372 protein-coding genes, 5 tRNA genes, 2 other RNA genes and 1 CRISPR repeat array (2 of these 380 running past the window's edge) are annotated in these 461,373 nt (G+C 38.6%); of the genes, 209 read left to right on the forward strand and 170 right to left on the reverse strand.

Features of this window, described 5'->3' with window-relative positions:
- Window positions 1–209, forward strand: the 3' end of a protein-coding gene (locus Q4534_RS02595) for a tyrosine-type recombinase/integrase (RefSeq protein WP_303611614.1). Its footprint begins 1,054 nt before the window's first position; only the last 209 of its 1,263 coding nucleotides appear in the window; the start codon falls outside the window, past its left edge; it ends in the stop codon at window positions 207–209.
- A 176-nt stretch (window positions 210–385) separates the two neighbouring features.
- Here Q4534_RS02595 and Q4534_RS02600 read toward each other — a convergent pair whose 3' ends face one another.
- Both Q4534_RS02600 and Q4534_RS02605 read right to left on the reverse strand, forming a co-directional pair.
- Window positions 386–931 carry a hypothetical protein gene (locus tag Q4534_RS02600; protein ID WP_303611615.1) on the reverse strand — a complete coding sequence of 182 codons (546 nt, stop codon included), beginning with the start codon at window positions 929–931 and terminating at the stop codon, window positions 386–388.
- Window positions 932–1,039: 108 nt separating this feature from the next.
- Window positions 1,040–1,315 (reverse strand): hypothetical protein, encoded by a 276-nt coding sequence (locus tag Q4534_RS02605; protein ID WP_303611616.1) that lies wholly within the window; start codon window positions 1,313–1,315, stop codon window positions 1,040–1,042.
- Between the two features lie 142 nt (window positions 1,316–1,457).
- On the opposite strand from Q4534_RS02605, the gene Q4534_RS02610 reads away from it, so the two are divergent.
- From Q4534_RS02610 to Q4534_RS02660, 11 genes are all read left to right on the forward strand, one after another.
- A complete protein-coding gene (locus tag Q4534_RS02610; RefSeq protein ID WP_303611617.1) occupies window positions 1,458–4,256 on the forward strand; it encodes a DEAD/DEAH box helicase family protein in 2,799 nt (932 codons plus the stop codon).
- A 22-nt stretch (window positions 4,257–4,278) separates the two neighbouring features.
- Window positions 4,279–4,959: a DUF433 domain-containing protein gene (locus Q4534_RS02615; protein WP_303611618.1), complete on the forward strand. Its 681-nt coding sequence runs from the start codon at window positions 4,279–4,281 to the stop codon at window positions 4,957–4,959.
- A complete protein-coding gene (locus tag Q4534_RS02620) occupies window positions 4,956–5,381 on the forward strand; it encodes a hypothetical protein (protein ID WP_303611619.1) in 426 nt (141 codons plus the stop codon). The genes Q4534_RS02615 and Q4534_RS02620 overlap by 4 nt, the downstream gene beginning before the upstream one ends.
- Window positions 5,381–6,574, forward strand: a complete 1,194-nt coding sequence (locus Q4534_RS02625) for a restriction endonuclease subunit S (RefSeq protein WP_303611620.1) — start codon at window positions 5,381–5,383, stop codon at window positions 6,572–6,574. The genes Q4534_RS02620 and Q4534_RS02625 overlap by 1 nt, the downstream gene beginning before the upstream one ends.
- Window positions 6,571–8,193 (forward strand): hypothetical protein, encoded by a 1,623-nt coding sequence (locus tag Q4534_RS02630; protein WP_303611621.1) that lies wholly within the window; start codon window positions 6,571–6,573, stop codon window positions 8,191–8,193. Before Q4534_RS02625 ends, Q4534_RS02630 begins: the two co-directional genes overlap by 4 nt.
- Window positions 8,194–8,196: 3 nt before the next feature.
- A complete protein-coding gene (locus Q4534_RS02635; RefSeq protein WP_303611622.1) occupies window positions 8,197–9,711 on the forward strand; it encodes a class I SAM-dependent DNA methyltransferase in 1,515 nt (504 codons plus the stop codon).
- Window positions 9,712–10,457: 746 nt separating this feature from the next.
- Entirely contained in the window at window positions 10,458–10,907 is a 450-nt protein-coding gene (locus Q4534_RS02640) for a terminase small subunit (protein ID WP_303611623.1), read from the forward strand.
- Complete coding sequence (locus tag Q4534_RS02645; RefSeq protein WP_303611624.1) at window positions 10,908–11,720, forward strand: hypothetical protein; 813 nt, start codon at window positions 10,908–10,910, stop codon at window positions 11,718–11,720. It abuts the gene before it with no gap.
- A 70-nt stretch (window positions 11,721–11,790) separates the two neighbouring features.
- Window positions 11,791–12,081 carry a helix-turn-helix domain-containing protein gene (locus tag Q4534_RS02650; protein ID WP_303611625.1) on the forward strand — a complete coding sequence of 97 codons (291 nt, stop codon included), beginning with the start codon at window positions 11,791–11,793 and terminating at the stop codon, window positions 12,079–12,081.
- Between the two features lie 57 nt (window positions 12,082–12,138).
- Window positions 12,139–13,068, forward strand: coding sequence for a hypothetical protein (locus Q4534_RS02655; protein ID WP_303611626.1), 930 nt, complete (start codon window positions 12,139–12,141; stop codon window positions 13,066–13,068).
- Window positions 13,069–13,349: 281 nt separating this feature from the next.
- Window positions 13,350–14,093: an FRG domain-containing protein gene (locus Q4534_RS02660; RefSeq protein WP_303611627.1), complete on the forward strand. Its 744-nt coding sequence runs from the start codon at window positions 13,350–13,352 to the stop codon at window positions 14,091–14,093.
- A gap of 168 nt (window positions 14,094–14,261) precedes the next feature.
- Here Q4534_RS02660 and Q4534_RS02665 read toward each other — a convergent pair.
- A tRNA-Leu gene (locus tag Q4534_RS02665) sits at window positions 14,262–14,343 on the reverse strand.
- A gap of 166 nt (window positions 14,344–14,509) precedes the next feature.
- Window positions 14,510–15,280, reverse strand: a complete 771-nt coding sequence (locus Q4534_RS02670; protein WP_303611628.1) for an S-adenosyl-l-methionine hydroxide adenosyltransferase family protein — start codon at window positions 15,278–15,280, stop codon at window positions 14,510–14,512.
- A gap of 100 nt (window positions 15,281–15,380) precedes the next feature.
- Between Q4534_RS02670 and Q4534_RS02675 the strand changes: the two genes are divergently transcribed.
- The 16 genes from Q4534_RS02675 to Q4534_RS02750 all read left to right on the forward strand — a co-directional run bounded on the left by Q4534_RS02675 (window position 15,381) and on the right by Q4534_RS02750 (window position 33,270).
- Complete coding sequence (locus tag Q4534_RS02675; RefSeq protein WP_303611629.1) at window positions 15,381–16,343, forward strand: PhoH family protein; 963 nt, start codon at window positions 15,381–15,383, stop codon at window positions 16,341–16,343.
- A complete protein-coding gene (locus Q4534_RS02680; RefSeq protein ID WP_303611630.1) occupies window positions 16,340–16,786 on the forward strand; it encodes a GNAT family N-acetyltransferase in 447 nt (148 codons plus the stop codon). Before Q4534_RS02675 ends, Q4534_RS02680 begins: the two co-directional genes overlap by 4 nt.
- A 34-nt stretch (window positions 16,787–16,820) precedes the next feature.
- Window positions 16,821–17,381, forward strand: coding sequence for a DUF3575 domain-containing protein (locus tag Q4534_RS02685; protein ID WP_303611631.1), 561 nt, complete (start codon window positions 16,821–16,823; stop codon window positions 17,379–17,381).
- Between the two features lie 330 nt (window positions 17,382–17,711).
- On the forward strand, window positions 17,712–19,673 hold the full coding sequence (locus Q4534_RS02690) for a ComEC/Rec2 family competence protein (RefSeq protein WP_303611632.1): 1,962 nt from the start codon (window positions 17,712–17,714) through the stop codon (window positions 19,671–19,673).
- A 79-nt stretch (window positions 19,674–19,752) separates the two neighbouring features.
- On the forward strand, window positions 19,753–21,675 hold the full coding sequence (locus Q4534_RS02695; protein WP_303611633.1) for a RecQ family ATP-dependent DNA helicase: 1,923 nt from the start codon (window positions 19,753–19,755) through the stop codon (window positions 21,673–21,675).
- Window positions 21,672–22,259: a hypothetical protein gene (locus tag Q4534_RS02700; protein WP_303611634.1), complete on the forward strand. Its 588-nt coding sequence runs from the start codon at window positions 21,672–21,674 to the stop codon at window positions 22,257–22,259. The genes Q4534_RS02695 and Q4534_RS02700 overlap by 4 nt, the downstream gene beginning before the upstream one ends.
- A 3-nt stretch (window positions 22,260–22,262) precedes the next feature.
- Window positions 22,263–22,814, forward strand: a complete 552-nt coding sequence (locus Q4534_RS02705) for an NUDIX hydrolase (protein WP_303611635.1) — start codon at window positions 22,263–22,265, stop codon at window positions 22,812–22,814.
- 83 nt (window positions 22,815–22,897) lie between these two features.
- Window positions 22,898–23,611, forward strand: a complete 714-nt coding sequence (locus Q4534_RS02710; protein ID WP_303611636.1) for a tetratricopeptide repeat protein — start codon at window positions 22,898–22,900, stop codon at window positions 23,609–23,611.
- Window positions 23,611–24,573 carry an L-threonylcarbamoyladenylate synthase gene (locus Q4534_RS02715; RefSeq protein WP_303612013.1) on the forward strand — a complete coding sequence of 321 codons (963 nt, stop codon included), beginning with the start codon at window positions 23,611–23,613 and terminating at the stop codon, window positions 24,571–24,573. Before Q4534_RS02710 ends, Q4534_RS02715 begins: the two co-directional genes overlap by 1 nt.
- A gap of 38 nt (window positions 24,574–24,611) precedes the next feature.
- Window positions 24,612–25,811, forward strand: coding sequence for a phosphoglycerate kinase (locus tag Q4534_RS02720; protein ID WP_303611637.1), 1,200 nt, complete (start codon window positions 24,612–24,614; stop codon window positions 25,809–25,811).
- Window positions 25,812–26,129: 318 nt separating this feature from the next.
- The gene (gene gldA, locus Q4534_RS02725; protein ID WP_303611638.1) at window positions 26,130–27,038 is read left to right on the forward strand and encodes a gliding motility-associated ABC transporter ATP-binding subunit GldA; all 909 of its coding nucleotides are present in this window, start codon (window positions 26,130–26,132) and stop codon (window positions 27,036–27,038) included.
- Between the two features lie 4 nt (window positions 27,039–27,042).
- The gene (gene gldF, locus Q4534_RS02730; protein WP_303611639.1) at window positions 27,043–27,765 is read left to right on the forward strand and encodes a gliding motility-associated ABC transporter permease subunit GldF; all 723 of its coding nucleotides are present in this window, start codon (window positions 27,043–27,045) and stop codon (window positions 27,763–27,765) included.
- On the forward strand, window positions 27,758–29,437 hold the full coding sequence (gldG, locus tag Q4534_RS02735; RefSeq protein ID WP_303611640.1) for a gliding motility-associated ABC transporter substrate-binding protein GldG: 1,680 nt from the start codon (window positions 27,758–27,760) through the stop codon (window positions 29,435–29,437). The genes gldF and gldG overlap by 8 nt, the downstream gene beginning before the upstream one ends.
- Window positions 29,438–29,671: 234 nt before the next feature.
- Window positions 29,672–30,796 (forward strand): DNA polymerase III subunit beta, encoded by a 1,125-nt coding sequence (gene dnaN, locus Q4534_RS02740; protein WP_303611641.1) that lies wholly within the window; start codon window positions 29,672–29,674, stop codon window positions 30,794–30,796.
- 532 nt (window positions 30,797–31,328) lie between these two features.
- Complete coding sequence (locus tag Q4534_RS02745) at window positions 31,329–31,892, forward strand: type 1 glutamine amidotransferase domain-containing protein (protein WP_303611642.1); 564 nt, start codon at window positions 31,329–31,331, stop codon at window positions 31,890–31,892.
- Complete coding sequence (locus Q4534_RS02750) at window positions 31,870–33,270, forward strand: peptidoglycan DD-metalloendopeptidase family protein (protein WP_303611643.1); 1,401 nt, start codon at window positions 31,870–31,872, stop codon at window positions 33,268–33,270. The genes Q4534_RS02745 and Q4534_RS02750 overlap by 23 nt, the downstream gene beginning before the upstream one ends.
- 60 nt (window positions 33,271–33,330) lie before the next feature.
- Here Q4534_RS02750 and Q4534_RS02755 read toward each other — a convergent pair whose 3' ends face one another.
- The 4 genes from Q4534_RS02755 to Q4534_RS02770 all read right to left on the reverse strand — a co-directional run bounded on the left by Q4534_RS02755 (window position 33,331) and on the right by Q4534_RS02770 (window position 36,667).
- Window positions 33,331–33,990 (reverse strand): hypothetical protein, encoded by a 660-nt coding sequence (locus Q4534_RS02755; RefSeq protein ID WP_303611644.1) that lies wholly within the window; start codon window positions 33,988–33,990, stop codon window positions 33,331–33,333.
- Window positions 33,991–34,060: 70 nt separating this feature from the next.
- Window positions 34,061–35,191: a DNA-processing protein DprA gene (gene dprA, locus Q4534_RS02760; protein ID WP_303611645.1), complete on the reverse strand. Its 1,131-nt coding sequence runs from the start codon at window positions 35,189–35,191 to the stop codon at window positions 34,061–34,063.
- Window positions 35,172–35,525 carry a MerR family transcriptional regulator gene (locus Q4534_RS02765; RefSeq protein WP_303611646.1) on the reverse strand — a complete coding sequence of 118 codons (354 nt, stop codon included), beginning with the start codon at window positions 35,523–35,525 and terminating at the stop codon, window positions 35,172–35,174. The genes dprA and Q4534_RS02765 overlap by 20 nt, the downstream gene beginning before the upstream one ends.
- 164 nt (window positions 35,526–35,689) lie before the next feature.
- Entirely contained in the window at window positions 35,690–36,667 is a 978-nt protein-coding gene (locus tag Q4534_RS02770; protein WP_303611647.1) for a M23 family metallopeptidase, read from the reverse strand.
- A 155-nt stretch (window positions 36,668–36,822) separates the two neighbouring features.
- Between Q4534_RS02770 and alaS the strand changes: the two genes are divergently transcribed.
- The 7 genes from alaS to Q4534_RS02805 all read left to right on the forward strand — a co-directional run bounded on the left by alaS (window position 36,823) and on the right by Q4534_RS02805 (window position 46,839).
- A complete protein-coding gene (gene alaS / locus Q4534_RS02775; protein WP_303611648.1) occupies window positions 36,823–39,459 on the forward strand; it encodes an alanine--tRNA ligase in 2,637 nt (878 codons plus the stop codon).
- Window positions 39,460–39,527: 68 nt separating this feature from the next.
- Window positions 39,528–41,012: an Asp-tRNA(Asn)/Glu-tRNA(Gln) amidotransferase subunit GatB gene (gene gatB / locus Q4534_RS02780; protein WP_303611649.1), complete on the forward strand. Its 1,485-nt coding sequence runs from the start codon at window positions 39,528–39,530 to the stop codon at window positions 41,010–41,012.
- A gap of 4 nt (window positions 41,013–41,016) precedes the next feature.
- Window positions 41,017–42,132, forward strand: coding sequence for a TlpA disulfide reductase family protein (locus Q4534_RS02785; RefSeq protein WP_303611650.1), 1,116 nt, complete (start codon window positions 41,017–41,019; stop codon window positions 42,130–42,132).
- A gap of 358 nt (window positions 42,133–42,490) precedes the next feature.
- Complete coding sequence (locus tag Q4534_RS02790; protein WP_303611651.1) at window positions 42,491–42,958, forward strand: nucleoid-structuring protein H-NS; 468 nt, start codon at window positions 42,491–42,493, stop codon at window positions 42,956–42,958.
- Window positions 42,959–42,987: 29 nt separating this feature from the next.
- Entirely contained in the window at window positions 42,988–43,566 is a 579-nt protein-coding gene (locus Q4534_RS02795) for a hypothetical protein (protein WP_303611652.1), read from the forward strand.
- Window positions 43,563–44,402 carry a hypothetical protein gene (locus Q4534_RS02800; RefSeq protein WP_303611653.1) on the forward strand — a complete coding sequence of 280 codons (840 nt, stop codon included), beginning with the start codon at window positions 43,563–43,565 and terminating at the stop codon, window positions 44,400–44,402. The genes Q4534_RS02795 and Q4534_RS02800 overlap by 4 nt, the downstream gene beginning before the upstream one ends.
- Window positions 44,389–46,839, forward strand: coding sequence for a leucine-rich repeat domain-containing protein (locus Q4534_RS02805; protein ID WP_303611654.1), 2,451 nt, complete (start codon window positions 44,389–44,391; stop codon window positions 46,837–46,839). Before Q4534_RS02800 ends, Q4534_RS02805 begins: the two co-directional genes overlap by 14 nt.
- Before the next feature lie 57 nt (window positions 46,840–46,896).
- Here Q4534_RS02805 and Q4534_RS02810 read toward each other — a convergent pair whose 3' ends face one another.
- The gene (locus Q4534_RS02810) at window positions 46,897–47,391 is read right to left on the reverse strand and encodes a Dps family protein (RefSeq protein WP_303611655.1); all 495 of its coding nucleotides are present in this window, start codon (window positions 47,389–47,391) and stop codon (window positions 46,897–46,899) included.
- Between the two features lie 483 nt (window positions 47,392–47,874).
- Here Q4534_RS02810 and Q4534_RS02815 point away from each other — a divergent pair, with 483 nt between their 5' ends.
- A complete protein-coding gene (locus Q4534_RS02815; RefSeq protein ID WP_303611656.1) occupies window positions 47,875–48,462 on the forward strand; it encodes a hypothetical protein in 588 nt (195 codons plus the stop codon).
- A gap of 244 nt (window positions 48,463–48,706) precedes the next feature.
- On the opposite strand, the gene Q4534_RS02820 is transcribed toward Q4534_RS02815, so the two are convergent.
- Genes Q4534_RS02820 through Q4534_RS02840 form a run of 5 tightly spaced genes read right to left on the reverse strand, consistent with a single transcriptional unit; the run spans window position 48,707 to window position 51,875 of the window.
- Window positions 48,707–49,729, reverse strand: coding sequence for a hypothetical protein (locus Q4534_RS02820; protein WP_303611657.1), 1,023 nt, complete (start codon window positions 49,727–49,729; stop codon window positions 48,707–48,709).
- 20 nt (window positions 49,730–49,749) lie between these two features.
- On the reverse strand, window positions 49,750–50,073 hold the full coding sequence (locus tag Q4534_RS02825) for a DUF3817 domain-containing protein (RefSeq protein ID WP_303611658.1): 324 nt from the start codon (window positions 50,071–50,073) through the stop codon (window positions 49,750–49,752).
- A 4-nt stretch (window positions 50,074–50,077) separates the two neighbouring features.
- The gene (locus Q4534_RS02830; protein ID WP_303611659.1) at window positions 50,078–50,635 is read right to left on the reverse strand and encodes a hypothetical protein; all 558 of its coding nucleotides are present in this window, start codon (window positions 50,633–50,635) and stop codon (window positions 50,078–50,080) included.
- A 32-nt stretch (window positions 50,636–50,667) separates the two neighbouring features.
- Window positions 50,668–51,207: an acyl-CoA thioesterase gene (locus tag Q4534_RS02835; RefSeq protein ID WP_303611660.1), complete on the reverse strand. Its 540-nt coding sequence runs from the start codon at window positions 51,205–51,207 to the stop codon at window positions 50,668–50,670.
- Window positions 51,208–51,218: 11 nt separating this feature from the next.
- Window positions 51,219–51,875, reverse strand: coding sequence for a protein-L-isoaspartate(D-aspartate) O-methyltransferase (locus tag Q4534_RS02840; RefSeq protein WP_303611661.1), 657 nt, complete (start codon window positions 51,873–51,875; stop codon window positions 51,219–51,221).
- A gap of 276 nt (window positions 51,876–52,151) precedes the next feature.
- Between Q4534_RS02840 and Q4534_RS02845 the strand changes: the two genes are divergently transcribed.
- Window positions 52,152–52,739 (forward strand): riboflavin synthase, encoded by a 588-nt coding sequence (locus Q4534_RS02845; protein ID WP_303611662.1) that lies wholly within the window; start codon window positions 52,152–52,154, stop codon window positions 52,737–52,739.
- On the opposite strand, the gene Q4534_RS02850 is transcribed toward Q4534_RS02845, so the two are convergent.
- From Q4534_RS02850 to Q4534_RS02860, 3 genes are read right to left on the reverse strand one after another with little or no spacing between them, the layout of a single operon-like run.
- Complete coding sequence (locus tag Q4534_RS02850) at window positions 52,726–53,319, reverse strand: phosphatase PAP2 family protein (protein WP_303611663.1); 594 nt, start codon at window positions 53,317–53,319, stop codon at window positions 52,726–52,728. The genes Q4534_RS02845 and Q4534_RS02850 overlap by 14 nt on opposite strands.
- Before the next feature lie 3 nt (window positions 53,320–53,322).
- A complete protein-coding gene (hemF, locus tag Q4534_RS02855) occupies window positions 53,323–54,228 on the reverse strand; it encodes an oxygen-dependent coproporphyrinogen oxidase (protein WP_303611664.1) in 906 nt (301 codons plus the stop codon).
- A 23-nt stretch (window positions 54,229–54,251) separates the two neighbouring features.
- Window positions 54,252–56,681 carry a BamA/TamA family outer membrane protein gene (locus tag Q4534_RS02860; RefSeq protein WP_303611665.1) on the reverse strand — a complete coding sequence of 810 codons (2,430 nt, stop codon included), beginning with the start codon at window positions 56,679–56,681 and terminating at the stop codon, window positions 54,252–54,254.
- Window positions 56,682–56,686: 5 nt separating this feature from the next.
- Between Q4534_RS02860 and Q4534_RS02865 the strand changes: the two genes are divergently transcribed.
- The 3 genes from Q4534_RS02865 to Q4534_RS02875 all read left to right on the forward strand — a co-directional run bounded on the left by Q4534_RS02865 (window position 56,687) and on the right by Q4534_RS02875 (window position 60,992).
- Window positions 56,687–57,433, forward strand: coding sequence for an RNA methyltransferase (locus Q4534_RS02865; protein ID WP_303611666.1), 747 nt, complete (start codon window positions 56,687–56,689; stop codon window positions 57,431–57,433).
- Window positions 57,434–57,682: 249 nt separating this feature from the next.
- On the forward strand, window positions 57,683–58,447 hold the full coding sequence (locus Q4534_RS02870) for a DUF6503 family protein (protein WP_303611667.1): 765 nt from the start codon (window positions 57,683–57,685) through the stop codon (window positions 58,445–58,447).
- Between the two features lie 514 nt (window positions 58,448–58,961).
- A complete protein-coding gene (locus Q4534_RS02875; RefSeq protein ID WP_303611668.1) occupies window positions 58,962–60,992 on the forward strand; it encodes an LruC domain-containing protein in 2,031 nt (676 codons plus the stop codon).
- A gap of 818 nt (window positions 60,993–61,810) precedes the next feature.
- On the opposite strand, the gene Q4534_RS02880 is transcribed toward Q4534_RS02875, so the two are convergent.
- The gene (locus tag Q4534_RS02880) at window positions 61,811–63,172 is read right to left on the reverse strand and encodes a hypothetical protein (protein ID WP_303611669.1); all 1,362 of its coding nucleotides are present in this window, start codon (window positions 63,170–63,172) and stop codon (window positions 61,811–61,813) included.
- 6 nt (window positions 63,173–63,178) lie between these two features.
- Window positions 63,179–64,222, reverse strand: coding sequence for a c-type cytochrome (locus tag Q4534_RS02885; protein ID WP_303611670.1), 1,044 nt, complete (start codon window positions 64,220–64,222; stop codon window positions 63,179–63,181).
- A 669-nt stretch (window positions 64,223–64,891) separates the two neighbouring features.
- On the opposite strand from Q4534_RS02885, the gene Q4534_RS02890 reads away from it, so the two are divergent.
- From Q4534_RS02890 to Q4534_RS02900, 3 genes are all read left to right on the forward strand, one after another.
- Window positions 64,892–67,342: a TonB-dependent receptor gene (locus Q4534_RS02890; protein WP_303611671.1), complete on the forward strand. Its 2,451-nt coding sequence runs from the start codon at window positions 64,892–64,894 to the stop codon at window positions 67,340–67,342.
- A gap of 3 nt (window positions 67,343–67,345) precedes the next feature.
- Window positions 67,346–68,716, forward strand: coding sequence for a hypothetical protein (locus tag Q4534_RS02895; protein ID WP_303611672.1), 1,371 nt, complete (start codon window positions 67,346–67,348; stop codon window positions 68,714–68,716).
- Between the two features lie 467 nt (window positions 68,717–69,183).
- On the forward strand, window positions 69,184–70,257 hold the full coding sequence (locus tag Q4534_RS02900; RefSeq protein ID WP_303611673.1) for a 5-methyltetrahydropteroyltriglutamate--homocysteine methyltransferase: 1,074 nt from the start codon (window positions 69,184–69,186) through the stop codon (window positions 70,255–70,257).
- Between the two features lie 81 nt (window positions 70,258–70,338).
- Here the strand turns inward: Q4534_RS02900 and Q4534_RS02905 are convergent, their stop codons facing one another.
- Window positions 70,339–70,482 (reverse strand): hypothetical protein, encoded by a 144-nt coding sequence (locus Q4534_RS02905; protein ID WP_303611674.1) that lies wholly within the window; start codon window positions 70,480–70,482, stop codon window positions 70,339–70,341.
- Between the two features lie 383 nt (window positions 70,483–70,865).
- On the opposite strand from Q4534_RS02905, the gene Q4534_RS02910 reads away from it, so the two are divergent.
- The 11 genes from Q4534_RS02910 (at window position 70,866) to Q4534_RS02960 (ending at window position 82,516) form a co-directional block, all read left to right on the forward strand.
- On the forward strand, window positions 70,866–71,609 hold the full coding sequence (locus Q4534_RS02910; RefSeq protein WP_303611675.1) for a hypothetical protein: 744 nt from the start codon (window positions 70,866–70,868) through the stop codon (window positions 71,607–71,609).
- A gap of 12 nt (window positions 71,610–71,621) precedes the next feature.
- On the forward strand, window positions 71,622–73,601 hold the full coding sequence (locus Q4534_RS02915; protein WP_303611676.1) for a hypothetical protein: 1,980 nt from the start codon (window positions 71,622–71,624) through the stop codon (window positions 73,599–73,601).
- Between the two features lie 836 nt (window positions 73,602–74,437).
- Window positions 74,438–74,956, forward strand: a complete 519-nt coding sequence (locus Q4534_RS02920) for a hypothetical protein (RefSeq protein ID WP_303611677.1) — start codon at window positions 74,438–74,440, stop codon at window positions 74,954–74,956.
- A 12-nt stretch (window positions 74,957–74,968) separates the two neighbouring features.
- Window positions 74,969–75,616 (forward strand): hypothetical protein, encoded by a 648-nt coding sequence (locus Q4534_RS02925; protein ID WP_303611678.1) that lies wholly within the window; start codon window positions 74,969–74,971, stop codon window positions 75,614–75,616.
- A gap of 306 nt (window positions 75,617–75,922) precedes the next feature.
- A complete protein-coding gene (locus Q4534_RS02930) occupies window positions 75,923–76,141 on the forward strand; it encodes a hypothetical protein (protein WP_303611679.1) in 219 nt (72 codons plus the stop codon).
- Between the two features lie 130 nt (window positions 76,142–76,271).
- The gene (locus Q4534_RS02935; protein WP_303611680.1) at window positions 76,272–77,267 is read left to right on the forward strand and encodes a polysaccharide deacetylase family protein; all 996 of its coding nucleotides are present in this window, start codon (window positions 76,272–76,274) and stop codon (window positions 77,265–77,267) included.
- A gap of 59 nt (window positions 77,268–77,326) precedes the next feature.
- Window positions 77,327–79,594: a regulator gene (locus tag Q4534_RS02940; RefSeq protein WP_303611681.1), complete on the forward strand. Its 2,268-nt coding sequence runs from the start codon at window positions 77,327–77,329 to the stop codon at window positions 79,592–79,594.
- A gap of 1,203 nt (window positions 79,595–80,797) precedes the next feature.
- Window positions 80,798–81,145, forward strand: a complete 348-nt coding sequence (locus tag Q4534_RS02945; RefSeq protein ID WP_303611682.1) for a type II toxin-antitoxin system HigB family toxin — start codon at window positions 80,798–80,800, stop codon at window positions 81,143–81,145.
- Window positions 81,123–81,497: a type II toxin-antitoxin system HigA family antitoxin gene (locus tag Q4534_RS02950; RefSeq protein WP_303611683.1), complete on the forward strand. Its 375-nt coding sequence runs from the start codon at window positions 81,123–81,125 to the stop codon at window positions 81,495–81,497. The genes Q4534_RS02945 and Q4534_RS02950 overlap by 23 nt, the downstream gene beginning before the upstream one ends.
- Before the next feature lie 366 nt (window positions 81,498–81,863).
- Complete coding sequence (locus Q4534_RS02955) at window positions 81,864–82,163, forward strand: type II toxin-antitoxin system HigB family toxin (RefSeq protein WP_303611684.1); 300 nt, start codon at window positions 81,864–81,866, stop codon at window positions 82,161–82,163.
- Window positions 82,163–82,516 (forward strand): type II toxin-antitoxin system HigA family antitoxin, encoded by a 354-nt coding sequence (locus Q4534_RS02960; RefSeq protein ID WP_407933566.1) that lies wholly within the window; start codon window positions 82,163–82,165, stop codon window positions 82,514–82,516. The genes Q4534_RS02955 and Q4534_RS02960 overlap by 1 nt, the downstream gene beginning before the upstream one ends.
- A 364-nt stretch (window positions 82,517–82,880) precedes the next feature.
- Here the strand turns inward: Q4534_RS02960 and Q4534_RS02965 are convergent, their stop codons facing one another.
- Window positions 82,881–83,075 (reverse strand): hypothetical protein, encoded by a 195-nt coding sequence (locus Q4534_RS02965; RefSeq protein ID WP_303611685.1) that lies wholly within the window; start codon window positions 83,073–83,075, stop codon window positions 82,881–82,883.
- 126 nt (window positions 83,076–83,201) lie between these two features.
- Here Q4534_RS02965 and Q4534_RS02970 point away from each other — a divergent pair, with 126 nt between their 5' ends.
- Together Q4534_RS02970 and Q4534_RS02975 are read left to right on the forward strand one after the other, a co-directional pair.
- Window positions 83,202–83,447, forward strand: coding sequence for an AbrB/MazE/SpoVT family DNA-binding domain-containing protein (locus Q4534_RS02970; RefSeq protein ID WP_303611686.1), 246 nt, complete (start codon window positions 83,202–83,204; stop codon window positions 83,445–83,447).
- A complete protein-coding gene (locus tag Q4534_RS02975; RefSeq protein WP_303611687.1) occupies window positions 83,438–83,761 on the forward strand; it encodes a type II toxin-antitoxin system PemK/MazF family toxin in 324 nt (107 codons plus the stop codon). The genes Q4534_RS02970 and Q4534_RS02975 overlap by 10 nt, the downstream gene beginning before the upstream one ends.
- 656 nt (window positions 83,762–84,417) lie before the next feature.
- Here Q4534_RS02975 and Q4534_RS02980 read toward each other — a convergent pair.
- From Q4534_RS02980 to Q4534_RS02990, 3 genes are all read right to left on the reverse strand, one after another.
- Entirely contained in the window at window positions 84,418–85,941 is a 1,524-nt protein-coding gene (locus tag Q4534_RS02980; RefSeq protein ID WP_303611688.1) for a sulfatase, read from the reverse strand.
- Window positions 85,942–86,183: 242 nt separating this feature from the next.
- Window positions 86,184–87,254, reverse strand: coding sequence for a glycoside hydrolase family protein (locus Q4534_RS02985; RefSeq protein WP_303611689.1), 1,071 nt, complete (start codon window positions 87,252–87,254; stop codon window positions 86,184–86,186).
- 1,718 nt (window positions 87,255–88,972) lie between these two features.
- On the reverse strand, window positions 88,973–89,131 hold the full coding sequence (locus tag Q4534_RS02990; RefSeq protein WP_303611690.1) for a hypothetical protein: 159 nt from the start codon (window positions 89,129–89,131) through the stop codon (window positions 88,973–88,975).
- Between the two features lie 100 nt (window positions 89,132–89,231).
- On the opposite strand from Q4534_RS02990, the gene Q4534_RS02995 reads away from it, so the two are divergent.
- A complete protein-coding gene (locus tag Q4534_RS02995; RefSeq protein ID WP_303611691.1) occupies window positions 89,232–91,376 on the forward strand; it encodes a right-handed parallel beta-helix repeat-containing protein in 2,145 nt (714 codons plus the stop codon).
- Window positions 91,377–91,803: 427 nt separating this feature from the next.
- On the opposite strand, the gene ssrA is transcribed toward Q4534_RS02995, so the two are convergent.
- Window positions 91,804–92,208: a transfer-messenger RNA gene (ssrA, locus tag Q4534_RS03000) on the reverse strand.
- 733 nt (window positions 92,209–92,941) lie between these two features.
- Between ssrA and Q4534_RS03005 the strand changes: the two genes are divergently transcribed.
- The 5 genes from Q4534_RS03005 (at window position 92,942) to Q4534_RS03025 (ending at window position 101,485) form a co-directional block, all read left to right on the forward strand.
- Window positions 92,942–94,360, forward strand: coding sequence for a DASS family sodium-coupled anion symporter (locus tag Q4534_RS03005; protein ID WP_303611692.1), 1,419 nt, complete (start codon window positions 92,942–92,944; stop codon window positions 94,358–94,360).
- 13 nt (window positions 94,361–94,373) lie between these two features.
- On the forward strand, window positions 94,374–95,258 hold the full coding sequence (locus Q4534_RS03010) for a serine hydrolase (protein WP_303611693.1): 885 nt from the start codon (window positions 94,374–94,376) through the stop codon (window positions 95,256–95,258).
- Window positions 95,259–95,433: 175 nt separating this feature from the next.
- The gene (locus Q4534_RS03015; protein ID WP_303611694.1) at window positions 95,434–96,984 is read left to right on the forward strand and encodes a SulP family inorganic anion transporter; all 1,551 of its coding nucleotides are present in this window, start codon (window positions 95,434–95,436) and stop codon (window positions 96,982–96,984) included.
- 391 nt (window positions 96,985–97,375) lie between these two features.
- A complete protein-coding gene (locus Q4534_RS03020) occupies window positions 97,376–98,437 on the forward strand; it encodes an efflux RND transporter periplasmic adaptor subunit (RefSeq protein WP_303611695.1) in 1,062 nt (353 codons plus the stop codon).
- Between the two features lie 3 nt (window positions 98,438–98,440).
- Window positions 98,441–101,485, forward strand: a complete 3,045-nt coding sequence (locus Q4534_RS03025) for an efflux RND transporter permease subunit (protein WP_303611696.1) — start codon at window positions 98,441–98,443, stop codon at window positions 101,483–101,485.
- Window positions 101,486–101,523: 38 nt separating this feature from the next.
- Here Q4534_RS03025 and Q4534_RS03030 read toward each other — a convergent pair whose 3' ends face one another.
- From Q4534_RS03030 to Q4534_RS03055, 6 genes are all read right to left on the reverse strand, one after another.
- Window positions 101,524–102,765, reverse strand: coding sequence for a metallophosphoesterase (locus Q4534_RS03030; protein WP_303611697.1), 1,242 nt, complete (start codon window positions 102,763–102,765; stop codon window positions 101,524–101,526).
- A 98-nt stretch (window positions 102,766–102,863) separates the two neighbouring features.
- Window positions 102,864–103,721, reverse strand: coding sequence for a transglutaminase family protein (locus Q4534_RS03035; RefSeq protein WP_303611698.1), 858 nt, complete (start codon window positions 103,719–103,721; stop codon window positions 102,864–102,866).
- A gap of 45 nt (window positions 103,722–103,766) precedes the next feature.
- Window positions 103,767–104,507, reverse strand: coding sequence for a peptidase (locus Q4534_RS03040; protein ID WP_303611699.1), 741 nt, complete (start codon window positions 104,505–104,507; stop codon window positions 103,767–103,769).
- On the reverse strand, window positions 104,504–105,484 hold the full coding sequence (locus Q4534_RS03045) for an alpha-E domain-containing protein (protein WP_303611700.1): 981 nt from the start codon (window positions 105,482–105,484) through the stop codon (window positions 104,504–104,506). Before Q4534_RS03045 ends, Q4534_RS03040 begins: the two co-directional genes overlap by 4 nt.
- Before the next feature lie 16 nt (window positions 105,485–105,500).
- On the reverse strand, window positions 105,501–106,928 hold the full coding sequence (locus tag Q4534_RS03050) for a circularly permuted type 2 ATP-grasp protein (RefSeq protein ID WP_303611701.1): 1,428 nt from the start codon (window positions 106,926–106,928) through the stop codon (window positions 105,501–105,503).
- Window positions 106,929–107,460: 532 nt separating this feature from the next.
- Window positions 107,461–109,521 (reverse strand): S9 family peptidase, encoded by a 2,061-nt coding sequence (locus Q4534_RS03055; protein ID WP_303611702.1) that lies wholly within the window; start codon window positions 109,519–109,521, stop codon window positions 107,461–107,463.
- 114 nt (window positions 109,522–109,635) lie between these two features.
- Between Q4534_RS03055 and mscL the strand changes: the two genes are divergently transcribed.
- Window positions 109,636–110,055, forward strand: a complete 420-nt coding sequence (gene mscL / locus Q4534_RS03060; protein ID WP_303611703.1) for a large-conductance mechanosensitive channel protein MscL — start codon at window positions 109,636–109,638, stop codon at window positions 110,053–110,055.
- Window positions 110,056–110,100: 45 nt separating this feature from the next.
- On the opposite strand, the gene Q4534_RS03065 is transcribed toward mscL, so the two are convergent.
- From Q4534_RS03065 to Q4534_RS03075, 3 genes are all read right to left on the reverse strand, one after another.
- A complete protein-coding gene (locus Q4534_RS03065; protein WP_303611704.1) occupies window positions 110,101–112,203 on the reverse strand; it encodes a helix-hairpin-helix domain-containing protein in 2,103 nt (700 codons plus the stop codon).
- Complete coding sequence (locus tag Q4534_RS03070; protein WP_303611705.1) at window positions 112,200–113,027, reverse strand: hypothetical protein; 828 nt, start codon at window positions 113,025–113,027, stop codon at window positions 112,200–112,202. The genes Q4534_RS03065 and Q4534_RS03070 overlap by 4 nt, the downstream gene beginning before the upstream one ends.
- A gap of 77 nt (window positions 113,028–113,104) precedes the next feature.
- Window positions 113,105–114,562, reverse strand: a complete 1,458-nt coding sequence (locus Q4534_RS03075; RefSeq protein ID WP_303611706.1) for a BamA/TamA family outer membrane protein — start codon at window positions 114,560–114,562, stop codon at window positions 113,105–113,107.
- 74 nt (window positions 114,563–114,636) lie between these two features.
- On the opposite strand from Q4534_RS03075, the gene yidD reads away from it, so the two are divergent.
- The gene (gene yidD / locus Q4534_RS03080; protein WP_303611707.1) at window positions 114,637–114,858 is read left to right on the forward strand and encodes a membrane protein insertion efficiency factor YidD; all 222 of its coding nucleotides are present in this window, start codon (window positions 114,637–114,639) and stop codon (window positions 114,856–114,858) included.
- 1 nt (window position 114,859) lies between these two features.
- Here yidD and Q4534_RS03085 read toward each other — a convergent pair whose 3' ends face one another.
- The 5 genes from Q4534_RS03085 to Q4534_RS03105 are packed head-to-tail and all read right to left on the reverse strand — an operon-like array spanning window position 114,860 to window position 120,151.
- The gene (locus Q4534_RS03085) at window positions 114,860–115,969 is read right to left on the reverse strand and encodes a prolipoprotein diacylglyceryl transferase (RefSeq protein WP_303611708.1); all 1,110 of its coding nucleotides are present in this window, start codon (window positions 115,967–115,969) and stop codon (window positions 114,860–114,862) included.
- Window positions 115,970–115,999: 30 nt separating this feature from the next.
- Complete coding sequence (gene nadE, locus Q4534_RS03090; RefSeq protein WP_303611709.1) at window positions 116,000–117,856, reverse strand: NAD(+) synthase; 1,857 nt, start codon at window positions 117,854–117,856, stop codon at window positions 116,000–116,002.
- 39 nt (window positions 117,857–117,895) lie between these two features.
- Window positions 117,896–118,639, reverse strand: a complete 744-nt coding sequence (gene rnc, locus Q4534_RS03095) for a ribonuclease III (protein ID WP_303611710.1) — start codon at window positions 118,637–118,639, stop codon at window positions 117,896–117,898.
- A gap of 2 nt (window positions 118,640–118,641) precedes the next feature.
- Window positions 118,642–119,895, reverse strand: a complete 1,254-nt coding sequence (fabF, locus tag Q4534_RS03100; protein ID WP_303611711.1) for a beta-ketoacyl-ACP synthase II — start codon at window positions 119,893–119,895, stop codon at window positions 118,642–118,644.
- 19 nt (window positions 119,896–119,914) lie between these two features.
- A complete protein-coding gene (locus tag Q4534_RS03105; RefSeq protein WP_010855324.1) occupies window positions 119,915–120,151 on the reverse strand; it encodes an acyl carrier protein in 237 nt (78 codons plus the stop codon).
- 148 nt (window positions 120,152–120,299) lie between these two features.
- On the opposite strand from Q4534_RS03105, the gene Q4534_RS03110 reads away from it, so the two are divergent.
- Both Q4534_RS03110 and pyk read left to right on the forward strand, forming a co-directional pair.
- Window positions 120,300–120,728 carry an IPExxxVDY family protein gene (locus Q4534_RS03110; RefSeq protein ID WP_303611712.1) on the forward strand — a complete coding sequence of 143 codons (429 nt, stop codon included), beginning with the start codon at window positions 120,300–120,302 and terminating at the stop codon, window positions 120,726–120,728.
- Window positions 120,729–120,739: 11 nt separating this feature from the next.
- Window positions 120,740–122,170, forward strand: coding sequence for a pyruvate kinase (gene pyk / locus Q4534_RS03115; protein ID WP_303611713.1), 1,431 nt, complete (start codon window positions 120,740–120,742; stop codon window positions 122,168–122,170).
- Between the two features lie 198 nt (window positions 122,171–122,368).
- On the opposite strand, the gene Q4534_RS03120 is transcribed toward pyk, so the two are convergent.
- Genes Q4534_RS03120 through Q4534_RS03140 form a run of 5 tightly spaced genes read right to left on the reverse strand, consistent with a single transcriptional unit; the run spans window position 122,369 to window position 126,105 of the window.
- Entirely contained in the window at window positions 122,369–123,934 is a 1,566-nt protein-coding gene (locus Q4534_RS03120; protein ID WP_303611714.1) for an NFACT RNA binding domain-containing protein, read from the reverse strand.
- Window position 123,935: 1 nt separating this feature from the next.
- Window positions 123,936–124,697: an MBL fold metallo-hydrolase gene (locus Q4534_RS03125; RefSeq protein ID WP_303611715.1), complete on the reverse strand. Its 762-nt coding sequence runs from the start codon at window positions 124,695–124,697 to the stop codon at window positions 123,936–123,938.
- Window positions 124,694–124,972: a hypothetical protein gene (locus Q4534_RS03130; RefSeq protein WP_014018604.1), complete on the reverse strand. Its 279-nt coding sequence runs from the start codon at window positions 124,970–124,972 to the stop codon at window positions 124,694–124,696. The genes Q4534_RS03125 and Q4534_RS03130 overlap by 4 nt, the downstream gene beginning before the upstream one ends.
- Window position 124,973: 1 nt before the next feature.
- Window positions 124,974–125,354 carry a response regulator gene (locus Q4534_RS03135; RefSeq protein WP_303611716.1) on the reverse strand — a complete coding sequence of 127 codons (381 nt, stop codon included), beginning with the start codon at window positions 125,352–125,354 and terminating at the stop codon, window positions 124,974–124,976.
- Complete coding sequence (locus Q4534_RS03140; RefSeq protein WP_303611717.1) at window positions 125,347–126,105, reverse strand: hybrid sensor histidine kinase/response regulator; 759 nt, start codon at window positions 126,103–126,105, stop codon at window positions 125,347–125,349. Before Q4534_RS03140 ends, Q4534_RS03135 begins: the two co-directional genes overlap by 8 nt.
- A gap of 46 nt (window positions 126,106–126,151) precedes the next feature.
- On the opposite strand from Q4534_RS03140, the gene miaA reads away from it, so the two are divergent.
- Window positions 126,152–127,063, forward strand: coding sequence for a tRNA (adenosine(37)-N6)-dimethylallyltransferase MiaA (gene miaA, locus Q4534_RS03145; RefSeq protein WP_303611718.1), 912 nt, complete (start codon window positions 126,152–126,154; stop codon window positions 127,061–127,063).
- Here miaA and Q4534_RS03150 read toward each other — a convergent pair.
- The 5 genes from Q4534_RS03150 to Q4534_RS03170 all read right to left on the reverse strand — a co-directional run bounded on the left by Q4534_RS03150 (window position 127,051) and on the right by Q4534_RS03170 (window position 133,476).
- Window positions 127,051–127,422 (reverse strand): hypothetical protein, encoded by a 372-nt coding sequence (locus Q4534_RS03150; protein ID WP_303611719.1) that lies wholly within the window; start codon window positions 127,420–127,422, stop codon window positions 127,051–127,053. The genes miaA and Q4534_RS03150 overlap by 13 nt on opposite strands.
- A gap of 2 nt (window positions 127,423–127,424) precedes the next feature.
- Window positions 127,425–128,402, reverse strand: coding sequence for a 6-phosphofructokinase (gene pfkA, locus Q4534_RS03155; protein WP_303611720.1), 978 nt, complete (start codon window positions 128,400–128,402; stop codon window positions 127,425–127,427).
- Between the two features lie 157 nt (window positions 128,403–128,559).
- Window positions 128,560–130,368: a translational GTPase TypA gene (typA, locus tag Q4534_RS03160; RefSeq protein WP_303611721.1), complete on the reverse strand. Its 1,809-nt coding sequence runs from the start codon at window positions 130,366–130,368 to the stop codon at window positions 128,560–128,562.
- 117 nt (window positions 130,369–130,485) lie between these two features.
- A complete protein-coding gene (locus tag Q4534_RS03165) occupies window positions 130,486–130,932 on the reverse strand; it encodes a hypothetical protein (protein ID WP_303611722.1) in 447 nt (148 codons plus the stop codon).
- A 378-nt stretch (window positions 130,933–131,310) separates the two neighbouring features.
- Window positions 131,311–133,476 carry a TIM-barrel domain-containing protein gene (locus tag Q4534_RS03170; protein WP_303611723.1) on the reverse strand — a complete coding sequence of 722 codons (2,166 nt, stop codon included), beginning with the start codon at window positions 133,474–133,476 and terminating at the stop codon, window positions 131,311–131,313.
- Window positions 133,477–133,624: 148 nt separating this feature from the next.
- Between Q4534_RS03170 and Q4534_RS03175 the strand changes: the two genes are divergently transcribed.
- Window positions 133,625–135,004 carry a DUF3748 domain-containing protein gene (locus tag Q4534_RS03175; RefSeq protein ID WP_303611724.1) on the forward strand — a complete coding sequence of 460 codons (1,380 nt, stop codon included), beginning with the start codon at window positions 133,625–133,627 and terminating at the stop codon, window positions 135,002–135,004.
- Window positions 135,005–135,197: 193 nt separating this feature from the next.
- On the opposite strand, the gene Q4534_RS03180 is transcribed toward Q4534_RS03175, so the two are convergent.
- The 4 genes from Q4534_RS03180 to Q4534_RS03195 all read right to left on the reverse strand — a co-directional run bounded on the left by Q4534_RS03180 (window position 135,198) and on the right by Q4534_RS03195 (window position 139,253).
- Window positions 135,198–135,650 carry a hypothetical protein gene (locus Q4534_RS03180; RefSeq protein ID WP_303611725.1) on the reverse strand — a complete coding sequence of 151 codons (453 nt, stop codon included), beginning with the start codon at window positions 135,648–135,650 and terminating at the stop codon, window positions 135,198–135,200.
- 1 nt (window position 135,651) lies between these two features.
- The gene (locus tag Q4534_RS03185; protein ID WP_303611726.1) at window positions 135,652–136,887 is read right to left on the reverse strand and encodes a sulfite oxidase; all 1,236 of its coding nucleotides are present in this window, start codon (window positions 136,885–136,887) and stop codon (window positions 135,652–135,654) included.
- Window positions 136,888–137,070: 183 nt separating this feature from the next.
- Window positions 137,071–137,769: an ABC transporter ATP-binding protein gene (locus Q4534_RS03190; protein WP_303611727.1), complete on the reverse strand. Its 699-nt coding sequence runs from the start codon at window positions 137,767–137,769 to the stop codon at window positions 137,071–137,073.
- Window positions 137,766–139,253, reverse strand: a complete 1,488-nt coding sequence (locus tag Q4534_RS03195) for a DUF5687 family protein (RefSeq protein ID WP_303611728.1) — start codon at window positions 139,251–139,253, stop codon at window positions 137,766–137,768. The genes Q4534_RS03190 and Q4534_RS03195 overlap by 4 nt, the downstream gene beginning before the upstream one ends.
- Window positions 139,254–139,375: 122 nt before the next feature.
- On the opposite strand from Q4534_RS03195, the gene Q4534_RS03200 reads away from it, so the two are divergent.
- The 3 genes from Q4534_RS03200 to Q4534_RS03210 all read left to right on the forward strand — a co-directional run bounded on the left by Q4534_RS03200 (window position 139,376) and on the right by Q4534_RS03210 (window position 142,140).
- Window positions 139,376–140,236 carry a GNAT family N-acetyltransferase gene (locus Q4534_RS03200; protein WP_303611729.1) on the forward strand — a complete coding sequence of 287 codons (861 nt, stop codon included), beginning with the start codon at window positions 139,376–139,378 and terminating at the stop codon, window positions 140,234–140,236.
- A 180-nt stretch (window positions 140,237–140,416) separates the two neighbouring features.
- A complete protein-coding gene (locus Q4534_RS03205; RefSeq protein WP_303611730.1) occupies window positions 140,417–141,562 on the forward strand; it encodes a DNA polymerase III subunit gamma/tau in 1,146 nt (381 codons plus the stop codon).
- 149 nt (window positions 141,563–141,711) lie between these two features.
- Window positions 141,712–142,140 carry a hypothetical protein gene (locus Q4534_RS03210; protein WP_303611731.1) on the forward strand — a complete coding sequence of 143 codons (429 nt, stop codon included), beginning with the start codon at window positions 141,712–141,714 and terminating at the stop codon, window positions 142,138–142,140.
- A 385-nt stretch (window positions 142,141–142,525) separates the two neighbouring features.
- Here Q4534_RS03210 and Q4534_RS03215 read toward each other — a convergent pair whose 3' ends face one another.
- Genes Q4534_RS03215 through Q4534_RS03230 form a run of 4 tightly spaced genes read right to left on the reverse strand, consistent with a single transcriptional unit; the run spans window position 142,526 to window position 147,045 of the window.
- On the reverse strand, window positions 142,526–143,518 hold the full coding sequence (locus Q4534_RS03215) for a DUF3078 domain-containing protein (RefSeq protein WP_303611732.1): 993 nt from the start codon (window positions 143,516–143,518) through the stop codon (window positions 142,526–142,528).
- A 44-nt stretch (window positions 143,519–143,562) separates the two neighbouring features.
- A complete protein-coding gene (locus tag Q4534_RS03220; protein ID WP_303611733.1) occupies window positions 143,563–145,161 on the reverse strand; it encodes a LysM peptidoglycan-binding domain-containing protein in 1,599 nt (532 codons plus the stop codon).
- Between the two features lie 13 nt (window positions 145,162–145,174).
- Window positions 145,175–145,810: an O-methyltransferase gene (locus Q4534_RS03225; protein ID WP_303611734.1), complete on the reverse strand. Its 636-nt coding sequence runs from the start codon at window positions 145,808–145,810 to the stop codon at window positions 145,175–145,177.
- 5 nt (window positions 145,811–145,815) lie between these two features.
- On the reverse strand, window positions 145,816–147,045 hold the full coding sequence (locus Q4534_RS03230; RefSeq protein WP_303611735.1) for a pitrilysin family protein: 1,230 nt from the start codon (window positions 147,043–147,045) through the stop codon (window positions 145,816–145,818).
- Window positions 147,046–147,691: 646 nt separating this feature from the next.
- Here Q4534_RS03230 and Q4534_RS03235 point away from each other — a divergent pair.
- Window positions 147,692–147,901 carry a hypothetical protein gene (locus Q4534_RS03235; protein WP_303611736.1) on the forward strand — a complete coding sequence of 70 codons (210 nt, stop codon included), beginning with the start codon at window positions 147,692–147,694 and terminating at the stop codon, window positions 147,899–147,901.
- Window positions 147,902–148,024: 123 nt separating this feature from the next.
- Here the strand turns inward: Q4534_RS03235 and Q4534_RS03240 are convergent, their stop codons facing one another.
- The 5 genes from Q4534_RS03240 to Q4534_RS03260 form a co-directional block, all read right to left on the reverse strand.
- Window positions 148,025–149,101, reverse strand: a complete 1,077-nt coding sequence (locus Q4534_RS03240; protein WP_303611737.1) for a hypothetical protein — start codon at window positions 149,099–149,101, stop codon at window positions 148,025–148,027.
- Between the two features lie 10 nt (window positions 149,102–149,111).
- Window positions 149,112–150,170, reverse strand: coding sequence for a cytochrome-c peroxidase (locus Q4534_RS03245; protein WP_303611738.1), 1,059 nt, complete (start codon window positions 150,168–150,170; stop codon window positions 149,112–149,114).
- Between the two features lie 23 nt (window positions 150,171–150,193).
- On the reverse strand, window positions 150,194–150,940 hold the full coding sequence (locus tag Q4534_RS03250; protein WP_303611739.1) for an MbnP family protein: 747 nt from the start codon (window positions 150,938–150,940) through the stop codon (window positions 150,194–150,196).
- A 3-nt stretch (window positions 150,941–150,943) separates the two neighbouring features.
- Window positions 150,944–152,032, reverse strand: a complete 1,089-nt coding sequence (locus Q4534_RS03255) for a cytochrome-c peroxidase (protein WP_303611740.1) — start codon at window positions 152,030–152,032, stop codon at window positions 150,944–150,946.
- 239 nt (window positions 152,033–152,271) lie between these two features.
- The gene (locus Q4534_RS03260; protein WP_303611741.1) at window positions 152,272–152,652 is read right to left on the reverse strand and encodes a hypothetical protein; all 381 of its coding nucleotides are present in this window, start codon (window positions 152,650–152,652) and stop codon (window positions 152,272–152,274) included.
- Window positions 152,653–153,016: 364 nt separating this feature from the next.
- On the opposite strand from Q4534_RS03260, the gene Q4534_RS03265 reads away from it, so the two are divergent.
- The 7 genes from Q4534_RS03265 to Q4534_RS03295 all read left to right on the forward strand — a co-directional run bounded on the left by Q4534_RS03265 (window position 153,017) and on the right by Q4534_RS03295 (window position 159,474).
- Complete coding sequence (locus Q4534_RS03265) at window positions 153,017–153,205, forward strand: hypothetical protein (RefSeq protein WP_303611742.1); 189 nt, start codon at window positions 153,017–153,019, stop codon at window positions 153,203–153,205.
- Window positions 153,206–153,371: 166 nt separating this feature from the next.
- A complete protein-coding gene (locus tag Q4534_RS03270; protein ID WP_303611743.1) occupies window positions 153,372–153,605 on the forward strand; it encodes a hypothetical protein in 234 nt (77 codons plus the stop codon).
- Between the two features lie 838 nt (window positions 153,606–154,443).
- Window positions 154,444–155,616 carry a DUF4221 family protein gene (locus Q4534_RS03275; RefSeq protein ID WP_303611744.1) on the forward strand — a complete coding sequence of 391 codons (1,173 nt, stop codon included), beginning with the start codon at window positions 154,444–154,446 and terminating at the stop codon, window positions 155,614–155,616.
- Window positions 155,617–156,058: 442 nt separating this feature from the next.
- A complete protein-coding gene (locus Q4534_RS03280) occupies window positions 156,059–156,262 on the forward strand; it encodes a hypothetical protein (protein WP_303611745.1) in 204 nt (67 codons plus the stop codon).
- 70 nt (window positions 156,263–156,332) lie between these two features.
- Window positions 156,333–157,478, forward strand: a complete 1,146-nt coding sequence (locus Q4534_RS03285; RefSeq protein ID WP_303611746.1) for a DUF4221 family protein — start codon at window positions 156,333–156,335, stop codon at window positions 157,476–157,478.
- A gap of 441 nt (window positions 157,479–157,919) precedes the next feature.
- Window positions 157,920–158,126 carry a hypothetical protein gene (locus Q4534_RS03290; protein WP_149392600.1) on the forward strand — a complete coding sequence of 69 codons (207 nt, stop codon included), beginning with the start codon at window positions 157,920–157,922 and terminating at the stop codon, window positions 158,124–158,126.
- 205 nt (window positions 158,127–158,331) lie between these two features.
- Entirely contained in the window at window positions 158,332–159,474 is a 1,143-nt protein-coding gene (locus Q4534_RS03295; RefSeq protein ID WP_303611747.1) for a DUF4221 family protein, read from the forward strand.
- A gap of 1,066 nt (window positions 159,475–160,540) precedes the next feature.
- On the opposite strand, the gene Q4534_RS03300 is transcribed toward Q4534_RS03295, so the two are convergent.
- The 4 genes from Q4534_RS03300 to Q4534_RS03315 form a co-directional block, all read right to left on the reverse strand.
- Window positions 160,541–161,254 (reverse strand): RluA family pseudouridine synthase, encoded by a 714-nt coding sequence (locus tag Q4534_RS03300; protein WP_303611748.1) that lies wholly within the window; start codon window positions 161,252–161,254, stop codon window positions 160,541–160,543.
- 69 nt (window positions 161,255–161,323) lie between these two features.
- Window positions 161,324–162,397: a cell wall metabolism sensor histidine kinase WalK gene (locus Q4534_RS03305; protein ID WP_303611749.1), complete on the reverse strand. Its 1,074-nt coding sequence runs from the start codon at window positions 162,395–162,397 to the stop codon at window positions 161,324–161,326.
- A complete protein-coding gene (locus Q4534_RS03310; protein ID WP_014018573.1) occupies window positions 162,394–163,080 on the reverse strand; it encodes a response regulator transcription factor in 687 nt (228 codons plus the stop codon). Before Q4534_RS03310 ends, Q4534_RS03305 begins: the two co-directional genes overlap by 4 nt.
- Window positions 163,081–163,236: 156 nt before the next feature.
- Complete coding sequence (locus Q4534_RS03315; RefSeq protein ID WP_149392597.1) at window positions 163,237–164,031, reverse strand: DUF3108 domain-containing protein; 795 nt, start codon at window positions 164,029–164,031, stop codon at window positions 163,237–163,239.
- Window positions 164,032–164,211: 180 nt separating this feature from the next.
- Between Q4534_RS03315 and recA the strand changes: the two genes are divergently transcribed.
- Window positions 164,212–165,261, forward strand: coding sequence for a recombinase RecA (gene recA / locus Q4534_RS03320; RefSeq protein ID WP_014018571.1), 1,050 nt, complete (start codon window positions 164,212–164,214; stop codon window positions 165,259–165,261).
- Between the two features lie 39 nt (window positions 165,262–165,300).
- On the opposite strand, the gene Q4534_RS03325 is transcribed toward recA, so the two are convergent.
- Entirely contained in the window at window positions 165,301–166,545 is a 1,245-nt protein-coding gene (locus tag Q4534_RS03325; protein ID WP_303611750.1) for an ABC transporter permease, read from the reverse strand.
- Between the two features lie 115 nt (window positions 166,546–166,660).
- Between Q4534_RS03325 and queA the strand changes: the two genes are divergently transcribed.
- Window positions 166,661–167,710 carry a tRNA preQ1(34) S-adenosylmethionine ribosyltransferase-isomerase QueA gene (gene queA, locus Q4534_RS03330; RefSeq protein WP_014018569.1) on the forward strand — a complete coding sequence of 350 codons (1,050 nt, stop codon included), beginning with the start codon at window positions 166,661–166,663 and terminating at the stop codon, window positions 167,708–167,710.
- Window positions 167,711–167,886: 176 nt separating this feature from the next.
- Here queA and Q4534_RS03335 read toward each other — a convergent pair whose 3' ends face one another.
- Window positions 167,887–169,902, reverse strand: coding sequence for a cation:proton antiporter (locus Q4534_RS03335; RefSeq protein ID WP_303611751.1), 2,016 nt, complete (start codon window positions 169,900–169,902; stop codon window positions 167,887–167,889).
- A gap of 110 nt (window positions 169,903–170,012) precedes the next feature.
- Entirely contained in the window at window positions 170,013–170,492 is a 480-nt protein-coding gene (locus Q4534_RS03340; RefSeq protein WP_303611752.1) for a DUF962 domain-containing protein, read from the reverse strand.
- Between the two features lie 360 nt (window positions 170,493–170,852).
- On the opposite strand from Q4534_RS03340, the gene nhaC reads away from it, so the two are divergent.
- Window positions 170,853–172,343: a Na+/H+ antiporter NhaC gene (gene nhaC, locus Q4534_RS03345; RefSeq protein WP_303611753.1), complete on the forward strand. Its 1,491-nt coding sequence runs from the start codon at window positions 170,853–170,855 to the stop codon at window positions 172,341–172,343.
- On the forward strand, window positions 172,340–172,942 hold the full coding sequence (locus Q4534_RS03350; RefSeq protein ID WP_303611754.1) for a 3'-5' exonuclease: 603 nt from the start codon (window positions 172,340–172,342) through the stop codon (window positions 172,940–172,942). The genes nhaC and Q4534_RS03350 overlap by 4 nt, the downstream gene beginning before the upstream one ends.
- Here Q4534_RS03350 and Q4534_RS03355 read toward each other — a convergent pair.
- A complete protein-coding gene (locus Q4534_RS03355) occupies window positions 172,935–173,531 on the reverse strand; it encodes a YigZ family protein (RefSeq protein ID WP_303611755.1) in 597 nt (198 codons plus the stop codon). The genes Q4534_RS03350 and Q4534_RS03355 overlap by 8 nt on opposite strands.
- A 64-nt stretch (window positions 173,532–173,595) precedes the next feature.
- On the opposite strand from Q4534_RS03355, the gene Q4534_RS03360 reads away from it, so the two are divergent.
- Window positions 173,596–174,591, forward strand: coding sequence for a glycosyltransferase family A protein (locus tag Q4534_RS03360; protein ID WP_303611756.1), 996 nt, complete (start codon window positions 173,596–173,598; stop codon window positions 174,589–174,591).
- Between the two features lie 9 nt (window positions 174,592–174,600).
- Here Q4534_RS03360 and Q4534_RS03365 read toward each other — a convergent pair whose 3' ends face one another.
- Genes Q4534_RS03365 through Q4534_RS03385 form a run of 5 tightly spaced genes read right to left on the reverse strand, consistent with a single transcriptional unit; the run spans window position 174,601 to window position 181,675 of the window.
- On the reverse strand, window positions 174,601–175,878 hold the full coding sequence (locus tag Q4534_RS03365; RefSeq protein ID WP_303611757.1) for a pitrilysin family protein: 1,278 nt from the start codon (window positions 175,876–175,878) through the stop codon (window positions 174,601–174,603).
- Window positions 175,875–177,089 (reverse strand): type IX secretion system outer membrane channel protein PorV, encoded by a 1,215-nt coding sequence (gene porV / locus Q4534_RS03370; RefSeq protein WP_303611758.1) that lies wholly within the window; start codon window positions 177,087–177,089, stop codon window positions 175,875–175,877. The genes Q4534_RS03365 and porV overlap by 4 nt, the downstream gene beginning before the upstream one ends.
- Complete coding sequence (porU, locus tag Q4534_RS03375) at window positions 177,086–180,337, reverse strand: type IX secretion system sortase PorU (protein ID WP_303611759.1); 3,252 nt, start codon at window positions 180,335–180,337, stop codon at window positions 177,086–177,088. The genes porV and porU overlap by 4 nt, the downstream gene beginning before the upstream one ends.
- A complete protein-coding gene (pssA, locus tag Q4534_RS03380) occupies window positions 180,321–181,025 on the reverse strand; it encodes a CDP-diacylglycerol--serine O-phosphatidyltransferase (RefSeq protein ID WP_303611760.1) in 705 nt (234 codons plus the stop codon). Before pssA ends, porU begins: the two co-directional genes overlap by 17 nt.
- Complete coding sequence (locus tag Q4534_RS03385) at window positions 181,022–181,675, reverse strand: MBL fold metallo-hydrolase (protein WP_303611761.1); 654 nt, start codon at window positions 181,673–181,675, stop codon at window positions 181,022–181,024. The genes pssA and Q4534_RS03385 overlap by 4 nt, the downstream gene beginning before the upstream one ends.
- Before the next feature lie 56 nt (window positions 181,676–181,731).
- On the opposite strand from Q4534_RS03385, the gene Q4534_RS03390 reads away from it, so the two are divergent.
- The 3 genes from Q4534_RS03390 to Q4534_RS03400 are packed head-to-tail and all read left to right on the forward strand — an operon-like array spanning window position 181,732 to window position 187,136.
- Window positions 181,732–182,787 (forward strand): FAD-binding oxidoreductase, encoded by a 1,056-nt coding sequence (locus Q4534_RS03390; protein ID WP_303611762.1) that lies wholly within the window; start codon window positions 181,732–181,734, stop codon window positions 182,785–182,787.
- Between the two features lie 30 nt (window positions 182,788–182,817).
- Entirely contained in the window at window positions 182,818–186,240 is a 3,423-nt protein-coding gene (locus tag Q4534_RS03395; RefSeq protein ID WP_303611763.1) for a biopolymer transporter Tol, read from the forward strand.
- 17 nt (window positions 186,241–186,257) lie between these two features.
- Window positions 186,258–187,136 (forward strand): YicC/YloC family endoribonuclease, encoded by an 879-nt coding sequence (locus tag Q4534_RS03400; protein ID WP_303611764.1) that lies wholly within the window; start codon window positions 186,258–186,260, stop codon window positions 187,134–187,136.
- Between the two features lie 9 nt (window positions 187,137–187,145).
- Here the strand turns inward: Q4534_RS03400 and Q4534_RS03405 are convergent, their stop codons facing one another.
- Both Q4534_RS03405 and Q4534_RS03410 read right to left on the reverse strand, forming a co-directional pair.
- Window positions 187,146–188,510: an aldehyde dehydrogenase gene (locus tag Q4534_RS03405; protein ID WP_303611765.1), complete on the reverse strand. Its 1,365-nt coding sequence runs from the start codon at window positions 188,508–188,510 to the stop codon at window positions 187,146–187,148.
- A gap of 102 nt (window positions 188,511–188,612) precedes the next feature.
- Entirely contained in the window at window positions 188,613–191,093 is a 2,481-nt protein-coding gene (locus Q4534_RS03410; protein WP_303611766.1) for a DUF5686 and carboxypeptidase-like regulatory domain-containing protein, read from the reverse strand.
- Between the two features lie 420 nt (window positions 191,094–191,513).
- Here Q4534_RS03410 and Q4534_RS03415 point away from each other — a divergent pair, with 420 nt between their 5' ends.
- The 11 genes from Q4534_RS03415 (at window position 191,514) to Q4534_RS03465 (ending at window position 207,723) form a co-directional block, all read left to right on the forward strand.
- Window positions 191,514–192,149, forward strand: coding sequence for a GntR family transcriptional regulator (locus Q4534_RS03415; RefSeq protein WP_303611767.1), 636 nt, complete (start codon window positions 191,514–191,516; stop codon window positions 192,147–192,149).
- 554 nt (window positions 192,150–192,703) lie between these two features.
- Window positions 192,704–193,930, forward strand: coding sequence for a Gfo/Idh/MocA family protein (locus Q4534_RS03420; RefSeq protein ID WP_303611768.1), 1,227 nt, complete (start codon window positions 192,704–192,706; stop codon window positions 193,928–193,930).
- Window positions 193,931–193,973: 43 nt separating this feature from the next.
- Window positions 193,974–195,305 carry an aspartate aminotransferase family protein gene (locus Q4534_RS03425; protein WP_303611769.1) on the forward strand — a complete coding sequence of 444 codons (1,332 nt, stop codon included), beginning with the start codon at window positions 193,974–193,976 and terminating at the stop codon, window positions 195,303–195,305.
- 66 nt (window positions 195,306–195,371) lie between these two features.
- On the forward strand, window positions 195,372–196,145 hold the full coding sequence (locus Q4534_RS03430; protein WP_303611770.1) for an SDR family NAD(P)-dependent oxidoreductase: 774 nt from the start codon (window positions 195,372–195,374) through the stop codon (window positions 196,143–196,145).
- A gap of 13 nt (window positions 196,146–196,158) precedes the next feature.
- Window positions 196,159–197,541: a hypothetical protein gene (locus tag Q4534_RS03435; RefSeq protein WP_303611771.1), complete on the forward strand. Its 1,383-nt coding sequence runs from the start codon at window positions 196,159–196,161 to the stop codon at window positions 197,539–197,541.
- A gap of 16 nt (window positions 197,542–197,557) precedes the next feature.
- Window positions 197,558–199,132: an SLC5 family protein gene (locus Q4534_RS03440; RefSeq protein WP_303611772.1), complete on the forward strand. Its 1,575-nt coding sequence runs from the start codon at window positions 197,558–197,560 to the stop codon at window positions 199,130–199,132.
- 504 nt (window positions 199,133–199,636) lie between these two features.
- A complete protein-coding gene (locus Q4534_RS03445) occupies window positions 199,637–202,690 on the forward strand; it encodes a PVC-type heme-binding CxxCH protein (protein ID WP_303611773.1) in 3,054 nt (1,017 codons plus the stop codon).
- A 118-nt stretch (window positions 202,691–202,808) separates the two neighbouring features.
- On the forward strand, window positions 202,809–204,188 hold the full coding sequence (locus Q4534_RS03450; protein WP_303611774.1) for a neutral/alkaline non-lysosomal ceramidase N-terminal domain-containing protein: 1,380 nt from the start codon (window positions 202,809–202,811) through the stop codon (window positions 204,186–204,188).
- A 41-nt stretch (window positions 204,189–204,229) separates the two neighbouring features.
- Window positions 204,230–205,546 carry a neutral/alkaline non-lysosomal ceramidase N-terminal domain-containing protein gene (locus Q4534_RS03455; protein ID WP_303611775.1) on the forward strand — a complete coding sequence of 439 codons (1,317 nt, stop codon included), beginning with the start codon at window positions 204,230–204,232 and terminating at the stop codon, window positions 205,544–205,546.
- Between the two features lie 12 nt (window positions 205,547–205,558).
- A complete protein-coding gene (locus tag Q4534_RS03460; RefSeq protein WP_303611776.1) occupies window positions 205,559–206,794 on the forward strand; it encodes a polysaccharide deacetylase family protein in 1,236 nt (411 codons plus the stop codon).
- A 374-nt stretch (window positions 206,795–207,168) separates the two neighbouring features.
- A complete protein-coding gene (locus Q4534_RS03465; RefSeq protein ID WP_303611777.1) occupies window positions 207,169–207,723 on the forward strand; it encodes a DsrE family protein in 555 nt (184 codons plus the stop codon).
- 71 nt (window positions 207,724–207,794) lie between these two features.
- On the opposite strand, the gene Q4534_RS03470 is transcribed toward Q4534_RS03465, so the two are convergent.
- Window positions 207,795–208,112: a helix-turn-helix domain-containing protein gene (locus Q4534_RS03470; protein ID WP_303611778.1), complete on the reverse strand. Its 318-nt coding sequence runs from the start codon at window positions 208,110–208,112 to the stop codon at window positions 207,795–207,797.
- Between the two features lie 119 nt (window positions 208,113–208,231).
- Here Q4534_RS03470 and Q4534_RS03475 point away from each other — a divergent pair, with 119 nt between their 5' ends.
- Window positions 208,232–208,744 carry a VOC family protein gene (locus Q4534_RS03475; protein ID WP_303611779.1) on the forward strand — a complete coding sequence of 171 codons (513 nt, stop codon included), beginning with the start codon at window positions 208,232–208,234 and terminating at the stop codon, window positions 208,742–208,744.
- Between the two features lie 104 nt (window positions 208,745–208,848).
- On the opposite strand, the gene Q4534_RS03480 is transcribed toward Q4534_RS03475, so the two are convergent.
- Entirely contained in the window at window positions 208,849–209,904 is a 1,056-nt protein-coding gene (locus Q4534_RS03480; protein ID WP_303611780.1) for a LacI family DNA-binding transcriptional regulator, read from the reverse strand.
- Between the two features lie 735 nt (window positions 209,905–210,639).
- Between Q4534_RS03480 and Q4534_RS03485 the strand changes: the two genes are divergently transcribed.
- The 4 genes from Q4534_RS03485 (at window position 210,640) to Q4534_RS03500 (ending at window position 216,178) form a co-directional block, all read left to right on the forward strand.
- On the forward strand, window positions 210,640–211,833 hold the full coding sequence (locus Q4534_RS03485; protein WP_303611781.1) for a Gfo/Idh/MocA family protein: 1,194 nt from the start codon (window positions 210,640–210,642) through the stop codon (window positions 211,831–211,833).
- Between the two features lie 291 nt (window positions 211,834–212,124).
- A complete protein-coding gene (locus tag Q4534_RS03490; protein WP_303611782.1) occupies window positions 212,125–213,591 on the forward strand; it encodes a sodium:solute symporter family protein in 1,467 nt (488 codons plus the stop codon).
- Between the two features lie 9 nt (window positions 213,592–213,600).
- Window positions 213,601–215,466: a 6-phosphogluconolactonase gene (locus tag Q4534_RS03495; RefSeq protein ID WP_303611783.1), complete on the forward strand. Its 1,866-nt coding sequence runs from the start codon at window positions 213,601–213,603 to the stop codon at window positions 215,464–215,466.
- Window positions 215,467–215,755: 289 nt separating this feature from the next.
- Complete coding sequence (locus tag Q4534_RS03500) at window positions 215,756–216,178, forward strand: NUDIX hydrolase (RefSeq protein WP_303611784.1); 423 nt, start codon at window positions 215,756–215,758, stop codon at window positions 216,176–216,178.
- A 55-nt stretch (window positions 216,179–216,233) separates the two neighbouring features.
- On the opposite strand, the gene Q4534_RS03505 is transcribed toward Q4534_RS03500, so the two are convergent.
- From Q4534_RS03505 to Q4534_RS03585, 17 genes are all read right to left on the reverse strand, one after another.
- Window positions 216,234–216,599 carry a DUF2237 family protein gene (locus Q4534_RS03505; RefSeq protein WP_303611785.1) on the reverse strand — a complete coding sequence of 122 codons (366 nt, stop codon included), beginning with the start codon at window positions 216,597–216,599 and terminating at the stop codon, window positions 216,234–216,236.
- Between the two features lie 85 nt (window positions 216,600–216,684).
- Window positions 216,685–217,359: an energy transducer TonB gene (locus tag Q4534_RS03510; RefSeq protein ID WP_303611786.1), complete on the reverse strand. Its 675-nt coding sequence runs from the start codon at window positions 217,357–217,359 to the stop codon at window positions 216,685–216,687.
- 75 nt (window positions 217,360–217,434) lie between these two features.
- Window positions 217,435–217,815, reverse strand: coding sequence for a VanZ family protein (locus Q4534_RS03515; protein WP_303611787.1), 381 nt, complete (start codon window positions 217,813–217,815; stop codon window positions 217,435–217,437).
- A 6-nt stretch (window positions 217,816–217,821) separates the two neighbouring features.
- Window positions 217,822–218,199 (reverse strand): glycine cleavage system protein GcvH, encoded by a 378-nt coding sequence (gcvH, locus tag Q4534_RS03520; RefSeq protein WP_303611788.1) that lies wholly within the window; start codon window positions 218,197–218,199, stop codon window positions 217,822–217,824.
- Between the two features lie 52 nt (window positions 218,200–218,251).
- A complete protein-coding gene (gene sprA, locus Q4534_RS03525) occupies window positions 218,252–225,334 on the reverse strand; it encodes a cell surface protein SprA (RefSeq protein WP_303611789.1) in 7,083 nt (2,360 codons plus the stop codon).
- Window positions 225,335–225,434: 100 nt separating this feature from the next.
- Entirely contained in the window at window positions 225,435–226,037 is a 603-nt protein-coding gene (ruvA, locus tag Q4534_RS03530) for a Holliday junction branch migration protein RuvA (RefSeq protein ID WP_303611790.1), read from the reverse strand.
- On the reverse strand, window positions 226,034–228,298 hold the full coding sequence (locus Q4534_RS03535) for an NADP-dependent malic enzyme (RefSeq protein WP_303611791.1): 2,265 nt from the start codon (window positions 228,296–228,298) through the stop codon (window positions 226,034–226,036). The genes ruvA and Q4534_RS03535 overlap by 4 nt, the downstream gene beginning before the upstream one ends.
- Window positions 228,299–228,333: 35 nt before the next feature.
- Window positions 228,334–229,428 carry a DUF4837 family protein gene (locus tag Q4534_RS03540; RefSeq protein ID WP_303611792.1) on the reverse strand — a complete coding sequence of 365 codons (1,095 nt, stop codon included), beginning with the start codon at window positions 229,426–229,428 and terminating at the stop codon, window positions 228,334–228,336.
- Between the two features lie 84 nt (window positions 229,429–229,512).
- Window positions 229,513–230,904, reverse strand: coding sequence for a lytic transglycosylase domain-containing protein (locus Q4534_RS03545; RefSeq protein WP_303611793.1), 1,392 nt, complete (start codon window positions 230,902–230,904; stop codon window positions 229,513–229,515).
- A gap of 3 nt (window positions 230,905–230,907) precedes the next feature.
- Window positions 230,908–232,341: an Asp-tRNA(Asn)/Glu-tRNA(Gln) amidotransferase subunit GatA gene (gene gatA / locus Q4534_RS03550; RefSeq protein WP_303611794.1), complete on the reverse strand. Its 1,434-nt coding sequence runs from the start codon at window positions 232,339–232,341 to the stop codon at window positions 230,908–230,910.
- A 4-nt stretch (window positions 232,342–232,345) separates the two neighbouring features.
- Window positions 232,346–232,555: a twin-arginine translocase TatA/TatE family subunit gene (locus Q4534_RS03555; RefSeq protein ID WP_014018529.1), complete on the reverse strand. Its 210-nt coding sequence runs from the start codon at window positions 232,553–232,555 to the stop codon at window positions 232,346–232,348.
- A 113-nt stretch (window positions 232,556–232,668) separates the two neighbouring features.
- Window positions 232,669–233,919: a murein hydrolase activator EnvC gene (locus Q4534_RS03560; protein ID WP_303611795.1), complete on the reverse strand. Its 1,251-nt coding sequence runs from the start codon at window positions 233,917–233,919 to the stop codon at window positions 232,669–232,671.
- Between the two features lie 4 nt (window positions 233,920–233,923).
- On the reverse strand, window positions 233,924–234,667 hold the full coding sequence (locus tag Q4534_RS03565) for a DUF4292 domain-containing protein (protein ID WP_303611796.1): 744 nt from the start codon (window positions 234,665–234,667) through the stop codon (window positions 233,924–233,926).
- Window positions 234,660–236,405, reverse strand: coding sequence for a tetratricopeptide repeat protein (locus Q4534_RS03570; RefSeq protein WP_303611797.1), 1,746 nt, complete (start codon window positions 236,403–236,405; stop codon window positions 234,660–234,662). Before Q4534_RS03570 ends, Q4534_RS03565 begins: the two co-directional genes overlap by 8 nt.
- A 213-nt stretch (window positions 236,406–236,618) precedes the next feature.
- Window positions 236,619–237,050, reverse strand: coding sequence for a dUTP diphosphatase (gene dut, locus Q4534_RS03575; RefSeq protein WP_303611798.1), 432 nt, complete (start codon window positions 237,048–237,050; stop codon window positions 236,619–236,621).
- 1 nt (window position 237,051) lies between these two features.
- Entirely contained in the window at window positions 237,052–238,569 is a 1,518-nt protein-coding gene (locus tag Q4534_RS03580; protein WP_303611799.1) for a lipopolysaccharide biosynthesis protein, read from the reverse strand.
- A gap of 12 nt (window positions 238,570–238,581) precedes the next feature.
- A complete protein-coding gene (locus tag Q4534_RS03585) occupies window positions 238,582–239,367 on the reverse strand; it encodes an enoyl-CoA hydratase/isomerase family protein (protein ID WP_303611800.1) in 786 nt (261 codons plus the stop codon).
- Window positions 239,368–239,788: 421 nt separating this feature from the next.
- Here Q4534_RS03585 and Q4534_RS03590 point away from each other — a divergent pair, with 421 nt between their 5' ends.
- From Q4534_RS03590 to Q4534_RS03605, 4 genes are all read left to right on the forward strand, one after another.
- Entirely contained in the window at window positions 239,789–241,255 is a 1,467-nt protein-coding gene (locus Q4534_RS03590; protein ID WP_303611801.1) for an NADP-dependent isocitrate dehydrogenase, read from the forward strand.
- A gap of 48 nt (window positions 241,256–241,303) precedes the next feature.
- Window positions 241,304–242,590: a glycosyltransferase family 4 protein gene (locus Q4534_RS03595; RefSeq protein ID WP_303611802.1), complete on the forward strand. Its 1,287-nt coding sequence runs from the start codon at window positions 241,304–241,306 to the stop codon at window positions 242,588–242,590.
- 184 nt (window positions 242,591–242,774) lie between these two features.
- Window positions 242,775–243,281, forward strand: a complete 507-nt coding sequence (locus tag Q4534_RS03600; protein WP_303611803.1) for an RNA polymerase sigma factor — start codon at window positions 242,775–242,777, stop codon at window positions 243,279–243,281.
- 74 nt (window positions 243,282–243,355) lie between these two features.
- Complete coding sequence (locus Q4534_RS03605) at window positions 243,356–243,868, forward strand: hypothetical protein (protein WP_303611804.1); 513 nt, start codon at window positions 243,356–243,358, stop codon at window positions 243,866–243,868.
- Here Q4534_RS03605 and Q4534_RS03610 read toward each other — a convergent pair.
- The 5 genes from Q4534_RS03610 to Q4534_RS03630 all read right to left on the reverse strand — a co-directional run bounded on the left by Q4534_RS03610 (window position 243,865) and on the right by Q4534_RS03630 (window position 250,527).
- On the reverse strand, window positions 243,865–245,355 hold the full coding sequence (locus Q4534_RS03610; RefSeq protein WP_303611805.1) for an oligosaccharide flippase family protein: 1,491 nt from the start codon (window positions 245,353–245,355) through the stop codon (window positions 243,865–243,867). The two genes, Q4534_RS03605 and Q4534_RS03610, sit on opposite strands and share 4 nt — an antisense overlap.
- A 61-nt stretch (window positions 245,356–245,416) precedes the next feature.
- Entirely contained in the window at window positions 245,417–246,439 is a 1,023-nt protein-coding gene (locus Q4534_RS03615; RefSeq protein ID WP_303611806.1) for a glycosyltransferase family 4 protein, read from the reverse strand.
- 18 nt (window positions 246,440–246,457) lie between these two features.
- Window positions 246,458–247,171 (reverse strand): cyclopropane-fatty-acyl-phospholipid synthase family protein, encoded by a 714-nt coding sequence (locus tag Q4534_RS03620; protein WP_303611807.1) that lies wholly within the window; start codon window positions 247,169–247,171, stop codon window positions 246,458–246,460.
- Window positions 247,164–249,614 (reverse strand): YfhO family protein, encoded by a 2,451-nt coding sequence (locus tag Q4534_RS03625; RefSeq protein WP_303611808.1) that lies wholly within the window; start codon window positions 249,612–249,614, stop codon window positions 247,164–247,166. Before Q4534_RS03625 ends, Q4534_RS03620 begins: the two co-directional genes overlap by 8 nt.
- A gap of 208 nt (window positions 249,615–249,822) precedes the next feature.
- Window positions 249,823–250,527 (reverse strand): NAD(P)H-binding protein, encoded by a 705-nt coding sequence (locus Q4534_RS03630; RefSeq protein ID WP_303611809.1) that lies wholly within the window; start codon window positions 250,525–250,527, stop codon window positions 249,823–249,825.
- Between the two features lie 575 nt (window positions 250,528–251,102).
- Between Q4534_RS03630 and Q4534_RS03635 the strand changes: the two genes are divergently transcribed.
- Complete coding sequence (locus Q4534_RS03635; RefSeq protein ID WP_303611810.1) at window positions 251,103–252,827, forward strand: SulP family inorganic anion transporter; 1,725 nt, start codon at window positions 251,103–251,105, stop codon at window positions 252,825–252,827.
- A 207-nt stretch (window positions 252,828–253,034) separates the two neighbouring features.
- Here the strand turns inward: Q4534_RS03635 and Q4534_RS03640 are convergent, their stop codons facing one another.
- The 3 genes from Q4534_RS03640 to Q4534_RS03650 form a co-directional block, all read right to left on the reverse strand.
- Window positions 253,035–254,009 (reverse strand): type IX secretion system membrane protein PorP/SprF, encoded by a 975-nt coding sequence (locus Q4534_RS03640; protein ID WP_303611811.1) that lies wholly within the window; start codon window positions 254,007–254,009, stop codon window positions 253,035–253,037.
- Window positions 254,010–254,012: 3 nt separating this feature from the next.
- A complete protein-coding gene (locus Q4534_RS03645; RefSeq protein WP_303611812.1) occupies window positions 254,013–258,380 on the reverse strand; it encodes a gliding motility-associated C-terminal domain-containing protein in 4,368 nt (1,455 codons plus the stop codon).
- A gap of 458 nt (window positions 258,381–258,838) precedes the next feature.
- Window positions 258,839–259,333, reverse strand: a complete 495-nt coding sequence (locus Q4534_RS03650; RefSeq protein WP_303611813.1) for a DUF6508 domain-containing protein — start codon at window positions 259,331–259,333, stop codon at window positions 258,839–258,841.
- Window positions 259,334–259,606: 273 nt separating this feature from the next.
- Here Q4534_RS03650 and ffh point away from each other — a divergent pair, with 273 nt between their 5' ends.
- A complete protein-coding gene (ffh, locus tag Q4534_RS03655) occupies window positions 259,607–260,944 on the forward strand; it encodes a signal recognition particle protein (RefSeq protein ID WP_303611814.1) in 1,338 nt (445 codons plus the stop codon).
- Window positions 260,945–261,090: 146 nt separating this feature from the next.
- Here ffh and Q4534_RS03660 read toward each other — a convergent pair whose 3' ends face one another.
- On the reverse strand, window positions 261,091–262,071 hold the full coding sequence (locus tag Q4534_RS03660) for a pyruvate dehydrogenase complex E1 component subunit beta (RefSeq protein WP_303611815.1): 981 nt from the start codon (window positions 262,069–262,071) through the stop codon (window positions 261,091–261,093).
- A gap of 302 nt (window positions 262,072–262,373) precedes the next feature.
- Here Q4534_RS03660 and Q4534_RS03665 point away from each other — a divergent pair, with 302 nt between their 5' ends.
- Window positions 262,374–262,874, forward strand: coding sequence for a metallophosphoesterase (locus tag Q4534_RS03665; RefSeq protein WP_303611816.1), 501 nt, complete (start codon window positions 262,374–262,376; stop codon window positions 262,872–262,874).
- A gap of 34 nt (window positions 262,875–262,908) precedes the next feature.
- On the opposite strand, the gene Q4534_RS03670 is transcribed toward Q4534_RS03665, so the two are convergent.
- Window positions 262,909–263,058, reverse strand: coding sequence for a hypothetical protein (locus Q4534_RS03670; protein WP_014018505.1), 150 nt, complete (start codon window positions 263,056–263,058; stop codon window positions 262,909–262,911).
- A gap of 166 nt (window positions 263,059–263,224) precedes the next feature.
- Here Q4534_RS03670 and hisS point away from each other — a divergent pair, with 166 nt between their 5' ends.
- The 3 genes from hisS (at window position 263,225) to Q4534_RS03685 (ending at window position 266,064) form a co-directional block, all read left to right on the forward strand.
- A complete protein-coding gene (gene hisS / locus Q4534_RS03675; protein ID WP_303611817.1) occupies window positions 263,225–264,613 on the forward strand; it encodes a histidine--tRNA ligase in 1,389 nt (462 codons plus the stop codon).
- Between the two features lie 111 nt (window positions 264,614–264,724).
- Window positions 264,725–265,057, forward strand: coding sequence for a YbaB/EbfC family nucleoid-associated protein (locus tag Q4534_RS03680; protein WP_303611818.1), 333 nt, complete (start codon window positions 264,725–264,727; stop codon window positions 265,055–265,057).
- A complete protein-coding gene (locus tag Q4534_RS03685) occupies window positions 265,057–266,064 on the forward strand; it encodes a glycosyltransferase family 2 protein (protein WP_303611819.1) in 1,008 nt (335 codons plus the stop codon). The genes Q4534_RS03680 and Q4534_RS03685 overlap by 1 nt, the downstream gene beginning before the upstream one ends.
- Here the strand turns inward: Q4534_RS03685 and Q4534_RS03690 are convergent.
- Entirely contained in the window at window positions 266,061–266,279 is a 219-nt protein-coding gene (locus Q4534_RS03690) for a PspC family transcriptional regulator (RefSeq protein WP_014018501.1), read from the reverse strand. The genes Q4534_RS03685 and Q4534_RS03690 overlap by 4 nt on opposite strands.
- 69 nt (window positions 266,280–266,348) lie before the next feature.
- Between Q4534_RS03690 and Q4534_RS03695 the strand changes: the two genes are divergently transcribed.
- From Q4534_RS03695 to Q4534_RS03710, 4 genes are all read left to right on the forward strand, one after another.
- The gene (locus Q4534_RS03695) at window positions 266,349–267,887 is read left to right on the forward strand and encodes a TPR end-of-group domain-containing protein (protein WP_303611820.1); all 1,539 of its coding nucleotides are present in this window, start codon (window positions 266,349–266,351) and stop codon (window positions 267,885–267,887) included.
- Between the two features lie 16 nt (window positions 267,888–267,903).
- On the forward strand, window positions 267,904–268,755 hold the full coding sequence (locus tag Q4534_RS03700; protein WP_303611821.1) for an ROK family protein: 852 nt from the start codon (window positions 267,904–267,906) through the stop codon (window positions 268,753–268,755).
- A 74-nt stretch (window positions 268,756–268,829) separates the two neighbouring features.
- Window positions 268,830–269,342: a phosphoheptose isomerase gene (locus Q4534_RS03705; RefSeq protein WP_303611822.1), complete on the forward strand. Its 513-nt coding sequence runs from the start codon at window positions 268,830–268,832 to the stop codon at window positions 269,340–269,342.
- A 691-nt stretch (window positions 269,343–270,033) separates the two neighbouring features.
- Complete coding sequence (locus Q4534_RS03710) at window positions 270,034–271,179, forward strand: acyltransferase family protein (protein WP_303611823.1); 1,146 nt, start codon at window positions 270,034–270,036, stop codon at window positions 271,177–271,179.
- Between the two features lie 466 nt (window positions 271,180–271,645).
- Here the strand turns inward: Q4534_RS03710 and Q4534_RS03715 are convergent, their stop codons facing one another.
- On the reverse strand, window positions 271,646–272,560 hold the full coding sequence (locus Q4534_RS03715) for a DUF5996 family protein (RefSeq protein ID WP_303611824.1): 915 nt from the start codon (window positions 272,558–272,560) through the stop codon (window positions 271,646–271,648).
- A gap of 526 nt (window positions 272,561–273,086) precedes the next feature.
- Between Q4534_RS03715 and Q4534_RS03720 the strand changes: the two genes are divergently transcribed.
- From Q4534_RS03720 to Q4534_RS03805, 18 genes are all read left to right on the forward strand, one after another.
- A complete protein-coding gene (locus Q4534_RS03720; protein ID WP_303611825.1) occupies window positions 273,087–274,526 on the forward strand; it encodes a sulfatase in 1,440 nt (479 codons plus the stop codon).
- Between the two features lie 684 nt (window positions 274,527–275,210).
- Window positions 275,211–275,777 carry a hypothetical protein gene (locus tag Q4534_RS03725; protein ID WP_303611826.1) on the forward strand — a complete coding sequence of 189 codons (567 nt, stop codon included), beginning with the start codon at window positions 275,211–275,213 and terminating at the stop codon, window positions 275,775–275,777.
- Between the two features lie 1,124 nt (window positions 275,778–276,901).
- On the forward strand, window positions 276,902–280,075 hold the full coding sequence (locus Q4534_RS03730; protein WP_303611827.1) for a TonB-dependent receptor: 3,174 nt from the start codon (window positions 276,902–276,904) through the stop codon (window positions 280,073–280,075).
- 28 nt (window positions 280,076–280,103) lie between these two features.
- Window positions 280,104–281,861 (forward strand): RagB/SusD family nutrient uptake outer membrane protein, encoded by a 1,758-nt coding sequence (locus tag Q4534_RS03735; protein ID WP_303611828.1) that lies wholly within the window; start codon window positions 280,104–280,106, stop codon window positions 281,859–281,861.
- A 432-nt stretch (window positions 281,862–282,293) separates the two neighbouring features.
- Window positions 282,294–283,700: a neutral/alkaline non-lysosomal ceramidase N-terminal domain-containing protein gene (locus Q4534_RS03740; RefSeq protein WP_303611829.1), complete on the forward strand. Its 1,407-nt coding sequence runs from the start codon at window positions 282,294–282,296 to the stop codon at window positions 283,698–283,700.
- Window positions 283,697–285,073, forward strand: coding sequence for a neutral/alkaline non-lysosomal ceramidase N-terminal domain-containing protein (locus Q4534_RS03745; RefSeq protein ID WP_303611830.1), 1,377 nt, complete (start codon window positions 283,697–283,699; stop codon window positions 285,071–285,073). Before Q4534_RS03740 ends, Q4534_RS03745 begins: the two co-directional genes overlap by 4 nt.
- Window positions 285,074–285,111: 38 nt before the next feature.
- A complete protein-coding gene (locus tag Q4534_RS03750; RefSeq protein WP_303611831.1) occupies window positions 285,112–287,778 on the forward strand; it encodes a heparinase II/III family protein in 2,667 nt (888 codons plus the stop codon).
- A gap of 110 nt (window positions 287,779–287,888) precedes the next feature.
- The gene (locus Q4534_RS03755; protein ID WP_303611832.1) at window positions 287,889–288,797 is read left to right on the forward strand and encodes an amidohydrolase family protein; all 909 of its coding nucleotides are present in this window, start codon (window positions 287,889–287,891) and stop codon (window positions 288,795–288,797) included.
- Window positions 288,760–289,569: an amidohydrolase family protein gene (locus tag Q4534_RS03760; protein ID WP_303611833.1), complete on the forward strand. Its 810-nt coding sequence runs from the start codon at window positions 288,760–288,762 to the stop codon at window positions 289,567–289,569. The genes Q4534_RS03755 and Q4534_RS03760 overlap by 38 nt, the downstream gene beginning before the upstream one ends.
- A 1,517-nt stretch (window positions 289,570–291,086) precedes the next feature.
- Window positions 291,087–291,350 (forward strand): DUF4235 domain-containing protein, encoded by a 264-nt coding sequence (locus Q4534_RS03765; protein WP_303611834.1) that lies wholly within the window; start codon window positions 291,087–291,089, stop codon window positions 291,348–291,350.
- Window positions 291,351–291,489: 139 nt separating this feature from the next.
- The gene (locus tag Q4534_RS03770) at window positions 291,490–292,782 is read left to right on the forward strand and encodes an aminopeptidase P family protein (RefSeq protein ID WP_303611835.1); all 1,293 of its coding nucleotides are present in this window, start codon (window positions 291,490–291,492) and stop codon (window positions 292,780–292,782) included.
- A gap of 35 nt (window positions 292,783–292,817) precedes the next feature.
- Window positions 292,818–293,270 carry a hypothetical protein gene (locus tag Q4534_RS03775; protein WP_303611836.1) on the forward strand — a complete coding sequence of 151 codons (453 nt, stop codon included), beginning with the start codon at window positions 292,818–292,820 and terminating at the stop codon, window positions 293,268–293,270.
- Between the two features lie 203 nt (window positions 293,271–293,473).
- The gene (locus Q4534_RS03780) at window positions 293,474–293,800 is read left to right on the forward strand and encodes a helix-turn-helix domain-containing protein (RefSeq protein WP_303611837.1); all 327 of its coding nucleotides are present in this window, start codon (window positions 293,474–293,476) and stop codon (window positions 293,798–293,800) included.
- A gap of 741 nt (window positions 293,801–294,541) precedes the next feature.
- Complete coding sequence (locus Q4534_RS03785; RefSeq protein ID WP_303611838.1) at window positions 294,542–295,036, forward strand: hypothetical protein; 495 nt, start codon at window positions 294,542–294,544, stop codon at window positions 295,034–295,036.
- 87 nt (window positions 295,037–295,123) lie between these two features.
- The gene (locus tag Q4534_RS03790; RefSeq protein WP_303611839.1) at window positions 295,124–295,894 is read left to right on the forward strand and encodes a hypothetical protein; all 771 of its coding nucleotides are present in this window, start codon (window positions 295,124–295,126) and stop codon (window positions 295,892–295,894) included.
- 204 nt (window positions 295,895–296,098) lie between these two features.
- The gene (locus tag Q4534_RS03795) at window positions 296,099–296,833 is read left to right on the forward strand and encodes an HNH endonuclease signature motif containing protein (RefSeq protein ID WP_303611840.1); all 735 of its coding nucleotides are present in this window, start codon (window positions 296,099–296,101) and stop codon (window positions 296,831–296,833) included.
- 308 nt (window positions 296,834–297,141) lie between these two features.
- Window positions 297,142–297,384 carry a hypothetical protein gene (locus Q4534_RS03800; RefSeq protein ID WP_303611841.1) on the forward strand — a complete coding sequence of 81 codons (243 nt, stop codon included), beginning with the start codon at window positions 297,142–297,144 and terminating at the stop codon, window positions 297,382–297,384.
- Window positions 297,385–298,154: 770 nt separating this feature from the next.
- Window positions 298,155–299,333 (forward strand): sialidase family protein, encoded by a 1,179-nt coding sequence (locus Q4534_RS03805; protein ID WP_303611842.1) that lies wholly within the window; start codon window positions 298,155–298,157, stop codon window positions 299,331–299,333.
- Window positions 299,334–299,343: 10 nt separating this feature from the next.
- On the opposite strand, the gene Q4534_RS03810 is transcribed toward Q4534_RS03805, so the two are convergent.
- The 9 genes from Q4534_RS03810 to Q4534_RS03850 form a co-directional block, all read right to left on the reverse strand.
- Complete coding sequence (locus Q4534_RS03810) at window positions 299,344–300,495, reverse strand: cyanophycinase (RefSeq protein WP_303611843.1); 1,152 nt, start codon at window positions 300,493–300,495, stop codon at window positions 299,344–299,346.
- Between the two features lie 94 nt (window positions 300,496–300,589).
- Window positions 300,590–305,443 carry a RecQ family ATP-dependent DNA helicase gene (locus tag Q4534_RS03815; RefSeq protein ID WP_303611844.1) on the reverse strand — a complete coding sequence of 1,618 codons (4,854 nt, stop codon included), beginning with the start codon at window positions 305,441–305,443 and terminating at the stop codon, window positions 300,590–300,592.
- A gap of 238 nt (window positions 305,444–305,681) precedes the next feature.
- Entirely contained in the window at window positions 305,682–306,470 is a 789-nt protein-coding gene (locus Q4534_RS03820) for a hypothetical protein (RefSeq protein WP_303611845.1), read from the reverse strand.
- A 299-nt stretch (window positions 306,471–306,769) separates the two neighbouring features.
- Window positions 306,770–308,089, reverse strand: a complete 1,320-nt coding sequence (locus Q4534_RS03825; RefSeq protein WP_303611846.1) for an APC family permease — start codon at window positions 308,087–308,089, stop codon at window positions 306,770–306,772.
- 168 nt (window positions 308,090–308,257) lie between these two features.
- Window positions 308,258–310,558, reverse strand: a complete 2,301-nt coding sequence (locus Q4534_RS03830; protein WP_303611847.1) for a hypothetical protein — start codon at window positions 310,556–310,558, stop codon at window positions 308,258–308,260.
- A gap of 717 nt (window positions 310,559–311,275) precedes the next feature.
- Complete coding sequence (locus tag Q4534_RS03835) at window positions 311,276–312,511, reverse strand: RNA polymerase sigma factor (RefSeq protein ID WP_303611848.1); 1,236 nt, start codon at window positions 312,509–312,511, stop codon at window positions 311,276–311,278.
- 6 nt (window positions 312,512–312,517) lie between these two features.
- A complete protein-coding gene (locus Q4534_RS03840; protein ID WP_303611849.1) occupies window positions 312,518–312,976 on the reverse strand; it encodes a DUF1569 domain-containing protein in 459 nt (152 codons plus the stop codon).
- A gap of 8 nt (window positions 312,977–312,984) precedes the next feature.
- Window positions 312,985–313,326 (reverse strand): YciI family protein, encoded by a 342-nt coding sequence (locus Q4534_RS03845; RefSeq protein ID WP_303611850.1) that lies wholly within the window; start codon window positions 313,324–313,326, stop codon window positions 312,985–312,987.
- Between the two features lie 160 nt (window positions 313,327–313,486).
- Window positions 313,487–314,026, reverse strand: coding sequence for a YfiT family bacillithiol transferase (locus Q4534_RS03850; RefSeq protein ID WP_303611851.1), 540 nt, complete (start codon window positions 314,024–314,026; stop codon window positions 313,487–313,489).
- A 298-nt stretch (window positions 314,027–314,324) separates the two neighbouring features.
- On the opposite strand from Q4534_RS03850, the gene Q4534_RS03855 reads away from it, so the two are divergent.
- Both Q4534_RS03855 and Q4534_RS03860 read left to right on the forward strand, forming a co-directional pair.
- Window positions 314,325–314,576: a VF530 family protein gene (locus Q4534_RS03855; protein ID WP_303611852.1), complete on the forward strand. Its 252-nt coding sequence runs from the start codon at window positions 314,325–314,327 to the stop codon at window positions 314,574–314,576.
- Between the two features lie 173 nt (window positions 314,577–314,749).
- Window positions 314,750–316,216: a Gfo/Idh/MocA family protein gene (locus Q4534_RS03860; RefSeq protein WP_303611853.1), complete on the forward strand. Its 1,467-nt coding sequence runs from the start codon at window positions 314,750–314,752 to the stop codon at window positions 316,214–316,216.
- A 125-nt stretch (window positions 316,217–316,341) separates the two neighbouring features.
- On the opposite strand, the gene Q4534_RS03865 is transcribed toward Q4534_RS03860, so the two are convergent.
- Both Q4534_RS03865 and Q4534_RS03870 read right to left on the reverse strand, forming a co-directional pair.
- On the reverse strand, window positions 316,342–317,451 hold the full coding sequence (locus Q4534_RS03865; protein WP_303611854.1) for a hypothetical protein: 1,110 nt from the start codon (window positions 317,449–317,451) through the stop codon (window positions 316,342–316,344).
- Entirely contained in the window at window positions 317,448–318,818 is a 1,371-nt protein-coding gene (locus Q4534_RS03870) for a Gfo/Idh/MocA family protein (RefSeq protein WP_303611855.1), read from the reverse strand. The genes Q4534_RS03865 and Q4534_RS03870 overlap by 4 nt, the downstream gene beginning before the upstream one ends.
- Window positions 318,819–318,988: 170 nt before the next feature.
- Between Q4534_RS03870 and Q4534_RS03875 the strand changes: the two genes are divergently transcribed.
- The 6 genes from Q4534_RS03875 to Q4534_RS03900 all read left to right on the forward strand — a co-directional run bounded on the left by Q4534_RS03875 (window position 318,989) and on the right by Q4534_RS03900 (window position 326,876).
- The gene (locus Q4534_RS03875) at window positions 318,989–320,143 is read left to right on the forward strand and encodes a sialidase family protein (RefSeq protein WP_303611856.1); all 1,155 of its coding nucleotides are present in this window, start codon (window positions 318,989–318,991) and stop codon (window positions 320,141–320,143) included.
- Window positions 320,144–320,149: 6 nt separating this feature from the next.
- Window positions 320,150–321,382, forward strand: a complete 1,233-nt coding sequence (locus Q4534_RS03880) for a VCBS repeat-containing protein (RefSeq protein WP_303611857.1) — start codon at window positions 320,150–320,152, stop codon at window positions 321,380–321,382.
- Window positions 321,383–321,512: 130 nt separating this feature from the next.
- On the forward strand, window positions 321,513–323,108 hold the full coding sequence (locus Q4534_RS03885; RefSeq protein WP_303611858.1) for a fucose isomerase: 1,596 nt from the start codon (window positions 321,513–321,515) through the stop codon (window positions 323,106–323,108).
- Window positions 323,071–324,279, forward strand: coding sequence for an exo-alpha-sialidase (locus Q4534_RS03890; RefSeq protein ID WP_303611859.1), 1,209 nt, complete (start codon window positions 323,071–323,073; stop codon window positions 324,277–324,279). Before Q4534_RS03885 ends, Q4534_RS03890 begins: the two co-directional genes overlap by 38 nt.
- Window positions 324,280–324,338: 59 nt before the next feature.
- Window positions 324,339–325,271, forward strand: coding sequence for a dihydrodipicolinate synthase family protein (locus Q4534_RS03895; protein WP_303611860.1), 933 nt, complete (start codon window positions 324,339–324,341; stop codon window positions 325,269–325,271).
- A 123-nt stretch (window positions 325,272–325,394) separates the two neighbouring features.
- Complete coding sequence (locus Q4534_RS03900; protein WP_303611861.1) at window positions 325,395–326,876, forward strand: sodium:solute symporter; 1,482 nt, start codon at window positions 325,395–325,397, stop codon at window positions 326,874–326,876.
- Between the two features lie 15 nt (window positions 326,877–326,891).
- On the opposite strand, the gene Q4534_RS03905 is transcribed toward Q4534_RS03900, so the two are convergent.
- Together Q4534_RS03905 and Q4534_RS03910 are read right to left on the reverse strand one after the other, a co-directional pair.
- Entirely contained in the window at window positions 326,892–327,533 is a 642-nt protein-coding gene (locus Q4534_RS03905; RefSeq protein WP_303611862.1) for an MCP four helix bundle domain-containing protein, read from the reverse strand.
- A gap of 299 nt (window positions 327,534–327,832) precedes the next feature.
- The gene (locus Q4534_RS03910) at window positions 327,833–329,890 is read right to left on the reverse strand and encodes a tetratricopeptide repeat protein (protein ID WP_303611863.1); all 2,058 of its coding nucleotides are present in this window, start codon (window positions 329,888–329,890) and stop codon (window positions 327,833–327,835) included.
- Between the two features lie 754 nt (window positions 329,891–330,644).
- On the opposite strand from Q4534_RS03910, the gene pgi reads away from it, so the two are divergent.
- The gene (pgi, locus tag Q4534_RS03915) at window positions 330,645–332,291 is read left to right on the forward strand and encodes a glucose-6-phosphate isomerase (RefSeq protein ID WP_303611864.1); all 1,647 of its coding nucleotides are present in this window, start codon (window positions 330,645–330,647) and stop codon (window positions 332,289–332,291) included.
- A gap of 139 nt (window positions 332,292–332,430) precedes the next feature.
- Here the strand turns inward: pgi and Q4534_RS03920 are convergent, their stop codons facing one another.
- Window positions 332,431–333,561 (reverse strand): DegT/DnrJ/EryC1/StrS aminotransferase family protein, encoded by a 1,131-nt coding sequence (locus Q4534_RS03920; protein ID WP_303611865.1) that lies wholly within the window; start codon window positions 333,559–333,561, stop codon window positions 332,431–332,433.
- Window positions 333,562–333,719: 158 nt separating this feature from the next.
- On the opposite strand from Q4534_RS03920, the gene Q4534_RS03925 reads away from it, so the two are divergent.
- Window positions 333,720–334,571, forward strand: coding sequence for an alpha/beta hydrolase (locus tag Q4534_RS03925; protein WP_303611866.1), 852 nt, complete (start codon window positions 333,720–333,722; stop codon window positions 334,569–334,571).
- Here the strand turns inward: Q4534_RS03925 and Q4534_RS03930 are convergent, their stop codons facing one another.
- Window positions 334,572–336,239, reverse strand: a complete 1,668-nt coding sequence (locus tag Q4534_RS03930; protein WP_303611867.1) for a hypothetical protein — start codon at window positions 336,237–336,239, stop codon at window positions 334,572–334,574.
- A 334-nt stretch (window positions 336,240–336,573) separates the two neighbouring features.
- Between Q4534_RS03930 and Q4534_RS03935 the strand changes: the two genes are divergently transcribed.
- Window positions 336,574–337,245, forward strand: a complete 672-nt coding sequence (locus tag Q4534_RS03935) for an FAD-binding oxidoreductase (RefSeq protein ID WP_303611868.1) — start codon at window positions 336,574–336,576, stop codon at window positions 337,243–337,245.
- Between the two features lie 50 nt (window positions 337,246–337,295).
- On the opposite strand, the gene Q4534_RS03940 is transcribed toward Q4534_RS03935, so the two are convergent.
- Both Q4534_RS03940 and Q4534_RS03945 read right to left on the reverse strand, forming a co-directional pair.
- Window positions 337,296–337,688, reverse strand: coding sequence for a DUF302 domain-containing protein (locus tag Q4534_RS03940; protein ID WP_303611869.1), 393 nt, complete (start codon window positions 337,686–337,688; stop codon window positions 337,296–337,298).
- 169 nt (window positions 337,689–337,857) lie between these two features.
- The gene (locus Q4534_RS03945; protein WP_303611870.1) at window positions 337,858–338,502 is read right to left on the reverse strand and encodes a hemolysin III family protein; all 645 of its coding nucleotides are present in this window, start codon (window positions 338,500–338,502) and stop codon (window positions 337,858–337,860) included.
- 335 nt (window positions 338,503–338,837) lie between these two features.
- Between Q4534_RS03945 and rimO the strand changes: the two genes are divergently transcribed.
- Window positions 338,838–340,148 carry a 30S ribosomal protein S12 methylthiotransferase RimO gene (rimO, locus tag Q4534_RS03950; RefSeq protein ID WP_303611871.1) on the forward strand — a complete coding sequence of 437 codons (1,311 nt, stop codon included), beginning with the start codon at window positions 338,838–338,840 and terminating at the stop codon, window positions 340,146–340,148.
- 60 nt (window positions 340,149–340,208) lie between these two features.
- A complete protein-coding gene (locus Q4534_RS03955) occupies window positions 340,209–341,369 on the forward strand; it encodes a hypothetical protein (protein WP_303611872.1) in 1,161 nt (386 codons plus the stop codon).
- 245 nt (window positions 341,370–341,614) lie between these two features.
- Here Q4534_RS03955 and Q4534_RS03960 read toward each other — a convergent pair whose 3' ends face one another.
- The 4 genes from Q4534_RS03960 to Q4534_RS03975 form a co-directional block, all read right to left on the reverse strand.
- Window positions 341,615–345,190 carry a T9SS type A sorting domain-containing protein gene (locus tag Q4534_RS03960; RefSeq protein ID WP_303611873.1) on the reverse strand — a complete coding sequence of 1,192 codons (3,576 nt, stop codon included), beginning with the start codon at window positions 345,188–345,190 and terminating at the stop codon, window positions 341,615–341,617.
- Between the two features lie 233 nt (window positions 345,191–345,423).
- Window positions 345,424–345,497: transfer RNA gene (locus Q4534_RS03965), tRNA-Ala, on the reverse strand.
- 42 nt (window positions 345,498–345,539) lie between these two features.
- Window positions 345,540–346,160 (reverse strand): recombination mediator RecR, encoded by a 621-nt coding sequence (gene recR / locus Q4534_RS03970; protein ID WP_303611874.1) that lies wholly within the window; start codon window positions 346,158–346,160, stop codon window positions 345,540–345,542.
- Between the two features lie 12 nt (window positions 346,161–346,172).
- The gene (locus Q4534_RS03975) at window positions 346,173–346,460 is read right to left on the reverse strand and encodes an ATP-dependent Clp protease adaptor ClpS (RefSeq protein WP_014018446.1); all 288 of its coding nucleotides are present in this window, start codon (window positions 346,458–346,460) and stop codon (window positions 346,173–346,175) included.
- A gap of 53 nt (window positions 346,461–346,513) precedes the next feature.
- Between Q4534_RS03975 and Q4534_RS03980 the strand changes: the two genes are divergently transcribed.
- Entirely contained in the window at window positions 346,514–347,965 is a 1,452-nt protein-coding gene (locus Q4534_RS03980; protein ID WP_303611875.1) for a sodium:solute symporter, read from the forward strand.
- A gap of 126 nt (window positions 347,966–348,091) precedes the next feature.
- Here the strand turns inward: Q4534_RS03980 and Q4534_RS03985 are convergent, their stop codons facing one another.
- The 3 genes from Q4534_RS03985 to Q4534_RS03995 form a co-directional block, all read right to left on the reverse strand.
- A complete protein-coding gene (locus tag Q4534_RS03985) occupies window positions 348,092–348,802 on the reverse strand; it encodes a sugar transferase (RefSeq protein WP_303611876.1) in 711 nt (236 codons plus the stop codon).
- A gap of 294 nt (window positions 348,803–349,096) precedes the next feature.
- The gene (locus Q4534_RS03990) at window positions 349,097–349,432 is read right to left on the reverse strand and encodes an MGMT family protein (protein WP_303611877.1); all 336 of its coding nucleotides are present in this window, start codon (window positions 349,430–349,432) and stop codon (window positions 349,097–349,099) included.
- Window positions 349,419–350,303 carry a mechanosensitive ion channel family protein gene (locus Q4534_RS03995; protein ID WP_303611878.1) on the reverse strand — a complete coding sequence of 295 codons (885 nt, stop codon included), beginning with the start codon at window positions 350,301–350,303 and terminating at the stop codon, window positions 349,419–349,421. Before Q4534_RS03995 ends, Q4534_RS03990 begins: the two co-directional genes overlap by 14 nt.
- Window positions 350,304–350,388: 85 nt before the next feature.
- Between Q4534_RS03995 and Q4534_RS04000 the strand changes: the two genes are divergently transcribed.
- The 5 genes from Q4534_RS04000 to thrC all read left to right on the forward strand — a co-directional run bounded on the left by Q4534_RS04000 (window position 350,389) and on the right by thrC (window position 357,048).
- On the forward strand, window positions 350,389–351,069 hold the full coding sequence (locus tag Q4534_RS04000; protein ID WP_303611879.1) for an SDR family NAD(P)-dependent oxidoreductase: 681 nt from the start codon (window positions 350,389–350,391) through the stop codon (window positions 351,067–351,069).
- Between the two features lie 19 nt (window positions 351,070–351,088).
- Window positions 351,089–351,769 carry a head GIN domain-containing protein gene (locus Q4534_RS04005; protein ID WP_303611880.1) on the forward strand — a complete coding sequence of 227 codons (681 nt, stop codon included), beginning with the start codon at window positions 351,089–351,091 and terminating at the stop codon, window positions 351,767–351,769.
- 567 nt (window positions 351,770–352,336) lie between these two features.
- A complete protein-coding gene (thrA, locus tag Q4534_RS04010) occupies window positions 352,337–354,784 on the forward strand; it encodes a bifunctional aspartate kinase/homoserine dehydrogenase I (protein ID WP_303611881.1) in 2,448 nt (815 codons plus the stop codon).
- A gap of 1 nt (window position 354,785) precedes the next feature.
- The gene (locus Q4534_RS04015; RefSeq protein WP_303611882.1) at window positions 354,786–355,730 is read left to right on the forward strand and encodes a homoserine kinase; all 945 of its coding nucleotides are present in this window, start codon (window positions 354,786–354,788) and stop codon (window positions 355,728–355,730) included.
- A 25-nt stretch (window positions 355,731–355,755) separates the two neighbouring features.
- Window positions 355,756–357,048, forward strand: a complete 1,293-nt coding sequence (gene thrC / locus Q4534_RS04020) for a threonine synthase (RefSeq protein ID WP_303611883.1) — start codon at window positions 355,756–355,758, stop codon at window positions 357,046–357,048.
- A gap of 7 nt (window positions 357,049–357,055) precedes the next feature.
- Here thrC and Q4534_RS04025 read toward each other — a convergent pair whose 3' ends face one another.
- Window positions 357,056–357,739, reverse strand: a complete 684-nt coding sequence (locus Q4534_RS04025) for a carboxypeptidase-like regulatory domain-containing protein (RefSeq protein WP_303611884.1) — start codon at window positions 357,737–357,739, stop codon at window positions 357,056–357,058.
- A gap of 335 nt (window positions 357,740–358,074) precedes the next feature.
- Here Q4534_RS04025 and Q4534_RS04030 point away from each other — a divergent pair, with 335 nt between their 5' ends.
- From Q4534_RS04030 to Q4534_RS04050, 5 genes are all read left to right on the forward strand, one after another.
- Complete coding sequence (locus Q4534_RS04030; RefSeq protein WP_303611885.1) at window positions 358,075–359,040, forward strand: galactose oxidase; 966 nt, start codon at window positions 358,075–358,077, stop codon at window positions 359,038–359,040.
- Between the two features lie 52 nt (window positions 359,041–359,092).
- Window positions 359,093–360,004: an aminotransferase class IV gene (locus Q4534_RS04035; protein ID WP_303611886.1), complete on the forward strand. Its 912-nt coding sequence runs from the start codon at window positions 359,093–359,095 to the stop codon at window positions 360,002–360,004.
- Window positions 360,005–360,006: 2 nt separating this feature from the next.
- Window positions 360,007–360,735, forward strand: a complete 729-nt coding sequence (locus Q4534_RS04040) for a sulfotransferase family protein (RefSeq protein WP_303611887.1) — start codon at window positions 360,007–360,009, stop codon at window positions 360,733–360,735.
- 385 nt (window positions 360,736–361,120) lie between these two features.
- On the forward strand, window positions 361,121–362,167 hold the full coding sequence (locus Q4534_RS04045) for a hypothetical protein (RefSeq protein WP_303611888.1): 1,047 nt from the start codon (window positions 361,121–361,123) through the stop codon (window positions 362,165–362,167).
- A gap of 337 nt (window positions 362,168–362,504) precedes the next feature.
- On the forward strand, window positions 362,505–363,074 hold the full coding sequence (locus Q4534_RS04050; RefSeq protein ID WP_303611889.1) for a DUF1349 domain-containing protein: 570 nt from the start codon (window positions 362,505–362,507) through the stop codon (window positions 363,072–363,074).
- 1 nt (window position 363,075) lies between these two features.
- Here the strand turns inward: Q4534_RS04050 and Q4534_RS04055 are convergent, their stop codons facing one another.
- The 4 genes from Q4534_RS04055 to Q4534_RS04070 all read right to left on the reverse strand — a co-directional run bounded on the left by Q4534_RS04055 (window position 363,076) and on the right by Q4534_RS04070 (window position 369,440).
- Entirely contained in the window at window positions 363,076–364,452 is a 1,377-nt protein-coding gene (locus tag Q4534_RS04055; protein ID WP_303611890.1) for a vanadium-dependent haloperoxidase, read from the reverse strand.
- Between the two features lie 330 nt (window positions 364,453–364,782).
- Window positions 364,783–365,682: an ROK family protein gene (locus Q4534_RS04060; RefSeq protein ID WP_303611891.1), complete on the reverse strand. Its 900-nt coding sequence runs from the start codon at window positions 365,680–365,682 to the stop codon at window positions 364,783–364,785.
- Window positions 365,683–365,842: 160 nt separating this feature from the next.
- Window positions 365,843–368,170, reverse strand: coding sequence for a glucosamine-6-phosphate isomerase (locus Q4534_RS04065; protein ID WP_303611892.1), 2,328 nt, complete (start codon window positions 368,168–368,170; stop codon window positions 365,843–365,845).
- A gap of 25 nt (window positions 368,171–368,195) precedes the next feature.
- The gene (locus Q4534_RS04070) at window positions 368,196–369,440 is read right to left on the reverse strand and encodes an ROK family protein (protein ID WP_303611893.1); all 1,245 of its coding nucleotides are present in this window, start codon (window positions 369,438–369,440) and stop codon (window positions 368,196–368,198) included.
- A 280-nt stretch (window positions 369,441–369,720) separates the two neighbouring features.
- On the opposite strand from Q4534_RS04070, the gene Q4534_RS04075 reads away from it, so the two are divergent.
- The 3 genes from Q4534_RS04075 (at window position 369,721) to Q4534_RS04085 (ending at window position 372,172) form a co-directional block, all read left to right on the forward strand.
- A complete protein-coding gene (locus tag Q4534_RS04075) occupies window positions 369,721–370,713 on the forward strand; it encodes an isoaspartyl peptidase/L-asparaginase family protein (RefSeq protein WP_303611894.1) in 993 nt (330 codons plus the stop codon).
- A 14-nt stretch (window positions 370,714–370,727) separates the two neighbouring features.
- Window positions 370,728–371,474, forward strand: coding sequence for a copper homeostasis protein CutC (locus Q4534_RS04080; RefSeq protein WP_303611895.1), 747 nt, complete (start codon window positions 370,728–370,730; stop codon window positions 371,472–371,474).
- Between the two features lie 239 nt (window positions 371,475–371,713).
- Window positions 371,714–372,172 carry a CBS domain-containing protein gene (locus Q4534_RS04085; protein WP_303611896.1) on the forward strand — a complete coding sequence of 153 codons (459 nt, stop codon included), beginning with the start codon at window positions 371,714–371,716 and terminating at the stop codon, window positions 372,170–372,172.
- A gap of 23 nt (window positions 372,173–372,195) precedes the next feature.
- Here Q4534_RS04085 and Q4534_RS04090 read toward each other — a convergent pair whose 3' ends face one another.
- Entirely contained in the window at window positions 372,196–372,933 is a 738-nt protein-coding gene (locus Q4534_RS04090) for a YdcF family protein (protein ID WP_368509146.1), read from the reverse strand.
- Between the two features lie 203 nt (window positions 372,934–373,136).
- Here Q4534_RS04090 and Q4534_RS04095 point away from each other — a divergent pair, with 203 nt between their 5' ends.
- The 7 genes from Q4534_RS04095 to acnA all read left to right on the forward strand — a co-directional run bounded on the left by Q4534_RS04095 (window position 373,137) and on the right by acnA (window position 385,645).
- A complete protein-coding gene (locus Q4534_RS04095; RefSeq protein ID WP_303611898.1) occupies window positions 373,137–376,349 on the forward strand; it encodes an exodeoxyribonuclease V subunit beta in 3,213 nt (1,070 codons plus the stop codon).
- Window positions 376,350–379,226, forward strand: a complete 2,877-nt coding sequence (locus Q4534_RS04100; protein WP_303611899.1) for a PD-(D/E)XK nuclease family protein — start codon at window positions 376,350–376,352, stop codon at window positions 379,224–379,226.
- A 552-nt stretch (window positions 379,227–379,778) separates the two neighbouring features.
- Window positions 379,779–380,150: a response regulator gene (locus tag Q4534_RS04105; RefSeq protein ID WP_303611900.1), complete on the forward strand. Its 372-nt coding sequence runs from the start codon at window positions 379,779–379,781 to the stop codon at window positions 380,148–380,150.
- Window positions 380,151–380,203: 53 nt separating this feature from the next.
- Window positions 380,204–381,001 (forward strand): ABC transporter permease, encoded by a 798-nt coding sequence (locus Q4534_RS04110; protein ID WP_303611901.1) that lies wholly within the window; start codon window positions 380,204–380,206, stop codon window positions 380,999–381,001.
- A gap of 1 nt (window position 381,002) precedes the next feature.
- On the forward strand, window positions 381,003–381,755 hold the full coding sequence (locus tag Q4534_RS04115) for an ABC transporter ATP-binding protein (RefSeq protein WP_303611902.1): 753 nt from the start codon (window positions 381,003–381,005) through the stop codon (window positions 381,753–381,755).
- Window positions 381,752–382,726, forward strand: a complete 975-nt coding sequence (locus Q4534_RS04120; RefSeq protein WP_303611903.1) for an MlaD family protein — start codon at window positions 381,752–381,754, stop codon at window positions 382,724–382,726. Before Q4534_RS04115 ends, Q4534_RS04120 begins: the two co-directional genes overlap by 4 nt.
- A 138-nt stretch (window positions 382,727–382,864) precedes the next feature.
- The gene (gene acnA, locus Q4534_RS04125; RefSeq protein WP_303611904.1) at window positions 382,865–385,645 is read left to right on the forward strand and encodes an aconitate hydratase AcnA; all 2,781 of its coding nucleotides are present in this window, start codon (window positions 382,865–382,867) and stop codon (window positions 385,643–385,645) included.
- Window positions 385,646–385,718: 73 nt separating this feature from the next.
- On the opposite strand, the gene Q4534_RS04130 is transcribed toward acnA, so the two are convergent.
- Window positions 385,719–385,794: transfer RNA gene (locus Q4534_RS04130), tRNA-Lys, on the reverse strand.
- A 55-nt stretch (window positions 385,795–385,849) separates the two neighbouring features.
- Window positions 385,850–385,923: transfer RNA gene (locus tag Q4534_RS04135), tRNA-Arg, on the reverse strand.
- Between the two features lie 162 nt (window positions 385,924–386,085).
- Here Q4534_RS04135 and Q4534_RS04140 point away from each other — a divergent pair.
- Both Q4534_RS04140 and Q4534_RS04145 read left to right on the forward strand, forming a co-directional pair.
- Window positions 386,086–387,540 (forward strand): DUF294 nucleotidyltransferase-like domain-containing protein, encoded by a 1,455-nt coding sequence (locus tag Q4534_RS04140; protein ID WP_303611905.1) that lies wholly within the window; start codon window positions 386,086–386,088, stop codon window positions 387,538–387,540.
- Window positions 387,541–387,717: 177 nt separating this feature from the next.
- Complete coding sequence (locus Q4534_RS04145; RefSeq protein WP_303611906.1) at window positions 387,718–389,049, forward strand: MATE family efflux transporter; 1,332 nt, start codon at window positions 387,718–387,720, stop codon at window positions 389,047–389,049.
- Window positions 389,050–389,052: 3 nt separating this feature from the next.
- Here the strand turns inward: Q4534_RS04145 and Q4534_RS04150 are convergent, their stop codons facing one another.
- On the reverse strand, window positions 389,053–389,988 hold the full coding sequence (locus Q4534_RS04150) for an endonuclease/exonuclease/phosphatase family protein (RefSeq protein WP_303611907.1): 936 nt from the start codon (window positions 389,986–389,988) through the stop codon (window positions 389,053–389,055).
- A gap of 336 nt (window positions 389,989–390,324) precedes the next feature.
- On the opposite strand from Q4534_RS04150, the gene Q4534_RS04155 reads away from it, so the two are divergent.
- The 3 genes from Q4534_RS04155 to Q4534_RS04165 all read left to right on the forward strand — a co-directional run bounded on the left by Q4534_RS04155 (window position 390,325) and on the right by Q4534_RS04165 (window position 393,165).
- On the forward strand, window positions 390,325–391,269 hold the full coding sequence (locus Q4534_RS04155; RefSeq protein ID WP_303611908.1) for an ATP-binding protein: 945 nt from the start codon (window positions 390,325–390,327) through the stop codon (window positions 391,267–391,269).
- A 455-nt stretch (window positions 391,270–391,724) separates the two neighbouring features.
- The gene (locus tag Q4534_RS04160; RefSeq protein WP_303611909.1) at window positions 391,725–392,156 is read left to right on the forward strand and encodes a response regulator; all 432 of its coding nucleotides are present in this window, start codon (window positions 391,725–391,727) and stop codon (window positions 392,154–392,156) included.
- Between the two features lie 4 nt (window positions 392,157–392,160).
- Complete coding sequence (locus Q4534_RS04165) at window positions 392,161–393,165, forward strand: response regulator (RefSeq protein ID WP_303611910.1); 1,005 nt, start codon at window positions 392,161–392,163, stop codon at window positions 393,163–393,165.
- A gap of 6 nt (window positions 393,166–393,171) precedes the next feature.
- Here the strand turns inward: Q4534_RS04165 and Q4534_RS04170 are convergent, their stop codons facing one another.
- Both Q4534_RS04170 and Q4534_RS04175 read right to left on the reverse strand, forming a co-directional pair.
- Complete coding sequence (locus Q4534_RS04170) at window positions 393,172–393,675, reverse strand: GNAT family N-acetyltransferase (RefSeq protein WP_303611911.1); 504 nt, start codon at window positions 393,673–393,675, stop codon at window positions 393,172–393,174.
- A gap of 164 nt (window positions 393,676–393,839) precedes the next feature.
- Window positions 393,840–394,643 carry a 3'-5' exonuclease gene (locus tag Q4534_RS04175; RefSeq protein ID WP_303611912.1) on the reverse strand — a complete coding sequence of 268 codons (804 nt, stop codon included), beginning with the start codon at window positions 394,641–394,643 and terminating at the stop codon, window positions 393,840–393,842.
- A 606-nt stretch (window positions 394,644–395,249) separates the two neighbouring features.
- Between Q4534_RS04175 and dnaB the strand changes: the two genes are divergently transcribed.
- The gene (gene dnaB, locus Q4534_RS04180) at window positions 395,250–396,836 is read left to right on the forward strand and encodes a replicative DNA helicase (protein WP_303611913.1); all 1,587 of its coding nucleotides are present in this window, start codon (window positions 395,250–395,252) and stop codon (window positions 396,834–396,836) included.
- Here dnaB and Q4534_RS04185 read toward each other — a convergent pair.
- Complete coding sequence (locus tag Q4534_RS04185) at window positions 396,833–397,159, reverse strand: tetratricopeptide repeat protein (RefSeq protein ID WP_303611914.1); 327 nt, start codon at window positions 397,157–397,159, stop codon at window positions 396,833–396,835. The two genes, dnaB and Q4534_RS04185, sit on opposite strands and share 4 nt — an antisense overlap.
- A gap of 58 nt (window positions 397,160–397,217) precedes the next feature.
- Here Q4534_RS04185 and Q4534_RS04190 point away from each other — a divergent pair, with 58 nt between their 5' ends.
- The 4 genes from Q4534_RS04190 (at window position 397,218) to Q4534_RS04205 (ending at window position 401,004) form a co-directional block, all read left to right on the forward strand.
- A complete protein-coding gene (locus tag Q4534_RS04190; protein ID WP_303611915.1) occupies window positions 397,218–397,949 on the forward strand; it encodes an electron transfer flavoprotein subunit beta/FixA family protein in 732 nt (243 codons plus the stop codon).
- Window positions 397,950–397,960: 11 nt separating this feature from the next.
- Window positions 397,961–398,926 carry an electron transfer flavoprotein subunit alpha/FixB family protein gene (locus Q4534_RS04195; RefSeq protein ID WP_303611916.1) on the forward strand — a complete coding sequence of 322 codons (966 nt, stop codon included), beginning with the start codon at window positions 397,961–397,963 and terminating at the stop codon, window positions 398,924–398,926.
- Window positions 398,927–398,932: 6 nt separating this feature from the next.
- The gene (locus Q4534_RS04200; protein ID WP_303611917.1) at window positions 398,933–399,547 is read left to right on the forward strand and encodes a bifunctional nuclease family protein; all 615 of its coding nucleotides are present in this window, start codon (window positions 398,933–398,935) and stop codon (window positions 399,545–399,547) included.
- A gap of 173 nt (window positions 399,548–399,720) precedes the next feature.
- The gene (locus tag Q4534_RS04205; protein WP_303611918.1) at window positions 399,721–401,004 is read left to right on the forward strand and encodes a NupC/NupG family nucleoside CNT transporter; all 1,284 of its coding nucleotides are present in this window, start codon (window positions 399,721–399,723) and stop codon (window positions 401,002–401,004) included.
- A gap of 35 nt (window positions 401,005–401,039) precedes the next feature.
- On the opposite strand, the gene Q4534_RS04210 is transcribed toward Q4534_RS04205, so the two are convergent.
- A complete protein-coding gene (locus Q4534_RS04210) occupies window positions 401,040–401,474 on the reverse strand; it encodes a peptidylprolyl isomerase (RefSeq protein WP_303611919.1) in 435 nt (144 codons plus the stop codon).
- A gap of 114 nt (window positions 401,475–401,588) precedes the next feature.
- On the opposite strand from Q4534_RS04210, the gene Q4534_RS04215 reads away from it, so the two are divergent.
- Complete coding sequence (locus tag Q4534_RS04215; protein WP_303611920.1) at window positions 401,589–403,187, forward strand: peptide MFS transporter; 1,599 nt, start codon at window positions 401,589–401,591, stop codon at window positions 403,185–403,187.
- Window positions 403,188–403,283: 96 nt separating this feature from the next.
- On the opposite strand, the gene Q4534_RS04220 is transcribed toward Q4534_RS04215, so the two are convergent.
- From Q4534_RS04220 to Q4534_RS04230, 3 genes are all read right to left on the reverse strand, one after another.
- Complete coding sequence (locus Q4534_RS04220) at window positions 403,284–403,430, reverse strand: hypothetical protein (protein ID WP_303611921.1); 147 nt, start codon at window positions 403,428–403,430, stop codon at window positions 403,284–403,286.
- Between the two features lie 290 nt (window positions 403,431–403,720).
- Window positions 403,721–403,894 carry a hypothetical protein gene (locus Q4534_RS04225; RefSeq protein ID WP_303611922.1) on the reverse strand — a complete coding sequence of 58 codons (174 nt, stop codon included), beginning with the start codon at window positions 403,892–403,894 and terminating at the stop codon, window positions 403,721–403,723.
- Window positions 403,895–404,070: 176 nt separating this feature from the next.
- Window positions 404,071–404,451, reverse strand: a complete 381-nt coding sequence (locus Q4534_RS04230; RefSeq protein WP_303611923.1) for a response regulator — start codon at window positions 404,449–404,451, stop codon at window positions 404,071–404,073.
- A gap of 521 nt (window positions 404,452–404,972) precedes the next feature.
- On the opposite strand from Q4534_RS04230, the gene Q4534_RS04235 reads away from it, so the two are divergent.
- On the forward strand, window positions 404,973–405,455 hold the full coding sequence (locus tag Q4534_RS04235; RefSeq protein ID WP_303611924.1) for a dCMP deaminase family protein: 483 nt from the start codon (window positions 404,973–404,975) through the stop codon (window positions 405,453–405,455).
- On the opposite strand, the gene murB is transcribed toward Q4534_RS04235, so the two are convergent.
- Window positions 405,452–406,492: a UDP-N-acetylmuramate dehydrogenase gene (murB, locus tag Q4534_RS04240; protein WP_303611925.1), complete on the reverse strand. Its 1,041-nt coding sequence runs from the start codon at window positions 406,490–406,492 to the stop codon at window positions 405,452–405,454. The two genes, Q4534_RS04235 and murB, sit on opposite strands and share 4 nt — an antisense overlap.
- Before the next feature lie 157 nt (window positions 406,493–406,649).
- On the opposite strand from murB, the gene Q4534_RS04245 reads away from it, so the two are divergent.
- Window positions 406,650–407,600, forward strand: coding sequence for a succinylglutamate desuccinylase/aspartoacylase family protein (locus Q4534_RS04245; protein ID WP_303611926.1), 951 nt, complete (start codon window positions 406,650–406,652; stop codon window positions 407,598–407,600).
- Window positions 407,601–407,692: 92 nt separating this feature from the next.
- Here the strand turns inward: Q4534_RS04245 and Q4534_RS04250 are convergent, their stop codons facing one another.
- The gene (locus Q4534_RS04250) at window positions 407,693–408,520 is read right to left on the reverse strand and encodes a hypothetical protein (protein ID WP_303611927.1); all 828 of its coding nucleotides are present in this window, start codon (window positions 408,518–408,520) and stop codon (window positions 407,693–407,695) included.
- A gap of 105 nt (window positions 408,521–408,625) precedes the next feature.
- Between Q4534_RS04250 and Q4534_RS04255 the strand changes: the two genes are divergently transcribed.
- A complete protein-coding gene (locus Q4534_RS04255) occupies window positions 408,626–409,495 on the forward strand; it encodes an SDR family oxidoreductase (RefSeq protein ID WP_303611928.1) in 870 nt (289 codons plus the stop codon).
- Window positions 409,496–409,699: 204 nt separating this feature from the next.
- On the opposite strand, the gene Q4534_RS04260 is transcribed toward Q4534_RS04255, so the two are convergent.
- The 6 genes from Q4534_RS04260 to ffs form a co-directional block, all read right to left on the reverse strand.
- Window positions 409,700–410,224, reverse strand: a complete 525-nt coding sequence (locus Q4534_RS04260; RefSeq protein WP_303611929.1) for a hypothetical protein — start codon at window positions 410,222–410,224, stop codon at window positions 409,700–409,702.
- Window positions 410,225–410,291: 67 nt separating this feature from the next.
- The gene (locus Q4534_RS04265; RefSeq protein ID WP_303611930.1) at window positions 410,292–410,477 is read right to left on the reverse strand and encodes a CPXCG motif-containing cysteine-rich protein; all 186 of its coding nucleotides are present in this window, start codon (window positions 410,475–410,477) and stop codon (window positions 410,292–410,294) included.
- A 306-nt stretch (window positions 410,478–410,783) separates the two neighbouring features.
- Window positions 410,784–411,497, reverse strand: coding sequence for a cell division ATP-binding protein FtsE (locus Q4534_RS04270; RefSeq protein ID WP_303611931.1), 714 nt, complete (start codon window positions 411,495–411,497; stop codon window positions 410,784–410,786).
- 1 nt (window position 411,498) lies between these two features.
- Entirely contained in the window at window positions 411,499–411,702 is a 204-nt protein-coding gene (locus Q4534_RS04275) for a fructose-6-phosphate aldolase (protein WP_303611932.1), read from the reverse strand.
- Window positions 411,703–411,785: 83 nt separating this feature from the next.
- Window positions 411,786–412,442 (reverse strand): fructose-6-phosphate aldolase, encoded by a 657-nt coding sequence (gene fsa / locus Q4534_RS04280; protein ID WP_303611933.1) that lies wholly within the window; start codon window positions 412,440–412,442, stop codon window positions 411,786–411,788.
- 84 nt (window positions 412,443–412,526) lie between these two features.
- Window positions 412,527–412,617, reverse strand: an RNA gene (gene ffs / locus Q4534_RS04285) — signal recognition particle sRNA small type.
- A 159-nt stretch (window positions 412,618–412,776) separates the two neighbouring features.
- On the opposite strand from ffs, the gene Q4534_RS04290 reads away from it, so the two are divergent.
- The 4 genes from Q4534_RS04290 to Q4534_RS04305 all read left to right on the forward strand — a co-directional run bounded on the left by Q4534_RS04290 (window position 412,777) and on the right by Q4534_RS04305 (window position 416,633).
- Entirely contained in the window at window positions 412,777–413,124 is a 348-nt protein-coding gene (locus tag Q4534_RS04290; protein WP_303611934.1) for a hypothetical protein, read from the forward strand.
- A gap of 229 nt (window positions 413,125–413,353) precedes the next feature.
- Window positions 413,354–414,700, forward strand: a complete 1,347-nt coding sequence (locus tag Q4534_RS04295) for a Gfo/Idh/MocA family protein (protein ID WP_303611935.1) — start codon at window positions 413,354–413,356, stop codon at window positions 414,698–414,700.
- 25 nt (window positions 414,701–414,725) lie between these two features.
- On the forward strand, window positions 414,726–415,328 hold the full coding sequence (locus Q4534_RS04300) for a DUF1080 domain-containing protein (RefSeq protein WP_407933568.1): 603 nt from the start codon (window positions 414,726–414,728) through the stop codon (window positions 415,326–415,328).
- A 165-nt stretch (window positions 415,329–415,493) separates the two neighbouring features.
- Window positions 415,494–416,633 carry a 1-acyl-sn-glycerol-3-phosphate acyltransferase gene (locus tag Q4534_RS04305; RefSeq protein ID WP_303611937.1) on the forward strand — a complete coding sequence of 380 codons (1,140 nt, stop codon included), beginning with the start codon at window positions 415,494–415,496 and terminating at the stop codon, window positions 416,631–416,633.
- A 158-nt stretch (window positions 416,634–416,791) separates the two neighbouring features.
- Here the strand turns inward: Q4534_RS04305 and Q4534_RS04310 are convergent, their stop codons facing one another.
- From Q4534_RS04310 to Q4534_RS04330, 5 genes are all read right to left on the reverse strand, one after another.
- The gene (locus tag Q4534_RS04310) at window positions 416,792–417,535 is read right to left on the reverse strand and encodes a hypothetical protein (RefSeq protein ID WP_303611938.1); all 744 of its coding nucleotides are present in this window, start codon (window positions 417,533–417,535) and stop codon (window positions 416,792–416,794) included.
- Window positions 417,536–417,703: 168 nt separating this feature from the next.
- The gene (locus Q4534_RS04315; protein WP_303611939.1) at window positions 417,704–418,387 is read right to left on the reverse strand and encodes a phosphonatase-like hydrolase; all 684 of its coding nucleotides are present in this window, start codon (window positions 418,385–418,387) and stop codon (window positions 417,704–417,706) included.
- Window positions 418,388–418,389: 2 nt separating this feature from the next.
- On the reverse strand, window positions 418,390–419,541 hold the full coding sequence (locus tag Q4534_RS04320) for a TIGR03364 family FAD-dependent oxidoreductase (protein ID WP_303611940.1): 1,152 nt from the start codon (window positions 419,539–419,541) through the stop codon (window positions 418,390–418,392).
- A gap of 68 nt (window positions 419,542–419,609) precedes the next feature.
- Window positions 419,610–420,683, reverse strand: a complete 1,074-nt coding sequence (locus Q4534_RS04325) for a zinc-binding dehydrogenase (protein ID WP_303611941.1) — start codon at window positions 420,681–420,683, stop codon at window positions 419,610–419,612.
- A 12-nt stretch (window positions 420,684–420,695) separates the two neighbouring features.
- A complete protein-coding gene (locus tag Q4534_RS04330; RefSeq protein ID WP_303611942.1) occupies window positions 420,696–421,280 on the reverse strand; it encodes a helix-turn-helix domain-containing protein in 585 nt (194 codons plus the stop codon).
- A 220-nt stretch (window positions 421,281–421,500) separates the two neighbouring features.
- Between Q4534_RS04330 and Q4534_RS04335 the strand changes: the two genes are divergently transcribed.
- A complete protein-coding gene (locus Q4534_RS04335; RefSeq protein WP_303611943.1) occupies window positions 421,501–422,769 on the forward strand; it encodes a DUF5690 family protein in 1,269 nt (422 codons plus the stop codon).
- Window positions 422,770–423,024: 255 nt separating this feature from the next.
- Here Q4534_RS04335 and Q4534_RS04340 read toward each other — a convergent pair whose 3' ends face one another.
- The 4 genes from Q4534_RS04340 to Q4534_RS04355 form a co-directional block, all read right to left on the reverse strand.
- Window positions 423,025–423,948: an alkaline phosphatase family protein gene (locus Q4534_RS04340; RefSeq protein WP_303611944.1), complete on the reverse strand. Its 924-nt coding sequence runs from the start codon at window positions 423,946–423,948 to the stop codon at window positions 423,025–423,027.
- 286 nt (window positions 423,949–424,234) lie between these two features.
- Window positions 424,235–425,473 (reverse strand): DUF6786 family protein, encoded by a 1,239-nt coding sequence (locus Q4534_RS04345; RefSeq protein WP_303611945.1) that lies wholly within the window; start codon window positions 425,471–425,473, stop codon window positions 424,235–424,237.
- A 1,028-nt stretch (window positions 425,474–426,501) separates the two neighbouring features.
- Window positions 426,502–427,101 carry a Uma2 family endonuclease gene (locus tag Q4534_RS04350; protein ID WP_303611946.1) on the reverse strand — a complete coding sequence of 200 codons (600 nt, stop codon included), beginning with the start codon at window positions 427,099–427,101 and terminating at the stop codon, window positions 426,502–426,504.
- 168 nt (window positions 427,102–427,269) lie between these two features.
- Window positions 427,270–427,872: a Uma2 family endonuclease gene (locus Q4534_RS04355; RefSeq protein WP_303611947.1), complete on the reverse strand. Its 603-nt coding sequence runs from the start codon at window positions 427,870–427,872 to the stop codon at window positions 427,270–427,272.
- Window positions 427,873–428,005: 133 nt separating this feature from the next.
- Here Q4534_RS04355 and Q4534_RS04360 point away from each other — a divergent pair, with 133 nt between their 5' ends.
- Together Q4534_RS04360 and Q4534_RS04365 are read left to right on the forward strand one after the other, a co-directional pair.
- On the forward strand, window positions 428,006–429,169 hold the full coding sequence (locus Q4534_RS04360; protein ID WP_303611948.1) for a DUF4221 family protein: 1,164 nt from the start codon (window positions 428,006–428,008) through the stop codon (window positions 429,167–429,169).
- A 331-nt stretch (window positions 429,170–429,500) separates the two neighbouring features.
- Window positions 429,501–430,535 carry a hypothetical protein gene (locus Q4534_RS04365; RefSeq protein WP_303611949.1) on the forward strand — a complete coding sequence of 345 codons (1,035 nt, stop codon included), beginning with the start codon at window positions 429,501–429,503 and terminating at the stop codon, window positions 430,533–430,535.
- Between the two features lie 359 nt (window positions 430,536–430,894).
- Here the strand turns inward: Q4534_RS04365 and Q4534_RS04370 are convergent, their stop codons facing one another.
- Both Q4534_RS04370 and Q4534_RS04375 read right to left on the reverse strand, forming a co-directional pair.
- Window positions 430,895–431,275 carry a hypothetical protein gene (locus tag Q4534_RS04370; RefSeq protein ID WP_303611950.1) on the reverse strand — a complete coding sequence of 127 codons (381 nt, stop codon included), beginning with the start codon at window positions 431,273–431,275 and terminating at the stop codon, window positions 430,895–430,897.
- Window positions 431,276–431,380: 105 nt separating this feature from the next.
- Window positions 431,381–432,208 carry a LytTR family DNA-binding domain-containing protein gene (locus Q4534_RS04375; protein ID WP_303611951.1) on the reverse strand — a complete coding sequence of 276 codons (828 nt, stop codon included), beginning with the start codon at window positions 432,206–432,208 and terminating at the stop codon, window positions 431,381–431,383.
- A gap of 243 nt (window positions 432,209–432,451) precedes the next feature.
- Here Q4534_RS04375 and Q4534_RS04380 point away from each other — a divergent pair, with 243 nt between their 5' ends.
- The 14 genes from Q4534_RS04380 to cas2 all read left to right on the forward strand — a co-directional run bounded on the left by Q4534_RS04380 (window position 432,452) and on the right by cas2 (window position 447,539).
- Window positions 432,452–433,309, forward strand: coding sequence for an NEW3 domain-containing protein (locus Q4534_RS04380; RefSeq protein ID WP_303611952.1), 858 nt, complete (start codon window positions 432,452–432,454; stop codon window positions 433,307–433,309).
- Window positions 433,310–433,316: 7 nt separating this feature from the next.
- Window positions 433,317–434,285, forward strand: a complete 969-nt coding sequence (locus Q4534_RS04385) for an ABC transporter ATP-binding protein (RefSeq protein ID WP_303611953.1) — start codon at window positions 433,317–433,319, stop codon at window positions 434,283–434,285.
- Window positions 434,282–435,286: an ABC transporter permease gene (locus Q4534_RS04390; RefSeq protein WP_303611954.1), complete on the forward strand. Its 1,005-nt coding sequence runs from the start codon at window positions 434,282–434,284 to the stop codon at window positions 435,284–435,286. Before Q4534_RS04385 ends, Q4534_RS04390 begins: the two co-directional genes overlap by 4 nt.
- A 327-nt stretch (window positions 435,287–435,613) precedes the next feature.
- Window positions 435,614–435,955 (forward strand): hypothetical protein, encoded by a 342-nt coding sequence (locus Q4534_RS04395; RefSeq protein WP_303611955.1) that lies wholly within the window; start codon window positions 435,614–435,616, stop codon window positions 435,953–435,955.
- A 404-nt stretch (window positions 435,956–436,359) separates the two neighbouring features.
- On the forward strand, window positions 436,360–438,522 hold the full coding sequence (locus Q4534_RS04400; RefSeq protein ID WP_303611956.1) for a TonB-dependent receptor: 2,163 nt from the start codon (window positions 436,360–436,362) through the stop codon (window positions 438,520–438,522).
- A gap of 351 nt (window positions 438,523–438,873) precedes the next feature.
- Window positions 438,874–439,659 carry a CRISPR-associated endoribonuclease Cas6 gene (cas6, locus tag Q4534_RS04405; protein ID WP_303611957.1) on the forward strand — a complete coding sequence of 262 codons (786 nt, stop codon included), beginning with the start codon at window positions 438,874–438,876 and terminating at the stop codon, window positions 439,657–439,659.
- 19 nt (window positions 439,660–439,678) lie between these two features.
- Window positions 439,679–440,341: a CRISPR-associated endoribonuclease Cas6 gene (gene cas6 / locus Q4534_RS04410; RefSeq protein WP_303611958.1), complete on the forward strand. Its 663-nt coding sequence runs from the start codon at window positions 439,679–439,681 to the stop codon at window positions 440,339–440,341.
- Window positions 440,342–440,347: 6 nt separating this feature from the next.
- Window positions 440,348–440,932, forward strand: a complete 585-nt coding sequence (locus Q4534_RS04415) for a hypothetical protein (RefSeq protein WP_303611959.1) — start codon at window positions 440,348–440,350, stop codon at window positions 440,930–440,932.
- Window positions 440,929–443,055, forward strand: a complete 2,127-nt coding sequence (gene cas3 / locus Q4534_RS04420; protein ID WP_303611960.1) for a CRISPR-associated helicase Cas3' — start codon at window positions 440,929–440,931, stop codon at window positions 443,053–443,055. The genes Q4534_RS04415 and cas3 overlap by 4 nt, the downstream gene beginning before the upstream one ends.
- Window positions 443,052–444,371 (forward strand): hypothetical protein, encoded by a 1,320-nt coding sequence (locus Q4534_RS04425; protein ID WP_303611961.1) that lies wholly within the window; start codon window positions 443,052–443,054, stop codon window positions 444,369–444,371. Before cas3 ends, Q4534_RS04425 begins: the two co-directional genes overlap by 4 nt.
- 8 nt (window positions 444,372–444,379) lie before the next feature.
- Window positions 444,380–445,441 (forward strand): CRISPR-associated protein Cas7, encoded by a 1,062-nt coding sequence (locus Q4534_RS04430; protein ID WP_303611962.1) that lies wholly within the window; start codon window positions 444,380–444,382, stop codon window positions 445,439–445,441.
- A gap of 51 nt (window positions 445,442–445,492) precedes the next feature.
- Window positions 445,493–445,996 carry a CRISPR-associated protein Cas4 gene (locus Q4534_RS04435; RefSeq protein WP_303611963.1) on the forward strand — a complete coding sequence of 168 codons (504 nt, stop codon included), beginning with the start codon at window positions 445,493–445,495 and terminating at the stop codon, window positions 445,994–445,996.
- 165 nt (window positions 445,997–446,161) lie between these two features.
- Window positions 446,162–447,166 (forward strand): type I-B CRISPR-associated endonuclease Cas1b, encoded by a 1,005-nt coding sequence (gene cas1b / locus Q4534_RS04440; RefSeq protein ID WP_303611964.1) that lies wholly within the window; start codon window positions 446,162–446,164, stop codon window positions 447,164–447,166.
- Between the two features lie 109 nt (window positions 447,167–447,275).
- A complete protein-coding gene (gene cas2, locus Q4534_RS04445) occupies window positions 447,276–447,539 on the forward strand; it encodes a CRISPR-associated endonuclease Cas2 (RefSeq protein WP_303611965.1) in 264 nt (87 codons plus the stop codon).
- 211 nt (window positions 447,540–447,750) lie between these two features.
- Window positions 447,751–449,824: a CRISPR direct-repeat array (repeat unit 30 nt; unit sequence CCTTTAATCGCACCAATCTGGAATTGAAAC).
- Between the two features lie 416 nt (window positions 449,825–450,240).
- On the opposite strand, the gene Q4534_RS04450 is transcribed toward cas2, so the two are convergent.
- Both Q4534_RS04450 and Q4534_RS04455 read right to left on the reverse strand, forming a co-directional pair.
- Window positions 450,241–451,839 (reverse strand): calcineurin-like phosphoesterase family protein, encoded by a 1,599-nt coding sequence (locus Q4534_RS04450; RefSeq protein WP_303611966.1) that lies wholly within the window; start codon window positions 451,837–451,839, stop codon window positions 450,241–450,243.
- Window positions 451,840–452,340: 501 nt separating this feature from the next.
- Window positions 452,341–452,413 (reverse strand) — tRNA-Gln (locus tag Q4534_RS04455).
- Window positions 452,414–452,778: 365 nt separating this feature from the next.
- Here Q4534_RS04455 and Q4534_RS04460 point away from each other — a divergent pair.
- The gene (locus Q4534_RS04460; protein ID WP_303611967.1) at window positions 452,779–455,529 is read left to right on the forward strand and encodes a TonB-dependent receptor; all 2,751 of its coding nucleotides are present in this window, start codon (window positions 452,779–452,781) and stop codon (window positions 455,527–455,529) included.
- Between the two features lie 58 nt (window positions 455,530–455,587).
- Here the strand turns inward: Q4534_RS04460 and Q4534_RS04465 are convergent, their stop codons facing one another.
- Window positions 455,588–456,757 carry a hypothetical protein gene (locus Q4534_RS04465; protein WP_303611968.1) on the reverse strand — a complete coding sequence of 390 codons (1,170 nt, stop codon included), beginning with the start codon at window positions 456,755–456,757 and terminating at the stop codon, window positions 455,588–455,590.
- Window positions 456,758–457,060: 303 nt separating this feature from the next.
- Here Q4534_RS04465 and Q4534_RS04470 point away from each other — a divergent pair, with 303 nt between their 5' ends.
- The 4 genes from Q4534_RS04470 to Q4534_RS04485 all read left to right on the forward strand — a co-directional run.
- Window positions 457,061–457,630 carry a uracil-DNA glycosylase family protein gene (locus Q4534_RS04470; RefSeq protein WP_303611969.1) on the forward strand — a complete coding sequence of 190 codons (570 nt, stop codon included), beginning with the start codon at window positions 457,061–457,063 and terminating at the stop codon, window positions 457,628–457,630.
- Between the two features lie 133 nt (window positions 457,631–457,763).
- Window positions 457,764–459,131: a Gfo/Idh/MocA family protein gene (locus Q4534_RS04475; RefSeq protein WP_303611970.1), complete on the forward strand. Its 1,368-nt coding sequence runs from the start codon at window positions 457,764–457,766 to the stop codon at window positions 459,129–459,131.
- Window positions 459,132–459,286: 155 nt separating this feature from the next.
- Window positions 459,287–461,050: a hypothetical protein gene (locus tag Q4534_RS04480; RefSeq protein ID WP_303611971.1), complete on the forward strand. Its 1,764-nt coding sequence runs from the start codon at window positions 459,287–459,289 to the stop codon at window positions 461,048–461,050.
- Between the two features lie 304 nt (window positions 461,051–461,354).
- Window positions 461,355–461,373, forward strand: partial view of a helix-turn-helix domain-containing protein gene (locus Q4534_RS04485; protein WP_303611972.1) — the 5' portion only. The gene runs 1,997 nt beyond the window's last position; 19 of the gene's 2,016 nt are visible here — the first part of the coding sequence; the start codon lies at window positions 461,355–461,357; its stop codon lies off the right edge, out of view.

Raw genomic sequence — 461,373 nt, forward strand, 5'->3', positions numbered from 1 at the left:
TGGGCAATTTCCCAAAGCACGAATTGATTACCTCTCATGCATGTAGACGATCTTTTGCTACCAATTACTATAAAATTATCCCGACAACAATTTTAATGGGAATCACAGGCCATACCAAAGAAAGTACATTTTTGGTCTACATCAATAAACCCAAGGATAGGGATGAAAATGCACGACTGTTTTTGGATATGATGAAACGGGTTGGGTAAGGTGGGAAAGATCTTTCAATTTGCGATAGAATTGGAATATAGAAGTTTTATCTATACATATGTAACTACAGCACACACCACGCTACCCGTAGAACAGCGTCCTAGGGTGTGTCTTTTGCTATTATAGGGGTTTTGTTTAATTCATGTTTGTTTCGGATGGTTGTCCTAATTCTTTATTATTCATCTTCATATTCTATTGTAAATTTTTGAGGGTTATTTGAAATAGGTTTTCTAGATCCTCTCACCAGAACTCTTATTGTTATTGACAGGCCGTCTATTTCACTAATTTTTTCTGCCTTTTTAAGATCAAGTATTTTTTCGAAATTTTTTAAGCTAAATGAATTAATAACCACTTGTCCATTAGAAAAATCAAGGGTTATAGTACTATAATGCTTGCCACTCTCAGGATTTTTAAAAATTAGATAAACCTTATCAATAATTATTGGGAAATTGCTATTATTTTGGATTTGGTATAGGATTTTTAGCAAGTATTCTTCGAAGAAATTACCAGTCATTTGATCATGCCCCTTATATTCATTATACAAAGCTTTTAAAAAGGTGAACCTAATTATTAGTGCATTTGCTTTTTCAAAAGCCAATGACTCTCTTCTATCTCTTCGAAAGTGCAGAATAAATACTCCAGATGAGACAACTAAGCTAACTATTGATATGATAATTGCTACAAGATTCATTATTGGTATTATGGGTTCTGCAGTTGCCATAGGGGGAGAATACGCCTTAATTTTTTGTTTTTTGGAAAATCCCCAAGTTTCAGTGATCCTTAGAAAAAGGGAAACTATCCAAACAACTACTCTCCAATATCAAAAGATTCATAATTGTTGGAAATTTTTACAGGATTTAAAATCCATACGGATAACCGAATTAAGCTGTTTTTCATTAAAATAAACCATAGATGGGTATTGATTCTTTTTGATTTTTCCATTTACAGAATCTCCAGAACCATTTCCTGAAGATGTACCAAATAATTTTCGACATACTACATGGATCAAAGTAATAGCATGAATACTAAGGTCAAGGTACCAAATAAATCCAAGTTTTTTAGTTTCGACACAACTAAAAACCCTTTTTATATTTTTCTCTTTCACTTCTTACTAGTATCTTTCTCCAATTAATTTTCCTTAATAATGAAATATTGTTACTTGGACATCAGAATTTAAAAATCAATATTTGACTAATAATTCGAACTCTTTTGATTTTATTGCTTTTGTTATGAAAAATACTTTTTAAATGACAATAACACCCAACCAAAATCCTGAACAGATTGCAAGAGATCTGATTGATGCACATCTGCATCAAGCTGGTTGGTTGGTTCAATCTAAAAACGAGGTTAATCTCTCAGCTGGGAAGGGTGTTGCAATTCGAGAATATCAGACTTCTTCAGGTCCTGCCGATTATGTTCTGTTTGTGGATCGCAAGCCTGTTGGAGTGATTGAAGCAAAACGGGAAGAGGAGGGAGAGCGATTGACTGTAGTTGAGGATCAATCCTATGAGTATGCTACAAGTAAACTCAAATACCTTAATCATGGCAACCTTCCTTTTGTATATGAAAGCACAGGTTTGCTCACACGATTTACAGATTATCGTGATCCTAAAGCAAGGTCACGTCCTGTATTTCACTTTCACAAGCCTGAAACATTAGCAGAATGGAATGGACAAGCAGAAACGCTTCGTTCACGATTGCTGAATAATCCTCCACTTGATGAACAGGGATTACGTCCTGCGCAGAAAGCTGCGATCAGGAATCTTGAAAAATCATTCCGGGACAACAAACCCAAGTCTCTGATTCAAATGGCTACAGGTGCAGGCAAAACATTTACAGCTTGCACGTTTGTGTACCGATTGTTGAAGTTCTCTAAAGCAAAACGTGTCTTGTTTTTGGTAGATACCAAGAATCTGGGCGAACAAGCCGAGCAGGAATTCCTGAAGTATCAACCTACGGATGATAACCGGAAGTTTACCGAATTATACAATGTGCAGCGATTGACATCAAGTTACATCGCTTCAGACAGTCAGGTTTGCATTTCCACCATTCAGCGATTGTATTCTATCTTACAGGGCAAGGAACTGGAAGAATCTGCGGAAGAAGAAAATCCAAATGAATCAGGCTGGACATGGCAGAAAAAGGATCCTTTGCCTGTTGCATACACACAGAAAAATCCGATTGAGCAATTTGACTTTATCATTATCGATGAATGCCACAGATCGATTTATAATCTCTGGAAGCAGGTATTGGATTACTATGATGCATTCCTGGTTGGTTTGACTGCAACGCCTGATAAGCGAACCTTTGCTTTCTTCAACCAAAATGTAGTATCTGAATATACCTATGAAGAGTCTGTTGCAGATGGAGTGAATGTGCCTTACGATGTATTTACCATTGAAACAGAAATCACCAAAGCAGGCTCTATCATCAAAGCAAAGGAGTTTGTTGACAAACGGGAAAAGCTTACTCGAAAGAAACGCTGGGAACAGCTGGATGATGATTTGGTTTATACCCCAAACAAACTCGATAAAGAGGTAGTTAGCCCTAGTCAAATCAGAACCATCATCCGTGCATTTAAGGAAGCACTACCAACGATCTTTCCAGATCGATTTGATGAGGATGGGGAGTTTGAAGTGCCTAAAACATTGATTTTTGCAAAGACAGATAGCCATGCAGATGATATCATCAATATCGTCCGGGAGGAATTTGGTGAAGGCAATGATTTCTGCAAAAAGATCACCTACAAGATCGAGGAGGATCCTAAGTCTGTGCTTAATCGTTTCCGTAATTCCTGGGCACCGAGGATTGCTGTGACGGTGGATATGATTGCTACCGGAACAGATGTAAAACCATTGGAAGTTTTGCTGTTTATGCGGGATGTGAAAAGCAGCAATTATTTTGAGCAGATGAAAGGCAGGGGAACACGTACGATCAACTTTGATGATTTGCAGAAAGTCACCCGAACCGCCAAACATACCAAAACACATTTTGTCATAGTCGACGCCATCGGTGCTATCAAATCCAAGAAAACAGACAGCCGACCACTGGAGCGCAAGCCAACAGTTCCTTTAAAGGATTTGCTTGGTGCTGTAAAAATGGGTGCACAGGATGAAGACTTATTTCTATCCCTTGCAAACAGATTGCTTCGTCTTGAAAAAGAATTGAATCCTTCAGAAAAAGAGAAATTTGCTGAACTGGCAGATGGGAAAAGCTTACAAACTGTAATCAAGGACTTGCTAAACGCCTATAATCCTGATGTGATAGAAGGAATAGAACAAAAAGTGTCTCAGGAAAAAATCGGTCAGGCACCGGATGAAATATCCAAAACCATTGCTCAGGAAGTGGATCAGCTTCGTACTTCTGCTGCGAAGGTCTTTACAGGAGAACTCACCGAATATGTAGAGAAAGTGCGAAAAGCGCACGATCAAGTCATCGATGGGGTAAATTTGGACAAAGTTATCCGAGCGGAGTGGGATACATTTACTACAGAAAAAGCAGAACAGGTCATTCAGGATTTTACCGAATACATTCAGGCTCACAAGGATGAAATCATCGCTTTGGAGATTTTCTATGATCAGCCTTATAGAAGAAGAGAACTCACTCTGAAAATGGTGAAGGATCTACTGGATCGAATCAAACTGGATAGACCTATGCTAGCGCCCAACTATATCTGGGAAGCCTATCAGCAACTGGGTCAGGTGAAGGAGAACTCACCAAAAAAAGAACTCATTACCTTGGTTTCCCTGATACGGAAAGTAGTGGGAATAGATGCTCAGCTTACTTCGTATGATGCAACGGTGAACGAGAATTTCCGAAAGTGGATCTTCCAACAGAATGCCGGACAGCATAACAAGTTCACAGAGGAACAATTGGCCTGGCTACGGATGATCAAAGACCATATCGCTTCAAGCTTCCATATCGGATTAGATGATCTGGATTATACACCTTTTGATGCGCAAGGAGGTAGAGGGAAGATGTGGGAAATGTTTGGGACAGAAATGGGTACTATATTAGAGGAGTTGAACTTAACTCTGGCATCTTAACGTTACTTTTACACCTTAAATCATGATAGCATTCGAAAATAAACCAGAAATAGGAAAAGGAATTTATACCACCCCTGATGTGGCTAAAATTCTTGGAATAAGTTACGACAAAGCAAATCGTTGGATTAAAACTTATTGGGATGGGAAATTGAGCAAGGATTTCCAAGAGCACTACTCATGGAAAGTAGATGGTTCGAGAGCAATTAGTTTCCATACACTAATTGAACTTTTTGTTATGGGGCAATTTAGTGATGCCGGGGTAAAACCTAATGATGTTATTATAGCTCACAAAGAACTTTCAAATGCTTATAATTCTCGATTTCCATTTGCACTACGAGAAGTTATTGATGGAATGAGAATGGATCCAGGTAGGAAAAAAATATTTTGGGAAAAAGATGGTGCAGTCGCTAATTTAAATGGGTCAAAACAACTGAATCTTCATTTTATAAAGCTTTTTCTAATTAAATTGGATTTTGATCATTCAAATATGGCCAATAAATTCTGGCCAATGGGTAAAGATCATTCTATAGTTATTGATCCAGAAAGGAAATTTGGTCATCCAATTCTTAATGGTAGGAATATATATCCAGAAATTATCCACGGTCATTTTAAGGCAGGAGACTCCATTCAATTTATTTCTTACATTTTTGAAATTTCTGAGAAAGAAGTAAAGGATGCCATTAAATATTGTGAGGCAGCATGATCATCTATGTTGATGAGAATATGGCCCCGGTACTGGCTAAAGGTTTCAATATTCTTCAAACACCTTTAAATCTTCAATTAAAAATTAGTGATCCCATTGAAATTAAATCTATAAAGGAGGTCTTTGGGGAAGGAGCTCTTGATGAAGATTGGATTCCCTTGGCTGGCAAGCAGGGAGCTTGTGTGTTGACTCAGGATTATAATATCAATAGAATAAAACATCAGCGAGATTTGTGTGAAAAGCATGGACTGGGGATGTTTTATTTTAGACCCCCTTCCAAATCAGGGTTTTCGTATTGGGGTATGGTGAAGCTTTTAGTTAGACATTGGGAAGAAATCATTAAAACCGCATCTAGGAAACCTAGACCTTTTTCCTATAAAATCACCTCCAGGTCAACTGGGTTAGAAAACATGGACGATTAATGAAAAATGACTGGATTGAAGTTGAGTTAGGTGAAGTAGCAGATATCATAAGTGGTAAAAATCAAAAGGAAGTAGAAAATCCGAATGGTGAATTTCCTATTTATGGAAGTGGAGGGGTTTTTGGATTTGCCGATCAGTATCTGTGCCCTCCGGGAACGACTGTAATCGGAAGAAAGGGAACGATTAACAATCCAATTTTTGTCAATGAAAAATTTTGGAATGTGGATACTGCTTTTGGAATTCATCCTTTTGAATACGTGCTTCCGAAACTACTATTTTACTTTTGTAAAGGGTTTAATTTTAAAAAACTAGACAAGAGTACTACCATACCAAGTCTCGCAAAAAGAGATTTACTTAAGATTGACTTTCCATTAATTCCCCTCCCCGAGCAGCGAGCTATTGTAGCCCGGATTGAGGAGTTGTTTAGCGAGTTGGATCATGCCATCGCCAATCTCAAATCCGCTCAAGCCAAAATCGAAATCTACCGTCAAGCCGTCCTGAAAAAGGCTTTTGAGGGGGGATTTATGTCAAATTCAAATCAATTAACAAATGCCTTTGAAAATTGGAAAAGAATTAAGCTAGGAGAAATAATTAAAGTTTCAAGCGGAAAGGGTTTAACCTCAAATCAAATGGATGGAGGCAAATTTGCAGTTTATGGAGGTAATGGAAAAAATGGAAATCATTCTGAGTATTTATTTGAAGATCAAAAACTTATAATTGGTAGAGTTGGAGTCAGGTGCGGAGTTACTCACATTACTCTTCCCTTTTCTTGGGTGACGGATAATGCACTTGTTGTTGAATTTAAGGAAGGAGAAAACCACTCTTTGAAATTCATGAAATTAAAACTTGAGTTTGAGAATTTAAACAAACTATCAAATTCAACTGCACAACCAGTAGTATCTGGATCAAAAATCTATCAATATGAAATAGACCTTCCAGGTTTTTTGGAACAAAACCAAATAGTCCAACAAATAGAATCAAGGTTTTCGGTTGCAGATAAGTTGGCAGAGACTATCCAGACCAATCTGTTGAAATCAGAATCACTACGGCAAAGTATATTAAAGAAAGCCTTTAAAGGCAAGCTGTTAACTGAGGGGGAGTTGGAATCCTGTCGTAAGGAAGCGGACTGGGAGCCCGCGGAGAAGCTGTTGGAGAGGATTAAGAATGAAAAAAGTAAAGCCAAGAAATCATGACTTTTTCAGAAATAGTAAAAGAGCTTAATCGAAGAATCAAAGAAAGTGACTCTATTTTACAGAACCTTCAATCAGAAAGATCGGAGAAAAAAGGTCTAAAAAGGGTTAGCAGTAAGTTTTTCAATGATCGGGAAGATATTCTCAATCAGGAATACACCTTCCATTACGGTGGTGGAGATGAATTTCAATTCAATATCGGGAAAGAGCCTGAATATGAGGGTGAACCTGTTTTTAGGTTTGGATTAGCATTCAATTTTCAGGCGAGCCAAAGTGTGCCTGATCCAATTGGGGTTCAGCAAAAGCAGATAGAAAGGTTTAATGAGCTTGTTAAAAAATATCCAGCTTATCTCTCAGAAAATGCATTTTGGATTTGGACCGCTCAGGGGCGTACAGAAAGCCATGAAGTTGGAAAGATTCAAGAACCAGATATTAAACTGGGCAATTTTCTATTCATAGGTAATTCTATCGCTAAAGTGCCAAACGAAATTACTGAAGATGATATTGAGTTAATTATAGATGAGCTAGAGTACCTTTACCCCGTTTATGAATATGTTCAATTAGGATTATATTCCGCAATTAGACTTGAAAAGATTGCAAGAATTTGTTTCAATTCAGAAGGTTGGGTAAAACCGTCAGGTACAAAAGGAAAAAGCAAAACAGCTAATACTCATGAAGCTAAATACGGCTTTGGACATGAAGAATGGTTGTTTGATTTTTCGAAACTAATTAAGGGATACCACTACGCTTCTCTAGAACCCATCCATAAATACAGGGATAAATACACCAATGAGGTTTTCAATATTCACCTTTACACGATAAACGGTACCACAAAAAAACGCTATTGGATAGGTGAATTGAGGGATGTAGAAGTGATTGATTATGATCATACCAAAAAGGCCATTGCTGAATATAAAAAGAATGGCTGGTACAAAGAGATGGAGGAGCAGTTGAATGATTTAGGGATACCGACAAATTTTTTGAACAAATGGGCAGACGATATTCTATTCAATGTCAGATTTAAGCCTGAGAATGCACATATTTTTGAAGAAAATATTGAAGTGGAGGCAAATGATAATGCAATTCCAAGTGCTAGGTATAATCTTTTAAACTATAAGGGGCTTCCGAAAGAACTCGAAGAATATCATGATGAACCTGATTTTGGCCCATCTTCAGAGAATTATGGTATTCCTAAATTTGCAGAATCCTCAAAAAGAGTGAGTGGGCCTAGGATATCAGAAATTCCTCATATTCACTATAGAATAACCGAAGGGCTTTATAAATACTTAAAAAAAGAAGGGTATAAGGTTGAATATGAAAGAAAAGTCAATATTTCTTCCAAAGTGGACATGATTGCCTGGGAAGAAAAGAAAGCGACTTTTTTTGAAATCAAGACTTATCCTAGTACCAAAGCCTGTATTAGGGAAGCTTTAGGGCAAATATTGGAATACTCTCTTTACCCATCAGACAACAAAGCATATAAGCTTGTTATTGTTTCGCAGAACAGGAGTGCTGGTCCAGATCAAAAATACATTAGACATCTTAGGGAGTCCTTAAATCTCAATTTGGAATATTGGGGTTTTGATTATGAAAAAAATGAAATTATTGAAATCATCAAATAAAAAATGACCGAATCAGCATTAATATCAAAAGTCTGGAATTTTGCGAATGTGCTCCGTGATGATGGCGTAGGCTATGGAGATTACTTGGAGCAGATTACCTATTTGCTCTTCCTGAAGATGGCGGATGAAATGTCCAAGCCACCTTATTCCAAGAAAATGACTTTCCCTAGGATTAAGGATACGGAAGGAACTGAGCTTGAAGATGGAGAGCTTTGTGATTGGGAGACCCTTTCCAAAAAAAGAGGAGCAGAATTGGAGGCGTACTATTCACAGATGCTTCGCTCACTGGGAACAGAGAAAGGAATTCTTGGCCAGATCTTTACCAAGTCACAGAACAAAATCCAAGATCCGGCAAAACTCCTTCGTGTGATCGATATGATTGGCAAGGAGCAATGGACTATGGTAGGAGCAGATATAAAAGGTGATATCTATGAAGGGCTGTTGGAGAAAAATGCATCCGATACTAAATCCGGTGCAGGACAGTATTTTACCCCAAGGGCATTGATTCAAGCTATGGTGGAATGCTTGGCACCTAAGCCAGGCAAGAAAATCCATGATCCAAGTTGCGGTACAGGAGGCTTTTTCCTTGCAGCTTACGATTACATCATAAATCACCATTCATTAGACAGCGACCAAAAGAAGTTTCTTAAAAACAGCACCTTCTCAGGAAATGAGATTGTTGCCGGAACAAGAAGGTTGTGTCTGATGAATATGTTCCTTCACAACATCGGAGAAATTGACGGAGAAACTTTTATCTCTCCAAATGATGCATTGATAGCAGATGAAGGCATTCGGGTTGATTACGTGCTTGCAAACCCTCCATTTGGGAAGAAGAGCAGCATGACAATCACCAATGAGGAAGGCGAACAAGAGAAACAAGATCTCAGCTATAACAGACAGGACTTCTGGGCCTCCACATCCAACAAGCAACTGAACTTCCTGCAACATATCCGATCACTACTGAAGATAACAGGTGAGGCAGCGGTGGTGTTGCCAGACAATGTGTTGTTTGAAGGAGGAGCCGGAGAAACAGTCCGTAAAGAGCTGTTGAAAACAACCGAACTACATACTATCCTTCGTCTTCCTACAGGGATTTTCTATGCAAATGGAGTGAAAGCGAACGTTCTTTTCTTTGATAATAAGCCTGCATCTAAAGAAGCTTGGACCAGGGATGTTTGGATTTACGATTACCGGACAAACATCCATCATACCCTGAAGAAGGGAACCATGCAACTAGAGGATTTGCGTGACTTTATCACGCTGTACAATCCCTCCAATCGACACAAACGAACTGAAACATACACTGATTCAAATCCCGACGGGCGTTGGAGGAAATTCAGTTATGAAGAAATCATCGCCAGAGACAAAACCAACCTTGATATCTTCTGGCTCAAAGATAAAAGCCTTGCAGATCTGGACAATCTACCCGATCCGGATGAATTGGCTTTAGAGATACTGGAAGATGTGGAGGCTGCTTTGGAGGGGTTTCGGGGGATAGTTGGGATATTGGAAAAGTAATAAATATCAAAATTGTCCTTAGATGAACTAAAAAATAACTTTCATCCTCACTTTGCCACATCTTTTTATTATCGCAATTGGCATTATGAATCCTATAGTGCCAAATTGCAATATCTAGATGAATACAATGAAAATTCAAAAAAATGAAAGAAAATTTCATGAAAAATTTAAAATAATGGAAGACAAAAATAATTACTAAATAATATTGGCATTGTTCCACTCACATTTTAAAGGGAAACCTATTTTTTAAATGCAACCAAACGATTGAAATGGTCCAGAATTGCTTCGGAGTAACTTCTAACTAATATTTCTTACGAAATCCATATTCATTCAAGGTATTGAAACAATAAAAGGTGGAATTAAAGTGTGATTTCTCCTATATCTGGAAACCGTAATCTAGTGCTATTGTACCTGATAAGGTTCATTGGGTTTTTTTTAAAAAGAAGCGAATTTAATAGAGAATTGCAATCTTTAATAAAGGTGATTTCCAGAGTTTTAGGATTGTTTAGTTTACACTATTTCTTTTACTATCTATAGGGATAAATGTAGTTTCCGGTGGAGTAAACTAGGTTTCCGTACCGTAAACTATTTTAGGTACCCGATTGAAAACTAGCAAACATCTCACAGGCTAAACACTAAGAGCATGAGTATTCCATTCGTAAATTACTGACAACCTATTTATTCAACTGGTATAACTAACTTCCCCCAGTATTTTTTTATATTTATGAATAAAATAGGTGGTCAACATGAAAAAAATATTTGACGTAGGTGGTGCTGAAGTTCGCCTAACCGAAAAAGAATTCCGTTTTGCAGAGCATTACCTATGCTCTTTCAATGCTACGGAGGCAGCCAAAGAGGCTGGGTATAGCCATCATTCTGCAAGGCAACAAGGCTATCAAAACCTTACAAAACCTTACATCAAAGAATATCTTCAGCATAGGGCCAGTCCCCATTTAAAAAGCCTTGAGGTCACCCAGGAAAGGATCATTAAGGAGTTGGCTACAATCGCATTTTCCAATGTTGGCGATTTTCTGAATTCAGATTGGTCGCTCAAAAATTTAGAAGACCTTGGCAACGGAAAAACTGGGGCTATCAAAACGGTGAAGAAGTCAGAGAATGGCCATGGGCTGCAGTTGTTTGATAAATTGGCGGCTTTGGAAAAGCTTTGGGAGTTGACAAATATAAATGGTGGATAAATGGGAAATAAGTTTTTGCAGTCTGCAATTGACTCATGGATTTCCCAGGCTCCTTCACTAGGCAAGTATTTTAATAATAACAGGTTTGCAAAACCATTTATAGAATTGGCATACCATGCAATTAAGTCTCCTGAATTTTGGGCTGAGCATGCGGAGGATTTTATTGATGGGTTGGTTTTTCTAAAGTTTGGTTTTGCAAAAAGTAATGATGATTATTTAGAAAATGCGGAAAAATGTTTGCGTCCGGTAAAGGATAAAATCATTGAACGTTTAAAATCTAAATCTTTCCAAAAAACATTGATTTCAAGGAATGTAACAGGAGAAGAGAGGCTTCCTATTCGGGTTCCTGAAATATACATCACTGTTAAGGAGTTATTGGCACTTAACGAGAGGTTAAAAGGATTTATTTTGACTGATGATGATGTTTCGAAACTCAAACAACATCTTTTGAAAGACAAAATAGATAGCTGGGGGCTGAATGATGAGAATAATGAAAGCTTAAATCTTCCGCTTAAATTGTATTACCCCAATATTTTTAATCCGAATGGATTCTTACTTTTTGATTACTTGATGAAAGATCAAAAATATAGTGGGCGAGGAGTCGTTACCGATATAAATTTTTTTTACCTAAAAATGGTATCGGATAGATATATACATGCAAAGGAAGAGGATTTTAAGAGATGGTTTGCGGAATATTATCCTGATTTCACAGAAATTGATAGGTTTCACAAATTAAGTAGGATCAAACCGAATGCCCAGAGGGTTGATCGATATAAGTCTGGTTTAGACTATATTAAATCGTATAAAGTTTAATTTTTTTTCTTTGTACAGCAAACTGTACAAGTAGGTTGATTCCTTGCTGCCGAATCAAATATGATACGGTATGCAGACCATCCAAATTACACAACTTTCTCCCGAACAATTCGAGGAGGCCATTAGAAAAGCTGTAAGGTCTCAATTAGAAACCTTAAAAAAGGAAATCAATCCCCAACAGCCCAAAGAAGAATACCTTTCTCGGAAGGAGGTTTCTGAGCTATTAAAAATCGAATTGAGTACCCTCCACAATTGGTGTAAAAAAGGGAAACTTCATCCTTATGGTATAGGGAATCGAGTCTATTTTTTGAGGTCGGATATTGAAAAGGCGTTGAAACCTTTAAATAGACAGGAACTATGAAGAGAGATAATAATTTTTCTTCCTTCACTATATTCTTTCAAGTTTAACGCCATTAAAATGATTGATGACGTTACACTAAAATGGCAAATTGATCCCCCCGAGCAGGAATGGGAGAGGACCAGAGAACCTTTCTATTATTTGGGATTTTTATTTGATCCTTCTTACAGGGATGGGTTTATAATTAAGTACGTCTCAAAATTCAGAAATTTGAGATTGGTTATAAAAGATGATATTTTTCTGATTTCTGGCTCTTGGCATAAATTTCACCATAGAGGAAATTATGGTGATTATACCTTGAAGGAGATTATAGAAACTATCGAGGAACTGAAAGAACGATTTGGTGAGAAATTCTTAAACGCTGAAATCACCAAGTTGACGATAGGGTGTAACGTTAGTCTAGAAGCCAATAAAATACTGCCTAAAATTATTGGGATTAATGGTAAAAAACCTTCAGATATGTTAGGGGGTACCAACCACCAACCTTATGGGAAGTATTTTAAAATGACTTTCTACAGGTTTAAGGTTTATGATAAGCAGTTTGAGGTAAAAAATCATGATGGTATAAAAATACCCCATGTTCTGAGGCTGGAAAAAGAGATAAAGATGAAAGGGGCCAGGAAACGAGCAAATAATCCAATTACCATTATTTCGGCTCTTGATCTTTTGAAACCGGAATTTTCATTTTTTTGTCAAACTGAGATGAAAGAATTCACCCAAAAATTAGAATTCTCAAAAGTTTTAATAGTCAGTGATTTAGATAAAGCAGCTGACATAGAAATTTATAAGTTGATGGGTGACATGGATTCAAGGCTGGCTTATAAAAAACTAGCTAACCCCAAAACCTATCGGTCAAAGCTAAAGAGATTTCAAGAATTGAAACAGAATTTTTCCCACTCCGATCCAGATCTAAGTGATTTAGTATCAAAAAAAGTTGAGGAAAAGATTTCGGAGTTGGTTGCCAGATCTCCACTTCTTAAAACAGGCTGATTGTCGTCTTTTTCTTTAATTTGCAGCAACCACGGCAAAGCATGTTTTTCCAACTTGTAATACAGTCAAAAAAAGGGGTAATTTTTACCTAAAACCGTCTGGATACTAAAAGTGGATTTTAATAAAGAATGGTTAAGAAGAAACCAACCGAAATTATAGGAATATCATTATTTTTAAAATTATTGATCTCTTTTTTATAAGAAATATAGGTCTTATTACCATTTAAAATAAATCATTGTAAAGATGATTTTGTATATTAAATAAAAAAAGTAATTCATTGAATGAAAACGGAAAAAATAACTAGTGTAATAGAATTTCTGAATTTAGTACAGAATTTTGAAAACCAAGATATCGCCCAATGGTTCTTTAGAGGACATGGAGATTCTAGTTTTACCTTGGTTCCGGGTTTGTACAGACTAAATGTATCCGATACTTTTTCTAATTGGAAAGACATTGAAAAATATATGATGGATTCCTTCAAAAGGGAAGCTCTGCCTTATTTAAAAATCACACCAAAAAGTGAAGAAGAATGGTTAACTTTAGCCCAGCATCATGGCTTGCCAACCCGTCTTTTAGACTGGACAGAAAGTCCATTGATTGCATTATACTTTGCCGTTGAAAATTATATGAATTCAAAAAATGCTAATGTATGGTGTTTTGGTGTGGCTTCTACAAATAATTGCAAACCTCAAAGTACTTTCATAGCACGTAGGATTAACACTGAAATTTCTACGTGTATTCTGTTGCCAAATCATATTTCACCAAGGGTGACGAATCAGTTGGGATGCTTTACAATACACGATTTACCGGAAGATCGAAAACCATTTGTCCCGTTTGACAACCAAAAGTCTTCTCATAATTCATTCCGTAGAATTCTAATAAAAAAACAGCATAAAATAAAAATTTTGAATGAACTATACTTTCTTGGAATTCATAAAGGATTAGTTTATCCAGGTATAGATGGTATTACTCAAAAGATAAAATATGAAGTAACAACAGAGCACTCAAGAAATAGTAAATTTTAATTTAAACCACAGCTTGGAAGAAGCTATATTTTTTTTAGGTAGTGAAAAAAATAAAACTATATATTTGATTTACTGGCGTATAAAATTCTCTTTCCTCTAAATGGTTTGCCAATGGTTTGCCAAAAAACGCAAAAACCCCTCCAAATTCACATCTGAAGGGGTTTTGTGTACCCAGGGCCGGAATCGAACCGGCACGCCCGAAGGCATTGGTGTTTGAGACCAACGCGTCTACCAGTTCCGCCACCTGGGCAAGTGTGGTATTTCCCATTCCTTGCTGAACGGGATGCAAATATGGGCAAAGAATTTTTTACAAACAAATATTTTGCCCCTCCGAAACCTCGTTTTTTTATCTTTTTTGTAGCCCAATCACACAAGGCCTATACTGCCAATGGGTTAATCCATTAATTATCAAAAATTTAAACTTCAAAATTGATAAAAATAGGACTGTCGTATCTTAAACCTAATAATTCTGCCCCATGCCCATGGTTAATGCCAATTTCCAATAAATCCAAGCTATTAAAGAATGCCCAACAATCGCCGGGTTCAACTTCATCGTAATTGGTTTGAAGTTGCTGAAGGGACTCCCTGCCAAAAACAATCTCAAATTTCCCGGGATTTAATTTTTCAAAGACCTCCTTGGGAATATTGGTGATCAGGTTGCCATAGATGTCTACCCGGAGCACATAGCCTACTATTTGTTTCTTGCTCGCCTTAAAGTGTCTTCCCATCATTTTTTTGATGGCTTGTAAAGGACCTCCAAAGTCATGAATGGCTGCACCACTGGCCACTTTGGCGGCTATTGGTGCTAGAATATCTTTTGCCGGAAAGGAACTGTTTTTTATATGAATGTCTGAAAATTTGACAATAATACCGGGATCATGATCTGCAAGCATGCTCAATACCCCATTGTTTGGCCCAATAAATATATGTTCATTAAGCTTGATGCCGACATAGCCGTCTGTAATGCTACTTGTAGTATTTAAGGCAACAAGGTGAACAGTGCCCTTAGGAAAATCGTTATAAATGGACCGCAATAAAAAAGCGGCATGGGCAATGTCATACAAAGCAATTTCATGGCTAATGTCAACAATGGTTAACTGGGGATTGATGGATAGCATTTTGGCCTTGACTGCTGGTACATAGTAGTCTGAGTTGCCAAAATCTGAAATGAATGTTACCAAAGCCATATAAGTAAGTCAATTAAAAATTCGTACTTTTGCGTTAAGGATGCACAAAAATAGGTATTTTTAATTTGTTTTTAGAATTAGGTAAACAGAAGAAAACATATTGGTAGAAAAAGTCATTACATTGGAAAACGTTTCCCTCCTGGATTTCCTGGGCTCGGAAAACGAAAATATCAGGCAGATTTCTGCCGCTTTTCCCCAGAGTAAAATTGTTTCTAGGGGCAATGAAATCAGAATCAAAGGACAAGCACCGGAAATTCTTAAAATCAATGATATTTTAAACATGCTTTTGGAGCATTTTAACCGCTATGGTTTGGTTACTCCGGAGAATGTGAAGGAATACATTGATTTGGAAGGTACCCCTCAAAAAAAATCAGAAAACATCAATGCAGTTATTCTCTATGGAAACAAAGGGGTAATTGTTCGTCCCAAATCCCCCAACCAGAAAAAACTAGTTGATGCTTCTTATAAAAATGACCTTGTTTTTGCTTTAGGTCCTGCCGGTACGGGTAAAACTTATATAGCGGTGGCTTTAGCAGTAAGGGCTTTGAAAAATAGGGAGGTAAAAAGGATTATCATTACTAGACCTGCAGTGGAAGCGGGAGAAAACCTTGGTTTCCTTCCCGGAGATCTTCAGGAAAAATTAGACCCTTATCTAAGGCCCATTTATGATGCTTTAAGTGATATGGTGCCTACCGAAAAGCTAAGGTTTTATCAGGAAAATAGGGTGATTGAAATCGCTCCTCTTGCCTATATGAGGGGGCGGACCTTGCATGATGCCTTTGTTTTGTTGGATGAAGCGCAAAACACCACCTCAGAACAAATCAAAATGTTCCTCACTAGAATGGGGCCTAATTCCAAAGTGATCATTACAGGGGACCAATCTCAAGTAGATCTCCCTACCCGGCAAAAATCAGGTTTGCGGGAATCGCTTCGAATTCTAAAAGGAGTAAAAGGAATAGGAGTGGTCAACCTTTCAGGAAGCGATGTGGTACGACATAAACTCGTAAAATCCATTATTGAAGCTTACGAGAAAAATGAAGTGGAAACGAAACCTGCCAAATGACCTTAGCAGTAAAAAAAATTACAGAGGAAAGTTCACTGGAAAAGGCTTTTTATATTCGTGAACAGGTTTTTGTAAAAGAACAAAATGTGGCTCCTGAAGAGGAATATGATTCCTTCGAAAACTTGGCAACACATTTTCTTGTTGTGGATGGAGACTTGGGCCTCGGGACTGCACGGTGGAGGTTTACCAAAACTGGCATCAAACTTGAAAGATTTGCTGTGCTAAAAGCCTATAGAGGGCTTGGTGTGGGAGGAATGTTGGTGAGAGCAGTGTTGGAAGATGTGTTGAAAGATCCCTCAAATAAGAATAAAACAATATATTTGCATGCCCAAGTGACAGCCTTGGGTTTGTATGAAAAGCACGGGTTTGAAAAAGTAGGGGCGCGCTTTATGGAATGTGATATTGCGCACTTCCTAATGTATTATAAACCAAAAGGATATTAAACAGAGTATTTTAATTTTAGTTAACAGTTTTTTTATGAAAAATTTTATAGGTGCATTGTTATTATTAGTGTTTTTTGGGAGTATTCAAGCAAAGGCACAATCTCTTGAAAATCCAGGTCTTCCTAAGAATGAGGTGAAATTAAATATTTTCAATACAATCATTAATGGCTCATTAGAGCTTGGTTACGAGCATTTTCTTGATCAAAATCAGTCTATAGGTTTTGGAATGACATTTATGGACCGCTTTGCCTATGTTGGTGATGGAGGAGATGGAAAAGATTTTCAGGCCACTAGTGCCACCTTGTCTTACAATTATTACTTTGTAACTGAATCAAACCCATCAGGAATTTACGTATTTCCTTTCTTGAAGTACAGGGGAGGATCCTTTACAGAAGTCTTGGAGGACGTTGGAACTGTAGAAACTTCTATGAATAGCTTTATCATTGGATTTGGTGCCGGATATAAATGGGTGCACAATGATAAGTTTGCGCTGGGTCCATACGTGAGTTTAGCCAGAGGCTTTAACGACGAAGTAAGCGATCGCTTTGAGCCGGTAGAGTTCAATGGAGGTTTTACCATTGGTTTTAGGTTCTAAAAACACTTTCAATATCTTCTTTATTAGAAGCCCATCAAATCCGGCTGGTTATGCTTGATTTGATGGGCTTTTTCTTTTTTTCTTATTAGTGGCTATAAACAGGATGTTTTTCCTATAGTTGATTTTATCCTAAAAGTTAACTAAATTCTATTTCGAAAGCCTTGGGTCAAGTTTACACAAAAGAGACATGTCTCTCTTGACCCAGGGACTCATGGATAACTGTCGATCAAGTTGGCAGCTTAATTATCAGTTAAGCGGTCAGGAGCTTCTGAAAGAATTCATCGGAAGATTAGTAAAGCGCTAGGGTTTAGGTGTTTTTTCCGTCCATACATGAAATTCAATGAATTTCCATTTATTCGTTATACCATTTTCTTTGTTGCCGGAGTTTTGCTCTACCCAATAACAAAGCAATTTTTTGGTGAAGCAATATTGGTCGGTCTGCTTTCTTGTTTAGTGGGCTATATAGGATTAACATTTGCCTACAGCCCCAAAAATAGGACTTATTTTAAGGCGCTACTTCCTTTTTTGGCCTACCTCTGTTTGCTTTTTTCCGGAATGTATGTGGCGTCTTTAAGAGATGTGGATTTAATTCCTGATCACCTGATTCACTTTTCTAAAATTAAAAGTTACTTGGCAGAGGTGAATGAGGCAGACCAAATCAAACCAAATAGCCTTGGGAATAGGCTGTCAGTCCAAGCTGTTGAAACCAGCGATGGATGGTTCCCGGCACAAGGAGAAGTTCAAATTTATCATCAAAGCACCATGCCTTTAGTGCCGGGGGCTGTGATTCATATAAAGGGTGCACCCCGTTTGATTGCTCCACCTGCCAATCCCTCCATGTTTGATTATTCGGAATACATGGCCAGAAAAGGGATTTATTTCAGTCATTTTATAGGGAAGAAATTCTCGCTGGTATCTAGGCCGGAAAAGGCCTCTTGGTCTTCTGTAATTGTTGCTTGGCGCCAATACTTAAAGGAGAAGATCGAGACCCATATTAAGGATTCTCAGGCGCAGCAAATTGCCTCGGCTTTATTATTAGGGCAAAAACAAGATTTGGATAAGGGGCTGAGAGAAGCTTATGCGACAGCTGGGGCCATGCATATTTTAGCCGTTTCAGGTTTGCATGTAGGCATTGTTTATGGCTTTTTTTTCTTACTGTTTAGGCCCACAAAAATGAAAGGATTAAAAAGAGCGACCTACCTATTAGGAATTGTCGGAGTGATTTGGTTTTACGCCATCTTAACCGGCCTTTCTCCTTCAGTACTTAGGTCGGCCACCATGTTTACTTTTATCTGTCTGGCACAAATGAATTCCAGAAACCCTTCCATTTTTAACCCCTTGGCCCTTTCAGCTTTGTTACTTTTGGTTTATGACCCCTTTTTGATCTATGCTGTAGGATTTCAATTAAGTTATGTCGCCTTATTGGGAATCTTATTATTTCAACCGCTTATTAGAAAAATTTGGCATCCTAAAACCAAAGGACTCCGATACCTTTGGGACATCACCAGTGTTGGGTTAGCGGCACAGTTGACCACTTTCCCTCTTGCGGTTCATTATTTCCATGTATTCCCTACCTATTTTATTTTTACCAATCTGCTAGCTATTCCGGCGGCATTTGTCATCATGTCTATTGGTGTTCCATTCTTATTGTTTGCAGCCGTTCCCAGTATGGCTCAAGTTCTTGGTTGGCTCTTGAATTATACCATTCAATTTCTGAATCTGGGAGTATTTGGCTTGCAGAAACTGCCTTTTGCTCGCATGGATGGTTTGTATATGCAATTGACTGAAATGATTTTGTACTGGGCCTTTCTCTTTGGCCTTTATCAATGGATTGAAGACAAGAAAAAATACAGGCTTGTGGCAATATTTGCCTTGGTTTTTGTGCTGGGATTTTATCGGATAATTTTAAGCTTAGATAGGGTTTCGGAGGAGTATATGGTCATCTACAAGCTTAATAAAGGTGTGGTAATGGATTACAACCACCAAGGCCAGCTTTATACAATTGAATGGGAGGTAGATGCTGAAGAGCTAAATTATAACATTCGACCCCATAGGGTCAAAGTAATGGGGGTGCCTTCAAAGCCTCTTGCTTTTTGGGTCAAGGAGGGGTTGTGTAGGATCTCTCTCCCGGGGAATAAAGAATTGCTGTTGGATGCCAATACTTTTTTGCCAACGGTATTTCAAGGTTTGAGCTTGTATTTTTGGGAGAATGGAAAATGGTGGCCACACCAAGAAGCTAGCCCTCAAGATCCCTTTTCTAAAGGAGCAATTAAAATAAGTTTCAACAATTAAGAGCAGGCCTTGTGAATGGGGCCGATGAAACGTAATTTGTATAAAAATTGTATGCAAAAAGCAGCTCAATTGCCACTCTATGGATAAACAAGATACTTCAGCGCTGGCAATCCTAAAGAAATTCTTTGGGTACCAAGATTTCCGCCCCCTTCAGGGAGAGATAGTTAAGGCTATTTCTGAGGGGAAGGATTCTTTGGTGTTATTGCCGACAGGTGGAGGGAAATCCATTTGTTTTCAGGTGCCGGCCCTGATGAATGAGGGACTTTGTTTGGTGATTAGTCCATTAATTGCCTTGATGAAGGATCAGGTAGATCAATTGAAAAGTAGGGGTGTTAAAGCCATGGCTATTCATTCCGGGCTAAGAAAAAGGGAGATTGATACCCTCTTGGACAATTGTGTTTATGGAGATTATAAATTTTTATATGTTTCTCCGGAAAGGCTAAAAACCGAGCTATTCATAGAGCGCTTCAAAAAAATGAATATCAACCTCATTGCAGTGGATGAAGCCCATTGTATTTCTCAATGGGGCTATGATTTTAGGCCTTCTTACTTGGAGATAGTCAAAATAAGAGCGTATTTCCCGGAGGTGCCTATGGTGGCCCTTACCGCATCTGCAACCCTTAAAGTAAGGGCTGATATTATAGAGAAATTGGAACTGAAAGCACCTTCTATTTTTGTAAAATCCTTTAGAAGGGAGAATTTATCTTATGCTGTTCGCTGGGTAGAGAATAAGCTGGAGAAGGCTGTAGAAATACTTCAAAAAGTGCCCGGAAGTGCCATTGTCTATACCAGAAGCAGGAAAGGTACCAAGGCTGCCGCACAGCAACTCAATCAGTTAGGGATTGCGGCCACTTTTTACCATGCAGGCTTAGATCAGAATACAAGGAATGAACGACAAGGAAGTTGGATTCGGGGAGATATACGGGTGATGGTGGCTACCAATGCTTTTGGGATGGGGATAGACAAGGCGGATGTACGGTTGGTGATACATTTGGATCTTCCGGAAAACCTTGAAAACTATTACCAAGAAGCCGGAAGAGCGGGGCGTGATGGCATCAGGGCCTATGCGGTGCTTTTGGTACGAGAAAAAGACTGTATCGCTTTGAAGGAAATGGCAGAGATAGCCTACCCTCCCGAGGAGATGCTTAAAAAAGTATACCAGTGTTTGGCAAACTATTATCGACTGGCCGTAGGGAGTGCCAATATGGTGAGCTTTGATTTTGATTTTCTTGACTTTACCAGCTCCTATAATTTAGATATTTCGCTCACCTACAATTCCATAAAAGTTTTACAAGAAGAAGCTTTATTGCTTTTTTCTGAGAGTGTTTTCCTTCCTTCATCATTGCATTTTCTGGTTTCACAAAGCAAAGTATATGAAGCCCAGATTGCCTATGCCAAATTGGATCCATTGATTAAATTATTATTGCGAATGTATGGTGGAGAACTCTTTGTAAACTATATTCATATAAGTGAAAGTAAAATTGCCCAACTGCTGAAAGTCTCGGAGCAAGAGATTTTGCATATGTTGAAGAGGATGGATGAACTTGGGCTGGTAGATTATTCAGGGAGAAAAGATCAACCGCAAATAACCTTTGTTACACCTAGATTAGATGCAGGAGCTTTGCCTTTAAACAGAAAGAGAATAAGGGAAAGAAGAGAGGAAGCAGTTAGCAAAGCGGCAGAAATCATAGAATATGTTAAAAATAATAAAATTTGTCGTACGGGGCAGATTGTGAATTATTTTGGAGAGAAAAGTGATTTTACCTGTGGTATTTGTGACAATTGTGTTCAAAATAAAAAAGATAATAATAAGGCGTTTTTGAAGAAAAAATTGATTGATCAAATACTTAAAACTTTAACATCAGGAGTGGCGTTTTCATTAGAGGAGTTATTTACTGAAATCGGTGAAACCGTAGATGATTTTTCTGTTGGTTTGATTAGGGAATTGGAGGATGAGGGATTGATTTTCACAGAAAAAAATGGTAAAATCAAATTGAAATGAAGTTTATAGATTCATTATTAGGAAATCTGTTTACCGGAAAAAGTAACCGGGCAGTCATTAGGGAGAATTTTACCCGCTCACAGCAGGAAGAGCAGGAGGTTTCCTTATGGTTGGAAGGGGAAGAAGGGACAGGAACCTTGAAAATGGTCTATGATAATTACCATTTGAACCGGGCCGGAGTTAATAAACGTCCTGAAGTTCACCTGTTTCAATCTTCCTATGCCAATGGGTTTGCCGTGATATACAGTGATCCATTTACAATGGAGAGCTTCCCTAAATTGTTTTTTGGTTTGGGGCAAAGGATGTTGGATTTGGGATACAGGAAAGTAAGCATGGACCGTAAAATTGATGAAGTAAATGATCAAGTAAGGACGACTGAAAAATTGTACTTTAAACCCTTAACTTCAGGGGAGGCCTTTTCAGGAAAAATTGATCAGCTATTTGGAAATGTAAGCTTAGAAAAGATATATTTAGACAATAAGCCCGACTATCTGAAAGTTCTGGTAACATTGTATTCCGACAGGCAATACCATGATGCCAAGCCTTTTGACCAGTTTATGGATAAATTATTCAAAGCAGATTAGTATATGGACAGAGAAAATCTAAAGTGCTTGATTGAAAATTACAGGACACCATTTGAAGAGGAAAAAGCCATGGTACCCGGGTTTTTGGAACTTCTAAATGATCCTGATGCTTTCAAAAGAGAAAGAAAAGCCGGGCATTTCACAGCCTCTGCATGGATTGTAAATAAAAGGCGTACACATGCGCTACTTACGCTCCACAGAAAACTTCAGCGTTGGCTCCAATTAGGGGGCCATGCAGATGGTAATGAAAACCTTTTGGAAGTAGCTTTAAAGGAAGCGCAGGAAGAAAGTGGTTTACAATCCATCCGATTGGTAGACAAATCTATCTTTGATTTGGATCGGCATGTGATTCCGGCAAATGATAAGGAAGAAAGACATTTTCATTATGATGTTAGGTTCTTAATAGAAGCAGAAATGGATGAGCCGCTGATCATAAGCCCGGAGAGCAAGGATCTTGCATGGGTGGGCTTTGACCTGACTGCAGAATTGGTTGGTTTCAATGATTCAGTATTGAGGATGTTGGAGAAAACCAGTAAATCTGAGATTCTATTGTAAGACTTTTCTTAGTACTTGTTTTTTGTTCAAACCTTAAGTGGTTTGTGCATCAAGTATTCTTATCTTTGCAAAAAAATAATGAAATGCGTAAAAATATATGGAGTAGCTTCATTGTTCTCTTTTTCCTGATTTCCTGCCAACCTTCTTCGGAGGAGCTGTTTGAAGCCGGGATAGTGGCTTTGGATGAACAGGATTTTGACACAGCAATTGGGCATTTAAACAGACTGGTGGAAAATGACACTAGTCATGCTCCGGCGTGGAATGCCAGGGGGGTGATATTTTTCCAAACCGGTAAATGGGATGATGCCATTGATTCTTTTTCCAGATCCATTGAATTGGATGAAAACAACTATAAGCCCTTTTTTAATAGGGGAAATGTTTACATGGAAAAAGAGGAATATAAAAAGGCCTTGGTTGATTATAACCGGGCAAACGGCCTTGATTTTAATCAGGTAGATATCTATTACAACCGTGGTCTTGCCCTGTTGGGGCTTGAAATGTATGAAGATGCCTTGATTGATTTTGACAAGGCGCTGCACGCAAATCCTGAACAACCACAGGTTTTATTCAACAAAGCAAAAGCCCATTTGGGTAATAATGACCCCTTAACTGCTATCGCTACTTTAGAAGAGTTGACCAGAATAGATAAGCGAAATGGCGCTGCTTTTTACCTTTTGGGTGTAACGGAAATGAGTGCCCTGGGTAACAAAGATAAAGGCTGTGAGTATCTTCAAACGGCCTTGTCCTTGGGGTATACGCAAGCAAAAGATTGGATAGACGAATTTTGCGCGGAATAATGGCTGAGATTGGTAAAGACATTGAAAAATCGGCAGCATTATTGTCCGACGGGCAATTGGTCGCTATTCCCACAGAGACGGTTTATGGATTGGCTGGAAATGCTTTAGATGAAAATGCAGTATTGCAGATTTTTAAAGCGAAAAATAGGCCGAAATTTGACCCTTTAATTGTCCATTTACCGGGCATTGATCAGGTGCATGCCTATGTTGAATTCATCCCGGATGAGTTAAAGGCCTTGGCGGAAGCTTTTTGGCCTGGACCCCTTACATTACTACTGCCAAAAAAAACCATTATTCCTGACTTGGTCACTAGTGGCTTGTCAAAGGTGGGCGTAAGGGTGCCCAACCATCCTTTGACGCGTAGTTTATTGGATTTGGTGGATTTCCCCTTGGCTGCTCCAAGTGCCAATCCTTTTGGTTATATCAGTCCTACTAGTGCCAGCCATGTAGCGAATCACCTCGGCGACAAGTTGTCCTATATTTTGGATGGAGGTTCTTGTGATGTTGGTTTGGAAAGCACCATTGTAGGCATGGAGCAAGGTCAAGTGATTATTTACCGGCTTGGAGGGGTATCAGTAAATGATATAGAAAAGTTGGTAGGTAATGTATTGATTTTACCTCAGTCAAGTAGCAATCCCCAATCACCGGGGATGTTAAAAAGCCATTATGCGCCAAGAAAGCCGATGGTTTTAGGGAATTTGGATGAGTTGATGCAACAATACCATAATGACAAAGAAAATTTAGCTGTACTTTCTTTTAAACGGTTTTTTCCTGAAGTAAAGGCAGTAAATCAAGTAGTATTAAGTGAATCAGGTGATTATGACGAAGCCGCAAGAAACCTGTTTTCCGCCATGCGTTCCTTGGATGATACCGCCGCTACAATAATTTTGGCTGAGGAATTACCGGAAATACATTTGGGTAAAGCGATAAATGATCGGTTAAGAAGGGCTGCTGCCAAATAAAATGTTTATTTTTGACGTATATATTAAACCTACAAAGCATGAACAATCGAATTAAAACAGTAGATAACGTTGATTTCAGTGGAAAAAAAGCACTTGTTAGGGTGGATTTTAACGTTCCTTTGGACGATCAACATACCATTACAGACAATACGAGAATTGTATCTGCAGTCCCAACCATCAAAAAAATCCTTAATGATGGAGGATCAGTTGTGCTAATGTCTCACCTTGGAAGACCCAAATCTGGTCCTGAGGATAAGTTTTCCCTTAGGCACATTATCACTGAGTTGAACAAAGAACTTGAAGTATCGGTGAAATTTGCCAAAGATTGTATTGGCACAGAAGCGACTCAGTTGTCTACAAGTCTTAATCCGGGAGAAGTTTTATTATTGGAAAACTTAAGGTTCCACAAAGAAGAGACAAAAGGAGACAAGGAGTTTGCAAGAAAATTAGCACAGCATGGAGACATTTACGTAAATGATGCATTTGGTACGGCACATAGAGCACATGCCTCCACTGCAATTGTTGCTGAGTTTTTCAATGACAAAGTGGCCGGCTATTTGATGCAGGCAGAACTTGAAAACGCAGAGAAAGTTTTGGGTTCTCCTGAAAGGCCATTTACAGCCATTATGGGAGGAGCAAAAATTTCCGATAAAATTTTGCTCATAGATAAATTGTTAGACAAGGTTGATAACTTGATCATTGGTGGTGGGATGTCTTATACCTTTGCCAAGGCTCAAGGTGGAACCATAGGCGATTCCTTGCTTGAAGCAGATAAGATGCCCCTTGCCCTGGAGCTTATAGAAAAGGCCAAGCAAAAGAATGTAAACCTTATTCTCCCTGATGATGCGGTTACCAGCACAGACTTTGCAAATGATGCAGAACAAAGTACAGCCAAAAAAGGACAAATTCCTGATGGTTGGATGGGATTGGATATTGGTCCGGATACAAGAGTGAAATTTGCAAATATTTTAAAAGACTCTAAAACAATTCTTTGGAATGGTCCTATGGGTGTTTTTGAAATGAGTAGCTTTGAAAAAGGCACCAAAGCAGTAGCAGAAGCAGTTGTTGCAGCCACTGAAAATGGATCTTTTACCCTAATTGGTGGTGGAGATTCAGCTGCAGCTGTGAATAAGTTTGGCTTTGGAGAAAAAGTTTCCTTTGTATCTACAGGTGGAGGCGCATTGTTAGAGTTGATGGAAGGAAAAGTTTTACCGGGTGTAAAAGCTTTAGAGCCATAAAATTGGGTTATACTCAACACAACTAATTGCTTTAAAAGCAGGAGATGAAAGGAGCTTAGTTTTTTTATTAAACTTTCATTTCTGTGCTTCTTATATATGAATATTAGTCAGACACCGTTATCTTTATAACGGTGTCTGCTTTTTTACAAGCATTTTTATTGCTGAATCAAATTTAATTACCCATTGTTCGGTTAATAATTATTGGAGATAAGTGGATGCTAAAGGATGAGTATTTGATACTGTATTCACCCAATTAAAGAATTTTAGCCTAGAACAGTAGTGAAGGCCTCTACTTCCGGATTGATTTTCATTTGAACCATGTCCATAGAAATTAATCATCTTTCAAAAAGTTTTGGGGAGCAAAAAGTGCTCAATGATATAAGCTTTCAAGCAAGCCCCGGTCAGGTTTTAGGTTTTTTGGGACCCAATGGTGCCGGCAAATCTACCACCATGAAAATCATTACCGGTTATTTACAAGCCGATGCAGGAGAAGCTTTGGTCAACGGGATTTCTGTTAAGAAGCACCCCATAGCTGTGAGTAAATTAATTGGTTACCTCCCGGAACACAATCCCTTGTATGATGAAATGTATATTCCTGAATTTTTATCCTTTATAGGAGGGCTTTACCAGATGAAGAAAAAGCATCGCCTGGAAAGGGTGGAAATGGTGATGGATCAGTGTGGTTTAACAGAAGAAAGGCACAAAAGAATAGGTAATTTGTCCAAAGGCTATAGGCAAAGGGTTGGGTTGGCGAAAAGCCTTGTCCACGACCCTGAAATTATCATCTTAGATGAGCCAACCACCGGATTGGACCCCAACCAATTGGTTGAAATAAGGCAACTTATTAAAGCGATTAGCCAGGATAAAACGCTAGTTTTAAGTACGCATATCATGCAGGAAGTGGAGATATTATGCGACAAAGTGGTGATAATAAAAAAGGGGAAAGTGGTAGCCCAAGATGCCCTGCAGAGCCTTAAAGCCAAAGCAGGAAAATCTATCGTTTTGTTGGAAACCGAAGAAAGCTTAGAAACCGAATGGCTTGATGGACTTTCCTACAGTAATGTAGAAATAAAACAGCCCGGACAAATGGCCTTCACTTGCAAGGATCCTAAAAAATTAAGAGCTGAGATTATTGAATTGGTTCAAAGTCGGGGGCTTAATCTGGTAAGCATTCGTCAGGAAGAGAAGAACCTGGAATCAGTTTTTCAAAGCTTAACTCAAAATTAGTAGTATGCTAAGTCTGTTTAAAAAAGAGGTCAATGCTTTTTTTAGTAATTTATCTGCCTATCTAATTACTGCTGTTTTCTTGGTTTCATTGGGTTTGATTGTATGGGTGTTTCCTGGTACCAGTGTTTTAGACTATGGTTATGCAGATCTTGAACCTTTGTTTAGTTATACTCCATTTGTTTTTATATTTCTTCTGCCGGCAATTACGATGAGGATGGTAGCTGAGGAAAAAAAATCCGGAACTTGGGAGTTGTTAAAGACTTCCCCTTTGAAAAATTACCAGATAGTACTTGCCAAATACTTGGCTGCCTTAGTGCTTTTGTTTTTTTCTCTTATTCCTACCTTGGTTTACTATTTCAGTATTGTTCAGCTAGGTGATACCATTGGCAATATAGACAGTGCCGGATTTTTCGGTGCTTATATAGGATTGTTTTTGGTGGGTGCCTTATTTGCTGCTGTGGGTTTATTTAGTTCCTCCATTACTTCCAATCAAATTGTTTCTTTTGTGGTTGCCGTTTTCTTGTCTTTTCTCTTGTATGGAGGGATTGGTGCATTGGCCACCTTGAGCTCAGGAGATCAAGCATTATTGTTACAAGGACTGGGGGCAGACTTTCATTATGAACAAATGGGAAGAGGGGTAATTGTCTCAGAAAACATTTATTATTTCATTGGAATGATACTTACCTTTTTGGTATGTTCCTGGGTTATGATCAATAAAGATGAATAGAAAATACAGCGCTCTACTTTACGGAATCTTGGCCATATCATTGATTTGGTTTTTGGTCCTTAATTTGGACAAATGGTGGTCTTTTAGACTCGATATGACCGAAGAGGGGAAGTACAGCATCGGGCAGGCCACCCTAGATGTACTGGAAGATATGGACGGACCATTGGAGGTAGATATTTTGTTGATGGGAGACTTGCCTCCGGGAATGAAGCGATTTCAAAGGAATATTGAACAAATCCTGAAAACCTTCCGCTCCTATAGCCGGGAGGAAATTAGTATTAATTATGTGGATCCTTTAGCTGTTGCAGGGGATAGTAGTGAACAATATATTATCAAATTGGCAGATTATGGCATCAATCCCACCAATCTGCATTCCAACAGGAACGGGACACAAGCTACACAGCTGATTTTTCCGGGAATAGTATTGAGGTCTCCTACCAAAGAAACCGGCGTTTTGCTGCTGAAGGGAGAACTGGGCATGGGGCCTGAGGAAACCTTGAACTTGTCCATTGAAAATTTGGAGTTTGAAATTGGACAGGCGATTAAAAGGTTGTATGCCGTAAATAAGCGCGCTATTGGAATAATAATAGGGCAAGGAGAAATGGAAGAGGATGAAGGGTATGGCATGGTGGAGGCTCTTAATGAGGATTTCGAAGTGTATAAAGTTCCTTTTGAGCAAGCCAAAAGTGTGGAGGATCTTTTGACATTTGAGGTTTTGATTGTGGCAGGTCCCAAAGTCGCCTATGGAGAAAGGGAAAAATATTTGTTGGACCAATTTCTAATGTATGGTGGCAATATTCTTTTCATGATGGACCAAATGACCATTAACCTTGAAGAAGCAGGAGGGAATGGAACGGTGGCCATGCCTTTTGATTCCGGTATCGATGACCTGCTTTTTCGTTATGGGGTACGGATTAATAAGGATTTGATTAAGGATTTGAATTTTGGCTATTATCCGGTAGTTTCAGGTGAGTTTGGCAATCAACCTCAAATTGTTCCTTTGCCCTGGCCATTTTATGTGCAAGCTGGAAAAATGGCAAGCCATCCGATCACCAAAGGCTTAGATTTGGTGCAGTTTCGCTTTGTTAGTAGCATTGATACCGTGAAAGCTGATCAGGTGAAGAAGACACCTTTAATTTTTTCCAGCAATTATAGCCGAAGGGAAAGTGCCCCTGTTAGGGTGGCTTTTAAAGACATGTCAAAAGAACCTGATATAAAATCATTCAATAGCGGAAGCCTTCCTTTGGTTTACCTTTTGGAAGGCAAGTTCACATCCTTTTTCAAAAACCGTTTTGTGCCGGATGAATTTGATGCAAGCAAAATTCTGCCTGAAAGCAATGGAGGTAAGATTTTGGTGGCCGGTGATGCGGAAGTTTTTAAAAGCTGGGTAAAACCTCAAGATCAAATACCACTGCCTTTAGGAAACAATCCCTTCTCTGAAAAAAGCACGGCAAATAGGACCTTCTTGCAAAATACGGTGAATTATATGGTATACCCTGAGGGGATCATTGCCAGTAAAAATAAGGAGTTTGAAATCCGCCCACTGAACAAAGTGAAAATAAAACAACAGCGATCCATGTGGCAGGTGATTAATGTGGTGCTGCCGGTGCTATTGGTGATTTTTATTGGTTGGCTCAAACAGTTTCTTAGGAAGAGAAAATATGTGAAATGACGGGGTTTTTAAATTTGATTTAAAAAATCAAATTAATTTTATCCGATCAAATTAAAACCATATGAGGGCTTTTGTAATTTTATTTATAACTTTACCCTGTTAAATCCATCGGAATTTAAAATTGCGTCTCAATTGCTGAGAAGCATTGGCTAAAAAGGCTAAATTTTACGATACCGAGTAATAATTTGGATTTGCGATAATTTTTATTGTGACTGAATTAAAAAAAACAAACATATGAAATTTATTGTTTCTTCTTCTTCACTTTTGAAGCATCTCTCCGCAATAAATGGGGTGGTAACCACCAACCCCGTTGTGCCTATTTTAGAGAACTTCCTTTTCGAAATATTGGACAGCAAGCTTACGGTTACAGCTTCCGATTTGCAAACATCAATGACTACGGAAATTGAGGTGGAGGCAAAGGAGGACGGTAATATTGCAGTTCCTGCGAAAATCCTGATTGAAACACTAAAAAATCTTCCCGAACAACCTGTAACCTTTAGCATAGATAAGGAAACTTACAGTGTTGAAATCAGTTCAGACAACGGACGTTATAAATTGGCCGGTGAAAACGCTACGGATTTTCCTAGGATTCCTAGTGTGACCAATGCTTCCACTGTAGAGATGTCTACAGATGTTTTGAGTAGCGCCATTGCCAATACCATTTTTGCTACAAGTAATGATGAGTTGAGACCTGCAATGACCGGTGTGTTTATAAACCTAAGCAGTACCAATACTACTTTTGTAGCTACTGATGGGCATCGATTGATCCGTTATAGAAGGGTTGATATTGCTTCTCAGGAAGCTTCCAGTATAATTGTGCCAAGGAAAGCCCTCAATCTTTTGAAGTCTACCCTCCCGGCCGAAAATGTACCGGTGACCGTTGAGTTTAATAGTAGCAATGCCTATTTTAAGTTCAACAATATCAAAATGATTTGTAGGTTGATTGATGAGCGTTTCCCTGATTATGAAAATGTAATCCCTGCAGACAATAACAATGACATGGTCATTAATAGGCAAGAATTTTTAGGATCATTAAAAAGAATTGCCATTTATGCCAATAAAACCACCCATCAGGTAAGGTTGAAATTGACAGGAAGTGAATTGCAAATTTCAGCCGAAGATCTTGACTTCTCCAATGAAGCAAATGAGAGATTATCTTGTGAGCATGAAGGAGAGGACATAGAGATAGGCTTTAACGCTAAGTTTTTAGTAGAAATGTTAAACAATATTTCAGCCAAGGAAGTGACCTTGAAATTTAGCGCTCCCAATAGAGCAGGCTTGATTTTACCTTCTGATCTTAATGAAAATGAAGATATCTTGATGCTTGTAATGCCGGTAATGTTGAGCAATTACGTTTAAAATATTAACCTTACATTCAAAATTTTTCATAAAAGCCCTGTTTTTCAGGGCTTTTTTTTATCTAATTTATTTTTGATAGATCAGGGTTTTGTACTGTGTTTTCCTTTAAATGGATACCCTCTTGTAGGTGTTGATATCGCTTCAAAATCAGTCACTTCGTTATTGTTTAGCAATTTTCTTTTGGTTGCAACCCTCCCTGAGAAAGTTAAAGTGAAGCATCAAGAACTCTATTAAATAATCCTACTTGAAATTTATCATCGGGGACTGTTTGACTTTTAACTTGCTGCTATTATGGAAAAGTCAACATCTGAATGTCGATGATATTTATTACGACCAATTTATTGCTCTTCCCTTTTTAAATCATTTTTTAATAAAATATAGGCAATGGCAAACATCTTCAGTTTCTTTTGAACTGCCGAAATGAGAAGGGTTTCAATCGGTTTTCTACCTAAAAAAATATTTAAATCAAAGTTTAGCATGGAATTTGAATTATATCCCTAAAAAATTGACTAAAAATAAACCGATTGTGAAGATGAGTAAATTAAAAGGTAAAAAAATAGCTTTAATTACAGAGAAAGGATTTGAAGAGGTGGAATTTACTTCACCAAAATCAGCATTGGAGAACCAAGGAGCTATAGTGGAGGTGATTTCACCCAACGAAGGAACGATTAAGTCTTGGGATAAGGTGGACTGGGGCAAGGATTTCAAAGTGGATAAGACCTTGGAGGAAGCCAAGCCTGAAGATTATGACGCTGTATTGGTTCCGGGCGGAGTTTTGAATCCGGATAAGTTACGTACAAATGAAGATGCCGTGGCCTTTATCAAACATTTCTTCTCTCTGGGCAAACCGGTAGCTTCCATCTGTCATGGGCCTCAAGTGTTAATAGAAACCGGTGAGCTGGCAGGTAGGAAAATGACCTCTTTTCCTTCAATAAAACAGGATATTATTAATGCCGGTGCGGAATGGTTTGATCAGGAATGTGTCTGTGATCAGGGACTGGTTACTTCAAGGTCACCAAAAGATCTTGAAGCTTTCAATCAAAAAATGGTAGAAGAAATAGCCGAAGGGAAGCATGAGTTTCAAAGTTCACATTGATCGATTAATCTTAAGGAAACAAAAAGTAATAAAAGGGCTCTATACGCAATACCTGTTTGAAAAGGAGGCGGTAAAGCCCTTTTTTCAACCTGCCTTATGGTATGTGTTGATATTTGTTTTGTTTAGTGCTTGTCAAGCAGAGAAGCTTTTTAACAGTCAAAATCCTTATCAAAATTATCTCAATACCTTGGATAAATCAGGCTTGGAGAATTATGGGATTGCTCAAAGGTGGATCAATCAGGGAAAGCTGATACATGCATCCAATATGACTGCGCTTAACTTGCCTTATAATGAGATGACTTACTTTGATCCTTCAAAGGTGGAAGCTCTTTTTCTGCAATACGAGGTGAAAGAAGGAAATAATATAAGTATTAGCGCTGATGTATTGACAGACTCCTCAACGGTGTATTTTATCGATGTGTTTGGAAGGGATGTGAATGAATTCACTCCCCTTCACTATTCCGAAGATCAGCAGAAAATTGAATATACCGTCAAACAAGATGGGGAACATGTGCTGAGAGTGCAGCCTGAATTGCTCGGTGGAGGAGCTGTTGTCCTAAGCATAGAAGTTTCCGGATCCCTTGCCTTTCCATTGCCTGACATGCAATCCAATCAGATTGCCAGTTTTTGGGGAGATGCCAGAAGTGGCGGTGCCAGAAAGCATGAAGGAGTGGATGTATTTGCCAAAAGAGGCACACCTGTTCGGGCTGTGGTTAATGGAGTGGTAAGGAGAACTGGCCAAAACCGATTGGGAGGTAATGTCGTTTGGGTGAATTCAGGCAGGTACAATTATTATTATGCTCACTTGGATAGTCAGCTTGTTAGGGCAGGGCAAGCAGTGTCCAAAGGAGATACCCTAGGCACGGTAGGCAATACCGGAAATGCCATTACCACTGCTCCGCACCTGCATTTTGGCATATACCGAAGGGGAAGAGGGGCTGTTGATCCCTTTCCATTTATTCAAGCTGCCGTAAAGCCCAAAGAAATTGCAGCTTCAGACAGTGTTTCCCTGAAAGAGTATGGGGTCATTGCTGTTAATAGTGGGAATTTACGTGCCTCACCAGATTTAAAATCAAAAGTAATAGCAAAGCATCCTAGGTTTACATATTTCGATATTTTGGCGAAAAGTGGGGATTGGTTTAGGATACAATTTCCGGATCAATCAATAGGCTTTGCCCATCAGTCCATACTTGCTATCACAAATCCTCAAACCAAGGAAATAGCGCTTGAACCAACAGATGTTTTATTTGAGTTTTTTGATCGTGGCTTACTCCCTTCCTCCAACTTTGTAGGGCAAGGAAAGGTACTTGGCACTTTCAGAGATCTGGTTCATGTACAATTAAAATCTGGGACAAGATTATGGATGAAGGAAAGGTGAAAGTAGTCAGATGTCATGAACATTCAACCGCCTATTTTCAGCTGCTAAGTTAACCTCTTTTTACTTTTTGTTTATTTCCACATTGGAAAACCATATGATTTTCTCTCCATTCTTCATTCGGTGATCCAAGGCAATCTTTATTCTACCAAAATCTTTTTCATTTTCCCAAGTAAAGGCCCTCCCTTCAGCGGCATTCCCTTTTCTAAATACCCATTCTTTGATCATATTGTTATCATCGACGTAAAGGTCGTATGCATCCCCCGGAGTATAACCATTTTCATTGTTGTATAGGATGGTAAGTTTGGTGGTGGGATCCCCGTTGATGGGTGAGTTTTGGTTTTCAGTGATTTCTGTAGCGTACCCTTCATCCCAAGCCAATTGGAATGGGTAGAGCAACCAATATTTGTCGTTGATGAATTTATGGTCAACATCTTTTAATTGTTCCGTCTTCTCTGCAATCAGGTAAGTGACACTAGTATCGGCATCAGAATAGGAGACTTCACCTTTGACCAGGTCCCACTTCCAATCTCTGACCATGACGGTGGTGCTATCCCTTCTTACGTTCCAGGTATAAGAGATTGATTGTACCTCATCCAACTGATCATAACCGTATGCTTTTGCTATTTTCATAGGAAGGGTGTCGGCGGTGTTGCTTACTTGGCTTTCACAACCTAACAACACAAGTAGACTGAATATTAAAGAGAGGAATGAAGGTTTCATAATATTATTTTTTAGGTCAGTATAATTCAATGTAATCAAAAAAGGCGATTGGGCCATATGGTTTACGCATTTATTGTTTGCTATGGAGCCATTGATATCTTTTTCCCGGAAAGGCCTTTACAAAGCCCAGAAATTCTAAATTGAGTAGTTTAACCGCCAAGGTGCTTATAGGAACATTTAAATCATGACTCAGCCAATTTACTTCCACTTCCTTCTTGTCGAAAATTCTTTCCAGGATTTTGTTCTCCAAGGGGTCGAGCAAAGAAGTGTCAGGAAAAATCTTTTGGGTAGGGGATTTTCCTGATTCCATGTCCCATGACAAGGAGTTCACTATTTCTTTGGAACTCATGTAGATGCCGGCTTTCATGTTTCTTATCAGGTCGTTGCAGCCTTCACTGTATTTGGATTGGAGATTCCCCGGCACGGCAAATACCTCACGGTTATAACTGTAGGCGATTTCTGCTGTGATCAGTGCACCGCCTTTTTTGGCTGCTTCCACCACAATCAAAGCATCTGATAGACCGGCTATGATTCGATTTCGCTGAGGGAAGTTACTTGGGCTCATTTCGGTGCCTAATTTATACTCAGTAAGCAGTCCACCACAATCCATCATTTGCTCTGCTATTTTCCTGTGTGTGGAAGGATAAATGGTGTTGAGGTCGGAGCCCATCACTCCGATGGTTGGTAAGTTTCTAGCCAAAGCAGCCCGGTGGGCCTCTATATCTATGCCGTATGCCAACCCGCTGATAATGCAAGGCTGAAACCGAGAAAGTTCCTCGGTGATTTGCTGGGTTATATTTTTACCATATTGGGTAGCTTTTCTAGTGCCTACTATACCTAATGTTTTTTTGGGATTAAGATCTAATTTTCCTTTGCTGAATAGCACAGGAGGGGCATCGGGGATAGACTTTAATCGACTGGGGTAGCTTTCTTCCTGAAAACAATGAACCCGAATTTGGTTTCGATTGGCAGCTTCTACTATTTGTTCGGCCTCTTTGAGATAATTTAGTTTTTTCTTTCTGAAGGCCAGTAATTTTGGGCCTATGCCTTGGATTCTTTCCAACTTGCCGGAAGGTAGGTTAAAAAAAGAGGCGGCAGATCCACAGTGTAAAATGATTTTTTTATAGGTTCCCGGCCCTAATTTTGGGATCAAACTTAGGGCTATTGCATAGAAATAATCATTATTCGGCGGGCTTGTCATTCAGATTGTCTTTGATTTCTGTCAAAAAACCTCTGATTTCATGTAGTCTTTGGATCATAGCTGCTTTGTCCTGAACCTTATGCATGTCCCTTTTGATAATCTCCTGGGCACCTGTGAGCGTATAGCCTTTTTCTTTTACCAGATGAAAAATCAACTGAATCTTTTCAATATCATCGATGGTAAATCTACGGTTTCCCTTTTTGTCTTTTTTAGGCTTGATGATGTCAAATTCACCTTCCCAATACCTAATCAAGGATGTGGCAACCTTAAACTTATCGGCAACTTCGCCAATCGAATAATACTTTTTTTCAATATCTTTTTCTTTGTAAGGCAATTTTCTGGTGTTTTTTTAATCAAAAATATAAAAATTATCCATTATATAGAAAGCAATCGTAGCTATTAATTTTTTAAGCTTCCGCAAAGTTGAATAGTAGCAAAAAAAAGGCCCTTTCTTCAATTTCTAAAGAAAGGGCCCTTAAATTTTTTTGAATGTTTGCTTTAAGAAAGGGATTGGTTTTCTCTGGAAGCCAATTCAAGGATTTTATCAAACTCCGTTGGTTCAAGGTCTTTAAAGAAATAATTGACCGGATTAACAAATTTGTCGTCCTTGATTACCTCATAATGAACATGAGGAGCTGTAGATGAACCGGTATTTCCCACCGTACCTATTTTGTCTCCTCGTTTGATTTTGTCTCCAACTTTTACATTGAAGTCATTCATATGGGCATATCTGGTTTTGAAACCAAATCCATGGTCTATCATGATAGATTTTCCATAACCTCCAAACTCCGTCCTGACACTTTGTACCACACCATCACCTGTAGAATAGATAGGCGTACCTTTAGGGGCTGAGAAGTCGATACCTGTGTGCATTTTTTTCACCTTAAGAATAGGGTGTAGGCGTATTCCATAACCTGAAGCTAGCCTGTTTAACTCCTCATTGTGTATGGGTTGAATCGCAGGGATTGACGCCCAATACTCTTCTTTATTTAGCGCGGTTTCAGACAGTTCATTGTAAGATTCCCATTGAATATACAACTGTTTTTTAAGCGTTTCCACTTTATTGGCAACAGAGATGATCATCTTACCTTGATTAAGGCCTTTTTCTTTGATGTCTCTAAACCTATCAGATCCACCATATCCTGCATTTCTAACTGAGTTGGGAATTGGTTCAGATTCAAAAATAACCCTGTACAGGTTGTCATCTCGTTCTTGGAGGTCAGCCATCATGGTATTCAATTGCGCCACCTCTTGTTCCAGTAGTTCGTAATAAAGGTTGAGCTCTTTGTTTTCCCTTTTTAGGATTAATTCTTTGGGGCTGTCAAAGTAATAATGGAACACGAGAAGTATGCCGACAGCTAATATTGAGGACAAGGATAAGAATCCCAATACATTTAAAGTGACATCCCATTTGCTCTTAACATACCTTTCGTATTTACAAGTTTTGGGATCGTAATAATATTTTATTCTACTCATTTAACAAATAGTACGTTAAAACTTCTAATTTTGTAATCCGAAAAAACCCAGTAGATTAAGCTACTTTGTAGGGAAGTAGATAGTTGGGAGTTTGGTTACAAAGATAATTCAAAAACTTTAAATATTCCAAGTAATTCATTCTAAGGTAAATAAACATGAATTCCAAACAAATAAGAAGCCATTTCATTGATTTTTTTCAATCTAAAGCGCATCAGTTTGTTCCATCTGCACCAATAGTTGTGAAAAACGATCCCACATTGATGTTTACCAATGCTGGAATGAATCAATTTAAGGATTATTTTTTAGGCAATGAAAATCCTGAACATATTCGCGTTACTAACAGTCAAAAGTGCCTCAGAGTTTCAGGAAAGCACAATGATTTAGAAGAAGTAGGAGTTGATACCTACCATCATACCATGTTTGAAATGATGGGCAACTGGTCATTTGGGGATTATTTCAAGAAAGATGCAATCAGTTGGGCTTGGGAATTGTTGACTGAAGTCTACCAATTGCCGAAAGATAGGCTGTATATCACCGTTTTTGGTGGAGACAAGGCCGATCAATTGGAGCAAGACGATGAGGCTTTTGACTATTGGGCCCAATTGGTAGATAAAGACAGGATTCTTTTTTGTTCTAAAAAAGATAACTTCTGGGAAATGGGAGAAACAGGCCCTTGTGGCCCTTGCTCAGAAATCCATTTTGACATGAGGTCATTGGAAGAAATACAAAAAATACCCGGAAGAGCACTGGTAAATGAAGATCACCCTCAAGTCATAGAAATCTGGAATTTGGTCTTCATGCAATTCAACCGCTTTGCTGATGGTCACCTTAAAGAATTGCCGGCAAAACATGTGGATACCGGTTTGGGACTTGAAAGGCTGGTGAGAGTAATTCAACATAAATCATCGAATTACGATACTGACTTATTTGCTCCATTTATAGCTAAAATGGAAGCCATATCCGGCTTTACTTATGGTGAATCCGAGAAAATAGACATAGCCTTTCGGGTTATTGTAGATCATATCAGAGCCATTTCTTTTACCATTGCAGATGGACAGTTACCATCCAATAACAAAGCCGGCTATGTTATCCGAAGGATTTTAAGGCGAGCCGTTCGGTATGGATATACCTTTTTGGACCTGAAAAAGCCTTTCTTGTTTAATTTGGTGCCTGTATTGGCAGAGAAATTCGGGGAATTCTACCCTGAAATCAATTCACAACAAGACTTTATCACCAAAGTTATTCAGGAAGAGGAGCTGGCATTTTTGAGGACTTTAGACAAAGGCTTAAAAAATCTCGAATCCATCCAAAAAGGATTGGCAGATAAAAATGAAACCACCATCCCGGGAGAGGTAGCTTTTGAATTGTACGATACTTATGGGTTTCCATTGGATTTAACATCTCTGATAGCTCGTGAGAATGGCCTTAGTGTAGATGAAGAAGGTTTTTCAGCAGCAATGAAAGCCCAAAAAGACAGGTCCAGATCTGCTTCAAAGCTAGAAACCGGAGACTGGATTATGGTAAACGACGAGGAAAGTTCTGTATTTGTAGGATACGACACCTTAGAAGCTACCGCTCAAATCATCAAATACAGAAAAATTAAGGATAAAAAGAAAGATCGCTTTCAGTTGGTCTTGACTGAAACCCCTTTTTATGCTGAAAGTGGTGGACAAGTGGGAGATACAGGAACACTTTCCAATGATGAAGAACGCATTACTGTTTTGGATACCACAAAAGAGAATGACCTTATTGTTCATTGGGTTAGTGCTTTGCCCAAGAACCCGGAAGCAGATTTTAAGGGGGAAGTAAATGCAGATAAAAGGCGTTTGATTAAAAGTAATCATACAGCCACGCATTTGTTACAGTCGGCCCTGAAGCAGGTGCTTGGTGACCATGTGCAACAAAAAGGGTCTTTGGTCAATGATAAGATTTTAAGGTTTGATTTTTCCCATTTTGCTAAGTTAAGCCCGGAGGAATTGCTTCAGGTAGAAGACATCGTCAATGGGAAGATTAGAGAAAATATTGCCCTGGATGAGAAAAGAAACGTCCCAATAGATGAGGCGAAAGCCATGGGAGCAACGGCACTATTTGGAGAGAAATATGGGGAACAAGTTCGCGTAATTACTTTCAATCCTTCTTATTCTGTGGAATTGTGTGGAGGTACGCACGTGGAGGCAACAGGGGAAATAGGATTGTTTAAAATTATTTCTGAAAGTTCTATTTCTGCAGGGGTAAGGAGAATTGAGGCAGTTACCGCCAAGGGAGCAGAAGATTATGTGAATAAACAATTTGCTCTATTGGAAGAAATTCAGGAAGCACTTAAAAACCCTAGGGATCTTGTGGCTGCGATAGAGGGAATGATGACAGAAAGGGCAGCATTAAGAAAAGAAATTGAGCTTTTGAACCAAAAAGCTACCGAAAAAATTAAAGAAACGTTAAAAAGTGAGGTAAAATCCTTCAACGGTTATAACTTAATATTAGGATTGATTAAATTGCCTAATGCTGAGGCCTTGAAGAAGCTTTCTTTTGAATTGAAAAATGAAATAGAGAACTTGGTAGCTGTTTTAGCTGCTGATATAAATGGTAAGCCACAGTTGGCTATTGTGGTAAATGATTTGCTTGTAAAAGACAAAGGGCTTCATGCCGGCAATATGGTAAGAGAGCTAGCAAGAGAAATCAAGGGAGGGGGAGGAGGCCAACCCTTTTTCGCTACAGCCGGAGGGAAGGATTCTTCAGGCTTACCGATTGCCTTGGAAAAAGCTGAAACTTTGCTTCAGCAGGCATTGAAATAATTTAGCTGAATTCAAATTGTCTTCGCTCTGGGTTGACATTTTGGAACAAAAACTGTAACAATTTAAAAATGATTGAAGATAAGTCCACTACATTAACGGCAGATAATATTAAGGAGAAGTATGAATTGGTGATTGGCTTAGAGGTCCATGCACAATTACTTACTGCAAGCAAGATGTATACTTCTGATGCCAATAGCTATGGTAATATGCCCAACACCAATATATCGGTGATTACTTTAGGGCATCCGGGAACTTTACCCAAAGTGAATAGAAAAGCGGTTGAGTATGCAGTGAAGATGGGGTTGGCATGTAATTCTTCTATTACCAGAAGAAATGTGTTTGCCCGGAAAAATTATTTTTATCCGGATTTACCTAAAGGCTATCAACTGACTCAGGATAAAAACCCAATCTGCGTTGGTGGCTTTGTGCCTATTACTCTTAGTAGTGGAGAGAAAAAAGAAGTAGCTCTCACTCGAATCCACATGGAAGAGGATGCAGGAAAGTCCATGCACTTGGCGGGTGAAGTGGATACATTGGTAGACTTTAACAGGGCAGGTGTTCCGCTAATTGAGATTGTAACGGAGCCTGATATGCGTTCTTCTGAAGAAGCATATAATCTTCTTGCAGAAATTAAGAAGTTGGTCGTTTACTTGGATGTGTGTGACGGTAATATGGAAGAGGGCTCTTTAAGATGTGATGCAAACGTGTCTGTAAGGCTTAAAGGTGAACAAGAACTGGGCAAGAAGGTGGAAGTGAAAAACATGAACTCATTTAGGAACGTGGCCCGTGCCATTGAACATGAGTTTAATCGTCAGATAGGTTTGCTTGAAAGAGGTGAGGAAATTATTTCTGAAACCAGAACATTTGATGCTACCACGGGTTTGACAGCAAGCATGCGAACCAAGGAAGATCTTAATGATTACAGGTACTTTCCTGAGCCGGATTTGAGCCCTGTAGTTATTTCTGAAGAGTGGCTTTCCTCCATTAAGGCGGAATTACCTGTACTTCCTCGAGAATTGTTCAATAAATTTGTAAATACTTATGGGCTTCCAGAATATGATGCAGGAGTTTTAACAGACCAAAAAGATATTGCTTTATGGTTTGAGTCGTTATGTAAACATACGAACAATTATAAATCAGCCTCAAACTGGATGATGGGGCCTATCAAGTCTTATTTGAATGAATTAACGTTAAAAATTGAAGATTTCCCTTTAGAGGTAACACAAATTGCCGCTCTAATAGCATTAATCGATGAAGGAAAAGTAAGTTTTACTGTAGGATCTCAAAAGATTTATCCGCAATTAATAGCCAATCCAGAGAAAACACCTTTGGAAATTGCTCAAGAATTAAATTTAATTCAAGACAGCAACGAAGACTCCATTAAACCGTTGATAGAAGAAGTCCTGTTACAGAATGCAGCCAAAGTCAAAGAGTACAAGTCCGGTAAGAAAGGGCTTATGGGTATGTTTATGGGGCAGGTTATGAAAAAATCTAAAGGCAAGGCTGACCCTAAGGTTGCCAGCAAAATTTTAACAGAATTATTGGATAATTAATTATATGAACGTCTTAACAAAAAGTGTGTTTTCATTGGGCTTAACAGTCATGCTGTTGTCCGCATGTGGGGAAGAAAAGAAAGAGGTATTTGATGGGAATGTTACCATTTCCGGTGAATTAAAACAAATCCCTGAAGGAGACGTTGTTTTGTCAGTCTATGAAACAGATAAAATTACTGTTCTTGACACACTAGAAGTTAAGGGAGGGTCGTTTAGTTACGACTTGGAAATTGACAAACCAAACTTCTATGATTTAGACTTGTATGGTGAAAAAACCATACGTTTGGCTTTGTATCAGGAAGATGTTCAAATAAAGTACGATTTTGAATCTGAGGAGCTGGCAGTAGAGGGTTCTGAAGATAGTCGTTTATTATTCAGAATAGATGAGTTGACAGCTGAATACCAAGAGGAGGCCAATGCTTTAAATTCGGCCTTTTATGAGGCCATGACTGAAAAAGACCAGGCCAAAGTGCAGCAAATACGCGAACAAGCCGTAGAAATGGGGATAAATCAAGCAGAGCGTATCAAAGGAGTAATTGCTGATGCGGAAGGTAGTTTCGCAGCTTTGGCAGGGATAGGCATGCTAGACCCCGGTAAAGACTTTAACTTTATGGATAGCGTTGTTGTCGCCTTAGGTGACCGATATCCTGACATGAAATTGATCAATTCTTGGAAACAGGAGTTGAATGAAATGAGGGCACTTTCCATTGGTCAGCCAGCACCGGAAATTTCCCTGCCAAACCCTGAAGGTGAGATTGTCAATCTTTCTGATTTAAGAGGAAAGTATGTGATGGTGGATTTTTGGGCAGGCTGGTGTAAGCCTTGTCGGGATGAGAATCCAAATGTGGTAAGACTATACGAGAAATACAAAGCAGATGGGTTTGAAGTATTCGGAGTGTCTCTCGATAGAACGAGAGAAATGTGGACAAAAGCCATTGAAGAAGATGGCTTGACTTGGACCCAAGTATCCGATTTAAAATATTTTAATTCCACCGCTGCTGCTACCTATCAGATCAATGCGATACCAGCTACCTACATGATAGACCCTGATGGTAATATTTTGGCAAAAGATTTGAGAGGTAAATCCTTGGAGAGAAAGCTTGCTGAAATATTCGATTAAATTAAGAAATTACCGTTAAAATAAACATTCCTAAATTTCGAAATATAATGATATATTAGCATTTTATTCTATTATAAAATCAATTATAAGCTAAATGTGTGTTTTGTGAAATTAATAGCTTTAATTAAGGGTGTTTGCTTAATAAAATTTATTGGAGATATTTCAAACTGAGTAAATTCAAACCAACTTTAGTGCCGTTCATTACTTAAATTGTGCAGAATAAAATAGAAGTAAATTTAAAAAATATTTAAAACAATCATCTACCTAAAGTAAACGCCTTGGAGTTTGTGGAATTAAACGACAATTATTCCCCAAGCTGAATGGCCTTTACCATTAACTTAAAAACCATTCAATTCTTATGAAAAAAAGGAACCTTAAATTCCCCTTGACGCGGTCATTGACTGTTATGCTATTCGTTTTATTAGCTATGGGAGCTTGTAAAAGCAAGAAAAAAGTGGTTGAGGCTGCGCCTGAACCCGTACCGGTGGAAGAACCTGCCCCTCAACCCGAGCCCGAACCTCAGCCTTCTGCAGAGGAAGTAGCAGTTGGGAAATTAGAAAATTATTTCAACGCAGTAGCGAATGCCTCAAACCTTCAAAGCGCTAACAATACCATCAGAGAAGCTTTAGGGATGTTTTCAAATCAGAACACTCCTGTTTTAATTGTAATTCATGAAGAGTCAGGTACAAAAGACTACGATGAGCCAACGACCATAGAGCGGTACCTAAACTATCTTAAAGACACCAAGAAAAATCTAAACTTTATCAGCGATATCAGAATGGATGGATCAGGAAAGGTCACAGAATTAGAATTAAGAAGAAGATAATTTTATAAAAAAATAGAAAGTAAGTTATTATGAAAAAATACATTCCATCCCTGCTTATCTTTTTCCTGGCAACAAGCATCTCCGTTTTCGCTCAGGATGAAAGTATTAGTCCCCAAAGAAAGCAAGCAATTGACTCTCTTGCTTTAGAGAAAGTTAAAGATTTAAGTAAATACATCAGTATCATCGGAAGTAAAGAAACACAGTTTTCTGAAGCTACGAGAGTAATGGATAGAGCAGAAGAGCTATTTTCTCCTGATGCTGAAATGGGCGTTTCCTCTGTTAATACCAATGAGGTAGCTTACTACAAAATCAGAAGGTATTTTGAAAGGCTAATGGCACTGAATTATGATAGAGTGAACATCAGCTGGTACGATATACACTATATTTCCGACCTTGAAAGACAGCCTGACGGAAGGTATGTAGGAGTAATCACCATATACCAAAGGTTTGAAGGTACTTCTCAAGAAGCCGGATTAAATTATAGGGATACCACCAAGAAGGATATAACCATCTATGTGGAGAAAAAACAAACCCAGATTTCAGGTAGAACCATTGAGTTTTGGGATGTGTTGTTGGGAGATGTGAGAGTGACTGAAACATCAGCATGAGAATAGTATTTGCAACGTTAATTACAATAATCTTATCAATTTTTTCCGCGCCGGGGCAGACTTTCAATAGCTCCGGCCGGATTGTTGATGATGGCAGATTCGCTGCCGCTACCAAACAAGTCAATCAATTTTTCAGACGATTTAATGCAGAGGAAAGCAAAGAAGGAGATGTAAGGTATAACCCTGGCGATGAGAAATACCACGATCTTGCCCTAAGAAAATCTTTTATTAATATCCTTTTTGACAATGAAACCTCAGGGATTAGCAATGAGCTAAAAAGAGAGTTTATAAGTCATGTTACTTCCGAATCTTATCCCCAATATCTTAATTTTCACGGAGGAGATTGGTTCGCAGAACTCAATACTGTTTTTACCTATAATGGTAAAAGACAAGATGTGGTACTGTTTTTGAAGTTACAGCCCCAGGGTTTGGGATACGAGTGGGTCATAGACAATGTGAATTTCCCTCCATTTACAGCAGTATTTGATAAACCCAAAGGCGATGAAAAAAAATTTCTTCACCCTTTAAGCCATGAATTAGGTTTTATGAACCTTAGAAAGGCTATCGTAGACAATCCAAAACCGGAGTCTTATACCCCGGATGGTTTTCAACCAGATTACCTTACATTATTTCTTTATGAAATAAAAAATAACAGGTTGAAATTTGAAACAGTTAAGGATACCAAATTCCACTTTTTTCAAATTGACAAATGGTATTTTGAGTTAGGTCAATTTAATAGACCCGGATTTAATACCGGTTGGTTGATCGCTAATTTGATGAAGTTGGAGGAAGGTGACAAAGAAATTATATTGAACTATATCTATGACAGGGATTAAAGTAAATGCATTTATCCTGATTTTATTTTTTTGTAATGCTCCATTGATTCTGGCTCAGGATCTTGGAGGATATACCAAACAGGAAATCAAAGAATTTGGCCAGCAGGCAGAAGATCAAGTTCGTTTCTTGCAGTATTTTCTAAACACAGTGGGCAGTGGCGAAACTTCTGCTAGGGACAAAGATGTCATAATAAGAGAAAGTTACAAGAAAATATTCAGGGATGAAAATGTGCAAATTGAGGATGACCTACTTTTAGATAGACAGGTTATTACCAATAAAAGCGTGGTTTCTTACCTAAAAGACATTGAGTTCTTTTTTAAAGATGCTGCATTTGAGTTTAAGATCAAAGAGGTGAAACCCAAATTGAATGACAATGACGAATTGTTTTTTGAAGTATCTCTAGACCGAACATTGACAGGCCTAGGCCTGGAGAATGAAAGCATAGAAAATACAAAACCTCGGTATGTAGAAATTAACCTTGACCGAGATTCCAATGAACTGAAAATAGCAAGTATTTATACTACCAAACTTAGTAGAGATGAAGAGTTATTGGAATGGTGGAGTACTTTATCTTTGGAGTGGGAAACCTTGCTTAGGAAAAAATTTGATATAATTGAGGATTCTGTACAGCTTGATATGCTGTATAAAATTTCTGCTTTAGATACCTTAGATTTGTCGGGCAACAAGCTTCTGGTTGATATAGCACCTATTCATGTATTTAGGGACTTAAAGTACGTTGACATTAGCCGAACTCAGATCAAGGAACTGAGCCCTATTAGTAATATAACTTTTCTCTCTTATCTGGATATCTCAAACACACCCACGGATGATATACAATTTATTAAGTATTCAGATAAACTGACTTACCTTAATATTTCCGAGACCAAGGTGACCAATATTGATGAATTGACCAGCCTTAAGAATCTTAAAACTTTTAGGGCTGCCAAAACACCTTTAATGGGATTTGGCGTATTGGAAAACTTTAAAAATATTGAAATTCTAGACCTAGAAGAAAGCGGCTTCAATAATATTGAAAACCTAAAAGACTTAACTCAGCTTAAGGTTCTAAACATTAAAGGTAACTACCTGATTAATTTCGGATTTTTATCCGAGCTCAAGCAATTGGAGGAAATAAACCTAGAAGAAACAAATATATTGGATCTATCACCTCTAGCATCTTTACCTTCACTTTGGCGGGTAAATATCAATGGCACTGAAGTAAGTCAACTGGACCCAATCAATGGTTCCGCTTCAATAAAAAGAGTTTATGCAGATAGGACAAGTATATCCGAAAATGCTGCTGAGATCTTTACTAGGGCTAATAGAGGTATATTATTAATCCACAATGTGGAAAACCTCCAAACTTGGTGGCAAACCCTTCCTGATGGTTGGAATCAGGTACTGGTCGAAAAACTGCCTACTTTAGGTCAAGGTAAACCTACCATAGAAACCCTTTCTTCTTTGGTCAATATGGATTCCTTGAATTTAGACAATAGTAAGATAAAAAATCTGAGGCCTGCACTCAAGTTTAAGAGCATTACCTACTTGTCACTAGAGAACACCATGATTGAAGATCTTTCTCCCTTGGCAGAAATGAAAAATCTCTTGCATATACATGGAGATTATAGTGCTGTTAATAATCTCAATGCCCTCCAGGAGCTCACAGGGCTTAAACGTCTTTCTTTTGTGGGAACAAATATTGAATCTGTTGAACCACTTAAAAGTCTGCCTTCTTTAGAGTATATAAATTTGGATGACACCAAAGTTCCGGAATGGGATGTACAAGAATTAGCCAGTTTGTTGCCCCAAACCAACGTGATTTTCAGGTCAGTCGCCTTGGAATCTTGGTGGACGGGTCTCAATCAAGATTGGAAGAAATTGATTTCCGCCAATTTTAACCTAAAAGATAATCCTGATACTTGGGCATTGCACCAGGCAACAGCTAGCTCAAGAATGGAAATAATTGGGGCCAATGTTTTAGATTTAGAGCCGCTTCTTGTTTTCTTTAACTTGAAAGAACTAATCATTAAGAATGTTCCCCTTCAAGACCCCTCAGCTCTTTCCAGGTTAGAAATGCTAGAGGAGCTTCAAATTACTGAGTCACCTTTTAGAGATTTGAATGTAGTAACACCTTTATCCAATTTGGAGACCCTCAATGTTTCCAATACAGCAGTAAGCGAATTAGAACCACTCAATGCTCTTGAAAGACTAAAGCACTTGAATTTGTCAGGGACAAATATTTCAAACCTTAAAGGTTTGGAAATGCTTTATGATTTGCGAACCTTAGATATAGCCAGTACAGGTGTGAGAAGCCTCAAGCAAATTACCCATCTGATAAATTTAGAAAGTTTGGTCTGCTTTAACACTAGATTAAGTAATCGGAATGTTGAAAAGTTTAAAGCTGAATTGCCAAACTGTGATGTGAGGTATTATTAATATCCGTCAAAAAAAATAAAGTAAAAAAAAATCCCCGAATTTCTCGGGGATTTTTTTTTATTCCTTGATAAAGGAAGTCAACATCCAATGATGTAATTCTACACTTTTTATAAATGCTATTAGCATATCTTCTGTAGCACTATCACCCAAGTCAGCAACTTTGATGGCACAATCATTCATATTGTCTACCAGTATTTGAAAGTCTTTCAGGACTTCATTTACCATTTCTTTAGAACTTAGATCAGTTCCTACTTCTTTGATGTCAGCATATTTTAAGTAATCTTTCATTAAGCTGTAAGGAGTCATTCCAAATACCCTGATTCGCTCTGCTATCAAGTCAATGTTTGCAAAAGACTCAGTATATAGCTCTTCAAATTTCTCATGTAAATCAAAGAAGTCACCCCCTGTAACATTCCAGTGGAAGTTCCTTAATTTTTGATAGTGGACGTGATAATTGGCCAAAAGCTGATTCAATGAAGCCACTATTTTTTCTGATTCATTCTTATTGTATCCAAGTTTTTTAAAAACTCTTTTTTCTGATTTGGTGCTCATAATTTTCAATTTATCTTTAAAAATAATTTGATCTTTGGTATACATATGCCCATAAACTATGCCAATCCAATAAAATGACTTTGGCAAATTTCAATTAACATAAAAAAAATATAGTGCTTCTAATCCTGACTAGTAATTTTAAAGAAATGTATTTTAGTTGTTTGGCTAAAAATTGAAATTTCAGAACTACTTTTGTCTTATTGGTTTTACAGCAAAGCCAAGATTAAATATAACAAAATTTTCAGGTCCGACTCCACTGAGCGTTTTGGTTAATATTTTAGAAATGGCCGGATAAATTATTATCGTGAACGCTTTGGGTTGCAGTATTGGCAGGAAAGGTAATTGCGAATTATTTGGGCTAGTTTTTAATAATCTTTTTGAAAAGGGGTCATCAAAAACCTATGAAATAAATTTATTGCTTTACCAAAGCTTAAAAATCACATAGAAAGTAAAATATTTTTTCACATGCCTAAATTTGATAAAATGAGAGTTTCACTTTTGATAGTAAGTCTATTTACCGTGATCGCCTGTAAAGAGACCGAAGAGCCCATTCAAAATATTAATTTTGAGGGGAATATTTATATTACTTCTCTTTCAGAACTTCATGATTTTGCCGATGAAGGTTACACCTCTATTGATGGTAATTTATTTATTGTTGGTTCCCATGATTTTGAAAATTTGTCTCAATTGAAAAGCCTTAGGGAAGTGAAAAATATTACCATTCAGGAAAATGAAAAATTACAATCATTGGAAGGTTTGGAAAATATCAAAGAAATTGGTTCTTTAAGAATTGATTATAACCCTCAATTGAAGTCATTGACTGGCCTTGATAATTTAGTAACTGTATCCAATGACTTAGTAATTGGGAATAATGATAACCTGATCTCCTTATCGGGCTTAACTAGCTTGAAAACAGTTAAGAATAGAATGTTGGTGATATTTAATAGTTCACTGAGCAGTTTAAATGGATTAGAGAGTTTAAATGAAGCAAAAATATTGGCTATTTCCTATAACTCAATCTTAGATAATATTATCGGCCTGGAGAACTTTATTAAATCATTTGGATTATAGATTAATTCCAACCCCTTACTGAAAGATTTTTGCCCTTTGGTGAATTTTGCTAAAAATGAAGGCAGTTGGAATGAATTTTATACCGAATTGAACCTATACAACCCTACGATGGAAGATTTAAAGAATAATGAATGTACTCAGCTTCCCTAGTATGCAAGCCGAAATACATTCCACTGCAATTGATTCTAATTTTTTCAGATGAGCTTCTAAGCAGTGAAATTTCTTTATTAAATCTCGTCTACCACTACTTGTGAATTAATTGATTCAAGCTCATACGCAAAATCGCACCCATGTTTTTACAGCGGAGAAATGCCGGGTTATTGTAGTGTCTGGCCAATTCATTTCTAAGGGTTTCGATATTGGATTCTTTGGATAGTACATCTTTCTCCATACTGTTTAGTATGTCGGTGATTTCTTTGGGAGAACTTTTTAATCGAGTAGCGATCAATGCCCGTTCCTCCTTCTGATACTGGTTCATGGATTCTTGGGTAATATGTTTAATCCCCAGTTGGATCAAGGCATTGTTCTGTTTAAAAAATTGTGGCAAATAAATGGTTTTCTTGCCTTCATAAGATTGTTGATCAAAATCTATAGACCTGATTCTATAATGAGTTTCTTCAAAATCAGGAGTTACATCAATAACGAAATTGGAAGAATGCATATCACCTAATAACCTAACAAAACAACGCTCATTAAACTTTACAAATTCCTTGGAAAGTCTAATAGGATTAAGCAAAGGATCATGAAGTTGCTGTTTCATAAACTGCTCCCCGGGAATTCCGGCAATATGCTCTTCTATTAGGGTGTTTCTATATACCAAATAGCCAATCCTATTTGGGGACAATAAATGCTCCAAACCCAAGCCATATACCCTTGATGCATCTGCATTTTTAATATAGAAATAGTCAAAATTATCATTGATTCGATTGACAATTCTAACCCTGAATGGTTGGGTATTGCCATAAGTGCATAGATCTATCCTGTCTACATACAAATGTTGCATGACGGACATGTCTCCATCAGCTTTAAGGAGCGCATATATTTTTTTGACCTTATAATGAATCTCACTTCTATCGGATTCATCATAAAATACAGTTTCCCACAAAGTGTCATTTCCTTTGAAATCATAAAGGGCAATAGAATTTGTAAACCTAAGTAATTCCTTGTAATGAATAGGTATATCTACTTCCCTTCCATATTTTATCAAGTATTTCCTTAGGTTTTCACTTATGGGGTATACGATCTTTTTTTTGCTGATAACTGCCATACGATGAGTGTTTTATGGCCTTAAGTTCTCTCCTCGATAATTTTTTCTTGCTTTCTCAATTTGCGATCGAACAGGAATGGTCCAAAAGGAAGAATAGAGGCAATTAATCCTATTAAGGCGGTTCTGAAATGCCAACGTAATTTTCTGGATGTTGGGAACATCACGAGTATATATAGCATAAAAAGAACCCCGTGAATCCAACCAACATAAGTTACCATGGCCGGTAAATCGAAAATGTATTTCAAAGGCATGGCAATAAAAACCAAGACCAACATGGAAATACCCTCTGTAATACTTACGATTCTAAACCGGTGCAATATGGCTAACCGCTCTTCATTTTTCATTTTACTATTTTTTAATATTGAAAAATACTTGTAATGTATCCCATAGCTTTCTCTTTAGCGGTACGTTTTTTTCTAAGGTATCTAAATCGTCTGCAAAGAAATAACCAATGGACTCCTGTGTAATTTGATAATTTTCTTTTTTCATCCCCATTAAAGGATGGTATATGGTCCCAAAAAGGATCATCTTTTCAGGGTTAAGTTGTTCTAGTGGGTCCTCGTTGCTTCCTTTCAATGAAAGCTCTGATACCAATGCGATGTCCTTTAAGGAAAGATTGACAGCACTGAAGATCTTTAATAGAAATGCCCTACTGCTTTCTTTAAGCTCATCTCCCTGATAAATTACCAGAATTGATTGCTTGAACTCCCCTTCATAAGGAATGGGTTCCGGATCATGCTCTTTTACTATCGCCGGAGCTTCAGGCTCAGTGGCTACTTCCGGGCTAGGAGAGGAACCCAAATCCAGCCTTGAAGCAATTTTATTTACAGTGAGTTTTTCCTTGACCTCCTCTTGGAGTACAAAGATTTCATCGGTTAGAAATAATGACAGTTCTTTTAAATTCATCTTTTTGGAATAAGCTTATGAAATTACAAAATTTATTCCTTTTGACCGATCCCATCGATATCAAAAAGGGCTAATAATTCTGTGGCATCCTTAGGGTCCATTCTTTTGGCAAGAATGAGCCGAAGTTGTCTTCTTCTTAATGCCCCTTTGTACAGTTCCACTTCTTGATCATTAACAGGTTTTAGTTCGGGTACTTTTACAGGCTTCCCTTCACTGTCAACGGCCACAAAGGTGAAGAATGCTTTGTGTGAGGCATACTTGCTATTTGCCGGTATGTCCTCGGCAAAAACTTCTATATATACCTCCATAGAGGTGTTAAATGCGCGGGTAACCTGTGCATTTAAAGTGACAACGTTTCCAAGAGCAATAGGGTTTTTAAATGAAATATTATCTACCGATGCGGTGACTACAATTGAGTTGGAATGACGTTGGGCAGCAATGGCTGCAACCACATCCATCCAATGCATCAATTTACCCCCCATTAAGTTGTTTAGGGTGTTGGTGTCATTGGGAAGCACCATTTCTGTCATGGTAACCACCGAATCCTTTACATGCTTGAATGATTTTTTCATAGCCAGGTGTTTTATTCCCAACCCTCATCTCCTCTTAGAGGAACAAATGAAAAGTTGTCAAAAGATTCTTTTAAAATCTGCTTGTTGGTTTGCTTGGTTAATTTTAACATTTGCTGCTTTTTGCGGTCCCCTACAGGTATTACCAAGGTACCACCTATTTTCAATTGCATAAGCAGAGTTTTAGGAACTACTGGTGCACCTGCAGTCACAATGATTTTATCGAAAGGAGCTTGATTTGGTAAACCCAAACTTCCATCTCCATGGTAATGTTTTATTTTAACCCCAATCTTAGGTAAAAACTTTTTCGTTCGTTCGTATAATACCTTATTGTATTCAATGGAATGAACGTTTGCTCCTAAACAATACAAAATTCCTGCCTGATATCCTGAACCTGTCCCTATTTCCAATACTTTTTCTCCCTGATGTATGTTCAATAACTCCGTCTGAAAAGCAACGGTATAGGGCTGGGATATGGTTTGCCCTTCTCCTATGGGGAAGGCCTTGTCTTCATAGGCATGACTCAGTAGGGCAGAATCAAAGAAGAAATGTCTGGGCACATTATTAAACGCTTCCAGAATGGCTTCATTGTGAATACCCTTGTTTCTTAATGTTTGAATTAACGCTCTCCTTTTGCCTTTATGTAAGTAACTATCTTCCAGTTTAAACATGGTTTTGAATGCTTCATATTCTGATTGGATTGCTAAGTTAATGCTAAAAATGCCTTACTTTGTCATCGAATCAGGAATTATACCAAGGTTTTCGGGTTTCAATTGAAATTAGCCATTTCTTTGGGCATAGCCAATGATTTGAAATTGAACCAGCCTAATTGAGCAATCGTTTAGAAATTAAATATCCAAGAAGAAGGGGGCGTACATGTATATGAGATGGATGGTAACCTTTTTTTAAACAGGATTATTGGTAGTAATGGTCAAATAAATAAAATAATGTTTACAGGAATAATAGAAGCTATTGGCACGGTTAAAGGTATAACGGAGGAAGGAAGTAATATTCATTTTGATATTGAAAGTTCCCTGGCCTCAGCCTTAAAAATCGATCAATCCCTTAGCCATAATGGTGTTTGTCTAACCGTGGTTGCAGTCAATACCAATGAGTATAGGGTTACAGCCATAGACGAAACTTTACAGAAAACCAATCTTGGCAAACTAAAGGTGGGGCATTTGGTTAATCTGGAAAGATGTATGCCTGCCAATGGAAGGTTTGATGGGCACATTGTTCAAGGACATGTTGACCAAACTGGTGAACTCTTATCCGTTGATTCGGTTGATGGAAGCTGGGTGTTTAATTTTTCTTACCAGCCCGACAAAGGGAATCTCACAGTAGAGAAAGGGTCGATCTGTGTCAATGGCACCAGCCTTACCTGCTTTAACTCCAAAGAGGGTGGTTTTAGCGTCGCGATAATTCCATATACCTATGAAAACACAAATTTCCACTTATTAAAACCTGGAGATATCGTGAACTTGGAGTTTGATATTATTGGAAAATATATCCAAAGGGTGCTTAAAGGTTACTGATTCGATTTTTGGATTTATGCGCTACCCAAATTGCCTTTAGGTTACTGATTAGCCAATAAATTAGCCAACCTGATAGAATTCCAACCAGTGCTCCAACAAGCACATCTCCCGGGTAGTGAACCCCTAAATATATCCTGGTATAAGAAACTATGGCCGCCCACAGAAATAACCAGCTAAAATTTGGGATCTTTTTGCCTCCTACCTTTTGAAAATAGGCAGCTAGGCCAAAAGTATTGGCTGCATGGGATGAGGCAAAGCCATATAAACCACCACAACCCGAATAATTTAATATCATGCCTTGCCAGCGAGGATCATGACAGGGGCGTAATCTTTCAAAAAATGGTTTCATAAAACCGGAAGTAAATTGATCGGCCAATAAAATTACCAGAATCAGGCCTAGGATGTACCAAATACTGTCCTTTTTGTATTCCCTAATGAGAAGAAATAGTAAGAAAATATAGAAAGGTATCCATATGTATTTTCCGGTAATGAGCAGCATTACAGGATCCAGCCATGAAGCGTGAATTTGATTCAAGAAAAGGAAAAGCTGTTCGTCCCAGTGTGCGATGCTATCAATCATTGATTAAGCTTTAATCCAGTTGATTCCCTTCTTCAAAAGTTTAAGTGTTTTTGAGGCGTCACTTCCTGCTTCAGGTGTTTGGTTATAAACCCAGTTGGCTTCCGGAGGCATACTCATTAAAATGCTTTCTGTGCGTCCATTGGTGTCCAATCCGAATTTGGTTCCTGCATCCCAAACCAAATTAAACTCTACATACCTACCTCGCCTCAAGGCTTGCCATTTGAGCTCTTGCTCACCAAAAGGGAGCTTATGGTTTTTGGCCATAAAATGACAATAAATTTTAGGAAATAAATAGCCTAATCCCTCAACAAAAGAAAGCAACTTAGAGAAAGGCATTTTTTCATTGGCACTAAGCCTGTCAAAAAAGATGCCTCCAACCCCTCTGGTTTCCTTTCTGTGGGGAATGTAAAAATAATCATCTGCCCATTGCTTAAACTTATCATAATAGCTAGCCTCATAAGCATCACAGTGTGCTTTGAGCTGCTTATGAAAATAACGCGCATCTTCTAAATCTACAAAGTGAGGGGTCAAGTCAATTCCCCCTCCAAACCAATAGGTGCCATTGCTCATCTCAAAATAACGGATGTTCATATGGATAATTGGAACCATAGGGTTTATTGGATGGATTACAATAGACACCCCTGTTGCAAAAAAATCAGCTTCTTCCAGAGAAAGCTTTTTTAATATTTTTTCCGGTGTTGGGCCATGAACGGCAGAAAATGCCACCCCACCTTTGGCGATAATTTTTCCATCCGCTAATACTTTTGTAGCCCCACCGCCACCTTGAGGTCTTTCCCAAAGGTCTGTTTTAAATTCACCTATTCCATCTTCTTTTTCTAAGGCTTCACAAATATGTTGTTGTATTTTTTGAAATCTTTCTGCGATGATTTCTTTGCTTATTTTTTCCATGCTAAATGGTTAAATTAATGGTGTTAAAAAGGATAGCCTATACCAATATTAAATACTTGTTGCCCTTTCTCGCCTAAAGGGTTTTTGAGAGAAAGTTTATCGAGAATAAACCTTTCTTTTTCTGGCCTGGCAGGATCATAGGCTTTAATCCCCATATCCAGCCTCAAAACCAAAAATTCAAAATCCATTCTCAACCCTACACCAGTGCCTACGGCAATTTCTTTATAAAAACGATTGATTTTAAAATCAGTTCCTTCCCGTGAAGGATCAACAGCAAAGGTCCAGGTATTTCCGGCATCCACAAATATGGCTCCGTCAAAATAACCGAATAATTTTCTTCGGTACTCAAACATCGCCTCAAATAATATTTCTCCGGGTTGTTCAAACCGGTAATCAAAGGTTCCATCTTCATCTAGGTCCGGGGTAAAGCTGCCCGGGCCTAGTCTTCGTGGTTGCCAAGCCCTAATGCTCGTACTTCCGCCGGCAAAGAAATACTTTTCATAGGGTAATACTCCGCCACTGATACCATAGGGCTTGGCCAAACCTAAGTTAAGTCTGTAGGCAAAGGTGCTTTTGTTGGTCAGGGGAATGTATTTTCTAAAGTCGGACTGGAATTTTAAAAATTGAAAGTAATTTAAACTGTTGTCTCCAAATTTTTCAGGGTCAATCCAGTTGAAAGTGGTGCCCCCACTCTCCACAAAAAGCCGCCACATGGAAGCTTCATTTTTCTGAAACAATCCATACTGATTAAAATTGATGATTACCTGACCGGAAATACTACTTACATAGGAGGGGAGAAATGAATTGATCAGATTATTGCCTTGATCTTGTAGTTCTTCAAGGCGTTCCCTGAATACTGAATCCAAATCAGACCGGATAAGGTTGGCATCAAGTAGGTTGACAGAAAACTGTTGTTTCAGGTTTCTTGTACCCCAATTGTAGGCCAAAATGGTATTCAATGCCTCCCTCGTATATTCCGGCCGATTTACAAAACTGTACCCCAATAAGGTTCTGGTTCTGGGATTATACCGACCAAACTTTTCTAGGGTTCCGAAATTAAATGGTACCAAAAATTGAGGGAAAATTATAGAAGCAGAAGTTGAAAGTTCTCGGCTCCTGTATACTCCGCCCTCTGTGGTGGCAGAAGCAACCCCCTCTAAACCGGCTCTGAAATTAAACTCAAATATTTCCAAACCTTTGAAAATATTCCTGTTTTGCAGTGAATGACTAAAAAATGGTCCTGGAAGTTGTTCGGTGACACTAGCCCCAAGCTGATTAGTTATTTGAAACTTTTGATTGGGCCTGGTGAAAATATTCGTGTTGATCACATTACCTAAGGTGTCAAAAGATATGTTTACAAACCTAAACATATCCAAGTTGGCCAGTTGTCGCTGGGTTTCTATGACTTCATTCTTATTGTATAAATCACCTTTATGGAGAAAAATTCGCGAACTGATTATTTTTTCTGAATAATTGTCTTGGTACATAGAAAACCTGATGTCATTCCAGAAAGTTTGTTCTTTTTCATCAGTAATTAGATCACTTGGAGGTGCAATTGAAAAAGTTATCGAGTCCAGCGTGTATTTCTCATGGTTTTCACCCGAGTTTGGCTTATTGATGATTTGTTCCACTACAACGTGCTTCTCAACAGTGTCTTTGTAAACATTGTATTCAATATAGGACTTAGAAAATGTATAGTACCCATTTGCTTTCAATACATCTTCTATTCTTTGCCTTTCTTTAGTTACATTCGATTGACTATACCTCTCACTATTTTTTAAAAGAGAATGCCTTTGATTGGCTTTCAAAATACCATTTAATATGGTGTCCGCATTGGTGTTGAACAGGCTATCTATAATATAAGGGCTGTTTTCCGTGATTAAATAGGTGAGCTTGGCTTTTTGTTTGTTGCTGTCAATTTCTGTTTTCACCTTTGCATCAAAAAAGCCGTTATTTTGAAGGTAAATAGCGATCTGCTGTGCAGAGGTGGCAGTTTTTACGCTGTCTAAAACAACTTTGGCATTACCGGTACGCATGAACCAATTGCCATATTCAAGTTTTTTTTCGAGGCCATTTATTTTATTATTAAGCTTGTTGTATCTTTTTTCTACTTTTGTAGAAGTGTTTCCTTGCCTAATTTTTTCCGCAGAACTTTGCATCAGTTGCTCGGCTTCCTGAAGTTTGTTGGCGATTTTACTGCTGTCATAGAATGCATTGCCCAAGTTGTATACCATCACTCCCGGAGAAATATTTATCAACGGGATTCTTGTGTTAGGCTTTTGCTGGATAAGATTCTTGATTGCCTCTCCTTCACTATTATCAATGCCCTGGGTGCTAACATCAGTGAGCAATAGTTCACCCTCTTGGAGCCCTCTTGTCAGAGAACAGCTCCATAACAAATGGATCAAAAAAAGAAAATTTATATATTTGGTCTTCTTCACTACAACACTCATGGCTAATGCTAAGCAAAAATACAGTTAAGTTTATTAAATCCTTGCACCAGAAAAAATTCCGTAAACAAGAAAGTGCTTTTTTTGTGGAAGGAGCTAAAAATGTAACGGAATTATTGCTTTCCAATTATGCGGTTAGCCATCTACTTTTTACCGAAAAATACCGAGAAGAAAACGCCTCGCTGCTTATCGGTTTTCCCGGAACTAAGATTGAGGTAAAACCTAAAGAATTGTCTTCATTGGGTACTTTCTCAACCAATGATCAGGCACTTGCAGTGGCCAAAATTAAGGAGAATAAACCTTTGACACTTGAGAAAGACCAATTGATTCTTGCGCTAGATGATGTTAGAGACCCCGGGAATTTGGGGACAATTATTCGAATTGCAGATTGGTACGGAATCAAAAAAATATTGCTATCGAAAAACACCGCTGATGTCTACAACCCAAAAGTTTTAAATGCCAGTATGGGATCCTTCACTAGGCTAAGCTTTGAATATGTAGACTTGGTTGAGAAAATAACGACATCCAATCTTCCTGTATATGGTGCTTTCTTGGAAGGGATGGATGTTCACCAGCTAGAAAAGGCAGCCACCGGGGTTTTACTGATGGGGAATGAATCCAATGGGATTTCTGGTCAACTTGAAAAAATTGTTACCCAAAAATTAACCATTCCAGCATATGGTGAAGCGGAGTCTTTGAATGTTGCGATTGCGACAGCAGTCCTTTGTGACAATTTAAAAAGAACCATGCAGTAAAAATACATCAATCAATCCAAGTCAGTTGATTAATAAACTAAATCACTCCACCTAAAATTGATTGGCCTTTTTTCTTGAAGAATACCTTTCGCTTTGTAGCGCGAAAATAGCAATGAATACGAAGGGGGTCTATAATAATATCGAGGAACAATATAAATTATTTATCCTGCGTTCATAACCGATTGCAAAAGGATCAACTATTGGACTGAGTTTACCGTACATTGATTAACTAAAATCAAAACCACAATTATGAAAAAACTGTTTATAATGATTTTTCTCTCAGGCCTTATGGTGGCTTGTCAGAAAAATACTGAAAATCAAGACCAAAGCCAATATCCCACAGATTTTGCTAAAGTTCTTGAAGCTCATGGAGGAATCGACCAATGGAAAAAGGGAAGAACATTAAATTTTACAATTGGAGATCCTGTGGACGGCCAAAAGCACACGGTTGACCTACACAGCCGAATGGATAAAATAACCACTTCTGATTATGAAATTGGCTTCGATGGGAATAAAGCATGGGTTTTAAACAAAGAAGGGAAATATGAAAGGAATCCCACTTTTATGCATGACCTTATGTTTTACTTTTATGCCATGCCATTTGTACTTGCAGATGAAGGTTTGAACTATGAAAAAACTGCAGACAAAGAGATAAGAGGGGAAACTTATCAGGGAATTAAAATCACCTTTGAACCTGGGGTAGGAAATTCTTCCAGTGATGAATATTATCTATACTATGATCCGGAAACTTATCAAATGGCCTGGCTTGCCTATAAGGCTACATTTGGAAAGGATAAAAAGCCGGAATGGCCTAATTTTATCAGTTATGACAAATGGTCTGAAGAAAGTGGAGTTCTTCTTCCCACATCTATTGCTTGGTACACAGCTGAAGAAGGACAAGTAGGAGAAGAAAGAAACAGGGTCGATTTTAATACAATCAGTTTATCCCAAGAATCCCAACCGGAAGGTTTTTATTCCAAACCTGAGAATGCCGTTTTTGGTGAAGAAGAATAGATAGTATCATTTTATTAAAGCTGCATAACAAATCAGCCCCTAGGGCTATTCTATACTAGGTGGGTGATATAACCTTTACATTTAACTCGGATTATGTAATAGGATTCGTAATAAGAGGCGTAATCGCATGGAAAACAGGTTGCTCGGGTATTTTATCATTGCGTTGCTATGGTAACCCTTCTTACCGACAGACAGGGTTGAAAAAACTTACCAAGTCTGATTTTTAAGCGGTTTTAGCTCATAATAGATAGTCTATCGCATCTTTTATATTTAAGCCATTTCTACTGTTGATATCCCTTCGTAGAAATGGTTTTTTTTAGCCTTACTTTTTCAAATTGAGGAAATAACTATACCTAATCAGGCCTGATTTTTTAAATAAGAAGAAATCAATTCATCTGCTGAATTTTGGAATTCACCTATCAAAAGAAGCTGTCTAACGAGTTTTTTACTTCTCAAGCGCTTAATATTATAGTTTTGTATCATTCGAAAAAGAAAAATTTTAAAACTTATAGATATGAAAAATAATAGCTTACTTCTGATTTTTGGATTTGCGGCCTCATTATTTGCCTGCGACCCAATCAATGAAATTTCCGAAACGGTGACTCAGGATGATCAACTTGGATTAAATATCCCTTCAGGATTTGATTTTTCAACTACCTCTTCAGTTAATATTAACCTTTCAGCAAAGGGAAGTGATAATGCCCCTTTGTCAAATGTGGTGTATAAAATATACAAAGGTAACCCTTATAAAGAGGGGACTTTATTGCAAACCGTTCAGTTGGACGAACAAGGTAGTGCTTCTATCACTATAGATCTTCCAAGTTACCTAGAGGAGGTTTTTATTACTTCCGATTATATAGGGGTTGAACCTATGGCTATAGTGCCGGTTTCCGGTGGGCGAATTAATTATAGTTTTGATGCAGCAAATCCTTCCATTTTAGCAGACGATTATTTTGAAACAACGACAACAAATGCTAATGAAAGAATTTCTGCCAGCAGTGAAACATTTATGACGCTCGGTTCTTGGTCCTCAAATGGTAAACCAAAGTACCTAGTAGATTCCGATAAAATCAGCGATCAACTCTTGAAAAATATAAACGCTAGTCTTCCTGAGAATGAAGATCTTAGAAAAAGTAATCCAGAAGCGATTAGTGATAAATACAAAAGGGAACTTTTTGTCAGTGAAGAGGCTGAAGTTTGGGTGACTTATGTACATACAGGAGGAAGCTATAGAAATGCCATTGGCTATTATTGGTACAAGGAAGGAGAAGCTCCCAAAACTGCAGATGATATAAAAAATAAAACAATTATTTTCCCAAATGCCCAATCTGGTGTGTTACGCTCGGGAAATAAAGTGAAACTAGTAGGGCCTAAAGATGGCGCTTTTGAAAAAGATACCTATATCGGTTGGTTTTTGATTTCCAATGGCTGGCAAGGAGGAAACTTGACCTACGGCAATGGCGTCTTCTATGCTGACAAAAGTTTAAATACTTTTAATGAAGAGGAGGAGCTTAGAGATCAAATGGTGTTTTTATATGATGCTACGGAGCAAATCCTATTAATGGGCTGGGAAGATATCCGCAGAGATTACAGAAGTTGTGACCATGATTTTAATGATGTGATGTTCTATGCCTCTTGGAACCCGATTACAAGTGTAGACTTGACAGATTATGTGCCGATAGACACCGACGTGAAGGATAAAGATGAAGATGGAGTAGCAGATAGTGAAGATGAGTATCCTGAAGATCCTGAAAGAGCATTCAATAACTATTCTCCCGGAGAAAATACTTTTGGAACCCTGTTGTTTGAAGATTTATGGCCTAGTTTCGGAGATTATGACATGAATGATTTGGTGATTGATTACAATGTAAATGAAGTTTCAAATAGCAATAACCGTATCAAAGAAATAAATTTGACTACAGTAGTTAGAGCCACAGGAGCAGGCTATCGCAATGGTTTTGGGATTCAATTACCGGTGTCTTCAGATCAAGTGTTGAGTGTGGAAGGAACCAGGTTGAGTACGGGTGCTATCAAGACTTTGTCAAGCGGAGTGGAGCAAGGACAGGAATTGGCTACAATCATTGTAATGGATGATGTGAATGATGAACTTCCTGTGATGGCAAATGTGATTGCCGGCAATACCCAACACAGTACAGATACAGTTACTGTTAAGATCGTATTCAAAGAGTCTGTAAGAAAAGCGGACCTAGGAGCTGCTCCTTATAACCCATTTATGATTATCAATCAGGACAGGGGAAGAGAAGTTCACCTGATGAATATGGAACCTACAGACCTTATGGATACTGAGTGGTTCAGCACAGCAGATGATATTAGCGCAATCGGTGAGGGTACTTATTTCACAAGCAGTAAAGGATTTAACTGGGCACTGCATATCCCACAAAGTATTTCTTATACCCAAGAAAAAGTGGACTTTACAAAAGCTTATACCAGATTTTCTGAATGGGCCAAGTCAGGAGGGCTTTCTTACGAAGATTGGTACCTCAATACAGATGGGCAAGTAAACTCAGATGCCATTTATAAATAATTGAATTATTGAAATAACATTTTTTTAGGCCTTCCCTCCGCTTGGGAAGGCCTTTTTTATTGGATGCATTCAGTGTCTTCTCGTTCCTAAAATAAGATGGTAATGAATTGTGAAAAGGAAGGCAATTCTTGACTATTAATTTTTATTTTCAGTCCTTAGCGAGGGAGTATTGAGGTGAAATAATTTACTATTGACGTCAGCTTTGTTTGGTTATTGTTTGAAGTTTCTGCCCAATTTTATAAAAGTAACAGTATCGTTTTTTAGAAGACAAAATATTCATCCTGAATATTTTTAACCCGGATTTTGTATTAGGATTTCCTGAATTTTCTCAGAAAGTGCTGTAATCGAAAAAAAAGTCAGGTTGTTTGGAAGTTTTATTATAGCATCGTTATGGTGAAATTAAAAACAGCAGTGAAGTGGTAGATTTTGAAGTGAATTCAGCACCTAATAAATTATTTCGGGTTTAAGGGACTGAACGTATATCCAATGGCTTCTGCGATAATGTGAGCAATGAAGGTTTTAAAATACCTCACTTTAAGGAAAAGCTTGTTTACTTAATTATGAAGGATAACGGAATGACTAAATGAGGATAAGTGCAGGGATCTTGGTAGAGACTGTAAAATGATAGCCAATGGCACACCACCGTTTGAGGGTTAAAACGGTGAACCAAGGTAATTATCAATTGTCAGCTGTAAAAACCCAGTTGACAGCCTTAATTTTAATACAAATTGTACTTCATTGATTAGTTTATTTCCCTTGGAGAAAGGAATGATGCTTTAAAGCCTTGATTCTTTGCTATCTAGGCTGTTCTGGAATAATTATTTACTCGGTAATGTATAATTAATTATAAGGTTTGTATGAATAAGGTTGACCTTATTGTACACCCAAGCAGGTCGGAGATTATCCTGATCCAAAGCTGTTTTGCCCATTAAAATCAAATGAAAGTTCAGGCCTTTCATCCAATTTTTTGGTACATAGCGTGCTCCTAGATTGGCCTGAGCATAGCTGGGCATGGCGTATTTGTTTTTCTCTGGATTAGAAGGATCAGGAAGAAAATATATACCCAGATAGCTGTACAATTGCAAGGGGTTTTTAGGAAAAGTATGCTGAAAATAGGTGCTGATGGCATCAACTTGGCCAAGGCCCTCATTTCTTTCTCTTGGGATAAAAGTGTAGAAAGGATCTTTTCCCCACTCTCTAGGGCTTAAAAACCGTCCATTCCCCTGCATTTTCGTGTAATTTACATGCCATAGGTTTCTTTGGGATTTGATTCCCAGTCTGCCACTCAGAATCCAATTCAAATCCTCAGGATTTTTATACCTCAAACTTATATCTTCATTGCCACCCTCGCCAATGCCATGCTGGATGGTCGCCTGAAGCCCACTAAACCCTTGCAAGTTGCTGTTGGGTAGCTCCCAGTTTTTATCCCATTGTGTCAGGTAGGTGCTGTAAATATTATTTACCAAGGTATGGTTTAAAAGTAAGGTGGAGGCCGAATTAAGGTTTAATTTCAAGTCCAATATATGGATGAAATCTGACTTGGTGTTTCCAAAATATCCGGAAGGTTGACCGGTTTCATCTCTCCCAACCGGATACATACCAACACTTTCACCAATAGCAAACCAATTTCCTGTAGATCGTGGAGATATTCCTGTAATCAGGTGGTGGTTTATAGAAATAACAGGATTTATTTGAATTTCCCAGTTGATGCCTTCCACGTAAGTGGGACTTAAACGCCCATCTTGTGCATTGATAAAGGGGGTGTTTACTTCCATACGTCCAAGTTTTGCTTTAAAGTTGGCATAAGCGTAATTCAAGTGGAGGTTGCCTATTTTGCCAAAGACAGTCCTATCCAAATGATTTACATCAAATAGCCCTACCTCATATCGGTTTAAATTGGGTACTTGAGAATCAAGGGTGCCAAAATCAGAACTTAAAATTTTAAGGAAACCCAAGTACTCTGCTTTTATTCTGAAATGATAGGGCAGCTTGCTTATTAACGAAAGTTTGGCCATTTGCCCCCAGGCATGTTCATTTTTGTAATCTTCTGCGTAAGATGTGCTCATAAAATAGGAGCGAAGTCCTATACTCATCTCTGGTTTCCAAAGTGTAGAATCCTGCTGAGCATAGCCGGAATCCCAAAGTAGCATTACAATCAACAATGTAAATATCTTTTTCATTATTCCTTATTTTCTTGCAGCTATGATTTCTTGATATGGACCATATTTGTGCTGCTTTTCGGAAAACTCATCCGCATAGGGACCAAATGGATGGTCCATTGGTTTTTTACTGATATCCGGCCAGTCTCCTGAGAGGTCTTTATTAGGTCTAGGCATGGAATTGACATAGGCTGCAAGGTCCCAAGCCTCCTCATCACTGAGAAGAGGCCTTTTAAAGGATGCACCCAAAGGCATATTGGCTTTAACATAGCCTGCAAACCGTGACAAACGGTACAAACCTGCACCATCATTATAACTGGAAGGTCCCCAAAGTGGAGGGTAAATGTAGGAAGTACTGGAAATGGCTTTCAATCCTTGCCCTTCTGTTCCATGACAAGTATTGCATTTTTTTTCATATATAGTTTTTCCCTGAATAGGGTCTGCTGCGCGGTTCAATAAACCCAATTGGTAAATACCAGAACCTTTAGGTTTGTGTCCTTTAGGAACATCTTTCCCAAGCCATTTTATATAGGCTACCATTGCCTTCATTTCTTCACTGCTGGGATCTAAAGCTTCTCCGTTCAAACTTCTTTGAAAGCAATCATTAATTCTTTTAGGGATGCCTTCTGATAGTCCTGATCTTGCCCTTATTTTAGGGTAGTTGGCAGCAACTCCGCTGAAGTTATTGCCAAAGGGTATGGTTCCTGCTTCAAGATGACAATTTTGACAGTTCATTCCATTGGAGATGTGGAGTACCTTACCTTCCGGGCCAAGGTATTCTGAAGTATGGGAAATGAGTTCCTGTCCATAGCTTAACTGCGCCGCATTAGGAGCTTTTTCCATTGCAGTCTTGTCCGGTGCTGTCCAGTTATCTTCTGTTACCATTTCTTTTGTACTATCCTTTATAATCCCACCTTGGGGAACCTGCGTGCCCACTTGGAAGCTAGAAGGAGTAGAATAAAAGCCTAGGAATAGTAATGCCCCAAGAAAAATGCTAAGGGTCACCAACAATAAGGACAAGCTTAAAAGACCTCGAGCCAATACAATAAATATTTTAGAATAATCTTTCACATTTTCATTTTTTGTCTAAAGCAAATTTACCAGCTATCAAACCCCGTAAAGGTGATTTGTATCACATACAAGTAATTCTTGAGGCTTGGAGAAAACTGTAGCCTAATCAAACAAGGTTGAATCAATTTTATTTTTTTGGCTTTGGAATCAATGCTGATAGGAGAAAAGTCGGGTAAAAGCCAAATAAGCCCTGTCTTTTTTCGGCTTTCTTGGGCTGAGATCATGTTGTATGAATAGACAGGAATTTATTTGGTTTAGAAGGAAGAGCTAACCGGTAATTGTTGAAATATCAATAGCCGATCCATAATTAATCCCAAAATTTTGCTTCGTTAATATTCTTTAAGGTTTCTTCAGATAGGTTGACTTTCCGTTTTTTATATCAAAGTAAAACCCCATTAGATTGATTTAAATAGCGTTTTTGGAATATTTTTTAATCTAATTAAAAATTAATCTAAATAAGTATTGCATAAAAAAATGGGTATCCGTAATATTGCATTCAATTAGACTAAATCTAAATAGAGGCAGGTTTTACGAACTGCATATTCCCAAGTTAGGAAAGGAGATCTGTCAAAAAAGGCACTCTTGATTAGGTTTGGATAAATAACATCAAGTAAAGCAAAGTAGGTATCAATTTTAAAAATTGATCGCTTAACCATACGAATGAAAGGCATGAAGATAACTTTATTATCAGGATATTTACGATTAGGGTTGATTACCGTTCTGATTTTTTCGGGTCTTGCTTCTCAGGCACAATCTCTTCATGCCGCCACCATAAAAGGTGAAATTCTTGATTCAAGATCAAATCCAATACCGGGAGTAATTGTTAGAATTAAAGACAGTCCATATCATGCCATCTCATCGATTGACGGTAGTTATCAAATCAAAAATGTCCCTAAAGGTAATTTCGAGCTTATGCTTTCATGCTTGGGTTACCAAGAGGATTCCAAAAATATAGTAGTTGATGTTGAGGAGGCAGTTGTTCAGTTGGACTTTTTATTGACAGAATCTACCACCGATCTGGATGGAGTTGTCGTACAAGCACAATCTGTTAAAAGCGAAATAGAAACCAAGGGCTTTGCTGTGGAAGTTGTGGAAACCCAAAAAGTTGCCTTGCAATCCCTACAGACCAATGACTTGCTTAACCGAACTGCGGGGATCAAAGTTAGGCAAAATGGAGGGTTGGGCTCAAGGGTAGATTATAATCTAAATGGAATGTCAGGTAATTCCGTAAAAATATTTATTGATGGACTTTCCATTTCTACTTACGGTTCTTCTTTTAGTTTGAATAGTATCCCCCCGGCATTAATTGAGCGGATTGAAGTTTATAAAGGAGTTATTCCCGCACACCTGGCAGACGATGCATTGGGAGGTGCAATCAATGTAATCTTAAAAAAAGGAGTGGTTAACAACCTTTCAGCCTCGGTTTCTTATGGTTCTTTCAATACGCTTCAGAGCAATGTAAATGCGGCCTATAGAGATGAAGCCACAGGTTTTACCACAAAAGTCTCCGCCTTTTACAATTCATCTGACAATGATTATGAGGTGTGGGGAAAATTTGTAAGGAATATTTTGGCGAACGGAAGGTATGATTATGTACGTGCCAAGCGCTTCAATGATGCCTATCGTTCTGTAGGTGGAAAGGTTGATTTGGGGTATACCAATGTAAAATGGGCAGATCAATTTTTCTTAAGCTATACCGGATCCGACGATTATAATGAAATCCAACATGGTACTTATATGTCTATACCTTATGAAGGGCGATTTGGTACTTCTCAGTCTCATGTTTTGGGGCTGACCTATTTGAAAGAGGATTTAGGCATCAAAGGCCTCGATGTCAATTTTACCGGCTCTTTGAGTAAAATAAATGAGGTGGTGACAGATACAGTCAAGTGGAATTACAATTGGTTTGGAGAAATGAGTTTAGGGCTGGATGGAAACCCGATTCTAAGACCCTCCGGTGCACAACAAGGGGCTCCTACCATGAATCATATTGACAGAAAGGTGGCCACTTTTCGTGCTGGAGCAACTTATGAAATCAATCCAAATCATAAAATATTTTTGGGGCAGTCTTATTATTCCATGGATAGAGACGAACAGGACTTTATGAAAAGTGCTGTAGAAAGAGAATTTATAGGTACGCGTGACCTGCAGAAAAGCATTACCTCTCTTAGTTACGAACTGGATATGCTACAGTCCAAATTAAAGGGGAGCGTTTTTGGTAAGTACTATTACCAAGGGATTGATAGAATGGATCCCATGCTGGTGGAAGAAAATGGAACCACTACTCGCATAGAAGATCGCGTGAAGAGTAGCAGAAATACTACCGGATATGGGGCAGCTTTTTCTTACAGGCTAATCAGACCTTTAACCATATTGGCATCTGCAGAAAAAGCAGTAAGGATGCCGTCAGAGGGAGAGATTTTTGGTAGTCCCGGTGACAATATCGTTGAGAATCTAGGCATTCGGCCGGAGATAAGCGATAATCTGAACTTAGGTTTTATTTTAGGAGACTTTGAACACCGATCTCACACCTTTTCATTCACCGGTACAGGTTTTATCAGAGATACCCAAGACAAGATTATTCAACAAATAAACCCAAGGATCAATGATGCCGTTCAGACTAATCCCTTCGAAAATTTAGGTAAAACCAAATCCATTGGATTTGAAGGACAGGTGAAATATGCCCATAGGAATTCTTTTAGGGCCATATTGAACGTTTCCAAATTCAACTCCCAATACAATACCAAGTTTGATTCCAATGGAAATGTCTATGCCAATTATGGACAACAGATTCCCAATGAGCCTTTCTTCACCATAAATAGTTCAATTGACTATACTTTAAGAGATGTAGTGAAATCAGGTTCTTTGTTGAGATTGTCGCACTATTTCGGCTTTGTAGATAGGTTTTATACCACCTGGTTAGAGATTGAAGATTTCAGAACCCCACGCCAATACATCAATGATATAGGTGCTACCTACACTTTTCCTGATCGAAAGTTGGCAGTTAGTGTGGATTTGCGAAATGTATTCGACAAGCAGGTCTATGATAACTTTGCCGTCCAAAAACCGGGTAGAGCACTTTATGTCAAGCTTAATTATACCATAGGAAATTTTAGATAAACCATGTTAAATATAAATACATATAGAATAATGTTCAAAAATTTTAATCTAAGTAAAAGATTACTTTCCCTAGGAATGGCAGCTGCATTGGTATCCATGGGAGCCTGTGTCGAAGATGATGTGACACCTGATGATGATGATGATGAAATAGAGGCGGATCGCTGGTTGACCTTGGCGGGAGCTTTTATGGGAGAAACCGCCGGAGATGGGAATGGTGGAACGAATATTTATGCGGTCAGTTTTGAAGATGCCATCAATCCGGAAACAGAAATAGACATTTTTAATGATGGGGAACCGGTAAAATCCAACCGAACTGCCAGGTTACAGGTTTCTCAAGATGGAGGTACTTTGTTTAATATTGCTTATGGCGGTGAAAATGGTGGTGAATATGCCAAGTTTGACATCCGTGGAGGCGCAAGCTTTGTCCAAGAAGATGTTACGGTTAATATTTCTCAGTATGCAGGAACTTCTCCAAGGTGGAGCAAACTGTACAATGGAGATAAAAATGGGATTGCAGTAAATATAGCCAATCTTGCTGCCAATAATTCAGAGGAAGGAAACCCTGAAGAAGAATTTAAATATTATAGAGGAACCGCTACAGTTTTGGATTTGGATTTGCAAGAAACCCTTATTTCAAACTACAAAACTTATGAACTTCCTTTGTCCACTGAAGAAGAACTTGCAGGTCATGCAATTTTTAGATTAGATGCCCCTGTTTTAAATCAAGCCGGTGATAAATTGCTTATCGGTACTTGGATGAGGAAATACGATCCTGCAACTGGTGAAAGAGAAACGGAATGGGATAGATTGGGTACCAAAACCCTTGTTGTGGATTATCCTTCCTTAGAAAACCCTACGCTTATTACTTCTACACAGGCTGATGGAGATTGCTCCGGCTATAGAAGTAATGTCAACCAACTAGCTGATGATGGGTACATTTATCAGGCTACCACCAGAAATAGCAATGGTTCCCATATTTTGAGAATTGGCTCTAACAACGAATATGACAATTCTTATGCCTTGAGTCTTGATGATGCACTTGGACTAACAGACACTTATGTGGATGCGTGGAGGTATGTAAGCAAGGGCATTGGTTACGCATTGATTCGTCATGGTGAAGAAGACCAGGGGTATGTAGTTCGCATGGACCTTAACCAAAAGACTGCTTCTATTGTGCAGGGATTACCTGATGATCCTGATGTGAGGTTTAATCAGTTCCAAAGCTTTTTGGTAAGTGGAGACTACTTGATATTACCAATTTCACCTCTTGGACAAGATGGAAATATTTATATTTTAGACAGCCAAACCAATCAGGTGACCAAAGGTGCTAAGTTAATCAATCAGCCGGGTAACCACTTTATTGGCGCATTCTAAGAAAAAATACTTTATACATGAAAGACCTGCACTTCCAATTGGATTTGCAGGTTTTTTTTTGAAATTAATTCTAAAGCAAGAGCCCTAATAATAAGTGAAATAGAATGGCTGGCTCACGATTTGGGTTTAAACATTGATACTTATTTTAATATTAAAGCGTGAATCTTTTGCTATTTCCTTGATAAAAGTGTTATTTAATTGTCCTAATTGACGATTCTTTACCTAAATTAATCTTGTATTTATATAGTAGCGAACGAATAACCGTTACTAAATGCCTGAATGAAAGACAATATAATCATTTGTTCTAGGGTAAGGAGGCAATGCTGTTGCCTGTTTTGATCATTGTTATGGCTGTTTTATTGTAGAAATAGCATGGCTGATCATTTTAATTCTAGGCAAAGGTTTTGGCTTTCTTCTTTTGTAACTTATAGAATGCAAAAAAACGAAAAATGATTAATCTGGACCAAATGAATACTATACCAACGGAATCAGTAGGAAGTGTTCCTCGATCCCAAAAATTACAAGAAGCTATAGTTGCCTTTTCTGAAGGTAATTTATCCGTTAGAGATATAAATAAATATTTGGATGAGGCAGTAAAGGAAACGATTGAAGCTTTAGAGAATACCGGCTCCACCATCATCACCGACGGGGAACAGGCCAAAACAAGCTTTGTAACTTATCCCTTAGATGGGCTTGATAATTTAGCTCCGGGAGGTGTGACCATTCCTTTTGAAGATGGGCATAGCCGCCAACTACCAAAGTTGACCAAGGGACCGTTTTCTTATTCCACCTTTGCTGGGAATTATCTTCCAAGAGCAAAAAAGTTTACCAACCTCCCCTTAAAGCAGGCCGTAATCTCTGCTTCAGCCTTGAGCCTTCTGTACCCAGAAGAGGGATTGCCTGATTACTCCCAGTCTCAGTTTATTGAAGATTTAATCAACCAGGCAGAAGGCGATATTAGGAGTTGCTTTAACAATGGAGCTCATCATGTACAGGTGGATTTCACTGAGGCAAGGCTTTCCCTTAAACTTGATCCTTCCAAAGCACTGTTGAAACAATTTATAGAGCTTAACAATAAAGTGTTAAGTAGATTTACAGATGAAGAAAGAAGCCGGATAGGGTTTCACACCTGTCCGGGAGGTGATCATGACAGTACCCACAGTGCTGATGTGAGCTATACAGAATTAATTCCGCTATTTCTTTCCCTAAATTGTGGTAATTTCTACATGCAAATGGCCAATGAAAAAGATGCGCCAAAGGCCTTGAAAATGATAGGTGAAAATCTTGGAGCCAACCAAAGGGTTTATATAGGAGTGATTGATGTGATCAACGAAGTTGTGGAAACCCCTGAAATGGTTTGTGATAGAATAATGACGGCTGCAGAATACATACCTGTTAGCCAGTTAGGAACTACTGACGACTGTGGGTTTTCTCCATTTGGAGATGATATTGCCACGAGTCGTGAGACTGCATTTGCTAAAATAGCAGCACGTGTGGAAGGGACAAAAATGGCTTCGGAAAAATTGATGGTAAATGCCTGAAAGATAATAAATTCATTTTAAAAGGATTACCATCTAATTTTAGGATGCTGCCGGGTCACAGCTCATTACCGAATCCTCCCATTAATCTTTACGCCATCCGTAAACCCCTTTAGGGGTGATAGGATTATAGCCGGTGGCCCTAGCCATCGGATTAAATAATGACCAATCCACCTTGACTTTGGCGGCATTGTTGCCATTTTTCCGCAACAATGCTGACAAAATCATTCAGCCCTTGCTAAAAAATGATCAACCCATCTTCCACCTGAATCATCTACCCATCCCCGCAATTTTAATCCGGGTTATTTAATAGGATACCCTGTTTTTACGTGCAGGGATGTAATCGCTAGAATATCAGGCAATTTGGAAAATTTAGCACCTAATAGATGGACTATTGCATATTTTGAGTTGAACCGGTATACATGGTTAGGGCTTCTGCCGTATTAAATCAATTAAAATTTCTGAAAAACGAATTTTTCACTTAAAAAATCCTCCAAAACACTTCCTATATTGTTAGATCTTACTTATTTTAGGCCTAAGGTAAATACAGCCTGACCTCCCCATTATGACCAGTTTTAGATCCCCTCAAACCATCATAAAACTAGAATAGAATGAAAAAGGCTTTTTTAATGGTTTTGGCGGCGCTGTTTACCATGAGCTCTATTCCCAAGCCTCTTGGCGTACATGCCCGTCATTTCAAAAGTTACACGATTGAATTTGAGAATAAGTACTTGGAGGATTTTTCTTGCAATACCCTAAACGACAAAATTGTTTATTATAAAAATCAAGGGTACGGTGTAAGGCTGAACAACAACCATTCATTTGTAAAAGCAGTCAAGAAAAACCAAAAACAGATCAATGCACTTTGGCAGATAAAAGATAGTAAGCCGGCCTCAAAAGCCTACTTTGATCATTTAAAAACTTTGCTGAGCGATAAAGGTGAGAGGAAATTTCTTAAGGGATTCCTCAATTCCAATGCTCAAAAAAGTAAATTTCAAAGGATAGAAATTACAAAAGAACTGGAAAAACAAGGCGTTGTTTCGGCTTTAAATGCTTGGTCTGAGGAAATCAGAAGAAAAAGTATTGTCTCCATTACTCCGAAAAATGTGCCCAAATATAACTTCAACACAGAAACCTTTACTTTCAATGTTGGGTCGGTGAACGGGAAAAACTGCCGCTATACAGCCAATGTGCCCACAGAAAAAGCCGCCGAATTAGGGAGTTCCAAGACAATTTACTGGGAAGCAGTCTATTATATTGGGGATGAAAACAACGCGTCCAATGTAGAGATTTACTTTGGCTCCTACCCGCCCTCAGACCCAATAGCCTCCTTTTCAACAGCATCTTGTAATTAAAAACAAGTAAAAATGAGAAAGCTACTTCTCTGTGTCATTATTTGTCTCATCTCAGCAAATATTAAAGCACAGAAATGCAAAGACTTTTCAGCATTGTATGGGACAGTCATTAAAGAATTTCCCCAAGCTTCCTTTGATAAGCCAACAAAGGAAAGGCTGCTATTCGACCGCATAGCTTACAACCTTATTTCTGATAAATACTTCTTAACCATTAGCAAAAAGAGTTTCACTGAGCTGAGTAAAAAAGACCTTGAAAAACTTAAAAAGAAGCTGTTCAAATGTACTAATGTTGATGGATGCTGGCAGTTGAGGGATTATTTGTACCAATTTTTCCTCTTTTCAAACCTAGAAGCTGCAAAAAATCATGTCAGAGAAATCAGTTCCCAAAGAATTCAGCTTAAAGAAACTTTATCACAACTAAATAATGGTGCTAGTTTTAATGGACTTATTCAACAAGAAGCATCGGTCAATGACAATTTTGGTCTATTGACAACATTGGAAGTCCAGGGAGTTTTAGATTTAATCAATTCTAAAAAAGGGGCAGCGGCAGATAATGACCTGTTGTTGAAGAAAAATCATATCGGCAATTTGCCGGAGACCTTCAAATCTCTCGCTGAACTAAATAACTTCAAATACGAGAATCGTCAACTTTATCAGCATGCAAGCTCAAGCGTTCAAACAGAACTGAATGCAATGATTGAAAATAAAAGAGAAAAAATTCTTCAAACGCTTTCCGCTGCTGAAAAGAATAAGCTTGAAAATATAAGCTTTAATATTAGGGATATAGCCCAAGTAAATGGCGTTTTTGATAACCTGAAGGCCAGCTATAGCCAATATGAAAATTACAATTCCGTTGAATCTTTGTATGCAGTCTATAGAAAGAAAAAAGCTGACTTAATCTCAAACAATGCCTATGAAATAGCCAAAAAAGCCGAAGGGTTTTATACAATAAAGGAACTCGAGAACCTTTCCAAAACCTATATCGCAAACACTAGCTCAACTTTAAACATCGAAAAGCTCAAAGAATACATTGCTTCCAGAAAAGAGGCGATTGAGAAATATTTACGTGAAAAAGAAGAAGAACGACAACGCATCGCTTTAAGAAAAGAAAATAAATTCAAAGAAAATAAAAAGCTTATTTCATCCTTAAGAGAAGAAGCAGAGAAAGTATACAATACTAAAATCCCCACTTTCGAAGAACTACATTATATTTTGCAAGAATACTTGGACCTCATCAATGAAGACAATAAAAAATATAGCGAGAGTGAAGCCAGCCAGTTTATTCGTGTAGTAGAGAAAATGGAGTATTGGAGAGAGGATGACGATAATATTTCAACCCTGGAAAGATTCAAAGATCGCAATGGTTTTTCTATAATTGCCAGTGCTTTGACGATAAAAAAAACGAATTCCGATGTAGAATTCCGTATGCCAAATGCACCGAAAGAAATTATCGCCTTGTTTCAGTTGGAATTAGTTACTGATTTTAGGAATGCTTGGAAAACAGCAAAAGACCCATTTGAGTCACCGAAACCTTACAATCGCTATGTCAATAGTGGGAGAACAATGTATTCCTATTTTGTTAAGGACGATGGAACATTAATCGCTAGAGCGGAATATAACTCGGATGCAGGCGGTACAATATTGGCTGAACGTGAGGATGCCAATACCTTACAAGTTTCCTCATTTTCAAACATGACAGATGTTAAAATAGAAAAAGGTCAAACCATTAATTTTCAAGCTTCCGGCACCATTAGGGTGGGGATATTAACGACAAAACCTGATGGAATTGATGGCTGGAGATCTTTCAATATTGTCCCTTCATTTCGCCATGGGATGCTCATGGGTAAGATAGGAGAGGATGGGAAATGGTTTCAAATAGGACGCCGAAAGACCATAAAAGCCCAAGAATCCGGCTTTCTCTACTTGAGAATGAATGAAAGGGATGTTTCCAATAATAGTGGACATTTTACGGTAAGGTATACCCTGGAATAAGTTGAAAAGATAAATACTTGTCCAGTACCTTGAGGGCTTCAATAATAGTAACCATGGCTGTCATTCCCACGGAAATGGGGATATAACCCATCCTGATTTTGGCGGTATTGTTGCCCTTTTCCGCAACAATGCTGACAAAATCAAAACGCCTATATTTTACCGAAAAACCCACATAAAATTCTATGACAACACCAAGCCCCACCGCGGCGTAATATATCAGCCAAGGGTGTCAGCCCTTGGAATGAAATGATCAATCCATCCTGATTTTGGCGGTATTGTTGCTTTTTTCTGCAACAATGCTGACAAAATCTCAACGTCTACTCCTTACCAAAAACGCACATTAAGTCCTAATACCTACCGCAGCCCTGCCGGGGCGTAATATATTAGCCAAGGGTGTCAGCCCTTGGAATGGGAGATTATACCCATCTTAATTTTGGCGGTATTGTTGCCTTTTTCTGCAACAATGCTGACAAAATCTCAACGGAACTATCTTTATGGGAACCACACATTGATCTTTACGCCATCCGAAAACCCCTTTAGGGGTGATAGGATTATAGCCAGTGGCCTCAGCCACCGGATTTGTGAAAATAAATGTCATCGATTTTGGCGGCATTGTTGCCTTTTTACCGCAACAATGCTGACAAAATCTTCTCGTTGGAAAACTTTTAATCCTCTTTATCCGCAAAAACTTCCGGAATTAAGTCAACTTAATTAATTTACAAGAGGATTTTTGGTGATCGCTTAAATATTGGCTTGTAATAGGGGCAATCTAAAAAGGCAACATAAAATATTAAATCTTTTGATACATTTTTTAACCAAACTAAAGCACAATAATAATGGCAACAGATGAAACTAGAATTGAAGACAGTGTGTGGGGCAGGTTATTGCCATGGGTATTAACAATTGCATGTTTGGTGATATTATACATTATCGGTGTTTTTTTAATTGAGAACATTGAATGGTACAAACAGACAGTATTTGCCATAGAAATAGACGGAATTCAAGAACCAACTTATAGGATTCATGCTTACCATATCCATATGAGCATGATTAAAAGGTCCGTGGGCTTGTTTTCCGGTTTTGCCATTATGTTTTTAGGCTTAGGCGTTGCGTTTTATAGTTTGAGAAACAAAACCGACCTACAATTGACTTCAAATATTTGGTCTTTAAATTTAGCCACAATGTCCCCCGGTATACTGGCTTTGGTAATGGGGACCGTTCTTATAATGTATACCATTGGAAGCAAAGATGATTTTGCTCCTTATCCTATAATCTATAAAACTGTCAATGATTCTACACTCAATCAAGATGACAACAATGCCGATACTTTAAAAGTAGTAACCTCACCTTTTTAATATTTCAAAACCATGAAAAACTTAGTGCTTTTATTTTTTATCTGTGTAAGCTTCAAGTGCCTTTCCCAAAATAATACAGAATTACTAACAACTGTAAAAGTGTTGACACAGCTAAGTGAATCAGCGCAGCGAGAAGGTAATAAATCCTCAGTCCTGATTTACCAGAATACTTTTTATCATATTTGGGAGGCCAATGCAAACCTTCATGGTTCTGACACCTTCCAAAAAGCATTTCAGTTTTTTGACACCGTCAAAAAAAACAATCATTCGGCCATAAAAGAACAATGCTTTTCTTTGAATGGGAAGCTTCCTGGAGGAATTGAAGTATTACCGAAAATTGTTGTAGTGGATACACCATCCGGCGGATGGGCCAACAATGAGATTCCTTCTCTGTTCTTAGAAAATTTCGACAAAGGACTTATTTCTTCTTCTGATATAGAATATTTCACAAGCCTTAACTCCATTCATAATGCGGGAAATAATGAGCAGGATTACCTGCAAAAAAATAAAATTCTTCAGGATGCAATTTTACTCAGGGATAAGCAGAATAGGCTCAATAGTAATTTGAAAAAAAGCGAACTTAAGCCGTATGATAAATTGATCAAATCCATTGAGGAAATCGAAAAATCAGAAATAGAACTTAACCATTTTAGGCCATAAGAATTTTTCCTGACTGTAATGGTACAGGATAAGGGAAAGAGGGGCTGGAGATAACCAAGTGTTTGGTGGCATTTGGCTATTGCTATTGTTTTCTGGTGATCTATGATCAAATGGGAAGATTTTTAAATGCCATCTAAAATTTGCCGTTAGCAGAATGGCATCAGGTTAGAAAATTCTACCGGAGTATAAGCTTAAACAACTACTCCAAAACACCAAATGGGGACTTCAGAAGTACCCCTGTGGTCTTTTTTCACTCTGATTTACTGACAGGGAACTGCTTCAGCACACCAAAAACTGACAAGGCTAATGGACAAAACCGGAACTTTAATGGTTTTTAGTGCAATCTCCAGTGGCTTTGGACAAAAAAATAGGGTGCAGTATCAAAGCTTTCAACTGCACCCTTCAATAATTTTTGGGCAACATAAGCAACTTTTTAACCCGGATTTTGTATTAGGATTTCCCGAGTTTATGGGAAGGGTTGCCATCCCAAGAAAATCAGTCTTTTTGGAGACTGAGGCCTCGTAGGGGATTTATTAAATGCTTTCCCATAGAGTGTTTTTTATTCCATAATCAACCCTGTATCCAAAATACCCCACATTCCACTTCCCCCAACTAGTCATAAACACTTCTTTTTGAGTAGTAAAAAGAAAAAGTTATGCAAATCAAGATATTTTATAGCCTCTTTCTGGCATCGCTATTAATGGTAAGTTCCTGTGGTCAAAAAAATACTTCTGCTGAAGTACAAGAAACCGAGACCAAAACCCCGGCCAATTGGGCAGAAAGACTGGGTTACCCGGAAGGGAAGAAAGTCATTATGCTGCATGCAGATGACATTGGCATGAGCCCCGAAGCCAATACCGCTGCCAAAGCAATGCTGATGGCCGGAGACATACAGTCCGCCGCTGCCATGCCTCCCTGTCCTAATTTTGAAGAGATCATTGCCTGGGCCATTGAGCATCCTGAAATAGACCTTGGCTTGCACCTTGCTTTGACCAGTGAGTGGAAAACCTGGCGTTGGCCTTCTGTGGCTCCGGCGGAGGAAGTACCCGGGCTTATTGATGATGAAGGGATGTTATGGCGCTCTGTAGAAGAGGTGGTTGCCCATGCTTCTGCAGAAGAAGTGGCCACAGAAGTTAGGGCTCAGATTGAAAAATCCCTTGCCCTAGGTTACCGTCCCGATCATATTGACACCCATATGGGCACCTTGTATGGAGATCCCAAATATGCCATTGTCTACCTAAAAATGGCCATTGAATACGGTATTCCGGCCAATGCCATTGACCTTTCAAACCCTGAAGTATTGGAGATTTTTAGACAAGGAGGTTACCCCATTACCGATGAGGTGGTTGATTTTATGGCTACATACACCTTGCCTAAGCTGGACTTTTTTACCAGTGCTCCCAAGGCAGATACCTATGAGGAAAAAAAGGAAGCCTTTAAGCATTTGATCAGGTCACTCAAACCGGGATTAACAGAAATCATTTTTCATCCCTCCGCAGATACTGAACAGTTGAAAACCATCACCGGCTCCTGGCAACAAAGGATTTGGGAAGCGGAAATGTTCGCTGATCCGGACATGAAGCAGTTCTTCGAAGAAGAAGGCATTATTTTCACCGACTGGAAAGAAATCATGGAGCGCTTTAATTCTTAATCCCAATTACGATTCCCAATTGTGCGTATCCCCGCCATTTTCAATACAAGTACCAAAACATGAACACGATTATTAAAATCAATACCCTAAGCCTATTGATGGCCTTTATGGCCATGGGCTGTGGGAAATCTACTGAGGCGGACATTACTAAAGAAGGGCAGTCGGCAAGCCATACCGATACAGCCTTTGTACAGGAATACCATAAAGGTTTTGTGGTTCATAAAGATATGCCCGCCGCCAATGATGTGCGTGCCATTCATCTTGCTCCTGATCAAAACGTATGGATTGCTACAGGGCATGGTGTTTACAGAAAGCCTAAAACAGGTGCCGATTGGGAACAAATGCTTCCTGAAGAAAATGTAGGGCCGGCTTATGACCTGGATTCAGAAGCTTCAGGCAAGGTTTGGCTGGCTTCATGGGATGGGGTTTACGCATTGGAGAATGATGCACTGGTGCAAGTTCCCGGACCAAAACCTCCTATCGCTAAGGTACTCAGTACCGCCGAAGGTGTCTATGCATTTGGACCTTATGGGATTTGGCTGTACAGCGAGAATGAATGGAAGTCCAAGGATTTTACCAATGCCAGGAGCATTCGCACCGTACTTACGGACAAGAATGCCGGACTTTGGCTTGGAACCGATATAGGATTGTACCATTGCAATGAAGAGCAAACATCAGCCTATCAGAAAAATGAAGACCTGATCAGTGCTTACGTCAAGGGCTTGGATTTTGATGATGAGGGGAACCTTTGGGTTGGAGGGCTTGGAGGAGTAACCATCAGAAAAGGAGATAAGGTCATTGATAAAAAAGAACCTTCCAATGGCATTACTAATGTAAATGTAAATGTGGTGAAGAAAGCGCCTGACGGCAAAATGTGGGTAGGAACTGATTATGGGATTACCCGCTTTCAGCCGGGAGAAAATGATTATTCCGTCCGCTTAAGCAAGCGTTGGTTACGGGCGGATGAGGTAAGAGACATTGATTTTGATGCCAATGGAAATGCCTGGGTAGCGACTTCAGATGGCGTGAGTCTTATTGGAAGAAAAGAAATGACTTTGGCCGAAAAGGCAGATTATTTCTATGGTCAGTTGATTTCAAGACATGTTAGGGAACCCGGAATTGTCGCAAGGTTTAAGCTGGAAGTGCCGGGAGATACGAGTAGCATAGTGCCTGATGACGACGACAATGACGGGGAATATACGGCCATGTATTTGGCCATGGAATCTTTTCGTTATGCGGTCACCGGTAGTGAGGAAGCCAAAGTAAGGGCCAAGAAAGCCTTTGACTTTTTGCACCTTTTGCGTGAAGTCACCGGTAGAGAAGGCTTTTTTGCTAGGACAGTGGTTCCGGTAGACTGGGACAGGCCCATGCACGACATGAACAGGACTTATACCGACAGGGAATTGGCAGAAGCAATTGTCAACAATCCACGGACTAAACCTGTAGAAGTTCGTTGGCATCCATCAGAGGATGGGAAATGGTTATGGAAGGGAGATACCAGCAGTGATGAATTTGCGGGACATTTTTTTGGGTATTACTGGTATTATTTTCTCGTGGCCGATGAGGCCGAGAAACAAAGAATAGCAGCCCATGTGGAACAAATAATGGATCACTTGTTGAGGAATGATTTCTATCTGGTAGGCGTAGATGGCAAGCCCGCAAAATGGGGTGTATGGTCGCCTAAAAGCCTGAATGATGATCCTGAATGGTCACCGGAGAAACCCTTGAATTCGCTGGAGATACTGTCATTTCTCAAGTTTGCCCACGCGATTACCGGCAAAGCAGCTTATCAGGAAGCCTATATAAAGTTAATCAAAGAAGAGGGGTATTTGGAAAATGCCAAGCAATTGTATACCACCAATCCGGCTTTTGAGACCTATTTTGACATATACATGGCCCTTTACACTTACCCTGCACTTATTAACCTGGAAGAAGATGCTGAGTTAAAGGCCGAATACCGCAAGCATTTGGATCAATGGTTTGCTAAATTCAAAGATACCCGAAGTCCCTTGCTAAATCTCACCTACAATCTTTTGACGGGAGGAGCTGACGAACTGGAAGCTTCTATTTTCTTTTTGCAGGATGCTCCCCTGAGTTTGGTAGATTGGCGCATAGACAATGGCAAGAGAGAAGACCTACAATTGGTGAGGTCTCCGATTTTGGAAGAGATTCAGGTAAATGAATTAAGGCCGCCCAGTGAATACCGCACCATGCGTTGGGACAACAATCCCTATTTGGCTGTTTCCGGCAATCCCTCAGAGGAGAAAGAACCGGTTTACTGGCTTTTGCCCTATTGGATGGGCAAGTATCAGGGACTAATCAAGTAACCAATTTTGCCGTCATGGTTTCCATTTTCTCCACACCAATGCTAGCAAAATTTCTTCTTTTATTCTTCATCGAAGTTGCATATATGGCTCTATGAAAGCACCAAAGCCCGGTAGGGGAGATATGATTTCAGCCACTAGGTTAGTGAAAGAACGCCAATTGATTTTGTTAGGCTTGCCTATTACTAAATTCACATAGTAACATTTAATCCAATCAAAAACCCCTTTAGGGGTGATAAGATGATAGCAAGTGGCATCAGCCACTGGAATAGATATATGTAATGCAATCCATTTTGGAGGCAATGTTGCTTTTTTTTCTGCAACAATGCTGACAAAATAATAACGTCTATATTTTACCGAAAAACGCACATAAAATCCTAAGACAACACCAAGCCCTAAAGGGGCGCAATACCACAGCCAAGGGTGTCAGCCCTTGGTAAGGAAGATTATACCCATCTCAACAAAAATTCCTTTACCGAAACCACCCATTAATCTTTACGCCAACCGAAAACCCCTTTAGGGGTGACATGATTATAGCCGGTGGCCCTAGCCACCGGATTAGTGATTAAAACACCAATTGATTTTGGCGGTATTGTTGCCTTTTTTTCGCAACAATGCTGACAAAATCACAACGTCAATATTTTACCGAAAAACGCACATAAAATCCTAAGACAACACCAAGCCCTAAAGGGGCGCAATACCACAGCCAAGGGTGTCAGCCCTTGGAATAAAATGATCCACCCATCTTGATTTTGGCGATAATGTTGCCATTTTCTGCAACAATACTGACAAAATCACAACGGTACAGCATTTTACCGAAGCTACCCATTAATCTTTACGCCAAACGAAAACCCCTTTAGGGGTGATATTTTTGTAGCCGGTGGCCCTAGCCACCGGATTAAATAATGATCAATCCATCTTGATTTTGGCGGTATTGTTGCCCTTTTTCTGCAACAATGCTGACAAAATCACAATGTCTATATTTTACCAAAAAATGCACGTAAAATTCTAAGACAACACCAAGCGCTAAATGGGCGCAATATCTCAGCCAAGGGTGTAAGCCCTTGGTAAGGAAGATTATACCCATCTTGATTTTGGCGGTATTGTTGCTGTTTTTTGCAACAATACTGACAAAATCTTTTTAGCATGAAAAGAGAAGGTTAAAAATATTTTTCTATTGGAAAGAAGCACTAAAATGAACCCAATATGGGAACATTTGTTATATTTGTATTGTTTATGAGGGTGATTGCTGTAAATACAATACGAGAATATTGGGAAAAGTATCCAAATACTGAACAAGCTCTTAAATCTTGGTTACAAGAAGTAGAACAGTCTTCTTGGGAAACACCTCAAGATTTAAAGGTGAAATACAGAAATGCATCAATAATAACTGGGAAGAGAACTGTCTTCAATATTAATGGCAATAAATTTAGACTAATTGTAGACATTGAATATCGCTTGAAAATTGTATTTGTTGTATGGTTTGGTAATCATGCGGAATATGATTTAATAAATTCAAAAACTGTGACATATGTTAAAGCCAATAAAGACTAACAAAGATCATGACAATTATCTTGCTCGTGCATATGAGCTGATGCAAATGGACTTAAAGCCAAATTCCAAAGAATCGGATGAATTGGAGGTCTTAAGTATCCTTATAGAGGCCTATGAAAAAACAAAGTATCCCATTGAATCTCCAAATCCAATCGAAGCCATATTGTTTAGAATTGATCAATTGGGAATGTCCAAAAGTGAACTTAGTAAATTACTTGGGTCCAGAAGTAGAGCGAGTGAAATTTTGAAGGGAAAGCGTAAATTGAGTATTACGATGATCCGGAAGCTCAATCAAGAGCTGGGAATTTCAGCTCAAACACTAATTCAAGACTATGAAATGCTTGATGATTGAGTTCAGGTCGTATTCTTGCCTTTTTCCTCAAAAATACTGACAAAATAATAACGTCTATATTTAACCAAAAAACGCACATAAAATCCTAAGACAATACCAAGCCCTAAAGGGGCGCAATATCTCAGCCAAGGGTGTCAGCCCTTGGTAAGGAAGATTATACCCATCTTGATTTTGGCGGTACTGTGGCCATTTTTTCTGCAACAATGCCGACCAAATTTCTTTTGTTATTTTAGTTGAGAGTAGAGGGAGAAGATGAAAAGCGCACTTTCTATGTAGATTGTATTACATTGGAAAACAGGTGTCTAACAATTGGATAGTTAAATATCCCAAATTGGGATATTTAACTATCTTTTATATATTTGTAGAATGAGAATCATCGCGTTCAGAACGATAAGAGCGTTTTTCGAAAAACCAGAATATGCTGATTCTGAGATTTCCTTGAAAGCTTGGTATTACGATGTTAAAACTGCAGATTGGAAAAACTCAAATGAATTAAAAAAACAATATAGTAACGCAAGTATTGTTGGTGATGGAAGAGTAGTTTTTAATATTAAAGGCAATGATTACAGATTGGTAGTTGCAATTGATTATGAATTCCAAGTGATTTTCATAAGATTTATTGGGACACATAAGCAGTATGATAAAATTGATGCAAAAACGATTTGATGATGGAAATACGTCCAATTAAAACAGAACAAGATTATGATTTGGCTATAGGCAGGATTGAAGAATTGTGGGGAGCAAAAAAAGACACTCCAGAAGGTGACGAGCTCGATTTATTGGTGACTTTAATTGAGTCTTACGAAATGAAATATTTCCCTATTGCTCCACCTGATCCAATTGACGCCATTAAATTTCGTATGGAGCAAATGGGAATGACAAATTCGGATATGGTGAAATATTTGGGCAGTCAAAGTAGAGTTAGTGAGGTGCTTAATAAAAAAAGAAAGTTGACCTTAGGAATGATTAAATCTCTTTATAAGGAGTTAAAAATACCAGCAGAGATATTACTAACTTAATATACCCCGAGAAATCTATTTTTCTAATTTTTTTTTTCTGGTAAATTTTCCAGTACCCGAAGAAGCCTGAAAGGCTTCAACACTATTAACCCTGTGGTGCCAACCCACGGAAGCCTGAATAAACTGCTAATCGGTTGTGACGGTATTGTTGCCATTTTCCTGCAACAATGCTGACAAAATCACAGCAATATATTTCTTTACCGAAATTAGACATCAACCTTAACGAAAACCGAAAACCCCTTTAGGGGTGAAATGATTATAGCCAGTGGCATCAGCCACTGGAATAGATATGTAATGCAATCGATTTTGGCGGTATTGTTGCCTTTTTTTCGCAACAATGCTGACAAAATCACAACGTCTATATTTAACCAAAAAACGCATATACAATCCTAAGACAATACCAAGCCCTAAAGGGGCGCAAAACCACAGCCAAGGGTGTAAGCCCTTGGGTTAAAATGATCCACCCATCTTGATTTTGGCGGTATTGTTGCCATTTTCCTGCAACAATGCTGACAAAATCTCCATGATGTAGAAATTGACCATGTATTCTAAATTTCACCTGACTGGAAAACTATTATGTTAACCCTATTTTTAATCCCTTGAATTTACAGCCTAGCGGTTTAAATAGAATTTGGGATATTAACTCGGAAGTGATAACTTTGTAATTACATAAAGTCTTAAGAAAATGGAAATATCAGTGGTGAAAATAGGTAATTCTAAGGGGATTAGACTTAGTAAAACGCTTATAGAGCGCTATAATATTAAAGATAGGATGGACTTAATTCTTGAAGAAGATCAAATTGTCTTGAGGCCATTGGCAACTCCCAGAAAAGGTTGGGAAAAGGCATTTAAAGAAATGAATGAAAATGGGGACGATGAACTTTTGATTAATGATGTCTTTGAAGAGGACAATCTAGAGGAATGGGAATAGAACAATATCAGATCGTCTTAGTGAATCTAGACCCTACCATTGGGAGTGAAATTAAAAAGATCAGGCCTTGTGTTATTGTCTCTCCAAATGAAATGAATAAATACCTCAGAACCCTAGTTGTGGCTCCTATGACAACGCACTCCAAAAACTATCCCACCAGAATTGAGGTAAAGCATGATAACAAAATTGGCTGGATTGTAGTTGACCAAATTAGAACAATTGATAAGGGAAGGATTGTAAGGCCTTTAGGTCGATTATCAAAACCAGAGATAAAAGAACTAAAAGCCATTATTAAAGAGACTTTTGTGGACTAATAGCAAACCAAACCAAGCCTAACAAAGTTAAAAATGGATAAAACTTCATTTTATCTTAAAAATTTTTTATCCGTGGCAGTTCATGTTTCGGTGGATTGTCACAGCTAGATACATTACTAGACCGTTAATGTCTGCTGACATTTTTTAAGTTATACATTCCATGGACACAGAGGATAATGCCAATGCTAACATAAATATGATTTTCTGAGATGATTTTGATTAGACCATTGCAAATGGCCTTTTAATATGACTTTTCTAAAGTTCATAGCTATTGATATAAAGGTGTAATTATAAATTACACCTAGTCGGAATGCAATTTCCCAAAATTGATGTCAAGGTGAATTTTACAATTTCCGAAGAAGCCTGAAAGGCTTCAACACAAACAACCGTGTGGTGTCAACCCACGGAAACCTGAATAAAATGCCAATCGGTTTTGGCGGTATTGTTGCTTTTTTTTCGCAACAATGCTGACAAAATCACAACGGAACAGCCTTTTGCTGAAACTACCCATTAATCTATACGCCAAACGAAAACCCCTTTAGGGGTGATATTTTTGTAGCCGGTGGCCCTAGCCACCGGATTAAATTATGACCAATCCATCTTGATTTTGGCGGTATTGTTGCTTTTTTTTTCGCAACAATGCTGACAAAATCTCCTTAACGCAGACTTTTTACCTGATCAGGATAGGGTACGAATTGCCCGGTAGCGTTTATTGTTGGCATTTGTGCTTTGGTCTCTTTCAATAATATCGTCATCAATTCAGCCATTTCTTTGGTTTTAGTCTTATTGGTCTTGCTTAGCTCTGTGGATTCACTGATATCATCTCTTAAGTTAAACAATTCAAATTTTTGATCCACATGGTAGTAGATCAGCTTCCAGTTTCCCTTTCTGACGACACTGTAAGGTGGGGTGTAATAGGTGTTAGGGAAGTGCCAAAGTAGTGGTCTGTCCCCAGAATTAGAACCCTCCCCTTTTAAAAGAGGAACAAAGCTTTGGCCATCTATACTTTTATTTGCCAAGCTATTAAGTCCTGCCATTTCTAAAAAGGTTGGAAAAATATCCTCGATGATAATACAATCATCTGAAACTGTTCCCGGATTGGTCACACCTGGCCACTTGACCAATACGGGGACCCTGATTCCTCCTTCATATGGGCCTAATTTATGTCCTCTCAAAGGAAGGTTTTGAGGTGCCTGCGGATGGGGACCATTGTCAGACATAAAAACAACAATCGTATTGTCATTCACACCGAGTTTTTCCAGGTGATTCATAATGTCTCCCAAGGATTTGTCAATGCCCTCAATCATTGACGCGTAGGTAGCCTCCTGTTCGTTTAGCCCCTGATCTATATAATTTTGGTAATAGCGGTCATCTTTTTCCCTAGGAGGATGATTGGCATAATGTGATAGGTACAGGTAAAAAGGTTTGTTGTCCTTCACTGCCTTTGAAACTGCTTTTAGTCCTTCTCTGGTCAGTGCTTCAGTTAGGTAAATGGCTTCGCCATGATAAGCTTCCAGGCCGGGTAAATCCAATAAAGGGTTGCCCCGACCTTTCCAAGCTCCGCTAAAGTTATGTGTACCCAGGTAGCTCCCAGGGCCACCTGCTGCATTTCCACCAATGTTTAAGTCAAAACCCAAGTTTAATGGGTTCTCTCCTGGCGTGCCTAATGCCCCAAAATGTGCTTTCCCCACATGAATGGTCCTATAATCATTTTGACTCAATAGCAGCGGTAAGTTCTCGGCATAAAAGAAGGTATGAGGAATATTAGGGACAGGGCTCAGGCCATTTAGGTTCCAATCGGGGGATTTTACCACCTCGTGATCACTATCAGGTGATACGTCTTTTTTTAAGGTCCAGTTGGTAACCTTATGTCTGGCAGCATTTATTCCCGTCATTAAACTTATCCTAGAAGGAGTACAGACTGCACTGGCATAAGCTTGTGTGAATTTCATTCCCTCTCGGGCCAATCTCTCCATATTGGGAGTTTGATACCTTTCGTTGAGTGCAGTGACTTCTTTATAAAATGGTACCGAAGTATCTTGCCATCCCATGTCACCTACAAAGAAGAAAACGATATTAGGTTGTTTTTTCTTTTTAGGAATTCCCGATCCATGTACTGCGCCTAAAGACACTACAAATAGAAAGCCCAATAGGATAAATTTTACAGGTAGTTTTATCATTATTCTATAGCTATTTGGTTGGCATAATAAGTATATGCATATTTTGGCCTTTCCTTCATGCCATGAAAGGTGCTGATTTTAGTATGGACACGCATCCAATGCTCATTTACCATTTTAGCCTTTTGAACTGGGCAAGGTTTCGATACTGGATAAAATTAAGATTTCACTAAATTCAATGGATCCGTACTACCAATATAGTATAGAAAAGTTAACTATTCCGATTCAACGTTCTTAAATACATTTTAATATTGAGCATTTTCTTTTACAGGAATGGTTACAATAAAGGATTCGTTTCCCACCTTGCAGGCCAGTCCCAATACCTTCACTATTCCTTGTTCTTGATACACAAAAGGCCTTTCCATCCTGTCGGGCTTGATGTCTTCCCCTCGCAGGGTAGGGATGGCTTTGGTCATAATCTCAAAATCTTCCGTTTTTTCCCAATGAATACCATCCGTAGAGCTTACCAGACCTATAAAAGTATGGGAATGAAAAATCCCATAGTATTTCTCTCTTGTTTGGTCATACCATAAAGACATGTCTTCAGTATCCATATAATCGATTACAGGCTTTGGTTGAATGATGAAAGGTCCCTTGGGGCTATCAGCTATGGCCATGGCTTGATTGCGTACAAAATTTTCATCATTAGGCTTGTCTCCTTTGATAATTAGGTAATACCTTCCGTCCTTTCCCTGATCAACTGCAGGATTTACCGTTAAAGTACTTATTGGGCCTGATGGCTCAATCAACGGCTTGTCAGATCGCTCCCAAGGGCCATCAAGACTTTCAGCAACTGCAACACCGGTTCTTTGGTTTGGGCGTAGGATTTTCCAGTTGGGATGACTATAGCCAGTTGTACTGGTTTCTTGGAGTTCTTTGTCGGAATAGCTGTCGTCTTCGCCCATATTGGTGGAGATATAGTACAAATAATATTTCCCATTAAAGTTTTTGATTTTTGGGTTATGTGCTGTTATGGCATCCCAATGACCCTTTCCTCGCCCTTTTAAGACTGTTTCCTTATATTTCCACGGCCCGCTTGGCTTGTCTGAAACTGCATGGGCTATTTCTGAGTAAATCAACCATCCGGTGAATTGGCTGGACTTTGGCCATCTGGAGTAAAACAGGTGATACTGTCCATCCTCACCCTTTAGAATGGAACCTCCCCAATTAAAGTAATCCTCAGAAATAAAAATATTATCTTCTGAAATGGCTTGGAGTTGATCTTTGATCTTCTGATTAGTTTGCGCCTTTGAGGCTTGAAAAAAGAATAAAAAGAGTATAAAGAGAGCTAGAGGTTTTTTGCTGGAACTCATCATTATTTTTTAAATATTTATTTTGAAGCAATAATGTTAAATTTTATTTAAGCTTTATCTATCGATCATCGATTCAAAAAGCTGGATTGCATAAGGGGCAGTATGCTTGGATAAATAGGAGAGCGAGAGGTACGAATTAGTAAGCCTTATATCAGCAGGTTCTATAACTGCTTAGGTATGAATTTTTGCTTTCTTCCCTTTTCCCTTGGCAGGTGCAAGATATGATTTTTGGTTTTCTTCTGCTACATAAAATTAATGCAAAACAATTTAATTTTGGATTTAGTCCAATTAATACAATACAAGATTATGATGCTGCAATAAGTAGGATTGCAGAATTACCAAAATCGTACACCAAGTCCTATGATTACACCAAGCCCTAAAAGGGCGCAATATCTCAGCCAAGGGTGTCAGCCCTTGGGATAAAATGATCCACTCATCTTGGTTTTGGCGGTATTGTTGCCTTTTTTTTGCAACAATGCTGACAAAATCTCAACGGTACAGCCTTTTACCGAAACTACCCATTAATCTTTACGCCAAAGGAAAACCCCTTTAGGGGTGAAATGATTATAGCCGGTGGCCCTAGTTACCGGATTAAATAATGATCCACCCATCTTCCTCATGATCGTTGTTTTCTTTTGGTAATGAATTGACCTTATAATCTGAATTTTACGGGGACGGGGTGATTTCTCTGAATATCCACTGTTTATTTTTTTCTTGATAAAAAAACGAACCAAAAAAATCAAGGCTGTCAAATCTTATTTCAAATGATGGACAAGGTGTATGGAAAATATTTCATTTACATTACCATCATTTGATTTTTTGTACAGAATTCCAGGCTAAAAATGAGTGGATCTCCCAATTGGAGCTAACTCATTTTTTTAACGCTTTCCATCCTGCACCAAAAACCATAAGCTTTGAAGGCCGGAAATGTCTGGAATAACATGCTGTCGTAATGTATAAGTCTATCCAACTATCAACTCACTGAATGAACCTAAATTTCTCAACCTATTGAACCCGAAATATGCAATAGACAATCTATTACGTGCTGAAATCGCTTCAAAATCAGCCACTTCGTTGCTGTTTTCAATTTCACCATAGCGGTGCTATGCTAAAATATCAAAACAGCCTGATTTTCTTGCGATTGCAACACTCATTACGAATCCTATTACATAATCCGGGTTTATTCTCTACCGAAACTACCCATTAATCTTTACGCCAAACGAAAACCTCTTTAGGGGTGAAATGATTATAGCCGGTGGCCTCAGCCACCGGATTAAATTATGATTAACCCATCTTGGTTTTGGCGGCATTGTTGCCTTTTTTTCGCAACAATACTGACAAAATCACAACGTCTATATTTTACCAAAAAACGCAAATCAAATTTTAAGACAACACCAAGCCCTAAAAGGGCGCAATATTTCAGCCAAGGGTGTCAGCCCTTGGGATAAAATGACCCATCCATCTTGATTTTGGCGGCATTGTTGCCATTTTCTGCAACAATGCTGACAAAATCACAACGGCTATATTTTACCAAAAAATGCACATAAAATTCTAAGACAACACCAAGCCCTAAAAGGGCGCAATATTTCAGCCAAGGGTGTCAGCCCTTGGGATAAAATGATCCACCCATCTTGATTTTGGCGGCATTGTTGCCTTTTTTTTCGCAACAATACTGACAAAATCACAACGGTATAGCCTTTTACCAAAGCTACCCATTAATCTTAACGCCAACCGAAAACCCCTTTAGGAGTGATAGGATTATAGCCAGTGGCTTCAGCCACCGGATTAGTGAAATAGATGATATCGATTTTGGCGGTATTGTTGCCATTTTTCTGCAACAATGCTGACAAAATCTCCACCGAAGTTAACCTAGTAGACATGACTCCTCACCCATATGCCTCCTGAATTCCAATGAAAATCCCCCCTTGATGGAAATGTTTGTCCTATAATTGTAAATTGGCTTACCAAAGGAAAAAAACAATGAATTATATAAAAATTAGTAGTGCTATTGGGATTTTATTGTTTTTGTTTATTCAATTTAATCCCAACGCCTTTGCATCGGCAAGCCAAATTAATAAAAACGAGCTCACGATTTATGTAGCCCCAAATGGAGACGATAAGAACGAGGGCACAATGGACCAACCATTGGCAAGTCTTATTGGCGCTCGTGATTGGATTAGAAATCACAAAAAGAATACTGGGTTTACCGGTCCGGTTACCGTGCTGATACGTGGAGGAGAATACCAGATGTCAGCTCCCTTTGAATTGTACCCTCAAGATGGAGGCTCGGAAGAAGCTCCCGTGGTGTATAAGGCCTATCAAGATGAAAAACCAATATTCAGCGGTGGTAAAAAACTAATCGGATTTAAAGCAAATGCCCAAGGTGTATGGGAACTGGATGTGCCGGAAAGTCGCCTTTATAAATGGCGATTTGACCAGTTGTATGTCAACGGGAAAAGGGCAACTTTGGCACGTACCCCCAATGAAGATTTTATGCACATAAGCGCAGTGAAGCAAAATGATTGGATCAAAGGTGCCGGCAGGGTGGTACAAAAAGCCGAGCAGGTGCTTTCGTTTGACGAAGAAAACTTTGCCCATTTGGAAGGGATTACCGATCAGGAACTAGGGAATGTTCGTTTCAGAACCTACCACAAGTGGGATTTCACCATGCGCCACATTGATAAATTGGACAGAGACAGTGCCCGCGTGTTTACTTCCGGTAAAGGAATGAAACCTTGGAACCCCATTAAGGAGGGAGGTAGGATTGTATTTGAAAATTTTGCTGCCGCTTTGGATGCAGCAGGAGAGTGGTTTTTAAATCCTGAAGGCACTTTGTATTATATTCCTCGTCCCGGAGAGCAACCCGAGAATGCGGAAGTATTTGCACCCGTGCTGGAAAACTTGGTATTGGTAAAAGGAGATGCTGCCAATGGGAAGCCCGTTGAGCATGTCCGATTTGAAGGTCTTTCTTTTATGCATTGCCATTATGCGGTTCCTCCCACCGGTTCTGAGCCCAATCAGGCGGCTGCTTTAATCAATGCGGCAGTGATGCTAGAAGGTGCAAACCATGTTGATTTTGTAAATTGTGAAATTTCTAAAACTGGACAACACGCCTTGTGGTATGGCAAGGCCTGCCATAATTCTACGGTTGAACGCAGTTATTTATATGATTTGGGTGGAGGAGGAATTTACCTTGGAGACTTCCGACCCCAAAAAGGTGAAAACCATACTTCCCATATAAAACTGCACAATAATATCCTGCAGACCGGAGGTTTGGAATATCCTTCCGCAGTAGGCGTATGGGTAGGCCATAGTTCTGACAATGAAATCAGCCACAACGATATAGGTAATTTTTATTATACCGGAATTTCAGTTGGCTGGGTTTGGGGATATGGCGAAAGCAACGCCAAAAGGAATAAGGTAGTTAACAATCATATCCACCATATTGGTTGGACCCTGCTTAGTGATATGGCAGCGGTTTATACCCTGGGTAAATCAGAAGGAACAGTCATCAGTAATAATATTGTTCATCATGTACATGCCTACTCCTATGGTGGTTGGGGCTTGTATACAGATGAAGGTTCCTCTGATATTGTAATGGAAAATAACCTGGTTTACAGTACCAAAACCGGCGGTTTTCATCAACATTACGGAGCAAACAATACCATTCGAAATAATATTTTTGCCTATGCTAAAATGTACCAAGCCCAATGTACACGGGTGGAAGAGCACAGGTCTTTTGATTTTATGAACAATATTATCGTCTTCGATGAAGGCGTTGTGTTGCAAGGTGCCTGGGAAAAGATTGACATTGCCATGGATCATAATATGTATTGGAATACGGGAGGAGAGGAGTACGATTTTAACGGTAAAAGCTTTTCAGAATGGCAAAAATTCGGGCATGACCAACACAGTCTTATTTTAGATCCGCGATTTAAAGATCCTAAAAACTTCAACTTCGAATTCAGAAGCAAAAAAGCCATTAAGCGCATAGACTTTAAACCATTTGACCTTGATGAAAGTGGGGTATATGGTGATGAGGCATGGAAAGAAAAAGCCAAGCTGCCTTCAGGGATATTGGAAGCATTTGATGAACAGGTAAAGGAGAATATGGAAAAGGAATAGGAAAACATTTGATCCCATCAGGAAAGGTGACGTTTATTTGGTCAAGCAGCATCCTCCATTAGATAGCCACAGAAAAAGCAGATCAGGACCCCCCCCCCTTTCTCCCCCTTTTGGGGATTTTGTCACATTGGGAGTCAACGGATACGGTATACCCGTTCGCTTTCTCAGCCCGATGAATTTAAATCCAATCAACATAAAATTCGCATTTCAGCAACTCCCCCTTCAAGGGGGCAGGGGGATTTATACGGGAAAGTAATTCTATTTCAACTTGATATTTTAGAATGTTTGCGTCAGAATTCCCTCCCGACTTTGGTCTGGACAAGCTCTTTTTTTTGATTGGGGGATTTTGTTATTTCTAAGATTGTTTAGTGGCAGTAATAATAAAAAAAAAAGCCCTGACTACCTTCTAAAGTAATCAGGGCTTTTTTTGTGGAGCTGGCGGGAGTCGAACCCGCGTCCAGATAGGGAAACACCGTACCGTCTACATGCTTAGTCAACTATTGAATTGTCGACCGAAAACCGCTGGTTGACACACCTACTTTCGGCTTATCTGCTGATCTTAGCCCTGCTTAGCAGCATCACAGAGAGCAGCACTGTCAAGTCGACACCCCAAATCCATCCGGACAGCGCAACGGATGGTGGGATGTGGCCGGGGAGCATCTATCGAAGCTCAACCCTTTAAGCATTATCTATTCCCCTAAGGGTAAGATTAGGCAGCCATGGCGTAATTATCTTCGCCAATTAGGATTTGTATGAATCTTTCAAGGCCGTACATACTCCAGCCTGCATGCGAGCCCAATCTTCACTCCTACTGTCAAAACCGGTCAGCCCCATTTGAATTAAGTTGACAAAACTAACACAAATTTGGTTCCAAAACCTAAAAATTTTTAATTCGCCTACTATCCCTTAACTAGCCATGCTATGTTTTGCCTTAAAACTTAACCATAATAATCAAGTGCTCTTCAGCTTAGCTGTGACTTTAGGTGTAAGGCGATGGAAACGGAAAGCCCAAAACGAAGATTCTGATCCATGACCTAAATTTCTTCCCTAACTAAATTGTAAAAAAAAGGCCATGGAGTCGTAGCCATGGCCTTTGAAATAAAAAGATGAAAAAATGATTTTATCAGAAGTGTTTTTAAGGCTGTTAATTTTTTTATCACTCCTGTTTTATTGAATATTTTATAGCATATACGAAGACACCCTGCTGTTTGGATTTTTCTTGCCTGTTTTTTTAAAATATTTTTATTTCAATCGGTAATTTACTAGGGTTTATTAATATTGGAATACTTCAATGGTAGGATAATGTGCCTATGCGGTACAGCTGTCGTTAGGCACTATAAAAAGTTTCATTGCACTATTATTCCAAATTTAATGGTATTACTGTACCTTTCTAAAAAGGGACTATCTCCTTTTGAGAGATTTGTCTTGATTTTTTGTACCTAATCATTTATGTATTCCATATTTCAGCTTAAATTGCTTCGTGGTTGCTCCGAATCCAGTAGGATATTTCGATCACTCGCTCGCTAGGGGGCTAACCTTGTTTTTCCATAAATTTCTAATTGTTCATGTTTGAAGCTGATTCTAGAAGTGGTGCCAGAAATCTATACAAGAAGCTAAAGTTGAATTGGATTTTTAGTACTTCCACCTTTGTAGGAAATTTCCTGATAGCACTTTTAATCAGCTATTTTTTTAGCAAGATAGGATACGATGCTCCCGTCAATTTTGTATTTTTTATCAGTATTTTGGCCATAGGCTTATGGATATCTGAAGCCTTGCCTCCTTTTGCCGTAGGGATCTTTATTATTGCCACCCTCTTACTTGGATTTAGCACAGATTTCTTTTTTGATAAAACCATGCCTCCGGAACTCTATGTGAGTACTTGGACAAGCAATGTGATTTGGCTTTTACTCGGTGGCTTTTTTTTAGCAAAAGCCATGAGTTTGGTAGAACTTGATCGACAGCTTTTTCAGTTTACGGTCAATAAATTTGGTCATAAACCGGAAGGTTTGCTCCTTGGTATGATGATGACAACTGCCATTGCCAGTATGATCATGTCCAATACTGCAACCACAGCCATGATGATTTCTTCGATTTTACCTCTGGTCCGGATAATTGGAAAAAACTCACCCTATGGTAAAGCTTTATTGACAGCAATACCGGCTGCAGCTTCTGTAGGAGGGGTTGGTACAATCATTGGAAGCACGCCCAATGCTATTGCAGTAGGCGCTTTACAAGAGAAAGGGGTAAATATCACTTTTATTGATTGGATGGTGGTAGGCTTTCCTACCGGACTGATATTGGTTTGGCTTTTTTGGAAATTCCTATGCAAAACCAGAGACTTTTCATCGGTAACACTTGACCTATCACTCCTTCCCAAAGGCAAAGGTAAGGTCAGGCCTTTTGAAAAGAATGCCGTTATATTCACTTTATCGTTTACTGTCTTGATGTGGTTAACAGAGCCATTGCATGGCATACCTGTTGCTGCCACCTCTGCCATTCCCATCGTATTGCTCACCATGACCCAAGTCATCCATTCTGAACATGTACGAAGCCTGCCTTGGGATACCCTGATGTTAGTGGCTGGAGGACTCGCCCTTGGCATTGCGCTGGTAGAAGTGGGGCTGGCCGAAATTGTCATGGTGAAAATCAACGCCTTGCCATTGCCAAGGGTTTTTATCGCCATTATCTTTTGTTTGGTGGCAGTTTTACTTTCCAACGTAATGAGCAATACAGCAGCAGCCTCAATTTTGGTTCCTCTTAGTTTGGCCTTACCGGGAATTTACGGAATTGCCGGACCTGTAATGGTTGCGATAAGTTGTTCTTGTTCTTTATTACTTCCCGTGTCCACGCCGGCAAATGCCATTGCCTTTGCTACAGGCTTGGTGGAACAGAAAGACTTCCGTACTGGTGGCCTGTTCTTTATATTTCTGGGGCCAATATTGGCTTTTTTAGCGGTAATGGCCTGGGTTCTTTTCTTACTCTAACAGACCTATTCCTATGAAATTTTACCTGCTAATTCCCTTATTTCTTCTATTATCTTGCAATAATGCAAAAGAAAAACAAAGCTTGTCTAAGCTGGACCAAGAAATTAGAAAGCTAATAAATAAAACAGAAGGGGATTTTGCCCTAGCTTTCAGGTTATTGGATGGTGGTGGAAATGGATTGTTTCTCAATGAAAAAGAATCGTTTCATGCAGCAAGCACCATGAAAACCCCGGTTATGATAGCCTTGTTTGAGCAGGAAGCAGCAGGTAAGTTTTCTTTGAAGGATTCAATCTTGATTCGAAATTCTTTTAAAAGTATTCTTGATGGAAGCCTTTACAAAATGGACTTGGGGGTAGATAGCCAAGAGGCCTTGTATAAGCGAATAGGTGAGAATGCAAGCCTATATGAGTTGATGTATGAGATGATTGTTCGAAGTAGCAATTTGGCCACCAATATCCTGATAGAAAAGGTGGGAGCGGCAAATGTTACGCAATTGATGCGTGAATTAGGGGCTGATGATATTCAGGTGCTTAGAGGTGTAGAGGATCTCAAAGCCTATGATGCAGGGCTAAGCAATACCACTACTGCCCTAGATATGATGCTTATCATGGAAGCCATTGCCAGGCACAAGGTAGCCGGGTCCCAAAATATGATGCATATCCTTTCGGACCAGCATTTCAATGATTTAATCCCTAAATATTTGCCAAAAGAAGTCAAAGTAGCGCATAAAACAGGCTCCATTACTGGGGTGCAGCATGACGCTGCCATATTAGAGCTTCCCGAAGGCAAGCGGTACGTATTGGTTATTTTAACTAAAAACCTTGCAGATGAGGAAGTTGGTAAAGAGAGTATTGCCAGAATTAGCCAATTGATTTATAATTATGTTAAGGGCTTGTAGATAAACAGGCTATTTCGCTTACATTCAGTTTATTCCCTCTCTAAAAGACCAAATAATATTTTAATTAAATATATTTTTAATATCTTTGCGCCTTATTTCCTCTATGGGAATCACCCAAAATCCTAATTTTTTAAATTAATCAATTTATTAATTTCATCATCAATTTTACAGACCTATGACTCAGGCCTTTTACAACTTATTCAGACCAAAGGAAGCCAATATCAAAGATGAAGTGCTTTCAGGCTTAACTGTTGCCCTGGCTTTGGTGCCCGAAGCAGTAGCATTTTCTTTGATTGCAGGGGTAAGCCCGTTGATAGGCTTGTATACTGCTTTTATCATTGGTTTGATTACCTCTATTTTAGGTGGTAGACCGGGGATGATCTCAGGAGCTACCGGAGCCATAGCTGTGGTAGTGGTGGCTTTGGTGATTGATCATGGGGTGGAATACCTTTTCGCCGCTGTGGTCTTAATGGGGCTGATCCAGATTTTAGTAGGGGTGTTGAAATTGGGGAAATTGATTCGCTTGGTGCCTCATCCTGTGATGTTTGGTTTTGTGAATGGTTTGGCAATCATCATCTTTACGGCTCAGTTTGCACAGTTCAAGACAGTAAATGCGCAAGGGGTTACAGAATGGATGACTGGTACTCCGCTTTACCTTATGTTGGGATTGGTGCTTGTAACCATGATTATCATCAAATACCTTCCTAAGCTAACGAAAGTAATTCCTTCGGCTTTGGCAGCCATACTAGTGGTTACGCTGATTGTGATTTTTGGTGGGTTAGACACTAGGACTGTAGGGGACATGGCCTCTATTTCAGGTGGTTTGCCACAATTTCACATTCCATTGGTGTCTTTGTCTATGGAGACCTTCTGGATCATTTTACCTTATTCTGCGATAATGGCCGGCGTTGGGTTGATTGAAAGTTTACTTACTTTAACCCTTGTAGATGAGATTACGGAGACAAGAGGAAGCGGAAATAAGGAATGTATCGCGCAGGGAGTAGCAAATGTTACCACAGGATTTTTTGGTGGAATGGGAGGATGTGCCATGATCGGTCAATCCCTTATCAATGTGAATGCAGGAGGAAGAAACCGACTTTCGGGGATTGTGGCAGCGCTTGGTCTACTTACCTTTATTTTATTCTTTTCTTCGTATATAGAAATGGTGCCTATGGCAGCACTTGTCGGGCTAATGTTTATGGTGGCCATTGGGACTTTTGAATGGGCCTCTTTAAGGGTATTTAGAAAAGTGCCTAAATCAGATGTACTGGTTATGATTTTGGTAACACTGGTAACTGTATTCTTGCACAACCTTGCTTTGGCTGTATTGATAGGTGTGATCATTGCGGCATTGGTTTTTGCTTGGAAAAATTCTAAAATGATTCGAGCCAGAAAACGTATGGACGATAATGGTGTCAAGCATTATGAAATTTTCGGTCCTTTGTTTTTTGCCTCAGTAACCGCTTTTGGTGAGAAATTCGACCCTCTGAATGACCCTGATGAAATCATTATAGATTTTGAAGAGAGTAGGATCGTGGATCATTCCGGTTTGGAAGCTGTACATAAAGTGACAGAACGATACAATAAATTGGGGAAAACTGTTTATGTGAGACATTTAGACTCATCGAGTAAAGCATTGTTGCACAAGGCGAGTTCCATAATCCATGTAAATTATAAAGAGGATGATCCTAATTTTATGCATGCCGATGAAAAAGTGCTGAAATAGCATAAAGAATAAGCTAAAATTATTGATCCGGATTGATTCACTCAGTCCGGATTTTTTTGTTTAAGGCCAATTGCTTTATGGTACTTTGCAGATTTATGTGGCTGTGATAGGTTTTTCATAGTTCACTTCAGTATTTATTTGGAGATTTTCTTGCGATTGCAACAGTCCTTGAGAAAGTTCAGGAAATCCATTTGCGTAATCCGGGTTAATTCTTTTTCTCAAAACAATGAGACGGTGGGTTTTTGTATGATTCTCAGAGGCTAAATTTAATTTTTAGAGGTTTTTAGATAAAAAATAAAGCCAATGTTTGCATGAGATTTAAATATTTAGTTAATTATAATCTTTCCAAATTTTCTTCAAAATAATATTAACCCTTTAGCCAATAAAAGACATGAACAAAGCACTCTTATTTTGTTCCCTCGTTATCTTTTCCGCTTGCGGTGAAGAAGCCAAGGAGAAAGAGGAAATTCCCATGGAGACTTTCAGGGATGAAGTTCAAGCCACTTCCGTAAAGGTGGGCTTGTCAGAAAAAAAGTCTTTTGATTACCTAATCAATGCGACTGGAAAAATTGAAGCTGAAAATCAAGTGATGTCTATTGTTGAGCGAAGTGGTTATTTAATAGAATTAAAGGTAGTGGAAGGACAACAAGTTAAGGAAGGGCAGATAATTGCCCTACTTGATAAAACCGACAGTCAGTTGGAATGGGAGAAAGCTCAGGTAAATTTACGCTCTTCGCGTGCAGAATATGAAAGCCGAAAAATTACTTCTACAGTTGAAACTACTTTTTCTGAAGATTTGGACAAAGAGGCAAGGGATGAATATTGGAGGGCTTCCAGTGGCTTATTGGCCGCTGAAATTGCAGTAAGAGAGGCAGAAATAAACCTAGACAAGACGGAAGTTAAAGCACCAATATCCGGAGCAATTGCAGATTTAAAGTTAAAAAAGGGTAGTTTGGTGAATGCCGGAGACGAAATTTGCTTGGTTCTAAGCACTTCCTTATTGGAAATGAAAGTCAAAGTTTTGGAGTCTGATATTTCCTTTGTGAAAAAGGGACAAAAGGCAGAAATATATCCTGTCTCCGGTTTAGGAGATAGCATTACCGGTACAGTGATTAGCATTAATCCAAAAGTAGATGAAAACGGACTGGTTCAAGTTACTTTAAAACTAAGCAAAGGAGGAGGTTTATTGCCGGGGATGAATGCCAGAGCAGTGATAAGAGCTCCTCAAAACAATAATTTAGTGGTGCCAAAAGAAGCTGTAGTATACCGTTCCGGTAGGCCCGTAGTCTTTACTATTGATAATAATGAGGCCATCTGGAATTATGTGGAGGTGGGGAAAGACAATGGTAGAGAAGTGGAGGTTTTGGATGGGCTGGAAGCTGACCGTACAGTGATTGTAAGCAATAATGTTCAATTGGCTCATCAGGCTCCTGTTCAAGTTTCAACCGAATAGGATATGGTAAAGTTTTTACTCTCGCGTCCCATAGCTGTTGGCATGACTTTTTTGGCATTGCTTATTTTCAGTGTAATAATGTTTAGGACACTGCCGATCTCTTTGTTGCCACCCATAGATGTGCCGCAAATTGTCATTAAAGTAAATTATCCCAACTCTTCACCGGAGTCCATAGAACAAAATGTACTAAAGCCCATCAGGGAAGGCATGGTTACCTTAAATGGGCTTCAGGATATTGAAAGCAAAGCAGGTTCTGAAGTCGGGAATGTTCGTTTGACTTTTGATTTTCAAACAAAAATGGAGTTGGCTTATATCGAAGTCAATGAAAAAATTGATCGATTGACCAATAGTTTGCCCGATGAGATGCCCAGACCACAGGTTGTCCGGATCAATTCCAATGATATTCCTATTGTTCGGGTGCAAATTATTCCAAAGGAAGGGGTGGATTATGCGGAAGTTTCATTGCTTACAGAGAACGTAATCAAAAAGCGCTTGGAACAACTGGATGGGGTTGCCCTTGTAGACATAAATGGGCGCCAAGAGAAAGCCATTTCTGTAACACCCAACAAAGCTGTAATGGCGGGTTTGGGTTTTAAAGAATCCGATTTAGTTCAGGCCATTCAGGACGGAAACAGAGAGCTTCCCGGAATTAGCGTAGAAGATGGACAGTTTAGGTATTACTTGCGACTGGCCAGCAAGCTGGAGACGGCAGAAGACGTGGGAAATCTACCGGTAAGGGGACCCGAAGGAAATACAGTTTTACTATCAAAGATTGCAAAGGTTAATCATACCTTAACTAAGCCAACCGGGTATCATTTATTTGACGGTAAAGAAAGCTTGGTGGTAACAGTGCATAAACAGACTGCAGCAAAAATGAATGAAACCATGCCCCTAATTTATGAGGCGGTGGCATTGTTTAAAGAAGATTACCCGCAAGTAAATTTTGAATTGACCCAAGACCAATCTTCACTTCTCAATGCGGGAATCAACAACCTCCAAACCAGTTTGTTTTTTGGTGGATTGTTTGCCTTTGCTATTCTCTTTGTATTTATGGGCAATTACCGCATGCCAATTATCATAGGTATTAGTTTGCCGGCTTCGCTGGTGATTAGTTTTATGGTATTCTATTTTTTTAATATTTCCATTAATGTGATTTCTTTAAGTGGCCTGGCTTTAGGCTTAGGAATGCTCATTGACAATGCAATCATTGTACTGGACAATATTAACCGAAAGAGAGAAGAGGGTTTGCCATTGTTTGAGGCTTGTGTGGTTGGGGTAAACGAGGTGCAGTCTGCCCTGATAAGTTCAGTACTCACTACCTTGGCAGTATTTGTTCCCTTGGTGTTTTTAAGTGGTGTGGCAGGAGCCTTGTTTTATGATCAGGCAGTTTCAGTGGCAGCGATCTTGTCGGTGTCATTATTGGTGGCTTTTATTCTACTGCCCTTATTGTATTTTCTTTTATTTAAGAATAAAGCCAAAGGTTCTTTTAAAGAGGATAGTCGCCTTTTTAAAGGAATGCTTAAAGGGTATAAACAATTGTTTAAAAGGTTTTTTTCTCGGCCGGGTTTGTCATTGGTGGTTTTGTTCCTATTGATACCTTTACTTTTGGCATCCGTTCAGTTCTTAAAAGTAGAAGGTTTACCAGCCATAGAAAAGTTTGATGTACTAATTTCATTGGATTGGAATGAACCGATCAGTGCAAGCCAAAACAAAAACCGAATTCAGCATTTGTTGGAGCAACTGGATGGTAAATTTACTGTTGCGGAAAGTGATGTAGGACTAAGGCAATTTATACTGTATGAGGGCGAAAATGCCATTCAACAGTCCGATCTTTACCTGATGTTTGCCAATCAAACTGACAAAGAAAATGTAGCAAGACAACTTCAGCACTTCTTCCTTCAACAATTCCCTCAAGCCAGTATCGAAATAAGAGACGCGCCAAATGCTTTCGATCAGTTATTTAGTTCAAATCGGCCAAACTTCGAAGTGCGATTTATGAATATAGAAACAAAAAGACCGGTAGGTCCCGACCAAATGAACGCATTAATGGAGGCGTTTCCTGTAAAAGACTGGTCCAAAGGGCCCGGTTTACAAGAGGGGGCTTCAGTAATTTTTAAGACTGATCTTGAGAAATTGGCCCTTTATGGTCTCGATGTCAATCAGTTGATTACAGCTATAGAGCGTTTATTTGGTGATTATTTGATTACAGATATTCGGCAATTTGGAGAGATCATCCCTATACGCTTGAAAAATGATCAATTTGATTTTCAATCCCTCTTGAGGCGGAATTTCATATATGGAGAAGAAGGGGTACCCTATGCACTAGATGAATTTATTTCTTCTGCTTACGATACCCATTATAAGTTTGTAACAGCTGACAGGTCGGGTATTTTCCAATCCGTAAACCTCAATGTTGAAGAACCTACAAACTATGAGGATGATATTCGTTCATGGGCAGTAAATGAAAACCTTTCAGTGAATTTTTCCGGTCAGTATTTCAAAGATCAGGAAACGATCAAACAGCTAATGGGTATTTTAATGGTTTCCATTTTATTGCTTTACTTTATTTTGGCAGCACAGTTTGAAAGTTTTTTACAACCACTAATTGTGATATTTACGCTACCCCTAGGGGTAGGAGGGGCTTTCTTGGTATTATGGCTTACCGGAACCTCCCTAAATGTAATGTCAGCCATCGGTTTGGTGGTAATGCTAGGGATTATGGTTAATGATGCGATACTTAAAATAGATACTATCAATAGACTAAGGGTAAATAATCTAGCAAATGGAATCTTGGGTAAAGAAGCCTTAACCAAGGCATTGTACCGTGCAGGAGAAATTAGACTCAAGCCCATTGTGATGACATCCATTACAACAATTCTAGCGTTGGTGCCTGTGGTGTTCAGTGCGGGTTTGGGAGCCGATTTGCAAAGACCATTGGTCTTCTCAGTAATTGGTGGCCTTACCATAGGTACTTTTACAGCATTGTATTTTGTGCCGCTTGCCTATTATTTTCTGGCCGGACAGCGTGGCGCTGTGAAATTTCAATAATAAAGATCAATCAAATTATTGACCTTCTAAGGGCTGTCTTAGCCTTTTTTCAATTCTATTACCGTGATTTCCGGCCATATGCCCACCCTACCTGCAAAGGCATGAAAACCAAAGCCCCGGTTTACATAGAGGTACTTCCCTGCTTGTTCTGCAATACCCGCCCAATTGGTATAACGGTACTGGGCAGGACTCCAACGGATAAATGGTGTCTCTATACCCATTTGCATGCCATGAGTGTGACCACTAAGCGTCAAATGAATGTTTTTAGGGTGGTTTTTGACTTGTTCGTCCCAATGGGTAGGGTCATGTGAAAGTAGGACCTTAAAGGCATCGTCAGGAACATTTTTGAGGGATTTCTCTAGGTCTCCCTTAGATTGGAAGCCCAATCCCCAATTCTCCACACCCAATAAACTTAATTTTTGCCCGTCTTTTTTTATGGTTCTGCTTTCATCAAGCAGCAGATCGAAGCCCATAGTTTTATGTTTACCCTTAAGTGATTCAAGATTTTTAGCTTTTGCTTCCGGGCTTGGCCAAGAGGTGTAGTCTCCATAATCGTGGTTGCCTAAAATAGAGAACTGGCCGTATGGAGCTTTGATTTGAGAGAAAATATCAATCATGGGATCAATTTCATCTGCTTTGTGATTGACCAGGTCTCCCGTAAACACAAAAAGATCAGACTGTTGAGCGGCTGCCATTTCTGCCCCTTTTTTTACAGCTTGAATATCTTTAAAACTACCTGCATGAATGTCTGACACCTGAGTAATGGTAAACCCATCAAATGCCTCAGGCAAATCTTTAAAGTAAAGGGTTTTTCTGATCGTTCTAAAGGCATATTTCCCTTTAACAATCCCATAAATAAAGCCTGTCATAGGTATAGCTGCCACGGCAAACGCCAACTGACTAACAAATTTTCTTCGAGAAGCCATTAAAGTGCCTTCACTGGAAGAATTGGTAGCATACCGGTAAACAGAACCCAAGCCCCTTATCAGGTCTTCCCCAAATAAGAAAAGGACTATGGTTAGTTGGGTTACAAGAATAACCAAAAACCAATTGAGTGATTGCTGAGATGAAGTTGATATTTTACCCTCCTGCATAATGGTGTAAAAAGTATACCCAAACCACATGGCTATTGCAGCGGTTAGAACCCAATAGATTGTTTTTCCCGGGGCTAAATAGGCTGATGGTAAAATGGTTTTTATACCTTGAAATACATACCAGTCCAGAAAAAATATAATAGATAGTAAAATGATAATAAATATTGTGCCTCCCACTTTTTTCATAGAATTTTTTGTGTTATTCTATTAAACTGAAAGGATGCTTAAAAGGTTAATAAAATTTTGTTACAGTGGTTTTTTTTAAGGGCAAATAAATATTTATTTCAAATCTGATGAATGCTTACAGAGGTTTGTAATGTGGAAGGTTTGAGGTCTTCTCCTCCAAAGGTACCATGTACCGGGAGGGTGTTTTCCGGAAGAAAACTAGCCGCAATAGGGATGTAATGTTCATCAGCCATTAGCCCCAAACTTGGATCCAGGCCTACCCATCCGGCACCGGGAAGGTAGGTCTCTACCCATGCATGAAGTTCATGTCCTTCTTCCAATTCAGGGTTAAATGCATAACCACTGACAAACCTTGCGGCAAGCCCTACGTGGCGTAGCATTTCAATCAACATAAACGAAAGGTCTCTGCATGAGCCTTTTCCTGCAGCAAAAGTTCTGGCTGCAGACCAGAGGTTCTCTTCTTCTCGAATGATATGGTGCCAATCAGCATGAATGGCTGCGTTTAGTTGGGTTAAAAACTGGATGGGATCATTGGTTTTTAATTTTTCTAGCGCATAGCTTTTTAGTAAATTGTTTTTGCTATGATCCAGATAAGGTTTGAGTATGGGCCAGTTCTTGGGTTCGTAAGCGAAAGGCGTTTCATTTTCAGGGTTGAAATGCTGCAAAAACCATTGATCCATTAAAAATAGAAAAGGGTTGAAATGCTTTGTGTTTACCTGAAAATTCACTTGAATCACCATATTTTCAGTCTCTCCGGTAAACCATGCTTGAAAATAGGGATTACCTTCAATGCTGTACCTTTCATTCATTCCCTCAGGTTTGGGGTCGATTTCCAAAGCATACGTTTCGACTTCCAAATAATTTCTCTGGAGGGGTTTCAGGTAAAAATGATGGGGGTTTAACCTGACCAGTTTTTGGTATTCATAAGTTGTGATATGTTGTATTTTCAGGCGCATAATTGCTTTTTTTATTTGGGAAAAGACAACATTTTCATTGTTTACTTAGTCATGGTCTTCGACCTTTTCCGGAGAAAATGCTTTTTTGAGAATATCTGCCGGTAGATTATGTATTACTTTTTTTAATGAATCGTTCCAGAATTCAGAAAGATGATTTAATTCATTTTGCTCGAACCGATTTTCCACGATATTGTAACTGTCATTTTCCAATACCACCGTGTCTACAGGGTAATCCACATCATTTGAACTGATTCTAGTAGCATCAAAAGCGAGGAATGCACTTTTTAATGCAAGTAGTAATGGTTCATCATACTTTAGGGACCGCCTTAGTACCGGGTTGCCAAATCCGGTATTTCCAATAATGACAAATGGTGTTCCTTGCCTGATTTCTATCCAATTACCTTGAGGGTAAAGCAAATAGAGTTTGGGTTCCTTGTCTTCTTCAAGTTGTCCGCCTATAATAGAAAACAAATTGAAATAAAAACCAGACTTTTCTAAAGAGTCCTTGTCCTCTTCGGCTACACGTTTTACTTGATCGGCAAAACCATTGACAGCCTTGTATAGCTTATCATAGGAGGAGTCATTTTTTTCAATCAATTCTCCGAAATAAGTAATGGCTTTGTCTCTTACAGAACGGAGGCCGGAGGTCATAATAAAGAAAGAATGGTTTCTTCTATTAACTGTATATACTTTTTTAGAGGTGGTTGTGTCATTACCTGAAGTAATTCTGGTGTCCGACAAACCTAAAATTCCATGTTTTGTTTTTATTCCAATGCAGAAAGTCATTCTTGTACCATAGTTTGGCTGGCAAAGTTATCTTTTATTTGGAAATAATTGTCGTTTATTTTATTAGAGATTTCGTTAATTTTTATTTGCATATGTTCGATGTACTCGTGTAGTCCGTTGGATATGATATCATTGACATCGTCAAATTCTAATTTTGATCGCAATTCTCCCATTGCCTTTTCAGCACTGTTGGAATACCCTTCACCGCTTGAATTTGAGATTTTGTACAAACATGTTTCTGCTTCTTTCAAGCAAAAGAAAACTGATCTCGGGAAGTATTTATTTAAAACCAAGAACTCGACTACCCCTGAAGGAGAAATGTTTCCATAAAGCCTCCTGTAGGTGTTGAAAGCGGTAACAGACTTTAGTAAAGCCATCCAGTGAAGGAAATCCAATGGGGAACCGACTTCCTCGGCAGAGGGGAGGAGGATATGGTATTTGACGTCTAGAATCCTTGAAGTTTTGTCTGCTCGCTCCAAATATTGGCCCAGTTGTCTGAAGTGCCAGCCTTCTGTACGGGCAACGGTATTATCCGCCAGGCCGTAGGACAACAGTATTTGAGATTTTACTTCTTCAAAGAAATTTCTTGGGTCTTCCTTTTTCCAGATTTTTCCATTGGCAGCTTTGTTGACAAAATGATAGGTTTCATTTAGTTTTTCCCAGGTTTCTTTGGTAAGGTTTTCTCGTATCATTCTGGCGTTCTCCCTGGCATTAGAGACAGAAGATATGATAGAATTCGGGTTGTTTTGATCAAAGGCTAAAAAATAGATAACCTCATGCATGTCAAAGGATTGGTTTCGAGACTTATATAGTTCATGGTCACCGGTGGCCATTATCAGAGGTTCCCATTGCTCCTTTAGGTCCGGCGGTGAGTCCAACATAAGGTTGAAATTTACATTGATAAATCTGGCATAATTTTCTGCTCGCTCCATGTATCTCCCCAGCCAGTAAATTGAATTTGCAACTCTACTTAACATATTGTTTCGTTTTAAATTAATATAGCACCCAAGTGTCTTTGCTTCCGCCACCTTGAGAACTATTGACTACAAGAGAACCTTTTTTTAATGCAACCCGGGTAAGGGCTCCGGGTATTACTTCTACTTCCTTTCCATACAATACATATGGCCTTAAATCTACATGTCTGCCTTCTATTGTTTTGTGATCCACTAAGGAGGGTACAGTAGAAAGGGATAATGTAGGCTGGGCTATGTAGTTGTTAGGGTTTTTCTTTACCAATTGTCTGAATTTTTCGTGCTCTTCTGCACCAACTTTAGGCCCGATCATCATGCCATAACCTCCTGCCGCATTGGTCTCCTTCACCACAAGATCAGAGATGTTTTCTAAAACATGTGCCCGGTCTTTCTCTTCTCGGCACAGAAATGTTGGGACATTATGGAGAATAGGATCTTGATCCAGATAGTATTTTATTATTTTTGGCACATATGCATAAACAGCTTTGTCATCGGCTACTCCTGTTCCCGGTGCATTCGCAAGGGCTATATTCCCAGCTTTGTAGGCTTCGAAAAGGCCCGGGACGCCCAACATCGAATCGGGGTTAAATGCTAGGGGGTCAAGAAAAGTGTCGTCGATTCTTCGGTAAAGCACATCTATTTGCTCCAAACCATTGGTGGTTTGCATGTACACTTTCTTGTCCTGTACCAGGAGATCCATTCCAGAAACAAGCTCAGCTCCCATTTGTTGGGCAAGGTAAGAGTGTTCAAAGTAGGCAGAGTTATATACTCCTGGTGTCAGTACGCCAATAACCGGTTTGGGTTTGTCCGATAAGAATTGAAGCATATCCAAGAGTTTTGTTGGATAATCTGAAACAGGTCTTACCCCCAATTTATTGAATAGGTTGGGAAAGGCACTTTTTATGATTTCTCGACTCTCCAGCATATAAGATACTCCGGAGGGACAGCGAAGATTGTCCTCTAAAATATAAAATTCTCCATTATTATCTCTAACCAAGTCTGTCCCTGTAATGTGACACCAAATGCCTTTTGGAGGGGTTAAACCTATACAGGGTTTTAAGAAATCCTTGCTTCCCAATATTAAATCGGCAGGAACAACTTTGTCTTTAAGAATTTTTTGCTCGTTGTAAATGTCCTGAAGGAAAAGGTTTAAGGCAGTAATTCTTTGTTTCAGCCCATCGTTTATTTTTTGCCAGTCATTGCCGGGAATAATTCGTGGAAGGATATCTAAATGCAGTATCTTTTCTACGCCTTCTTTGTCGTGGTAAACATTGAAAGTCATACCCATGGCCATTTGGGCCTTGTCTGCAGAGAATTGTAATTGGTTGAGCTTTTTTGCTGAGATGTTTTCAATGAATGCTCCGAAATTGGAATAATGCTCCCGCAATGTTCGGTCTTCATCATACATCTCATCGTAAAAAGAATGTTGTGAATCGTGGTTTACGTACATATTGCCTAATTAATACAGTTGGATCAATGACTTAAAAAATATAATTTTTAAAAAAAATACGCAAATTATTTTGATTATGCAAACAATAGGGGGTTATCATTAGGGTTTTATGAAAATGAACTATGGTTTTAACTAGCTGCTGGGATAAAATAAGTATATTGTACTTTACCTTTTGTTTGAGTAGTAGGATAAGGTAGCTGTAGTTAGAATTGGAGAATCATATTTAGGCTCGACAAGGGTTGTCTGAATGCTTTTGCATTTAATGGAGTAGCCAAAGTAGAAGATTAATGGTGATACGTTAAATCAAACCTAGGCCTTCCCTATAAATAACATGTCTTTGCCAGTAATTTTATTAAACTTCTTTTATTAGCTTTATTTCTAGGGCTGGCCCGAATTAATCCTGAGAAATTCAATAAAAGTTATGTGGCGAATATCGGGTTAAACACTCTTTGTTTTGGTGGCGTTCGTATGGGTTAAAAAAATAGCCTGATGAACTAATCAACAGGCTATAGAAAAGGATTGATATTACTCCTTATTCTTTTGCTAAGCTTAATAAAAAAGCATATTCCATGGCCAATTCTTTCAAAGAGTTAAAACGACCGGAAGCCCCACCATGACCGGCCTCCATATTGGTATGGAGTAATAGTAGGTTTTGGTTGGTGCGCAAAGCCCTAAGTTTTGCTACCCACTTTGTAGGTTCCCAATATTGTACCTGGCTGTCGTGTAGACCTGAGGTTACAAGTAAATGTGGGTAATCCTGTGCTTTTACATTGTCATAGGGAGAGTAAGAAAGCATATAATCAAAGTAGCGCTTTTCCTTGGGGTTGCCCCATTCATTGAATTCCCCGGTGGTCAAAGGAATGCTTTCATCTAACATAGTAGTCACTACATCTACGAATGGAACGGCAGCGACCACTCCGTGAAAGAGATCCGGACGTTGATTGATTACAGCCCCTACAAGTAGTCCTCCCGCACTTCCTCCCATTGCGAATAGTTTGTTTGGATGGGCATATTTTTCTTGAATTAAATAATCTCCACAAGCGATGAAGTCTTCAAAAGTATTGTTTTTCTTTAGCATTTTACCATCCTCATACCAGTGTCGTCCCATCTCTTGACCTCCTCTGATATGGGCAATAGCAAAGACAAAACCCCTGTCTAATAAACTCAACCTGCTTGAGCTAAAATAGGGGTCTGAGCTCAGACCATATGATCCATAACCGTAAAGGAGTACAGGGTTTTGGCCTTCTTGAGCAAACAATTCTTTTTTATAGACAAGGGAAACAGGAATGTCAGTGCCATCCTTAGCGCTTGCCCAAACACGTTCTGATTGGTAGTCTTCCGGATTATGGCCTCCCACTACTTCTTGCCGCTTCATAAGTGTTTTCTCCCTGGTTTCCATATGGTAGTCATAGACTGAAGCAGGGGTGGTAAGCGAGTTGTAGCCATACCTAAGCACTTCAGTATAGAACTCCGGGTTGGTGCCAATCCAGACTGTGTAAGCAGGGTCCTCCATTTTGATGGTATGCTTTTTCTCTCCGTCCCATGATCTGATCTCCAGTCTTTGCAGTCCATTGAATCGATTAGCAATGACCAAGTGATGCTTGAATACTTCAAATTCCTCTAAGAATACGTTTTCTCTTGCAGGGATAATGTCTTCCCAGTTCTCTTTGGCTGTTTTGTCAATAGGTGTTTTTACCAATTTAAAATTGGTGGCCTTGTCTGCATTGGTGAGAATGATAAAATGCTCCCCATAATGATCCACCTCATACTCCAGGTCTGCTTGCCTTTCCTGAATTATTTTCCACTCTTCATTGGGCTGGTCAACCGGGAGAAAACGGTACTCTGTAGAGATCGTGCTTTGGCTTACAATGAATAGAAATTTTCTGGATTTTGATTTTTTTAAGCCAACAGTATAAGTCTCATCCTTTTCTTCAAAAACCAATTCATCTGTTTCCTGGGCTGTTCCCAATACATGACGGTATACCTTATTCGGGCGAAGGGTTTGAGCATCTTGTTGTGTATAAAAAACTGTTTTATTATCCGCTGCCCATGCAATGTTTCCAGTGACGGATTTTAGTTGATCTTTTACTATCAATTCACCATCGAGGGCTTTGAAATGAATGTTGTATATTCTTCTGCCTACTGTATCCAGCGAATAAGCTAGTAGCTTATTATTTTCTGAAATTGCCAATGCATTGACATTGGTGTATTCATGGCCTTCAGCCAGATCGTTTACATTCAAGAGGGTTAGCTCCTCTGATTCCAAATGCCCTTCTTTCCTACAGTAAACGGGATATTCTTTGCCTTTCTCATAGCGATTGTAGTAAAAATAACCATTTTTAAAATAGGGGACGCTACTATCATCTTCCTTAATCCTCCCTTTCATTTCCTTGAAAAGTGATGCTTGTAAGTCCTCAGTTTCCTTTAGTAGGTTGTTTTTGTATTCATTCTCTTTTTCTAAATATTGAATTACCTCAGGGTTTTCTCTGTCATTCATCCAGTAATAATTGTCTGTTCTACTGTTTTCATGACAAACAAGCGTTTTGGGTTTGATTGGTGCGATTGGTTGGACTATATGTTTTGTTTTGGACATTGCTTTTTTATTGAAATTATGTTTGGTGTATAATTATTTTGTAATAATCATAGAATTTTTCTTATATTGAACGGCTTATTAAATTTATAAATAGAACCATAAACCAACAAAAGTATGGGATTGATTAAAGAATTCAAGGATTTTGCCGTAAAAGGTAATGTCGTCGATTTGGCTGTTGCGGTCATCATCGGGGCTGCATTTGGGAAGGTAGTTTCTTCACTTGTGAAAGATATTATCATGCCACCTATTGGCCTTTTGGTCGGTGGAGTAGACTTCACAGATTTAGTTGTAGTCCTCAAAGAGGCCTATATAGACCCGGCCGGAGAGGAAATTAATGCAGTAACAATTAATTATGGGACCTTTATTCAGTTTACGGTTGATTTCGCTATCGTTGCTTTTGCAGTCTTTATGATTGTTAAATTAATTAATAATTTGAAAAAGAAAGAAGAAGCTGCACCTACCCCACCACCACCGACTGTCAATAAAACAGAGGTATTGTTGGAGCAAATCAGAGACTTGCTTAAAGAAAAATAAAATTTAATCTTAAGGATTTAACCGGTAAGAAAGCGGATGTCTGACTTACCGGTTAAATTGATACCTTAATTGAAAAGTGGTCTCAACCATTTTATTTCCTGAGATTTCTTGCAAACCAGAACCAATATGTTCTCTGTTGGTATAGCTAGTTTTAGCCCATCTCCCCCAAATTGTAAGTCTTGGATTTATTTTATACTGGGCGAGTAAATAGGTTCTTAATCCTTGATCGTAGAAATTGGGGATAGAAAAGGCCCATAAAACATTTTTCTCATACAGGTATTGCCTGTTTTCATAGTCATCCGTGTCAAATAAAGCTAGACTTCCTGAAAATCTCCAGGCCCCGGCTTCACCAGATAAACTTTGTGCTATTAAAAAGCCTTTGGTTTTTTTGCCTGCAAACGTATAAAAACTTTGTTGAACCCTCGTTTTCAACTGCCATTTTCGGTCGGGGAGATAATTGAGACTCCAGACCATATTTTGCCTTTTTCCTTGTGCAAGCAAATACTGGCTACTTGGTTGGTCCTCAGATAGGAGATTTCTACTTTTTATTTCCTCTCGGAATTGAATAAAAATAGTGAGTTGTTTGTAGGCTTGGAATTTCAACCTGCTTAGCCACTCATGTCCTGTAGAAGGCGCATAAACCCTAAATCGCATCCAAGGAAAACTGAAATAGTCATAATATGCAGTCCAACTGAATTTTCGATTGGGTTTAAAATAAATCCCCAAGTACAAGCCTTCTTCATTGATGGGGCGGGAGCCTTCTGAAAAAGCATTCCCATAAAAGGTGTGAAAGTTTCGATCATATTTTCTCCAAACCATAGAAAAATCCACCTTGCTATTCAGGCTACTCATAAGGCCTGCAACATGGCCTTTTCCTCCACTTTTAGACATTGCAGTTTCACCAAAGAAATAATGGTTTCTATAATTGTAAGTGAAATACAAACTGTGGACCCTATTGCTTTTGCCTCTAAATTCAAATTGATTGTATATCCTTTCTGTTGGATAAAAGGGCTGGCTGTATCCTGTATACAGTGTGTTTGTACCAATCTGAAAAGTTTTATTGGTATTCTGATAGTTAAAATTCAGACCTAAATTTTGCTCCTTTGCTTGTGCTTTCTTTAGGATTTCATTTTCTGTACGGTGCAAACCGGATAAAACCAAGGAAGATAAATAGGTGGAAGAGTTGTCCAGACTGTCTAGCATGAATTGTAAATTTGCATCTCTAGCTTTATTGGAAAGCATAAGTGTACCCTCCAGTCTCCCCAAAGAATAACTTGCTGCAATGCCTCTAAAATAGCCTGCTTCCAAAACAGAGGTGTAAGGCCTTACTCCGGTAGAGCTTCTTTTTACTGTGGTTATTGTTTCTGCTCCTTTGCCTACAGAAAACCCTGAGCCAAAAACCAATCCTTGCCCAAATTGTAATTGATAATCTCCCAGAGATAACATTTTTAACCGGCCCTTATTGTAAAGGGCATAGTGAAAAGAAAGAAAATTAAATCCATACCTTTTGGTTTTAGGGTCCCATGTAAATGCCTCTCCGGCATCTTTGTCCAAAGTGAGTCCAAGACTAAAATCTGCTGCCTGCTGTAAACGAAATCTTAAATAAAGATTGTTGGGGTCTCCCAGATACCTGTTACTCAAATCTCCATTGCTCAAGGTGTCCGGTATACTAAACCCCTTTCTTGTTTGCAAGACCCTTTTATGACGCATAAGTAAATAGGCATTTTCGGCTTTTGCCATGCGATTAAAACCCAGGAGGCTTTGGCTGGGGTTTGAGGAATTGATAATTACAAACGGTAGGAGATTTTGGATGGTTGCTAAGGTCCAATCAGGAATTGCCTGAAGTTCGTATAAGGATACAAAATTGCCCAATTGATTTCTATATTGTATAAAAGATTCAATTTGTTTTGGGCTAAGAAGATAGAGGGATTGCAAGTCTGAGCTTGTGGCCTCTTGTAGATCCAACGGCTGGAAATAATGTTGAAGAAGGCTTTCGTAAAGGTCTTCATATGGGATATCTTCTTCCTGAAAGGCAAACCTTTCCTCAATAAATGCTTCAATATCAAGTTCTGCTTGTGGGGTTTGTTGGGCATAAAGTCCCATTGTCCCTAAAATTATTGCTAGGCCGGTGATTGCCGGGCCTTTCATTGCGTCGAAAGGTTATAATTTAAAGAAAAATGGTGGGTGAACCCCAGTAAATAATTTCTTGATAAAGCATAATCTACCTGAAACCTTCTGGGCCTAAATCCAATGCCGAAATACAAATTGTTAGGCTGACTTGTAATGCCTGTCCTGGCCCAAAATTTCTCCTCAAAATTATAGGCTATTCCGGCTTTGAATCGGGCAGGGGAGGAAAGCTCTTTTTCAGTTTCAATATTGACCATCAAGTTGTCAGATGGTCGGTACGAAATACCTGTTTTCACAATTGTCGGCAGGTAATTCAAATTGGCCTTGCTAATGGCTGCTCGAGTGATATTGTAAATGTGGGCCCCAAAAAATACTCCGGGGATCAGTTCTGCGGTACCTCCAAGTTCCAATACTGGCCTAGCGCTTCTTCCAAAGCCTTCAATATTGGTTTGGAAATAATTGATTTTTATCCCTAGGCTGGCAAGCCCCAATTGTTTGGCTAGACCTAAGCCGATCTGTTGTTGGTTGAAAAGTGCTCCACCATAATTTGAAATTCCTAGGCATAAAATGCCGATATTTTCTGTAGGGACTGTAATTCCGGCCGCCAAGGTGGTTAGTTCATTCAGACCAAGCCTGTGATCGTATCCTACTACGGCTATATTATCCGTAGGACTTTTGCCCAAAGCACCTATATTGTTAAAAATGGCCCATGGTTCGTTTAGGGTTACACTAGCGTTGCCCAAGCCTATACTTTGTGCTCCTTTTGGGAAATGGTCCATGCCATTTTGAGCATAAGAAGTCCCGGTAAAAAGCACGAATGAACCAAGTAGCACCCATTTCTCCATAACCAAAAAAAGAAAGAAAAAATAAAGTATTACTGGAATATACTAAAAAACCGGGTAATCCGAAAATAAATAACGAATTATAGAGGAGCCTTCACATTGACAAAGAAACTACCTGTTCCCATGTTGTTAACAGAATATTCAAATCTAAAAACAGCATCATACATGCCTATAAGGTCTAACCCTAAACCATATCCCAATAAGTATTTGTTGGTTAATGCGGCGTTTAATGGGAGTCGATTGGCATCCCTAACATAGCCATGGTCAAAATTTCCACTGAGGTAAAGTTTAATAGGAAACACCGAAAACTCATCTATTGGCATAATGTCAGAAATATCATAGGCTACGTCTAGTAACTCATAACGCAAGCTATTTTTGTGGGCGATTAATTGCTGTCCTTCGATTACATTGAGTTCATAACCCCTGATAAAATCAGGCTTATAACCAATGCCACGTACCAATGTGTAAGGCTGGTTATCGCTAAAGAAAGCAGAAGCTGAAATTCCTGTGGCAAAATGGACTTTATCCCCTAGCTTAGTGTACTTACTGGCCATAATACTAAACTCCAGTTCATCTATATCGTCATTCCCGAACATCCCATATTTGGTAAGGCTGGCATCCAACAGGGTTCCATGCGTAGCATAGGAGACATTGTCACGGTTGTCATGTCGATACCGATAAGAGGCGAGAAAGTATTTTAATTTTTGGCCATCGTGGGTAAAGTAATTGGGTTTTTCTTGGATGACATCTTCATGAATCCAAGTGTTGTGGTAGCCAGCCGTGAAGTAATGGAAATTATAAAAACTACCTCTGAAACTATATGTAAGAGAGGCAGCGAGGGTTTTTTTTAAAATATCCTCTTCAGGGTTTATATAAAAATATTGTTTGTTATCAACTGATTTTATAGGAATGTTTTTATTCGTGTTGTAGCTGAATTTGGCTGCCAAGCCATGCAGTTGGTTTTTATCAAAATAGGGGATGGTGTAATTCAGGAGAATGGCTTGGGTAAAGCCTATTTGGCCAATTACCCGAAGTTTTTCATTTCTTCCCCCGATATTGTTGTGATCTAGTTTTATCCCATAGTTTACCCTGGAAAAATCCCTGTTTTGATTGGACCACCACTCTGAGAAATTTCGGTCGGCCAATTTAAAAATTATGCTGGGAAGGATGTACCACCTTTCTTTTACGGATACCAAAATTTCTACCTGTTCTTCGCCTACAAAAAGTGGGGTTACAGTGGCTGTAGTGAAAAGCCGTAGGTTATAGATCTTTTTTTGGTCGGCCTCAACTAAGGCGACAAACTCTTCCCAATTATAGGTCATGTTTTCGGCAAGGTTCATCTCCCGAAGAATGATATTCTTGCGCGTTTTTTCATTGCCAACAATAAAAATATTATTTATTGTAACTTGTTTCGGGGTGCTGGTGTTATTGGGGCTGATGTATAAACTGTCACTATTTTGAGCAAACAAAATTTTACCACCTGTTCCCAGGATGCATATCAGTAATAAAAGCCGGTAAAATAGCTGTTTTAGGTTCAAGAGAATCTAAATTTTGATGTAAGAAATAGAACTTAATTTATATAAATTGACTTGTTTAATGTAAATACGAAAAAGTGAAGAAAATAGTGAAAAATATTGCTGTATTTCCAATATTGATTTATCAATATGCTATTTCTCCCTTGATACCAAGATCCTGCCGTTATTATCCAACTTGTAGCCAATATACCAAAGAGGCCATTATGAAACATGGTGTTTTGAAAGGTGGATGGTTGGGAATCAAGCGAATAGGTAGGTGTCATCCATGGGGAGGACAGGGCCACGACCCTGTCCCTTAATTTAGTTTTTGAGAGATGCTTTTCCTTTTTTGTTTTTCAAGGAATAAACGATCAAGCCTAGACCAATGATAACCAACGGAATACTTAAAGCCTGTCCCATATTGAATGTGAGGTTCTCTTCAAAATCAACTTGGTTTTCCTTGAAAAATTCCCAAACAAAGCGCATTCCGAAAACAGAGATCAAGAATAATCCCAAGTATAAACCTTCAGGTATATTTTCTTTGTATTTTCTCCAGCCTAGGAATAATAACAAGAAAATCAGGAAATAAGTTATGGATTCATAAATTTGGGTAGGATGTTTGGCAAGGCCAAAAGTTTTTACCACTGCTAGGTAATGATCTCCTTGATCTTTAATCTCCAGATTTAACGGAGCCTCAGGGTCTTCAGCCATGTATTTTTTGGAACTTGCAAACCTTGTCAAAGCATATTTTACATCTCGCTCGAGCACAGATTTTAAATTCGCTTCATCAAAACCTCCTTTTTCAATTTCAATGTCAAAATTTACCGGAACACGACCTTCACCGTTAAGTTCTTCTTGGCGATCTTCCGGTTTATAGGCATTGATTGAAATGATGGGTAGATTCATCGTTTCTAGGATTTCTTCAGTCTCTCTAGCAAATACAAAACCACTGTCTGTACCTGTTGCCTTTCCTCCAATTTCTGAATTCATCAAGTTTCCAAAACGGATCAAAGCTCCGGTTAAGGCCACAACAATAACAATTCTGTCAACCACCCATAAATAAGATTGCCCGGGTGTTCGCTTGGCATAAAGCCATAAGGCGAAGAGGATGGCAATGGCCGCACCATGGCTGGCAAGGCCACCTTCCCATACCTTTAGGATGTCTATAGGGTTGCTGAGGTAGCGCTGAGGTTCATAAAATAACACATGTCCCAATCTGGCTCCAATAATGGTGGCAAGCACCATATAAATGGTCAATTTGTCAACAAGATTTTCATCATGTCCTTCCTTCTTAAAGAAATGGATCATGAACTGCTGGGAGATTATAAAACCCATAGCAAACAGCAGGCTGTACCAACGCAACCTGTCAAATCCTGAAAAAATCGAAGGATTGGGACTCCAAACGACGTAATACAAAATACTATTAATCATGGTTTATTCTTTTTGATGATAGTCGTTGATTTATTCTTCAAGGTTTTCCATTAAGGCCAGTTCTTCCCTATACCCACCGGACAATACCGGGAATCTGTACCATGTTTTAGGGTCAACATTGTACTCATCCAGGTGAAAAGAAACAGCCAATCTCTCTCGTTTCCATTGATTGATTGACCATAGCCTAAAGAATTTGGCAATGTAACCTTTTAAAATAGATGGTTCAAGAGAAATTTCTTCTTTCAAAATAAGGTAAATATCCATAGGTGATCGCTTGTCTCTGATGGCCAATTTTTCTATGGCAGAAATGATTGGGTAAGGCATCAGGTCCTCCTCATCTGTTTGGCTGCGCTCCTGTGGTCTTAATTCGGCAGTAGGTTGCAAGGAGTTGACATAGCTTAAACCTTGGTAAGCTTGTTCCTTCTCAGCCCACCTTAGCCATTGCAAAATAAAATCCTTACTTACCGCTGCAATAGGAGAGATACTACCACTGGTATCTCCATCCATCGTAGCATAGCCCAAATCTCCCTCGCTTCGATTAGAAGTACTTAAAAGTAAAAAATTTTTTATATTGGCCAGCATCCAAATAATAGGAGACCTTGCCCTTGCCTGAATATTTTGTAGGGCGATATCGTCTTGTTCCCAGTTTAGCTTTCTGCCCAGGGCCTTTTCTATTTTATGGGTGTAGGAATTTACTTCTTCATCTATTGTCCAGTGGTGAAAAGTTGCACCCAGGCTTTTGGCAAGGTTTCGTGCACTATTTAGGGTGGCAGTAGATGAGTTCTTTGTTCCCTGATAGGCAGTGGTGAAAATTTCACCTGTAATTTCTTGAATACTGCTGCTTGGACTGATGTCTCCTTCTCTATGGATTTTTTTCAGAAACAATGGAATACCTAGCATTTCCACTCCTCTTTTCACCATTTCAGCTACCAAAATGGCAATGGTGGAGGAGTCTGCTCCACCACTTAAGGAAAGCACAAACCCCTTGCTTCGACTCTTTCTAAGGTAGTCAAAGAGAGCCAATGTAGAGGCTGCCATAAATTCCTCATTTTTAGTTTGGGAATTATGTGTAAAGGCTAAAGGTTTGGTGGCTTTGGCAGGGAATTGAAAAGTTTGAAGTTGAACAGATTCGAAGGAAAGCAATTTGTTTTTTAGCAAAACTTCTCCCTTCTCAGCATAAAGTATTTCTCCATCAAAAATCATTCGGCCACTTTCGTTGCCTAACAAATTGACATAAAAATAAGCCACCCCTAATTCCTTGGAACTTTCTTGAACGAGTAATTCTCTTTGTTCACTTTTCCCCATGGCAAAATGGCTTGCACTTGGGTTAAATATAATGTCCACCCCTCTTTCATTAAGGTGATGTCCGGGTCTGAGGCTCCCTCTCCAGGCGTCTTCACAGATTTCGAAGCCGTATTTGTGACCATTTTTATCAAAAATTATATCCCCAAATGGGTATTTGCTATCAAAACATTCAATGGTGGTAACTTCTCCTCCTATCCAAGGAGTAAACCATCTGCCTTCATAGTGTACACCATCTATGGCTAAAAATTGTTTGGCAACAAATCCTAGGATTTCCCTATCCTCTAATACCGCCATGCAATTGTACAATTTGTTGTTAATTCTGCAGGGCAGGCCTACCAAAACGGTGATGCCTTGTGTATGTGGGAGTATTTTTTTTATGCTGTCCAGTGCTTTCTTAGGGTACCAATAGCTTAAAAACAGGTCTTCGCTTCCATAGCCTGTAATACTTAATTCCGGCAAACATAGGAGGTCAACTTTTTTTTCTTTGGCCATAGCAATGGCCTGAATAATATTGTCTAGGTTACCTTCCCAGTCCAATGGAGTTTGATTGAGCGTGGCACCAGCGAGAAGTATTGGAGACATGATGATATTTTTTTAAGACCGGTTTAGGAATGCTTGTATTTAGGGGATTATCTGTAGTTTTTCACAGGCTATTCTAGCAGCTTCCTGTTCAGCTTTTTTCTTGGTTGCACCTTTGCCTTCCGAGAAAGGTGTGCCATTGATGTTTAATTCTACTTTGAACTCTTTGAACCGTTGGCTACCTTCTACGGATTTTAGTTTAAAGTCTATTGCTTTATTGTCTTTTTGGGACCACTCAATAATTTTACTTTTAAAATTGGTTGTGGTGGCAATGATATTGTCCAAATCAAAAAAAGGATTGATTAACCTGCTGTTGATGAACTTTCTACAAAAATAGTATCCCCTGTCTAAATAGATGGCACCGATGAGGGCTTCCAGTGTATCTCCATAAAGAGATTTAAAACTATAGGGGACCTTGCTGCCCATTTCGGATTCCACGATTTTAGGCAATCCAATTTTTTGGCCTACCTGATTGAGGGCTTCCCTGTTGACTATTCTAGACCTTGTCTCGGTAAGAAAACCTTCGTCACGGTAGGGGAATTTTTGGAAGAGGAATTCGGCCACAATGGTACCCAATACTGCGTCTCCCAGGTATTCTAGGCGCTCATTACTTATTTTTACACCGGCTTTGATTTCTTTCGATGCAGAAACGTGTCTGAACGCAAGTCTATAGAGAGATAAATTTAAAGGCTTGCTACCCACTATATTTTTAATAGCGTAAGCAAGCCTTTTATCTTTCTTATTATAAGTTAGCTCTTGAATTCTGAGCAACCGAAGTAATTTCAAATTTATTCTGCTATTTTTTTGAAAATGATAGAACAGTTATGTCCACCAAAACCAAAAGTGTTACTCAGTGCTACATTGACTTCTTTTTTCTGGGCTTTATTAAAAGTGAGGTTCAGTTTTTCATCCACTTCCTCATCATCGGTAAAATGATTGATGGTAGGTGGAATAAGACTGTTTCTCATAGCCAAAATGGATGCTATGGCTTCTACAGCACCTGCAGCTCCCAGAAGGTGACCTGTCATGGATTTTGTACTACTGATATTCAAATTGTACGCGTGATCACCAAAGATTTTTTTAATGGCTTTTACTTCGCTGAGGTCTCCAAGAGGAGTGGAAGTACCATGCACATTAATATAATCTATGGCCTCAGGTTTTAAACCGGCGTCTTCAAGAGCGAATTTCATCACGTTGGCTGCTCCTCGTCCTTCCGGATGTGGTGCAGTGATGTGATGGGCATCGCCGGTCATTCCGCCACCGATTAATTCTGCATAAATTTTGGCACCACGTGCTTTCGCATGTTCGTATTCTTCCAAAATCAATGCACCGGCACCTTCTCCCAATACAAAACCATCCCTATCTTTGTCAAAAGGTCTGGAGGCTGTTGCTGGGTCGTCATTTCGTTGAGACAAAGCCTTCAAAGCATTAAACCCGCCTACACCTGCTTCAGTAACTGCTGCTTCTGATCCTCCGGAAATAAATATATTGGCTTTCCCCAGTCGGATATAATTGAATGCATCTATCAGGGCGTTGGTAGCAGAGGCACAGGCTGAAACGGTTGCAAAATTAGGCCCTTGGAATCCATATTTTATGGAAATAAACCCTGCCGCGATATCAGCTATCATTTTAGGGATGAAAAAGGGGTTAAATCTTGGTGTACCATCTCCTCCGGAAAAGCTCGTTACTTCATCCTGAAAGGTTTTCAATCCACCTATTCCAGATCCCCAGATTACTCCGGCTCTGGTAAGGTCTATCTTTTCTAGGTCAAGCCCGGAGTCTTGCATGGCTTCAGCGACAGCTACCATTGCATATTGGGAATACGGATCAATTTTTCTGGACTCTTTTCGGTCCATAAATTGGAGTATGTCCAAATCTTTTACTTCGCAGGCAAATTGGGTTTTGAATTTTGAGGCATCAAAACGGGTAATAGGCGCAGCACCGCTTACACCATTCGACAAGCCGTCCCAGAATTCCGGGACAGTATTGCCGATTGGTGTAAGGGCACCTAAACCTGTTACTACAACTCTTCTTAAATTCATAAATGATTTTAAGTATGGGTTATTTTACGTTAGCTTCTAAATAGCTAACAGCCTGACCAACCGTACCGATCTGCTCAGCCTGGTCATCCGGAATAGAAATGTTGAATTCTTTTTCGAATTCCATGATAAGTTCCACTGTATCTAAAGAATCAGCACCAAGGTCATTGGTAAAGCTCGCTTCAGGAGTAACTTCAGATTCTTCGACGCCTAACTTATCAACGATAATGGCTTTTACTTTTTGTGCAATTTCAGACATTTTGTGATCAGTTTAGTTTAAACACACCGCAAAGAAAATTATTTAATACCTTAATGTCAAAAAAAATGACAAACTAAATTAAGAACTTTCGCTCAAAGTTAGAAGTTGAAATAAAATTTTTACCTTTGAGCTTTTAAATTCTTCCTGAATGAAGAAAAGCAAGCTTCTTTTTGAAACCACCTTCGATTTTGATCTTTTAGGCCTTGTAGCCCCTTTAAAGGACTATAAGTTGGCCTGGCTGATCAATACAACTTTGGGGATTCGTTTAAAAAAGACTGAAGATTACCACTTGGAATTCTTGAATCAACCGGATTTAATTATTTCTCAATTTATGTTAAAAAAAGAACACGGATTTATTCAACTACTGAAAAATAAGTCATATCCGGTGGGGGGGCGCTCAAGTTACCTCATTCCGGAACTCCAGAGTATGGATTACTTTTTACTCTGCCAAGACTTTACAGATGAAGTGGATTTAAATACGTATATTGACGCCCTTTCTAATGCAAAAGGAATACACAGTATTGTGAAAATTGATACGATTAAACTAAAATCAAAAGAAAACCTGTTAACATATTAAATATATAGAAAATGAGAGTACCTATTTTTAATAAAACCAAAATATTAGCTACTATTGGTCCTGCCAGTAATAAAAAGGAAACCATTACGGAGCTTGTGATGGCCGGGGCTGATATTTTCAGGTTAAACTTCTCCCATGGCGATCATAGCATTCATGCGGCAGTCATTAAAACCATCCGTGAAATGAATGACAGCTTGAACCTTAGTACCGGCATATTGCAGGATCTTCAGGGACCAAAAATTAGAGTGGGTGAGGTAGAAAATAATGAGGTGCTTATTAAGCCCGGGGATCCCATTACCATTACAAATGATCCTGTGGTAGGGACAGCCAGTTTGGTGAGCACAGTTTACCAAAATTTACCTAATGATGTGGTCAAAGGTGACCGTATCCTGATTGATGACGGTAACTTGGAATTGGTGGTGCTTAAAACTGATGGGAAAAATGTGGACTGTACAGTAGTACATGGTGGCATTTTGAAATCAAGAAAAGGTATCAACCTTCCCAATACCAAGATTAGTGCCCCTTCTCTTACCGAAAAAGACTTGGTTGACCTTGAGTTTGGCTTGGAAAATGAAGTGGATTGGATTGCCCTTTCATTTGTAAGAAGTGCTGAGGATATACTCGACCTTAGGCAAAGAATTAAAAAAGCAGGCAAATCTTGTAAAATTGTTGCCAAAATAGAAAAACCTGAAGCATTGGAGAATATTGATGAAATCATCAATGCCACAGATGCAATTATGGTGGCTAGGGGAGACCTTGGCGTAGAAGTGCCTATGGAAATTGTTCCGCTTTGGCAGAAAAGAATGGTAGAGAAATGTAAAATCGCCTGTAAGCCTGTAATAATTGCTACCCAAATGATGGAAAGCATGATCGTTAATCCTAGGCCTACAAGAGCGGAAACCAATGACGTAGCATCAGCAGTTCTTGATGGGGCTGATGCAGTGATGCTTTCCGCTGAAACAGCTTCAGGTAAATTTCCTATTGCAGCTGTAAAAGCAATGAGCAGTATCATTGATCATATTGAAGTTAATGGAGATGTGTACCACAACCTTTATAAGATCCCTGAAGATACTGAAAGCTTCTTAAGTAATAATTTATTGCTAATGGCCAGTAGGTTGTCTAGAAACGTAAAGGCCAAGGCTATTGTGGGAATTACGACTTCAGGATTTACTGCATTGCGTATTTCTTCTCACCGACCTTCTGCAGATATATTTATCTTCACACGAAACAAGAAATTGCTTACACAATTGAGTTTGGTCTGGGGTGTAAGGGCTTTTTATTATGATAGCCAAGTGTCAACCGATGGTACTTTTCATGATATTCAAGAAAGATTAAAATCTGAAAAGCATGTGTCTGAAGGTGATATTGTTATCAATACCGCCAGCATGCCGTTAAAAGCAAAAGGCAAAACCAATATGTTGAAAATTCACGTGGTAGATTAATTTTCTACGTTGAAATAAAACCGGAAATGTATAATCGTTTCTTTGGTTAAATGGCAGTCTGATTTTTTAGGCTGCCATTTTGTTTTTTTATCCGGGCCAGAAATAATTGGCCTATAAGGAGTTTAGCAAGCAACTGACCCACCTTCTCCTTAGGCGAATTATTTAATAAAAGTGGCTTAGGCTAAATCGTGTTTAATTTTAAATTTCTTCGGGCCCCTCAGGTTTAATTAAAATGACTTTTTCACGATCCACCATCACAGCACCCGGGAGAGATCCTTTCACCTTCCTCACGTATTTACATGGGGTATACATGACTGGGGCTAGAGAAGCTGTTTTGTTTTTGGAGTAATGGGCTGCTAAGGCCGCTGCGCGTTCCAAAACCTGTTTGGTAGGCGTCATGCCTGATTGGGTCTTAATGATGACGTGAGAGCCAGAAACGTCTTTGGCGTGTAGCCAGATGTCTTCTTTCCAAGTGTACCTTCTCAATAATTCATCATTGGCCTTTGCTGATTTACCAACCCATACCTCAAATCCTTCAACTTCAAACCGCTTATAAGGCAGTTGTACCTGCTGTTTTGCAGTGGGGAATTTATTGCCCTTCTTGAGCAATGACTTTATGGATCTGAAATCCTCAGATTGGTTTACTGTTTCCTCTTCTTTTGCAATCTCTTCCAGCTCTTTTTCCTTCTGGGCAAGGTTTTTTCTCAGTTGGTCAAACTCAATTTTTTTATTCTTGCTCTTTTTATAAAGTTGCTCCGCAAACTTTTGGGGGCTTAGCCCCCTTTTTAAATTTATTTCCCGGTTTGCATTTATATAAAAATCAAAAAGATCTACTTGATTGGCTCCGGGAGGAATTTGGTGTAGGTTGGCCATGATTACATCTGCTGTTTGGCTGGGAGGAGGTTCTTTCTCCATGCCTTCAAGTTTTTCACTGGTTTTATGGATGTAATTCAATGTTTTTTTTCGCCGTTCATTAAGGGTTCGAAGCAATTGGTTCTTTATGGTTTCAAAGTTTTTCCTTACGACGGCTTTCTGAAAATAAAGGTTGCAGGCCTCAAGTGGGTCAGCTGTGCTTGCAATAGCTGATTGGCAAGGCAATAGGCTGAGGAGGTAATTGTCATTTTTCTTAAAAATCGAGAAAAATGGCACTTCCATCATCTCTAGTAACTCGGTCATCAATGAAAACCTCACTTCGAGATTGGCTTCCAGATAACCTGCCTCTTTTAGCCAAGCTCTGGGGAGTTTGCCTAGGGTTGGTAAATATTGGGAGGCATTGCCATCCAGTTCCTGGAACTTCTCCCATGTGAGTGTCAGGTCTTTTTCTAAGGCTTGAATTTTTATAGCCTGGTCTTCTTTGAGTTCTTTTCTGAAAAGATTTGATGGGAGGCCATCTTTTTCTATGAAAAAGAGAATGTTGGATCGGCTTCCGTGCATCTTGAACAGAAAAGCTTGATTTTCATTCAAAACAAAATAAAAAGCCCGCTCGAAACTGAGTAGGCGTAGTTCAGTAATCTTTTTGCCTATTGCCTCAGGAAAAAGATCCACGTTGTTTTTTTTGCTTCTTTTAAAATCTTTTGGAAAACTTAGACAAGGGTTGGAAGGCAATAGCAAAGCCCTAATAAAAAAGGGATGGCCATCCTTTGTTTGTATTTCAATTATTAATTCCTCTTTGTTTTGAGAAAAACAAGCAACAATATTGCCTCCTAAAATCTCACTTTTAATTGCAGGGCATAAAAACTTAAAGAAATGGTAATTCAGGTGCATATTATAGTTGCAATTTCATGCCGTCAAAAGCAATTTCAACATTGGGAGGAAGTGAGCTACTTACTTCTCTATGTGTACCCATTTGATGGCTGATATGGGTTAAGTATGCTTTTTCGGGAGCAATAATTTTTATGAATTCCAATGCTTCTGCAAGTGTGAAATGCGAGATGTGCGGTTTGATTTGTAGGGCATTGATGACGAGTACCTTACTCCCCTTTATTTTTTTTATTTCTTCAGGGGAGACATAATTTGCATCTGTGATATAAGTGAAATCCCCAATCCGGTATCCCAGCACAGGAAGCTTGTGGTGCATCACCTGTATAGGATTAAATCGAACACCATTGATATGGAATGGCGTATTCGAAATTTCGTTTAAAATCACTTTGGGTACTCCGGGGTATTTTGTTGGAGCAAATATATAGGAGAACTCCCTTTTGATTTGATCCAGCACTTGTGCTGTACCATAAAGGGGGATGTCCATTTGTTGTTTGAAATTAAATGGTCTTATGTCATCAAGTCCTGCCGTATGGTCTTTATGCTCGTGGGTATATACTACGGCATCTAGTTGGGTAATTGGAGCCCTGAGCATTTGGGTCCTAAAGTCCGGCCCTGTGTCAATAACTATACTATTCCCATTTATGTCAAGGTGTATGGAAGACCTGAGGCGTTTGTCTCTATAATCCAAAGAGGAACAAACATTACAGTTACAACCAATTACCGGAACTCCCTGGGAGGTCCCGGTTCCTAAAAATGTGATATTCAAAGCTTCAATTCTGTTTGTTTAAGTTCAATTAGGAAATCCTGTTGTTTTTGATCTTTAAAGGACTGAGGATTGAAATCAAGCATCTTGAGAATGTCTAATAATGCATTGATTTTGCCTTCTAAGGTGAAATATTTATTAATAATTACAATTTTAGTTTCCTTTAAAATACAAAAACCGGATTTAAAATTGCCCTTCTCATACCTTAGATGATAATCCGATGAAGCAAAGATATTCTCCAGTTTGTCCAAAAAGTTTTTGGTGTATTTTATGGGCATTTTACTTATAAATATGTTTTTTCACAGTTGACAATAACAAGTCATAATCCAAAGGTTTCTGGACATAGTCATCCAGCCCTGCTTTTTTAAAGTCATCAAGGGTGAAATTTTTGTAATTCCCAGTAATGGCGATAATAGGGATTTTGGATTTAACAGGATCCGAAAGGTTTCTGACGGCTTTGGTGCATACAATGCCATCCATTACGGGCATATTGATGTCCATAAGGATTAAATCAAAATCTTCGTTGGCGAGTTTGTTTAAAACTTGCTGGCCATTTTTAACAGCGGTTATTGAAAAATTCTCAAAAGAAAGAACATTCTTTGTTAGATTGATAATTACTGAGCTGTCTTCAGCTACCAATACTTTTTTTGCATCACTCATATTTTATAAAAATTTTGTCATTTTCAACCAAGGTCTTAAACTTACTAAGACTGGTTTCCAGTTGGTCAATGTCTTCGGTCAATGCTTCTATTGAGGAATTTTTGATTTTATTTTCAAACAAAGCAGTTACTTTATACATCATATTTATACCCAGTGTTCCTGAATTACCTTTCAATATGTGAAGTTTTTCACCAATTTCTTCAAATTTATTAAAATCTGCCAATAATTTTATTTCTTCAGTGAGGTTTTCGGCTTCTTCTAAGAAATCTTTGTACACAGATTTTATATTTTCCAAGCTGTGGTACTTTAATAATTGTTGAATGACAGATTCATTAATGTCAACATCAATGTCTTTTTCTTTTTCTGAAATAATTACCCGATTCTTCTGGTGGTTAAGGTGGAAATGAATCGTTTCCAGAAGGTCTTTGGGCTTTACCGGCTTGGCAATAAAATCATCAAATCCTGTTGATAAAAAATATTCTCGGTCCCCTTGATTAGAATAAGCTGAGATGGCGATTACAGGAATGTCTGATATCTCTTCTTCTTTGATGATTTTCAGACAACTAATACCGTCAAGCTTAGGCATTTGGATGTCCATTAACACGATGTCGTATTCGTTGTCTCTTAAGAGTGCTATAGCCTCGAGTCCATCACCTGCAGATTCGAAAAAATAATTGTGTCCGATTACATTCTCAAAGACCTTTCGATTGAGGGCATTATCGTCTACGATCAAGACTTTTTTGTTTTTCATGGTCGAATTTTCTTAAATTCGGAGTTATAAAATATAAAACTAAATATTGACTCCTTTTAATAAAATAATTCTGGTGATAGCAGGCCCAACAGCTGTTGGAAAAACTGATTTGTGCATAAATTTAGCCAAAAAATTTAATACTGTCATAATATCCTCCGATAGTAGACAATTTTTTCAAGAAATTAATATAGGAACAGCCAAGCCCAGCAAGGAAGAATTGGACATGGTACCCCACTATTTTATTGGCAATAAATCCATTCACGAACCTTATGATGTTAGATCATATGAGGTCGAGGCACTTTCCTGTATAGGTGATTTATTTAAAAGGAAAGACCTACTCATATTAACGGGCGGTTCAGGATTGTATACGGATGCAGTGGTAAATGGTTTGGATGAAATGCCTAGGGTCGCTCCGGAAATTCGACAGGGATTAAACTTGCTTTATGCCAAAGAAGGTATTGTTCCACTTCAGGAAATGTTGAAAAAACTAGATCCCGACTATTATGACAAAGTAGACCTTCAAAATCCGCAACGTTTGATTAGGGCCTTGGAAGTTTGCCAAGGTACAGGTAAGGCTTTTAGTGATTTCAGGGTTCGGAAGAAAGTAGAACGTCCTTTTAAAACGATCAAGATAGCCTTAAATAGGGACAGGGAGGAGCTTTATCAAAGGATAGACAGTCGAATGGATAAAATGATTACCGAAGGGCTCTTTGAAGAAGCTGAAGAAATGTACCCCTTCAAAAATAAGAATGCATTGAATACTGTCGGCTATAAAGAAATTTTTAGCTACCTGGAGGGAGCGTATGACAAAGAGGAAGCCATCAGACTCCTTAAAAGGAATTCCAGGAGGTATGCCAAGAGACAGGTGACCTGGTTAAAAAGGGATGAAGCATACCATTGGTTTCATCCTGATGATATCAATGGTATACTTTCCCTAGTACAAAATTATAGGGCCTGATGTCCCGTTAATTTTGCTGCGAATGAATAAGGCTTGGTTTCGACAAGTTTGTTGTGCTCGTATCGAATCCTTTTTATTTCCCCAAGCTTTTGACGGATACCTGAGACTAGGCTTTGAAATTCAACAGCATTTTTCATTCCCCCCATTGTCTGTAAGGTTTTTATTGCTTCCTCGATTGTATACACATTTGGATCTGGTAAACCTTTGTTTGCCAAGTTTAAAATGCTTTTAAATTCGGAGGAAATGATGCTTAATTCCTGCTTAATTTTATTTTTCTTTTGTTTTAAATTTTGGTGAACCAACATTACAAACAAAAAAACAAAACCTCCCAGTGTAATGAAAATTGGAATAAAACCCATGGTTAAATACTTAAAATCTCTTGCAACCTTAAGTAGTCTTTATTCAAAGGCTTGTTCTTGTTGATACAGTCGTCAAAGGGAGTGTATACGACCTGATCGTTGATTATACCGGCCATGCAGTTGAATTTACCATTAAGCAAGCCCTCTACTGCCGCTAAACCACTTCGGCTACCCAAAAGCCTGTCTTTGGCTGTAGGGCTTCCACCTCGCTGAATATGGCCAAGAGTAGTTACTTTAAATTTCTTTTCTTCCTCTCCTACAAATTCAGACTTCACCTTTGCCATAATTGTGGCTGCATCTCCTTCTTCATCTCCTTCAGCCACCACCACTATGCTTGATGTTTTCGATTCTCTTAAATTTTTTAAGTAATCAGACACTTGTTTGGAAGTGGTTATGGTTTCAGGTACCATTACTACTTCCGCTCCTCCGCCTATGGCGCATTCTACAGCAATGTAGCCACTGTCTCTGCCCATAACTTCTACAAAAAAGACACGGTCATGTGCTGCGGCTGTATCCCTGATCTTATCGATGGCTTCCAAAGCTGTATTTACTGCTGTATCGAAACCAATGGTATAATCAGTACCATAGATGTCATTGTCAATGGTGCCGGGGCAGCCAACTACCGGAATTCCGAATTCCTCGTAAAATACTTTAGCACCGGTGAAAGTACCATCACCTCCTATGGCTACCAGCCCATCTATCCCGTGCTTGGTCAATTGATCATAGGCTTTTTTTCTTCCTTCTTTGGTACGGAACTCATTGCTTCTTGCGGATTTTAATATGGTACCGCCTCTTTGAAGTATGTTGCTAACCGAATGGGATTCCATTTTTGAAATATTCCCATTGATGATACCATCGTATCCGTATTTGATGCTGTATACATCCAGGTCATGATAAATTCCTGTCCTTACTACTGCCCTAACGCAAGCGTTCATTCCGGGCGAATCCCCACCAGAGGTATAAACTGCAATTTTTTTCATAAGTGTATTTCATTTTAAGACCAAACCCGGAGAATGGGTATAAATAGCTACCTGGTACTTTGGGTCGATTGAAATGTAAAACTAATCAATTCACAGTATCTGCTGAATGTTTGGGCAAAAAAAAGGGTGGAATTTAAATCCCACCCTTTAAAATAAATTAAGCATTTTGTGCTTTCGCTGCTCTATTTCTTTCATTTTCTTCCAAATGAATTTTTCTCATCCGTATGCTTTTCGGCGTGATTTCTAGGTATTCATCTTTTTGGATGTATTCCATAGATTCTTCTAAAGAGAATTTTTTTGCAGGAGCAATCTTTGTGTTGCTATCTGACCCGGAAGCACGCATATTGGTAAGTTGCTTACCTTTTTTCACGTTTACCACTATATCATTGTCTCTAGAGTGCTCACCAATAACCATACCAGTATAAAGTTCGTCTCCGGGATCCACAAAAAAGATTCCTCTATCTTGTAACTTATCGATGGAATATGCAGTACATTGACCGGATTCCATTGATATTAGTGAACCATTAATTCTTCCAGGGATGGTACCTTTAAAAGGTTCATAGGAAGCAAAACGGTGATTCATGATTGCTTCCCCTTGGGTGGCGGTCAATACATTATTTCTCAAGCCAATCAATCCTCTGGATGGAATGCTAAACTCAAGATGTTGTAAATCTCCTTTAGGCTCCATTACCAAAAGCTCTCCTTTTCTCTGGGTCGCTAGCTCAATTACTTTTCCTGCTGCTGTTTCAGGAACGTCCACTACCAAGGTTTCAATAGGCTCATGTTTAACCCCATCTATTGTTTTATAGATTACTTGTGGCTGACCCACTTGCAATTCATATCCTTCCCTTCTCATGGTTTCGATCAGTACTGACAAATGGAGAATGCCCCTACCATATACCAAGAATTTATCTTCACTATCCGTTGGCTCAACTCTTAGTGCAAGGTTTTTCTCAGTTTCCTTCATTAGCCTTTCTCTCAAATGGCGAGAAGTGACAAACTTTCCTTCTTTCCCGAAGAATGGAGAGTTATTAATAGTGAAAAGCATATTCATGGTAGGCTCATCGATTGAAATCCTTTCCAAAGGTTCCGGATTTTCAAGATCTGCAACGGTGTCTCCAATATCAAAACCTTCTACACCAGTGATGGCGCAAATATCTCCTGCTTGAACTTCAGTTACTTTATTTTTTCCTAGACCTTCGAAAACATGAAGTTCTTTTACTTTAACTCGTTTGACAACACCGTCTTCTTTGCAGAGTCCGTATTGCTGACCTTCTTTTATGCTTCCTCTCTTTACCCTTCCAATGGCAATACGACCAACGAAATTTGAAAAATCTAAGGAAGTAATTTGCATTTGCGTACTGCCTTCTTCGATTTTCGGTTCCGGAATATATTTTACTACCGCATCTAAAAGTGGTAGGATGCTATCGTTAGGGTTCTTCCAGTCTTCACCCATCCAGTTATTCTTGGCAGAGCCATACAAGGTATGGAATTCGAGCTGCTCCTCTGTTGCGTCCAAGTTAAACATCAATTCAAAAACTGCTTCATGAACTTCATCAGGACGACAGTTCTCTTTGTCTACCTTATTAACGACAACAATAGGGGTAAGACCTAGCTCCAAGGCTTTGCCTAAAACAAAACGAGTTTGTGGCATGGGTCCTTCAAAAGCGTCGACCAAAAGAATAACACCGTCAGCCATTTTTAAAACCCGCTCTACTTCACCACCAAAATCGGCGTGACCGGGAGTATCAATAATGTTAATTTTGGTATCTTTGTACCTTACAGAAACATTTTTTGATAAAATGGTGATACCTCTTTCTCTTTCCAGGTCATTGTTGTCCAATATAAGATCTTCAAACTGCTGATTTTCTCTGAAAATTTTAGAGGCGTGTATAATTTTATCTACCAAGGTTGTCTTTCCGTGGTCAACGTGTGCAATAATTGCAATATTTCGAATACTCTGCATGTGAAATTAAATTAAGATGCAAAAGTAAGAATTAAATTTTGAAAAAGTATTTAAATCTGTAATTGATAATTATTAAATAATATTATTCTTTTAAAAACGTCGGCATTATTTTTAATATTATTTTAATTCAAAAGGCTTACTTTTCAGTATTACATTGGAGCCTGGGTAACTGATATCTAAGCTATTTTCGGCCGTTACAAGTAGCATTGTGGGTTTGTACATCGTTTCCTTTTCAAAAGATGCTTTTCCTCGGTTCTTAAACATACCACTATTATTGGATATTTCTCCCAACTTAATAAGCCCTTGTCCCGGCGCTTCTATCCATACTATATAATGTTTTTTTGGTGGAGAAAGACGTTCCGGAAGGGCTAAATTGTTGATGTCAAGTTTTACTAGGTAAGCTCCTTCCTTGGTTTTATTAATCGAAGCGACAGGTTCTGCAGCAGGAACTACACTTGAAACAGGAAAGGTGACCTTGGTAGAACAGGCAAAAGCTCCCGTTAGGATAACCATCGCTGTTATATAAGTGAAAATGTTCCTTTTAAATTGTAAGTTTTTTTTCATCGTCTTGTTTTTTTATCGTGAGTATTCAATGTAAATATACTTCTAAAATCTCTGCTAAAAGCTCATGGATGAAGTGTGTGAACGTTCCATTTTTTAAAAGTAAGGCAATGTTTTAATATTAATTGGATTGATTGTTCTCCTAGAAATAACCATTTTAAGGAGATATTTGTTTCAATTATACACACCCATTTCCTGCGCAAACTCCCTATTTTGAATTGTTATTTCAATACACAATAGGGGTGCAAACAATTAAAAGTAAAGTCGGGTCTCATTTAAATCGCTTAAAATTAAAGTGATCCATTATATTTCAGTATTGAAATTATAACTTTTACGAGGAGATTTTTACTTACCTCCAAAATGTGAATATGGATAAAAGGTCTATTTTACCGGATTGTTTCCCTCGCTTTCAGTCATAAATATCCAGCGAATCTTTCCAATATTGTCTGGTTTTTGAGTCTTGGCAGGGGATACGGAACCTTTCCACTGTCCATCACTTCCTTTGCTTACATTAATTTCTCTCCAAGAATAATGCCCTTTTTCGTAATCATAGGAAATTCCATCGTCATCATACAAAGAAAAGTGGCCTGGAGAGGTTCCATAATGGTAAATTTCCAGATCATACTGCTCTCCCTTTTCCGGAGCATGTAATCGGGATTTCATCATGGGAATAATTCCACCATCCTTTACAAATACAGGGATTTGATCCATACGGGCATTGATGGTGATTATTTCTCCGTTTCCGACGAATTTGCCGGAATAAAAGTCGTACCAATTGCCTTTAGGTAAGACTACACTGCGGCTTTCCTCACCGGCAAATAGCGGTGCCACCAATAAGGAAGGCCCGGCCATGTATTGGTCAGTAAGCTCCTTTTTAATTGCTTCTTCATAGGGATTGTCTTCAAGGTCTGTAAGGTTATCTGTTGTCCCCTGGGCTTGAATGGCAAAACCTGATTCCAGCTGCATGGCGCGAAAAGGAGGAATTCCTTCAAAATGGTACTTAGCAAAACTACTGTACCAGTAAGGCATCATCTTCATTCTCAATAGTGCCATTTCTTTTATCTCATCAGCCACCTCAGGATAAGACCAAGGTTTGGTGTTGCTGGCCCAAGCATTGATCATGGCCATGGGTGAAAACACTACAGTTTGAAACCTTCTCAACCACTCTTCTGCGCTTTTGGATGCCCTTGCTTCCGGAGTCCATAATAGTCCCGAAAATCCACTGTTTATCAGCGCAGTGATAAAATCTTTGTGGTCATAATAATCATTGTAGATGACATATGGAAAAGCAACGCCCCCTCCATTGGAAGCTCTTACCAGTCCGTAAGTACGGCGGTTTTGATCACGAAAAAGCTGACTTGATTGCCTTTGTACCAATAGACCATACGTCTGACGGAGTTGTTCGGCAGCCAGTCCTGAAGGGAATTGAGCCACATCCGGCCAGAGCCAACGATCATAGCCATCCACTTCATCAATCTTATATCCTCCTACTCCGGGAAGAATATGGTCTTTTTTAAAGATTTCCCAATACAAAGCCTGAGCTTCGGGTATGCTAAGGTCAGGAACTGCTCCGGCCCAAACCGAATGGCTGCCATAATAGGGTTTAAGTCTGTCATAAAAATCAGCCTCCGGAGAGACATAAGGGTTGATCCAAAGATTTAAACTGATGTTTTTTTCTTTAAGCTGCTGTATGAGCTTTTCAGGATGGGGGAATCTTGTGGGATCCCATGCGAAAGTATTTGGATAGGATTTGCTTTGCCAGCCCGGTTCAAGGCCAATGAAATCCAAAGGAAAGCCCTTGTTTTCGAATTCCTCAGCTTCAGCCAATACCTGTTTTTGGTCGTAAAGTCGGTGAACCCTTTGTGTAAAGCCTAGTCCCCATCGAGGAGGAATAGGACCTCCTCCATTGAATAAATTGAAGCGCTGAACGGCCTCTAACATAGTGGGGCCAGCAAAAATATAAAATTCCACACCGCCAGCAGGTACCAAAACTTCCACTGCATCTGAATATGGCGAGGCGGTCCAGGAAGGGTCCGTGTTTCTGTCCAATGCCTCTGCAGGATTGTCACTGTCAAGTCTAGAACCTCTGCCGGCATAGATGTCCAGATATCTTGAAGAATTGATAAAAACCCCATAACCTTCACTTGTGACATAAAATGGAACAGGTGCATGGGTTCTTCCATTGTCTTGGCCTCCATAATGGTCCACATGCAGGCGCATTATCCTTCCTCTTTGATGAATGGTTTTAAAATTTAACCCGAAACCATAAATCTCTTCTCCTTTTTCAAGTGGCAATTGAAGATAGGTTTTGCCATCTTGTAATTTGCCGGAAATTTTATCTTTACTTATGGGGAAAAGGGGCTTGCCCAATTTGGCCAAAGCAGTTGAATTGGGGACGGCACCTGAGGCAGTCAATAGATCGTATTTCTCAGCTTCTCCCAAAGTGCCTTTCCATACTCCGGGAGCAGTGTTTTCCCAGTGGATTTCCTGAGCGGTACTAGCAAACGCGAAGGATATAAATAGAAGCCACAAATTAAAATATTTCATAAGGTCAGGGTTTTTGTCTTTCAGCCGGAAATATTAATAAAATAGGTGAGATAAAAAAGCATCAAATGACGGAACCTGTTTAAAAACATTGGTACTATTTTATCAATCTGCCGTATATTGGAAAGTTAAATTTTAAGAAACCTTACAAATGACCTTAAATAAACCAAAAAATTATCTTTTTACTGCATTGTTCATTATGGTTACCTCAACGCTTTTTTCTCAAGAATTTTGGCAAGTCAAGCAATTGACCCATCAAAAAAAGAATCATGCCATGGACAATAATCAGAATTTTTCACCTGATGATGTCTGGATTGTATATGACACTAGACCAAATGAAGGTGGAATAGGAGAAAATGCCATCATTGAAAAAGTAAATGTGCAAAGTGGTAAGACCAAAGTTGTTTATCAAACCACGCATGCCAATGAATATGGCCCCGGGGTAGGGGCGGTTAGTTATCATCCAAGTAAAAATGAACTTGTATTTATTCATGGATTACCTCCATCCAGCAAAGAAAAACCATATGCCATGCATCGGAGGCTGGGGAGGATTGTAAATGAAACCACCAATTCGTCCTATTGGATGGATAGCAGAGATGTTGAAGCGCCATTTACTGCCGGAGCTTTAAGAGGGGGCACGCATCGGCATCAGTGGAGTGGAGATGGGGATTGGTTAGGGTATACCTATAATGATGCCTTAATGTATGATTTGGAGGAAAAAACGGGTGAGACGTATAATTTAAGGACGGTAGGCGTGTCCAAAAGAAACCTAAAAAGTCCAAGCGTCTCAACTAAAAAAGCTGAAAATTTCCAAGGAGAATGGTTTTCAGTTTTGGTTGTAAAAGTGGTACCAAATCCTCGGCCGGGTTCAGAGGAAATCAGTAAGGCTTATAGTGATTGGTGGGTTGGGCAAAAAGGTTATCAAAAAGCAGATGGCAGCCGACAAATGGCTAGGGCTTTTCTAGGTGATCTAAAGACGGAAAAAGGAGAGAAACTAACCGAAGTTTTTATAGTGGATATTCCTGAGAAAATTGATGTTGAAGGCCCGGAAGGTCCACTGGCAGGAACTTCTACTACCATGCCCATGCCACCGGCCGGGACAGAGGTAAGAAGGCTTACTTATACTGAGAACGCGAAATATCCGGGTGTTACCACGGATTTCAGACATTGGGTGACTTCGGCCATGGATGGGGCTTTTTTATCTTATTTGGCCAAGGATGAAAACGGAATTGATCAGGTCTTTTTAATTCCTGCCATTGGAGGCGAACCCAAGCAAGTGTCTTTTCATGATACCTCAGTGCAAAGTACTGTACGATGGCATCCTAAGGCTAAGGAGTTTGCTTATGTCTGCAACAATCAAATTTTTGTCAATACTGTAGATGAAGGGATGAATCCCGGCAAAGCTTCTGCGGTAACAGAATCTTTAGACACAGCACCTTATGCTGTCAATTATTCCAATGATGGTAAAAAAATAGCCTTCAACAAGGATGTTGAAGGCCATGTGCAAATTTTTGTGGCAGAAAGACCTTGAACCAGAAATACTGCAAAAGGCTAAAACTAGGTGCTGAAACCACTATAAAATCAGCCACTTTGATGCTGTTTGGAATTTTAGCCTAGCATCGCTATAATAAAATTCCAAACAGCCTGATTTACTTGCGATTGCAACATTCCCTGAGAAAGTTCAGGATAGGTATTACGAGTCCAATTTAAAAATTAGGGTTGAATTAATTTTTCAATTCATACCATTCTATTTCTCCTAAAGGTGCCCTTCGGCCTCCTTTGCCTTGTGAAGCACTTCCTGGAGCGTAATTCTTGGACAAATAATCAAGAATTACCTCTTCTTGGGTGCCCAGGTCCCATAGGTTTTGAGAGCTTTGCATCCACCTGATCATTTTTTTCCAACCTTCACGGTCAGCATAGTTTTGAGTGACTAGTTTCGCTGAATGGCAGGCTGTACAATTGGCGATAACCAAATTAAGTCCTTCGTCTGCGATTAATCCTGTTGGTACATGAATTCCATCCACTATTTCTGATGCCAAAGGGTTGGCATCCACCGGTGCGTCAGCCGCAACAAACTCGCCATCGGAAGGTGCTTGGTCTTTTGTAGACCAAAAATAGGCTCCAACGGCTAATAATGCGATTAATATTGTGGCAATGATTGCTCTTGATTTTCCCATATTAAGCAACTTTTATGGCGATTCTATGACATGCATTGTTCAGGTATCCTTTAGGATTCCAGCCTGGCGTAACCATTGGTTGGCTGATGCCATTGTTGTCTGTGGCTTTGGCCCAAACTTCATAATATCCTTTTTCAGGAAAATTAATTTTAGCGGTAAAGTGCTGCCAGGAATATTGGTTGGGCCCCTGCTTAAGGTTACAGTTGTGCCATGTGGCTCCAAAGTCAATAGAATATGCTACCTCGGTAATATGCTTCGCACCTGTCCATGCGTGTCCTCTTATTTCCAATGTTTGTTCAGGGGCTATCATTGCTCCGGATTTCGGATAGGAAATCAGGGATTTAACAGGCATGCTTTCTATGATTTTCATGTCCTCATTTTTCACCTCGGCACCCGGTGCTACAGGTGTTTTGGGAATTGAGTAGGAGGGGGCTTCCATTTTCTCTCCATCATGAACTTTGTCACGAATAGACAAGGCTTCCAGCCACTTCCCGGATACAGATGCAGGAAATCCTGAAGCGATTAATCGTAAAGGGTGTCCATGAGCAATGGGTATGTCCTCTCCATTCATTGCAAAAGCCAAAATAGTGTAATCTTCCATTGCTTTGTCTATGGGGATACCCCTTGAAATAGGGTTTTTGTTTGGGTCACGGCTGATGTGTTTGTCAGCACCATGGTAGCCTACATATACTGCATTGTCTTTTATTCCGGCGTCTTTCAGTAAATCCCTAAGTCGAATACCTGTCCATTTGGCACAAGATACGGCACCCAAAGACCATTGATTCCCCTTGGTAGGTGGAAAGTATTCTTTTCTACCATTTCCCCCACATTCCAAAACCAGTTGGTAGGTGTGCACGGGGAATTTTGTTTTAAGCTCTTGTAAGGTGTAGGTTTTTTCTCCTTCCATGGCCTCGCCTTTTATGGTAAGGGTCCAGTTGTCTACATCGATATTATCAGGAATCAGCCCATTATTTCTGATAAACATTTTATCTGCAGGGGTGACATCATCGTCCAACAAATGGGCTTTTGATTCCACGTTCCAAGGCTTGTCATTCAAGACAATCATGTCCTTATGCTTACCAAAAAGTTTACCCGGATCGTTGTCTTGTTCCAAAGCCACAGGGGTGTAATTATCGGGAAGGGCAAAGACTATTTTACTGCCCAAAATGGCAGCCATAGAGCTCAATGCTGATTTTTTAATAAATTTTCTCCTATTTGGATTTTCTGTTTTTGCCATAGGTATTCTGGTTTCAATTGAAATCGTAATTTAAACGATTTTAATGGAAAAAAATATATGGAAAACTCAATATAGTTTAAATGGGATAAATACTATATTTTGACCAATTCAGACATGTTTCTTTTTGACAAAATCTTGGGTGGATTAAATGGTGTTTGCTTGCATAATCTTTGCCTTGAAAACTTAGCTAACATTGAAGTAATTGTTCAACTCTTCTGTCATTAGACTTTTGTCTTCTAAGTCTCTCACAATGACGCCTTTTTCCAGAAGTACAATTCTCTCACAGATTTCGGTAACATGGTTTAAATCATGGCTTGAGATTAAAAAGGTAACCAAATTTTCTTCTTTTTCTTTTAAAATTAATTTTTTCAGCCTGATTTGGGAGCTTGGGTCAAGGTTTTCAAATGGCTCATCAAGCAAGACAGCTTCCGGCTTCCCTAAAAGTGCTGCCGCTATCCCTACCTTTTTTATGTTCCCTTTGGAAAGATCGCGTATGTACTTTTTTGATCCCAATATCTCCCCGTTAAAAAAATCAGCAAATTTGGCAAGATGCAGTTGAAGGTCTTCTTCCGAAAGCCTATATATTTTTATCAGTGCTCTGAAATATTCTTCAGGGCTAAGGTAGGAGAGGAGCATGTTTTCGTCCAGGTATGCCCCCACTTTGGTTTTCCATTGCTCGCCTTTGTTTACCTCTTCCTCATCTATACTTACAAAGCCTTCTGTGGCCCTTACAAGGTCTAGCATAATGCGAAACAAGGTGGTTTTTCCTGCTCCGTTATTCCCTACAAGACCGATACATTGGCTCTTGGGAATGGTAAGTTCCGGAATGTTAAGGACAGTCGTGCTGCCGTATATCTTTTTTAAGTCCTTTATCTTTATCATAATTCTTGACGAAATGCAGCGGAAATTTCATACTTTTTATCTACAACCACATCGGCCATTTTTGTAGATATCTTTGGGAATACCAGTAAGCCGAAAGCACCAATTATACTGAGGGCCAACAAACCAAAATAGTCCCCAAACCAATAGGCCACCGGTAAGAATACCACATAAGGCACAGCTACCAAAGGAATGATCATTAGGAATTGGGAAAGCCCCATGCCTTCATAGTTGAATACAGAGCCTTTGTTAAGGTTCATTGGCTTGGGTTTCCAAAGTGCAAGGTAAATTACCAGGTGAATGGTAACCCCCATATTGAATAAAAACGTAGCCAAATGTATGAAAAGTACATTCCAACCAAAGTAAACATAAGGTACAGAAAGGATGAAACAGGCAAACGAGATGCCACTAAATAGCAAGTATTTTCCTCTAACCAAAGCGCGCAATCCATTTTTCTGGTGGGTATAGAAATCAAAAGTTGGTGAATTCCAGCTTAGGAATAATTGCCCGTATTGCAGCATAAAAATTCCCGTAATGAAGGTGCCTACAAAAATAAATAAATAGCTAAACCCTGTTTCTACCCGATAGGCTGGATTGGTGTAAAAAATCAATCCATATAGTAAGAAAAACAGGCAAAGCATTAGATAAGTCCTGCTTTTCTTATGTCTGATGATAAGTTTCCATTCCAGATTTGCCATTTCTCCGGCAAGTCCGAATTTTGATAAAAAACCTAAATCCTGGTTGGCAAATTGTAAATGTTCTCCTTCTGCCAGTTCTTCCAAATAAGCATTTTGCCTGTAAAATGCAAAGCACAGGAAATAGCTTAAAATAAATACGATGGCCAATAAAACGATGGGGGCAGGGTTTTCAAGAGCAAAGGTAAAGACCGGTTCAAAGAAGCCACCCAGATCATATACACCAAAATAATTTGAACCAATGCTTATCAAGAGAGCACTGAATACCACAAGGGTTCCAATAAGGCTGTCCTCAAACCTTTGTTTAAACCATAGGACAAACCAGTGCATGGACCAGCTGGTCAATAAAATTGCTCCTAGCCAGACCATAGCAGGCGCAATACCATAAACTACCATGACCTCAACAAATGCAAATGGTCCAAAGATTAGCAAAGCCACAATATTAAGTGGAGACAAGAAGCTACAGACCAATAAAGAATGTATGATCCCGGATTTGGGAATCGGTAAATGCAAATAATTTTCCAGGTTGATTACCGGTAGTTGTTGAATGAAATACCGGTAAATTAGCTCTAATAAAAAGAAATAAAGCAGGTTGCTGTTGATGAAAATAATTGCGTCAGGCTTTTCTAAAACATCTGTGACCAGCCTATTCATGAATAGCCCAAATAAAAACAAATAGCCCAATAATAAAACACCTAAGAAAAGCATCAATATGCCAATGGCCAAACTTCTTGCAAAAGAAGTTCCTCTTATTCTTTTAAGTACTTCAAGTTTTATCAAGGTTTTCACCATATTGACTGTTGGGTTATTTGGGTTTCTGTAGGTTAGAATTTCTAAAATATGAAAAAAATCCCAAATGCAGTTAAATATTCCAGTTTACTGGTTTATATTTCAATTTAAGTTGTAAAGTGAAAATGGACTCAGAATTATTTATAAGGGAAATGCAGCTGAAAGACCTTGAAGCTGCTATGCGTTTAAAGACTGTAGAGGGTTGGAACCAAACAGAAGCAGATTGGCAATTGATTTTAGCGGATAACCCTAATTTATGTCTCGTCGTATTGGCAGAAGATGAGGTTGTGGGTACTGTTTGTGCTTATAGTTACCAAGGTAAACTGGCCTGGATAGGCATGATGCTGGTAGATAGAAATTACAGAAGGAGGGGCATCAGTAAAAGGTTGATGCGAGAGGTGATACAGCGACTTGGAGACAAGCAAACCATTAAACTGGATGCAACCCCGGCCGGCCAAAAAGTATACGAACAGTTGGGTTTTGTGAAGGAGTACTCCCTTTTCAGGTGGGTTCGCTCCAAAGAAGCTATATCGCTAATTGAAAGGGAGGCTGAGGAGGTTCCAAGAGTTGCCCCGGAAGATTTTCCTGAGATTATCTCCTATGATCACCAAGTTTTTGGTACTGATAGGGCCAAGCTTTTGCGTCATTTGTTTAAGAGGCTCCCCAATGGAGCCTTTCTGCTAAAAGAAGGGGGTGAAATTGTAGGCTATATCTTTTGTAGGTTGGGAAGTAAATTTTTACAGCTAGGTCCTATGATAGCCTCAACTGATATTGCGGCAAAAGCACTTATTGCACGGGTATTGGAAGGTTTTGAAGGCCATGACTTGGTTTTGGACTTGGGAGTGCATCATGCTAATTTATATCCTTGGCTGGAAAGCTACGGTTTTGCCAAGCAAAGAGAGTTGATCAGGATGTACATCCCACCCAATAAGGTAAAGGAAGAATTAGCTAATTATTATTTGATAACCGGGCCTGAACTTGGCTGATTATGGGTGTCGGGCAAAAGGATTTGAATAAATTCATGGATTGCTTGGGCAGGGAAATTGAATTGTTATTAGAAAATGAAAATATTTAAATGCTCAAGTTTCCAGCAGGTTAGGGAAATTGAAGTGGTAAAAAGGATGAACTGTGAGTTTTAAGTTCGATTAATTTTATAAATTGCGGTGATGGAAAATTTTGTTGTTTCTGCCAGAAAATACAGACCCTCGGACTTTAAAAGTGTGGTGGGGCAAAGCCATATTACCACTACGCTCAAAAACGCCATAAAAAATGAGCATTTGGCGCAAGCTTTTTTGTTTTGTGGGCCTAGAGGGGTGGGTAAGACTACTTGTGCCAGAATTTTGGCCAAGACCATAAATTGTGAAAATAGAAAAGACAATGGGGAAGCTTGCAATGAATGCAGTTCTTGTGAAGCTTTCAACTCCAATAGCTCTTTTAATGTTCATGAATTGGATGCAGCATCGAATAATTCCGTCGATGATATGCGAAATTTGGTGGACCAAGTAAGGTATGTTCCTCAAAAAGGAAAATACAAGGTATATATTATTGATGAGGTTCACATGCTTACCACCCAAGCTTTCAATGCTTTTTTGAAGACTTTGGAAGAACCCCCCAAACACGCAATTTTTATTCTTGCGACCACTGAGAAGCATAAAATTATTCCTACTATTCTTTCTCGTTGTCAGATATTTGACTTCAATAGGATTCAGATTCAGGACATTAGCCAGCATTTAGAATACATTTCAAAAGAAGAGGGAGTAGATTATGAAACCGAAGCACTGAGGCTGATCGCTACCAAGGCAGATGGAGCCCTTCGGGATGCCCTTTCTATCTATGATTTGATTGTTACTTTCTCCGCAGGAAAAAAAGTCACCTATCAGGAGACAATTGACAATCTACATGTGCTGGATTATGATTATTATTTTAAAGTTACTGATGCGCTGTTGGAAGAAAGCATCTCCAAAGCCTTGCTGATATTTGATGAAATTCTTAAAAAGGGTTTTGATGGGCATAATTTCCTTGTAGGCTTAAGTGAACATCTTAGGGAACTGATGGTCTGTAAAGATCCTGATACGGCCATTTTGCTTCAAGTGTCTGAAACCGCCAAAGCACGGTATGTGGAACAATCAGCAAATAGTCCTTTGTCTTTTTTATTGTCAGGATTAAGCATTTGCAATCAAGCAGACTTGTCTTATAAAGCCAGTAAAAACCAGAGATTACATGTGGAATTGGTTTTGATGAAACTGGCTAAGTTGCCCCATGCCATCTCTCTTGCGGCAGTTTCTGACCAAGAGGCAAAAAAAAAAGCCTAGCAAATGAGTCTGAAGTAAAAGAGGAGGCTACCGGAAATCCTAAAGCCTCAACCCAACCTGCCCCGGCCCAAGTCATCAAAAAGACGATTGCCATTCCTTCAAACCTGAAAGCAGTTAAAAACCAGGTTAAGGCGAAGCCTGCAGAGAAATTGGCCGAACAGGAAAGCACCAAAGAGGCAGCTCCTGTACTAGACGATAGTCTACCCAGACAGCCTGTCAATCAGGATACAGTTAAAAATGTTTTTGCCGAAGTGTTGGATGAGTTTAGAGAAGACCATAAAAATATGGAAATGGCTTTGCTTAATCAACCTTTTGAGGTCAGAGGTCAGGAAGTTGTCTTTATGCTAAGCAGTGGTCTGCATGAAGATTTATTCCCTAAACTGAAGCCTGAACTTACCGGGATTCTAAGAAGAAAATTGAGGCATCCGGATGTGGAGGTGACATTTGAGATCACCGAACATGAAAAAGATCCATTAAAAAACCTGTATACTGCGGGAGAGAAGTTTACTTATCTGATGGAAAAATCCCCGGCGCTGAAGGAGTTGAAAAAACGTTTTGGTTTACAAGCGGATTTTTGAAACGTAAGTATGGCTTTTCTCATCCTTATGTCAATTGCTCTTAACCTTATCACGGAAGGATGAATGATGGTGAAAACTTCAATTCAATTTAAATTGTATTTAAAAAAACGGCGATGTCGTCACTACGAATCCTTTTTTAGCATGCTGAGGTAGGAATGGATGAAGCAGTCTAGCATGGTTGAGGGTCCCCATGGATTCCTTTTTCAAATGACCCCTAAGCCTCGGGCTGAGGGTTTTACACAAATTTAGGTCGAACTCAGGTTAGAAGTAAAAAGATTGGAAATATCTTAAATCAGGCTTGCTTCATGTAAGAATAAAAGCGGAGAAGAAAGGATCTCAATGTTATGAAATCTTCAATTAAAACCTTTGAGATAAGTTTTTGGGTTTAAAAATCTAAACCAATGCCAAAGTTAATGAGATTTTGGAGCTGTATGGCCCGAGTGGCAGGCCCCTCCTCTTGGGGGACATATACACTCTCATCGTAGATCATGATGGTAGCTATTCTGGTGGTGATGTATTTATTCACCTTCAAGCTAATGACAGAGTTAAAATTGACTACGGTATTGCCCAGTTTCTCATAGTTGGTAAAGAGGTTTAGGTCCATCTTCCAGCTGATGTTTTCCATGACTTTAAAATCGGCTGTGGTATTCAGAGATATACCTGCCTCGGGTTTGACCTTCTCTCCGGGCACAACTCCAAATGCTCCTGCCGTACTGAGAGAGTCATCCAATACTATGGTAAACCTCCCTGTAAATGGTGATAAAATGGAAGAGAATTTGGCTCCGTTTTTTGAAGTAGTTTGGTAGTTTAGACCTGTTGAGGATTGAACATAACCCGGACTCAGAAAATCCGAAAGCCGACTTCTACTATCTTCTTCCGCCCCTGATTCACGATAATAATTATACCCTTTTAATAATTGTGTTCTAGCATCAATCTGAGTAGATAGGTATATTGTTTTACTAAGTTGTCTGCCGTATTTACTGATAAAAATAAAGTTGTCGTTCGATTTCCGTGTGGCATAAGATCTTCCTGTCTGTCTGTTCACACCAAAATTTACTGTTAGGTTTGTTTCCCAGATTATGTTTTCCTTTTTATAATTGGCGAAAATTTGGAGTCCTGTATTCAAGGCAAAAGAACTGGCTCCACCGGCAGCCCAATTGCTTAAGCTTACTTGTTGCAAACTTAAATTAAAGTTACCTCCTCTTTTCCAATATATGGGTTCTTCTTCTGTGGTGAAAATCAGAGAGTCTCCCAACATGATCAATGTATCACCACCTATGATTACCGTGTCCGCCTTAGAGAGGGCGTCCTGCGCCGAAACAGTGCTGATTTTGGCTGCAAATAGTAAGAATAGAACGAATACAAATTTAATGTTCATGATTAATAGACAGTGAAATGCAAATATACAGTCAAAAATTTTATTTATTTTCTGATTTCCAGTTTTTGTCCCACTGAAAGGAGATTATCTTCACCAATATTATTCCAACGCCTTAATTCTTCTACTTTAACAGCAAAAGCCCTTGAAATAGAGTAGAGGGTATCTCCCGGTTTTACCTGATATTCCTGATAAGTCTCTTTTGTTTCTTTGGGGGCTTGCGGAGCCGTAGGCACAGGATCTTTTTTTGAAGGGCTTACCTCTACCTTTGGTTGAGCTTGTTGAGGACTTGGTTGCCTTCTCTGTTCTATCTTGGGCTCAGCAGCTTGGATAGGTGCAGGACTCAGTTTCACGCGCTTTATACTTTCGTCTTTTTTATAGTATTTTCTTAAGCGCAATACCATTCCCGGCAAAAGCTGCTCATCTTTATAAATCCTATTTTTGGCCATTAATGAATGCATTCTGATTCCATACCGTTGAGAGATTTCCCAAAGGGTTTCTCCCGGCTGAACCACATGTTCCGGTGTCTTGGCTTTACTTTTTTTGTTTTTAGTATAATAATAGGCTCCCGGTTGAATGGGATCTGACGCTTTTAAATCATTGACCCTCCTTAACTTCCCTTCACTTATGCCAGCCTGAATCGCCAGTTGACTTTGGCTATTGGCAATGGCAATAATACCTTTAATTCCATTGATTTTTATTTGATTGGCCTGATTGGCATTGCCTAGGTTTCCTGTGATTTTTGGGAAACCGGAAGCATTGGCCCTGCTTGCAAGCAACCCTGCATTATTTGTAGAAGGCGGATTATTGGTGAGCAATGGCCTTTCGGGAACAATGCCGTTTAATATATAAGTAATGGTATAGGTTTTGTCATCGGGTATTTTTCCTCTCAAACACCATTTGTTATATTCCTTTAAATGACTTTCACTTACACCCAAGGTTTTTGCTACAGTTTTAAGGTTGGTAGGCCCTTTGACAGGATATTCATGTAGATAATTTCCATTGCTGACCATTTTCCCAAGCTGGCCTTGGTAAGCGATTTTATGTGCCAAAAACTTTTTGAGGTACCAATAGGTGCCACGGCTTATGTCCATGTTTCGGTGACCTTTGTACTTGTCTTTATAGTAGCGCCTAGCCCCTCCTAAACCCATTTGGTAGGACACCAAGGTGGTGGCCCAGTTGTCCAGGTACTTCTGGTGCTTTTTTAAATACCTGGCAGCACCTCTGGTAGCCGAAACAATACTTTTTCTTTCATCCACCTCATTGTCCACTCTTAAAAAAACTTCTTCAGCGGTACCTTTTTTAAATTGCCAAAAACCAACAGCATTAGAAGTGGAGACCGCATCCGAAATCAGGCTGCTTTCCTGGATTACGAGAAATTTAAAATCTTCAGGAACGCCTTCTTCCCGAAGGACCCTTTCGACGATGGGTAGATAGAGGTTAACACGATCCAGCTTTACTTGAAAATGAGAGGCACTTCTGTATTGTGCATCTACATCTGCTTGGATATCCTTTCTGGCAGCATCATTTAGCTTTAAGGTTAAGCCTGCAAACTCAATGATTCGGGGAACCTGTGGTGCCTGCCCAAATACCGGTGCATTTAGATGGATAAAAAATATTAAAAAGGCAATTACTGTTTTTTTCATTCTTTGATTCCGGTTAAAGCTTCCGGGCAAGCATGATGCCATCCCTTATCGGTAAAATTACATTTTCAACTCTCGGGTCATTGTTTACTTTCTCATTGTAAGCCAAAATCGCGGCTGTGTTTTTATCCAATTTTTTGCGGTTCTTCTCCAAGACCTTCCCGGACCATAAAATATTGTCTGCCAAAATCAATCCTCCGGGCCTCATTTTGTCGACCACCAAATCAAAGTAGTTGACATAGTTGCGCTTGTCAGCATCAATAAACACAAAGTCCAAAGGCTTCTTTAAGGTTGGGATCACTTCAAGGGCATTGCCTATTCTATAATCAATTTTTTTATCAAGGCCTGATTGCTTGAAAAAACCACGTACCATTTCTTCCAATTCCTCGTTGACATCAATTGTTGTCAGTTTACCTTCGGGAGCTAGCCCTCTGGCGAGAAAAATGGATGCATACCCTGTAAACGTACCAATTTCCAAAACATTTATACCGCTTGTCATTTTTACAAACATTTCCAGCATTTTTCCCTGCAGGTGGCCGGACAGCATCCGAGGTTTCAAAACCTTTAAATGCGTTTGTCTTTTGATCAACCGAAGTAGTTTGTCTTCACTTCCACTGTGGTCTTCACAATATTTTAATAGTTCTTCGTCCATCGTGACTATTTGGGTAGATAGGTTAGAAAACTAAATTTATCTATATCATATATTTCATTGGCAAGTTCCAATAGTTCTTCAGCTGTGCAAGACCGTATGCTTGAAAAAATGGCTTCTAAAGGTTCAATTTCACCTTTGTCTAGAAGATTTTTGCCATATACCAGCATTAGTCCGGCATGGTTTTCTTCAGCCATGGCCATCTGCCCAATGGCTTGTTCCTTGCCCATATGCAACTGCATACTCCCGAGTTTTCGGGTGCAAATGCGTTGAATTTCTTTTAAAACAATTTTCCGTGCTTTGGCTGCTGCTTTTTCTTCAGTGCCATAATAGATGCCAATAAAGCCTGTGTCTGTAAAAGCCTGATAAACCGATTCTATGCTGTATACCAAACCGTGTTTTTCCCGCAAAGCCATATTGAGCCTTGAATTCATACTTGGGCCCCCTAATATATTGTTGAGCAGGTGAAGCTTATATCTCCTGGGATCATGGATGGAGAGCGCCGGTTTGCCTAAGGCGCAATTGGCTTGGCTGATGTCTTTATGAAAAGCATTGGATTTTGGTACATAGGTCAAGGAAGGAACCCTTTTTTTAGCGCTTCGGCTGGCGGGAATATTGCTTAATAAAGGAGCCAACCGGTTGACTGCCTTCTTAAAGCTGATATTGCCTACTACCGAAAATACCATCTTGGAGGTATCCAAATGCTCCGCAATAAAATTGATAAAGTCTTCCTGAGTAAAACTTCGGACTGAATCCTCAGTACCAAGAATATTATAGCCCAGAGAATGGTCGGGAAAGAGTAAGCTGTCAAATTCATCTTGGAGGGCATCATCCGGTGAATCCCTGTACATGGCCATTTCCTCCAATATCACCTGCCTTTCCTTTTCTATTTGCTTGGGAGGGAAGGTGCTGTTAAAAGTGATGTCACAAAGTAAATCAGCTGCCTTGTTCCAGTGCTGCTGTAATACTGTTGCATAGAAACATATTTTTTCTTTGGTAGTATAAGCATTGAGCTCTCCACCTACAGAGTCAAGTCTATTGAGGATGTGAAAAGCCTTTCTTTTTTGGGTGCCTTTAAAAGCCATGTGTTCCCAAAAATGTGCCAAGCCAACCTGTTCCTCCGTTTCATCCCTGCTTCCGATGTCAAGAATAAATCCACAATGAACCAGACGGGTACTGCTTACTTCCTGATGAACAATTCTAATACCGTTTTCAAAGGCCTTGATTTGATATGTCATACTTCTCTTTCCAAAATACAAAAATAGCATCAATTATTGGGAAAGAAACCAGGTAGTTGAAAAATTGGAGCCTATGATGGTATTTATCTGGGAAATGAGGGATTTACTTGCTTATAAAAAAGGAATGCCAATAAGAAGGACCTTTGTAATCCGGTATTAGTACCCATTAAGTTTACTCATTAGCACGGATACAGGAATTATCGCGAAGTTAATATTATTAGGGCCTATTTAGCTATGATAATAGGTATTGGTTCCAATAACTATATGAAACGGCCAAGTAGACTTCGGGTTTCGGCATGCTAAAAAGTGAGCCAATTTTGTGCTTTAATTGGCCTTACAGAAAGAATTTTGGTTGAAGTAACTCACATGATTATCGGATTTTCATCCTATCCATTAAACCCTAATTAAAAAAAAATGAATTTTTTTTCAAAAAGTTTTTTTGAGGTGAAATGCAAATTAAGTAAAACGATTTGCAATTAAGGTTTTTTGTAATGGGTAATCTCATAAAACATTGAAATACAAAGGGATTAGGTATGGTTAGGTGATTTGTTTTTACCGATTTTATGTTCCAATTTTGTCATGTTATCAAGTGTAAATAACTGCACTGATCATTTTTAATAGCTCTAATAAAGTAGATTTTAAGATTATGAAAAGTCAAAAAAAATTAATGTTGGCCCATCTTTTTGCTCTGGTATCTTTGGTTTTGATACTGGCTGTTGCCAACCTGTTGAAATTAAATATTTCCATTAGTGGTGGGGTGAATTTTCTTCATGTTGTATTGATTGTAGTTCCTCAGTTAGGATTTGGTTATTTGTTTTGGAACAATGTTAAAACCGAAAAGAAAGTGTTGAGTTGATTTTTTGAAAAGATTCCAAGCGTTTGGTTTATGCGCCTGGAACTATTGAATTTTTTGGGATTTTTTGAAGCTTACCAATACCTATTTTTTTCTTATTTTTTTATTTTTTTTCCCACCTTTCGCTTACAATTTAAAAGATTTAATTATTCCAAAACTTATCCGGTTTTTGTGAAGGATTTGGTTCCCATTTAAACTTTGTGACAAAGGTGTCTGCCAAACAAAGCTTAAAGTCCAATCTTTAATGTTGAGATCTGTTCCGGCTTGAGCAAAAATCACATCCCCACCGGTTAGGGCTTGTTTTTCCCCTTCCCAAGTGTCATTTGCTGAATGTTCAAAATATCCACCTAGGTTGGGGACCAAAATCCAGTTGTTTTGAAAGGTAAATTGATGAAAGCCTACAGCAGATCCATTAAAACTGTTACCAAATTGGTATTCTTGACTCCCTTCAGTGGCTGTTTTATAGCTGAATGAAAGGTTGGCTCCTGTTTTGGTATAAAACAACTGGTAGTTCATTCTTCCAATCAAACTCCAGGATCCTGTGCCGGGCTGGATAATCGGATCATAAAGTTGCTCACCATTGGCTATTTGTCTTGATTGTCCGGTGGGTGCAGTAACGGCTATTCCGGGACGGAAAGTATGTCTTGCCTTGGAGTTGTAGATGTAATGTATATAATCAGCAGCTAAAGTCAAATCCCCCCAACCTTTTACACTTATGGTAGTATCCTGAACGGGATTGGGTAGATCTAACAATTTTTCATAATAGACAATATTGGATTCGTAGGGTAGAAGAAAGGCGAAGTTCCAGTTGTTTTTTAACATAAAATTCCCTCTCAACTCTACCGTTTCATAGGTTTCCCAATCCATTTTTGTTTTGTTGACATAGAGCGCGTTGCCTTCCGGTTCGTGCATAACTACCTGATCAGGGATAGTAGCAGATAAGGTCCTAGCATTGGGCGTATAGTTGTTAGCAAGGCTGTTTTCAAAAACAGCGTTTGATACATTGGCCGTGGTGATTTGGTTGGTGGTATTCCCATACTGTGTGTAATCCCCAAAACTGCGGTGCCTGTAAAACAGACCAAAATAGCTTCTGTTTTGCAAGAGGCTGTATTCAAAAAAGTTGCAGCTATCGCATGCTTTGGCCTCTTTTGGTAAAAAGGAAAATGTCAACAGGGTGATGGCTAAAATAGTGAGTCTTTTCATGGTTGTAAACCTATTTTTGGTAGGCTGGATTTGTAATAAAATTATAATCGTTAAGGCTGTTAAGGAAAGCCAATAGTTGTGTTCTTTCGGTAGTACTTAATACAATGCCATTCTCAAGTTGTGGGGCCAAGGTTTCATTGGTCTTTATGCCGGTTTCATAGTGATCCAATACCTGCTCAAGGTTAGCAAACCTGCCATCATGCATGTAGGGAGCCGTAAAAGAAAGGTTTCTCAGGGAAGCAGTTTTATAAGCACCCATGTCCTCGTCTTTGTAGGTGATTCTGTACCTGCCTTGGTACAATCCTTCCAATTCAGGTGGATCGGGATAGCTGCTGTCCAGACCATTGTTGTGATAACTTAAATCTGTAAACAAACCTTCCTTATGGCAGCTACTGCAATGTTCTTGGTATACGCTGTAGCCTTTCAACTCTTCGGAATTGAGCTCGGTTTCGTCCCTTTTCCATTGGTCATATTTGCTTTCGTCGGATATCAGCGTCCGCATAAACTGAGCAAGAGACCTGGCAATGCTAGAACTTGTAATGCTGTCTGAAGAAAAGGCCTCCTGAAATAACAGAGGGTAAGCTTCATGGGTGTTGATGTATTCAAGTACTTCATTTAGATCTGCTGCCATTTCATCGGGATGGGTAAGTGGGCCGAAAACCATGGATTCCAAGTCATTGGCTCCACCTTCCCAAAAGAGTCCATCATGCCAAGCCAGGTTAAATAAGGCAGGAGAATTCCTATGCAAGGCCAAACCGGATACTCCAATATTGGTCAATGCCAGTCCATCGCTGAAAGCTTTTTCCGGCAAGTGACATCCTGCACATGAAACTTTTCCATTGGCAGACAATCCCGGGTCAAAAAACAGTGTTTTGCCCAATTCTACTCCTTCTTTGTTGAGGTAATTCCTTACCGGTTGTGGGAAGTCATTTTGCTGAAGCGTAGAAGAATACACCGGAACATAATATTCCGGTGTATTTTTTTCCACCTCATCAAATGCAGGCATACAAGCATTTGACAAGCCTGAAGCCAACAGTATAAATAACAAACCGGTTTTGCGGAAGCCCATTTAATTGGGAGTGTAAATATGATTTATTTGATGGAAAAAAGGCTTTTCTGGTAATTGTTCGCCACAGAAATGGCCAATGGTCCTCCCATGATACTTGTGCTTTCTAGCTCGTGTACCACTAGGTCACTGTCGCCGGTGAACAAGCTGCTTATTTCGGCTTCTATGTCAAGGTCTACCATGGCTTCACTGCCTAAGGTTAAGCCCTCTGAAGATAAGTCAAAAGAGAATTCTTTGAAATTAACTTCTGTCTCAGGATCGTTATTGCCAATATGAATGACAAGCCCTCTTCTGTCAGAACTTTCGTATTCCCATTCACCTTCCAAGACCAAAAACTTGTATCCTGTTTTCCAGCTCCAGACCATATCATTGTTGGGGTCAAGATCTCCAACCTGATCTGTAGATAGGTTTCTTTCTTTGTCTATGCCTACGTAATAAGATAGTTTGTCGTAACTCCCAGCCGGTACTTCAAAAGTGATTTCTTTTTTTCCGGCTTCATCAATAAGGTAATAACCATCTGCTACGAAATAGGTGTTGCCGGTTTCACTGTTTTCAAACGTGATATTAGAAATGTAATATTTAAATTTACTCGGGGTGAAGCTTTCACCTGAGGGCAGGTTATAAGCTTTTCCATCCAGTTCTAATGCTTCTCCATTGAGAACATGAGCGAATTCAAGGTTCACTTGAATTGAAGTAAACATTTCCTCTTCGTCATCTTTACAAGAGGTAAAGCCTAAAACGACTAATAGTATAATAGCTAAATTTTTCATCATATTTTAATTAAAAGGATCCGAAAATGCCGGATCGGTTATGAATGTCTCGTCTGTTAATGTGTGTAAAAAGGCGATAATGGCCTCTTTTTCTTGGCTAGTAAGGTGGAGTTTTACGGGCTCTCCCTGTGTAATGATTTCATTGCTGGCTTCCAGGATAAGGATGTCCAAAGTCGCATTGCTTTCTACATGCTCATTGTAATGGTCCAGTACTTCTTCCAAAGTGTTAAACCTACCATCATGCATATAGGGTGCGGTTAGTGCGATATTCCGTAGCGTTGGCGCTTTGAATTTCCCCTTGTCTTCCGATTTTCCCGTGACCGCCTCTAAGCCCGAATCTAAATTTTCATCCGAATCCAATCCGTTGTTATGAAAGCCCAACAAATCGTTTCTATCGCCTGAAGTCAAAAAACCCAAGTGACAGTCACCACAATTGCCACCTCGCAAGGCTATAGATGCTTCCGGGTGAGTGAAGAAAAGCTCCATTCCCAACTGCTCTATATCGGTAAGGACAATTTCTTCATTGATCCATTGGTCAAACCTGGAGTTTCCGGAGACAAGCGTCCGCATAAACTGGGCAATTGCTTTACTGACCAGATCTGCACTTATCTGGTCTGTTCCAAAAGCTGCTTTAAATCGTGCTGGATAATCCGGATCATTTTGCAATCTCACGACCGCTTCCTCAATGGGTAAGTTCATTTCAGTAGGATCCGAAATTGGCTGAAGGGCCTGATCTTCCAAGGATTCAGCACGGCCGTCCCAAAAGAACCTGGATGTCCAATGTAAATTAGCCAATGACATGGCGTTCTTTACACCAATGGTGCCATTTACACCGGTGCTAAACTGCTCACCATCCGTGAAAGCCTTAGACTGCTGATGACAGGAAGCACATGAAATGGACCCGTCCAGTGACAGTTGTTTTTCATAGAAAAGCATGCGGCCTAGCGCTACACCTTTCTCTGTGAGTGGATTGTCGCTTGGGGAAGCAATATTGTTAGGGAAATAATCAGGATGTTGTAATTCAATTTCGGTGATATCGGGAAGGGGTTCTTCAACCAATTCTTCCTTGCATGCCCAAATTGACGTACAAATCATGATTATCCCAATAGAATAAGTAATTGGGAATCGTGACATAACCTTTACCAGCCAATGTAAAATAATAGAAAATGTGACAGGTTGCCCTAAAGAAACGTCAAAAAAGCGAGTTTGATTGCAATTTTGGTGTTAAAGCGACTATGTTGTAAGCCTTGTCTGTTTATCAAGACTTTAAACCAAAATGTACAACAACTGTTCTAATTCGTGTTTTAAATTAAATGGCACGCTGTCAAAGAGAATTAGGCAATTGCTTTGGGTGGGTGAAAAATATCTACGAGTTGGGAAACCCTGTAGGCTTCCTGATAGGAAGCTCCATGATTTAGGGTTGTGGATGGAAGGGTAGTCAATGAAATAGAGGCTTCTTGTAAAATGAAAATGCCAAAGTCTCTATTAAATTCTATGCCTCCTGCTTGGTTTTCTTTTTGGTCCTGGGCCTTTTTTAATTTCTCTGCCAGGAAACATTGCCCATCGCAATGCAGCATGGGTTTGTCTTTATTCACACAAAAGTTCTCAATGATATAAGCGCGGTTGATGGTGAAGTCCATCTGTATGACAGAAAAAACCAAGCCGTTGAGCAAGATCATCAAGGAGAGAGATATGTGAATTATTGCTTTCGCCATTTGAATGCAAAAGTAAGGATTTATTTGTTTAAATGCACTTTGTTTGCAAAACTAAAATTGCTTCATGGGCTTATGATTTTGATCATTATCTCAGCCCTTAAATTTGCCTAAGTTTATTAAAAGTAACAGTAACCCATGTGATAGGGTTCAATGAGGTGAAGTGGATAAGTTGATTCTGAGTGTTTAGGGTAAAATTTGGTACCTGTTCAACCCCATCCGGGGTTGTGGTGTTTGAGGTAGGTTTCTGACCCGTGGGTTGCCACCCACGGCTATTATTGTTCAGGCCCTCCAGGTCTGGGATGATGAATATAATAAGTTCAGAATTAACTTGATTATGTAATATTCGGTGAGGGGATTGTCAATATTGGCTGAGGCGTGTCTGGTGGTTGTGATATATTCGGTGGCTACGGTGACTGAGTTGTCTCCGGTGGCTGAGCCTGTCGAAGCCGTCGAAGTCGTCGAAGCCATCGAAGTCGTCGGATCCGTCGGAGTAAAATTGCCGATTGTTTTTATAATCGCCAATATTGATGAAGTGATTTTGACTGACGAATAAGCTTTCAGGGTTTGAAGTTATGTAATGTGAGCAGTTGAGGGAAAAGCGACCCTGCCCAATGATTTTTTAAGTCACGTAATAACTTGTTCGTAATCTAAACCCCGGCAGGGGTGATATTATTGTAGCCAGTGGCCTCAGCCACTGGTTTAGTAAATTATCAGTTGATATGATTTTGGCGGTATTGTTGCTCTTTTCTGCAACAATGCTGACAAAATTACACCGTCTATATTATATCAAAAACGGGCATGAGGTCAAATCAAATTACCCAGCCCTGAATGCAAAATACATCAGCCCATGGTGCCAACCCTATATTAAAATGCAATACCAAACCTCAGCCCTAAAAAGTGGAGCCGGCATTGCAAATGCCTCGTATTCTTTTAAAATCGATAAATGGGAGTAGTTCTAAACTACTCCCAGAGGAGCAGTTCAGGAAAAAGTTACCTGCCCAATTATTTTTTAAGCCACGTAATAACCTGTTCGAAACCTAAACCCCGGCAGGGGTGATATTATTGTAGCCAGTGGCGTTAGCCACTGGTTTAGTAAAATTATCCCCCATCATGATTTTGGCGGTATTGTTGCTCTTTTCTGCAACAATGCTGACAAAATCACAACTATTTCTAAAATGGCGAAATCCCTAAACACAGGGTGGGACCCCTATGTTAAAATGCCAAATCAAATCTCAGCCTTGAAAGGTGTAACCGGCATTGCAAATGCCTCGTAATCTTATCAAATGGATGGTAGGGAGTAGTTCTAAACTATTCCCAGAGGAGGAAAAGCGAGCCTTCCCAGTGATATTTTTAAGCCAGGTAATAACCTGTTCGAAACCTAAAACCCCGACAGGGGTGATATTTTTGTAGCCAGTGGCCTCAGCCACTGGTTTAGTAAATTATCAGTTGATATGATTTTGGCGGTATTGTTGCTTTTTTTCTGCAACAATGCTGACAAAATCACAACGTATATTTCTTGTCAAAAACGCGCATTAGGTCATTGGGTTAAAATGTGAAACCATATCCCAGCCATAGAAAGGATAATATATTATTTTCTTCCCTTAACCTGTATTGGTCAAGCCGGAATTTCTCCACACGTTGCCATAAATTTATCCATCAAAGTTTAGAAAGAAATTTTAAACTTTGATATTAGTTGTTAAATGGTTAAGTTTAGTTCTCTTTCCTTTAAGTATTGAGAAACTTTATAGGTGAACTTTGATAAGAAAAACTCCATTTTGACAAACTCTTTATATGCTAATTTTTACAAATAATTTATTAGAAAACAGGAATGTTTTTATCATTTTCCTTTTCCTATTTTGTTCATGTCAGGGAGAAGAAGAAAATAAATTGCTGGAAATAGTAAAAGTTAAGGAGATAGAAATTAAGCCTGAAGTCCTGACCTTACCTAATCCGCCTTATGTACATTTGATAGAATCAGATTCAGGACAATACCTTTTTTACCTGAATCCTAATTCAAAGAGTTTACAGTTTATGAATATGGAAGATGGAAAAGTGGCCAATGAGATCGTTTTGGAATACGATGGCCCGAATAGTATGAGCAGACGTTCCGGAATTGCAGGTCTGGAAGACGACAAAGTTTGGACAACTTTTAGGCCACATGCCATTGCTTATTTCAACTATAAGGCAGAAATACAATTTAAAAAGGACATTCCATCTGGTGAGGTTGATATTACTTATGTAGGATCTAGTTTTCAAAAGGGACTTCACCAATATGGTGATAAGGTTTTTGGCATGCAACCGCTTTTTATGAACCATCATGGGATGAATAAAGAAGACATTCAAAAACATTCTCTGGTCTATAGTTATGATATGGTTTCAGATCAGACCAAATGGTACGATGTGTATTATGCTAAGGATTATTGGGATAGTGGGAAAAAACTATCTGATTTTTCATTGGTAAGAAGAGAGGACAAGCTTTATATATCCCCATGGTATGACCATGAAATACAGGTATTTGACATGGAGCAAGAAAAAGTGATTAATAAGGTGGCAGTTAAGTCAGATCATATCAATAGCTTTTATTATGTAAATGAGATTCCAGGCACACACGAAGAAGGGTTAATGGGCTATTTAAAAAATGATCTATATGGAATAATTCTTTATGACAAGTACAGGGATTGTTTTTATCGTTTTTTTTATCCGGGATATACGGATGATGAAGAATATCCAATAGATAAACTGTGGATGCTAAGAAATTCAAGACCTTATACAGGCGTGATGGTTTTGGACAAGGAATTGAATATAATAGGTGAACATGTCTTTGATAAATTTCAAGTTCATGCTTCTTCTAATGTATTTGTAGGAGAAGAAGGCTTATACCTTTCGCTTAACAATATAAACAGTCCTGATTATGATGAGGATCATTTAAGGTATATGGTGGTTCGGTTTGATGTGGGGGAATGAAAAGAAGAAGCGTTTATTATGGTAATGCCTTTGGATTTTTGTATCCTATCTAGCGGAGCCGGCATTGCAAATGCCTCGTAATCTTTTTAAATGGATGGTAGGGAGTAGTTCTAAACTACTCCTAGGAGAATTTTATTAATGAACAGTTAATTCTATAAATAAAATTGAAATAATTATATATAAAATATATTAGGTAGGTAAAATTATTTATAAAAAATAAATTAGAATATTATTTCCCAGAAGGGGAAAGTATGTGTGTTATATTGATTGTATAGGTCTTTTTGTAAAGCTTATACGAAATAATATATTGTTAATTGGTGTTTGTGATGTAGTGTTATTTTGTTCCTTAAGAATTTTAGGCTTGTTTAATTTTGTAGTTTCATTTTTTTTTTTTTTTTAGTTTTAACTAAATAAATGTTACACTTAAATTTTCTTATTATTTATGAAAAAGTTAATTAAAAAACCAGTTCTTTTATTGGGTACTCTGGGAGCATTGATTGGTTTAGGCTTTGTTTCTACGCAAAATGCAGATGTAAATGCACAAGGTTCTGTTAAATGGTGCGATTACAAAGTAGATGCTAATGATGTAGCTTCATGTGCTGATCCGCTTACTGAAGTATCTTGTATCTGTGAAGATCAGTGTTAAAAATTAAAAGTCAGCCACTTATTTATTCGGTGGTTGACTATTAAGGTTTTTTACTTTTAATAATTTCTTAATGAAGTTAAAAATAATGATTGGTATTCTCCTACTATTTTGTTCCTGTCAGAGAGAAGTAGAAAACAAATTGCTGGAAATAGTAAAAGTTAAGGAGATAAAAATTAAGCCTGAAGTTCTGACCTTCCCTAACCCTGCTTATGTTCATTTGATTGAATCAGATTCAGGGCAATACCTTTTTTACTTGAATCCTACTTCAAAGAGTTTGCAATTTATGAATATGGAAGATGGAAAAGTGGTCAATGAGATCGTTTTTGAAGACGATGGGCCAAATAATATGAGCAGACGTTCCGGAATTGCAGGTCTAGAGAAGGATAAGGTTTGGGCAACGTTTAGGCCGCATGCTATTGGTTATTTCAATTATAAGGGCGAAATACTGTTTAAAAAGAAAATACCTTCTGGTGAGGTTGATATTACTTCTATAAGATCGAACTTTCACAAGGAACTTCACCGCTACGGGGATAAGGTTTTTGGTATGCAACCGCTTTTCATGAATCATCATGGGATGAATAAAGAAGACATCCAAAAACATTCTCTGGTCTATAGTTATGATATGGTTTCAGATCAGACCAAGTGGTATGATGTATATTATGCTAAGGATTATTGGGATAGTGGGAAAAAACTATCTGATTTTTCATGGGTAAGAAGAGAGGACAAACTTTATATATCCCCATGGTATGACCATGAAATTCAGGTATTTGACATGGAGCAAGAAAAGGTGACTAATAAGGTTAAAGTTAAGTCAGACTATATCAATAGCTTACATTATGTAAATGAGCTTCCAAGGACGCACGAAGAAGCATTAATCAATAGGTTAAGTCATGATATTTATGGGATAGTTCTTTACGACAAGTATAGGGATTGTTTTTATCGGTTTTTTTATCCAGGATATACTGACGATGAAGAATATCCAATAGATAAACTGTGGATGCTAAGAAATTCAAGGCCTTTTATAGGCGTGATGGTCTTGGACAAGGATTTGAATATAATAGGTGAACATGTCTTTGATAAATTTCAAGTTCATGCTTCTTCTAATGTATTTGTAGGAGAAGAAGGCTTATACCTTTCGCTTAACAATAAAAACAGTCCTGATTATGATGAGGATCATTTAAGGTATATGGTGGTTCGGTTTGATGTGGGCGAATGAGCAAAAGAAGCGTTTTTATTATAGTAATGCCTTTGGATTTTTGTATCCTATCTAGCGGAGCCGGCATTGCAAATGCCTCGTAACCTTTTCAAATGGATGGTAGGGAGTAGTTCTAAACTACTCTTAGGAGAATTTTATTAATGAACAGTTAATTCTATAAATAAAATTGAAATAATTATAGATAAAAAATATTGTGTAGGTAAAATTATTTATAAAGATTAAATTAGAATATTATTTCCCAGAAGGGGAAAGTATGGGTGTTATATTGATTGTATAGGTTTTTTTGTAAAGCTTATACGAAATAATATATTGTTAAGTGGTGTTTGTGATGTAGTATTATTTTGTTCCTTAAGAATTTTAGGCTTGTTTAATTTTTTAGTTTCATTTATTTTTTTTTTGTTTTAACTAAATAAATGTTACACTTAAATTTTCTTATTATTTATGAAAAAGTTAATTAAAAAACCAGTTCTTTTATTGGGTACTCTGGGAGCATTGATTGGTTTAGGCTTTGTTTCTACGCAAAATGCAGATGTAATTGCACAAGGTTCTGTTAAATGGTGTGATTGGAAAGATGCACCTGGTGATCCTTTAGATGGGTGCAAAATTCCAATGGATAATGAACCATGTATTTGTGAAAACCAATGTTAGTTTCATTTGGATTCTTTGTTTTTCGGTTTTTTTGAAAAAGGAAATTTGAAACGAAAAAGGAAGGTCTTTGTGGTTAAAACACCTTGTTAATAGGTTAAATATAAATTTCATTAAGAATTGTTGTGTTAATTGAAATTTGAGATAATTTTTAAATGCCATTCGTTGAATTTATCATCGAATGGCATTATAGTTAATTGAGATGATTATGAAAGTACAAATTATTATTATTTTTCTATTGTTTTGCTGTTGCCAAAATAGTCAAAAAAAAGATTCAATTGATCTGGTAGTTATAAAGGAGATTGAGATTAAACCTGAGAAAAATTTATTCCCTAACCCGGCTTATGTCCGTTTGGTAGAATCAGATTCAGGTCAACACCTTTTTTACATTAATCCTAATTCAATGCGTTTACAATTTATGGATATGGAAGATGGAAAAGTGGCCAATGAGATCATTTTGGAAGACGATGGGCCGAATAGTATGAACAGAAGTTCAGGTATAGCCGGTTTAGAAAAAGATAAAGTTTGGGCAACTTTTGAGCCTCATGCCATAGGTTACATCAATTATAAAGGGGAAAAACTGTTTGAAAAGTCCATTACCTCAGGTAAAGTAGATATTACTTATTTGGGTTCGGATTTTGATAAAGAATTGCATCGATATGGGGATAAGGTTTTTGGCATGCAGCCGTATTTTATGAATCATCATGGGATGAATAAAGAAGACATTCAAAAACATTCTCTGGTCTATAGTTATGATATGGTTTCAGATCAGTCCAAATGGTATGATGTGTATTATGCTAAGGATTATTGGGACAAAGGAAAAAAAAGAGCCTATTTTTCATGGGCAAGAAGAAAGGACAAGCTTTATATATCACCATGGTATGATCATGAAATCCAGGTGTTTGATATGAGTAAGGAAAAGGTAATTGAAAAGATAGATGTTAAGTCAGATCATATCAATAGCTTTTATTTTTTAAATGAGATTCCGGGATCCCGTGAAGAGGGGAGGGTTAATACATTAATTCATGACCTTTATGGAATAATTCTTTATGACAAGTACAGGGATTGTTTTTATCGTTTTTTTTATCCGGGATATATGGATGAAAGAGAGTATTCTTTAGAGAAACTAAGTATGCTAAACCGCTCGAGGCCTTTTATAGGCGTGATGGTTTTGGACAAGGATTTGAATGTAATAGGTGAGCATGTCTTTGATAAATTTCAAGTACATGCTTCTTCTAATGTATTTGTAGGAGAAGAAGGTTTATACCTCTCTCTTAACAATGAAAATAGTCCCGATTACGATGAGGACCATTTAAGGTATATGGTGGTGCAATTTGAGGTGGGGAAATGAAAAGAAGAAGCGTTTATAGTTAAAATACCTTTATTTTTATTCGTCCTTTCTTGTGGAGCCGGCATTGCAAATGCCTCAATTTCTTTTAAAATCCATAAATGGGATTAGTTATAATCAACTCCCAGATCCCTGTTCAACCCTTCTAGGGTTGTGGTATTTCAGGTAGACTTCTGACCCGTGGGTTGCCACCCACGGTTATTATTGTTCAGGCCCTCCAGGCCTGGGATGGTGAGTATAATAAGTTCAGAATTAACTTAATTATGTAATATTCGGTGAGGGGATTGGCAATACTGGCTGAGATATATCCCGTGGTTGAGGTTGTTGTATTGTCTCCGGTTCCTTCACTGGCTCCGGTAATTGCGAAATCTAAGTTGACTCCGGTGGCTGCGGTGGCTGAGCTTGTCGAAGCCGTCGAAGCCATCGAAGTCGTTGAATCCGCCGGGTTTAAAATTGCCCAGCTTTTCTAGAAATCACCAACCCTGACGAAGTAATATCTACCGACGAATATGCTTTCAGGGTGTGAAGTTATGTAATGAAAGCAGTTCAGGAAAAAGTTACCATGCCCAATTATTTTATTAACCACGTAATAACTTCGAAACCTAAAACCCCGGCAGGGGTGATATTTTTGTAGCCAGTGGCCTCAGCCACTGGTTTAGTAAATTATCCGTTGATATGATTTTGGCGGTATTGTTGCTCTTTTCTGCAACAATGCTGACAAAATCACAACTATTTCTAAAATGGCGAAATCCCTAAGCACAGGGTGGGACCCCTATGTTAAAATGCCAAATCAAATCTCAGCCTTGAAAGGTGTAACCGGCATTGCAAATGCCTCGTAATCTTATCAAATGGATGGTAGGGGGTAGTTCTAAACTATTCCCAGAGGAGGAAAAGTGACCCTGCCCAATTATTTTTTAAGCCACGTAATAACCTGTTCGAAACCTAAAACCCCGGCAGGGGTGATATTTTTGTAGCCAGTGGCCTCAGCCACTGGTTTAGTAAATTATCCGTTGATATGATTTTGGCGGTATTGTTGCTCTTTTCTGCAACAATGCTGACAAAATCACAGCTATTTACTGGTTTTTTCCAATTGCTTGACCATTACTGCGAAATCCTTAGGATAAGGTGCTTCTGCACTTATTTTTTCTCCGGAAAGGTCTGTAAAGGAAATAGCAAAAGCATGTAGCGCCACCCGTTGCATAATGGGGCGCTCTTCGGAACCTTTTTTTAGATTAAATTTCCTTTTGATACTTGATAAATAGAGCGGTTGGCCACCGTAAAGCTCGTCACCACAAATGGGCGCACCAAGGTAAGCCAGGTGAATTCGAATTTGATGCAGACGGCCGGTAATTGGTTTACAGGCAATAAGGGTATGGGCAAAGTAACTTTTTACAGTTTTAAAAATGGTTTGTGCCGGCTTGCCACTAGGTACGATTCTGGCAATGCCGTTTTTGCTGGCCGAAAGATTTCTATCTACCATTATGCCATCAAAATCATGAATCCCTTCAGCCACAGCGTGGTAGACCTTTTCTACTTTTCTGTCCTCAAACTGCATGGCAATATTTCGGTAAGCATCAGGGTTTTTGGCAAATACCAGGCAACCCGATGTTTCCTTGTCCAATCGGTGACAAACCTGAATGTCCGGAAATTCCAGTCTGGCCAATGCCAGCATATTTTGTGCCTCATGCCTATCATCCAGCGTGGGGAAATATGGCGGTTTATTGACTATTAAATAATCATTGGTTTCTTTAACTACCAATGATTTAAAATCGATCTTTTTCATACCCTTGTGTTTCGATACAAAGTTCTGAAATTAGCCAATAAAAAAAAGCCTAATTGAAAACACTTGGTTTTATTTTTTCGAATGGCCTTCCTCAACGGCCATTTTTTTGGCCGCATGCGGCAGCTCAAAACTAAAGACAGAGCCTTTACCGGGAGTAGAACTAACGCCAATTTTAGATTGATGTCCTTCCAGAATATGTTTGACAATGGCCAAACCCAGTCCGGTGCCGCCTTTTTCTCTGGAACGACTCTTTTCTACCCTATAAAAACGCTCAAAAATCCGCTTAAGGTCATCCGGGTGGATGCCTATGCCCTGGTCTTTGACTTTTACCGTGAAATGGTTTTTGTGGTCATTGATTTGAATGGTTACAGTGCCACTGTCTTTATTGTACTTGATGGCATTGGAGACTAGGTTTTGTAAAACCCTGAAAATTTTGTCCTTGTCAGCGTAAGTTTGGTAACTCGTTGCTTTGTCATATTTGAAAATTATATGGATGTCCCTTTTAAGGGCTTTTCCTTCCAATTGTTCTACGACTTCCTGAATGGATTCTTTCAGGTCAAAATTGCTAGGATGAAAGCGAATAAACCCACTTTCAATTTGATTGATGGTAATCAAATCCTGCACCAGGTCTTCAAGGTTGTTAAGGCTTTTGGCGGCTCGTTTTAAAAACTTATCCCTAACGGTATGGTCTTCTACTGCCCCGTCCATTAGGGTGTGGATATAACCTTGGGCCGCAAAAATAGGCGTTTTCAGTTCATGGGAAATGTCGGCAAAAAATTCCCGCCTAAAGGTTTCATTCTTTTGTAAGGTTTCAATTTCCCTGTTTTTGGCCGCCGCATAATCATGAATATTGGCTTGAATACTTTTCAGCGGTGGGAGTGAAGCTTTTATCTTATTGCTGGCTTTGAAAGTAGTGTCTTTTTTTTGAATTTTCTCCAATACGCTGTAGATATTGCCGATTTCTCTAAAAATCAGGTATTCAAGGCTAAGGTGGATCAATAGGTAGGCAATGGAAAAGGTAAGGGTGCCGGCAGCCAGCAGTATTATGGAATTGGAGGCCTCCAAAAGGGATAAAAAGGCCACCAATAGTAAGGCTATAGAAATGGCAAGCCCAAATGCAATGCCTTTTGAAGTGCTGATCATGTATTGAATTTATAACCTACGCCTTTCACAGTAAAGATATAATCCTCACCTATTTTTTCTCTAATCTTACGAATATGAACATCCACTGTTCTGGCCAAGACAAACACATCTGTGCCCCAAATGTTTTTTAGCAGTTCGTCTCTGCTAAACACCGTATTGGGGTTTTTTGCCAAAAAGTGCAACAGTTCAAATTCTTTCTTTGGCAACACAATTAACTCACCGTCCTTTAATAGGGTGAAACTTGTGCGATCAATGATCAAGTCCTTGATGGAAATTTTTGAGGTGTCTGCTTCTTTTTTAATTTCTCTTCGAAAAAGTGCAGCGATCCGGCTTACCAATGCCCTAGGCTTGATGGGCTTAAGGATGTAGTCATCTGCTCCGACATCAAAGGCTGCCACCTCCGAATATTCTTCTGATCGGGCAGTGAGGAATATGATAAAGGTATTCTTGAGATCGGGGTTTTCTCTCAATTGACGGCAGGTTTCCACCCCATCTTGATTGGGCATCATGATGTCCAATAGGATGACATCAGGCTTGAATGTAGCGGCTTTTTTTACTGCTGTGATACCGTCACTTGCTGAGTTGACCTCATAGCCTTCTTTTTCCAAATTGTAGGTTAAGATTTCAATGATATCCTCTTCGTCATCTACTACCAATACCCTTTGTTTCTGATTGTTGCCCATCTTATGATTTCCTGAAAAACAATTTATTTTGAATGAAGCTACAAAGATAAGGATTATAAAAAAACAATTAAGTCTTTGTAGGCTGAACTGATTAATTGAATGGGAATCATTAAAAAAGCGATGGTTTAGATTAAATTAATTTTAACCCATTGTTAATTAATTGTTGCTTAACCCTTCGGCAGAGACGATCTCCATATTTATGGAACCGACAAACATGCTGGCCTTAATTTTAACCGGAATTCGGTTTTCATCTGCGGTAATCCATATTTTAATTGGTTTTTTACCTCTAAAGAGTTTGTTGCTGGGCATCTCAGGGCTGAAAATATAGGTGTCAAAATCACCAATGTCAGTGGATATGTCGTCCATGCCCTCGTATGTTAATTTTAAGTTATAATTTTTCTCGTCAAAAAAACCTTTGATTTCAATTTTATCACCTTTTGTTAACCCGGAGAAATCCATTGTTCGCAATAGATAATAACCGCTGACAATGTCCTGAACATTTGGGGGGATGGCATGGGATTTCCTCTCTTTAATGAACTCATTCTCCCTATCATACAATTTGGTATAGGCCATTTGGTCTTTATGGTCGAAGTCAATTACCTCATGTTTTCGATAATTCCCTTCTTCAATATGTCGGTAAGAGCGGTAAGGAATAATTTTGGCAGTATCTATATAGCTTCCCCAATTGTCTTTTACATAAAAAAGCTTAAAAATGCTTAGGGTTTTTCCGTAGACATCTACCTTATAGGTTGGCTTTCCATTGATATAGTGGATGTTATTGTCGATCACCATTTTGGCCTCAGCAGCATTAAAAAGGAAATAACTCACATTAAAAGTAAGCGTTTCTCCTTTGGTAAATGCCTTGTTAACAATGTCTTGGCTTTGTGCATTTACAGCAGTTTGAAAAAGCAATAACAGCGCTATTGCAAGTGATTGGAGGTACACGATCATGCTTTTTTTAAAAGTTTTACTTCAAAGTTCATACCATTGTGAATTTCAGGGAATGATGTTTCATTCTTCAAATGTACTACATTGTCTTGCGCTAACAATGGTTATTCAATAGTTGTTAATGACCTGCCTAATGTTTACTTTCACATTAGGAATGAACAACAGTGAATATCTGAAGAGACTATGAGTGGAAATACTGAAAAATTAAAAGCCTTACAGCTTACGCTGGATAAGTTGGAAAAAACCTACGGTAAAGGGACCGTAATGAAATTGAGTGATAATGTGGTACTGGATGTGCCTGCTATTTCTACAGGATCATTGGGTTTGGACATGGCCCTTGGTATTGGGGGAGTACCAAGAGGAAGAGTGATAGAGATATATGGTCCGGAATCTTCCGGGAAAACAACACTTTCTATGCATTGTATCGCTGAGGCGCAAAAAGCAGGTGGCTTAGCGGCATTTATAGATGCAGAGCATGCTTTTGATAAAGCCTACGCCGAAAAATTGGGAATAGACATTGAAAACCTGCTCATCTCTCAGCCGGACAGTGGTGAACAAGCCTTGGAAATTGCTGAGCACCTTATCAGGTCCGGGGCCATTGATATTATAGTGATTGACTCAGTAGCCGCCTTGGTGCCTAAGGGTGAACTTGAGGGGGAAATGGGAGATTCCAAAATGGGTCTGCAAGCCAGGTTAATGTCTCAGGCACTTAGGAAACTTACCGGAGCCATCAACAAAACTGGTTGCGCTTGTATCTTTATCAATCAATTGAGAGAGAAGATTGGGGTGATGTTTGGTAACCCTGAAACCACCACCGGTGGTAATGCCCTTAAATTTTATGCTTCTGTTCGCTTAGATATTCGTAGAATAGGTCAAATTAAAGATGGACCCGACAATATTCTTGGCAATAGAACCAAAGTAAAAGTAGTGAAAAACAAGGTTTCGCCTCCTTTTAAGGTAGTGGAGTTTGATATTATGTATGGGGAAGGAATCTCCAAAGTAGGAGAGGTAATTGACCTTGGTGTTGAATTTGAAATTGTTAAAAAAGCAGGGTCTTGGTTTTCTTACGAGGGAAATAAGCTAGGTCAAGGTAGAGATGCTGTTAAAAACCTGCTTTTGGACAATCCTGAATTGATGGAAGAAATAGAGTTGAAGGTGTTGGAAAAAGCCGGTGTTGTAAAAGCGGACAAAGAAAAAGCCAAAGCCGGTAAAAAAGGCAAGTCTGCAGAGTAAAACTCTTTGAGAAAAAGCAATAGTTTCCGGTAGGTGTTGTCACATCCTGATAGCAACTACCGGATCCATTTTTGAAGCCAGAGAAGCAGGAATAATACCTGAAACAATACCAATAACAGACGATAATGCAAGTCCCAGGACAATATTTTTAAAGGAGAGTATGATTTCCAGGTTGCCAAGGGAAACAAAGGTGGCAGCATACACCACAATCAGTCCGGACAATCCTCCAATAAGGCTTAAAGCAGTCGCTTCAAACAGAAATTGCAGGAGGATAAAATAATTTTTTGCACCAAGAGATTTTTGAATACCTATAATACCGGTCCGTTCCTTTACAGATACGAACATGATATTGGCAATCCCAAAACCTCCAATTAAGATTGAGAAGCCTCCAATTACCCCACCTGCAATAGAGATCACTGCAAATATGGAACCCACTACGTTTTGAATGAATTCGGATTTATTTAAGGCGAAATTGTTTTCAGCTGTCGGTTTCAAACCTCTTTTTGCTCTGAGAAGTCCTGCCATTTCATTTTCCAGCATGACCAGTCCGGGGTCATCGTCTTTCCCTTTTGCCGCAATGATTGGTTCTATACCGTTTTTTCCCACATAAAAAAGTTTGGAAAATGCTCCATAGGGTACCAATAAGGCTTCGTCTTTAGAAGGAGTATCAAAAAGACCTTCTCCTTCTTCCACAAATAAGCCCACCACTGTAAACTTTAATCCTTTTATTTTAAAGGTTTTGCCCAAAGATTCCTGTCCCGGAAATAAGGCTTCTCCAATCTTTACGCCAATAATGGCCACATTTCTAGCGGCCTTTATCTCCATCTGGGTAAAAAACCTTCCTTTATCAATAGGTATGTCGTAAACTTCTTTATGGTTGAAAACAACACCATCCAAATTGGCCATTTCATAGGCATTGCTATTGGCCTTTACGGTAGTTCTGGTGTTAGCAGAGATGGTAACAGCATGGGCGCTTTTCAGACGTTCTTCTAAAAATGTAAATTCAGCATAGGTGCCCAGGGGTCTCCTGAAATACCTCCACCAGGGGTAATTTCTCCCGTTTTCAGCAAATGGAAATCGATCTACACGGACCACATTGCTTCCTAGGAAAGTCAGGCTGTCCTTGATGTTTTTTTCCAGAGAATCTACTAAGGTAAAAACAGCAATGATGGCAAAAATACCCACCGTTACGCCCAATAACGAAAGAATGGTCCTCGTCAAATTGGACTTCAATGCATCCATTGCGAAGCGAAAACTCTCCCAAATTAGTCTGAATACGATCAATTTTCAATATTATTTTAAACAATTTGACAATATAAATAGAATCTGGTTAAATTCTTATTAACTTTGCATTTTTTACGATAATTACGTTTAATAGGTATTTCCTAAATATATACATATGAAGTTATCAGATTTCAAGTTTGAAATTCCAAAAAAACTTATTGCCCTTCATCCACCGGAGAACCGAGATGAATCCAGATTAATGGTTATTCACAAGGATACCGGAAAGATAGAACATAAAGTTTTCAAAGATGTCATCGATTATTTTGATACAGGAGATGTATTTGTAACCAACAATACGAAGGTATTTCCTGCGAGACTGTATGGAAACAAAGAGAAAACCGGAGCCAAGATTGAGGTCTTTTTGTTAAGAGAACTGAATCAGGAACTTAGGTTATGGGATGTTTTGGTGGACCCTGCCAGAAAGATTAGGGTAGGGAATAAGCTTTATTTTGGTGATAGTGATTTGGTTGCCGAAGTAATTGATAACACTACTTCCAGGGGCCGAACCATTCGATTCTTATTTGACGGTACAGACGAGGAGTTTTACAAGACCATAGATACACTCGGAGAAACGCCAATATTGAAAGATTTCATCGAGAGAGATGTGGTAGATGCTGACAGAGAGCGGTATCAAACCATCTTTGCCCAGCATGTAGGAGCTGTTGCAGCACCAACGGCAGGTTTGCATTTCACTCCACATTTAATGAAACGCCTGGAAATTAAAGGTGTAGAAGTAAGTCCTATTACTTTGCATATTGGCCTGGGTACATTCAGACAAGTGGATGTGGAAGACCTTACGAAGCATAAAATGGATTCGGAGAATTATGACATTCCACAAGGTACTGTTGATTTGGTCAACACTGCCCTTGATGAAAAGAAAAGAGTGGTTTCTGTAGGGACTACATCCCTAAAAACGATTGAATCTTCTGTTACCGCAAATGGTAGATTAAAAGCAAGTAGTGGTTGGACAGATAAGTTTATCATTCCTCCTTACGAATTTAAAATTGCCAATGCCCTAATCACCAACTTTCATTTGCCTGAATCAACATTGTTGATGACAGCTTCTGCTTTTGGTGGATATGATTTGATCATGAAGGCTTACCAAGAAGGTATCAAAGAAGGTTATAAATTCTTTAGCTATGGCGATGCTATGCTAATTATTTAAAAGAACCTTAAGTTATAGTAAAAAGAGCCTTTTCAATTTAATTTGGAATGGCTCTTTTTTTTAAGCCTTCAGTAAACCTAGGGATAGGTGCCCGCAATGTAGTTGAAAATAAAATCAGTTGTGGCACTCAAGCTATAGATTTAAGAAAGGAAGAGGTGTCTATGTGGGTATTAGTCTTAGCTTATCCCCACCTCTTCTTCAAAGCTTTCCAATGCTTCAGGTTTACCTACCACATAAACGACGTCTCCCAGTTTGATTTTGGTATGACCGGTTATTTCGGTAAGGGTTTTTCCCCCTCGTTTGATGGCTACCAAATTGAGACCTGAGTTTTCTCTTAAATTGCTGTCCTTAATTGATTTGCCAATAAATTGGCCATGATCTTTTTCTATTTTTATCCCTGAGAAATTGATTTCAGGTATGTCAAGACTAGGAACAGTGCTTTCATTAGAAGGCGTTCGGAAAACTTCATAATTATGGAACCTTACATCATTGGTGAAGTCATCTACCTCACTTTTAGGTACAAGGTATTTATTTAAGACTCGGGTAAAAATTTCTATCGATGTTTCAAATTCTTCAGGAATAACTTCATCGGCGCCCATATTGAGCATTGATTCGATTTCATTGACGTACCTTGTCCTAACGATGATGAAAACATTCTGGGAGGCCTCTCTGATGTTCATGATAATACCAGTAGTGGCAGGTTGATTGGAAATGGCTATCACGGCCACCCTGGCTTTGTGTATTTGAACGTGCTCAAGCACCACGGCATTGCCGGCATCACCATAGATGATAGGTTCACCTTTCGCGGTTTCTACTTTTACTGTTTCAGGGTTCATCTCTATAATTACATAGGGGATTTTTGCCCTTTTAGCAGCTCGGGCCAAGTTTCTTCCATTCAGACCATAGCCAATAATTACCAAATGGTCATTCAACGATTCTTTTTCAAGGTCGATTTCAGGAACTTGTACGCGTTCTTCCAACCTGTCTTTAATTTTCTTGGGCATAGGGATATTGAGCACCCTGCAGGCAAGCTTTTCCCTTTGCTTAAGAACAAAAGGGGTAATGATCATGGTTAAGATAGATATGGCCAAGAAAAATTGATAAGTAGTATTGTCCAATAATTCGTACTTCAACCCTTCTTTAGCCAGTAAAAGGGAAAATTCTCCCACTTGGAAGATAGAAAAACCTACAATAAAAGATTCTTTAAAACTGCTTCCCAATGATTTTACAGCCAGAGAGGCCACAACGAATTTCACTAGAAAAGTAAGTACTACCAATGCCAGGATAAGTAACAAATGTTCAGTCAGAAAGCTAATGTCAAAAAGCATCCCCACCGAAACGAAAAAGAAGCTCAAGAAAATTTCTCTAAAAGGAAGGATTTTACCTGTAGCATGGTGACTGTATTCTGATTCACTGATGATAAGCCCGGCCAGAAAAGCACCCAAGCCCAACGAAAGACCCAGCAATGAAGTGGCATAGGCTACGGCAAAACAGGTAACGATAATGCTTAATAGGAAAAGCTCTTCATTTTTGGTTTTTGCGATTCGGTACAACAACTGGGGAATCAGGTATTTTGCACTGATAATGGTTAGCAGGATTACCAGACCTCCTTTTAGTCCCATGTAAAACAGCGAGAGTAAGACATTGTCTGACTCACCGGCCAACATGGGAGTGAAAAGAACCAAGGGTACGATAATGATGTCTTGAAAGATCAACATGGCCAAGGTAGTTCGGCCAGAGATTGTGTTCACTTGTCCGGATTCCTGCAATAATTTCAAGACGATGGCAGTACTACTTAAGGCAAACAAAAAACCAAAAAACACGGAAATATTCCAACTGAAGCCAAAAAGGTAGCTGATCAATGCTGTGACACCAATAGTAAGACTTACCTGTAAGCTGCCGCCTATAAATACGGCTTTTTTAATGGCCATTAGGCTTTTAAGCGAAAATTCAAGCCCAATCACAAACAGTAGCAAAATGACTCCTATTTCTGATAATACTTCCACTGCTGTGGAGGCATATACCAGGGATAAACCATAGGGGCCGGCAATGGCCCCGGTAAGCAAGTACCCGATGATTGTGGGAAGCTTGAGGCGCATAAATACCAAAATCACTAAGGTGGCCAATCCAAAGATGACTACAATGTCTGATAGTAATGGCAATTCAGCAACCGCTAATATAAATGAGTTCATAAATATTCGAATTGAAAGCAAATAGGTTTGAAAGGTAATAATATAATAAGAATACTAAGCTATGGAAAAGCTTTCAATTGAAAACTTCATCTTAGTGTAGCGCTAAGGTATTAATAACCTATTCCTAAACGTTTATAAATGAAATGCATCAACCATGCCGGTCCGATTAGTAGGAATTGAACATCCTTAAAAAAAGACGGTTTTTTACCTTCAATCTTATGGCCGTAAAATTGAAAAATCCAAGCCACTAGAAAGAGGATTAAAGAAAAAAGCCACAAGGGAATAGGTAGAAATAGTGTCAATAAATTGGCCGTTGCCAAGCAAACTGCAGCAAACAAAAACATACCTAATGCAAGTGGGACAGATAAGGTGATGTAATAATACAAAACAAGCAACAAAACGATGGTGGCCCAATTTGTAAAACTACTCAGTAGAAAATCCATAGATGCCAATGGACCGGGAGGGATGCTGTAAATCAGACCCACAATGCTGAAAAAAATTGCAGGCACGCAAAACCAATGAATGGTTTTATTGGTAGGGTTTTGGTGACTTATGCCATATTCTTCTAAAAGACCATCTATTTTTCTCATACGAATGTGTCTGTTGGATAAAGCTGCTATAAGTTAAAAATAAAATGCTAACAATCATACTTTTTGGCGAAGTGGAAATTCCTTCTGTGATAATCTATCTCCGAGAATTTTTCAAAGTGTAGGCCTTTCAGCAGGCAAAAACGCATAATTTTTCCTAACTTTAAATTAGATTAAGGCGTACTGCGGATAAATTTTAATGTAAATAATAAGAATATAGCGTAGTTTATGTATAATGTAATTTACTTTAGCTAAAGTGATGGGCTGACTACCAGAAGGTGAGATGAAAATAAAGTTTCGAAATCTTGAATTCGAAAAATTTAATTAAACGTTTAATTTTTATGAGGATTATACCGGACATACATGGGTAATATTTCAAAAAGACCTACCATTATGGAGGCATTATTCCCTATAATTTTCTTGATTGTGCTTTTGGCAATCAATATCAAAGTGTTTGGGACAGAGGGCTTGTCAGGATCCAATCAACTGGTGCTAATTTTTGCTAGCGGAGTGGCAGGTATAATTGCGGTTTTTAGGTTAAAGGTGAAATGGGCAGCTGTTGAAAAAGGTATTATCAATAGTATTTCATCTGCCATGTCTTCTATATTAATCCTATTGTTGATTGGCGCTTTGGCCGGCACCTGGATGTTGAGCGGGATTGTTCCGGCAATGATCTATTACGGGCTTAAAGTGTTGAATCCAACCGTGTTTTTACTCGCCGCATGTGTGGTTTGTGGTGTGGTTTCCATTGCAACAGGGAGTAGTTGGACCACTGTAGCAACGGTTGGCGTGGCCTTGTTGGGTATTGGAAAAGCTTTGGGTTTCAGTGAAGGGCTAATTGGTGGAGCCATTATTTCCGGAGCTTATTTTGGAGACAAAATGTCTCCACTTTCAGATACCACCAACTTGGCACCCGCCATGGCCGGCACAGATTTGTTCACCCATATCAAGCACATGATGAAAACTACCATACCTTCCATCACTATTACCTTGATAATATTTGGAGTGATAGGACTTTTAAACAAGCCTGAAGGGATTGTAGGTCAGGTGGAAGACATTTCTCATGTGATTTCCAATACCTTCAATATCAATGCTTGGTTGTTTTTGGTGCCGTTAATTGTAATTTTCCTTATCATTAAAAAAGCGCCTGCTATTCCTGTGTTATTGGCTGGGTCAATTTTAGGAGGCCTATTTGCCGTTCTCTTTCAGCAGGAAGTCATTCATGAGCTGGCCATGATTTCAGAGTTAGAAGGAGGGATAGGATTTAAATCATTTGTAATAGTGTTTCGCTCTCTCTATGGTGAAACCATGATTGTCACCTCTAATAATATAGTGAATGAGCTATTGGTAACAGGAGGAATGGCCGGCATGTTGTACACGGTTTGGTTGATTATTTGTGCAATGGCCTTCGGAGGTATTTTGGAGGTTTCCGGAATGCTAAGTGTTATTGCTGAAGCAGTCATTAGCAAGGTCAACTCGGTGGGATCCTTGATCGCATCTACAGTGGGAACCGGATTGTTTTTTAATATTACTACTTCCGATCAATACCTGGCAATTTTAGTGCCGGGAAGGATGTATGCAGACATTTATAGAAAACGGGGGTTGAAAGGGGAAAACTTAAGTAGAACACTGGAAGATAGTGCTACGGTGACTTCTGTCTTGATCCCATGGAATACTTGTGGGGCAACGCAGGCATCTGTCTTGGGTGTGGCCACTTTGACTTATGCACCCTATTGTTTTTTCAATATAATTAGCCCATTTATGACCCTGCTATTTGGCTACTTAAATTGGGGAATTAACTACTATTCCGAAAAAGAAATGAAATCAATTAATAAAGAAGAAAGCTTGGCATGATACCATTGAAGATAAGCAAAGAGGAAGTAAATGCATTGGATTTAGGTGCTTTTACGGGTAATATTATCCTTGTTGAAGACGAGAAAAGTCTTCAAGAAATGGAAAAAGATTTATTGTCAAGCAAAATAATTGGTTTTGATACTGAAACCAGACCTGCATTTAAAAAAGGGGTCAGCTACGATGTAGCTCTACTTCAACTTTCAACTACTGAGAATGCTTATTTAATAAGAATCAATAATTTTGGTTTCCCCTCAAGTGCCCAAGCCATTTTGGAAGATCCCAATATTGTGAAAGTAGGGGCTGCGGTAAGGGATGACTTAAAAGCATTAAAAAAGATTTCTCCCAACTTTAAGCCTGATGCCTTCTTCGATTTAAATGAAGAGTTAAAGCGAGTAGGGTTCTTGAATGTAGGCGTTCGAAACCTTAGCGCAATGGTACTTGGCATTAGAATTTCTAAATCAGAGCAGGTTTCTAATTGGGAAGCTCCGGTTTTGACTGCCAAACAAATGCTTTATGCAGCTACTGATGCGTGGGCTTGCCTTGAAATTTTCCGTAAATTATACAATGAAGGCTATTTGGATGAGCTATTCACTACTTGATTTGGCTGGAGGTAGGGACTTCAGATAAAACGCCTATTACCTCTTCAGCCAGGCTTTCTTGACATGTCACCTTTATTCTGCAACTGTTGTCAAATTCTTGAGAAATAATCTTCAGGTTGTATCTTTTTATAGTTCTCATAATCTCATCCATAGAGAGGTAGCCAAAAGAAAACTCAATGGGTACCATAACGGTTTTCTCGACAATTTCTGCGGATGAGATTGCTTCGGCAGCAGCTGTTTTATATGCCCGTATTAGCCCTCCAACCCCTAATTTGGTGCCACCAAAATACCTGACTACTACAATCAAAATTTGGGTTAATTCATTTGATTTTATTTGTCCCAAAATGGGATCTCCGGCACTATGATTGGGTTCGCCGTCGTCATTGGATCGGAAATTTTTCATGTCTTTCCCCAGGATATAGGCATAGCAATGGTGCCGGGCATCATGGTATTGCTTCTTTAATTGGTGAATCAAATCTTGTATTTCTTCTTCGTTTGCAACGGGGTAGGCAAATGATAGAAATTTGCTGCCTTTTTCCTTATAAATACCCTGTGAAGGCTTTTCAATACTGCGATAAGTGTCCTCCATTATTATTTGTTTAGATTGATTTTCTACGTTTTCATTTGCTAATTTAGGGATTTGAATGAATTGGATGAAGAGATCAAGCCTTAGTGCCGAAATGCAAACAAAAGAAAAGCCCCTTGTAACGGTGATTTGCACTTGTTATAATCAGGCGGAATATGTTGTGCAAGCATTGGAAAGCATTGTATGTCAGACTTACAGGCCTATTGAACTCAAGATTGTTGACAATGGCAGTACAGATCAATCCAAAGTGGAAATAAAATCATGGCTGAAAGAAAACAATAATAAAATTCCGATTAAGACATTCTTTCACGATCAAAAATTGAATTACTGTAAGGCTTTTAATCAAGCTTTTGAAAGTTCCAATGGAGACTATGTGGTGGACTTGGCAGCGGATGATTTCTTTGAACCTAAGCATTTGGAATTTGCCATGGCTCATTTGAGTCAAAGTGATGCCAAAGTTTATTTCTGCAATTCCTTTGAGCATTTTCCAAGTGGAAAAAGCCAAACCTTTTACCCTACAGATTCCTCGGGAAAGGCAAGTGGAAAGGTTGCTTCTGGTGATGTTTTCGCTGAGTTGATTCGTAGGTATGCCATCAGCTCACCCACCTTGGTTATGGATGCCAGGGCATTTGAAGAGATTGGTTGCTATGATGAAAACTTAAATTATGAAGATTTTGATATTTTGGTAAGGATGTCCTCAAGGTATTCCTTTGTTTTTGGGGACCAAATTACAGTAAATAAACGAATACTAAAGGAGTCGCTTTCTCAGCAGCAGTATAGGTCCAGGAAGTCTCATTTATTGCCTTCCACCTATCTGGTATGTAAAAAATTAGCCACTATGGTGACTAGCAAAGCGGAAAAAAAGGCCCTTCAGCAAAGGTTAATTTATGAAATTAAACATGCGACGGTGTCAGCTAATTTTGATGTGGCAAAAAAGATGTTGGACTTATACAAAGAACTTTATCCTTTGGGATTAAACTATGTGTTTTTTTACCTTTGGACAAAAGCCAAGGTAGATTTTTCTTCATTGTATGAAAAATGGAGAAAAAAACCTTTCAAATAATTGACCAGCTTACCCTGCACCAACGATTACCTCTAGCATTTCTTTTTCATTGAAGTACCTATTGGCCATTGTCATAATGTCCCTGCCATCAAAGTTTTTGATATAATCAAGATGGCGGGTGTAATAATCAAAATTAAGGCCTTGGAAATGTACATGCTGGAAATGACTCATCTGATCGAAAGGACTGCTGAAATTAGCCAAAATGCTTCCTGCAAGATAATTTTTTATGATTTCTAGTTCACCAGCCGGAACAGGTTCCGTTTTAAGTCGTTCAATTTCCTTGTAAACCTCTTGAATAACCGCTTCACCATAGCCTCCCTTTACATCGGCCACTGTCATCCAGTATTCATTACCATTTAATTCACCTAGAAAGCTATTGATGCCATAAGTGTAACCTTTCTCTTCCCGAATATTTTTGATCAGCCTGCTGCCAAAATACCCGCCCAAAAGCGTATTGAGAACAGACAAGGCTGGATAGTCGGGATGAGATTTGGGAATCATCCACTTGGCAATCCTTATACTGGACTGTAGGGCTTCTGGTTTTTTTTCAAGCAACTTTGAGGATTGAACGACTCCTGTTGGTAGTAAATGAGGCGTTTTAGGCGAAAGAGGTAAATCACTAAACAGTAATTCAATTTGATTCAGGTCTTTATCAGAAAGCTGTCCTGTCAGGAATATTTGTGGCGATAGTAAAAAATCTTTTTCGTAATATTCTATCAGGTCATTTTGTTGAACCTCATCAACGTCGTCTTCAGTGACCTGATAACCAAAGGGATGGTCTTTTTCAAAAAGACTTTTCCGAATCAACTGGTTAGCACGAGCCGAGGTTTGTTCGTTTTTAATACTGATGCTTAGTTTTTTCTGAGATTTCCTCTTATTTAGCTCTTTTTCTGGAAAAACTGCCTCTGTAAACAATGACCTGAATACAGGTAAAACCTCTAGTAAGTGCTTTTTTGTTGTCAATAAACTCAAGCCTTGCCTTTCATATCCCGAAATAATATCCACCTCAGAGGCATGAAAATCAAAAAAATCATCCAATTTTTCCGAATTCATTGTTTTGGTTCCTTCCAACAACATGTACAGCATAAAAAAAGGCTGCAATGGTTTGCTGTGTTGATCTTTGCTGTTATTTATTGGAAAGACTACCTCAATCTTTATTGCATCAATATTGGGAAACGGAATATAATATATTGGTGTACCATTCGGCAAAACCCTTTTCTCGGGTGGGGTCAAATGGATTTTTTCCGGAATGCTATAAGGAGGTGCAAGACTTCGGTCTATACTCATTTTTGAACGTTGTATTGCAAGCTAAATCTAAGGGTTTCTGCCAATGGGTGATTTTGTACTTGTGGTACTAAATATGAAAAGTCAAAGCCTAAACGGTTGTATTTGAAGCCGACACCCATGGTGAAATATCTTCTTCCTCCTTTGCTTGCATTTTCATAAAAATACCCCAACCTAAGTGCAAATTTGTCATCATAGGAATACTCAGTTCCAAAGGATATCATTAGTTCTTGCAACTCTTCACTGAATCCATCCGGTGCATCTACAAATGATCCGAACATACCGCTTATCAAGGGCCTTGTAGGATCTTTTCCCGCCTCAATTTGCGGATTACCGGTGTTAGGGTCGATGACCAATTGCCCATTTTCATCTTCCATGTAGATGGGAGGGCTAGGTACCATTAGCTTATTTAAGTCTAGGGCAAAAGTAATTTTATTTAATTCATCCATAGGGATGGTAAGGGCAGAACCTATTCTGAAATTGGTGGGTAGGTAATCAAGGTCATCTGCGCTATTATAGGTGATTTTAGGCCCAATATTGGAAAGATTAATTCCCCAAGACAATACCCCTTCTTTATCGGAGATTAGTATTTCTGAGGTATGGTAAAGACCAACATCTGTGCCTACTGATACACCTGGTCTACTTTCATTGCCTCCAGATGCACTTATATTCCCGGATAAATTGGAGTGAATAAACCTTGCGCTGATCCCTAAGGATAAATTATCGGATAGTTTTCTTGAATAAGTACCGCCTATGGCGATGTCTCTGGGGCTAAAATCTCCCAAGGAATTTCCTTGTCCATCTGTCAAAGCAATGTCTCCCATATTGAAGTATCGGAGGTCTATACCAAAGGCAGATACATCATCTATTTTCTTGTAACCGGTGAGGTAGTTGAGAGACATGTCCGGAACTAGCCTGCCCAGCCAAGGGGAATAGGACAGGGAAAAACCCATGTCATCCTCAATAAATGCCAGCTTTCCTGCATTCCAATGTGCGGAATTGGCATCCGGAGAAGTCGCTACTCCTACGTCTCCCATAGCAGAATGTCTACTGTCAGGTGCAAAATTTAAAAATGGAACAGCCGTAATGATCACCCTCCTGTTAGGATCTTGGCTGGAAAGAACGACAGAGTTTTGTGCTTTGGTTTCGACATGAAAGAAGCCGAAAGCCAGCAAAAAAGTAAAAATGGGGAGACTGTTTTTAATTGCTTTCATTGAATAATGATTTTACCTGCTAATATATCTGAGGTTGCATCATCCTCAGAATATAAATTTAAATTGTAAAGATAAGTTCCTTTTATTAGATTTTTGGAATTACTGTTTAAAAATATCCATTGACTGTCTATTATTGACCGTTCAACTTTTGGAAAACGTCCTTTATAAGAAAATATTTCAGTTCCTTGTAAAGAAAATACGCTGATTTCTAAACTAAGCGTCTCGCCTAAACGATTGTGGGTTACCTTAAAATGAACTTGTTCGCTTGCAGGGTTTGGATAAACCACTAAGTTTTCAATTTTTATTTGCTTACTGCCTTGAACCTCTACCTTTTCCAAGTGTTTTGTGGTATTGCCCAACTGATCTATAGCCGTAATGACCAATTCGTTAAGACCTTCGTTCAAATCAAAAACCCAGGCTTTTACCCTTCCGGTCGTGTAGGTTCCATTTATGGCTTGATATTGGTCAATTAACGTAATTGGATCTCCATCGTTTATTTGAAGGGTTAGGCCTGCTGCATCAATTGTGTTAATGCCTGAATCATCCGAAACCTGGATCCAAATGGGGGTGTTGCGAGATGAGATGCTAGTTTTACTCGTTGTGCTATCCGCTATCCATAACTGTACCTCCGGGCCAATCTCTTCGGATTGATGGCCTATAGGTTGTATTTGATAGGGGATATTGGTGCTACCAAAAGCTTCCTTATTGAGGCTCTCGTCCATAGCAAATAGATTGATCCTAAAATCACTATTGGAAAAATTCTCTACAAAAGGGAGTAAAACTTCTCCTTTAAATAAACCTTGAACCACTTCTCCGGTTCCCCGGAACAAAGGCTGATTATAGGCCAAATAGCCGGTTTTGGGGCTTTCATCACCAAGTGTTTCCACTTCTTCCGCCGGCCCATGAATGGTAATTTCATAGCTCCCATCAAATTGACGCACAAGGGAACCGGTCATAGGGTCTTCGATATTTCCACTGTATTCAAGCCGATTCAACCCACTAAGTTCATCTGTGGTTATTTGGGTGTCCACTTCTATCCATTCTTTCGCACTTGCCTTATATAGGGGAATGTCTAGTTTTAGTGAAGGGTCTCCAAGTAGTGAGAAATTGCGGTTCAATGGCCCATTTAGGCTATTGTTTTTGGTTTCTTTAAATATTTCCCCTAGGGTGATGGCTTCATTCCGAGTAAAGGCAGCAGCAACGAATGCTTTGTTTAATGCATAATTAACACTGCTGAATACCGGTCTTCCGGTGGTAAGCATAGCGATGACACCCTTTTGCTCAGCCAGCAAAAGCTCCTCTGCCCCGGATCGAATATAGGGACTATCATGTCTTCCAAACTCACAGGTGGCAGTAACCATAATGGGAAATTTATTGCTTACCGGCCAATCTTCAATATCGCTTACACTAAATAGCCCTTCTGCTGTTAAATTAAGCTCGTTTCCATGACCAATATAATTTAGAAGTAAAATGCCTTCCTCTATTTCCTCAATAAGGGATTCTCTGGCTGCTGTTGCTGTTTGCAGATTGTTGGTTTCCTCCTGTTGAAAATTATCCAAGTATAGTTTTCTAAGTTCATAGGCTGGTGCTTGTTCATAAAGGAAAGCGGTATGCTTTTCTGAGTCATTCAAGTGAACGTTATTGTCTCCATCATCCGCAACAAAGAGGAGTTTCTTTTTCCAGTCTCCCCGGTTTCCATTTTGGTAACTGATGATTTTATCTACAGCGATTTTTGCCTCTCTGCTATTGATGGCCGGAATCCTTCCGATTCCGATTTTTAGTGTATGGTCCCCTTCCGGTGTTTCCAGCCAATCCCCTTCTCCAATTTCTAAAAAACCAAAATAATCATCAGATCCGTAAGTTGTCAGTGGATTTAAACTCACTCGGGAGCTGTAAGTTGGGACTAGATTAGGTCTGCCTCCAAGTTTGTGTTTGTAGTCAAAGCTTCCTTTCCCAAAAAACAGCACATTTTTCAAGCGTTTGGTGCTGTGCCAATAATCAGCAAGGAAATTTCTAATACTGGAAATGTCAGGGTTGCCATAGCCGTAACTGTCATAGATATCATTGGTCACTACTAGTTCGGTAGATAAACCCATGGAATTTTTGAAATCAGCAAGCCTTTTAGCCTGATTGTAGAGCAAGTTATTGGTAATGATAATAAACTCAGGCTCCTCGGAAAGAAGTTCTGACCGTAAGATTACTTTTTCCGGTTCCTCTATTCTTAAGGTGTTATTTTGGTCAAAGACTGCAATTTTTTTTACCGTGCCGGCTTGTGGTTGGTTGTTGTTTAATTCTTTTACCTCGTAGAAGTTTCCAACATCCCATATGTTTGTTAAAGCCGTTTCGATTTGGTATGGGGAATGGTCAAGGTTATAATAAATCCCGGCAGTTAACAGGGAGGAGGAAAACGGATATGCCAAAAGGATATTCTTAAGGTAGCCGGCCCCATTGGCATCAGTTGATGAATAAGTAAGCACTATTTCCTGACGGGCATTGCCTTCGGTTGTCGGGAAGCTGGCTTCAAAGTTTGTTTCCCTTCCTTTTATTGCATACCGACTATTGGGTATGGAAGAAATATCTGCTGAACCAATCACCTGGTTGTTGGTTGCGAAGGTGAGGGTGCTCTCAGAAAATGATTGGGCCATTGTTTGCGCCCACATAAGTACCCTGCCTTCTATCTTTGTGGTCGGATGAGGTATTTCAATGATATGGCTGCCACCATTAAATGTACGGTAACCAAACCAATCTCTTCCTGAACTTAGCAGATTGTCTTCCTCGGCTTTATGGCTTACCATTTGATAAAGAATGCTGGGAGTGTCACTGTTTACCTCAATCTCTTCCGGATCCTCTGCCGGTAAGATAGGGTTTGTACTTGGACTACCTGTTTGAAGTAGATAATAAAGTGTATCTGTATAAGGGTGGCTAATTAGCTGAGCTGAACCGTTCTCTGTGAAGACTTGATCTGCCCCTTCCAAAAAGAAATACAGTTTATTGTCAATAATTTTTTGAGGTACTTCTTTATATGAAAAAATACTGCTGTCAATTTTCTGGTCGAGCATTCCGGGATGTCCTAAAATTCGAATTTCATCGATGCTTCCCAAGTTCCAGTTTGTGGCTTGCTCTTGACTCAAATGGTACACTCCCTCTTCAAAAACAGGAAATTTATACAATTGCTGTGCTTGCACAGGAGTAAAACCGGCGATTATCCCGGCCCATAAAAGGAATACATATCTAATTCTTTTTTTCATGACCGCCCACCAAATTATTGACCAATGACAGACAAATATAGGAAAGCACAGCGATTGGAATTCCTGCCAATCCAAATAGCAAAATGCTTATCCCTGAAATGATTAGTACAAGGTAGCGCCATTGGTTGCCTTTCCATTTATAGTGTTTGAATTTAAGTGCTAGTAATGGAAGCTCCGCAGTTAGCAAAAATGAAAAGATAAGGGTCAAAGCGGTAAGTACCCATGGATTCTCCAGTCCATTTTCTATCCAAGTCACGGAGGTCCCTAATAGGGGTAAGGTTGAGAAAAACAAGGCATTGGCTGGGGTAGGAACCCCAATAAAGCTGTCTGCTTGTCTTTCATCTATATTGAATTTAGCTAACCTTAGGGCAGACTGTATGCCAATTAAAAAAGCGACATAGGGCAGCCATTCGTAAGGACTTACAGCTTCCAAAAGCAAGAATAAAATAAAGGAAGGCAAAACCCCAAAGGTGACCAAGTCTGCCAAGCTATCGAGCTCTTTACCAATTGGGCTTTGAACTTTAAGCATCCTAGCAGCGAAGCCATCGAAAAAATCGAAGATGGCTGCTGCAATGATAAAATAAAAACCGTAAAAAGGGCCATTGACCATCACGTAATGAATTCCAATCATTCCGGAAAGTAAATTCAAGCTGGTAAGGGCATTCGGTATGTGTTTTTTTATGGTCAATTTCTTGCGTTTTTTCCTACAAAGGGATTGTTTAACTTTTCAAAACCTATGGTAGTTGTTGGGCCATGGCCGGGATAGATGACTACCTCATCGGGTAAAGAGAAAAGTTTGTCTTTAATTGAATGGATAAGGGTGTCATGGTCCCCTCCCGGTAAATCTGTTCTGCCAATACTTCCTTGAAACAAGGTGTCTCCGGCAATGCAATTTTTAGATGCTTCATGGTACAAAACCAAATGTCCGGGTGAATGACCGGGTACCCAGATCGGCATTAATTCGGTGTTTCCGAAATTTACTATTTCACCTTCTTGAAGAAAATGATCAACTGTACTTTCTTGATATTGTGCAAAGCCATAATTAGGTGCATAAGTGCCTACAGCCAACAATATAGCCTCTTCTTTTTCATGAAACCACAGGGGAATATTGTACGTTTTTTTGATAAAGGCATTGCCCAGAACATGATCAATATGGCAATGGGTATTGATGATTTTTACCGGGTTTAACTGTTCTTTGGTTATAAAGTCATACAAAATTCCTTTTTCATGTTTTTCATAGCAACCGGGGTCGATGATCAGTGCTTCTTTAGTTTCGTCATATAGGATGTAAGTATTTTCAGAGAAAGGGTTGAAGGTAAAGGATTTAATTTGCAGCATTTTAAAATGATTTGAATTCCTGCATCAAAATAACAAAGAATGATTTAATTTTAGGCATGGAAGTGGATTTTTTACTTATTGGTCAGGGATTGGCGGGTACGGTTTTGTCCTATAGACTTATTCAAAAAGGACTAAAAGTACATTTAATAGATGATGCTGATCCAAACAGTAGTTCAAAAATAGCGGCTGGGCTTTACAATCCGGTCACGGGAAGAAATTTGGTAAAAACATGGAAGGCAGATGCACTATTTAAGGAGATAGAACCATTTTACAAAGAAATGGAAGCTTTACTTGGGCAACAATTTGTACACCCAATAGGTATTTATCGCCCATTTATTTCATTTGAAGAACAAAATGAATGGCTGGCAAAAAGTGCTGATCCACAGTATGATGCCTTTATTGATAAAGTTTATTCAGCCTCTCGCCATCAAGGGGTAAATGATCCATTTGGAGGTCTATTGCTAAAATCTACGGGTTATATTGATACCCGTAAACTGGTGGATAGCTTTGGGAAATGGCTTATTGATAAAGGCATGCTTACCAATAGCTCTCTTGATGAAAAAGATTTGATACTTACAAAGGATGGTTATTGGGAATACGAAGGGATCAAAGCGAAAAAAATTGTCTTTACCAATGGAATCCAAGCAAGGGAAAATTCTTATTTTAACTGGATACCATTTATACCGGTAAAAGGAGAGATACTGACTGTTAGACAGGATTTTACTTCTTCGGAGATTGTGAATAGAGGGGTGTTTAGAATAGACTTAGGCAAGGGGATTGGCAAAGTTGGCTCTACTTACAACAATGCAGAGATTAACTTAAGTCCAACTGAAAAGGGGAAAAAAGAAATTCTTGATAAACTTAAGCAGTTAATTAATGAATCCGTAGTTGAAATTATTGACCACCAAGTGGGGATCAGACCGGGTATAAGAGATAGAAAACCGGTGCTTGGAAAACATCCGAGCGAGGAAAGCGTTTATATATTCGGTGGATTTGGTGCTAAAGGTGTTTCATTAGTACCTTATTTAAGTAATCAGATGGTGAATCTTCTAATTTGTGGAGAGGAACCTGAGAAAGAAGTGAACATAAATAGATTTTTTAAGTATATTTAAAACATTGGCTAAAAATTCTAAGGCACCTAAATGAGACTTAAATATTTACTACTAATATGTATCCTTGCTTCCAGCCTCAATAGTGGTGAACTATTGGCGCAGTTTAATAAGGAGAAGTTTGGAAAAAATAGAGTTCAGCATAAAAATAAGGAATGGTATTTTTTCGCATCCAATAATTTTGAGGTGTATTACTACGATGGGGGCCAAAGAAATGCACGGATGGCCATTGATTTTTTAGAGAGTGAATTTGACGATTTAACCCAATCCATAGGGTATGTAGCCTATACAAAACCGAAGATTTTTATTTACAACTCCAATCAGGAGTTGCTAGAAAGTAATTTAAACCTTAATACAAACAACTATACTGTTGATGGACAAACCTTCTTCAGTAAGCTCTTAACTGAGGCTGCTTATGTGGGCTCCTGGGAAGAATTTAAGAAAGAGTTGATATATAAAACCTCTAAAATCATCATTGAAGAAATGCTTTACGGCTCTAGCATTTCAGATGCCTTCCAATCTAACCTAGTCAACAATTTTCCGGATTGGTTTATCGATGGTGCAGCGAAATACCTGGCCTATGGCTGGAGCAGAGAGATGGATGATTTTGTCCGCCATTATTTAAGAGAAAACGATAACCCTAAACTCTTTAAACTTCAAAATGAGGAGGCCGGTCTGGTAGGACAATCCATTTGGAATTATGTGGTGGAGAAATATGGGAGAAGGTATATTTCAAGTATTTTAAATCTAAGCAGGATCAATAGAAATGAGGCGACAAGTATAGCCAATACCCTTGGTAGAAAATTCAAAGACTTTTCTACAGAGTGGGCCAAGTTCTACAGGGATATAAATTCAGGAGTTTTTGAAACCTTCAAAGACATCAATGAGCAAAATGTAATTAATGTGACGCCAAAAAATCGTTTTGGTGAAATCACAGGCATAAGCTTTAGCCCTGATGGCAAAAACCTAGCATATGTAGAGAATGTGGAGGGGAAATTTAAAGTCAAAATTAGGGAGGTAGCTACAGGTAGAGAAAGTGTGATTTATAAAGGCGGCTATTCCTCTTTTGAGCAAGATGCCGATTATACTACCCCGGCTATTGCTTGGAGAGATACCCTGAATTTAGTAATAGGGACATTCAAAAGAGGGGTGACCACGCTAAGAATGAGGGCCATAGACGGTAGTAGTCAAGATAAAATATTTTTAAGAAATATTACACAGGTTTTAGACCTGAACTTTTCACCCGATGGCCGTACCATGGTACTTTCTGCCATCAACAATGGAAATACAGATGTGTATACCCTGAACATGAAAGGACAGGGGAGAAGAATTACAAATGATGTGTTTGATAATAGAACACCGATTTATCTCAATGATTCCACAATAATATATGCTTCCAATAAAGTTGACTTAGCGGATAGTCTGCTTGCAGGAGTTATTGATGTGCACAACTTTCCTGATTATTATAACCTGTTTCAGCTTAGTTTAGGGGATTCAATTTCAGAATCGAGATTGACAAATTTGAACCATGTTAACCTTTACCCCGAAAAGCTGAACAATGCAACCATTTTATACCTTAGTGAGCAGAGTGGGATTACCAATTTGATGCGCTTGGGATTAGGGAGTAATGTTTCAAGTCAAGTTTCTGCCTTTAACAATAGTTTGGAATCTTTTGATTATGATGTGGAAAACAACAAGTGGGCTTATTCTATAAAGGATGGAAGTCGCAGTAAGCTCATATTGGAAACTTTTCCCAACATGGATCAATTTACTCCAAGTACTCCTAGGGTTCAATTGGAACAGGCCAAGGCAGTAAACAAAAGAATTTCAGACCGAAGAATTCAGCGGCAAGAGGAAGAGGAGGTAGAAGTTGAAGAACCCACAGCTCTCCCCGCAGATCAGGATGTTTTGTTGACGCCTGCTGATACCAGTGTTGCCGGTGTTGATCTTGAAGGATTGTTGTCTGGAGGAGATTCTCAGGTGCTGGAAGAAACGAATTTGCCTGAAAGTATATCGACAGAAACGGACAGTGTTCCAAGTCAAGCCAATCAAAAGACCACGGCCATAAACGTTGATCGATTGAGATTTGAAACCGAAGGGGGGCTGGATACAGACAATTACACTTTTGATACCATTCCTAATCTTTATGGACAGCAGTCGGCCAAGCCTACAGAAGATCCTTCAGGACTTGCTGACCGTAGGAGCAATATTTTAGATGCTTTCAGGCAGCAAAACATGGTGAAGCGGGTTCAAGGTCCCAGAGATTATGTGCCTCAATTCATTACAAGTAGCTTGAATACCTCATTTGTGATTGATCCGTTGAGGGGGTTTGGGCTAAAGCTAAGTGGGCAAATGACTGATTTGTTAGACAATCATGCCATCAAAGGAGGGATACTAACAGCACTTGATTTTCGTTCAGGCAGTGACCTATATTTCGAATATGAATACAGGAAATACAAATTGGACATAAGTGGCAGGTTTGATCGAAGATCAATCATGAGGAGTGAAGGAGACCTTACTTTTCAGAAATATGTGCTAAGCAAAACAGAGGTAGGTGTTTCTTATCCATTGTCCACAAGTGCCAGGGTAAGTCTCTCACCATTTATTGCCAAAACCCAATATTTTAATTTAAATCCTGACTCAATCATTAGAGGAGGTGATGGTCCTCAAAATCGATTGGATGTAAATTATGCCGGTGGAAGTGCAGAAGTGGTGGTGGATAAAACCAGACAGTTGGGCTTGCATATGGAACAAGGTTTCAAGGGTAAAATAGGCATGTTGCATTATCAGGGGCTGAATCACAGTGATAGGTCTTTTAGCAATGTTTACCTTGATCTAAGAAATTACCAAAAAATTCATAAAAACATTACCTTGGCCACCAGGCTTTATGCCGGAAGCTATTTTGGTCGAAACCCACAACAATACTTGGTTGGAGGAATGCAAAATTGGTTGTTTAATAAATTTTATCAGCCGCCGACCAACCGACCGGAAGTATCACCTATAAGAAATGAGGATGGTGTGGAAAATTCTAATCTTCTTTTTACCGAATTTGTGGATTTACGGGGTTTTGACTATGATGAAATCCGAGGAAATAATGTCATTACCTTCAGTTCTGAATTAAGGATTCCATTGTTTTCTTATTTGTCTAGGGGGAATATTACTTCGAATTTTATCAGGAATTTCCAATTGGTAGGTTTTTATGATGCAGGCTCTTCTTGGTCAAACTCGGCACCTTGGGAGCGTGTCAATGATCAGAACACTGAAGTGATCAATACGGAGGGTTCTCCTTTTGTAATTACATTAAACAATTTCAATAACCCTTGGCTCCAAAGTTATGGTGCTGGTGTAAGAACCGTTTTGTTAAATTATTACGTAAAGTTTGATGCTGCCCGACCCATACGAAATTATTCGGTTGAAAAAACGAGATTTTATGTAACTTTGGGTTATAATTTTTAGATACAAAATCTTTTGAGATGATAAAATCCATGACAGGCTTTGGCCTGGCGGTATATGAGGACGACAATTATACGGTTCAAGTAGAAGTTAAAACGCTTAATTCCAAGTTTTTAGACCTTAATTTTAGGGCTTCCAAGCAGTTTTCAGAGAAAGAAACGGAAGTCAAAAGTGCCGTTTCAGGAATCCTTGAAAGAGGCAAAGTCAATGTATCCATTGAATTCAACTCTAAAAAAGAAGATGACCTTCCCATAGTTATACAGGAAGAACTTTTTCAGAAGTATTATCAGAAATATTCAGAAATGGCCGCAATGGTGAATGGGACTACTGATGATATTTTTAAGCTTGCGCTACAGTCTCCAGGAGTCAGTACTGTAAATGTAGAGAAGGCTGATTATAATGAGGGTTGGAAAGTTATTTTACCGGTACTTAACGATGCCTTGAAAGATTGTGATCAATTTAGAATCAATGAAGGAGCAGTTCTGATGGAGAAATTTCAAGATAGCCTTTCCATTATCACCGATAATTTAAATAGCATTAAAACCTTGGTCCCTGTTCGTAAAAACCGATTGATTGAAAAAATTAGAAACAACTTTTCAGAATGGGTTAAAGATCAAGATTTTGATAGAAATCGATTTGAACAAGAACTCATTTATTATTTTGAGAAATTAGACATTACTGAGGAGATCGTAAGGTTAGAAGCCCATTTGAACCTTTTCGCTGGAGTATTGAAATCTCAAAAGTCTGAAGGTAAAAAGATGGGGTTTGTCAGTCAGGAGATGGGAAGAGAGATCAATACCATCGGTTCCAAAGCAAACGATTCTTCTATTCAACATCATGTGATCAATATGAAAGATGAGCTGGAGAAAATTAAAGAACAGGCCTTGAATATAATTTGATAAGGGATTTTACTCCATTATCCATTTTATTATTGCCTTTTTCCATTTTGAATAGGGCGCATATTTTATGTTTGGTTCAAACCAAAAAGGTTTGTCTAAAATGCTTTTATAATGGGTAAATGAGTCAAATCCGGCCTTCCCGTGGTAACTGCCAATTCCACTAAACCCAACCCCTCCAAAGGGTAGCTTGCTATTGGTTAAGTGCATCACACTGTCATTTATAGCACCACCTCCGAAGGATAATGTTTTCAATAACTTCCGTATGGTTTTTCTGTTTTTGGAGTAAATATAGCAGGATAAAGGTTTAGGTCTTGATTTCACCTCCTCTATGGTTTTTTCCAGTCGGTCAAAGGAGATGATGGGTAAAATTGGGCCAAAAATCTCTTCTTTCATTACTTCATCAGTAAAAGAAACATTATGGAGGATTGTAGGGCTGATAAAGCTCTCCTCTCTATTTAAATTTCCTCCAAAATAGACCTGTCCGCTTTCAACTAGTTTGCTGAGCCGGTCAAAATTTTTGGTGTTTATTATTTGCAAATAATTTTCATCAATGCCATGCTCGTTCTCAAAGGATGCTTCAATTTCCATCTTTAAGGCATCTAGAAATGCTTGTTCGATGGACTTGTCTACCAATACATAATCGGGACTGATGCAGGTTTGGCCTGCGTTTAAGAACTTGGACCAAACGATCCGCTTGGCAGTCATTTTTAGGTCAGCATCTGCGAGTACAAAAGTTGGACTCTTTCCTCCAAGTTCTAAAGTGACCGGGGTCAGATGTTTGGCTGCAGCTTGATAAATTATTTTTCCAACCGGTATACTTCCGGTGAAGAATATTTTATCAAAGCGATGTTCTAGCAAAAGATTAGTCTCTTGTACGCCACCCTCAACAACATGAAAGTAATTTTCCGGAAAATTATCATTGATTAAATTAGCCATCACTTTAGAGGTGTTGGCTGGTAATTCACTAGGCTTAAGAATTACAGTATTACCTGCAGCAATAGAGGTTATGGCCGGCAATAGGGATAGCTGATACGGATAATTCCAAGCCCCAATAACCAATGTTACCCCCAAAGGTTCCGGAATGATATAGCTTTCCGCAGGGAAATTTACCATGCCGGTAGTTACCTTTTTCCGTTTACTCCACTTTTTTGTGTATTTAATGAAGCTGTTGATTTCGTGGTATAGGAGGGATAACTCCGTAGTGTAGGTTTCAAATTCTGATTTCTTGAAATCTTTATAGATAGCTTCATAAAGTAAATCCTCATTTTCTTTTAAAATGGCCTTAACCTTTTCTAACTGGCTGAGTCTAAAATCTACATTTTTGGTTTGATCTGTGTTAAAAAAATCCCTTTGTTGAAGAAGTAGTTTTTCCATGTCCATCTTAATAGTGTTTCTTAATCAGCATAAAATTGGCAATACCTATAGCACTGTATCAAGTATTATTCCATATTAAACAAGGAAGGACTTATATAAGGTTTAAAAGATAATTTGCGCACTTATTTTAACCGCAAAGGGTTTGACTGAAGGTTCATCCAAATAGGTCATTCTGTGGAAGAAATCCACCCTAAAGAATTTGAAAATATTCTCTATACCATAGCCTAATTCCAAGAAGGGTGTCTCAGGATCTAAGCTTCCATAAGTTTGCAAAGGAAAACCTTCCGGATCCATTACAGGGACGCGAGAAAGGTTTGCATCACTTACTGATCCAAACAATAGATTTGCATTCGCGACTGCCCTCCATTTTAATTTTCTAATTAAAGGGATTTTATTCAATAAAAAACCTTCAAAAAAGTGCCGGTATCGAAAGCTGAAATATTGATCAGATGTAAATTCATTGAAGTTCATGGTATTGAAGGCTGCCGATGTATAGAAAAGAGTTTCATTGCCCAGGTGGTTTTCCAGTACGGGGTAGGGCACCTCTCCATAGACTTTTCCTGCTGCCGCCTCATACCTTGAAATCCCCAACATGCCCATGTTTAGCTTCTGAGAAATGGAAATATTCAGCTTAGAATAATTGTATTCTCCCCTGAGCCATTGAAAGCCTTTGCTGTAGTTGATGGCAAAAATAGGCCATTTCGCTGGTCCCAGAGATATTCTGTCATTGTCATTAATAATAAAAGTTTCATCCCTTCCATAGCGAAGCCCTATTTTACCTTCAGTTGTTTTGAATGTTGACTTTAGCTCCGAAGCTCCATCGTCTAAGTAATAAAAATTAAACAATGGGTCAAAATGGTTTGATTTGATGCTTCCCATTATGGTAAACCCTTTGAACAATTCTCGTTTTATGTCCAGTCTGTAATTGGTGGAAATGAAAGGTTTCCTGAATGTTCCAAATCGGCTAGCAGCCAAGAAAATGCTGTTCCCTTCCAGACTTTCCATTTCCAAGCCTACCTGATCAATTTCCTTCTGAGTAGAGATTTTTACTGTTGTCCACCTTTCTCTATCCATAATCTTGGTAATTGATCCGGAGTATTTCAGCCGCTTGTCCAAAAATCCATAAGCAGCATAGCCTTCAATTTTCCATTTATCGCTAAACTTTAAATTTGTTCGGAGACCTGCGCCTACGCGTATCCCTTCAACATTATTGTAATTGAAGAAACCGGGCCAAGGTCCTACATCTAATTTCCCTATAGGTAAATAACCACTTGCCAGAAATTTTAAGCTTTCCGAATAAAACCGGATAACGGGGATTTTTTTCAAGGTATCTACCATCTGTAAAACAGCCAGTTCTTCCTCACTAAGGGGATCTCGACGGTTTTTATTCCAAAAATCTTCTCCTTCAACGTCAAAGTCAGGTTGAAGCACTACAGCCTGATTAAAAAAGGAGGTAGGTTTGGGATTACCTGTTTGAATACTATCAACAGAAGTGTAAAACTTGGCCAACAGACCGGCGGTTTTAGGGGTTATCTGCCCTATTTTAACTTGGACCCTGGTTTTAGAAGGGATAAGCGCGCCGGGCTCTGTAGGTGTAAGCTCTTGTTGAATTTTAATTCTTTCTATAAAATTGAGATTGGCTTCTTTAGGAATGGTCAGGTCGACTTGCTTTAAGGCATACGTGTTTTTATTGATCCAAATGGTGCCCGTAAAAGCCAAATCTTGAGTTCTTAGTGGATAAACTTGTAAAACATAAACAGAATCATCACCAATTTTAGTTGAATCTAGAAGGTCATAATCATAGAATCCTTTCCAACCATCAGCAATGGGGGATACAAATTCTTTTTCCAAGATGCTTATCCAATTTCGGTAAAAATTATACTCCTGAAAAGCAGCTCCTGTGATTTGGGAGACGGTGGCACCATCTGTTATGCCAACACCTGTAATCTTCGATTTTTCAACCACTTCCTTCTTTAATTCAGGATTGTTTCTAAAGTAAAAAGAAGAAAGGGTCTCAGAGAAAAAGACAGGCAAGATTTTTTCACCTTCATCATTGGTCAGTTGCTTGATGGAATCCAATACAGCGGTGACTTTTTTTACTGCCTTTCTTTTAGTAAATGCCTCAGAAACATGGTCAATATCAATTTCTATTTTGGTATAATTTTTTGTTTGATAGGCATCAAGCTTTCTTTTGTCAAAACGCTTTCTTTTGTCCACGGCCTTCCTAATAATGTCAAAAGCAGGGTTTTCACCTGCTGTAAACACAAAGGCCTCCAATTCATAATCCGATGGACGGAGTTGAAAATTGATGGTTTGTTCCTTACCGGGCCCAATGACTTTCGTTTGTGAATTATAGCCGATATAAGTGACTTCCAAGCTGTCTGCCCTATTGTTGCTTTCTAACAAATAATTACCTTCAAAATCAGTAGAAATACCGGTGCTAGTACCTTGTAGGAGTACAGATGCAAAGGGAATAGGATCACCTGTCTCAGCATCGGTGATTTTGCCTTTCACCACCAATTGTCCGAAAGAAGGAAGGGATGCAACCAGGGCAAGTATTAAAAATAAAAATCTTGTTTTCAAATTTCAGAAGTTAATTATTTCCTTTGGCTAAAAAGAATTTACCATAGGTTGTTAATCGAAATTAGTCGGTAAAAGTTCTGAATTGAAGAATAAAATTTTAAATTATTGCTGTGCTTTTTATTAGCGAAACCTGAAAAAAATGCAACTAAATAGTTTTCAAAAGGTATTGAACCAGAGTTAGGGAGTGGGAGTGTGAGGAATCTATAGTGGGTAAAGGAATCGGAAATAATGGGCGACTTAATTTGACAAATTGGTATTAATCTCAGATTTATTAAGCTCTCAGGTACTTTAGTTTTCTGATTTTCTCTATCAAAAACTATTTTAAAATGTAAACAAAAATAATTTGTCGAGTATAAAAATAACGATTCTCGTGTATTTTGTGTTATTTTGAGGTCGTATTGTGAACTTAATACCTCAATAATGAAAAATGAATCACTTTCCTTCAAGGTTTATTCAGAACTTAGAAGGAAAATATTGTCCAATCACCTGGTATCCGGTGTTCGCCTAAAAGAAGATTATTGGGCGACTCATCTGAATGTAAATAGAATGGCGGTAAGAGAAGCGTTGAATCGTTTGTTGGGGGAAAACTTGGTGGTATTTGGGAAGAAGGGTGGTTATTTTGTCAAAAGCCTAAGACCTGAAGATGTCAAGGAGATCCGTGAGGTAAGAGAAATTATCGAGTTGGGCGCATTGCGATTGATTTTTCAAAAACAGGATCAGAAAGACATTGCCATCCTGGAAGAAATATGCGATGATTTTACAACAATGTATAAGCGTGAGTATTTTGAAGGGGCCTGTGAAGCAGATGTGAGGTTTCATGAGAAAATGATTGAACTGTCTGGTAATGCGAGACTAAAGCAGATTTATCAAATGAGCAATATCCCACTTTTTCACCAGAAATTGGGACAAACCCAGGTTCATATGAGTGATTATGAACATACAGATGAAGAGCACAGAGAGATCGTGGCTGCCCTTAAAAATAAAGACTTTAATGAAGCTGAAGAAAAGCTAAAGAAGCATTTGCTTAGAGGTGAAATGGCTTCTTTAGATTTGTGATTTTTGGTGTTGAGAGCAAGATGAACTTGCAGGATCTAATAGGGGGTAGCAACTTAGTGATTACGAGAAAAAAGTATTTTTTAATTGAATTTCACGGGATGTCATTTTACCAGAGTGATATTTATTAGGTGAATTGAAGTCACTGGTCTAACTGTCTGAAAATAAATAGTGTGTATTTCGATTGAAATAGAGTTGATATTTTATTTCCGCTTTATTTTGTCCTCGTATTTACATGATTATGTTTTTTATGTAAACAAAAAAGTATATTTTTGGTAAACAAATTATTTTTAATTACAACTTGATTATAGCGAGGTTTTATTGTGTCTGGCTAAGTTGACATCGTATATTATTTTAAACTTGTTAATTAAGCTAAGCAGATTTGAAATGTGAAAAAAGTTGTGGTAAAAATAAGTTGTATACATCAGCATTGGGGCTTGTCTTAATTCAAAATCCAAAGTATTACCTCAGGTTTGGTGACCATTGAATGAATCCAGTTGCCTGATTGGGGAATTATCAATCGTACAGAATTATCATTATTAAATTTTATTATAACTATGAAATCAAATTCATTGTCGGGAAAACAAAGAAGAAATTTTTTGAAAACAGCAGGAATGCTAGGTGCCTCAATGGTAGTGAGTCCTAGGTTTGCCTTTGCAGGCCAACCCAAAAGTGATAGAAAATTAAGAATGGCCGTTGTGGGAGGTAGATTTGGCGCTAGCTTTTTCTTTCATGAGCATCCCAATTGCGTAGTGGAGGCGGTTAGTGATTTACGAAAAGACCGGAGAGAAAAGTTGATGGAAGTGTATAACTGTTCCAAAAGTTATGACTCTCTGGAGCAATTAATTAAAGATCCAAAAGTAGAAGCGGTATTCGTAGCTACTCCAGTACCTGATCATGCTGAGCATGTACTTGCTTGTTTGAATGCGGGCAAGCATGTGTTATGTGCAGTGCCGGCTGCGATGAGTCTAGAAGATTGTGAAAGACTTAGGAATGCTGTTAATAAAACAGGTCTGACCTATATGATGGCTGAAACAAGTGCTTACCATCAAGTGGTCATTTCAGCACGGAAATATTATAATGAAGGGAAATTTGGCAATATATTCAGGGTAGAAGCCGATTATCATCACCCAGGTCTTGAGGTGCTTTTTTATGAGGATGGAAAGCCTACATGGAGACATGGTATGGCCCCAATGATGTATCCTACCCACTGTACGGCTTACCATATTTCTGTTACAGGAGAGCGATTTACGGACGTAAGTTGTCTTGGTTGGGGAGATGATAGTGAAGCTTTGAAAGGTAACCCTTATAACAATCCATTCTGGAATGAAACTGCGCTCTTCAAAACCAATAAAGGCAATGCCAGCAGGATGTCTGTATGTTGGAGAGGAGCTTTGATGGGGACAGAAAGGGGAGAGTGGCATGGAGATAAAATGAGTTTGTATGCAAGAGATCCACATGGGCTTGATGAAGTGAAAATCAATGCTTCTGAAGAATTGGGAAGAGATGATGCAGGATTTTTGTTTAAGCGAGCAGAAAAAGAGGATTACCAACAGCAAGATTGGTGGGATACGGATGCTTTGCCTAAGTTAATGAGACACAATAGTGGACATGATGGTTCACATACCTTTATCACCCACGAATTTGTGGAATCAGTAATTAACGAGAGACAGCCATTGGTAAACATACATGAAGCATTGGCTTATACTGCTCCTGGTATAGTTGCCCATCAGTCGGCATTAAGGGGAGGGGAGAACATGAAGATCCCAACATTTGACATATAATTGACATCCTTAGTGGGTGTACTTAATAATTCAATTTAGTATTATGAATAATTGGCCAAAATCAAAAGCGTTACTTAATACAAACGAGAAATGGATCCCCGGAGGTGTTGTTTCTTTAAATCGTAAATCAGACCCTAATATTGCTTTTACCAAGGGTAAAGGCAGTAGAATTTGGGATATTGATGGGAATGAATACATCGATTATCAAGCAGGCTTCGCTTCGGCTTTTTTGGGCCACAATGATCCGGATATCAATGGAGCAGTAAAAAAATCCATGGATAACCATGAGGTGTTGATGGGTGCCGGGCCTACTACCCACGAAGGGGAGTTGGCAGCCTTGTTTTGCGCATGTGTGCCTACTGTTGAGAGCATTCAAGTGACCTGTACCGGTTCAGAAGCTACTTATCATGCCATTCGAATTTCAAGAGCAGTTACTGAAAAAGACCATGTCATTATCATTCAGGGAGGTTACAATGGCTGGCACAATGATGTCTCTGCAAATGTAATGAGTAGTCTGGAAGATATAGGGCCTAGGGTTTCACCGGGAGAGTATCTTTATGATTCATTGTCAGCAGGGATTCCACAAGGCCATAAAGACCTGATTCACGTAGTCAATTTCAATGATCTGGAATCAATAGCTTATGTGGTTGAAAAATATCCGGTAGCCTGTATAATTCTCGAACCGATTTTACAAAACATTGGAATTGTAAAACCAAATGAGAATTACCTCAAGGGGCTTCGTGAAATGGCAGATGAGAAAGGTTTTCTTTTGATTTTTGATGAAGTGAAAACAGGTTTTCGCCATGCTTTAGGTGGTTATCAAAGCATTTGTGGAATAACCCCAGATTTAAGTTCCTTTGGTAAGGCTGTGGCCAATGGTTACCCAATAGGTGTGATTGGAGGAAAGAAGAAGTACATGGATTACTTTAACCACCCTGAGAAAGGAAAAAGAGTATTGATTGCTGGGACTTTTAATGCCCATCCCTTTACAGATGCTGCTGCTATTGCTACTTTGAAAAAATTGTCTTCACCGGAATTTGCGGTTTATGACCATCTGGAAAACATGGGGGAATTATTGGAAAAAGGTTTGATTGATATCTTTAATCGTTATGACAAGCCTTTTAAAGTGGCACGCATTAAATCGGCTTATTGTGTTTACTTTATGGACCATGCTCCAGTAGATTTCCATGACATTGTGTTGAATCATGATTTTGAGTGGGACAAAGCCTATAGAAATGAACTCATTCATGAAGGTGTCTATAATTTCCCTTTGCCTATCAAACAAGGTAGCATTTCCTTTGCTCACACCGAAAAAGACATCACCGAAACGCTGGATAAAACTGAGAAAGTAGTGAAAAAACTTATGAATAAATAGGTCTGAATTCAGACTTATTTATTCAGGTGTACTGAGGAATGGGTTTTCAAAAAAATATAAAATAATATGCCTGGTTCATTTAAAAACCATTGTGTGATCATTAGCGGTGCCCTTGGGGATATTGGTAGGTCCATAGTAAAAGCTTTTGTTCTGAAGGGAGCGAATGTGGCTTTGGGAGATGTGAAAGAAAACGATGAAGCACAAGCGTTTTTGGCTAGCCTAAATCTTTTAAATCCTGAAGTGAAGGTTTTTTATGACCGTGTAGATGTACGAGACCCTGACCAAGTGAAGCAATGGGTTGAACGGGCAACTGAAGAGCTGGGGGCCCTGGATATAATTATCCCAAATGCTGCCACAGTAACCATAAAAGGAATCATGGATATTAGTCCCACGGAGTGGTCTAATGAATTGAAAGTGAATCTTGATGGGGCATTTTACCTTTCAAGATTTGCCAGTGAAAAGTTGCTCCACGGCAAAGTGTCAGGAAGGTTGGTTTTCGTGGGAAGTTGGGCTGCAGAAACTGTACACCAAAACCTTCCCACTTACAGTGTGTCAAAAGCAGCATTAAGGATGTTGTCCAAATCCCTGGCACTAGAACTTGCTCCTAACGATATTCTGGTAAATGAAATTGCTCCCGGCTATGTGGATGCGGGTTTGAGTAAACAGGTATTAGACGGCAATGAATCAGCAAAGCTAAAAGCGACAGAAAAAGTACCTGTCAAAAGAATTATGCACCCAGATGAAGTTGCCAGTAGTGTACTCTGGTTATGTGATTTTGACAATAAAAACATGACTGGTAGTACCCTGCTTATGGATGGCGGATTGTCCTTATTGTCCTAAATTATTTTCCAATATGAGTTCTGCTAATACTAAGAAAAAACAATTAATTAGGCCTTTTGAAGGAGAATTTGGAATAGGGCAAAGGGATATTACCCCTCCTATTGGTATCAATAATAAAAACTGGGGAGCTTCTTCCCAGGCAACGGCCACAGGTATTCATCAGCCATTATTGGTTACCTGTATCAGCATTGAGACTAAAAGTAACCCTTCACCCATGGTCTTTTTGTCGGCAGATCTTGGCTGGTGGAAAAACATGGAGGATGAAGCCTATGTTAGGAATTTTATCCTTGAAAAAACAGGACTGGAGGAGGCCTCACTTTTGTTTTGTTTCTCTCATACCCATGCAGGGCCCAACCTTAACAGGGGCGACAAAGACAAGCTCGGTGGAGAACTGATAGCTCCTTACTTGGATACCTTGAGGGAAACATGTACAGAATTAATCAAGGAATGCCTACGGAATAAAGTTTCGGGAATACTGGCTTGGGAATATGGTACCTGTAATCTGGCCAAAAACCGAGATTATTATGAGCCGGAAAGTAATCAGTATTTTGTTGGTTACAATTCCAGTAAACCTGCCGATGATACCTTACTTGTAGGGAGAATTACGGATACTGCTGGAGGGATAATGGGTACAATTGTGAATTATGCTTGCCACCCAACCACCTTAGCTTGGGACAACCTTAAAATTTCTCCAGACTTTCCAGGTACTTTCAAAAAGGTAATGAAAGAAAATACTGGAGCTCCAAGTTTGTTCATTCAAGGAGCCTCTGGAGACCTTGCTCCAGCAGAGCAATATTCAGGAAATGTGGCGCTTGCAGAAAAGCATGGTCGGCAATTGGCATTTTCCGCTCTGGCTGTACTTGAAAGCATGTCAGCTCCCGGGGAAGCGCTTTTTTTCAAGGAAACAGTTGCTTCTGGTGCTCCATTGTCCATTTGGAAATCTAAGCCAATTCCTGCCGCAAGCAAAATGTCGGCTGAAATGATCACTATTGTATTGCCATTAAAGCCTTGGCCATCTATCAGGGAACTTAAGCAATCGATCAATGAATGTGAGGATCCGGTATTAAAGGAGCGGCTTATCCGCAAGCTAGGAGTGAGGCGTTCAATTGGAGATGGAAATACAGTAACCGTCAAGGTTTGGTATTGGCAATTGGGAGATTGCCTGTTTGTAGGGCAACCCAATGAGGCGTATTCAGTTTTCCAGCAGACCATTCGAAAACAATTTTCACCATTACCGGTAGTCGTGGGAAATATTGTCAATGGCCATATTGGGTATTTGCCACCAAAGGAGTATTACGACAAGGACATGTACACGGTGTGGCAAACACCTTTTGAGGCTGGAGCTTATGAAGTTTTGGTTCAAGAGGTATTGAATAAAATGAAGAGTAAATTCTGATTAGTCTTAAAACAATATGGAATCCAATTTTACGAATTTAGACCTAGGGATATTTATCCTCTACATTGTAGGAATAATAGGTCTAGGGCTATATGCCTCCAGGAAAAGTACCGGTGAAAGTAAACGTGATTATTTTCTAGCTGGTGACAAACTTCCATGGTGGATGATAGGAGGAAGTATTATTGCTGCCAATATTAGTAGCCATCACCTAGTAGGAGTGATGGGAGTGGCTTATGAAAGAGGTTTTGTGGCTATTGTAATAGAGTGGGGGGCAATATTGGTAGGTTTTAATGTCTTGTTATGGGTGTTTTTACCTTTTTATATAAGGAATGGCTTTTATACTATGCCGGAGTTTCTGCAAAAAAGGTTTGGTGGAGGAGCCAGGACAACCTATTCGATTTTGGTGCTTTTGACTTATATTTTTGTAGAAATAAGTGCAGTACTTTATCTGGGAGCCATTTCCCTGCAATCTTTGCTGGGAATACCGATGTTGGCTAGTATTCTGTTTTTGGCCGTATTTACAGGGATCTATACTGTTTTGGGAGGCTTAAGAGCGGTCGTTTGGACCGAGATGCTACAACTAGCAGTGTTGGTGCTAGGGATGGTTGCTTTGTCCTATTTTACCATAGATGCATCAGGTGGATTTGAGGCCATTGTAGCATCTTCAAAGGATTGGGAGCTGATGTTGCCGGCCAATGATCCTGATTTTCCCTGGACCATGTATTTGGGAGGATTACTTTGTATTAGTATCTTTTACAATGCAACCAATCAGTTTATCGTTCAAAGAACCCTGGCGGCAAAAAATGAATGGCATGCGCGGATGGGGGTGATTTTCGCAGATTACCTGAAGTTTTTAATTCCCCTATTGATTATTATACCCGCCATAGTGGCACCCAAAATATTCCCTGACCTTGAAAAGCCAGACTTGCTCTTTTCCATGCTGGTTGAGCACTTGCTTCCTACAGGTTTGGTAGGGCTGGTGATGGCAGGACTAATAGCGGCAATTATGTCGCACTTATCAGGAGCCATAAACTCTTGCACGACTATATTGACAATAGATGTTTATTTGCCGTATTTTCGTCCCAATGCTTCTGAAGCAGCCTCCATTCGATTTGGTCGAATAACTGGAGTATTGGTTATTTTGATTGGGATTTTGTGTACCGGTATCCTTGTATTTTATTCTGAAAAACCCATATTTATTTATCTGTTAAATGCGTATGGCTTGTTTACCCCAGGAATTGCCACCATGTTTTTGATGGGGATATTCTGGAAAGGAACAACCCATGCCGGGGCCTTGTCGGCGGGTCTGCTTACTATTCCTTTGTCGCTATTGGTGGAGTATTTCTTTCCGGAAATGCCATTTTTTAACAGAACAGGGATTGTATTCTGGACATGTATGCTATTGTGTGTATTGGTCAGTTTGATGAGCAAAAGAAAGAGTGAAGTAGAATTGGAAGGTTTGATTTGGACCAAAGAAAGCTTATCGCTACCCAAAAGTGAAAGAAGCCAACAAAAAGGGTGGAAAAACCCACTGATCTGGTGGGCCATTGTGATGGGTATGGTTTTGTATTTCTACATCAAATATGCTTAGTACGGTTTCTTGAACTTATATAAACAAAAAAACTACATCTTATTATAGAAAACCTATTGCATATTATTGGTCTATGCGATTGATGAAGAGGTGATTTTTGAAGTGGGACGGCTGTGTTTTAATTGGTTTCCTACATTTAGGTCTGATGGTAATATTGGGCTCTCCATTTTCAGTGAAAAGTATTTATCATAAGTGAAGGAAAATTGAAGGGCTTATTGCTCAATCTCAAATGTTCGTTTTGTTAATCGTTCATTTACTTTAATTTCCATTTATAAAAATCTGTTTTGCAAATAGTAAATTCTTTGATAAATTTATCAAAACCCACATTTTACAGATTTTATTAATCCCTCTTTTTTTGCCCTTGATTTGGTGTTGATAATCACATCAGCAATAAATAGATGAAAAGTGAAAAATGGATTTTCAGGGGTGCAAATTGTAGTTTATTACTAGGGTTGATTACTGCTTTCCTTTAGAGGAAATAGATTGAATAAATTAAAATTTAACATGCGAACAAAGAATTTGAGTTTTCCGGTGATTAAAGGCTTTTATAACCATCAAGGTATCACCGTTTTTGTATTAGGCTTTGCCCTATTGCTTTACGCTTGCCAGCCAAAGTCCATTACTGAGGATAGATCTTTGGAAAATGCATTGTCTACTTTTGTTTTAGAGGATGACTTTCAAATTGAACTGATTGCTGGGGAGCCACTTGTGGCAGACCCTGTAGATATGGTAATAGATGAACATGGGGCCATGTACGTGGTCGAAATGCATGGCTATCCATTAGACCTCAGTGGGTCTGGGAAAGTGAAACGCTTGTCAGATACTGATGGTGACGGGATAATGGATGAAAGTGTCATTTTTGCAGATAATCTGGTGGTCCCTACCGGGATCATGCGTTGGAAAAAAGGAGTTATTGTTACAGATCCACCAAATGTTTACTATTTGGAAGACAGCGATGGAGATGGAAAAGCAGATATCAAGCAAACCCTATTAACGGGCTTTGCTCTCTCTAACCCCCAACACAATGTAAACAGTCCTAAATTAGCACTGAATAACTGGATCTATTTGGGGCATGAGCCTGCGGTTACTACGACCATTTATGAAGACTTACTTGGGGATAAAGGAACAGATGTATTTTATCCTGATAAACCGGAGGTAAATAGGCTGTCCCAAAATGCAGGGGGTAGAAGTATTCGGTTTAAACCGGACACCTATGATTTGGAATTGCTAAGTAGTCGTACCCAATTTGGTCATACTGCAGATGCTTTTGGCCATAGGTTTTTAGTGAACAATAGCAATCATATAATACAGGAAGTATTAACCGCAGATTACTTAGATAGAAATCCTCATTTGGTGATTACGGGAGTTACACAATCTTCTTCTGATCATGGCAGTGGAGCAGAAGTATTTCCTATAACTATCAATCCTCAGCACCAGTTATTGACAGATTTGGGTGTGATGACATCTGCATGTGGGCTTACAGCCTACTTGGGAGGGGCTTTTCCGGACAGGTATGAAAGGGCAACCTTCGTTTCAGAGCCGGTCAGTAATTTAGTTCATGTGGATTTTGTGAAAGATGATGGTACAGGTTTTAAAGCTTCAAGGGAGCATGAAGACAAGGAATTCTTGGCTTCGACAGATGCTTGGTTTCGACCGGTAAATGCCTATGTTGGACCTGATGGGGCATTGTATATAATTGATTATTATCGCCAGATTATTGAACATCCTGAATGGATGGCCGAGGAAGTGGTGCAATCAGGAGCATTGTACAATGGGACAGACCAAGGGCGGATTTATAGGGTGACCCCTAAAGGGACTTCCCCTATTGATTGGTCAGACAAATTGACTTTGGCAACAGCTTCTCCTAAGGAGTTATTAAGTCATTTGTCTCATGAAAATGCTTGGTGGAGGATGAATGCCCAGCGCCTTATTGTGGATCAGAATCTTGAAAGTTTAGTTCCTGCCTTGAAAAAATTAGCAGTCTCAGGAGAAAGTCCCTTGGGCAGACTCCATGCCTTGTGGACATTGCAGGGAATGGATGCTCTAGATCAAGAGACCGTGGTTAGTTCTTTAAAAGACCCCCTTGCCGGGGTTCGGGAAAATGCCGTCAAACTCTCTGAGTTGTTTATTATGAATTCTCCGGATATTGAACCTCAGCTATTGGCATTAAAAGATGACCCGGATCCAAAAGTAAGGTTTCAATTGATGCTTAGCTTGGGCTACATTCAATCAGAGGCAGCTTTTGAGGTACGGAAAAACCTTTTATTCAAAGATATTGACGACAAATGGGTGCAATTGGCAGCGCTTTCAGCACCTTTTTCTCAAAGTAGTCGCTTGATTGACCCGGTTTTGGATCAATATACTGCTACTCCAGCTTATAATGGATTGGTTCAAAAACTAGCGGCTATGGTTGGTGCAAGTATGGATGAAAAAGCCATTTTTAACATGGTGCAAAGAGCCACTCAAAAGAATGCAGGTAATGAATACAATTGGCAACCGGCACTTTTGCGAGGTTTGGCCCAAGGGATAAAAAGCAAAAAACCTGAAGGTTCACATCGTGCTACGGCAGATCTCTTGGCTTCAAGTGTTTTTGCACATCCTTCCATAGAATTGAAAGGTGCAGCCATCCAAGTATTAGAGGGTATAGGCTTGGACAATCTAAGTGGGAAAGAAGAAGCCCTGACCAAGGCAAAGGCAATTGCCATGAACAAATCATTGAGCGGGGAAGAAAGAAGTATTGGGATAAGATTTTTGTCCATGGTCAATATTTCTCAATTTCATGATATGCTTGTAAGTTTGGTTGACCCTAGTGAACCGCTACCAGTTCAATTAGCTGCTTTCCGTACTTTAAGTAAATCCGAAAACGATTCTTTTTCTCAATTGGTGCTCAAGCGATGGGATGGTTTTACCCCTGAACTTAGAGATGCCGCCATTAGTGCCATGATGATGAATGGTGAACGAATTGCTGTTTTATTGACTGCTCTTGAAGATGGTGTTGTTCAAAAAGCAACTATAGGATGGAGAAGAAGTGTAGGCTTGATGGCGAATAAAGATAAAGCACTTAGATTGAGGGCCAGAGCCATTTTGACCCGACCGGAAGGAGAGAGTGAGAAAATCATAGCCAATTACCAACCTGCTCTTGACCTTAATGGGAGCATTGCTGAAGGAGCAACTGTTTTTCAGAAGAATTGTGCGATTTGTCATCAAATGGGAGAAGAACAGGGTATGGCCTTTGGTCCCGATCTCTCTTCCCTTAAAAATAGACGTGCAGCAAGTATCATGAGTGATATTCTCAACCCCAATTTATCCATTGCAGATGGATATGATCTTTGGGAAGTAGAATTGCAAAGTGGAGAGTTGCTTCAAGGGCTTATTTCCTCTGAAACGCCTACGGCCATTAATCTTAGAAATGCAGGTGGTATAGATAAGAGCATTGCTAGGACGAATATTAAATCTTTAAAATTAATTGAAATGTCTGCCATGCCAACGGGGCTTGAGCAAAGTATTTCACTTCAGGAAATGGCCGATTTGTTGGCTTATATTCGAAAAGCTGAATAAGATTTTAAAAACAATATTTCACTCAGTTAAGTAAGTAGGACTTCTATTGTTGAATATGGTTTAAAAACTATTCCTATGGTCTGACTTGGGAAAAAAATAACTCAAATAATCGAATAAAATGATATTTATAAACTATAAACGATTGATGCTTTTGCTGTTGGTTTTTTCAGTCTTTCAGTTGGTAGGTTTTGGGGCTTCCCCAAAACCATTAAATATAGGTTTGGCGCGTGTGTCTATTACCCCTGAAACGCCGGTTAGGTTAACCGGTTATTCAAGTAGGGATATACCATTTGAAGGTGTTCAACATGAGTTATGGGCCAAGGCAATGGCTTTCGGTGATGAAAAGAAGGGGTACCATATTATTATTTCCGTAGACTTATTGGGAATACCTCATAGGGTTACAGAACGGGTTAGGGATGCCCTTGCAAAAGAAATTGGCATATCACCGGCCAATCTTTCAATTTGTGCTGCCCATACCCATAGTGGACCGCAAATTGGAAACATTGTTTCTCATTTTCATAAACCCTTGGACCCGGATGAATTGGCAGATATCTCCCTATATGCGATGGGATTAGTGCCAAAATTAAAAGGCGTAGCTTTAGAAGCTATTGAAAATGCTACCCCTTCCTTGGTTTCTCATGCCAAAGGTGAGGTTAATTTTGCGGTAAATAGACGGACTTCCATTAACCCGAATGGGGTTTCAGATCATTCTTTGCCTGTCATGCGAATCACAGATCTTAATGGTAAAACCAAAGCAGTAATGCTAAATTATGCCTGTCATGCGGTGACCTTAGGGCCCAAAAACAATGTAGTACATGGTGATTGGGTAGGCGAAGCACAACTTCAGGTGGAGGAAAATTTACCTGAAGGAGCCATAGCTATGGTTGTAATTGGTTGTGGGGCAGATCAGAATTCTTCCCCTCGAATGAACAATGAAAATCCTAAAATGGATTTGGTATATGCCAAGGACCAAAGGAAACAGATTGCTGATGAGGTAAATCGTATGTTGGCAGATGAAACGTGGAAAAATATACGCCAACTACCTGAAGGTAAAATGAAATATGTAGAACTCACTTTTGCCAATATGCCAGACCCTAAAAAGTTGGCTGAAGATGCAAAAGGGGCAGGAAGGACAAGTAATTATTCCCTTTTACTATTAGGACGGATGGCAAGAAGTGGCGATATACCAGAGAAAATCAATTATCCCATTCAAGTTTGGGATTTTGGAAAAGATTTGGTTATGATCTTTCTTGCCGGTGAAGTAGTGGTAGATTATGCCATTCGCTTAAAGCAAGAACTGGGAGAAGATCGGGTGTGGGTAAATGCTTATGCCAACGATATGCCCTGTTATATTCCGTCGCTTAGGGTGTTGAAAGAGGGTGGATACGAAGCAGAATCGGCGATGATTGGTTATGAAAAGCCTTCCAAATTCACTGAAGACGTGGAAGAAATAATAATGAATGGCATCTATTCCATATTACCAAAATCAAGTAAATAATGGATTTACTCAAAAACATGCAAACAAAAAACTGTAAGAAAATGCAAAGAATTAGAATCGGGCCTTACCTAACGGTACTTTTTCTCACACTGCTGTTTTCGGTTAAGGCCACTTTTGCCGGAGATTTTAGGGCGGCCATAGTCAAAGAAAATATTACACCGAAAGTTCCCAAACAATTATTGGGATATGGGGCCAGGTTATCGGAAGGGGTTCTAGATAGTATTTACCATCAAATTTTAATATTAGATGATGGGGAGTCCACCTTTGCATTGGTTTCCACAGATATTTGTGTGCTTTCTCCAGCCACCTATGACCATGTTGCAAATTTGGTGGAAAAGCAATTTGGGATACCTCAGAGTAATTTTTGGTGGTCTGTCACACATACCCATTCTGCGCCCGAGGTAGGAGCTCCCGGGCTTCCAGAAGCATTTATGGGGGAACGTTACACCCATCCGATTGATACCAATTATACTGAACTTGTGACGACCAAACTATTGGCGGGAATTGAAAGAGGAATAAATGAATTGGCACCGGCTAGCCTTGGTGTTGGCTGGGGGCACTCAGCAGCCAATATCAACCGAAGAGCCAGAGACATTGATGACAAAGCCTTTTTAGGGATGAATCCTGATGGTCCTGTAGATCGAAGAATTGGGATTTTGAAAATTGTACATCAAGAAGACCATCGCTTAATGGCTACAGTGGCCAATTATGCCATTCATGGCACCGTGTTGGGTGGTGAGAACCTGCTTATTAGTGCTGATGTTCAAGGTGTAGTGTCAAAATATGTAGAAGAAAAAACCGGTGCCCCCTTGATGTTTATCAATGGTGCAGCAGGAAATATTGCACCAATTTATAGTGTTTATCCAAATGCCAGGTCTGGAAGAATGAACCAATTCAGAAGATTGCTTGGAGATAAAATCCTGTCAGCCAATAATGATATTTTGAATTATGAGGATCAAGTTTCTTTTTCTGCTTCAGAGATGGTGTTTTACACGCCAATGAAAGAAGGTTTAAAGTGGCCGGAACCCTTAAATGAATATATTGTAAATGAGGGAGGTACAGCTAAAACCATCAAAGTCCCCGTCCGTTTTATTAACATCAATGACAAAATTGTCATTTGGGCAAGCCCCTTGGAGCTGTTCTGTGAAATATCAAACGAAGTTAGAGAGCGTTCTCCATTTCCATATACCTTTTACTATGGCTATACCAATGGCTGGCTTGGGTATATGCTGACAGAGGAAGAATGGCAATACAAGGGATATGAGCCTACAGTTTCTCCCTATGTTCCTAGTGCAGGTACCAAGTTTGGTGAGGCAGTTTTGTCTTATTTAGAAAGTGAATTAAAAAGTAAACAATAAATCAATCCTGAGATGAAATTAATATTTTCAGTAAGCGCACTCTTAGCAGTATTCTTTGTGTTAAATGCAAATGCACAAAACCCGGATTTTCCATGGCCTGAAGGGAAAAATATGGCCATAAGCTTAAGTTTTGATGATGCAAGGGCCAGTAATCCGGACCCTGGAGCTACCCTTTTGAATGAATATGGAGTAAAAGCTACTTTTTATGTGGTGCCTGCAAGTATGGAGCCGAATATAGAAGGTTGGAAGATGGTGGTCGCAACAGGTCATGAGATTGGTAACCACTCTCTTTATCACCCTTGCAGCGGTAATTTTGTCTGGTCTAGGAATAAAGCTTTGGAAGATTATACTATACAGCGCATGCGGAATGAATTGACAGCTACAAATGATGAGGTTGAGCGATTATTGGGAGTTAGACCTGAAGTCTTTGCTTATCCTTGTGGCCTCTCCTTTGTAGGCAAGGGAGAGGAAACCCAAAGTTATGTGCCTTTGATTGCGGAGATGTTCCTTTCAGGAAGAGGTTGGAAAGATGAGGCCCCTGTTGATCCTTACTATGCTGATATGGCCCAACTAACAGGTATGGAAATGGACAATATGTCCTTTGAAGAAATTTTACCAATTATTGAAGCCGCTGCTGAAAATCGCCAATGGCTAGTGTTGGCAGGTCATGAAAATGGTACGGAAGGTAATCAAACTACCTACCTGAGCATGTTGAGAAAGCTCTGTGAATATGCCAATGATCCTGCCAATGGTGTTTGGATCGCACCGGTAGGGACCGTTGCCAAATATGTAAAAGAAAAAAGGGAAGAGATGGAGGGGAATCTAAATATTCCCGGAATTTCCAAGCCTGCAGCAAATGGAACTGTTTACCTTACTGCAGAGAAAGGTAGAGGAATTGGTCCTGATATTCAATACATGCCTGAGTGGAATGCTTTTGGTTGGTTTACAGCCAAAGATAGGGTAGAATGGGACATGAATCTCCCAAAGAAAGGTACTTATGAAGTATGGATGGATTGGTCCGTTTCGGATGAGGAAGCAGGTAAACCTTTTGTAATAACCTCAGGTGACCAAACCTTGCAAGGTGTTGTGAAACCTTCAGGTTCTTGGGAGACATTCCAAAAGATTAAAGTTGGGGAATTGTTACTGGATGAAGATTTTAATAGGATAATTGTGGCCTCAGGAGAAGGGTTCGATAAAGGAGCTTTAATGGATTTAAAAGCGTTGACTTTGGTTCCGGTCAAGAAGTAAATCGGATTTTGGTTTTGCTAATGATTGAACATGATGCCAAAATCAGGGGGGGGCCATTTCATCCATGAAGAGATCCCCTAAACGAGCAAAAGTCATTCAAACAATCGTTTAAAAGGTGCTTTATATTATAAGTCAATAAGCTTGATTACCTGAAGATAAATAAATGAGGGATTAAACTAGGCGCAAACTGGCGCCTAGTATAAATTGAAAGGTGAAAGAAGCGCTAACTTGCAAATAAAAATTTCTCTGCTTTTTGATGGAAAGAATTTTTGGGTGATAATTAAAATCACGAGATTTAGCAAAGTTTAAAAAAACATAAAACCCTAAGCCATGAAAATTATCTCCTATTCTATTACTTATCCAATCCATTTAAAATGCGAAGTAAATTTACTTTATTATTATGCTTGACTTTATTTATAGCTCCATCGATTTCATCTTTTGGGCAAACTATTAAATCAACCACAGGACCCGTTTTCGATGATTTAGGACCTGTCTATTCCATTGACAATGATGATTTCCCACTAGATGTCAGCCAACAGTTTAAAGCAATATTCGATGTGGAAAGAAAGCAAACAGACCCAAGTGAGCAGAATTCAATTATTTCAAGCTTGCATCGGTATTATAATATGCATGTACGGTCGGGAGTACCTGTGGAAAATATTCATTTGGCTTTTGTCTTGCATGGGGGGGCCACAAAAGATGCCCTGTCTTCTGCCGCTTATAAAGAAAAATATAAAGTAGACAATCCCAATAAAGAATTGATTGAAACACTATCTGAAATGGGAGTAGGTATTTATATATGCGGTCAATCCATGTCTTCCAGAGGGTACAAGAAGGAGGATTTATTGCCCCAAGTGAAAGTAGGGCTATCAGCAATGACCGTGTTGACGGTGTATCAAATGAATAATTATGCCATGATTAAATTTTAATTGAATCTAGGGCCTAAGCAAAGTTGAAGGTAAGTGAAGGATCACCTTTTGCGGAGATTCTTCCTTGCCTTTTATTTTATTTTTTTTGCATCTTCTAAGCCCCATATATCAAGGCTTCTTAATATTTCCTCAAGAGACTTCCCTCTTTCTGTTAAATAGTACTCCACCTTTGGAGGTACTTCAGGGAAAACTTTTCGAGCGATGAGTCCATCTTTTTCCAAGGCCATCACTGTTTGCGTGAACATTTTATTGGAAATACCCGGTACTTTTTTTTGTAATACCCCCGATCGCAAAGGTCCCTTTAAAAGGTGAAATAAAACCAAGGGTTTCCATTTTGTCCCTATAAGGTCCATGGTATAATTGAGTGGACAGTAACTATTTTCTTTCATTTGTTAATTTAATCCATTGAAAATCAATATAACACACCTTTTGGTACGTATGGTACTTTTTTGTAAGTTATTGTTATTTAGGTAAATATAGGTCAATTTTGCAGAATAAATTATATGCTATGACAACAAGTAAAGATTATCCAAAATCATTTTCACACATAGGAATTACTGTTCCGGACATAAAGAAAGCTGTGAAATTTTATTCAGAAGTGATGGGCTGGTATGTGATAATGGAGCCATCAATTGTGAAAAAAGAGAAGGAAACTGCCATTGGGCAGATGTGCATTGAGGTATTTGGAGAGGGTTGGGAAGAATTTGAGATTGCCCATTTGTCAACTTCTGATGGTATTGGTGTAGAGCTTTTTTCCTTTCCTCATGGAGTCAAAGAAGCCCCGGAGTTTAATCCTTTCAATACTGGTCTTTTTCATTTTTGTGTTCAGGATCCCAATATAGAGGCATTAATCGAGAAGATTTTGTCATACGGTGGCAAACAAAGAATGCCGATTAAAGAATATTATCCAAATGACAAACCCTTTAAAATGTGTTATGTGGAGGACCCTTTTGGAATTGTCTTTGAGATTTATACCCACAGCTATGAGCTGACCTATTCTTCAGGTGCCTATGCGAAATAGTATAAGTTGAGGGAAGGAATGGTTTATGTTAACTCTTGCTTCTAAAGCAATTCTATATTACATTAAAACACTAAAGGAAGCCAATTCAGGCTTCCTTTGGTGTTTTATCTGTAAAAATTTTGGTTTTCCTTGGTTACAATGTCAATCGGCATATAATAGATTTTCTCTACAGGAAGATTTAAAGCCAATGAGTGGTACAAGCTCATAATGCCTTTGTATCCTTGCTCTTCCGGTTTATGACAAATTAAGAAGTTGATGGTGCCTTCTTGTAAGTGCTTTTGGTTTTCTTTAAGGAAATCATAACCCACAAGCATGAGATCGGTTAAAGCTTTCTTTTTTAGGTATTCTGCAACAGCAAAGACCCTGGAATTGGTGACAAAAATAGCTTCAATGTCAGGGTTTTGTATAAAAGCCTTTTGGAGGTGTAATTCTACAGATTCCTGATCGATGTCTTGGATGTTTAAATTAACACAGGTTGCCTCGTTTGGAGGACTGGCAAAATACTTTTTAAAACCGGCTTCAATTTGCTCTAAATTGAAGCTTTTCTTTTGCTTGGCTATGTTTACGATTAGTATTTTTGGGTTTTCAGAGAGGCCTAACTTACAAAGACTACCTCCCAAATAACCACTTTCAAATAAAGGAGGTCCTATATAAGAAAGGCTTCCTTGGGCTTCAATATTACTATCAATACACACCACCGGAATATTATTGGCTTTGCAATAAAGAAAGAAATTGTCTGCTTCTTTTACGAAAGAAGGAGACATCAATACCCCGTCAATATTTTTTTCTTTTATTTCTTCAGTAGCCTGTATAAATGAATCTTTCTTTGTCAAATCGAAAAGAAAATTCTCTATGGTTATTCCATATTGCTTAATCTCTGATTCGGCTTTCATTATTCCTTTTAAAGGTGCTTCCCAGAAATCTGAGTAAACAGAGGATTTTGGAATAAGAACTGCAAAATGAAATACTTTTCCGGAAGATAATCTGCTGGCCAATACGTTGGGTTGATAATTCAACTCCTTAATAATTGCTTCTATTTTTGCCTTGGTCTTTGTAGAAACCCCCGGTCGATTGTGGATCACACGGTCTACTGTGGCAATAGATACATTTCCTCGTTTGGCTATTTCCTTTACTCCCGTTTGGCTACTTTGTTTTTTCATATGCATTCCATCCTAATATGTCCTACTTTTGGTAATATTATTCTACCAAAAGAAGTGAAGATTCTATTGGTCTTATTCACAATTGATTGAATTGACATCCAAAATTAAAAGAATAATTGGTTTTACGGCTATAATTTCGAAATAGCTTCGCTTTGCCATCCATAATAATGAATGCCTTTAGCCATTAAATCAAATATTAAGCGCAACTTCCTTTTTTAATACGGCCTCATCTCAATTTATACTTATCTTGGATCTGGACAATTAAATTCCCTATTAATTCGAACTGGTGTAAGTATAATGGGTTGAAAATAAGTTGTTTGATAAGATAAGTCGCATTGTTTAATTTCCCTTTGCGGACATGTATACCTTTAGACATAGGTGTTGAGGTTTGACTTTTATTTCAAGTATTTGTATCCTACAATTTAATTGGTCAATTATATATTTGAACAACTGTCCTCCGCCTGAAAAATGATCTTTTGTTGTAAAGTGTACCGGCCAAATAATAACAATGAGTTATTAAAATTAGAGAAGTGTTTGGTTATTCTTTTGAACATTGTAAAGGAGCTGCCTTTTTAAATTTCCGCTTTAAATGAACCTATTTTAAAAATAGAACTCAAAAAAAGCCTATTTCAAGGTTGATATTTAACGAAAATCTTGATGATACTTAGATTTTTTAAAAAAAATTCGTTTCTTTAATTTTTAATTCGGTAACGTTAACGATATTATAGCTATAGAATGAACTCTCGAAGAAAATTTATATTAACAAGTGCCATGGCTGCATCTAGCCTAAGTCTTTCTGCATTGTCGCCTTTTTCATATGGTAAAAACGAGAAAAACCCTCTAAAAGTAGGGTTGATTGGTTGCGGAAGTAGGGGAGTGGGCTTGGCTACTTTAATGAAAAATTTGCCAATGATTTCTCTTGTGGCATGTTGTGATACAATTAAGGCCAACCTTGACAAAGGTCTAGCTCATGCAGACAAGGGGGCAAAAGGATATGCTGATTATAGAGAACTGCTTGACCAATCCGAAATAGAGGCAGTGATTATTGCTACTCCATTGTTTTTGCATTTTCCAATGGCAATGGACGCAATTGATGCAGGTAAGCATATTTATGTAGAAAAAACCATCACCTACTCCATAGAAGAAGCTGAAAAATTAGCGGATAGAGTGAATGGCACTTCTACCATATTGCAAGTGGGGCACCAGTACAGGTATTATGCACTCTATCATAAAGTAAAAGAAATAATCGATAAAGGCTGGTGTGGGCAAGTAACCCAATACGAATGTCAGTACCATAGCAATCAGGATTGGAGGAGACCGGTAAATGATCCTGCCATGGAAAGGCATATCAACTGGAGAATGTATAAGGAGTATTCAGGTGGGTTAATGACAGAGCTTTGTGCACACCAAATAGATATTGTCAATTGGTTTGTAGGAGCGTCTCCTGAAAAAGTTACCGGAATAGGGTCATTGGACTACTGGAAAGACGGTAGAGAAAACTTTGACCATGTTCGCGCCACCTATTATTATTCGAAAGGAATCATTTCAAATATCAGTTCCATTTTAACCAACGCCTACAAAGGCTATTCTCTAAATATTTTGGGTACTGAAGGAACTGTAGAGATTTTAAGGAATAAAGCATTTATCTATGCTGAACCAAAAAAACTGGAATTAGGAACAGTAGATGGCGTATCAGGTGCGACTATTAAAAATGGCTCCGGAGATGATGCACAGCCTATTGCGTTTGAAAGTAAAGATGGAAAAGATTTAGATCCCACCTCTTATGCTTTGATGGATTTTGTGGATTGTATTAGGGAAGGCCGCCAACCATTTTGCGATGTCAACCAAGGAAAAGAAACGGCCACGGCTGTTCACCTGGGTAACAAGGCCATGGAAGAAGAGAAATTTCAGTATTGGTCTAAAGCCTAATGCTTTTCCATTATTGACAAATGAGGTTAAGTTTATTCCTTTTTCGGCCTGCTGAACACCTCTTCTTCATGCCGGTTTCGAAGGAATAAAATAAGAGGGTTGGCCTTGTAAACTGCTGTCGTCTTATAGGAGGACCTGAAATGTATTTAGGTTTTATAAGAGCGTATATTTTATACTATACCATAAATATACTCCAAATAGGCCTGTTTGCATGTTCAATTTTGCCTGCTGAATTAATCAAATATTTATCGAAGGGATTGTTAATCTCGAATTAAAACAGAATATACAAAAATGAAATTGAATGAATTAGACCTGATTGTCATAGGTTTGTTTTTCTTGCTTATGATCGTCATTGGGGTTTATGCTTATTTCAGAAACGATGATGCTGAAGATTACTTTGTTGCCGGAGGAAATTTACCTTGGTGGCTTTCAGGGATTTCACATCATGTCTCCGGATATTCCGGGGCTGTTTTTGTAGCTTATGCGGCCTTAGCTTATACTCATGGTTTTTCTATATACAGCTGGTGGGCCTTAACCATCGGTATTGCCGTATTGATTAGTGCCCATATATTTCCAGTTTATTGGGTAAGGCTTAGAAAAAAATACCAGATTCAATCTCCTTTGGAGTTTTTGGAAAAGCGTTACAATTTGTGGACGCAACAGGTAATGGCATGGAGTGGTGTTTTATTAAAACTTTTTGATGTAGGGGCAAAATGGGCGGCGATCGCCTTATTGCTCAATGTTTTTACTGGGGTAAGCCTTCCTGTTGGTGTGCTGATCTCAGGAGGTATATCGCTATTGTACATTACCTTCGGTGGCTTATGGGCTGTCGTGATTACGGACTTTGCACAATTCATTGTTCAGTTGCTTGCAGGTCTGGTCATGTTTGTGGTGGTGTTACAACATCTTGGAGGGATTGAAGGGATTTTTACAATATGGGATCAACTTCCTCCTGAGAATGGCCAATTATTCAATGAGCCTTATGGGGTAGGTTTTGCTTTGGCCTTCTTGTTGATTAATTTTCTAGCTTATAATGGTGGGCAATGGAACTTAGCAACCCGCTATATATCTTCTCCAAATGAAAAAGCAGCCACCAAAGCAGCTCGTCTATCAGGGATACTGTACCTTATTTGGCCATTGATCTTGTTTTTCCCGATGTGGGCGGCACCAATCTTATTACCGGATTTGGCTGATCCAAGTAAGTCCTATGGAGAGCTAACCCTATTATTACTCCCTTCAGGTTTGGTGGGGCTAGTAATTGCTTCCTTATTTGCCAATACCATGTCCATGACTTCCTCAGATATCAATACCATTTCGGCAGTGATCACCAGGGATATTTTGCCCAATTTAAGTACTAAAATAAAGAAAGGAAAGTCATCTCTGTACGTGGCGAGGTTGACGACCTTTGTATTCACCTTGCTTACGATAATCATCGCCTTTCAATACGAATATTTTGGTGGGGTTTTAGGTTTAATCATTTCTTGGTTTGGTGCATTGGTAGGCCCCATAGCCATCCCTATGCTTTTTGGCCTACTTCCCATGTTCAAAAAAAGCGGTCCTGTAGCAGCCATCGGCTCTATTGTTGCGGGTTTAATAGCTTTTATTGTTACCAAAAATATTGATGGCTTGAGTTTAGCCCTGGAAATTAGTTTGCCTTTAATTTGCTCGACCATCACCTACATTGTGATAGGCCTTTTTGAAACCAACAGAAATGTTGCTAAAATTGCCAAATTGCTTCAGTCTATAGAAAAAGAATAAAATACCAATATGAATTTAAATATATATCAGTCGCGTAATGAAATGGGAATTGCAGCAGGCAAAGCTGTAGAAGATAAAATAATCACGCTCTTAAAGGAGAAAGATTATTTAAGGATAATATTTGCAGCAGCGCCATCTCAAAGTGAGATGTTGCACTATTTGGCTTCTTGTAAATCAATTCCCTGGGAGCGGATCATTGCTTTTCATATGGACGAGTATATTGGTTTGTCTAAAGAATCTCCTGCTCTTTTTTCCAATTTTTTAAGCAGGCATTTATTTGATCAAGTACCATTTAAGGAGGTACACTTGCTAGATGGTGAGGCCGACCCAAAGGCGGAGGTCGCACGTTATTCCGACTTGCTAAATGAAGCCCCTATAGATATTGTCTGCTTGGGCATTGGTGAAAATGGCCATATTGCATTCAATGATCCCTCAGTTGCTGATTTTCAGGACCCGCAAACGGTGAAAGAGGTTGTACTTGAAACGCCTTGTAGGCAACAGCAAGTAAATGACGGTTGTTTTGCTCAGCTAAGCGAAGTACCTGAAACAGCCTTGTCATTGACGATTCCCACGCTCATTAATGCTGATCACCTCATTTGTGTGGTGCCCGGAGCTGCTAAGAGGGCTGCTGTTTACCAAACCCTGTTTGGTGAAATATCCACCCAATGTCCCGGGACTATTCTTAGAAAATCGGAACATTGTTCTCTTTATTTGGATCAGGATTCTGATCCATTTCCTATCCAACAGGCAGATAAAATATCCAACTTAATAGGCATGGATGTAATAAGAAATCTTCCTGTATTGGTGCATAGCAAAGAAAACACCCGTGTGCAATTGCCAAGTAATTTTGAAGTGGATCAATATGTTGGGGAGGGATTGGTAGATATTCAGATTAATGGTATAAAAGGAGTTGATTTCAATACCACAGCAACGAAACCGGAAGCTATTTTGGAGGCTACAAAGTACTTACTTTCTAAGGGGGTAACTACTTTTTATCCTACCATAGTAACCAATAGCTTTGAGGCCATTTTAGAATTGGTAGGTACTATTAATAAGGCTTGTGATAAATACCCCATTGTAAAGGCTTGCGTGGCCGGGATTCACCTTGAAGGACCCTTTATCTCTTGTGAACCCGGAGCTAAAGGGGCCCACCCGGAAGAGTTCACAAGAAAACCTTCTTTAGCTTTTTTAGACCAAGTGCAGGAGATTTCTATTAAGCCCATTGCATTGATCACTCTTGCACCCGAGTTGGAAGGAAGCGAGGAGTTTATCCGAACTTGTAAAGCGCGTGGAATAAAAGTTTCCATTGGGCATTCTTTGGCTACAGGAGACCAAATTCTGATGGCCAAGGACGCAGGTGTTTCGCTGGCAACCCACCTGGGTAATGGAGTGCCCTTGAACTTGCAAAGACATCCCAATATCATCTGGGAGCTCATGTCTCAGGAGGGGATTACTGCAAGCTTGATTGCTGATGGATTTCATTTACCTCCTTCATTTCTAAAGGTAGCTTTTCGTACCAAAGGGGATGAATGCCTACTTGTAAGTGATGCTACTTGTTTTGCCGGTATGAAGCCGGGAGAGTATGAGTCGCCAATTGGTGGTAAGGTAGTTTTGGAAGAAAGTGGGAGGCTGTCTATGAAAGGAGCGAATGGCTTATTGGCAGGGGCCGGAAAAGACTTATTGGAGAATATCAATTACCTGCTTGAAAGTAAGCTTTTGCCCTTGTCTGAAGCTTGGAGAAAAGCATCAATTTTGCCTTTAAAATACATGCTTGGAGAAAAAGCTGTTAACAAGGATTGGGTAGTTTTTACGATTGAAGAGAATGAGGTCCATATAAAAAAAGTATACAAAGGCGGGCATGAAGTTGTTGTTTGAGCAGTAAAGAAATAACTGACCTCTTTTAATTTAACCTGGGTTATGTAATATAGACGTATTGTATAATCCGGGTTATATAGGGTTGGAAATCTCTCTAAGTTTTAGGCTAGGGGAGGAGTTCAACCTGTTTTTTTGAATAACTTTTTAAATTTAACGGCCTGAATTTTCATTCCTTAAATTAAATTGGGATCTACCAAGGTTAGGAATAGCTTTTGTTACTGCTTTTCTTTGCTCCGTTGGAGATTCACCAGCATTAAAAATTGAAAGTTCAGGTTTAATTCGTAATAATATGTCCTATACGTATGATTATCCCCGCCCTGCATTTACAGCCGACGCAGTGGTTTATTGTGTAGAATTGGGAAAGGTATTGTTAATCAAAAGAAAAAATCCACCATTTGAAGAAAAGTGGGCACTTCCCGGTGGATTTGTGGAAAAGGAAGAATTGCCATATGATGCATGTATTAGAGAGCTGCAGGAAGAAACAGGGCTAGGGCTTAGTGAAGGGGCATTAATAGGCGTTTTTGGAGAAAAAGGAAGAGATCCTAGGGGATGGACAGTAAGTGCTGCTTTTGTTTTTGAAATTGATAGCACTCAAATGGAAAAAGCCAAGGCGGGCTCAGATAGCCAAGAAGTGGGTTGGTTTACTCTTTCTTCTCTCCCGGAGTTGGCTTTTGATCACTTCAAGATCATAAAAAGCGCTGGACTCATATAACTTTGTTAAAAGAAGGGTAGGGGAATTGGTGATAAGGTTAATTCCATTCTAGGTCTTATTTACTTTTAACAGCAAACTTCACCAATTCGTCAAGAGAAATTAGGTCGAGTGTTTTTTCATGAGTGGCTTCCAAAATCACCTTAGGGGCTTTATTTACTTGGTAAGCCTCCATCCACCTCGTGAGGCAAAGGCACCATTTATCTCCCGGTTTAAGTCCAAAGAAATCCAACTCAGGTCTGGGGGTGGTTAAATCATTGCCTTTTGAGAGGCTGAAAGCCAAGAACTCTGAGGTCATTACCGCACATACGGTATGCACTGCCGTGTCTATTTCATCCGTTTCACAGTAGCCGGTTCGGTAGAATCCGGTTTTTGGGGAGAGGCAACAAGGGATTAAGGCTTCGCCAAATACATTTTTGTTCATGATTTAATTAATTATAATTAAAAAGTGCCTTGAATTTTCATCCAAGGCACTTTTTAATTTATTTATGTTTCACTTAAATTAGCATTTAGCTCAATTTAAATCGGATAGGCAATCTCATTTTTACCCTTACCGGTCGACCTCTTTGTCTTCCTGGTTCCCATGCTGGAGCGTTCTTTACAACCCTAACGGCTTCTTCATCACATCCGCCGCCAACTCCACGAAGGATTCCGACATCTTGGATTGAACCATCAGTGTTTACAACGAACACTACGTAAACAGTACCTTCGATACCCATTCTTCTCGCTTGGGTTGGGTATTTAAGGTTTTTGGACAAATACTTGTTCCAACCTTCCATTCCCCCCGGAGGAGTAGGCATGTTTTCCACAACATCAAAGATCTCTTCTGCTTTCTCTACTACAGGAGCTTCTTCAATTACTACTTCCTTGATTACAGTTTCCTCTTGAACGTCAACATCAAAGTTTACTTCAATTTTCTCTTCGATTTCAACTTCATCAGGAATCTCCTTAATCTCCGGCTGCTCTACTGGCGGCGGTGGTGGAGGTGGTTGTTCCGTAATCGGAATATCTAATAATTCCTCAAAGTCATCATCGATCGGTCCGAAGTCTTGAAGTACACCATCATCATATGACTTATACTCAAAGGCAAAAAGGACCAGACCAACACTGACCATTAGACCAAGATTTAGGAACATTCCTGTCTTCTTGGTTAAGTCAGCTTTTGGTGTTTTTTTGGCTTCCATGGTTATAACTCTTTTTTAATTTTTGTTGATTCAGTTTAATAATTCCAATTAACAATCATAACAAATAATTTTTATTTATACAAGGATGCTACCCCTCTTATTGAAATAAATAAAAATACCTGTACCTATAATTACGCCTATGATATTTGTCAAAATATCAAAATAGTCAAATGACCTTCCCGGTACCAATCTTTGTAAATACTCTGTCAATATAGCAATAAAAATCCATAAAACTAAATATTTAGTATAAATTTTATTGCTATCATCGCTCTTTTTGTCTATTCTTTGGCGAATTACTCGGTCCCATAGAAAAGCCATGCCTATGAACATGCCTAAATGAATCACTTTATCTGATCCATAAAACTTAGGTATGTCCGGCACTTTATTACTCGGACTAAATAGAGCATATGTCATGCCAGAAGACCACAAAAGGGCAAGAATGACTTTTTCTTTCAAAATTTGTTACTGGCCTATAAGATTTCGATACTCTTCGGGCGACATTAAATCATCCTCGGTGTTTTGATCCCATTTTACTTTGATCATCCACCCTTCTTCATAAGGATCTTCATTTACTAGTTCGGGAGAATCTTCCAGAAGACTATTTAATTCTAATATTTCACCACTTAAAGGCATGAACAAATCAGAAACGGTTTTCACTGCTTCTACTGTTCCAAACACCTCACCTGAATCTAAGGTTTCTCCCACTGTTTCTACCTCAATAAAAACAATGTCTCCCAATTCTTTTTGAGCAAAATCAGTTATACCTATAGTAGCGGTTTCCCCCTCTATTTTGACCCATTCATGGTCTTTGGTGTACTTTAAATCTTCTGGAAATTTCATGCTAGTTATTTTTACTGTTCAAAAATACAATGTTTATACATAGTACAAAAAATTATTGGCTTAAATTAAATGTTAATTGTCCGCCAAATGAAGTAGAACTTGTCCTAAATGCGGTAGAAACTTTTGGATCGTTTATGGTGCGATCAAAATAGAATTGAATATTAAGTTTTTGGTTGACCACATATCCTATACTTGGGCTTATTTGAACGTTTAAATTACCGTTGGTAAGGGTATGCTCGCCTTCAATTTTCCTTTGAATGGTATTTGTATCAACAATCCTTGTAGAAATTCGAATGGTAAGGTCATTGTTTAAAACTTCCTGTCTGCCCTGAATTTTGAAAGGTACTTTTACGCCGGCTTTGGTATAACCCAAATCAAAACGAAAGTCCTGACTGTTCTGCTCTGTAATCTGAGCATTGGAGAAATTTAAACCTATGTTTCTTTCAGTATTGTATTCAAAGCTGATGTTCATTCGGTCTTTGGTAAGTAGATCTACACCTACCAGTGGAGCAAACCTTTCTGAAATCACTACCTGATTAAGTATCATTATTGGAATATAGGCACCAAATTCATCAGTAAGACTAGCCATAGGAAGTTGCTGCAAGGTGTTGTAGAGTTCAAGGCCTTCCTGATAGATAAGTGCATTTGAAAAATTACTTACTGAATAAGTTGAGTTGTAGTTATGAGTCAAATTTATAGAGGAGAAATATTCGTTCAATGCCGGAAGTCTCGCAAGGCCCCTGTATTCAACTCTCCAGTTTGGTAATGGTATTTTTGGGAAGGGGTTGAGTGCTACATCCGTTGCTGTCTGACCAGAATAGGCCGCTAGGAATGCCGGAATTAAAACATCCTGGCCATTAATATTATAAGTACCGCCCGGATTCAACGTTTCAAGCCTGGATTGAATGATGTTCCGGTAAGCTTCAAAATTTGAAAACAGGGGGGAATTGTTATCACTATCCGATTTATCAAATACCGTTTTTAGAATATTGTAACTTACTTCGTAGCTACCAATTCTGTTTGGATTAATGGAAGCAAAATCATTTTCCCCCGGACCATTTCTTCTAAAAATCTCGCTATAACCACCGTTCTCTCGTTTTTTAAACTCCAGTGTGACTTTAAAGTCTTTTATAGGTTCCACCAAAGTGGTGATTTGGAGGTTTTTCGTTTCATTTTGACTAAATGCTTGTGTAAGAGAGGTGCTGGCTGCTATAGCCCCTCTATTGGCCATCTCATACCTTATATTGCTACTTTGACCACCAAGGAGAAATCCAACGCCCGGGTTGATAAAACTTCTGTCCATACCCAATAATCCGGAATTCGGCATGTACCCCGGCAAATAGGTGCCTTGCGTAACCTGATAACTAAAGTTTACATCCTTTAACATCATCATAAATCGCAACAAATTCGCAGCAAAACCTTCTGTTGCATACACTTTTTCTTTTTCCTCCTCTTCTGAAGCTTCTGCATTTGCCCCGGGTCTTCCCGGTATACTAGGTCTTTTGGGGGCATTGAGAGCATTGAGTCTTTTGCTTTTGTTGTACAATTGTACCAAATCTAATTTCCCTGAAATAGATTGGTTTCTGGAATTTTGAATGACGTTTCCAAGGGTGTCTTTTTGACCTATGGCCCCCGTGATCCAAGAATAGGTAGCCTCATATCGGAAATCTGCACTTATCCAATCTGTCATTGGTATTTTGTCCAATGGAAGCTTATAATTGACCACTGCCTGCTGGTTATAATTGGTGGTTCTACCTAGTTTTTTAATGTTATTTCGTAAAGAATCAATTTTTGCTTCTGTATCCAGATCGCCTTCCGGTTCGTCCACGATTGCATTTACACTTGAACTGAGGTCAAAAGACAGGTTCTCGGTGAGATCCCAATTCAGACTATAAAAGCGATTCATGTAAAAACTTTTCTGGAATAGAGGATCAACACCTGCTGTAGTCAATTGGTCGTTTCTATTTTGAGTACGCATAAAGCTCCTGTCAATATCCATTCTTGCGGATACAAGACTTGGTGCAAAATTCAAGTTAAAGTCTTTAAACAACTGAAGATACTTGCTGTTAAAAATCCCCCAATTTTTAAAAGGAGTAATGATAAGCGGGTCGGGTTGATAGTTGTAGGCGATACTTCCTCTGGTAGTTTCATAGATATAACTTTCCAGTTGAATATTGCTTTGAGTCACTGAGCCAAAAGCATAAGAAAAAGAAAAGTTTTCTAAAGCATAGATGCGATTGGTTTCTTTTTCAGGATTTTTCAACTTCCGGACATTATTCAAACTAAAATTACGCCGTTTGGATTGATCGACCACTAAGTTTCGGTATTCCTGTTTTTCTGCATTGGAAGAAAACTTCTGAAGTGCAATTTCAAAAGGAACATCCGGGTTTAGTGGATCAAATTCCGGTTTGGTAGAAGAGTTTTCTACACTTGCATAAAGGGGAATGCTTACACCCAAGCCCTTTGGTAAAATTTTATCTACGTTGACATTGGCCGAAATATCATACTGGGTGGTAGATTCCCTTGCTCTTTCTGAAAGTCGGGTTTCAAGACCTCCAAAGCCAAATGAATTGTGTCGAATGGAAGAGGATATCGTGGCTACATCTGCAATTTGTGCATTGAGCCTTGCATTGGCTGCCCATCCTGAGGATTTGTTGAAATCTGTTACCCTTAACTCATTTGCCCAAAGGCAAAGTGATTTACTTGCTCCTCCTGTGGCGGGGTTTCGGATACCTATCATCATTCCTTGAATAAAATTCAGTTCTGGCCTTCCTACTACTGTTACCTTATATTGCCGTATCATGACGGAGTAAGGTAAGTTTTGGGGCTGCTGGTTATTGTCTCTTTCTGCTTTTACACCAACAATCTCATCCAAGGCTACATCTATTTCATTTGCAGAGGGCCAAATTTGGTCAGGATCCCTAGTGCCTGCAGGAGTGATGTTCAGGGGAACCTCTATTTCATAATAGTTGTCCGTATAATCTGTTCCCATTCTTAAAAATGCAGACAATTCACCGTCTTGTGCATCCTGACTGTCTGCATGTAAAAACATTTTTAGTCGGCCATACTGTACTAGATCTTGGCTTACATTCTTATATACAGCCCTAGAGTCTCTGCTTTGAAGGTTGTCTACACATAGTCTTAGCGATTGTTCGTTCAATTGTCGCTCGACTGTGGAGGTATTGTCACGATCACGATTGATTCCCGGAGGTAATACATAGGGGCTCTGTGTTTCACTTCCTTGTCCATTTTCTTCTATATTGACCACCCCTACGGTTAAATTAGAGTTGTCCGGTTCAGGGATCTCAGAAAAGCCTTTTTCAAATAAGGATTCTTGAAAAACTCTCCACTGACTTCCTACCAATCTAAATTGGGCCATTCTAAGGACCACCGGTTGCTGGAAATCTGTGAGGTAAGTTCTCATAAATCGAATGGATTTGTATCCGGAAATATTTCCATAAGTGGCATCAGGCTGTCGAATAGGAATACGGAATAGGTACCAATTGACCTCTTCGCCATTTTCTATTGTGGAAACTTTGTCTACAATATTGTTTTCACCTACCTGAAGATTTGATGGGCGAATATCCAATTCATATTCATAATAACTTTCTACTTCATTAATAGTATTGTCATTGTTAAGGTCTTCGTTATCAGGTAAGTTTGATCCTGAAGGACTGTAGGAAAGGTTGCTGTTTGAGGTGATAGGGGTGTTCCCTTCCAGCCCATTGTAATTTTTATACCGTTCTAGGATTTTAATGTTATTGTTATCAAATTCAGGATCCAAATAATATTGAAAGTCATCTGCCGCCGGGTCTGCCTGAATATCCTGCAATGCTTGTTGATTTACATTGAGTCGATTAATAAATCGAGCTCCATAAAACTCAACTTCCTCTTCACTACTTAGGCCATTAAGGCCTACATCTTGGTTTTCTCTTGCTTCCGCTGAGTTATCAAAAGCTGGAGTTAAAAATTGTTGGGTAGTTACTTTTCCCCATTCATTGTTAGAAGTACTGGTTTCTGAACCATCGGCAGGAAGTCCATTCTCAAAAGCATGCCTGCCGTCCACGATGACGTCCTCTGAAATCTCGCCGAGATTAAAAATCACTTTACCCCCGGTGGTATTGTTTTCGTTGAAAACACCATCCAACACCCGGCCATTTTCTCCCGAAATAAATGGATCCATTAACCAAAACTCAATATACTCAATATTTGTTCTGTCAAAATCTACCTCAGAGGTGATCGCTCTTGTAACCCCACCAAAGTTTTCCCTTGGATTTGGCAATAAACCTTCACTGTTTAGGTTGGGGTTGAAATTATACATCCCCCGTTCGTGTGGGAAATAGGCCAAGTCAAAAAGAGGCTCATTGGTGATCAGGTAATCCCTATACCTTCCCTGGAAAATTTCCTGAGGGAGTACCCGTCTAACATAATGATTTCTCCTGTCATCATTGGTAATATTGGCAGGCACATCACTTCCTGATGACCGGTAAAACACATTGTCTATGGTATACCAAGATAAGCGCGCCCTCTTATATGCATTTCCTAACCTGTCCTCCGTAAGTTGGCTAAGGTCAAATTTATTTTCGGTTGTAGCCGGTGTGGCTGACAATTTCCAATTTTGGGGGCTGGAACCTAAATTAAAAGGAATGATGGCCGTTTCAAAATCATCTATATAGGAAGCTCCTTCTCCGTCTACCTGATTGGAGGTGCCGGGAATTAAGTGGGCAAATTCTCCACTAAACTGAATCATTGATTTCTCTTTGGTCTCTGTAAAGGGGAGGGCATCAGCAAGTTTGGTGAGAAACAAAGATTCATCATTGTAGTTTACATCCAAACCCCAGAGACTGTTTCTTAAAGTTTCATTGCCGGTAGCGATCCTTGAAATATTGGGCCTTTCATTCAAATAAAGGAAAGTACCTCCAATATTGAAATTTTCATTGACCATATAGTCTAATCGCGTCCCCAGTAAACTTCTTGTCTGGAAGGAAACCAAATCAGCCTTTTCAAAGCTTACACTTATATTTTTTCCTGACTGAAGGATGCCTTCATTGATAATCACCACACGGCCAATATTATAGTCAACTGTATAGTCTACGCCTTCTGTCAGTGGGATATTTCCTGCGGTAATAATCACCGATCCTTCACTAATATTAAGACCGGGTAACATTATTTCTGAAGCCGATCCTGATGTAAAGCTTCCTTTTAAATAGTATTTGTTTAAACTGGTAACCAACTCTGCGTCTGCCTGTGTGGTTCTGTAGAGGGTGTCGTAGACATATTTATCCCTGAGGTTTACTTCGGCAGGTGTAAAATAATCATCAAGTGTATTCCCAAAGGGTTCAACAACAGGGAAGATTACCAACCCCTGTTCAGGTTTAATAGTCAGGCCATTGACATAGTCAAAATTGCCATCAGGTTGTGGGTCATTCTGTGGGTTTAAATTATCCAGGTTTAGCAGCCTAATGAGTGGAATGTCTTTGACATTTTCTCCTTCCAATAGGCTAGGGTTGTCCAAACCTGTTCGGTCGTCTCTATAAATAATTTGAAGTTGAAACCCATCTTGCTGAATCTGATTGGCATTGAGGTTGTAAATGTTTTTCATCATCAAATCCCAAGTAGGAATTGATGTATTTATTCTTGCGGGCCGAAGCATTTTTAAGAAGATGACATTGTCTTCAGATAGGTTTTGATAATCCTCAGAGAGCTCACCTACTTTATAACTTTGTCCATTGTATGTGTATTCATAGGAGACGGCCACTACTTCATCATTTTGAAGTTTCCTAGAAAGGCTAAAATACCCCAACTGCCGATCAAAGGTGTATTCGTTTTCATCAAGTTTCCTTGCCCCATTGATTTGCTCAAAATCAAGCCCTCTTTCCAGTCCCATATCATTGCTAATAGCTGTGGCCGCTGTTTCAAAATTTCTAAAGGATGGATTTCCTTTTAGGTTATCGAAGAGCGAATTGGCAGCATTAGAAGCTGGGGATTGTGGATTTCCTGTGCCAATATTAGGATTGGAAGGTTTGTATATTCTTTCTCCTTCTCCCAAATCCATAAAAGCTGCAAAATTTCGAAGGGTTTCGGTATTGTTTGCCCTATTTAAAATGTAAACTTCTAGTCTTGTGATTTGTACGCCGGACAAGACTTGGGGTAAGCCTCTCAGCCAATTTTCATAATTGTTTCGAAAAAAGTGCCCTAAAAAAAAGTGCCGGTTTTCATCGTAATTTGAGGCCCTTACTTCAAAAGGCCTACCTTGATTTCCACCTTCAATAATGATTTCGTCCCTTCTGCCACGTTGGGTGGAGGCCACTGTGGTCATGAATAATTTCCCGAATTGCATTTGGGTTTTTACGCCAAATAGATTTTGAGCCCCCTGAATTAAGCTGTTTTGAACAGGCATGCTGACATTTCCTATTTCTATTGATTTGAGTATGTCTTCTTCAAATCCACCATATTCTACCTTTAGTTGATTTTCGAAATCAAAGGAATTGTTGCTGTCGAAATTGGCACCTATCCGTACTTTTTGGCCAAGCATTCCATTGACACTCATTTGGATTTGCTGGTTGAAATTGAAATTCCCGGTTTTCTGTTGCCGAATGGGAATAGAAGGATTATCAATCCTTCTAAATATTCCTCCAAAATCCAGGTTAACATTTCCTGTAGGGACTATAGTAATTTCGCTGCCTCCAAATAGCCTGTCAAAGGTTGGACTCATGGTGATGGGGGGTATCAAGCCCCTTCCTCCCACAGCACTTTCTCCATCCAGGCCTCTAGATCTGTCTCTCCAGTATTGTTGCCTGATTCTATACTCCTGCATTCTTGAATAATCATCGAAATCCAAGGAATAGCCAGGGTCCGTTGATGTTGAATCTGTGTTCGGGTAAATTCTGTAGCTTACCGCAGTATCTACTTCCACTTCTATCCTTTGATTTTTTTCAGGTTTTAATAAAAATGGAGAGTCCCTTCTCAAAAAAGGATTTTGATAGGGATACAGTGGTTTGGTATTTAAATTGTCCCACAATAAAAAAGAGGGCAAAGACCTTCTTTTATTTAGGGTGTCCATCAAACTGGGTACCGTGTCAGTGGGGGTGGTCGTTGGTGATTGGCGGGCATATACGCCCGATAAAGACATCATTAACACTATAAAAAACAGTCCTGATAGGGAAGTAGGATAGTGTTGCAATGACTTTTTTCTCCAAAAAATATTTGAGAAAGTAAAGACCAACGTAGTTATATTATGATGATGACTTTAAAGATGCTTTAATTAATGCTTCTAAGGAAACATCGGGACCACTTTTTTTCAAAACAGTCATGATATTTTTCTCCGCTTGAGCCTTAGTGAAGCCTAAGGTAATCAAAGCTTGTAACGCCTCTTGTTTTAATTTATTGCTGTTTTGAACAAAGCCCTGCGCCCCTCCCTCAGGAGCAGAAATTCCATCTTTTATAATCTTGTCTTTTAGTTCCAAAACAATCCTTTGCGCTGTTTTGGCACCGATCCCTTTTACTCGCTGAATGGTTGGATGGTCACCTGCTCCAATGGCCTGCTCTAGTTCAGGGACAGTCAGGCTTGAAAGAATCATTAAACCGGTACTTGCACCCACTCCTGAAATTGAGATTAAGTTTAAAAAAGCTTTTTTCTCAGAGGCTTCTTTGAATCCGTATAGGGTGTGCGCATCTTCTTTAATGTGCAGGTAGGTATGAAGCATGATTTCTTCCTTGTCCTCAATTTTCCCAAAGGTATTTAAGGATATTTTCACTTCATAACCAATGCCATGAACATCTATGATGACATGAGTGGGGTCTTTATATGCTAGTTTTCCTTTAAGATAAGTAATCATTCAGCTGCGGTTGTTTGGGCATCCACTACTGCGATGGCTACCATGTTGACAATCTCTCTTACAGAACTACCTAATTGTAAAATATGCACTGATTTATTCATGCCCAAAAGGATAGGTCCTATGGCTTCAGAATTCCCAATCTCAGCAACCAGTTTATAGGCAATATTTCCCGATGCCAAATCAGGGAATATCAAAGTATTGGCCTTATTATTAATCAAAGAACTGAAAGGATAATTTTCTTTTTGAATGCCCTCGTCCAAGGCTACATTGGCCTGCATCTCACCTTCAATGACCAAGTCGGGGAATTGCTCCTTGGCCTTGGTAGTTGCCAAGGCTGTTTTTACTGGAACCTTGCCTTTGGCGGAGCCAAAATTGGAATAAGACAAAATAGCAATGGTAGGCTCAATGTCAAAGAAGCGGACTCCATTGGCTGTTAAACCGATGATTTCTACCAGCTCATCAGCAGTTGGGTTTTCATTCACTGTGGTGTCAGCAAAGAATAGCGGGCCCTTGTCAGTATTCATGATGTACATGCCTGCAACCTTGTCTACTCCTTTTTTCACACCGATCACTTGCAAAGAGGGGAGGATAGTTCTTGGATAATCTTTGGTTAAACCCGAAATTAAGGCATCTCCTTCACCTACTTCCACCATCATTGCTCCGAAATAATTTCTTTCTTTCATGAGCTTTTTGGCCTCATAAAGGGTCATGCCTTTGCGTTTTCTCTTGTCGTAAAGCAATTGCCCGAATTGCTTTAATTTTGATTTATTCTCACTAGGGTCAATGACTGTGACATCATCCAAATCCAGAGAGTTGACCTTGATGAGTTTTTTTATTTTTTGCTTATTCCCAAGTAATATTGGGATACCTATTTTTTCATCCCGCATTATTTGAGCAGCCTTCAAAATTTTAGGGTTATCGGCCTCTGCAAAAACCACTCTTTTGGGGTCTTTTTTAGCCCTGGTCACCACTCTAGACATCAGGCGTTGGTCGATACCTATCCTTTCTTGGAGGTCTAGTTCATAGGCATTCCAATCTTCAATATGTGTTTTGGCCACACCGGACTCCATGGCTGCTTTGGCCACAGCCGGAGCAATGGTGGTAATTAATCTCGGGTCCAATGGTTTGGGAATAAGGTAGGTTTTCCCAAAGGCCAACTTTGCCTCACCATAGGCCTTATTGACAATATCAGGCACATGCTGTTTGGCTAAATCTGCAATGGCTAAGGCTGCCGCAAGCTTCATTTTTTCATTTATACCTGTGGCCCGTACATCAAGAGCTCCTCTGAAGATATAAGGGAAACCGATAACATTATTTACTTGGTTGGGATAATCCGACCGTCCGGTGGCCATAATGATGTCTTCTCGGGCAGCCATTGCTAGTTCATAGCTAATTTCCGGTGTAGGGTTGGCCAAGGCAAAGACAATAGGGTTTTTAGCCATGGACCTGATTTGGTCTTGGTTGATAATATTGCCTGCTGATAAGCCTAGAAAAACATCTGCACCTTCCATGGCCTCCGTGATGGTATGAATGTCTCGGGCTGTAGCAAAAAGTCTATGAATTTCTGACAAGCCTTCTCGGTCTTTTCGAATGACCCCATCAATGTCACACATGACTACATTTTCATATCTAACGCCAAGGCCTATATAAAACCTGGCACATGAAACTGCAGCAGCACCTGCACCACTGACCACCAATTTAATATTTTCTATTTTCTTTTGGATCATTTCCAAGGCATTCAATAGTGCCGCCCCGGATATGATGGCTGTGCCATGCTGGTCGTCATGCATGACAGGAATATTCATTAATTCCTTTAGCTTTTTCTCAATGATAAAACATTCAGGAGCTTTGATGTCCTCTAAATTGATGCCTCCAAAAGTAGGCTCCAGAGAACGGATGGTTTGGATAAGCCTTTCCGGATCATTCTCGTCTATTTCTAGATCAAAAACATCTATCCCGGCAAATTTCTTAAACAATACCCCTTTTCCTTCCATCACAGGTTTGGATGCAGCAGGTCCAATGTTTCCTAAACCTAAAACGGCTGTACCATTTGAAATAACGGCAACTAAGTTTCCCTTGGCTGTGTATTTATAAACCTTTTCAGGACTTTGTTGGATGGCCGTACAAGGTTCTGCCACACCGGGAGAATAGGCCAAGGCCAAATCCAGTTGGCTGGAAAGTGGCTTCGTGGGGACTACCTCAATTTTTCCCGGTTTCTTGAATTCATGATAATTTAATGCATCCTCTTTTCTTATCTTCATTACGCAAGGAAAAATAATTTCCGGTTTTTTGATGTTTATTCTGATTCTGTCTCCAGTTCAAACTTTGTGGCTTGAAGAATGGTCTCAATTTCTCTAATTGATGCTCTATGGGCCTCATTAGGGTAATATACAAATCCATCCATATGGAAAATCTTTCCTTTTGCTTCATCTACAACTGTATAGGATAGAAATGAACCTCCCATCGTTAAGTTATTTGTTTTCCAAGATCCTCGCATTTCTACGGAATATTGACCATCTATTCTAATATTTTTGAAAGCCGGTGGAATCTGTTTTTCTATGATAACATAAGATTCAGGCACCTCCGGGTCACCATATATATTAGGTTTGGTGATTTCATTCCTTAACTTAATAATGTTTTCCGGAAAAACCTGAGATTCGTCTTCATATGTTGTTTGGTAGAAAAATAAGCTAATATCAGGTTTGTCTACACCGATCGTAGGTTGCCTGAACCATAAAAAGTTCTCTTCCTCTTTTACAAACTGATAAGAAGCTGGAAGTTTCACTGCCACTTCAAATTTTTCAGCCAGTTTAGAAACACCTTCACCATTTATGCGATTGAAGAGTGCTTTGCCCAAAATTTCCTTTTCTTTATTGGAAAAGATGCTCTGTAGCAAATCTTTATTGGCTTTCATATTGGTGATCAACTCATCTTCATTCTCACCAAATAAATAGATGACTTCCTGGCCTACGGCGAACTCATTCTTGTTTCTTAACATAAACAAAGAGGAGTCTGCCCTGCTTTTCTCAATTGATTCGGGGGAGAATTGATTGGCTACAGTCCTGCTACCCGGACGCTTATCGTCAAAAGTGGTTACAAAAATTATGTTTGAGGCCATCCTCAACATTCGCGTCATTTTTCTAGGGTCCACCTTTCTCATATAAAACATGGATTCTTCCCTAAAAATACCTTCGATATCCGATTCGAAGATTTCCTTTAACGCATCTCCTACAGGTCCCGCATATTTGGCGGAATCTATAACCAGTATTATTTCCCCTAGGGTACCTCTGGCTTTTGGTTTATTGCTATCAGAACTGTTTGCCGAATTGTTTTGACATCCGGCAAAAGCCATCGCAGAAAACAAGGCTATAATGCAAAATCTTAAACTCATAATAGTTTGATTGTTTTTGTTCAAGCCTAATTTAGATATAATTATCGCAACTCAAAAAAAATAATTAAGAAATTAGTTTGAAAACTAGCCAATGATCAATTTTTGGCCTGGTTTGATTTGATTATTGTTCAGATTATTCAATTTCTTGAGCTGATCAATTGTAACGCCTTCCAGCTTTTTTGATATTAACCAGAGGGAATCACCTGGCTGAACAGTGTACATTTTCCCCCCGTTGCTGTTGGTCGAGATGCTTTCGGAGCTGGCTAAGTTTTTCTCAAAACTTGGCTTGTCTTGATAAATATGTAAAACTTGGCCGATTTTTATCGTGTTGGAATACAGTTCATTCCATGATTTAAGTTGGCTGACAGAAACATTGTATCTTTGGGCGATTTTACCCAAAACATCTCCACTTCTCACCCTATAAGTAACATTGTGCAATGCTTCAGTCGGTTTTTTCTCTGGGAGGCTTGCCAAGTACCTTTGGTTTTCAATTTTCAAAGAATCCTTTATGGCTAAATGATTGGCAGTAATAAACGCATGCCCGGATTTGGGGACATTGATACTGATTGCTTTTCCAAATTCAGGTACTGTACTTTTTTTCAGTGAGGGATTAAGGTATTCAAGGTCTTCGATACAAAGCCCAGTATGTTTGGCAAGGCTCTCTAAAGTATAGCCATTTCCCATATTGACTTTTTCGTAGGCCATAGGATAAGATGGCTCCTCCAATACCAAATTGTGTTCTTCTGCATATCTCAAGACATACATGATTGCTTGAAATTGGGGGATATAGCTTCTGGTCTCTCTTGGTAGGTACCTGTATATTTCCCAGAAGGTCCGCTTTCCACCTGAGCGTCTGATGGCTTTATTTACATTTCCAGGTCCACAATTATAAGCAGCTAAGGCCAATTCCCAATTGTTATACCTTTTATTCAATGCTTTAAGGTAGCGTACAGCAGCCTCTGTTGAGCGTTCCGGGTCTAAGCGGTCGTCTACGTGACTGTTGTAGTAGAGCTTAAATTCTTTCCCCGTAGCCGGCATAAATTGCCACAGTCCCATTGCCCCAACGCGGGAACGTGCTTTGGGATTTAATCCGGATTCAATGATGGATAAGTACTTGATGTCTTTCGGCATATTATGCTCAGAAAGATACGTATCAAACATTGGGAAAAAATGTCCTTGTCTTTCAAGAACCATTCGGGTGTATTCTCTATTTCTTACCGTGAAGTAATTAATAAAGGCAAAGATAGTTTCATTGAGTTCAAAAGGCATATCCGTATCCATTTCAGCAATACGTTGTTCCACCTCTTCATAAGTAAAATCTGGTATATGTTCGTAGTCATAATAAGGCATGACTGTCTCTTCGCCCGAGGGGTCATCAGAGACAGTCAATGCTTTTTCTTGAGCCATTGCCACGCTTCCTAAAGATGCGAACAATACCAAAATCACTACTATTATATAGAAAGATTTTATCCTCATATTTTATTTATTAAATGCTGCTGCTGTCAAATAATTGGCAAAAGCATATAACTCAGCTTCCTTAAAGGAATTGGTCATGATTTGAAGCCCTATAGGTAAACCTTTGTCGTCTTTTCCATTTGGTATGGAAATGGAGGGGACCCCGGATACAGATGCTTGAACTGTAAACAAGTCTTCCAAATACATGGCTACAGGGTCATTAGAATGTTCACCAAATTTAAACGCTGTACTTGGTGTTGTCGGTAAGACAATATAGTCATATTTAGTCAATAAGTCTTCCGTATAATCTTTAATAAGTTTCCTTACTTTCTGGGCTTTAGTGAAATAAGCATCATAATAACTAGCACTTAATACAAATGTACCAAGCATTATTCTACGCTTTACTTCTTCACCGAATCCTTCAGATCGGGTAAGTTTGTACATGCTTTCTAGGTTGTGGGCATTTGGCGTTCTATAGCCATATTTTACCCCATCAAATCTAGATAGATTTGAACTTGCTTCCGCAGTCGTTAAGATATAATATGTAGGGAGCACATAATCTAGCAGAGGGAAATTGACTTCCTCTACTTTATGACCTTCTTCCTTCAGTTTTTCCAGTACATTTAAAGTATTGGCTTTAATCTCCGGTTGCAAAGCCTCTGAATGAACAGTTTCTTTTAGGTAGGCAATTTTAGCCGGTTTATCGAAATGCAATAGTTTGCTGTAGGATGGGACAGGTTTTCTTGAAGAAGTGCTGTCGTAATCATCCGGGCCTGCCATTGTTTCTAAAACCAATGCATTGTCCTGAATATTGTTTGAGAAAACGCCAATCGTGTCAAATGAAGATGCATAAGCAATTAGCCCAAATCTAGACACCCGGGAATAAGTAGGCTTAATGCCAATTACTCCGGTAAAAGCTGCAGGTTGTCTCACAGAACCACCTGTGTCAGTTCCTAAAGATACTGTACAAAGATTGGCTTGAACAGCCACTGCTGATCCACCGGAAGAACCTCCGGGAACCCTGCTTTCGTCTATGGCATTGAGGACTTTACCATGAACAGAATTTTCATTAGAAGAACCCATTCCAAATTCGTCACAGTTTAGCCTTCCAATAATGATGGCGTCCTCGTCAATTAAGCGCTGCACTGCGGTGCCTGTAAATTGGGATTCGAAGCCTTCCAAGATTTTACTTGAGGCATTTGATTCATGTCCGTTATAACATAAAACATCTTTTATGCCAATTACCATACCCGCAAGTTTTCCAGCTTTTCCTGCAGTTATTTTTTCGTCAACAGCTGCAGCCTGCGCTAATGCAGATTGGCTATAAACTTCAACGAAGGCGTTTAGTTGCGCCTTCGTTTCAATTTTGCTTAAGTAATATTTGACAATCGCTTTACAGTCCGTTTCCTTTTTCTCCAGCGATTTCCTTATCTCATCGAATGAACGAAATTTTTCCAACTTATTATTTGTTTGCTTTCTTGTTGTCGTCTTTCAGTCCTTCTTCCAAATCATCCTGAATTTCTTTGGTAGCATCTTTAAATTCCCTGATACCTCTACCGAGTCCTCTCGCTAGTTCAGGAATTCTTTTCGCTCCAAAAAGAAGGATAACTACCAGAACGATGACCACTAGTGATCCTCCTCCGATATTTTGTATAAAAGCCAATGTATTCATGATATGCTTATTTTGATTTTGAAATTGTTACAAATATATGATTGTGCTTTTCTAACGCAAAGGAAATAAAGCATGTTGTAATTATTTTTTGTAAATATACTAAAATTTAACCATTATTTACTAGAAAGCCAAATGCTAGGGTTCATTACCTGAAGGCCTTTCCAAGTTTGAAAATGAAGTTCTGAATACCCATCCTCATCTGAATATACGTGTCCAATTACAGTATTGGATTGAACTTCCTCACCTGATTTTACATTAATGGTTTTTAGCCGACTATACATGGTGTAAAAATCTCCATGTTTTATGATAATTGTCCCCCCCATGCCGGGCACTGTGGTGATCTTGGTAACCGTGCCTGGAAAAACGGATTTTACAGGGGCATTATTTGTGGTTTGAATGTCAATGCCATCATTGGTCTCTGTAATGCCTTTGAGCGTAGGGTGAGGGTATGTGCCATACTTTTTATAAATGAAACCGTTATCTACCGGCCATGGAATGTTACCCTTGTTGCTCGCAAAAGAGGCTGATAGTTTTTTGACTTTTGGAGTTGTGGGCAATGCTTTTGCACTTGGACTTTCCGCCTTAGGTTTTTCTTCTGCCTTTTCGGCTGCTTTGGCCAATCTGATCTCTTCGGCTATTACATTTTTAATCAATTGATTGAGCTCAGCCTGTTGTTTCTTTGTTGCTGCAATCTCTTTTTTTACTTCTTCTTCCTTTTTACTTAAAGTATTGACCATTCTTTGTTGCTCTTCTTTAAGTCGGTCTAACTCCTTTTTCTGCTCTTGTTCTTCAGTAAGTACTTTTAATTGATCCTTTTTCTGAATCTCCAAAGCTTCTTGCTTTTCAGCCAATTCCATGCTGACTTTTTCCATTTGTTCTACCTGCTTTTTTCTTGCGTCACTGTATTGTTTCAGGTATTTTAGCCGCATATAGAATTGCTTAAAAGTGGCAGAAGAAAATATAAAAGTAATGAGGTTTACCCCTTGATTTAATTTGTAGGAGGTGTAGATCATTTGGGCATATTCTTCTTTGAGCATATCCAGCTCATCACTTAATCTTTTTATATGAGCGGAAGTTTTATTAATTTCCGAATTGACCAATTGCAGCTCTTTATTGATGGTAGCGATAAACTTCTCTCGCTCCTGAAGTTTTTGATTTACTGCGCGTAATTGTTTGACGGAAACTTTTTTTTCATCCGTTGTCTTTCGCAATACGGTATCAAATTCCCTCAACCTCTTTTGAATGGCAATTTTCTCTTTCTCTAGTTGTGCTCTATCGGCAGTGATTTGAGCAGCTAAGAAAGAGGTTGATCCCAACCCAAAGAGTAATAATAAAGCAAGGCAAAGTACTCTGACTTTGCTCAATTGACTAAAAATTGTATGGGAAGTTAAGTGGGGCATCCGTTAATTCTACTTTGATCATTTCAACGTTTAAAAAAAAGTTCGATTTTGGCCTATCCGGTAAGCTCAAAACCATTTTGATGATGGCTTGGTAAGGAAAAGGTTGGTTGGAAACTTCTCTGAAGTCCATATAGGAAGCTTCTAGGCTTCCGCTTCGGGTTTGGGAGGCCTCACTTTCAAGTTGAGTTACCTTGCCATGTCCTGCATCGATATTGGTCTCGTATTTTATATTTTCTCTTTCTTGATTTAAGACAAAAGTTTTACCGACCCTTATCAGGCGGTCTCTATAGCTGAATTCATGAGGCAAATTGGCAAAAAGTAAGTTTTGGAATAAAGAGAAAGACAATGGAACACCATATTTTTTTTGAAATTCAGCGTAATCCATGTCAATTCTTTGCCCATTAATACGGTCTCTGATTTTGATTCTGTCGGTACTAATAAATCCTCTAAGCGCTTCAATTCCAAGACCCGGAGACATATTGAACCAAATGACACTGTCCTTTTTCACCCTAATGTTCAGTACCCCCTTGGTGATTTTTCCATCCTGCTCTTCCAAGGTTACCCTTCCCTTGGCTGTTAGGTAATTGAAATCAAGGTAATTAGGATTAAATTCATCCATGGTCTTATCCGTCGTATAAGACATGGGTTTTCTCGCACAAGACCAAAGCATCACCATTCCCAGAAAATAGGTCAATATCTTCGCTTTACTCATAGTATGTTTTATTTTTGATTTTAAGTGCCAAAAATTCGGAGGTGTCCTCCATAGACATGGCCTTTTTCCAGTAGTCTAGCGCTATTTTCTTCTCTCCAATCTTATACATGATGTCACCGTAATGTTCAAACATTACCCCACTTGGTTCGCTTTCCTCTTCCAATGCCTTTTCCATAAATGGTCGGGCCTCTTCATACCTGTCCAGCTGAAACAAAACCCATGCATGTGTGTCCAAATAAGTTGGGTTTTCCGGATATTTTATGACTAATTTCTGCGACATGTTCAATGCTTTCTCTAAATCCTTTTTTTCTAAAGAGAGAAAATAGGCATAATTATTCATAATATGCTCATTATTTGCATTTTGGGCCAAAACTTCTTCATAGAGTGCAAAGGCTTTTTCCTTTTCCCCCAAACCAAAGAGTACGTCTCCCAATTGGGAATTTGCCATCATGGTCAACTGAGGGTTTGATTTGTTATTTAGTTCAAGTGACTTTTCTAATGCAGATTTTGCCATTTCATTTTCCTTGCTGGCAGATTTGGCAGTTCCCAAATAAAACCAAAAAACCGCACTTTCAGAAAAGTTTTCTGTAGCCATAGAAGCAATTTCAGCAATGTTCTCAAAAGGTTCTTGATTTTCAAACATCAATGGAATCAATTGCTGGTATAGCTCTTCGTTATTTGGGGTAATATTTACAGCTTTGGAATAAAATTTTATGGCTTTTTTTGCATCATTTTGCTGAAGTCGGTAGTCTCCTAGAGCAATTAGGGTTTCGGTATTATTGAGGTGGTAAGCTTCCAAAGGCTTGGAAAGACTGTCCAGTAATTGATCTCTTGAAGTGTTTTGCATTTGTGATAGGATATCGGAAAATGCTTTTGCTTTGACAATACCTTCCAAGTCAGGGTTGTCAAAGGCCTCTTTTAAATATTTGTTTGCCTGTTGATTTTCATTTCGATCCTTGTACAATTTATAGGCTGCCATTTTAATGTCCGGCTGGTTAGGGTAAGTTGACAAAGTTGACAAGACAAGGTCCAGCGCTTGATTTTTTTTGTTATTATTGAACAAGATATCGACCAAAGAAAGAACGTACCTTGAATTTCCCGGGTGGGCTTCTATGAGCTTTTCGCCTTCCTTGATCGCCATATCAAGGTTGTTTTTCTTAAGGTAAATGCGCTGTTTTTGAGCGGTCAATTGCTCCACGATTCCATAAAATTCTTCTGCTTTATTTAGAGCTTCCAATGCTTTGTCAAGGTCCTGGAGTTTTAAATACAAAGAAGCAAGGTCCAAGATATACTGTCTGTAGTTCCCCTCCTTGGCCATTAAATTTTCTAAAACTCCGGCAGCTTCTCTGGTTTTGTTCTGACTATTGTAGATTTCTGCTATTTGTAAATGGTAGTATTTGTTGTCAGGATCCAATTCTAGTGCTCTTTGTCCATAGGACAAAGCTTTTTCATACTGTTTGGCTCTTACCATCATTTGGGAAAGTTTAAAATGAATGGCACTTTCCTTTTCATTAAATTCCAAGGCTTTTAAAAAATAAAAATAGGCCTTCTCATAATCGTCTAACATGAGGTTTTTCTGCCCATCTATAAATAATCTGCTGGCCATCATCTCTTTTTCTTTTGCCTTCCGTTCTTTTCGACTAAGTTTCTTCTGAGCAAAAGCATCTCCTATGGGAACTCCCAAGAAGATGGTAAAGGTGAAAAACCAAACTAAAAAATTTAAATTCAATTTATTCATATTTTTGCACGCTATCAGTCTGCCATCGTTTAATATTGACACAACCTCTATTTTTGACTTTTATTGGGAGATTCAACGCTGCTTAATCCAAGAGTATCAAATTGATCCATTGTAGGCGTAAAATCTTTTTCTTTTAAAATATACAATTAACCCTTACTTTTGGTTCAACTTTTTATGTAGCCAAAAGAATTGAATACTGCGCTAAAGTTACGATTATTTGCCCGTGCTCCCATAGCCTCCGGCTCCCCTTTCCGTGTCTGAAAGCTGTACCTGTGGATTCCATTCAATTTGTTCGTGTTTTGCAATGACCATCTGAGCAATTCTTTCTCCATCTTGAACGGTGAAAACGGTGTCAGAATTATTGACCAAGAGCACTTTTATTTCTCCCCGATAATCAGCATCAATTGTGCCAGGACTGTTGAGAACCGTAATTCCATGCTTATATGCCAAGCCACTTCTAGGCCTTATTTGTGCTTCGAAGCCTTTTGGTAATTCAATATATAAACCTGTACCAATTAATTTTCTCTCCAATGGTTTCAATGTAATTGGCTGTTCAATGTTTGCAGTAAGATCCAAACCTGCAGATTGTTCAGTTTGATAAGCAGGTAATGGGTGATTTGATTGATTGATTACGTTTATTTTCATGCTATTTTTTGGAGAACGATTTAAATAACAAATTTAATTCCTTTTTTTCCAGCAGAAAAATTAGGCCACCATACAATATTATGATGGAGGAATGAAGTGCGAAGTTTAATGGCAATGAACCTGTATCCAGAAGGAAGCCTCCATAACTAAAAAGAAATGCAACAAGTAAGTAGCTTACATCCTTCTTTGTTTGATAAGGAATGGGGTAATATTTTTGGCCAATAAAGTAACAGAGTAAAGTCATTACCAAATAACTACCGAATGTGCTCAAGGCTCCCCCTATAAAACCTAAAACAGGTACCAAAGTCAGGATAATAATGATTGTAACGATAGCCCCTATTAAGGTGATATAAAAACTGTATTGTGTTTGGTCTGTGATTTTAAACCAAATGCTTAGATTATAATATATCCCTAGAAATAGGTAACCCATTAGGAGTATAGGAACCATGGGTAAAGCTGTAGCATACCCCTCAGCTTGAAAAAACAATTCCCCGATTAATTTTAAATTTACAGATACTGCTACCATAAGGAAAGTACAGAAGATGATGAACCAATGCATTACCCTAGCGAATAACTTTGGATTGTTTTTGTTTTCAGCTTGCTGGAAGAAAAATGGTTCTGCCGCATATTTAAAGGCCTGAATAATCAGACTCATTAAAATTGCCAGTTTAAAATTGGCTCCAAAAACCCCTCCGGCCTCTCTGGAAGAAAGTCCGGGATAATAGTTTTCCGGCAATGAATATTCAAATAAGCCTCTGGAAAACACTTCGTTTGTAACTCCTGCCAAGCCCATAAATAATAAGGGCAATGCGTATTTCCACATGGGAAGCAAAATGCTGCGCTTAAGTTGTAATTTCCATTGGCCTGCCAGTTTCCAAATGATGGGTAATATTAGCAAGTTGGCCAATAGGTTGGCCAGTAGTATATAATCAACGCCCCATTCAGGATTGTACCACTCAGCAACAAAAGGGTGTAAAACGTGGAGTATATCTCCTGAAACTATATGATAAGCCACCACAATGAAAAGTACATTAAAACCTACATTGAGAAGGATGTTAAACAGTTTTAGCAAAGCGAAAGTCAAGGATCTGCCGTCCAGTCTCAATCGGGCAAAGGGGAGAGCCATTAGGGCGTCTATGGTTAATATCATGGCAGCCCATTGAAACAGATGGGTTTTGCCCTCATATTCAAACAATAGGCTCAGTTTTCCGGCAAAAAGGAATAATATGATTCCCAGTGATAGGCCTACAATGGTAACCAATGTTTGGGCATTTTGAAAAACTGTCTTTGGATCCAGACCTTTACCGGTCGCAAAGCGGAAATAGGATGTTTCCATGCCAAATGTAAAGATCACATTCAAAAATGCGATCAATGCATATAGCATGGTAAAGGATCCCAAGTCTTCCTTGGGAAGATATCCCGTGTACAAGGGGACAAGCAAAAAGTTAATTGATTTGCCGAGGATACTACTGATGCCGTAGATGGCAGATTGCCCGGCCAATTTTTTTAATAGACCCATATAAAAAGGGGACTATTCCCCTTTGAAATTAGGTTTTCTCTTTTCTAGAAAAGCGGTAGTTCCTTCTCTATAGTCTTCGGATTTCACACAGCGAGCAAAACTATTTGCTTCGATCTGGTAACCATTTTCATCACTTGCATAGACTGCATTGACACAATCTACTATCATACCGATGGACAATGGTGCTTTGGTCATGATTTTCTTTATAACCTCCTCAGCTTTGGCTATTGCATCCGCTTTAGTAGCTTCAACATGGTTTAAAAGACCTAAGGATTTTGCCTCATTGACATCCAGCATATCACCTGTCATCAGGATTTCAGTAGCTTTGGTTCTGCCGATAAGGTTGGTCAGTCTCTGTGTACCTCCGTACCCAGGTATAATCCCAAGGTTAACCTCCGGTTGTCCAAACTTAGCGTTTGCGGTTGCAATTCTCATATGGCAAGCTATTGCCAGTTCACATCCTCCACCCAGCGCATAACCGTTAACTACGGCAATTACTGGTTTGTGACAGGATTCTATATTATCAAAAACTTCTTGACCAAATTCAGCAAACTTCCTAGCATTGAGTTCGTTGAGCTCTGAGATTTCATTAATATCAGCACCCGCTACAAAGGCCTTTTCACCCGCACCAGTGATGATTACAGCTCTTATGGACTTGTTATCATTCACCTCGTTGAAAATATTTTTCAACTCTTCCAAGGTGTTGAAATTTAAGGCGTTGAGTTTGGACTCTCTGCTGATGGTAAGATAAAGTATTCCGTCTTTAGTCTCTGAAAGAATATTTTTTTGTTCAGCCATTCCAATTCTTCAATGTTAAGGCCCAAATATACGAGGTGCCTAATCAATCACAAAAGATTCGGCTAAAAATCATAAATCTATTAAAATATGTATAATCAAAAAGTATCTATAAAATTGTATTTTGAATAAATTAAAAATGGTTTTATATTTAAAGAAGCTTTTTAATTATTTGCCCTGCATTTATCTATTGGACTTGAAGTTACCTGAGAATATACATCCCTGAACCTAAGTTTTCCCTGCTGTTTCTTTTTCTTGTCTACGATATTGATCAATGGATTTTCGGTAGTAAATAGCATTCGAGGTTGAGGCTGAATTAATATTTAAAAATGTCTATTATTTCTCCTGTAAAATCAAATGTATGTCATTATTTTCTATTTTTGCATTGAAGCTAAATACATACTAAAACTCAATCACTTACCACATGACTGAAAAAAGGAAAATTACAGTAGCATATGGAGATGGTATTGGTCCGGAGATAATGAATGCAACCTTGTCTATCTTGGAAGCAGCAGGAGCAGCTATTGAACCTGATATTATAGAGATAGGAGAACAGGTATATTTGAAAGGGATTAGTTCCGGGATTGCCTCAAGTGCTTGGGATTCATTGAGAGAGACCAAAGTCTTCTTAAAATCCCCGATAACCACACCTCAGGGTGGAGGTTTCAAAAGCTTGAATGTTACGACTAGAAAAACCTTAGGACTCTATGCAAATGTCAGGCCTTGCAAAGCTTACTCTCCTTTTATTCATACCCATTTCCCTAAAACCGATTTAGTTATCATTAGGGAAAATGAGGAGGACCTTTATGCAGGGATTGAGCACAGGCAAACGGATGAGGTGTATCAATGTTTGAAATTAATTTCCAGACCCGGTAGTGAGAAAATCATCAGGTATGCCTTTGAGTATGCGCGCATGAACAAGCGAAAGAAGGTTACTTGTATGACCAAAGACAATATCATGAAAATGACTGATGGAGTTTTTCATGAGGTTTTTAATGAAGTGGCCAAGGAGTACCCTGATATAGAAACCGATCATAAGATTATAGATATTGCTACTGCTCTAATCGCAGATAGTCCGGAAATTTTTGACGTCATAGTTACTTTAAACCTTTATGGAGACATTATCTCTGATGTGGCCGCACAAGTTACAGGTTCTGTTGGCCTAGGTGGATCAGCTAATGTAGGGGAAGACGTGGCTATGTTTGAAGCCATTCACGGTTCAGCTCCTGACATAGCCGGCATGGACATAGCCAATCCTTCAGGCTTATTGAATGGTGCAATCATGATGCTTGTTCACATTGGTCAACCGGAGATCGCACAAAAAATAAGCAACGCTTGGATGGCGACTCTTGAAGACGGTATTCATACCGGGGACATTTACCAAGAGGACATCAGTTCCAAAAGGGTAGGGACAAAAGAATTTGCCGAAGCCGTAATTGCCAGACTTGGTAAAGAACCGCAGCGGATGAAGAAGGCTGTATTTGCCAAAGCAGAAAGAAGTGAAGCTGAAATCAAACAAGCCTTGGCCATCAAGCCACGAACACCGGCAGTGAAAGAACTTATTGGCTTGGATGTGTTTATAGATTGGAAGGAAGGGACTAGGGATCCAAATGTAATGGGGGATAGGCTAAGGGCCGTTAATGCCGATGGTTTAAAAATGCAACTAGTTACCAATAGAGGAGTAAGGGTGTACCCCGATGGGATGGAGGAAACCTTTTGCTCAGATCATTGGAGAGTAAGGTTTTTTGATGCAGATGACAAAGCCATCTCTCATGAGCAGATCATAGATGTGCTCAAGCAAATCGGTGATTTGGGTTTTGACTTTGTGAAAACCGAAAACCTTTACACTTTCAATGGCGAAAGAGGTTTTTCATTGGCTCAAGGCGAATAAAAATTTTCATTCAAGCAGGGCCTTGTCCTGCTTGATTTTTTTTAATGTATGAAAAGGGTTCTCATCATTACCTATTATTGGCCACCAAGTGCCGGTTCGGGTGTTCAACGCTGGCTTAAATTTTCAAAATACCTGCCGGAATTTGGTTGGCAACCTGTAATTTTCACTCCTGAAAATCCCGATTTTTCATTGAAAGATGAGTCCCTCGAACAAGAAGTGGACAAGCATACAGAAGTGTTGAAATTCCCCATCTGGGAACCATATCAATTGTTTAGAACTCTTAAAAAGCAAAGCCCGAAAGACACCGCCAGCATTCTTGAATACAAGGACCCCGGCATGCTCGATCAGCTTGCCGTTTGGCTTAGAGGCAATCTTTTGATTCCCGATCCTAGGCTTTTTTGGATCAAACCTTCGGTTAAATTTTTGGAAGAGATTTGGGAACAAAATGATTTCAAGGCTATCATTACTACCGGTCCTCCCCATAGCATGCACTTGCTAGGTAGAAACCTGAAAAGAAAAACAGGTATTCCTTGGCTAGCCGATTTTCGGGACCCATGGTCTACCTGGGAGTTTTTGGATACCCTTAAACTAAGCGGGTTTGCCAGAAAAAAGCATCAAAAATTGGAGGCCAGTGTATTTGAAGAGGCGGATAGTTTGGTCACTATTTCTCCAACTTTCCAGAAGGAAATGAAAAAAATAGGTGCTAAAGATATACGGGTTTTATTGAATGGGTTTGATCCTTCAGATATTCCTGAGTTTTTGACAACATCACCTGAACGTTCATCAGTGTTAGAAATTGTTTATTCAGGAGTGATTGATGCCATACGGAATCCGCTTCCATTTTTAAATGTACTTAAATCTGTTTTTGGAAAAACTACCGGAAAGGTGAGGCTTACTTTTGTAGGTAGGGTAAATGAAAGTGTAAAGCAATTGCTTTCCGAAGACAGTTGGTTTCGAGGGCATGTGGTATTAGCGGGCTATGTTACCCATAAAGAGGTATTCTCTTATTATCAAAAGGCACATTTACTGTTGTTAATACTCACCAATACCAAAAATGCCAAAGGTAATATTCCGGGTAAATTGTTTGAGTACATGGCCACCGGTAGGCAAATATTGGCCTTAGGGGATCCACTGGGAGACACCGCTTCTATTATAGAATCCTCCGAAGCTGGACAAGTTTATTCTCACACTGATGAGGCAGGCATGGCTCAATTTATTCAGAACTTTCAAAATAGTGAGAGGCCGAAAAAGTCGGATACAGACATTCAACAATACAGCCGGAAAAAAATCACAGCACAATTGGCGCTGTTGCTTGATGGAATTAGCAAGCCTTAGAAGGTAAATCCTGCTGTAAATACCTATTTTTAAATTGCTCCTTTTTCCGGATTTGAATTGTCAGCCCAATACCAGGCTGCTTAAGTGATACTTCAAGTGCCTGATCGATAGATTGATTAAATTTTATTAAAAGTGTCATATTTTAAATTTTTTCTAACTAACATAGTTGAGATAAGATTTAAAAATGGATAAAGCGCTAGAATCATTATTCCTTAAAGGCTTAGAAATAAACCAGCAGAGATTGTTCAGAATTTGCAGGGTCTATTCACCGGATGGGGAGGATGCCAAAGATCTCTTCCAAGAAATATTGGTTCAAGTATGGCGGTCTATGGATGCTTTTAAAGGTAAATCTTCCTTCAGTACTTGGATGTTTAGAATAGCTCTCAATGTCTGTCTTCAATTCAAATCTAAACACTTAAAGCGTCAAAGTCGGTTGATTAAACTGGATAGTATAACAATCGAAAATTTCTGTTCCGAAGAAGTGACCAAAGAACCGGATGAAAAATTAAAACATCTTAGAACTTGTATAAAAAGATTGAATGAAAGTGATATGGCTATCATTACACTTTATTTGGAAGAGTTGGCCTATAAGGAGATTTCGGAGATACTGGGCTTAACTGAAAATAATGTAGCCGTGAAGGTCCGACGGATTAAATCAAAATTGTTTAACTGTATGAATGCAAGGCCATGATAGAAGATGAATTAATTAAAATTTGGCAATCCTCAAGCAATCAGGAGCGGGTTAAATTTGAGAAATCAAAGTTAATGATAGAGTTACAATCAAGTTTAGATCGTTTGCACCGTAGGTGGAAATACTTGGAAAGGGTAAATATCATTTCTGCATTGCTAACCATACCTCCATTTATTCTTGCCGTCTTTTGGGCTCCTTTTATTTCCATGAAGATAGCATCGGCTCTAGTTATTGTTTGGGCAATATATGTAGGCTTAAGAATATTGCCAATAAAAAAAGTAAAATCCGGTGATCTGGAAAGCAATTACCTACAATATCTGGAGAAAACAAAAGCCTACCTTATTGCTCAAAAGAAGTTGCTTGAAACATCATTGGATTGGGCAACATTAACAATTTACCCCATTTACCTCTTGTTTTGGGTAGGAGTGTGGGAAAGGCCTATGGCGCGTTTTATTGGGGTAATGTCTTTTTTGGTCTTGATTGGGCTTGGTGTTTTTTCTTACTATTCAAATAAGAAAAAAGTGAAAAATGAAATTCTCCCTAGCATCCAAAAGATAGATGAATTAATCAAAACGTTAAAGGATTAATTTCTTCTTAATTGATGGATTACATCTTTAAATTTTTGGAATACCATTGTCTCAGTTTCCGGAGCAGCCTTAAATAAGTGAACCAGCAAAAGGTAAACAGCAGTTACAATGCCACTTCTAATTAGAATATCAAGCAATACATAGGCCGAGGTAGGAATTAAGTAATAGGAAATAGCCCAACTTAGTACTCCGGCTATAAGTATTAAAAACACCCCTGGGGTAAAAGGGTTAAAGCCCAACCTTATCTTGATGTAAAAATACTTTACAAGGTTATAACAAAGCATAGCGATAAGTGAGGCCAGTGCAGCACCTTCAATGCCATAAAGAGGAATTAGCATTAAGTTAAAAATAATGACAGCAGCACTCATTAGCAGTGTAGCTGTAATATTGAAGGTGTAAAACTTGGAGAAGACGATTATTTCACCATTTACAGAGAAAATCACATCTGTTATTTTTCCCAAACCGATTAGGAGGACCACCCATTTTCCTTGTTCATATATGGCCCTGTTTGGAACGAAATGGTAGAGGTTTTCTATATTGACCCAGATCAGCAGGAAAATCAATAAACATATTAACAATTGATTAATGGCAATTTTCTTATAGAGAGCATTTATTCCTGTCAATTGATTTTTAGCAAACATTTCTGAGATAACCGGCATGGCCACCTGTGATATGGCACGTCTAGGCATTTCAATAACCACAGCAATGGAAAAGCCTATAGTATAGATGGCATTGGCATCCAGCCCTATCATTGAGCTAACCATAATGCTGTCAATTTTCATGATCAGCAAGGCTCCGGCTGTACCCAATAAGGTGATCAACCCATATTGTAAAAACTCCTTTTTAAAAGGGCTGCTAATACCTTCCCAATTCAAGTCTATCTTTATTATCCCTTCTTTTTTCATATAGAAAACCATGGAAATCATGGCCGCCAAATAGACCATGCCCATGCCCCATATCATGTTGGTAAAGGTATATAAGGACACAAAATACCCAATAACCAATAAAGCCATAAAAATTCTTAAGAAAACATCCCGAATCAAAGAAGGAATGGCAATTTTTAAAAATGACCTGCTGAAAGCTTCCAAGATAGAATTCATTAAAGAGAAAAAAGTAATCAATAGGGCCACTATTAAGAAATGATTTACCTCAGGAGCATTTTCTGCAAAGGCGTTAATAATTGAAGTTTTGAAAACATAAAATAAAGTAGCTACGATAAAAAAACCTATGGTAGCCATGACAATACTAAAGCTGAAAAAAGCAAACTCATTTCCTTTTATTCTAGGGAAGAAACGTGTGATGCCATGGCCTATACCTAATTGGGCGAAAGGTACTAGGAGCAGTGCAATGTCTTGCACAGTTTTAAATAAGCCAATTTGCTCAGGGCTGAGTACATAAGGGAATAACCAGAGTAGGTTTACATAACCTACAATTACTCCTAAATAGGAGAAAATGGTGGTGAGTACACTTTGTTTCACCCCTGCCATGTACAGTCGACTTTATTTAATTCGTTTATATCCAAAGTTGGAAATTTTTCAGGTGTTACAATTATGTTAACACTGCAATTAACTTTTCTTTTCTTAGCGTGTAATTAAAGTTGTCTTTAACCCTTTGAGCCGTAGCTTTTCGAAGCGAATTTAGATCTTTTTCTTTCAGAGTGGAAATCAAGTTATGAAGTAGGGCAAAGTCCTTATGAGGTAAAATAAAGCCCGTTTCTCCAATTATTTTAGAGATTTCACCAACATTGCTCCCAATGGGAATACAGCCACAAAGCATGGCTTCTGCCAAAGCATTTGGAAATCCTTCAGAATAAGACAGTTGTAGATAAAATTGACATTTTCTGTATACCTCCCTGATTTCACTTTGATTTAAGGGAGGCATTAAGGTTACATTTGGCAGGGTTGTTTTAAATTCTCTGTCCCCAATAATTGTGAAAGAATAGTTTGGAAATGCTTTAGCCATTTCAAGGACCAAATCTATTCCTTTAACCAAGGCCCTGTTTTTCTGGGAAATCCCGGTAGCAACAGTCACAAAGGAGAAAGGAGATTTTTCCCTTTGATCATCAGTCCAAAATTCAATGTCAAAGCCATTATAAATTACCTGAATTTTAGTTTTTAGGTCAGGTATTAAATGCAATAACCCTTGATTTTGTGGGGAGTCTTTATCATAAGTGTAAGTGGATTTCACCAAGGAATTAGAAACCGGAAGAATCAGCGAACAATTTTTAAAACTATATACTGTAGCTTTTTTAAGCCATTTTTTACGATAGTTGCCATAATCTATTTTTGGGAGGTGCATGGCATCCGTACCCCCACATTCGATGATTACTTCTTTTCTAAAAATTTTCCCGATGAAAACTGGGAGAACGGTATGATATCCTGCAAAAAAACAAAGGTATTTGCTTGTGAAAGGTAAAAGAATCAGCAATTGGAAAAATTGAAAAATGAAATATATCGGCAGCAAATAAGGTTTGATGGTAAAATTAAGGTGAATGATTTTAAAAGGAGGGCTTAGCATCTCAATATCCCTTTGGATAAAAGCTGTAGGAATAGGAGAGATATAGAGGATCATATTGGGGTCAATTAATATTTAAAAAGCAGATAGCTTCTGTTTGATCTTGATCCATAATCTTTCTTTCAAAATGGTATATTTATCCCTGTGATTGGTTTTTTTAATGGCCTGTTTCTTTTTAAATACAAAGTACTGGTAATCTTTTTCCTTATAGAAAAGAGGATAGGTTTCCATTTTTTCAAGGTAGAAATCATTAGAAGAAAGCTTGCTAACCAATTCTCCGGTGTCTAAAGGTTGGTCGATCACCTGAAGCTTTTGGGGTTCATTGGCAATCATCCATTCCAGAAACCTTGGAGAAGGAATATGGATGAATATAAAAGTATCTGAATGGCTGTGATTTTTTATGGTTTCAAACAAAGCAAAGTGATCTTCAACGGGTATATGTTCCAATACATCCGGAAATACAATGGCGTCAAAAAGCATGTCTGTTTTATGAAATTTTTTCATATCAGACACTTCAAAGTGAAGGTTGTCTAAATCTTTCCAGAGGGATTTTGCTTGCTCAACACTTTCTGGACTTATGTCTACAGCAAGAACTTCCCCCTTAGGAGTGGCTTTTGCTATTAACTGACTGACAGTGCCAATTCCACACCCCACTTCCAATACATTATGATTTGGTTGGAGTCCGGCTTTTCTCAGTTTAGAAATAATACTCAGGTGCCTTGAGTTTACTCCAGTTTTTAATTGCTGATTGGCAAATTGATCATAAAATTGGGCAACGTCTTTAGTCATATTTGTCAGTAAGGTCTTGTTTCGAATTAAAATTTTTGTAAACAGCAAAAAGTAGTGATAAGACGACTAAATATTGAACTATCACAGCTACCATTTCCCAGTTATAATAAGCACTTGGCTCAAAGCGCATTTCCACTGTATGCGCTCCCTCAGGGAGTACAAGTCCTCTCAATAAATAATTTACTCTCAAAATAGGCGTTTCCTGCCCATCTACAAATGCTTTCCAGCCTTTTGGGTAGAATATTTCGGAAAAAACAGCCAAGCCTGACTTCTCTACAGATGCTTTATAGCTTAAAGCATCAGGAGCATAATTTTCTAATTTGATGGTCCCATTTCCGGCACCTAAACTTTGATTGCCATTGTCTTGAGCATTATAGGTGGCTGTTTCTTTGGTATTTATTTTTGCCAATGTTTCTATCTCTTCCTCATTTGAATCTGTGTTGGCAATTTTCTCAGGAAACCAAGCAGGACCATTGGCCTCGGGGTTTAGGAATACAGCATTTTCAGCCCTTCCTGCCAAAAGGTACTTGGTGTTCAGCATATTTAATCTTTGAATGCTCTGATAGTCAAAATTTCCTTCTTGGGCTTTCTTTACAAAGCCATTGATTTCCGAAAGAAGAATTCGATCAATTAAATCACCATACCTACTCATTTTAGCACCATGATATCCTCCGATACTATTGAAACGGTAACTCGTTCGTGCATCATTAAAGGGGTTTTGAATGTTTAATACTCGAAAATAACCCTTGTCCGCACTTATTTTGTTGTCTGCAGGAGTAGCAGCGAAATGCTGTTCGCTAGGATCTTCAATAAAGCTGTCTGCATCTAGGTAGCGACTATTGACTCCCCAAAGATCTATCAATACCACCAAGCCTATGCCTAAAAGAGCATAGTTGCTTTTTAATTTGTTATAATAAACCAAGCCTATTAGAATGGCCGGAATTAAAATGAACATTGCTGACCTAAAGGCATCCGACATCAATAGGCTTTTCCTATCAGATTTCAGCGCCTCCATTAGCCAGTCAGGATATCCGGGATTACCTGCGGAAGATTGGTAACCCGCCCAAGATGCAAAAACAATTCCAACTAGAATTAAGCCCAAACTTATACCTGTGCCAATTAAGAAAGGTTTTAAACTTTCTTTGTTTCCAATTCTCTCAACCAGATTTTCCAGACCTATGGCGCCAAATAATGGAATTACAAAAAGTGTCATTCCCAAAGCCATGGATACAGCTCTAAATTTATTGTATCCCGGTAGATAGTCAAAGATCGCATAGTTAAACCATGCAAGGTTTTTACCCCAAGAAAGCATTAGGGTTAGGACTACCATCGATAGGAATACATTTCTATACAGTGGAGGAGAAAAGATTATAGCCAGAATAAATAGAAAAATCATAACTGCCCCGCCATATATTGGGCCACCTGTAAATGGTTGATCTCCCCAATAAGTGGGCGCTCCGTTGAGAAACTGGTTAACTTGTGCATTGTCCACGCCATTGGAGCGAAGGGCTTTCTCTGAAGCAGAGTTTTTAGGAACTTCTCCTTGGGATGCTCCACCAAAGTAATTAGGGATAAGCAAGGTGAAAGTTTCAAGCTTTCCATTGGACCAATTGAAAGCATATTCCTTGTCTAGACCGGTGTCATTTTGTTCTTCTATAGGAAGATTACGCTCCCCTCTAATAGAATAGGTTCCATATTCCAATACAGAACTTAATCGGGCGGCATGGCCCATCGCTCCGATTACTGCTGCCACTAGTAAAATAGCGGTAATCTTTGCAAAAGCCGGTAAATGTTTTTGTTGATAGGCAATGACCAGTTGGCCAATGCCATATACAATAACCAATAATAAAGTGTAATAGGTAATTTGAAGGTGGTTAAACTTCAACTGTAGCAATACAGCGAATGCGGTGATTACGATGCCCAATAACTTTTTGCCATTGAAAGCCAGGTGTACACCTGCAAGTAATAAAGGGACAATACCTATAGCCCATATTTTGGCGTTATGTCCTGCCTCTAAACTCAAGAAATTAAAGGTGTTGAATGCAAAAGCCCAAGCCCCAATTATGGCAATATAAGGTCGAACTTTAAAACAAATGAGAAGCAAGTACATGGAGACCATTCCAAAGAAGAGGGCACTAATTGGATGAGGAAGCCCAAAGGTCAATGCCTTGATTAAGAAATTGGTAATGTCTCCTTTTGGGTCTAGGTGGATCAAATAAGCCGGCATTCCTCCAAACATTCGATTGGTCCAAAGTGCCTGTTCCCCGGTGCTTTCCCTATAGTCTAATATTTCTTTGGCGGAACCTTCCCATTGAAGGATGTCAGTTTGGAAAATCATCTTCCCTTCAAAAACAATAGGGGAAAAATAGAGTACAACGATCAGGTAAAAGGAAGAAATCGCTAAAAAATGAGGCAATACATCTGCTTTAAAATCAAACTTCATGGTCTAATCGTCTGGAATTAAGTAAGGTTTAAATTCAATACGCAAATTAACAAAAAACACCGGATAATAGTAAATGCCTAAGGGTCTGCCTGGGTTTAAAGTTTAATAATTACACTATTAAGACTTGGTTCGAATTAATTGCCCGATATTTAATATTAAACTTAAAGCTTTTGATCGGTCGGTTCTGTAATTAGGATGTTGTGGCAAGTTAAAGGTTTTCAGTATTGTTTGAATTATCAATTATTGAATAAAATTGGTCCCATTGTAAGATTTCGTAGTCTTGGCCCGCAATAAATACATTTTCAGCCATAGATTGTCCCAAAACAGAGACTGGAATTCCCCTATATTTTCGCAATCTTCCTATTAAAAACGGTTTGAGTAGTGGGAAAACTTTTAAGACTATTGCCTGAGATATTCCGTACCTGTTGGTTGGGGTCAAAATCATAGAAGGCTGGAAGATGCTCAACCGGTCAAATCCCAAAGCTTTTAAGGCTTCTACTAGCTCACCTTTTGCTCTTAAGTAGAATGAACTAGACTTAGGGTTTATCCCCACGGAAGCCAATAATTCAAAATGTCGGATGCCACCTTTTTTGCATGCCTTCGCAAAATCCAACACTGCTTCTTTATCAATCTTTAAAAATTCCTCTTTACTAATCCTACTAGGCTCTCCTACACCCAATGTACAAATTGCAATGTCATGACCTTGGATATATTCTTGATAACTATCGGGTTTGCTTACATTTATTTTGTGTTGATAAACATTGGCTTTGTTAAGGCCTGAAATGGGGGTTCGCCCAAGCAAGGTCAATAGGTGAATATTATTATGAACTAACAGGGTTTTTAATGCTTCTGAACCTACAGCACCGCTAGCACCTAACATGACAATCGAATTTGGGTTGGTTTTGGTAGTCATGAATTTTAAAATAAAATTGGATAAAGGATTTCTTTATTTGACATTTAAGCAATATAGTTATTTTAGAATAGGGAAGTATGTTGGCTTTAAACTAGTATTTTTGGGAGAATGGTTTCATATACTCGAGTGGGTCGTTATAGCTATTATCGTCCCTTTTCTAGTAGGAATTGATAATGCATATTGCTTGACTTTATTTTTGCTTACTCTTTTAGGATATTCTGGGCATTTATTTTGAGGGACTTGAGCGTAAAAGGGGGTGCCTGTAAGGATTGGAATTTAAACAAGTACATAGTATAAGTGGGGAAGGAAGACAAAACAATAGATTATTCCAAAGGATGGTTATTGGTTTTAATTTATATAGAAGGAAATGAAAATTTAATCCTTTTTATAGACGGAAAGGATAAGCTTACGTTTCAGTAATCAGCGACACCTTGGCTAAGTTCCCTGCTTATTGTTGAAGATTTAGGTACAGGATTTGGTCCATGCTATTGCGCTGCAATGTTTGCTAGACCTTTGTGACCATTGTTACTGTTGCCTAATTTGTTCTGCATTACTTTTGGGTATAAATTAAAGACATGTTGAAACAATACTTTCCCATATTACAGTGGCTACCAGATTACAAAAAATCTTATCTCTCCGGAGATATTGGAGCAGGTTTGACGGTAGGAATCATGCTAATCCCTCAGGGGATGGCCTATGCAATGATAGCAGGTTTACCACCTGTTTTTGGACTTTATGCATCTTTGATCCCGCAAGTGGTATATGCCATTATGGGGACTTCAAGGCAATTAGCCGTAGGTCCTGTAGCAATGGATTCTCTTTTGGTTGCTTCAGGCCTTGGGGCACTTGCCCTTTCGGGTATTGACGAATACATTGCCATGGCCATTTTCTTGGCCTTATTTATGGGGCTAATACAGTTGGGGCTGGGATTGTTGCGTATGGGGTTTTTGGTGAATTTCTTGTCAAAACCTGTTATTAGTGGTTTTACATCTGCGGCAGCCATTATTATTGGTTTAAGTCAGTTAAAACATCTTTTAGGTACTGATATAAAGGGAAGTAATCAGATTCATATTTTATTAAAAAATGCCATTGCTACAGTTTCTGATACCAATTGGATTGCTTTAGCTATAGGTCTCCTTGCTATTGTGGTTATAAAATCCATCAAGCGTTTTAATAGCCGAATACCAGCTGCCTTGGTTGTGGTGGTATTGGGTGTTTTGACCATTTATTTTTTTAATTTAAATGAGCAGGGGGTTAAAATTGTTGGCAAGGTTCCTAGTGGTTTGCCATCATTAAAAGTACCTGCTTTTGATTTTTCAAGAGTTTCTGAGCTTTTACCTATTGCCCTGACACTTGCATTGATCGCATTTATGGAAGCCATATCTGTTGCCAAAGCCATTGAAGAGAAGCATACAGATTATAAAGTGGATTCCAATCAGGAGCTAATAGCTTTAGGGACGGCCAATATGTTGGGGTCTTTTTTCCAGTCTTACCCCACAACCGGTGGGTTTTCTAGGACGGCTGTTAATGACCAAGCGAGAGCTAAAACCGGTGTTGCTCCTATTGTAAGTGCCCTGGTGGTAGGCTTAACTTTATTGTTCTTAACACCTTTATTCTATTATTTACCCAATGCAGTATTGGCTGCCATAATTATGGTTGCGGTTTTTGGGCTAATAGATCTCAATTACCCAATAGAGCTTTTCAAGAACAGAAGGGATGAGTTTTATCTCTTGCTTGCAACTTTTTTGATAACCCTTACGGTGGGTATAAAAGAAGGGATATTGCTTGGGGTATTAATTTCATTATTGTTATTGGTATACAGGACTTCAAGACCTCATATCGCAGTTTTGGGTAGAATAAACAATACGGACTATTTCAAAAACATAGCCCGATTTCCGGAAGATACAGAGACATTTAGCGATATTTTAATTATTCGATTTGATGCTCAGTTGTACTTTGGAAATACGGAGTATTTCAAAAAGGAATTGCAAAATCAACTCGACCTAAAAGGAGAGGCAGTAAAATACATCATCCTGAATGCAGAAGCGATCAATTATATTGATAGTAGTGCCATTCATATGTTGCGGCAGATCATTCAGGAATTAAATAGTAAAGGAATTAAACTTTTGGTTGCCGGAGCCATTGGTCCTGCTCGAGATATCTTTTATAGCAGCGGACTGATTGATGCTATTGGAAAGGATAATTTTTTCGTTAAGACCAATGAAGCATTTGAACATTGTAATCCCAAGCATCAAAAAACAGCCATTGAAAACAGGATCTCTCTTCAATCTAAAACTTAAACCCAGATCAGTTGATAGGATTAGAGTTGAAGTGAAAACTCAAAGGAAGTTAGACCTATGAGGCTTGATGCACCTAAGACCTATCTATTTACAGGAATTAGGTAATGCTACTTTTGAACTACATCATTCCTTGAAACGAAGTGAAGTAACTGAAAAACCCTGATTATAAGCGTTATAATTTATTGTCAAACCTGCTTTTTATCAGGGTTAAAAATTTCTTTGGGATGGTGAATCAAACCATTTGTTGTTTAAATAATATCCTAAAGAAAGCTCATGACTATTGTTGGTGTAATTGCTTTTGCTGTTAAGGTTGAAATCATATGCATAACCCATTCTGAGTTCTTGGGTAATAAAAATATCCATTAGCAATGCAAGGGCTTTCCTATTGCTTCCAATATCAGAAATTGTAGCTTGGTTTTTAACCAACCCTGACCTGAAAGAAGTGCCTATCCAATAATTTTCTCTAAGGAGAAACATTGCGTTGATGTCAAAGCTGGTTGGCCCATTCAATTCTTCACGGATTAAAATTGATGGTTTGAGTGAAACACCATTTGACAAGGGTAAGAGTGCTCCCAATTGATAATAAAAATGGTAATTGTGAGTAGCAACTGCCAGGTTTTTCTTTTCAAGAATGTTTTGTCCCACTAAATTATAAGCACTCAAACCAGTAAAAAATTGTGGCGTATGAAAAAATATGCCAAGGTTCAAATTGGGAGTAATGGCATTTATTTTACCTTGAGGTATGCCGGGATCACTGGGGTCATCAGGCAGGTATTGACTTGCATCAAGGCCATAAGAAGCAAAACCTGAACTAACACCTAAGCTTAAATAGCTACTATAGGACAATTGTACACTATAGGAGTAGGTAAGAAGTAAGTTCTGGATATTACTGGCTCCGAATTTGTCCGAATTAATTTGTATGCCAAAACCCATGGTTTGCTCCAAATTTCCGATATCTGCTGCGACAGAGAAAGTTTGTGGAGCTCCTTCAAAACCACTAAACTGACTTCTGTAAGTAGCCTGTACAAATGGGTCAATTTTGTATCCTGCATAGGCAGGATTGATGTGAAGAGGATTAAATACGTACTGGCTGTATTGAGGGAGTTGTTGTGCCTGAGCAGAGGTTAATGCAAAGAGAACACTAACGGTAAAAAGAATGCTATGTAAAGTTATTGGTCTCATATTTTATTTAATCACTTGTACCCAGCCTTTGTATTGTTTCTCTTTCTTATCAAAATCTACGCCTTTAACTTGATAATAATAAGTTCCTGGCAATAAACCTTCAGCATACCAATCGTTTTGATAATCTTTAGAAGAAAAAACGATGTCCCCCCACCGGTTAAATATCACCAATTCAAGTCGTTCAAATCTATGGGAGGCCCTTATTACAAATGTTTCATTTTTACCATCTCCATCAGGTTTGAATACATTTGGGATAAATAGTGGAAGGATTGTTTTCACTTCAATAGAAGTGTTGTTTTCGGGTAAAATATCTTGTCCTTCTGCACTCACTTCAGCTCTGTTTCTGATCCTTCCATCAGCAATTGCCGTTACTGTAAGGGTGATGGTGAGGGTTGCATCCACTTCAAACTGGGTAACATTCCAAACCAGCATATCTTCCTCTTGAGTAAAAGTAGGTGAAGAAAGTAATCCTTCAGCATTTAATACTGCTGATTCGTAAGCTAATTGTGCTGGTAAAAAGTCAACGATTCGGACATTGTCAGCAGGGTCGGGTCCGTTATTGGTAACTGTTATTTGGTATTCGAAAGAACTACCATCATTCACAGTGGTATTAAAAGAGGTTTTTTCTATGGCCATGTCAACCATCTTTGGCCTTACTTGTAATTCTTCACTTCGAATTGTTTGGTCGAAATTTTCTACTTTGATATTGACTTCATTAGTGAAGTTTCCATCGACGGTGGGCATTACGGACAATCCAAACGCCACTGTTTCTTCGGGGACAAGGTTACTTACCTCCCAGGTATTGGAAGCGCTTAATGCCGGACTCGCTGAAAGAATCATCAACCCTTCAGGTAATATTTCCGTAAGGGTTATGTTTGCTAGATTAAAGGTACTTGTGTTTTTTACGCTAATGGTATAATTTACTATATCACCCGGCAAGGCCTGAGTTCTGTCAATTGTTTTCTCTGCGTCAATGGAAATTCCTATTATGGTTAAGGTAATATTGGCTTCACTACAATTTTCCGGTATGTCTTTTTGGCAGATGCTGTATCGTACGATGTAAATCCCGGGTGCGATATCCTCTGGTAAAGACGAGATGCCTTCTGAATCCATACTGTACCTGCTATCCAATTCGACATTATTCCCTTCTTGATCTTGGATGCTTAGGATATTGATTTTTATATCTTCAGGTAAAACGGGTTTGTTTTTAAGACTATCATTCAACAGTATAGAAGGTAATATGTGGGCCTCATAATTAATTAATGGGCCAAAATTATCATCATTTGCTATAATAGGTGCAACTGAAACTTCAATGCTTAGCTCGTTACTTAGGTAATCACCGCATATTTCATCCGAAGCCGTTCTTCTAAAGCTTGTTGTCTCTAATAGAGGTTTAGGTGAATAATCCTTTCTTTTTGCGCCTTCAATAATTTCCCATTCCGAATCGGCTGTTTTTTGTTCCCAGGTATAAGTAAAATTTCCGGTGCCACCTTGTGGTTCTGTACCTATGATTTCCTCAGGTTTCTCCAACTGGTACAAAGACTGCTCTCCGGAAATAGTATTACCGCTTACCTGAGCATATACAAATACTTCCACTGCTAACCTTTCATCCGATAAACAAGTACCATTGGATTGGGTAGCATAATAAGTCATGCCATTTTGAAGAACGGTTTCCTCAGGCAGTATGTCTTCTCCAAGAGGCGAGGTATGCCATTGGATGTTTGTTCCCTCGATTTCGAGAGTAGCTAAGGTGTACTCACCCGGGCTGCAAAATTCCTGAACAGTCTCTCCTTTTGGAGCTTCCGGAACATCTGCCAAATTTATTGTAACAATTGTGCTTTTTTCACCTGAGCATATCCCCGTAATCGTGTATTCAAACGTATAAGTGCCGGGAGTAAGACCTTCGGAAGACCAAGTGTTTTCTATTAGATTACCACTGTTAGTGGTTTCTTTCCAACTTCCATAATTGTCATATGGCCCGTTCAAATAATCAAATAAGTTTATAATTTCCCCTTTACAAATTGCTACTTCCTGACCTTCTCCTGCTTCCGGATTTAGACTTGAAGCATCAATGGTGAATTCAAGGGTTTTATTTACACAAGACTCCGGGTTGTTATCACTGATCCGAACATAATAGGTGCCTGCATTGGAGGATAAATTAAATGAGGGAAACTCAAGTCGAGAATCTGTGCTTAAAATATTTTCAGGAGCTCCCTCTTTGTACCATTCAAATTGAAGGAAATCCAGGTTTTTTATAAATAGCGCACCATCTTCCCCTTCGCAGAGGTTTTCGGGAATTATTATAGGTAAATTTTCGCCTTTTACTTGGACTGAGGTATTGGTCAAATTCCCACAAGCATCTTCCAATTGCAGTTTATACCGACCGGATTCAAGTCCTTTAAACAATGGATCTTCCCCATTGTCAATGATAAAAGGAAGGCCATCCTTTTCAACAATTTTATAGGTTATGGGAAGATAGCCCTCTGCATTTACAGAGACCTCATAGATGTCTCCACTGCATTTAAAGGTATTGATACTATTGAAGGTACTTTTCTCTTTGATTTCAAAGGTTTTTAATGTTTCCAAACAATAGGTGATTTGAGGCCTGTTGACCATCATTTCTTCACCCATTTTCCAGATGTTCAATGATTTGACCAACCTCAATGTTCCTGAGTAATTTTGATTGATGTTGGTGGCTCCATTAACCAATAAAACTGCGTTCTCATCAGTCAGTGGATCTAAGGAGTTATACACAGATCCGGTTTCGGGATGTACCCATTCACCGGAAGAGGGGTCTAATTTTTGTATTCCGAATGAAGGTGATTGTCCGTTGGTTGAATTGTCTTCATGGCTTAAGTAAATGTTAAAGGCCCCACAATTTTCAATAATATCAATTTGATTTTCTATTACGTCGATCCCTTCAATGGTAACCTTGGTGAGGTGTGTGGTTTTGCAGCTGGTATAGGAGGTGAATTCATATTCACCTTCAGGAAGGTTGTTCATATAAAACCTTCTTGGATCCACACTACTGATGTTGTTAGTGACATCTAGAGGTAGCGTGCCACTAAATGAAGCGGGTGCACCAGTTAATTCAACCGTGGTAAACTCAAAATCGTAGCTGTTCAATTGTACTGAACCCATATCCGGTCCACAACCTTTATAAACAGTGGCGCCGGGTCCACTTAATTTGTCCAATAATTCTTTGGAGATACTTGCAGAATGTCCACAAGCATCTTCCAATGTAAAAGAATAAAGACCTGTTGGTATAGGCATTTCTGTAGACCCGAAAAAAATATTTTCTTCGGAAAATGACCCTGGATATTGAGAATTGTAAATTTCAGGATCAAATCCATCGGGGAATTCGGTAAAATTTATAGTGAATGGCGCGGTAAAATTGGAAGGTTTGATGGATAGTCTTCTTTTGCCACAAGATCCTGCACCCCACAATAGGTCATTGGAAATTGTCAACTTTCTATCTATTGAATTACCCTCTAATGTGGAAGTTTGCCCGCAATTATCTGTGATTTTCAAATCATAGGTATAAGCTTCATCATAAAAAAAAGGAAGTGTATTGTAAAATACGTTTTCCGTTGGATCTCCGGTTGTGATCTCAGTATTGATTTCTTCGGTAGTCCCTCCCGGCGTATAAACTACATAAGTGACTTGTAAAGGGTATGAAATACTGGCACCCACAGACTTCACTAGATGGCCAACATTTATTTCGTTACAACTTTTAAGTGTGTTCTCAAAGTCTTGATAATTTTCATCGATAAAAAACGCAGCTTTTTGAATTTCAAAAGATTGAGAAAGCCTGTCTCCACATTCATCTGTAACGATTATTGTATAAGCTCCTGCCTTAAGGTCTTCAAATACATTACTTTCTTGAGCAGCCCTTTCTGAGGGACCTAATAATTCAAACGTTGCAGGTGTTCCTTCATTAACGAAAACCTCTATACTGCCCAATTCATTTTCACACAGGCTTTTTGAAATAACAGTAAAGGATAGAGGATTATAAACAGAATTTAAAGTTTCCTCAACGGAAGTTTCTTGAGGATTGTCATCTATGGTGTAGTTTGCACTTATCTTGTATAAGCCCTCATCCAAGCCTTCGAAAAGACCATTTTGGTTACTTGCTATAAGGGTTTCGCTTGGAAGCTGAAATAGATTGTAGACCAAATTCCCCGCATTGTCTGAATTTTGAAGCATTGCTGTGATATGACCATTCCCGGAGCAGGAAGGGTTTTGCTTTTCGATATTTAAAGTGGGTTCTGTTTGTGCCATTAAATTGGCATGAAAACCTATTCCAAGCAAAAAAAAATAAATGTGGAATACATTCTTTAAATGTGAGTTGGTTATTTTATTGATATTCATTAACACTGGTTTTACCTAGTGATGTTGTTTAGGATCGATTAAACTATTTATTTAATTAAATTAAACTGATTTTTTGCAACAGGGTTAAATTGCTTCAAAATCAACAGATTAATTGGTGTTGTCAATTCAATAGAAAAGCATTGTTTTAAGCTTTTCTATCTTTTTGGTTCAGTATAGGTAGTGTATTTACTGAAAAGTATGAAGACTAATTTTACTTAAATTATTTTTCATAATGAAATTACGCAAATAAAATCGCATTTGGATTACACTTCTTCACAATAAATATATCTCCCTACCAATCTACTATCATTTACGCTATATTTGAAGCATTGGTTGAAAACCTATATCATCACAATGTATTCGCAATTTTAAGGCCAATAATAAAAAAAATAGAGGGTGTTAAGCGAAAAAAAATCTTACTGTATTGAAAAATTCAATAATACTGGCGGTTAATTGGGTTAATCTAGGATGTCGGTGTTGATATATCCGGATACGTTTGATTTGTCTAAGGAATTTACGATTGCTTTTAATAAGGCAAGCACAAACTTGTCTTTGATTTTTGACTCAAGGAATGTAGGGCCATAGATTGTTTGAGATCTAAGCAAAACTGTCATTATCTTGCCAAGGGTAACTGTGTCTTGATTTCTTAATAATGAAGGAGTTTGATAAAATCTTTCGGCTTCAGTCTTCCAAGATAGCCAATCAAAAAGAGGAACTAGTCTTAACTTCAATACTGAATCCAATAGCTTAACATGTATTCCATTTAAGCCGATACCACTCAGTGTAATACCACTTAAATCATGAATCCCATGAAATTTTTCAGTTTTATAAAATCTCATTTCCATTTCCTGAATAAGATTTACCAATGGCATCAGTTTTCTTCCATCAAGGCTGTTACAATGGTCAGAAAAGTTTCCGATAGGAATAAAAAGCGGGGTTTGGTCCTTTATCATTATTTAAATTGTTTATAGTTTAAATGATAATTGTTTGATACTGTTTGAATTGAGTTTGTAAGTAACAACTTTTTTTTGATCAATAAAATACCCTGATCAGGGTATTTTTGTATGCCAAATGCAACATTTTGCCTTTTTCCTAATTAAAGGGGGTAAATTTTCATGATTTAGATCAATATAAGTTCTTTTTAAGAATGAACGTATTCTTTTGAGGTATTAGATGTACTTGCTTAAAAAAAATCTCTATTTTTGTTGATTCTAAACTAAAATGACATGTTCGATAATCTCAGTTTTAAATTAGATAGAGCTTTTAAGACCTTAAAAGGTACAGGGAAGATTACAGAGATAAATGTAGCTACCACTGTTAAGGAAATTCGTAGAGCACTGATCGATGCTGATGTAAATTATAAAGTTGCCAAAGAGGTTACTGACAAAATTAAGGAGGAGGCATTAGGAAGAGATGTGTTGATTGCCGTTTCCCCTGGTCAGTTGTTGGTTAAGATTACTCAGGAAGAGTTGACACAGTTGATGGGTGGAGCCAAGGAAGAAATTAACCTAAAGGGAGACCCTTCGGTAGTGTTGATTTCTGGCTTGCAAGGTTCAGGTAAAACGACTTTTTCCGGAAAATTAGGAACTTATCTTAAAAAACAAGGTCGTCAAGTTTTATTGGTGGCCTGTGATATTTACCGTCCTGCTGCAATTGAACAATTAAAAACGCTGGGCGAACAAATTGGCATAGAAGTTTATGCGGAGCCGGGTAATCAAAATGCCTTAGAAATTGCATCAAATGCCATTGAATACGCCAAGAAAACGGGCAAAAAAACGGTTATTGTTGATACAGCCGGCCGTTTGGCAGTGGATGAGGTAATGATGAATGAGATTTCTGCCTTGAAAGAAAGCTTGAATCCTTCAGAAACCTTATTTGTAGTCGATTCAATGACTGGTCAGGATGCTGTCAATACAGCTAAGACCTTTGATGAAAGGTTGGATTTTGACGGTGTTGTACTTACCAAGTTAGATGGTGACAGTAGGGGTGGAGCAGCCATTTCAATTCGCCATGTTGTGAATAAACCCATTAAGTTTATTTCAACGGGTGAGAAAATGGAAAATCTTGACCTGTTTTACCCAGATCGTATGGCCCAAAGAATTTTGGGTATGGGTGATGTGGTTTCCTTGGTTGAAAAAGCCCAACAATCATTTGATGAGGATGAGGCCAAACGGCTTAATGCAAAAATTAGAAAAAATCAGTTTGATTTCGATGATTTCCTTTCTCAACTTGATCAGATTAAAAAAATGGGGAACATCAAAGACCTTTTGGGTATGATTCCAGGTATGGGTAAAGCCATAAAAGGTCTAGATATTGATGACGAATCCTTTATTCCTATTGAAGCAATCATTCGAAGTATGACCCCGGATGAAAGAGGAAACCCCTCGATAATTGATGGAAGTCGAAGGAGAAGGATTGCTAAAGGAAGTGGGCGAACCATCCAAGAAGTCAATAATCTTATGAAGCAGTTCGCTGACATGAGAAAAATGATGAAACAAATGAATAAAATGGGGGGTGCTCAAAAGGCACTGGGTGCCCTAGGTGGAAATATGAGAAGAAGATAAATCTCAAAAAAATAATTACAGAAAAAAGGGCTGAAAAACATTGTTGTTCAGCCCTTTTTTTATTCCCCTAATCGTTTTCTAATGGCTACTAATAAAAAAAGCAGGGCCTTGGCCGCTGCTTTTCTTTATTAGTAAGCCGGAAAAGATTACTTTTTATAAGTAACAGATTTCACAGCGTCAATTGTCCTTTTTACATTTGGAAGCGTTGCTTCAATATAGGTTGGTGAATAACTCAATGGGATGTCCATAGAATTTACACGAATAACAGGTGCATCAAGAAAATCAAAAGCTTGTTTCTGAATGTTGTAGGCTATGTCTGCAGACAAGGCCGCAACAGGATTTGCTTCTTCAACAATTACACATCTGTTTGTTTTCTTAACTGAGGCAAGAACAGTTGGGTAATCAATTGGTTTAACAGTTCGAAGGTCAATAACCTCTGCATGTATATTGTCTTTTGCCAATTCATCAGCTGCTTGAAAAGCTACCTTCATCATTTTCCCAAAGGAAACGAGGGTAACATCATCTCCTTTTCTTTTGATTTCTGCAACTCCTAAAGGAAGTAAATATTCGCTCTCAGGTACTTCGCCTTTATCACTATACATTACTTCTGATTCCATGAAAATAACAGGATTGTTATCTCTAATGGAAGCTTTCAATAATCCTTTGGCATCATAGGGATTTGAAGGAACAACAACTTTTAACCCAGGGGTGTTTGCAAACCAATTTTCAAAATTAGAAGAGTGGGTGGCTCCCAATTGTCCTGCGTTTCCGGTTGGTCCTCGGAAAACGATGGGAACACTGTATTGGCCTCCTGACATGGCGAGCATTTTTGCTGCTGAATTTACCAATTGATCCATTGCTACCAATGAAAAATTAAAAGTCATAAACTCTATTATAGGTCTAAGACCATTCATGGCAGCACCTACGCCTAATCCTGAAAATCCAAGTTCCGAAATAGGAGTATCTAATACACGGTCCGGTCCAAACTCATCCAGCATTCCCTGGCTTGCTTTGTACGCACCGTTGTATTCAGCAACTTCTTCTCCCATAAGAAACACATTTTTATCGCGTCTCATTTCTTCGGACATTGCATCCCGAACGGCATCTCTGAATTGTATTTCTTTCATTTATATACAAAATTTTCTATCCTCGTAAAAATAGAAAGGAATCTTTCAATTAACAAGTTTGGCCTCTTTTAAAGGGTCTTTTCTTATAATTAAAAACAACCGCCCACAAACTTTGATAAATTCATAAGTCGCTAACACATTAATTGATAGGTAGGAGATAGGGAAACAAAAAATAAAAAGTACAGTTTTTTTATTTTTTTGGAATTTTAATTTTTCTTGCCGCGATATGGAAAAAGAGGTTTGTTTTACAATTTGAATTGTCGTTGCTTTGCTCTTTTAAAGAAGCGAAAATTTTATATGCTATGGTGAAAATAGCTTTGATTAGTGATACACACAGTAGCCTTCCTGAAAATGCCATCAACTCTATGGAAGATGTGGACGAAATTTGGCATGCAGGAGATGTTGGAAATCCTGAGGTCTTGGAAAAACTGCCTAAAAAGCCATTATTGAGGGCTGTTTTCGGGAATATTGATGATCAATACCTTCAGAGAGAACTACCCGAAGAAGTGTTTTTTGAAAGTGGAGGAGTGAAAGTGTTTATGATCCATATAGGCGGAACACCACCTAGATATGCCAAAGGGGTAAAAACTAAAATTAAAAATTACCAACCCCATTTGTTTGTATGTGGACATTCACATATTTGCAAGGTGGTGCAGGACAAAGAATTGGATGTGTTGTATATGAATCCCGGAGCTATCGGTAATCACGGGTTTCACCAAATCAAAACCATGCTGACTTTTGAATTGGATCAAACCGTCAAAAATCTTAAGGTAATTGAACTTGGAAAAAGAGGAAGGATATAAAAAAACCCGATGTTATTCGGGCTTCTTTATCTCTTTATTTGCTTGAAGAAAATTCTTTCTTAATTTCTTCAACATCTACATTTTTGAGGACAGGCTGAGCACTCAATAATTTGATTTTTTGTACCCTTGCATTCTGTGCCTGTCTTTTTCTTCTTAATTTTCTTTTTAAAGTAGTAACAGCCATTGTATTGTTTGTTTTTTGTTCTCGCTTGAAATGAAGGGCAAAGGTAAGTAAAATATTAATTAAATACAGAAATTAATTAAAGAAGTTGGGTTTTGCACTCAAATTGCCCTGATAATATCCTCCAATATACTTTTTAATTTTTTAACTTTGGCCAAAATTCCAGAGGATGAGCAAACAAAAACCAGGAATACCTAAAGGTATGCGCGATTTTGGCCCCAAAGAAATGGCCCGACGAAACTATATATTTAATACCATACAAGCTACATTCAAATTATTTGGGTACCAGCAGTTGGAAACACCAACCATGGAAAACCTTAGTACCTTGACAGGCAAGTACGGGGATGAAGGGGACCAACTTTTATTTAAAGTACTCAACAGTGGAGCATTTTTAAAGAAAGTAGATACAGAGACCTTTAAAGCCGGGGAAAACAAAGTGTTACCTAAAATTTCTGAAAAAGGTTTGCGATATGATCTCACTGTACCCTTTGCAAGGTATGTGGTCATGAACCAAAATGAAATAACTTACCCCTTTAAGCGTTTTCAAATGCAGCCGGTATGGAGAGCTGACCGACCCCAAAAAGGACGTTATAGAGAGTTCTACCAATGTGATGCAGATGTGGTGGGTACAGATAGCCTAATATGTGAAACAGAAATCCTTTGCATGATCAAAAGGGTTTTTTCAGATTTTAAGCTTACCGATTATGACATTAAGATCAACAATAGAAAGATTCTTACCGGTATTGCTGAGGTGATTGGTGCCTCGGGAAAAGAGGCTGACTTATGCGTAGCCATTGATAAATTGGATAAAATAGGCTGGGAAAAGGTGAAAGTGGAATTGATAGAGCGAGACTTTTCTGAAGATGCCATTGATAAATTATCACCGATTCTATCACAAAATGAGCATAACAATGCTGGTTGGTTGCTGTTTTTGAAAAAGTATCTTGCAGAAAGTGAGATAGGTTTAAAAGGGATAAGTGAACTTGAAGAGGTATTTTCTTATCTAGCTAAGATGGGAGAAAACCAAAACCATGTGGTATTTGACCCTGTATTAGCCAGAGGTTTGTCTTATTATACCGGAGCGATATTTGAAGTAAAAGTCAATGGAGTTGGCATTGGATCCGTAAGTGGTGGAGGAAGATATGATGACCTTACCGGTGTTTTCGGATTAAATGGGGTTTCGGGTGTTGGATTCTCATTTGGAGTGGACAGGCTATATGATGTGCTCGAAGAGTTGGATATTTTTCCTGATGATGAAGTAGAGCGAACTCAAATTATGTTGGCCTATTTCGGTGAGGAAGAGAAAGAAGCTTGCTTAGGGATATTGGCAACTTTGAGAAAAGCAGGAATTGCTGCCGAAATTTACCCGGATTTGGTGAAAATTAAAAAGCAGTTTAACTATGCCGGCAAAAAGGGTATTCCATATGTAGGAGTGTTGGGTTCTGATGAATTGGAGAATAATACCATCAGCTTAAAAAACATGATAAGTGGTGAGCAAGAAAGCCTAAGTCTCGAAGATATTGTTGAAAAAATCAAGCAGGCTTATAAGACTGCTTAAAAATCAGAAATAATCTTTTCATTATCCCGATAGTGAGGGGTTTACCTTTATAAGAAGGCTTAAGTTATTTTAAATAGGGGATTAATTAGTATAGAAATAAAAAGAAAGCATATGTTTGACATGATGAATATAATGAACAAGGTGAAGGAGGCTCAAGCCAAAATCAAGGCCACCCAAGCCGAATTGGTACATTTACAAGCTGAAGGTGAAGTGGGGGCCGGTATGGTTAAAGTGATTGTAAATGGCGAAAGAAGGGTGTTAGACATTGAAATTGATTCCACTTTGGTCAATGAAAAAGACAAGGATATGATGAAAGACCTTATTGTTGGAGCTACCAATAAGGCACTGGAAAATATAGATGTGAAGATCAAAGAAAAAATGAGTTCTGCAACAGCAGGTATGATGCCTAATATTCCGGGTATGGATTTTGGAAGCATGATGTAATGAAAGAAGCTGCTATTGTTATTTTAAATTACAATGGGGAAGCCATGCTTCGGAAGTATTTACCTCAAGTAATAAGCAATAGTGTTTATGATATTGTTGTCGTAGATAATGGAAGCAATGATGCCTCCATTTCCTACATTCAAAAAGATTTCCCTGAAATAAGGTTGATTTTACTAAGTGAAAACCACGGATACAGTAAAGGGTATAACCTGGGTTTGGAGCATTTAAAAGATGTCTATTCCTATTATTTACTTCTCAACTCTGATGTGGAAGTTACTGACGAATGGGATCAAACACTTGTAGGCTACCTTTCACAAAACCCAAAAGTGGCAGCCTGTCAGCCCAAAGTGCTTTCCCTGACAAAAGGTTACTTTGACTATGCAGGGGCTGCAGGTGGTTTTTTAGACCAGTTAGGCTACCCATTTTGTCGGGGAAGGATCCTTCACGTAGTGGAATTGGATCAGGGGCAATACAATGATTCAATCGAATTAGACTGGGCTTCAGGTGCGTGCTTTTGTGTTAAATCATCAATTTTCCATGATCTTGGAGGCTTCAATCCTTTTTATTTTTCTCATATGGAGGAAATAGATTTGTGTTGGAGGATGAGAAATGAAGGGTATAAAATTCATCATTGTGGAGCCACTCAGGTGTATCACCTCGGAGGAGGAACTTTGTCTCAGGTAAATCCTTTGAAAACTTACCTGAATTTTAGAAACAGTCTTTATATGCTTAGAGGCAATTTGGAGTTGAATGGTTTTCTAAAAGTTTTCCTTTGGCGAATAATTTTGGATTTTGGGGCTATTATGCATTTACTATTGACCAAGGGAGTGGGCCATAGTTGGGCCATAGTGAAAGCCTATTGGGACTTTCTTACAAAATGTGATGCATTGAAGTACCGTCAGTCTAAAAAGGTGAAAAATCATATATCAGCAAAGCCACTTGCTATCTATTCCATCATATGGTCCTATTATCTGAAAGGAAAGAAAAAATACTCCGAACTGAGTTAATCAAATAGAGCCGGGTTATTCATTCTCCTTAAATAAGTTCTTATTTTCATTAGCATTCCAAGAGTTACATAAAGAATGATTGGAGATCCTAGCGTAATAAAAGAACTATAGATAAAAAACAATCGAATGCTGTCGATAGGGAAATGAAGTTTTTCTCCTAATTTTGAGCAAACCCCGAAGGCTCGTTCTTGGAAGAATAGTTTTATATTTTCCATGTTAATGACCATTTTAGAGTTCTAAGAATTAAAATTAATGCAACTTATTGATAATAAATTGGTTAACCTATGAATATGGTAAAAAAATACATTGCCTTTTTTATCCTTTGTACGGCAATTGCAAGCTATTCTTGTAATGTTGTACAAGTTAAAAAAAAAGCAGATAACCAAAAAATTTATTTAGACCCAAATAATTTAGAGCGTTTGGGTGATTCAGTAAGGTTTAACTTGACTGTTGTCCTCCCAAATGCAATGCTCTTAAGAAACGAAACCTATGCTTTATCTCCTTATTTCAAATATGATAATGAAACGTATTTTTTTGAGAAAAAGTTAAAGGTAAAAGGGGATACACTAGATGTGTATTCAAGTGTGCAGCTGACAGAAAGTTTTAGCATGCCATTTGTCAAAGGAATGGAAAACGGAAGATTGTATGCCAAAGGAGAGGTTTCAAATAATCAAGGCGCCAGCCAATATGAGACCGAAGAAGTCCTTGTTTCAACAGGTATTATTGCCACTGCCGCTCTATCCCAAATAGGACAGTACCGCGGTCAGGAACAGTTTCCTGTATTAGGCTTATGGGTGGATTCCTACCAAAAAGAGACCGTGGGAATGCTTTTAGAAAACAGCTTTGATGATTTAAGAGATGCTTTTTCCTCCTACAGTGGAATACCATTTACCGCTAAAACTCCCTTTTTAGAAGTATTGGAAGGTCCCGGAGATTGGACCTATAAATTAAAGAGATTACAAGCCTTGCCCTCTTTTAATAAAGTCCAAAGAGATGTTTTGAATCCCTTTGTCCAAAAGGCAATTAATGCAGCCCGTAAAGCTGAAAGTATTTCTGACCTTCAGCTGTCAATTTTAAGTAGAAGTATTCGCAAGGGGCAGGTTCCGGCCGATACCTTGTCTGAAAATGATTATATTCGGGCATTGGATATGGAGCCGGGATGGAATGAGAAAGAGGAGATTTTAAGGGCTATGGTAGAAGTTTACCCAAGTGCTTTTTCTTTTAATAATTTAGGAGTTGTATTTACCAATAAGGCGAATAGAACCAGCAATACCAAAGACAAAAACCAGTTGCTGGAAAATGCGCTTTTTGCCTTCAATCGGTCCAATGCTATTTTTGAAAACCCTTATGCGGTTTATAATCTAGGGATTGTGTTTTGGTTATGGGAAGATAAATTTAGTGCCTACAATAGTTTTTATCGGGCTTATACCCTTACTGAGTTTGATAAAATAAAAAAAGTCCATCAGGCTGCTTTGGGTGCCGTTTCAATATTCAATGGTGATTATAGATTGGCTGTAATCCATTTGAACAATGCCGAAAAAAGCCCAGTTAACCTTTTTAATCAAGGCTTAGCGAATGTTTTGTCCGGAGATTATTACAATGCTACGATTCAATTTGAAAATAGTGCCATACAAAATATGAGCAATGGCTTTCCTTTTTATGGCTTAGCTATAATTGCGGCAAGAAATGGTGAGGAAACCAAGCTTTATGAAAACCTTAAAAAAGCCATAACCCGAAACGAATTCTTAAGAGATCGGGCTGCAGCTGACTTTGAATTTGCTGCTTTCCATGACAAAGAAGGTTTCAAAGAGGTGCTTAGGTGAAATGAAAAACATTAAAATGAAACAAATTGTTGGTGTAGACATTGGAGGGTCGCATATTAGCGCAGGGCTTTTGGATAACCAAAGTTCCAGTATCTTGGATGAGAAGATTGGTAGAAAGCCCGTGGATTCTTTAGGGACGAATGAAGAAATCTTAAATGCTTGGACGGATTGTATATTGTCCTTGGATATCAATAAAGATGCTTACTTAGGCATTGCCATGCCGGCCCCATTCGATTATGATCAAGGCATATCCTTGATTTTAGATCAGGGGAAATACAGGTCTCTTTATCAGGTCAATCTAAAAGAGGCCCTTTCTGACAGGTTAAACTTACCTGTTGACAATATCGCCTTTATTAACGATGCTGCTGCTTTCTTACAAGGAGAAGCTTTCGTAGCCGGTTGGTCCAAAGAAGAGAAGCTGATGGGAATTACTTTAGGTACCGGACTTGGGGGCTCTTATAAATTTGGTGATAAAGCGGAAGACGGAGCATTTTGGTCAGTCCCTTTTAAAGGAGGTATTGCAGAGGATTTAATCAGCACTTCGTTTTTTGTAAGATGGGCAAAGGAAGCCTTTAATATTGAGGTGGATGGTTTGAAGACCCTACTGGCCATGCCGGAAAGGAGATCGGCTACATTGGATGTTCTCAAAGAATTTGGTCAAAATTTGGCAGAACTGATGCTTCTACAAATGGAAGGAAAGGCAATTGATAAAGTTGTTATTGGAGGGAATATGGTCAAAGCCGGAGATTTGTTTTTACCTGAAGTAAAGCGAGTTTTGAATGCCAAGAATGCCGATCCGGAAATTTATATAAGCAAATTGGGAGAAAAAGCGGCCATGATAGGGGCCGCAAGCTTGTTTGAGAAATAATAATAAAAATTCATTATCTTTTGAGCATTATTTAGAAGAGCAATTTTTAATACTTTGTTTAATTATAGAATAGAATGAAAATAGAGAAAGATTTATCTAAAGCAGCTATTTTTAAAACAGTTGAAAGTTGGTTAGTAGCCGACGGGTTTAAAATTATAAACCAAGATGAAACCAGACCTTGGGGTGGTTTTTTTGTCATTGATGAAGAGCAAATCAGCAAATTCAAGGAAAAGTTTTTTCCTGAAGTAAGCTTATCACCTGAGCAATTGAAAAATAAATTAAGCCCTAAAATATTACTAGTTGGGCCCGATAAAAGATTGTCTTGGCAATACCATCACAGAAGGGCAGAGATATGGAAGTTGGTAGAAGGTGAAGGCGGGTTGATAACAAGCGAAAATGATACCGAAGGAGCATTGAAAGAGATGACCATAGGAGAAGTGCAACGCCTGAAGCAAGGTGAAAGACACAGGTTAGTAGGCTTAAACAACTGGGGAGTAGTGGCTGAAATATGGATGCATACTGATCCTGAAAACCCTTCAGATGAGGAAGATATTGTCCGTGTACAAGACGACTTTTCCAGAAAATAAGAAGTAAAGCGATTAGTAAAGTGCATGGCATAGTCAGCGATTATGCCTTAGCTGGTTTTTATAAGTAGAACGCATAAAAATGAAATTTGAAAAAGCCATTCCGGATCCTGGTGAAAGGGACTGAATGGCTTTTTTACCTTCAGGGAACTAAATGGACTCAAATTATTTCATGTCATTATTCTGCTATTGATTAATGTATGAATTTTTATTAGCATAGGTATAATTGCTTCCGGTTTTTTGAACTGTTTTTGGAAAAAAATGAAATAAGGGATTCATTGACTCAGATTTTCTCCATCTAGAAACCTGTCCTGTATTATAATAAGTGTCTTTACTTTTGCTTTTTTGCTTTGCTTGATAGAAATTAAGGGCCGAAAACAGTTGTTTTCATGATAAAGTCAACGGCTACAAGTACCTTAACCTATTTCTATTAGCCTATTATTCAATTTGCATAGTAAACCCATAATAAACTTAGCCTGGATTTAAGGTTAGGATGAATAAGCATTGCCAAGTACTTAATTGATGCTTAGGTTTGCTTTAATTTTTCCAAGGGCTAGTAAAAAAGGCATTCATAACTAGAAACTTGATAACTGAAAATTTCATTCAACCCAAAGCAGATGAAGGAGGCTTGGAATCATTCGGATAGCTTTTTTTAGGCGGTATACACAATTGTAACTATCAACACAGCAATACTATGACAAATACATTGGATTCCATTAGGCCCTCCACCAGGTATCAATCCCTGGATGTTTTACGAGGATTGACCTTGGCCTTGATGGTGATTGTAAATACACCAGGGGATGGCAGTACCAGTTTTGGCCCATTAACCCACGCTGATTGGCATGGATTGACACTGACAGATTTGGTTTTTCCTTCTTTTTTGTTTGTTGTGGGCAATGCCATGAGCTTCAGTCTCGGTAAATTCAAACAAAAGGGGAGCAATGCGTATTTTAGCAAGGTGTTGAAAAGAACGGTCTTAATCTTTATCATTGGCTTGCTTTTGACAGCATTTCCTTTCTTCAGGATCAACGACAGCGGAATGATACCCTATGATTTTATGAGTATTAGGATCTTAGGTGTTCTGCAACGAATAGCTTTGTGTTACGGGCTTGCTGCTACCTTGATCTACTTCTTGAGTCCGAAAAAAATCCTTATTACAAGTGGCCTTGTCTTGCTTTCTTATTGGCTGGTTATGTTTCTTTTTGGCATTCCGGGAATGGATCCTTTATCACTTGAAGGGAATGCAAGTGGGCGTTTGGATTTGTGGCTTTTTTCTCCGGATAATTTGTATAAGATGGATGGAGTGGCTTTTGATCCGGAAGGTCTGTTAAGTACCTTTCCCGCCATGGTTAATGTAATGCTAGGCTATTGGGTAGGCCTACAGATTCAAAAAAGAGGTGGAGACATCGAGACTGTACTTTGGTTGGCGATGTTTGCCGTAATTTTACTTGTTTTAGGTTACGTATGGGATTATGGTTTCCCCATTAATAAGAAAATCTGGACCAGTTCTTTTACGCTAGTGACGGTTGGTTATTCCACACTTACGTTAGCAGTATTAATGTTTGTTTTGGAGGTGCGGTCGATCAAAGGCTGGGCGTACTTTTTTGAAGTCTTCGGTAAAAACCCCTTGGCATTGTATATATTATCCGGCGTTTTGGTAAGAACCTTGGGAATGATAAGGATTGAAGGTCAATCGGTACGTAATCTGGCTTATAAAGGTCTCTTTGAACCGATTTTCCCTGAAGGTTGGGCCAGTTTATTGTTCTCCATTTCTTTTATGCTGATCATATGGTTGATTGGCTGGTGGATGGATAAGAACCGCTGGTACATTAAGGTTTAAGGGATTCTAGCTGGTCCAAATTTAGCGAAGCGTAACTTGGAGGCGTAATGCGGAAAGTTTTCAACTTTCGTAAATCAGGGTTAATCGCTTAAATCAAAGGATACTACCACCCAAAGACGATTAGTCATTTGCCATCCCCCAGCTGAAGGCTATTGAAAAAATGGTTTTATTATTTCATTTTTAGAATTTTACCCGAACCCATTGTTCAAAAAAACAATTCAATAGGAATTGGCTTCAGCCCATTTATAAGATTACATCGTAGAACCTGACTTTAGCCAAAATTTAGAGTTAAGAAGGTTCTTTTAATAATCTACCTTTTCATATAGATTTGAGGTCTAATTGTTGAGACCTCAGGTTGACTTCGATATGCTCTGCTACCAGTAACTAACAGCCCAATAATCTTCGGATTAAGTAGAGGAGGTTTAACTAGGCTATCAAACCTAATAGCTATTAAAATGTGGGCGCATTACCTTTCCAATGCCTTCCGATCCCAGTTGGAGGTATTGGCAGCCGCTTTATAGGTCGTTTGTAAAAAATCCATTAAAGTTTTTTCAGGATTTGAGGATGATTGTACATCTTCATATTTAAGGAAAAACTCACCCATTTCCGAGCTGTAAAATGCTTGTTCCGGCAATACCTTTTGCTTGGCATAAGCTTCATTTCCGGGGTAAGCATATGCGTAATAAACAGGTATAGGGGAGTCTTTGGATCCAGGCCAAAATCCGGCGCTACTTACTTCATGAGAATAGGCCTCTTGCATGACTTCCAATGGTATATTCGGTACTCCCCCCTGATGTAAAGGGGCCGTTCTTCCCGAAAATCGCGTTACAGCCAAATCAAAGGCACCCCAAAAAAGGTGTACTGGGCTGGATTTGCCAATAAACCCACTCCGAAATTTGTTAAAGACCGCATTTGACTTGAGCATGGCTTTCCAAAGAAGGCTTGCAGCATGTGGATTGTAAGGGCTGATTGCAGTATTTGAGGCAAACGGTATGGCAGGATCCATTTCGTTGGGTCGACCATGGATTTTAATATTTACCCCTATATTAGCCAATTTCTTAAAGAGTTTGTGATAAAAATCAGCAACCGTACTTGTTGCTAAAGGAATATGTTGTGTCGGTGCATTGGCACATTTGATGTGCAATTGGTGTTGTATAAAATCCAGCTCCAGTTCAAAGGTGCCACCTTTAAAACAAATAGCATTGGTGGTATAACCTGCGGGAGAAATGTAAAGGGTACAATGCCAAGAGTGATTTAACCATGGCATGGCCTTTAACCGGATCTTTCCAATTATTTGAAGCCATTGATGCATGGTTTCAACAGTTTCCTGCATTGTTGCAAAATCTAATATCGGCCATTCGGTTGATAGGTGCTTACTCATGATTTTCCGGGTTAAATTGTTGAGCAGGAACAGCATTGCTTTAATGGTTGCCTTTTATTATACAAAAGTTGTCAATGAGAATTCAAAATACGAAAAATTAAAAGCAATTCCATATCCTGTTTTTATCGATACCCTTTTGAATTTCAGTTCTCCCGATTTTAGAATTGATTGATTTCATATCTAAGGTTCATTGTCTAATTCGGAATAATAATAAATATCTTGATTGTACTTTTCGGGAACAATTCTGTTTATTTAAATGTGTTTTGCCGTGTTGGAAAAATTTATTTATCTATTAATTGAAGTGTTTTTATGATATAATACCAGTAAAATATAATATATTATAAGTGTTTTTATTTTATAAGCCATATTTTTATACACCAGAAAATAAATATTACGGCATATAAAACTTAATAAAATGGAAATCATTTCTAAATCACTTCAAAGGATCAAAGTCCATTGCATTTCTATTTATTTTGCTTGCATTCCCTTGTTATTTATTTGTCATACTCAGCTTAATGCAAATGTTATGAAGTTGAATTTAGGGGGTGTTTTTACGGATCTGGAGCAAATTGACACCTTAAAAGAGCGCCCTAACTTTATTATCATATTTTGTGATAATTTGGGTTATGGAGATATTGAACCCTTTGGCTTGAAAGTAAATCGGACTCCGGAATTAAATCGAATGGCCAAAGAAGGGCGAAAGTTTACTCATTTTTTGGTTACGGCTGGAGTTTGTACACCTTCTAGAGCTTCCATCATGACAGGTTGTTATTCTCAGCGGGTAGGCATGCATGTCAACCCTAGGGATGGACTGGTATTGAGACCTATTTCACCTTATGGGTTAAATCCAGAAGAAATAACAATAGCAGAAGTGCTAAAAAGCGTTGGCTACAAAACAGGACTTATAGGGAAATGGCATTTGGGAGACCAACCAGAATTTTTACCAAACAATCAGGGCTTTGATTATTTTTATGGGATACCTTATAGTGATGACATGACCCAAGAGGTTGGTAAACGGATTGGGACAAGATTTAATGGGTTGAATTGGCCGCCTTTACCGGTGATGGAAAACATGAAAGTTGTTAGAGCAGGGGTTGATAGAAATTTGTTGACCAAAGATTATACTGAAAAGGCTTTGGAATTTATTGACCAAAACCAGGACGAACCATTTTTCCTTTACTTGCCTCAGGCCATGCCGGGAAGTACTACTCAACCCTTTGCCAGTGAAGCTTTCAAAGGTAAAAGTAAAGGAGGTCCATGGGGAGACAGTGTAGAGGAATTGGATTGGTCGGTAGGTCAAATAATGGATAAGCTAGTGGAGCTGGGAATAGCAGAAAATACCATCGTCGTTTTTACCTCAGACAATGGTGCCCCAATGACCGCTGACCCTGAAAGTACAGTAAGAGGAACAAACCTTCCTTTAACAGGTCGAGGCTATACGACGGCCGAGGGAGCCTTTAGAGTACCTACTATTTTTTGGTGGCCGGGAACTGTTCCCGCTGGGACAGTTAGTGAGGAAATGGCTACGACAATGGACTTTCTCCCTACCTTTGCCCAGCTTTCAGGGGCCAAGGTTCCCCAAGACCGAATAATTGATGGTAAAAACATTCTCCCCTTGATTCTAGGAGAAAATGATGCAAAAACCCCTCACGATGTTTTTTATTATTACTATATGGACCAACTTCAAGCCATCAGATCCGCCCAATGGAAATTATTCCTGCCTTTAAAGGAGTTTGAGGTCCATCCGTATTTTAATGAAGGGAAAGAGAGCCAGCCTCTTTTATTTAATGTCGTGAATGATATTTCTTCTTCTCATAATTTGGCTGCTGAAAAGCCTGAGATAGTAAAGAGGTTGACAGAATTGGCAGAGATAGCCATAAATGATTTGGGGGATAGTGATAGGGTAGGTGTCAATCAAAGACCGGCAGGTAAAACCGATAAGCCGTTACCTGTGCTCAAGGAGTAAAATTATTCAGAACCATTCTTATCAGGACTTTAATACCTTCAAAATTGAATGGCTTTAGGTATTGGTATTATTTCTAGCAATTATATTCTTTAAAATAACCTTGGTTGGCTAAAGATTTTTTTAATTATTTCGCATAAATTATTTTATTAAAATTTAATTTTTTAAATATTTATTTTGGATTATTATAATATGAATTTATGTTAAAAAAAGAATAATATACTTTTACTGAATACTTTTAATTTTATGATTCTCCTTTCCTTATGAAATAAGTTATTGGATGAACTTTTAATAGATAGGTTGCTTAGATTTAGTACATTATCCTGTTTTCCTGTTTGTTTATATATGCTTCGCCACAGAAAAGGCCTTGAACGCAAAGTCATCAAAAAGAATGCTCAAATTATATAAACCGATCATACCCACCTATCAATAATAAGCCAAAAAGAGCACCTAAGCTACGATTGTTTTCCACCTCACACAATGAATGCATGCATTCACGAATAATTAACTACCATTCGCGAATTCTAATTCTCGCTTTATTCATTTAACAATACATTTGGTTACAGATGAAAAGAGTCTAAGTGATAGACTATGAGAGGGATATGATGGTCTTTACCGTGGGTGTCCCTGTGCTTCAATTATAATAAAAAAAAATCAAACCTCATACTCAACAAAAACTAACTAAATATGAAAATGTTCAAAATCAAAATCCTAACCTTGTTGCTACTAATTGGTACCGTAGCCTTGAATGAAAAAGTGAATGCTCAAACTGAAAAAGATGGTACGTTTTACACCCTGGCTGTTGACCCAACTTTTGGAGGGAGGGGCTTGGTAGGTGCAACGATTCCCCCTTTGGCTTTATATGTTGAACGTGGCATAGCCGACTTTATGAGTGTGGGGATAGCGGTAGGGGCAGATTTAAGAAAGCCTACCTATACAGATGAAACTTGGGTCGCTTTGGGCTTGACCCTAAGAGCTGTGGGCTATGCCTTTCAGGCAGTAGAAGAATTTTCTGATGATGATATAAGTGTTGCCGGATTGGAACCTTATTTTGGCTTTACATTTGGTCAATACTGGCCGACTATTGGTCACAGTTATGGAAGCTTACTTAATCATAGCAAGCTTGGAATTGTGTTGGGCACCAGGTGGTATCCCGGGGATAAAAAGAATTTTGGGATTATGGCAGAATACTCTTCAGCAGGAAATACAGGATGGGGATCCGGAATCAACTTGGGGGTGACCTTTGGTCGTTGATTTGGTTGGCGAAATAGCAATTGTCCTTGGCCCTACCGAAGCTTATTGCTTTAGTAGGGCTTAAATATTTGTGTCGAATAGATTACTATTCAGTTATTTTTCTCTTCTTGGTTTCATGTTAAATTCAAATTAACTGCCTTTACCTTATATTAAAGACTCAAGGTTGTTTAATAGAGAAGGACTGTTTTCAATTAAAATAGCCCGCTAATTGAATAAAACAAGTTCCTTCAGCTGCCGGTTATTAGAATAGGATGAACAGGCTGGTAGGTATTTTTGAAATTGATAATAGAGCTATCGAAGGAAGAAATATTCTTGACATACCGGCTTAATTCTTAAGGTGCACTCACTCAATTTTCACCTGTTTATTAGTTTGTTTAGGCATGTGAAATAAGGTTCACTTAGCTTTTAAAAAAAGCGATTCTATTAGAGGTATTATTATTTATTGCTATTGGAGTATTAGGTTTAATTTTAACCTTAATCCTATTTAAAATTGTAAAACCTAGAATAATGAGCTTTTCATGATGCCAAATTACAGGTGAATTGATAAAGTATGTAAAAATATAGTTTAAATTGTCGGTCGATTAAAATTGTATTTTAACGATTCAGTTTTTAATTTATTAAAGAAATTAGGTGGGTAAAGTTGAGGGTTATAAGGAAGGGAAATTGCGTTTTTTTTTAGGTTTTAGGAGTCATTTTCAGGAGTAGTTTTCAAACCATTTTTAACAAAAATTCACAAGTAATATGGCATTTGGAGAATATTCTTGATTTTAATGGTATAATTATTCTTTAACTATGAATAGTCAAAAATAATAACGTGAAGCTTGAGTAAATTTTGGTTTTTGGTAAAATTAATTCAAAAAATGGGCATGCTTGGTGGATTAAATGGATGAGTTATTAGCCATTCATAAAAAATAATAAAAACTTATTTTTTTAGTTTTATCAGTATTAAAAATAATTGTGATAACTTTTAAGCGTGTTTCGAAGGAAATACTTATTAATTATTGAAATATGGTTTAAAATTTAACGAAAAAATAACCTGCTTACTCTTCCTTTTCTTTTAAGCCTTTCAGATGATATTTGACTCAGAAAGTTTTAAAGGTAATCACAAACCAAAATTTAATGTTATGATAAAAATTCTTACCAATTTTAAAAAGCACATTGATGCTTTTTCAAAACCTAATTTCCAGCCGGGCAAGGTTAAATTGCGTGGTTTGGCATTTAGTCTAATAGCAATGTTTGCACTCACTTTCGCAGGGGTTTCAAACGCTAATGCACAGAATGAGATCACCGTTACCGGTGTTGTAATGGATGCCGCTTCTAGTGAAACATTACCTGGAGTAAATATTCTTTTGAAAGGTAGCGGTATCGGTACCATTACGGATATTGATGGTAGTTATACCATAAATGTTCCCAACAATGAAGCCGTTTTGGTTTACTCATTTATTGGTTTCTTAAACCAAGAAATTACGGTAGGAAACCAAACTACAATTGATGTTCGGTTAACCACCAGTGCTACAGACTTAAACGAAGTAGTAGTTGTAGGTTATGGTACCCAAAAGAAAAGTGACCTTACAGGTGCGGTAACCCGTGTGGATGCAGCTACATTTAAGAACCAACCCTTGACTCAGGTTTCTGATATGTTAGCAGGAACAGTAGCCGGTTTTTACGGTACTCAAGGTACTTCTGCTTCTGGAGGTAGTTCATTAGAGGTGAGGGGGCCTACATCTCTTACTGGAGGAACATCTCCTCTTATTGTGGTTGATGGAGTGATCTTTTATGGAGAACTATCCGATATTAACCCAAATGATATTGAGTCAATTGATATCTTAAAAGATGCGAGTTCTGCTGCAGTTTTTGGATCGAAGGCAGCTTCCGGTGTGGTAATGATTACTACTATTAAAGGAGAGTCTGGTAAGCCTTCAATTAATTTCTCAGCTAAAACTGGGATTAATACCATTACAAACAAGAACTTCAGACCTAGAAATGCTGCAGAGTATGAGGATTTTAGAAGAGATTTCTTTAGGACTTTAGGAGTAGCAAATACTCCTGATTATTATTGGGATGATCCTTCTAATCTTTCTGATGGTGTTAGCCTTGAACAATGGAGAGCTGCAAATGCAAATTCAAATCCTGATAATACTCAAGAATATTTGAGTAGGCTTAATTTTTTCGATACTGAGATTGATCAATACCTTGCCGGTAATACAACGAATTGGCTTGATGAAGTAACACGCAACGGTGTACGTCAAGATTATGATTTGAGTATCAGTGGTGGTGATGACAAATTCCAATACTACTGGTCTTTAGGGTATGTAGACAATCAAAACTTCTTAGTAGGAGATGACTTTAGCTCCATCAGGTCTAGATTAAATTTGGACTTTAAAGTAACCGAATGGTTAAATGTGGGTACGAACACGCAATTCTCAAATACCGATAATAGTTCTGTGCCAGCTAGTATGAATTTTGCTTCTATTAGTCCTTATAGTACTGTTTATGAGGAGGATGGAAGCGTTAATTGGTATCCTCATGGTTACCCAAATGTTTCAAGTCCGATAATTAATAGTACCTATCAGGAAAGATTGAATAAGACCACGGGTATTTTTGCTTCTTTGTATGCCAATGTGAAATTGCCTTTTGGGATTCAATATAAATTGTCCTACCAGCCTCGGTTTAGTTTCCAGAAAGATTATAATTTTTGGGGACCAGAAACTCTTGAGGGTGGAAGAGACAGGTTAGATGGCTATGGCACGAGAACGGATTACTCCTTAAATGCATGGATGGTAGATAATATTTTAACGTGGAATAAAGAATTTGGAGAGCATAATTTCAATGTAACCTTGTTATATAATGCAGAGCAAACCAAAACTTTTAATTCTTATGGTGAAAACCAAACTTTCCAACCTAACCAAGCTTTAGGATACAATGGACTTCAGTTTGGCTCTAGACCATTGGTAGATACATATGATACACAAGCTGGAGGTAATGCCTACATGGCAAGACTTAACTATACCTATTTAGACAGGTATTTGTTAACAACCTCTGTAAGAAGAGATGGTTACTCTGCTTTTGGTGCAGACAATAATGTAGCAACATTCCCTGCAGTGGCTTTGGGTTGGATTGTTTCTGAAGAACCTTTCTTCCCTCAAAATACTGCCATCAGCCTATTGAAGCTTAGAGGTTCTTGGGGTGTTAACGGTAACAGAGACATAGGAATCTATTCTTCATTGGCACAGATTGGTACCAACTTGTACTATGATGGCACAAGTGTTCAACTTGGATTATATAACAACACTTTGGCCAATCAAGGTTTGAGATGGGAAAAAACTGAATCTTATAACTTTGGTCTAGATTTAGGTTTGTTAGAAAATAGAATTGATATTTCTGCAGAATACTATGACATGACTACCACTGATCTGTTGATGAACAGGCAATTGCCTGAAATTACCGGATTCTCTAGTATTACCGCCAACCTGGGAGAATTACGTAACAAAGGGTTTGATGTAACCATCAATACAGTTAACGTAAACCGTCCTAATATTTTATGGAAATCCAACTTCGTATTTTCATTGAATAGAAACGAGATTGTAAGTTTATTTGGTGATACGGAAGAAGTGATCATCAATGGAGAAACTGTTACTAGACAAGTACCGGACTATACCAATGAATGGTTCCCAGGTGAGGCTATTGATGTAATTTGGGATTATAATGTACAAGGTGTTTGGCAGTTAGACGAAGCTGATGAAGCCGCTGTTTACAATATGCAGCCTGGTGATTATAAATCAGAAGATGTAAATAATGATGGAGTATATGATGCCTTGGTTGATAAGCAATTTATTGGCTACACCAGACCTAGATATCGTTTGGGTTTGAGAAATGATTTTACTTTCCTAAAAGATTTCACTGCAACCATCTTCTTAAGAGCTGACCTAGGTCATCAAAGAGAATTTACTTATGCCACACATGAGTCTTCAACCTATGATAGAATCAATATCATGAACATTCCTTACTGGACTCCAACAAACGGAGAGACAGAATATGCGCGTACCTCTGAGGTTCATGGTGCATATGGAGGTGGATTGAGAGTATTTAAACCTACAGGGTTCTTGAGGGTTCAGGATGTTTCCTTGTCTTACAATATTCCTTCCTATATCGCAGAAAGGTTACAAACAAAAAGTATCAGAGTGTTTGTGTCTGCAAGAAACTTAGCAACGTTTACAAACTGGCCAGGTTATGATCCTGAATCAGGAAACGTACCGATGCCAAAATCGTTTTCTGCAGGAATCAACCTTTCGCTTTAATGTTTAGTACCAAAAAGATTTAAATATTATGAAATATATAAAACAATATTTGTTCCTTTTTCTGGTAAGTTGTTTGGCATTTGCATGCTCAGAGGACTTACTTGAACAAAAACCACTCTCTTTTTTCGCACCGGAGAATGTGTTTATTGATGCGGCCGGTTATGAAGCCGGTTTGGTTACTATGAGAAAAGCCCTTACAGAAGGTGTTACAGGTAGTAGAAGGCATTATATGGTAGGTGAGTGGTCTGCGTCTGAGGCCGGAACGCCAACCTTCCAAATGGATTGGTTTCAAACCACTCCATTCTTCGATAGGTATTATACCTTTGTTCCTCTCTTTTCCGAGTCCTTTGAATTTATCAAGAATGCTAATGTTGTAATTGGTAGAATCGATGACATTGAATGGGAGGATGAGTCTACAAGAAATGCCATCTTGGCTGAAAGTTTATGGCACAGGGCTTTCTGGTACTACTGGTTGATTAATTCTTATGGTGATGTTCCATTTGTAGGAGAAGAAGTAATGGGTGTGAGGTTAGATTACCAGACGCATAGCCGATGGGCAATCCTTGATAAAATCCAATCAGATTTGGAATATGCTGTACAGTGGTTGCCAGAAACTGCAGTGCCGGGTGCTATCACAAAAGGGGCAGGAAATCATTTGTTGACCAAGGTTTACCTTGCCAATTTGGAATTTGATAAGGCCATCGAATCTTCTTCAGCCGTTATTAATGGAAATTATGCTTTGGTGGAAGACAGATTTGGCAGTGAAGCGGATGTAGCTGAGAAAAATGTGATCTGGGATCTACACCGTCCTGAAAACAAGAATATTGGTGCAAATACTGAAACCATTTTAGCAATGGTTGATAGATTTGAAGCCCCTTCAGGTGCACAAACAGCCGGTTTGTATACCATGAGACATTTTCACGCTTCTTGGTGGCATTCTACCATTAGAGACAGTCAAGGCCTTAGAGGTACTTTGGATAGTGGGCCGAGATATGACTCTCTAGGAAGAGGAAACCCGGATATGATCTCTACACCTTACGGATTTTATGAAATTTGGGAAGAAAATGGTTTCGATTACATGACCACTCCTGACCTTAGAAGAAGTGATATCAACTGGATTGACAAGCATGAAATGGTTTATAACAATCCTGAATCTGTAGATTATGGAAAACCTGTTGATATTTCTTTATTAACTGCCCCTCAAGATTCCGTTTACAAACATTTCCCGTTTATTTTCTATAAAACGTATGCACCACAACAGTCTCCTACAGCTATACCTATGGGAGGAAATGGAGACTGGTATATTTATAGACTTGCGGAAACGTACCTACTTCGTGCAGAAGCTTACTATTGGAAAAACCAATTAGATGCTGCTGCTGCTGATATCAATGAAGTGAGAACAAGAGCAAATGCATTGCCAATAGACGCTTCTGATGTAACCATTGAATACATCTTTGATGAAAGAGCCCGTGAGCTATTCTTAGAATCTCCTCGTCATTCAGAAATGGTTCGAGTTTCCTATATCATGGCTTCTCAAAATTTGGGAGGTTATAGCCTTGAGTCTTTTTCAGACAATAACTGGTGGTATGATAGGGTCATTGAGAAAAACATCATGTATACAATTAAGCCAATAGTGATAGGGAATACTCCTGCGATTGCCCCTTTCCACGTACTTTGGCCAATTGATAATAATGTAATAACAGCAAATACCTTAGGAACCATTAACCAAAATGAAGGTTATGTGGGTGCTGAAAACAACGTTGCTCCTTTGGAAGTCGTTGAATAATTAATGGATCCCTCTGTTTAACCAAACAGAGGGATTTTTTTCTTTTATTTGAACCGAAACTTATCTTGACCCTTAGGTTTTATTATACTTGCCCTGTCTGAATAATGCATTGCACTTTTTATAAGTCCATCTGGGTGAGCAATGGAAAGTAGCCTTAAATCTCATTGTGCCTTTTGGTTAAATAATTGCTAAGGGTTCAATTAAACATGCTCCAAAAACTACCACCAACTTACCATTGCACCTATATTCCTTTGCTTCAATCTCCAACTTTTCTTAACTTCTAGTGGTGATAATAATTTCCACGAAAAAATATGGACAGACTATTTCGAGTTTTCCTTTTGGGATAGTAAAAAGTGACTTGATAAGTAAGCAATAATTGTTTCCGGTCACTATTTCCAAACCAAAACGATTGTATACGGTAAACAATTAAACATGAAGAGTAAATTCCCAAAATCTTATTGCACAATTTTTTTTGGATTAGCAATTTGGCTGTTTAGTAACCCCTCATTTTCACAACAAAGTATAAACTTTTGGAAAGCCGGAGTAGATAAAGTTGAAATTACTCCTGAAGGTTCCATCTGGATGGGTGGCTATGCTGCTAGAAAGAAACCTTCAGAAGGTGTCAGACATTCGGTATATGCCAAAGCCCTTGCCATCGAAGATCCTAATGGTAATCTTGCTGTTGTTGTGACCGCTGATTTGTTGGCTTTTAGAAAATTTTTATCTGATAAAATAAGAGATCAACTGAAAGCTAAATATGGTCTCTCCAGAGAACAAATAATTCTCAACAGTTCACATACACATACCGGACCGGAGACGGACCATCCGCGATATCAATTCCAACTTAGTAAAGACGAATACAATAAAATTCAAAATTTTGCCGATCGAGTAGAGAGAGAAATAGTTGAATTGGTTGGCCAAGCCATAGCATCGCTTGAACCGGTAACTCTTTCTTCCGAAAATGGAATTACCCGATTTCAGGTCAATAGAAGAAACAATAAAGAAGCCCAAATAAACGCACAAACTGAATTAATTGGTCCCAATGATTATGCTGTACCAGTGATTAAAGTTGAAGACCCGGAAGGAAACCTTAAGGCGATTCTTTTTGGCTATGCCTGTCATCCTACCGTTTTATCAGATTATAAGATTTCAGGAGACTACGTAGGTTTTGCACAGATGGAATTGGAGAAAATTTATCCGGGAACTACAGCCTTGTTTTTTCAAGGAGCAGGCGCTGATCAAAACCCTTTGCCCAGAAGGTCAGTAGCCCTGGCCCAACAGTATGGCAAAGAATTGGCCGCAGCTGTTGAACGGGTAGTGAATGAGGACATGAAGGTATTGGAAGTAAACCTTTCCACCGCTTATTCGGAAATTGACTTGAAATTTGCCAAGGCAGTGCCCACTCGAGAAGAATTGGAAGATATCATTAGCGGTGAAACCTCCGGTTATCCCAACTACTTAAAGGAAAATGCAAAAGTGCTGGTTTCAAGGTTGAACAATGGAGAACATTTAAAATCAACTTATCCTTATCCTGTTCAAGTTTGGAAATTAGGTGACCAAGCAATTTTTGCTTTAGGAGGGGAACTTCTGGTGGGGTATTCGCTTGAACTTAAAAAGATTTTTGGTCCCGATATATTTGTAATGGGCTATTCCAATGATGTGATGGGATATATTCCCACCAAGATGGTGCTTTCTGAAGGCGGATATGAAGCCAATAGATCCCCTTATTTGACTTCGCAATGGGCAGCATCAATAGAAGATGATATCCTTTATGAAGCGACCAAACTAGCGGAAAATGTAGGTATTCAAACTATAGCATACCCTCTTATATCGCCATGAAAAACTACATATCCTATTTAAGACCCCTTCGATTTCCAGGCTTCTTGCTTTTTCTTAGTTGCTTATTGATTCCAAACTTGCTAAAAGCTCAGGTGGATTCAATCGGGTGGAAAGCCAACGTAGCAAAAATCAATATTACTCCAAAAGCCCCTATGTGGATGGCCGGTTTTGCTTCAAGAACCAAGCCTTCTCAAGGAGTCATTCACCCGATCTGGTCCAAAGCCCTTGTTATTCAAGACAAAGACAAGAATACTGCTGTATTGATTACAAATGATCTTTCCGGCATGCCGAGAGACATGAGCACTCGAATAAAGAAGAAAATCAAAACAAGGTATGGCCTAAATGAGGATGCTGTATTATTGAACTTTTCCCATTCTCATTCCGGACCCGTGCTCAAAGATTATTTGTACCATGTCTACCCTTTGAGTGATGACGAAATCGATAAGGTAAATACCTACTCGGATTGGCTGGAAGATCAAATTGTTGAATTGGTGGGGCAAGCCTTAAAAGGATTGATTCCTGCCAAAATTTTTACAGAGAACGGACTTACCAGGTTTCAGGTAAATCGAAGAAACAATACAGAAGCTGAATTGGGAGCCACCACCACTACCAATGGCCCGAATGATTATGCCGTTCCGGTATTAAAAGTGACTGATAGAAAAGATAACATCATGGCAGTTGCCTTTGGATATGCTTGTCATGCAACAGTCTTATCAGTCACCCAATGGTCCGGGGATTATCCGGGATTCGCACAGGTTGAATTGGAAAAAATGTACCCGGGTGCAACGGCCATGTTTTTCCAAGGGGCAGGAGCCAACCAAAACCCATTGCCCAGACGGACGATTCCATTGGCACAAAAGTACGGTAAGGAATTGGCAGCGGCAGTAGAAAGCGTTTTAAATGAGGATATGAAACCCTTAGCTGCACAATTAAAAACGGCTTATTCGGAAATAGCCCTAGATTTAAATGAGCCACCCTCTAATGAAGTCTTGGAGAAAATGATAAAGGAAAGCAGTGGTCATTACCAGCGCTGGGCTGTGATGATGCATGAAAAAGTTAAAAACAATACCGTTGAGCTTTCCTATCCTTACCCCATTCAAATTTGGAAATTGGGAGACCAATTGATGGTGGCACTGGGAGGTGAACCGGTTGTTGACTATGCTGTCAAGCTGAAAACCCAATATGGGAATGATTTATTTGTACTCGGTTATTCAAATGATGTGATGGCTTATATTCCCTCAAGAACGGTACTTGAAGAAGGAGGCTATGAAGGAGCAACATCTCAAATAGCTTTTGGTCATCCCGGAACTTGGAAACCTACACTAGAAACAAAAATATTCAAACGAATCAACCGGATGATGGCCGGGTTTTAAACACTGAATTCAATTCAAAGCAATTTCAAAGCCTAAACATGGTCAATAAAACAGCGAATAGAAGGGACTTTATAAAGCAGAGTACGCTTTTGGGCTTAGGTATGTATTTAAGCCCATTTACCCTCTCTTCAACGCCGCATAAATCGTTTGATTACCCGGATACTGAGCAGTTATTGGATTGGTCAGCTTGGGAGAAGTACAGACATTCAGTAAGTCACCCTTGCCTTACAATTAAAGAAAACAACCTAGCGGCTGCTAAAGAAAATATAAAAGACCAAGAATGGGCCAAGGTTCATTTCGGTAGGATTCACGGTATTATAAAGAGTCATATTAACAAGATTACCCCTGAATTTCTTAATAGCATGGTGGAGGAAACGACCCCGGGGGATCCGCTTTGGACACCTTGCCCTTCATGTAGGGACAAAGGCTTGCCTGTACACCCGCATGGACTGTGGAGTTGGGAGGTTGAAAAACCGGAAGAAATCCAATGTACGGAATGTCATGCAGTATTCCCGAACAATGACTATCCGGAAGAAATTGTATTAACGACCAAATGGGGGAAATCCCAAAAGATTTCCTACTGTGGTGGAGACCCTTTTGTGATCTTTAGGTATAAAGAGGGCAGGCCTAGTTTTACAGCCAATATCAGGTCCAGAAAAGTACAGTGGATTGCAGGATTTTGTAAGACTTTGGCAGAGGGTTATTTACTTACAGGAAATGTATCCTATGCTGCCAAATGTAGACAAATCCTCCTTAGGTTGGCCAAATGCTATCCGGGGTGGCTAATACATGTAGGCTATGGTGAATATGCAGACATGGATCCCAAAAAAGCAGCGCTCAATATGATGAACTTGCCTGAACCGGAATTGTGCCCACCACCAAATGTGCCTGACAATGCCCTATGGACCGGTTTTTGGAGTGCAGGTAGGGCCAGTGGCGTAGGATTGGAATCTGATTTTGTGAAAAAAGTTGTGACAGCATATGACCTCACCTGTGAAGCAAAGAAGTCCGATGGAAGGCCTCTTTATACTGAAAAAGACAAATACAAAATAGAAAAAGACCTGCTTCTTGAAAGTACCATTTTGCTGGTTTGTGACAAGAAGTTAAACAATAAATCTGTTAGTAACCGAACGGCCGTAGCTCTGGTTGGGATGTGTGTAGGGCATCCGGGTTTGCTTAGATTCGGACTTGAAGGATTTAACATGACCGTAAATGGCTGGTTCTTACCTGATGGAACTACCAGTGAATCCCCTTTTTATGGCTTGATGACCTTGGGAGGGATTTGGGACATGGCCCAAGCAGGACAAGGCTATTCAGACCCCGAGGGTTATAAGGATAAGTCGGGTCAACGGATAGACGATTTAGACCTTTATCATGAAACCAATTACAAGCTGGTTTGGGAGGCCTTTTTCAAAGGCTTGCAAGGAGACCTAAAATATCCACCCTATGCTGACTCTTTTGAAAATACCACACTGGATGTGGCTTACGTAGAGTTAATGGTCGCCAATTACCCGGAGAAAAAGGAATACCTCGCCTTGTTAAAAGAACTTTGTGGGAATGAACTTATTTTGCATAGTGGATCACCTGTATTTAACAGTGAATTTACAGACAGTGAAGTAGAACCGGTATTGCGACTTCCCTATGACCTTACCAAACCCAATGGCGCTTTGTCATTCTCTATGTATTACAGGGATCCGGGGCTTAAGAATAAAAAAGAGGGGGTTTTGACATTCCCGGACTGGTGTCCTCCAAATTTACAAATTGGTCACCTAAGAACAGGGGAAGATGGAAGAGAAAGTTTATTGCTTTTGAGTGCCAGCCCTTGGGGAACCCATCATGAAAATGATAGTCTTAACCTGTACTATTGGAAAAAAGACGCTGCTTTACTTTCAGATTTGGGATACCTATGGGATCACCCCCAGAAGCCCAATAATATCAGGGCCTTGGCGCACAATACGGTGCTCTTGGATGAGCAAAATCAAATAAAAAAAGGCAGGGGCGGTGAGGTTCTTGTGTTCAAAACATTTCCTAATGTCAAGGTAATGGAAATGGCATCTACGGCCTATTCCCAGGCTTTGGTTTACAAGCGAACTTCTGTATTGGTAGATCATGGGAATGGGAATAGCTATGTGGTTGATTTCTTTAGGGTACAAGGGGGTGAAATTCAGGATTATGTTTTTCATGCATCCAGTAATGAGCTCACAATAAATGGTCTCTTTCCGGTGGCCAATGCCGGATTGGTACTTTATGATTTTGAGAACATCAAAACAAGTGATGGCAATGGAACCTGGAACAGCGAATGGAAAAGTGAAAATGGACTTACGACCCGTGCCTGGTCGCTTGGGCAGGAGGGGGAAGAGATGTTTGTGGGTGATGGCTGGGGACAAAAGGATTGGAAAAATGCTGACATTGGTGCTACTTTACCCTATTTTGTAAGGCGGAAAAGAGGAGACAGGCTCCAGACTTTTGTTTCGGTATTTGAGGGTTTTGAAGAGGGTAAGTCGACAGTGAAAAGTGTGTCCCTTTTGGACAAAACAGGAGTAGTGATGGTAGAGACCCCTTTTGGAAGAGATTATATCATGTCCATGCATAATAAAGGAGAAATGACCATAAAGCATAAGGAGGGCAAGGAGAAAATTAGTGGTCATTTTGCTGCTGCGTCCGTCCGTAATGGTCAAATGATCTGGAAGGAAGTGCTGTCCTGATAAGGCTTTGGATTTGCTAAAAATTTAAGACTTAATGATAATACTTGCGGCATGATTCAGTTGCCGATTCATTATTGAAAGTATGGCTTTCAAAAAAACAGTTTGAAAATATGAATAGAAGAAAATTCTTTTCCACCAGTGCAGTTTCTGTTTCAGGGATTGCGCTAGGTGCACATTTGACAGGATTTACCGGTAAAGAAAAACCTGTCGAAGAGAATGACCTGATGAAAGAGGTCATGAAGTACAGGAAGATTGATTCCCATGCCCATGTATACTTTACCGAAGACAGCCCCGAGACGCAGATAGGGTATGCAGACAGGCTAGGGATCGATAAATTGGTGATTTCAAGACCGATGAGACCGGGGAGTAAAGGGCTTCCCGAAGAATTTATTGCTTGCAATGATTTGATCCTTAAATCCATGAAGAAGTACCCTGATAGGTTTATTGGTCAGCCAACGATCAATCCTGCATTTCCAAAGCAGGCGATGGAAGAAATTAAAAGGTGCATGGATCATGGCATGACGGGATTGAAACTTTACAACCATGTGAAAATAAGTGATCCATTGTTTTATCCTGTAATTGAGAAATACATAGACATGAAGATGATCATCTTGATGCATATGGGGATTGGGAAATCACGGGTTATCTTTGATGCAAGGGAGCCGGAAAATGTGTCTACACCTGATGATTTCGTAATGGTAGCGGAACGCTATCCGGAGGCAATGTTCCAATTGGCACACCTTGCAGGTGGTGGAGATTGGTTGGATGCCTGTAAGGCTGTGGCGCCTTATCCCAATGTGTTTGTTGATGTATCAGGAAGTAACAATGAGGGAGACATTATTCCTTATGCCATGGAATATGTAGGCGAGGATCGGATTTTCTTTGGTTGTGACAATAGCTTTTTTCAAGGTGTGGGGCATATGATGGCTGCTGAGCTTACAGAGAGCCAACGGAAAAAGCTCTTTTTTGATAATTATAACAATGTACTTAAAAAGTCAGGAAACCATGTGGATAGATAGTAATGCATATATAGGCCACTGGCCCTTTCGTCAGGTAAGAAACAGCAGCTGTAAGGCCCTTATGGAGAGGATGGATGCCAATGGTATTGCTGCTTCTGTTTTAACCAATATCAATGGAATATTTTATAAGGACACCCAGGCTGCGAACAGGGAGACTTATGAGGAAATCAGTTCCAATAGGAAATGGGCCAAGCGATTGATACCTTTTGCAGTGATCAACCCAATTTATTCGGGCTGGGAAAGAGATTTGGAGGAAAGCAGTGGGAAGTTAGGCATGAAAGGGGTAAGGATTTTCCCAAAATACCACCGCTATAGCCCGGATCATCCCTCTTGTATAGCAATGGTGAAAAGGTGCAGGGACATGGGATTACCAGTTGGCCTAACATTGAGAATGGTGGACAGTCGTCCAAGCTCGTGGTTGGACATTAGCAATGAATGGAGGCTAAGTGATGTGATGCCCATTGTAAAGGCCGTGCCTGATGCCAAGTTTATGGTGCTGAATTTGTCCGGTAGTACACATTTGGAAAAAGAGGATTTGGATTTGTTTAAGAAAGCGGATGTGTTTATGGATACTTCCGGAAGAAATGTCCTTGACTTGGCAGGATTGATGAAGACTTTTGGTAAGGAAAAGTTCGGTTTTGGTACGCATTCTCCTATTCTGGACTACAAAACCGGAGCATTGAGGATTGCCTCTTTGCGCGAGGATGAAGCAGATGCAAAGACCAGAGAGGACTTGCAGTCAGGAAATATTAAAAGATTTTTAGGGATATAAGGTAGGGGTGATTTTGTCAGCATTGTTGCAGAAAAAAAAAAGCAACAATGCCGCCAAAATCAAGATTATATACGATTCATTTTCCACGGGTTTCACCCGTGGCTATTATAGTTTCAGCCCTTCAGGCTTATTTGAGTCACTGATTCCCGTGAGGTCAATTGAAAAACCGGAACCTGAGCGGGGCCGAAGGGGTAGGTTTTATGGATAGGTTAACCTAAGGCTTCGACTCCGCTCAGCCGCCAGTAGATTGGAAGCCGTTCAAAATCCCATTTCCCGCAACTCCCCTCCGGACCATAATAGGGAAGGGATTTGTTGATATACTGGAATCCATAATAAATTGAATTCGTAAGTTAGATTTTCTTGACCACGGGTTTTGCCGGTGGCTATAATCCTATCAGCCCTTCAGGCTTTTTGAGTCACTGATTCCCGTGATGTCAATTGAGAAACCGGACCCTGAGCGGAGGTGAAGGGGTAGGTTTTATGGATAGGTTAACCTAAGGCTTCGACTCCGCTCAGCCGCCGGTAGATTGGAAGCCGTTCAAAATCCCATTTCCCGCAACTCCCCTCCGGGCCATAATAGGGAAGGGATTTGTTGATATACTGGAATCCATAATAAATCGAATTCGTAAGTTAGATTTTCTTGACCACGGGTTTTGCCGGTGGCTATAATCCTATCAGCCCTTCAGGCTTTTTGAGTCACTGATTCCCGTGAGGTCAATTGAAAAACCGGACGGACCCTGAGCGGAGCTGAAGGGGTAGGTTTTAAGGATAGGTTAACCTAAGGCTTTGACTCCGCTCAGCCGCCGGTAGATTGGAAGCCGTTCAAAATCCCATTTCCCACAACTCCCCTCCGGGCCATAATAGGGAAGGGATTTGTTGATATACTGGAATCCATAATAAATCGAATTCGTAAGTTAGATTTTCTTGACCACAGGTTTTGCCGGTGGCTATAATCCTATCAGCCCTTCAGGCTTTTTGAGTCACTGATTCCCGTGATGTCAATTGAGAAACCGGACCCGATGGGGTAGGTGGTGCGGATACGTTAACCTAAGGCTTCGCCTCCGCTCAGCCACCGGTAGATTAGAAGCCGTTCAAAATCTTATTTCCCGCAACTCCCCTCCGGACCATAATAGGGAAGGGATTTGTTGATATACTGGAATCCATAATAAATTGAATTCTAAGGTTAGATTTTCTTGACCACGGGTTTCACCCGTGGCTATTATAGTTTCAGCCCTTCAGGCTTCTTTGAGTCACTGATTCCCGTGATGTCAATTTAAAAACCGGACGGGCCCTGAGCGGGACCGAAGGGGTAGGTTTTATGGATAGGTTAACCTAAGGCTTCGACTCCGCTCAGCCGCCGGTAGATTGGAAGCCGTTCAAAATTCAGGAACTGGAATCCAATTAAAAATTACCTTTCAAAGTATACCAGAGCCAAAAAATTCCAAACTATTGCATGAAATCTTAAGGTTTTGGCATGATTATTAAATGATAGTAAGAGTAAAAAAACTTCTTATATCATGAAAAAACAAAACAAAGAATATTTGCAATCATTGGTAATTACCGGAGGGACCATTCTTGGCGCTTATTTGGTACGAAAAGGGCTGGAAGAACTGTATGAAAAAAAGACAGGTGAAGAAGCTCCAAAAAATCCTTATCCGGAAAACAATTCCCTAAAAGAAGCTTTGCTATGGACCGTAGCCACAGGTGTTGTAGCAAGTGTAACAAAAGTTCTACTTCGCTATACTTTTACAGCCGGTTCCGAAAAAGCGATAGAAAATTAGATGTGAGGATATAACCTTCAGCCGGGGATCGGTCAAAACTTTCTTGTTTTAGCAGGTAGGGTAAAAAATTCCAATTCCCTTGGCTAGTTAAATTTGTGATCAAAGTATATTTTTTACCTTTGTTGAAACCCATTATTTTATGAGATACGAACCTGCCAAAGCATCCCTCTATATCAAAAATAGGGCAAAAGTTGCCAATAAATTGCCGTCTAATTCTTTAGCGGTTTTAAATTCCAACGATATCATGCCCACCAATGCAGATGGGACCATGAAATTTAGGCAAAACAATGACCTCTTATACCTCTGCGGAATCGATCAGGAAGAGACCATCCTGGTGATTTGTCCTGATTTTCCGGATCCGACATTGAGGGAGGTACTTTTTATCAAACCTACCAGCGAACATATTGCCATCTGGGAGGGACATAAATTCACCATGGAAGAAGTTGCTGCCCTTTCCGGCGTAAGCACCATTAAATGGACCACCGACTTTGACAGTATCTTCAATATCTTAATGAACCTTAGCAAGCATGTATTTCTCAATACCAATGAACACCTAAGGGCTGTAGTGGAGGTGGAAACCAGGACTGCGCGATTTATAAAAGAATGTAAGGCAAGGTATCCCCTGCACCAATACCATCGTTTGGCGCCCATGATGCACAAGTTTAGGGCGGTAAAAGAAACGGAAGAAATCGATCAGATTCAAAAGGCTTGTGACATCACAGAGGCAGGATTCCGTAGGGTGCTGGAATTTGTTAAACCGGGAGTGCTTGAATACGAGATTGAGGCAGAATACCTGCATCAGTTTATCAAAAGTGGCAGTAGGGGGTTTGCTTATGAGCCTATCATCGGCTCAGGTAGGAATGCCTGTGTGCTGCATTATCTGGACAACAGTGTAACTTGCAAGGATGGAGATTTGATTCTTATGGATGTAGGGGCTGAATATGGCAATTACAATGCTGACATGACCAGAACCATTCCGGTCAATGGCCGCTTTACCAAGCGACAAAGGCAGATATATGAAGCCGTATTGAGGGTGCAGCGACAAGCCATGACCATGCTAAGGCCGGGAATTGATATACAGTCTTATCACAAAGAGATAGGCCTGATAATGGAAGGGGAACTCTTGAGTCTGGGCTTGATTGACCAGACGGATATAAAAAATCAGGATCCCAAAAACCCGGCCTATAAAAAATACTTTATGCATGGTACTTCTCATCATTTGGGACTCGACGTGCATGATGTAGGGACAATGTATGAACCGATTCAAGCAGGCATGGTCTTTACCGTGGAGCCGGGCATCTATGTGTTGGAAGAAGAAATAGGCATCAGGCTGGAAAACAATATAGTGATCAATGAGAAGGGCTATACCGACCTGATGGGAAATATTCCAATTGAGCCTGATGAAATAGAAAGTCTAATGAATGAAAAATAATTTTTAATTCAACCTCACCGCTACATTTTTCATAGATGGACAGTTTATTTAAAGCCGGCCTGAAAGAGACCGTTCTGGCCCTGATGGCTGAGAAAAAAGAAGACCTCAATGCCCAGTTACTTGCCTTGCAGGAAGCCTCCAATGCCGACACCAAAAGCAGTATGGGAGACAAATACGAGACAGGCAGGGAGAGCATCAACCAAAGCAGGGATTTATTAGAAAAGCAGAAGGTGCTTTTGGATCGGGATGAGAAAATAATAGCTCAAACCTCTGTTGATCCTACGGCTACGGTCAGCTCCGGGGCCTTGGTTAAGGTTCAACTTGGCTGGCTATGGGTGGCGGTTTCCGTTGGTAAGGTAATGCATGAGGGGCAGGAAGTTCAGGTGGTATCGGCTGATTCTCCCTTGGTAGCCGCACTGAAAGGAAAAAGGGTAGGAGATAAAGTAGCCTTTAGAGGTAGGTCCACCGAGATTCTGGAAGTTGTTTAACGCATCGTATCGTTTAAATAAACCCTTGAAGGCTTTTAAAGCCTTCAAGGGTTGTTAAAGAAACAAGACAGATAACAAAGAAACTTTGGTTTTGGCCACTCACGGTTTTATTAAGAAAGTGGATAAGGTTCCTGTAAAGGAAATTGACAGAGCAGTACGACTTAGAGAAAAATATTTTAAGAATTAACAAAAGCAGTAATCCTATGGCAACTAAAGAATTAAAGACATATTCGCTTGCCGAAATGAAAGACAAGTATATCGGAGAGGTGGGGACGCAAGAGCGTGACGAATATGAATACGAACTTCGTATGGACGTTTTGGGTAGGATGATTAAAACAGCAAGACAAGAAAGAAACTTGACACAAGAAGAGCTTGGTCGACTTGTTGGCGTGCAGAAAGCCCAAATCTCTAAACTTGAAAGCAGTGCCAACAGTGCGACCATTGATACCATATTAAAAGTGTTCAAAGCATTAAAAGCAGAAATCAATTTTAATGTAAAACTTGAAGACAAATTCATTAAACTTGGCTGAATGGGGAAAAAGTCAAATAAACCAAGGAGTGGAGATAATAAATAGGAGGAACAGCCCCTGCAGCTGCGTTCAATTTCGGTTTTGGTTAATGTGGAGGCAGGTTCTTGGCTCTCTCCAGATCTAAGCAGGTTTTTCTGCACACCCTCAAGCTTGTTACAGATTATTTATGAGCTAAACATCCTGCAAACGAGTAAAGGTAAAAGCATTTTTTTTCAACTTTAAGATACAATCATCTGACAATCCGGTATTAAACCGCTTATTTTTTAGTAATTCATCCGAATTACAAGCCATTTATAGATAAATTCTCACATTTTACCATAGAATTAAGGTTAGGGAGCTAGTTTTCTTGTCCTAAAAGATTAATTTGGGGATTAATTCTAAAAAATGCTATGGGAACATAGGCGGTATATACGCAAGTTCATAGTTAAAATTATAATTGGATGGTTGGCTTGAATGCTGACTTTCCGGCAAGGTTCTTATACAAGCATAAAAAGCCATAACCGGAAATAAAACCCTGATGGATAGAAATCGAGATAGGGATCGTTTGTCCAACTCCATTTTTCTTTGAGATGCCCGCAGGAGCGAGAGGAGAAGGGGCTGTTTTTTACAAGGCAAAGAAAAACTCAATACAACAGAAGACACCTAGTTATTTGAATAAGTCTTACTAGTCCTAATATTGTCTTCTTCAAACATTAAATACCCTATTGTTAGCTACTATTTCAAAACCGACATAGAATCAATATGAACGAGAATAAAAATACTGAGACAAATGAAAAACAAGAACCCAAAATTGTCAAACCTAACTTTGGTTTAGAAATCGACAGTTTTATTAAACATATTGAAGCACAGGCTGACATTGTTCCGCTTGTGATGGGACTTTTAAGTGTGAAATTGGTTCAAGAATCAAAACACGTTGATAAGTACATAAAAGAAAATGGAATAGCAGAGAAAGAAGAAAATGGGGACGAGAAAGGTAAGCTATTAATACCCTCTGAGAAGTTTAAAGAATTTATTGAGCTTAACGAAAAAGTTGAAACAACCGACTTAGCATATAACTTACTACCAATAAATTTTGTGGTTTCGTTTGTTAGCCAGTATGATGCTTACTTAGGTGGTGTAATAAGAACAATGTTTCTTTCAAAGCCTGAGTTTTTAAATAGTTCGGAAAAGAATATGCTATTTTCAGAATTGATAAAATTCGAATCTATTGAAGAAGCAAGAGAGTTTATAGTTTAGAAAGAAGTTGAATCCGTTTTAAGAGAAAGTCACTTAAAACAGTTTAAATGGCTAGAAAATAAACTAGGGATAACTCTAAGAAAAGACTTGCCAAGTTTTAGCGATTTCATTGAAATTACCGAAAGAAGAAATTTATTTGTCCATTGCAACGGTGTTATTTCTAGACAATACCTTGAAGTATGTAAAGAAAATAATGTTAAAAATATAGACCAAGCAATACTTGGACAAAAGCTTAATGCAAATCCAGCATATTTCAATAAGTGCTATGTGACATTGTTCGAAATTGGTGTTAAACTCGGACAAGTAATTTGGAGAAAACTTCAACCAGAAGACATTGAAAATGCGGATGCCCATTTAAATAATGTTTGTTACCAATTACTTATCAAAGGCCACAATAAACTTGCTTTGAATCTTTTGACCTTTGCAACGGATACTCTGAAAAAACACCACGACCAAGAGATGCTCTGTATTTTGACAATCAACAAGGCTCTTGCTCATTATCTATCTGCCAAAAAAGACGACTGTAAGAAGGTGTTGGAAAAACATGATTGGTCTGCTACAAATGATAAGTTCAAATTAGCTATAGCAGTTCTCAGAGAGGAATATGAAAATGCAATTGAAATTATGGAATCAATTGGAACAAGTAATAAGCATATAAATCAAGATGCTTATCGGGAATGGCCATTATTTAGACATTTCAGAAAACGAGATGACTTTAAAGAAGCATATAAAGAAATATTCAATGAAGAATTAGTCTACGTTGAGCCTAAACCAAGAAACCTTGAAGATATATTGACTGACCAAAAGCAATTAAGAAAAGAAGCAGAAGAAGAAAAAACAGCAGCTAACAATGTATAAAAGCAATAGCGGGAAAGTTTGTTCAACTTCCTTTTTCTATAGATTTACCAGCAGAAGAGCGGGAGAAGAAGCGTTAGTTTTTACAAGGCAAAGTAAAAATCATTACAAAAACAGGTGTTTAGTTATTTGAACAAGGGTTACTAGTCGTTATATTGTCTTCTTCAAACAATAGATACCCTTGTGTTGTATGCAATGAATAATTAAATGGGAGAAAATATTTTAATTATCGGTGATAGATTTGAAGGTGTTCTTTTAGAAACATTTATTGGAAAAAGTGCATCCCGACCAAGGGTTCGTCCATTAGAGTATTTTGAGACAGACATAGTAGTCAAATTTCCAAGCCAACTAAGAATAGACAATCCTATAGGAACTAGATTTAGAGCTGACGTTAAGGTCTGTCAAAAAACAAAAAATAATCAACCTTTTGGAAGACCATATCTTGACTCAACAGACAGCAGCATTGTGAAACTTGATTATCTTCCCAATAAAATAATTAAGGCAATTAAACTAGATACAATAAGCGAACGAGCATATAGGTACATTGAACAAGAATTCCATAAAGAACCGCGACTAATAAAGTTCAGCGATTTCAGGGAAAAAGTATATCAGAATTCAATTGAATCACCCAAGGAAATACTGATAAATGCCAGTTCAGCATTATATCGCTCGGATATTATTAGAACATATGCCCTATCGAGAGCAAGGGGCAAATGTGAGTCTTGTGAAAATGACGCTCCCTTTTTAAAAAGAAATGGCCAACCATATTTAGAAGTTCATCACATTATTGAACTATCAAAAGGTGGTTCTGACTCACCGAAAAATGTTGCCGCAATTTGTCCAAATTGCCATGCAAATATTTCTCACGGGTTAGATGCGACTTCTTTAAATAAAAAACTTGAGTATAAAATAGAGCAATTAGAGAAAAGTATGGACGAATAAATTGCATACAATATGTGAAAATCCTACCGAAATAATTTGTTATTTATTTAAAAAGCCTGTCGACAGTTAAACCTGTGAAGTCGCTGTATTATTGTAATACCGTTTATAAAGTAGGTTATTGGTTAGCTGTAGAGGGGGATTATAGGCTTCCCCATATATACTGAATAGGTATATAATCCACTCGTAATAAAATTTTACTTATTGGTAAAGAAGAGATTACAACTAAATTGACTGACCATAACCAGTTAAGGAAGATTATGAAACTCCGAGAAAATTCCCCAAAATTGTAGACAAAATTAAAGGCATTTATGGCAACGGTTGATAAAATAAGAAGCGGATTGATTGATAAAATCATGACAATTGAAAACAAGGATTTCTTATTGGTACTTGACAATTTGGTTTCTTCAAACGCAACCGATGTGGAGGTTCTTGAACTTACTGAAGAACAAAAAGATATGCTTAAACTGAGCGAAGAGGACATAAAAAATGGCCGCTTGATTTCACAAGAGGCGATGGATAAACGAAACCTCGAATGGCTAAACGGTTTTTAAAGTGGACCCGAACTGCGGAAATTCAATACCTTGAAATTTTGGAGTATTGGGTGAACAGAAATAAGTCAATTGCCTATGCTGGAAAATTGATTAAAAAAAAATAACGTAACGAACAAAGCAAATTGCAGAGAAACCATTTATTTTTAAAAAAGCAGATTTCAAAGATACACATGAAGCCTCCCTTGGGGATTTTAGCATTTATTATCAAGTAGCTGATGAAGCAATAGTCATCACAGCCTTTTGGGACAACAGACAATATCCCGAAAAATTATCACGGATTATTTTAAAAGATAAACCATAACTAAGGCCCTTCGCCACCCATCGCCACCCTTCGACAGGCTCAGGGATCAAGCTCAGATTCCATCACCGTATTGGATCCACACATCAGGGCTTTAGGATATAGGGTTGCTGTTACTAATAATTTCCCTATAATTTAAATGCTTATCGATTTACAGAGCCTTTTGAGCTGTACCTCATAGTCAGGTATATAGTGCCACCAAAATATGGTAATCCGGCAAGTGAAAATCCTACCTAAATGATTTGTCGTTCCTGAGTAATCAGGACCTGTTCTAGTAACGAATAATATAGTCTTATGGATTGAAAATCTTCTTTTCGGGAACAAAGACGAGTACCTTTTTATTAATTGCGCTATTTAAGTGTTACTTTTTCATTATTTAGCGGGCAAGTAAAGATAGAGAGGTTATTTTAGCATGGAGTATTAAATAATTTTGGACTACCTTAGTCAGTTTACAAAACCCAAATATTCATCCATGAGAAGTTTTTTGTTATTGCTTGCCGTTTTTAGTTCATTTTCATTAAATGCCCAGCAAATTTTACCGGAAAATTGGGACCCTGTTGCCCAAGGAAATACAGTGCTTGATCGATTGGTAAAGGTTACTGCCCCCGAAGTCAAGGGAGCGCATGATGCTGAATTTGTAATGGTAGGTGATTACGCTTATATCGTGGCTGAGGTCAATGACCTGAAGGCCGGAGAAAGTGGGAATTGGACTTTTATATATTCGGCCATGTCCATTGTAAACCTGAAAACCATGGACGTTGAGGAAATCATTCCCTTTGCACGAAGTGAACAGCAATTCGCCAATGTCAGCCTACCGGAAGGGCAATGCTGGATACCCCGGATTATTCAGAAGGATAAGAAAACGCTTCGCATTTACTTTGTCAATGAACGTTCCGGAGATAATCCGCACTCACAGGTTTGGTACATTGATTATAATTTGCGCTCAGGAAGCTTTTCTAAGAAGGTTTACAAAGTAAAAATCAAAACAGCCGCAGGCAAACTGGATTTCACCACTGAAAACTTTTATAGGGATGCCAAAGCCCATGGCTTTAATAAAATGCCGGTTGGATACGGTGCCTACCTCTTTGACTCCTTCAAAGAATTTGACGGGAAAACCTATATTACCTTGAACAACTTTCCCGGGAAGCAAAATGCCTTGGCAGTAGCCAATAAAAAACTGGATACCTTTGAAGTGCTAGGTCATTTCAATGAACCGCAATCAGCGAATTTGTCTGAATCTTCTGTCAACCGCCTTCCTGATGGTACATGGATGGCCATTTGTCGTAGGGATGAGGGAGATAGGAATTACTACATCAGCTATAGCAAAGACGGCCATGACTGGACCATCGGTAAACCAATTCCTTCCATTCCAAATGGGACAAGTTCAAAGCCTACATTTGATTATTTCGATGGAATCTATTATTTAGGCTGGCAGGAAGCTAGCCAGGTGGATGGCGTTTCTCGCAGTGTTTTTAATATTGATGTCTCTCGTGACGGGAAAGAATGGGAACGTAAATACAGTTTTAGGACTACTAAATCTTTTCAGTATCCAAGTTTCGCTAAACATGACAATAGCATCTGGCTTATCACAACACAGGGCGATTTCTCAGCTAGCCGTAAAGAGCGGATTATGTTTGGGAAACTGGAGTAAAAAGTCAGGCCTAATCTAACTTTTCCCATGTGGTGCTTCCATGCTGATAATAATGGAAGCGATCGATGGACCCGAATTTATTTTGCTCAAAATAGAAGACGGCATTTGCATGGGGTCTGAAGAAAGTATGGTCATGGTCACGGTGGACAGGGTAGATTGCCCCGTTCCAAGATTGTTCAAATAATAGTTGTTCGCCTTCGGTACGTACGGTGATACGTATATCCGTTCCATATTCAAGTCCTTCAAGCTGTTGGTAAACTCCTTCCAATGACTGAAGCAATTCACCGTGAGCAGGTGCTTCTTGGCGATCTTCAGGAAAGATTACCTTTTGTCTGTCTGTATCGTACTCAAGATTTGCTTCTAATAGGTAAAACTGTTCTACCCCCGGAGGCAAATGATAAATGGTGTCTCGTTCTGCGGACCAGCGACTGCCGTCATAGATACTTACATAGCCCTTTCCTACGACTTTAAACCTTCCATTGCTGTAGACAATTCCTGTGTTTTCTTCGATCCCAATGCCAAGCAGATCAGGGAACTTCCTTTTGATTTCAAACATGTCAAACTGCCTGTTTCTTGCCAAATGGTGTTGGTCAATGGCAATGGATTTGATCAGGCCAAAACCTTTGGGATAGTCTCCTATCATTACAGTATGATCTACCGAATCACCTCTAACAAGTAGAGAGCCCATGATAGAGGCTCCGGCAGAAGTTCCTGCAATTGTTTTTCCTGCCATGTAAATTGATTGTAGGGAATTGACCAGCCGAGTACCTAGGTAGGTTTTGGCAAGTCGCCATTGTCTGCCTCCTGTAATCCATACAGCGTCTGCATTTAGAACTAGGTCATTTAAAGCGTCTCCATTGGCCATTTCCCTGCTTCTGGTATGGAGAATGGTGATGTCTTTAAATCCAAAATCCAGAAAAGGCTTTTTTATCCGTTCGAGATCATTATCCGTAGCCAGCAATTTATCCTCCATGGCCGAAGGGATGATAATAAGCTTGCTTTCAAGTCCACCTGCTAATCCTGAAAACTGTGTTAAAAAGTATGCATTGGTGCAGTCTCCACCCATGACCAGTAAATTACCGGTTTTATCATCAGCTTGCTGTGCTTGCGCAAAAGACAATAAAGATAGGGAAAGCAAGCTGAGTAAAATTTTAGTATTCAATAGATTATTGTTTTGGCAGAAGGCGTTAATTTCTATTAAGGGAAGTCAATTACCGGCTTCTCTTTTACAGGTGAAATGGTTTCAATAGCTATGCTCAGGTAGCAGAAGGAACATTGGCTGCCTGGTTTATACGGCCAATTGGATTGGTTGTTTTTTTAAAATGCAATTCGGGCAGGACGATCAATATTTCTTCCTCAGTTTCTTCTTCTTCCCAATATACGATAAAGTTTACATGTACTGAGGCAAGTTGGTATCCCCGCTTTTCCAGGTCCTCCAGTTGCCCTTTGAATTTTTTCGAAAACTTTAAGATGGGTTGGTTTTCTTGGTCGAAGCATGCCCCCTCCTTTGCCTGTAGTTCATCACCACTGATTAAAAGGGAAGTTCTGTATTGAGTATATTTGAAAAAACTCAACCAGACATCTTTATAGCTGAGTTGCATCACCATAATGTCCGGTTCAGGCCAATGGGCGGAGTCTGTCACTTTGATCAGATCGTCAACGATAATATTGTCTAGAAAATCCCCTTTTAAATGAATGGACAGCTGCTGTTTGGCCCTTGTCATGGCGACATACAATAGCCTGATGTCCTCATCTTGTAACCGACTTACGTTTTGTAGGAGTAAAAAGACATTGTCAAATTCCTTACCTTTGGCTTTGTGAATGGTCGAAACCAAGATGGTGTCTCCATTGTCGGATATGAAATCTTCTAGCTTTGACTCCCTGAGGAAGAGTTCCAAATCAGTTTTGTACTTTCTTTTAGGGTGGGAAGCTTCAAATTCCTTAATCAGGTTAATGCATACTTCAATTTTCGAACTTTTTTTGTACTTCCGCCACAACGCCTTTTTGGCTTGGGTCCATAGTTCTTCATGAATCACATATACCTCTTCCGTTAACTCCAAGTGATTGACGAAATAACGAAGCTCCACAAGGTTGTATAAATTAAAGGCATCATTGGTCTGAATTAACTTGGCAGGGAACTTGTGCTTGAGCAATAAACCGGTGATTTGCAATGCTTCATCATTTGATCTGGTTAATACGCAGGTGCTTCCTTTGAGCTCTGTACTCATGATGTCATTTACCAAGGGAGAAATCAGGTGCTGTCCCCGGTGCTTTACCAGTTTTATATTTCCATTTTTTTGGGAAACGGCTTTTATTGGATTGGTTTTTAACCTGTTTTGAAGTCTTCCAATAAACTGATTGGTGAAGTTAACGAGGTTTCCTTGACTCCTGTAGTTTTCTATCAATTCATATTTAACGGCCTGTTTTTTATGGATAAATTGTTCCAGGTATTTAGCATTGGCACCTCGAAATTCGAAAATATTCTGGTCATCATCTCCCACAGCAATCACTCTCATTTCTTCATTTTGCTCCATCAAGGCCTTGATCAAAGCAAATTCATCGGCATCCATATCCTGAGCTTCATCTATCACCAAAACTGTCTTGGTAATTCGGTTGGCTTCCACTTCTCCACCGGTTATTTTCTCTACTGTTTTTTTGATGATATCGGTCGATTTGTCCAGGTCGCCAATTTTGCCCAGCAAGTCAAAGCAATAGGAGTGAAAGGTTTTTATCTCGATAAAATTGGCTGCATTGCCGATTAGCTTGAGTAGTCTTTGTTTGAATTCTGACGCTGCTGCCCTTGAAAAAGTAACCATAAGTAATTGTTCATGTTTTACATCCTCCATCAACAGTAAAGAAGCCAACTTATGAACCAAAACTCTGGTTTTCCCACTTCCCGGACCGGCCGCAACTACGATATTATTGGACTGATTGTCTTTGATTATTTTCAATTGACGGGGAGAAAGTTCGCCAAAAAGTTGGCGGAATTTGCCGGGTGTGATGTTTCTTTTGATTTCATTTTGTCGGCTTCCCTTGAAATACTTGTTTAAAAAAACGCTGTAATTCAATTGGAAATAATCTTCGGCAAATTGTAAGGCTTCCTGGTAGTCACTCAGCATTCTTTTGGCATATTCTCCTACAATATGAATCTGCTGTACCTTGTTTTCATAAAATTGATTCAACTTTTGGTAATCATCGACCTTGTACCGGATTTTATTGTCCTGTTCAATTCTCTCGATGGTCAATTGGTTGTAGACCACCATAAATCCACCTTCAATTTTTAGAGCTTCAATTCTCGATAAATAGAAAAGGGTTTCCTCAATGTCATCAGCTGTGATAGGAAGCTTAAAAAGTAGGGATGAATTTTCGTAGGCCTCCTTTAGTTCCTGCACCGAAAACTCGATCAGGATCTGAGCTTTGTTTTGTTCTTCTTCAGGGGCTTTTGATAGGGCTCTCGAATGTAAAAAATTGATGATGAAGACGGCCAGTTCATGTCGTTTTTTTAGTTTTTCACCTAGTTTTTTCTTTGGCTGAATGCAAATTATTGCCATGTGAGACCGGGAAAAACTCAAGGCCTTCCTTTTGATCCAATTTTTAATTGCCCAGAAATTAATTAGCGTTTTGATTTTATAAGGGCTAACATCTTTACAGCCATTTTCTTCAGCTGCCTCATTCAATGCTTTTATTTGAAAGGGCCTCTCTTCTTCCCGGAAGGTAGAGAGAAGGAAATTTTCAATACGGGCAAAAGCTTCTACTATTGCGAGTGAGCGGTTTTTGTTTTCTCCATTTTTTATGAAGGCTGTTAAATCTTTGGAGTCTGCCAAGATGTTTTCTTCTCGGAGTAGGCGGATAATCTGAATGACCTCCCCTTTAACAATCCCCAGATGATCAGAAATATAATCTATGCGTGATTCGGCTTCTTCCTCATTTGAGTGGTTTTTGCTTTTGCTGGAAAAAAGTTTTTTTATTATCCGAATACCGTGTTGTTTCTGTTTATCCTTAAATTTTTCAGAAGCATTGATTTTATCGATGGCCTCTTGTGCGTTTTTGGCGAGGATACTGTTGGCGTATATTTTTGGAATATTTTGGCCCCTTTTGATATAACCGGCCTCCTCCAATGCGGTAATCGCTGTTTTTACGCGAGTCTCTATTTCTTTTATATTGTCATACCAACCCGCTTTTCTGGCAATCTCTAGGGCGGAATTGGATACCGTTGACCTAAACCGGGTGATATTTTTAATGGCTCTCCAGACCTGTTGAATTTCTTTTATACTTAATTTGGTCTGATTGAGTAAGATAAAATGTTTGCTGAGATCCTCTTCATTGAATAGTACAAAGCAGTCTGCTGAGATATTTTCATCCCTTCCTGCCCGGCCGGCCTCCTGTACATAATTTTCAAGTGAGTCTGAAATTTCATAATGGACCACCATCCCAACGTCTTTTTTATCGACTCCCATGCCAAATGCAGAGGTGGCAACCATCACCTGGACTGTTCCATCGATAAAAGCATCTTGATTTTCGGACTTTTCCTGTTTGTCCATCTTTCCATGGTAAGACCTGGCACTAAAACCATCATTGGTTAAGCGCTCTGCTAATACAAAGGCCTTATGGGTTCTGGAAACATAAATAATTGTAGGGCAATCCTTTTCTTCAATTAAACTCCTTACCGTATTGTATTTTTGTTCCTCGTCTTCCCTAGGGAAAACCTTATAATGTAAGTTTGTTCTTGAGGTTTTGGAGCTGAATACCTTCAGCTCCAAGGATAGCTTGTCTTGGAAGTAACTGCAGATGTCTTCAATTACTTTTTGTTTGGCGGTGGCAGTGAAACAAGAAATGGGGATGGGTTCAGCCCTGTTTTTTTTCTTTTGTAGCTCATGAATAAAATCCCCTATATATAGATAGTCAACCCTGAAGTCCTGTCCCCAAGAAGAAAAGCAGTGTGCTTCGTCGATTACAAATCGGATGATATTTCTTCCAAGTAAAAGATACTCAATGGATTTTGATCGCAAGGATTCCGGAGAAATATAAAGAATAGATGCTGCTCCATTTTCCACCCTTTCAAATGATTTGGCCCTTTCAATAGGGTCTAAAAGCCCATTGATGGTAACGGCATCTGTGATGCCATTTCTCTCCAAGTTGTCCACCTGATCTTTCATCAAAGACTGTAAGGGAGAAATTACCACTGTCAAGCCTTTTGCATTTTCTCCTGCCATCAAAGCAGGAACCTGAAAGGTGATGGACTTGCCTCCTCCGGTAGGGAAAACAGCAAGTATGGATTTGTTGTCTATTGCGGCTTTTACGGCTTTCTCTTGCAAGGGCTCTTCTCCATAGGTTCTATACGCCTCAAAGCCGAAAAACTTTTTCAACCCCTTATGGATATCCAATGCCTGATCGCAATACAGGCATCCGCTCAAACAAGGGTTGTTTTTCAATAGGTACAAAATACTTTCAATGTCCGGGTAATTTTTTATTACCCAGGGAGGGGTTATTGATAGGCGACTTTTGGTATTGATTAAAGCCAAGCTATAAGCGAGTGCGATTGGGGAGGCTTCAATGAGTTTAGTCAAATTTGCCTCTCGGCAAATATCGTTGTGGAATTCTTCTCTGATTAAGCTTTCTACGTCCCATCTTATTTCATTAATGTCCAAAAAAGTAAAAAAGGCCTTAAACTCTGGTTTATGCCAAAGCAACTTATAATAAATTTTTTGTAGGGGTTTGCTTAGTTGTTGAAAAGCAGCGACTTCATCATAAAATAGGTCCTTGGCTTTTTTGGAGTCATTTAAGGGGTTGTTTTTATCTTCTGTTTGAAGCTTATCGTCTTTTACAAGCGCATGGTAGGGTCTTTTGGGAAAAAGTAAAGGGGAGAGGTATAAGGTGTCAATAATTTTTGAAGGGTCAAAACTTAGGTCATTGAGCACCCTGCGAATGTATTTTAAATCATGCTTGATAATATTATGTCCACAGATATAATGAGAGCCCTTAATAAATGCCATAAAATCGCTCAAGGAAGGGGAATGAAAAACCTCGCCATTGCTTTTAACACTTCCTATGTCAAGCACTTTTTGGGTTTTTACAGCTATTTCAGTATCTATGAAAGCTATTGATTTCATGATTGATTAATCGTAGAAATAAATTTAGGCTATGTTTTGGTCTATTAATGTTTTAGCTAAGATAAGAATATTTGCCGGGTTTGGTGAGGGTTAGTATTTGGGAATTATATTCTTGTTAAGTATTGATTTTATAATGAATTGTTCTGTGAAATGGTTTTGGAGGAATGGATGTTTGAAAGGGAGTAGAAAAAAAGGCCGTAACACAAATGAATCACGGCCCTTATTCATTAACTTTTAGCTATAGCTTCTCAATAACGGAATTGATTAAATCAGTTGTGGTACTGTAATCTTCATCATTTTCTTTGGCGATTTCTATGGCCTCTTTAGCAACTTTTAGAGATTTTGTATAATCTCCGGTTTTAAAAAGTAAAGCCGCATAAGTATCTGTATTGGAATAGTTTTTATTCAGTTCAATTGAACGGATTACCCATTCTTTTGCCTCTTCCAATTTGCTCTCATCGTCTTCATTTTTGTAATAGGCCCAGGCCAAAGAATTTAAATCATTTGCGCTGTCCCATACAAAATTAATGTCATCAATACGGCCTGTTTGTATCATTCGATAGGGGTAAACGGAATAACTTACCAGCGCATCCGAAATATTGCCATCAGTTAAATAAAGTATCAGCGGGGCAGAGCTTACATTGAAGACATTATCAAAGCCTTTTTCATCCTCCCCTATATTTGCATGGAAGTTTAGGGCTTTTCTCCAATCATCGTGGTAGCCTTCATTTAAAACTTCCTCTCGGTTTTCTTCATTGTCTACATTGATGGTGATAAGGTTCATCATGGACATGTCACAATCCAAGTATCGGTTGATCAAGCTTATACAGGGAAAACACCATTTTCCACTCCAGGTAATGACAACGGTTGGCAACTCTTTGTCCAGATCATAGGTTTCAAAGATATCGCCAAAGCTAATGGTTTCATCGTTTTCTAGATCTGTAATATTAACATCTATCTGCCCGTATAAGGGCTTTGAAACAATTATTAAAGAAAAAAACAGAAGTGTAAATGTAACTTTTTTCATAGGTGTTGAATTGTTATTAGGTGATAAAAATTGTTGTTATAAGAAAAATTTATCTTGACAAGGTTATGGCCTATCCCTAGGATAGACGGATTAAATTGGGTCAAAAATATTTACCTGAATCTTAAAAAAGTAAGTTCATGGATGAAGTACAAAGGATTGGCCTTTTTCAATAATTAGGACGCCCATCTAAGAGGGCACAAATTACTATTTTCTATTTATCTGGAAAATAATTTTATTTAATATATTCCTCCCCAAGAGAAAATTTTGCATTTAATACCTACTCAATACAGTTTTTAAACTTATGTTTTCAGGTAGAGCGCCTTTCTTTTTGCAAATTCCCGGGCCCCCAAGCCAAGAAAAGCATAAAGCACCATAATGGCCAGCATCTGCTCCCAATTGTTTGTCATTTCATAATACAAAATCATTAAACCACCTATACCAAGTCCAACAATAGAGAGCAGGGTAATAAAAGTGGAGGACTTGGTTTGCTTTCTTATTTTATAATTGGCAATACCCATTAAAAAAGAAACCAATAAGAAAGTTACACTGCCAAACTCCAGAATCAATTGCAAACCACCTATGGTGATTAAGAGACTGGAAATGATGGCCATGGCTATTATGGCATTTTTTGGAATATTATTTTCCCTATGGGACAGGATATGAGGAAAAAAACCATCCTTAGCAATGACAGCCATTTGGCGTGATGAGCCAAAAAGCGTTCCACTAATCGCACTGCTAGTGGCTAGGATAGCCCCTAGAATTACAAGATTAGCGCCTATTTTACCTAAGATACTTTCAGCTCCGGCCGCAAGGGCAAACTCCTTATTATTGATAATTTCTTCAGAAGGAATGGCAAATAAAGCCCCCATAGAGATGACTAGGTAGATCAACACCGCCAAGATGATGGCACTGTAAATGGCTCTAGGGATATTTTTATCCGGTTGATTCATTTCATTTACCGCATTGATAACCAATTGAAAGCCTTCATAGGCGACAAAGGTGAGGGAGGCAACAATAATAATAGAAAATACATTTGCATTTTCAGCGTCTAAAGCCATGATTTCCAAAAATGTTTCTACATCTGTTGTGCCATGATAAATCAAAACAAAAGAGATTATCGATAAAACGATGAGCTTGGTATACACCATAAGGTCTTCAATTTTCCCCATACCGTTTACACTCCAAACATTGATCAAGGTGAAAAGGCCAATGACAGCAATTGCGACTCCTTTTCGCATGATGATGTTTTCCGCAAAGTCGGTGCTACTTAGGGCGTAAGAAGAAAAAGTATAGGCATACAACGCCAGGGTACTGATGTATCCAAAGATGATAAACCAACCTATGGCAGATGCAGAAAAATTAGAACCGGGATAAGTCCGTTTAAAAAAGGAGTAGGTGGCTCCTTCATCTTTATAATAGGTGCCGAGTTTTACATAGGAATAAGCAGCCAAGCCTGCTATTACACCCCCAACTGCAATTGCAATGGGAGTTAAATTCCCAATCAATGCTACTGAAATACCAAGAATGGTAAAAATACCGCCTCCCACCATGCCGCCCAAGGCTATGGCAATTAATTCAACAAGGCCGAGGTTTTTATTTCTATTTCTATGTTGTGTCATTTTTTAAAAGGAGGCTGTTGGCTATTGGAAAAAGAATAGCTTTTTGATAAAAAGCCTAAATTTAGTAATTCCTAATAGAATTGAAAAACCCTTTGAATTGATTGGCTGATTATGGATTTGTCACCGTAAAAAAAACAGAAACTGTGAACTATCCTGACTATAATCTCCTTAGCCACGTTGATTTTTGGTTAGGTTATAACTTTTTATATGCTTGCCTTCCTTAAATTCTTTCAGTATCCAAGAATCATCGTTTTCCCCTTGCTCGAGCACCCAATTTCTTTTGGGGTCTGCCAGAAGTTTTTTGATTTTCCTCGGAAATGCATTGGCCGACCGGGCCTTTTCCCAAGTACTTATTGTTTTAAAGATCTCGTATTTCTGAGGACAATTTTCAACTTCTTTTTGATTCAGTTCCAAACTATAGGTAGTGCCAAGTCCTACAGAAATCGCTTGAATATGGGAATATTGTTCAACCGTTGAATTGGCATTGATTGCGAAGTTTCGGCCCATACCAATAGGGAAGAAATTAGCATAAGTAACATCTCTCAGGTCTTTTCCTTGGCTGGTGGTACTTCCCCATTCTCTGGTTTCTACATCATATAGGTTTTTACCGCCTCCAACATTCCAAATGCTTTGGTAATGCCAGGAACCCTCAGATAAAGTGGCTCCTGTAAAGCGGATAGGAGGGATACCATGCTCCGCCGCTCGCTCAAACATTTTTCGAAAAAATCTTTTTGCTGAGTAGTAGCCATGTCCATTGTTAAATAAAAACTCCTGCCCATCAAAATCGTAATAGCCTATTCTGTTGATGAAACAGATGTCGGCATAGTATGCAGCTATTTTATCCTGTAGCTCCATGTTGGGAATAAGTCCGTCATAACCATAATTTAAGGTAACCTGCAATTTGTAAATGGTGTCATTTTGATTGTGTTGAACCGGTTTGGTATCCCAATAACCACGTTTCACATTTAAAAGCCTATAGGGTTTGCTTTCTGAAACACCCAAGTAATAGATGAGCTCTTTGCCAATTTTTATCATATTTAAATTCTCAGCATGCCCTTCCCAACTCGCAATTTCATCCAAATACTTAGGGTCATCAACAATAATAAGGGTGTCCTCCGGACTGATTGTGTTTACTAACAATCGTTTCTGCTGATAACAAAGACTATCACTTGGGATTGGACTGGCGTCTTTGGTTCCGGGAGCGAGTGCAGTTGTTATTGTGGTTCTACCAATTGTAATCCCATATTTTGCGGCCATTTCAGCAAACTCCTTGTGCGATTTGTTTCCAGAAGTAAGCTGTATTGGCTTTTTTTCAAAATTTTCCCCGTCAATATAACCTTCGTTGCCTCTATCAGGTCTTACAAAACCTTGGTCATACATGCTTATGGCCTTAAAGCCCAATTGGGAAGTATAGGAAATAATGCTGTCATTTAAGTTTCCATGTGTTAAAGCATCAGGTACAAAAGCCGATGGATCCTTTACCCATTTGTTACCAATCGTGGGGTAGGGTAAGTCTTCTTCCAATACAATATTTTGGATAACCTCCATCAATGCAATGCTATCCGGGCTTCCCCATAGTGCGATAGAAGAACCTATATAATCAATTCCCGGCAAGGGTTGGACTTCCAAGTGATTGGGTGTGTTGACCGGCATATTTGGGATCAAGGAATAATAAACTTCTCTCTTTTTTGTTCGGTCCCTTGAGTGGTAATTAATGGATATTCTACCTTTTTCATCAACAGTAGCCGCATTTCCGTACATTATTCTGAAATAGGGCTCTTTGTGGGCATAAAATGCCACATCATTTATCCCATCTCCGCCAAGTGTGAAAACCTGACCTTCAGCCAAAGAGTCAGGTAAGGGGTAGCGTGAAGGATCCGGTGAGTGGATAATATACTGAAAAGGTGCAGCATCAGCTATGGTTTCAGAAGTACCTCCAAGAGTATTGTCATCTAGGGAGAGCATTCCTATGGCATAATTGACTGCCTCACTGGTGTCCCTCGCCACACCGATGATCTCTCCGAAAAGATTGGTGATATTGGTGTGATAAGGCCCCCACTGAATGTTCTCAATACCTTCGGATTGTGAAAGGGATTCAAGGCTGAGCTTTAAATAATTATTTTTTTCTTCAAGCCTTATTTTAGCAACTGACCCGTTGGGGAAATCCAGTGTAATTGCGTCGTTCGCTTGATTAAATGTTGCCTTTATAGGTTCAAAATACCGTTCTGATTGACTATCATAGAGGCACATTAAAGGAGAAGGTTTATCCGCTGGACTAAATTCCCGATTATGAGACAACTTCGGATGCTTCATACTGGTGATAAAGCCCTTGTTATCAATCTTGATTTTAAAATATGAGGTGCTAAAGGTACCCTGCTCCTTGTTTGTACAATTACTTGCCAGAAGGATAAAAAATAGCCATCCGATATAGTGTCTAATGGTTGTGTTTCTACGGGTATTTCCAATCATAATGTAATCTTAATTAATGGGGTTCCATTGAGGGCAAGTAGTTGCTTTCAGCATTGGCGAACTTGAATGCTATGTAACCAATAGCAGTAAGTGGCTTGAGGGGTGAATATAGCCCAAAATAATGGGCGTTCCAATGGTGAAAAAGCTTAAATTCGGATTATGTAAAAGGGTTTCCAGTATCAATCGAGAAGTAATTCCATCGCGAAATGGTAGGTGTATTTTATATTTCAAGACATGTGTTGATGAAAAAAATGAACCATAGAATAATTTAGCCCAGAATAATCATCCTCAAACAAGGCCTCGCTTTCCGTAATTTTGGCTAGGTCACCGCATCCTTGGTTTTGTGATGGTATTAAAAATTGCCAGAGTAAAAGGAGTCATCACCAATTCTTACTTTTAAACCTAAACCGAGAGGCTAGATGTTCTGAAATTTCCAATTTTGACTATCATTATTTTAAGGTTGATGAATGAATTTCCACCTTGCAGCCTATCGAGGATAAACTATTAGCGGATTTCCTACTGTAATAAGGGAGTAAAGTACCTATTTCAATTTCTTACAAAGGCGCAAAATCAAAATGGGGAGTGGAAGGCCGTGGGAAGCTGTCAAAGTCAAGTTATCAATCCGGCCGTATGGTGTGAGTTTCTCGTACTAGTGCAGAATGAGCCAATATGAAGAGGTATTTGGGTTGGTTTTTAGTAAAATTCTGCTTTTTCACTCTAGCCTCCGGCTTTCGCTAGTTTGTTCTTTAGGAATAGCTTGTCATTATCGTTTTTTGCCAATTTCAGGGCCAAATCCAAATGGTGAAGGTGTTTGGCCGGATCTAATCCATTGTACAATTCAGCCAGAAGGGATTGGTAAAGATGGTTCTGTTTCAAGTCAATTTTTAGTGCTTGTTTCAATGCTGTCTCTTTACTTTCAGCCATTGCCAAAGCATAGGTCCTGTTTAAAGCCGTAATAGGGGAATATTCGATTTGCAATAGCCGATTGTACAATTGAAGAATATTGTTCCATTTTTCTTTATGTGTAATTTTAATTCTTGTGTGCCAGAATGCAATACCTGCCTCTAAATGATATTTCGATATTGGTCTGCCCTTCGCTGATAAGTTGAGATAGTATTCACCTTTTTCAATAAGTTCAAGGTCCCACTTTGATTTATCTTGTTCGTCATAGATGACCTGTTGTCCGGATTGGTCAATTCTCGCATCAAACCGTGAGGAATGAAAGCAAAACAATGCCATTAGTGCATTGGCCTTGGGGACATTGGTATTGCTATTTTCTGTAAGGATGTAAAGAAGGCGCATCGCTTCAAAGCAAAGCTCCTTTCGGACAGACTTTGAAGAGGTGGAAGAACAATAACCCTCGTTAAATAGGAGGTATAAAATTGAAAGCACATTGTCCAATCTGTTTTCAAGAGCTAATTTTGATGGAAAAGACAGGTCTATATTGTTTTCTCTTAAGACTGATTTTGCTCTGTAAAGTCTTTTATTGATTGTGTCTTTCGTACTTAAAAGAGCATTGGCTATTTCTTCAATACCAAAGCCACAAAGTATCCTTAAGGCCAGGGCAATTTGTGATTCATTGCTGTTGACCGGATTACAGACCGCAAACAACATTTGTAATTCACTGTCGCTAATGTTTTCTTCCGAAAGGTCAAGTTCCAATTCATAAGAAGGGGAAGGGGCGTGTTTGAGTTCTTTGGAGATTTTCTCGCTAAAAATTTTTTCCCTTTTGAGATAATCCTTGGTTTTGTTTTTGGCTACTTTGTAAAGCCAAGCGGTGGGGGCATCAGGGATACCTTTGAGTCCCCAAGTTTCAGCAGCCAGAAGAAAAGTGTCATTTGCGATATCTTCTGCTACTTCTATGTGAACGATCCCAAACAATTTACAGAGTACAGAAATAATTTTCCTGTACTCTGTTTTAAATAAATGAGGAATGAGCTCCTTTTCTTTCATAAATGATTAAACACCAAATTGAGTTAAGTGATGGTCCAAATGCTTATAAAACATGTTGTTCCATTCGTTGACACTTAGTTTACCGAATGAAAGGGATTCTTTTTTGTCAAAACTACTTGCACCCAACTGATGGGTTTTATTGAGGTAATCGATTAAGCGGGTTTTTTCTGTTTTGAAATTTCTGGAATCCTTAATTATGAAAGCCGGTGCGGTTTGTGAATTGCGTTTATAAGGAGTTTCACCTGTTACAATTTTTTTCACAAAAGTTTTCATTATGGCTTTCATAAAGAAATTCGGTTTCGCATGCTTGTTGTCATATACCATTTCGTAGGCAACGTTGCAATGGGCCAGCATCTGAGAAACATTCATTTTTCCCCAACTCGGTTGCGTTTCAGGTTGTAGGTTATTAATTCGTTGAATAACATTTTCTAAAATGTCCTTGCTAAATATATTTGGTAATGCCATTTTGTAAATTAGTTAATAACCATTACATCCCTAATTTCCACTTTTCCACCCATTAAAAGGGTTGGGCAACCTTCGGAAAGCTTCACTGCATCCGCTAGGTCAAGGGCTTTTACGATAATATATCCGCCAACAATCTCTTTTACCTCGGCATATGGGCCATCGCTAACTACCCCGCTTGCGTTTACGGTTTGGCCTTCATAACCCAGAGCATTTGTGCTAACAAATTTGTCTTGAGCAGCAATTCCTCCAATCCAATCCTGCCATTGGTTGATCATCGCTTGCATTTGTTCAGGCGATGGATTTTGCTGATCGGATTTTTCGTTTCTGAAAATCATCATAAATTCTTTCATAATATCTAATTTTTTAAGTTTATGTCTTTATGACGATTAGGGCTTTTAATATAGGACATATTTGTTGGCATTTTTTTTAATTTTATTTTTTATTGATGAAGAGCAAATTCGTTTTCTTTATTGTTTTAACCAAAACGCTTATTTTTCTTTGTATAACCAATCATTTATATTTTCCATTCGAAGCGATGGCATTTCTGATATGGGCCAAATGATGCTTGCAATGCCATGCATAATTCCCAATAGTTTCGGCTAGATTGAATTTTTCACCATGTTCGGGATGTGTATATTCCATCCTCAATTGCTCATCATTAAGGCTTCTGAGGAGGATTACCCATTTTTTATGCAATCCCCGCAAGAGGATCAATGAATTTTCGATATTGTCGTCCAAGGAATCAGCCAATGCTGCCCACCTGTCCTCAAAATAGGGTTTAATCGTAGGGGATTTTTCTGTCAGCGCCAACTTAAATCGAATAAGGCTGTTCATATGGCTGTCACTGCAATGGTGTATCAGCTGTTTTACTTTCCATCCTTCCGGTCTATACCTCCAGTTGAGTTGTTCAAGGGAAATATTCCGGCATAAGTCTTCGATGCTGGTAGGAAAATCTTCGATCTGCTTGATCCATTGAGTGATTAATTCACTATTTGGATTTTTATCAAGATTGTATTTCCCTATTGGGAATTTGAGTTTTTGGATATCCATATAGGCATGAGTAGTTTAGGCATAAAACGGAGAAGCTTAAGTTTTTGAAGCGTGCAAATTGGGAATAAATAGGTATCGGTTTGAATTTAACACAATTAATTATTCAAGCCATCCTGAATGATCGGTTTTTGTATTCCCCTTAATTTCTTCCATATAAACTATGGGAGAAATATCACATTAGTTTAGGTTTAATGTATCGGTTATAAATCCCAAGAAAAGATTTTGTCTTAGTCTTTTTTCCTTACCATATTTTGCCTAAAAATAGGAGAAAAAGCTTTTTATCTTTATTTTTGGTTCAATGGCAAAAGAATTAGAAAAACAACCTAATAATCCTTTACATGGCATCCGGTTGGTAGACGTTTTGGATTATTTGATCAATGAGTACGGTTTTCAGGAATTGGGAAGGCGGATTAACATCCGTTGTTTTACCAACAACCCCACGCTCAAATCTTCGCTAACATTTTTAAGGAAAACGCCTTGGGCGAGGGAAAAAGTAGAGGAACTTTATATTAAGACGAAGCACCGCAATAGAAATAAAGAAGACTATTGAGTTTGATGGATCAATTGGAAGGGGGTATTTTAAAATATTACCGCTTATTGAAAAATTGAGCTTTTTAGTGGTCAATAAATGCTAAAAATCAGTATTCTTATAGGGATAATAAATTTAAACAGCTAGATTAATAAATTTTAAACCTAAAATAGTTCAATTCACAAAATATGACCATGAAATCATCAAAAAATGAAAATCAGGAAAATTCCAGACGTTCTTTTTTAAAGAATGCAGCGATAGCTTCCTCAATCGTATTCGTTCCCAGACATGTATTGGGTGGCGTAGGTTATACTGCACCAAGTGATCAGTTAAACATTGCCGCCATTGGAGCTGGAGGTAAAGGGGCCAGTGACATCAAAAATGCCTCAGTCAACGGCAGGGAGCGCGTAATCGCATTGTGTGATGTAGATTTTAGCGGTAGGGCAAAGGTTTCCATCGAGAATTTCCCTAAAGCCAAACTTTACGCGGATTACAGGGAAATGTTAGACAAAGAGAAAGATCTTGATGCCGTTACCATTTCTACTCCTGACCATGTGCATGGTCCCGCAGCTTCTTATGCCATGAATAGAGGAGTTCATGTATATGTTCAAAAGCCCATGACCCATAACATTCAAGAGGCTCGTATGCTAACGGAAATGGCACGAGACAAAAAGATTGTTACGCAAATGGGTAACCAAGGTGGATCCAATCCATTGTTAAACATGGTTCAAGATTGGATTGATAGTGACAAAATTGGTAAAGTATCAAAAGTACAGGTTTGGACCAATAGACCTGTATGGCCACAAGGCATTCCTTTTCCTAAACCGGACCCGTCCAAAAAGCCTGATGATTTGAACTGGGACTTATGGTTGGGCCCGGCAGAATATATGCCTTATACCCCCAATCTTCATCCATTCAACTGGAGAGGCTGGTGGGATTACGGAACGGGTGCCCTTGGAGATGTTGGTTGTCACTTGATCGATATTCCTTTCAGAACTTTAGGTTTGAAATACCCAACTGATGCAGAAGCCAGTGTGGCGTCAATTTATACAGACATGTGGACAGCAGATTACTTCCCAAAAAGTTGTCCACCTGCTTCATTCATTACCCTTCATTTTGACGAAACTACTAAAAGTAGGTCGCCTATAGAAATGACTTGGAGTGATGGAGGAATTAAACCTTCTCATCCTGACATTATCCCTGCTGATAGTGATATTGGTGGCAATGACAGTGCGAATGGAGTATTGATTATTGGTGATAAAGGAATCATTTCCACAAATATCAATGATAGTTCTCCATTGATGCCTAAGTTATACTTAAATGATGGAACCACAGAGTTTGGTCCCGAGGTAGAGAAAAATGATGAGCCTGAATATGGCCATCAGCGCAAATGGATCGATGCTTGTAAAGCCGGATTCAATAGCCCGGAACATAAGGCATTGACTTCTTCATTCGACTATGCGGGTCCTATGACAGAAACGGTCTTGATGGGTAACCTTGCTACAAGGAGTTACATGCTTCGCAGGGAAAATGCTGAAGGAAAAGCTGAATTCTTTGGAAGGAAAAAACTACTTTGGGATGGTGAAAATATGAGGATTACCAACCTTGAAGAAGCCAACCAATTTGTTGGTAGAAATCATAGAGAAGGATTTAAAATCTAGTTTTATCTTTTAAAATAAAATCCAAACAAAAACTCCGCCTTCCAATAGGGAAAGGCGGAGTTTTTTATGTTTTAGCTCTTCTTGTTTTGCTTCTAGAGAGGTAAATCGTCAATGTATGGCTCAATTTAATAACCGGTAATTTCTTTCAGGAGATTGAAAAAGCCTTTTTTCCTTTCCGAAGAAATAGACCAATCCACCGGGACACTTTGGTACCCTTCTTCAAATGCTTCTCCCTTTTTCCGGTAATCAAAATAACCCCAGGATGCGTAAGCGGAAACCGAAGCAACTAGATTGTTGAAGTCTTTGTCAAAATCAAAATGATCGTCTTCATTAAAGATTATAGGCATTTTGTGATACCCTTTCACTTCCTTGGTTTGAGCAACCATTTCCACAATTTTATCAGGATCTGCCACACTGTTTCCATGAATCAAAATAAAGTCGGTGGCCTTAACTACATTGGGAAGAGGGATAAACCCACCACCATAACTGGTGCTTACATAATACCGGAAACCATTTCTTTCAATAGATTTTGCTCTTTCAATCAATTCATGAACCTTTTCCGGTTGGAGGATTTTGTGGGTATACCTGATGTTACATTCGTTATTGATTTCTATGAGTACATTTTTGTAATTGTGGTCATGAAGCCAATTGATAGCATTATCAACGGCATTGGTAACCGCTGCTTCGCTTTCCAGTCTTTGGTCTTGGCCAAAATAAAACAAACCTACAATAGGAACCATTTCCAACTTTTCTGCTTCGTCGAGAATTTTCTCCAACCTGGCCATATACGCAGGCCTGAGCTCACCAGCAGCAGTGAAAGCAGAATTATGCCATGGTTGAACCTTACTGTAACCCTGAGGGCTGCCACCTTGGAGGTTAATGGTAAAAGACAACATGCCATGGGCTTTCCAAATGGCCATGTTTTCTATAAATTCAGAAGTGTTTCTATCTGCGTCCCATTTTCCCGTATCCGGGTATTTCCATTGGTCAACAGTTTCAGGATTGAGGTCATCAAATACTCCTTGGACCAAGCGTGCATTCATTAATAGGCCTTCTATTTTGTGGCCTTTCCACGTTTGACCTTTGTAAGTAACTTTACCATTGATATAGAATTTCTCTCCCTTTATTTTGACTTTCGTTTGTCCAAATGCAGAAGAAAATGAAAACAATATCAGTACAGCAAGAAAAAGACAAGCTGGTTTTATTGATGCGTCAAAGTTCTGGTTTTTTCTCATACTTCGTTTGGATCTGGGTGCATAAAAGGCGCTCTGTATTTTCTTGTCAGTAGGCGGGTAGCTTCTTCGTCACCTATAATTACTCTCTTCTTAGGGTCATAAGCCAAAGGCCTACCTAATTTCATTGACATATTGGCCATGATACAGCTGGCAGTAGAAATATGTCCTTCTTCAATGTCAGCAACAGGTTTTCCTCCTTGTTCTATTGCTTGAATAAAGTTTGCCATATGTGCTCTTGTAGCTGGGGCAGCTTGAAGCTCAATATCTTTCTCTTTAAGGTCTTCAGGGTATTTTTCTCTTTCATAAACCACCTCCCCGCTTATAGCCTCCCCATTTTTACCTTGAGGAATAAACTCGTACTTCATTACTGAAGCTTTTAAGGTGCCTTTGTCTCCATAGATCTTATAGGCCCAAGGGTATTCCGGATCTTGAGGTGTACCCCAGGAGCGATGGTTCCAGACACAATCCAAGTCCTCATAATGGAAAGTAGCAGTTTGGGTATCAGCAATGGTAGACTTTCCTCCTTTTTGAACATAAATACCTCCGGTGGCAAATACACTTTTTGGCCAGCCCAATCCCAGTGTCCATCGAACCGCATCAAACATGTGTACACACATGTCACCGGTAATTCCATTGCTGTATTCCATCATGGTTCTCCACCATCTTCTATGGGGAAGACCATCAAAAGGTCGCATAGGACCGGGGCCAACCCAAAGGTCATAGTCGAAAAAATCCGGAACAGGTTTGATTTCCGGATTGCCATTGGCTCTCATATGGTAATAGCAACACATTTCTACATGGGAAACTTTTCCCAATAGTCCTTTGTCAACAATATTTTTCTTGGCTTCCACCAAATGAGGAGTACTTCTTCTTTGGGTGCCTATCTGTACTACTTTATTGTGTTTCCGGGCAGCTGCCAAGATGGCTTCACCTTCCATTACATCTACACTAATAGGTTTCTGGAGGTATACATGAGCACCTGATTGAATGGAATCAATCGCATGGAGGGCATGCCAGTGGTCCGGGCTGCCTACCAAAACTATGTCCAGCTTGTTTTCATCAAGCATTTGTCGGTAATGCTTGTATTTTTTTGGGGTTTTACCTGATTTTTGCCTTTGGCTGATAAGCTTGCCTGCTTCGTCCAGTAGTTGAGAATCAGGGTCAGCAATACCTATAACTTCGATATCTGCCACCTGGATAAGTCTGAAGAGGTCACTTTTACCATACCATCCTGTACCTATTAATCCAACATTGTATTTTTTATTTGGGGAGGAGAAAGCCAATGTTGGCACTCCTACACTTGCCAAGGTGGCCATGGCTGTACTTCCTTTGATAAAATTTCTACGGTCTAACTTTAATGGGTTCATTTATTTATATGGAGTTTGTCTACATTAAAGATTCAATATATAAAAATTATACCTCAGAGGAAGTCTTTCTTTCTTGAAAATTGAATTTTCATTGAATTTTCTTTTAAAGAGTAATTACTTATGGTAATTTTCAGGGAGAATAATAAAATCCACAAATGAACCAAATTTTAATGAAACGTAACCCGAATTCAATCCTTGTTTTTTTGACTGTTTTTTTAATTAGCCAAAGCTTGTATGGTCAAGATAAAGATGCTTTTTTAAACCCTCCGAAAGTAATTCCAGTGTCTGATTATGAAGATTGGCACCAAATAGAAAATCGAAAATTTTCAGGGATATCAAGTTTGGCTGTCCAGGAAGACAAAGGGGAATTTTGGGCTGTCTGGTACGCAGGCATCAGTCCTGACGAAGATGAAAACAATTATGTAGTGCTTTCCTCTAGTAAAGATAATGGGGAAACTTGGAATGAAGCCTTGGTGGTAGATCCTGACGGTGGTGGCATGGTAAGGGCATTTGACCCTGAAGTTTGGGTAGATCCAATGGGTAAAGTGTGGGTTTTTTGGGCTCAAGCCGTTGATAAAGACGCGAAAATTGGAGGTGTGTGGGCCATAATAGGGGAGACTTCTGCGGATGGAAGCACCAACTGGTCTGCACCGAGAAGACTTACTGATGGTGTGATGATGTGTAAACCACTAATATTGAACAATGGCGATTGGGTTTTACCTGCCTCAACTTGGCGTGAGACGGATCATTCAGCCAAAATGGTGGTTTCAAAAGACCAAGGGGAAACATGGGACGTAGTTGGAGGTGTTCATGTACCCAAAGAATTCAGGTCTTTTGATGAACACCATTTTGTAGAAAAGAAAGATGGTAAATTATGGGCGCTATTAAGAACCAAATATGGAATTGGAGAAAGCTATTCAAGTGATTCAGGGAAGACTTGGTCTGATCTTAAGGAATCGACTATAGCCCATCCAAGTGCTAGATTTTTTATCCGAAGATTACAATCCGGCAATTTGCTATTAGTAAAACACGGCCCCATAGCTGTCAAAACAGGAAGGAGTCATATGATGGCTTTTATCTCTAAAGATGATGGAGCAACTTGGTCAAGAGGACTTTTGTTAGACCAAAGGATAAACGTCTCTTACCCTGATGGACAACAAACCACTGATGGCACGATTTACATCACCTATGACCGAAGTAGGACCGGGGATCAAGAAATATTGATGACGCACTTTACTGAAGATGATATACTGTATGCTTCCTATGATGAGCAAATGGTTAAAGTTTTCAACAATAGAAAAATCATAAGTAAGAAGAAAGACTAGTCGCATATGATGTGTACAAAAACATGGCTTTGGTGTGGGCTATTTTCCATGGCATTGCTGGCCCCGGGTATAGTTTTAAGTCAAAATAGTGCTCGTTCGGTTTTTGACTCACCTTGGCCGAGGCATACCATAGACGATTCATCTTTGGGTTCGGACGGGACAAAATTTTCAGATGTCAATAATGATGGAAAATTTGACTTGGTTACCGGCTGGGAAGAAGGAGGGGTTTCACGTATTTATTTACAACCTGAGGACCCCAAACAAAAATGGCCTTTTATTGAATTGCCCTCTCCCGATGTGGAAGATGCTTTTGTCTCAGACCTAAATGGAGATGGCTATATGGATTTGATAACTTTATCTGAAGGGAAACACCAACGGGTTACCATCCATTGGGCACCAGCGGATGAAGCAGATTATTTAGATGCTCAAAATTGGGTGTCTAAAGATATTCCTGTAACGGTAGGTAAAACAAAGTGGATGTTTGGGAGACCGATTGATTTAGATGGTAAAAATGGGCCGGACCTAGTGGTAGGGTCTAAGGACCCAAATGGAACTTTGGGATGGCTCGAAGCTCCCGAAGATCCCTTAAAAATGGAAGACTGGAAATACCATGAGATTTCTAGCCTTGGTTGGGTAATGTCCATAGAGCTTTTGGACATGAATTCAGATGGAGAAGTTGACATTGTAATCACAGATCGAAAAGGCGATTTGAGGGGGTTGCGATGGTTGGAAAATCCAGGAAAAAAAGCTTTAACCAATGCCTGGGAAAATCATTTTTTAGGCATTAGAGACGGCGAACCCATGTTTATGGATTTCTTTGAAGCAGGTAAGGGCCAAAAAGAAATTGATTTCATAGTTCCGGTATATCAGCATGGCTGGGAGCACTTCGTGAAAAACGGCGGCATTTGGGAAAGCCAAACTATTTTATTCCCTGACTTTGTAGGTGAGAGAGCCAAATCTGTGAATATAGGAGATATTAACAATGATGGACAACTGGATTTGACAGCTACATTTTCACAATCTTTGGGCAAATCCGGAGTAATTGCCATGATGAGTTTCCAAACGGATAACCCTTACTTTATAGATATAAGTGGTAAAGAAGGGGTGAAGTACGACTTCATCCTGCTTAAGGATATGGATGCTGATGGTGATTTGGATCTCATTACTTCGGAGGAAACGGCAGCCGACGGTTCAAAGAAAGGCTTGGGCGTCATCTGGTATGAAAACCCGATCAAATAAAAAGATGACCGCTCCATTAATTTTTTGATTATTATAGGCCTGATTATGGGGAATTCAAGTAATACTCCCAATAGTTAGTTTAAATTTATTGTAAAAGAATAAAACCAAATAACTAAAATACTGACTGATAATGAGTAAAGAGATATACCTGATTGCCAGTGGCGATTTGAGACTTCCTGCCAACCAAACTTGTTGGCCTGCACAAAAAGAAATGGAAGACAGTCTTCAGCGCGTTTTTGATGACTTGGGGGTAAAAGTCATCAGGGCCCATAAATATGATGAAGAAAAAGGCCATGGCTTTATTGATTCTCAAAAAATGGGAATGGAAGTTTTTAGAGACTTAGACCCGGAGAAACCTTTAATAGTTGCAGAAAGCGTTTGGCAATTCTCGCACCATGTTTTGGCAGGATTGACCACCCACAAAGGGCCTATTTTGACCATTGCCAATTGGAACGGACAGTGGCCCGGTCTTGTAGGTATGCTTAACCTTAATGGCTCCTTGACCAAAGCAGGAGTGCCTTATTCCACCATTTGGAGTAAGGAGTTCAATGATGAATTCTTTTTGAATGGATTCAAAGAATGGTTAGAGACAGGGAAAATTACGCATGACTTGAGTCATGTACGGGATTTTGATACGAAGGATGCTCCGGCTAAAGCTTTGGAAGCAGGAAGTGCACTTGCTAAAGAGTTTAGAAAGAATAAAGCCATTATGGGGGTGTTTGATGAAGGTTGTATGGGCATGTTCAATGCCATTATTCCTGATCATTTATTGCATAAAACGGGCTTGTTTAAAGAGCGTTTAAGCCAATCAACCTTGTATGCAGCCATGCAAAATGTTGCAACAGAGGAAGCTGAAGAGGTTTTGCAATGGTTACTCGATAAGGGTTTGACTTTTAATTGGGGTACTAATCCCGAGACTGAACTGACAAGAGAACAAACCCTTGAGCAATGCAAAATGTATGTGGCCGCCTTGAGGTTGGCCAACAAGTTTGGCTGCGATACCATTGGTATTCAGTACCAACAAGGGCTTAATGAATTGTGTCCGGCTAGTGATCTGGTAGAAGGTCTGTTAAACAACACCGAAAGGCCACCTGTGGCTGATGAGCAAGGTAATGAAATTCTAGCGGGCAAAGCCCTACCACATTTCAATGAGGTAGATGAGTGTGCAGGTTTAGACAGCTTGATTACTTACAAGTTGTGGGACCAGCTAGGTTTGGTTGGTGACAATACCCTTCATGATTTGAGGTATGGAGAAAATTTTACCATTGATGGAAAAGAAGAGTTTGTGTGGGTATTCTTAATTTCAGGAGCAGCCCCTCCATCCCACTTTTCTGGAGGATTTAAGGGTGCAAGTAGTGATAGACAACCGGCCATGTATTTCCCCCAAGGCGGAGGAAGTTTAAAAGGTGTAAGTAAACCGGGACATATTGTATGGAGTCGTGTTTATGTAATGGATGACCAATTGCACTGTGATTTAGGTACCGGTAAAGTGGTGGAATTGCCTGAGGAAGAAACCAAAAGAAGGTGGAACATGACCACCCCTGAGTGGCCGATTATGCATGGTGTGCTGGATGGGGTAAATCGCGATCAGATGATGGCCAGACATAAGGCAAACCATATTCACGTGGTTTATACCACGGATAAAGACAGTGCGCTAGAAGCCTGCTATGCCAAAGCCGCAGCAATGAATGAATTGGGAATTAAAACGTCACTTTGTGGTATTTAAAATGAAGAAAACAACGCTTACAATACTCGCAATAACCGCCGGGTTGATGCTTAACTCTTGTGGAGGTGCCAATGATAAAAAGGCCGAAGCTCAGGAAAATGCTCAATTGGCACCTAATGATATTACAGGAAACTTTCACCTTCCCGAAAAGCAAAAGGTAGGGGAAGGGGCCCTTGTCCATGCTGAACTTATTTACTCACTTGACGACCGGCCTACACCTCAGGTTCATGCATCAACTTTAGTTGAAACACCATCAGGGATCGTAGCTGCCTTTTTTGCAGGAACCCATGAAAAAAATCCTGATGTAGGAATTTGGGTTAGTCATTTGGCAGATGGCCAATGGACCAGGCCGGTAGAAGTGGCCAATGGGGTCCAAAATGAAGACTTAAGGTATCCAACTTGGAATCCGGTCTTGTTCCAACCCAAAGAAGGTCCATTGATGCTTTTTTATAAAGTAGGACCAGACCCTAGAGGATGGTGGGGCATGCTCATGACATCAGATGATGATGGCAAAACATGGTCTGAGCCAAGGGAATTAGGTGAAGATCCGGCAGTAGGACCATTGTTAGGACCAGTGAAAAATAAAGCTGTTCAACTTGAGGATGGGACCATTATTGCCCCAACAAGTATAGAAAGAAAACACGATGACGATACCTTTTGGATGGTTCATTTTGAAATCAGCAAAGACAATGGAAAGACTTGGGAGGTTGTAGGACCAATCAATGATGGAATTGAGTTTGATGCGATTCAGCCAAGTGTTTTGTTTCACAAAGACGGTTCTCTTCAAATCTTATGCAGGACAAGACAAGGTGTGATTTCTGAGAGTTGGTCTACAGACAATGGCCAAACTTGGTCTCCTATGAAGGCTACTTCCCTACCTAATCCTAACTCCGGTACGGATGCGGTAACTTTAGCAGATGGTAGACAACTTTTGATTTATAACCATTCCACCAAAGAAGGAGAAGAACCTAAAGGAAGAAATATTCTCAACCTGGCGATTTCTGATGATGGGAAAGAGTGGAAACCTTTTATGACCCTCGAAAACGAGCCCAACGAATCCGGTTATAGCTATCCGGCCATCATCCAAAGTAAGGATGGTATGGTTCACATGACTTATACTTATGACAGGAAAACTGTTAAGTATGTGGTGGTTGATCCAAGTAAAATATAAAGACAATTAAAACTACAATGTCGCGGGTTTTTAAGAATACCTGTATACACGATTAAGAAATGCATAGAGATTTAAAAAAAGAGCCGTTAAGAGGAGTAATTCCTCCCATGGCCACACTATTGTTGGATGATGACCATCTGGACAAAGAAGGCACATTCCAATTGATAGAACACTTGATAGCCGGGGGTGTTCATGGTATTTTTATTTTAGGAACTACTGGAGAATGTACCAATATTTCCTACAAGCTAAGGAGGGAATTGATTACCATGACTTGCGAGAAGGTTGATGGCAGGGTGCCTGTTTTGGTAGGTATTACAGATACCTCTCTAGAAGAAAGCTTGGCATTAAGCCACTTGTCAAAAGAGGCGGGTGCCACAGCAGTTGTTGCTGCCCCACCTTACTATTATGGTTTGGGAGAAAGTGAGCTTATCACTTATTTTAACAAACTTGCTGATAGTTTGCCTCTTCCATTGTACTTGTACAATATGCCTTCGCATACCAAAACAATGATGAGCCAAAATGCTGTTTTGGAATTGGCTAAGCATCCCAATGTCTATGGATTAAAAGACAGTTCAGGACAAGCGGTTTTCTTCAATGCTATGATTTACGCCTTCAGGGATAGACCTGATTTTACCTTGCTTGTGGGGCCCGAGGAAATGATGGCTTCTACAGTCTTGATGGGTGGAAATGGTGGCGTAAGCGGAGGGGCCAATGTCTTCCCTAAACTTTTTGTAGATCTTTTCAATGCTGCTGATAAAGGGGATTTAAAAGAGGTTGCAAGACTTCAGGAAATGGTGATGGAATTGGCCGATGAAATCTATGCAATGGGTTCCTATGGGTCCAGCTTCCTTAAGGGGCTAAAGGCTTCTATGTCAATCTTGGGTATAGGGAATGGCTATTTAGCAACCCCTTTAACAGCCTTCGAGGAGGATCAAGTTGAAACAATCAAGAAAAAACTGTTTGGGCTTAAGGCCTACAAACAATACGTATAAGCCCGATTTGCCATAGCTTATCTAATACTGTTACAAAAGAAACTTTAATTTGAAGAACAGTAGGAAGTGTATGGCCTATTTAATGCTAAAGCCTGAAATAATCATTTAAAAAAGTTAAAAAGAATGGATTTATCCCTTATTGATTTAGTTGTATTTTTGTCCTATATGTTGGCCATTATCCTATTTGGGGCCTCCTTTTACTTCAAAAAGCGTTCTGCAGATGACTACATTACAGGAGGGGGTAGATTACCCTCTTGGGCCATAGGGATGTCCATCTTTGCCACTTTTGTGAGTAGTATCAGTTTTTTAGCCCTTCCGGGGAATGCCTATTTGTCCAATTGGAGTGGATTTGTTTTTAGCCTATCCATTCCAATTGCGGCAATTTTGGCGGTTAAGTTTTTTGTTCCTCTATACAGGGGAATAAAAAATCCTTCAGCCTATTATTATTTAGAAACCAAGTTTGGTCCTTGGGCCAGAACTTATGCATCCATTTGTTATTTATTGACTCAATTGGCACGAATGGGAGCCATTATGTATTTATTGGCATTGCCAATGAATGTGATGTTTGGCTGGAGTATTCCTGTAATTATTATTATTACTGGTGTCAGTGTACTGATTTATTCCATTATGGGAGGCTTTGAAGCTGTGATATGGACAGATGCCATCCAAGGTATCGTTCTCATTTCAGGAGCATTGGCATGTTTATTAATCATAATGTTTTCTATGCCGGAGGGTCCCGGTCAAGTATTTACAATAGGAGCAGCGCATGATAAATTTAGTTTGGGAAGTTTAGGCTTTAGCCTATCCGAAAGTACATTCTGGGTGATATTGATTTATGGATTATTTATAAACCTCCAAAATTTTGGAGTGGATCAAAACTATGTACAGCGGTACCTAAGCGCAAAATCAGACAAAGAAGCGGTAAAATCTACCTTATTGGGGAGTCTATTATACGTGCCGGTATCACTTCTATTTTTCTTTATTGGTACCGCACTATTTGCTTATTATCAGGCCATGCCTGAGTTGTTACCCGACACCTTCAGCGGAACGGATCAAGCAGATAAGGTTTTCCCTTATTTCATTGTTAGTGGACTGCCAGTTGGTATGACCGGTTTGCTAATTGCCTCTATTTTTGCAGCCGGTATGAGTACCATTTCCACAAGTATCAATAGTTCTGCTACGATTATTCTTACAGATCATTATAAGAAATACATTTCCCCTGATGTAAGTGGGAAAGCGGAAATGAGGGTTTTGCTTTTTTCTTCATTTGTTATGGGCTTACTGGCAATCGTAGTCGCCATCGCTTTTAATGGCGTGGAAAGTGCTCTAGATGCCTGGTGGGCTTTATCTGCCATCTTTAGTGGCGGCATCCTTGGCCTATTTTTGCTCGGTTTTATTGGGAAAAATATCAAGCAAAAATATGCAGCCATTGGGGTAGCACTTGGAGTATTGGTGATTGGTTGGATGAGTTTGTCCCCGGTAATCCTCGAAGAAGGTATGAAATTCAGAAGTACCTTTCATGCAAATTTGACCATAGTTTTTGGTACCATAGTTATTTTCTTGGTAGGATTTTTACTTTCTGCGATAGCCAATAAAAAGAACTAATAAAACAAGTTCCGATCAATCTTGAATTCCTCGTGAGGAGTAGATTAGCATGCTGATGATTATCAAAAGTATAAAAAGGACCGCATATTCAAATTGCAACCAAATATCTGATCTGGCTTTAATACGATAGCTTAGGTTGGTGAGTTTCTCACCTTCCGAAAGCTGAATTTTAGAGAGCTCTCTTAAATCATTGAAAACACGCTCGAAATCCGAATTAAACCTTTGGACACTGTTTTCATAGTTGTTTTCAGTAGCCACTTGATTGCTGAAATAACTTTGTATCTCGAGTTTTTCAGAAACCAAGTGCTTAAAGTCATTGAGGTACTTCTCTTCTTTGGGTGTCAGGTAAGTACGTTCAAAACCGGAAATAATAGCTAGAATTTGCTCGTGATAGTCTATCACTTGGTTTTTAACGGACATGTATTGATCCATTGATTCAGTATTGGCTACCAGCAATCGCATTCGAAAAAGTAATTCAGTGATATTAAAAATATAATCCTGCACGACCAAACGGTCTTCATACACTGTTACAAAAGAGGCTTCCAATTCATCTACATTGCTTTTGTCAACCAAACTTTTAGCAAAAATGAGAAACAATACGAGGATTAAGGCAATGGCTATTTTTGTCTTGAAAGCTAAAAACGTTTTTCGTGTCATTTTTCATTAATATTAAATATTTGCTAAAATTTTAAATTGATCCTCAAAAGGCTAAAAGGAAAATCTTTTTGATTCAGTTTAATTAAATAAGGTGTTGAACTGATTTGAAAACGATAGCCATTTTTTACTTTCTACTATTAAAACATAATGGAAACGCCTTTTTTTTATTTTGCTTCACTTTCTTTTTTTATGAGAAGTTCATTATTCGGGATTTTTCCACTGATTTTCAGTATAAATTAATGATTAATTAAAGCATTAAATTTTGATTTATCAACTAAAGGGTGCAATATTTCCTTTCATTAAAAATATGCTGATGGAATAGTGAAAGTGAACGTGGTTCCTTTACCGGGTTTACTGATTACATTTACCTTTCCACCGTTTTTCACAATAAAATCCTTTGTCAACTGCAACCCTAAACCTGTCCCTCTTTCACCTTCAGTTCCATATTGTTGTTTATTGCTAGGGTCTTTAGAAAATAGATTTTTTAAAATTTCATCAGACATACCTATACCATTATCCTTTATTGATATCTCCCAAAAACCTTGCCCGGATCTTTGACTGGAAACAATAATTTTACCTCCTTTTGGGGTGAACTTTAAGGCGTTGTTCAGGACATTCCTTAGTGCTAAACTAATTTGATCCTTGTCAGCATAGCAAATTGTGTTTTCTTCCAATTCGACTACTATTTCAATATTCTTGTTTTTTGAAATTGGCTCACTTAAGCTAATGTTTTGTTCAACCAATTGGTGCAAGGAAATTGCCGAGGGATCTGTTACAATACCTCGCATTTGGCCTTTTGCCCAGTTTAATAAATTAACAAGCGTGAAATGTACTTGTTCAACTTCATTTCGCAATTGTTTGGAAACCAATAAAAATTCTTTTTGATCCAGGTTTTCATCCACCACATATTGCATCAGTCCTTTTAAACTGGTGATGGGGCTTTTAAGGTCATGACCAACAATACTGAAAATCTTATCTTTCGTTTCATTTACATGAAACAATTGATTGGTTATTTTTTCGTTTTCTTTTTTCTGTAGTAATAATTTTTTATTTAGTTTTTCGTATTCATTTCTTTGCCTAGTGACCAGCGCCTTGGCCTTTGTTTGGGCTTTAATTGATCGAATGGCCAGTATAAACGCGATCAATAAAATGATTAATATGATCGATACTCCATTGCGAATATTTTGCGCCATCTTTTTTTCATTCAAAAGATCTTTCTCTCTCTGCTGTTGTAGAAATTCCGTTTCTCTCTTGTCAGACTCGTATTTGGCACTGATATCTTGAATTTGTTTGTTTATTTCCAAATTAACAATACTGTCTTGATACAATTTATGCAATTTGAAATGATATAGGGCTTGAGCTAGGTCATTCTTTCTTTCAAAAATCTTACTCAACAATAAGTGACTTTTGTCAATATTACTTTTGATGTCACTTTCAACAAAAATATTAAGACTTTCTAGAATGTTTTCCTTGGCCTTTTGGAGTTGATTCATGTTCAGCTGTGCTTCACCCATGCCAAGTAAATCATAACCAATGCCCACACGGTCATCCCTTTCTTTATCTACAAAAAAGGCTCTTTCAAAATTTATAAATGCGTTTTTGTTTTCTCCTCGGATAAGAAAAAGTTCACCGATATTGAAATAACTTACAGAGATTAATTGCCTATTGTTCATCTGTAAACCTATTTCTAGGGTGGCTTCAAATTGTGACATGGCCTCTTCCAATTCCCCTCTTTTCTTATAAATCAGGGCAATGTTTATCCTGGAAGAAGCGATGCCTGTTTGGTCATTGTAGGCTTCTCTGATCTTCAGCGCCCGAGTATGGTAATCCAAAGCTTTATCAATATCTCCTAAATCCATAAAAACCAAGCCTAGGTTGTTTAGGGTTTTGCTTTGCTCAAGCTGCGGTAAATGTTCCTCCTTTATTTTAAGGGCTTGTAAGTAATGGGTCACTGCATCGGCATAATTACCCCTCTCGTAAGCGTTTAGCCCCATGCTGTTGTATAGATTTGCTAAGCCTAACCAGTACTTTTCTTTTTCAGCCAGACTTAAGCCTTCCTCAAAATAACTTAAAGCTTGGTTGTATTCGCCCTTAAGGTTGTGATATGCCCCAATGTTTCTATAAGCATCCACTTTGCCTGCAGTATAGTCAATTTGCTCACTTGCTTTTAGACTTTTCATGGCCAGTAAATAAAGGCTATCCGGGTTTCTGTGATAATAAATTTCACCCAAGCGATTCAATTGGTCAATGAATTCGATCGTGGGACTAAAGTTTTCTCGATTTTCTAATGCTTGTAATTGATCAACTTGTGATTGAATGGTATCGGTTTGAGCCCATAATGAATGCGTTGCAAACATTACTGACAGTATTGCAGCAATGGAAAAAATGATTATAAATTTAAATAACGCAGTCAAAGGTTATTGTTTGTTTAAGTTTTAAACAGAATAATTAATAGCATAAAGTAATAAACAGCTTTTAATAAAAATTCGGACTTGAGGGATGTATTCTCCTAAAATAATTTTAAAGGAAGTCAATGTCAATATTATTATTCTGTCTCCTCATTTCCGGAAAAAAAGAATGTATAGACACAAAATCGAATTTGCATCATATCCTCGTTTCCTGTTTATTAACCCTGAGGTAATAGTATTGTTTTACTATTCCTTTCTAAATCTGCTTTATGGTTGTATTTATCTTCCTTTAGTTGGTATGAAGGGCTTTGTGATCCTTCAAGGAAAAGGCAAAGTTATTGTTATAATGTTAATTATTAAATATTATTTAAGGGATTTTAAAGTTTTTAACTAATTTGTTTCATAAAGCTATTGTGTTTAATAGGTAATTATATACGTTAACTGAAAGGGCTTTTCTCTTTAAGTTAACTTTTTAAAATAGATTAAGGAAGGACTTAGTTGATTTTTTAGAAAATTGAGCTACTTTTTTTGGTATTTGAGCTGAACTAGAGAAGTTTACCTGTGAATCTATCGCAGATCAAAGCGGATAGATTTTATTTTAAAATCAAGCGAGGCTATGTGAATCGATAAAACACTGAATTACTTTTTTAATTGCTTGAATTTTATTTTTAGCTTTAAGGTTCAAAATTGAATTGATGACACGATGAAAAATACCAACCCCACCTCTACAGCAGCTTGGAAAAGTTTGTCTGAAGCTGCAAACAATCCTATTGTTATAAAATCTTTATTTAAAGAAGACCCCAATCGATTTAAAAAGTATAGTGTCCGCTTTAAAGACATTTTACTCGACTATTCAAAAAATGGAATAGATGAGAAAATATTCTCTTCACTTTTAGATTTGGCCAATCAGACAAGTTTAAAAGAAGCCATAGCGGATATGTTCTCCGGAAAACCAATCAATGCTACCGAAGGTAGGGCAGTTTTACATACTGCCTTGAGAAATAGATCGAATGATCCTGTCTATGTTGATGGAAAGGATGTGATGCCTGAAGTCAATGAAGTCTTGGAAAAAATGAAGGTTTTTTCTGAAAAAGTATCTAAAGGAGTTTGGAAAGGATATACAGGAAAGCCTATCGAATCCCTTGTTAATATTGGTATTGGAGGATCCGACCTTGGTCCTGTTATGGTCACGGAAGCACTTAAACCTTACCAACATCCTCATATCAAAACTTATTTTGTTTCCAATGTAGATGGTTCTCATATCACAGAGGTGCTTAAACAAGTAAACCCGGAGACTACGATGTTTTTTATCGCATCCAAAACATTTACGACTCAAGAAACCATGACCAATGCCCATACGGCTAGGTCTTGGTTTTTGGAGCAAGCCCACAATGAAGTAGAGGTGGCCAAGCATTTTGTTGCCCTTTCAACAAATGGTAATGCGGTTAGAGAGTTTGGAATTGATCTCAACAATATGTTTGAATTCTGGGATTGGGTAGGAGGAAGGTATTCCTTATGGTCAGCCATTGGCTTGACTGTTGCCTGTGCTGTAGGCTTCGATAATTTCAGGAAATTACTGGAGGGGGCACACGATATGGACAGGCATTTCAGGTCTGAATCATTTGATAAAAACTTGCCGGTTTTGCTGGCCCTAATAGGGATCTGGAATACCAACTTTTTGGGAGCCACTTCAGAAACCATCCTGCCTTATGACCAATACATGCATCGTTTTCCTGCTTATTTCCAGCAAGGGAACATGGAGAGCAATGGGAAATACATCGATAGAGAAGGGAATAAAGTAAACTATCCCACCGGGCCTGTCATTTGGGGAGAGCCGGGTACCAATGGACAACATGCTTTTTACCAATTGATCCATCAGGGCACACAAATGATACCTTGCGATTTTATCGCTCCTGCGCAAACCCACAATCCAGTAAGTGATCATCATGCCAAGTTAATGTCAAACTTTTTTGCGCAAACAGAAGCATTGATGAATGGTAAATCACTTGAAGAGGTAAAGGAGGAAATGAAAAAAGAAGGTAAGTCTCCTGAAATCATTAATAAAATTGCTCCTCACAGGGTTTTTGAAGGAAACCGGCCTACCAATTCTATCCTTGTCAAAAAGATTAATCCATCGACCTTAGGTGCTTTGATAGCCATGTATGAGCATAAAATTTTCGTGCAGGGTGTAATATGGAACATCTATAGTTTTGATCAATGGGGAGTTGAGTTAGGTAAGGTAATGGCCAAATCAATTCTGCCTGAGTTGCAATCCGATGAGGAAATAGCTTCTCATGATTCTTCTACCAACGGCTTGATTAATGCATTCAAGGACTTTCGAAAAAGTTAAGCGGTTCCCACCGTCTATTGTCCCTATGAATCCATAGGTTATAAGCAATTCCTGACGCTGCTACAATCTGCTGCGTCAGGAATTTTTTATAAGTTGAAGGCTGTATCCAACGAAGCTGATGACTGCTATTGTATATTGATCATTTTCCTTCCCAATTGTTTATTGTATCCATTATTGTAGAGATTTCATTATCACGCAATTCAGGGTGAAGGGGGATGCTTAAAATTTTTCGATGAATTTTTTCTGTTAGGGGCAATTTCCCAAAATTCATTTTCCGGTAGGCCGGCTGAAGGTGTGGTGGAATAGGGTAGTGGATGGCTGTCTCAATTCCATTCTGAGATAGATATTGAATCAACCCCTCCCTCTTATCAACCAGTAAAGTAAACAAGTGCCAGGTGTGAGAAAGGACCTGGTTTGGCTCAGTTTTCATAGGTAATGTCACATGGCGAGGATCAATTCCTTCGAGGTAGGCATCAGCAATCTCAATCCTACGGCGGTTGGACTTGTCTAAATGAGGTAATTTTACATTCAGTACACCAGCTTGGATTTCGTCCATCTTCGAATGGGTGCCTAAATATTCAAATTTGTACTTTTCCTTACCACCGTAATTGGTGAGGGCTCGAATGATACTTGCCAATTCGGGCTCGTTGGTTGTGACGGCTCCGGCATCACCTAAGGCCCCTAAGTTTTTTGCAGGGTAAAAACTATGGGCGGCAACATGTCCCAAAGCACCGGTTTTAACACCCTTAAATATACAGCCTACTGCTTGGGCATTGTCCTCAATAAGCTTAAGTTGATGCTTGTCTATAAGCTGTTTTATTTCTTCACTATAGGCATTCCTACCGAAAAGGTGGACCAAAATTAAGGCACGAGATTTTTTTGTGATTTTTTGTTCAAGTGATCTGGAAGAGATATTGAAACTCGTAAGCTCAGGTTCCACTGCCACCGGTTTTAGCCCTTGGTTGGAAATTGCCAAAAATGTGGCAAAGAAAGTATTGGCAGGAACCAGAATTTCATCTCCTTCCTTTAAATGGCCCATGATTAGATAAGCCTGGAGGATAAGTTCCAGTGCATTGGTGCCATTCCCTAGACTAATACAATGTTTTGTACCAATATAGCTGGCGAAATTCTTCTCGAATTTAGCGGAGATTTCCCCATTGACATACTGACCACTCTGGCTTATTTTTATTAAGGTGTCAGAGAGTTCAGGTTCAAATGCCTTATTAATGGCTTTTAAGTCTATAAACTTTATTGGAGAATTTTCCTTCATTTATATCAATCATGAATTTGGATACGAAAATAATTAACTAGTGAGAATAGATACCATATATTGGAAGAAACTCAATAAAAAACCACTATTATTATTTCCTTGGGTACTAAGAATGGTCCACTAAAGTAGTTTTCACGTATATTGGAAAAAAGGAGGATATGATGCGGTTGTTCATTTACGGTTTTCTTTTGGTTTTGTGTGGATCCTGTTCCTTAAGGGGAATTACAGTTACAGAAAATGTTACCTATATGGAGGATGGTTTCTTGGGAGAATTACCCGAAAAAAGCTTGAACATATTTCGACCAAAAAAGATTAAGGAAGCCCTTCCTGTCTTGATTTTTATCCATGGGGGTAGCTGGAGATCAGGATCCAAAGAGAAATACAGTTTGATTGCCAGAAGGTGGGCCAGAAGAAACATAGTTGCTGTAATTATTGATTACCCCTTGAGCCCGGAATATAAAATTCACAGTATGGCTAAAGCTTCTGCCAAGGCAGTGAATTGGGTAGAAGAAAATATCGCTGATTTTGGTGGTGATCCAAAGAAAATAGTGGTATCCGGGCATTCTGCCGGAGGGCACTTGGCGAGCTTGATTTCTATTCGAGAGGAGTACTTTGATAGTCTTGGTGTTGAAAGCCCAATTGCTGCGGCCGTTTTAAATGACGCCGCAGGCCTTGATATGTACCATTACCTCAAAGAAAAGAACAATGCTCCGGGCACTTCTCATTTAAAAACTTTTACTGACTCACCTAAGGTGTGGAAAGACACATCTCCAATCTATTTTCTTCATGAAGACATGCCACCCATGCTTTTCATGATGGGAGGAAAAACCTATGAAAGTATTTTGGTAGGTACGGATAGGTTTATGAAAGAATACAAGAAATTTGTTCCTGAACCAAATTTCAAAATTCAGAAAAACAAAAGGCATATTCCCATGATGCTTCAAATGATCTACACTCCCGGTAGGGGCTTTCGATGGGTTACTGATTTTGTCAAAGCTGTAGGTGATTGATTAGGGCAATAGCTGGGAGGAAATCAAGGTTTTTTCAGCTCTATTTATGCCGACAAGGCCTCCGTTTAATGGATCCAAAGCAATTCCTTGTCCTGTAAAGGGTGCTCTATAATTTTCAATAAAGTTTAAGGTTTTACCCGTTTTAGGCAAAGTTAGATAATAAAGTTTTTTTTCATCGTGCCCGGTAACCAAAAAGCCTTCTTTCCAAGGCACACCACCGGAAATGCTCATTTTGCCCATCTCCTCTAGAATTTTTTTAGGAAATGTCCATTTACCTATTATTTCCCAATCATTATTCATTTTGGCCAGGTAGGTAAGGTGATTGTCCTGACCGTAATAGGCAAAAAGGGCATACCAATGTTCCTTGTTTTTAACAACCCAGGTAAGGCTTCCTTCTGACTCTCCCAAATTAATTGTATTTGTCAGGATTAAGTTTTCAGGATCAATTATTCGAATACTACTACTATCCGGCCGATTTGGGTAGTTGGAGTGGGCGCAATAGAGAAGGTCATTGTAAAAAAAGCCGCTGTTTAAATGTTTGGTGTTGGGATAATTTTTGGTCAAGATCAAGTTTCCGGTAGCCCTTTCATATTTACTTATGGTATGGTTGTTAATGGCATAAACAGAATGTTTGGTAGCTGCAGCTGCTTGACGGGCATCAGGTGAAGGCCATGCCTGCATTTTTTCCCAAGTTGAAAATTTTATACTGTTATTGGTGAATAAATCAATGCTTGTATTCCTTTCCAATTGATAAGGCGCTGCCGCCAATATTAGTGTCCCTGAATCTGAAATATTTAAACCCGCAGCAGCTTTAAAATCTACATCTTTGGAAGTAGGAAAAACTTTCGAACTTAATTTTGTGACTTTTGGTGTAGAGGGTTCTAGCTGTAAGTCAAACAAGTCAGCTACTTGCTTTCCATCCTCCTTTTTGGCAGTGCCAACCATAAACAGGTGCTCGTTCTTATCGGAAAATAAATTCAAATTTTGGTAGGCCTCCCATAGTGGGTCTGACCATTCTGCAGTAGATAGTTTTTTGACCTCTATGGAGTTTTTTAGCGTAAAATGTCCTCTCCCTGCATTAAAATCCTGCTTGGGGCAAGAATAAAAGTCCAATACCCGACTGTCCCAATTGGCAACCAAAATCAATATATCACCTCTAAAAGCAGTAATGCCCACCGCACCGGCTGTTACTCGCTCATAACCCCCTTTTCGTTCTATGGTGTAAAGGGGTTGGTCAAAGGGAGCCGAAGATTCTAAATCATAAATTTGAAGGTAAGCTAGGTTTCGCTTCTTATTGTCTTCAATGCCTACCGCTAGGTATTGATCAAAAATTTGGAAGCCACCCGCATGGCGAAGAGGTGAATGCATTAAGGTGTCAATTGCCATTACCCTGGATGGATCTCCAAGATTTATTTTCACCATATAACTCAGTTCCTCAGAGCTCCCGCTTAGATATACTGTATTGTCTTTATACAATTGAATGCCTTGAAGGTGGCCTCCTTTGGCAGCATAAGAAATATTATTTGTTGCTAAAAAGGACAAAGGTTGCTGATTTAAATCCTCAAAGGCTTGCCGGAAATCTGCAAGTTCAGGTTGGTCCGCCGTTTTAATAACAAGGGAGGAAAAAATCATAAACCAAGGGAGGAGCAATATATATAGGTTGATCATTTGGTGATTTATATTTTCCTTGAAAGTAAAGGCTTAGATAGACATTCACAATTAATACGAATAGAACTTTTTGGAAAATAATTTAAGCAAAAAATTCTAAGATGAATTGCAGATAGGGGCTTGCCAAAAACTGGTTTTAAAGTTCATTTAATCCTATTATAATGTTTGACTAAATCTGATTGAACCTATATTTTCTCGGTGCAAGCTGAGCACAGCTTTCCTAATTTTCAAAGTAATATGTTGAAAAAAGAATGTCAATAAGCTGCTAATTTAAAATATGGTTTAAAGTTTGTGGTATATTCTATAGTTATAAAATTATAAAACCCAAAATCGCATGGAAACCTATCAATTAAGTATTCTGGATAAAAATGCAGTAACACATGATACCTATGCATTCAAAATTGAAAAGCCGAAAGGCTATACTTTTGTACCCGGACAAGCCACAGAATTGAGTATATTGAAAGAAGGCTGGGAGGATGTTAAGCGCCCTTTTTCATTTACTAGCCTACCCGGTGATGATTTTTTGGAGTTTACCATTAAAACTTACGATAACCATGAAGGAGTAACCAAAAGGTTAGGAAATGCACAAGTAGGGGATAAAGTTGAAATAGGAGATGCCTGGGGAGCCATTGCTTATAAAGGTAAAGGTGTGTTCCTAGCAGGAGGTGCTGGGATAACTCCTTTTATTTCGATAATACGGGATTTGCGTCAAAAAAATGAAATTGGTAACAATCAGCTGATATTTGCAAATAAAACCAACGATGACATCATTCTATTTGAAGAATTGAAGACCATTATGGGACATAAGTTCCAGAATATCATTGAGAATCAAAAAGACACGGCCTATGATCGAGGAAGAATTGATAAAGAATATCTGATGGAGAATATCAACGATTTCAAGCACCAGCATTTTTACGTTTGTGGGCCTGAGGGATTTATTAAAGCAGTAAATGGAGCATTGAAAGACCTGGGAGCAAATCCCGAGGCTTTGGTTTTTGAAAAGTAAATGACTCTAAGCAAAAAGGAGATTCCTTTTATTAGGAATCTCCTTTATTTTTATCTTACTGCTTCAACTGCTATTGCGAGCTTTTCTTTTACTTCTATTGCAAGGGGTTTGATTTCATCTTTTCCTACCGGAACCATGGCGGCCTCAGGATCGATAGCAGAGACCTCTATTTTGCCATTTTCCAGTTCCCTTATTGTGACATTACATGGCAACATGGCAGACATATTTGGGTCAATGGTTAACACCTTGTCTGCAAAACCAGGATTACAAGCGCCCAATATTACTGTCGGTAAATAATCCTTGTCCAGTTTCTTTTTCATGGTGGCCTGAATATCTATTTCGGTAAGCACACCAAATCCTTGCTCTTTTAAAGCGGCAGTTACCTTTTCTTTTACTCCGGCAAAGGATTGTGCATCGAGTGTTTTATTTATATAATATTTCATAGCTGTTTCATTTATTGGTTCAACTATAAAACTACACATAGATCGAGCCAAAGACAGTGACCTTTGTTACAATATGAGGTTTTCGCTGTTATATTGACAAGATTAAAGGTTTAAAATCTTTCTGAAGATTTAAATAATCATTGGTCGATAAAAACTTATTTTTCTTCTATCATGTAATCAGAAACATAATCGCTATAAAATGTAAAACCGTCCCGACAAGAACAAAAACATGCCAGATGGCGTGGGCGTAAAGCATTTTTTTATTGGCATAAAAAATAGTACCTAAAGTATAGGCCAAACCCCCGGCAGCAATCAGGTAAATGATTTCTGTACTTAGGTTGGCCACCAGTGGCTTTATTAGGAGCAAGGCCATCCATCCCATACATAGGTACAATATGAGGGATAGTTTTTCAAACCTCCCGATAAAGAATATTTTAAAAACCAATCCAAATACGGTAATGGTCCATACAATTCCAAAGTATACCCAGCCTAAAGTACCTCCCAATCCGAGCAACAAAAAGGGAGTATAGGTGCCGGAAATCAAGAAGTAAATACTTATATGATCAATGCTACGTAGTAGGGGTTTTAATTCCGTAGATTGTATGGCATGATAAAGGGTAGATGAGGTATAAAGCAATAACATGGTGGCACCAAAAATACAGCAACTGACAACATCCAGTGCCGTGCCATTCAAAACAGAAAAAACGACCAAAAGAGATATGGCCACAATACTAAAAAGGATACCAATCAGATGAGTGAGTGTATTGGCAAATTCTTCTTTTAGTGTCTGTTTTCTTTCTACCTTTCCGGCCATTGTAGTCAATTAATAGTACATTCAGTAAATATCGGGTTTTTGCTCAATATTTCCGGATGGTTTGAAGGTTAATCAGCATTTTATAAAGTAGACATGGAATAAAAAGAAAAAGGCCTCGATATGGATCGTGGCCTTTTAAAAAATTACAAGGAGTAATAAAAAAATTGTCGCTGTATTACTGATTCAAAAGTAGGCTTTTCCTGAATTATAAAAGCCTTTTGAAGATTAAGGATTCTTTACTTAATAACGCAGTCTTTAATAATTAAATAACATTTAGCTAAAGGTGAGATGTATAGAATGGTTGTCAGGGTAATTTTGTACTTTTGCAGGAAGATATGAAAGCAAGAACCTTAAAAAAAGATAAAGTCAATATCATCACCATGGGTTGTTCCAAAAACCTCGTGGATTCCGAAGTGCTTTTAAGCCAACTGAAAGGAAATGGTATTGACGCCAGGCATGAATCAAATGCTGAGGACAATAATATAGTGATTATCAATACTTGTGGCTTTATTGACAATGCCAAGCAGGAATCTATCAATACTATTTTAGAGTACGCTACCGCCAAGGATCAAGGTTTGGTGGACAAAGTTTATGTGACAGGCTGCCTTTCTCAGCGGTATAAGGATGATTTAGAGGATGAAATTCCTCAGGTGGATGCCTTCTTTGGAACCAGGGAATTACCTGCATTATTGAAGAAATTTAAGGCTGATTATAAGCATGAGTTGGTAGGAGAGCGGTTGCTAAGCCACGCCTCGCATTATGCCTACATGAAAATTTCTGAAGGTTGTGACAGACCATGTTCTTTTTGTGCCATTCCGCTTATGAGAGGTGGGCACGTATCTAGGCCAATAGAGGAATTGGTAAAAGAGGCCAAACACAAAGTGGCTGGAGGAACAAAGGAAATACTTTTGATCGCCCAAGATTCTACCTATTATGGTTTGGACCTATACAAAAAAAGAAGACTTGCGGCTCTATTGCGAGCCCTTTCGGATGTAGAAGGGTTAGAGTGGATAAGGTTGCATTATGCTTACCCTACAGGTTTTCCCATGGATGTGTTGGAAGTGATGGCTGAAAGGGACAATATTTGCAATTACCTGGACATCCCTTTGCAACATGGGTCAACTGATGTGTTGAAAACGATGAGAAGAGGTACTACTCGTGAAAAGCAGGAGGCTTTGATCAATGAAATCCGGAATAAAATCCCGGACATTGCAATTAGGACCACCCTTATCACAGGGCATCCCGGAGAAGGGGAAAAGGAGTTTGAAGAGATGGTAGATTTTGTGGAACGCATGCGGTTTGAGCGCTTAGGCGTTTTCACCTATTCCCATGAGGAAGACACACATGCCTACGGCTTGGAGGACAGCGTGCCTCAGGAAGTCAAACAAGAAAGAGCCAATCGCCTGATGGAGATACAAGAACAAATTTCTTTTGAACTCAATCAGGAGAAAATAGGGAAGGAATACAAGGTATTAATTGATAAAAAAGAAAATGGTCGTTTTGTAGGGCGTACAGCTTACGACTCTGTGGAGGTAGACAATGAAGTACTGATAGATGCCAGTAAGTTTTATTGTAGATTGGGTGATTTTGTTAATGTTAAAATTACTGAAGCCACTGAATTTGACCTTTACGGAGAAGTCATTTAAGCTATCCTATGGTCTACTTATCAAACCAATATTAAAAGATTAAAAATAGTAGTTTAATTCATGTATTTACAGGAAGTCACCACCCCGGCACATCAAAAAGAATTTTTTCAAGTGGCCGTCAGGCTATATAAAAATGAAAAAAATTGGATCCGACCCCTGGATAAAGATATAGAAGATCTTTTTCACCCGGAAACCAACAAACTGTATAAAAGTGGCGGCAAAGCCATTCGCTGGTTATTGTTAGATGATCAAGGCAACACCATCGGTAGGAATGCCGCCTTTATCAACCCCAAATGGAAGGAGAAAATCCCAACCGGAGGGATGGGTTTTTTTGAGTGTATCAACGACCAAAAGGCGGCTTTTATGCTATTTGATGTAGCAAAGGACTGGTTGGAGGCAGAGGGTATGGAGGCCATGGACGGCCCGGTTAATTTTGGAGAAAGAGACAAATGGTGGGGGCTGTTGGTTGATGGTTTTTCTCCGGCAAACTATAATATGCACTGGAATTTTGCGTATTATAAAGACCTTTTTGAAGCTTACGGTTTTCAAATTTATTTCAAACAATTTACCTATAGTAGAAATGTTAGAGGTGTAGTAGTAGACCCTAAAATCAGGGAAAGGTCATTGAAAATACTACAAAACAAGGATTTTGAATTTAGATGTCTAAAAGGGAAAGAGCTTTGGGAGAAATTTCCTGAATACTTTATGACGGTTTACAACAAGGCCTGGGCTGGGCATTTGGGTAAGACTATTTCTGTAAGAGAAGCCAAATTAATGCTTTCTAAAATGAAACCCATTATTGATCCAAACCTTATCTTTTTTGGTTTCTATAAAGGAGATCCCATATGTTTTTTTATAAGTATTCCAGAGATCAATCAACTTTTTAAATACGTGAATGGTAAAATGGACCTTATAGGGAAACTCAAATTTCTTTGGCATAAGACATTTAATCCGCCGAATAAAATGTTAGGTCTAGTATTTGGCGTAGTTCCGGAATTCCAAGGTAAGGGAGTGGAAAGTGCCATGGCGACGGATTACAGAGACAATGTGGCCGAAAAGAAGCTACCTTATAAAACCATAGAAATGAATTGGGTGGGAGATTTTAATCCCAAGATGATGCGTGTTTGTGAACAATTGAACGCATCGATCTTTAAGACCCATCATACTTACCGCTATATATTTGATAGAAGCGTTCCTTTCGAAAAGCATAAAGTGATGTAAAAATTATCTATTCCCATACCTGAGGGTAAAGGATACACTTATTTTATTAAAAAGGGCTGGAATTTTTAAAACTCACCAGCCCTTTTTTTATAATACTATTTAAATGAATTCAGTTAGATTTTATGATTCAGCTTTATCATTAGGTTCATTTAGGCCTAATATCTTCGACAACCTGTCCAATAATGAGGGGCAGTTATACCGTATTACACGCGAACTCTTAGAGGGGTTGACGCGATTTTTTCGACTTATTGCTTTATGAATTTCTGCTGTCCTTCAAAATTTGCATTTTCCAATCGAATTAAATAGGTCCCATTTTTTAAATGGCTTAAATCGAGTTCCTTGGTGGAGTGTAGCGCCTGAATTAAATAGGATTCTATTAATAATCCATCTAATCTTATAATAGAAATTTTTGTATTCGAAGAAAATTCTTCTGCCAACCTTAGTACACTCTTCCCTTGAGTAGGATTTGGAGATAGGGTAAACTTGTGGGGGATGTCTATGGATACACTATTGGTCACTACTTTTTCTTCTCCTAATATAGCTTGAGCATTATAGCTACCGGCATCAAGTTCGCTTAAATCACCCTTCCAGAGTAGCGGGGACTCTTGCACCCATTGAATAGCTGAATTTGATATAGTTCCCGACCCATTGGTCAATTGAATTTCCTCTGCACTAAGCAGAGGTGTTGAGGTGTTTAGCTTCAGTTCAATGGCATGATTTTCCTCTTTTATTACCCTTAGTTGTCCTTCCATTGGTACAGTAGTAAGCTGAATGGAATCACCTAAGTGAATTAGGAGAGGTTTAGAGGACAGAGGTAGTGTCAGTTGACCATTTGCATACGAAAGATCGACGGCTTCTCCATTCGGAGATATTCCAGATAAATACCATGCATTTTGCGCCGGGTATGCGGCAGGAATTTGAATATTGACCGTCAAGCTATCATCTCCTGAAACCGGCCGCCAAGCAACGATATGTGACAAGGCTCCATCTTCATTACGTAGTTGGTAAATATATGCCTTCTCGTCTTCTTTGATTACCTCTTCAAAAAAGAGATTTCCCATTCTATTTTGCATGGCTTCAACGGCTGTGAATGCACGTTTTTCTTTAAAATCGTAGTGCAATGATTCTGTTAAACCCGATCGCTGATAGTTTATAGGGTCTATTCCGGCAAGAGTATCAACATTGGCAAAAAAGTACCAATGAGCTTTGTCTACCCCCATTCGGCTTAGCCAAAACAAGCCTCTCAAGGCATATACAGCCTGTGAGATAGGACTAATGGCCTCGGAATTTATCGCAGCTTCATTTTCGCTGGAAGCATCCCACCCCCATTCTGTAACATGTACTTCTTTGCCCGGCATATTGGCATCTCTAAAGCGCAGGCCGGAAAATAAAGCCCTCATTTCAGAGGCAGGATGTTCCGGGTGAACGGCAATTCTAGCCCCTTCATCGTTTCTGTAATAGCTGTAAAGGTGTAAATTAATCCCATCAAGGTAGGGTGCGGCTGCCTCATGTAATTTGGTGCCCATATAGTTTTTATGCCCTGTACTGGTTACCGGGTGAGAGGCTTGTAAAGCTGCCGGTAAAACTTTTAACAAGGGATCTGCAGTTTTTAGTCCCTGAGCTGTCCCTTCCAGTATCTTTCTATAGGTAGAGTCGCTGTAGCTCCATGGCTCATTGCCTACTTCCACAGTGCGGATTAAATTTTCATGGCTTGGGCCAAAGACACTGCCAAAGGCATGACCAAGTCCATAACCTGAGGAAAAAGGCTGATCCCAAACAGATTCGAGAAACCTGTCAAAAGTAAAAGTCGCATCTACTTCGAATCCTTTATCAATCCAGTCTTTATACTCTCTGGTCCACTGGGTCCAAGGGCGCAATACATCCGGATTTTCACCTCCATAGGAAGGTGTGATGTCAGGGTCTGCAGTATCCCAATGAATGTTGTGGTAATTTCTTGCTTGGTTTGCTGCTCGAATAAATTTTTGAGCTCCTTCATCAGGTCCCTGTAAATTAGGGACTTTCTTGGTGCCCCAAGCCCATACCGTATTGACCCCAAAAAGCTTTCCAAAACTAGAGTTTTGAGGTTTAGGAGCAGGAGGTGGTCCGTAGTTTCCAAATTGATCGTATACGGTTAGCTCTTGAACAGTGGCTTTTTTATAGTTTATGTCTACCAGTTGCTGTTCCAATCTAATATATCTTGTTCGGCTATCTTCCGGAAGTTCTATATTATGGATGTCTAAGGAGTTGGGGTCCAATTCTGCGAGTAAAGTCAAGCTGTCTAAGTCCGGTCCAACCCATAATTTGGAAGAAATGGCGGTATTGTTTCCGTTCCATTGCTTGGCAGCTATCCATGAAACAGGTTTGATTTCACCTAGATCCAATGTGATGTATTCAGACAATGGTGCTGAATAGGCAGCAATTTCTTGGATGCTAAATGCTGCACTTGAAGTCAAGCTTACTTTTATCACTTCCTCCATTTCAATTGGAAAACGGATATGGCCGGCCTCGCTGGTGCTGTAGGTTGTCTGAAGGGTGTCACCCAGTTGATTGATCACTTGAATGTAAACAGGTTCTGTATGATTGTTGACCAATCGCAAACCTAACCTATGTATGGTAACAGGAGCTAAATCCAAAGTAAAGCCGGCTTCACCATCAATTGGTGTTAAGGAAGGGGTGCTATTTCCAAGGCTTCCATCTGTTGCATTTTCCATAGCTACTCCATTGGATGCAACACCTACTTCGTTCAAGAAAATGTTTTGTCTCTCATTGCTTACATAAGCATCAGGTAAGGGGTTGGCAGATAGCCATGCGGTTGCATTGTTGTCGTCTTTTGCCGCTTCCGGAGCATTCTGGGAAGTGTTGGCAGAGGAGCTGGCAGTTACAGTTGCATTTTTTGACAGGGCCTCATATAAACCTGCGTCAGGATCCCAGGTGGTTTCAGGTGTAGGGGCAGGGTTAATTATAATTTCAGTGACGAGACTGTCACCATAGGCTTCAAATTCAAAAACTGTAACTTTCTTATAATTTTCAGGGACTACCTCGTGTTCAATTCTAAGATACCGGGCTTCAATTGCTTCGGCAAAGGAGGTGTTGATAAAGGCGACTTCGTTTGGCTGCAATTGTGCAACTTGCACTAAACTATCTAAGTGGTTTCCCGCAAGGAGTTGAGTAGAAAGTGCGTTGTTATTTCCCGCCCAATGTTTTGTTTTTACCTCACTGATCAGATAGCTGTCTCCTAAATCTAAAGTGATGTATTCTTTTGGGTTGCTTTCCAAAATGGCGATGTCACTAATGGAAAATGCGGAAATGCTATTTAATTTTATTTTCACAATATTTTGAAGGCTAACTTCAAACCTAATGTGATTGTATTTCTGTTCCGGTAGGTATTCTTCTACTGCAATTACTCCAGTGCTATCTAAAAATGAAATGCTCACCTTTTCTTGCAAGTCATTAAGTTTCAATCCTAATAAATAAATGCTTTCCGGAGTAGCGAAATCTATAAAGGCTTCTGCCGGGTTGGTATTGTTTGGTTGGAAAGAATTGATTGCTTCAGGGTCTATATTACTGAGTTGAATTCGGTCAGTTTGTAGGAGCAAGTTCTGGTAATTATTGGTGTAATAGTTCGTTGGAAAAGGATTGGTTGACAACCAAGATGTATTAAGCATTCCATCTATTGCCTTATCCATACCAGTTGGAGAGGCATTAGAACTCGAACTGATAGATCCTTCTAGCTTTTGTTTTTCTTCTTGTGCATATAGCGTAAAAGTTAAAAAAAGGAGGATGAAAAAAAGGATAGAATTTTTTGTGAAGTGAAAAGACATAAGCTAATAGTTAAATTCCAATAGTATTGGGGGATTGATAATTACTGCCAATGGGCAAGCCGGGCGATAAGATTGATGCGTAATATAAAAGTGTTAGGATACTTAAAGAATAAAAATTTGTTAATAAGTCAATTTGTAATGTTCTGACAATATATGATTTATAACAATATAAAGGATAAAAAAAATTCCAAAATTTAAAAAAAAGGTTTCCAACTTAAGTTGGAAACCAATTGTGGAGGATAACGGATTCGAACCGATGACCTCTACACTGCCAGTGTAGCGCTCTAGCCAACTGAGCTAATCCCCCGAAATGGAGTGCAAATATAGATAGGTATTTTAAACCATCAAATTATTCTGCGGAATATTTTATTCGAGTCAAAATACTTCTTCCTAGGGTGATTTCATCCGTATACTCTAATTCGCTTCCAACAGGTATCCCTCTGGCGATGGAAGAAACTTTTATATTTTTATCTTTTAATTTTCTAGTGATAAAAAATGAAGTAGTATCCCCTTCCATGGTAGCCGGTAGGGCCAATATGATCTCATTGACAGGAATTCCACTTGTAGGAGAATCGATGCGTTTAATCAGAGATTCAATTTTCAGTTCATCAGGCCCAATTCCTTGAATTGGAGAAATCACACCTCCAAGGACATGGTAAAGGCCTGTATATTGATTGGTGTTTTCTATAGCCAATACATCAGGAAGATCTTCCACTACGCAGATTACACTTTTATCTCTTTTATTGCCCTCACAAATGCTACAAATGGCATCGTCTGAAATATTGTGACATATTTCACAGTACTGTATTTTTTTACGAAGATTTAATAATGCATCTGTAAGCGCTGTAGTGACAGGCTCTTTTTGTTTGAGCAAATGTAAGGTTAGTCGAAGGGCAGTTTTTTTACCAATGCCGGGAAGTCGACTTATCTCGGTTACAGCATCTTCAATTAATTTGGAAGGAAAGTTCAATTAGCGTTTGATTTAAACAATTGTCGCCTGAATGCCTGCTTCAAGAATAGATTCACACATTGGCTTAAGCTTACTTACACTTCCTTTCTTGACTGAGCATTTGCCTTTATAATGTATAATCATGGTGCATTGCTCAGCCTGTTCTTGTGTATGCTTACAAACTTTAATTAAAACCTTGGAGACATGATCAAAAGTGTTGACATCATCATTGAAAACTACCAAGTCATGTTCTTCCTTGTCTACAAGTTCTTCTACGAGTAATTCTTCTTCGGATTCAAATAAATGTTCTAAAGGTTTCATTTTGCAAAGTTAATAATTAATCCCAATTTTATTGCCCTTTAGCGGAAAGCATTATGGACTCAAACCTGGTATTGATTGTTATAACATTTTATTTTTTATTGTTGTTCATTATTTCTTGGCTTACTTCAAGGGATTTAACGTCCGACACTTTTTTTACCGGTGATAGAAAATCTCCTTGGTTTTTGGTGGCTTTTGGGATGATAGGGGCATCCCTATCAGGAGTCACTTTTATTTCAGTTCCGGGAGAGGTAGGGAATAGCAATTTCTATTATTTTCAATTGGTACTAGGGTATACTGTAGGTTATGCAGTGATAGCTAAGGTGCTACTTCCACTTTATTACAAGCTTAATTTAGTCTCCATATACGCATACTTGGAAGGGAGGTTTGGGTTTTGGTCCTATAAGACGGGTGCCTTCTTTTTTATTCTTTCTCGCACCCTAGGGTCATCCATTAGGGTGTTTTTGGTGGCAGGGGTATTACAAATAATCCTTTTTGATCAATGGGGCATCCCTTTTTGGGTTTCGGTATTAATTACAGTTACCTTAATTTGGTTGTATACTTTCAGAGGGGGGATAAAAACAGTTGTATGGACAGATACCCTGCAAACGTTCTTTATGTTACTTGCAGTTTTTGTTAGTATTGTGTTGGTTTCAAAAGAACTTGGCCTGTCAGGCATTGGTGAGATGATGGTGAAAGTATCCGAGCAACCCTATTCGAAAATCTTTAACTGGGATTGGAAAAGTGGGACTAATTTTTTTAAGCAGTTTTTTTCTGGGATGTTTATTGTCATAGTTATGACGGGATTGGATCAGGATATGATGCAGAAAAACCTGACATGTAGATACTTGAAGGATGCCCAGAAAAACATGTTTTGGTTTACCAATATTTTGGTATTGGTAAACTTGATCTTTTTAGCCTTAGGAGTACTGTTGTACATGTATGCCGAAACCAATCAAATAGCTATCCCAGAACGAACAGATGATTTGTACCCATTATTGGCTACGACCCATTTTTCCACTTTTGCCGGAATTGTTTTTGTGTTGGGGATAACTGCTGCAGCTTACAGCAGTGCCGACTCTACCCTCACCGCACTGACTACCTCTTTTTGTTATGACTTTCTTCAAATCGATAAAAATCCCGACAAAAAGAAAGCCTTGTCCACCAGAAAAGCAGTGCATCTCGGGTTTACTTTATTAATGTTCTTTGTAATCCTTTTGTTTCGTTGGGTTAATGATCAAAGTGTAATCAATGCGGTTTTCCTAATTGCAGGTTATACTTACGGACCATTGCTAGGGCTTTATTCTTTTGGCCTCTTTACCAAATACAAGGTGAAAGATGCTTGGGTACCGTATTTAGCAGTAATAGCCCCTTTGATTTCATTCTTGCTCTCCTCTCAGTCAGAAAAATGGTTTTGGGGATATAAGTTCGGTTTTGAATTGTTAATATTGAATGGGTTGTTAATGTTTTTTGGCTTATGGTTGGTAAGGCTAAAATCAACGGACTAATTGAGTAAATATAGTTTACTTAAGAAACTTCCCGCAATAAATTTATAGACTAATCATAGGGATGAGCAAGGTGTAATACGTGTTACTGAATTAGTTTGATTTAAATACAAATTGGATTTTCAAAGATCAATAAACTTCATTCTTACTTAAAAGCAATGAAAAAACAGTCCAGATTATGATTTTTATATCCAATATTGGTGACCAGTTGTTTACATAAAAGATATCCAATTTACACCTGGAATAGATGTCATAAAAATCTTTCGTTTCTCCTCTAAATCCTTTTGCTTGTGCCAAGCCTGTAATTCCCGGCTTAACTGTATGGCGAAACATAAAATTATCAATTTCTGCTGAAAATTTATAGTTCATCGGTATGGCATGCGGGCGGGGGCCTACAATAGACATCTCCCCTCTAATTACGTTAAAGAATTGAGGGAGTTCATCTAAACTTGATTTTCTTAAAAATCTCCCGATCCAAGTAATCCTAGGGTCATCTTTTGTAGCTTGTTGGGTATCTGCCTGATCATTGACATACATTGTCCTGAATTTATAACAATAGAAGGGGACATTGTCTTTCCCATGTCTTAGCTGTTGAAAAAATACAGGTCCTGAAGAAGTCAGTTTTATTAGTAATCCAATTAAGGGAAATAGCCAAGAAAAGATCAATATTGTTAGCACTAAACTCAAGGTAACATCAAAGGTTCTTTTGAGCAATTGCTGGGATTCGTTAAATATTGCCTCCGGGATATTTTTTAAATATTGTCCCTTTGACTTCGTTGATTTTGGAATGTATTTTCTGCCCGAAGCAGGTGGTTTTCTTTCGGTAATTGTAGTGGACATAAAATATTTAAATTTCGCTATTTAAAAGCTGATGATCTAATTAACCATTATCGTGCCATAATAGTTGCTTAAATTTTTTTTGTCTTTTGATAATTGTATTTCAAATCTAAAATAAAGGGTTTTAATCACCTAGTAAAGTGTTGAGTTTGTTGCTTTTATTTAGGCGAATTAATGTATTATTAATTTTTAGGTAATAAAATGGCTGTTTTTTTGTTGAATATGTATTTTAAAAGAAGCTGTTTAGATAGGAGAGTTTAAGTATCGTGCAAGGTGCAAAATGTAACCATTAGACAATTATAACTCTAAGGCTATGGCCGGGTCCCATAAAAAGTTTTCAAAATCAACAATTTTATTGTTTTCAACTAGGACACCCTCTTTTTCCAGTAGTTCCTGCATGAGGTTTGGGCTGGCAAAATGGGTTTTCCCGGTAAGCATTCCATTTCTATTCACAACTCTATGAGCAGGAACATCTTTCATACCATGAGCAGCATTCATCGCCCAACCTACCATTCGTGCACTGCCCTTGCTGCCAAGATAAGATGCGATGGCACCATAGGTAGTAACTTTACCCGAAGGTATAAGTCTTACAACCTGGTAAACTTGTGCGAAAAAGTTGTCATTTGATTTCATCACCGGAAATCTTTATAATGGATTGATTGATAATGCGTCGAATTTTTCTTTCAGATTCTTTGGATCGGTTATTAAGTTGGATTTGTAGTTTCATTTTTACAATATCCTTAAGAATACTCATCGTTTTGAGGGAAAGGCTTTCACTAATTACTTCTTTGTTATAGGGTTCTATGATTAATCTTAGTTTTCCTTCCATTTCATCCACATTCAACGATGAATGGTTGGTGGTTTCGAAATCAAAGGTTAATTTTCTTATATTCTGCCTGCTGTAATTCACAACATTGGCTGTGAGCATAAGGCTATTGGGAATCATTACCAAGTCATGATCTTCATTTAGCAGCACAATATTCAACAAGGTAATGTCTTTGATCCGTCCTTGATGTTCTCCGACTCTAATGTAATCTCCGAGGGTGATTTGATCAGAAAACATAATAATCAGCCCATTTAGCATATTGATGATATAATCTCTTGATAGCAAAGCGATGGCAGCAGCTACTATGGTGATACTTGATAGGAATTCTTTGGGATCAATTTCAAAGAATATCATCGTGGCAATTAATAGGATAATTACATTTAGCAGGCGAGCAATTCTATTGATTCCCAAGACAAAATTATTATGAAGGGAGTCTGTTTTGGTTTTTCTTAGATAAAATCTAACCAAAAATATTCTACCAAGAGATACGAGAATATTACCGGCGAGCAGAAAAGTCAGTGCATCTGCTATATTGTAAAGCCGGGAGTATAACAAGTTTTTGTTTGGTTCTATTGTTTCTTGTAATACTAGGAAAGCAAAGTAAGCAAGAACCTTCAAAACAAATATTATCCGCTTTCTACGCTCATTGACCTCTATACTGCTTTTTTCAGTTTCCATTATTATTTTAAAAATAAAGCTTACTTTTATGTTTTGTCCACTATATAGACAAACATACCGCATAAAAACCAAACAAAATAATCACATGAATAGAAATATAATCATCACCGGAAGTGCCGGCAATTTGGGGAGTGCTGTAGTGAGTAAATTTAAAAGAGAAGGGTTTAAAGTTATCGCTGTTACCATTCCGGGAAGCGATCAGGAAGTAGAAGAGGCTGATGATGTCTACGAGGTAGATGTGACTGATGAACAGTCTGTTAAGGATTTTAGTAAGGAGTACCAAATGCAGTACGGGAGCCTTGAATGCATGGCATTATTGGTAGGAGGATTTGCTATGGGAGGGATTGAGCAAACGTCCAGCAAAGACATGGAAGATATGATCCAACTGAATTTTTTCAGTGCTTTCAATATGGTGAAACATTTTTTGCCGTTAATGAGAAAGGCCAACCATGGTACCTTCCTATTTGTGGGGGCTAAGCCTGCATTAAACCCCGGCGAAGGAAAGGATGTTTTGGCATATGCTTTGAGTAAAAATATGGTGATGAATTTAGCAGACCTTATTGCCAATGAAACTGCGGATTCTAAAATCAGATCTCATGTTTTTGTCCCAAGTATAATTGATACACCCCCAAATAGAGCATCAATGCCGGATTCGGATTTTTCAGATTGGGTAAAACCATATGAAATTGCTGAAGCCATGCATTATGCAGCCACCAATGCTGCTTTAAGGAACATGACCTTTAAGCTATTCGGTGGTGTAATTTGATCACCTAAAAAAATGAATTATGAAAACGACTATTTTATCCCTATTCATGGTACTGGCTTTTATCGGAGCCAAAGCACAAACCAACACAGAAACAAGAACGCTCAATGCTTTTGATCAATTGGACGTTAGCGATGGTATAGAGGTGGAGCTTCAAAAAGGGGAAAAGCAAGGAATTACCATCACTGCATCTGGAATAGGTCTTGATCAAATCGTTTCTGAAGTCGATAAGAGGCGATTGGAACTTGAAGTGGATGGTAGCAAACCCAAGTCAAGTGCTATCAAAGTAGTAATTACCTACCTTCAACTGAACGAAATAGAGGTGTCTTCAGGAGCCAAGGTTTTTGTGAAAGAACCTATCGAAAATAAAAACATAGACTTAACAGTTGCCAGCAATGGCTATCTAGAAATAGAGGTAAAGGCTGAAAATTTAATGCTGGAAGCAGAAACCAATGCCAAGATGTTTGTTAAAGGAACCGCTGTAAACCTTGACTATAATGCATTTACAAATGCTGAAATTGATGGAGAAGAGTTGGTTGTAGAACATGCTGAGATTAGAACAAATACCAATGCGAGTGGTGTTTTTGAGGTGACAGAATCCCTTAAAGGAACAGCGGCTACCAGAGGTAGGATTACGTATAAAGGGGATCCGAAAATCATTGATGTGAAAGAAAGCATTGGTGGGTCTATCGAGAAATTTTAAAATTGGGATTGGGTATTGAAAAATAGTCAGTCCAGTTTCCGGCTATTTTACAATACCATTTATGTCGGAGAAATGGTATTACCGGTTTAGAAAAATCTGTCTAGCCTTTGGTTTGGGAGACCCCGCCATTCCAAAATACAACTCCTTGGTAATTAGGCGCTATAAATAGCCTTAAATGGCTTTATTGTGGTTTTTTGGAAATAAAAGGCTTGTCTAAGGCTTGAATAATTCCACGATAAATGTTTTGAAGGAACTTGTTTGAGTGGTTATCAGTTTTTTAATCTTTATTTAATAAGGGATTTCTAATCTAAAAAACTTGTGATATATAAAATTTGTCATTAGAATTGTCCCTTCAAACGATCAATCATGGTTTTCGCAGTAATTAAAATTCAAGAAATTTCATTCGCCGAATCTTTTCGGTCAATCAACTGCAGTCTATTTTTTAGTGGCAATACCACCACAACTACAGGTATTACGGGGTAATCCCGTGCTTTCCTACATATTGCCCCCGACAAAGGAGGCCTTTCACAGGCTTTCGTTAACCGTTTTAACTGATAAAGAATAGCAATGAAAATATTAAAATTTGGAGGTTCATCCATCGCAAACTTGGAAAGAATTAAGAATGTTCTTTCTATCGTAAAGAATGCATCCGCAGATGATCAGATGGCAGTCGTGTTCTCTGCTTTTGGTGGTGTTACCGAAGATCTATTAAAATGTGCTCACCTTGCCAAAGAAAATGATATGGCATACCAAGCACTTTTACTCTCCCTTGAAAAGCGCCATCTTCAGCTAGTCAAAGAATTGATACCTGTTAGAAAGCAATCTGTTGTGCTGACCTTTGTTAAGGTTAGGTTCAATGAATTAGAAGATTTGTTTAATGGTATTTTCTTAATTAAAGAGTTTTCTCCCAGAACATCTGATTATGTTGTTAGTTTCGGTGAGCGGATTTCCACTTATATTATGGCAGAGGCCTTGCGAGAAAATGAAATAGACACCCATTTTTTAGATGCTCGAGAAGTAATTAGAACGAATGATCGCTTCGGAAATGCCAAAGTTAACTTTCCTACGACCAATCAATTGATTTATGACTATTACAGCAAAAATCCGGGTGTTCTTGTTGTAACAGGTTTTGTTGCTTCAACAGAAAAGGGAGAGACTACTACAATAGGTAGAAGCGGTTCCGATTATACAGCAGCTATTTTTGCAGCTGCGCTCAAAGCCGATAGCTTAGAGATATGGACTGATGTGACCGGTGTAATGACTGCTGACCCAAGGTTGGTTTATTCTGCCATCACCATCCCTCAATTGAGTTACAATGAGGCAATGGAGCTTTCCCATTTCGGTGCCAAAGTGGTTTTTCCGGCAACCATGCAACCGGCGATGAAGAGAAAGATTCCTATTTATATTAAAAATACTTTCCAACCGGAGGAGAAAGGTACCCTTATTTGTGACAAACCTGAAAACACCAAGTTGATTAAAGGGATCTCCTCCTTAAATCATATTAGCCTACTAAACGTCCAAGGCTCCGGCTTAGTAGATGTGATTGGCGTAAGTAGTAGGGTTTTTGGTGCGCTGGCAAAAGCGGATATCAATGTAGTTTTAATTAGCCAAGCATCCTCAGAACATAGTATCTGTATTGCAATAAAAAGTGAAAATTCGGACCTTGCCCGAGAGGTATTGGAAAATGAGTTTCATTACGAAATTCTTGCCGGTGAAATGGACAAGGTTCAAATTATGCCGAACATGTCTGTGATCGCTGTGGTAGGAGAAAACATGAAACACCACCCTGGAGCAAGTGGAAGACTATTCCAAGCCTTGGGAAGAAACAATATCAATGTTTCGGCAGTGGCTCAGGGAAGTTCAGAATTGAATATCTCGGCCGTAATAAAACAGTCTGACCTTCAAAAAGGGTTGAATGCATTGCATGAGGCCTTTTTCCTTTCAGACAATAAAGTATTGCATGTTTTTCTTATTGGAGTTGGGCTTATCGGTAAGACATTGATTTCAATGATCCAAAATCAATTGAATAAATTGCAAGAGGATTATATGCTGGATATCAAGATCCATGGGCTTGCTAATTCTCGCTATATGGCTTTTGATGAAGATGGTTTTGATCTAAGTTCCATACCTGTTCCTTCTAGTGAAGATCTACCTATGGATCTTACCGTATTTCTCAATACAATGAACAGTATGAACTTCTCCAATTCCGTATTGGTAGATTGTACTGCCAGCCAAGATGTGGCAGATACTTATGAAAGAGTACTAGCGTCTAAGGTGGCTATTGTAACACCAAATAAAAAAGCCAATTCAAGCTCTTTAGAGAATTACAAGTCCCTAAAGAAATTATCAGGCCAAAGAAATATCAAGTTTCTTTACGAAACAAATGTGGCAGCGGGATTACCTGTTATTAGCACCTTACAAGATCTCATATTAAGTGGAGACAAAGTGATTAAAATAGAAGGTGTACTAAGTGGATCAATGAATTATATTTTTAGTGAGTTGAGCAAAGGTACCCCATTTAGCGAAGTGGTGACACAGGCCAAGGAAAAAGGATTTACAGAACCGGACCCTAGGGATGACCTGAGCGGGATGGATGTTGCAAGAAAAATTCTAATATTAGGTAGAGAAGCGGAACAAGATTTACATTTCTCTGATGTGAGTATTCAGAGCATGGTTCCAGAGGATTGTCAAGACATAGAATCGGTAGAGGCATTCTTAGAAAAGCTAAAAGCGCATGATCCCCATTTCAAAAGTTTGGTAGACGAAGCCAAAGAAAAAGAAGAAACCCTTAGGTTTATGGCTGTGTTGGAGAATGGTAAGGCTGAAGTAGGATTGAAATCTGTAGACAAAAAGCATCCATTTTATTCCTTGGAGGGAAGTGACAATATGATTTTGTTTACAACAGAAAGGTACCACGAGTTTCCTATGATCATAAGAGGCCCCGGTGCAGGTGCAGATGTGACCGCAGCAGGCGTATTTGCAGATATTATTAGGTTAGGTAATTATTCAAGGTAATATGGACAAGCAAAAAGTTACTGCATTTGCACCAGCTACTGTAGCCAATGTTTCTTGCGGATTTGATATTTTAGGTTTCGCAATTGAAGACTTGGGAGACAAGGTAAGTGTATCCCTTTCTGATAAACCGGGAGTTAGGGTTGTTAAAATTGAAGGTGACAATGGAAAGTTGCCTTATGAGTCAGATAAAAACACCTGTAGCGTTGCTGTCAAAGCAATGGTTGACAACCTTGGTTTTGAAGGTGGTTTAGAAATAGAATTGTACAAAGGTTTGCCCCTAGGGAGTGGGATGGGCTCAAGTGCGGCAAGTGCTGTTGCTGCTTTAGTGGCCACCAATACTCTACTTGGAAATCCCTATGAAAAAAAGGACTTATTGCCGTTTGGTATTGAGTCTGAAAGGATTGCTTGTGGGGCAGGACATGCAGACAATATTTCGCCTTCTTTATTGGGCGGGTTTGTATTGATTCGTGAATACCAGCCTTTGGATGTAATTCCTTTACACGTACCCAGAGGGCTTTACTGCACCTTGATTCACCCGCATTTGGAATTGAATACCTCTGATTCTAGAAGTGTTTTAAGAAGAAATGTGACTTTGCAAGATGCGACAACTCAATCGGGTAATATCGCCGGCCTTGTGGCAGGCTTATTTCAGGAAGACATGGCCTTAATCAGCCGCTCCCTGAATGATGTGATCGCAGAACCTTCCAGGTCTATTTTAATTCCAGGTTATGATGAAGTAAAGGAGGGAATTGTTCCTGCAGGGGCATTGGGATGTGGTATTTCAGGTTCGGGACCTACAATATTTGTGTTGTCACCTACTGAGGAAATTGCCTGGGAAGTAAGCAGGCTTTCCCAACAAGTATTTGATAATTTACAGTTACCCATAGATCTATATGTTTCCGCTATCAATACCAGAGGAGCTTATATCGTAGAAGAAGAAATTTAATTCCTGACAAACCTGTCACTTTCTAATGAAATATTATAGTACCAATAATCCGAATCACAAAGTAGATTTAAAAGAAGCTGTTGTAAAGGGGCTGGCTCCTGATCAAGGACTTTACATGCCTGAAAAAATTCCGGTTTTAAGTTCGGATTTTTTTTCCAATATACACAAGCTTTCTTTTAAGGAGATTGGTTATACGGTCATTTCAGCATTGTTCTCTGAAGATTTATCCCAAGAGCAAATCAAAGCCTTGGTGGACCATACCTTGGATTTTGATGCACCCGTAGTGCCGGTAGAACAGGATGTGTTTACCCTAGAACTCTTTCATGGCCCTACTCTGGCTTTTAAGGATTTTGGCGCAAGGTTCTGTTCCAAATTGATGAGCATGCTTCAGAATAAAGGAGCAATTAAGGTGCTGGTAGCGACTTCCGGTGATACAGGAAGTGCTGTGGCCAATGGTTTCTTAGGTGTGGAAGGTGTTGAAGTTGTAATTCTTTATCCTTCCGGTAAAGTAAGTGAGCTCCAAGAAAAGCAGTTTACTACCCTAGGTGAAAATATACATGCCATTGAAATAGAAGGTGTTTTTGACGATTGTCAGAAAATGGTGAAGGAGGCTTTCTTGGATCCTGAATTAAACAGCCAATTGTTATTGACTTCTGCAAATTCCATCAATATCGCCAGATGGATTCCCCAATGTCTATATTATTTTTATGCATATTCTAAATTGCCTAAGGAGAATAAGAAGCTTGCTTTTTCCGTGCCTAGTGGTAATTTCGGTAATTTAGCAGCAGGTATATTGGCTGAAAGAATGGGCCTACCCATAGATATGTTTATTGCAGCAACCAATGTGAATAAAGTGGTACCTGATTATTTGAGTGGGCAGGAATTTTCTCCTAAACCTTCTATCCAAACCATAAGTAATAGTATGGATGTAGGGAACCCAAGTAATTTTTTCAGGTTGCTGGCTTTGTTTGGAGGAGATGAGGGGAAATTAAAAGAAAAGGTGCAGGGCTGTTTCTATAGCGATGAAAGCACTAAAGAAGCCATGGTAAAAGTGAAAGCTGAAACAGGTTATACCATGGATCCACATGGAGCTGTTGCTTACCTTGGTCTTAAGGCTTTTATGGAAAAGCAGCCGGATACCTATCAAGGAGTATTTTTGGAAACGGCACACCCGGGTAAATTTAGAAGTACGGTAGAAGAGGCTCTTGGAGAAGAATTGGTTTTGCCTGAAAGGTTAGCTGCTTTTATGCAAGGGGAGAAAAAAGTTACTTTTATGGAAAACGATTACGAGCAATTTAAAAAGTATTTACTCGGGTAATCAATATCTAATCGAAATATTTTTGAAACTGACCTTTCTTTCTTTGATAAGGATATAAAGGAAAATCATGGGTATTCGATATTCTGGATTTTTTAGGAAGTACCGGTTTTTGTTTTAATCTGCGAATCAATCCCTTGATACCCAATAAGGGGTTGTTTGAGAAAAGTACCATGAAACCCTTATTGTCTACAGTTGATAATAGTTTGTCATAGCTGTTCATGTCATAGAAGTAAGCCAAATGATGGATGTTTTTCATGAATTGAAGGTTGCTTTTCAACATCTGATTTTGCCTTTGGAAAGGAGCTGTGGCCGCTAAAACCTGTTGTTTAAAGGTTTGTTCATCAGGTAACACTCCTACAGTAACTCCATCTAGTTCCATTTCAGCCGGATTAAGAAAGACTGTGATAAAGCTTTCATTTTTATCATTGATCAAATAGTTTTCTTTGGCATATCCAATATGAGAGATGCTAAGTAAAGTTTTTTCTTTCACCCAAATAGAAAATTTCCCCTCTTGGTCACTTACTGCCTGAGCCTTTGACCAATATATATGGGCATTCGCAATGGGTTGCATGGTATTTGCATCAAGCAACCTTCCTTTGAGAAGGAAGGAATCTTTTGGATCCGTTTCAGCTAGCATCGGAAACCATGAAAATAGTAATGAAATCAGGTATAAGAAGGATGTATTTCTCATGGTTTTCAAGGCAGGACTTCTGTGAAGGTATGCAAGCTATTTTGTAAAAAAATAATATTAACATCTGTTAACCTTTGTTTTAACAAAATATAAGATTGGAATTAGGTGCGGATATAGCTTTTATATTTTTATAGACTTGATGCCTACTGGGCTATGGTTACTGAAAAGAAATCCCTTAAAAAATTCTCCAAAAGGTTGATTTTTATTTATACACGCCGTTTGTGGTTTCTGACTTGTTTTATTTTAGTGTAATTACAATGAGGCCATTTAAATTCGTAATTTTAACCATTATACTTGTAAATGGATAATTATTAGTCAAACCAGAAAAATCAATTATGGTAAAGTTAGTTTTTACATTCGCATTAGCTCTTTTAGGATCACTTGGTCAAGCGCAGACCTGGGAAACACTAAAGCCTGAAGATACCTGTACGGAACGTCATGAATGTTCCGGTGCAGCTGTAAACGGTAAATTTTATTTAATTGGAGGTAGGGGCGATAAGCCTGTGGAGGTTTATGATCCGGCCAATAATAACTGGACAAAGCTTAAAAACACGCCATTTGAAATGCATCATTTTCAAGCGGTAAGTTACAAAGGAAAAATATACGTTATTGGTGCTTTTACCGGTGGTTATCCACATGAAACACCTGTAGGAAATGTCTATATATATGATCCGGAGCAGGATACCTGGACCAAAAGCCACGAGATTCCTGAGGAAAGAAGAAGGGGAGCTGCAGGCCTGGTGGTCTATAAGGATAAATTTTACCTCTTAGGTGGTGCGCAAGATGGACATTGGGCAGACAATAGAGATTATGTAGATGAATATGATCCGAAAACCGGAGTTTGGAAAACACTTCCATCCATGCCAAGACTTAGGGATCATTTTCAAGCTGTAGTAGTTGACGACAAGCTTTATGCAGTAGGAGGAAGGCGTTCTTTTGCAAAAGAAGGTCATGGATTTGAACTTACTTACCCGGAATTGGATGTGTATGATTTTTCCACTGAAAAATGGACAACCCTAGAAAATTATCCCTTACCTACTGAACGAGCGGGAAGTACTACCATTCCTTATAAAGAAGGTTTTTTAGTACTTGGAGGGGAGTCTGATGCACAAGTAAAAGCACATGCTGAAGTTGAATATTTTCATCCCAAAAAAGGATGGAAATTATTGAATCATTTAAATAGAGGGAGGCATGGATTTCCGGCCGCAACAATAGGAGAAAACGTGTATTTGGCAGCCGGGTGTGGAAATAGGGGAGGAAACCCTGAATTGAATAGCATTGAAAAATTAGCTATTGAATAAGGTTTTTTTGGTAATATTATTTGCCTTGTAGCACTACAATTAATTACAACTTATGGTAAAAGGTACACATCAAGCAGTGGAGGATATAAGAAATGATTCTGTTAAGATTTTTATCAACGGAGAGTTTTATGATCGAATTGAGGCGAAAATTTCAGTTTTTGACAGTGGGTATCTTGTTGGAGATGGCGTTTGGGAGGCCTTCCGGGTGCATCAAGGAAAGCTAATATTTATTGATCAACACTTAGATAGGCTTTGGCAATCTGCCAAGGTAATAGGGATTGATATTCCATTCTCCCGAAAAGAATTGATAGCCAATGTCCATCGAACTCTTGAGATAAATGGGATGAGAGACAATGTACATGTCCGCGCCATGCTTACCCGAGGAATTAAAAAAACGCCTTCTCAGGATCCGAGACTTACTATTTCCGGACCTAATCTTGTAATTATAGCAGAATTTAAAGCAGCAGCGGATGAAAGTAAGAATCAAGGTATTAGCCTTTTTACCAGTGCTATTAGAAGAGGTTCACCCGATTACTTAGACCCTAGATTGAATTGCCATAGCAAACTACATGAAGTACAAGCTTTGATCCAAGCAATAGAGGCAGGAGCTGATGAGGCATTGATGTTGGATGTCAATGGCTTTGTTGCTACTTGTAATGCGACCAACTTTTTTATGGTGAAAGGGGAAGAAGTGTGGACATCTACAGGCGAGTACTGTATGAATGGTATCACCAGAGGTAATGTGATTAAGGTTTGTGCTCAGCATGAGATTAAATGCCTACAAAAAAACTTCTCCTTATTTGATGTGTATGGTGCGGATGAGGCTTTTGTTACAGGGACCTTTGGAGGACTTACTCCTGTGGTTAAAATCGATGGGAAACCCATAGGTAATGGAGGTTGTGGCCCTGTTACCTCCAATTTGCGCAAATTATATGAAGGATTGATTGTTGAAGAGTTAAAATAATTATGTCGGATACGAATGACAAGAAAGTGTTTCTATGGTCCGGACCTAGAAATATTTCCACAGCCTTGATGTATAGTTTTGCACAGCGGCAAGATACAAACGTTGTTGATGAACCTTTGTATGCTCATTATCTTAGTCGGTCTCCGGCGAAACCACTTCATCCCGGAGCCGATGATATTCTTTCGAGTATGGAACTCGACGGTGAGAAAGTAATTGAAGAGATGAAGGGCCCGGGATCAAAGCCAGTAACCTTCTATAAGCATATGAGTCATCACCTCATAGGGCTTGACTGGGATTTTATGAAATCCGGAGTCAATGTTATTTTAACTCGAGACCCCAAGGAGATGTTGTTGTCTTTCTCAGAGGTAATAGAGGAACCTAATATGAGGGATATAGGATATGCCATACAATTGAAACTTTTGGAATATTTCACTACTATGAGCCTTCCATTTGTGGTTATAGATGCCAAGAAAGTATTGCAAGACCCGGAAGATCAATTGCGGAAGCTTTGTAATTTTGTTGATATCCAATTTGATCAGGAAATGCTTCACTGGAAAATGGGACCTATACCGGAAGATGGTGTGTGGGCCCAATATTGGTATAAAAATGTACATCTTTCTACTGGTTTTCAGCCTTACCAACAGAAGAATATTGCTTTTCCGGACCGGTTAATTCCTTTGTTAAAGGAGTGCCAACCAATTTACGATAGGCTTTTTCAGGAGGCCCTTTAGTTATTAACTTAGCTTTGGTTTACCCGTTTTATAAAAGTGTGTTATTCACTTTGGCTTTTAAATATGTATGATTTAATAAAGTGAAATTAGTTTGACGTGAGTTTATTGCATTACCGGCTAGCTTAGAAGAGTTAGGCACCTACTAAGTCTGTATAATTTGAAGATATTTTTTAAAAATTCTCGAAATAATAGGGGAGAGACCAGTTAATACAAGATATTTTAAGAAACCTTGGGGTGCTTACTTGCATTGTCGTTTATTAAAACATAATTTTGATACTTATTCCTTCCGCCTGGGATTTTAGAGATAAATGGTAATCCTCCGGGCTAGCAAATCAAAAGTTTATACATAATAGGTACCGCCTACTAAATTGAAATAAGTATACAAATGGAAAATGACCAGCCTGTAGAAGTAAATATTACGCCCAAAGGGTTAATCTATTTGCCAGAGACTGCCAAAGGGTTAAAGTGTGTTTCAGAAACTAAGATTGAAACAATGTTCTATACTCCTGGACAAAACCCTGAAGAAAACCTTAACTATAAGTTTTTGTTGCCGGCTTTGGATCAAATAAAAGGACAAGATTATGACTATGTCATAGGGTTTGATTCTGATTTATCTAGAACCATTATTGGCTACCCCAACGCAGAGGGAAGATTCTTGGTTTTCAATGCCCACCAGCAAGGTGCAATTTTCACCCATACCTTTTTAGCCGGAAATTCTTTTCCTTCAATGGATGAAGAAAAAACCAAATTGGTTATTAAGGGGATTGTTCTTTCCCAGCAAATTGATAAAATTGTAACCAAAAATAATGGGGCATATAAGGAATCACATGCCGGATATGAAGACCTTAAAGAAAAGATTTTAGAAATTGAGGATCCTATTGAGTCTTATTTGGCTTTTGATGAAAGGAACCATGTGATTCTGGATCTTGATAAGAACAAAAACATTGAGCTACAAATTTCATTGATTGAAGAATTGGTGAAAGAATTGAAAGGAAAAGAAAAAAGTCTGTTTGATTTTCATGTAGACCTTCAAATCAGGTACAAACTGTATGGAGAGAAGACCTTCAACATAACCTCTGAAGGTGAAAACAAGAAAATATTTGATAGATTTAGGACAAAGCCACCATCCGATGCCATGCATGAGGAGTTGGTAAGTATTTCTGATTATAAGAAACAGTTGTTCTTTAATAAGCTTACAGGTAGAAAAAGTGAGCCGGAATTAAGGCAAATGGATATTGTTCAGTTAGACTATAGTAGTGGCCTAAAGATCAGCGTGGAATTAACCGAAGGGGGAAGCAAACTCTTTTTACATTTAAGTGATTATACGGATTGTTATAACAAAGATTCCTTTGCCAACGCTAGGAAAGGTATCAATGACAGACTTCTAAAGATTGTGGTCTCTTTAGGTAAGATGGTTATCGACGTTAATTAATAATTCTTTGTCCGAATATCTAGCGATATTACAAATAGTATAAGAAAAAATAAAAAGGAAAACGAGCATTTTTAGTTCTTGTTTTCCTTTTTTACTTTTATCAAGGGTGGATTCTAGAAAAATCCATCAATGGTTGGTCTAAGCTCGCATAGACTATTTCCGAATGATAAGGCCATGACTATATGGGAAAGCCTATTACCAATACTGAAAAGAGGTAGTGCTTCCAAAATTAGTTGCAAATGATAAGCTAGCCCTTTTGATGTAAATCCATTGATTTAGCACAGGGAGATCTATAATGTACTCATCAAATAAATTTTAAACTAGACATTTATAAGTTATGCTTACTATAAAAGAACGTGATTTCAGCTGGATGAATTCTCCAAAGCAATGGACTGAGGAAAATGGGGTATTGTCTTTGATGACAGATGCTGAAACAGACTTTTGGAGAAAAACGCATTATGGGTTTATTAAAAACTCAGGTCATTTTTTATATACGGATCAGGACGGAGACTTTGAATTATTGGTTCAATTTTCGGGAAAATACACGGATCTTTATGATCAAGCAGGTCTAATGATCCTATTGGATAATGAAAATTGGATCAAAGCCGGTATCGAATATGTAGATGGTATTCAAAATGCCAGCGCAGTAGTTACAAGAGATTGTTCAGATTGGTCTGTAGTAGCATTAAAAGATAGCCCTTCCACCTTTTTTATCAAAGCCAAAAGAGGTAATGATTATGTGGAAATTAGCTACAGCTTAGATGGAAAGGATTTTCAGTTGCTAAGACAAGCTTATTTTCCTCCTGCCCGATCACTGCGAATAGGTTTTATGGCCGCATCTCCGAAAGGCAAAGGCTTTGATCTTGTATTTAATGATTTTAAAATAATTGAAACTATACGGGAATAAGTTATTTTTCGGAATTACTATTTAGAGTATTTGGATGTGTTTTTATTTGGTCCAATATATATTGGGCAATATTTCCCCCTTGTTGCATGCCTACTTCTATGGCATCTCTAAAATGAATACCACCGAACAATCGTGAAATTGCAGCCTCATTGGATGCAATAAGAAAGGAGTCAAAAGCTCGCTCCGGTAATCCAAAGTATACTTCTGAGGTATCGATAAATTTGAAATTATCACCAAAATAAGAGGTGAGTAGGACAGCGGAGGTTTTGGAAATCACACTATGTCCACTGGTGTATTCCGGAAATGGAGGGGTTTGTAAGATAGGACGCCATGCTTCATCAATAAGCCTGTTGATAGCTGTAAGAGGCCTTATCCGATCACTCCTGTACTTTTCATCCCAGCAACTAATGAAAGCATCATGAAGGCCCAGGGCCACAAGGGTATGTATATATAAGCTTTCATTAAAGTTTAGTTTTGCCTTTTGGCTGGCTATACCTGTAATACCCATCCAATGACCTCCCGGAGAGATTTTTTTCAGTCCAATGGCCATGTGTCCACTGTAAGAAACATTAAAAGGGTTGCAATCCCAAAAGTTGGCGATTAACCGCTGTTCTTCTGTCAAGTTGGAGGTGACGTCATAGATTTCTGTCAATTGCTTGAAGAATGAGCTGTTCTCATTTTCTGAATAAGCTGCAGGAGGGGCAGGGCTGAAAGCATCGGCACTGTTTATAAAAAATGGCCTGATCGTTCTCCACTCAGGGTCTATGGCTGCCAAATAAGCTGGGGGTGTAGGGTACCATTTCTCCTTGTCATTGGTGGGACTATATCTTTTTAGTGTACTTAACTGTTGGTACCCATCCTTACTGGCATATTCCAATACAATGGAAGCTATTTTTTCTGCATAGCTTATGCCTTTTTTGATCTCCTTTTTCTTTAGGAATCTGTTTTTTGAATATTGATTAACCAGGTTCTCTTGGGTATTAGCAAGTTTTTTTCCTGAAGGCATAATGTTTTTACCAACTTCTAACATTGCGTAAGTTGCAGCAAATGCCAGACTCATATTACTTGGTTCAATGGTTATTTCCATTTCCAAATCAGGTAGTGGCGCATTGAAATGCTCAACTATCGGTAAATTATTCAAATTTGGTTCATAATTGAATGCCAAATAAGCTGCCAAGAGAGAGTAACTGTAAAACCTAGCTGCTCCCGGAGGGCTAGTCACATCAGTAACCATAATATCAGTAATTGAAAATAGATGTTCAATCATTTTGTCTCGAACAAATATTTCCTTTTCAGCGGTGGTTTTTTGCGCAAATAGATTACCGGTAAGTGTTAAAAAAAGTAATGAAAGAATGATCGGGTTTTGTTTTTTTGTCATATTGGGTGAAATTGTATTTTTAAATATATTTAAAAATCGCTTAAAGGCAAATATTCACTCTGCTCTTTGTGCCTAAAAATAGAATCAGAAACAAATCTCAGGAAGGGGTTGAGAAAGTGAGGAAAGCCATCTTTTGAAAACAGTATTTGGTTATTGCTACCCTATTGCTTACAGAGGATATTTATGCGAGAAAAAAGATTAATCAAATTAGGTAAAGAAAGTATCTGGAAATTCGCAGAAAAAAAAATATCCCTCCAAAGGGAGGGATACAAATGCTGGTTAAAGGTAAATGGAAGATGTTTTTTAACTCCATTTAGGACATGGATATCCTTAAACAATTGGATTGGTAATATTTACACTTTCTCCCATATTCATAAGGTATTTATTTTCTTCTACCAAAGAGATAGCGCCAAGTATGGCTGAATCATTTGACCCCGAAACATAAACTTTTAAATTTTCCGAGATAGGTAGATAAGGAAAAGCATCAATTACTTCTTGCATGCCTTTTTCGAAATAAGGGAAGGCTTTCCTTATTGAACCTCCAAGCACTATGGCTTCAGGGGCAAAGGTAAGCATCAATCTGTAAATAAGTGCCCCAATATGTTTTCCAAAATCATAAAATATATTGATCGCTTCTTGATCGCCTTCACTTGCTTTTTTGGCTAGTTTTTTAGCACTAATGTGGTGTTTTTCTTTAAAAAACTTACTCCCACAATAATCTTCAAAGGTTCCATCCAAATAGGGAATCGCTCCCCATTCGCCTGCTCCACATAATTTGCCTGTATACAAATGACCATTGGCTATAATGCCTGTGCCGATTCCTGTACCTAAAGTGATACCGATGACATGTTTGTGAATATTGGAAGCGCCAAATTTATATTCTCCCAATGCGAAACAATTTGCGTCATTGTTTATGGCCACTGGAACTTCAAACCGCTCTTCCAAATATTTTTTCAGGTTAACATTATGGAAAGATGGGATGTTTGCCAAGTTATATATTATTCCATTTATAGGGTCAACCAGACCGGGAATCCCTATTCCGATGGCTTTAAAATTAAAATGTCTGTAGGCTTCGACTTGCTGGGAAATGGTTTCTAGGATTTCATCTTTTGGGGACTTCGCAGGAGTTTTTATTTCCTTGCTTTCTGTCAAGCTTCCATTTCTAAATAATCCTGAACTTATTTTAGTACCCCCAATGTCCAAACCTAGCACCATATTGTTTACTTTCATTTTTACTCCCAAATTTCAGGCTATACCTGATTACCATTAATATTTACCTTCTATTGACCTTCAATGGCACAAAAGCATTGTGTCAATCTTTTCCATATTGATTACCAAATTCGTCCATGAAAATGTTTCATAGACGAATTTGATAAGTCAACAATGTGTATTAAAGCATACCTTCGGTTGATTTTTCTAATTCTCTAGCTTCAACCAAGAAGTCTTCCACATCCATTTCCCTGAAGAAAATCAGGCCATGGCTGGATCTAACTTTCGCAGATTGATGTTGGTAGAAATAGTTTTTACCAAGGAGAAGTTGCACATCGCTTAATTGGTCTACCCAAGTGTTTTTAGCTAGGGTACTAAATTTACCATTGTGTGCATAACTTGGGAATGAGGCATTTACCTGACTCAAATAGCAATTTGAAAAGGAATCTTCCATAACCGATATGTCACCTAAAGAAACAGGGACTATAACATTAGATTCCGCCGCATCAAATTTAAACCAGACATTCCTATATCCAATGATTTTGAAATCACTCAAGTCTTCTTCCAAACTCCACTGCCTTACAGCTTCAGCAGTTGCTTGTAATACTTTATAATGCGTATCTGGGCCACTGCCTTCAGGGTCTAATGTTAAACTAAGTTTGGTAGGCTTAATTTCCCTAAGCATATTCAAGATAGGTTCTACGTCCCGCTTCTTGTCAGGCTGTTCAGTAAAGATATCCCCTGTGTAAAATCCTAACCTTAGGTGATGAACATTTTTAACTTGAACGCCAAAATGAGCCCATACGAGTTCCTCTTCAAACTCCCTAATCATACCTTTTAAGGTCTGTATATTTTTAGGGTTCTTCTCTCCATCATAAGAGTTTTTAAGGACTGTTATGATTTCGTTAATCTGTTCTCTGAGTTCTTGGGTAGATTTGATGCCGAAGGTAAATACAATTGCCCTTACCAATCGATGGCATAGGCCTCTAAGCCTTTCTTCTGCATTATCTGAGGCTACATTTGTTAAATAATGGTACACATCTTTGTCCATTTTTAATTTATAGCCTGAGGTATAAAAATCTTCGAAGTTAACCATTTGAATCCTGCCATTGTCCAAAAACCTTTTGGTACTTCTTAAGGTTTCTATAACAAATGTGTTGGTTACAGCGGTGAAACCTGAGGTCAATACGGCAAAATGAGCCTCATTGCTGATCTCATGCAATTGCTTGGTGATCTGAGGTAAAATACCTAGAGAAATATCATCGTGGTGAGGTCCGGTATGAAGGAATACTTCATTCTTCTCCTCCTTCATTCCCCTGTCTATTTTCTCACTGATGCTTTTGATTACATTTTTTACTGTATTTTCATTCAGGTCAGGAATTTGACTGGTGTACTTGTCATCCTTTAGATCTTCAAGGGTGATTCTATGACCATACTTTTGAAGTTTTTTGCAAAGTTCCAATACTGAACGTTCTGTTTTCGTATCGTTCCATTCTCCTTTAAAATAGTATTGATCAGTACTGTCTGTTAATTTTGAACCGGCTCCTTTTGTAATATAGAACCTTCCATTCTTTAGCTTCTGCAAGACAGTTGCCGGATAAATATTGGTCATGGATTGCTCCAAAGATTCCTTCACTATACCTGCTTTGGCCTCTCCGGCAGCGATGATAATGGCTACAGCCTCAGGATTATGAACAATGGTGTCCAACCCGATAGTGATTACAAGTCGATTTGCAGATATTTCTATTCCACCTAAATCACCTGCTGCTACGGCTTGCGTTTCAAAGTTGGTTTCAGTAAGTCTAGTAGTAGAGAAGATATCAGATCCACGGGTGTTGAAGGCAATATGGCCATCTGGACCTATTCCTCCTAAGAAGAATCCGATTCCTCCTTTTTCACGTATTTTTGCTTCGTATTCACCACACCATTGGTCAATCAAATAGATGGATTCTTGTTGAAGTTTTTCAAGAGGAGTTTTGTATTCTCTAAAACGTAAAGATAGATCTACCTTAGAATCAGGAAATATCTCCTTGTAACTTTTTCCTTCAGCAAGGAGTATTTCATCAGAATTTATAAGCAAAGCTTTTTTCGGATCCAGACCAAAACCCTCAATATAAAACTTGTTTACATAATGGTGAAAGCTGTTGTTCTGTTCTGCAGAAATAGGATAAAATTCATCAATCTGCACAAAATGTAAACCATTTAATACCGGCTTCTTGCAGTCAATTAATCCATATTTTTTTCTTATTTCCAGGCCTTTCTTTTCTTCCCAATTTTCAAGAAGAAACTTGGTCCACTTGATAAAGTATTCCGGAGTTTTTCCTGTAGGTAGACTGATAACCCCATCTGGGTTTGTTGAAGCCCATTCTAAAAATCTGCAGGCAGTAAGGAGTCCCAGTTTTGGGAAATTATCAACCGTAAGATAGGGTATTTTGGTAGTGATCTTCTCTACATCTGAATCTTTAAAGAAGGCCTCTTCGGTCTTGGAAAGTGGATAATTCGCTAACATATGCTTGTATCTATTTTGTTTTAATTTATTGTGAATTAATGGTGTCCTCAAAAATATGCTCATTAACTATGGCAATTGCTCCTTTAAGTCCAACCTCCATACCTAATTGAGAAAGCTCAATTGAGGTTTTTTCTCTTAACTTGGCCATACTGTATATATTCAAGGCTTGTTGAATAGGGGTAGTAATGTACTGCTTGGCTTCTGCTATTGCCCCACCTAATATGATCAACTCAGGGTTTAACAACTGAATAAGTATGGCTATACCTCGCCCTAAATCAAGACCTACATCAGACAAAATACTAATTGCTCTTTGATCTCCGGCAATTGCTGCTTCAACAACAGTGGAAGGCTCTAAGTTTTCTTCCTTACCATCACTTAATTTGGCAAGAATAGAGTCCTTGTCTAATAATATGGCTTCCTTAGCCAATCGGACTACTGCTCCACCTGACGCAACTGCTTCTAGACAACCTCTTTTGCCGCAGGTGCAACTTATTTCTTTGGCATCAAATAAGGGCGAGTGGCTGAACTCACCGGCAAATCCTGAGTAACCTCGATAAAGTTTTTCGTCTATGATAATTCCAAGGCCTATTCCCCAATCAACAAAAATCCCCATAACGTTTTTATTGGAACCTTTGTTGGCAAATTTAAACTCAGCAAGGGTTTTTGCTCTCGCATCATTTTCAATGAAAACTTTCCTTGAAAATTTTTCCTCCAACTGATCTTTTAAAGTTTTTTTACCTGATTTTAGGTACGTGTGGTTTACTCCGGAAACACTGTCAACCAAACCTGGCATACTAATTCCTACTGCAATTACCTTCTCCTCCGGGATTCCGGATGAATGAATGATTTTCATCGAAAAATCATAAATAGCATCCAAAGTTTCTAACTCATTATTAAGTGATAATTTGATGGATTTAATTTCACTTACTTTTTCATTTTTAGTATTGTAGATGGCTGCCTTGGCCCCAAATCTGTTCAAGTCTATACCTAATATATAAAAAGAATCAGGTGCAAGACCGTAAAGATCAGGTTTTCTTCCTCCTTGGGACTGGCCACGGCCTTCCTTGATGATGATTTTTTCTTCTAATAAATCTGTCAGCAATAGATTAACAGTTGGTAGACTAATGCCTACCAATTGGCAGATATTACTGGCAGTATTATTGCCTAGCGTATATAGCTCTTTTACTATCTTTAGCTTGTTGATATAGTTCTTAATTTCAACTACACCTTCCTTCTTATCCAGGACAATCTTCGGGTCTATTAAATTCATAGGATAAACTTTGATGCAAAATAATAAAAATTTTATTTAATTAAGGCAACTTAAACAAAAAAATCTACATTTTCTAATAAGTACTATTTAATTTAAATCAAGCTTCTTTGGCTTGTGCCCAAAAAATTAAGGCTGAAAAAGCCTATTAATGCCTTAAAGGAAACATTTGTAGGATTAATTTATTTCAAAATAATTGCATATCACCAATCAATTTTTGAAAAAAAATAATCATGTTTGTTTCAATACTTTTTCAAAAATAAGTAAGAAATAAAAATATTCTATGAAAAGCAGACGGGAATTTCTTCAAAGGGCATTACTTTCTTCACTGGTTATTAGTCCATTTGCAAATCAGGTGACGGCATTTGCTGATACCGGGAAAATAAATAAAAGTATAAGTAAAAAGGGGGCCCAAGTATTGTCCACCTGGAATCATGGAATGGCTGCCAATGAGATAGCTTGGCGTATTTTATCAGCCAATGGTGATGCATTGGATGCCGTGGAAGAGGGGGTTAAAGAGACGGAAATTGACAAGAAGGTGCTTTCAGTAGGACTAAATGGGATTCCTGACAGGGAAGGTATCGTCACATTGGATGCTTCTATAATGAAAGGAGACGGATCATGTGGTTCAGTTGCATTTGTAAGGCAGGTGAAACATCCCATCACCTTGGCTCGCTTGGTAATGGAAAAAACACCTCATGTAATGCTGGTAGGTGAAGGCGCACGACAATTTGCCATTCAGGAAGGAATACCTTTAGAAAAAGAAGAACTAAGTGCTGGGGCAGAAAAAGCGTATAATAATTGGAAAAAAAATGCCCAATACAAACCAATAATTAATGTTGAAAATCATGACACTATAGGGATGATTGGTATGGATGCTTCCGGAAAGCTGGCAGGATCCTGTACCACAAGTGGCTTGGGATACAAAATGCATGGTAGGGTAGGAGATAGCCCCATTATAGGTGCAGGATTGTTTGTTGATGAAGAAGTTGGAGCTGCCACAGCCACAGGGCTGGGAGAAGAGGTAATTCGCATTTGCGGCTCGTTTTTAATTGTAGAATTGATGCGGCAAGGGAGAACCCCACAAGAGGCATGTGAGGAAGCAGTGAAAAGAGCGGTCAGTAAATGTAAAGATTTAGACAATACTCAGATTGGTTTTCTCGCCTTGAATAAAGAAGGAGATTTTGGCGCTTATTCTATTAGACCCGGATTTAATTTTGCTCGGCACCATGCTTCTGAACAAACCATGATTGATTCAAAAAGTTGGTTTAAATAATTACTTTTATAAGCATGAAGAAGATTTTGTTAGAGTCTCCTGTATATACTTTAGAGGCAGCTTTACTAGCTGTAGAAAATGGCGTAGACAGATTGGAGCTATGTGCTGATTTTGGCGAGGGAGGTACTACTCCAAGCTTAGGATTGTTAAAGGTGATAAAGAGCCGGGTTGAGGTCCCTGTTTTTGTAATGATCAGACCAAGAGGAGGTGATTTTGTGTATAGTGAGTTGGAAATAGCTGTAATGAAAGAAGATATCAAATCATTCTTGTCTCAGGGCGCTGATGGATTCGTTTTTGGTATATTAAATAAAGCAGGAAAGGTAAACCAAGCAGATTGTCTGCAACTTGTCCAATCCGCTGAAGGTAAACCTTGCACCTTTCATAGGGCTTTTGATGTAGTGGATGATAAAAAAGTTGCTTTAGAAGAAATAATCCAGTTGGGGTTTAAAAGAATCTTGACATCCGGAGGAGAAAATAGTGTGATGGAAGGCATGCCTTTGATTTTGAATTTGTTAATGCAAGCCAAAGGTCGAATAATAATTTTACCCGGTGGAGGATTAATGCTTCAGGACATAGCTGATTTAAATATGACTGGATTACTAAAAGAGATACATGCTTCCTGTAAGCAATTTAGACCTTCTGCTTTGCAGGGTGTCAATGATCATTTAAGACTCTCTCAAATGGAGGAGACTGAAGGGATGGTGTTGACTGTAGCCCCCAATTTGGTGAAAGAGCTGGTGGCTTATCTGAAAAAGCTGTAAGATTTTTATCCCCCCCTCAATATTCAAGATGTGTTCTAAGGGTGAAATCATTATAGATTTCAATCCTTAAAATTAAATTCTTATTGAGGATGAAAATATCATGAAAAGGTTAATTGAATAGTCTGTTTGACTTTCGATTAACCTTATTTTTATTTTATATTCTCAATTATTTTGGTGTTAAAGTTTGCTTTTGTGAGGAAAATTTAATATATTATTCCCTCACAATAAACCCTATAAAGATGGTAAAAAGTTTTCAGGGGGTAAGACAAGCCCCACCAAAAATTAGTGATCAACCGATTTTGGTCAACGATTTTATGACCACAAATTTGATCACCTTTAGAGCAGAGGATACCATAGATCATGTCATAACGGTGCTTACAAGAAAGAGAATCTCAGGGGCGCCGGTGGTAGATGATAATGGTAGATTGGTAGGTATGATTTCAGAAGGAGATTGTCTTAAGGAAATCATTAAAGGTCAATACACCAATACGCCTAAGTTTCCGGCATCAGTGGCTGAACATATGACAACAGAGGTATATACCTTGCCACCGGAAATTTCAATATTTGATGCAGCAGATCGGTTTTTAACCATGAAAATTAGAAGATTTCCGGTGGTTAAAGACGGAAAGTTAATAGGTCAGATAAGTGTTAGCGACATTGTCAGAGCCATGCCTAAATTAAAGGCATCCACTTGGTAAGTTAAATGAATAACCAGTATTTTTTAAATATACCCTACAAGGGAGTAAACAGCTAGTCCCACCCATTCTTTGGTTAATTTATGCCAAGCTACCAGTGAGCCTACATCCGGTTGAACGATTGATTTAAAATTCAGCCTCGGTACTTTTCCATAAAAATCTACAGGGAAGGTATCGGGGTTTAATCCAACCTTTAAAAAACAGGCTTTAGCTCTTTTCATGTGAAAAGCGGAGGTAATCAATAGCAACTTTTCTGAGGACTCCAATCCAATTTTATGTGATCTAATGATTTCCTCACTAAACAGAGCATTTTCCCTTGTGTTTACGGCTTTTGTTTCTGTAATAATATCGGATTCTTTTACGCCTGCCCAGATCATAAAATCCCTTAAGGATTCTGCTTCTGATAGCGGGTGAACCGGGTCATAGCCCAAGCCTCCGGTAATCAATACTTTCTTTATTTTCCCCATTTTATACAGTTGTACAGTATGGGTAGCTCTGTCGGCTCCTCGTGTAAAATAGGTCCGGTCTTTTGGGAGCATATTAAGGTTGGTGACTCCGGTCAGGACTATACCCAGTTCATAGCTTGGCAAAGAAGAAAGCTCTTTGGGTTTGGGTTCCCATTTATGGATTGCCCAATTGGCAATATAGCCATTGGAAAAGAATAGAAGCAATATTATCCCGGTAGGTAATAGTATTTTACCCCAAGATTTTTGTTTAAAAACAAAGCCTAAAAGGATGAGTATTAAACAAATATTAAAAGGCATTATCAAAAAACTAAATAATTGTGAGATATAAAAAAACATTGTCGCTTTATTTTTTTGGTTGCTTATGGGGCTTTAATTGGCACCCAATTTCAAAATTATTCAATAATTGGTTATTGTCTGACACTTTTCTTCATAACTTCACTTTGTAGGAAAGATTTAAGCTTAAATTTTTCTCATTTTAATTCCTTAAATGATTGGTTTAAATGATTACAGAAGCTCCTTTACAAATCTATAAATCCTCTGCAGGTTCCGGGAAAACCTATACCCTCACGACGGCCTACTTGAAGTTAGCCCTTGAGTCTCCGACTGCTTTTACTCGAATTCTGGCGGTGACCTTTACCAATAAGGCTACTCAAGAAATGAAGGACAGGATTATCAAAGAGCTAAAAAGACTTAAGGAAGTGGTGGACCCCGATGAAACCATGCACAAAGAGCTCTTAGAGAAATGGCAATTGTCTCCGAAAGAATTGTCCGTAAGGGCCGATAAGGTTTTGACCAGTATCCTTCATAATTTTGGTTCTTTTTCTGTGAGTACAATTGATAGTTTTTTCCAAAAAGTCATTCGGGCATTCGCCAGAGAAATTGACTTACAAGCCAAATTTGATGTTGAGTTAGACTTAGACGGTGTCATGACTCGAATGGTAGACAGGCTGATGTTGCGGGTAGCTGAAGACCCAGAGCTACATAAATGGATGGTAGAGTTTTCAATCAGCAAGATTACAGAAGGGAAATCTTGGGACGTAAGAAAATCTATTGAGGACTTGGGAAAAAAGATCTTTTTAGAAGACTTTAAAATTGTTCAAAAAGAGGTGGGGGCCTTCTTGGAGAATCCGGATACTTTTAGAGAATTCAAGGAATTTATATTTGGACAGAAGCAGGTTATTATAGATAAGGCCTTGGAATTAAGAGCTACAGCTCAGGCTATCCGAGATAAAAATGGACTTTCTTGGGAAGATTTTTCCGGTGGATCTAAATCCTTCAGTAAGAAATTTGATCAATTGGGTAAAAAGGAAGACCCTATTCCAACGCTTACAGATGCCCAGGCAAAATTGCTTCTTGGGCCGGAAAAGTGGTACACCAAAACAAGTAAACTTAAAACTGCTATTGAATCGGCCTATGCAGAAGGATTAGGTGATGTTTTGCATCAGTTTGAACCTCTTAAACGGAGCTGGAATACCTTGGACTCAATATCTAAGAACTTATATACCTTTGGTTTATTTGGCTATCTATTAAGGGAGTTGAAGGAATTGAAAGAAGAGGAGAATTTGCTGCTGATTTCTGAAACAAATGATTTTCTTAAATCCATTACAAGTGACAACGATACCCCCTTTATCTATGAGAAAGTAGGCAATCGTTACCAACATTTTTTGCTGGATGAATTTCAAGACACTTCTGGGTTTCAGTGGGCGAGTTTTCGTCCGCTTTTACTGAACACACTCTCAATGGGTAAAACCAATTTGGTGGTAGGGGATGTCAAGCAATCCATTTATCGCTGGAGAGGTGGAGAGATGCGGCTGTTAATGGAGCAGGTAGAGAATGACCTTGGAGGTTTCGGTATAGATGTGAAAAAGTTGGATACCAATTTTAGGAGTTTGCCAAATATTGTAGCCTTTAACAATACTTTGTTTTCAAATTTATCAAAACTACTAAGCGATCATTTAAGGACAGTTTTGGATGATGCCTCTATGGATCGAATAGAAAAGGCCTATGGTGATGTATTGCAGAAAATTTCCCCTAGACAAAAAGCCAAAGGAATAGAAGGTAAGGTTTCACTGTCTTTTATTGAGACTGATAAGGAGACCAAATACGACGATGTAATTTTGAATTTATTACCGGAGAAGGTTGAAAAATTATTAGATCAGGGCTACCAATTGAAGGACATCGCCATTTTGGTGAGGAAAAATAACCAGGCGGCTCAGATTGCAGATGCCTTTATGTCCTATGCTGAAGAAAACAGAGGAAACGGTTACAGGTATGATGTGCTATCTGATGAGGCATTGTTTCTTACTAGAGCATCTGTTGTGAAATGCCTACTGGCGGCTTTAGGGATAGTAAATGATGCAGAAGACTCGCTGGCTGAAAAGACTTTTTGGATACAATTGGCCAGAATAAGAGCTATCCCATTTAACCATGTCTTATTTAGGAATGATAGTTTGCCCGAGGAATTTAAGGGCTTAAAAGAAAGCTTTTTCCAACAGCTACCGCTTTTTAGGAAGTTGCCACTGATGGACTTGGTGGAAGCTATAATTGATTTGGTCGATTTGAATGAAGGCGCAGGTGAACTTGCTTACTTGTCCGGTTTCAAAGAAGCGGTATATGATTTTATTGGCAAAAACAGAGCTGATTTAGGTGGCTTCCTTAATTGGTGGGAGCTAAAAGGCTATAAAAGGACGGTGAAAATTCCGGAAGAGTTTGACGCTATTCGTATTCAAACCATCCATAAATCTAAAGGTTTACAATACAAGGTTGTGCTTTTACCCTACTTGGATTGGAAGCTGTTCGATACCGGGAAAGAAAACATTATTTGGACCAAGTACGATTGGGATGAAAGCTTACCTCCGGCGATAGTGCCTTTAACGGTAAGATCTCAATTAAAAGATTCAGCATTTTCAACTGCATATTTAGAGGAGAATTTAATGAATCATCTCGATTCCCTAAACATGCTGTATGTGGGATTTACCAGAGCAGAAGAGGTGCTAATTGCAATGGCGCCTTTCAGTAATCCAAATAAGAAGGATAAATTAACAACAGTGGCTGACCTACTTCGCGAAGTGATGCAATTTGGCGCCCAAGAAAATGAATTGTTGGCTTTTAAAAAGTACTATAACAATGAGGAAAAAGAATTTGATTTAGGAGCTTGGCACCGGAATGAATCCAAAAAAGAAGCCTCGGCTCCTTCTCAACCCATGGTATGGAAATACAAACCTTGGGAAAAATCTCTGGAAGTCAAGCAGGCTTTTGGAGAATTTGAAGCCTCAGAAATTGTAACCAAAAGAGCTTTTGGGGTTCTGGTTCACCGAATTATTGAAAAATCTCGAACCAAGAAAGAATTTTTTCTTGAATTACAAAGTATGTTTTTTGATGGGGCAATTACTGAAGAGGAAAGACAATTATTGGAAAGCCAATTCCACAACCTTTGCCAAATAGAAATATTTAATTCTTGGTTTGATGGCTCTGGAAAAGTACTTACCGAACAAGGTATATTCCTTCCGAGTGGTGAACACAAGCGTCCGGATAGAATTATTTATTATCAAAAAGAGATAGCAGTCGTGGATTTCAAAACCGGAGAAAAGAGAGCCTCTCACACTTCACAAGTATTGGAGTATGTCAAGTTGGTAAAAGACATAGAAAAGGGAATGCCTATACATGGATATATCTGTTACATAGAAAGTAGCTCAATTGAAAAAGTTGTTTAAATGGAAGGGTTTTTAAAGCGAACTGCAGCTGAATTGCTGCAGAGAGGATTAGATGTTAAAAATATTCAGGTTGTCTTGCCTAACCGTAGAGCAGGTTTATTTTTCACAAAGTACCTCGGACAGTTGGTTTCTCGGCCGACCTATATGCCCAAGGTGATTACTATAGAAGATTTTTTCTATGATATTATAGGCAAAAGGCCTGCTGATAAATTAAGCCTGATTTATGAATTGTATAAAGTTTTCAAATCCCTTTCCGGTAGTAATGAGGCCTTTGATAGGTTTTACTTTTGGAGTGAGATGATTCTCAAAGACTTTAATGATCTGGATCAATTTTTGGTCAGTCCTGAAAAACTATTTGTCAACTTAAAGGAGCAAAAAATTCTTGAAAGTGACTGGAGTTTCCTTTCTTCGGACCAAATCGAATTGATTCAGGCCTTTTGGGCTTCATTTGAAAGTAGAGATAGGTTTCACCAAGAGAAATTCCTGAGATTTTGGGATGTCCTATTCCCCTTGTATCAAGGTTTTAATTCTTCTTTACAAACATTGGGCTTAGCTTATGGGGGGAGTATTTATCGGGAGGTAGTAGAAAATTTGGACAATGTACCTCCCTCGGATATGAAGACTTTCTTTGTAGGATTCAATGCTTTTACAGGAGCAGAAGAAAAACTTATCAAGCATTATGTTAAAAACTTTGGAGCAGAAATCTATTGGGATATTGACCAGTATTACCTAAATGCGAGCAGCCAAGAAGCAGGTATGTTTTTTAGGGATTATAAAAAAGATAAAATTCTTGGGCCTACTTTTCCTGAAATTACTCCAAATAAAATTGTGGAGAAAGAAAGACAAGTCAAAACCTATGCTGTTCCTTTAAAAATCAATCAGGCCAATATGGTGGGGGCTATATTGGAAGCCATCCCCCAAAAAGGAGAAAATTGGGAAGAGACAGTGGTAATTCTACCTGATGAGCAGCTTCTTTTTCCTGTTTTAAACCTTTTGCCCGACAACGTGAATAAAGTGAATGTAACCATGGGCTATCCTGTCAAACATACTCCCATTTTTACTTTTTTGGAAGCAGTGGTTGATTTGCAGAGGTACAGTAAAATTGTGAATGAGGAGTTAATGTTTTACTACAAGCCTGTCAAGGAATTATTGTCTACTGTATATTTATATGACCATGCACCGGAATTTTCTCAACATTTAATTGATGAATTTTCCAAAAACAACACCTTGTATGTGTCTTCAAAGGTTTTAAAGGAAGGTGGACCATTGTTTGCCCAAGTTTTTCAGCCAATGACTACGACTAACTTGATGGACAATATGCTAGGTTTAATCAAGATGTTGGCAGACCCCTTGGAGGAAAACAGTATGGAGCGAACCTACCTATTTCAGTGTTTCAAACAAATGAATAGGTTAAAGGTAATTGTGGATAAAGAAATTAAAGAAGAAGTTAACATTGCCTTCTTATTAAGAATTTTTAAACAAGTCTTCGGAGAAATCAAACTTCCGTTTAAAGGCGAACCATTGCAAGGTTTGCAGTTGATGGGAGTGCTGGAGTCTAGAAACTTGGATTTTAAAAGAGTTATCATTTGTAATATGAATGAGGGTAGTTTTCCTCCTTCTAACTCCATGAACTCGATGATTCCGTTTAATTTGCGAAAAGCTTTTGGTATGCCTATCCAAGAGCAAAATGATGCCATATACGCATACACCTTTTATAGGCTTTTGCATGAAGCACAAGAGGTTCATTTGCTTTATACCACTGCCGGAGAGCAAGGTAAGGTCAATGAGAAAAGTCGGTACATCCATCAGCTTCAAATAGAGATGAATCAGGATGGCGTTCAGAAGGAAGATACCATCACTCATATTCCTGTGAATTTATCACCAACCAGAGCCATTGTAATAGAGAAGGACAAGTCAATTATGGACCACCTTAGAAAATATACTAAGTCTTTAAATGGTGGGTGGGAACCTGTGTCCTTTTCACCATCCGCCCTAAATGTTTGGCTGGATTGTAGGCTTAAATTTTATCTTAGCTATATTGCCGGTATTGATGTTCCTGAAGAAGTGCAAGAAGAAGTGGATCCGGCTATATTTGGTAACCTTGTCCACAAGTCATTGGAAAACTTGTACATGGGATATATTGAAAGGAAAAAGCGTAAGGTATTGCAGGTAAGTGATATTGAGGAGTTAAAAGACTTTGTTTATCCGGCTGTAATGAAAGCCATAATGGAACAATATTTCTTGAAAGAAGAAGAAAACCCTCAACTTACAGGTCAGCTCGTAATTGCCAGAGATGTTTTGCAAAAATATTTACAAGGTGTATTATTGAAAGATAAACTGTCAGCTCCATTTGAAATAATCTCACTTGAGGCAGGTAAAAAATACCGCGCATTTGTTCCTATTCACACCAATGGGGAGGAGTTAACTGTTGCTTTGGGCGGAATTATTGATCGGGTAGATAGAATTGGTGATACGGTTCGATTAATAGACTATAAATCCGGGCAAGATAAAAAGACTTTTAAATCGGTGGAAAGTCTGTTTGACAGGGATAGTTCTGATAGAAATAAGGCTGCTATGCAGACCTTCTTTTATGGCTTGCTATATGAGGCCAACTTTCCGGACAATCAATATTTCCTAAAACCTGCCTTGTTTAATTTGCGTGATATATTTAAGGATGATTTTAACCCTTACCTGCAAGAAAATTATGAGTACAGAAAATACAATGAAGTAAATGATTATGCAGCTTATAGGGAGGCATATGTTTCAAGCTTGAAAAGCACATTGGAGGAGATTTTTGATCAGAGTCAAGTGTTTGATCAAACCACTGACTTAAAAAAATGTGAATACTGTCCTTATGTGGAAATTTGTTCGCGATGATTCTGGTTTACAAATGCTTTCGTAAAAACTGCCTCTTTTATAATGGTTAATTGTCTTGGGTCTTAAAATAATCAATAGAATAGTTTGATGCCAAGACAAATAATTTGGCATTTTGCTTATTTTTGCGAGATAGGGTCTCCTTAGGAAAGGAGCAGAAGCTTATTTGTCCAAAAAGCAATTTTATCAAGAGGTATATCGGATTAGTGCATTTAATATAAAATTGGATCCTGACTAAGGAAGAGTGAATAAAGGTATTTGAAACTGAATGAAAAGATTAATGTTTTTGAGTTGGAATTGAAGTATTGGCAGGGTTTTTTCTTAATTAAAGTTAAGTATTGACATTAATCAGGTAAGTTTTTCTATTATCTACTGCCAATTATAAGCAATCATGGAACATCTTTTTGGAAAAAAAGGGAACAAGTGCCCCTTAGTATGGGTTTAAGATAGAATAATTTTGAGTTTAGGTCAAAAAATAAAAATTTCTAATCTTTAAACTTGGCTTTAAGGTGTTTCGTAATTGAAGAACATAAAGGGTAGAAACAAAATTAATAGGTGGAGAAAGTTAAAAATACTATTATAGTTTTTGTTGATGATGACAAAGTCCAACACATGATCAACAGACGGGTTTTGGAAAAGTTAAATTTGAAGTTGGATGTGTATTTTTTTCAGAATCCATTAGAGGCTTTGAATTGGTTAGTTAAAAATACTGTGGATGTTATCATGCTGGACATAAATATGCCTGAAATGGATGGATGGACTTTTTTGGATCAGATGAAAGCCAAAGGCATTAAGGGAGATGTCAAAATGCTCACTGCATCTTTGGACCCTGACGACCAGGATAAAAGTAAAAATTTTGATCAGATAAGTGGCATTTTGATTAAGCCAATTAAAGAAGAGGATTATTTAGAATTTTTGACCGATTGAATAGATCGGTTGATTTTAAAAATTAATAAGCATCGAAAAGATACAACAATAGTATGGCTGAAAACTTAAAAGGAAATGATAAGGTATTTAGTAGGCGAATAGATAATTTTTTTATTGGGCTGGAAAGAGCCTTTCAGTTTGTTAAGAAATTTTTTATTGAGGTTTGGATACCACCCTATGAATTCAAAGAGGTTATTCGACAATGTTATCGCATAGGTTATAATTCTCTCCCATTAATTTCTCTTACAGGTTTTATTGTTGGGATTGTTTTTACCAATCAGTCCAGGCCTTCACTATCGGAATTTGGGGCTACTTCTTGGTTGCCGTCATTAATTTCTATAGCGGTTGTTAGGGCAATGGGGCCTTTGGTGACAGCCCTTATAGCTGCAGGAAAAGTAGGTTCTAGTATAGGTGCAGAAATTGGTTCGATGAAAGTTACCGAACAAATTGATGCCATGGAGGTTTCCGCTACGAATCCATTCAAATTTTTGGTAGTTACTAGGGTATTGGCTAGTACCTTTATGATTCCAATTTTGGTCTTGTACACAGATTTTGTTGCTTTAATGGGGGCTTTTTTAAATGTGAACGTCAATGAAATGGTCAGTATAAGTACATTCTTTGTACAGGTATTTGATTCCATCTCCTTTCTAGACATCAGCTCATCAATGATTAAGTCATTGGTTTTTGGATTTACCATTGGTATGGTGGGCTGCTATAAGGGCTACAACTCTACCAAGGGGACAGAAGGAGTAGGTAAAGCAGCGAATTCAGCCGTGGTTATGGCCATGTTTTTAATATTTATAGAGGAACTGTTGTCCTTGCAGATTACCAATTTCTTTAGGCAGATATAATATGAAAGATTCAGTAATTCAAATAAGAAACCTTTCCAAGTCCTTTGGAGATATGGATGTTCTTAAAAACGTAAATTTGGACCTATACAGTGGGGAGAATTTGGTGGTTTTAGGTAAATCCGGAAGTGGGAAGTCAGTGTTGATCAAAATCATGGTTGGTTTACTTAAGCAGGACAGTGGATCAGCTATTGTATTAGGTCAGGAAGTGAGTCAATTAAACCAGAAAAAACTCAATGAACTAAGGTTAAAAATCGGTTTTTCGTTTCAGGCAAGTGCTTTGTATGATAGCATGACTGTGAGGGAAAATTTGGAATTTCCTTTGGTTAGGAATGTTAAAAACTTAAGCAAAGCGGATAAAGATAAATTAGTAGAAGAGGTTCTTGATGGGGTTGGGCTTATACAAGCGATAAATCAAATGCCATCGGAATTATCAGGTGGTCAGCGAAAAAGAATAGGTATTGCCAGAACACTTATCCTGAAGCCAGATATAATGCTTTATGACGAGCCCACCGCCGGCTTGGATCCAATTACTTGTATGGACATTAATAATTTGATCAATCAAGTAAATGAAGAGTACAAGACCACCTCTATCATTATTACCCACGATTTGACCTGTGCCAAAGTTACAGGTGACAGGATGGCCGTGTTACTAGATGGACATTTTGGCAATACCGGAAAATTTGAAGAGGTATTTGAGCATGCCGCAGATGGCAGAGTAAAATCATTTTATGACTATAATTTCATCGAACAATGAAGAATGATAATAAGAGATTGGTTACAGTTGGCATATTTGTGCTAATAGGAATCGCAATATTGGTTGTAGGCATCCTTACCCTAGGTGCACAACAGAAAGCTTTTGTCAAAAGTATCAGTGTCACATCTGTATTTGACGATGTGGGAGGTTTGCAAACAGGAAATAATGTATGGTTTTCAGGTGTGAAGATTGGAACCGTAAAAAAGATCAATTTTTATGGGGAATCTCAAGTAGAGATTGAAATGAATATTGAGTCGTCTGCAAAAGAATACATTAAAAAGAACTCCAAAGCGACCATTAGCTCTGATGGACTTATTGGTAATAAAATTATTGTAATTTATGGTGGTTCAGGTCAAGGTCCGGCCATTGAAGATGGGGACGTTTTAACTGCCGAAATGCCACTGGATACAGATAAAATGATGGAAACATTGCAAGTGAACAATAATAACCTGGTGTCCATTACAGAAGATTTAAAGATTCTTACACATAAAATTTCAAGTGGTGAGGGAATAGTAGGTGCTGTTCTAACAGACAGTACTTTGGTGAAGACATTTAAAGCCACTATGCAAAACCTGGAAAGAACTGCCGCCAATAGTAATAGAATGACGGCTGATTTAGCAAAATTTTCGAATGGACTGAATCAAAAGGGTGGATTCGTAGATAAAATGCTAAATGATACCACGCTTTTTGCGAGTTTAAAAACTACTGCAGCGCAGTTGGAGACTACTTCTGCCGAAGCGAGCGATGCAGCGCAAAATTTTAGTAGTGTGAGTGAAAACTTAAGTGATACAGACAATGCCATTGGAATGTTGTTAAATGACAAAGAGTTTGCTGATTATTTGAAAAGCACCATGAGTAGTTTGGATACCGGGGCTGTAAGAATGAACGAAACCCTCGAAGCCCTTCGATACCACTGGTTTTTTAGGAAATCCTTTAGAAAGCGTGATAAAGCTGATGCAGCATCGGAATAAATTGAATAAAAAAAAAGCGGAACTTGTTTCCGCTTTTTTTTATGGCCTTATAATTGATAGCAATAGGTTATATTAGTATATTAGGTAATATATTAAACCGAAATTAATATCCACTTTATAAATAAACCAGTTTATTTTATGACAAAAGATCCATATAAAATTATTAAGAAGCTTCCATCCGCTCAAGGTGATCTTAGTTACTGGAGTCTGGAGGAGTTAAAGAAGCAAGGATACCCTATAAATAAACTTCCTTTTTCAATCAGGATTCTTTTAGAGAATACCCTCAGGAATTTCGATGACTTTGCCATTACCAAGGAAAACATTGAGACCCTTCTCAATTGGAAGCCTGAGCCATCAGAAAAGGATATTCCTTACAAACCCGCAAGAGTGTTGATGCAGGATTTTACAGGGGTGCCTGCAGTAGTAGACATTGCCTCCCTTCGTGCGGAAGCTGTACGGAAAGGAAAAAATCCCGAGAATATAAACCCATTGATACCGGTAGATTTGGTGGTGGACCACTCGGTTCAGGTTGATTATTTTGGTACCAACTACTCCTACAAGAAAAATGTAGATGTGGAGTACAAAAGAAATGGAGAGCGATATGAGTTTCTGAAATGGGCTCAAAAATCTTTTAATAACTTTTCAGTAGTGCCTCCGGGGATGGGGATTTGCCATCAAGTAAATTTAGAATACCTCGCTCAAGGAGTGATATCAAGAGATGGGAATGTATTTCCAGATACTTTGGTAGGGACAGACTCCCACACACCAATGGTCAATGGAATTGGTGTAGTTGGTTGGGGTGTTGGAGGTATTGAAGCAGAGGCGGCAGTGTTGGGGCAACCTATCAACTTTATTATGCCTGAGGTAGTGGGCTTGAGGCTTACAGGTGAGTTGCCCTTGGGTACTACAGCCACGGATATGGTATTGACCATTACCGAGCTCCTTAGAAGGCAGAGTGTGGTAGGTAAATTTGTAGAAGTTTTTGGTCCAGGTTTGGATGGGCTATCTGTTCCGGATAGGGCTACAATATCCAATATGTCTCCTGAATTTGGCTGTACGGTTACCTATTTTCCTATAGATGATCGGACCTTGGATTATATGAAAAGGACCAATAGGGATGAAGAGCAAATCAAGCTCGTGGAAAGCTATGCCAAAGCCAATATGCTATGGAGAGAAAATGAGGATGAGATCAATTATTCTACCGTAGTGGAGTTGGATTTGAGCTCTGTGGAACCAACAGTTTCAGGGCCAAAAAGACCCCAGGATAAAATTCTTTTAAGAGAGTTTAAGGATAAATTTGGGTCCCTTTTAAAAGAAGTGCATGGCAGGGAATACATTCCAATTGAAAAAAGAGAAGTAGGCAGATGGCTCGGTGAAGGTGGCGGAAATCAGCCTGTAGAGAATAGTAATAAAAGTGTAGAAGGAGACTTAGAGATAAAAACAAAGGTTAAGAATGGCTTAAAGTCTGTGGGTGTCAAATTGCATAATGAAGAATTTGCGCTATATGACGGTTCCATTGTGATTGCAGCCATTACTTCTTGTACCAATACCTCCAATCCAAGTGTAATGATAGGGGCCGGCTTGATAGCCAGAAAAGCAAGAGAAAGAGGTTTGGATGTCAAACCTTGGGTAAAAACTTCTTTGGCTCCGGGGTCTAAGGTGGTTACTGATTACCTTCATCATGCAGGGTTACTTGAGGATTTAGAAGCCTTACGTTTTCATGTGGTAGGGTATGGTTGTACCAGCTGTATAGGGAATTCCGGTCCTTTACCATCTCATATTGCCAAAGCGGTGGAAGAGAATGATTTGGTGGTAGCTTCTGTGCTGTCAGGGAACAGGAATTTTGAGGCTAGGGTGCATCCGCAGGTGAAAATGAATTACCTAATGTCTCCCATGCTAGTGGTTGCCTTCGCATTAGCAGGTAGAGTGGATGTTGATTTAAACAATGAGCCATTAGGCTATGATCCGAATTTGGAGCCAGTTTACCTAAAGGATTTGTGGCCTAGTAATGAGGAGATTTTTGAAGTTTCCCAAAAAGTGTTGTCTCCCGGGGATTACAAAAAAAGTTATGGGGAGATATTTGAAGGAAATGAACAATGGAGGCAATTAAAAGCACCTGAAGATAAAGTTTACCAATGGTCTGATCAATCTACCTATATTAAGGAAGCCCCATTTTTTAATGGAATTTCTGAAGAAGTAGATGAACCGAATGAAATTTTGGAGGCACGTGTAATATTAAAATTGGGAGATTCTATCACAACTGATCATATTTCACCTGCCGGTTCTTTTTCTCCCAAATCGCCAGCGGGTAAATACTTGCTTGATAAAGGTGTCGAACAATCTATGTTCAATTCCTACGGCTCCAGAAGGGGGAACGATGAAGTTATGGTACGTGGGACTTTTGCTAATGTTAGGATAAAGAATCATCTGGCCACAAAAGAGGGCGGATATACGACGCATATGCCTTCCGGAGAGGAAATGACGGTTTTTGATGCTTCCCGTAAATACATTGCTGATAAGGTGCCTTTATTGGTGCTTGCAGGAAAAGAATATGGAAGTGGATCATCCAGAGACTGGGCTGCTAAAGGTACCACTTTATTAGGGATCAAAGGAGTAATAGCTGAAAGCTACGAAAGAATTCACCGCTCAAACCTAGTGGGGATGGGTGTATTACCCATGCAGTATGCAGAAGGGCAGTCTGCCGAAACTTTAGGGCTTACGGGAAAAGAAATCATTTCTATTGAAGGAATAAACGAAGGTTTGGCACCATTGAAAGTTTTGAAAGCCAAGGCTAAAAAAGAAGATGGAAGCACTGTAAGTTTTGATGTAGTTGCTCGCCTAGACTCGTTGATTGAAATAGAGTATTACAAAAATGGAGGTATTTTACATTATGTGTTAAGGCAATTTCTGAAAGCCTAAACTCTAAGGCTGGAAAAGCAATTATTACAAACTGAAAAATAAAAAAGCCTGTTTAAAATAAACAGGCTTTTTTTGGTGATCCCGCTGGGGTTCGAACCCAGGACCCTAACATTAAAAGTGTTATGCTCTACCAGCTGAGCTACAGAATCGGAAATAAAATAGAAGTAAACTTTTACTCCTAAAACGCTTGAGATTTTAACAATGTGATCCTGTCAGGACTCGAACCTGAAACCTACTGCTTAGAAGGCAGTTGCTCTATCCAGTTGAGCTACAGGACCTTTTTTTGTTAAAAAGAAACCGGCTTTTCAGCCCTTTTCTCTGTGCTTTTTCAAAAGCTTGTGCAAATGTAAGGGAGTTTTTTTTAATTGCAAACACTTAACCGGAAATACTTTTTATTTCTTCAAAATGAATGGTGATCTTTACAAAAAAATAATATTCCTATGGTACAGGTGCATTTGACTCCAATTGATGATTTCTATGTTAAAACCTTAAGTGAAATACCACTTAAGAGGGTGCGGTATTGTGCTCCTGATACAGCGGTTTCCAAGGCTGCACAAATCATGCGGGATGAAAAATCCAGCTGTCTATTTGTTGGAGACAATTTGGATAATATTCTGGGGGTGATCACAGACATAACTTTAAGGGATAATGTGCTGGCAAGAGAATTGTCTCCCCAAAGTCCTGTAAGTGAAATTATGGATGATAAGCTAGTGGCGATCTCCAAGGATGCACCCGTGTATGAAGCTTTGCTTCTAATGTTTAGAACCAAAACCCGGTATTTACTGGTGGAAGAAGGAGGGCATTATATAGGTGTTACCAGTAGAAATAAAATATTGACCGTTCAATCACTTTCACCATTTGTGTTTATTCAATCTGTAAAACAAGCACTTGATGAGGTCGAATTAAAAACAAAATGGAGTCAAGTGCCTGGCATAGTAGATCAATTGATCCAAAGAGGTGTAAGGGCAGAGATTATAAACCAAATTATCTCGACAATTGCTGATATTATTACCCTAAGAGTCATTGAACAGGTGATCAAGAAAATAGGTGAGCCACCCGCAAAATTTGTATTTTTTGTTTTGGGTAGCGAGGGAAGAAAAGAACAAACTTTAAAAACAGATCAGGACAATGCTATTATTTATGAAGACAAGGCGAATGAACATAGGGAAATGGTGCGTGAATATTTCCTGGATTTTGCCAAAACGGTTTCTGATAAATTGAATGAAATTGGTTTTGATTATTGTCAAGGAGGTTTTATGGCAAGTAATCCAAAGTGGACCCACTCACTTTCTCATTGGAAAAATAATTATGCCAGTTGGTTTAAAGAATCATCTTTGGAGACTGTTTTGAGCTACGGGACATTTTTTGATTGTAGGCCTATTTATGGTGACTTTTCTTTGTTAGATGAATTGAAAGCATTCATGGATGAGCAGTTGCATTTCCCTCTGGAGCGATTTTTCTATAATATGGCGCAGAATTCACTTCATTATGACACACAGTTGACTTGGTTGAAGAATATTAAAACCTTTAAAGTGGACAAAGAAGAGGTGTTTGATATCAAAAGGGCGATGGCTCCAATTGTCAATGCGATGAGGCTTTATGCGTTGGCTAATAGGGTTTTCGAAACCAATACCGGGAAAAGGTTGGAGATGCTCACCGAGAGAAAAGTTTTTAAATCCAAAGAGTCAGTAGAATTATTTCAGGCCTATTATTACCTAATGGGGCTGAGATTAGAAAAACAAGCTGGAGCAATAATAAATGAAAATAAAAAGCCTTTGAACTATATAAAAATCAGCCAACTTACCCAAGTTCAATTGGTGACAATCAAAGAGATATTTAAAGTAATAAGGGATCTGCAACTGAAGATTAAAATACAGTTTACCAAGTCATTTTAAGGTGCTATACAAGAAAATTGGTTTTACGAAATAATAATTTGCTCCCCAGTTAATTAGAGACCGAGGAAGTGTAGCATGTGCTATGATTAAGAATTGTGGCAATAATAAACGGATTAAAAACCAAATGATAAACAAACATTTTTATCTGTAAGCCGTACCAAGTTGTACCCCTTTTTTATGCAAAACAAAAACGACTTATTCGGTCAAGCCCCAATTGGTAATCTATTACTTAAACAAGCCCTACCTGCAGCTGTTGGTATTTTGGTCTTGTCTATTTATGGAATTGTCGACACAATTTTTGTGGGGCGTTATGTCGGTGCATTAGGAATAGCCACCATAACAGTGGTTTTGCCCATTTCCTTTTTAATTTCAAGTATTGGCATGTCTATAGGGGTGGGAGGTGCCTCAATTATTTCTCGATCCTTTGGGGATGGGAATGATGAAAAAGCTTACAATACTTTTGGAAATCAAATTGGCATGACATTGACTTTGGCCCTGTTGTTTGTGGGGATAGGTTATGTTTTTGCAGAAGATATTCTAAGGTTGTTTGGGGGTAAGGGGGATGTATTACAGCCAGCAAAAGATTACTTTACAATCATTCTCATAGGAATCCCATTTATGGCTTGGGCCATGATGGGAAATAATGTGATAAGGGCAGAAGGGTATCCGAGAGTTGCCATGTACACCCTGATTGTTCCGGCAGTTTTTAATATTATTTTAGACCCAATATTTATTATTTGGTTTGATATGGGGTTAAAAGGGGCTGCTTGGGCGACTACTCTATCTTATATGGCCAGTGCTACTTATTCATTGTGGTTTTTTGTATTTGGAAAATCAAGCATGAAGATGCGTGTAGAATGGTTTAAGCCCAATTTAAAAATATCCACAGAAATTGCTTCACTGGGGGCTGTTACCTTAGCTCGGCAAGGGACCGTAAGTTTATTGGCCATAGTATTAAATAATGAGCTTTTTAAATATGGAGGAGAGCAAGGCTTATCCATCTATGGGGTCATTAACAGGGTGATGATGTTTGCCAATTTTCCGGTGCTGGGCATTACTCAGGGTTTTGTACCTATAGCCGGATATAACCACGGTGCAAAACTAAGAAACAGGGTGCAAGAGAGTATCAAGTTGGCGATAAAGTCATCTACCCTCGTAGCCTTATTAATATTTATTTTGATTTTGACTTTTGCAGGAGCTATAGTTTCTGTTTTTACTGAAGATCAGAATTTGATCAATGTAAGTGTTCCAGCCATGCGGAAATCTTTTTTGGCCACCCCACTGCTGGCCTTTAGCTTGATAGGGAGTGCCTACTTTCAAGCTATTGGAAAAGCCAGGCCTGCTTTGTTGCTTGCTTTAAGTAAGCAAGGCATATTTCTCATCCCACTGGTAATGATCATGCCGGCCTTATTTGGCTTAGAAGGTATTTGGTATGCCTTTCCTCTTGCTGATACGGGAGCAGCCATTATCTCTTATTACTTCCTGAAAAAAGAAACCAAAACGCTATAAAATTTATTTTCCTGGAATGTATTTAAAAGTAGCTTGTACTGGGTAATGATCAGATAAAATATCTGGCGTTCCTTGATTTATAATTTCAGCATGGATAAGTTGATTTTCTAAATTGGGACTGACCAAGATATAATCTATCCTTTGCTGGTTCTTTTCAAATTCTGACTTTGAAAGGTTATTACCAAGCACCAAAGTGGGGAATGATTTTTTATTGTGATCAGCCTGTTTTTTTTGGACTACGTCAATTAATGGCAATGAAAGAAATTTTGAGATAACACTGTAATCTATGCTTCCAAACCTTAAATTTTGATAGGCATCGGGTCCGTTTTTTGCTCGTCTAAGACTATCTGAAAGCTGCTTTCTTTTTAAAGAAAACGTATTTTGAGCATCATAATTTACATCAAAAGGGGATTGGGAATTAAAATCTCCTAGAACCATCAATTTGCTATTTTCCTCCATAAGGACGCTTTTTTGTGTGTAATCGCTGATGATTTCAGCCTCCTTTCTCCTAAAGGCCCAATCGTGGGGGCTTAAATGCACCACAATAAAATCAATGCCGTAAGTTTTTACATGAAGCATCCCATGCCATAATCCTCCGAGCATTTTTGTTTTTAGCTGAATGGGTTGTTTTGAAGTAATGCCAATTGGATAGCCATCTTCTTTGAGTAAAATAGAATACTCATGGCCAAATTCTTTCGCCCAAGCATCAAGCTTTTCTGGGGTAAAGTCGTTCAGCTCTTGAAAACCTATAACATCTGCATCGACCTCTTTTAGCCATTCCGTCATTTTATTTTTCCTATCCAGGTCTTTTCCCCAGTCAAACCCATTCCAAATATTGTAGCTAAGTATTTTTATACTATCATTTTGAGCATTAACCGGATGATAGAATAGGGCTAATAATAGAAAAAATGGGCTTAATTTTAAAAGAAGATTCCGCATTATAAAACTGTTTTTTCTGATAAATATGACTACTCAAAAGTAGTGCTTAAATTTATTGGATGGTAATTTTGGTATATTATTAAAGTAATAAATTTTAAAGAGTTAATGTTTTTATTTATTGATGAAAATAGATTTTTAGTCAATACAATGGATTCTTTTTTTTATATTGAAAGTAAATGTTTAGCCAAATGGTATACAGAACAATTAATTGCAATTGATTTAGTTTGAATTGTGGAATACATTTTTTATTAGAAATTAAAAGTAGTAAGAATTGTTTAGTAATTTGCGCCATTCAAAATTGGCGAAAAAGATAGTTTTTTTATTTCGTGGATGCATATGAAAGCAAGCCTAAAAATTTCATTGATCTATATCGTAGCTGGCACTTTTTGGATTGTCTGGAGTAATAATTTTATCGAATATTTTTTTGCTAATTATAGTAGGGAAACAATTGATTTGATTAAAGATTTAGACAATATCTTGTATGTACTGTTGACCGGTATTCTATTGTACTTTTTAATTCAAAAGCAATACAAATATTTGGATGATAAATTAAAGGAGCTTGAAAAAGGTAATCAAATCATTGAACAAGAACGTTTAAAATCTGATCATACCAGAAAACAACTGGATCAATTTATTGTTGTAGCCTCCCATGACTTGGCAGGGCCTGTTCGTCAGAGTCAAGGGTTTTTGGAACTTTTTATTCGTAAGAATCAAGGTAAATTACCTCAGAATTCCATAGATTTTTTGCAGCTTACATTAGATAATTTTTTAAAAATTAAAACCATTATCAATGATCTTACGATGTTTTCGCAGCTTTCAGATTTAGATAAAAAAGTAGAATTGGTAAGTTTGGATGAGGTTTTTGAAAAAGTACTTCACCTTAATTCAAAGAAAATTACAGAGCAACAGATTGAGCTAAAAATTGACCCTTTGCCAAATGTAAAAGGTGATTTTAAATATTTTATTCAATTATTTGACCACTTAATAGCCAATGCCATTAAGTTTAAAGATATCTCAAGGCCACTAAATATTGAGGTATCAGCAACTACCAAAGATGAATTTTGTACGGTTGAGGTTAGAGACAATGGACGGGGGATACCAATTGAAAATATTGACAATGTGTTTTATATTTTAAAACGATACGATTACGGCTTTATTAAGAGAGGTACAGGTATGGGTTTAGCCATTTGTAAGCGGATTACCGAAGGATTGGGTGGGCAAATTTGGGCAGACTCTACAATTGGAAAAGGGAGTGTTTTTTATGTAAAACTTAGAGTTTAAGTTTTTGCTATTTATGCCGTTCCTGCAATTAAATATTGAATCAATAATGATAACCTTTTATTTTTCTAGCCTAATGAAGGGCTATACAGAGCGCTAGGTAATTTAAATTTAGCTTAAATCCCTACCATTTATTATTCCGATAAAACATAATACATGACTAAAATATTGGGTGAATTAAATAATTGGGAAGGTTTATACCTGTAATGATTTGTATGTTGGGCAATAATAAAAAAGGGTTTGACAATCAAAATTCGCTATAATTGCTAAAATTTTTGTCTTTTTCGAAATGTTTTAAGTTAAAAATTTCAATTATGAAAAAAGTAATATAGTTTATAAATATTCAATTTTTCTGTGTCTTTGGAAAAAATAACGTATTTTTGATTTAAATTAATGAGGGAAAGGGGAATCTCATGGTTACGATAGGGTATATCTAGGGAGGATTTAGAAATTTGATTATGGAAAGGTTAAACATTCTTTTAGTTGAAGACAATGAAGGAGATATTTTCTTAATTTCAGAGGCTCTGGAAGAATTAGATTTACCCTTACAAATCAGCTTTGCAAAGGATGGGAGAGAGGCTGTTGAGTTTTTGAGTTCATGTCATCAATTGGGTAATAAGCAACTACCTGATTTGGTTTTGCTGGACATCAACCTACCCTTTAAGAATGGCCAAGAAGTTTTGAAATTTATCAAGGGCTCTGATGATTTGAAGCGTCTGCCTGTTATTATGCTAACCACCTCATCCAATCAAAAGGATATTAATGAATCCTATACAAATCACGCAAATAGTTATATAGTTAAACCTTTCGGTTCTGGAGGATATCAGGAAATCCTCAATAGAATTCGAATTTTTTGGTTTTCACTAGTAGAATTACCTTCAAATATTTAAATGAATGAGTTCAGTTGATGAGGTTATTAATTTTTTAATTATCGAGGATAACGAAGGTGATTTCGTTTTAATTTCAGATTCGATAGAGGAGAATTTCCCTAGTGTAAAAGTTGATTGGGCCCCTACCTATGAGGAGGCCTTAAGTCATGAGTTTGATGATTATGATGTAATTTTGCTTGATTTAAGCCTTGATAACATCAGTGGAGAGCCTTTAATCAAAGACATGAGTAATAGAGCTCCCAAAGTACCAATCATTGTACTGACAGGTTATACCAATAAAGACTTCGCCTTGAAATCGATAGGTTTGGGTATGTCCGACTACCTGATTAAGGATGAGCTGCATCCTGAGATATTATACCGAAGTGTTATTTATAGTATAGAACGAAAGAAAATTTTTAATAAATTGGAGGAGTCTGAGGTCAGGTATAAAGAGCTTTTTCAATTTAACCCGCTTCCAATGTGGGTTTTGGATCAAAAAACCAATAATATTTTAAGTGTAAATGAAGCAGCCATTAAAAGTTACGGCTTTACATTTGAGGAATTTATTGAAAAATCATTTTGTGATGTTCAGATAGAAAAGGTAGAGTCTACTACCCCCTCACGAGAAAATGAAATTAATTTTTGCGAAAAAATATCCGGACTTCATTTGCATAAAAAAAAGAATGGTGACACCATTACTGTAGAGACCAGTGTAAATAATATAAATATCAATGGAGAGGATGTTAAATTAGTACTTTCCATAGACGTGACACAGAAATTCATCCATTTAAGAACCATAGAGAAGCAAAATAAGCAACTGAAAGAAATTTCATGGGTGCAATCCCATATTGTAAGAGCACCACTTGCAAGGCTTATGGGGCTGGTTAATCTTTTTAAAATGACGAAAGTTGAATTGCCTCAAGAAGAAAAAGAAATGTTAAACCATATCGAGGTTTCTGCTGAAGAGCTGGACGGTGTGATCAGGGATATCAATAAAAAAGCTTCTAAGGTTAAAGGATCGGGGATTTAGGAATTGCTATTGAATTTTTTTCGAGAATACGTAATCATCCATTATATATCCTTTCCCAATCGGAATAATAATATCTTCAACCTTATTAAAACCTTGTTTGGTATAGAATTTTATTGCTGGATGATTGTATTTATTTACATTCAAAGTAAGTAGTTTAAAGGTACTTGAACGGCCATATTCTTCCAGTTTTTTTAATAATATTTGGCCGATCCCTTTACTTTGAGCAGTAGGGTTAATGTATAATTTGTGGATTTTTATTCTATCTTTTAACTGTAAATTTGGCTCAAAGGCCATAAATCCGGAAGTTGCGTCATTGAGTTTGGCTAGCCAAAAAATAATTTCATTTCCGGCAATTTGTGAGTGGAGGGTGTCTGTATTATACATTAGCTCCATCATATATTCTAATTGCTTTGAGCTGAGAATGTCCTTAAACGCAATAGGCCATGTGATCTTTGCAATCCTTTGAATCTGGGGGATGTCTTTTACTGTCGCTTTTTGGATACTGATCATCTTTGGTAGGTTGAATGAGGCAGTAGTATAGATACTTTGCTAAATATCCAAAATAGCCTTGTTTGATAAAGGCTAGTTAACGGATGTTTAAATACCATTCCCCCGAAGACTAGCCTATGGAGGAATGATACATTCATTTCTAATTTTTCACTGTATTATATTTATTACAAATTAAAACCTCTCAGTTTAACTTGTGTTAGTTTTCTTTTGGTGTCAAGTGGGAAGTCTCCCTTCATCATCCAATCATAGTAGCCCGGTTCTTCTTTAAGAACTTGAGCGATGGGTTTGCCTTTTTGCTTACCAAAATTAAAGCACTCTTCTCCTTTGTCATTAAAAACAAACCTACCGGCAAGGTCCACCATTTTCTCATTGATCATGTTGTGAATTTTCTTCATATCATTTTCAATAATTCCAATTTTATTCCCTTGAAGATCTTCAAGTTCTTGACCCTGATACCTTTCAATTTGAGACTTAAAAACTTCATAAGTAGCAATGGTATCGGCTTCAGCACTGTGTGCATTTTCCAAGGTTTTTCCACAGTAAAATTTGTAGGCTGAAGACAGGTTTCTTTTTTCCATCATAAAAAAGATCTTTTGGGCATCCAAAAGATTTCGTTTTTCAATGTCAAAATCTATGCCTACCCTTAAGAATTCTTCAACCAATAGAGGTATATCGTATTTGAGAACATTGAAACCTGCCAAGTCAGCACCTTCAAAGAAACGGAACAATTCTTTGGCCACATCTTTGAAAGTTGGTGCATCAGCGACATCCTTGTCATATATCCCATGGATTAATGAGGTTTCTAAAGGAATAGGAACTGTGGGGTTAATTTTTAGGGTTTTTAGTTCTTGGCTTGAATCAGGGAATATTTTTAATACAGATATTTCAACAATTCTATCTGTAGAAATATTTATGCCTGTAGCCTCAAGATCAAAAAATGCAATGGGCGTTTTGATATTCAAATCCATTTGTTTTTTTGTTTAGTAAAATGAAAAATTAATAATTTTTAAAAATATTAAGGAAAGCCACTGATGAAACAGTGGATGATTTGTAATTTAATAGGTGAAACTTTCCCGGGTAATTTTAATGCAAATATAGTGATTTTCCTTTGCTAAGTTCGGATTTCGCCTAAGTGAAATGTCCTAACAAGGCAGGTGATTGTAAACATAAAATTAATGGGTTTTTTCAAAAAACATTTCAATGCATTGCACTTACATAATCTTAACGAATAAAATGTATCTGAGTGGGGTACGGATCGATTTATAGAGGCATTAGAATTATTGTAATTGCTGTTTTAGTAGCTATTTTTTTATCATTTAAGTCAAGAAATGTATTGTTTGATCATCTTATGGTTGCTGTTAAGCAGGAACTTTTTTAGTAAAGATTTAATTGATATTTCCAATTTCCGAAAGGCCAATGGTAACTATATCACAGTCAGTTTAGCCGGTTTTTATTTTTTCAATAAATTATCATGGCTTCATAATTGATTGTTTAAGTTACCGTTAGGGAAATGTGGATAAGATAGTGTATAAATTGTTTAAAATCTTTGATTTTAATAAGGTACTTTTGTTATTATGTCAGACAACAACAGCGATAGAAAAGAGCGTAAGGGGAATACAAGGAGGCGACCCAATGAATCCTTATCTGCCTTGGGAAAATTACCGCCTCAGGCCATTGATATGGAAGAAGCCGTACTTGGGGCCCTGATGTTGGAAAAAGATGCATTGACTGCTGTTGTAGATATCCTTTCACCGAGCAGTTTTTATAAAGATGCACATGGCTTAATCTATGAAGCAATCCTTGATTTGTTTAACGCAGGAGAGCCCATAGATCTGCTGACTGTGGTAAATCAACTTAGAAAAAATGGGAGCTTGGAATTGGCCGGTGGAGTTATCTTTATCACTGAACTAACCTCAAAAGTTTCTTCCGCTTCAAATATTGAATACCATGCACGTATTATTACCGAACAGGCAATGAAACGTGATATGATAAAGATTTCTTCTGAAATTCAGAAAGAGGCCTTTGAAGATACTACAGATGTTTTCGAATTACTCGACAAGATGGAGCAGTCTCTCTTCGAGATTTCCGAAAACAATATCAAAAAGAATTATGTGGACATGCGTTCAATTATGCGAGAAGCTATAACTGAACTCGAAGGAAAAAAAGGACAAAAGGATGGCCTAACAGGAGTTCCTTCCGGCTTTACGGCTTTGGATAGGGTTACCTCAGGATGGCAAAAATCTGATTTGGTTATCATTGCAGCTAGACCTGCCATGGGTAAAACAGCCTTTGTGCTTTCAGTACTTCGAAACGCCGCAGTGGATCACGATAGGCCTGTAGCTATATTTTCTCTTGAGATGTCTTCCATTCAGCTGGTCAATCGATTGATTAGTTCGGAAGCCGAATTGGACTCTGAGAAAATTAAAAAAGGAAACCTCGCTGATTATGAATGGCAGCAACTGATACATAAAACAGGAAAGTTAACCTCCGCACCATTGTTTGTGGATGATACCCCTGCTTTATCGATCCTTGAATTAAGGGCGAAATGCCGTAGACTAAAAGCGCAGAATGACGTACAATTAATAGTCATTGATTATCTTCAGTTAATGTCAGGTGACAGCAAAGGTGGAAATGGAGGAAATCGAGAGCAGGAAATTTCAAGTATTTCCAGAGCTTTGAAAAAAATCGCAAAAGAATTGAGTGTGCCTGTTATTGCACTTTCCCAATTGTCTAGGGCGGTGGAAACCAGGGGAGGAGACAAAAGACCCCAGCTTTCAGATTTAAGGGAATCTGGTGCAATTGAGCAAGATGCAGATATTGTAATGTTCTTGTATCGTCCAGAATATTATGGCATAACAGAAGATGAAGATGGCAATAATACAGCTGGTGTAGGAGAAGTTATTATTGCCAAACATAGAAATGGTTCTTTGGAAAATGTTAAATTGAGGTTCATTGGTAAATACACTAAATTTACCGATTTAGAAATGAATGTTCCCTACCAACAACAGCCCCAAGAAGCTCTGTATGGGAGTCGTTTCCCTAGTGGAGCTGGAGGGAAGGGGTTTGATGATGAGGGCATGGTCCGAATGGGCAGCAAAGCCAACGGTGATTCGGGAGGAGAAAATCCATTTCCGGGAGGAAATGAACCCGCACCATTTTAATCATTTTCAAACTGAAAATTCAAGTAGGCATTTTCCAATTCCTTTTTAGCATGTAAGTTGTTTTGTGCTTTAGCTAATTCAATGCCTTCAGAAAAGATTTTATCGGCTTTTTCCAATTCTTCCTCGTTTGCAAAAAACAAGGCAGCATGATAATAAGTGGCCAGATAGTCTTTATGTTCTGTTAATAGTTTGTTAAAATAAAAAGAAGCCTTTTCTTTGTCTTGATATTGGTATTCCAAAGCCAAAGCATAAAGGTTGAAAGGATTTTCGGGTTCTTCTTCAATATAATTCAGGAGTTCTTTTATCCTGTCTAGATGTTTCATGCTCATGGAATTAATTTGCTTAGTTGTTTATTTTAATGACAAATTTAAATAAAAATACATGAAAATATTGGTTTGTATCACGCATGTACCTGATACCACTTCAAAGATTCAATTTACTGACAATAATACCCAGTTAGATAAAAAAGGGGTTCAATTTATAATAGGTCCTTACGATGACTATGCCTTAGCTAGGGCAGTAGAATTAAAAGCAGAGACCAGTGGAAATATCACTGTTCTCAATGTAGGCGAGGTAGAAACTGAACCCACACTTCGTAAGGCCTTGGCTATAGGTGCAGATGAAGCAGTGAGAATAAATGCTGCCCCTAAGGATGCCTTTTTTGTGGCCAAACAAATTGCCAATTATGCAAAAGACAAGGCCTTTGATTTAATCCTTATGGGTAGGGAGTCTATTGACTTTAACGGAGGTATGGTTCATGGTATGGTAGGAGAATTGTTGGGCATGCCTTCGATGTCTCCGGTTATGAAATTGGAGATTGAGGGTGACAAAGGAAAACTGTCAAGAGAAATAGAAGGAGGTAAAGAGTTTATTGAAGTGGACTTGCCATTTATTGCCGGTTGTCAAGAACCTATTGCAGAGTGGAAGATTCCTAATATGCGAGGAATCATGTCTGCAAGGACAAAACCACTTTCCGTAATTGAACCTGCGGAAGAAGCTGAAAGAACAGCAGTCAATTCCTATGAAATGCCTCCTGCAAAAGGAGCAGTTAAACTGGTTGATAATGTAGATCAACTGGTAGATTTATTAAAAAATGATGCCAAAATTCTTTAAATAAAACGAGCATGTCGATATTAGTATATATAGAACAAGATCAGGGTAAAATAAAAGGCTCTTCTCTGGAGGCTGTGTCTTATGCAGCAGGGCTCTCAGAATTACAAGGAGGGGATGTTAATGTTTTGGGCCTAGGATCTATAGAAGCTGAAGAATGGAATAAAGTAGGAGGAGCCGGAGCCAATGCCATTTACCATATTGGAGATGAGCGATTGGATCAAGGAGTTATTTTGGCTCATGCAGATGCCATTGCAAAGGTGTTTGAAAAAGTAGGAGCCACCACACTTGTTTTGGCTAAATCATCGTTAGGGGATGCTGTAGCAGCCAGGTTAGCAGTAAAGCTAGGAGCAGGACTTGTCTCCAACGTAGTAGGATTACCTGATCTATCTAATGGCTTTGTAGTAAAAAGAAGTATTTTTACAGGCAAGGCTTTTGCAGACACTTCAATTGATACAGAAAATAAAATACTAGCTGTAAAAAAGAATATTCATCCCATTAAAACTGATGGTGGTGAAGCGAAGGTTGAATCTTTGGATTTAACGATTTCAGAAGAGAATTTTGTTGCAAAAATAACGGGGGCTGAAAAAGCTGAAGGAGAAATATTGTTACCGGAAGCAGATGTGGTTGTGTCCGGAGGAAGAGGACTGAAGGGCCCCGAAAACTGGAACATGATTGAAGAACTGGCGGATAGTTTGAATGCGGCGAAGGGATGTTCAAAACCGGTTTCAGATTTAGGCTGGCGTCCACACCATGAACACGTAGGTCAAACGGGAGTTAAAGTAGCCCCGACCTTATATGTTGCCGTTGCAATATCGGGAGCGATCCAACATCTTGCAGGAGTAAATGCTTCGAAGTATATTGTAGTCATTAACAATGACCCGGATGCTCCTTTCTTTAAGGCCGCAGATTACGGGATCGTAGGAGATGCTTTTGATGTGGTCCCTAAATTGACACAAGCAATTAAAGCATTAAAATAATTAAACGTGGACAATACAGTTGAGTTAGAAATTTTGGGGTTATCCTCCAATAGTACACAATCAGGTTCTTTTACCTTAGTATTGGGTGAATCTGAAGGGAAACGGAAGTTGCCCATTGTTATTGGTATGTTTGAAGCCCAAGCCATTGCTATCGAAATAGAGAAGATTATTCCTAATAGGCCAATGACTCATGATTTATTCAAGGCTTTTTCCTCCAATTTTCAATTTACAATTGATCATATCTTGATATCAGATATGCGGGAAGGAGTCTTTTATGCCAAAATCATGTGTCAAAGCTCTTATAAAAAAGTAGAAATTGATGCCAGACCTTCCGATGCAATTGCCATTGCTGTCAGGTTTGATGCTCCAATTTATTGTACAAATGCTGTAATGTCTGAAGCTGCTATTGAGTTTACCGAGGAAGATGAAAAACGTGAGCAAGAAGCTTCAGGAATTTCAAAAACCGGTAAGGGAAAATCTACAGGAAAAGGAAAGTCTCAGGAAGCATCACTCAAGGACTTTAGCTTGGATAAACTTAACCAGATGCTTGAAAAAGCTATCGGAAACGAAGACTACGAAAAAGCTGCACGGTTAAGAGATGAAATCAATCGAAGAAATTGAAAAACTAAATGCTGACAATTGGCTGCCTTATGGCAGCTTTTTTCAATAAAAAGCCTTTGTAAAAAGGCATGAAAATAAAAAGGAAACGATAAACCAGAAATCTATTACGCTGCTATCGGGAGATAGCTTTTTGGCGTTCCGGAAAACCTAATATTTAATAAAAATATGTTTTAATGGATTATATAAGAGGGGTTTTGGGGATCTTGGTTCTGGTGATATTCGCTAGTGTTTTTTCAACAAACAGAAAAAATATCGATTGGCGATTGGTAGGGATTGGGATTTTATTACAGGCTATATTTGGTGTTCTTATTACAAAGGTTGCTTTTGTGGCAGCAATCTTTACCAAGGTAAGTGCCGGCTTTGTTAAGTTCCTAAGTTTTTCTGAACAAGGTGCTCAATTTATATTTGGTGACTTGGCTACAAGTTCCTTCGGTTTTATTTTTGCTTTTCAGGTTTTGCCTACCATCATCTTTTTTTCTACGGTATCAGCGGGATTGTATTATTTGGGTGTATTACAAAAAGTTGTCTTTGTTATCGCTTGGGTAATGGCCCGAACCATGAGGCTTTCCGGCCCGGAAAGCTTGTCTGCTGCAGGGAATATTTTCCTGGGACAAACAGAGGCGCCTTTGCTTGTCAAGCCTTTTATTCCAACGATGTCCAGGTCAGAACTTATGTGCTTGATGACAGGAGGTATGGCTACCATTGCAGGAGGGGTGTTGGCAGGATATGTCGCATTTTTGGGTGGGGATGACCCGGTAGAGAAAACGCGCTTTGCGACCTATCTTTTGGGAGCCAGCATCATGAATGCACCTGCAGCAATTGTCATCTCCAAAATCATTATACCTGAAGAGAAAGAAAGAAAATTGGATGAACATTTGGATATCAGTGGGCAGGTTCCTGACGTAAACCTTATCGACGCCATGTCTCGGGGTGCTTCTGAAGGATTGCGATTAGCACTTAATGTGGGTGCCATGTTATTGGCTTTTATTGCCGTTATTGCAGCACTGAATTATTTATTATCCGGTATTATTGGAGAGTTTTTAGGACTAAACAACTTGGTGATAAATTCCACCAATGGGACATTCTCCGGCTTTTCACTGGAATATTTATTGGGACAAGTGTTTCGGATTTTTGCTTGGATAATAGGGGTGGAATGGAAGGATACCCTTGAGGTCGGATCACTATTAGGGCAAAAGACGGTCATCAATGAATTTGTAGCTTATTTGGGCTTGGCCGAAATGAAAGAAGCAGGGAGTCTTTCTCCTAAATCAATTGTGATAGCTACCTATGCCCTCTGTGGTTTTTCTAACTTTAGCTCTATAGCTATTCAAGTAGGAGGGATAGGAAGTATAGCGCCCGAGCAACAGGGGAACTTGTCTAAGTTAGGCATGCATGCACTTTTGGCTGCTACCATTGCCTGTCTGATGACAGCCACTATTGCCGGGGCACTCTTCTAAAACTTTTAAAGTGTAAACTTTAGGGAGTAATTGAATTAATCGTTGATTACAACTTTAACAATTTTGTCACCTTGCTTGATTTGGTCAACAATGTCCAGGCCTTCAACAACCTTTCCGAAACAAGTGTGGTTTCTGTCGAGATGTTGGGTGTTTTCCCTGTTGTGACAAATGAAAAATTGTGATCCTCCGGTGTTCCTTCCTGCATGAGCCATTGAAAGAACGCCTTTGTCATGGTGCTGTAACTCACCGTCTAATTCACAATCGATGGTGTAACCCGGGCCTCCTGTACCGTTACCTTTTGGGCAACCTCCTTGGATCATAAAATTTGGAATTACTCTGTGGAAGTTAAGTCCATCGTAAAATCCTTTGCTGGCTAAATCTTTAAAATTAGCAACTGCTTTAGGGGCATCTTGATCGTAAAATTCAACTTTCATTATGCCTTTATCGGTATGAATTTCTCCTGTTGTCATGAAGCTATCGTTTGTTTTTTTGCAATAATACAGAATTTATGGTAGTATCATGCAATATTTTGCCCCTTTAGGCATTAAGGAATTAAATTTTAATAAGTTTTAAATCATTCGCTTTTGAAAAAAGAAGATCAGTTTTTAGGGAAACACAATGCCCCAAATGAAAATTTAGAAATTGAGGGCGCACAACTGTTTGGACACCCTAAAGGGTTAATGACCCTTTTCTTTACTGAAATGTGGGAGAGGTTCAGCTATTATGGTATGCGGGCTTTACTTATATTATTTATGACGGCCCCTATTGCCACCGGTGGCCTTGGTTTTGACGACCAAACTTCCGGAGCGATTTATGGGCTATATTCCATGTTTGTATACCTACTGGCACTTCCCGGGGGGTGGATTGCAGATCGACTTGTGGGACTTAAAAAATCAGTATGGTATGGAGGGGTTATCATTACCATAGGCCACTTTACTATGGCATTACCTGGCTTATTTGCAATCCTATCAAGTGCTCCGGATCTGCCTAAAGACCATTTGACAGGTCTAGATGTATATTCCTTTTTTCTGGGCTTAATTCTGATAGTGTTAGGCACGGGCTTACTTAAGCCCAATATTAGCTCCATAGTGGGGCAATTGTATCCGGAAAATAGCTCCAAGAGAGATGCCGGTTTTTCCATTTTTTATATGGGGATAAACTTGGGTGCATTTTTGGCTCCAATTGCCTGTAGTACGCTGGCCATATACGATTGGCATTTAGGTTTTGGGTTGGCCGGCTTCGGTATGCTGATGGGCTTGGTTCAGTATAAATTGACCGGAAAGCACCTCAGAGGTGTTGGGGATTTTATTCTTCCTGAGAATGAAAATGAAAGCCGAAAAAGAAGGAAATTAATAAGCGTAGTATGGCTTTCCTTATTGGTACTAGCCATTATTATTGCCTGTTTCTTCTTGGAAATAATTTCAATTGATCCTACAGCCATAGCTGCGATTTCAAATACTGTCATTGCTATTGTGGCCTTGCTTTTCTTTTTATACGTGCTGTTTTTGGGAGGTTTAAATAGTGATGAAAAAAAGAAAGTAGGTGTGGTGATGATTTTATTTGTTTTTTCATCCATCTTCTGGTCTGGTTTCGAACAAGCAGGCTCTTCTTTGAATTTGTTTGCAGAAAGGTTTACCGATAGGGTGGTACTGGGATGGGAAATTCCTGCCGGATATTTTCAATCCATCAATAGTATCTTTATTATACTGTTCGCACCTTTCTTTGGTGCCATGTGGGTAATGCTGGCCAAAAAGAACTTAGAGCCAAGCTCTCCACTTAAGTTTGCCTTTGGCCTAGTATTATTAGGGATAGGTTTTTTGGTAATGTACTTCGCAGCAAAAATTGCCGCATCAGGTGATTTGGCAGCGCCGACTTGGTTGGTAGTTACCTATCTATTCCACACTTTCGGTGAATTGAGTCTAAGCCCAGTGGGATTAAGTTTGACTACAAAATTAGCCCCAAAGAAGTTTGTCGGGCAAATGATGGGAATGTGGTTTTTATCCATTGCCATGGGGAGCTTAATTGCTGGGAGAATTGCCGGTGGAGCCAGTGGGGGTACAGCTGAAGCTTTATCCCGAATGCCTGACCAATACCTCTTAATCGTCTATACCGTTGTGGGAGCTGGTTTGGTGCTTATGTTAATTGCTAAGCCAATTCGGAAATTAATGGGGAATGTGCATTGAGCACATTAAGGAAAAGAAAAAATATCAAGATGGAACTTGTCCTGATTATAAAGTAAAGTGATAAAAAAAGCCGGTTAGTTCTAACCGGCTTTTTTTTTAGTCTTCTTTGCTCTCTTTTTTAAATACAGTGCTTCTAAAGTCAACGGCAGTAATCCCTGCTCCTAAACCAACTAAAATGGAAACAATTAACCAGAAAGTCTGTGCTCCTGATGCTATAGGGGCGCTAAATATATCTAATAACATGATAATGTGGTTTTAAATGTCAAATTTGCCTGCAATTTAGCACTCTAAGGGAGGATAACAAAGCATATTTTTAAAAAGGATCAATTAAGTCTGTGGTAGAACATGTAGCTAGCTACTTTAATGAACGGCCTGTTAAAGCAATAGCTAATTGTGGTTGGTTTTTTATTTGAGTATAAGTAACCCTTATGACATGTTATGTGAGGAATTGATCCTCGCAATTGCTTCACTTTTACCTTTGAAATTTGCTCATATAGAATGGGGTAAATAAGATGAGCAATCGTTGGGTTTAATTAGTCAAAATCGTCATCCTCATCAAATGCATCATCAATTATTTCATCAAGGTCAAAGTCATCTAGATCCAATTCAAAATCGTCTTCATCATCATCTAGATAGGCATTGTCTTCTAAATCGTGATATTTTTGCTTGAACTCATCTCCGAGTGTTTCTTCAAAATCCCCAATCATTTACTGTTAGTTTAAATTTTCCCTATAAACACTTGCTAGTTACTAAAAATTGGGGATTCATACTTCCGGATAGGCTAAACTTAACATTATCAAATGGTTAAATTTTAATGTACTCCTTTTATTGGTAAGGGTATTATAAAGAGGCGGTGAAATAAAAAAGTATTTCTTTCTGATGTCTAATTGCTTTTATTATTTCCTTTTCGGCTAAAAATTAACTTGATGTATTGTTTGATTAATGGCTTGGTTAAATAGTTCTTTACCTTTTCGTATTTTCCGGCTTTGGTGATATCTGTCTCATCAATGGAACTACTTAAGATATATATTTCCGGATCTTTTTTTGTTGGATGAAATTTTTCTAAAAAATCCCAACCATTCATCTCCGGCATGTTGATATCAAGGAATAAATAATCAGGGCGTATTTTATAAATGTCTTTTAGTGCAGCAGAAGCACTACTAAAAGAAAATACTTTGAAAGGCTCCAAAACATTTCTTGAAATCAGCTTCTCAGTTACGAAAATGCTGATAGGATCATCATCTATTAATACAATTTTAATCATTTAATTACAAAAAACACGTGTTAAAAAGCATTTAAAGTGTTATAAAAATAGTAAAAATAATCTCATTATTAGATCTTTTACTCATTTTTTTACCCAACAATTAGCAATTTTTTTTTAAAAAATTGAAATATGTCCATTTCTGGCGTTTCAAGGAGGTTTTTTTATAGTAATTAAATTTAGGATGAATGGTTTTTACAGGTTATGAAAGGGTTTTATTTGAGATATTGAGTCAGTTATTATCTTAATGTTTCGGTAAAATATGGGTTTATAAAAATTTTTATAAAAGTCTTAGGAGTGACTTTATAAGTGGAATTATATAATTTTTAAGGGTGTAATACTTGTAACGCTCAGGTTTCATAGGGAGTCTTTGTGTTCATTTATTTCATGACATTAAGGAGTAAGTAACGCTGATGTTTTATTTTTAGGCTGTGATAAGACTGATTTTCACGTATATTTGGCATCCAATCCCCTAAGAGAGAGCTTTAGGAGTAATTTTGGAATATGCATTTATTGATTAAGAAATGAACAAACCTGATTTTGATGATATTTTTATGGAGTTAGCGGTAAATTTAGCGCAACGCTCCCATTGTATTAAAAAACATGTAGGTGCTGTATTAACAAAAGATACTAGAATTATCTCAATCGGTTATAATGGTCCACCTCCCGGTACACACAATTGTGATGAAGAATTCCCGGAGAAAGGATGCAGGAGAGATAGTAAAGGTAGCTGTTCTCTAGCCTTACACGCAGAGCAAAATGCCATATTGTATGCCGTTAAAAACAAAGCCTCAGTGGAGGGTTCTACCTTGTTTGTAACTTTAGCTCCCTGTTTGCCTTGTGCAAGGATTATTTATTCTATGGGCATTTCCAAAGTTATCTATTTAAATTCTTATGCTGAGTATAAGGGGATAGGTGTAGATGAAGGACTTGAGTTTTTGAAGAAATTTGGGGTTACCGTCGCTAAATATGGTAAGGTGATCAAAAATCAAGATGTTTTGATTTAGGGATAAATCAAGCTTTTGTCATTGATCAGGTTAACTTCCCTTTCCAAGGAAATGCCAAATTTCTTTTGAACATCCAACTGGATTTCCCTACTTAATTCAAGGATTTCATTTCCATTACCCCCTCCATAATTTACCAAAACCAATGGTTGTTTGTCGTGAACACCCACTTTTCCTAACTTTTTGCCTTTCCATCCTGCACTTTCTATCAGGTAAGCAGCGGGAATCTTTATATGGGAAGGACCATTGGAGTAGCCGGGTAAAGTCGGGTACGCTATTTTTAATTTATTATAAACTTCGACCGGAACCACCGGGTTCTTAAAAAAGCTTCCGGCATTTCCTACTCTTTTTGGATCCGGAAGTTTAGATTGACGAATGCTAATTACTGCATCACTAATGTTTTTAGCCGTCGGCTTGGCTTGGTTCATTTTTGCCAAAATCTTTTGAATATCTCCATAACCTATATTGGGTACATGAGAGGTAGAAAGGTTGAAATTAACTTTATAGATAATGTATTTGCCCTTAAGCCCTTTTTTAAAAACACTTTCTCTATATCCGAAATTTACATCTCTTGGTAAAAATGTATGGGAAAGTCCTGAACTTATTTCTATGGCCTCCAAACTATGAAACACAGCTTTAATCTCCACTCCATAGGCACCAATGTTTTGCATAGGAGCAGCACCTACAGTACCAGGTATTAAAGACAGATTCTCTATGCCCGTTAAATTATTCTCAAGACTGTATAGAACAAAATCATGCCACATTTCACCTGCTCCTGCTGCTAAAATGACCTTATCTTTGTCTTGGCTAATTTGTTCTATCCCTCTAATATTAATCTTCAATACCAGGGCATCCAAGTCCGAGGTAAACAGCACATTGCTGCCTCCTCCCAAAATAAGAACGGGTTTTTTGGCGTTTTTGGCAAATGTCAAAGCTTCAATTATGTTTTCTTTGCTAATTACCTCAGCAAAGAATTTAGCCTTAACAGCTATTCCAAACGTATTATAATCCTTTAATGAAATATTTTCCTGTATCTTCATTGTAATAATTAAATCACGAATTAAAAGATAATTTGCTCAAATTGGAAAGATTATATGGATTATGCACTTTATAATTTAATGGTAAGGTAATGGTTAAGGAATAGGTTTAGTGGGTTATCTGCTGAAAATCAGGTATTGAGTGAGATAAATTTTTATTATGAAAGAAATGGTTATCAACGGCATTAGGGTCAGGCCCGGTCAATCTTTAAATATTGAAATTGCAATTGCAAGATTACCCACCCATACACTGATTGATTTGCCGGTGTTTATAAGAAGTTCAAGTACACCGGGGCCAACTGTACTCATATGTGGAGGGGTGCATGGAGATGAAATCAATGGTATTGTTACGGTGAAAAGGATGTTAGAGGAAAATATTTTTCAGCCTATAAAAGGTACTCTAATATTTATCCCTTTGGTGAATGTCTATGGTTTTTTAAGTAATTCTCGAACTTTTCCAGATGGGAGAGATTTGAATAGAAGTTTTCCCGGAAACAATAAAGGCTCTTTGGCATCCCAAATTGCTCAAATTCTTACCAATGAGATAATACCTCAGATTGATTATGGAATAGATTTTCATACCGGTGGGAGAATGTTATCCAATTACCCTCAAATCAGAGTAGATTTTAGAGATCAAAAAGGTTTGGAACTTGCCGAAGCCTTTGGTGCCAATTTTACAGTTAATTCGATGCATATAGATAAGTCTTTTCGAAAGGAAGCGTTTAAAAACAACAAGCATATATTGGTTTTTGAAGGAGGAGAATCGATGAGGTTAGATGATCAGGTTATTCAGGAAGGCGTTGCGGGAACTGGTAGATTGTTAAAATATCTTGGAATGATTAACGGTGATTATCCATTGACAAAAACCCATAAAATTGAAGAGAGTCGTTGGGTTCGTGCAAAGGTTTCAGGCATCTTTAATCCTTCTGTCTCCTTAGGGGATGAAGTAAAAAAAGGACAGATGCTTGCCAAAATTTCTGATCCTTATGGGCAGGTAAAAGTACCTATAAAAGCTTCTGCTTCTGGTTTTGTAATTGGAATCAACAATTTGCCGGTGGTGAACGCCGGAGATGCCCTTGTACATATAGGCAAATCTCAAGTTAAAGTGTGAAGAGGTACAATTGAAAACCTGATGCGTATAGAATGTTCCGATATTTAGTTCAATAACTTGTGGAGAGCATTAGCCAATAAAGGCGGCAATTGCTAGGGTTGCTTGACCATCGTTACGCCTTCATCTAGTTTTATTGTGGTGGTTGTTTCACAGCCCTCAGTGTTGGAATAAGTCAATTGATGGGTGACTTGTGAATTCTCACTACGTTTAATGGTCCAGTTTTCTTCACCTGACACAGTATAAAAGTCCACTTGTGTGAGGCAGGTTTGGCTAATAACCTTGGGTTTCAATATGACGGCCTCTATCTGGTTTCCTCCCCAGTTTCGTCCTGTCAAGGCTCCACTACTTTTTATTTCCGTAAGTACATTGTTCTGGATTTTCCCTGCATGTTCTAAGTTCAATGCTAAACTTGTGCTGGATTCATTTTCGTCTTTTAAGAGTAGGCTGTCAGAAGATTCTTGGAGTACTAGCTCGGAAGTTGTTTTATTTGTTACCTGAAATAACCGGTAGCCTTCGATTGTGTTGCTGCTCGTCTGGTATCCATCATAAGTGATTTTTATGGTCGTATTGACATTGTTGTTGACCGAGCTATATTGGAACTGCAGCTTCCCCTGTCTGTCAGTAGACCCGTCTTCACAGCTGGGATTGTCGTAATCAATGGTTACAGAATACTGTTCATTGTCAATACTAATTGTAGGGCAGCCCGGTAAGCTATCCGTAAATTCAGTGTTGGAGTATACTGCAAAATCATAAAATGACAAGTAAATATGCTCATCTAAGATTTTTGAAACCCAATAGGCCTCCTCACCTTCAAAAGATTGGTCTATTTGTAAATCCTTATTGATATCAAGGTTGCAAGAGAGAAGAAAAATTAAAAAAACCAGTGGGATACATCGCTTCATTTTGTGGGCTATTTTCATTGTCCCGTTAAATTAATCAAAGTTCAATAAACTTTCATCCAAACATTTCATTCCTTTTTAAATTATGTACTTTAAGGTATATTTAGGTAACCAGAAATCGAAATTATGAAATATCAGGAAGGTATGCTCGTTCAAAATGCTTTAAAAGATCAAGTAATAATGATTTCCGGAGGTGGGACAGGATTAGGGGCTGCAATGGGACGTTATTTTTTATCCCTTGGCGCTAAATTGGTGATTTGTAGCAGAAATATTGAGGTATTGAAACAGGCTGCCAAGGAATTGGAGATGGAAAGTGGAGGGGAGGTTTTACCGCTAGCATGTGACTTGAGAGATTATGAGCAAGTTGCCGAAATGTATTCACAAGCATTGGCTCACTATGGTAAAGTGGATGCAGTAGTCAATAATGCAGCCGCAAATTTCATCAGTCCAACGGACAGGTTGTCACCCAATGCTTTTCACACCATTGTGGATATTGTCTTGAAAGGAACAGCGAACTTAACCCTAGTCGCAGGGAAAAAATGGATAAAGGAAAAGACTGCCGGAACCTTCTTAAATATTGTTACTACTTATGCATTTACCGGGTCTGCTTATGTGGTACCAAGTGCTTCAGCAAAAGCCGGGGTCTTGGCCATGACGCGTTCTTTAGCGGTTGAATGGGCCCCTCACAATATCCGTTCAAATGCCATTGCACCGGGGCCATTCCCCACCTCAGGTGCTTGGGAGCGTCTACTTCCCGGTGAACTGGCAAAAAAGTTTGATCCTGCGCTGAAAAATCCTCTCGGTAGGGTGGGAGACCATCAAGAGTTGGCCAACCTTGCCGCCTACCTTGTGTCCCCATTTTCAGCCTATATCAATGGGGAAATAATAACCATTGATGGAGGCGAATGGCTTCAAGGAGCAGGGCAATTTAACGGGTTGAACGCCATTAAGCCTGAATGGTGGGATGCCATGGAAGCGCAGAGAAAGAAAAAATAGAAATTTGCTTGTACAGGAATACCCGTATCGCAATATACCCAACGCTTTTTCCTATTAAGCCTAAAAATTCTTACCATCCATTCCGCCTTATTTTTGCCTAGGATCTGAAATAGCATTCGTAATGGATGCTTTAAATAAAAAGAAATAAGATTGTTTAGGTTTCCTAGTACAACGTGAAATTTAGTTTAAACAGATTTTTTATTGTTAGTGGCGATCTTCCTTATACACAGGCGCTTTTTTATAGGGTAATGCTAATTTAAAATCCCAATTGGGGAGAATTTTGCTAATGTTCTGCTCGTTGATTGAAGTGGTTTCAATAAAATACCAATTGTCCCTACCTTCTGTGCCTACAGCTATCAGGTTACTCTCAGCGGTAATTGTCCCTCCAGGTACTTTGGTTGTGGTGGTAACAGGGATTATGGCATGTACTTCAGTGGTGTTGGTGCTATACTGGATGAGTTCACCAAATGTCAATTTTATGAGCCTTTGCCCTTTATCTATTTTGGTTTCTTGAATTTGCTTGAGGATTGTTTTCATGGCCTCTCGGCCCCCTGCTTTTTCTATTAGCACCGGATAAGTGAAATCCAGTAATATTTCATAATCACCGTGAATTTGGGCATAAGCGTAAATTTGACCGGCTGTTTTAATTTCTTCTATTATCTGTGCTTCAGCCGTTAAGGTAAATTGACAAGCAGATAAAAAAAGAAAGCATAAAAAAATTCTTATCATAACCATTTTAATTTGATAGCTAAAATAGGCTTTAGTCAAGAAAATTCAAGTTAAAAACAAGAAAAGTTTATTGCTCAATATTATCAGCATCGAAAGTATGTAATTCGCCTTCTATAAATTGGTAGCTTATCTGAATAGGGTTACAGCAAACCTCACAATCTTCAATATAACTTTGTTCGGGTATACTCGGATCCAAAAGCATTGAGATTTCGGCGAGACAATAAGGGCATTGGAAGAAATGTTCTAATTCCATGTTATTTTTATTGGTCTAGCTTATTATATCGAATATTAGCGGGCAAAGTTTTGTTTCGGTCAGGTTATCTATTGTGGGGGTAAAGTGTGGCAGTAATGCAGTAGCTTATGTTTGGCAATTTTTTAGGTGCCATTTACGCTTTGCTCAAATTCCAGTTTTGAGCCGGATAATGAACAGATTATAGGTAGATTGGTAAGGTTTGATTGGTTTTAAGCAGGGTTATTCAGAAGCAATGTCAAAAATAACAATGAGCCTTTAAAGGCAGGAAAAATAAAAGTGGAACAATTGAGAATTATAGCTGTTTTATTACAAGCCACTACCGGACAAGGAAATGGGGGCGTTTTTGCTGTCGAGAACCTCTGCGTTTTCACATTTCAATATTCGGTAAGGGTATTTTTTTAAAAGTTCATAATTATGAGTAGCCATTAAAATAGCTGTTCCCCGCTTATTAATTTCTTGAAAAAGTTTGAAAATACCATCTGAAACATCCGGATCGAGATTTCCGGTTGGCTCATCGGCCAAAAGTATTGATGGTTCATTGAGTAAGGCCCTTGCGATCACGACTCTTTGTTGTTCGCCTCCTGAAAGCTGATGGGGCATTTTGGTTGCTGCACCTCCCAGACCTACTCCCATTAAAACCTCAATCATTCGGTTTTTCATTTTGAGTTTGTCTTTCCAACCGGTAGCACGGAGTACGAAATAGAGGTTCTCGGCTACTGTTCTGTCCGGGAATAATTGGAAATCCTGAAATACTATGCCTAATTTTCTTCGAAGGAATGGGATTTCCTTCTTTTTGATTTCCTGAATAGGGTAACCGGCAACAGAAGCTTCACCCATAATCAATGGTAAATCTGCATATAGGGTTTTAAGTAAAGAACTCTTTCCACTACCTGTACGTCCTATCAGGAATACAAATTCGCCCTTTTCAATGCTGAAGTTTACACTTTTTAATATGGTATTGATGCCTTGAAAAATACAAGCGTTTTCTACCTTAACTACTGGCTCATTTGAAAAAACCATATCAGAGATCTAATTTTTTTAGTTTGCCGAAAGGAAGTTCTTTGATAAGCTTTCCAAGCTCTTCCTCTTTACCTCCAAGTCCAAATTTTTCAATTTTTTTTAAGGGTCTGTCCGCTCTGAAGTAGGCCACAAGAACAAAGTTTTCATCCCTGATCTGTATATAATCAGGGATTTTTGCTTTCCCTTTCACTTTGATAATGTACATATCCGGTTCGTTTTTAATTGTAACCTTAAAGCTTGGCAATGGTTTTCAAAAAGGAGCAGGTTACTTACCTGCTCCATAGAAAATTATTTGTTGGCCTTGGCGTGATCAGCTAGAAATTGAGCCAAGCCTTTGTCTGTAAGTGGGTGGTTCAATAAGCCTGTAATTACTTTTAACGGGCAGGTAACCACGTCAGCTCCAAGTTCCGCACATTTCACCAAGTGCATGGTGTGACGTACAGAGGCAGCCAAAACTTCAGTTTCATAACCATAATTTTGATAAATGTGCACAATCTGGGCAATTAAATCCAGGCCATCAAAAGAGATGTCGTCTAATCTACCAATAAATGGAGAAAGGTAGGATGCTCCTGCTTTGGCAGCAAGAATGGCTTGGCCCGCAGAAAATACCAATGTGCAGTTGGTTCTGATCCCTTCACTTGAAAAATATTTGATGGCTTTTATGCCATCTTTGATCATGGGAACCTTTACAACAATTTTGTCATCGATTTTGGCAAGTTCCTTTCCTTCTTTAATGATTCCTTCAAAATCTGTGGAGATTACTTCAGCACTTACGTTTGCATCCACTATATCGCAAATAGCTTTGTAATGGTTGATGACATTTTCGTCACCACTGATGCCTTCCTTGGCCATTAAAGATGGATTTGTGGTAACGCCATCCAATACGCCTAGGTCATAGGCTTCTTTTATTTCATTAAGATTCGCAGTATCAATAAAGAATTTCATGCTTGTTTTTAGGTTTGTTGATTTGTACCGGTAAATTTAAACCAAAATTAACAAAAAGAAGGGGCTTGTGTAGGAAAAGGACAAAAAAATAAGCGGCATCGCACCGCTACGACCGCCTACCCTTGCTTCCTTCCGGACCTGGGGGATTCAGCGGGAGCTGGTCGTGCCGCTTGGAACAAAGGTAACTATTTTCGGTTCACTCACAAAATAATTTTTCAAGCTTTGCCTAAACCCTTTATAATCAAAGAAAAAAATTTTGGCAATATTATTGATGACTATAGCCTAGAAATTACCATATATTTTCGGTGCTTTGTAAGCATAACATTTATTAGCTATGAAAAAAACAATTAGTATTTTGAGTTTGGTCTTTATTATGAGTTCCTGTGCACTTTTGCAACCTAGAGTACCCTATCAATTAGGAATGTCTGAAAGCAAGTTCTTGAGGCAGAACAAAGATGCTGTAATCAGTCAAATAAGTGAGGGCAAAAAAGTGTATCGGGTCAATAATGGAGATAGATTCTATTTATTGGTCACTTTTGAAAATGATGAATTGACAAATTTAGAGGAATTAGAATTGACGCCACAATGGCCTGGACAAAGATATATGGATGAAAACAATCCAAACTACAATAATTCTAATAATCCGAACTACCAGCCTCAACAGAACAATCCAAACAGATAGTCCCGGCTGACCAAAGCTATAGTAATTATAAAGTACAAGTAACTTTATGTGGCTTGTGCAAGCATGAAAAAAGGCCATCTTTTTATAAGATGGCCTTTTTTTTGATTTTAGAGAGGGTTCAAATTTAGAATTAAACAAAAAAATGTATTAAGTTTATCCCATTACTTAAAAATATGAATTAATAATTCCTTATATTTATTCCTTATTTAGGAGATTAATACACTAACACATGAACAATAAAAGGCGTACATTTTTAAAGAAAATGAGTATGGCTGGAGCGGCTTCAGCTATTGTACCTGTAGCTTTGGCCAATGCAGATCAAAAAGCAGTGGTCAAATTAAAAAGAAATTCTGAAGTTGCTGCAGAGCAGGAATTAAAGATTGCGCTTATCGGCGCAGGAATTATGGGGTCCCAGGACATGAACACGGCGCTCAAGCATGATAATGTAAGCATCGTTGCTGTTTGTGATTTGTATGATGGTAGATTAGATGATGCGAAAGAAAAATGGGGGCAACATTTATTTTTAACAAAAGATTATAAAGAAATTCTCAAAAGAAAGGACATTGATGCAGTCCTGATAGGAACTCCTGATCATTGGCACAAGCAAATCAGTATTGATGCCATGAAAGCAGGAAAGCACGTTTATTGCGAAAAACCTATGGTGCATAGTGTGGATGAAGGAAAGGATGTGATTGATGCATGGAAAAAATCCGGAAAGATAATGATGGTAGGAAGTCAAGGTATATCTAGCCTTGGCAACGAGAAAGCCAAAGAACTTTTGGAAGAAGGTGTGATTGGAGACATTAATTATGCAGAAGGATTTTGGGCAAGACATTCTCCTCCTGGAGCTTGGCAGTACAATGTACCGGCAGATGGAACGCCTGAAACTGTGGATTGGGAAAGGTATATCTCCAATACTACTGAGAGGCCTTTTGATCCGCTGAGATTTTTCAGGTGGAGAAATTATTTGGATTATGGTACAGGGATGTCCGGAGATCTTTTTGTACATTTATTTACCAGTTTACATTTTATCACCAATTCCTTAGGGCCTAATAAGGTTTCTGCCATGGGTGGATTGAGGTATTGGAAAGATGGTAGAGAGGTTCCTGATGTTTTGTTGGGGATGTTTCAATATCCGGACAGTGAGCAACACCCGGGTTTTAATTTGTCTTTGCGTTGTAATTTTGTGGATGGAACCAGTGGTTCTACCTATTTGAAAATTGTTGGTAGCAAAGGTTCAATGGATGTAAAATGGGACGAGGTGGTTGTGAAAACAAACAAGCAGACTTCCAGTGATGATCCGTTCTTAGAAGCCCAGGCAAAAATGAGAGGAGAGGTTTCAGACCGAAAGAAAATTTTACCTCCCAATGAAGTGGTTTATAAAGTAGAGCCGGGTTATAAAGGCGCACATTATGATCATTTCGGTAATTTCTTCAGGGCGATTAGAGAAAACGGGCAAGTTGAAGAAAACCCTGTATTTGCTTTTCGTGCAGCTGCACCGGCTTTATTGTGTAATGACAGTTATTTTCAGGATGAATTTATCAAATGGGATCCTGTAAATATGAAATTAGTATAATTAAATCTAATATTTAAAAGTAATGATGAAATCACTAATTAAAACTAGCGCCATGATGTTGGCTGCAGTCCTTGTAATGTCATGCGCATCTAATGGCACAGACTTGTTTAATGGTAAAGACCTCAGTGGTTGGACCGTTTATGGTACCGAAAAATGGTATGTAGAAGATGGGATTTTGGTCTCTGAAAGTGGTCCTGATGGTGAGTATGGTTATTTAGGTACTGAAAAAAACTATAAAAACTTTGAATTGACCGCTAAATTCAAGCAAGACGAAGATGGCAACAGTGGTATTTTCTTTCGTTCAACTTTCGAAGGAACTAAAGTTTCAGGTTGGCAGGTAGAAGTTGCCCCTCCGGGAAATGATACCGGTGGAGTTTACGAATCCTATGGCCGTGGATGGTTGATCAAACCTGATCCGGAAAAAGATAAAAACTTGAAATTCGGTGAGTGGAATGACATTAAAATACGTGTAGTTGATGATCACGTAACCACTTGGTTAAATGGTGTTGAAATGATTGATTATACAGATGAGAAAATTGGAGAAGGCGAAGGTCAGCTAGCCCTTCAAATCCATAGCGGTGGAGGCCTCAAAATTTCATGGAAAGACATTAAAGTTAAAGAATTGTAAGATAAGGCTTGTTAAAATAAGCCGTTTTACAATTTTTGTTTGAATAAATTCACTATAAAAAAGCCCCTTTTATGGGGCTTTTTTATGTTCAATTACTATTGTTTGATAAAAGGAACTATCCTTTGAGGCATTTTTAGTAATTTGCGCCCTAGAAAATAATATTATATGTCCAAATTTGATCCGATAAGACCTTTTTATGATAATGAAGTCAATCAGGCATTGAAAGAATATGGCCAGCATCCCATGATGAAGGCCATACTTAATTTCACTTTTCCTGACAGATCAGAGGCAGAATGGGCCGAAATGTTATCCGATATCCACTCAATCAGAGACTTTCAAACCAAGATTATATACGATGCTGTACTCAAAGTATTAAAAATTAGTTCTGATGGGCTGTCTACTTCGGGCTTCGAAAACTTAGACCCTAATACTGCCTATTTATTTATATCTAACCATAGAGACATTATCCTTGATACCTCTTTGCTGAATGCCACCTTGTTTGAACATGGCTTGGTGATGACAACCTCGGCAATAGGGGATAACCTTGTAAAGAAACCTTTCCTAAAGGCCTTGTCAAGGATTACCCGTAATTTTGTTGTTTTTAGAGGACTTAGCCCTAAGGCCATGTTCGAAAATTCTAAATTGAATTCTGAATACATCAAAGAAGCATTGTTCCAAGAGAATCGTTCCGTATGGATTGCTCAAAGGGAGGGACGTACCAAGGATGGTATGGATTTGACTCAGAAAGGCATGCTGAAGATGCTCACCATGGCAAGTGGTAACACACCATTAAAAGACTATTTTCAGCAATTGAAAATTGTTCCTGTCTCCATTTCCTATGAAAATGACCCTACCGATGTGCTTAAAATGCCTGAATTAATGGCCAAAGCCCGGGAAGAGATATATGTAAAACAAAAAAATGAAGATTTTAGAACCCTAGTAAGTGGAATCATGGGGCAAAAGAAACGCATTCATATTTCTGTAGGCAAAGTTATGGATGAAGAGATTGCTGAAGTATTTGGTACTGAAGGTCCTTTAAACAAGCAACTGCAAGTGCTTGCAGAAGAATTGGATCGGATAATTGTTCATAATTATCAGCTTTGGCCTTCCAATTATATTGCCTTAGATTTGATGCACAATACCAATAAATACGAAGCTCATTATTCCAAGGAGGAAAAAGAAGCCTTTGAGGAAAGAATGGCCAATGGTATAGATATGAACAATGAGGTAGCTGTACATAATTTTTTAGCAATGTATGCCAATCCCGTTACGCATAAACAAAAAATTACCGAGCCAACAACTTGATTGAGGGTTTAGAGAAATAAAAACCACCTATGATAGATTTTCATAGGTGGTTTTTTTGTTTTTCCAACTGCGGCGTAGCTTAGAGATCCTAGAAGTATTCAATTTCGCTATTGACTTTGAAATTAAGGAAAATCAGACTTTTTACAGGTTTTAGCTCTTTAGTAAGTTTCAAAGTGGTCGATGATAATGTTTTTAAGCATTCCTTCTTCGAAATTCAGTTTGATAACATCCATTTTATCATCAGCTAAAGTATAGCCAAAATACCATTGAGGAGATTTGGACATTTGGGAGTCATAGGGTTTCGACAAATCTTTGGTTAATAAATTGATCGCCTCAAATTTCTTTTTGTATTTGTCGTTTTGGCTTATCGTTTTCAGCTTGTCAAATAAGGTAGCCACTTCATCACCTTTCCGAATAGCAGATTGTGATAAATCTGTTGGCCATTTCTCTAATTCTTCCCCGTTTCCTAAGAAAATGGTGGCAATACGGTCCTCGGAAATCCCCAATTGAACACCTGTTGATGTACCTTTTTCTTCATCCATAAAGATATAATGGTAAAGTGGAAGCTTGTCCTCCAGCTCTGTTATATCTGAATATATATTTGCCACTATATTTATATAATCCAACCCTATATTTTCTTTTAATTGGTTGACTGAAGCATAGGTGGTTTCAGCATTTGCACCTATGCTGAATTGCTTATAGTCTCCTGAAGAGATGGTATCTGTGCCAATTAAAGAACTATAAGGGGGTTCAATAATAATTTCCGGTTCAGTTTCGCTGGTATTCAAACAGCCAAACAAAAGAAAGGGGCTTAGCAATAAGGCCCAAAGGCCGGAAGGATTCCCGACCCATTTAACGGGCCAAATTTTACTGTAGTGATTCGTTTTGGTAGATTTTTTCATGGTTCAGCACTTTTAGTTGTTTTTAGGAATGCATTCATATAATATTGCATGCCTAGGTTTTAGTACAATTACAATAATTGTAGCATAAGCAGTACGAAATAAATAGGGAATCTGTCCTGGTATTGTTAAAATTATTTATTTCTAACAAGGCTTGAAACCATGTCCAAATTAAGCCTTCAAAACTTCAGGAAGAGTTGCCAGACTTGGTAAAATATAATCCGGTGCTGCCGTTTTTAGTTGATCTTCGTTTTGCGCCCCTGTCAATACGCCAATTGTTAAGCCACATTTAGCATTTTTTCCCTCTTCTATATCAATGGTGGAATCACCGGCTTTAAGCACTTCCTGGGACTCCGTAATGTTACATAAATCCATGGCTTTGTATATCATATCCGGTTGGGGACGGCCATTTGAGACATCGTCAGCAGTTACCAATCCATCGATATCCTTACCTGTTTCCCAGCCTAGTTTCAGTAATAAAGATATGGCTGTTTTCCTATCATAACCGGTATTTAATACCACAAATACGCCCTTATTCCTAAGGTTTTCCATCATTTCCTTTACACCCGGAAAAGTTTTAACCTTGAGTTGCTCGTAAGTGAGTTTCAGCGTAGGCTTAAAGTTAGCAAAGGCCTCATCAGCAATGGTGGCTATGTCAGTGGCGTTGGTGCAGGCTTTTAGTACATCTGTAATTGCCTGGTGTTTTTCTTTTCCTGCGCCATGGGCTAAAACCTCTTCCAAACTAACGTTAAAGCCTTTGTCATTGATTACTTTTTGGACGGTTTTGTAAACTACATTGTCCTCATCCACAGTAGTTCCTGCCATGTCCAGTACTACTAGTTTAATGTTTTTCATTGTTATAGATTAAATAGTTTAAATATATTTTCTTTGGCGAATGCAGGACTACCTGTCATTCCTTTACCACCAATGCCGGTGACAATATGAATATGGTTATCAATGGTTTCTTCAAACAATTCACCATTTTTGCACTGAGAATACATTCCATACCAGCGGTAGGCTATTTCATAGCTTGGGAGCTCGACAATTTGTCCGGCCATTTTCAACATTAATTCATCAATCTCCATCTTTAGGTCAAAGCCCAGGCTGTCTCTATTTTCTACAGAAGCATATTCATGAGAGTCCCCAAGAATTACAGAACCGTCCATGGCCTGCTTGAATAAAATATGAATGCCCCATTTTTTTTCAGGCCTGTCTTTTTTTTCTTTATCCTTAATGGTCTTGTATGAGGGGCATTCCTGAAAGGCCTCATACCTGCGAATAGAAGTCCCGGTCAGTATAGATCCGGGAAGTTGAAAAGATTTAGGCTGGACTATGGTTTGCATCATCTGCAATTTAGAAATTTCCATATTGCTTCCAGCAAAAATTGTAGGATACAAGGTTTTAAATTCACTACCATTGCAAATAATGACCTTTGAAGACTCAAGCTTTTGGCCACAGGCTGTCGTTGTTTTCACCACCGAACCGGTATTTTCACAGGAAAGAACTGAAGTAAAAGGTTTATAAGTCAAGTCCATTTCCTGAACCATAGCCTGCAATAGACGATTGATCATTAGCCTTGGCTCCACAGTAAGTTCTTGTGGAAAATACAAACCGCCTTTGATATAGTCAGGCCTTAATCCGGGGTATTTTTTAAGGCAATTTTCCTTCGAAATCAAGGTGGAAGTATAGTCTTTGTTAGAATTAATCCCCCTCAATTCTTCTAACAACTGCAATTCTTCGGGATCCGAAGCCAGGTAAACGGTGCCTTGATTCCTGAGACTTAGGTCTACACCTGCATGTATTTCTTTGTAAATCTCCAGACTTTCTCTTCCATAGGCCTGCCACTTTTCATTCATTCCGGAAGGTACTACCTGCCCAAAATTACGAACCGTGGCACCTTGAGGAGCCTTGTCTTTTTCAATCAAGGCTACCTTTAATCCGTTTTTTAGGGCATGATAGGCATGGAAGCCTCCCAAAACCCCACCTCCAACTACGATTAGATCAAACATGAGTGTTTTCTGAATATGATGTCAATAATATTAAGTTTAACTTGGTTGTGCAATTCCTCAAACTATGCTTAAGGAAGGATGCCTATTCTGTAATACCCTCCATTTTGGGCCGTAGCAAAAGCTTCGTCCAAATCCTGAAGATTAAATGTTTTACCCACAAGGCTTTCAAAAGGATACTTAAGATGAGCTTTTTTTATGAAATTTATGGCAGTGGCCAGGTCTCCTGGAATGTAATTGTGGAGCCCTTTGATAGAAAGCAGATTTCTTACCAAATACTCTCCATTGATGGAGAGGTCTCGCTGGGGAAAGACTGAACCTACCAAAACTAGTGTTCCACCAATCGCCAGAAGTTTTAAACAATGCTCAATTGCTTCCGGATTACCGGATGTTTCAATAATTATATCTATTCCTCCATCCGGATCAGTGGCAGAATGAATCTCACTTTCACCATAGATAAAGGCTTTTTTTGCTCCAAATTTTAAGGAATAGGAAGCCTTTTTAGGGTCGATATCCTGACTCCAAACATTTTCTGCACCTTCTTCTTTGGCCATAGCACAGGCCGAAAGCCCAAGCATACCCACTCCATTTACCAAAATATTTTTGTTTTTCAATTCTCCTGCCAATCTTAAAGCACCTGCGATGGTGGCATGTGTGCAATTCAATGGAGCGGCTTCTAAATTGCTCAGGTTTTTAGGGAGCTTAAATAGGGTTGTGTTTTTTCTCAGATGGCAATGGCTTGCAAAACCACCATTGAGCTGGTATGCATCATTCATTTGCTCATGGCCATATTTATATAGTGCTTTGGATTTTTGAGGATATCCTTTTTTGGCATTTATTGAGTTGGGGTCATGGGCGTAGATGGTCCAAGTGATTCTGTCTCCAATATTGAGCTGATTTCCATAATAGTCAAACATGTCCTCGGTTGACATTTTTTCAATAATACCTATAATTTCGTGTCCCAAAACACTATGACTGCAAGATTGCCTTCTTCCGTAAAATGTATGTAAATCACTGGTGCAGATAGTTGAAAAATTGATTTTAACCAATAATTCCCCTTCTGCCAAAGAAGGGAATCCAATTGAGCGTGTAGTAAAAGGGGACTCGGGTTCCATAAAAACCTTTGCAATAGCTTCTTTTTCCATACAGTAGGTAGATTATCTGATTTCTATAAAGTAAATGACCAAAAGTTGGGCATCTGTATTGTTAGGGTTTTTCGGTAGGTGTGGAATGTTTCCATTGAATAATAAGGAATCCCCTTCTTCTAAATCAAAAACCTTGTCTCCCAACTCATAGATGAGGCTTCCACTGATTACATACAGGTATTGAATACCATCTGTGGTTACCGGTTCTCTTTTGGAGTTCCTAGAGATGGTTAGCAAGGAGATTTCCATCGAAGAACGTTCAATTTTATGATTGAGAATCAATTGGTAGTCAAATCCTATGGCTTCCTCCTCTTTTTTTACTGAGCGGTATTCACTTTTTCTTTTTAAAAAGTATCCTGGAAATTCTTTTTCTGTTTGAAGGTCTGCAAAAAACACATTCAAATCCACATTGAGGGTACTGAGTACCTGAATCAAGGAGGGTAAGGTAGGGAATACCCTACCGTTTTCGATTTTTGAGAGCATGGCAATGCTAATTCCCGATTTATCCGCAAGGTCCCCTAGCTTCAGATGTTGTGATTTTCTGATGTCTTTTATTTTGGAGCCAATCCAAGTGGTGAGGTAAGCTGAATTATCCATTCAATTTTAATTTAATCGCTTTATTAATGCGTTTTTCTAGGCTTATATTAAAAATTAAAGTTCTGTAAATTTTCCTTATAAGAAAAATTAATTTCACTTAATGAAAAATTATTGTTTTGTTAACACTTGAATTTAGTTTCGATTTCAGATTTGGCCCTACTTTTACAAGCGATAAAATATTTATAAAGCATTTCAATAATAGAAACAATCTTCAATTTTTATGGGCAAACTCAATAAAGTTTCAATTTCCAAGACGGATGTTTTATTGGTTTGCACAGCTTTTATGGCATATACAGGAATGTATGCAGTCAGAAAATCATTTTTAGCTGGTCAGTTTGAGGGGGTGGAAGCGGTATCCGGGTTCCATTTTAAAACCTTGTTGATCATTGGTCAGGTAATGGGGTATATGCTTTCCAAGTTTATTGGTATTCGACTAGTTCCAGAAATCCCGCCCTATAAACGTTTTGGCGCAATTGTAGGACTAGTTGGGTTTGGCTTGTTAATGCTTTTGGCTTTTGCCTACGTTCCGATTCCCTTCAAACCGGTAACCATGTTCTTAAATGGTTTGCCTTTGGGGATGATTTTTGGTTTGGTATTGGTGTATTTAGAAGGTAGGAAAAATTCAGAGTTGTTGGCAGCAGGTTTAAGTGCGACATTTATTTTTTCGACAGGGCTGGTTAAATCAACAGGTATATGGTTGATGAATAATTTTCAAATAGGTGAATGGATGATGCCTTTTGTCACCGGAGTAGTTTTTTTTCCGATGCTCCTTATTGCTGCTTACGGCTTAAGTAAAAGCAAGCCTCCCACAGTAACGGATAAGGAGCTTCGAACGGAGCGGGTCCCAATGGATAAGAAAGCGCGTTTGGATTTTATGAAGAAACATGGTGCCGTGTTTTTTGTTCTAGTACTAGTGTATGTGTTGTTGACTGTAGTAAGAGATTTTAGAGATAATTTTATCGTGGAATTTTGGGCTTCTTTTAATATGTCCCAACAGCCTGAGTTGATAACTTTGACCGAGCTTCCTATAGCAATATTGGTTTTGCTGATAAGCGCTTTAGGTATATTGGTGATTGATAACAAAAAGGCTTTGCTATTAGGTATTTTGGCAACGATCATCAGTGCGATTCTAATGATTGTTGTAACTTTCCTTTTTAAACAAGGTGAAATTGGCCCTGTAATCTGGATGATAGGTTCGGGTTTTAGTGTATACCTGCCTTACATCCTTTTCCACTGCCTATTGTTCGAAAGATTGCTGGCCTTTTTGAAATACAAGGGAACGGTAGGCTTCTTATTTTATGTAGCAGATGCGCTGGGGTATTTGGCCAGCGTAGGGATATTGATTTATAAAGAGTTTTTTTACACCCAATCCTCTTGGGTTGAATTTTTCACTTGGTTAAACTTTGGATGTGGGGCCCTAATTGTGTTCTTGGTATTTGTATTGTTATGGAATATCAAAGAAGTTTCACCCAAACTCCAATTTAAATAGTAGGGCTATAATTGTTCTCAATGTGCTGATTGCATCTCCCACTAGAAAATTTAGGGGTTATTTTCAGGGGCTATTGACGGTGAAAAAGGGATGAATTAGTTGCCCTCTCCTTATAACTTGAAATAGGTAATAGGGCTACTATTACCTGTCCTATTGCCTAACCCATGTTTAGATATAAATTTTCATAAGGCCTAGCTTTGATTTCTTTCCGGAGCCATGTAAACCAAAATTTAGCTTATAGGGTATCAAATTTCATCATTCATTGCCACTAAATATTCCTGAGGGAACATTCGCAATCCAGGATTCAGGTGTGTCCGCGATCCCAAATAATTTGGCCACTACAGCGGAGGTGTTGGCATTTGAATTGGGAGATTTCAATTCAACAGCTTTATTAATTTCGGGGCCTTTGATCATCCAAGGAACGATCATTTCCTGAACTGACGTACCTCCATGGCTTTTACCAATACCGCCATGGTCTGTGAAGAGTAAAAAGTTGCTGTCTTCGTATAAGCCTTCTTTTTTTAGCTGATTTACAAATTCCCCAATTTTCACATCGATTTCTTCTATGGCTGTAATAAATTCAGGAGACATCCACTCGTGTCCATGACCGGCATGGTCTACATGCACAGAATAAAGAAAAATCAAGGTCGGTACATCTTGGTTGCTGACAAGAAAATCCAATGCTGCTTGGTAATTTTGATCGTAGCGATCGTCTTCTTCAAACCTATATTCATCGAGGTATTTTTTATTGAAAGGTTTGATAAGGCTTTTCCAATTAAAATAGAATGCCGTCTTTATGTTGGGAACATTGTCTTTTACAATTTTAAATACAGAAGGGTAGTAACCATCCTCATCCATTTCTTGGGGAGCAATGGTATGGTCTTCCTTTTCCCAGTCATTACCAAAAACACCATGTTGCTCCGGTCCACCACCTGTTAGGTGACTGGTCCAGTTGGGCATGGTAACAGATGGCATTACTGTTCTGGTCTCGGTAGAAATCACACCATCGGCAAATAAAGCATCAATATTTGGCGTCTTTGCTTTTTGGTAACCTTCCAGAGAAAAGCCGTCAATACCCAACATAATTACTCGTTTTGCCACAGGGGCTTTTTCATTACATCCTATGGTAAACAGGAATGAAAATAGGAGAAGGGAAAGGGCTGATTTTGCTTTTACCATGGTTGGGAAATATTTTTTTAAAGATTTGTTTTTAAAAGAGGGGATTCGACAGATAAATATATAAAAAACCAATGAGCCGAAGCCCTTTTATTCTTTTATAAAATATTGTCTTTTTGTTAAATGGTTGGCTATTATTATTCAAGCAAAGGCGAAGACATTTAAAGAGGCAGTTATTAGGGTTAACGCTCGAAAGCCCTTTTGCCTCCTAAAAGCACAGGCTCCGACCTTTGTGGACTTCAGGCAAGGGCCATAGATTCTTGAAGAAAAAACAATTAACAATTAACAATTAACCATTACCAAACACCTCATTAATCTCTTCGATAGAAATCCCCAATATTTGCAAGGTGATTTCATTTAATACCTTTTCGTTTCCGGTAAAGTGGTATACATTATGGAAATGCTCCATGCTTTGGCCGGGAGAAAGAAATGCTCCGGGAGAAACACTCTCTAATTCGTAAAAAGGCCCCATTTGGCTACCATCCTCCAAGGGGCCATCATTGTAGGCATTGACTGCATCTCCTTTAAAGGGATCAGCATCGGTATTCCATTCTTGATTTAGGTAAGGCATTTCAGGTGATATATTGAAAGTAGTGATGGTCAGTACTTTGTTGATAGGGTCATAGCTGGCAGCCATAGGCAGTCCTCTTTCGGGAGATACACCCACTTTTCCTCGGCTTTGGCCATCGGCTTTTAAGAAGAGGTAATTATTGGTGGTGGCTATTCTTTCCTCCGGAATTTCCCCAAAATAATTGGTGGTAAGTCCTTCTTTGGTTTCATTTGGCTTTAGAGGCAATATAATGGTGGTTTCTGCACTGGGCTTGAACATATCCAAAACCCAGAGGCAGGGAGCTCCGGTTGATTGGGTCCATGGAAAATCTCCAGTGTTTTGAATGGAATTGATGGTGGTATAGCCTACCATTTTGATGGCAGAAACATCGGCTATCAAAGCAGTGTTTTTTAATATTTCCTCCTTTTCCAGAAGCGCAACAGTTCGTTGAAGCTGTAACTTAAACTCGGTTCCCTGATAGTTGGTAATGGAGGTTGATTTGGCCATGCTTATTTCCCTCTGGCCAGACTTGACTTCTTCCCAGGGTTCATAGTCAATCGCTGCCGGAGTGTGCCAGTTCTCAAACTCCATATTTTTGCCTGGTTCAAAGTATAGAGAGTACGTGTTACCTTCCGGTCCAAGCCATAGGCGACTTTCACCTCCATAGGCATTCATGTGCTTGTCTAATGGGCCTTCAAATGCCTCATAGTTTATCCAGCCAAAGCTTTCTCCATTTTCGCCTGCGGCGGAAGAAGTGAAAACTTTACCCTGGTATTTTGGGGATACAAGAATTTTTGCCTGTTTGTCATCCGTACTAAGCTCCACAAGATTAGGATCAAATTTTTCTAAAAACTTTTTGTCCTGCAAAAAATTATTTGGACTCTCTTCCGTAGCCTGATTATCTTTTTGGCGCTCTGAGCAGGAAAAAGTAAAGGTTAAATTGCTGAGAAGGGTTAAAACAAGGATGTATTTGTTCATTTTGGGTTAATTCTTGTATGTTTTAACCACAATTATAGCATTAAACGGGGACTATCCAATAGAATACCGAATAGCCTGTGTAAACTTTTTTGGAAGAGGTGTAGAAACAACAAAATCAATCCAGTCTTTACTGAATAAGCCAGTATGTTTTAAAATATTAATTAATAGAGTCTTTTAAAGGATTTCTCGCCCCAGTAGAAATACCCACTTGGTCCAGTGTTTTTCAATCTATCCATATCCCAAGGCATCAAAGGAAGATTTATAATAAGATCTTCAGATGTTTTTAATTGTTCTACATCTATCCATGACGTACTAATTCAGTTCTAAGAGATTCCTTTTCTGAATTCCTAGGCGAGTCCTCACAATTAAAAAAAGCAGTTAGTTTTTTTCTTTTACACCACACTGATTAGAAATCTCTAAAAGAGAAGTTCCCAATACTCTTAATTGTAAATGTAACCTATCCAAATTTAATTTTTTTAGCGTTTTTAATTCGTTTAGTTTAAAGCTAATGTAAATTTAGGTGATACATTACGGATTGTAAAATATTGGTTTTAAGTAAATAATAAATTACATATTTAATCCCATTCCCTAGCAAAATGCATATTTAGTAAATTAGTTACTTTCCGCCTTACAGGTTTTGGCGTTAAGAAAACTGGGCAATGCGGTGGCAAAGGCAGAGGCATGTTTGACGAAGGATCTTGATTTAATTCTTATCTTATATGAAATCACATTAGGTCCTGAGGAGTTTGCCTATGCGCGGGAGGTGCCCTGATTTTAGCCAAAAGATGTTCAGCGGCGGGGTTTTCCCTGAATTGCTATGCTTCAGGGCAGGTTGGTTACTTTTTTGACCACTGAATAAACTCAGGGCAGACCTGAAGCAAAAAAGTAACACAGTAAATTAACGAATATAAGCTTTAGGAATCATAAATGGCTAATTACAGAAAGGTAAATAAAGTGGTGGTAGAAAGTCTTTCTTTTATTCTTTTAGAATAGGTATTAATCAGGTGAATTAAGTCAGTAACCTATATTCACAATTCCCCAAACACTTCATCCAGATCTAAGACAAAACCAGCAAGTGCCTGTGAGTTGACCCGATCTCCCAAGGTAAATAATCGAGAGGGTTGGTATGTTCCTCCTTCCAGAGTATAGATCAACAAGGTGCGCTCATCTGGATGAATGACCCAGTATTCTTTTACGCCCGAGGCTTCGTAAACCTCGTATTTCAATTGCAATTCTTTTTTATTGTTTCCGGGAGAGAGGATTTCGATAATCAGGTCCGGGGCACCTACACCGCCCAATTCATCCAGTTTTTCCGGATCACAGACCACACAGAGGTCCGGCTGCACTACGGTATCGATTTTGTCAAGGTCTTTGGAAGAAACGGGTAAGCGAACATCAAAAGGAGCAGTAAATACTTCGCAATTTTTTCCTTGAAGAAAAGTATAGATTTGATGAAAAATTTTCCCAGAGATCCGTTGGTGAATTAAGAGGGGAGCGGCTGCCTGTTTAAACACCCTTCCGCGAATCAGCTCCACCATTTCATCGAGCTGCCAGGAGAGGTAATCTGCATAGGAATAGCTTCCATAGGCAGAAAAGGGTTCTTTGACTTTATCTTTTGTTTTTTCCATCTTTCACGCAATCCGAGGTGAATAATAAAGATAACAATATACGAGCGAATCTGCCGGTAGTTAAAGTTTGGAATTGTATGTGATCCTCAATTAATTATTTAACATTAAACAATTAATAATTATATACTTCTAATTCATGTTTCTCAGATAAAAAGAGATTATTTGAACTTACAATTCCTCAAACACCTCATCCAAATCCAACTCAAAACCAGCAAGTGCCTGAGAATTTATACAGTCTCCCATGGTGTACAACCGGGAGGAGCGGTATTTTCCTTTTTCCAAGGTATAGATCAACAAGGTACGCTCGTCAGGATGGATTACCCAGTATTCCTTTACTCCGGAGGCCTCGTATACCTCGTATTTTAATTGTAGCTCCTTTTTATTGTTTCCTGGAGAGAGGATTTCTACCACCAAGTCGGGGGCGCCCACACAGCCTAATTCATCCAATTTTTCCCGATCGCAGACTACACATAGGTCAGGCTGCACTACGGTATCGATGTCCTTGTGCTTTCTGGAAGAGACCGGAAGGCGTACATCAAAGGGGGCGGTATACACCTTACAGCTTCCTCCTTTTAAAAATCCATGAATTCGCGTAACCAAGGCTACCGTAAGCTCTTGATGAATTCGACGAGGGGCTGCTGCAGCTTTCCTGAATACTTTTCCCCGAATCAATTCCACCATCTCATCCAGTTGCCAAGAGAGGTAGTCTGCATAGGAATAGCTTCCATAGGCAGAAAAGGGTTCTTTGACTTTATCTTTTGACTTTTCCATAAACCGAGGTGATTAATAAAGATAACAATATTTGAGGGAATCTGCCAGAGGTAAATTTGGAAAATTTAAATATAGACTATATATTTAGTTTTAATTATTTGATTTAATAATTTGTGTTTCATTATTCAGTGATATGAGAAATTTTCATATTTATATTGTATTCTTTTATTCGATTGCATTAACAGGGTGTAATAAATTAAGTAGGGGAAATGAAAATACCTTAATAGATGGGCTTAGATTATTCAAAACAGGGGAATATAGGCTTGAAATAGAAAAATTAGGTACAATTAATTTTATCAGACATCAAGTTTTTGAAATTAAGGATTCAACTTTTATTTTTCTTTTAAACAAATCCATTAATGCATTAGAAATCTATAATTTAACAACAGAGAAATTTGCAAAACGAATAAATATTCCGAAGGAGGGTCCATATGCCATAAATAATCCACAAGGTTTTTTGGTGATTTCAAGTGATTCAATTTTCGTGTTTCCTCAAGGTCATGTAAAGAACACTATTTTGATTAATGGTAAAGGTGACGTGTTATCGCATTATTCACCACCTGTTCCAAAAAATGATATTTTTGGAATTGTTAACCATAAATCAGTACCTTCTGCTCCCAGTTATTTTTTAAACAAAAGATTGCATTTTTCAATATTGCCAATGTTAGATACTAAAGTACCGGAAAACATCAATAGAAATATTCTGCTAGCATCTGAGTTCGAAATTGATAATAATACGCTTATATTCCCTGCTAATATGTGTTATCCGAAAAGCTATTTGCAAAAAGGATTGATTTCCTATCATACAAACTTTTCAAGAATAATTAACGACAGAAATGAATGGATATATTCATTTGCCGGATCAGATAGTCTTTATATTTACGATATTAATTATATTTTAAAGAGTCAGGTTGCAGCTAAGAGTAAAGCAATTAATAATATTCCTAAATTTGACAGGTATCCTGGAGAAATAAACTCTATGGAAATGTGTATAAAATCCGGTTCCTATGGAAGGATAATCTATGATAAGTTTAAAAACAATTATTATCGAATTGTTCAATTACCAAGAGAGTATGAACCAAATCAAGATTACGATGTTAATGCCTTAGCTAAATGTGCTTTTAGTGTGATTAAATTTGATGAACAATTTAATAAAATTTCTGAAACGAATTTTAATGAGAAGATTTATGATATGAATTGTATTTTCATTACTAATAAGGGGTTAAATATACCAAGGACAAATTACTGGAATAAGGAGCTAACAGAAGAAGTGGTAAATATTGATGTGTTTAATTGATATTAAAAAGGGTGTTATTAATATATGGATATTTTATCGGTATAATGATGAAGAGAAAAATAATATCGATTTTGTGATGTGTTAAAGGAGTATTATGAATTTAAATTGTTAAATGATTTATCCTTATTACGGGTATATTGTGATTCGTATTATGATAATTTAAAAAATAAGATAGGGAATTCTGTATATTTTAATTAGCTATTGATATCAACCAAATTATTGTTCATTATACGTCGTATAAGTATTTGTAATTTTTTTAATGAATTTAATAATGATAGATGTTATTCATTCAAGTCAGGTGTGTTTAGGGATGATAAATAAGTAAATTTTCATGATAAATATTAGAATTATATCCTTTCTAGTTGTGTTTTTAATTTCTTGTAAAAGAAATGATACATCTTTAAATAATGATTTTTCTCCAACAGTTGACTCTGTTGATATAACAACTGTTGTGAAGAAAAAAGAATATCATCGTTTTAATTTTCAAGGCGGGTATAGATATGGTATTTTTTATGTCTTTGTGGCGATGCTTGGTGACTTTTATGCAATACAAAAGAATGGAAATATACTTTGGGAGAAATCATTGAATAAAGCATATGGCAATAGTGACTTAGGGCCATCCATTCTCACGACATCTACCGAAGAGTTTCATTTATATGAAAACCAAATTTACTTTTTGCAAAATGATAATAGTGTGATAATTATGGATTATAATGGTGATATTGTATCAAGGAAATATTTTAAATTAGAATCGAGGAAAAAGGTGAAGTCTATGACTCGATTGAACGAGGAGGAATTGATTTTGCTGTGGATTAATATTAGTGATAAATATGAATATGGTTTAACTCTAATCAATTTAAACAATGGGATAACAAATACAATTAATAAAATAAAATTAAACTATCCGGCCTTAAAAGTTAAAATTTCATCAGTGAAAAATAAAATATATATTTTTGAGGATATAAATAATTCAGTAAGGGTCTTTACACCAAAAGGTGAAGAATTGAATGGTATAGAGTTAGATCCATCCAAATATAAAAATTATGAAATTCGAGGAGGGTATGATGATGGAGTAATAAGTTATAGAGCAATGTCTAAATTTGAAAGAAATTCATTTTTAAATGATTTTGTAAAAAATGTTTCTGTAACAAGTAATAATAATATTTATATACATCATCATATATATCAAAGAGATTCGACTCATCTTCCTTTTAAAGGGTTAATTTCAGTAAAAAGGAATAAAGAAGCAACAAAAGAAGTTATACTGGATAAATATATCTTAAATTTTGATTCCCATGGAAATTATTTTACTTTTGTTAACCACGAGAAAAAAGTATTTATTAAAGTAGCCCCGATTGTTCGTTAATAATTTTTATATTATAATCAATTTTATTAATGGTAAGTTGTGTTCAAAGTTGTTTTTTCGAAAAAAATTATATTAAAGTTGTTTCGGTTGGTTAGGTGAATTTATTTTTTTATTTTCACCTCCTTTCTTTTTAATTTTCAGCAATAAAAATTATAATTACTTTAAAAGATAACAAAATTCCAGCGAATCTGACAGAATACATTAAGACAATGTTGTTTTACTCGGTAAGGATAGAAAATTTTTAATTGAGGTTTTTTCCTGAATTAAGTTTAAATACCGGCTTTTCTTTATATAATAAAATTAGCCCAAAGCTTAGAGACTTTGGGCTAATTTTATTTTCAAGTAATACCTTGAATCGCTTATTTTTCTACCTTTTTCTTAATCACCACATCCATCACTCCCTCAGGTGAATTGGCCTTTCCAATCACTTTTTCGCCTTTTTGTTCCAGTACAGTTTTTACCATGTTTCCTTCCACGTATACCTCAAAAGATAAATTTCCATCTTTTACATTTACATTTTTTCCCCAAACGGATTGCCCATTTTTAAAAGTAACCTTTACTGTGGTAGCTTTGTCCTTATTTGCGATAAGCACAGTGCCTTCGTGATAGGGATATGGAGCATCATAGCATTCGTATGCCCATGTGCCTTCATATTTTGAAAGGATTTCAAAGGCCTTCACCTCTTGATTAAATAATGTTACAGCAAATAATAAGAGTAATAATGCACTTAAATTTTTCATGATATAATGTTTTTGGTTATACATAATGAAACAAAGGTAAGTGCCTTTCAGGTGCTGTATGAAAAATAGGGTTTTAAGCCCCTATTCAGGGGTGAATGACAGGTATTAGTGCAATAAATGATCGAACTCAGGGGTGAATTTGCGTGATACAGGGACAATTGACGCACTGCCTTCCAGGTGCAGGCTGACTTTACCAGAAGCTTTTTTTGCCAATTTTACATTTTGCACATTGACTAGGAAAGATCTATGGCACCTTTTTATGGGGTAGTCTTTAAGTTGTTCAGACAGGGCTTTTAAAGAATTCCGAAGCATCTCCTTTTTGATTGCATCACTATCTTTATAGTAAATGATGGAATAGTTATCTGCAGCTTCGATAAATAAGATATCAGATGATTTTAAAGATAACCTGTGGTTTCCATATTCATCTTTTAAGCTTATGATCTTATTGATGTTATTGATCGTTTCCTGCGAATTTTGACTTTCATTTTGTTTGTGGAAAATGAAGATGAAACATAAAGCCAAGGTATAGGGAATCAATAAGCCAAGAAAAGTATATTTCAGACTGATAAAATATTCAGAAAAGAAGTAGGTACCATGGCTGCCATACAATCCATAGAAAACAAGGGCAAGGGCCAAAACTTCTAGCAACGTCCAGTAAATAAAATAAATCACTATAGGTTCCCTTCTTAAAAGTAAAGGTTTTAAGACGAACTGGGAAAGACTCAGAACAATTCCACCGATAATTCCAAACCCTGAAAGTCTGATAAATTGGGACAATCCTTGGTCAGCTTCCCATTGATCTATCCTGAAAGGGGTGTAAAGATTTATGAAAAGGATAGAAAACAGGGTGCAAAAACCTATCAAAACCAGCTTTTCCCAATTTTGGTTGAGTAGGTTAAATTCAGAATTTAAAAGATTACTTTTCTCAGTCATGGCCTTAAATTTAAACAATGGTATGTTGAAAACCCTAATAACCTACAAGACAATTTTCTTAAAATTATAGCAAAAGGAATTGAGCAATTTTTATGTGGGGAATTGTTAAAAAAAGTTAATTGCTTGTATTTTTTTTCCATCCATTTTAAAATTGAAGCCGCTATCAGAATAGCTATCATAGGATAAATAGACTAAGATTTTAATTTTATTAATTTAATTTATAAACTTCATTTATTTATTATTATGTCAGCCGTTTATTTACAAAAAAAAGGCCTCAGAAGGGGCAAGAAATGGTTTTCTCCATTGTCATTAGTCCTTTTGTTTTTCATTATATCAACTACAGTTTCAGCCCAAAATTCAGAGTCTGAATCCTCTTTTACTGCACGACTATTTAATATTGAGGCTCCTGTTAATGAGACTTTCCGTTTTCAGACTACCCTGAAAAACAACGCTAACAAGACACAGGTTTATGAACTCAGCGCTGAAGCTCCGAAGGGCTGGAGGCTTGTTTTCAAGGCCAGAGGAAGTCAAGTCACCTCCATTAATTTGGAACCCGGGAAATCCGAAAGTATCAATGTTGAGGTGAAACCTGCTCATGATGCAGCTCCAGACAAGTATACCTTCCCTATACATGCAAAATCTGATAACGACTCAATGGATTTGGATCTTGAGGCAGTTGTAGAAGGAGCCTATGATTTAGAGCTAACTACCCCTTCCGGGCGTTTGAGTGGGGAGATTACAGAGGGAAAAAACACTGAAATTCACTTAAAAGTTATCAATACAGGTTCACTTCCTTTAAATGAAATTACGCTTACTTCGAATACTCCATCAAAATGGGAGGTAAGCTTTTCCCCCTCTGAATTGGAAGAGCTTGAGCCTGGAAAAAGTGCAGATGTGATTGCTACTTTATCAGTTCCTAATAAAACTTTGGCAGGAGATTATGTAAGTAAGTTTACTGCCAAAAACTCAGATAGTACAAGTACAGCAACCTATAGGGTGACGGTGAAAACATCTCTATTGTCCGGTGGAATTGGTATTTTGATAATATTGATTGCAGTTGGTTTTGTTTATGTATTGATTCGAAAGTTCGGAAGAAGATAAATAGGTCATGGATAAGCAGGTAATAGCGCTGAAAGGCCTGACAAAGAAATATGGGACTTTCACTGCGGTTAATGAATTGGATCTCACCATTAACAAAGGGGAAATATTTGGCTTATTGGGCCCAAATGGTGCCGGAAAGACCACCACTATACTGATGATGATGGGGTTAACAGAGCCGAGTGCCGGAACGGCCCACGTTTGTGGTGTAAATTCAACTAAAAATCCCCTAGCTGTAAAAAAAGTGGTGGGGTATATGCCGGACAATGTGGGGTTTTATGATAATATGACGGCCTTGGAAAACCTGATGTATATCGGTGAATTGAACGGTATCCCACGTAGTGAAGTCCAAAAAGATGCGAAAGCCGTAATGGAAATGGTCGGCTTGCCGGAAGAGGCCATTCACAAGAAAACAGCGGCCTATTCAAGAGGTATGAAGCAACGCCTGGGGTTGGCAGAAGTGTTGATTAAAAAACCTCAGGTGGTAATATTGGACGAGCCTACTTTAGGTATTGACCCGAGTGGGGTTAAGGAATTTCTGTCCCTGATTTTACGGTTAAGTAGGGAAAAGGGACTTACGGTATTGCTTTCATCACACCACCTCCACCAAGTGCAGCAGGTTTGTGATAGGGTTGGGATTTTTGTGAATGGGGAGCTTTTGATAGAAGGGGATATTGCTTCGCTTTCTAGCCGTCTTTTTACAGGAAAATCCTTTGAGGTAAATGTAACTTTTAAAAACCCCATTGACCTACCTTGGAAGCATGAGACGGAATTACTTCAGTTCCCCTCAATTAGGGAAATTTCAGTAGAAGCTCATGATGCATGGATCTCAGGGAGTGAGGATGTCACCCCTGATATTGTCCGGTTTTTGGTGGAAAAAGGGTATCCTATCATGGGAGTTCAAAAGAAAGAATATGGACTGGAGGATATTTATCAAAAGTATTTTGAAAACACAATAAAGGAGAATATAGATCAATGAAAGGAATCATAAATGCGTTGGATATTAATGCTTCTGTGCGCGATGAAAAGCAGCAGAACCCTTTTTGGATATTGGTAAGAAAGGAGATAGCCGGTCATATTCGTAGTTGGAGGTTTGTAATACTATTGGTGCTCGTTGTACTTACCTTTTGGGGAGCAACTGCAGTGGCCATGAACAATATAAAAGATACTGTGGCCAAGGTCAAAGATTTGGAAACCCTTTTCTTATACCTTAAAATACTGACCACCACTGAGGGGACATTGCCACCGTTTCATGTTTTTCTTAATTTTTTAGGCCCCCTTTTGGGAATCAGCCTAGGCTTTGATGCCATTAATTCAGAACAACAAAACGGTACACTGACAAGAATAATGGCCCAGCCTATTTATCGAGACAATTTGCTCTTGTCAAAATTTGTAAGTTCACTCCTATTGGTGGGGACATTGTTGCTATCGCTCTCTTTATTAATGATCGGAGGAGGAATGCTCATTACAGGTGTAATGATAGAAATCGAAGAGCTGATAAGAATACTATGTTTTATTGTACTCTGTACTGTTTATGTAGGCTTTTGGCTTGGTCTGTCTATTTTACTTTCCATTGTCTTTAAGCAGGCATCAACTTCCGCACTAACAGCAATTGGAGTCTGGTTGTTTTTCACTGTGTTCTATCAGATTGTTGTTAATATGGTGGTTACCATGCTTACCTCAGGTTCCGGTGAATTGTCTCAATTGCAAGTAATGCATCTCAATGAAATGATATTGAACTTTCTTCGATTGGCACCAAGTCAACTATACGCAGATGCAACTACGACCTTGTTGATGCCCTCTGTGAGAAGCTTGGGACCGGTTACCATGGAACAAATGGCCGGGGCCATTCCTTCACCACTTTCTATTAGGGATAGCCTTATGATTGTTTGGCCACAGTTAACGGGGCTTATTGCTGCTACCTTGCTTTGCTTTGCCTTTTCTTATTACCTTTTTATGAGAAGAGAAATAAGGACCTAATGCTTTTTCCTATTTTAACATAAATGAAGCTGTTTGGAGGTTATGGCTTTGCTTTGCAAAGAGGAAATCTTCAAACAGCACTTTTACTTTAAAAATATCAGCTTGTTTGATCCTAATATTGATAGCGTAGGTCCTGTGTTAGGTTTCAAGTGCAGACCGGGCTAAAGCTATTAAGGACAATCCAATGTTGCTGGAGCTATTAATTATCTATCATTATATCAAAGTGTTTATCCCATAATACTTTTTTAAAGAAATAGAATTGGATAACTTTGGCAGGCAAAATAAATTATGTGAAAGTATTTATTTTCAATTGTTGGCAAACAAAAAATGGAACAAAAGAACAAAAAGCAATTTTTTATCAGAAGGCTAATTATTGCCCTTATGATCCCTATTGTGCTTTCTCTATCCATTCTTCCTTGTTGCCCTCCTTCAGAAAGTTGTGTGGATGAGGTAGGTTCTTGTGCTGATGAACCTGTACAAGGAGCTTTTCCCGGATCGGGATTATGTTCCCCTTTCTTTACCTGTGGCCATTGTCCGGGTATTATACTTCAGCAAGTTGAATTTCCTGCTTTAACTTTTCAGGAGATCAATGGAACAATTTCCGGAATTAGATCGGAATTCAAGCCTTTTATTCTCGTCAAATCCTTTTTCAAGCCACCAAAGGCTTAAGCATCTTATCTACATAAAGGTAATTTAAACCAGACCTCTACAAATAAATATTTTGTCATTATTGTTGCAGGAAAAAGAGCAACAGTACCGCCAAATTCATTTTATTCTTGTGGTTTTTCCAAGAGTTTATTCCCTTGAAATAACCAAGTATTGGGCTTATAAGGGTCACTGCTATATTCATATTGTGTTAATATTTACCTACAGCCTTGATCTTTTTGGTTTGTTTTAGGATCAATGGCCAAAAATGAACCGGAATAGGAATCAATAATCAGTAGCTAAAGTCTCAAAATTATTATTAGGGTTAAATATCCATGCAACTAGATAAGCTAGAAGGAATAGCCATTGCTTAATTTCTGGTTTTAATTACCAACTATAATTTTTCAATTAACTATTAATTAATAACCGTGAAACACATTGTCACAGTACTGTTATTGCTTTGCCTTTATGGCTCTGCTTTGGCACAAAATACATTTACAGTTACAATTCAAGACAAAGAGTCAAAGGAAGCCCTATTTGGCGTTTCCGTATACTTTCCACAATTGGAGAAAGGAGCATCCAGCGACATAAATGGAAAAGTTGCTATAGATGAAATACCGGATGGAGTTTATACAGTTTTGGTGACCCATTTAGGATATGAATCCATGGAATTGGAGCAGTCTTTTCCAATGGAAGGTGAGCTGAACTTATGGATGGGGCATGCCCATGAGGAGATGGAAGAGGTGCTGGTCACTTCCACCAGGAGTGGCAGAACCATAGAAGATGTTCCTACGAGGGTAGAAGTTATTGCCGGGGAGGAACTGGCGGAAAAAGGAAACATGAAGCCGGGTGATATCCGTATGCTATTGAATGAAAGCACAGGGATTCAGACCCAACAAACTTCAGCCACCAGTTACAATTCAAGTATCAGAATCCAAGGCCTGGATGGGAAGTACACCCAATTACTTAGAGACGGCCTTCCATTGTATTCCGGTTATTCGGGAGGCTTAAGCCTGATGCAAATTGCCCCTCTTGATCTCAAGCAGGTAGAAGTAATTAAAGGGGCTTCTTCTACCCTGTATGGTGGAGGAGCCATTGCAGGCTTGGTCAACTTAATTTCCAAAACCCCCGGAGAAGACAGAGAATTAAATTTTATGGTCAACGGGACCTCGGCTTTAGGATTGGATCTCAGTGGGTTTTACTCGGAAAGGTACGGTAAAATTGGAACCACGGTTTTTGCCTCTTACAACAAAGGGACAGCCTATGATCCGGCAGGCATAGGACTCACGGCCATTCCTGAATTTGAACGCTATACCATCAACCCTCGCATGTTTTGGTACCTTGATGAAGCAACGGAAATAAATCTTGGTTTTAATTTTACTACCGAAGATAGGCTTGGAGGCAATATGGATTATATCGAAGGCAAAACAGCCTCCGGTTATTTTGAATCCAATGAAACGGATCGCCTTTCTACCCAGTTTGATGCAACCCATCGTTTTTCTGATCATTCTCGCATTCAGGTGAAAAACAGTATCAGTTTTTTTGACAGGTCTATAGCCATACCTGATTATATTTTCAGCGGAAAGCAGGTTTCCTCCTTCTCGGAAATAAACTATGTCACTTTTGGTAAAAAGATGGAGTGGATTGTAGGGGGAAATCTATGGACTGAAAAATTTGATCAAAGGCAGGGGGATCCCGAGAATGACCTGGGATTTTCCAATACCACTACCGGAGCTTTTGTCCAAAACACCTGGAACATGGCTACTCAGTGGACCTTAGAAACAGGCTTGCGAGGGGATTACCAAAGCCAGTATGGCTCATACCTGCTTCCCAGATTTTCATTGTTATTTGAACCCAATGAAAGCCTTACTTTCAGGACAGGAGGGGGGCTCGGGTATAAAACACCCACCCAATTCACCGAAGATACTGAAAGACTGCACTTTCGGAATATTCTTCCCATAGACTTTTCTGAAACCAGTGCCGAACGTTCTACAGGCATTAATTTGGACGTCAATTACAAATGGCAAGTATCGGGTGATTTAAGCTTAAGTACAAATGCACTTTTGTTTTATACACAGATCGATGATCCGATGCTTTTACAATCCAACAACAACGGCATGTATGCCTTCACCCAGCCAAGTGGGTATATCAATACCCAAGGTTTGGAAGCCAATATGAAATGGACTTACCATGATTTCAAACTGTTCGTAGGCTATACTTATGCTGATGTAAAGGAACATTATGACAATGAAGCAACCGAATACCCTTTGGTGGCCAAACACCGACTGAACAATGTATTGATGTATGAAAAACATGGAGATTTCTGGATCGGTCTGGAAGCGTATTATTTCAGTCCCCAAAAGCTTTCTGATGGCAGTACGGGGAAGTCTTATTGGATCATGGGTATCATGTCTGAAAAGAAAATCGGAAAGTATTTTTCCCTTTTCTTGAATTTTGAAAACATGTTGGATACCCGTCAGACCAGGTTTGATACCATATACACCGGCAATATTAGCGATCCTCAATTCAGGGATATTTATGCCCCCGTTGATGGCTTTGTGGTCAATGGAGGCTTTAAGCTTAGTCTGTAATTGTGTTTATTTATTCAAAGTAGGCTTGTCACAAACATTTGACAAGCCTATTTTTTTGTTGGACAGCTATGTTTATTTATTCGCCCATTCCACCCTATAACCTATTGAAACTTTCCCTAATTAACAATTAACAATTAAACAATTAACAATTAACCATTACCGTCCCCTTTGCCTTCGACAAGCTCAGGCACCGGTAGTCCATCTCCCTAATTAACCATTAACCAATTAATAATTAACCATTAAATTTAGAAGCAGGTGCATAAAAAATACCCTCTTTACGGTATTTTTTTGGTTTTTTAGATTAACTATATTGGCAAGTCAAAGCATTAAGTCTTTAAACCCAAAATTATTATGATGCAGTTTTTGGTCCATTTGCATAAGATGGGTAACAATAACTTTCTTCCTTTAAACTACCAATACGAACTATCCTCAGCTATATATCGGATTTTTGAAGAAGCAGATCCGGTATATAGTCATTTTTTACACCAGGAAGGGTATGCTTTCAGAAACAAAAAGTATAAACCTTTCACCTTTTCCTTTTTAACATTTGATCGCTATAAAATACCTAAAGGTCATAATCGGATTGAGCATACAGGTAAAAATGCTGTCCTGGATATTCGGTTTGCCATTGACAGGGCTGCAGAAGGTTTTATCAAGGGACTATTTTTAAACCAACGTTTAAGCATTGGAGACAGGATCAGCCAAGTGGATTATGAGATCCATCAGATCCATGGGGCAAAAAGGGTGGATTTTAAGGAGGAGATGACCTACAGCTGTCTATCGCCGGTATTTTTGAGTTGTTCCAGAGAAGATGGTGGAGCGGATTACCTTTCGCCCGATGACGTTCGGTTTAAGCCGGTTTTTGAAAACAACCTGATCCAGCGACTGATGAGTTTTGATACATCCTTGTCATTTAAGGAACTGGAAGCGGATTATCCTAAGATGGAATTTGAATTGAAGTCTCGGCCAAAGAAGAAGGGGATCACCTTAAAGGCTTTAGAAGATAATCCGATCAAGGTAATCGGTTATCAGTTTGACTTTTTGCTCCGTGCTCCGGTGATAATACAGGAGTTGGGATATTATGGAGGCTTTGGAAGTAAGAATGCGCTGGGGTTTGGCTGTGTTGAAGTCAACTAATAAATCATCAAAAGGAATTATGAGAATATATCTAAAAACATGTGCTAATAAGGAGGGGGTAAGTTTTGGCCACACCCCTCAATTGGTTGGAACAATCCACAAGTGGATAGGTGAGCAGAATGATTATCATGGAAGTACTTCAATGTATTCTTTTTCTTGGCTCCAAGGAGGGAGGAAAGGGAATGAAGGGCTGTGTTTTCCTAAAGGAGCTAGTTTTTTTATCAGCGCATTTGACGAAATTCTATTGAAAAAAATCATTCAGGGTATTATAGAAGAGCCGTCTTTATTTGCCGGAATGGTCGTCCAAGAAATTCGAATTCAACAAACTCCATGTTTTTCAGGTGGATCAGAATGTTTTAATGTGGCAAGCCCTGTCTTGGTAAAAGTTAAGGAAGGTGAACGAGTCAAACATTGTCTATATGATGATCCTGAAAGTAGTGAGGCCTTAACTCAATCTATGGTTAGAAAGTTGGAATTAGCAGGTATAGACTCTGCCGGGCTTTCTATCGCATTTGATCAAGATTATAGATCTGCTCATACTAAGTTGATTAATTATAAGGGTGTCAAAAACAGGGCGAATGTATGTCCAGTACTTGTCAAAGGATCAAATGAGCAAATAGCATTTATCTGGAATGTAGGTATTGGCCATAGTACAGGGATTGGTTTTGGAGCATTAAATTGATTGAAGATGAATTATTATGTGGTAAAATATTCCGGCCCATTTGGTTTTATTAAGCCTTGGACTGCAGTTAGGGATAGTGAAACTTTTAGTCAACAGTTTTTGACCCCTTCCATCGTAGAAGGAATAGAAAAGAAATTGTTTCCCAAGCTACTAAAGGAAGTAGGGATACAAAAAATCGTGGGGCACAGACTTTCTTATGACCAGATCAGCAATCAACAAGAAATGATTCAGACTAGAGGGTGGAACTCAAAGCGTAAGGGAAGTCAGTTTTTATTTGACAGACCAACAGCCATATTAATCAGGGGAGTGATACTAAACCCTGTTTTATACCTTGCTTTTCACTCTATGGAAGATGCCCATGAAGCATTACAACAGCATATATGTTTGTGCAGGAATGAAGATGTTTTGTTTCCAATTGAAATTTCTGAGTGCAGCAAAACTGGTTTTGAACAAGATGGTGATTTGTATCCAGGTTTTGAGCTTGTATTTGAAAAAAATGAAAAGACTTTTTTAGTCGGTTATCATCGAGTAAGTCAAACTCCCATGTATGGCTGGATTAGAATAGTTGGGAACCCTATTAATAATTTATGATGGAAACTTTATTTGCTAAGTCTGGCCCTGAGTGGACTTCATTGAAAATACACCTACTACAGGTAGCAAAAGCGGCAAGTGTATTTGCGCAGTATCTAGGAATGGATAAAAGCTTAGCTTATAAGGGGGCCATTTTACATGATATAGGTAAAGCACACCCTCGTTTCCAGCAAAGATTAAAAAGAATATCTAATGATAATAGAGTTCTTAGACATGAAATCAGCTCCTTATTTTTTTTATCAGTTTTTCCAGAAGATGAGCATAATAATTTAATAGAAATGGTTGTTGGTCACCATAAATCGGTAAAAAGAGATATTGGAGGAAAAGGGTTATTAGATATAGATGATGAGGTTGAAGGATATGAGGATTTTCATTTAGGGGATTGGAATAAATGGAGCCCAGGTGCTTTTAATTTATTAAATGAATTAGGGATTTTTTGTGCCCCTTTTGATGAGTCTATTGCTAGGGAAAATTTGGATAAAGCCTTAATGATTACCCTAGAAAAATCGAAAGAGCGAGGCTTTTCAGAATGGCGTGGTTTATTGATGGGCGCTGATCATTTTGCTTCGGCTTTAATTGATGAAACAGACCGGCAATTATCAAGAAGTTTCAAATCTCCAGATCTCAGTTTTTATGGAAGAACACATGAATTGTTTCCACTTTCTAAAAAAGATTCATCTTCAAATAAAACCCACACCATAGTAGTAGCATGCACAGGGGCGGGAAAGACAGATTTCCTATTTAGGAGAACATCGGACAGAGTGTTTTATATGCTTCCATTTCAGGCATCCATCAACGCAATGTTAGAAAGAGTTGACGAGGATTTAAAGGAGTCGAATCCTGATCTGGACATTAGGGTATTACATGCTTCATCGAGCGTTGTAAAAAGAGTTAATGGAGAAGAGGAGTCCGTTTTACAATCTTTGTTTGGTTCTTCTATCAAAATAATGACGCCTCATCAATTGGCTTCTATTGCATTTGGTTTGAAAGGTTATGAAGCTCTTATTCTTGATTTGAAGGGGAGTGATATCATTCTCGATGAAATCCATACCTATACAGGAGTTTCTCAAGCTATTGTCTTGAAGCTGGTGCAGATACTGAAGTCTATTAATTGTAAAATTCATATTGGTACAGCAACTATGCCTACTGTGCTTTATGATAAAATTAAATCTGTTTTAGGTCAAGATGTTTTGGAAGTCAAATTGACTACCGATGAGATGAATAAGTTTGACCGTCATTTAGTGTATAAAAGACAAGGTTTTGAGAGCGCACTTCCAAATATTTCTCAGGCTATAAATAATGGAGAGAAGGTATTAATAGTATGTAACCGGGTAGAACGATCCCAGCAAACGTTTGAAAGAATCCGGGAATTATACTTAAATGTACCGGTATTACTGCTCCATAGTCGCTTTAAAAGGGGAGATAGAAATCAAAAAGAATATGAGCTGATACATCAGTACAATTCAAGTGCTGAAGCTTGTGTTGTAGTATCAACACAAATCGTTGAAGTCAGTTTGGATATCAGTTTTGATGTGATGGTTACTGACTGCGCACCTATAGATGCTTTGGTACAGCGTTTTGGAAGAATCAATCGCAAAAGGACTTTTGACACCATTGGGAAATATAAACCTATATATGTCATAGCTCCTCCGGAAAATACTTCCGAAGCAAAACCTTATGATTTAGAGGTGTTAAAGAGAACCTTCGATGTGTTGCCAGATGGTGAGGTGTTAAAGGAAAAGGAACTACAATGTAAAATAGATGAAGTATTTCCTTCGATAAACTTTTTAAATATCGAAGAACATGCGGTATTCAAAGAGGATGGAAGTATTAGAATTGATAAGCTTACTCATCGGGCCAAGTCCTTTCTTTTTGAATTGTTGGAAATTGATTCTGTTACCTGTATCACAGAAGGAGATGAAGAAGATTATAATCAAGCTTTGTTTGAAGACAGGTTAAATATGGAAATACCAATTAGATATTTCAGTGTGAAGAATATGCGACAATCTCAAAAAGGTAGCAGACCATTTATTATACCGGATAAAGCCTATAGCAAGAATATGGGACTGGAAGTACATCTTATTAATGAATCCAATTTTGATATAAATAGACAAATGCTATGATTACATCAGTAGTAGGGAGAACATTTTTAAAGGCCTACAATACCAAATATGGAAAGAATTTTTCTCCCAAAGAGTTCTTTGAGGAAGAGTTTTGGCAGCTTTTTTTTAACCATTCTAAATATATGCAATGGGTGACAAATTCTCCCTTTGTTCAAATGAAAAAAGGACAAAAGCCCCATTTGCTGGATGAAAATGAGCGAAGAGAAAAGTTGGAAAACCTATTTCATAAAGCTGAAAACGAAATACCTGATGCGAGTTTTGCTATAGGTTATCCGGCCTCAGAAACTAAAGAATATGCTAGCACATCTGGTTTAGTAAGTGATGTGTTTGTGCCATTTGATGAAGATGAGGTTTATCTTTCCTGGATAGGAAGTGGTTTAGGGGTAGGGGTAGCAGGAGGTTATACCATACTTTTTGACAATCCAGAAATTACCCTCCAAACATTTGAGGGGTGGAAAGTCTATAGAAAATACCTTAACGATCCTACACTCACAAAACTAAGAGGAAATCAAATAAATACTTGGAATGGTCAGTGGTTGACTTACAGTTGGGACAAGAAAAATTTTAGAGACGACTTTGATTTTTCAGACTTAGAATCAAACGGTGTCTTCAAAATTGATAGTTCATTGGCTGAAGTAAATACAGTTAATTGGTCACGATTATTTTTTAGCATGTCACAAATGTTTCCAAAATATGAAATGATGGGATATATCTATGGTTTTGGGCAGACCAACAAGACCATTGGTTTCATTCCATTTCAGTTCAAATCAGGAACGAAAATAAAAGAAGTGTACCGTAAATTGTTTGGAGGAGTCTATGAAGATGCTAAGCAGTTTGAAAGTTTGTTTGGAAGGCATATCAAAAGAGCCTGTGAATTGGGTAGTGTCGGCTTACTCGCTCTTCAACCAGAGGGACTCAAGAAAGTTATGGATGAGGGAAAAAAAATAGCGTTTAAAAAAGAAGAGGATTTAATTAAATATAAAGCATATAAAACCTGGTTAAAAGCAATGTTATCAAAGAATAAAGAACAAATCACAGATTATACTTTGGGATTGGCCAAGACCATTCACAAGTATAGATTGGAAGGGACTAAGTTGGACAGGAAGACTTTAATTGAAAAAGAACTTTTTACAGCTACTTCTAAAAGAGGCTTTGTAGAGGCTCTAACAAAAATGTTAAAGGATTTAAGTCAAGAGGACTTGATGGTTATTAAACAGCTCAAGGACGAGGTTCATTTAATGACGAATGAAGAATACGGATACTTCAGCACACTCCTGAAATTTGATTATGCTTTTGTAGAAAATAACTCTAAATAAATATACTTATGAATACCATTTATATAAGAACTTTGAAAAGAGCTGAGCATACAGTTTTTAATGTTTCAGACGGGCAAAAATATTACTATGACAGTCAATTTGGAAGAAGAATTCCTTACTCAAGTGGCCAACAAGTAAAAAGGTCAATGATTGATTCATTATGTGATTCTATAAATCAGGCGCCTTCACCAACAACCTTCCTTTTTGATGTAACAAAACAGAAAGAATTAAAAGAAGGAGAGGTCTATGGTACCTGTGATCCTAGATATGCAGACCAACTTTTTGGAGGTTGGATGAAAGCAGCTAAAGGAGGGAAAGACCGTACCCTAAAGCGTAGGAGCCCTTTATCAATTTCTGCGATGAGAGCTTTGCACCCTATGCTTGCAGGAATGGATTCTGAGAACGCTTCATTTGATAGAAGTGAAAGACCAAATAATAAAGTAATTGTCAGAGATGAAAAAGGTAATGAGCTAAGCGAAGATCAAATTGTATCTTTTTTAGAAGGAAAGGATAGAAGTTTAAGTAGGAAATGGATTCCTGATAATCGCAGAGCTACCGGGTTATTTGTATTTGACGTAGCAATTGATTTAAGAAGATTGTTCAACGTAAGTGTTAATTCTTTCGAACCTGAAATGTCTGGGTCTACTATAGAAAATCTGAAAAACGAAGGATGGGTTGAGTCGGTAAATGTTTTTGGGCCTTGTTTGGTTGCGCCCCATGCGATTAGAAAACAATGGATTGAGGGTTTAGCCCATGCGATTATCAATTGGAGAATTACCTCTAATCAATCAAGGACATTTAGCTTGATGGATACTTTGGCTGTCTCAGTAAGTGATAATGCCAATTTAATTGCAGGGAGTATTCGGGCGAAACTCTCCGAAGAGGATTCCAAAAAAGCTGAGCCAATTGTAGATGAAAATATTAATGGAGTAGATACTTTTATCACCTTACAAGCAGGAGGCTTTATTCATACCAAAGGTGAGCAGGCCGATGCTCTTGAAAAAGCTGAGCAAAAGTTAGTTGATTTAATGATGGCTTACGATTACGAAAATCAAGTTGTACCACAGTAAAATCCAATAAAGCTGCTCCTTATCTTTTAGGGCAGCTTTTTTTATGATTATATGGTAACAGGAACACATATTGCCTATCTCCAAACCTGCCATCGTAAACTCTGGTTGTTTGCCAATGGTGTACAGATGGAGCATACGTCAGATATAGTGGCTGAAGGAAAGTTGATAGGGGAAACTTCCTATGCTGAGCGATCAAGAAAATATACTGAGCTAGCTTTAGATGGCATCAAAATCGATTTTTATGATGCCAAAAATAAGGTGATCCATGAAGTCAAGAAAACCGATAAGGTCGAAAAGGCCCATATCGCCCAGGTCAAATATTACCTCTATGTGCTGACAAAAAATGGGATCGACGGAGCCACGGCCATTCTGGAATATCCCAAAATGAAACAAAAGCAAGTGGTGGAATGGGAGGAAGGAGATAAGGAATTGGTCTTGTCTTATATCCATGAGGTGTCCCAGATTATTCGGCAACCGGAATGTCCCCCTTTGGTAAAACTTTCTATCTGTAAAAAATGCAGTTATTATGATTTTTGTTATTCGGGGGAAGGTTGATGGGTTCGGGTGATCGGTGATCAGGAGATTTGTCCTCCAGGAAAAGGTGGATCCATTTCACCGTGAAGCTGTGGAGATCCTAAAAGCCATGTCCGCTTTCAAATCAAAACTCAAACCCTAAACCCCCGATCAATATATCACGGATCACTAAATCACTGATAAGAAATGAAAAAGACCTACTACCTCTTTAACCCCGGCCGACTAAGTCGTAGAGACAATACCTTGAAATTCACTCCTGTGGATGAATCGGGAAGGGAGGGGACGCCCAAATATATTCCGGTGGAAGGAGTATCTGATCTTTATTGTTTTGGCAGCCTGGATACGAATTCGGCCATGTATAATTTTTTGGGAAAGGCAGGAATCAGCGTTCATTTTTTCGATTACTATGAACATTATACCGGTAGCTTTTGCCCAAAGGAATATTTGCTTGCTGGGAAAATGCAGATTGAACAGACCCGACACCATTTAGCTGCTTCCAAAAGACTTACAATTGCCCAAAAGTTTGTTCAAGGTGCCGGTTTCAATATCCTCAAAAACCTGAAATATTACCAGAATAGGGGGAGGGACTTGGCTTCTTTTTTGGAGAAAATAGAGTTGTTATCAGCTCAGGTTGACGCTGCTCCGGATATCCCCGGTTTGATGGGGATAGAGGGAAATATCCGTCAATATTATTATGGGGCTTTTGATCAGATTTTAAAAGACCATGCCATGGAAGGCAGAAGTAAACAGCCTCCATTGAACGAGGTGAATGCCCTGATTTCTTTTGGAAATATGATGTGTTATACCCTTTGTCTGGATCAGATTTACCACACCCAGCTCAACCCCACCATCAGTTATTTGCATGAGCCGGGGTATAGAAGGTATTCTTTGGCTTTGGATTTGGCCGAGATTTTCAAACCTATATTGGTGGACAGAACCATCTTTAGGTTGCTCAATAAAAAGGAGTTGCAATCAAAGGATTTTGATATCCAGGTAAATAGAGTTATTCTAAAGGAAAGCGGTAAAAAGGCCTTTATCAGGGCTTTTGAAGAAAGACTGAATGAGACGATCAAGCACCGGACCCTCAAAAAACATGTAAGCTATAAACATTTGGTCAAACTCGAATGCTATAAACTGAGTAAACATATTTTGGGAATGGAAACCTATCAACCCTTTAAAATATGGTGGTGATTATCCAGTGATTTTGTCATCTGGTGATCAAGTTACTTGTTCCCCATTCTCCGAACATCATATCCCCGATCCTTAAATTATAAATTCCAGATCAACAAACCACAATACCATGTACGTTATTTTAGTTTATGATATAGGAGAAAGACGTGTAACCAAGATGCTCAAGCTTTGCCGTCAATACCTCAATTGGATACAGAACTCAGTGTTTGAAGGAGAGATTACCGAAGTGAAATTAAAGGAGTTGATTGCGCGTGCCAGAAAAATCATGAAGGTACAGGAAGACAGTTTGATTATATTTAAAAGCCGGGATGAACGTTGGTTGAGCAAGGAAGTCATTGGGCAAGAAAAGAATGATTTGGATACTTTTTTATAAGCCAGGGTTGTCGATGGTCTTTATTTTAAAGGAGGATGAGTTTTTTTTGGCAAAGTTATTATTCTATGTAGCTTAAAATCAATTGCTTATAGAGTTGTCGCTTGTCGGGATAAATTCGATTATTGTGGTTCGACGATTTTTGTGTTAAATTGAATCTTGGAAATATGGCCTGGAAGTTTTTCCAGGAGGTTTTCTGTTAAAAAAGCAAGGGCCTTTAATCGCACCAATCTGGAATTGAAACTATAGTAGCAGGATGTTAGCGATCATTAGCAACTCCTCCTTTAATCGCACCAATCTGGAATTGAAACGAAATAGGAGTGATTGCCTACAGTATCACTGGTGATCCTTTAATCGCACCAATCTGGAATTGAAACCTTATGTGGGGATTGTAAAGGAGGCGTGGGATTATGCCTTTAATCGCACCAATCTGGAATTGAAACTCGGCTGCCAGTGGTAAGATTAGGATTGATTTAGTACCTTTAATCGCACCAATCTGGAATTGAAACCACCTAGCTGAGACAGAAGTTCTTTTTTACCTTCTTCCTTTAATCGCACCAATCTGGAATTGAAACTATCCTCCTTTGAGTTCGTTTATAGTTCCTATTACGCCTTTAATCGCACCAATCTGGAATTGAAACTAGATTCCGATGGGGTTAATAACCCAATAGGGTATGCCTTTAATCGCACCAATCTGGAATTGAAACCTAACCCACCTGCTTTAAAGCTCTCTATAGACTGACCCTTTAATCGCACCAATCTGGAATTGAAACTGTAATGAAGACCGGCCCAAGCCCCTAAAGCGGAACCCTTTAATCGCACCAATCTGGAATTGAAACAGTTAAAACTAGAGGATGACCGCTACATGACTGAACCTTTAATCGCACCAATCTGGAATTGAAACATGCTTCAAGCTGAATTACAAGGTGATTTGGGTGATCCTTTAATCGCACCAATCTGGAATTGAAACTAACTTTCTAACATCAACTCAACCATGGCACCGTATACCTTTAATCGCACCAATCTGGAATTGAAACTTAGGATGAACACCTGTTAATTCAGTAGCTATCCCCCTTTAATCGCACCAATCTGGAATTGAAACAAGACTGGCCGTTATCATAGTAGCAATTTTGAGAATCCTTTAATCGCACCAATCTGGAATTGAAACCTACTTTTTTGTGATGGTTAATGTCCAACCCTGTCCTTTAATCGCACCAATCTGGAATTGAAACATGTCTTCCCCCTCCTCTGGTTCCGGTACGCTGTAGCCTTTAATCGCACCAATCTGGAATTGAAACATCGCTATGTATCGCTATGCGATCGGTACTGATCAGCCTTTAATCGCACCAATCTGGAATTGAAACAACGGGGTAAGGTTTGAGCGTATCAAGCTAATTGAGTCCTTTAATCGCACCAATCTGGAATTGAAACTTTTCATGTGGCCCCGTAGGACTTTCAGATGCCGTACCTTTAATCGCACCAATCTGGAATTGAAACTCAGCTATTAATAGAGTGAATCCAGTATCAGCAACACCTTTAATCGCACCAATCTGGAATTGAAACAATTCATCATGTTCAACTATTGTATTTCTAATACCCCTTTAATCGCACCAATCTGGAATTGAAACTTGGTAAGTTTGGTAACCCGCTCTCACTTGTAGCCCTCCTTTAATCGCACCAATCTGGAATTGAAACATGCTATCACATCATCCATTTGCTCAATGAATGCATCCTTTAATCGCACCAATCTGGAATTGAAACTCTCTGAATCCTACTGCTTTCGCAAGGGTGCCAGGTCCTTTAATCGCACCAATCTGGAATTGAAACACAATAGGCAATGGTAGTATTTAACCGGCTAAGGTTCCTTTAATCGCACCAATCTGGAATTGAAACATGTAACAGCTAGTGTTTCTTTTTTTTTCATGCTAACCTTTAATCGCACCAATCTGGAATTGAAACAAAATTGTGATAGTACCCTCGATGACATCGCTGGACCTTTAATCGCACCAATCTGGAATTGAAACAACAATAAACCATCAGGACAGCATTTTATAGGGGTGCCTTTAATCGCACCAATCTGGAATTGAAACTCCTTCACAAACACCCTATGCAGCACCTGCCCATCCCTTTAATCGCACCAATCTGGAATTGAAACCGGGTAATACAGGTATAGCGAACATTGGGGCTGCCCGCTTTAATCGCACCAATCTGGAATTGAAACAGAATAGGAAGTATTCCAATTGATGAAGAATTAACATGCTTTAATCGCACCAATCTGGAATTGAAACCAACCACGCTTGCCCGCTAACCAGATCACCCACTCACAAACTCACTCCATCACCACCTCTTTCACGTAAAAACACCTTTGCCTTCGACAAGCTCAGGCACCGGTAGTCCATCTTCCTAATTAACCATTAACCATTACTTACCTATCAACTCGGAATTGAAACATCTCTCCCCAATTAACAATTAACAATTAACAATTAATCAATTAACCATTAATAATTACCATATTACCCAACAATCTGAAACCAAAAACCTCCCCACGCTCACCACCTCTCTCACGTAAAAACACCTCTGCCTTCGACAAGCTCAAGCACCGGTAGTCCATCTCCCTAATTAACCATTAACCAATTAACAATTAATCAATTAACCATTAACCAATTAACAATTAATCAATTAACCATTAATAATTAACTATTATCTACTGATTATCAGGAACGATTTTAAATGATTTTTTTGAAGTGTAGGTTCTTCCTAACCAATCCTTGGCAAGGACTTCCACCGTATGCTCTCCCAAGGGAAGTTGGGAAGGAATTCTGCCACTCCATATATGGGAAGAGATTAAAGGAGTGGAGGGCCTGATTCCCCATGGAAGTTCTTCTGCATGATCCCATTCATGGAGGATGTCCAGCAAAAACTTATCGTATTCGGGTACAAGTTTTAAAGCTGTCCATTCACCCTTGTCTACCCGGTATTTCACACTGTCTCTAGGCGTTCCCTGAAAAAAGTTTACAGTAATTTCTCCCCTGTATTTTTTTGCCTGCGGTACAATTTTCGGCATATGAATACTCATTTTCCAGTCCTTATCTCCCGAAGGAACATATTCATAGGTATAGGTATTGTCCGTAATATTTAGAAAGGCATAGCCCTTAGGGGTGCCGTCACGCATTATGCCTGAAGGTGTACCATAGCTGTCCTTGGGGCCAATATAAATACCCCCAGAAGTGGCTCCGGGATTATAGTGGTGGTGAAACCCTGCATTGGTCCAGCCTTCTTCAGTAGTGAAAAAATGATGGTTTTGGGAATGAGTGTGCCCTGACAGAGAGAGGGTATATTGGTAGCCTTTTAATAGGTCAAAGAGTTTTTGCCTGTCACCCTCTCTATATTGGTCCGGGCCTTTTTCAAACTCATAGATGGGAATATGGAAGGCTAAAACGATTAGCTTGTCCTTCGAAACATGTTTTAGATCGTTTTTAATAAATTCCAAAATGTCCTCTCTAAAGCCTCCGATATAACTCCCCTGCCCGAAGGGGTTGGGCGTGATCACATCATCCAATACGATAAAATGAGCATTGGCATAATTTAATGCATAATTGGTAGGGCCGAAGCTGGCTTCATAGGTCTCGTCAGAGAGTTGGTCTTCTTTGTGGTGGTTCATGTCGTGGTTGCCCAACAAATTGTACCATGGGATACCTATTTTTCCTAGGGATTGGATATAGGTATCAAATAGATTTCTAGCACCCAAATCCCCCAAGCTTATGCCAAAGGCGGCTCCTTTGCCTCCAATCAGCTCAGAAATAATGGCTTTTTCAAAATAGCCCGCATTGGTAAGGTCATCGGCTTGAGGGTCTCCAAATAATATCACTGAGAAATTGGGGTCTTCTTTCTGAGCGATCAGGGGGAAATCCACCGATTTGGGTAATTTACCTGTAGGAAGTACCCTGTTTTCTCCGGTTTCCGGTGAGCCATTGGGTTTGTGGATATAAAAAAATTGCGGTTGATTATTGGCATCCACAGGTACAGCATAACCTGTGGGTTTAATAACTGAAACGATCATGTCATCATTGGCCGGTAAGCTGTAGCTTCCATCTTCCTTACTTAGGTTAACATCTTTTCCGTTGGTGACCGCTACACCTTTGATTCCTTTTTCATTTTTGTCCTTGATTGCATTGTTGTTGCGGTCCTCGTAAACATAGCCGGTGACGGTGTCTTGGGCAAGAGCTGAGGAAGAACTGAAAAGTTGGATGAAAAGAAAGACAAAGAAAACGCCAGAATGTAGCGCGTAATTTAATTTTGACATGATTTTAAAATGGATCTGTATAGAAGAAATTGAATTCAATTGAAAAACAGTTGGCTATTAAAGGCTTTTTTGGCAATGAGTAAACATATATAAAGAAGTATTGGGTAGCCAATTTCAGCATTTACAAATCTATTGTTTTTTTTATTTTAACCATACTTTAATAAACCGAGATTGCTGAAAAAGGAAAGGTGGGTAGAATTAATTATCGCCATTCCCTTAATTATGAATATTTTATAGGGAGGAAACGGTTGATTAATTAATTATTAAGCTTTCTTCTCCTAGACTTAATTTAGGCAGGGGTGTTTAATATGCAAGGATAATTAATAGCCATGGAGGAGATTCATGGTAACCCATTAACTTATAAAAAGAATTACAGCCCCTAAATAGGAATGGGATCAATGGCTGATAAAGAAAATAACGCGGTAGATATTAAAGGTAGATTCTCAAGGAATTAACATAAAAAAGTCCCAAGCTGAATCAATCAACTTGGGACTTGGACTGTTGGCCGACCAGGGCTCGAACCTGGACTCTTCTGGACCAAAACCAGACGTGTTGCCAGTTACACCATCGGCCAATCATTAAACTTCAAAAGACTTGCTCTTTTTTAGTGTGACAAATGTAACAGGTCTTTTTTTTTAATGCAAATCCCATTTCGAAGAATTTTCTTCCAAAACCTTTAAATCGCTAATTCTCAGAAACAAATTTTATCTTTTTAGATATGATAAAAGCATATTTTTTTTCATTAGAGTGTTTTTGATGCAATTATCACTTGTGATGTAGCATCTCCAAATAAACGATATCAATAATTATCTAGTTAATTTGCCTTACAAACCTGTCAGATTCACCTTGGCATAATTGTCATTTGAATGTTATGGATGTATTGTCAATTTGCTATCGATTTAAAACAAGCCAATTGCTATTTCCATAATTTATTCATTCATGTCATTCAAATCCCCCTTATTAATAGTATTTCTTTTCTTCTCCGCCATTTCCGGAATTTTTGCTCAGCAACAGTTTACAGGAACCATTATAGACAGTCAATCAAAGGAGCCATTATTTGGAGCATATGTTTTTATAAAAAACCAAGATGGAGAAACCCTTCAATCTTCTTACACTGATTTTGATGGAAAATTTAAAATAAACCGGCCCGTAGTTAAGGAATTTCTATTAGAACTTTCCTTTATAGGTTACCAGACCTTTCAACAAAAAATGACCTCTCCCGAAGGGAGTGATTTGGGTGTTTTTGAAATTGTAAGTGATGGACAGGAATTAGAAGCATTTGAATTGTCAGCAGATGCCCTTACCGGGGAGGTCAGAGGCGATACGGTAGCCTTCAATGCCAATGCCTTCAAAACCAGACCACAAGCAGATGCGGATGAACTGGTTAGGAAAATGCCGGGAGTGGTAATCCAGAATGGGGTTATTGAAGTGCAAGGTGAAGAAGTGAAAGAGGTTTTGGTGGACGGTAGACCTTTCTTTGGGGATAACCCTGCCGCGGCCTTAAAAAATCTTCCTGCACAAGTTGTACTTAAAATTGAGTTCCTGGACCAAGGAAGTGAAGAAGCAAAATTAACAGGCTTTGATGATGGTGAAACCATTAAAACGATTAATATCATAACCAAGCCTGATATGCGTGCCGGGAGGTTTGGTAAATTTTATGGAGGCTATGGTACAGACAATAATTATATTGGAGGAGGAAATATGAACTTCTTCAATGGTGCCAAAAGGTTATCCATTTTAGGACTAAGCAATAATATCAATCAGCAAAATTTTGGCGGAGATGAGTTAGGAAGCTTGGAAAGCAGTAGTGGAGGAAGTAGTGACGGACTAACTGTAGGTGAGTTGCCCGGAATTACGAACACCAATGCCTTGGGGGCTAATTTTTCTGATGAATACTTGGGTGAAAAATTAAAAGTATCCGGAAATTACCTGTTTAATGACAGAGATAATGTATTGAATAGGACTTCATCCAGAGAGTATATATTACCTGATGATAGTCTTCAGCTTTACAATGAGGATAGAAACTACCATACAAAAACTCAAAGTCACAGGTTTAGTGCGAGAATAGATTATAAGATCAATGAAAAACACGCCTTGGTACTTCGGCCAAGAATAGGATTGGATTATAGAAATTCTGTAAATCTTTTGGATGCCTATAATCTGTATGATGAAAATACCTACATCAATAGAAATCAGAATGAGACCACCTCTTCTCGAGAGTCCATGAGTTTTGCGAATTCCTTGAATTATAGGTACAAATTTAACAAAGAAGGAAGGGCCTTTTCTACCTTTGTCTATACCAGTAAATACAATAGTGATAGTAATTCTGATTTGGTATCAGTAACCACTAGTTTTCAGGATAGTAGTATTGATTCACTGATCCAGTTCAAAGACAATAAATACAATAGTTTCTATTACAATGCGGGAGTTAGGTTTTATGAACCGCTTAGTGAGAAATCTCGACTTCGTTTTGGATACCGGATTTCAAACAATAATTCGGATACAAGGCAAGATGTGGAAATTCAGGAGGCGGAAACAGGGTTAATCGAGATAGATAGTACGTTGACGAATAGGTTTGAGAATACTTATATCACCCATAGAGGAGGGGCGGGCTATAGTTATAAAACAGAAAAGTTGTCTTTTTATACCAATTTAAATTACGAATCTGCCCATATAGATAGTGACAGGCTGTTTCCGGGCTTTGAAAACACAAAGAAATCATTTTCCAATTTTCTACCTAGAGCAGTTATCAATTACGAAACGGGAGAGTTCAGTAGCATAAGAATTGATTACAATACGGATACTGACGCGCCATCTATTGGCCAATTGCAGGATGTGATTAGCAATGCCAATCCCTTGCAACTTTCTTCAGGTAACCCTGAGTTAGATCAAGAGTACAGTCACAGACTTTTTACACGGTATAGGATAATAAATCCCGAAACCAACCGATCTTGGATGTTTTTTCTTTATGGAAACATAAGAAACAATTATATAGGCAATGAAACTTTTATTGCCTCTCAGGATACGCTTATTCAAAATGATGTGACCTTGGCACAAGGAGGTCAGTTTACAAAACCGGTAAATCTAGACAATTATTATGTTTTTAGGGTATATGGAAGCTATGGTTTTCCTCTTAAATTCATGAAGAGTAACCTGAGTATCAATTCTAGTTTTTCCACTAGGAACAGACCGGGCATAATCAATGGTCAATTGAATAACAATAACAATACCTCTTACAGGCAAGGGATTAATCTAAGTAGTAATATCAGTGAAAGCGTGGATTTCAACCTTTCCTCCCGTGGGACTTTCAATTGGGTGAGAAGTAGTTTACAAGAAAGTTTGGAGAACAATTATTATACACATAGCACCAAAGCGGATCTATTCTGGAATTTTGTTGGAGGTGTATTTGTAGGCACGAGTCTCAATCATCAGCTTTATACAGGCCTAGGTGATGAGTTCGATAGAAGCATTCTGCTTGCAAATATGGATATAGGCTACAGAATTCCACCTAGCAATAAAACTGAAATTAAACTTACCGTTTTCGATTTGTTCAATCAGAATGCAAGTATAAGTAGGAATGTTACCGATGTTTATATTGAAGATGTTAGGACACAGGTTTTAAAACAATATTTTATGCTTACCGTCACCTATAACCTCAGAAGGTTTGGAGGTTATGACATGGCTTTATAAGTCCACACATAAGATTTAACCTGGCTAAGGCCTAATAGGTGACTCAGAAATGGGTCACCTATTTTTCTATGATTTCCACCTTGTAAATTTTCACAAAGTCCTCCTCTTTATCCGTATTGAATTTGGATAGCCACCAAAGCGACCCGTTGCGTACCAGGAATTGACGGTGATCCAATTTTTCCGGAAGCGCTAAACTTTGTAACGTTTCTCCCTGGTGATTCATTAGGTGCAAGGCTGGTAGGTATTTATTTTTTATTTTATTCTTAAAATCGCTGTAATCTTCTCTATTCTTGATGGTTTTATAGACTTCCCTATCTGCCGGGTCGTATCCGGTAGAAAATGAGGTGATAAGGTAATCTTTGTAAACTTTTAAGGTATAGGTTCGACCTGCAGATTCATCAAAGGCTATGGCTTTTGGATCTGCCTTTGACCGGTCTGCACCTTCACCCATATGGTAATTGGGAAAGTCGATCCGTTTTCTATTCAATAATTGGTGAGGTGATTCAATGTCGTAGAAATTAAGGTATGGATCTGTCCCGGCAATGACCAACAACTTATCATCCAAAATGGTTAAGGATGGGTTCATCTCGGAAATTTCATAGGCCCTCCCGGAACTTCGGAAAGGGCTGTCTTCTTCAAGGTTAATGATTCGTTCCGCAGTACCTTTTTCAGGGTCAAACTTCACTAAAAGTTGAAATTGATTGTAATACTCATCTTCTGTTTTATTGTACTTTCCCCAAGCAACCAGTCCTTTTTGGAACAATAGCCCCTTATGTTCCATTAATTCAGTATCTGCAGCCGCACGGCCGGCAAGTAATGGGGGATCTTTTGAAAAGGCTTTGTGCGAGATTAAGTTTCCATTAGCATCATATTCAAAAAAGCCATTTTGTGAAACCAGAGAAATGTGGTCACTTTCTTTAATTTTGGCAGCACTGTATAAAAAACCTCCGTAGCTGTCTTTTTGGTCACCACCTTTTTCCATTTTGAGCAACTGATTTCCTTTGAAATCTGTCATTAAAATAATGCCTCTTTGTCTGTCATGAAACAGTATCCGCTCATTCTTTGGTTGGATATCCATAAAATCAAGTAATCCTAAATAATCGATGCGAATGCTGTCTGTAATTGCAAGTGATAGCTTGGTTGTTGCTGCTTTTTCCTGTTCACAAGAAAGAAGAACAAGAGAGAAGATGGCAAAGGATAAGAAGTTGAAATTCAGAGAAGGTTTCATTTTTTTTTTAACTAAATAAATAATTATAATTTATAAAAACAAGAGATTAGTTGATTTTCTGATTTTGATATTTCTCATATAATATAGTTATGATGGAGTTAATTTATTTATTGATGAACTAATATTCTGCTATACTTACATAAATACATATTTTATTTTTTGGGAGTTTTGACTTTTGGATTCTGTTTTTGGTTTTGTTATTCACCGATTACCATTCAGCACAAATGACCCTGAGGGATGCTTTAATAATTAGACATTTGACTTTAAATGTTTAGGTTTGTATTTTATAAATGAACCACATTTATGGAAGCACTGCTTAAAGAAATTCGCGCTTGTACCCTATGCGAGAAATATCTTCCTTTAGGACCAAGACCTGTATTGTCTGCCCATGCAAATAGTAAAATCCTGATCGTTGGGCAGGCACCTGGGACCAAAGTGCATGCAAGTGGTCTGCCTTGGGACGATGTAAGTGGAAAAAACTTACGCACTTGGATGGATGTAGACAAGGATCTATTTTATAATTCTGAAATTTTTGGAATTGTGCCGATGGGATTTTGTTACCCCGGAAGGGGCAAAGGAGGGGATCTTCCGCCTAGACCTGAATGTGCCCCAAAATGGCATCCTGACTTGATGCGTGAAATGCCGAAAATTCAATTGGTTTTACTTATCGGGCAGTATGCCCAACATTATTATTTGGGAAAAGAAAAGAAGAAAAACTTAACCGAAACTGTAAGGAATTACCAAGATTATCTTCCGAAATTTTTCCCTCTTGTACACCCTTCACCCAGAAATAGAATCTGGCAAATGAAAAATCCATGGTTTGAAGAAGAGGTTGTGCCTGCTTTACAGCTTGCTGTGCACGCCCTCTTATGACCGGGAGTTTTATAGATTAGCCTTTCTGTTGTTGCCTTATTGAAATTTTTATTTTGAAGCGCTGTATTATTGTTTTGGGTCCTTTTTTTAAAATATAATTTGTCTATTTTTTGAAATAACATTATTTTGAGGCATGAAAAACCCAAGACGTGAATTTTTGAAAAAATCGACTTTATTAGCAGGAAGCATGCTTTCCATTCCCACCATTATTCCCGGATCTGCATTGGGTAAAAATGGTTTTATTGCACCTTCTGATAGAATAAATTTGGGTTTTATCGGTGCAGGCAATCAAGCTGGGAATGATGTAAAAGACTTTTTGAAAGACAAGCGTGTACAGGTAACTGCCATATGTGATGTCAACAAGAAAAGTCCCGGTTATTGGAATGGTAAGGTGGCCGGACGGGATTATATCATGCAGGTAGTAAATGATTTTTATTCAGAAAAAAACAAAGAAAGCTATAAATCTGCTACAGGGTATACTGATTTTAGGGAATTGTTGGCAAATAAAGACATAGACGCAGTGGAGGTGGTTACACCTGACCATTGGCATTCTATTCCAGTGATGATGGCTGCCGCTGCAGGAAAGCACATTTACTGTCAAAAGCCATTGTCTCTAACGGTAGAAGAAGGTAGGGCCATGAGCGATGCTGTTAAAAAGTACGGCGTGACCTTTCAAACGGGCAGTCAACAAAGATCCAGTTATCATTTCAGAAGGGTTTGTGAGCTGGCTAGAAATGGTAGGTTAGGGGAGCTGCACACGGTAATTTGTGGACTTCCTGGGGGAACCCCTGATTTTGGTAAGACGGGTCATTTGACTGAAACCATCCCTGTTCCTAAGGATTTTGACTATGACATGTGGTTAGGGCCTGCTCCGGAAGCAGCCTACAGTCCTTGCAGGACTCATGTAAATTTCCGCTGGAACCTAGATTATTCAGGTGGAAATGTTACAGATTGGGGAGGGCATCATCCGGATATTGCCCAGTGGGGTATGGGTACTGAGCTCACAGGCCCTGTGAAAATTCAAAATGCCCAAGCGGTCTGGTCAGATCATCAGGTATGGAATACGGCTACCAGGTTTTACTTTGAATGCATCTATGACAATGGCATAAAATTAATTATCCAGAGTGACAAAGATTTTGGTGTGACTTTTCAAGGAACAGAAGGATCTGCTTGGGCCACAAGAGGAGATCATAAGATCAACCCTGAAAGTTTAAAAGATACGGTAATTGGTTCGGATGAAACCCAACTGTATGTCAGTGACAATCATTTTGCCAACTTTATAGATTGTATCTATTCCGGAGAGGAAACCATCGCTCCTGCAGAGATAGGTCACCGATCGATTACTCTTGCGCATTTGGGGAATATTTCCATGATGTTGGAGCAGGATTTATTGTGGGACCCTGATAAGGAACAGTTTAAAAATAATTTTGCAGCCAACCAATTACTTAGCAGAAAAATGAGGGAGCCATGGGGCGCAGTCTACCACAACTTAAAAGGCTGATTTTTTATACTAAACTAATAATTTTATCAAAATACCTGACAAAAGTCAGCCAATAAACTGAGCATGCTAAGCCTTTTGAGGAAGGGATGACGGTAATTTTGTATTCATTCGAACGGTCTTTAATAAGTCTGAAGAAATCAATCAAATTTATCAATATGTCTCATATTCATAATTTCCATATCCCTGTAATGGGTTTGGGTTTTACTGTAGATACCCCTTTAAAAGTTGCGCGTTTTGGCATCTCTTCCGTAGTTTCAATTATGGATGATCAGTTGCTGGAAGACATGCGTAGCCATTATACGCCTGAAAATCAGTTTGAACCAATTTCTGAAAAGGTCCCTGACTCTAGGACCAAAAGGATCAAAGCGTACCTGAATTTTTTGCAAAGAACTGTTGATGCCCAAGTTGAGGAATTAAAAAGTCAAAACTTTGGCGAGGGGCAAGAAATAGACAAATATTTTGATTTATTGCCTATTGATCATCCCCTTAGCTCCCTTTATTTAAAAATGAAGCTTGCTACAGGTAATGAAAAACTTGACCTTCAAGAAGCGCTGAGGGAGGCAATTGTCCCGGGTAGTATTGATGTCAATATAATGACCAAAGTGGACAAACTCAATTATGACAAAGAGGGGAATGCATTACCTAGGGAATATTCGGATGCTTTGCTTGCTTTAAAAGGCTTTGCAGAGAGTGATGTAAAAGGTGGAGTGGTTTTTTCTGCAGGCATGAATCCGTCCTTATATGGTTATGCAGAGCAGTTTGAAGACTTCTTTCCAGATGAGAATGGACAAATTAAAAAGCCCATTATTTTAAAAGTCTCTGATTATCGCTCGGCTCTGGTTCAAGGTAAATTTCTAGCAAAAAAAGGATTATGGGTAGACGAATACCGAATAGAATCAGGTTTAAACTGTGGTGGACACGCCTTTGCGACTGATGGGTTTCTTGCAGGACCTATTCTTGATCATTTCAAATCTAATAGGGAAAACCTTAGAAATGATGTGTTGACAATCTGTCAGGCCGCCCTAATGAATAAAAACAGGCCATTATTGTCTTCAAGGGTTCAGCCCAGAATCACTTATCAGGGAGGTATAGGCAATTCAGATGAAAACCAAATGCTGCTGGAAAAATATGAGTTGGATGGCACCGGTTGGGGGAGTCCATTTTTGCTTGTTCCTGAAGCAACGAGTGTAGATGAGAAAACTTTCGAAAAGTTGCTGAAAGCCAAAAAGTCAGATTTCTATTTGAGCAGGGCCTCGCCATTAGGGGTTCCATTTAACAACTTAAGGACGAGCACTGCGGAAGCACAGCGGAAGGAGAGGATTGCCAAAGGTAGGCCAGGAAGCCCTTGCTATAAAAAACTGCTTTCATCTAATGTTGAGTTTACTGACAAGCCTATCTGCACAGCCTCTAGACAATATCAAAATTTGAAAATCAAAGAGAAAGAAGCAGGAAAGATTTCTGATGCGGAACTAAACGAGGTATTGGAAAAGGATTGCCTTTGCGAAGGTTTGGGTGCTCCGGCCTTGTTAAGTGTAGGGGAAACTCCTCGGAGAAACCTCAATGCGGTAACCATTTGCCCGGGGCCTAATTTGGCCTATTTCAAAGGCTCATTTAGCTTAAAAGAAATGGTGGATCATATTTACGGAAAGGTGAACTTGAGCTTAGACCCGGATCGGCCTCATGTGTTTGTAAAAGAATTACAGCTTTATGTAAAGCACCTTAAGTCTGACATAGAAAATGCCATGCCTGAAAATGGTAAGAAAGTGGAGGCTTATATAAATAAATTCAAGAAGAATTTATCTGAAGGCATTGCCTATTACCAAGAATTTAAAGACAGTTGGTCCATGGAGAACACCTTGGTCTTGGAAAGGGTAAAAGCCCAGTTGGCTGAAATGAAACTAAATTTACAGCTTGCCTAAGTTTTTTTCGATTCGATATTTTTTGCACTGAAGCCCCTTTTAGGTTTGAAAAAATTTAAAAGGGGCATTTTTTATTTTTTTTAACACAATTTATTCAGAATCGGTGCGCTATGAAAATCAGCAGTTGATTGATTTAGGGATGGATAGGGCAGATTAGAATGTCGGTATTTTCTTTAGATTGAATGTCGGTTACATTTTGTTTCTTGTAAATCAGTAGTTTAACTCTTTTTATTCAATATTTTTTTCAAATAATTTACTTAACTTAAGTCACCCTCTTAATAATAATCTAAAATCCCCTTTGTAGATGGTTGATGACTTATCAA

Origin of the sequence: Cyclobacterium sp. 1_MG-2023, from assembly GCF_030546805.1 — a bacterium.
Lineage (GTDB): Bacteria > Bacteroidota > Bacteroidia > Cytophagales > Cyclobacteriaceae > Cyclobacterium.

Bases quoted from the DNA above. Each gene is read 5' to 3' on its own strand.
- Q4534_RS02600 (WP_303611615.1), bottom strand. From the start codon at position 931: ATGGCAACTGCAGAACCCATAATACCAATAATGAATCTTGTAGCAATT.
- Q4534_RS02610 (WP_303611617.1), top strand. From the start codon at position 1,458: ATGACAATAACACCCAACCAAAATCCTGAACAGATTGCAAGAGATCTG.
- Q4534_RS02615 (WP_303611618.1), top strand. From the start codon at position 4,279: ATGATAGCATTCGAAAATAAACCAGAAATAGGAAAAGGAATTTATACC.
- Q4534_RS02620 (WP_303611619.1), top strand. From the start codon at position 4,956: ATGATCATCTATGTTGATGAGAATATGGCCCCGGTACTGGCTAAAGGT.
- Q4534_RS02625 (WP_303611620.1), top strand. From the start codon at position 5,381: ATGAAAAATGACTGGATTGAAGTTGAGTTAGGTGAAGTAGCAGATATC.
- Q4534_RS02630 (WP_303611621.1), top strand. From the start codon at position 6,571: ATGACTTTTTCAGAAATAGTAAAAGAGCTTAATCGAAGAATCAAAGAA.
- Q4534_RS02635 (WP_303611622.1), top strand. From the start codon at position 8,197: ATGACCGAATCAGCATTAATATCAAAAGTCTGGAATTTTGCGAATGTG.
- Q4534_RS02640 (WP_303611623.1), top strand. From the start codon at position 10,458: ATGAAAAAAATATTTGACGTAGGTGGTGCTGAAGTTCGCCTAACCGAA.
- Q4534_RS02645 (WP_303611624.1), top strand. From the start codon at position 10,908: ATGGGAAATAAGTTTTTGCAGTCTGCAATTGACTCATGGATTTCCCAG.
- Q4534_RS02650 (WP_303611625.1), top strand. From the start codon at position 11,791: ATGCAGACCATCCAAATTACACAACTTTCTCCCGAACAATTCGAGGAG.
- Q4534_RS02655 (WP_303611626.1), top strand. From the start codon at position 12,139: ATGATTGATGACGTTACACTAAAATGGCAAATTGATCCCCCCGAGCAG.
- Q4534_RS02660 (WP_303611627.1), top strand. From the start codon at position 13,350: ATGAAAACGGAAAAAATAACTAGTGTAATAGAATTTCTGAATTTAGTA.
- Q4534_RS02670 (WP_303611628.1), bottom strand. From the start codon at position 15,280: ATGGCTTTGGTAACATTCATTTCAGATTTTGGCAACTCAGACTACTAT.
- Q4534_RS02680 (WP_303611630.1), top strand. From the start codon at position 16,340: ATGACCTTAGCAGTAAAAAAAATTACAGAGGAAAGTTCACTGGAAAAG.
- Q4534_RS02685 (WP_303611631.1), top strand. From the start codon at position 16,821: ATGAAAAATTTTATAGGTGCATTGTTATTATTAGTGTTTTTTGGGAGT.
- Q4534_RS02690 (WP_303611632.1), top strand. From the start codon at position 17,712: ATGAAATTCAATGAATTTCCATTTATTCGTTATACCATTTTCTTTGTT.
- Q4534_RS02695 (WP_303611633.1), top strand. From the start codon at position 19,753: ATGGATAAACAAGATACTTCAGCGCTGGCAATCCTAAAGAAATTCTTT.
- Q4534_RS02700 (WP_303611634.1), top strand. From the start codon at position 21,672: ATGAAGTTTATAGATTCATTATTAGGAAATCTGTTTACCGGAAAAAGT.
- Q4534_RS02705 (WP_303611635.1), top strand. From the start codon at position 22,263: ATGGACAGAGAAAATCTAAAGTGCTTGATTGAAAATTACAGGACACCA.
- Q4534_RS02710 (WP_303611636.1), top strand. From the start codon at position 22,898: ATGCGTAAAAATATATGGAGTAGCTTCATTGTTCTCTTTTTCCTGATT.
- Q4534_RS02715 (WP_303612013.1), top strand. From the start codon at position 23,611: ATGGCTGAGATTGGTAAAGACATTGAAAAATCGGCAGCATTATTGTCC.
- Q4534_RS02720 (WP_303611637.1), top strand. From the start codon at position 24,612: ATGAACAATCGAATTAAAACAGTAGATAACGTTGATTTCAGTGGAAAA.
- gldA (WP_303611638.1), top strand. From the start codon at position 26,130: ATGTCCATAGAAATTAATCATCTTTCAAAAAGTTTTGGGGAGCAAAAA.
- gldF (WP_303611639.1), top strand. From the start codon at position 27,043: ATGCTAAGTCTGTTTAAAAAAGAGGTCAATGCTTTTTTTAGTAATTTA.
- gldG (WP_303611640.1), top strand. From the start codon at position 27,758: ATGAATAGAAAATACAGCGCTCTACTTTACGGAATCTTGGCCATATCA.
- dnaN (WP_303611641.1), top strand. From the start codon at position 29,672: ATGAAATTTATTGTTTCTTCTTCTTCACTTTTGAAGCATCTCTCCGCA.
- Q4534_RS02745 (WP_303611642.1), top strand. From the start codon at position 31,329: ATGAGTAAATTAAAAGGTAAAAAAATAGCTTTAATTACAGAGAAAGGA.
- Q4534_RS02750 (WP_303611643.1), top strand. From the start codon at position 31,870: ATGAGTTTCAAAGTTCACATTGATCGATTAATCTTAAGGAAACAAAAA.
- Q4534_RS02755 (WP_303611644.1), bottom strand. From the start codon at position 33,990: ATGAAACCTTCATTCCTCTCTTTAATATTCAGTCTACTTGTGTTGTTA.
- dprA (WP_303611645.1), bottom strand. From the start codon at position 35,191: ATGACAAGCCCGCCGAATAATGATTATTTCTATGCAATAGCCCTAAGT.
- Q4534_RS02770 (WP_303611647.1), bottom strand. From the start codon at position 36,667: ATGAGTAGAATAAAATATTATTACGATCCCAAAACTTGTAAATACGAA.
- alaS (WP_303611648.1), top strand. From the start codon at position 36,823: ATGAATTCCAAACAAATAAGAAGCCATTTCATTGATTTTTTTCAATCT.
- gatB (WP_303611649.1), top strand. From the start codon at position 39,528: ATGATTGAAGATAAGTCCACTACATTAACGGCAGATAATATTAAGGAG.
- Q4534_RS02785 (WP_303611650.1), top strand. From the start codon at position 41,017: ATGAACGTCTTAACAAAAAGTGTGTTTTCATTGGGCTTAACAGTCATG.
- Q4534_RS02790 (WP_303611651.1), top strand. From the start codon at position 42,491: ATGAAAAAAAGGAACCTTAAATTCCCCTTGACGCGGTCATTGACTGTT.
- Q4534_RS02795 (WP_303611652.1), top strand. From the start codon at position 42,988: ATGAAAAAATACATTCCATCCCTGCTTATCTTTTTCCTGGCAACAAGC.
- Q4534_RS02800 (WP_303611653.1), top strand. From the start codon at position 43,563: ATGAGAATAGTATTTGCAACGTTAATTACAATAATCTTATCAATTTTT.
- Q4534_RS02805 (WP_303611654.1), top strand. From the start codon at position 44,389: ATGACAGGGATTAAAGTAAATGCATTTATCCTGATTTTATTTTTTTGT.
- Q4534_RS02810 (WP_303611655.1), bottom strand. From the start codon at position 47,391: ATGAGCACCAAATCAGAAAAAAGAGTTTTTAAAAAACTTGGATACAAT.
- Q4534_RS02815 (WP_303611656.1), top strand. From the start codon at position 47,875: ATGAGAGTTTCACTTTTGATAGTAAGTCTATTTACCGTGATCGCCTGT.
- Q4534_RS02820 (WP_303611657.1), bottom strand. From the start codon at position 49,729: ATGGCAGTTATCAGCAAAAAAAAGATCGTATACCCCATAAGTGAAAAC.
- Q4534_RS02825 (WP_303611658.1), bottom strand. From the start codon at position 50,073: ATGAAAAATGAAGAGCGGTTAGCCATATTGCACCGGTTTAGAATCGTA.
- Q4534_RS02830 (WP_303611659.1), bottom strand. From the start codon at position 50,635: ATGAATTTAAAAGAACTGTCATTATTTCTAACCGATGAAATCTTTGTA.
- Q4534_RS02835 (WP_303611660.1), bottom strand. From the start codon at position 51,207: ATGAAAAAATCATTCAAGCATGTAAAGGATTCGGTGGTTACCATGACA.
- Q4534_RS02840 (WP_303611661.1), bottom strand. From the start codon at position 51,875: ATGTTTAAACTGGAAGATAGTTACTTACATAAAGGCAAAAGGAGAGCG.
- Q4534_RS02845 (WP_303611662.1), top strand. From the start codon at position 52,152: ATGTTTACAGGAATAATAGAAGCTATTGGCACGGTTAAAGGTATAACG.
- Q4534_RS02850 (WP_303611663.1), bottom strand. From the start codon at position 53,319: ATGATTGATAGCATCGCACACTGGGACGAACAGCTTTTCCTTTTCTTG.
- hemF (WP_303611664.1), bottom strand. From the start codon at position 54,228: ATGGAAAAAATAAGCAAAGAAATCATCGCAGAAAGATTTCAAAAAATA.
- Q4534_RS02860 (WP_303611665.1), bottom strand. From the start codon at position 56,681: ATGAGTGTTGTAGTGAAGAAGACCAAATATATAAATTTTCTTTTTTTG.
- Q4534_RS02865 (WP_303611666.1), top strand. From the start codon at position 56,687: ATGCTAAGCAAAAATACAGTTAAGTTTATTAAATCCTTGCACCAGAAA.
- Q4534_RS02870 (WP_303611667.1), top strand. From the start codon at position 57,683: ATGAAAAAACTGTTTATAATGATTTTTCTCTCAGGCCTTATGGTGGCT.
- Q4534_RS02875 (WP_303611668.1), top strand. From the start codon at position 58,962: ATGAAAAATAATAGCTTACTTCTGATTTTTGGATTTGCGGCCTCATTA.
- Q4534_RS02880 (WP_303611669.1), bottom strand. From the start codon at position 63,172: ATGAAAAAGATATTTACATTGTTGATTGTAATGCTACTTTGGGATTCC.
- Q4534_RS02890 (WP_303611671.1), top strand. From the start codon at position 64,892: ATGAAGATAACTTTATTATCAGGATATTTACGATTAGGGTTGATTACC.
- Q4534_RS02895 (WP_303611672.1), top strand. From the start codon at position 67,346: ATGTTAAATATAAATACATATAGAATAATGTTCAAAAATTTTAATCTA.
- Q4534_RS02900 (WP_303611673.1), top strand. From the start codon at position 69,184: ATGAATACTATACCAACGGAATCAGTAGGAAGTGTTCCTCGATCCCAA.
- Q4534_RS02905 (WP_303611674.1), bottom strand. From the start codon at position 70,482: ATGATTTTGTCAGCATTGTTGCGGAAAAATGGCAACAATGCCGCCAAA.
- Q4534_RS02910 (WP_303611675.1), top strand. From the start codon at position 70,866: ATGAAAAAGGCTTTTTTAATGGTTTTGGCGGCGCTGTTTACCATGAGC.
- Q4534_RS02915 (WP_303611676.1), top strand. From the start codon at position 71,622: ATGAGAAAGCTACTTCTCTGTGTCATTATTTGTCTCATCTCAGCAAAT.
- Q4534_RS02920 (WP_303611677.1), top strand. From the start codon at position 74,438: ATGGCAACAGATGAAACTAGAATTGAAGACAGTGTGTGGGGCAGGTTA.
- Q4534_RS02925 (WP_303611678.1), top strand. From the start codon at position 74,969: ATGAAAAACTTAGTGCTTTTATTTTTTATCTGTGTAAGCTTCAAGTGC.
- Q4534_RS02930 (WP_303611679.1), top strand. From the start codon at position 75,923: ATGGACAAAACCGGAACTTTAATGGTTTTTAGTGCAATCTCCAGTGGC.
- Q4534_RS02935 (WP_303611680.1), top strand. From the start codon at position 76,272: ATGCAAATCAAGATATTTTATAGCCTCTTTCTGGCATCGCTATTAATG.
- Q4534_RS02940 (WP_303611681.1), top strand. From the start codon at position 77,327: ATGAACACGATTATTAAAATCAATACCCTAAGCCTATTGATGGCCTTT.
- Q4534_RS02945 (WP_303611682.1), top strand. From the start codon at position 80,798: ATGGGAACATTTGTTATATTTGTATTGTTTATGAGGGTGATTGCTGTA.
- Q4534_RS02950 (WP_303611683.1), top strand. From the start codon at position 81,123: ATGTTAAAGCCAATAAAGACTAACAAAGATCATGACAATTATCTTGCT.
- Q4534_RS02955 (WP_303611684.1), top strand. From the start codon at position 81,864: ATGAGAATCATCGCGTTCAGAACGATAAGAGCGTTTTTCGAAAAACCA.
- Q4534_RS02960 (WP_407933566.1), top strand. From the start codon at position 82,163: ATGATGGAAATACGTCCAATTAAAACAGAACAAGATTATGATTTGGCT.
- Q4534_RS02970 (WP_303611686.1), top strand. From the start codon at position 83,202: ATGGAAATATCAGTGGTGAAAATAGGTAATTCTAAGGGGATTAGACTT.
- Q4534_RS02975 (WP_303611687.1), top strand. From the start codon at position 83,438: ATGGGAATAGAACAATATCAGATCGTCTTAGTGAATCTAGACCCTACC.
- Q4534_RS02980 (WP_303611688.1), bottom strand. From the start codon at position 85,941: ATGATAAAACTACCTGTAAAATTTATCCTATTGGGCTTTCTATTTGTA.
- Q4534_RS02985 (WP_303611689.1), bottom strand. From the start codon at position 87,254: ATGATGAGTTCCAGCAAAAAACCTCTAGCTCTCTTTATACTCTTTTTA.
- Q4534_RS02990 (WP_303611690.1), bottom strand. From the start codon at position 89,131: ATGTCTACTAGGTTAACTTCGGTGGAGATTTTGTCAGCATTGTTGCAG.
- Q4534_RS02995 (WP_303611691.1), top strand. From the start codon at position 89,232: ATGAATTATATAAAAATTAGTAGTGCTATTGGGATTTTATTGTTTTTG.
- Q4534_RS03005 (WP_303611692.1), top strand. From the start codon at position 92,942: ATGTTTGAAGCTGATTCTAGAAGTGGTGCCAGAAATCTATACAAGAAG.
- Q4534_RS03010 (WP_303611693.1), top strand. From the start codon at position 94,374: ATGAAATTTTACCTGCTAATTCCCTTATTTCTTCTATTATCTTGCAAT.
- Q4534_RS03015 (WP_303611694.1), top strand. From the start codon at position 95,434: ATGACTCAGGCCTTTTACAACTTATTCAGACCAAAGGAAGCCAATATC.
- Q4534_RS03020 (WP_303611695.1), top strand. From the start codon at position 97,376: ATGAACAAAGCACTCTTATTTTGTTCCCTCGTTATCTTTTCCGCTTGC.
- Q4534_RS03025 (WP_303611696.1), top strand. From the start codon at position 98,441: ATGGTAAAGTTTTTACTCTCGCGTCCCATAGCTGTTGGCATGACTTTT.
- Q4534_RS03030 (WP_303611697.1), bottom strand. From the start codon at position 102,765: ATGAAAAAAGTGGGAGGCACAATATTTATTATCATTTTACTATCTATT.
- Q4534_RS03035 (WP_303611698.1), bottom strand. From the start codon at position 103,721: ATGCGCCTGAAAATACAACATATCACAACTTATGAATACCAAAAACTG.
- Q4534_RS03040 (WP_303611699.1), bottom strand. From the start codon at position 104,507: ATGACTTTCTGCATTGGAATAAAAACAAAACATGGAATTTTAGGTTTG.
- Q4534_RS03045 (WP_303611700.1), bottom strand. From the start codon at position 105,484: ATGTTAAGTAGAGTTGCAAATTCAATTTACTGGCTGGGGAGATACATG.
- Q4534_RS03050 (WP_303611701.1), bottom strand. From the start codon at position 106,928: ATGTACGTAAACCACGATTCACAACATTCTTTTTACGATGAGATGTAT.
- Q4534_RS03055 (WP_303611702.1), bottom strand. From the start codon at position 109,521: ATGTCCAAAACAAAACATATAGTCCAACCAATCGCACCAATCAAACCC.
- mscL (WP_303611703.1), top strand. From the start codon at position 109,636: ATGGGATTGATTAAAGAATTCAAGGATTTTGCCGTAAAAGGTAATGTC.
- Q4534_RS03065 (WP_303611704.1), bottom strand. From the start codon at position 112,203: ATGAAAGGCCCGGCAATCACCGGCCTAGCAATAATTTTAGGGACAATG.
- Q4534_RS03070 (WP_303611705.1), bottom strand. From the start codon at position 113,027: ATGGAGAAATGGGTGCTACTTGGTTCATTCGTGCTTTTTACCGGGACT.
- Q4534_RS03085 (WP_303611708.1), bottom strand. From the start codon at position 115,969: ATGATTAATAGTATTTTGTATTACGTCGTTTGGAGTCCCAATCCTTCG.
- nadE (WP_303611709.1), bottom strand. From the start codon at position 117,856: ATGTCTCCAATACTTCTCGCTGGTGCCACGCTCAATCAAACTCCATTG.
- fabF (WP_303611711.1), bottom strand. From the start codon at position 119,895: ATGAATTTAAGAAGAGTTGTAGTAACAGGTTTAGGTGCCCTTACACCA.
- Q4534_RS03105 (WP_010855324.1), bottom strand. From the start codon at position 120,151: ATGTCTGAAATTGCACAAAAAGTAAAAGCCATTATCGTTGATAAGTTA.
- Q4534_RS03110 (WP_303611712.1), top strand. From the start codon at position 120,300: ATGAAGAAAAGCAAGCTTCTTTTTGAAACCACCTTCGATTTTGATCTT.
- pyk (WP_303611713.1), top strand. From the start codon at position 120,740: ATGAGAGTACCTATTTTTAATAAAACCAAAATATTAGCTACTATTGGT.
- Q4534_RS03120 (WP_303611714.1), bottom strand. From the start codon at position 123,934: ATGCACCTGAATTACCATTTCTTTAAGTTTTTATGCCCTGCAATTAAA.
- Q4534_RS03130 (WP_014018604.1), bottom strand. From the start codon at position 124,972: ATGCCCATAAAATACACCAAAAACTTTTTGGACAAACTGGAGAATATC.
- Q4534_RS03135 (WP_303611716.1), bottom strand. From the start codon at position 125,354: ATGAGTGATGCAAAAAAAGTATTGGTAGCTGAAGACAGCTCAGTAATT.
- Q4534_RS03140 (WP_303611717.1), bottom strand. From the start codon at position 126,105: ATGAAAAACAAAAAAGTCTTGATCGTAGACGATAATGCCCTCAATCGA.
- Q4534_RS03150 (WP_303611719.1), bottom strand. From the start codon at position 127,422: ATGGGTTTTATTCCAATTTTCATTACACTGGGAGGTTTTGTTTTTTTG.
- pfkA (WP_303611720.1), bottom strand. From the start codon at position 128,402: ATGAAAAAAATTGCAGTTTATACCTCTGGTGGGGATTCGCCCGGAATG.
- typA (WP_303611721.1), bottom strand. From the start codon at position 130,368: ATGCAGAGTATTCGAAATATTGCAATTATTGCACACGTTGACCACGGA.
- Q4534_RS03165 (WP_303611722.1), bottom strand. From the start codon at position 130,932: ATGAAAAAAAACTTACAATTTAAAAGGAACATTTTCACTTATATAACA.
- Q4534_RS03170 (WP_303611723.1), bottom strand. From the start codon at position 133,476: ATGAAATATTTTAATTTGTGGCTTCTATTTATATCCTTCGCGTTTGCT.
- Q4534_RS03175 (WP_303611724.1), top strand. From the start codon at position 133,625: ATGACCTTAAATAAACCAAAAAATTATCTTTTTACTGCATTGTTCATT.
- Q4534_RS03180 (WP_303611725.1), bottom strand. From the start codon at position 135,650: ATGGGAAAATCAAGAGCAATCATTGCCACAATATTAATCGCATTATTA.
- Q4534_RS03185 (WP_303611726.1), bottom strand. From the start codon at position 136,887: ATGGCAAAAACAGAAAATCCAAATAGGAGAAAATTTATTAAAAAATCA.
- Q4534_RS03190 (WP_303611727.1), bottom strand. From the start codon at position 137,769: ATGATAAAGATAAAGGACTTAAAAAAGATATACGGCAGCACGACTGTC.
- Q4534_RS03195 (WP_303611728.1), bottom strand. From the start codon at position 139,253: ATGGTGAAAACCTTGATAAAACTTGAAGTACTTAAAAGAATAAGAGGA.
- Q4534_RS03200 (WP_303611729.1), top strand. From the start codon at position 139,376: ATGGACTCAGAATTATTTATAAGGGAAATGCAGCTGAAAGACCTTGAA.
- Q4534_RS03205 (WP_303611730.1), top strand. From the start codon at position 140,417: ATGGAAAATTTTGTTGTTTCTGCCAGAAAATACAGACCCTCGGACTTT.
- Q4534_RS03215 (WP_303611732.1), bottom strand. From the start codon at position 143,518: ATGAACATTAAATTTGTATTCGTTCTATTCTTACTATTTGCAGCCAAA.
- Q4534_RS03220 (WP_303611733.1), bottom strand. From the start codon at position 145,161: ATGAAAAAAACAGTAATTGCCTTTTTAATATTTTTTATCCATCTAAAT.
- Q4534_RS03225 (WP_303611734.1), bottom strand. From the start codon at position 145,810: ATGGACGAAGAACTATTAAAATATTGTGAAGACCACAGTGGAAGTGAA.
- Q4534_RS03230 (WP_303611735.1), bottom strand. From the start codon at position 147,045: ATGACATATCAAATCAAGGCCTTTGAAAACGGTATTAGAATTGTTCAT.
- Q4534_RS03235 (WP_303611736.1), top strand. From the start codon at position 147,692: ATGAAAAGTCAAAAAAAATTAATGTTGGCCCATCTTTTTGCTCTGGTA.
- Q4534_RS03240 (WP_303611737.1), bottom strand. From the start codon at position 149,101: ATGAAAAGACTCACTATTTTAGCCATCACCCTGTTGACATTTTCCTTT.
- Q4534_RS03245 (WP_303611738.1), bottom strand. From the start codon at position 150,170: ATGGGCTTCCGCAAAACCGGTTTGTTATTTATACTGTTGGCTTCAGGC.
- Q4534_RS03250 (WP_303611739.1), bottom strand. From the start codon at position 150,940: ATGATGAAAAATTTAGCTATTATACTATTAGTCGTTTTAGGCTTTACC.
- Q4534_RS03255 (WP_303611740.1), bottom strand. From the start codon at position 152,032: ATGATTTGTACGTCAATTTGGGCATGCAAGGAAGAATTGGTTGAAGAA.
- Q4534_RS03260 (WP_303611741.1), bottom strand. From the start codon at position 152,652: ATGGCGAAAGCAATAATTCACATATCTCTCTCCTTGATGATCTTGCTC.
- Q4534_RS03270 (WP_303611743.1), top strand. From the start codon at position 153,372: ATGATTTTGGCGGTATTGTTGCTCTTTTCTGCAACAATGCTGACAAAA.
- Q4534_RS03275 (WP_303611744.1), top strand. From the start codon at position 154,444: ATGCTAATTTTTACAAATAATTTATTAGAAAACAGGAATGTTTTTATC.
- Q4534_RS03280 (WP_303611745.1), top strand. From the start codon at position 156,059: ATGAAAAAGTTAATTAAAAAACCAGTTCTTTTATTGGGTACTCTGGGA.
- Q4534_RS03285 (WP_303611746.1), top strand. From the start codon at position 156,333: ATGAAGTTAAAAATAATGATTGGTATTCTCCTACTATTTTGTTCCTGT.
- Q4534_RS03290 (WP_149392600.1), top strand. From the start codon at position 157,920: ATGAAAAAGTTAATTAAAAAACCAGTTCTTTTATTGGGTACTCTGGGA.
- Q4534_RS03295 (WP_303611747.1), top strand. From the start codon at position 158,332: ATGAAAGTACAAATTATTATTATTTTTCTATTGTTTTGCTGTTGCCAA.
- Q4534_RS03300 (WP_303611748.1), bottom strand. From the start codon at position 161,254: ATGAAAAAGATCGATTTTAAATCATTGGTAGTTAAAGAAACCAATGAT.
- Q4534_RS03305 (WP_303611749.1), bottom strand. From the start codon at position 162,397: ATGATCAGCACTTCAAAAGGCATTGCATTTGGGCTTGCCATTTCTATA.
- Q4534_RS03310 (WP_014018573.1), bottom strand. From the start codon at position 163,080: ATGGGCAACAATCAGAAACAAAGGGTATTGGTAGTAGATGACGAAGAG.
- Q4534_RS03315 (WP_149392597.1), bottom strand. From the start codon at position 164,031: ATGATCGTGTACCTCCAATCACTTGCAATAGCGCTGTTATTGCTTTTT.
- recA (WP_014018571.1), top strand. From the start codon at position 164,212: ATGAGTGGAAATACTGAAAAATTAAAAGCCTTACAGCTTACGCTGGAT.
- queA (WP_014018569.1), top strand. From the start codon at position 166,661: ATGAAGTTATCAGATTTCAAGTTTGAAATTCCAAAAAAACTTATTGCC.
- Q4534_RS03335 (WP_303611751.1), bottom strand. From the start codon at position 169,902: ATGAACTCATTTATATTAGCGGTTGCTGAATTGCCATTACTATCAGAC.
- Q4534_RS03340 (WP_303611752.1), bottom strand. From the start codon at position 170,492: ATGAGAAAAATAGATGGTCTTTTAGAAGAATATGGCATAAGTCACCAA.
- nhaC (WP_303611753.1), top strand. From the start codon at position 170,853: ATGGGTAATATTTCAAAAAGACCTACCATTATGGAGGCATTATTCCCT.
- Q4534_RS03350 (WP_303611754.1), top strand. From the start codon at position 172,340: ATGATACCATTGAAGATAAGCAAAGAGGAAGTAAATGCATTGGATTTA.
- Q4534_RS03355 (WP_303611755.1), bottom strand. From the start codon at position 173,531: ATGGAGGACACTTATCGCAGTATTGAAAAGCCTTCACAGGGTATTTAT.
- Q4534_RS03360 (WP_303611756.1), top strand. From the start codon at position 173,596: ATGAAGAGATCAAGCCTTAGTGCCGAAATGCAAACAAAAGAAAAGCCC.
- Q4534_RS03365 (WP_303611757.1), bottom strand. From the start codon at position 175,878: ATGAGTATAGACCGAAGTCTTGCACCTCCTTATAGCATTCCGGAAAAA.
- porV (WP_303611758.1), bottom strand. From the start codon at position 177,089: ATGAAAGCAATTAAAAACAGTCTCCCCATTTTTACTTTTTTGCTGGCT.
- porU (WP_303611759.1), bottom strand. From the start codon at position 180,337: ATGAAAAAAAGAATTAGATATGTATTCCTTTTATGGGCCGGGATAATC.
- Q4534_RS03385 (WP_303611761.1), bottom strand. From the start codon at position 181,675: ATGCTGCAAATTAAATCCTTTACCTTCAACCCTTTCTCTGAAAATACT.
- Q4534_RS03390 (WP_303611762.1), top strand. From the start codon at position 181,732: ATGGAAGTGGATTTTTTACTTATTGGTCAGGGATTGGCGGGTACGGTT.
- Q4534_RS03395 (WP_303611763.1), top strand. From the start codon at position 182,818: ATGAGACTTAAATATTTACTACTAATATGTATCCTTGCTTCCAGCCTC.
- Q4534_RS03400 (WP_303611764.1), top strand. From the start codon at position 186,258: ATGATAAAATCCATGACAGGCTTTGGCCTGGCGGTATATGAGGACGAC.
- Q4534_RS03405 (WP_303611765.1), bottom strand. From the start codon at position 188,510: ATGGAAAAACTACTTCTTCAACAAAGGGATTTTTTTAACACAGATCAA.
- Q4534_RS03415 (WP_303611767.1), top strand. From the start codon at position 191,514: ATGAAAAATGAATCACTTTCCTTCAAGGTTTATTCAGAACTTAGAAGG.
- Q4534_RS03420 (WP_303611768.1), top strand. From the start codon at position 192,704: ATGAAATCAAATTCATTGTCGGGAAAACAAAGAAGAAATTTTTTGAAA.
- Q4534_RS03425 (WP_303611769.1), top strand. From the start codon at position 193,974: ATGAATAATTGGCCAAAATCAAAAGCGTTACTTAATACAAACGAGAAA.
- Q4534_RS03430 (WP_303611770.1), top strand. From the start codon at position 195,372: ATGCCTGGTTCATTTAAAAACCATTGTGTGATCATTAGCGGTGCCCTT.
- Q4534_RS03435 (WP_303611771.1), top strand. From the start codon at position 196,159: ATGAGTTCTGCTAATACTAAGAAAAAACAATTAATTAGGCCTTTTGAA.
- Q4534_RS03440 (WP_303611772.1), top strand. From the start codon at position 197,558: ATGGAATCCAATTTTACGAATTTAGACCTAGGGATATTTATCCTCTAC.
- Q4534_RS03445 (WP_303611773.1), top strand. From the start codon at position 199,637: ATGCGAACAAAGAATTTGAGTTTTCCGGTGATTAAAGGCTTTTATAAC.
- Q4534_RS03450 (WP_303611774.1), top strand. From the start codon at position 202,809: ATGATATTTATAAACTATAAACGATTGATGCTTTTGCTGTTGGTTTTT.
- Q4534_RS03455 (WP_303611775.1), top strand. From the start codon at position 204,230: ATGCAAAGAATTAGAATCGGGCCTTACCTAACGGTACTTTTTCTCACA.
- Q4534_RS03460 (WP_303611776.1), top strand. From the start codon at position 205,559: ATGAAATTAATATTTTCAGTAAGCGCACTCTTAGCAGTATTCTTTGTG.
- Q4534_RS03465 (WP_303611777.1), top strand. From the start codon at position 207,169: ATGCGAAGTAAATTTACTTTATTATTATGCTTGACTTTATTTATAGCT.
- Q4534_RS03470 (WP_303611778.1), bottom strand. From the start codon at position 208,112: ATGAAAGAAAATAGTTACTGTCCACTCAATTATACCATGGACCTTATA.
- Q4534_RS03475 (WP_303611779.1), top strand. From the start codon at position 208,232: ATGACAACAAGTAAAGATTATCCAAAATCATTTTCACACATAGGAATT.
- Q4534_RS03480 (WP_303611780.1), bottom strand. From the start codon at position 209,904: ATGAAAAAACAAAGTAGCCAAACGGGAGTAAAGGAAATAGCCAAACGA.
- Q4534_RS03485 (WP_303611781.1), top strand. From the start codon at position 210,640: ATGAACTCTCGAAGAAAATTTATATTAACAAGTGCCATGGCTGCATCT.
- Q4534_RS03490 (WP_303611782.1), top strand. From the start codon at position 212,125: ATGAAATTGAATGAATTAGACCTGATTGTCATAGGTTTGTTTTTCTTG.
- Q4534_RS03495 (WP_303611783.1), top strand. From the start codon at position 213,601: ATGAATTTAAATATATATCAGTCGCGTAATGAAATGGGAATTGCAGCA.
- Q4534_RS03500 (WP_303611784.1), top strand. From the start codon at position 215,756: ATGTCCTATACGTATGATTATCCCCGCCCTGCATTTACAGCCGACGCA.
- Q4534_RS03505 (WP_303611785.1), bottom strand. From the start codon at position 216,599: ATGAACAAAAATGTATTTGGCGAAGCCTTAATCCCTTGTTGCCTCTCC.
- Q4534_RS03510 (WP_303611786.1), bottom strand. From the start codon at position 217,359: ATGGAAGCCAAAAAAACACCAAAAGCTGACTTAACCAAGAAGACAGGA.
- gcvH (WP_303611788.1), bottom strand. From the start codon at position 218,199: ATGAAATTTCCAGAAGATTTAAAGTACACCAAAGACCATGAATGGGTC.
- sprA (WP_303611789.1), bottom strand. From the start codon at position 225,334: ATGATGTCTTTATCGGGCGTATATGCCCGCCAATCACCAACGACCACC.
- ruvA (WP_303611790.1), bottom strand. From the start codon at position 226,037: ATGATTACTTATCTTAAAGGAAAACTAGCATATAAAGACCCCACTCAT.
- Q4534_RS03535 (WP_303611791.1), bottom strand. From the start codon at position 228,298: ATGAAGATAAGAAAAGAGGATGCATTAAATTATCATGAATTCAAGAAA.
- Q4534_RS03540 (WP_303611792.1), bottom strand. From the start codon at position 229,428: ATGAGTTTAAGATTTTGCATTATAGCCTTGTTTTCTGCGATGGCTTTT.
- Q4534_RS03545 (WP_303611793.1), bottom strand. From the start codon at position 230,904: ATGAGGATAAAATCTTTCTATATAATAGTAGTGATTTTGGTATTGTTC.
- Q4534_RS03555 (WP_014018529.1), bottom strand. From the start codon at position 232,555: ATGAATACATTGGCTTTTATACAAAATATCGGAGGAGGATCACTAGTG.
- Q4534_RS03565 (WP_303611796.1), bottom strand. From the start codon at position 234,667: ATGAGTAAAGCGAAGATATTGACCTATTTTCTGGGAATGGTGATGCTT.
- Q4534_RS03570 (WP_303611797.1), bottom strand. From the start codon at position 236,405: ATGAATAAATTGAATTTAAATTTTTTAGTTTGGTTTTTCACCTTTACC.
- dut (WP_303611798.1), bottom strand. From the start codon at position 237,050: ATGAAAATAAACGTAATCAATCAATCAAATCACCCATTACCTGCTTAT.
- Q4534_RS03580 (WP_303611799.1), bottom strand. From the start codon at position 238,569: ATGGGTCTATTAAAAAAATTGGCCGGGCAATCTGCCATCTACGGCATC.
- Q4534_RS03585 (WP_303611800.1), bottom strand. From the start codon at position 239,367: ATGGCTGAACAAAAAAATATTCTTTCAGAGACTAAAGACGGAATACTT.
- Q4534_RS03590 (WP_303611801.1), top strand. From the start codon at position 239,789: ATGACTGAAAAAAGGAAAATTACAGTAGCATATGGAGATGGTATTGGT.
- Q4534_RS03595 (WP_303611802.1), top strand. From the start codon at position 241,304: ATGAAAAGGGTTCTCATCATTACCTATTATTGGCCACCAAGTGCCGGT.
- Q4534_RS03600 (WP_303611803.1), top strand. From the start codon at position 242,775: ATGGATAAAGCGCTAGAATCATTATTCCTTAAAGGCTTAGAAATAAAC.
- Q4534_RS03605 (WP_303611804.1), top strand. From the start codon at position 243,356: ATGATAGAGTTACAATCAAGTTTAGATCGTTTGCACCGTAGGTGGAAA.
- Q4534_RS03610 (WP_303611805.1), bottom strand. From the start codon at position 245,355: ATGGCAGGGGTGAAACAAAGTGTACTCACCACCATTTTCTCCTATTTA.
- Q4534_RS03615 (WP_303611806.1), bottom strand. From the start codon at position 246,439: ATGATCCTCTATATCTCTCCTATTCCTACAGCTTTTATCCAAAGGGAT.
- Q4534_RS03620 (WP_303611807.1), bottom strand. From the start codon at position 247,171: ATGACTAAAGACGTTGCCCAATTTTATGATCAATTTGCCAATCAGCAA.
- Q4534_RS03625 (WP_303611808.1), bottom strand. From the start codon at position 249,614: ATGAAGTTTGATTTTAAAGCAGATGTATTGCCTCATTTTTTAGCGATT.
- Q4534_RS03630 (WP_303611809.1), bottom strand. From the start codon at position 250,527: ATGACTACCAAAACCAACCCAAATTCGATTGTCATGTTAGGTGCTAGC.
- Q4534_RS03635 (WP_303611810.1), top strand. From the start codon at position 251,103: ATGTTGAAACAATACTTTCCCATATTACAGTGGCTACCAGATTACAAA.
- Q4534_RS03640 (WP_303611811.1), bottom strand. From the start codon at position 254,009: ATGAGACCAATAACTTTACATAGCATTCTTTTTACCGTTAGTGTTCTC.
- Q4534_RS03645 (WP_303611812.1), bottom strand. From the start codon at position 258,380: ATGAATATCAATAAAATAACCAACTCACATTTAAAGAATGTATTCCAC.
- Q4534_RS03650 (WP_303611813.1), bottom strand. From the start codon at position 259,333: ATGATAAAGGACCAAACCCCGCTTTTTATTCCTATCGGAAACTTTTCT.
- ffh (WP_303611814.1), top strand. From the start codon at position 259,607: ATGTTCGATAATCTCAGTTTTAAATTAGATAGAGCTTTTAAGACCTTA.
- Q4534_RS03660 (WP_303611815.1), bottom strand. From the start codon at position 262,071: ATGAAAGAAATACAATTCAGAGATGCCGTTCGGGATGCAATGTCCGAA.
- Q4534_RS03665 (WP_303611816.1), top strand. From the start codon at position 262,374: ATGGTGAAAATAGCTTTGATTAGTGATACACACAGTAGCCTTCCTGAA.
- Q4534_RS03670 (WP_014018505.1), bottom strand. From the start codon at position 263,058: ATGGCTGTTACTACTTTAAAAAGAAAATTAAGAAGAAAAAGACAGGCA.
- hisS (WP_303611817.1), top strand. From the start codon at position 263,225: ATGAGCAAACAAAAACCAGGAATACCTAAAGGTATGCGCGATTTTGGC.
- Q4534_RS03680 (WP_303611818.1), top strand. From the start codon at position 264,725: ATGTTTGACATGATGAATATAATGAACAAGGTGAAGGAGGCTCAAGCC.
- Q4534_RS03685 (WP_303611819.1), top strand. From the start codon at position 265,057: ATGAAAGAAGCTGCTATTGTTATTTTAAATTACAATGGGGAAGCCATG.
- Q4534_RS03690 (WP_014018501.1), bottom strand. From the start codon at position 266,279: ATGGAAAATATAAAACTATTCTTCCAAGAACGAGCCTTCGGGGTTTGC.
- Q4534_RS03695 (WP_303611820.1), top strand. From the start codon at position 266,349: ATGAATATGGTAAAAAAATACATTGCCTTTTTTATCCTTTGTACGGCA.
- Q4534_RS03700 (WP_303611821.1), top strand. From the start codon at position 267,904: ATGAAACAAATTGTTGGTGTAGACATTGGAGGGTCGCATATTAGCGCA.
- Q4534_RS03705 (WP_303611822.1), top strand. From the start codon at position 268,830: ATGAAAATAGAGAAAGATTTATCTAAAGCAGCTATTTTTAAAACAGTT.
- Q4534_RS03710 (WP_303611823.1), top strand. From the start codon at position 270,034: ATGACAAATACATTGGATTCCATTAGGCCCTCCACCAGGTATCAATCC.
- Q4534_RS03715 (WP_303611824.1), bottom strand. From the start codon at position 272,560: ATGAGTAAGCACCTATCAACCGAATGGCCGATATTAGATTTTGCAACA.
- Q4534_RS03720 (WP_303611825.1), top strand. From the start codon at position 273,087: ATGAAGTTGAATTTAGGGGGTGTTTTTACGGATCTGGAGCAAATTGAC.
- Q4534_RS03725 (WP_303611826.1), top strand. From the start codon at position 275,211: ATGAAAATGTTCAAAATCAAAATCCTAACCTTGTTGCTACTAATTGGT.
- Q4534_RS03730 (WP_303611827.1), top strand. From the start codon at position 276,902: ATGATAAAAATTCTTACCAATTTTAAAAAGCACATTGATGCTTTTTCA.
- Q4534_RS03735 (WP_303611828.1), top strand. From the start codon at position 280,104: ATGAAATATATAAAACAATATTTGTTCCTTTTTCTGGTAAGTTGTTTG.
- Q4534_RS03740 (WP_303611829.1), top strand. From the start codon at position 282,294: ATGAAGAGTAAATTCCCAAAATCTTATTGCACAATTTTTTTTGGATTA.
- Q4534_RS03745 (WP_303611830.1), top strand. From the start codon at position 283,697: ATGAAAAACTACATATCCTATTTAAGACCCCTTCGATTTCCAGGCTTC.
- Q4534_RS03750 (WP_303611831.1), top strand. From the start codon at position 285,112: ATGGTCAATAAAACAGCGAATAGAAGGGACTTTATAAAGCAGAGTACG.
- Q4534_RS03755 (WP_303611832.1), top strand. From the start codon at position 287,889: ATGAATAGAAGAAAATTCTTTTCCACCAGTGCAGTTTCTGTTTCAGGG.
- Q4534_RS03760 (WP_303611833.1), top strand. From the start codon at position 288,760: ATGTACTTAAAAAGTCAGGAAACCATGTGGATAGATAGTAATGCATAT.
- Q4534_RS03765 (WP_303611834.1), top strand. From the start codon at position 291,087: ATGAAAAAACAAAACAAAGAATATTTGCAATCATTGGTAATTACCGGA.
- Q4534_RS03770 (WP_303611835.1), top strand. From the start codon at position 291,490: ATGAGATACGAACCTGCCAAAGCATCCCTCTATATCAAAAATAGGGCA.
- Q4534_RS03775 (WP_303611836.1), top strand. From the start codon at position 292,818: ATGGACAGTTTATTTAAAGCCGGCCTGAAAGAGACCGTTCTGGCCCTG.
- Q4534_RS03780 (WP_303611837.1), top strand. From the start codon at position 293,474: ATGGCAACTAAAGAATTAAAGACATATTCGCTTGCCGAAATGAAAGAC.
- Q4534_RS03785 (WP_303611838.1), top strand. From the start codon at position 294,542: ATGAACGAGAATAAAAATACTGAGACAAATGAAAAACAAGAACCCAAA.
- Q4534_RS03795 (WP_303611840.1), top strand. From the start codon at position 296,099: ATGGGAGAAAATATTTTAATTATCGGTGATAGATTTGAAGGTGTTCTT.
- Q4534_RS03800 (WP_303611841.1), top strand. From the start codon at position 297,142: ATGGCAACGGTTGATAAAATAAGAAGCGGATTGATTGATAAAATCATG.
- Q4534_RS03805 (WP_303611842.1), top strand. From the start codon at position 298,155: ATGAGAAGTTTTTTGTTATTGCTTGCCGTTTTTAGTTCATTTTCATTA.
- Q4534_RS03815 (WP_303611844.1), bottom strand. From the start codon at position 305,443: ATGAAATCAATAGCTTTCATAGATACTGAAATAGCTGTAAAAACCCAA.
- Q4534_RS03820 (WP_303611845.1), bottom strand. From the start codon at position 306,470: ATGAAAAAAGTTACATTTACACTTCTGTTTTTTTCTTTAATAATTGTT.
- Q4534_RS03825 (WP_303611846.1), bottom strand. From the start codon at position 308,089: ATGACACAACATAGAAATAGAAATAAAAACCTCGGCCTTGTTGAATTA.
- Q4534_RS03830 (WP_303611847.1), bottom strand. From the start codon at position 310,558: ATGATTGGAAATACCCGTAGAAACACAACCATTAGACACTATATCGGA.
- Q4534_RS03835 (WP_303611848.1), bottom strand. From the start codon at position 312,511: ATGAAAGAAAAGGAGCTCATTCCTCATTTATTTAAAACAGAGTACAGG.
- Q4534_RS03840 (WP_303611849.1), bottom strand. From the start codon at position 312,976: ATGGCATTACCAAATATATTTAGCAAGGACATTTTAGAAAATGTTATT.
- Q4534_RS03845 (WP_303611850.1), bottom strand. From the start codon at position 313,326: ATGAAAGAATTTATGATGATTTTCAGAAACGAAAAATCCGATCAGCAA.
- Q4534_RS03850 (WP_303611851.1), bottom strand. From the start codon at position 314,026: ATGGATATCCAAAAACTCAAATTCCCAATAGGGAAATACAATCTTGAT.
- Q4534_RS03855 (WP_303611852.1), top strand. From the start codon at position 314,325: ATGGCAAAAGAATTAGAAAAACAACCTAATAATCCTTTACATGGCATC.
- Q4534_RS03860 (WP_303611853.1), top strand. From the start codon at position 314,750: ATGAAATCATCAAAAAATGAAAATCAGGAAAATTCCAGACGTTCTTTT.
- Q4534_RS03865 (WP_303611854.1), bottom strand. From the start codon at position 317,451: ATGAGAAAAAACCAGAACTTTGACGCATCAATAAAACCAGCTTGTCTT.
- Q4534_RS03870 (WP_303611855.1), bottom strand. From the start codon at position 318,818: ATGAACCCATTAAAGTTAGACCGTAGAAATTTTATCAAAGGAAGTACA.
- Q4534_RS03875 (WP_303611856.1), top strand. From the start codon at position 318,989: ATGAAACGTAACCCGAATTCAATCCTTGTTTTTTTGACTGTTTTTTTA.
- Q4534_RS03880 (WP_303611857.1), top strand. From the start codon at position 320,150: ATGATGTGTACAAAAACATGGCTTTGGTGTGGGCTATTTTCCATGGCA.
- Q4534_RS03885 (WP_303611858.1), top strand. From the start codon at position 321,513: ATGAGTAAAGAGATATACCTGATTGCCAGTGGCGATTTGAGACTTCCT.
- Q4534_RS03890 (WP_303611859.1), top strand. From the start codon at position 323,071: ATGAATTGGGAATTAAAACGTCACTTTGTGGTATTTAAAATGAAGAAA.
- Q4534_RS03895 (WP_303611860.1), top strand. From the start codon at position 324,339: ATGCATAGAGATTTAAAAAAAGAGCCGTTAAGAGGAGTAATTCCTCCC.
- Q4534_RS03900 (WP_303611861.1), top strand. From the start codon at position 325,395: ATGGATTTATCCCTTATTGATTTAGTTGTATTTTTGTCCTATATGTTG.
- Q4534_RS03905 (WP_303611862.1), bottom strand. From the start codon at position 327,533: ATGACACGAAAAACGTTTTTAGCTTTCAAGACAAAAATAGCCATTGCC.
- Q4534_RS03910 (WP_303611863.1), bottom strand. From the start codon at position 329,890: ATGTTTGCAACGCATTCATTATGGGCTCAAACCGATACCATTCAATCA.
- pgi (WP_303611864.1), top strand. From the start codon at position 330,645: ATGAAAAATACCAACCCCACCTCTACAGCAGCTTGGAAAAGTTTGTCT.
- Q4534_RS03920 (WP_303611865.1), bottom strand. From the start codon at position 333,561: ATGAAGGAAAATTCTCCAATAAAGTTTATAGACTTAAAAGCCATTAAT.
- Q4534_RS03925 (WP_303611866.1), top strand. From the start codon at position 333,720: ATGATGCGGTTGTTCATTTACGGTTTTCTTTTGGTTTTGTGTGGATCC.
- Q4534_RS03930 (WP_303611867.1), bottom strand. From the start codon at position 336,239: ATGATCAACCTATATATATTGCTCCTCCCTTGGTTTATGATTTTTTCC.
- Q4534_RS03935 (WP_303611868.1), top strand. From the start codon at position 336,574: ATGGAAACCTATCAATTAAGTATTCTGGATAAAAATGCAGTAACACAT.
- Q4534_RS03940 (WP_303611869.1), bottom strand. From the start codon at position 337,688: ATGAAATATTATATAAATAAAACACTCGATGCACAATCCTTTGCCGGA.
- Q4534_RS03945 (WP_303611870.1), bottom strand. From the start codon at position 338,502: ATGGCCGGAAAGGTAGAAAGAAAACAGACACTAAAAGAAGAATTTGCC.
- rimO (WP_303611871.1), top strand. From the start codon at position 338,838: ATGAAAGCAAGAACCTTAAAAAAAGATAAAGTCAATATCATCACCATG.
- Q4534_RS03955 (WP_303611872.1), top strand. From the start codon at position 340,209: ATGTATTTACAGGAAGTCACCACCCCGGCACATCAAAAAGAATTTTTT.
- Q4534_RS03960 (WP_303611873.1), bottom strand. From the start codon at position 345,190: ATGTCTTTTCACTTCACAAAAAATTCTATCCTTTTTTTCATCCTCCTT.
- Q4534_RS03975 (WP_014018446.1), bottom strand. From the start codon at position 346,460: ATGAAACCTTTAGAACATTTATTTGAATCCGAAGAAGAATTACTCGTA.
- Q4534_RS03980 (WP_303611875.1), top strand. From the start codon at position 346,514: ATGGACTCAAACCTGGTATTGATTGTTATAACATTTTATTTTTTATTG.
- Q4534_RS03985 (WP_303611876.1), bottom strand. From the start codon at position 348,802: ATGTCCACTACAATTACCGAAAGAAAACCACCTGCTTCGGGCAGAAAA.
- Q4534_RS03990 (WP_303611877.1), bottom strand. From the start codon at position 349,432: ATGAAATCAAATGACAACTTTTTCGCACAAGTTTACCAGGTTGTAAGA.
- Q4534_RS03995 (WP_303611878.1), bottom strand. From the start codon at position 350,303: ATGGAAACTGAAAAAAGCAGTATAGAGGTCAATGAGCGTAGAAAGCGG.
- Q4534_RS04000 (WP_303611879.1), top strand. From the start codon at position 350,389: ATGAATAGAAATATAATCATCACCGGAAGTGCCGGCAATTTGGGGAGT.
- Q4534_RS04005 (WP_303611880.1), top strand. From the start codon at position 351,089: ATGAAAACGACTATTTTATCCCTATTCATGGTACTGGCTTTTATCGGA.
- thrA (WP_303611881.1), top strand. From the start codon at position 352,337: ATGAAAATATTAAAATTTGGAGGTTCATCCATCGCAAACTTGGAAAGA.
- Q4534_RS04015 (WP_303611882.1), top strand. From the start codon at position 354,786: ATGGACAAGCAAAAAGTTACTGCATTTGCACCAGCTACTGTAGCCAAT.
- thrC (WP_303611883.1), top strand. From the start codon at position 355,756: ATGAAATATTATAGTACCAATAATCCGAATCACAAAGTAGATTTAAAA.
- Q4534_RS04025 (WP_303611884.1), bottom strand. From the start codon at position 357,739: ATGAGAAATACATCCTTCTTATACCTGATTTCATTACTATTTTCATGG.
- Q4534_RS04030 (WP_303611885.1), top strand. From the start codon at position 358,075: ATGGTAAAGTTAGTTTTTACATTCGCATTAGCTCTTTTAGGATCACTT.
- Q4534_RS04035 (WP_303611886.1), top strand. From the start codon at position 359,093: ATGGTAAAAGGTACACATCAAGCAGTGGAGGATATAAGAAATGATTCT.
- Q4534_RS04040 (WP_303611887.1), top strand. From the start codon at position 360,007: ATGTCGGATACGAATGACAAGAAAGTGTTTCTATGGTCCGGACCTAGA.
- Q4534_RS04045 (WP_303611888.1), top strand. From the start codon at position 361,121: ATGGAAAATGACCAGCCTGTAGAAGTAAATATTACGCCCAAAGGGTTA.
- Q4534_RS04050 (WP_303611889.1), top strand. From the start codon at position 362,505: ATGCTTACTATAAAAGAACGTGATTTCAGCTGGATGAATTCTCCAAAG.
- Q4534_RS04055 (WP_303611890.1), bottom strand. From the start codon at position 364,452: ATGACAAAAAAACAAAACCCGATCATTCTTTCATTACTTTTTTTAACA.
- Q4534_RS04060 (WP_303611891.1), bottom strand. From the start codon at position 365,682: ATGAAAGTAAACAATATGGTGCTAGGTTTGGACATTGGGGGTACTAAA.
- Q4534_RS04065 (WP_303611892.1), bottom strand. From the start codon at position 368,170: ATGTTAGCGAATTATCCACTTTCCAAGACCGAAGAGGCCTTCTTTAAA.
- Q4534_RS04070 (WP_303611893.1), bottom strand. From the start codon at position 369,440: ATGAATTTAATAGACCCGAAGATTGTCCTGGATAAGAAGGAAGGTGTA.
- Q4534_RS04075 (WP_303611894.1), top strand. From the start codon at position 369,721: ATGAAAAGCAGACGGGAATTTCTTCAAAGGGCATTACTTTCTTCACTG.
- Q4534_RS04080 (WP_303611895.1), top strand. From the start codon at position 370,728: ATGAAGAAGATTTTGTTAGAGTCTCCTGTATATACTTTAGAGGCAGCT.
- Q4534_RS04085 (WP_303611896.1), top strand. From the start codon at position 371,714: ATGGTAAAAAGTTTTCAGGGGGTAAGACAAGCCCCACCAAAAATTAGT.
- Q4534_RS04090 (WP_368509146.1), bottom strand. From the start codon at position 372,933: ATGCCTTTTAATATTTGTTTAATACTCATCCTTTTAGGCTTTGTTTTT.
- Q4534_RS04095 (WP_303611898.1), top strand. From the start codon at position 373,137: ATGATTACAGAAGCTCCTTTACAAATCTATAAATCCTCTGCAGGTTCC.
- Q4534_RS04100 (WP_303611899.1), top strand. From the start codon at position 376,350: ATGGAAGGGTTTTTAAAGCGAACTGCAGCTGAATTGCTGCAGAGAGGA.
- Q4534_RS04110 (WP_303611901.1), top strand. From the start codon at position 380,204: ATGGCTGAAAACTTAAAAGGAAATGATAAGGTATTTAGTAGGCGAATA.
- Q4534_RS04115 (WP_303611902.1), top strand. From the start codon at position 381,003: ATGAAAGATTCAGTAATTCAAATAAGAAACCTTTCCAAGTCCTTTGGA.
- Q4534_RS04120 (WP_303611903.1), top strand. From the start codon at position 381,752: ATGAAGAATGATAATAAGAGATTGGTTACAGTTGGCATATTTGTGCTA.
- acnA (WP_303611904.1), top strand. From the start codon at position 382,865: ATGACAAAAGATCCATATAAAATTATTAAGAAGCTTCCATCCGCTCAA.
- Q4534_RS04140 (WP_303611905.1), top strand. From the start codon at position 386,086: ATGGTACAGGTGCATTTGACTCCAATTGATGATTTCTATGTTAAAACC.
- Q4534_RS04145 (WP_303611906.1), top strand. From the start codon at position 387,718: ATGCAAAACAAAAACGACTTATTCGGTCAAGCCCCAATTGGTAATCTA.
- Q4534_RS04150 (WP_303611907.1), bottom strand. From the start codon at position 389,988: ATGCGGAATCTTCTTTTAAAATTAAGCCCATTTTTTCTATTATTAGCC.
- Q4534_RS04155 (WP_303611908.1), top strand. From the start codon at position 390,325: ATGAAAGCAAGCCTAAAAATTTCATTGATCTATATCGTAGCTGGCACT.
- Q4534_RS04160 (WP_303611909.1), top strand. From the start codon at position 391,725: ATGGAAAGGTTAAACATTCTTTTAGTTGAAGACAATGAAGGAGATATT.
- Q4534_RS04165 (WP_303611910.1), top strand. From the start codon at position 392,161: ATGAGTTCAGTTGATGAGGTTATTAATTTTTTAATTATCGAGGATAAC.
- Q4534_RS04170 (WP_303611911.1), bottom strand. From the start codon at position 393,675: ATGATCAGTATCCAAAAAGCGACAGTAAAAGACATCCCCCAGATTCAA.
- Q4534_RS04175 (WP_303611912.1), bottom strand. From the start codon at position 394,643: ATGGATTTGAATATCAAAACGCCCATTGCATTTTTTGATCTTGAGGCT.
- dnaB (WP_303611913.1), top strand. From the start codon at position 395,250: ATGTCAGACAACAACAGCGATAGAAAAGAGCGTAAGGGGAATACAAGG.
- Q4534_RS04185 (WP_303611914.1), bottom strand. From the start codon at position 397,159: ATGAAACATCTAGACAGGATAAAAGAACTCCTGAATTATATTGAAGAA.
- Q4534_RS04190 (WP_303611915.1), top strand. From the start codon at position 397,218: ATGAAAATATTGGTTTGTATCACGCATGTACCTGATACCACTTCAAAG.
- Q4534_RS04195 (WP_303611916.1), top strand. From the start codon at position 397,961: ATGTCGATATTAGTATATATAGAACAAGATCAGGGTAAAATAAAAGGC.
- Q4534_RS04205 (WP_303611918.1), top strand. From the start codon at position 399,721: ATGGATTATATAAGAGGGGTTTTGGGGATCTTGGTTCTGGTGATATTC.
- Q4534_RS04210 (WP_303611919.1), bottom strand. From the start codon at position 401,474: ATGACAACAGGAGAAATTCATACCGATAAAGGCATAATGAAAGTTGAA.
- Q4534_RS04220 (WP_303611921.1), bottom strand. From the start codon at position 403,430: ATGTTATTAGATATATTTAGCGCCCCTATAGCATCAGGAGCACAGACT.
- Q4534_RS04225 (WP_303611922.1), bottom strand. From the start codon at position 403,894: ATGATTGGGGATTTTGAAGAAACACTCGGAGATGAGTTCAAGCAAAAA.
- Q4534_RS04230 (WP_303611923.1), bottom strand. From the start codon at position 404,451: ATGATTAAAATTGTATTAATAGATGATGATCCTATCAGCATTTTCGTA.
- Q4534_RS04235 (WP_303611924.1), top strand. From the start codon at position 404,973: ATGAACAAACCTGATTTTGATGATATTTTTATGGAGTTAGCGGTAAAT.
- murB (WP_303611925.1), bottom strand. From the start codon at position 406,492: ATGAAGATACAGGAAAATATTTCATTAAAGGATTATAATACGTTTGGA.
- Q4534_RS04245 (WP_303611926.1), top strand. From the start codon at position 406,650: ATGAAAGAAATGGTTATCAACGGCATTAGGGTCAGGCCCGGTCAATCT.
- Q4534_RS04250 (WP_303611927.1), bottom strand. From the start codon at position 408,520: ATGAAAATAGCCCACAAAATGAAGCGATGTATCCCACTGGTTTTTTTA.
- Q4534_RS04255 (WP_303611928.1), top strand. From the start codon at position 408,626: ATGAAATATCAGGAAGGTATGCTCGTTCAAAATGCTTTAAAAGATCAA.
- Q4534_RS04260 (WP_303611929.1), bottom strand. From the start codon at position 410,224: ATGATAAGAATTTTTTTATGCTTTCTTTTTTTATCTGCTTGTCAATTT.
- Q4534_RS04265 (WP_303611930.1), bottom strand. From the start codon at position 410,477: ATGGAATTAGAACATTTCTTCCAATGCCCTTATTGTCTCGCCGAAATC.
- Q4534_RS04270 (WP_303611931.1), bottom strand. From the start codon at position 411,497: ATGGTTTTTTCAAATGAGCCAGTAGTTAAGGTAGAAAACGCTTGTATT.
- Q4534_RS04275 (WP_303611932.1), bottom strand. From the start codon at position 411,702: ATGTACATTATCAAAGTGAAAGGGAAAGCAAAAATCCCTGATTATATA.
- fsa (WP_303611933.1), bottom strand. From the start codon at position 412,442: ATGAAATTCTTTATTGATACTGCGAATCTTAATGAAATAAAAGAAGCC.
- Q4534_RS04290 (WP_303611934.1), top strand. From the start codon at position 412,777: ATGAAAAAAACAATTAGTATTTTGAGTTTGGTCTTTATTATGAGTTCC.
- Q4534_RS04295 (WP_303611935.1), top strand. From the start codon at position 413,354: ATGAACAATAAAAGGCGTACATTTTTAAAGAAAATGAGTATGGCTGGA.
- Q4534_RS04300 (WP_407933568.1), top strand. From the start codon at position 414,726: ATGAAATCACTAATTAAAACTAGCGCCATGATGTTGGCTGCAGTCCTT.
- Q4534_RS04305 (WP_303611937.1), top strand. From the start codon at position 415,494: ATGTCCAAATTTGATCCGATAAGACCTTTTTATGATAATGAAGTCAAT.
- Q4534_RS04310 (WP_303611938.1), bottom strand. From the start codon at position 417,535: ATGAAAAAATCTACCAAAACGAATCACTACAGTAAAATTTGGCCCGTT.
- Q4534_RS04315 (WP_303611939.1), bottom strand. From the start codon at position 418,387: ATGAAAAACATTAAACTAGTAGTACTGGACATGGCAGGAACTACTGTG.
- Q4534_RS04320 (WP_303611940.1), bottom strand. From the start codon at position 419,541: ATGTTTGATCTAATCGTAGTTGGAGGTGGGGTTTTGGGAGGCTTCCAT.
- Q4534_RS04325 (WP_303611941.1), bottom strand. From the start codon at position 420,683: ATGGAAAAAGAAGCTATTGCAAAGGTTTTTATGGAACCCGAGTCCCCT.
- Q4534_RS04330 (WP_303611942.1), bottom strand. From the start codon at position 421,280: ATGGATAATTCAGCTTACCTCACCACTTGGATTGGCTCCAAAATAAAA.
- Q4534_RS04335 (WP_303611943.1), top strand. From the start codon at position 421,501: ATGGGCAAACTCAATAAAGTTTCAATTTCCAAGACGGATGTTTTATTG.
- Q4534_RS04340 (WP_303611944.1), bottom strand. From the start codon at position 423,948: ATGGTAAAAGCAAAATCAGCCCTTTCCCTTCTCCTATTTTCATTCCTG.
- Q4534_RS04345 (WP_303611945.1), bottom strand. From the start codon at position 425,473: ATGAACAAATACATCCTTGTTTTAACCCTTCTCAGCAATTTAACCTTT.
- Q4534_RS04350 (WP_303611946.1), bottom strand. From the start codon at position 427,101: ATGGAAAAAACAAAAGATAAAGTCAAAGAACCCTTTTCTGCCTATGGA.
- Q4534_RS04355 (WP_303611947.1), bottom strand. From the start codon at position 427,872: ATGGAAAAGTCAAAAGATAAAGTCAAAGAACCCTTTTCTGCCTATGGA.
- Q4534_RS04360 (WP_303611948.1), top strand. From the start codon at position 428,006: ATGAGAAATTTTCATATTTATATTGTATTCTTTTATTCGATTGCATTA.
- Q4534_RS04365 (WP_303611949.1), top strand. From the start codon at position 429,501: ATGATAAATATTAGAATTATATCCTTTCTAGTTGTGTTTTTAATTTCT.
- Q4534_RS04370 (WP_303611950.1), bottom strand. From the start codon at position 431,275: ATGAAAAATTTAAGTGCATTATTACTCTTATTATTTGCTGTAACATTA.
- Q4534_RS04375 (WP_303611951.1), bottom strand. From the start codon at position 432,208: ATGACTGAGAAAAGTAATCTTTTAAATTCTGAATTTAACCTACTCAAC.
- Q4534_RS04380 (WP_303611952.1), top strand. From the start codon at position 432,452: ATGTCAGCCGTTTATTTACAAAAAAAAGGCCTCAGAAGGGGCAAGAAA.
- Q4534_RS04385 (WP_303611953.1), top strand. From the start codon at position 433,317: ATGGATAAGCAGGTAATAGCGCTGAAAGGCCTGACAAAGAAATATGGG.
- Q4534_RS04390 (WP_303611954.1), top strand. From the start codon at position 434,282: ATGAAAGGAATCATAAATGCGTTGGATATTAATGCTTCTGTGCGCGAT.
- Q4534_RS04395 (WP_303611955.1), top strand. From the start codon at position 435,614: ATGGAACAAAAGAACAAAAAGCAATTTTTTATCAGAAGGCTAATTATT.
- cas6 (WP_303611957.1), top strand. From the start codon at position 438,874: ATGATGCAGTTTTTGGTCCATTTGCATAAGATGGGTAACAATAACTTT.
- cas6 (WP_303611958.1), top strand. From the start codon at position 439,679: ATGAGAATATATCTAAAAACATGTGCTAATAAGGAGGGGGTAAGTTTT.
- Q4534_RS04415 (WP_303611959.1), top strand. From the start codon at position 440,348: ATGAATTATTATGTGGTAAAATATTCCGGCCCATTTGGTTTTATTAAG.
- cas3 (WP_303611960.1), top strand. From the start codon at position 440,929: ATGATGGAAACTTTATTTGCTAAGTCTGGCCCTGAGTGGACTTCATTG.
- Q4534_RS04425 (WP_303611961.1), top strand. From the start codon at position 443,052: ATGATTACATCAGTAGTAGGGAGAACATTTTTAAAGGCCTACAATACC.
- Q4534_RS04430 (WP_303611962.1), top strand. From the start codon at position 444,380: ATGAATACCATTTATATAAGAACTTTGAAAAGAGCTGAGCATACAGTT.
- Q4534_RS04435 (WP_303611963.1), top strand. From the start codon at position 445,493: ATGGTAACAGGAACACATATTGCCTATCTCCAAACCTGCCATCGTAAA.
- cas1b (WP_303611964.1), top strand. From the start codon at position 446,162: ATGAAAAAGACCTACTACCTCTTTAACCCCGGCCGACTAAGTCGTAGA.
- cas2 (WP_303611965.1), top strand. From the start codon at position 447,276: ATGTACGTTATTTTAGTTTATGATATAGGAGAAAGACGTGTAACCAAG.
- Q4534_RS04450 (WP_303611966.1), bottom strand. From the start codon at position 451,839: ATGTCAAAATTAAATTACGCGCTACATTCTGGCGTTTTCTTTGTCTTT.
- Q4534_RS04460 (WP_303611967.1), top strand. From the start codon at position 452,779: ATGTCATTCAAATCCCCCTTATTAATAGTATTTCTTTTCTTCTCCGCC.
- Q4534_RS04465 (WP_303611968.1), bottom strand. From the start codon at position 456,757: ATGAAACCTTCTCTGAATTTCAACTTCTTATCCTTTGCCATCTTCTCT.
- Q4534_RS04470 (WP_303611969.1), top strand. From the start codon at position 457,061: ATGGAAGCACTGCTTAAAGAAATTCGCGCTTGTACCCTATGCGAGAAA.
- Q4534_RS04475 (WP_303611970.1), top strand. From the start codon at position 457,764: ATGAAAAACCCAAGACGTGAATTTTTGAAAAAATCGACTTTATTAGCA.
- Q4534_RS04480 (WP_303611971.1), top strand. From the start codon at position 459,287: ATGTCTCATATTCATAATTTCCATATCCCTGTAATGGGTTTGGGTTTT.